The organism is Streptomyces sp. NRRL B-1140 (genome assembly GCF_001280065.1).
GTDB lineage: Bacteria > Actinomycetota > Actinomycetes > Streptomycetales > Streptomycetaceae > Streptomyces.
This window is the reverse complement of the sequence record NZ_LGEA01000102.1, coordinates 172,395-515,528: the sequence shown is the minus strand read 5'-3', so window position 1 is coordinate 515,528 and position 343,134 is coordinate 172,395. Positions and strand designations below refer to the sequence as shown.

The window sequence follows — 343,134 nt, the reverse complement described above, 5'->3', positions numbered from 1 at the left end:
GGTGAGACCTGGGCGGGCACCGGGGGAGGAGGGGCCGGGGGGCTGGACGACTGGGGGGCCGCCTCCGGCGTGGACTTCGCCGCGCCCGCTGCCCGAGGCAGCCGGGCGGCGGGCGGCGGTGTGTGGGGTGGGGCACCGGAAGGGCCGCCGCACAGCTCCGGAGGCTGGTCGGGCGGTGTGTCCGGGAGCGGGTCGAGGGGCCGCTCGGATCACGGGCCGGGCGGACGTCTGCCGGGCCGTCCGGATGCCCCGGAGCGCTCGGACGCCCCGGGCAGCTCGGGCGCCGGTGCGGTCGGCGGGCTGATCCGGGGACTGATGAGCAGTGCCAAGGGCATGGGCGGCAAGGGGCGAGCGAAGGCGGACCTCGTCACCGACATCACCGCCTCCCTCGTCGTCTTCCTCGTCGCTCTGCCGCTGTGCATCGGGGTCGCCGTCGCCTCCGGCGTGCCCGCCGAACTGGGGATCATCTCCGGGGTGATCGGCGGCCTGGTCGTGGGCGCGGTCAAGGGCAGCACGCTCCAGGTCAGCGGCCCGGCCGCGGGGCTCGCCGCGCTGGTCGCGGAGACCGTCGCCGAGGTCGGCGTGGCCATGCTCGGCGTGATCGTGCTGTTCGCCGGCATCCTCCAGATCGTCCTGGGGCTGGTGCGCCTCGGCCGGATGTTCCAGGCCATCTCCGTCGCCGTCGTCCAGGGCATGCTCGCCGGCATCGGCGTACCGCTGATGTTCAGCCAGGCGTACCCGATGGCCGACGCCAAGGCCCCCGGCACACCGATCGAGAACATGGCCGGGATCCCCGGGCTGCTGGCCGGCGTCCTGACGAGTCCTCAGGCGATGATCGCCACCCTGCTCGGTGTCGCCACGATCGTGCTCAGCTTCGTGTGGAAGAAGGTGCCGGGGCCGGCCGGGAAGATACCCGCCGCCCTGGTCGCGGTGGGCATCGGCATGGTCGTCGCCGCGCTGCCCGGCGTCGACGTGAAGACGCTCCAGGTCGGCAACCTCCTCGACTCGGTGCAGGTGCCGGGCGCCGAGCAGTTCGCGGGGCTCGCCGACGGCACGATCATCACCGCCATCCTCACCTTCACGGTGATCGCGTCCGCGGAGAGCCTGTTCACCGCCGCCGCCGTGGACCGGATGCACAGCGGTCCGCGCACCCGTTACAACACCGAGCTGATCGCGCAGGGCGCCGGCAACACCGTCGCGGGAATCCTGGGCGCGCTCCCCGTCACGGCGGTGGTGGCACGCAGTTCGGCCAACGTCCAGGCCGGAGCCAAGACCCGGCTCTCCCGCACCCTGCACGGCCTGTGGCTGCTCGCGTTCGCCCTGCTGCTGCCGCAGGTGCTCGCGCTGATCCCGATCTCCGTGCTGGCCGGCGTCCTCGTGCACAGCGGCTGGAAGCTGTTCGGGCCCGCCGAGTTCCCGAAGATGTGGCGGCAGGACCGGGGCGAGTTCGCCGTGATGACGCTGACCACGCTGGTCATCGTCGCGACGGCGCTGCTGGAAGGTGTGCTGTTCGGTCTCGCCGCGGGGATCGTGCTGGCCGCGCTGCGCATGTCGCAGACCGTGGTCCGCCAGCACGTCGAGCAGGACACGGCGAAGGTCGTCATGGCGGGCAACGCCACGTTCCTGCGGTTGCCGAAGGTGATCGACGCGCTGGAGGCGGCCGCCGCGTCCGGGAAGCCCCGGATCCGTCTCGACTTGACCGGTGTTACCCACCTGGACCACGCCTGCCGCAACCAGGTCGAGGAGTTCACCGCCCAGCAGCGGGGGCTCGGCCTGCGGGTGGAGCTGCTGATGCCGGGGGAGCCGAAGCGGGCCGGTTCCGAGACGCCCGTCTTCGACGCTCCGGCGACGGCGCCGCTGCCCAGGCGCCCGGTTCCCACCTCGCAGGAGGAGGCGGCCGGACCGTCGCCGTGGACCAGCGCGCAGGAGGGAGCGGCCGAACCGTCGCCCTGGCCCACCGCCGGCGCCGAGTGGTTCTACCTCGACACCCGGCCCCTGCCGGAGGAGCAGCCGCGCTCGCCCCTGGTGGGCTGACCCGGTCGCTGCGGGACATGCCGCGGTGGCGTGCACACCCGAGTGGGCGTGCACGCCACCGCGTCGGTGCGTGGGGCCGGTTCAGCCGCAGCTGCCCGAGATCCACCGGTGGGAGCGGACCTTGTACGTACCGGCCAGGTTGCCGCCGTGCTGCTGGCGGGTGCAGCCGACGCGGTCGGAGTAGTCGGCGCCCCGGTAGTACGCGACACCGCTGGAGCTGCTGGTGCCGGCGTTCCACACGGACTTCACATTGGTCGTGGCGGCCCAGGAGCAGCGGATGGAACCGCTCTGCCAGTCGGGGTCGGCCACGTCCCACGAGCACTTGCTGCCGGTGAAGTTGGCGCCGGTCCAGAAACAGACGTGGCCGGACGCGCAGTCCACCGCGGTCGGCGCGGCCGGGGCCGCCGACGCGGAGTTCGGCACGGCCAGGGCGGTGACGGCCGCGGCGCTGACGGCGAGAACCGCGAGCAGCGGGTTCCTACGGGTGTGCCGGAGTGCGGAAAGGCGCATGAGCCTGGTCTCCTCGGAGTCGGGGGTCGGTCGGTGCTGCGGACGGCCCGACGCTGGCAAGGCGGGACCGGGCCGGGCAAGGACGGCGGGGCCGGTTGGGATGCCGGGACGGCGTCCCACCGCCTGCCTGGCGCGTTCCGGAACCGTTGGGACGGCCATGGGACGCCTTTGGTGGCACAGTGTCGGCACGAGACGCCCGACCAGCGTCCGTCGGGGATTCCGAGGGGGGAGAGGCATTGTCCGCATGCCCTGAAACGGAGCGGTTCGCCGCGCTGCTGCGTTCGCTCAAGAGCCGGTCCGGGCTGAGTTACGAGGCCCTCGCGAGGAAGTCGGGACTGTCCGGTTCGTCGTTGCACCGGTACTGCCGGGGCACTTCGGTGCCGCAGGACTACGGAAGCGTCCACCGGCTGGCCACGGTGTGCGGCGCGACCCCGGACGAACTGCGCACCCTGCACCGCCTGTGGGCCCTCGCGGACGCGGCGCGAGCCGCCGCGGACGCCCCGGCCTCGGCCCCGGGCCAGCCCGATGCCCCGGCCCCGGACCAGCCCGACGCCCCCACCCTGGACCAGCCCGACGCCCCGGCCCCGGACCGACCCGACGCCTCGAACCCTGCTCTCCACCGGGCCGACGCCCCGCCCCCGCCCCCCGGCCGGACCGGTCAGCCGGACCCCGAGCCCGGCCCGGGACCCGCCGGACGGTCACGTCGACGTCGGCTGCGCACCTCCGTCGTCACCGCCGTGATCGTCGCCGCCGTCAGCGTCTCCGCCTGGGTCCTGACGAACGGCCGGTCCTCCTCCGGCGGCGGACGCGACACCGGTGAGGACCGGCCGTTGTTCTCGGCCGGCTGCCCGCCGGTGATCGCGATGGGCGAGCACGACGAGTGCGTGCGGGAGGTACAGCGTCTGCTGCACGCCAAGGGCGCGGACATCGGTGTGGACGGGGACTTCGGGCCGCAGACCCTGCGCCGGGTCACGGCGTTCCAGGTGCTCGCCGGACTGCAGCCCAACGGAGTCGTCGCGAAACCCACCAAGAAGGCGCTCTACACCTCTGACGTGCGGATGAGCGTGTGGCCTCCGGAAAAGGTGCGCGAACGGGTCCGTGAAGTGTTCCCCGAGGTGCCCGACAAGGCCGTGGCCATCGCCGACTGCCAGTCCTTCCTCGACCCGCTGCACATCCTGCCCAACACCAACGGCACCCGGAACTGGGGCCTGTTCCAGATCTCCGACGCCCGCCTGCGCGAGCTGGGCGGCACGCCGCGCGAGGCCCTGGACCCGGAGTGGAACATCCAGGCGGCCCGCAAGCTGTGGAGCCGGGACCACGACTTCGGCGACTGGCCCCACTGCGAACGCGCCGCCGATGCCCCCCGCTCCCCGGCTCCCCGGCATTCGTCCACGACGGCGGGGCCACCGCGCTGAACCGGCTCAGGCCGTCGAACCGCCGTCCACCACCAGGTCGGTGCCCACGACCGAGGCCGCGTCGTCCGAGGCCAGATACAGCACGGCGGCCGCGATCTCCTCGACCGTCGAGACACGGCCGACCGGTACCGCGCTCCGCATGCGCTCCGCGCGGCCGGCCTCCGTCTCGCCCGGCTTGAAGGACATGGTGGTGGCGCTTGCTCCGGGTGAGACGGCGTTGATGCGGACGCCGTCGGCGATGTGGTCCAGGGCGGCGCCGCGCGTGAGGACGGACACGGCCGCCTTGGTGGCGCCGTAGGCGGTCATGCCGGGGATGCGGCCGTGCACGCCGATGCGCGAGGCGATGTTGACGATGGCGCCGCCACCGGGCTGGGTGCGCATGTGGCGTACCTCGGCCTGGAGGGCGAGCAGCACGCCGGTGACGTTGATGTCGAGCATGCGGCGCCAGGCGTCCTCGGGGACGTCCGCGGCGGGCTGCCCGCCGGCCTCCAGGACTCCCGCGTTGTTCACCGCGACATCGAGCGAGCCGAAGTGCTCCACGGCGGCGTCGACCAGATCCCGCAGGTCGGCGGCCCGGGTGACGTCGGCGGTGACGGCCAGGGCCTTGCCGCCCGCCTCCTCGACCAGCGTCACGGTCTCCTCCAGCGGCTCCCGGCGCCGTCCCGCGACGACGACGTGCGCGCCCTCCGCCGCGAACGCCAGGGCGGTGGCCCGTCCGATGCCGGAGCCCGCGCCGGTGACGAGGGCGGTCCTGCCGATGAAACGGTTCCGCATGATCTCTCCTGCCAAGTTTCTTGACTGATCGGTTCAGTATTCGGGCATGAAAAAGGGCACCCTCTCGGAGTGCCCGTTCTCAGTCGAGCAGCGCCAGGGCCTGCTCCGCGGCGTCCCGCACCCGGCCCGGGTCCGCCGACGCCTTGCCGACGACCCGCAGCCCCTGCATCAGGACCAGCAGCATGCGGGCGAGGGTGCGCGGATCGCGGTCCTCTCCCAGTTCGCCCTGGGCCTGTGCGCGGACCAGGGTCGACAGCAGCAGGGTCTCCAGTTGGTCCCAGCTGTGCTCCACGCGGCGGCACGCGGCGCTGTCGTGCGGGGCCAGTTCGGCGGCCGTGTTGACGACGAAGCAGCCGGTCAGCCGGCGGTCGTCGGCCGTGGACTCTGCGGCGAAGCGGCGCACCACCGCCCGTACGGCGGGCAGGGCCGGCCCCGGCTGGGACAGCTCGCCCAGCAGGTGCGGGTCACAGGACTGCTGGTAGCGGTCCAGCGCCTTCAGGTACAGCTCGTGCTTGCTGCCGAAGGTCGCGTAGATGCTGGCGCGCCCCACGCCGAGGTGCGCGACGAGGTCGGACATCGACGTCGCCTCGTAGCCGCGCCGCCAGAACAGCTCGAGAGCTGCCTGGAGCGCGGCGTCCGGATCGAACTCCTTGGTCCTGGCCACGTTCCGCAGCCTAGGCCTGTTGAGAATGATCGGTCAAGAAAGGTTCTACGAGGTCCGCACCTTGTACGCCGTCACCCGGACCGTGTCGTCGTCCAGGCACTGGCCGGACGTCAGGTCGAAGCGCTGCTTCAGGAGGGGCGAGGCGACGAAGGGGCGGCCCTGGTGGGTGCCGGTGAGGCCCCGGGAGAGGACGGCCGCGCCGGTGAAGGGGTCGCGGTTGTCGATGGCGAACAGGTCACCGGAGCGGTCGCGGAAGACCGCGGCCTGCCGGCCGTCCGGCAGCAGTGCGGCCACCCCGCGGCCCGGGAGCAGTGCCCGCAGGTCGCAGACCGTGAACCAGTCGTCGTCCAGGGCGATCTCGATCGTGAGGTCGGTGGTCTCGGGTGCCAGGGTCATCGCTGGGCGCTTCCTTCCAGTACGTCGGCGGCGGGGCGCATGCCGATGGACAGCAGCGGCAGGTCGGGCTTCATCTGGTCGCGCTCGGGCACGAAGGCGACGACGGGGTCCGGGGTGTCCGGCGCGTTCACGAAGGACACGAACCGGGCGAGCTTCTCGGGGTCGTTGATGGTCTCGGCCCACTCGTCGCGGTAGTGCGCGACATGCGCCCGCATCAGCTGCTCCAGCTCGTCGCAGATGCCGAGCGAGTCGTGGACGACGACGTCCCGCACGTGGTCGAGGCCGCCGGGGATCCGCTCCAGCCAGGTCGACGTGCGCTCCAGACGGTCGGCCGTACGGATGTAGAACATCAGGAACCGGTCGATCAGCCGGACCAGTTCGGCGTCCGACAGGTCCTGCGCGAGCAGGTCGGCGTGGCGGGGCGTGGCGCCGCCGTTGCCGCCGACGTACAGGTTCCAGCCGTTGGCGGTGGCGATCACGCCGAAGTCCTTGGACTGGGCCTCCGCGCACTCGCGCTGGCAGCCCGAGACAGCCGACTTGAGCTTGTGCGGCGACCGCAGCCCCCGGTAGCGCAGCTCCAGGTCGATCGCCATCTTCACGGAGTCCTGCACGCCGTAGCGGCACCAGGTCTGGCCGACGCACGACTTCACCGTGCGCAGCGACTTGCCGTAGGCGTGGCCGGACTCGAAGCCGGCGTCCACCAGCCGGGCCCAGATCAGGGGCAGTTGCTCGACGCGGGCGCCGAACATGTCGATCCGCTGGCCACCGGTGATCTTCGTGTAGAGGTTGAAGTCGCGGGCGATCTCGCCGATCACGATCAGCTTCTCCGGGGCGATCTCGCCGCCCGGGATCCGCGGCACGACCGAGTACGAGCCGTTCTTCTGCAGGTTGGCCAGGAAGTGGTCGTTGGTGTCCTGCAGGGCCGCCTGCTCGCCGTCCAGGACGTAGCCGCTCGCGCCGATCGTCGGGGCGAGGGAGGCGATGATCGAACCGACGGCCGGCTTGCACACCTCGCAGCCGTCACCGCCCCGGGCCTCCTCGCGGCCGTGGCGGTCCAGCAGGTCCTGGTAGCTGTTGATGCGCAGGGCGAGGACGATCTCGTAGAGCTCCTCGCGGGTCTGCGCGAAGCAGCCGCACAGGCCCTTGTCGACCTCGACGCCGCTCGCCTCCAGCTCGGCGTTGACGAGCTGGCCGAGGACCTTCACGCAGGAGCCGCAGCCCGTGCCGGCCTTGGTGCACTTCTTCACCTCGGGCACGGTCGTGCACTGGTGGTCGGTGACCGCGCCGCGGATCGTGCCCTTGGAGACGTTGTGGCAGGAGCAGACGATCGCGTCGTCCGGCAGCGCCGACGGGCCGAGCTGGACGGACTCACCGGCACCGGCCGGCAGCACCAGCGACTCGGGCGAGACCGGCGGGACCGAGCCGGTGAAGGCCTTCAGCGTGCCGTACGCCTCCGCGTCGCCGACCAGGATGCCGCCGAGCAGCGTGCCGTCACGGCCGATGACCAGCTTCTTGTACAGGCCGGCGCGGGAGTCGGAGTAGACGACGTCCAGGCAGTCCTCGGCGGTGCCGTGCGCGTCGCCGAAGGACGCCACGTCCACGCCGAGCAGCTTCAGCTTGGTGGACAGGTCGGCGCCGGTGAAGGACGCCTCGTCCGAGGCGATCGTGGCCGCCGCCGTCTCGGCCTGCTCGTAACCGGGGGCCACCAGGCCGTACACCCGGCCGTCGGAGGCCAGCGCGCACTCGCCGATGGCGAAGACGTGCGGGTCGGCGACCGTACGGCACTGCTCGTCGACCGTGATGCCGCCGCGCTCGCCGACCGTCAGTCCGCAGTCGCGGGCCAGCTGGTCGCGGGGGCGCACACCGGCGGAGAACACCACCATGTCGGTGGCCAGTTCCGAGCCGTCGGAGAGCTTCATGCCGGTGACGGCGCCCTCGGCGTCGACCAGGATCTCCTGCGTGCCCACGCCCGTGTGGACGGTCAGGCCCATCTCCTCGATGGTGCGCAGCAGCGCGGCGCCGCCGCCGTCGTCCACCTGGACGGGCATCAGCCGGGGCGCGAACTCCACGATGTGGGAGGTGAGTCCGAGGCCCTTGAGCGCACCGGCCGCTTCCAGCCCGAGCAGGCCGCCGCCGACCACCGCGCCGACCGTCGCCTTCGACTTGGCGTACTCCTCGATCGCGAGCAGGTCCTCGATCGTGCGGTAGACGAAACAGCCCTCTGCGTCCTTGTTCGGGACCGGCGGGACGAAGGGGAAGGAGCCGGTGGCGAGGACGAGGGTGTCGTAGTCGAAGACCTGGCCCGAACGGGCGGTGACCTTCTTCGCCTCACGGTCGACGGTCTCGGCCGGGTCGCCGACGTACAGCTCGATGCCGTGCGTGGTGATGAACTCCATGTCGGTCATGGAGAGGTCCTCGGGCGTCTTCCCCGAGAAGTACGAGGTGAGGGCGACGCGGTCGTAGGCCGGACGCGGCTCCTCGCAGAGTACGACCACGCGGTGCGTGGCGGTCAGGCCGCGCTCGGCAAGCGCTTCGAGGAAGCGCTGGCCGACCATGCCGTGGCCGACGAGCACGATCGTGGGGGTCGTCCCCGGGGTGGCCGTCATCAGGAGCCTCCATCGTTGGTGAGCAGGTGGAGCAGGGGGCCGCCGTCGGAGGGGAGCGGCTCTGCTCCCTCCCAGGCGCGGGCGAGCGCGCCGACGGTGCCGAGTTCGCCGACGAGGACCCCGCCGACCAGGCGGTCGTCGCGGACGACGACCTTGCGGTAGGTGCCGCGGGTGGCGTCGGCGAGCTGGACGACGTCGTCGCCCGGGAGCGCCTCGGTCTCGCCGAACGCGGCGAGGTCGAAGGGGCTGTCGTGCCCCGTGAGGGTGAGCCGGGTCAGCGAACGGGTGCCGGTGTACCGGGCGCTCGCGTCACCGGCCAGCAACTCCGCGAGGGCGTCAGCCTGTTCGAGCGCGGGAGTGGCGAGTCCGTAGAGCACGTCGGCGTGCTGGGCGCAGTCGCCGATGGCGTGGATGTACGGGTCGGAGGTGCGCAGCTCGTCGTCGACGACGACGCCCTTGCGGACGTCGAGCCCGGCGGTCAGCGCGAGACCGACCCGGGGACGCACACCGCAGGCGACGACCACCAGGTCCGCGTCGAGCGCGTACCCGTCGGCCATCTCCACCGAGCGGACCGCGCCGCCGACGCAGCGCACGTCCCGCACGCGGCACTCGGTGTGCACCTCGACGCCCAGGTCGGTCAGGTGCCGCTTGACGAGCTTCGAGGCGGCCGGGTCGAGCTGGCGCTCCATCAGCCGCTCGGACTGCTGGGCGAGGACGACCTGGGCGCCGCGCAGGGCGAGGGCCCGGGCCGCCGACACGCCGAGGAGACCGCCGCCGACGACGACGGCCCGCGCGCCCGGCCGGACCGCTTTCGACAGCCCCAGGCAGTCGTCCATGGTCCGGAAGGCGTGCACGCCCTCGGGCAGTTCGTGGTTCTCGGTGAACAGCCCGCGCAGCGGCGGCAGTACGGGGTTGGAGCCGGTCGCGAGAACGAGCCGGTCGTATGCGATCACCGACCCGTCCGCGCAGGCGACGGTCCGCTGAGCGCGGTCGACGCCGACGACCCGGCCGCGCACGATCCGGGCCGGCGCCGGCAGGGCGATCACCTCGGGGCTGTACCGTCCGGCCAGCACCTCGGCGAGCAGGACCCGGTTGTAGGGCCGGTGCTCCTCCTCGCCGATCAGCAGCGCGGGCGTGCCGAGCTCACCGAGCCGCCGGGCGAGCCGTACGCCCGCGAGGCCGGTGCCGATCACCACCACACGCTCATTCGAGGTCATGCACTCGAGCCTGCGGTGCCGGTGTTACCCGGTGGCATCACGTCTGTTTCCCGCGGGGAACGCTGCCCTCAGCGGGGGGTGCCGTGGGGTGTGAGGGTTCCTGAACTGCGACGACGGCCGACTGTGAGGGCCGTGGCACCGGCGTCGCACGGTCCTCGCATAGGCTCGCGATCGTGCCCGACATATCGCTGACCATGATCGTCCTGCTCTGCGTCGCGGCCCTCGCCGCCGGGTGGATCGACGCCGTGGTCGGCGGGGGCGGCCTCCTGCTGCTGCCGGTGCTGCTGCTCGGACTGCCCGCGCACACGCCCGCCGCGCACGCGCTGGGCACGAACAAGGCCGTCGCCATCGTCGGCACCACGGGCGCGGCGGTGACGTACGCCCGTAAGGCCCCCGTGGACGTCCGTACCGCCGTCCGCATCGGGCTGGCCGCCCTCGCCGGATCCTCCGCCGGGGCCTTCTTCGCGGCCGGGATGAGCACCGACGTCCTCAAGCCGGTGATCATGGTGGTGCTGCTCGGGGTCGCCGCCTTCGTGATCCTGCGGCCCGCCTTCGGCACGGCCCCCGCGACCGGTCCGGCCGGCCGCCGCCGCATCCTCGCCGCGATCGGCCTCGCGGGCCTCGGCATCGGCTTCTACGACGGTCTGATCGGCCCCGGCACCGGCACGTTCCTGGTCCTCGCGCTCACCGCGATCCTCCACCTCGACCTCGTCACGGCCTCCGCCACCGCGAAGATCGTCAACTGCTGTACCAACGCGGGCGCCCTCGCGACCTTCGCCTGGCAGGGCGCCGTCCTGTGGCAACTGGCCGCCCTGATGGCCCTCTTCAACCTCGCGGGCGGCACCCTCGGCGCCCACACCGCCCTGAAGCAGGGCAGCGGCTTCGTCCGCATCGTGCTGCTGACAGTCGTCTTCGCCCTGGTGGGGAACCTGGCGTACGAGCAGTGGGTCGCCTAGCGCGCTCGCAGGTCCAGCAGCTCGACGATCCCCGTCCCGTCCTCCTCCCCGTGCCCCTGCGCGAGCCTGCGCTCCATGAGTTCCATGTACGGCGTCAGCAGCTCCGGACCGACCCGCTGTTCCCCGGCCGTGCGCAGCAGGGTGGCGTTGCCCGCCACCTGCATCGCGAGGTTGGAGACGACGCCCCCGGTGTAGTCGCCGCTCTGGAGCCGCTCGGCGCTCTGGTGCGCGGCCGGGGCCATCGCGGTCAGCCAGTCCACGAGCAGCGGTGCGAAGTCCTTCGGCGCGATGTCCTCCGGGCGGATCAGCGCGAAGGCGTGGGCGATGCCCGCGAACATGCCGCTCATCGCGCTCAGCAGCGCCACGTCGTACAGCGCCGCGAAGCCCGGGTCGGCCCCGACGTACCGGGTGCCGGCCGGGACCGTGAGGGTGTCGCGGTGCTCCTCGAACAGCTCCGGTGAGCCGCTGTAGAGGACGTATCCGCCGAAGCCCGGGGCGCCGATCATCGGCGGGACGGCCATGATCCCGGCGTCCAGGAACCGGGCGCCGCGTGCCTCGGCCCAGGCGGCGCGCGTCCGGCCGTCGCCGGGGGTGCCGGTCGTCAGGTTCACCAGGTCCCGCCCGGTGAGGTCGGTGCCGTCGAGAGCCTCGCCCACGGAGGCGTCGTCCAGCAGACAGACGACCACCAGGCGGTTCGCCGCCACGGCCTCGGCGGCGCTCCGGGCGACGGTGGCGCCCTCGGCGGCGAGGGCTTCCGCGCGGGCGGCGGTGCGGTTCCAGACGGTCACCTCGTGTCCGGCGGCCAGCCAGGCCCGGGCGAGGGCGGTGCCCATGGCCCCGGTGCCGAGAAGAGTGAGAGGAGTACGGGGATCAACTGCGGTGTCGGTCATGGCGTTTAGGCTCGTCGCAGGGAACGTGCCTGCTCAAGTACGTACTTCGAAGTGGGTGGTTACCGCGGGGGAAGAGTCCAGGCAGCGAAGGGGGAGGAGACCGGGCATGGGGACGACGGGACGGCGGCCGGGTGCGTACGTCTGCGGGATCGACGCGGCGATGGACGTGATCGGCGGCAAGTGGAAGGTGCTGATCCTCTGGGCGCTGAATGAGCGGCCGTGCCGCTTCGGGGAGCTGCGCCGCGAGCTGCCGGGCGTCACCGAGAAGGTGCTCGCCTCGCACCTGCGGGAGATGGAGGCCGACGGGCTGGTGCACCGCGAGGCGTACGACGAGGTGCCGCCGCGGGTGGAGTACTCGCTGACGGCCCGGGGCGTCTCCCTGAACGAGGCGCTGGCACCGCTGGGCGCCTGGGGCAGGACCAACGTTCTGGGAGGGTCACCGGCTCCCGGTCAGGTGCGCGAAGACGACGACGTTCCCCTGGTACCCGGTGCCGCGTGACCAGCCGCCGCCGCAGGTGATGACCCGCAATTCGGGGCGGCGGGCGGCGCCGTAGACCTTCTCGTCGGGAAAGTTCTTCGCGGCGTACACCTCGACGGCGTCCACGCTGAACACCGCGACGCCGCCGTCCCGCCGGTCCACCTCGATCGTGCTGCCCTTGGCCAGGGCGCCGAGGTCGTAGAAGACGGCGGGGCCGTCGGCGTTGTCGACATGTCCGGCGACGATCGCGGTGCCCCGCTCACCGGGGGTGGTGCCGGACTCGTACCAGCCGGCGAGGTTCTCGTCCGCCGCGGGCGGCACGTCGAGGCTGCCCGTCTTCGTCAGGCCGAGTCCCGTCAGCGGCGCGTCGACCCCGATCGCGGGGACGCGGATGCGGTCGGGCGGCGAGGGCGGCAGCGCGGGCACGGCCGGCCGCTCACCGGCCCGGTCGGCCGGCCCGGCCCGGGCCTGCGCGGCGGACGGCTGCGGCGGCGCCTGTGCCCCGGCGGCGTCGCGCAGCAGCCACACCCCCGAGCACAGGGCGAACACCGTGACGGCCGCCATGGCCGCGTTCGCGGGAGTGCGGAGGCCGCTGCCGAACCCGGGGAACGCGCGCACACCCACCCCTTTCCGAGCTCCACCCCGTACCCCCCTCCGGGCCGCGAGGGGCGTCGGACCCGGAGGGGGAGGGGACATGCGGTACCGGCGACGAACAGCGGAGGGTGTCCGTCAGATCCCGTCGCCTCTCGCCCGGCGATGCAGGAGCCAGGTACCGCCCGCGGCGGCGACGGCGAGAGCCGCCACACCGGCCGCGGTCTGCACGGGATCGGGGCCCAGGGCGCCGCCGACCCCCGTCTTGACACTCCCCCGGGGATGCACCTGCCCGCGCACCGGCGTCAGCGTGACCACCACGTCCCCGGTGATCCGCCGGCCGCTGCCGCCGCAGGTCGCGGTGATCTCGTACGTGCCCGGCTGCGCACTCGGCGGCACCCTGAACCGCCCGGTCGCGGCCTGCCCGTGCGCGTCCGGCACCAGGCCGAGGGAACCCGCCCCGACGGCGCCTGCGTCGCCCGTCGCCGAGCCGCCGCCCCCGCAGGCCGCCGTGCGCACCGTGACCTGACCCCCGGGCACGACCGACGCCGGGGACACCTCCAGGCCGCCGGCGGACGCGCCGTGGGCGGGGGCGGAGGCGAGGGCCGCGGCGGCGACGGCGAACGCGGTGGCGGTCAGCGGCCGGGCGGTACGTCGCATCGGTGCTCCCTCGAGCGGTTCGGTCGTGCGCCTGCCCTTCGAGGTAACGGGCAGTGGGACGACCGCGCTTGCTGAGGGAGCGTCAGAATTGGGGTGAATGGGTGTCAGGGGGCGGTGAACCGGTGGCTTCTCGCGGCCGTTTCGCCAGGTCACGGGCGTTCGGCGGACGGGGTGCGGAAATGCCCGGTGCGCGCGTGTGAACGGGTGACCCGGATGTACGCGACGGCGCTTGACCTCAAGAATGGTTGAGGTACGAGGCTGGGTCGCATGAATCCCACCACCACTGCCCCAGCCGCTGCCGCGACCGACCCGCTCCGTTTGACCCTGGTCGTGGGCAGCAACCGCCACGGCCGCTTCGGACCCGTCGTCGCCGACTGGCTCCTCGCCCGCATCCGGGGCCGGGAGGACCTGGTCGCCGAGGTCGTGGACGTCGCCGAGGCCGCGCTGCCCATGTCACTCGAACCGACCCCGGAGGCGACCGCCGCGCTGTCCGGCGTCACCCCGCGGCTGACCCGCGCGGACGCCTTCGTGGTCCTCACCCCCGAGTACAACCACTCCTTCCCGGCGGGCCTGAAGAACCTCGTCGACTGGCACTTCACGGAATGGCAGGCCAAGCCCGTCGGCCTCGTCTCCTACGGTGGCATGTCCGGCGGGCTGCGCGCCGTGGAGCACCTGCGCCAGGTCTTCGCGGAGCTGCACGCCGTGACGGTCCGCGACACCGTCTCCTTCCACAACGCCGGCGCCGCCTTCGACGACCGTGGCGTTCTGCGCGACCCGTCCGGCCCGGACGCGGCGGCGAAGACCATGCTGGACCAACTGGTGTGGTGGGGCCGGGCGTTGCGGGAGGCCCGGGGGAGGTGGCCGTACGGGGGCTGAGCCCGCTTCAGTACGGGGGCCGCCCCGCTTCAGCGCCCCTCGCACACCTCGCCTCTCACACCCGCGCCCGCCAGTCCCCGCCCGTGATCGCCCGTCCCCGGGTGCGCAACCGCGTCGCGACGGCGGGCGCGGCCACGTACACCCAGGCCCGGACGGCAGCCCCGTCCGCATCCCGCAGAACCTTCCGCTCGACGCGCTCGTACAGACTGCGCGGATCCCCCGGCACGTACTCCTCCAGCCGGTCAAGCTCCGCGAGCAGCCCCGCGTACGCCTCGGGCAGTGCGGTGACCAGCTCCCCGCTCACCGTGCCGCCGCCCGGCTCCTCGACCGCGTACGGGTAGCCCGGCCCCTCGTAGAGCACCGTGTCCGCGAGTCGGCCCGGCTCCTCGGAGCGGGTGCGGCCGCGCAGGAAGAGGCCGTGGTTGACCTCCCCCGGACGGAGGGTGCCGTAGACGAAGAAAGGCAGGGTCACAGGAACGATTCTGCACCCTCACACACCTCCACAGCGGGGCTATGGACATGCCAGGTCCGTGACGCCTTAACTCGCGGTCAACATCAACGCCGCCCCCGGTCGACCCCACGCGACCGGGTGCGCCCGTATGAGGAGACCGATGAGTCGGATACGTCATGTCCGCGGTTCCCGTCTCACCCTCGCCGGTGTGGCCGTCACCGGCACCACCGCCCTGCTGGCCGCCGTCCTCTCCCCGGTCGCCGGCGCGGCCGACCGGCCGACCAGGCCGGGTGCGATCGAGGACGCGGAGGCGGTGCTCGCGGACCGGGCCGGAGCCCTGGGCCTCACCCCGGACCAGGAGACGAAGGTCCGGGACGTCGTCGTCGACCAGGACGGCACCCGGCACGTGCGCTACGACCGCACCTACCACCGGCTCCCGGTACTCGGCGGCGACTTCGTGCTCCACCTGAACCCGGACGGCACCTACCGCGGCGCGACCCGCGCGACGAAGTCCGCGCTCTCCCTGGCGAGCGTCACCCCGAAGGTGTCGGCCCCCAGGGCCGCCGACCTCGCGGCGAACCTGCTGCGCGCCGCCCACCTCGGCGAGACCCTGAAGAAGCTCAACGCCAAGCCCCGGCTGGTCGTCGACGCCCTGCACGGCGCTCCGAGGCTGGCCTGGCAGACGGACGCGGTGGCGCACGACGACATCGGCAACCCGGTCGGGCGCACGGTGCTGACCGACGCGACGACCGGCGACCGGATCGACGCCTGGGACTCGATGGAGTCGGCGTCGGGCGACGGCAGGTCCCTCTACGGCGGCACGGTCCCGCTGGAGACGACCGCCTCCGGCTCGTCGTACCAGCTGAAGGACGCCACGCGCGGCGGCACCTACACCGGCGACGCCGCGAACAAGACGGACCAGTGCCTGCTGACCGTCTGTCTGACCCGCGCCCCCGCGACGCTCTTCACGGACGCCGACAACCAGTGGGGGACGGGCGCGACCTCCGACCGCTCCACGGTCGCGGTGGACGCGCAGTACGGCACGGACGTCACCTGGGACTACTACAAGAAGGTCCACGGCCGCGACGGCATCGCCGGCGACGGCAAGGGCTCCTTCAACCGCGTCCACTACGGCAAGGACTACAACAACGCCTTCTGGGACGACAACTGCTTCTGCATGACGTACGGCGACGGCGACGGCAAGCTCATGGGCCCGCTGGTGTCACTGGACGTCGCCGGGCACGAGATGTCCCACGGCGTGACCTCGAAGACGGCGGCGCTGAGGTACTCGGGCGAGTCCGGCGGCCTGAACGAGGCCACGTCGGACATCTTCGGCACGCTGGTGGAGTTCCACGCGGCCAACGCCGAGGACCGGGGCGACTGGCTCATCGGTGAGAAGGTCGTGCGCTCCGGACTCGGCCGTGAGGCCCTGCGCTTCATGGACAAGCCGTCCAAGGACGGCAAGTCGGCCGACTGCTGGGACGCGAAGCTCGGCGACCTCGACGTGCACTACTCCTCGGGCGTCGGCAACCACTTCGCCTACCTGCTCGCGGAGGGCAGCGGCGCCAAGACCCTGGGCGGCGTCTCCTACAACTCCCCGACCTGCGACGGCTCCACGGTGAACGGCATCGGCCGGGCCGCCCTGGGCAAGATCTGGTACCGCGCCCTGACGGTCTACATGACGTCCTCGACGGACTACGCGGCCGCCCGCACGGCGACCCTGAGCGCGGCCAAGGACCTCTACGGCGCCGACAGCACCCAGCAGAAGGCGGTGGCGGCGGCCTGGAAGGCCGTCGCCGTGAAGTGATCCCTACCGCTCGACGGTCTCCAGCCGCACCGCGCACGTCTTGAACTCCGGCATCCGGGAGGTCGGGTCGAGCGCGGGGTTGGTGAGGGTGTTGGCGCGTCCCTCGCCCGCCCAGTGGAAGGGCATGAAGACGGTGTCGGGCCGGATGGCGTGCGTGATCCGCGCGGGCGCCACGGCCCGGCCCCGGCGGGACACGACCGCCACGGGGTCGCCCTCGGAGGCTCCGAGCCGGGCCGCCAGCCGCGGGTGCAGCTCCACGAACGGCCCGGGCGCGGCGGCGTTCAGCTCCGCCACCCGCCGGGTCTGCGCCCCGGACTGGTACTGCGCCACGACCCGTCCGGTGGTCAGCAGCACGGGGTACTCCTCGTCGGGCTCCTCCGCGGTCGCCCGGTGCGAGACCGGGACGAACCGGGCCCGGCCGTCCGGCGTGGCGAACCGGTCGAGGAAGAGGCGCGGCGTGCCGGGGTGTGCGGCAGGCGCCTCCCCGCCGCCAAGGGCGTCCTCGTCGGCGCCGGCGGGCTCCGCGGGGCAGGGCCAGAACACCCCGTTCTCCTCGGCCAGCCTCCGGTAGGTGATCCCCGAGTAGTCCGCCGCTCCGCCCGCCGACGCCCGGCGCAGCTCCTCGAAGACCTCCTCCGGGTCGGTCGGGAAACCCTTCTCCGCGCCCAGGCGGGCGGCCAGTTCGTGCAGCACCTCCAGGTCGCTGCGGATGCCCTCGGGCGGGGTGATCGCCCGGCGCCGCAGCAGCACCCTGCCCTCCAGGTTCGTCGTCGTGCCCGTCTCCTCGGCCCACTGGGTGACCGGCAGGACCACATCCGCGAGCTCCGCCGTCTCCGACAGCACCACGTCGCAGACCGCCAGGAAGTCCAGCGACCTGATGCGCTCCTCGATGTGCGCAGCACGCGGCGCCGACACCACCGGGTTGGACGCCATCAGCAGCAGCGACCTGATGTCGGTGCCCAGCGCGTCCAGCAGCTCGTACGCGCTGCGCCCCGGCCCGGGCAGGCTATCCGGGTCGACGCCCCACACCTCGGCGACATGCGCCCGGGCCGCCGGGTCGTCGAGCTTGCGGTAACCCGGCAACTGGTCGGCCTTCTGGCCGTGTTCACGCCCGCCCTGCCCGTTGCCCTGGCCGGTCAGGCAGCCGTACCCGGAGCGCGGGCGGCCCGCCCGGCCGGTCGCCAGGCACAGGTTGATCCACGCGCCCACCGTGTCGGTGCCCTTGGACTGCTGCTCGGGTCCCCGGGCGGTGAGCACCATCGCCGACTCCGGTTCGCAGAACAGCCGCACGACCTCGCGGAGCCGGGGAACGGACACCCCCGTGATCCGCTCCACGTACTCCGGCCAGTGCGCCATCGCGGCGGCCCGGGCGTCCTCCCAGCCGGACGTGCGGTCCCTGACGTACTCCTCGTCGACCCGGCCCTCGGCGATCACCAGGTGCAGCAGGCCCAGGGCGAGAGCGAGGTCCGTGCCCGGCCGGGGCGCCAGGTGCAGGTCCGCCTGCTCGGCGGTCTTCGTGCGGCGCGGGTCGATGACGATCAGCGTGCCGCCGTTCTCCTTCAGCTCGGTGAAGAACCGCAGCGACGGCGGCATGGTCTCCGCGAGGTTCGACCCGACGAGGATCACGCAGCCGGACTTCGGGATGTCCTCCAGCGGGAACGGCAGCCCGCGGTCGAGCCCGAACGCCTTGATGCCGGCGGCCGCCGCCGACGACATGCAAAAACGCCCGTTGTAGTCGATCTGGGAGGTGCCGAGCACGACCCGCGCGAACTTGCCGAGCGTGTACGCCTTCTCGTTCGTCAGCCCGCCCCCGCCGAACACCCCGACCGCGTCCGGACCGTGCTCCGCACGCGTGCGGCCCAGTCCGGCGGCGATTTTCTCCAGCGCCTCGTCCCAGGAGGCGGGCACCAGCGTGCCGCCCTCGTCGCGCACCAGCGGGGAGGTCAGACGCACGTTCCGGGCGAGCACCGACGCGGCCGTGCGCCCCTTGCCGCACAGCGCGCCCCGGTTCACCGGGAAGTCCGCGCGCTCGCCGACCTCGACGGTCCCGTCCGGGGCGGGCGTGAGGTTCATCCCGCACTGCAGGGCGCAGTACGGGCAGTGCGTGGGCGTGGCGGTGTTCTGCATACCGTTCAGCGTGCGTCGGCCGTGTTACACCCGGGACGGTTCCCTGTTACGCGGCCGGGACGGCAACCTCCCCGCCGGAGCCCCGCGGGCGTGAGGCAGGAGCCCGTGGCCCGGCCGGGCACAGGCCGGCCCTCCTTCAGGTCGTCGCCGACCGGCACCGACGTTGCCCTTGGGACAAGAAACGCCACATGTGGCTCATTGCGTTCCTTTCTTGGCCGATCCGACCTCGTTGAGTGTTGAAGCAGCCGCACTACGCTCTCGCTACGCGCAGCGCTCGCACGACTCCGCACGGCGTTCGACACCCGGGCATGCCCGCCGCTCACGGCTGCATCCACCCGCGGCCGGCCCGCGGGTGGCAATCCGACCTCGAAACAGCCAGGAGGCCACCCGATCATGCCTCTGCGCCACTTGACCCCCCGCGACCAGCACCTCTTCCGGCAGTACGGCCGAGGCCCCACCGTCCCCGTCCCCGACCCGCTCCTGCACCACGCCGTCGCCCGGCACGCCGCGGCCACCCCGCACGCCATCGCCGCCGAACACCAGGGCGCCCGCATCACCTACGGCGAACTCGACCGGTACGCCGGTGCCCTCGCCGCCCGCCTGGTCCGTGAGGGCGTCCGCCCCGGCGACCACGTGGGCCTGTTCGTCCGCCGCTCCCTGCCGATGCTGGTCGGGCTGCTCGGCATCCTGAAGGCCGGCGCCGCCTACGTCCCCCAGGACATCGGCCTCGCACCCCCGGCCCAGCTCACCCACGTCATCCGCACCGCCCGGACCAGGATCGTCCTCACGGTCGCCGAACACGCCGACCGCGTGCCCCTGCCCGACGGCCATCTGCTGCTCCCGCTCGACGAGCCCCTGCCGTACGCCCCCGCCCCACGCGTCGCTGTCACCGGCGACGACGGCGCCTACGTCCTGTTCACCTCCGGCACCACCGGCCGACCCAACGGTGTGAAGGTCACCCACCGCAACGTCTCCAGCCTGCTGCTCACCGCCCCGGGAGACCTCGGTGTCCGGCCCGGCGACCGGGTCGCCCAACTCCTCAACATCGCCTTCGACATGGCCGCCTGGGAGATCCTCGGCTGCCTCACCCACGGCGGCACCCTCGTCATCCGCGGCACGGACATCGCCGCCGCGGCCCGCACGGCGGACGTGCTCGTCGCGACGCCCACCGTGCTGTCCGGCCTCGACCCGTCCGCCTGCCCACGGGTGCGCACGGTCGCCGTCGCCGGGGAGCCCTGCCCGCGCCCGCTGGCCGACCGCTGGGCCCGGCGGGCCGCCTTCTTCAACGGCTGCGGTCCCACGGAGACGACGATCGTCAACACGATGAGCCGCCACGACCCGTCGGCCCCGCTGCTCACCATCGGCCGCCCCACCCCCAACAACACCGTCTACGTCCTCGACGCCGACCGCCGCCCCGTGCCGATCGGCGAGCCCGGCGAGATGTGGGCCGGCGGCGACTGCGTGTCCGCCGGCTACCTCGGCGACGACGCCCTCAACGCCGAGCGCTACGCCCCCGACCCCTTCCTCGGCGGCGCCCGGCGCATGTTCCGCACCCGCGACCTCGGCCGATGGACCCCCGACGGTGCACTGGAGCACCTCGGCCGGACCGACGACCAGGTCAAGGTGCGCGGCTTCCGCGTCGAACTGGACTCCGTCTCCTCGGTCCTGGAGTCCGCCGCCGGCTGCACCCGGGCCGTCACCCTGAAACGCGACGCCCGCACCCTGGTCTCCTTCGTCTGCCCCGCCGACGTCGACCCGGAAGCGGCGCGCCGGGCGGTCGCGGACGCCCTGCCGTACTACTGCGTGCCGGAGCGGATCCTGCCGCTGGCCCTCCTCCCCGAGACCGACCGCGGCAAGGTCGACAAACAGGCGCTGCTGCACATGATCGAGGAGCGCGTGGCGGTGGCGCGATGACCACGTCCCCGCCCCGCGGCCGGCAGGCCACCGGCGGGCTCCCGCCGCTCCTGCCCGGCCCCCGCCGACTGCTCAAGCACCCCCGCCTGATGCACTACAACCGGCTCGCGGCCCTGGTGCTCCTCGCCAACGTGGCGTTCGTGTGGGCCGTTCGGCCTCTGTCCGCCCCCACCCTCGGGCACGCGGCCCTCGCCAACCTCGCCCTCGCCGTCCTCGTACGCCAGCAGTACGTCATCAACCTCTTCTTCCGGCTGGCCACTTCGGCGCCGACCAGCTGGCCGCTGCGGGTCCGCTGGACGCTCGGCAAGGTGTACCACTTCGGCGGACTGCACGTCGGCGGGGCGCTGGCGGGCACGGCCTGGTTCCTGGCCGCGACGATCACGGCACCCGACGGCCCCGCCAGGACCGTCGGGTGGGCCCTGATCGCCGTTCTCGCGCTCGTCGCCGCCACCGCCCTGCCGCCCTTCCGCTCCCGCCGGCACGACCACTTCGAGAAGATCCACCGCTTCGGCGGCTGGGCGTCCCTGGCCCTGTTCTGGACGCACACGCTGCTGTCCTCACCCGGCCCGTGGCAGGTCGGCGTGCTCGCGGTGGTCACCTTCAGCGTCGCCCTGCCCTGGCTGCGGCTGCGCAAGGTGGACGTCCGCCTCGAACGCCCCTCCTCGCACGTCGTGCTGGCCCGCTTCGACCATGGCGAGACCCCCTTCGCGGGCTCCTCCACCGCGATCAGCCGCAGCCCCCTGATGGAGTGGCACTCCTTCGCCAACGTCCCCGCCCCCGGTGAGTCCGGCTTCCGGCTCACGATCTCCCGGGCCGGTGACTGGACCGGCTCCTTCATCGACGACCTGCCCCGGCAGGTGTGGGTCAAGGGCATCACCACGGCCGGCGTCGCCAACATCGAGGTCCTGTTCACCAAGGTCGTCTACGTCGCCACCGGCAGCGGCATCGGCCCCTGCCTGCCCCATCTGCTCGCCGCCCAGGTGCCCTCCCGGCTGGTCTGGGCGACCCGCGACCCGCGCGCGACCTACGGCGACGCCCTGGTCGACGAGATCCTCGCCGTCCAGCCGGAGGCCCGGATCTGGGACACCTCCCGGCACGGCAAGCCCGACATGGTGCGCCTCGCCCACGAGGCCTACCGGGACTTCGGGGCCGAGGCGGTCATCTGCATCTCCAACAAGAAGCTGACCTGGCAGGTCGTCCACGGCCTGGAACGGCGGGGCATCCCGGCGTACGGCGCGATCTGGGATTCGTAGAAGGGAATGCCGATGAACAACCTGAAGCTGGAGCGGGACGGCCGGGTCGTGACCGTACGTCTGCACCGCCCCCACGTACGCAACGCGCTCAGCTCGGCGCTGCTGGCCGAACTCCTGGACACGCTCCGCCCGTTGGAAGCGGACCCCGAGGTCGGTTGCTTCGTCGTCACCGGCTCGGACACGGTCTTCGCGGCGGGCGCCGACATCAAGGAGATGGCGGGCAGGTCGGCCGTCGACATGATGGCCGAGGACTACTTCGCCGCCTGGGAGGAGTTCGCGGACCTCCGCACCCCGAAGATCGCCGCAGTCAACGGACATGCTCTGGGCGGTGGTTGCGAGCTCGCGATGATGTGCGACCTGGTCGTCGCGGGGGAGTCGGCGGTCTTCGGCCAGCCCGAGATCAAGCTCGGCGTGATCCCCGGCATCGGCGGCACCCAGCGGCTGACCCGGCTCGTCGGCCGGGCGAAGGCGATGGACCTCGTCCTGACCGGCCGCACCATGGACGCACAGGAGGCTGGACGCTGCGGTCTCGTCTCCCGTGTGGTCCCGGACGACCGTGTCCTGCCCGAGGCCCTCGAAGCGGCGGCGGCGATCGCCTCCTACGGCGACGCCGCGGTCAGGGCGGCCCGCGAGTGCGTCGACCGGGCCCTGGAGACCGGTCTGCGCGACGGGATCCGCTTCGAACGCCGCGTCTTCCACGCCCTGTTCGCCACCGACGACCAGAAGGAGGGCATGACCGCGTTCCTGGAGAAGCGCCCGCCGCGCTTCCACGGACACTGACACGGCCCCCCGGCACCCACCGCGCGGCCGGGGGCGCCCGCCCCCGGCCGCGTCACCCGCGAGGACCTCCGGCCGTCGCCAGCGCCCGCTCCACACCCGGCTCCCGCGGCCCGAGGAACCGCGGATCCGGCCGGAACACCGCGTCCAGCGCGGCCTTGCCGGCGGCGAGGATCTCCCGGGTGCCCCCGTAGTACCAGGTGGCGTCGTGCACGGCGTCGACGCCGACCCCGTACGAGGAGACCCCCGCCGCCTCGCACAGCGCCACCGCCCGCCGGATGTGGAAGCCCTGACTGATCAGCACGGCATGGTCCACCCCGAAGATCTTCTTCGCGCGCACACAGGAGTCCCAGGTGTCGAACCCCGCGTAGTCGCTGACGATCCGCCCGTCGGGCACCCCGTGCCGCGTCAGATACGCGCGCATCGCGTCCGGCTCGTCGTAGTCCTCCCGGCTGTTGTCCCCGGTGACGAGCACCACCTTCACCCGCCCCTGCCGGTACAGCTTCGCCGCGGCGTCGAGCCGGTGCGCCAGATACGGCGAGGGCTCGCCCTCCCACAGCCCGGCACCGAACACCACGGCCACATCGGTACGCGGCACATCCGCCACCGTCCGCAGCCGGTCACCCGCCACGGCGTACATCCACGTCGCCGGAAGCAGCGCCAGCACACAAGCGGCCATCACGGCCTGCACCAGCCGCCGCTGCCCCCGCCGGGTACGCGGCAGCCGCGGTCTTCGGAACGTCACACGACGCATCGGACGGTCCCTCCCCAGGTCGGCCCCTCGACAGTCAGGGACGTCCTCCCGGGCCGCCCGGTTCATCCCCAGCCGCGTGACCAGCTTCACTCGGTTCGTGGAAACCGCAGGTCAAGGCGCCTCACACAGTCGCGACCCCCGTCGTGAACCGCTGGAAAACACTCGTGACGCCCAGGCAACGGGCAGGCAACGCACCGCCGCCACCATCGGAGCATGCCCAGTCAGCTCAGCCTCGTCCCGCCGCCCGCCACGCGCCGCCCGGCCCCGCCCGCCCTCGTGGTCGTGGCCCACGGCAGCCGCGACCCCCGCGCGCTGAGCACCGTCAGGGCGCTCCTCGACCGGGTCCGGGCCCTGCGCCCCGACGTGCCCGTGCACCTGGGCCACATCGAACTCAACGCCCCCCTGCTCCCCGACACGCTCGCGGCCCTGGGTGACACGGAGGCGGTCCTCGTCCCCCTCCTCCTCAGCCGCGGCTACCACGTCAAGCAGGACATCCCCGAGATGGCGGCGGCCTCCCGCGCCCGCACCCACCTGGCCGCCCCCCTGGGCCCCCACCCCCTCCTGGTCGACGCCCTCCAGGCCCGCCTCACGGAAGCCGGCTGGGGCGGGACACCCCACCGCACCAGTGCCGTCGTCCTCGCCGCCGCGGGCTCCCGCGACCCGGACGCCAAGACGGACACGGGCCGCACCGCCCACCTCCTGGCCACCCGCCTCGGCGTCCCGGTCATCCCGGCCTACGCCTCGGCCGCGACCCCCACGGTCCAGACCGCGGTCCGCACCCTCCTGGCCAGGGGCCGCCGCCACATCGCCCTCGCGTCCTACTTCACGGCCCCGGGCCGCTTCGCCACGGAGTGCGCCCAGGCGGCCCCGTGGATAGCGGCGGCCCCCCTGGGCACACACCCGTCGATGGCCGCCCTCGTCCTCCACCGCTACGAGGAGACTTTGGCGAAGGCGGCCTTCAGGCACCTGGCCTCGGCCTGACACCGGGGGGTGGTGACACGCCCTGAAAGGGGCGCGGGGAACTGCGCGACAAGCCACAAACCACCCGCAGCCGCCCGAGAACAGAACCCGGCAGACGCCAGGCGCTTACTGTCGAGCCATGGACGGCACCGCACAGAACCCCCCGGCCTACGACCCGACGTCAGTCGACCGCTGGGCCCCCGAACCAGACAAACGCCCCGGCCGCACAGCCTTCCAACGCGACCGCGCCCGGGTCCTGCACAGCGCCGCCCTGAGAAGACTGGCCGGCAAAACCCAAGTGGTAACGCCCGGCACCCTGGGCCCCGCCTGGGACGCCAGCCCCCGCACCCGCCTCACCCACTCCCTGGAATGCGCCCAGGTCGGCCGCGAGCTGGGCGCGGCCCTCGGCTGCGACCCCGACCTCGTGGAAGCCGCCTGCCTCTCCCACGACCTGGGCCACCCGCCCTTCGGCCACAACGGCGAACAGGCCCTCAACGAGTTCGCGTCCGACTGCGGCGGCTTCGAGGGCAACGCCCAGTCCCTGCGGCTCCTCACCCGGATCGAGCCCAAACGGTTCACCCAGGAGCGCTCCGTCGGCCTCAACCTGACCCGCGCCGCCCTCGACGCCGCCACCAAGTACCCCTGGCCACGCGGCGCCCACCCGACCGACCCGGCCTCGAACAAGTTCGGTGTCTACGAGGACGACCGCCCCGTCTTCGACTGGCTCCGCAAGGACGCCCCCGGCGTCCGCACCTGCTTCGAGGCGCAGGTCATGGACTGGTCCGACGACGTGGCCTACTCGGTGCACGACGTGGAGGACGGCCTGCACGCCGGTCACATCGACCCGAACTGCCTGCACGCCGACCCCGAACGCCGGGACGTCTTCCAGGTCGCCCTGGGCCGGTACGTCCCCGCCGGCACCGACACGGCCGAACTCGCCGAGGCCCTGGACCGGCTCCTCGCCCAGGAGTGGTGGCCGCACGGCTACGACGGCACCGCCGTCGCACAGGCCCGCCTGAAGGACGCCACCAGCCAGCTCATCGGCCGCTTCTGCCTGGCCGCCGAGACCGCGACCCGTACGGCGTACGGGGCCGGGCGGCTCACCCGGTACGCCGCCGAACTCGTCGTCCCGCGCGAGACCCGGATGGAGTGCGCCGTCCTCAAGGCCGTCGCCGACCTCTACGTCATGCAGCGCGCCGAGCAGGAGCGGCTGCGCGCCGACCAGCGGATCGTCGTCGCCGAACTGGCCGAGGCGCTCACCGCCCGCGCGCCGGACGGGCTGGACCCGCAGTTCCGCGCCCTGTTCGACCGGGCGGCGGACGACCGGGCGCGCAAACGGGTGATCGTCGACCAGATCGCCTCCCTGACCGACACCTCCGCCCGTTCGCTTCACGCCCGTCTGACGGGGCAGGGATGAGACTGACGCGACGGGCGGGACGCGAGCTCCCCCGAATGTGACCCTCCGTGGCCTGATCGGGTCACTCCCTCTTCCCGCATCACGCTCCGTGCGGGACGCTCGCAAGTGGCGACACCCTGACGAGGAGGCACCAAGTGGTCGACGCGGATCAGACATTCGTCATCGTCGGAGGCGGACTGGCCGGCGCCAAGGCGGCCGAGACGCTCCGCGCGGAGGGCTTCACCGGCCGCGTGATACTGATCTGCGACGAACGCGACCACCCCTACGAGCGTCCGCCCCTGTCCAAGGGCTACCTCCTCGGCAAGGAACAACGCGACAGCGTCTTCGTGCACGAACCGGCCTGGTACGCGGCCCACGACATCGAGCTCCACCTCGGCCAGACCGTCGACGCCGTCGACCGCGCGGCCAAGACGGTCCGCTTCGGCGAGGACGGCACCCTCGTCCGCTACGACAAGCTGCTCCTGGCGACCGGCGCCGAGCCCCGCCGCCTGGACATCCCGGGCACGGACCTGGCCGGCGTGCACCATCTGCGCCGCCTCGCCCACGCCGAGCGCCTCAAACACGTCCTGACCAACCTCGGCCGGGACAACGGACACCTCGTCATCGCCGGTGCCGGCTGGATCGGCCTGGAGGTCGCGGCGGCGGCCCGCGAGTACGGCGCGGAGGTCACGGTCGTCGAGCACGGGCCGACCCCGCTGCACGGCGTGCTGGGCCCGGAGCTCGGCGGGCTCTTCGCCGAGCTGCACCGCGAGCACGGGGTGCGGTTCCACTTCGGCAGGCGGCTGACGGAGATCGTCGGCCAGGACGGCATGGTCCTCGCGGCCCGCACCGACGACGGCGAGGAGCACCCGGCGCACGACGTGCTGGCGGCGATCGGCGCGGCCCCGCGGGTCGCCCTCGCGGAGGCGGCCGGACTGGAGATCGCCGACCGGGCGCAGGGCGGTGGCATCGTGGTCGACGAGCGGCTGCGCACCTCCGACCCCGACATCTACGCGGCCGGCGACGCGGCCTCCTTCCACCACGCCCTGTTCGCCACGAGCCTGCGGGTGGAGCACTGGGCCAACGCCCTGAACGGCGGCCCGGCGGCCGCGCGCTCCATGCTGGGCCGGGAGGTGACGTACGACCGGGTGCCCTACTTCTTCTCCGACCAGTACGACCTGGGGATGGAGTACTCCGGCTGGGCACCCGCGGGCACCTACGACCAGGTGGTGATCCGCGGGGACGCCGGGAAGCGCGAGTTCATCGCGTTCTGGGTGAAGGACGGCCGGGTGCTGGCCGGGATGAACGTGAACGTGTGGGACGTCACGGACAAGATCCAGCGCCTGATCCGTTCCAGGGCGAGGGTGAACACGGAATCCCTGGCGGACCCGCACGTCCCGCTGGAGAGCCTCGCCTCATAGCCGCCAGGGCTGTCAGGAGTGTCGGTCCGCCGCCGTAGACTTCACGCGTGGCAGGACGGATCAACGACGAGGACGTGAAGGCGGTACGGGACGCGGTCCCGATCGACGCCGTGGTGTCCGAGTACCTCCAGCTGCGCAACGCGGGCGGCGGAAACCTCAAGGGTCTCTGCCCCTTCCACGACGAGAAGTCACCGTCCTTCCAGGTCAGCCCGAGCAAGGGGTTCTTCCACTGCTTCGGTTGCCAGGAGGGCGGCGACACCATCACGTTCGTGATGAAGATCGACCACCTCTCCTTCTCGGAGGCGGTCGAGCGCCTGGCCGCCCAGGCGGGCATCACCCTGCGCTACGAGGAGGGCGGCTACAACCCCTCCCACCAGCGCGGCGAGCGGATCCGCCTGGTCGAGGCCCACAAGATCGCCGCCGACTGGTACGCGGAACAGCTCGCCACCAGCCCCGAGGCCGACACCGGCCGCCGGTTCCTCGCCGACCGCGGCTTCGACCAGGCCGCCGCCCAGCACTTCTCCGTCGGCTACAGCCCCCAGGGCTGGGACCACCTCACGCGCTTCCTGCGCGGCAAGGGCTTCACCGACAAGGAACTGCTCCTCTCCGGCCTCTCCCAGGAGGGCCGCCGCGGCCCCATCGACCGCTTCCGCGGACGCCTGATGTGGCCCATCCGCGACATCGGCGGCGACGTCGTCGGCTTCGGCGCCCGCAAGCTCTACGAGGCGGACAACGGCCCCAAGTACCTCAACACGCCCGAGACGGCGATCTACAAGAAGTCCCAGGTCCTGTACGGCATCGACCTGGCGAAGAAGGACATCGCCAAGGCGTCCCGCGCGGTCGTCGTCGAGGGCTACACCGACGTCATGGCCTGCCACCTCGCCGGTGTGACGACCGCCATCGCCACCTGTGGCACCGCCTTCGGCGGCGAGCACATCAAGATCCTCCGCCGACTGCTCATGGACAACGGCTCGGCCCGCGTCATCTTCACCTTCGACGGCGACGCCGCCGGCCAGAAGGCCGCCCTGCGTGCCTTCGAGGACGACCAGAAGTTCGCCGCGGAGACGTACATCGCCATCGCCCCGGACGGCATGGACCCCTGTGACCTGCGTCTGGTCAAGGGCGACGAGGCCGTCGCCGACCTGGTCGAGCCCCGCACCCCCCTGTTCGAGTTCGCGCTGCGCCAGATCGTGAGCCGCTACGACCTCGACACCCCGGCGGGCCGCGCCGCCGCCCTGGACGAGGCCGCCCCGATCGTCGCCCGCATCAAGAACAGCGGCGCCCAGCACGAGGTCGCCGTCCAGCTCGCGGGCATGCTCGGGATCCTCGACACCCAGTTCGTGGTCAAGCGCGTGGCCCAACTGGCCCGCTGGGCCCGCGACCGCGGCGGCAAGGGCCCTGCCCCGGAGCGGCACCCCGAGGGTCGGCAGTACGCCGCCCCGCCCCGGCCCGCCGCCCCCCGCGGCCCGGCCCTGAACCTCCGCAACCCCGTCTTCGCCACCGAACGGGAACTCCTCAAACTCGCCCTCCAGCGCCCCGAGTTGGTCTCCCCGGCCTTCGACGCGTACGGGATCGACGAGTTCACCGCCCCGCCCTACGCCGCCGTCCGCCAGGCCATCCAGGACGCGGGCGGCGCCGAACAGGGCGTCGCCGACCCCCAGGACTACCTGGTCCGGGTCCGCGAGGCCGCCCCGGACGACACGGTCCGCGCGACGGTGACGGAGCTCGCCGTCGAGGCGATCCTGCTGCACAAGGGCGTGAAGGGCGCCGACGAGGTGTATGCGGGCGCCCAGCTGGTGACGGTCCGCCGCCGGGCCGTGGAGCGTCGCATCCGCGACATCACGAGCCGGCTCACCCGCCTCGGAACGCACGGCGACCCCGCCGAGCTCGCCGCCGTGCAGAACGAACTGTGGGTCCTCCAGCAGTACGACCAGACCCTCCGGGAACACGGCGCCGCCGCGCTCTGACGTCACCACCCGGTCACGGACCGGAAGCAAAAAGTCATCGCACGCCCCTCGTGGCGACGATGTGTCTTACCCCACACTGGGTTGCGGTGCCTGAGTCCTCGGAGCGCGGCCGGTCCGTCACCCACGGGTCCCAGACCCCCGCGGTTCCGCTCATCGCGTACGGGACGGGAAGCGGCGAGGCCGACTCCGCCCCCGAAGTACCGCTGCCGTACTCCTTGGCAGCGATCATCCTGGAGGTCGCCCCCGTGCAGACCCAGACCCTCACCCAGACCGACGCCGGTGCCGACGACGCCGCGCCGGACGCGGAGGCCGACGCCCTGTCAGGGGTCCCGGCGCAGAGCCGCGCCGCGCACCACCCTGAGTCGGGGCCGGAGCCGGAGGAGCCGCCCGCCGAGGCCATCGAGGCGTCGGAACCGGTCGAAGCAGTCGAACCCCCGCCGGTCCGCACCGAGTCCGGCAGCCCCTCCTCGGACCTGTTCCGCCAGTACCTGCGGGAGATCGGCCGCATCCCCCTGCTCACCGCCGCCGAGGAGGTCGAACTCGCCCGCCGCGTCGAGGCCGGCCTGTTCGCGGAGGAGAAGCTGCGCCTCACCCCCGACCTGGACAGCCAGCTCGCCCTCGACCTGGACCGGCTCGTCGTCATGGGCCGCATGGCCAAGCGCCGCCTGATCGAGGCCAACCTGCGCCTGGTCGTCTCGGTCGCCAAGCGCTACGTCGGCCGCGGTCTGACGATGCTCGACCTCGTCCAGGAGGGCAACCTCGGCCTGATCCGGGCCGTCGAGAAGTTCGACTACGCCCGCGGCTACAAGTTCTCCACGTACGCGACCTGGTGGATCCGCCAGGCCATGTCCCGCGCCCTGGCCGACCAGGCCCGCACGATACGGGTCCCCGTCCACGTCGTGGAGCTCATCAACCGGGTCGTCCGCGTGCAGCGCCGCATGCTCCAGGAGCGGGGCTACGAGCCGACGCCCGAGGAGGTCGCGGCCCACCTGGACCTGCAGCCGGAGCGGGTCAGCGAGGTCCTGCGCCTCGCCCAGGAGCCGGTGTCGCTGCACGCGCCCGTCGGGGAGGAGGACGACGTCGCCCTCGGCGACCTCATCGAGGACGGCGACGCGGCCTCCCCCGTCGAGTCGGCGGCCTTCCTGCTGCTCAGGGAGCACCTGGAGGCGGTCCTGTCGACCCTGGGCGAGCGGGAGCGGAAGGTCGTCCAACTCCGCTACGGCCTGGCGGACGGCCGCCCCCGCACCCTGGAGGAGATTGGCAGGATCTTCGGTGTCACCAGGGAACGCATAAGGCAGATCGAGTCGAAGACCCTCAACAAGCTGAGGGACCACGCCTTCGCGGATCAGCTGCGGGGCTATCTGGACTGATGCCGAGTGCGGGTCCGGCCCAAGGGGCGCGGGGAACTGCGCGACCGGCCCCCACCGGCCCGCAGCCGCCCCACGACACCACTCGGCACCCCCGAATGCGACTCAGTCGACCTCGGCGACGGCCTGCGCGAACTGCGCCTTGTACAGCCGCGCATACGCGCCGTCCGCCGCCAGCAGCTCCTCGTGCGCCCCCTGTTCGACGATGGACCCGTTCTCCATGACGAGGATCGTGTCCGCGTCCCGGATCGTCGACAGGCGGTGCGCGATGACGAACGAGGTCCGCCCATGAGCCAGTTTGGCCATCGCCTTCTGGATCAGCACCTCCGTCCGCGTGTCCACCGAACTCGTCGCCTCGTCCAGCACCAGGATCACCGGGTCGGACAGGAACGCCCGGGCGATGGTGATGAGCTGCTTCTCACCCGCGCTCACCCCCGTGCCCTCGTCGTCGATCACCGTGTCGTACCCGTCCGGCAGCGTCCGCACGAACCGGTCCGCGTGCGCCGCCCGGGCCGCCTCCTCGATCTCCCCGCGGGTGACCTCCCGGGAGGCGCCGTACGCGATGTTCTCCGCGATCGTGCCGCCGAACAGCCAGGTGTCCTGCAGCACCATGCCGATCCCGGCCCGCAGTTCGTCCCGGGACATCCGCGCGATGTCGACGCCGTCGAGGGTGATGCGCCCGCCGGTGACGTCGTAGAACCGCATCAGCAGATTCACCAGCGTCGTCTTGCCGGCGCCGGTCGGGCCGACGATGGCGACCGTGTGCCCGGGCTCGACCTTCAGTGACAGGTCCTCGATGAGCGGCTTGTCGGGGTCGTAGCGGAACGACACGTGCTCCAGCGCCACCTGCCCGCGCAGCTCCTCCGGACGCACACCCGGCACCGGGTCCGCCTCCTGCTCCTCCGCGTCCAGCAGTTCGAAGACCCGCTCCGCCGAGGCCACACCGGACTGCACCAGGTTCGCCATGGACGCCACCTGCGTCAGCGGCATGGAGAACTGGCGCGAGTACTGGATGAAGGCCTGCACATCGCCGATCGACAGCGAGCCGGAGGCGACCCGCAGCCCGCCGACCACCGCCACCAGCACGTAGTTCAGGTTCGACACGAACATCATCAGCGGCTGCATGACCCCGCTGTTGAACTGCGCCTTGAACCCCGCCTCGTACAGCGCGTCGTTCTGCTCGGCGAACTGCCGCGCCGACTCCTCCTGCCGCCCGAACACCTTCACCAGGGCATGCCCGGTGTACATCTCCTCGATGTGGGCGTTCAGCTTGCCCGTCGAGCGCCACTGCTGCACGAAGTGCGGCTGCGACCGCTTGCCCACCCGCGTGGCCACGACGAACGACAGCGGCACGGTCACCAGCGCGACCAGCGCCAGGATCCAGGAGACGTAGAACATCATCGCGAGCACGCCGATGATGGTCAGCACCGAGTTGATGAGCTGCCCCATCGACTGCTGGAGGGTCTGCCCGATGTTGTCGATGTCGTTCGTCGCCCGGGACAGCACCTCACCGCGCTGGCGCTGGTCGAAGTACGACAGCGGAAGCCGCGACAGCTTCGTCTGCACGTCCTCACGCATCCGGAACATGGTCCGGTTCACGGCCCGGTTCACCAGCCGCGTCGCGACCGCCATCAGCAGCCCGGCCACCGTGAACACGCCCAGCGCCAGCAGCAGTACGTGCCCGACGGCCGTGAAGTCGATGCCCTCGCCCGGGGTGAAGTCGGTGCTGCGCAGCATGTCGGCGACGTCGCCGTCCCCGCGCTGCCGCATGGAGTCGAGGACCTGCTCCTTGGACGCCCCCTCCGGCATGCCCCGGCCGACGATGCCCGCGAAGACCAGGTCGGTGGCCTTGCCGAGGATCTTCGGCCCGACGACGTTCAGGCCGACGCTGAGCACCACGCACAGCAGCAGCACGTAGATGGTGACCCGCTCCGGCCGGAACCGCGCGACGAGCCGTTTGCCCGACCCCTTGAAGTCGAGCGAGCGCTGGTCGGGGCCGCCCCCGGCCATCATCCGCCCCATGGGCCCCGCCATCAGGCAGCCTCCGCTTCCGTGAGCTGGGAGAGCACGATCTCCCGGTAGGTCTCGTTGTCCGCCATCAGCTCGTGGTGCCGGCCGGTGCCGACGACCCGGCCCTCGTCGAGGACGACGATCCGGTCGGCGTCCCGGATGGTGGCCACCCGCTGCGCGACGATCACCACGGTCGCCTCGGCGGTCTCCTCGGTGAGCGCGGCCCGCAACGCGGCGTCCGTGGCGTAGTCGAGCGCGGAGAAGGAGTCGTCGAAGAGGTAGATCTCGGGCCGCTGCACCAGCGTCCGGGCGATCGCGAGCCGCTGGCGCTGACCACCGGAGACGTTCGTCCCGCCCTGCGAGATCGGCGAGTCGAGGCCGCCCTCCAGCCGCTCCACGAAGTCCTTGGCCTGCGCCACCTCCAGCGCGTGCCACAGCTCCTCGTCGGTGGCGTCGGGATTGCCGTAGCGCAGGTTGGTCGCCACCGTCCCCGCGAACAGGTACGGCTTCTGCGGCACCATCCCGACGGTCTTCGCGAGCAGCTGCGGATCGATCTCCGCCACCTCGACCCCGTCGACGAGCACCTGCCCCTCGGTCGCGTCGAACAGCCGCGGCACCAGCCCGAGCAGGGTGGACTTGCCGCTGCCGGTCGAGCCGATGACGGCGGTCGTCTCACCCGGCCGGGCCACCAGGTCCACGGCGCGCAGCACCGGCTCCTCGGCACCCGGATAGCGGAAGCCCGCCCCGCGGATCTCCAGGTGCCCGTGCCGGCGCAGCTCGCGCACCGGCGCCGACGGCGGCACCACGCTGGAGGAGGTGTCCAGCACCTCGCTGATGCGCTCGGCGCACACCTCCGCGCGCGGCACCATCATGAACATGAAGGTGGCCATCATCACGGCCATGACGATCTGCATCAGATAGGCGAGGAACGCCGTCAGGTCGCCGATCTGCATCCCGCCGCTGTCGATCCGGTGCGCCCCGAACCACACCACGGCGATCGACGACAGGTTCACCACCGTCATGACGATCGGGAACATCAGCGCGAGCAGGTTGCCGGTGCCCAGCGCGAAGTCGGTGAGATCGGTGTTGGCCTTCCGGAAGCGCTGCTGCTCGTACTCGTCCCGGACGAAGGCGCGGATCACACGGTTGCCGGTGATCTGCTCGCGCAGCACCTGGTTCACCGAGTCCAGCCGCTCCTGCATCGCCCGGAACAGCGGCCGCAGCCGCCGCACGATCAGCGTCACGCAGATGCCCAGCACCGGTACGACCGCCACCAGCACCCCGGACAACGGCACATCCAGACCGAGCGCCAGCACGATGCCGCCCACGCACATGATCGGCGCCGACACCAGCAGCGTGAACGTCATCAGCGCCAGCATCTGCACTTGCTGGACGTCGTTCGTCGTCCGCGTGATCAGCGACGGCGCCCCGAAGTGACCGACCTCACGCGCGGAGAACGACTGCACCCGGTCGAACACGGACGCCCGCAGGTCCCGCCCCAGCGCCGACGCCGTACGGGCCCCGTAGTACACGGCGCCGATGTTGCACACGACCTGGACAAGCGAGATGCCGATCATCAGGCCGCCGTAGCCCAGGATGTAGCCGGTGTCGCCGTTCACGACCCCCTGGTCGATGATGTCCGCGTTCAGCGTGGGCAGGTAGAGCGTGGCGCAGGTCTGCAGGAACTGCAGCAGCACCAGGAGAGCGATGGGTCTCTTGTAGGGCCTGAGATAGGTCCGCAGAAGTCGTATGAGCACGCTGCTTCTCTCGGAGTGGACGACGGGGCGAGTGGTTGCCCCTGGCCCCTATCGTCGAACACTCCACCCGCGTTACCTCAACCGAATTAACCCAACAGGCGGTCAAAGCCCTCAGAGGGCGCCGGGATGCGTCTGCTCCCGCACTGCCACGAACTGCTGCCGCACCGCCTGCCCCACGGCCAGCTCGTCCCCGGGCTCCAGCACCTGCGCCACCGCGCCCTGCCAGGCCGGCGGGTTGCGCACGTCGAGCGTGCCCTGCGAGGCACCCAGCGCCCAGGCCGCCTGGCGGGCGGCGCCGATCGCCGCGTAGTCCGCGGGCTGCGGCACCACGACCTGCGTCCCGAACAGCATGGGCGCCGCGGCTTGCACGGCGGGCAGTTCCGCGGCCGGCCCGAGCAGGAACACCCGCCGCACCTCCACACCCCGCCCGCGCAGCACGTCCAGCGCGTCCGCGAGCCCGCACAGCATCCCCTCGAACGCGGCCCGCGCCAGGTGCTCCGCCTTCATCGACTCGCGCCGGAGCCCGGCCAGGGTCCCGGCGGTGTGCGGCAGGTTCGGGGTCCGCTCGCCCTCCAGATAGGGCAGCAGCACCAGTCCGTGCGACCCGGGCGTCGACTTCATGGCCAGGTCGGACAGGCTCTCCAGATCCGGCAGCCCCAGCAGCTCGGCCGCCCCGCGCAGCGTCCGTACGGCGTTCAGGGTGGTGACGACGGGCAGGTGCATGCCGGTCGCGTCCGCCAGCGCGGTGATCATCCCGGACCCGTCGACCAGCGCCTCGGGATGCACGGCCATCACGGACCCGGACGCGCCCAGCGACACCACCGCGTCACCGAGGCCGATGCCGAGACCGAACGCCGCCGCCATGGTCTCGCCGGTCCCCACGGAGATCAGCAGCCCCTCCGGCGTCGTACCGGCCGCGTCGGCGGGGCCGATCACCTCCGGCAGCATCACCTGGTGGCCCAGCGCCAGCTCCACGAGGTCGGGCCGGTAACCACCGGTCGCCGCGGACCAGTAGCCGGTGCCGGACGCGCCGCCCCGGTCGGTGGTTCTCCTGACCGGCCGGCCCAGCAGCTGCCACACCAGCCAGTCGTGCGCCTGGAGCAGGATCGCGGTGCGCTGCGCGTTCTCCGGTTCGGTCCGGGCCAGCCAGCGCAGCTTCGTCACCGGCTGCGCGGCCTGCGGCACACAGCCCACCGCCTGCGCCCACGCCTCGCGCCCCCCGAGCGCGTCGATCAGGTCGGCCGCGGCGACCTGCGTCCGCTTGTCACCGCCGACCATGGCGGGCCGCACGGTGTTGCCCTGCGCGTCCAGCGGCACGACGGCGTTCTGCTGCGCCGAGACGCCGATCGCCTGCACACCTTCCAGCAGCCCGCCGCCCGCGGCCTCGCCCAGGGAGAGCAGCCAGGCCTGCGGATCGACGTCGGACGGCCGGCCGCCGCCCTCGGGGCTCTCCACCGGATGCGGTGCATATCCCTGCCTGAGCACGGCTCCGGAGTCCGTGTCACAGACGACGATACGAGTGAAATCGGGTGAACTGTCCAACCCGGCGACTATCCCCATGGCCAAAATTCTGCCGCACGCTCCGCCGAGGTCGGGCCGTGGGCGCCGCGGGGTGTGTCGCCGGGTTTCGGGTGCGGGCTTCGTCGTGGTCGTTCGCGCAGTTCCCCGCGCCCCTGTCGGGGCGCGGGCGTGCTCGGCATCAGAGGGTCACGTGTTGGTCGTGCCCCAGTCGTCCTCGCCGCCGTTGTGGGTGGCGCGGTCGCGCAGGTGGCGGACGCGCTCCGCCACCGATTCGGGGACTCGGTCGCCGACCTTGTCGCTCACCACGTGGTACGCCTTGCCCGCGAACTCACGGCCCTGGTGGGCCGCCGTCTCCGCGGTGTTGCGCACGGCGGGGTTCTGCGCGAACTGCCGGGCTGACTTCTTCAACTGTTCGTAGCGCTCGCGTCCGGCCCTCGTGCCCAGCACGTAACCCAGGACGACTCCGGCGACGAACGTGAGCCGGTAACGCATCGCGGCCACCCTTCCCTTGCGTAGGTCTCCTGTGCGGCGTCGGCGCCGGGGAGTACCGATTGGCGAAGCACCCCCCTGCTTGCGCTAATGTATGTGTCGCAGCGAACGCGCGCCCCCTGGCGGATACCCAGGTAGGTGCGTTCGATGCAAACGAGACCTTCCTCGGTAGCTCAATTGGCAGAGCAGCCGGCTGTTAACCGGCAGGTTACTGGTTCGAGTCCAGTCCGGGGAGCTCGGTCCTCCGTAGCTCAATTGGCAGAGCAGCCGGCTGTTAACCGGCAGGTTACTGGTTCGAGTCCAGTCGGGGGAGCAGGTCGGAGAAGGACCCCTCGCAGGGGTCCTTTTTCATGTCCGTATCCCTGTCCCGGGAACCGCGCGGCACCGGGCGCAGTCCTCAAGGTCACGTAGGCCGTGCGAAGCCGCCCAGCCGAAGCAGGAGATCGTATGAGCGGCTATGCTGCGGCAGACGGCGCGCACACATGTACGCGACACGCCGCTATGGGGCGGTAGCTCAGCCGGTTAGAGCAGCGGACTCATAATCCGTCGGCCGTGGGTTCGAGTCCCACCCGCCCCACCTGCGCAGGCGCCTGACCTGCGGAAACGTTCATTTTGTCCTGCCAGATCGTCAGTTTTGCCTGGACGGAATGAATCCACTGCGCGTGAGTTTGACCCCGTTGGCTCGGTCGGGTCGGCGGGTGGGTGCGGGGACCGTCTGACTGAGGGGCGAGTCGGGACGCGAAACGACCCGTACTGGCAACGGCCCGGAAGGGGCCGACAGGCATGGCGGGACGGGCCGGCCTGAGTGGGCGGCTGCCGCTCAGGCGTGACGTGATCCGCTGTCCGGGCGCCGGGCGCCGGGGCGTAGGCGGGAGAGTCGGCCCGGCTCCGCTCACGGACCGGGCGGCCGAAGCGGTCGCCGGCGCTTACCGGCGACTGGCCGCCGAGCCGGCCATCCGTGACGAGGTCCGCCGCCTGCGCCTGCTGTGCGCCGCGCCATCGGCGAGCAGTGCCGCTCGAAGAACTCCGACAGCCTCATGCCGAGTTACGGCGCTTGGTCCGCCATGTCCCCGAAGGGGATCCGCGTGATCGGCTGCTCGGCATGGCCGGCCGACTGGCTCAACCTCCGCCACGGCCTCGGTACCAGGCCCGCCCCTGGCACCCCGGGAACGCGACGTCCTGGCGCAGGTGGCACTGGGCTGCAGCAACGCCGAAGCCGGTCGCAAGCTCTCGCTGCTGCCCGAAACGGGGGTGGTCGCCCGCACGTCGATCGACGTTGCCTCCTCAAGGTGGGGGTAGTGGCCCCGCGGGCCGATGGGCATCCAGCCATCGCCCGAGGACCTGCCTCACCGCCACCCGCACTGGTCGTCCCGCGACCGACGCGCGCGTTTGTCAGGAGCCTGCAGCCACGCTCACGGTCAGATGCCTGTGCAATGAGGCAGGCCGTGCCCTTCTCAGGTGTGGCGCGGGCGAGGCAGCAAGGCGAACGCGCTCTCCGCGATCGAGGTCAGGCGGTCGGGACTGTGGCCGTACGCGCCTACGACATCGGTCCCGCGGATGATGGTCAGTAGAAGGTACGCAAGGTCGTCGGGATCCGCGTCGGGGTCGATGTCGCCGTTGCGCTGTGCCGCTTGCACACACTCGGCCACCGCCGCGCGGACCACGGAGAAGCAGTCGTTGGCCAGGCGTTTCACCTCGGCGTCGGAGGCGCCGATCTCCAGGGCCATCTTGGCGGCGAAGCAGGCCGCCCCCGCCCGGTCGGAGGCGGGGGGTACGTCCGCGGCGAGTGGTACCCCGTGGACGGCGCGGAGCAAGTACTGGTGCAGTCGTTCCAGGGCGCCCTCGTCCGGTCCGTCGAGCATCTTGCGCGGACCCTGCGCCAGCCGGGCGAAGTAGCCGGCCATCGCCTCCAGCAGCACGCCGTGCTTGCCGTCGAACGCGCCGTAGAGACTGCCGCGGCCCAGGCCGGTGGCGGCACTGATGTCGTCGACGCTCGTGCCGTTGTAGCCCGAGGTGCGGAACTGGCGCTCGGCGGCATGGAGGACGTGGTCGCGGTCGAAGCTTCGTGGTCTCGCCATACAAAGACCGTAAAGCCGACTCACCCTTCTTGACAACTCAGTACAGAACTGCCTAGGTTTCGGACTGTTCAGTAAACAACCGTCCTGAGCTCGCCGGACAGGCTTGGTTCGGGCTTGCAGGACCGGTGCGGACCCAGTCGGCCTGAGCGCAGGCGACCCGCGCAGCACCCGGCGAAGTCATGACCACAACCGAAGGAACCACCATGCAGACAGCTCCCCGAGTGGCCCTCGTGACGGGCGCCTCCGCCGGGATCGGGCGGGCGGCGGCGCTCGCCCTGGTGGGCGCCGGCTTCGCGGTGGTCGGCACGAGCCGCAACGCGGTGTGGTCAGCCGCACGTCCCAGCCAGGGGTGTACGCGGGGGCCGTGCGGGCGTACGTCGGGGACGGGAAACCGCAGCGGTACATGAACTCGGTGCGGGTGCCGGAGCCGACGCGGTTCTTCGTCCTGCCCGCCGAATCGTTCGCGAACTTCATGCACGAGCGGTTTCCGATGGCGGTCCATCTCCTGGAGGGGCTCTTCCTCGGCGCGCAGACCTTTCAGCGGGCCGTCGGGCAGCACGAACGGCTGCTGGCGCTGGGCTCGTTGTCAGCGGGTCTCACCCATGATCGCGACGGCCGCCGCCGAGCAGGAAATCCTGCAGACTGCCATCGAGTGCCTCACCTACACGGTCGAGACCGAGCTGTCGATGTCCGAGATCGAGGACTCCACCACCCGTATCTCGCACCTCGTCGACGCCGCCAAGCAGTACTCGCAGCTGGACCGCGCGCCCTACCAGGTCGCCGATGTCCACGAACTCCTCGACAGCACGCTGCCGATGCTGTCGGGCAAGATCGGGCCACAGGTCAAGGTCGTGAAGGAGTACGACCGTTCGGTGCCGAGGATTCCGGCCTACCCGGCCGAGCTGAACCAGGTGTGGACCAACCTGATCGACAACGCGGTCTTCGCCATCAAGAGTGCGGGCGGCGAAGGGACGTTGACCGTACGCACCGCTGTGGTGCACGACCGGCTGTTGGTGGAGTTCCGCGACACGGGCCCGGGAGTGCCGGCCGAGATCCGCGGCCGGATCTTCGACCCGTTCTTCACCACCAAGCCGGTGGGCGAGGGCACCGGGCTGGGGCTCGACATCTCTTGGCGGATCGTCGTCAACAAGCACCACGGTGACCTGAAAGTCGAGTCCGTACCCGGCGACACCCGCTTCCAGGTGCTGCTCCCCCTCACCGCCACCGACCCTGACATCGAGCCCGACACCGTCTCCGACCCGGCCCAGGAGCCCTCATGACCAAGGACTCCAGAGCGCAGGCGGTGCTCTCTGAGACAGGACACTTCGGGCGACCGCACCTCTTTGCGCCTGAGCAACTTCACAGACAAAAGAAATGAGGAGATTGCCTGTATTGCGGCATTCTCCTCACCTGAAAGGACAGAACCATGGAACGCAACGAGTCTCCCGACGCGACGTACGCGAGAACCTGGAGCAACGGCCGCGGCGAGGTGCGGTTTTTCACCCGGGCCGATGGCTCGCGGCTGCGCTACTACACGGTGGGCACCGGCCGTGCCCTCGTTCTGATGCACACCGTGCGCGGCCAGCTCGACTACTTCCAGCGGGTGATCCCGTTGTTGTGGGATCACTACACGGTCTACGCGCTGGATCTGCCCGGGATGGGATGGTCCGACATCGTCCCCGGCGCACAGTACGAGGAGCCGCAACTGCGGGCCGCGGTCGTCGAATTCGTCCGCGGACTGGACCTTCACGACGTCACCCTGTCGGGCGAATCACTCGGCGGCGCCCTGTCCCTGTCGGCATCGATCGACCTGAAGGACCGGGTCAGCCGCGTCGTGGCGTTCAACAGCTACGACTACCCCCAGGGCGGCGAACGCGGAAACTGGATCGCCCGCGTCATCATCTCCAGCGTGCGGATGCCCGTGCTGGGCCCCCTCTTCGCCCCCCTCGAGCCGCGGCCCATCTTCCGGGTGATTCTGCAGGGCGGCTACGTCGACAAGACCCGGCTGCCCGAGGACTTCATCACCGAGCTACTGAGGAGCGGCCGCCGCAAGGGCTACGCCAAGGTGTCCCGAGGAATCTTCCGCAGCCTCAGGGGATTCGACCGGGCCCGCGAGCGCTACCCGCGCGTGTCGGCACCCGTCACCCTCGTCTACAGCGAGAACGACTGGTCCCGTCCCGCCGAGCGGGACCGCGTGGCCAGCGCGCTGGCGGACGTCCACCGCATCACCGTGCCGCGCACCGGCCACTTCTCCGCCTTGGAGCGTCCCGACGAGATGGCGCGGATCCTGCTCGACGCGGCCTGACCTGACCCGGCAGCTATCGGCACCCGCCGCCCATCCCCGTCAGGACATGAGGAAGTGCCATGACTCAGGCCGTCCCCCACCTCGTCAACCGCCTTGTCATCGACACCGACGACTCCTTCGATGACGTCCGTCGGCGCTACGAATCGCTGGTACCCGCCATCGATTTCGCCGAACTCGTCGAAGTGATCGCAACAGGTGACCTCGCGCGGGTGCAGGCATACACCGCCGACCACACCCCCCCATTCCTTCGCCGTCTTCTGGACCCTGGACCCGATGCCGGTGATGCGGCTTTCGGGACATCAACACCGCGCCGTCACCTACATGATGGGAAACAACGTCATCGCGGAAACCGCGTTCCGGCACGACCCCGGCATCATCCTGTACGCCCCGCTGCGCACCGCGATCTACGAGGCCGCCTCCGGACACGTGCAGTTCAGCATCGACCAACCGTCGAGCAAATTCGCCAGCTTCGGCGATCCCCGCATTGCCGAGGTCGGAGCACAACTCGACGCCAAAGTCGCTGAACTGCTCCGCCTCATGGCACTGCCGGTACCACCGGAGCTGATCACCGCCTGACCCTTGGCACTTCAGCACCGCTTCGCTGTCTGACCTGGTCAGAGGCATGCCCGCCGACGCAGCCTGCTCGGGTAGGACCGCCCCATTGCTGCGGGGGTCCCCACAACCGTGCGGGCCCGTTGTCCGAGCACAAGGCTCAGGCGAACTGCCCTGGGGCGGGGCGCCGAGTTCGGCCATGTCGCCTTCGCCGGCGCCGGGCTGAATGACACGCGGTGCAGAGGCTCACTGCGCTGCGGACTGACAAGGTCCTCGGAGGCGGCCACGGGCCCGAAGCCGTCGAGCGGTTCGGGCTGCTGCCCGGCGGCATGGTCACCGCATGGCGTCGTGGCGGCGGGTGGTGTACGTGAACGCCGCCCTCGCTGCCCCCCTGATCGGTGCATTGCTGCTGCTGTTGTGGTGAGCGAGGGTCGACCCGCCGTACTTGACAACTTAGTACAGAACCGCCTAGGTTTCTGACTGTTCAGTACACAATGGTCCTGAGCTCACCGGACAGGCTGCGTGCGCGCCTGGCGTTGCGATGCCCTCTAGGCCGACGAGGCACGGTCTGATCCTCGCGATCTTGGCGAAGGCGTTCATCGACGTACTGGATCTGTACATCACGAACGACCCCAGCAAACCGGGGCCGGACTCTTCACAACAGCCCAAGACGGTCGCCGCCCACATCCTGCGCTTCCTGAACAGCTGCCCCCTCCAACCACCCAGAACTCGAAGGATTGACCGAACCATGACTGATCAGGAAAGCCAGGAGGCCGTGGCTGCGGCGACTCCTCCGTACGCGAGCGACGCTCTGCCCGAGGGGACCGTCGACGCGGTGGTGATCGGCGGGGGCGCCGCGGGGCTGAACGGTGCACTGATCCTCGCCCGCTCCCGCCGTTCGGTCGTCGTGATCGACAGCGGCTCCCCGCGCAACGCGCCCGCCGAGGCAGTGCACGGCCTCATCGCCCTGGACGGCACCCCGCCGTCCGAGATCCTTCGGCGGGGCCGGGAGCAGGTGCGCCAGTACGGCGGACGTGTCGTGTTCGGTGAGGTGGTCTCGGCCGACTCCGCCGCCCCGTCGGTGGACGGGGACCTGAGGTTCACCGTCACCCTGGCCGACGGCCGCAGCGTCACCGCCCGCCGCATCCTGGTGGCCACCGGCCTGAAGGATGTGCTGCCCGAGGTGCCCGGGCTCGCCGGGCACTGGGGACACGGTGTGGTGCACTGCCCGTACTGCCACGGCTGGGAGGTGCGCGACGAGCCCATCGGCATCCTCGCCACCGGCACGGCGTCCATCGGTCACGCGTATCTGTTCCGTCAGCTGACCGAGGACCTGACCTACTTCACCCACGGCACCGACCTGGACGAGGACACCCGCGCCCGCTTCGCCGCCCGCGGCATCCGCGTCATCGACACCCCGGTCACCGAGGTCGTCGACGACGCCGACGGTGCCCTCGCCGGAGTGCGCCTGGCCGACGGCCAGGTCGTGGCCCGCCGCGTCCTCGCGGTCGCCCCGCAGACGCAGGCCCGCACCCATGGCCTGGAAGGCCTGGGCCTGCCGGTGCAGGACCTGCCGACGGGCCGCACTTTCGCCTCCGGTATCGACGGCACCACAGAGGTGCCGGGTGTGTGGGTGGCCGGCAACGTCACCGATCCGGTCGCCCAGGTCGGGGCCTCCGCAGCAGCCGGCGCGCTGGCCGGCATCGACATCAACAAGGTGCTGGCCGTCGCGGACACCGACGCGGCCCTCCAGGGGATCGCCGAGGGAAGCCCACTTGGGGTCACGGAATGATCTTGAAGCCCGGAGATCTCAGCCCGTCACCCGCTTGTCGCACGGGCAGTCAAGTGATTCCGCTCGTCCGTCCCGTCCCCCTCAGGAGCTACTGATGTCCTTCCTTGTGAACACCCCCGTGGAGAAGATGACCGGGCCGTACGCGCGGCGCTGGTGGGCGCTGCTCGTGCTGTGCCTGAGCCTGCTGATCACGGTGATGGCGAACACGTCACTGATCGTCGCCGCCCCTGACATGACCACCGACCTGGGCCTGAGCAGCAGTGATCTGCAGTGGGTCGTCGACAGCTACACCGTTCCGTACGCGGCGCTGATGCTGGTGCTGGGCGCGATCGGCGACAAGTACAGCCGGCGCGGCGCGCTGGTGCTGGGCCTGCTGATCTTCGCCGGCGGTTCGGTGATGGGGAGCCTGGTCGACGAGACCTCGCTGGTCATCGTGGCCCGCGCGATCATGGGTGTCGGTGCCGCGGTCGTGATGCCGGCCACGCTGTCCCTGGTGGTCGCGACCTTCCCCCGGAGCGAGCGGGCCAAGGCCATCACCGCCTGGGCCGCGACCTCCGGGGTGGCGGTAGCCGTCGGCCCGCTGGTCTCCGGCTGGCTGCTGGAGGACCACGCCTGGGGCTCGACCTTCCTGATCAACGTGCCGTTCGCCGTCCTCGCCGTGTTCGGCGCGCTCGCCCTGGTACCGCCGTCCAAGGCGGAGGGCATGGGCCGGATCGACTACGTCGGTGGTCTGCTGTCGATCGTGACCGTCGGCTCCCTGATCTACGCCGCCATCGAAGGCCCGCACGCCGGCTGGGGCATCGGCCCTGTCACGGCCGCCGTGATCGCCGGTGTCGGTCTGGTCGCTTTCATCGCCTGGGAGCTGCGCCACCCGCATCCGATGCTGAACGTCCGGATGTTCGCGCTGCGGCCCTTCAGCGGCTCGATGCTCGCGGTGCTGTTCTTCTTCTTCGGCATGTTCGCCGTGATCTACTACTCGACGCAGTTCCTGCAGTTCGTCCTCGGCTACGGCGCCCTGGACACGGGTGTACGGCTGTTGCCGCTGGGCGGTGCGGTGTTCCTCGGGTCCGCGGTGACCGGGGTGCTCGCCCCGAAGCTGGGGGTGAGGGTGATGGCCGTGACCGGCTTGACCGTCGGCACGGCGGGCATGTTCCTGCTCACCCAGATCGACAAAGGGTCGACGTACGGGGACTTCCTGGTGCCGCTGATGATGCTGGGCCTCGCGCTCGGTCTGGCCATCTCCCCGGCGACCGACACGATCATGGGCTCCTTCCCCGAGTCCGAGCTGGGCGTCGGCGGCGGTGTCAACGACACCGCGCTGGAGCTGGGCGGGGCGCTGGGGATCGCGGTGCTGGGCTCGCTGCTGGGCGCGGCCTACCGGGACGAGCTGACCGACCTGGTGGGCAACCGGCTCCCGGCGGAGGCGATGGAGACCGCCAAGGACTCGGTGGGCGCCGGCCTGGCCGTCGCGCAGCGGGTTGCGCAGGATCCCTCCGCCGGGCCCCAGCAGGCCCAGGCCGCCGTGGACGCCGTCCACCAGGCCTTCGCCCACGGAGTCGCCCAGACCAGCCTCATCGGCGGGATCATCATGGCTGCCGGAACTTTGATCGTCCTCGCGGTCCTGCCGGGTCGGCGCGGGTTCGCGAGGAAGAGCGCCGAGCCGGGGGCCGGGACGGCGGTGAGCGAGGCGGCGACTGTGCGGGAGCACACCGGGTCCCCCCGCTAGACCGCCGACGGGGCGGTCCACCGGATCGACGGGGACGCGCCCGCCTGCCGGAGCGAGTGGCACCGCCTTCGCCGGACCACCCGCCAGGCGCGTCGGCCAAGATCCCGGCGGCGCGAGACGCGCAGGGCGCGGGCCTCGTCCACGGTCCGCGTCCACGCATATCCCTCGGGGCCGGCGCCGGCTATGCGCGGTGGAAGGCGAATCCGCTGCTCGCGCGTCCAGGGCCCATTGCCGAGCTGGAGCGATCGCGCGGAAGCCGGGCTTGACTTGTCCGTCCAGGACGCCTTCTGGACGCAGGTTGGACACAAGGATCGGAAAAGACTGACAGGGGCCGAGAAGGACTGAGTCACCAAACCGCGTCTGAGCTGGGAAAACGGCCAAGATGAGCAATGGTCGACGAGGGGCGCCAAGATCCGCAAAGGACTAGGCGCCATGCCCGACTTGACCGGAATCGGCGTCCAGAATTTGCATTTCGCGTCGGCGTCGCGCTGGTCTCCGCCGGCTCGCCCGGTGGCCGGAAGTGGCCCATGGGGACGCCCCGACTTCCCTCGCGTGGTCTGTTTGTGATCGATGGCCACGCCAATGTTGGTGATGTATCTTGGTTACATACATTGTGGATGTTGGAGGTGTCCGATGTCCGTCACGCAGATTGATCTCGACGACGAGGCGCTGGCCGAGGCCATGCGACTCATGGGCGTCACGACGAAGAAGGAGACCGTCAACGCGGCCCTTCGGGACTACGTGGCGCGGATCAAGCGGCTTGAGGCTGCGGAGAAGCTGGCCGCGCGGGGTGCGCGTGGAGAGTTCGAGCAGGCCGCGGCGGCGCATGACGCGGAGAAGCGTGCGCGACGCGAGGCCTTCGAGTGATCACGTATCTGGTGGACACCTCGGCTCTGTGGCACCTGTTTCGCACCCCAGGCGCATTGCAGCCCTGGGAGGGACATATCGCAGCCGGGGTGTTCCATCTCTGCGAGCCGACACGTGCCGAATTTCTCTACTCGGCAACCAGCCCGTCCCACCGGGATGAGCTCGCAGAGGAACTGGACACGCTCTGCATGCCCTCTCCGGTTCCGACGAACGCCTGGCGTTGGATCGACACCGCCCAGTACAAACTGACCCAGCAGGGCCAGCATCGGGCGGCTCGGGCGATCGATCTGTTGGTATGTGCGACAGCTGTACACCATGGGCACACCGTTCTCCACGTGGATAACGACTTCGTGACGGCGGCCGGAGTCCTTAAGGAAGTGCAGCAGCGAGACGCACGAGCCTGATCTCCTGAGGCAGGATCACGTCTGTCGGCTTCCGGCCTCGGTGATCGATGTCTCCGGGGCGCATCAGCGGTTTTCCACTACACCGGCAGTAAAACGCGGAGCTATCCCCGCGTACGCGGGGCCGAGGGTCAGATTGAACAGCTCTTGACCTATTCCCCGGCTGGGCCGTCACGATAGCGGTCGCGGTTGGGCTGGCTGAACTACTTGTCGTGCGGTTGGACACAAGGATCGGAAAAGACTGACAAGAGCCGAGAAGGAATGGCGCGCCAAACCGCGTTTGACCTGGGAAAACGGCCAAGATGAGCAATGATCGACAAGGGTCGCCAAGATCTTCAAAGGACTCGTAATCCGTCGGCCGTGGGTTCGAGACCCACCCGCCCCACCTTTGCAGGCCTCTGAACTGCGCAAACGTGCCTTCAGTGCCTCTGAGTCGCCCACTCGGCCCCGAAGGCAAGATCCAGGCGACGCACAGGGGACGCGAGGAAACGGGGCGGACTCGCAGGCCGGACCGACTGCCCATACGCCCTCGCGCTCGAGCTCGATGATCCCGGCTTCCATCACGGCGTGCTGTCCGATCCCGTGAAACCGGCCGGCACACCCTCGAACGGCAGGGGATATTCGGGGCGAACCGAGCAGCGACCGGCCCTGGTCACGAATCGGTGATCATGGCTGCTGGACAGCGGGGGGTGGTGCTACAGTCACCCAGCCTTTCGGTCTCCAGTTCGAGGGGGGCCTCGACGGCCGAGGGGGGAAGAAGGGGGTGTCCCTTGTCGGGACGACGTTTGCGTAACTTCGGTGTGGTCGCGGGGGCTGCCGCCGTACTTACGATCGCCACCGCTACGGGGGCTTGGGCCAACTGGAGCAAGTCTCCTTTCAGCCTGGTCCAGGGGACCACTTCCCAGCAGTGGGTCGATGAGAAGTACAACGAGTTCCACTTCACCGGCTGCGACCAGGCGGGGACCTCGAACAGCGTCGATGTGGCGCTGTGGCAGCAGATAGACTGGGGCAACGACGTAAAGCACGACACATCGACGCTCACCAACTGCTTCAAGGGGTCCGGCTACACGAGCACGGCCACTGAGTCAGGTCTGCCGTACGACAGCTACTACCTCGAGATCACCAAGCTCGGTTCAGGGTGCGGAGCTTGCACGGGTGCCGCCGACAAGGTCAGCGTAGACACGACCCAGGCTGACTGATCCTGCCGGGCCGCCGCACGGCGTGCGGCGGCCCGGGCTTGTTCTCCCAACGAGGGTTCATGCGCTTCTCCTCTGCTCTTCGCACGCATCCAGCCGTGCTGGCCTTCCCCGTGATCGGGCTTTTCTTCGCCTTCGTCTTCCTCACGAGTACCCGGCATATCGAGCGGCTCATCGCCGTTCCGTGGCCCGCGCAGGTGGCGTCGTATGCCGTGCATGCCCCGCTCCCGATGGCCGCTGCCGCTGTCGCGGGCCTGGCCGCGGTGGAGGCGACGAGACTGCGAGCCCTCGGCACCTGGGAGTTGGGGGCCGCGCGCTCCACCTGGCGCATCGCCGTCCAGCCCATCCTCATCGCCGTGCTGTCCCTGTCGGTCCTCACCGCAGGCGTCACGGCTGGTGGGCTGTGGGTGGTCGGAGTCCTTCCCGACCTGTACGTGCTGCACCTGATGGCGATCGTCGTCGTACTGCTCACCGCGCACGCCGTCATCGGCTTCGTCATAGGGCGCCGATTCCATGCGCTGTACGCCGCGCCACTCGTAGCCGTGCTGGTGTTCATCGGCATCAGCTTCCCGCTGGGGACGGACAGTTACTGGGCGCACCATGTCACCGGGTCCATCGCCTGGCTGGGGTTCGGCCAAGCGTACTCGCCGGCCATGACGGCGGCCGCACTTCTGCCGACGGTCTGTCTGGCCGTTGCCTGTGTCGTCCTGGCGGCGCCCCGGCGTATCCGCGTCTCCTCCGTCGCCCTGTCCCTTGTGATCGCGGTCAGTGGCCTGCTTTGCGCCTACGGCATTACCAGGGACTGGCGTTCGATCGCTCCTGCCGCCAACGGCCTCGCCCCCATTACCTGTGAGGGGGACATGCCTGAGGTCTGCCTGCCGACAGCCGGTGCCGAGCACATCGAGCAGATTCAGGCCCAACTCGCCGAGATGATCGGCCAATTGCAGACCAAGGGCGTGATCATCGAAAGGCCCGTCCGCATCACCGACCTCACCGTGGCCGATGCTCGGCAACTCGACACGAGGGGGGGACACTGGGCACTCGACCTCGTGCCCGGCAACGCGGACAAGGTGCTCCGGGAGAACATCGCCATCGCCGTCGTCGGGATTCCCTGCGCGAAACCGGACTGGAACGCTCTGCACTACAACACCCTCTGGACCGCCCGGACGATAGGTGTGGAGAGCGAGTACCTCGCCTGGCTGTCCCGTGAGACCCAGCAGTTCAGTCAAGGGCAGAGCCGCGGACAGCTCGTTGCCGCGATGGACAGAGTGAACAAGCTTCCCTTGAAGGAGCAGAAGGCCTGGTACGCCGAGCAGCTGCGCCATGCCTGCGGGGCAGGTAGCCGAACATGATCTGGTGGCTGCGCCAGCGAGGGGGCCTGGGGCTGTTGCCCGCTGCCCTGGTGGCCTTCGTCCTGAGCGTCGTACTCACCTCGAACGTGGTCCTCGTCTTCCCCGCCTTCCTGGGGGACTACGCAGTACCGACAGAGCTCAGCAACTTCCTCTGCCTCATCCCCTCCGTCGCTTTGGTCGTCTGCCTGGAACGGCGGCTGCCCGCGATGGAGCGGTCCGCCGTCCGTAGGCTCGACGCGAGGGACATCACGCTGGTTGTCGGTTTCGCCCTGCTCGTGTCCGCGGTGGCCATGGCGATCTCTCCGCTCGGCCGGGAAGCGATGTGGACAGCCGCGCGCAACAACCTGCTCTTCTGCGGACTCGCCCTGGGTGCTTGGCCACTGCTCGGACACCGGGCCACCCTGCTCCCCGTCTTCTGGATGATCCACTCCATGTTCCTCGGTGGCCGGAGTCTCAACGACCCCTACCCCTGGGTGATCGTCACGGAAGAAGCCCATGTCGCACATGCCGCCGCAGGCGCCGCCGCTGTCTTCCTGGCCGGAGTTCTCTCCCTCATCTGTTTCGCACCAAGGACCGACCGATGACTGTGCTGCTCGACCGTGTGACCTTCAGCTACCACCGCTGGATTCGCCCTGTCCTGTCCCGCTTCACCTACGAGGTCCCCGGGGAAGGCCTGACGATCCTGCTCGGCCCCAACGGGGCGGGCAAGTCCACCACGATGGCACTGCTCGCGGGCACGGTCGAGCCGAAGGCGGGCAGGGTTCTGTTCAGCGGCACGGACCTGACCTCCGCCAGCCGTGAATACCGCCGCCACGTGGCCTGGCTGCCTCAGCGGGTGCCCACCTCGCGGCAGCTGACCGCCCGCGAGTACGTGGCGTACGTCGCCTGGTTGAAGGGTGAGAGCCGCCCCCGGGCCTGGGAGCGCGCCGCAGCCGCCCTCGACCAGGTCGGCCTCGCCGATCACGCAGGCCGAAAGACGGCCAGGCTCTCAGGGGGACAACTCCGTCGTGTCGGCATCGCCTGTGCCCTCGCCCACGACGCGCGCGTCATCCTGCTGGACGAGCCGACGGCCGGGCTCGACCCTCACCAGCGCACGGTCTTCCGTGACGTGCTGCGGGAGGTCGCGGCGAAGACGCCGGTACTCATGTCGACGCATGACATCGCCGACTTGGCCGACGAAGCCGACACCGTCACCCTCATGGACGGCGGCCGGGTTCTCCACCACGGCGGGACGCAGAGCTTCCTGGACCACGCACGCCCTGACGCCGTACCGGCGCGCCGGGCCGAGTCGGCGTACTCCGTCCTCATGCGACTGGACGGTTCGCAGTGACGTCGCAGCGCCGTTGTTCCGTGCACGCGGGAGCCTCCGGGCGGGACTTCTGTGTGCCACGCAGGCCCGTGCACACCCACCACTTCTGACCCAGCCGGCGAAGCACAACCGGATCCAGCATCTGCCGCGCCAGGACGGGAACCGACCGACCAGGGGCTCACCGCAGCAGGAGCTGGGCGATCGCGACGACGCCGACCGTGACGATGACCGCGCGCAGTGCCGGCGGCGGGAGGCGTCTGCCGACTTTGGCGCCGATCTGACCGCCGAGGGCGGAGCCGACGGCGATCAGCAGCACGGCCGTCCAGTCGAACTCGGCGACGAAGAGGAAGAAGCAGGCGGCGACGCCGTTGACGACGGCGCCGAGGATGTTCTTGACAGCGTTGACGCGTTGCAGATCCTCGTCCAGGAACAGGCCCATCAGGGAGAGGTACAGCACGCCCTGGGCGGCGCCGAAGTAGCCGCCGTACACACTCGCCAGGAGCAGTCCGACCAGGAGCACCGGCCCGCCGTGCGGGTGGCCGGCGGTGCCGTCGTCCTCGCGGCGACGCCGTACGACCTCGGCGAGGCGGGGCTGGAGCAGGACGAGGACCAGGGCGAGGGCGATCAGCACCGGGACGAACGTGTCGAACGCCTCGGAGGGCAGCGCGAGCAGCAGCACGGCGCCGCCGAGCCCGCCGACGAGAGCGGTCACACCGAGGACGAGCGCGCGGCGGCCCTGTCCGCGCAGTTCGGCGCGGTAGCCGATGGCTCCGCTGACGGAGCCGGGGACGAGGCCGAGGGCGTTGGAGACGTTGGCGGTGACAGGTGGCAGCCCGATGGCGAGCAGCACCGGGAAGGTGATCAGGGTGCCGGAGCCCACGATGGTGTTGATCGTGCCGGCGGCCGTGCCGGCTGCGAAGACCGCCAGTGCTTCCCAGATGGACAACGCCATCTCCTCACAAGGCTCGGTGTGTCGCCTCCCCGCCTCACCGCACGCGGTCGAGGGGCTCGTACCGATCATGCACGAGCGGGCCGACGGTCCGGCCCGCGCCCCCACCAAGTGGGCGCCGCTGGGCGGGACGCGGCATCCCACCGCGGGGTCCGCTCCGTTCAGCCGCCCGGGCCCGCGGCAGGGGCCGTCACATAAGGGGCCACTGACGGCCCGTCGGCTTCGGCGGGCTGGGCCGGAGTCGCGCCGTGGTGGCGCTGGCGGCGGGTGTAGGCGCTGACCGCCTTCCAGAGGTCGCGGCGGTCGGCGTCGGGCCACAGGCCGGGGGTGAAGTGCAGCTCGGCGTAGGCCGTGTGCCAGGGCAGGAAGTTGGAGACGCGCTGTTCGCCGCCGGTGCGCCAGAGCAGGTCCACGTCGGGCATGTCCGGGAGCGGCAGGTGCTCCGCGAAGTCGTCCTCGGCGATCAGGCGGGGCTCGAGACGGCCGGCCCGGGCCCGGTGGGCCAGGGCGGCGGCCGTGCGGGTGAGTTCGTCCCGGCCGCCGTAGTCGATGCACATCGTCAGCGTCAGGCCGGTGCGGGCCCGGGTCGTGCGCTCCCGCAGGTGGAGGAGGTCGACCAGGTCGGGAGGCAGCCGGCCGGCGCGGCCGTGCCAGCGCAGCCGGACGTCCAGGTCGCGGAAGGGGTTCTCGGCCAGTTCGTCGCGGAGCAGGCCGAGGATCGCGTCGACCTCCTCCGGCTCGCGGTGCCAGTTCTCGGTGGAGAAGGTGTAGAGCGTCAGGTGGCGCAGGCCGATGTCCAGCGCACCGTGGACCACCTCGCGGACGGCCGAGGCACCGGCGCGGTGACCCGCGTGCCGGGGCAGGCCGCGCTGCTGGGCCCAGCGGCCGTTGCCGTCCATGATCACGGCGACGTGGGCGGGCATCAGGCCGGGCGGGATCTCGGGCGGCCGCTCGCCGCTCGGGTGGGGCGGCGGCAGCCGGAAGGCGCCGGTGGGTGCCGGCCCGGCGGGTGCCGGTGCCCTGCGTGCGCCGGGCCGGTGCGGCGGCGGCACCGTGAGCGGCGTCAGGCTCCAGGCCAGGGCCGCGCGGGCCCGGGCGGGGGCGAGGATGCGGGCCCGGGTGCGCAGTGCGGGCCGGGGTGCGGAGCGCAGCAGGTCCGGGCCGGCCGCGTCGACGGCGTCGAGCTGGGCGCGCAGCAGGGCGGCCATCGTGTGCAGGACCGTCGCGGGCCCGGGGTGCATGCCCCGGGTGAGGGACTCCTGGCTCACCCACCGGCGAGCCAGGCCGGTCAGGTGCGCGACCAGGGCGGCGACGGCGGGGCTCCAGCGGCGCTGCGCGAGGTCGGCCGCGGAACCTGGGTGCGGGTCGAGGGCCTCGGCGGGCAGGAGCAGGTCGCCCTGGGCGAGGTCGGCGGCCAGGTCGGTGAGGATGTCGGTGAGCCGGACGCCGTCGAGGAACTCCTCGTAGGCCTCCCGGGTGTCCAGGCGCAGCGCGACGGGAACACCGGCCCGGTCGAAGACCGTGCGGACCAGACCGAACCAGGGCAGCAGGTTGTCCCGGCCCCAGGCGCGCCACTGCGCCCAGTCGGCGAAGTGCCTGCCGCGGGTGTCGTCCCGGACCTGGGCCATGGCGTCCCGCAGCTCGGACAGGTCCAGGCGCCAGCGGTGCGCGGTGTCCACCAGGGCGTGGCGGACCGGGTCCGGGCTGGTGCCGCCGGGCAGTTCGCGGTGCAGGGCGCTGATCCAGGCCTCGACCCGGGCCGCCCGCTCGGCGGCGGGCGCGGTGCTGTCGTCCCCCAAGTCGTCGAGGGCGTTGGCGGCCGCCCACAGGGCGTGCAGGGCCGGACGCAGGGCCGCGGGCACCAGCTGGATCAGCGCGTACTCCGCCGGGTCCTGGTCTCTCGTCCGGAGCCGGCACAGCCGGTAGGCCGCCCGCAGGGCCGGGTCGTCGCCGGTCACCGGGCGGTCGGCCCGCTCCGAGGGTTCGGAGGTCGCTTCTCGGTCCGCCGGTGCTGTGGTCGCGGGGGGCACATCGCTCACACCCAGGACGATACGTCCTGGTTCAGCCGGTGGATCACAGGGGCGGGCGCGCGTCAGGGACGCCTCTCACGGCCCCGGTCCCGGATCCGGCCGCACGGCCTCGGTGATCCCGGCCCGGGCCGCTTCGAGCTGGGCGGCGAACGCGATGCCGAGGAACAGCACCACACCGGTCAGGTTGGCCCACAGCAGCAGGGCGACGAAGGCCGTCAGCGGCCCGTAGACGGCGCCGAAGGAGCCGCTCTTCGCGACGTACAGCGCCAGCAGCCAGGTGGCCGTGATCCACAGCACCAGATGGACCGCGGAGCCGAACGCGAGCCAGGTGTACCCCGGTTGGTCCCGGCGGGGCGCCCAGCGGAAGATCACCGAGGAGGCCACCCACGCGAGCAGCACACCCAGCGGCAGATCCAGAGCCTCCCACCAGTCGAGCCATGTACCGGACCAGCCGAGGGCCTGCACCATCGCGCTGCCCACGGCGTCACCGGCCACGAGGACGAGGAAGCCCAGCACCATCGGCATGCCCGCGGCGAGGGCGAGCAGCAGGGAGCGGCCGTACTTGGCCAGGAAGGGCCGGTCGCGCTCGATGCCGTAGATGCGGTTGGCGCCGCGCTCGACCTGGGCCATCGCCGAAGCCAGGTTGAGCACGGCGAACACCAGGCCCAGCCACATGGCGACGGCGCCCCAGACGCCGGAACCGGCACTGCGCTCGGTGCCGTGCAGGGCGTCCTCGACCAGACGCGTGCTGGCGCCGGGCACGATCCGGCCGAGGGTGAGTTCGATGATCCGCCCCACGCTCTCCGTGTGCACGGTGGTGGCCACGCCGACCAGGGCGATGGTGAACGGCACCATGCCCAGGACCACCTGGAAGGCGAGGGAGCGGGAGTTGCTGAAGCCGTCCGCGTAGCGGAACCGGGTGAACGCGTCGACGAGCAGCCGGCGGCCTCCGTAGCGCCGCAGGGCGGTGAACGCCTCGTCCCCGGAGAGCTCCTCCCCGATCATGTCCCGTGTCTGCGGGACGTGCACTGCGGTGCCCATCGAGAAAGGTCTCCTTCTGCCTGCCCTGCGTACCGGACCAGCATGCCGGGCGACGCGGCCGCGCGTGGGTCAGAAGGGCATGCGGCCGCGGGTGCGGCGGCCGGCGGAGCCGCTGCGGCTCACCGCGCGGGAGCTCGTGTGGAAGGGCTTGGCGAAGAGCCTGCCCAGGACACCGGGTGCTTTGCCGCCGGCCCGGGCGCCCGCGCCGAGCGAACGCTGGGTGCCGCGCTCGGGGTGGCGGGAGAGGCGGGGGACGAGGAAGGCGAGCACGGCCAGCAGCACGCACCCGGCGATGACGACAGCGACGATCACGGTAACTCCCTTGACTGGTAGGGGAGGTACGGGTTCCCCGCCGAGCCGCCCGTATGTGCCCGCCTCCGTTTCCGGGCTGTTCCGGGGCTATTCCTCCGTCGGGGTCTCCTGCGGCGGGTCGCCCTCACCCGGGGTGTTCGCGTCGTCGCGGTCGCCCTCCGCCTGGGACGGGGTGGGACGCGGGGTCGTGTCCTGCTCGTCGTCGCGGTCGCCTTCTGCCTGGGACGGGGTGTGGTCGCTCATCGTGCACCTCCTCGCGCAGCAGTCGGCTGCCGGGTACCCCGGTGGTCCGGGGAACACCGGCCCCGGCCCCGGCCACTCACCCTCAGCCCCGGCGGCGCCTGGCCACGGCCCGGTGCAGGGCCGTGCGCAGCTCGGCCGGCGGGGCCGGGCCGTCCGCCTCCGCGCTCGCCGTCACCGCCGCCGCGACGTCCCTCAGCTTCGTGTTCGACAGCTGGGACGTCTCCCGCAGGATGTGCCACGCCTCGTCGGACGCGCAGCCGTGCGTGGCCATGAGGATGCCGCGTGCCTGGTCGATGACGGGGCGGGAGGCGATCGCCTGGCGCAGCTGCTCGACCTCCTCCTGCAGGACGTGCAGGCACTCCGCGCGTTCCAGGGCGACCGCGGAGACGGTGCGGACGGCCGGTGGAGCTGCGGGGGCGGGGCCCGTGGTCTCCAGACCGGTCAGCGGGTCGGTCGTGTCCAGGCCCGCCAGCTCCAGGATCCGGCGCGGCTGGCCGTTCCAATTCGTCGCCGTCACCGTCAGCGCATGCTGCCGGCCGTGATCGGCCAGCACGTCCAGGAACTGCAGGCCCGCCGTGTCCATGAAGTGCACGCCCCCCATGTCCAGGTCCACCCGCGTGACGGTGGCCGGCAGGCCGGCCAGGGTTCGCGCCAGGGTGTCCGCGCAACCGTGGACGAGCTCACCCCGCGGGGTGAGCTCGGCGCGGTCCGCGTCGACGCGGCCACGGATGACCAGGGTGTCCAGCCCTCCCGTGAGATGTGGTGATGCCGCTGAGGTCATGTCACCGCCTTGTCGGTCCTCGTCGGTCGTGTGCGTCTCGCCGGACTGCACGACGTCTCTCGCCCCCGTGGACGTCCGTGTGAGCTGCGCCTGCCCGCCGTACGGCTTACTACACACCTTTTCGGGGAATGAGCTTCTGCCGTACGGGTACGAGCGCTGTGGTCCGGAAACGTGGGGAGAGGCCTTGAAGACTCGGCATCAGCTCTCGGCGGCCGGCCCCGTACCGGGCCTGGCGGTGTTCCCGCTCGCCGGGCAGCGGGGCGTCCGGGCGGCAGGGGAGGTCGGCCTGACGACGCGTGCGATCTGGGAAGGCGTGCTGGAAGAGGCTGTTCGCGAGGGTGAGGACGTGTACTACCTTGAGCTGTCCGACGTGACGTTCGTCGACGTCGCGGGTGCCGGTGCGCTCGCGGCCGCCGCCGGGCAGCTCCCGGACGGCCGGAGGTTCGTGGTGCGCCGGCCGCCGGCGGCCCTGCGACGGACGCTGGACCTGCTGTGGCCCGGACAGACGGGGATCGAGGTGTCGACGTCATGACCATCGCTGTCACCGAGCCCTCCGGGCCCGGCCCCTTCGCCCACCCCGCGCTGTTCTACCGGGACGAGCAGGAGTACCTCGACGGCACCCTGCCCTTCGTGCGTGACGGCCTGGAGGCCGGAGAGCCGGTCGCCGTCGCCGTGCCCGGCAAGAACCTCGCCCTGATCAGGGACGCGCTGGGGGACGCCGCCGAGGCCGTGCGGCTGCTGGACATGCGCGAGGCCGGACGCAACCCCGGGCGCATCATCCCGGGCGTGCTGCGCGCCTTCGCCGACGCCCAGCCACCCGGCCGCCGGGTACGGATCATCGGCGAGCCCGTCTGGGCGGGCCGGTCCGACATCGAGTACCCGGCCTGCGCCCAGCACGAGGCGCTCATCAACGCCGCCTTCCAGGGCCGGGCCGCGACGATCATGTGCCCGTACGACGTGGCGCGGCTGCCCGAGCACATGGTCACCGACGCGTACGCCACCCACCCCACCGTCATCCACTCCGGTTCCCGGACGGAGCAGGACAGTACGGCGTACGCCCCCGAGGACGTGGTCGCCCGCTACAACGAGGCGCTGCCGCCCGTGCCGGAGGCGCTGGTGTTCGCCTTCGACTCCGACTCCCTCTCCCACGCCCGGCATGTGGCCGTCGGGGAGGGCGCGCGGCTCGGCCTCGTCGGCGTGAAACTCGACGACCTGGCCCTCGCCACGGCCGAGCTCACCACCAACAGCGTGGTGCACGGCGGTGGTTCGGGGGAGCTCCGGGTGTGGCCCGAGGACGGCTACGTGGTGTGCGAGGTCCACGACGACGGGCACATCACGGACGTCCTCGCCGGACGCCGGCCCGTGCCCCGCGACCAGCGCGGCGGGCGCGGGATCCTGCTGGTCAACCTGATCGCCGACCTGGTGCGGGTGCACCGCGGCGACAGCGGGACGACCGTGCGCTGCTGGTTCGCCCGCTGACCCGCCCGCCCGGCCGTGACCCGGCCCGTGGCGAAGCGCACAGGCTCTCGGCGTCGCCGGCAGGGGCCGGACACTCGACGGCCGGCGCTCGGGCTCTCGGCGTCTGCGGCCGGGGCTCTGGCATCCGGTGTCTGCGACCGGGGCTCGGGCCTGCGACCGGGGCTCTGGCATCCGGTGTCTGCGACCGGGGCTCTGGCATCTGGCGTCTGCGGCCGGGGCTCTGGCATCCGGTGTCTGCGACCGGGGCTCTGGCATCCGGCGTCTGCGATCGGCGGTCAGGCACCCGGGGTCTGCTGCCCGGGGTCAGGCCCCGGCGTCTGTGTCCGGCGCTCGGGCTCTCGGCGTCTGCGACCGGGCTCTGGCATCCGGCGTCTGCGAGCGGCATTCAGGCACCCGGCCTCTGCGACCCGGGGTAAGGCACTCAATGGCGGCGGTCGGGGTTCAGGTGCCCAGCGGGTCCAGGGCCAGTGGCGCGATCCTGCCCTCCAGCATCGCTCCGAGCCCCTGCACGGCGCACACGTCCGGCCGCTCGGCGATGTGCACCGGCATGCCGGTGGCCTGCCGCAGCATCTGGTCCAGGCCCGGCAGCAGGGCGCTGCCGCCGACCATCATGATCCCCCGGTCGGCCAGGTCGGCGACCAGGTCGGGTGGGCAGTCCCGCAGCACCTTGCCGATGCCGTCGAGGATCGCGGTGAGCGGCGTCTGGATGGCCTCCCGGACGGCCGCCGTGTCGACCTGGACGGAACGCGCCAGGCCCGTGGCGACGTCCCGGCCGTGGATCTCCGTGGAGGCCGGGCCCTGCGCGGTGAGGCCGTTGCCGGACAGGGCCAGCTGCAACGGCCGCACCGACTGGCTCGGCAGCATCAGCTCGTGTTCGTGCCGCAGGTGCTGCACGATCGCGTGGTCGACGGCCTCGCCGCCCACCGGAATCCGCTCGGCGGTCACGATCGAGCCGAGCGACAGCACGGCCACCTGCGTGGCCGCCGCCCCGCACACCATGATCATCGTGGCCTCGGGCTGCTCCACGGGCAGCCCGCAGCCGACGGCCGCGGCGATGAGCGTGTCGACCAGTTCCACCCGGCGTGCTCCCAGCCCCACGAGCGTCTCGATCGCGGCGCGCTGGGCCAGCGGGTCGGCGTCGTGCGGGGTGCAGGCCGCGGCCCGCAGGATCGGCTTGCGGCGCAGCGCGCGGCGCATCTTGTCGCCGAGCAGATGCCGCAGCATGCGCTGCGCCATCTCGATGTCGACGACGGTGCCGCCGGAGACCGGCCGGACCACCCGGATGTAGTGCGGGGTGCGGCCCGTCATCTTCTCGGCGAGCTCGCCGACCGCGATCAGCGCGCCGGTGCGGGTGTTCACGGCGGCGGCGGACGGCTGGTCGACGACGAGCCCGGCGCCCTTGACGTAGACGCGTGTGCGGGCCGCCCCCAGGTCGACGGCGAAGTGGCAGCGGCGCAACTGCTCCAGACTGGCGGTCATGGCAGGTCCTCCCGAGAGCACAGACCGTGGGGGGCCGCCAGGTGGCGGGCCTCGCAGGCGTGGGTCCGCCGGGTGGCGGGCCTCCTTCGCATCGTGCGCGGGAGGGGCCCGGGCCGCCTTTCCTGGGGGGCCGGGCGGGGCACCGCCGAACGGGGGGTTCGAGGGGGGCGGGACACCGCCTTCGCCTCGTGTCCGGCCCCCGCGCGGCTGCCGGCCGGGTGGGCCCCGGGACGACGGGGGCCCTCCCCGGAACGGGGGCGTTCACCGGCCTCACCCGCCGACCGTCCCCCGGATCACCCCCAGTTCCACCAGGTCCTGCGGCCGGATGCGCAGCTGGTCCGCCGTCGGCTCCACCTCACGCGGCGGCCGTTTGAGGATGGCCGCCGCGAGTTCCGGCGCGATCACGGAGAAGTAGCTGTCGGGGGTGGCCCAGGTGTTGCCGGGGGCCGCCAGGGCCAGGGCGCCGCCGGAGCCGCCCTCGCCGATCACCAGCGTCGTCACCGGGGTGCGGGCACCCGCGACCACCCCGAACAGGTCGGCGATCGCCGCGCCCACACCCTGCCGCTCGGCCTCCGCGTCGTTGGCCGCGCCCGGGGTGTCCACCAGCGTCAGCACCGGGATGCCGAGCCGGTCGGCGAGGCGGATCAGCCGGGCGGCGGTGCGATAGCCGGCGGGACGGGTCGCCGTCCCGGTCTGCGCGGCGTACGCGACCGTGCGGCCCTCGTGCGTGCCGAAGCCGCACAGCATGCCGTCCGGGTCCGTGCCGCCGCAGCGGTCGCCGCTGATCGCGACCCGGTCGGTGAAGTAGGCGTCCAGGTAGGCGGCGGCCCGCGGCCGCCGGGGCGAACGGGCGCGGCGGACGGCGTCCCAGCCCGTGACGGGCAGGACCGTGGAGCCGCCGAGCGGTTCGGGCGGCGGGGCGGGCGTGGTGGACGGGCACGTCAGCAGCCGCAGCCACCGCCCCAGCGTCCCGCGCAGCTCTTCCGGCCGTACGACCGCGTCCGCCGCGCCCGCCGCCACCTGCGCCTCAGCCGTGTACGCCGCCGGGTCCGCGTCCGCCGGGCGCACCCGGGAGCCGGCGAATCCCACCTGGGCGCCGGGCAGCGCGAGCGTCACGTCGGCGCCCGCGCCCAGGGTGGCCCAGCCACCCCCGGTCGTCGGGTCGCGCAGGATCGCGACCTGGGCGAGGGAGGCCTCCCGCGTGAGCGCCGACTGGCGGGCCACCCGCTGGAGTTGGGTCAGCGCGAGCATGCCCTCCTGCATGCGGCTGCCGCCCGTCGCCACCAGCGGCACCACCGGGAAGCGGCGTTCCCGGGCGTACGCGTACGCCGCCTCCAGCCGGTCGCCGGTGCGCTTGCCCAGGGAGCCGCCGAGGAAGCCGAACTCGAAAGCGATCAGCACCGCCCGGGTGCCGCCCACGCGGGCGGTGCCGCAGACCACGGACTCCCGCTCGCCGGTGCGTTCGGCGGCTCGGGCGAGGGAGGCGTCGTAACCCGGCCAGGCGAGCGGTCCGTCGGGCCTGGAGTGCCCCGGCGGGGCGGGGAGTTCCGCGAAGGTGGCGTCGTCGGCCAGGGCGGTCACGACCTCGCGGGCGGAGCCGAGGTCAGTCATGGGCCAGCGCCCGCTTCATGATCTTCCCCATGTCGTTGCGGGGCAGGGCGTCGAGGTGGTGCACGACCCGCGGCCGCTTGTGCGGCGCGAGCCGCCGCGCCACATGGTCCGCCAACTCCTCGAGGCCGGGCGGCGCTTGGGGGTCCGCCGGCACGATCCACGCCACGATCCGCTCGCCCAGGTCGGCGTCCGGCTCCCCGGTGACGGCCGCCTCCCGCACCCCGGGGTGCTCCAGGAGCGCGTTCTCGATCTCACCGGCCCCGATCTTGTAACCACCGCTCTTGATCAGGTCGGTGGCCTTGCGGCCGACGATCCGGACGTAGCCGTCGGGGTCGCGCACCGCCATGTCGCCGGTGCGGAAGAAGCCGTCGGCGGTGAACGCGGCGGCGGTGGCGTCGGGACGGTTGAGGTACTCGGTGAACAGGTGGGGTCCGCGCACCTGGATCTCGCCCACCGTCTCCCCGTCGTACGCGGTGACCTCCGAGCCGTCCTCCTCTACCAGCCGCAGCTCCACCCCCGGCAGGGGCACCCCGACCGTGCCCGGGCGGGCCTCGCCGTCGGCGCGGACGCTGGTGTTCATCAGTGTCTCCGTCATGCCGTAGCGCTCGATCACCCGCCGCCCGGTCGCGGTCGCGATCCGCCCGTGGTCGTGCACCGGCAGCGCGGCGGAACCGGAGACCAGCAGCCGTGCCCCGGTCAGTGCCTTCACCAGGTCCGGGTCGCTCGTCACCGCCTCCGCGATGCGGTGGTACATCGTCGGCACGCCGAACAGCATGGTCGCTCCGGCGTTCAGCTCGCGAGCGACGCCCTGGGTGGTGAAGCGGCCCAGGTGGCGCACCGAACCCCCGCGCCGCAGCGGGCCGAGGGTGCCCAGGACCAGGCCGTGCACGTGGAACAGGGGCAGTCCGTGGACGAGCACGTCGTCGCCGGTCCACTGCCAGGCGTCGGCCAGGGCGTCCAGGGTGGTCGCCACGGCCCGGCGCGGCAGGACGGCGCCCTTGGGCGGGCCGGTGGTGCCGGAGGTGTAGACGATCAGGGCCGGGGCGTTCTCGCCGGCGTGCTCCTCGGGGACGCGGCCGGAGCCGTGGACGTCGACGTCCAGGCGAGGCAGATCCCGCACGGGAGCCGGGAGTTGGTCGTCGGGCGCCGTGAGCACCAGGTCGGGGGCACTGTCGGACAGGATGTGCCCGAGCTCCTTCTCGCCGGACTTGGGGTTGAGCGGTACGGCGGCGACCCCGGCCAGCAGCGCGGCGACGACGGCGACGGCGGTCTCCATGGTGGGCGTCGCCCAGACGGCGACCCGGCGGGCGTCCCCGACGCGTTCCGCCGTCGCACCGGCCGCGGCGGCGAGCTCGCCGTAGGTCAGGGAGCGCTCGCCGAACCGCAGGGCGGGCCGGTCGGCAGCGCCGCCGGTCAGGGCGGGGAAAAGGGAGGTCACGCGTCACATCTCCTCAGCTGTTCGCCTGTTCACGGGCGCCGGCCCGGCTGTCCCCAGCCGGGCACGACCTTCACCAGCCAGGCCGCCGCCGGGACGACCGCGACCACGATTCCTCCGTACACCATCGGCCGCCGGAAGAAACGTGCGCCCCGAGGGCGGTCTGCGCACCGGAGTCCTAGAGGCCCGCGTGGACCGTCGTCTCCACCACGTCCGCCACCACACAACTGACGTTGTCCGGGCCGCCCGCCGCGTTCGCCGCCTCGACCAGGGCCCGCACCGTCTCGTCGGGGGAGGCGGGCGAGGCGAGGAGCTCCCGGACGCGGGTGTCGGGGACGACGGCCGACAGGCCGTCGGAGCAGAGTAGATAGCGGACGTCGGCCCGGGTGTCGTGCAGGCGGAGGTCCGGGGCCGCGCCGGACCCGCCTCCGGTCAGGGCCTTCAGAAGCAGGGCCCGCTCGGGGTGGGAAGCCGCCTCCTCCGGCGTCAGCCGGCCCTCGTCGACCATCGACTGGACCATGGTGTGGTCGTGCGTGATGCGGAACAGTTCGCCGTCGCGCAGCAGGTAGGCGCGGGAGTCGCCGATGTGCACCAGCGCCAGCCGCGACCCCGTCCACAGCAGGGCCGTCAGGGTCGTGCCGACGTCGTCGGAGCCGTCGGCGACGTCCCGCACGGCCTGTTCGGCGCCCCGTACCGCGTCCTCCAGGACGCCGAGGACACCACCGGCGGGGACGTCGTCGGTGTCCAGGAAGCGCAGCGCCTCCACGGCGGCACTGCTCGCCGGTGCGCCCGCCGGTCCGAAGCCGTCGGCGACGGCGAGCAGCCGGGTGCCCGCGTAGGCGGTGTCCTGGTTGGCGGGGCGCACCAGGCCGGTGTCCGAGTGGGCGGAGTAGCGCAGTTCCAGCATGGCGGTGTCCTTCCCGGGCCCGTCCGGGCCCGTCGTCAGGTGATCGACCAGGAACGCGGCGAGGTCGCGCCGGACCGCCGTGTCCGCCTCGACACGCGCCCAGTAGGCGCGGATCTCGCGGGCGGCGGCCGACCCGTCGCGGTCGTGCAGGAGGCACACCCGGCGGATCTCGGCCAGCGGCATGCCCAGCCGCCGCAGCCACGCCACCAGCCGGGCCCGCTCCAGCTGCGCCGCCGCGTAGTACCGGTATCCGGTGTCCGGGTCCACGCGGGCGGGCCGCAGCAGGTCCAGCTCGTCGTACAGACGCAGCGCCTTCGGCGAGAGCCGGCACGCCTTCGCGAACGCGCCGATCGTGAGCATGGCCATCCGGTCCCACCGTCCTCGCGTCCCGCGTGCTCGTCCGTTCCGCCACCGATGCTGGGGCTTCACCGAAGGTGAAGGTCAACCGGGGTGTCCCGGTTCCGGACGGGATTGTTAGCCTGCGACGGACATCGAGTCGACGTCCGTACGAGGAGGGAGTGGCCGTGGCCGGCACCCCGCGCATCGCCGTCGTCACCTACGACCCCCGCGGTGAGCAGCACAAGGACCGGGACCTGCCGGTGCTGGTGGACGCGCTGCGGGAAGCCGGGGCCGACGCCGTGGCCGTCGCCTGGGACGACCCGGGCACGGACTGGTCCGGGTTCGATCTCGCCCTCCTGCGCTCCACGTGGGACTACAGCTGGCGCGCCGCGGAGTTCACGGCCTGGGCCGAGCGGTGCGCCCAGGCGACCCGGCTCGCCAATCCGGTCGGCGTCGTGCGGTGGAACGCCGACAAGCGCTACCTCGGGCAGCTCGCCGAGGCCGGAGTGCCCGCCGTGCCCACCGGGTTCTTCGCGCCCGGCGACCCCGTCGCCCTGCCCGCCGACCGCGAGTACGTCGTGAAGCCCGCCTCCGGGGCCGGTGCCCGGTACGCCGCCCGCTACCCGGCCGGGGAGCGGGACGCCGCCGTACGGCAGGTCGAGCGCATGCACGCCGAGGGGTTCACCGTCATGGTGCAGCCCTACCTGAACGGCATCGACACCCACGGCGAGCGGGCCCTGCAGTTCTTCGGCGGGCGCCTGCTGCACGCCAGCGTCAAGGGCGCCGTGCTCGCCCCGGGCACGCCGTACGACGCCGACAAGGTCGCCCACCCCGACCTGCGCCCGTGGGAGCCGACCGCGGCCGAACTGGCCGTCGCCGAGCGGGCCCTGGCGGCCGTACCCGGGGACGCGGAGCTGCTGTACGCCCGCGTGGACCTCGTCACCGGGCCGGACGGCGAGCCGTGCGTGATGGAGCTGGAGCTGATCGAGCCGAACCTGTTCCTGGGGCTGCACCCGGACTCGCTGCCCAGGGTCGTGCGGGCGGTACTGGCCGCCGCAGGCTGAGCACGGCACGCGGGACATACGTCCCCTGACGTCCCGCGATGCGGCTTTTGGTGTACTGCTAGGGCCATGCCCTCCGAGCGACAGTCCTGGGCGCCGCTGCTGGCGGTGTGCGCCGGGTACTTCATGGTGATCCTGGACGTGACGGTCATCAACGTCGCCGTACCGGTGATCGGGCGGGAGCTGTCGGCCTCGCTCACCGGTATCCAGTGGATCACCGACGGGTACACGCTGGTCTTCGCCGGGTTCCTGCTGACGGGCGGGGCGCTGGGGGACCGGCTGGGCAACCGGCGGGTCTTCTGCTGGGGCGTGGCGGTGTTCACCGCGTCCTCGGCGGCCTGCGCGCTCGCGCCCGGCGCGTCCTTCCTGGTGGTGGCCCGGCTGGTGGAAGGGCTCGGCGCGGCGCTGATCGTGCCGGGGTCGCTGGCCCTGCTCCAGCAGTCCTACCCGCGGCCGGACGCCCGCTCGCGGGCCTTCGGGCTGTGGGGCTCGATGGCGGGCATCGCGGCCTCCGCCGGGCCGCTGCTGGGCGGGCTGCTCGTCTCCACGGTGGGCTGGCGCTGGGTGTTCCTCATCAACCTGCCCGTCGGCGCGGCCTGCCTGGCGCTGACCCTGCGGCACGTGGCCCGCTCGCCCCGGCGCGCCGACCGGGCCCTGGACCTGCCCGCACAGGTCGCGGTCGTCGCCGCGGTGGCCCTGCTGACCGCGGCCCTCAACGAGGCCGGGCGGCGCGGCTGGTCCGACCCGGCCGTCCTCGCCGGGCTCGGGCTGGCCGTCCTGGCCGCCGCGGCCTTCGCCCTGCGTGAGCGGCTGGCCCGGTCCCCGGCCCTCCCGCTGAGCCTGCTGCGCTCCCGCACCATGAGCGGCGGGGCCCTCATCGGCCTGCTGTTCAACTTCGGCTTCTACGGCATGGTGTTCACCGCCAGCCTGGAGTTCCAGCACCAGCGCGGCTACAGCGCCCTCGGCACCGGCCTCGCGCTGTTCCCCGCGGTGGCCATGACCATGTTCGCCTCGGTCCTGTCCGGGCGGCTGTCCCGCCGCACCGGCGACCGCCCCCTGGTCGTCTCGGGCATGCTCCTGGCCGCCCTGGGGCTGGCCGGCTGGGCCGCGGCGGGCCCCGACCCCGCCTACGGGCTCCTGGTGCTCCCGATGATGGCGGCCGGCTTCGGCACGTCCTTCGCCCTCACCGGCTCGACCGCCACCGTCATGGGCGCCGCGCCCCCGGCCTACTCGGGAGCCGCCTCCGCCCTGTTCAACACCACCCGCCAGGTCGGCAGCGCCACCGGCGTCGCCCTCGGCGGCAGCCTGCTCGCGTCGGCCGCGAGTTACGGGACCGGGATCCGGACGAGCATGGGCATCGGGGCGCTCGCCTATGTGACGGCGGCGGCCCTGGCATGGAGGTGCGTGCCCGCGAAGCAGCGGCCGGAGTCCCTCAGCTCCGGGGACCGCTGACGGACACCCGCTGCACCAGCCCCCAGGTGAACTCCGCGACGGCCTCCCGCAACCTCCCGTGCGCGTCCGGCGCGGTGAACGCCAGTCCCCACCGGGTCGGTGCCGTGCCCTCCAGGGGACGGGCCGGGGCGAAGGCACGGGCCGCCTCGTCGACCGTGCAGGACCAGGGGGTGAGGTCGTCCAGGGTGCGCAGCTCGGGACCCTTCGCGCCCGGCGCCCGGACCAGCCACTCGTTCCACACGGCACGGTTCGGGGCGGTCAGCACCTCGAAGCGCAGGGTGGGCCACAGGGGCACCGGCCACAGCCAGGCCTCGCAGTCGAGATCACCGATCCGGCGCGGCGTACGGGACTCCGGCTCGCCCAGCACCTGGCGGTAGCGGGTCAGGGGCGCCCGGGAGCGCGGGGAGCGGACCATCGCCTGCCAGCGCCTGTTCGCCTCGCGCATGTCGGCGATGGACACCCCCAGCTCACGGCGGGCGTCCTCCACCGGCCCGGGGTTGTGGTCGGCCATGCGGCGCAGCAGCACCAGCTGGAAGTCGAGCGGGGTGAAGGGGCTAGCGGGGGGCTTTCCGGAGGGCATGGGACCCATCGTCGCCCACCGGGGCCCTGCCGGGGCGGCGGCCGTCGGGCAGGAACAGCACGGAGTTGACGTAGCGCGGGCCCCGCAGGAGCGGGGAGGGCAGGACGCGGCGGAGCAGGCCGTGGGAGACGACGTAGGACGCGTCGGCCTGGTGGTCCTCCAGCGGGAACTTCGCCAGCGGCACCCAGGTGTCGCCGGGCAGGACCCAGCCGTCGTAGCCGAGCAGGGACAGATAGGTCACCACCGGCGCGATCGGCTGGATGCGGGACTCCAGCTCCACGAAGAGGGCCGGCCGGTCACGGGCCAGCAGACCCGTGGCTCCGCGCAGCACCGCGAGCTCGTTGCCGTCCACGTCGATCTTGATGAAGCCGACGTCGCGCAGTCCGAGTTCGTCCAGCGTGACGCAGTGCACGTCCAGCGCGCGGCCGTGGATGTCGCGCCGCACCAGCGACGACACGCCCCGGTCGCCCGAGTCGTCCGGCGGCAGCCACAGCCGGGCGATGCCCGGCCGGTCCGAGGCCGCCGCGCGGATCACCCGGACGTTCGGCGGGGCGGCGGCGGTCAGCAGCCGGGCCAGATGGGGCACCGGCTCGATGGTCACGACCTGCTCGGCGAGGCCGGACAGGCGATACGTCCAGGGCCCGTACCAGCCGCCGACGTCCACCGCCGTACGGCAGCCCGGCGGGCAGAGTTCCGCGAGCCGGGCCAGTTCCGGTTCGAACCGGGGGTACAGCGCCCGGGCCGTCGCGGCCACCAGGCGGGTGGGCAGCAGGGGCGCGACGCGGGCCGCCAGGCCGGTCACGGTGCCATCCTCTTGAGGAGTTCCTCGTGCTCGTCGTCCGGCACCTGTTCGCCCGAGGACGGCAGCAGCTGCGGAATGCCGTCGGTGATCGGGTAACGCCGGTGCAGGCGCGGGTTGTACAGCGCCTCCTCCCGCCCGGCCTCCTCGGCCAGCAGGTGCAGTGGGCCCTTGTCGATCGGGCACGCCAGGATCTTCAGCAGCGGGTCGTCGGGCTTCACGATGAGGTCAGCTCCTTGGCGGGTGGGGAGGGTCGGGGAGAAGCGTCGTGCTTGGGCATGGTCAGCAGCACGGCCACCGCCAGGGCCGTGCCCGCCACCCGCAGCGCGAGCCGCAGCGGCTCGTCCGGCAGGGCCTCACCGAACGACAGCGTGCCGAGCACCGCCGTGAACAGGCTCGTCACGGTCGTGCACACCGGCACGATCAGCGAGGCCCGGCAGCGCTGCAGCGCCGCCTGCGACATCACCAGGCCGAACGCGCCGGTGAACAGCAGGAGGTACGGATAGGGGGAAGCCAGCAGGCCCAGCACCGCGCCGCCGACGCCGTCGGTCGTCAGACGGCTGGAGACGCCCTTGATGGCCAGCGAGCTGACCCCGTACAGCAGGCCCACAGCCACGCCGTACTCGACGCCGGTCGTCGGGCGCCGGTGCCGGTTGCGGGCCCGCCGCTCGGCGGAGCCGTACAGCCACACCCCGGCCGCCAGCGACGGCACGCACACCAGCAGGATCAGCGGGTAGGGCGCGTCCTGGCTGACGGTGTCCGCGCCCTCGCGCAGTGACAGCACCACCATCAGCAGGGCCAGCAGGATCGCGCCCAGCGCGTACCGCTCCCGGCCGGACGTCTCCTCGCCGAGCAGCCGCGCGGACAGCAGCACGAGCAGCACCAGCCCGGAGACGAAGATGCCCTGCGCGGCGGCGATCGGCAGGGTGCGGTAGACGACGAGCTGCGCGGCGAAACCGGCGGCGAGGGCGAGGGATCCGCCGATCCACAGGGGGCTGCCGAGGACCAGGCGCAGCAGCCGGGCCGGCCGGCGGATCGTCACCTCGGGCAGGGCGGTGAGGGCCCGCTTCTCCAGCACGAAGCCCAGGCTGTACAGGGTGTTCGCCAGCAGGGCCGCGGCCACTCCCCACCACATGGGCTACGTCCTCCTGGCGTGCAGCAGCAGGATCGACGCGAGCTGCGGCCGGGCGCAGGCCAGCCTGTCCAGCGGCCGCAGCGGGCGGGGCACGCCGTGGAAGGGGGCTCCTTCGAGCCGTACGACGGTGAAGCCGGACGCGGCGACGAACTCCCTGAGCGCGCGGGCGGTGTAGAGCCGCAGGTGCCCCACCACCTCCTCGCCCGGGCGGCCGTGGATGCCGCGCAGGCTGACCTCCGAGAACACCGGCTGCACCCCGGCCAGCAGCAGGCCGCGGTTGTACCAGGCGGCCAGGTTGGGTGTGGACAGCATCAGATGACCGCCGGGGCGCAGGATCCGCCGGATCTCGTCGAGGGCCGCGTCCGGATCGACGAGGTGCTCGATGACCTCGCTGAACAGCACGGCGTCGGCCGAACCGGACGCGAACGGCAGCCCGCCGCCGGTGAGTTCGCCGCGCACCGCGTACGGGATGCGAGTGCGGGCGCGGCGCAGGGCGTCCTGGGACCAGTCGACGCCGATGACGCGGTGGCCGGGCAGGAGCGGGGCGGCGGTGGCGGCGGCGGTGCCGTCACCGCAGCCGATGTCGAGGATCGTCCGCGGGCTCGCGGTCGCCGGGCCGCTCAGGGCCCGCGCGAGCATGCGGGCCTGGCGGAGGCTGCGCGGGGTGCCGGAGGCGACGGGCACGGCGGGGTTCTCGTAGAAGTCGCGTAGATCGCGCGGTGGGGCGCCGGTCGTGGTCGGTGTCGTCACGGGGTCACCTCCGTGGTGTGCAGGTAGTGCTCGAAGAGGTCGCGGAGGTGGGCGCCGTCGCCGCTGCTGAGCAGGGCCTTCGACCAGCGCAGGGCCAGATGGAGACGGCCGGCCGTGGAGGCGGTGGTCACGGTCAGACCGCGCGGCATCCGGGCGGGCGCCGAGAACCAGACCGCGTGCGCGCGGCCCGTCTCCTCCCCGAAGTCCAGCGAGTAGGGGATCCGGCCGATGTTGCTGAGCAGGGTCGTCGACGTCCAGGGCGCGGCGGCCCGGCGCAGGGTGCGGGTGAGGGCGGCGCGGGCGGTGACGGGCGCCCAGGGGGACGTCAGGAGGGCCGCCCCGTGGCCGAGTTGCGGGCGGGGGAGGGACTTCAGGGCGCGGGTCCGCTCCGCGGTGCGCCGCAGCAGGGCCCGCATGTCGGTGACGTCCGGTTCCCCCGGCGCGAACGGGACTTCCACCAGGCGGGTGCCGTTGCCGATGGGCATGGTGGTGTCGCGGGGCCGGTCGTCCACGGGCATGGTGATGCGCAGGGGCCGCGGCCGGGCGCCGTGCTCCCTGTTCCAGTGGGCGATGGTCAGGGCCGTGGTCACCATGAGCTGGTCGTTGACGGTGTACGGGGAACCCTTGGGGCGGTGCGGGAGGGGCAGCTCGGTCACGAGCACACCGTTGCCGGGGGAGGGCTCGGGCGTGCCGTGCGCCACCCGCGCCGGGGGCGACCAGCCGCCCGGGGTGTCCGGGACCTCCCGCCGGGGTTCGGCGGGGCGGGTCGGGGGCGCCGCGGGGGCGTTGTCCCGGCCTCCGTACAGCTCGGCGGCCGTGGCCAGGACCCGCAGGCACGCCGGGCCGTCCAGGGCGGTGTGGTTGATGGTGAGCAGCAGGACCGAGTCCACCACCTCCAGCCGGATCGGCGGGGACTTCGACAGGGGAGGGGCGTGGGTGAGGGCCCGGGTCCTGGCGTCCTGCAGGGCTCGTGGGCCCGGCGGGACGAAGGTCACCACCTCCACGTCGGGCTCCGGCGTCAGCTCCCACTCGTACCGCCGCCGGTACCACGGCCCTGGCGCCTCCCGCATCAGGATCCGCGGATGCCGCTGCAGCGCTTCCAGGAACGCCTTGCGCAGCCGCCCCCGGTCGAGAGGGCCGGGCAGGTGCACCTCGATGTGAACGGTCTCCGGTTCCGCCTCCTGGAGGCAGTGCCGTGACACCTCGTCCACCATCGGGAACGGGATGCGTACCGGTGCCGTCATACGGTCTCGCCCTCCCCGGTGTCCGTCCTCGGCAGCCGCCGCGTCGGCGCCTCCGCGGGCGGCGGCCCCTCGCGCAGGCTCACCAGCCCCGCGAACAGGCCGATCAGCGACAGCAGTTGGGCCAGATGTCCGAACGCGCCCTCGCCCGCGCCCACCGGCTCCCCGGCGCCGAAGGCCGCGACGATCCCGGCTCCCGCCAGGGCGGCGAACGCGATCGGCACCAGCAGGGCGTGCCGTCGCGCGGCGAGCAGCGCCAGCGCCGGGACCAGCAGCGCGAACCAGCCCGCGATCACCACCCCGACCAGCGTCAGCGCCACCGTGCCCAGCCACAGCCCGGGCAGCGGCGGGGCCGGCTGGGGCGTGTCGGGGTTGGGGGCGCGGCGCCGCCACAGCGCCAGACCGATCAGGACCGCGATGCCGACACCGCTGCCGATCAGGGCGGCGTCGTACGTCACGGCCGGCTCGTAGGACAGCTTCACCGCGCCGCCCGCCCCGGCCGGGACCCGCCAGCCCTGCTGCCAGCCGTCCAGCCGCACCGGGGTCAGCTCCTTGCCGTTCAGCGTGGCCCGCCAGCCGTCGTTGAAGTTCTCGTAGGTGGTGAGGTACGAGGCCGCGCCCGAGCCGACCGTCACCGCGCGCCGGTCGCCCAGCCAGTCCCGGATCCGCAGGTCCCGCCCGGCCGCGGCGGCCTCGGGGACCGTGCCGCGGGTCAGTGTCACGTCCGTCAGCGCGAGCGGGCCCGCGTCGCCGCCCTCCAGGCGGTGCTCCCCGGCGTTCAGCCGCACCTCGGTGTCGTCCCGGCCCTCCTGGCAGAGCGTCACCTCCACGCCCCGCCGCTCGACCAGGTCCCGCACGGTGCCCTTCGCACCCGTCCGGTACAGCTCGCCGTCCAGCGCCACCACCGGACCCTTGCCGCAGGGCAGGGAGAACTTCCGGGTGCCGTCCGGCTGCGGGGTGCGGTACTGGTCGAGGGAGGGGATGTACGCCTCCGTGAGGCCCACCGGGAGGCGCAGGTCCTCGTCGGCGACCGGGTTGTGCAGGGTCAGCGGGGCCGTTTCGGTGATGGTGATGTCGAGCCGGTCGGTGGTGATCGGCGGGAAGCGGACCCAGCCGTTCTTGTCGGCTCCGGCGATGGCCGCGCCGTCCGGGGAGCTGATGTGCACCTCGGACGCGCGGGCGGACAGACCGCCCGCGGGCGCCAGCACCAGTTCGCCGACCGGCTGCTTGCCCTCCCAGCGCAGGTGGATCGTCGGCCGGTCGCCCGCGATCCACGCCGTCGTCAGGTCGCCGTCGGTGAGGTTGCGTGCCGCGAGGCCCGCGCCGAGACTCGCCGTGGAGTCGGCGGTGGCGACGATCCGGGACTGCTGTTCGGGGGCCACCTCGTAGAGCAGCTCGTCGAGCTGCGCGCCCGGCACGGGCACCGCGCTCGCCTTCACCTCGTACGTCCCGGCGGCCGGGGTCGTGAAGCGGCGGTGCAGACCGGTCTCGGCGCCGGTCGCGGAGAGACCCGTCGGGTCGGAGGCGCGGTGCAGGGAGACGACCGTCGCGGCCGACGAGGAGTCCTCGGCGTCCGCCGGGAGCCGCAGCAACCGCGTCACCTGCACGTCCGGCAAGTCGATCTCGGAGAAGCCCGCGCCGGTCAGCCCGGACCTGCGCTCCACGGAGTCCACGATCGTCAGCTTCATCCACCGCGTCGCGCCCTCCGGCGCCCTGACCCGCTGGGTCGTGCCGTTGGGCTGCAGGAAGCTCGTCCGCTCGCCCTTCTCGGTCTCCACCCTTACCTTCGTCGCCGCGGCCCGCACGCTCTCCTGCGGCAGCGGCGTGACCCTGAAGGCGGGCGGCATGTCGTAGCGGCCGGTGAAGCCGATGCGCAGCCACTGCCCGTCCGGCGTGTCCGGGGCGCCCTCCGCCCACGCGGTGTCCGGATTGCCGTCGAAGGCGTTCACCGGGTCGTACTGCGGCAGGTGGAACAGCCAGTTGCCGTACGAGGACGCCGACACCGAGCGGGCACCGCGCAGTTCGGCCACCGTCTGGTGATCGGTGCCCTCGGTGGGCAGGATCTGACGCGGCTTCTCGCCCGGGTCCTGCAGGGCGTCCGGCGCGTTGCGCTCGTCGCGCGTGTACGTGTACGACGTACCGGCGTTGACCAGCCCGAACCGGGTGTCCGCCCGCCGCAGCCCGTCACCGAGCACCTGCACGGCCGGGGTGCCGAGCCCCGGGTGGTTGTCACCGGCCAGGACGGTCGCCCGGCCGCGCAGCCGCTCCGCCAGCGGCAGCAGCGCCTCGGGCCCGCCGGACACCACGGCCGTGTCGGCGACCGGGGTGAGCCCCGCCTGCCCCGGCCGGACCACGTCCTCACCCGTCGGCCGGTAGATCTCCACGGCCCGCTGCCGCGGGTACAGCCCCTCGACCTGGAGCGGCGCGTCCTGCGCGATCCGGCCGCCGGTCATCACCGGCCCGAGGCCCGTCACCCGCTCGTACCCCGACTGCTCCAGGGTGCGCTTGACGGTCGCGGTGGGCACGTAGCCGATCTGGTCGGGGTCGAGGTCGTTGCGGACGACGACGTAATACAGCCCGGCCCGGCTCAAGTAGTCGGCCAGACCCGGCACTTCGGCCCCGGACGTCAGGGCCTGCTCGACGGCGTCCATGGCGCGCCGGTTGCCGGGCGTACCGAACGGCACGTAGTCGCGCTGCGCCCACCGCGACTCGGCGAGCACGTCGAGCGGCTGGTCGATCGGGGAGCCCCAGGTGTAGAGGCCGTGCGCGGTCGCCGGGACGACCAGGGCGCGCGAGTCGGGCGAGTACTTCTCCAGCCAGTCGGCCGTGGCCTGCCAGTACGTGGGCAGCTTCTGGAACGATCCCGGGCTGAGGATCGAGCCGTTGAGGTACGGCCACAGCAGCCCGGGCAGGATCAGCACGGCCGCGACCAGCGGGGCGAAGCGCCGTCCGCGCACCTGACGGGCCCCGCGCGGCTCGGCGGCCACCCCCACCAGATGCGCCAGGCCCAGCACGAGCGCCAGCGCCACACCGGCCTGGAACTTGTAGATGTTCCGGAACGGCGACAGCCATCCGTCCAGCCAGCCCTGCACGATCCCGTGGAACGGCGCCCCGAACGCCCCGCCGTACCCGGCGAGCAGCACCAGCGCCGCCACCAGCACCGTCAGCACCAGCCACCGCCGCTCGGGCATGTCCCGCCGGGCCAGTCCGGCGAGCCCCAGCCCGGCGGCGAGGGCGGAGCAGAGGATCACGATCACGGAGGACGCCACGGCCCAGCCGGCCGGCAGCCACGCCTCACCCAGGTGCAGATAGGCGACCCAGTTCCCGGCGCCGCGCAGCGCCTCGGTCGCCGACATGGTGTCCGTGGTCGTCCGCGCGGTCTCGATATAGGGGAGGAAGTTCTCGCCGTAGACCCCGAGCAGCAGCAGCGGCACCCACCACCACGCGGTCACCACGAGCACGGCCGGGGTCCACCAGGCGATCAGCTTGCGCTGCCGGGGGCCGGGCGGCCGGGACAGCAGATACAACCCGGCCGGCAGCAGGGACGCCAGCGTCGCCGACGCGTTCACCCCGCCCATGAACGGCACGAGCAGCGCCGACCGCAGGGCCGCGACCCGGGCGGCGTACCGCTCGTTCGTCAGCGGCAGCAGCACCCACGGCAGGAACGCCCCGGGCAGCGCGGCGGCCGACGTCGACCCGACGACCGTGGTGAACACCGGCCACAGCGCATAGGCCAGGGCCCCCAGCAGCCGGGACGCCCCGCTCCCCACCCGCAGCCGCTCCGCCAGCCGCAACGCCCCCCAGAAAGCCACGGACACGATCAGCGACAGCCACAGCCGCTCCGCCAGCCACACCGGCAGCCGCACGAGGTCGCACAGCCAGTAGAACGGCAGCATCGGCCACAGATAACCGACGTACTGGTCCTGGATCCCGCCGAATCCGGCCCGGTCGTGCCACAACTGGCCCAGATCGGCGAGGAACTGCCCCGGATCGACCGTGACGCCGAGCTTGGTGTCGAAGGTCTGCCGCCCCGGCCGCACCGCGAGGAACAACACGAACACCACGGCCCAGAAACCCAGCAGCCAGCGCCGCGACCGCGGGCCGTCGGGCGGGCCCGCGGTGGTCGCGGTGGTGGGGACGGCCGCCGGGGGAGGAGCCTGGACCGTGGTTGTCATGTAGGACACCGCCGCAGAATGAGGAGGAGGTTCCAGGTGGCGAACTCGCGGATGCCGGGCGCCTTGACCACGGTCTCCGCGAGGAACGGCCAGTAGCGGGAACGCGCCGAGACGAGGGTGACGTCGTCCCGGGCGCGCACCTGCCGCAGGGTGGAGCCGATGTGCACCGCGAACAGGTTCTCGCCTAGCGTGTGCTTGGCGGGCCTGCCCGTCCGCCGCGCGTAACGGGCCCGGGCCCGTTCGGCGCCGAACCAGTGCCACGGGGCCCACTCGTGCCCGCCCCACGGCGACAGCCAGTTGGTGAACGACACATAGATCAGACCGCCGGGCCGCGTCACCCGGGCCAGCTCGCTGAGGAACGTCTCCGGATCGGCCACGTGCTCCAGCACGTTGGAGGAGAAGGTGACGTCCGCGACGCCGTCCCGCAGCGGCAGCAGGTACCCGTCGGCGACGACCGCCGCGGCAGGGGGCTTCCCGCCGAGCTCGGCCGGGTCGGGCTCGAAGAGGAACGCCTGCGCCCCGCGGCGCCGGAACTCCTCGGTGAAGTACCCGCTGCCGCCGCCGACGTCCAGGACGGTACGCCCCGCGACGGGACCGTCGTAGGCCTCGACCTGATCGGCGGCGTCGCGCGCGAGCAGCGCGTAACAGCTCTCGGGATCGTCCTGTTCGTGGAGGAAGGCACGGAACAGAGCAAGGGATCGCCTGAACGAGGGGTCTTTCGGCGTGGTCGAGGGGCGCGGGGCTGCGCCACGGACGGCTCCGCCGCGTGGGCGCGACCGGCCACGACGCACCGCAAGCCGCCTCACGGCCCCCAGCTCCTCACCGCCTCCGCGGCCACCACCCGGAACTGCCGAACCGTCCGGTCCCACCGGAACTGCGCCGCCCGCTCCCGCGCCGCCTTGCCCATCAGCTCCCGCCGCCGCCCCGACAGGGCCAGCGCACACCACGCCGCGGCGAACGAGGACTCCCCGCGTGCGAGGACCCCGGTCTCACCGTCCACCACGGAGTCCTTGAGCCCCGGCACGTCGAAGGCCACACTCGGCGTCTGCCGGGCCGCGGCCTCCGTCACGACGAGACCCCACCCCTCCACCGCCGAGGGATGCAGCAACAGCCAGGCCGCGCACAGCAGCCGGTGCTTCTCTGCCTCCGTCACGTACCCGGTGAACTCCACACCCGGACCGGCGAGACGCTCCAGCCGCTCCCGCTCGGGCCCGTCACCGACGATCACCAGCCGGCCGCCGGTCACCGGCCGCACCCGCTCCCAGAGCCGCAGCAGCAGGTCGACCCGCTTGTACTCGACCAGGCGCCCGACGGCGACGAACAACGGCTCGGTGGAGCGCTCGGCCCTCGGGCCCGGCTCCTCCACCCCGTTGTGCACGACCCTGATCCGCTCCCGCTCGACCCCGATCGCCCGCAACGCGTGGGCGGTCGAGGAGGACACGGCGACGAGCAGGTTGCGCTGCTGCGCCCCCGCCAGGGCCCAGTGCTCGAGTCTTCGGCCGATCCGCGCCGCCGGTGCCAGCGGCCCGCCGAAGCGCATCGTCCACAGATCCGTGTGGACGTGGTTGACCAGACACAGGGTGGGCCCCCGGTGCCACAGCGGCGCCAGGTACGGCATGCCGTTGCACACCTCCACCAGCAGATCGCACTCGCCGACCCGGCGTGCGAAGGCCGATCTCGCGCGCAGGTAGTGCCCGTACGGGCCGCCCGCGGACACGACCCGGTAGTCACGCCGGGCCGCGGGCCCCCCGCACAGCAGGGTCACCTGGTGACCCAGGCGGGTCAGGCCGTCGGCGAGCCGGTCGACCAGCAGCTCGGAGCCGCCGGCGGACGGGTTGTCCAGATCACGATGGGCGAGGAAGACGATCCGGCGCGGATGTGGGGGGAGCGCCGGGGGGTGCTGCGCGCTGGGGGACGCCGCGCGCAGCTTGGACGGTACGTGCTGGGGCATGGGTGCTCCAACTCGTCTCGGGGTGCGGAACTCAGTGTGGGGAAAACGTGGGGGGTGTGGTCGGTCGCAGGGGGGGGGCGGCCTGTGGGGGGCCTGAGCTCTTCCTGGGAGGGGAGTGTGGACGGGATGTGCTCGGGTGGGGTTGGACAGTTTTCGCCCGGACGTTCGCCAGGGCTACTCACCGGCGTGACAATTTCGGGCTTTGTTGGAGCTGACGGCACATCACTTCGTGAGGGTGGGCTGGGGCGTATCGGGCCTTTCGGCCGGAACGGGGTTCTCCGGCTCCTTCCGCCCACGCGCCACGAGAACGCCACCCACCACGGCGAGCACGAAGCCGGCCGCCGCGGCCCCGATCGGCAGCGTCGTGCCCACCAGCCGCAGCTGCCCGCTGTCCCGCTTCGCCTGCCGCACCGCTTCCTTCTGCGTCGCGGTGGTGAACGAGACCTTCCGGCTGTCCAGCAGCACCGCCGCGTCCTTCTTCCCGCCCGGCGCCCGCAGGGTCCGCCGCGGGCCGGTCTGCGCGTAGATCACACGGCCCGTCGCCTGGTCCACGACCAGCTCGAAGCCGTGGTTGGAGTACCACTCCTCGGCCAGTACCTGCGGACGGTTCGGCTGGTCGACGAGGCTGCCGGGCACCATGCGCGTGCCGGTCCTCGTCGGTGACACGGACCCGGTGAACTTGTAACCGGTGTAGCCCTGGATCTTCGCGGTGCCCCGGTAGCGCAGCACGACCGTGTCGCCGAGGGTGTTGTCCCACCACTGGTAGGAGCGTTTCTGCACGTCGAAGGGGAACTTCAGGTACGCCTCGCCCTCGATGTAGGGCTTCTCCCCGCAGCAGTGCACCGGCCGCGTGGTCCTCCGGTCCATCACCCAGCGGTGCGGTACGAAGTCCAGCGCGTCGTGCGGATCGGCGGCCGGCAGGGACTTGTCGGTGTCGACCGTGGTCGTCACGTCCCAGACGGCGTTGCCGCTGCGTTCGCTGTCCTCGACGTTGCCCCGCACCCGCTGGGTCACGGTGATCTTCCGGTCGGGCACCGTCTCGATCCGGTCGGTGTCGAAGACGCTGCCCCGGCCGGTGTAGACGGCCGTGGTGTCGATGTCGACCGGGTTGACCGCGGCACGCGGTTCCACGTACCAGGCGAGCAGCGGCGCCAGCACCAGCAGGAACGTGCCGAGACCCAGCAGGACCAGGGAAAAGGGAGAGGTTGTACGGCGCATCCGGGCACTCCAGTGGCTTGGGACGGCTCGACGTACGAGAGGGCCGGCACGGCGGCGGGATGCGCACGTGCGGCTGGGCCGGGAACCGTAGGCGGCTCTTGACGGGGTGTCAATGCTTGTCGAGACTGGGCGCGACAGGCAGGGACGGGGTGCCGGGGTGGGGCAACCTCCGGACGATCTCCGGGCGAATCCGGACAGAGAGGCTGACCCTGCGATGTCGAGACTGCTCGCCGCCGCGCTGACCGTCGCACTCGCCGCCGCCCTCGCCGTGGGCGCCGCGCTGGGCGTGGTCGCGCTGCTCGAAGCCACACCCGACCAGCCGAACACCCCCCTGATCACGTACGAGCGGACAGGGCAGGGGAGTTGACCGTGACGGCCGCCCGCACCGCAGCCGCCCTCCCGACGCGCTCGGCCTGGCACGACGTACCGCGCTTCCAGGTGCGCCGGTTCGCCGCGATCGCCATGGCCGAGGCGCCCGCACTCGCCGAGGAGATCCTCCGCGAGATCCAGCGCGAGTACCCGCACCTGCCCGTCGTCCTCGACGACTCCGGCGAGCCGATGGCCCTGGTCGGCATCCGCCGCGCCATCGAGGTGTTCGTGCAGCACCTGGAGCACTCGGAGGGGCGGCCCACCGTCCCGCCCGGCGTCTTCCAGGACTTCGGCCGCGGCGAGGGCCTCAACGGCCGCTCCCTCGACTCCCTCCAGGCCATCTACCGCATGGGCGTACGCCTGGCCTGGCGCCGCTTCGCCGACATCGGTCAGCGCGTGGAGATCCCGCCCCCGGCGATGTACGAACTGGTCGACGCGGGCTACGAGTACCTGGACGGCCTGGTCGACCAGTCCGTACGCGGCTACGCAGAGGCAGCCGCCCGCCAGGCCGGGGAACGCCTGCGTCTGCAGCGTCGCCTCATGGAGCTGCTCCTCGCCGAGCACCACCGCGGCGACCCGGCCGAGGCCCTGACCGAACGCGCCGCCCGCATCGGCTGGCCCTTACCGGCCACGGTCGCGGTGGGCGTGCTGCTCCGCCCGGCCCGCGAGGCGATGGCCCCCGCGGTCGGCCAGGGCGTCCTGCTCGACATGGAGTACGAGCAGCCCCGCATGGTCGTGCCCGAGCCGGACGCGGCGGGCCGCCCCGAGCTCCTGCACCGGGCCCTGGCCGGCTGGTCCGGCGCGATCGGCCCACCGGTCCCGCTCACCGACGCGGCGAAGTCGCTGCGCTGGGCGGAGGCCGCGGTCCGCCTGATGGAACGCGACCTCCTCCCCTCCGGCGAGGTCCTCTACTGCACCGAGCACACCGAGGCCCTGGTCCTCCTCCAGCCCGAGGAACTCATCGACGACCTGGCCCTCAGATGCCTGGCCCCTCTCACCCACTGCGGCCCCACACACGGCCGCCGCCTCGCCGAGACACTCCTGGCCTGGCTGGAAACCCGCGGCGGCGCCCCGGAGGTCGCCGCCCGCCTCGGCGTCCACCCCCAGACGGTCCGCTACCGCCTGCGCCAGATCCGCGAACTGTGGGGCGACGAGATAGACGACCCCGACCGCCGCTTCGAACTGGAGCTGGTGCTGCGCGCACAGCGCTTGCGGGGGGAGCTGGGAGCGAAGCGGGGCCGCCGCTGAGCCGACCGGCTCTGTCGTAGCAGCGGAACCGGGCGTCGCCCTGCCCGGTGGTTTCCGTGCACCGGGGCTTCGCCCATTGCCCGCGCATACCTCTATGGCTAGCCTGTGTTCGTCATGCCGATCGCCTGTTGATATCTCGAACACCGGGATCCGCAACACAGGCGCCTGAGACATATAAGGGAGGGGGCCGGTCGTGGGACGCCTCGTACCAGCCGTGACCCGGGCTCTCGACATTCTCGAGCTCTTTCTCGACGGGGACGGGACGCTCTCCGCCCCCGACATCGTGCGCAGGCTCCAGCTGCCGCGCACCACCGTGCACGAGCTGGTGACCACGCTCGCCGCCCGGAAGTACATCGTTCCGGTGCCCGGCCAGCCCGGACGCTACCGGCTCGGTGTGCGCCCGTACCAGCTCGGTGCCCGCTACTCCGAGCAGCTCGACCTCGCGGCCGAGGGCCAGCAGGTCGCCCGGTCCGTCGCCGAGACCTGCGACGAGACCGTGCATGTGGCGATCCTCGAGGACACGGACGTCATCTACATCGCCAAGGTCGACTCCACGCACGCCGTGCGGATGGTGTCGGCGGCCGGGCGCAGGCTGCCCGCCCACTGCACCTCCGTAGGCAAGATGCTGCTGGCCTCCCTTCCGGAGCCGGAGCTCGCCGCGCGTATCCCCGACAGCGCCGAGCTGGTCGCGATGACCCCCAACAGCATCACCGACCCGGCCGCCCTGCGCGAGGCCCTGGCCGAGATCCGTGAGCGGGGCCTCGCCGTGGAGAACCGCGAGTCCAACCCGGACGTGTCCTGTGTGGCCGCGCCGGTCCGCGACCGCACCGGGCAGGTCGTCGCCGCCCTGTCGATCTCCGTGCCCATGATCCGCTGGAGCGAGGAACGCCGGGCCGAGCTGGAGCAGCTCGCCGTCAAGGGCGCCGCCGAGCTGTCCGAGCACCTCGGTCACCGGGGCATGGCATGAGGACGCCGTACGAGGTCGCGGTGCGTGCGGAGGCCGAGCTGGGGGAGGGCCCCACCTGGGACGCGGCGACCGGCCGGCTGCTCTGGATCGACATCCTCGGCTCCCGGCTGCACACCTACGACCCGGCCACCGGGCGCCGCACCCTGCGCCGCACGCAGCAGCACATCGGCGCCGTCAAGCCCCGCACCGGCGGCGGACTGGTGCTGAACCTGCGCGACGGGGTCGGCCTGCTCGACCCCGACGGCACCTTCCGCTGGCTCCACCACGAGCCGGTCCCCGGCCGCCGCGCCAACGACGCCGCCGTCGCGCCCGACGGCGCCCTGTGGGCGGGCACGATGCGCTACGACGAGGCGCCGGGGGGCGGCACGCTGTCCCGCGTCACCGGCGACGGCACGGCCGAGGTCGTGCTCGACGACGTGGCCGTCAGCAACGGCACGGGGTGGAGCCCCGATGGGCGGCTCATGTACTACGTCGACTCCCCGACCCGGCGCCTCGACGTCTTCGACTACGCCGACGGGAGGATCTCCGGGCGGCGCACCCTCGCCGAGATCGAGGAGAGCGCGGGCTTCCCCGACGGGCTGACCGTGGACGCCGAGGGATGCGTGTGGGTCGCCCTGTGGGAGGGGTCGGCGGTGCGGCGCTACACCCCCGACGGTGAGCTGGACCGGGTGATCGGGCTGCCGGTGCCGCTGGTGACGGCCTGTGCGTTCGGCGGGGACGGGCTGACCGACCTGTACGTGACGACGGCCCGGGTGGGGCTGACCGATCCGCCCGCCCTGGCGGGATCCCTGTTCGTGGTGCCCGGGGCGGGCAAGGGACTGGCTCAACCCGCGTTCGCCGGCTGACGAGGACCAGGGGCGGAGCACGCGCCCATGTCTGCGCGCCCCGTCCGGTCCAGTGCCCTGGTCCGCTGTCTCAGCCTCCCGTGCGGTCCAGCCTCCGCAGGACCGCACGCTCGTCCTCCGTCAGCGGCGCCCCCACCGCCGCCGGCAACGGCGGCCCGCTCAGCGTCGCCAGGACCGTCGAGGGCCGGAGCAGCCGCGCCGGCCCCGTCGTCATGCTCATCACGTCCCAGAGCGCCGAGGCCGCCGTGTACGAACCGGTCGCCGTGCGGATCATGCGGCGCGTGTAGGCGGTGACCAGACGGTCGGCGAGGCCGGGCGAGCCCCCGCGCGTCCCGGGGTACCAGACGTCCTGGCTCACCGCCATCGTCCAGGCGGCCTCCACCGGCCTGGCCGCCCGCCGCTGCACCCGCCGGGCGAGCCCGGGTTGGCCCAGGCCGGAGCCGGAGCGCCGCAGCTCCCGCGCCAGCTCCCGGGCGCCCAGTGCGGCCACCGACATGCCCTGCCCGTAGGCCGGGTTGAACGTGGCCAGCGCGTCGCCGAGGACGACGAGGCGGTCGGGCCAGGAGCGGACCTTCTCCAGGTACCGGCGGTGGTTGCTGGTGCTGCGGCTGACATGGACGTCGGTGAGCGGTTCCGCGCCGGAGATCAGCCGTCCCACGATGGGATCGGGCAGTTCCAGGGTGTACCGCAGGAACTCGTCCGGGTCGGACGGCGGTTCGCCGCCGCCCCGCGTGCCGGCGAGGCTGACCATCCAGCGGTCGCCCTCGATCGGCAGCACCATGCCGCTGCGGCCGGGCCGCCCCTGGTACGGGTCGGCCTGCACCATGGTCAGCGGGAAACGCCCCGCTCCCTCGGGGGTGCGGTAGAGGCGGGTGGCGTTCACCAGGCCGGCGTCCACCGTCTTCTCGCGCACGTCGTCGACGCCCAGCCCCGCCAGCCAGGTCACGATCCGCGATCCGCGCCCGCTCGCGTCCACCACGAAGTCCGCGGCGAGTTCCTCCTCCCCGGCGGCGGTCGAGAGGCGGACCCCGGTCACACACTGCCGCGACCCCGTCAGCTCCAGCACCCGCGCCTTGCGGACGACCACCCCGGTGCTGTCCAGCACGGCGCCCCGCACCGCCCAGTCGAGGAGGGCGCGAGTGCAGGTCAGCATGCTCGGCCCGGGGTGACGCCAGCGCCGCAACCAGCCCTCGGGCGTGAGGGCGGCCATGCCCGAGCCGAGCGGGATCTCGTGCGCACCGGCGGCGAGCAGGTGCTTGCGCATGTCCACACCCGGCACCAGGTCCTCCATGGAACCCAGGCCGCCGGCCATGAGGAGATGCGCGTGACGTCCCTGCGGCAGGCCCTTGCGGTGCTCCGGCCCCTCGGGCAGGTCGTCGCGGTCGAGCACGACCACCTCGTCCGCGACGGCGGACAGGGCCGCCGCGGCCAGCATGCCGGCCAGACCCGCACCGATGACGACAGCTCTACGCGACATGCGACTCCTCGCACTCAGCCATGAAGGCTCCTTTGCCCTGAGGGCGTTCCCCGACGTCCGGCCAGGGCAATGCGGCGCACAACACCCGCACGCCGACGGCGGTTTCGAGCCATGCGGGCTCGACTCGGACGGCTCTCACCGTACCTTCACGTTCCGCGCCCGTGACCTTTCGTGCGGGGTCTCGTGCGTACACGGGTCAGCCGGTGAGCGACCTGCCGTCCGTGTGGTCGCGCGCCAGAGCGCGGATCGCCCGGAGGTCCTCCGTGCGCCGCAGGGCCCGGGACACGGCGCCGATCTCGCGCAGCAGGTCCGTGGTGTCGCGCGCACCGGTGCCGTCGTCCTCCCGCCCCCTGCTCCTGGTGTCGGCCGCGTCCAGGATCGCCGCGGTGGCCGCCAGGGCCTTCGCCCGGTCGGGCGGGTGGCCGAGGGCGAGGGCGGCGTCGTGGAAACGCTCGCGCCGGTCCTCGTCGATGTGCCGGGCGAGCGGCAGCAGCACGTCGCGGATGAACGTCTCCCGGCGGACCAGGCGCAGCTCGGGCGTCGCGCGCAGCAGGAACGGCACGCCTTCACCGCCGTTGACGGTCCTCATCAGCAGGTACAGCGGCCGCAGTTCGTGGAGAGCGAGCCGGACGTGCCAGCGCCCGTGCAGGTACTGGCCGGCGTGCGGGAGGATGAAGCCGACCGCGATGAGCACGGCGGACAGACAGGCGAGCGGCGGGGCGACGGCCGTGCTCAGCCAGTCCACGTCCCGCCCGGTCCAACGGGCCACCACCGCGCTGATCTTGGCGGCGTCGAAGAGCAACTGTGCCGCATACCCCACGCCGAGGAACTTCAGCCCCCAGCGCAGCAGCGAGTCGAGTCCGTCCGTGCGGACCCAGTTCCAGATCAGCCCGTTGGTGACCAGCGCGGCCACCGTGTGCGCGAGCAGGTACAGCACGATCACCTCGCGCATGTACGGGGTGTTCGCGTAGTACGTGTCGAGGTCCCGCAGCCGCTCCACCGGCACGTCCGCGAGAACGAACAGCACCCACATCGCGACAACCACACCCGAGTAGACCGCCACGACCCCGCGCATGGCGCGCCGGGTGCGCTCCGAGCGGTCGGACAGGCCGTTGCGCCAGGAGATGATCAGCAGCAGACAGAAGGCGCAGAACGCGGTGAGCAGCGAGTAGACCCAGGGGCCGGAGAAGTTCGCCACCCCGGTGAGCCGGTTGACCCGGGCGATCGTCGACGGCGCCACGAAGACGAACACCGCGCAGGCGAGCAGCAGCAGCCCGCCGACCGCGCGCAGCATCGGATCCTTCCAGAGCCGGATGATGCTCGGCAGCTTGATGGCCAGGGCGGCGGCCAGGACCCCCGCGGGGATCCACCAGAAGTTCGGATAGAACTGGTTGACGAACTCGGCCGGGGTCAGCGCCACCGTCGTCACGGTGCCGCACCTCCTCGCGGCCCCCGGTAGTACAGCGACCGTTGCACCGGTTCGAGGGGTACGTCGGGCCCGGCTCCACCCGACAGCAGCGCCCGGCACCCCGCCGCCAGCCGGTGTCCGAAGGCGTCGGCCTCGGCCTCGTCCCGTTCCCGGGAGCCGTGGCGGGCGGCCACCGCCAGCGCGACGTCCTCCCACCCCGGCCGGTCGGCGAACGCGTGAGCCGCCGCCGCACCCGCCCCGTGGTGATGCCCGTGCCCCGCGTGCAGATGCCACAGCTCGTGCCCGAGGATGACCAGCTGCTGCACGGCCTCGGCCCGCTCCTCGACGATGACGAGGTCGAAGTCCTGGAACTCGACCCACAGGCCGGTCACTTCCAACTCGTCGGGAAACCGCTCGAACCGGAGCTGCACGGGCCGTCCGCCGCGCCGTGCGCTCATCTCCTCGCACAGCGCCCGGCACAGCGACGTTACGTCGGTGGGGCGCCGGGGTCTCTTCCGGACCGCGGTGGCGAGCTCGGCGGCCAGGCCGCGCATGGCTGAGCCACTGCGTGAGCGCCTGAGCGCGGCGGTGACTCGGGCGGCCCTGACCCGCGCGCCCGCGATGTCCATCGCTCCCCCTCCTCGGCGCCGGCCGAGACCTGCCGGCGCATCCGAGACTACGCGCCCGAAAGTGTGCGCGTCATGCGATCCGGCGTCCGATGTTCCATGGGGAACGACCGTTCCTGTCCGGAAAAGTCCTGACCGAAGTCCGGACGGCCCATTGACGTGCTAGCCCGTCAAATTTACGGTCCCGTTCGAGGTAACGAGTGCCATCCGAAATGCCGAACGGTACGGGTCGGCGATCCCATGTACCACCCACCCCGAAAGGCGACCATGCACACCGCCCGCTTCACCCTGGACCCCGCCTTCACGGTCGGTGAGGTCAACCCCCGCCTCTTCGGCAGCTTCGTGGAACACCTCGGCCGCTGCGTCTACACCGGCATCTTCGAACCGGACCACCCCGCCGCCGACGAGGACGGCATCCGCACCGACGTCCTGGACCTCGTCCGCGAACTCGGCGTCACGGCCGTCCGCTACCCCGGCGGCAACTTCGTCTCGGGATACAAGTGGGAGGACTCGGTCGGCCCGGTCGAGGACCGCCCCCGCCGCCTGGACCTCGCCTGGCGCTCCACCGAGACCAACCGCTTCGGCCTCTCCGAGTACATCGCCTTCCTGAAGAAGATCGGCCCCCAGGCCGAGCCCATGATGGCCCTCAACCTCGGCACCCGGGGTGTCGCCGAGGCCCTCGAACTCCAGGAGTACGCCAACCACCCCGCCGGCACCGCCCTGTCCGACCTCCGTGCCGCGCACGGCGACAAGGACCCCTTCCGCATCAACCTCTGGTGCCTCGGCAACGAGATGGACGGCCCCTGGCAGACCGGCCACAAGACGGCCGAGGAGTACGGCCGCCTCGCCGCCGAGACGGCCCGGGCCATGCGTCAGATGGACCCCGGCGTCGAACTCGTCGCCTGCGGCTCCTCCAGCCAGTCCATGCCGACCTTCGCCGAGTGGGAGGCGACGGTCCTCAAGGAGACGTACGACCTCGTCGACTACATCTCGCTGCACGCCTACTACTGGCCCGAGAACGGCGACATCGACTCCTTCCTCGCCTCCGCCGTCGACATGGAGTCCTTCATCGACAACGTCGTCGCGACAGCCGACCACGTCGGCGCCCGGCTCAAGTCGAAGAAGCGGATCAACCTCTCCTTCGACGAGTGGAACGTCTGGTACATCTCGGAGTGGCACGAGATCGAGGACTCCGGCGCGCGGGACTGGGCCGAGGCCCCGCGCCTGCTGGAGGACAACTACAGCGTCATGGACGCCGTCGTCTTCGGCTCGCTCCTCATCGCCCTGCTCCGGCACGCCGACCGCGTCACCGTCGCCTGCCTCGCCCAGCTCGTCAACGTCATCGCGCCGATCATGACCGAACCGGGCGGCCCGGCCTGGCGGCAGACCACGTTCTTCCCGTTCGCCCAGGCCGCGCGCCACGGCCGCGGCCAGGTCCTGGACGTCCGCGTGGATTCCCCGACGTACGAGACGAAGAAGTACGGCGAGACCGACCTCCTGCACGCAACCGCCGTGCGCGGCGAGGACGGCACCGTCACCGTCTTCGCCGTCAACCGCAGCCGCACCGACGCCCTGCCCCTCGAGGCCGCTCTGAGCGGCCTCGACCTGACGCGGGTCGTCGAGCACAGCGCCCTCGCGGACGCCGATCCCGACGCCCGCAACACCCTCGACGACCCCGAGCGGGTCACCCCCCACCCGGTCGACGGCACGGCCCTCCGGGACGGCACGCTCACCGCCGTCCTGGAGCCGCTGTCCTGGAACGTGATCCGGCTTGCCTGACGGCCCAGGTCAGCGTTCGATGCGCGGCAGGGCGGCCGAGGACGCCGAGGCCGAGGTCGTCCCAACCGTCCGGTAGCCGTCCGAATCCGGCACCTTCGCCACAGCGTTCATGACATGCGCGAGGACGGCTCGATCCGGTCACACCGGCTCGACGGGCACCCCTCCGGCCGCCGCGCCCAGCAGCGTCAGCCGTACGTCTCCCGGCCCGGACGGTGTGGTCCCGTCGGACAACACCGCCAACGCCAGTGTGTTGGCACCACGCGTGCGCAGGATCCCGTTCGGCAGCACGAAGGTGTGCTGCGGACCCACGTCGTTGATGTACTGGCCCATGTTCCAGCCGTTGAGGAAGATCTGGACGCGGTAGGCCCGGTCCGGGTCGTCCTCGAGGACGAGCCCGACCGAGGCGTCGACGCCGGGGTCGACATCCAGCCGGAAGTCCGTCCGGTACCAGGTGACGCCCTGCCGCCGCTCGGACCGGGGAAGCCGGGCGTCCTTCCAGTCCCCGTCGTCGTACTCGGGCAGATGCCAGCCCTCGCGCTCCCCGTGCAGCCCGCCGTTGTTCATCGGACCTCGCACGGGATCCGGCATGGCCGCGCCCTGGATACGCCACTTCACCTCGGGGGAGCCGCCCTCGAAGGTGACGGCGGTCAGACCGCGCGCGGCCTTGTGCGTGTCGAGCGCCTCGCCGTCCATGTCGTGCTGCATCCGCCGCACGAGCACGGACAGCACGTGCCGCTGCTTCCCGCTCTCCTCACGGCCCTCCTGCCGGCTTCCCTCCCGGCTCTCCTCACGGAACTTCTCCCGCAGCTTCTTCGGAAGGCCGAAGCGGGCCTTCGCGGTCCACGTCCCCTGCCGGGCCCGGTCCTCGTCCGGCACCGGCATCCGGTGCGTGCCCAGCGGCTCGCCGTCCAGCCAGGCCATCAGCAGGCCCTGCGTGCCGGTGCTGTAGGCGAGGGACACGGACGCGATGTCGCCGTCGCCGCTCCACTCGCCGCGGTACCAGACGTCGCCGTAGTGGAAGCCGTAGTCGTCGGCGAACAGGACGGGCTGCCCGTCGGGCACGGGTGTGCTGCTGAAGGTCGTCTCCTTGTCGGCCGTCGTCCAGTCCGAGTCGTCGAAGTCGGGCTCGGACTCCGGGTTCCCGGCCCGGCGCCGCCAGCCCTCCAGCGTGGGCAGGGCCGGCCGGGTCACCCCGGGCAGCGGCCGCAGCGCCAGCAGGCTGCCGGAGGCGCTGATCCGGGTGGCGACCGGGCGCCCGTTCCACGTGACGTGGGTGATGCCGCGCGGCCCCCACACCTCCAGGCCGGTCTCTCCGATGGTGTCGCCGGTGAGGTGGACCGTCGAGTCCCGCAGCTCGGCCGAGCGCAGCAGGGCGGGGCCGTAGACGAGGAGCGGACCGGACGGGGTCTCGTAGGGCCACAGCCGCAGGGCGGTGGCGTCGTCGGCGAACAGCACCAGCATCGGCGTGTCCACACCGTCGCCCTCGACCCGCACCCGGCTCAGCCCGCCGGCGCCGAGCGGGGCCGTGATGAACAGCTTGCCCAGGTTGTAGGCCCAGGCGGGCTCCGCGTCCAGCCGCATGGGCGTCGGCTCGTCCGCGCACTCCAGCACGACCTGGGCCATTTCGCCCGGGCGGCCCGCGAACACGGCGATGTCCTGCCGCCCGACGGTCAGGCTCACCATGGGCTGCACGGTGGAGTGCACCAGCGTCCGCTTCCCGAGCTTCAGATTCGCGGCGATCAGCTTGGCGTCCCGGGCCGGGACCGTGACCGGCTCGTCGATCCCGGCGTCCGGCAGCGTCGAGGAAAGTGCCTCGCCCGTGTCGTTGCGCAGGACGTAGACGTGGGCCCCGGTGTCGGGGTTGGTCAGGTGGTAGACCTTCAACCGGTCGTCGGTCGCCCGCACCGTCTTCGCCCGGCGCAGCTTGGCGAGGTCGGGCACGGACCGCAGCAACTGCCCGATCTGGTGCATCGGGGCGAGCTTCGGGGTGGCGTTGCGTGCCTCGTCGAACGCGGCGCCGTAGTCGTACGAGGTGTAGACCGCCGGCGCGGGCAGCCAGCCCCACGAGGTGCCCCCGTAGGTCATGTAGACGTTGTGCAGCGTGATGCCGTTGGCGAGGTTGGTGAGGTAGAAACGCCGCTCGTACGCCGCGTCCCGGGTCCGGCGCGCCTCGGCGTACCCCTTCCCGTCGAACGTGGAACCGCCCCACGGGTCGAACCAGCCGCCGCCGAACTCGGGCACGAACCCGGGCGTGTGCGGACTGGCCGTCGCCCCGCCCTTCCTGCCGCCGGCCCCGAACGCCCCCCAGTCCGGCGGCACTCGGTCCGGCTCCGGGTAGCCGTCGAAGCCGTACAGCCAGCGCCCCTTCTCCCCGCCGGTGTCGAACGAACCCGGTGTCCAGGCGCCGTCGCGTCCCTTGTCGTTGTGGAACAGCGGCACGTCGATGCCGTCGGCGCGGACCTTCTGGTACAGGTACGACATGTAGGCGCGCCCGGACGGCTCGTCGACGTGCGCGTCGTACTCGTTCTCGATCTGGTAGAGCAGGACCGTGCCCGTGCCCCGGGTGAACAGGCGCTTGGCCACGATGGCGTTCACCGCGGTCAGCCACTCGTCGACATAGCGCAGGTAGGTCGGGTCGGAGGTCCGGGCCCGGCCCTCGGTGGCGGTCAGCCAGCCGGGGAAGCCGCCGGCGTCGACCTCCGCGTTGATGTACGGCCCGGGCCGCAGGATGACGTACATCCCGGTCTCGGCGGCCGTCCGCAGGAACAGGTCCAGGTCGCGCACGCCGGTGAAGTCGTACCGGCCGGGTGCGGGGGAGTGGTGGTTCCAGGCGACGCACACGCTGACGGCGTTGTAGCCGTGCGCACGCATCTTCTCCAGCACGTCCCGCCACAGTGAGGGGCTCGGCAGCCGGAAGGGGTGCATCTCACCCGACCACAGCACCAGGCGACGGCCGTCGACGATCAGCGAGTGGTGGTCGAAGCCGATCTCGTGCGGCCGGCCGTCCGCGCCGGGCACCGGGGGCGGCGGGCCGGTGGGCGCGGGCCGTGCGGGATGGGCGGAGGTCGGCGACCCGCTGCCGGTCAGCGCGAAGCCGAGCGCCGCCGTGCCGGCCAGAGCGTGGAAGGTCCGCCTGCTGAGCTCCAAGGGAGCGCCTCCTGTTGTGCCTTGCGATACGTGGTGCGACGTGCGGTGCTTGTCGTACGGGGTGGATGTGCTCACTGTGGTGCGCGGTGCGCGTGCTCAATGTCTACAGGGTCACGGCGACAATGGTCCTATGAGGATCTCGGCACGTGCGGACTACGCGGTACGAGCGGTCGTGGAACTGGCCGCCCGGCAGGGGGAGGGGTCGGTCAAGGCGGAGGCCGTCGCCACCGCGCAGGACATCCCCCACAAGTTCCTGGAGGGGATTCTGGGCGATCTGCGCCGGGGCGGTGTCGTCGACAGCCGGCGCGGCGGGGGCGGTGGCTACCGGCTGGCCCGGGACGCCGCGCTGATCACGGTCGCGGACGTGATCCGCGCCGTGGACGGGCCGATCGTCTCGGTGCGCGGCGAGCGCCCGACCGGGCTCGCCTACTCCGGCACCGCCGAGCCGCTGCTGCCGCTGTGGATCGCCCTGCGGGCCAACGTGCGCAGGATTTTGGAGGGCGTGACGGTCGCCGACCTCGCGGCCGGGGCGCTGCCCGAGCCGGTGGAGCGGCTGGCGGCGGAACCGGCGGCCTGGGAGAACCCCTGAGGGGCGGCGGCCGGGCGCGGCGCTGTGCGTGATCCTCATTCCGTCCTCGGGATGTCCTCGCTTCGACGCTCTGACGCTCTGGTGCAACGCACCCTATGCGCCCACCGGCATCCCGGGTGAATTCCCGCCATTGTGAATGGCCGGAGAGCTACCTGGCCCGCCCCTGCCGCCCTGCGTACGATGCGACCGCTCCCGCTCTTCACATCCCCTTCATGGAATGGTCACAGGCCGGGGGCGCACGCGTCTGCCTGATTGACATGTGCATGTTCAATTACTGTCACGATCCACCCCCCACGAACGGATGGGAGAACCATGGCCGGTGGCCTGCTCCTGAGCGGTGCGGTAGCCGCGCTCCTCACCAGCGCACTCCCCGCACAAACCCCGTCCTCCGGGTTCGACGACCCGCCCCCGGACAAGATCATCATCCAGGTCGCCACGGTGAACGGCTCCGGCTGTCCGCAGGGCACCGCTGCGGTCGCCGTCTCCGAGGACAACACCGCCTTCACGGTGACCTACAGCGACTACCTCGCCCAGGCCGGCGGGAACTCCGACCCGACCGCGTTCCGCAGGAACTGCCAGCTCAACCTGAAGGTCCACGTCCCCGGTGGCTTCACCTACGCCATCGCGAGCGCGGACTACCGGGGATTCGCCTCCCTTCAGCGGGGCGCGAGCGCCAGCCAGCGGGCGTCGTACTACTTCCAGGGCTCGCCCAGCACGGTGTACAAGAACCACCCCTTCAGCGGCCCCCTCAACGACAACTGGCAGGCCACCGACGAGACCGACTGGGCCCAGCTGGTCTACGCGCCCTGCGGAGTGCAGCGCAACTTCAACATCAACACCGAGATCCGCGTCAACGCCGGCACCCAGTCGGCGGACAAGGTCAGCTTCATGACGATGGACTCCACGGACGGGGACATCAGCACCGTATACCACCTGGCGTGGAAGCAGTGCCCGCCGAAGAATTCGTGACGGTGTGAAGAGGGGCGGTCTCACCGGGCCGGTGGTCCGGTGAGACCGCCCCTTCGCGGTCCTACGCGTCGCCCGGCCGGTCGCCGGCCCCGGCCAGCGCTGTACCGAGAAGCACGAACGCGGCGAGGGCCGGAATCGGTATGTGCCCGCCCGCGCTGTCGATGTCGTCGGTGAAGTATCCGGAGAGCCCCGCCCAGACCAGGCTTGTGACGAGGACGAACACGGTGTTGCCGGTCTCCCGCAGCACCAGCATGCCGAACCACAGCAGCAGGGGCATGAGTGTCCACGAAGCGGCCATGGTGAAGAGGAACTCGAAGGCGCCGGCGAACAGGGTGTCCCCACTCGCGGTCGCGCTGTCGCGTGACCACGCGAAGCCGGCGGACATGACGGCGTGACAGGCCGCGGTGGCGGCGGCGACGGTCAGGGCGCCTTTGGCGTGGCGTATGTACCGCATGACGGAACTCCTCGCTCTTCGCAGGCCGATGGGCCCCAGCACGAGTGTGCTGGGGCCCACGGATGTGTGCGGACGGCGACCACGGTGTGGCCGGTCCCTCGGGTACTACAGGGCGCGCTCCAGGGCGTTGGCGTAGAGCCGGGCGCCGGAGATCTTCGGGTGGAAGGACTTCATCGACGGGTTGGGCGCATCGTTGTCCGCCTCGGACCGGCCGTCGTTGACGATACCGTGGATGGATTCGGGGTCACCGCAGATCGCCTTGCCCTTGAAGTCCGACGCGGGATCGACGAACGTGGCCCCGGCCGACGTCGCGGCGGCCTTCATCTCCTGGCTCAGCTTCGGAGCGACCTCGTTGTTCAGCCACGGCGCCTCCTCGGTGCCGATACCCGGGATGCACTGGCCGTTCCTTTCCAGGAGCGGCGGGTAGCCCACGAGGTAGATCTTGGCCTGTGGCGCACGGGCCTTGATCTGGTTGAGGACCTTGACGATCCTCGGCTTGACCTCGTTGGCGATCCAGTTGGGCATGAAGTCCTTGAGCGGACCGGTCTTCTCGCCGGTCTTGTCGCCCGTGTCCGGGTTCTTCATGTCGATCTCGGCGTCCTGGCAGAGGCTCAGTCCGGCCTTCCAGACGCATTCGTTGAACACGTCCGAGAACAGGGAGTCGTTACCGCCGATGGCGATGGTCACGATGTCCGTGTTCTGGTCGAGGTAACCGAGGTCCATCTGGGGCAGCGAGTTCTGCTGCCCCTTGCCGCCCGACCAGACGTTGTAGGTACGCGCGCCCGAGCAGGCGATGAAGCTCAGGTCGACGTTGCCGTAGTCGTCGGAGATCTTTCCGATGGACTGGGACCTGCCGGGCAGGGTCGCCTGCCGGATCCAGGCCTGCTTGGAGCGGTGGCACTTGTTGACGATCTCGCTGCTGCCGAGATCCTCCTTGTAGTCCGTCTCCCGGAAGTAGTCCTTTCCGCCCTCGTTGTCGGCACCTTCGCCGGAGGCGAAGGAGTCACCCATGCCGACCACGTGCGTCGGGTTGGCGCCGAGCGTCTGGAAGGCGATGGCGTCCCAGGCGATGTCGACGCCCGGAGCCTCGTCGGTGATGTTGGACAGGGACACCGACGGGGTTCCGGTGAAGTTGAAGACGCCGAGCGAGCGCCACTCGTTACTGCGGATGCGCTGCGGAGCGACACGCTGCGGAGACTTGGAGTCGGTGCCCGACACCGAGTACGTCGCCTGCTGGGACCGCGCGGCCACGTTCGGCATGTGGACCAGGACCCGGGTCCAGCCCTTGACGGCGCTGGGGCCGGTCCAGGTGCCGGTGGCCTTCAGCCGCTGATCCGTCCCCGGGGAACTGCCCTTGTGGGTGGTGGAGAACCAGATGTGGTTCCCGTACCCCACACCGAGCTGGTGGGTGTCCATCCTGGCCGAGGGCGTGGCGAAGTCGAACTTGAACGAGCCGGCCGACTTGCCGGTGTCGAAGCAGCGTCTGCCGTCCTTGCCCGCGATCCGCTGACCGGAGTTCACGTTGTCGACGATGTACGTGGTTCCCGGGATCTCGGCGTCGCAACGGGGCGGGTGGGAGTTGCCGTCCGCCTCTTCCGGGTAGGTGCTGTTGAAGCGGAAGATCTCGTTGCCGCAGGAACCGGCTCCGCAGTTCTTCCACTCCACCTTCTTGTTCCACCAGCACCGGAAGTCCGACCGCTGGCAAGGACCCGTCGCGGGCGAGTCGTTCGACGCGCCCTCCTTGATCTTGCTCGGGTCGCATTCGTTGGAACCGTCACAGAACAGTGCGACCGGCGGCTTGGCCAGGGTGCGGAACATGGGCTCGGTCCACCAGGCCGGCCGGAAACCGTGGACGAGGGTGCCCGGCGCCTCCAGCGCCTCCAGCGGGCGCGCGGCCCAGCCGATGACCTTCTCCGGGTACGGCCAGAACTGCGGCTTGGCGGCGTGGGAGTAGTCGTCACCACCGTTCTCGTTCTCCAGGAACGGGGTCCGGTTCGGCTTGTAGGTGGGGCTTGCCGGGTTGTTGGCCCAGCCCACGCCCCACTTGCCCCCGTTCTTGCCCGCGTCCGCCTGCTCGTAGAACCCGGAGTTGTAGGCCCACAGGGCGAAGAACCAGTTCTCGATGGCCTTCGGGTCACCGTTGTTCACGGTGAGGCCGGCCTTGCGGGTCTGGTTCCACTTCTCGGCGAGGATGTTCACGCCGGCCGCGACGTTCGCGGTGTAGTCCAGCGCGACGGCGTCCTGGTACGCGCGCGGCTTGGACGGCCGGACCTCGCCGTTCTCGTACGGCTTGCCGGGCAGACGCATACCGTCGGTGACCTGCGTGATGCCGTAACCGCAGTCCGCTGCGGGCCAGTTGATGGCCCAGGGGTCGTCGACCTCGCCGTGCTCGTTGTGGACGAGGCCGTAGTAGTTGCCGATGAGGCTGTTGGCGGTGGTGCCCGGTGCGGCGAAGCGGGTGGCCTGCCACATGTTGGATTCCTGGGCGGTGATGCCGAGGAACACCTGGGCGGGTATGCGCCCGCCGCCGGTGAGCGGGGTGAGGCCGCCGATGAGGGATTGCGGCGAGTAGGCCCCCATCCCCATGTTCTTCCAGTTGGCGGCCCGCTTCACATGCTGGTCCATCGTGCCTTCGATGGCCCGGTTGACAGCCCACTCGATCTGCCGCGGCTTCGGCTGGAAGGCCTGCTTCTGCGGGTTGCCCCGCTCCACGGCGCAGGTCCGCTCCGACTCCGGCTCCGCGATGTTCAGCAGCGCCGTCTTCTTGCCGCCCACCGTGCCACCGCTCTTGGCGGGGGCGGTGCCCAGCGCCGGGGAACGGTCCTGGCCCTCGGCCGGGTCCGGATTGACCGGGGACGCGGCCGGGTTGGCCTCGAAGACGGGCTCGCTGCCGGTGGGCAGGTGGCTCATCTCGATGCGGGCCGTGCGCGCCGTGTCGTATTCCGAGGGACGGATGCGGGTGTCCTTGCCGTCGGCCCACGCGGAGTTCACGACGGCGCGGGCCCGGGTGGAGGCGGTGGCGTCCTTGTCGATACCGCCCGGGTTCCGCACGTCCTTCGGCAGAGTGCCGACGTTCTTCGCCGCACCGGTGACGATCGTGGTCCCGTCGGCGGCGCGGGTGAGGTCCATACCGGTCAGATTGCCCTCGGCGACCGTCCGGGCCTTGACGGCCCGGCCCTTGAGCTGTCCGCCCGTCAGGTACTTGACCTCGGACGTGTTGCCGGCGGACGCGACCTCGGCGGGCTTCGCGGCGGTGGCGCGGGCCAGCACCTTCTTCGCAGCCCGCGCGTCGTGCGTGCGGTCCAGGAAGGCGATGCCGCCGTCCTTGGTGACGGAGAGGCTGAAGGGCGTGTTCTCCGTGCGTGTGACCAGCTCGGACTTCCCGCCACCGGTGATCCGGACGATCGCGTTGCCCTGCGCGGCGACGACGCCGCCTCGGGTCGGGACGGCGGAGGTGATCTGGCCCTTCACCGTGGTCTTCTTCTTCGTCTTGCCCGTACGGGCGTCGACGGTGATCAGACGGGTCTCGTTCCGGTTCGACGTGTTCTCGTCGGTGAACTGCGAGAGCACCGCCTGCTCGCCGTCGCCGCAGCCGGGCGAGAAGTAGGCGAGGCTCGCCTGGTACGGCAGCTTCGTGACCTCGCCCGAGTTCAGGTCCACGGCAGCCGTGAAGGCGCCCCGGGCCATGAGGTTGGGCTTGTTGGTGAAGGTGCGCGGCGCGTAGGCGACCATGGCCCGGTCACCTGAGGCGGTGACGCAGGCGTTGCCGATCCAGGTGTCGGTGTCGGAGAACCCGGGTTCCACGAGGGTCGCCGCGGTCTTCCAGCGGTAGCCGTCGGCCTCGTCGGCGGTCATGACGTGGAAGCCGGTGGCGTCACCGATGGTGGTCCACGCGGTGTCCGAGGACTTGGTGTAGCCGCTGCCGAGCACCTTGCTGCGCTTCTTGGCGGGAACGCGGTCCTTGTGGCCGTCCTCGTCCGCCTTCACGCGGGGCGCGGCGGAGCCGGACCATCCCTCGGCGGCATTCGGGGGCGGCGTCGGTGCCTCCTGGGGAGCGGCTTGCGCCTGGACCGCGGTTCCGAACGCGATCGCGGTGGCGATGGCGCAACTGATGGGAACACGCGCGTACGTGTGTCTGCTGGCCCGTCTCAAAGAACGTCTCCATGGTTGAGAGGTGGGGGAACGCTTGTGCGCGGCGCAACGGAGCCTCGGCACGTGGGTGATGCGTTGAAGCGGGCGGAAGGAACCGCGACGGCAGAGGCAAGCGGCACATCGGCGTGCCCGTCGCTCTGTCGTCTTCAGCCGGAGTCGTCGACCCTCGCTGTGCTGGGCCGGAGGATGAACCGGCCCTCTACGCATCAGAAGGGCTGTGTGTGGCGGGCTCGATGGCCGAAATGGCCCAGGCCGCGATGCTTGCCCGCGCGGCAGGTGTCAGACATGCCTGTTCCTCCCCCGTTTGAACGCCATGGGAGGAATGTGGTCATACGAGTGCTGGGTCAACAGCACTTGCTCCCCCCGAGCGGCACCCGAGACCGGGTGATGAGACCAGGTCGCCTGAGTGCCCGGTCACTGTAGACACACGGCACCATCAGAAATAAGCACTGATCCGGGCATGGCAAAAAGAAGGTCATGTCCGGGGGAGGCCGCCGGACAGGGCGCACCGTCTCCTGATCTGTGAATCTTCGACGAAGTCGGACGGAAAGACCGGAGGGAGGGGCTCGACACGTTGGCTGATTCCCGCCCCTCCGGGCTGACATGCAAAAACCTTTGCCCGCTTGCGTGTGCGATGCGCTACGGTCTGTGCGACACGATCATCTGACTGTCACTCATAGGGGGAAAATATGAAGACGGGGATACGTCTGGGTGGCGTCTGCGCCGTCCTGCTTGCCGCGACAGCGATGACGCCCACCGCGTCGGCCGCCGACCAGCCCGCACCGAAGGCGAGCGCGGCGATCCAGACCATGGACATCGAGGGCGTCAAGGTCGCCAAGGAGGCGTCGGCCGAGACCAAGCGGATCATCGCGGCCGAGGCGGGAGTCGCCGCGGCCGCCGCCAACGTGTGCGGATCCGGCTACACCATCTCCACCGGGGCCGCCCGCTACGGGACCTACGGCACCACCTACACGTGGACCAACGGCAAGACCACGGGCGACCGGTACTACGACAAGCCGATCTGCGCCGTGTTCTTCAATGACACCGGCGCGGCGCACTACATGGGGATCCGGCTGAAGGACAACTACACCGATACGCCTCACAAGGAAGACTTCGGCACCTTCAGCACTTACGCCGGGCCCGTCTATCAGAACAAGGGCTACTGCGGCGAGGCGTACTCGTACATGAAGGTCGGAAGCAAGGTCGTCGTCGACAACATCCTCACCGTGGGATCCTGCAACTGACGTCGCCTCGCGACAGTGCCGCGCCCGCATCGTGCGGGCGCGGCACTGCTTCTGGTCGGAGCCGCGGCAGGTGAGGGCCGGTCAGTCCAGCGTCGCCAGTGCCTCCGCCGTGGCCTTCACGAAGCCCTCCGGGTTGTCCAGCATGATGTTGTGGCCGCAGTCGGGGATCGCGACGACGGACACTCCGGCCTCGGTGAGGGCGTCGGCGCCGGGAAGGGGGCCGTCGCACTCGGGAAGCAGGAAGGCGCGGGGGATCTTCAGCTCCAGCAGCAGCTCCCGCATCGTTGGGGTCGTACCGCTGGTGAGGTGGTACGCGCTGCGGTGCAGGGCCTCGCGGCCGGCCAGGCGCATCGTGGACCACCAGTGCGGGCCGACCCGGTCGCGCACCTCCTCCCAGCCGCCGCCCGTCACGAACTCCTCCTCGGAGTAGGCGGCGATGCCGCTGCTGCCCTGAGAGCCGGGCGCCCGCGGGACCGGGTCGAGGTTCGCGTCGATGAGGACCAGGCGGGAGACCAGGTCGGGGTGGCGGGCCGCCAGGACGATCGCCACCGAGCCACCCATGCTGTGGGCGATCACTTCGGCGGCCGAGACACCCGCTGCCGTCAGGGCGCCGGCGAGTGCGTCGGCGTGTGATTCCAGTGTGTAGCCGAAGTGCGCAGGGCGGTCGCTGATGCCGTGGCCGAGCATGTCGATCAGCAGGGAGCGGTGCCCGGCCAGGCGCGGATCGACAGCGGCCTCGGTGAAGTAGGGCGGCGAGGTGGCGCCCAGCCCGTGCACATAGACGCGCGCGGGCTCCCGTCCCGGCAGTTCGACCCAGCGGATTCGATCGCCCTCGGGCGTTACGGCGGCGCTGCGCACGGTCTTTCGTCCCCCGTGGATATGACGTCGGTGTCGGTGGACAGTCAACAGTAGTCTGCGGCATGGAGTTCTTCTGCTATCACCGCGACCGCCCCGGCTCCCTGCCGCTGCGTGAGGAGCTGGGGGAGGCGCACTGGGCTTACATGGACCGGTACGAGGCGGAGTTGATCGCCCGCGGGCCGACCTTCGCCGCCGACGGGGAGACGCCGAGCGGCAGCGTTCACATCGTCGACCTGCCCGACCCCGCGGCCGCCCGGGCGTTCGCCTTCGACGAGCCGGGCTACCAGGCCGGGGTGTACCGGGACGTGCTGCTGCGCCGGTGGCGCAACGTGCTGGGCCGCACCATGTGGGACTTCCCGGGCGGCTCTACGGGCGGTCCCCGCTTCCTGGTACTCGGCCTCGGCGGCGGTCCGGCCGCCGACCTCGACGTGCCGCCCTGCCACGACGAACTGATCGCGTATGGGCCGCTGCTGTCCGACGACGGTGCCGTGTGGCTGGGCACGGCTGCGCTGGTGCGGGCGCCGGACGCGGAGGTGGCGCGTGCCGTGCTGGCCCGGGAGAGGTACGCCGACGTCGAGGTGCACGACTGGGAGTTCGGCGGACGCCGGTGAGGCGCGGAGCGAGCCGGGAGTGAAGGGACGGGGGCCACTCGCCTGTACGAGAGGCCCCCGCGCTACGCGCCGGGTGTGACCGGCGTCAGCCCTGTTCCACGCCGAGGGTCAGCGTGCCCGCGTAGCCGGCGGACGTCGTGCTGCCGAGCGGGGTGAGGGTGAGGAGGCCCGAGGCGGCGCCTCCGTCGTCGTAGATCGAGTCCCGGGCCAGGGTGGTGCGCGGGACCGTGTTGACCTTGTACGTGGCGAGGGCCGCGACCTTGGTGGTGATCGTCTCGGCGAAGAAGAGCTGGCCCGTGTGCAGTTCGCGGCCGCCGGTGAAGGAGCCGTCGGGGGTCAGGGTGACGTTGGTGTGGACCTTGACGTGGATGTGCACGCAGCGGCCCCGGTACCAGCCGGGGTAGACCGTGGTGATCGCCGCGACTCCGCTCGCGTCGGTGAGGACGCCGCCGCGCAGGAACGTGCCGTTGTCGGGTTCGTCGTGGCCGTTGTTGCCCACGAACCCGGAGTACTCGCCGAGGGCGTCGCAGTGCCAGAGCTCCACCAGGGCGTTCTTGAGCGGAACGCAGGTGTCGTCGTCGACGACCGTCAGCGTCAGCTTCAGGGGGATGCCCGTCTTGTCCTCCCGGATGTCGGAGCGGACGTACTGGCCGTCGAGGTAGTACGGGCCTTCGGTCAGCTCCTTCGTCAGGGTGCAGACGGCTGCGGCGGCGACGGGGGCGGTGGGGCCGGTCTCCTGGGTGACCTGGTCGGCCGAGGAGGACGCAGCGCCGACGGCCAGCGTGGCGGCGGTGGCGCCGGTGGCGAGCAGAACGGTGCGGCGGTTGATGGGGGTGGCGGGGTGTTTCTTCGGAGTGTCTGTCATGGACACGGCAGAGTAGGGGCGAAATCTGTCGAGGAGCTGTGAGTTCGGCAAAGTGATGCGACGTCAAGTATCTGACGAGACAGGTATGTGCGGGCTCTGGTGGCGCCGACACGGGTGGCCAGGGGCGTGGGACCCGCTGGTGGGTGACGTGGCCGTTCGGCGTTGAGGGACGCGTCCGCGAAATGGCGGCACGCCGGGTCGGATGCAGCGGCCGATGTCCTCGACCGCACCCGGGCCCTCATGCCCAGGTGAAAGGGGCGGCTTCTCCGGTGTTCGGAGCAGATGGGCCGAGAGCGGCAGCAGGTTGGCCGGTGAGTGCCGGGTGGTGTGACCCGCATGCTCCATCAACCCCCGCCGTGCGGGCCGAGGTCAGACGTCTCCCGGCAGCCTGAAATAATTTCCAGAACAACGGAGTTGGCGATGGCATGACTCAGAGACCGGCGCCCCGCCTCCTGTCCGGCGCAGCCCTTTCCGACCTGCTCGGAACGCAGCAGTTCGGCACGCTCGCCACCGTCAAGCGCAGCGGCCACCCCCACCTGACCACCATGGTGTACAGCTGGGACGCCGAGTCCCGCACGGTGCGGTTCTCCACGACGGCCGACCGCGTCAAGGTCAAGCACCTGCGCCGTGAACCGCGTGCGGCACTGCATGTGCAGGGCGCGGACGTCTGGTCGTTCGCCGTCGCCGAGGGCGAGGCCGAGGTCTCCGAGGTCACCGAAGTCCCCGGCGACGCGGTAGGCCGCGAACTGCTCGCGATGATCCCGGCGGGCGCCGAACCGGAGGACGAGGACGCCTTCTTCGAGCAACTGGTCGACGAACGGCGCCTCGTCATCCGACTGAAGGTGGACCGGCTGTACGGGACCGCGCTCGACATCGAGGGATAGGGCTGCGGCGCGTTGAGCGCATGAACGGGCGTCGTCGCCGTCCGAGCGCCCCGGCAGGGCCTCGGACCGGCGCGACGGCGGGTGTCACCCCGCCTGCCCCATCCCNNCCCCCCGCCTGCCCCATCCCCGCCGCATTGGGCCAGTTCTGTGCCGCCGGCCAGCCCGTCGCCGGGGCGGGGGTCAGTCCGTTCGTGCCCCGTACCTGAGCTGCCGTCAGGCCACCCCGGGCCGGGACGCCGGGCGGGGTGGGGCCGGTGAACGGGGCGGCCAGGGGTGACGGGGCGGGGGCCGGCGCCGGAGCAGGGGCCGGCGCCGGGGCTTGGGCCACGGGGGCCAGGGGCGGTGCCGGGGCGGCCATCGGCTGGGGAGCGGGCTGCGCCACCGGCTGGGGGATGGGCGGCTGCGGCATCTGCGGCTGGGGTATCTGCGCTGCAGCCGGCATCGGCATCCCGCCGCCCGCACCCGCCGGTACGGCGGACGCGGCGGCGGGGAGCGGCATGCCGATGCCGGTGGCCGGGGCGGGGGCCGGGGCGGGGGCCGGGGCGGGCGCCGGTACCGGCCCGCCGACGGCACTCGCGGCGGCAGGAGTGGGTGCCTGTGTGGGGGAGAAGCCCTGGCCACCGCCCGTTCCCGCGCTCGCGGCGGCCGGAGCCGCGACGAGCCCCGGCCCCCCGAATGCCGCCGCGGCAGCCGGCATAGCTGCCGGCGCCGTTCCCATCGCCTGCGCCGCGAGCCCCCGCATGCCCGACCCGTTCGTCTCGCTCACCAGCCGGTCCACGGCCGCCGTACCCGAGCTGTAGCTGGTCCCATTGCCCAGCTCGGGTACGGCGGCTCCCCTCCTGGACGTCCCGTAGAGCACCTGTTCCAGGCCGGACACCAGGCGACGCACGTCCACCTGGGGGCGCACCACGAGACGCAGGAAGCGGCTGGACGAACCGATCTTGTTGCCGCACTCGCGGACCAGGATCCGGTGCTCGGTGAGCATCCGGTCCCGGACCACCGTCCCCTCGGCGCCCACGGGGAGGCGCACGAAGAGGAAGTTGCCCTGCGACGGGTAGACCGTCAGCCCGGGCAGGGAGGACAGCTGGCCGGCCATGTCGAGGCGGTCGCGGCGCACCTGCGTCAGGCTCTGCGCGTACTCGGCGCCGTGCTCCTTCAGCATGAAGACGACGTGCTCGGCGAAGGAGTTGAGGTTCCACTTGGGGAGCATGGAGCGGATCCGGCCCGCGAGCGCCGGGTTGGCGACCAGGTAGCCGAAGCGGATGCCGTGCAGGCCGAAGTTCTTGCCGAGGCTGCGCAGGACGACCACGTTGGGCCGCAGCATCGCCTCCTGGACGACGGACGGCTCGGCCTCGGCGTCCGCGAACTCCAGGAACGACTCGTCGATGACGACCAGGTCGAGGTCGGCCATGGCGTCCATGAACTGCACGATGGCGTGCTTGTGCAGGAAGCCGCCGTCGGGGTTGTTGGGGTTGCAGATCACGGCGACGCGGGTGCCGCGGGCCCGGATGAACTCGGCGTACTGCGCGAGGTCGAGGGCGAAGCCGCTGGACTCCTGGAGCGGGAACATGTCGACCCGCTTGCCGGTCTCCATGGGCTGGTCGGTCCAGCGGCCGAAGGTGGGGACGGGGACGGCGAGGGACTCGCGGACCAGCAGGTGGTCGATCCAGGTGATGAGCTCGGTCGAGCCGTTGCCCATGGCCACGCACTGCGGGGGCAGCTGGAGCAGGCTGCACAGCTCGGCGGTGATCGTGTCGGCGCTGCTCGGGTAGTACGTGATGATGTCGCGGAGCCGGGCCGCCATGTCCTCGAACATGGCCGGGGTCGGGAAGTAGGGGTTGCAGGGGATACAGAAGTCCACGGGGCCGGCTCCCTCGCCGCCCTCACGTGTCAGAGCCGCCATCGACGGGCTGTGAGCCGCGGTACTGCGGAACAGCGACGTGACGTTGTCGGCCATGGAACCTCCGTATGGGGCGGGTCCGTTGGGGACGGACGGACCCGACGTTTAAGGGCGGCCCGCGCGGGGGAGCGCGGACCGCCCTTTGATACGGAGACCACGGTGACACCGTTCAACCGTCGGTGAAACGGTCGGGACGTGTGTCCGTTCCGTGAAGACCTGTCAGTGGTCTCAGCGCCTCAGCAGCCGAACGTGTGGATCGTGGTCGTCCGGTACGTCTGCCCGGGCCGCAGCACCGTGGACGGGAACTTCGGCTTGTTCGGCGAGTCCGGGAAGTGCTGCGTCTCCAGGCACAGCGCGTCGCCCTGCCGGTAGGTGCGGCCGGACGGGCCGGTCAGCGTGCCGTCGAGGAAGTTGCCCGAGTAGAACTGCAGGCCCGGCTCGTTCGTGGCGATCTTCAGGGTGCGGCCGGAGGCCGGGTCGCGCAGGGTGGCGACGTGCTCGGGCCGGGCGGTGATGCCCTTGTCCAGGACCCAGTTGTGGTCGAAGCCCTTGGCGGTGACCAGCTGCGGGTGCGAGGTGCGGATGTCCCGGCCGATCCGCTTGGTCCGGCTGAAGTCGAACGGCGTGCCCGCGACCTTGGCCAGCTCACCCGTCGGGATCAGGCCCGCGTCGGTGGGCGTGTAGCGGGAGGCGGCTATCTGCAGCTCGTGGTCCTCGATCGTGCCACTGCCCTCACCCGCCAGGTTCCAGTAGACGTGGCTGGTGAGGTTGACGACGGTGGCCTTGTCCGTGGTGGCCTCGTAGTCGATGCGCCAGTCACCGTGCCGGGTGAGCGTGTACGTCACCTTCGTCTTGAGCGTGCCCGGGTAGCCCATCTCGCCGTCGACGCTCGTGTAGTACAGGTGCAGGCCGACGTCGGAGCCCTTCACGAACGGCTCGACGTCCCACACCCGCTTGTCGAAGCCCTGCGTGCCGCCGTGCAGGCTCTGCTCGCCGTCGTTGACGGACAGCTGGTAGTTCTTGCCGTCGAGGGTGAACTTGCCCTTGCCGATGCGGTTGCCGTAACGGCCGATCAGGGCGCCGAAGTACGGGGTCTTGGCGACGTAGTCCGCGAGGTTGTCGAAGCCCGCGGAGACGTTGGCGTAGCGGCCGCGACGGTCGGGGATCTCCAGGGACTGGACGACACCGCCCCAGGAGAGGACCTTCAGGCGGGTGCCGCCGTTCTCCAGTGACCAGCTGTAGACCTTCGTGCCGTCGGCGAGCTTGCCGAAGAGCGTCTTCACCGGCTTCCTGCCTTCCGTGGCGTGCGCCGTGCCGCCGAGCGTGGTGGCGGCGATGCCCGCCGCGGCTGCTCCGGCGATGACCGTGCGTCTGTTCAGTTCCATGCGTGCGGCTCCCGAATGAAGGAGAGGGCCCCGCCTCCCGGCGGGGCCCAGAGCTGACTTACGAACCGACCTTGCGCTTGTTCCACACGTCGAACCCGACCGCCGCCAGCAGTACGAGGCCCTTGATGACCTGCTGCCAGTCGGTGCCGATGCCGACGAGGTTCATACCGTTGTTCAGCACGCCCAGGACCAGGCCACCGATGATCGCGCCGAGGACGGTGCCGACACCGCCGCTCATCGACGCCCCGCCGATGAACGAGGCCGCGATCGCCTCCAGCTCGAAGTTGAGGCCGGCCTTGGGAGAGGCCGCGTTGAAGCGGGCGGCGAAGACCAGACCCGCCAGGGCCGCGAGCATGCCCATGTTCAGGAAGACCAGGAAGGTGACCTTCTTGTCCTTCACACCCGACAGCTTGGCCGCCGGGAGATTGCCGCCGATGGCGTAGATGTGGCGGCCGATGATCGCGTTGCGCATGACGTAGCCGAAGCCGACGAGCAGCACGCCCAGGATGAGCAGCACGATCGGGGCGCCCTTGTAGCTGGCCAGCAGCATGGTCAGCGTCAGCACCGCGGCGCCGATCGCGACCAGCTTCAGCAGGAACAGCTTCGTGGGCGGGACGTCCAGGTCGAACTCCTGCTGCCGCCTGCGGTCCCGGACCTCCTGGAAGATCACGAAGGCGATCATCGCGAAGCCCAGCAGCAGGGTGAGGTTGTGGTAGTTCGTGTTCGGGCCGACCTCGGGCAGGAACCCGTTGGCGACCTTCTGCAGCCCGTCGGGGAACGGGCCGAGGGTCTGGCCCTCCAGGAAGATCTCCGTCAGACCGCGGAAGATCAGCATGCCCGCCAGGGTCACGATGAACGACGGTATGCCGCCGTACGCGATGAAGAACCCTTGCACGGCACCCGCGACCGCGCCCACGGCCAGGCACAGCAGCACGGCGAGGGGCCAGGGCAGGTCGTGTTTGACCATGAACACGGCGGCCATGGACCCGACGAACGCCGTCAGCGAGCCGACCGACAGGTCGATGTGGCCGGCGATGATGACCAGCATCATGCCGATCGCGAGGATCAGGATGTAGCTGTTCTGCAGCACCAGGTTGGAGACGTTGCGCGGCAGCAGCAGGTCGCCGTCGGTCCAGACGGCGAACAGGACCACGATCAGGCCCAGGGCGATCAGCATGCCGTACTGCCGCATGTTGCGGCGCATGCCGTCCATCACCAGCTGCAGCAGGCCGTCGCCCCCGGCCCCGCCGCTCTTGCCCGGCGGCGCGGGGGCCGGGCTCTTGGCGGTCACGTCCGTGCTCATCGGGTTACCTCTTTGTCCTTCGTCATCTGACGCATCAGCGATTCCTGGGAGGCCTCGGCCCGCGAGAACTCACCCGTCAGCCGTCCCGCGGCCATCGTGTAGATGCGGTCGCACATGCCGAGCAGCTCGGGCAGCTCGGAGGAGATGAAGACGACCGCCTTGCCCTGGGCGGCCAGCTGGTCGATGACCGTGTAGATCTCGTACTTGGCGCCGACGTCGATACCGCGGGTCGGCTCGTCCAGGATCAGCACGTCCGGACCCGAGAAGATCCACTTGCTGAGGACGACCTTCTGCTGGTTGCCGCCGGACAGCTTGCCGACCGGCTCGAACACCGTCGGCGCCTTGATGTTCATGGACTTGCGGAAGCCCTCGGCGACCTGCCGCTCCTCGTGCTCGTCGACCACACCGCGCCTTGCGACCTTGCCCAGGGCGCTCAGCGAGATGTTCCGGTTGATGGTGTCGATGAGGTTGAGGCCGTAGTGCTTGCGGTCCTCGGTGACGTAGGCGATGCCGTGCTTGACCGCCTCGGGGACGGTCTTGGTGCGGATCTCCTTGCCGTCCTTGAGGACCGTGCCGTCCGCGTACCGGCCGTAGGTCCGCCCGAAGACGCTCATCGCGAGTTCGGTGCGGCCGGCGCCCATCAGACCCGCGATGCCGACGATCTCCCCACGTCGCACGTGGAGGGACACGTCGTCGCACACCTTGCGCTGCTGGTCGATCGGGTGGTGCACGGTCCAGCCCCGGATCTCCAGAGCCGGGGCCGCGCCCTCCTCGGGCTCGTGCGGCGAACGCTCCGGGAAGCGGTTTTCCAGGTCGCGGCCCACCATGCCGCTGATGATCCGGTCCTCGGTGGTCTCCGCGGCCTTCACGTCGAGGGTCTCGATGGTCTGGCCGTCGCGCAGGATCGTCACCGAGTCGGCGACCTTGCGGATCTCGTTGAGCTTGTGGGAGATGATGATCGAGGTGATGCCCTGGTTCTTCAACTCCAGGATGAGGTCCAGGAGTTTGCCGCTGTCCTCGTCGTTCAGGGCGGCGGTCGGCTCATCCAGGATGAGCAGCTTCACCTTCTTCGACAGGGCCTTGGCGATCTCCACGAGCTGCTGCTTGCCCACGCCGATGTCGGCGACGCGGGTGTCCGGGTGGTCGGACAGGCCGACCCGGCGCAGCAGCTCCGTGGCGTGCCGCAGGGTCTCGGTCCAGCTGATGATCCCCCGGGTGGCGTGCTCGTTGCCGAGGAAGATGTTCTCCGCGAGGGAGAGGTAGGGCACCAGGGCCAGTTCCTGGTGGATGATCACGATGCCGCGTTCTTCGCTGGCCCGGATGTCCTTGAACTGGCAGACCTCTCCCTCGAAGAGGATGTCGCCCTCGTACGTGCCGTGCGGGTGGACGCCGGAGAGGACCTTCATCAAGGTCGACTTGCCGGCGCCGTTCTCCCCGCAGATGGCGTGGACCTCGCCCTGGCGGACGGTCAGTGTGACGTCCGACAGCGCCTTGACGCCGGGAAAGGTCTTGACGATCGAGCGCATTTCCAGGACGGGTCCCGCCATGGTCGTGCCTTCCAATCAGTGGTGGAACGTCGGTCGGTGGCGGGGACTACTTGAGGTCGCTCTCCTTGATGTAGCCGGAGTCGACGACCTCCTTCTGGTAGTTCGACTTGTCGACCGCGACCGGCTCCAGCAGGTAGGCGGGGACGACCTTCGAGCCGTTGTCGTAGGTCTTGGTGTCGTTGACCTCGGGCTTCTTCTTGTTGAGCAGCGCGTCGACCATGTTCGAGGACACCTTGGCAAGCTGACGGGTGTCCTTGTAGACGGTCATCGACTGCTGGCCGGCGATGATCGACTTCACCGAGGCGACCTCGGCGTCCTGCCCCGTGACGACCGGCAGGGGCTTGCTCTTGGAGCCGTAGTCGTCGGACTTCAGCGCCGAGAGGATGCCGATGGAGATGCCGTCGTAGGGGGAGAGGACGGCGTCGACCCGCTGGCTCTTGTAGGCCGAGGTCAGGATGTCGTCCATGCGCTTCTGGGCGGTGCCGCCGTCCCAGCGCAGGGTGGTGACCTGGTTGAGCTTGGTCTGGCCGGAGCGGACGACGAGCTGCTTCTTGTCGATGTAGGGCTGCAGGACGTTCATCGCGCCCTGGAAGAAGTAGCGGGTGTTGTTGTCGTCGTTGGAGCCGGCGAACAGCTCGATGTTGAAGGGGCCCTTCTTGGAGCCGTCCTTCAGGCCGAGCTTCTCGACGATGTAGGTGCCCTGAAGTTCGCCGACCTTCTCGTTGTCGAAGGAGGCGTAGTAGTCGACGTTCTGCGTGCCGAGGATCAGGCGGTCGTAGGAGATGACCGGGATGTTCGCGTCCTTGGCCTGCTGGAGCACGTTGTTCATCGACTTGTTGTCGATCGCGGCGATGATCAGCGCCTTGACGCCCTGCGTGATCAGGTTCTCGACCTGCGAGACCTGCTGGTCGGGGTCGTCCTCGCCGTAGACCAGCTTGGTCTTGTAGCCCTTGGACTCGAGGTCGGCGACGACGTTCTTGCCGTCGGCGATCCAGCGCTCGGAGGACTTGGTCGGCATCGCGATGCCGATGGTGGCGCCCTTGGTGTCGCCCCCGCTTTCCTTGCTGCCGCCCTCGCCGCTCTGGCCGCAGGCGGACAGGGTCAGGGCGAGGGACGCGGCTCCGGCTATGGCGGTGAGAGCGGCTCTGCGGTTACGCATGATCATCATCCTTGATCTGTGGCAGGGCTCGGTCTCAGGCGCGAAGTCGATCCGGGTGGTCGTGCCGGAAAGACCGAGAAGAGATGTGGTGGATTGTGGTCGGCTGTGTCTTCTTTTGTAAGCCGAGTAGCCGGAACGTTATGACGAGGTTTCGAAACGTTGCAGATCGCCCGGCAGTCGGGATCCCAGCGGCGCCATGTCGCCGTCCGCTCCGTGGCGCGCCAGGAGGTCCAGGGCGAGCCGTCCGCGACGCACCCGCTCCTTGGCCGTGGCCAGGGTCAGCTCCCGCATGTGATGCCCGTACGGATAGATCCCGGGGGCCTTGGAGAGGCCGAACTTCAGGTACAACGGGGCCCCGCGTCTGATGAGTTCGGCCACCTCGTACATGCGGACGTAGCCGCCGAGGTCGTCGGGGGCCTCGATGTACATGTCCATCGGTGCGCCCGACACCCGGCGGATCTCGGTGAGGTGATCGAGCGTCAGGTCGCTGGGCACGTTGACCGAGTCGGCGCCGAGGCGCTCGTACACCGCGTAGGCCGCCGGGTTGACCGGTCCGATGAGCGCGGAGACCTTGAGGGTCGTGTCGGCCGGGATGATCCCCGCCGCCCGTGCCCGGTGCAGCGTCCACAGCACGCCCTCGTCGGCGACGAGCAGGCACTTGACGCCCAACTCGGTGGCCCTGACGGCGTCTTCGACGCAACCGGCGACGGCGTCGTGGCCGCGGGCACGCAGTCCGGCCCCCCGCGAGTCGGTGCGCGTGGACCCGCCGATGTCCCAGGTGCCGCGCGGCCCGGTGAACAGGCAGAGCTCGATGTCGCGTTCGCCGGTCGACTCGACCATCTCGGTGATCTCGGCGTCGGTCAGCATCCACACGCCGCTGCCCTGGCTGATCCGGTGGATCGGCACGTCCAGCCGCGAGGCCTCCTTCAGGACCACCGCCAGCGCCTCGGGGCCCTCGCAGGAGGGGATCTCGGTACGCCAGCGGCCGCCGCCCGGGAAGGAGTGTGCGGAAGTGTCGGCGGGGTCGGGGGCGGGCGCGCTCAGACCCAGCGCGGTGAGGGCCGGCTCACCGGGCCTGCGGGCGGCCGTGGCGGAAGCGTCGGTCACAGGAATGTCCTTCGGTTCGATATGTCGGACGAGGTTCGCGGCTCTGGGTACGGCGCGGCTCGGGATGCGGCGGGGCTGGGTGTACGCCGGTACGGGAGCCGTCAGGTTGCTCCCGTACCGGCGTACGTCTAGGGGCGGAGCAGGACCTTGCCCACCTTCGGATCCCCGGCCCCGACCAGCTCGATGGCCTGCGAGAACTCGGTGAGCGGCAGCTCGTGCGTCACCAGCGGCAGCGGATCGAGCAGACCAGCGGCGAACACCCGCACGGTGTGCGCCCAGGCGTCCGGTGGCGCACCGAAGACGCTGTGCACCTCCAGCTGCTTCACGACGAGGTCGGTCGGGTCGAGGCCCTCGGCGCCCGGCGCCGGGATGCCGGTCAGGACCAGCCGCCCGCCGCGCCGCAGCAGCCCGGCGGAGATCCGGGCGGCGTCCGCGGACCCGGCCGTCTCGATCACCACGTCGATGTCGTCGGGGAGTTCCTGGTCCTTGGTCCGGAAGTCCGTCGCGCCGTACTGGCGCGACAGCGCCTCACGGTCCCGGCGGGTGCCGACGACCAGCAGCTCGGCCGGCGAGTTGGCCTTCAGGAACTGCACGGCGAACATGCCGAGGGTGCCGGTGCCGACCACGGCGACGCGCTCGCCGGGCTGGGCGTTGCCCTTCAGCGCGGCGGCCGCGATGCAGGCGGCGGGTTCCAGGAGGGCCGCGGCCGTGAGGTCGCAGTCGTCCGGGAGGGCGTGCAGGAGACGGGCCGGGAGGGTCAGCGTGGCCGCCATCGCGCCCGGCTGGGTGAACCCGGTCTCCTCGTACCCGGCGGTGCACAGGGTCGTGTCGCCCGCGTGGCAGCGGTCGCAGACCTGACAGTTTCGAAAGCCCTCACCGACGACCTTGCGGCCCACGAGGGAGCCCGGGACGCCGGCGCCCACGGCCTCCACTGTCCCGGACCACTCGTGGCCCGGGGTCAGCGGATAACGCACATACCCCTCGGGACGATTGCCCTGGTAGACCTCGCGGTCGCTGCCGCAGATCCCGGCGGCGTGCACCCGCACCAGGGCCTCGCCGGCCTCGGGCCGCCGCGGCTCGTGCGGGACGAGCCGGTGCTCGCCCGGGGCGTCGACGACGACCGCGGTGCTCACTGCGTGCCCTTCGGCTTGCGCTGTTCCCAGCCCTCCGCCCAGAGGTCGAAGCGGGCCTGCTGCTGCGGGAACTCGGCGGCGGCGTCGACGTCCAGCTCCACCCCGAGGCCCGGGGCGTCGGAGACGTGGAAGCAGCCGTCCTCCGGGTTCACCTGCGGGGCGCCCTTGACGACCTTCTTGATCTCCGCGTCGGCGAAGTCGTTGAAGTGCTCAAGGATCTTGAAGTTGGGGGAGGTGAAGCCGACCTGGAGGGACGCGGCGGTCAGCACCGAACCGCCCACGTTGTGCGGAGCGACCAGCATGTAGTGGGTCTCGGCGGTCGCCGCGAGCTTGCGGGTCTCCCAGATGCCGCCGATGTGGCCGACGTCCGGCTGGATGATGTCGACGGCCTGGCTCTCGAACAGCTCGCGGAACTCGATCCGGTCGTGGATGCGCTCACCGGTGGCGACCGGCATGTCGACCTTGGCGGCGACCTTCTCCAGCGCCTTGAGGTTCTCCGGCGGGACCGGCTCCTCCAGCCACGCCGGCTTGAACGGCGCGAGCTCCTTGGCGAGGCGGACCGCGGTCGACGGCGAGAACCGGCCGTGCATCTCCAGCATCAGCTCGGCCTCGGGGCCGATGGCGTCGCGGACGGCCTCGATCAGCGAGACCGCGTACAGGGTCTCCTGGTGGTCCAGCTCGTAGTGGCCGGTGCCGAAGGGGTCGATCTTCAGGGCCCGGTAGCCGCGCTCCATCACGCCCTGGGCGGCCTTGTGGTAGGCCTCCGGCGTGCGCTCGGTGGTGTACCAGCCGTTGGCGTAGGCCTTGACCTTGTCGGTGACCTTGCCGCCCAGCAGCTGCCAGACGGGGACGCCGAGGGCCTTGCCCTTGATGTCCCAGCAGGCCATCTCGATCACGGCGATGCCGGACATGACGATCTCGCCCGCGCGGCCGTAGTCGCCGTACTTCATGCGCTTGACGAGGTCCTCGACGGCGAAGGGGTCGGAGCCGAGGATGTGGTTGTTCTCGGCTTCCCGCAGATAACCCAGAAGGGCGTCGGTGTGTCCCAGCATCCGGGTCTCGCCGACTCCGGTGATCCCCTCGTCGGTGTGCACCTGGACGTAGGTCAGGTTGCGCCACGGCGTCCCGACCACGTGTGTGCTGATTCCGGTGATGCGCACGGCGGTTGTCCCTCGCAGCTTCGTCGGCTCGTTCTGTCAGTTTGTTCCGTCGGCGTCCCGTTCGCGTTCCGGCGCCTCGGTCTGTTCGAGATTTCGTCACACGTTCGAAATGCTGGCGTGACAGTAAGGACGGGGCGGCAAGAGTGTCAATGGGTCGCGCGCATAACGGTTTCGACAGTTTCGAAACCCGGGGCCGACCGTGTCTCTGCAGAACCTTCACAGGTGGATCTAGGAACGTGACCGGCGCGGAACTTAATCTTCCCGCGTCATGGACTACTGCGACCCGTGCCGACGGCACCTCAACGGCGCCCTCGCCTGCCCGGGGTGCGGCACCTCGGCCGACAGACTGCGTGGGAGCGACCCGGCGTACGGCGGGTACGCCGCCGGCGTGCCGGGGCACGACGGTCACGGGCCGGAGGGACCGTCCGGCTCGCACGAGTCGCGCGCCCCCGACGACGGACACGACGACGCGTACGGCGAGCGGCGTGACCACTCGTACGGCGACGGGCCGGACGACACCTACGGCAACCGGCTCGATGCCCCGTACGGCGACGGGCCCGATGCCCCGTACGGCGACGGACCCGACGGTCCGTACGGCGACGAATCCGACGACGCGTACGCCGATGACGACGGCGAGGCCGTCGGGCGCGCGGCGCGGCGGCGCGGACGCGGGCGCGGCCCGGCTCCCGACGGTCCGGGCGGGTCGAGCAGGCGGGACCGCAAGGCCGCGGCGCACCGCCGCCGGCGCCGCCGGACCCTGTTCGTGGCAGCCGGTTTCGTGCTGGCGGCCGGCGGCCTGAGCCTCGCGGAACTCGGCATGGACGCCCCCGGCTCGAAACCGAAACCGGCCGCGGCCGGGGGTGAGTCGGCGGACGGGGACGCCTCACTCGAGGCGGGGGAGCCGGGCGGCGGCACGGAGGGCAAGAGGGCCGGGGCTGACGGCCCCTCAGGCTCCGCTTCCCCGACCGCATCTGACACGCCGTCCGCTTCCGCATCCCCGAAGGACGAGAGCTCGGAGTCCCCGAAGGGCGGCGAACCGTCGAAGGACCCGGAGTCCGCGGCCGGGGGCGCCCCCAGCGGCCCGGCGCCGGCCCCCACGGCCGCCCCGCCCACCTCGGGCCCGGGCCCCGCCCCGACCGCGGATCCGACCACCCGGCCCCCCGAGCCGGAGCCTTCCGCTTCCGAGCCGTGCCAACGGTTCCTCTGGTGGTGCACTTAGGGCCTGTCGTTTGGATCCTGCCGGCGTCGCGGGGCGTGGCACGCACATCTGCCGCGTTGTCGTCGGTTGTCAACGCTCCGCGTTGACGCCCTCCTCCGCCTTGCCCTCGGGAACCGAAGCGGATGTTCCGGGTGCGGGCGGACGGCTCGGCGTGCCAGGTCTCCGGTCACGAGGCTGGTGGGCGGCGCCGGCCGCGCGGGCGGGCGCCCCGCGGCGCGAGGGGCGAAGGGCGCGCTCCCCGACGGGCACGGCCCGGAGGGCGTGCGTCGGACACCTTCGCCACGCCTCGGGTGGTTCGTCGTACCCCGGGCGCCGGGTCCGTCAGCGAGCCTGCCTCGTTCCCTCGCACCCCTGACGGATCGCCGTGCCCGGCGCGGGCCGCGAGACCCGACGGCCGGGGCCCGGTCTCAGGCCAGCATGCGCCGCAGCGTGTCGCGCAGCGCCACCCGCTCCTCCTCGGAGAGCCCCGCCAGGGGCTCCCGGGCGAACCGCAGTGACTCCCGCAGGCTCCGGGCCACCTGCCTCCCCGCCGCCGTCGCCGCCGCCACCTTCACCCGGCGGTCGGCGGGGTTCGGCTGCCGTTCGACCAGGCCCCGCGCCTCCAGCCGGTCCACGATCCCGGTGACGTTCGACGGCTCGCACTTCAGCTGCTGGGCCAGCCTCCGCATCGGCAGCGGCTCGAGGCACAGCAGGCTGAGCAGCCGTGCCTGCGCGCCCGTGAGGGCGTGCTCCGCCGCCGCTGACTCGTAGTCCTCGTGGAACCGCGCCACGACCTCCCCGATCAGCTCGACGACGTCGAGAGTCAGCTGATCCGGGCGGGTGCCCGTCATGTCGGGCGTCGGTGTGGTGGATGCCATGCCGTCGAGGGTACCCGGTTATTTGACAACCTGAAATTTTCAGGAGCATGGTTGTTTCAGGTACTGAAACATCGAGTCAGTGAGGTAAGGCGCATCATGACCGACACCCCCGCCCTCCCCGCCGTCAGCCGCGAGTGGCACCTGGCGAGCCGTCCTGTCGGCTGGCCGAAGCCCGAGGACTTCGCCTTCGTCGAGGTGGACGTACCGCAGCCCGGTGAGGGTGAGGTCCTCGTCCGGAACAAGTACCTCTCCGTGGACCCGTACATGCGTGGCCGCATGAGCGACGCGAAGTCCTACGTCGCCCCCTTCGAGCTGGGCAAGGTCATGCAGGGCGGTGCCGTCGGCGAGGTCGTGGCCTCGAACGCCGAGGGACTGTCCGTCGGGGACCACGTGCTGCACTTCTTCGGCTGGCGTGAGTACGCGGTCGTCGGCGCGAAGAACGCCGTGAAGGTGGACCCGCAGGCCGCGCCGCTGTCGACGTACCTCGGTGTGCTGGGCATGACCGGTCTCACCGCCTACGCGGGCCTGCTGCGCACCGCCGCCTTCAAGGAGGGCGACGCCGTCTTCGTGTCCGGTGCCGCCGGTGCCGTGGGTGGCCAGGTCGGCCAGATCGCCCGGCTGAAGGGTGCCTCGCGGGTCATCGGGTCCGCCGGGTCGGACGAGAAGGTCAAGCTCCTCACGGAGGAGTACGGCTTCGACGCCGCCTTCAACTACAAGGACGGGCCCGTGGCCGAGCAGCTGCGCGCCGCCGCTCCCGACGGGATCGACGTCTACTTCGACAACGTCGGCGGTGACCACCTGGAGGCGGCCATCGGCTCCCTCAACCAGGGCGGCCGGATCGCCGTCTGCGGCATGATCTCCGTCTACAACAACACCGAGCCCGCCCCGGGCCCGAAGAACCTCGCCCGTCTGATCGCCACGCGCGGCCGTATCGAGGGCTTCCTGGTCGGGGACCACTACGACCTGCAGCCGCAGTTCGTGCAGGAAGTCGCGCCCTGGGTCGCCTCCGGTGAGCTCAAGTACCGCGAGACCGTCGTCGAGGGCATCGAGAACAACCTGGAGGCATTCCTGGGCGTTCTGCGCGGCGACAACACCGGGAAGATGATCGTCAAGCTCTGACGCCTTCCCCCAGGATTCCGGCATGCGGTAGTTTGTTTCCGAATCCGTTCCGGCCCGGGCGCGAGCCGCGGCGGACGACCTGAGGAACACAACCGCATGCCGATCCAGCAGTCCGACGTCCTGTACACCGCCGTCGCCACCGCCGAGAACGGGCGCGACGGCCGGGTCGCCACCGACGACGGCAGGCTCGACGTCGTCGTCAACCCGCCCGAGGAGATGGGCGGGAGCGGCGCCGGTACCAACCCGGAGCAGCTCTTCGCCGCCGGGTACAGCGCCTGCTTCCAGGGGGCTCTCGGTGTCGTCGCCCGTCAGGAGGGGGCCGACCTCACCGGATCGACCGTGACCGCGAAGGTCGGCCTCGGCAGGAACGGGGACGGCTTCGGGATCATCGTCGAGATCTCGGCCGACATCCCGAAGGCGGACCGGGGGACCGCCCGGTCACTGATCGAGAAGGCCCACCAGGTCTGCCCGTACTCGAAGGCCACCCGCGGGAACATCACCGTGACGCTGGTCTGACCACGCTCGTTGCGTACGCGGAGGCCGCACCCTTGGACGTGGGGTGCGGCCTCCGTCCGAGCCCGGGCCCAGGGCCCCTCAGAGGGCGAGCGCCGCCGTGTGGACCGCCCGCGCCAGCCGGCCGTTCTCCGGTGCCGCCCCGCCGGGGAAGGCGAACCGGCGGCGCGTGTAGCCGTAGGCGAGGCCGCTCCACGGGTCGGCGAAGGCCTGGGAGCCGCCCGCGCCGCTGTGCCCGATCGTCCCGGCACCGAGGAACGGGTGCCACGTGTCAGCCGTCATCTGGAAGCCCAGCCCGAACGACTTGTGGGTCCGGGCCACCAGGTCGTAGCCGGCCGAGTGGAACTGACCGAACTCCGCCACGGTGTCCGGCTTCAGCAGCGCCGGCTGTTCGCCCACCCCGCTGATCGCCGCCGCGTACATCCCCGCCAGGCCCCGCGCGGACGCGACCCCGCCCACCGACGCCGGGCCCTTCGCCCGGATCAGCGGCATGTTCGGAAGGGAGACGAGGTCGGTCGGCTCGGCCGCGTTGCCGTTGAACGCGATCGAGGCCAGCGCATGCGGACCCGTGGGCGTGGCGTCGAGCACGGCCTGCTGCTCGGGGGTCGGGTCCATCGGCTGGGTGGTGCGGAAGCGCTGTTCCTCGGGGGCGGGCAGGCCCAGGTGGAGATCCAGCCCGTACGGGATCCTGATCCGCTCGCGGTAGATCTCCTGGAGGGCGCGGCCGGTCGCCCGGCGCACGACCTCCCCGGCCAGGGCGCCGGCGACCAGCGCGTGATAGCCGAAAGCCGTGCCGGGTCGCCAGAACGGCCGCTGGTCGGCGAGGCGTTCGGCGAGCTGGCGGTCGTCGGCCAGCTCCGCGAGCGTGAAGCCGGTGTCCGTACCGACCACGCCCGCCCGGTGCGCCAGCAGGTCCCGCAGCGTCAGGGCGCCCTTGCCCTCGGCCGCGAACTCCGGCCAGTAGTACGTCACCTTGCGGTCCAGTTCGAGCGTGCCGTCCTGCACGAGCAGGGCCACGACCAGGTAGGCGGCGCCCTTGGTGGACGAGAACACACCGTAGAGGGCGTCGGCGTCGGTCCCCGCCCACAGGTCGACGACCTTCCGGCCGCGGACGTAGGCGCACAGCTGCCCCTCGTAGTCGGCCCGCTCCCCGGCGACGAACGCGGTGAACTCCTCGCGCACCGCCTCGAAGCCGTCCGCCACGCTGCCGTGGATCTCCCGCGTCATCCGCTCTCCTTGACTGAAGCGCTGTGTGCCACTGTGAACAATGCCCTTGCCACCTGCGGGAATTCTCCCTCGGGGTGGTACCGGAAAAGTGCTTCGGTGCCGAACAGGACCGTGTGGTCCCCGCTGACGACCGAGCCTGCCCGGCGGCCGCGGCGGGACCGCCGGAGCCGTCGCGCCGCGGCCGCCAGTGCCCCGGTACCAGTGGGTTGCCGGTCGCGTACGACTGCTCGACGAAGACCGGCGTCTTGTGATCGCGGGTGATCTCGCGGGACTTCGCCGCGGTGGCGGGCGCGTTCCCGATCAGGCGTGAGCCCCCGCTTCAGGGACGTGTCACCGGGGTTCTCCGGCTCGGGGGAGAGGACCGGGCTGCGGGGGCAGGAGCGGGGGGCGGCGGCGGTGGGGGCGTCCGCGGTCGACGCGCGTCGCGCCGCGCTCGCGGGAGCCTGTGCCGCGCGGTCGTCCACGGCGGAGCCCTCGCGGGTGACGGGTAACGCGTCGGCGCCGGAGGGGCCGGGGGTGAACCGGAGCGGACCCGCCGTGGCGAGGGCCAGGGCGGCGATCAGCGCAGGTCTGGCAGGAACGCTTCTCTCGGCGCGCACGCGTACCTCCTCCCGGGGCTTCCTGAGATCGGTACGGCGAGGTGTACCGGTTCGACTCAACGCCAACAAGAGCGTGTTGGTGTCACCCGTGACCCGGATGGCTCCCACCGGCGCGTCCGGCCCGACCTGGGCGACCCGTGACAGCGGTGTGACCGGAGCGCGTCAAGAGCGCGACACGGGCCCGGATAGGGTTTTCCCATGCGCGATCTGGGAGCGGGTTTCCGGTACCTCCTGAAGGGCCAGCGATGGGTGGCCCGGCACGGCAGGCAGTACGGCTTCGGGCTGCTCCCGGGGCTGATCACCCTCGTTCTCTACGCGGCGGCGCTCGTCGCGCTGGCCCTGTGGGGCGAGGACCTCGTGGGCTGGGCGACGCCGTTCGCGGACGACTGGGCCGGCCCGTGGCTCGGACTCTTCCGCGGCTTCCTGACCGCCGTGCTGTTCGCCCTCGGCCTGCTCCTGTCCGTCGTGACCTTCACCGCGGTGACCCTGCTGATCGGGCAGCCCTTCTACGAGAACCTCTCCGAGAAGGTCGACCGGGACGTGTCCCCGGACGGGCACGCCCCCGAGTCGGGGCTGCCGTTCTGGCGGGAACTGTGGATCTCCGCCCGGGACAGCCTCCGGATCGTGATGCGGGCAGCCCTGTGGGGCGTGCTGCTGTTCGCGTGCGGCTTCATCCCCGTGGCCGGGCAGACGGTCGTCCCGGTGATCGGCTTCTTCGTCACCGGGTTCTTCCTCACCGAGGAACTGACCGCCGTCGCCCTCCAGCGCCGCCGTGTCGAACTGCGCACCCGCCTCACCCTGCTGCGCTCCCGAAAGACCCTGGTCTGGGGCTTCGGCACACCGCTCGCCGTGGCGTTCCTGGTGCCGTTCGTCGCGGTGTTCCTGATGCCGGGCGCGGTGGCCGGCGCCACCCTCATGGCACGCGACCTGCTGGGCGAGGACATCCGTGAGGGCGGCGACGACGGCGAGGAGGGCGACGGGGCCGCTAAGACGCTTCCGCGGCCACCTTCAGGATGGTCCTCACCTGGGCGATGATGTCCAGCCGGTTGCGCACGAACTCCGGATCGGTGATCTCGGTGGTGTTCCCGGCGCTGAACTGCAGCACCGGCGTGTGCACATGCCCGCCCGGCAGCGTGTCGTGCAGCCCGAGCCGGTCGCGCAGCAGGGTGGCCCGGTAGGCGATCTCGTTGGAGAGGTAGTCCCCGCCGCCGCCCGCGCGAGCGGTGGAGCCGGGGGTGGGCCCGTCGGGGCGTACGACGGGCTGGGAGCCGCCGGCCGGGATCTCGGTGACGCTCGTGTTGTCGTACACCGGGAAGCGGCCGGTGCTCGCGGCGACGATCGCCGCGTGGGGCAGCGTGGTCGTCGTCCACTGCGGCTGCGAGGCCGGGTCGGCGACCGGCACGGTCCCGGTGCGGCCGATGGTGTCGTTGTCCGCGAAGCCGCCCCGCCAGGCCCCGTTGGTCCGCTCGATGTCGAACCGGCCGACCCGGCCCTGGCTCACCGTCGTGAACAGGTCGACCTCCGGCAGGTGCGGCCGCAGGGCCCGCTCCACCGTGCCCTCGGTGAAGTCCTGCCAGCGCACCGGGAACACGGCCGTCTCGATCCGGGCCGGACCGTCCGCCGTCTCGATCACCGTGCCGTCGAGGGCCAGCGCGGTGGCGCCGGACGGGTTGGAGATCCGGATGTCCCGGTCGAGCGTGAACGGGTCGAAACCGGTGAGCAGGATCCGCTTCAGACCCTCGCCGTGCGGATACCGGATGGCACTCTGGCCCCGCGAGGTGCGCTCCAGTTCGTCCAGCAGCCCGGCCCGCTGCCCGTCCGTCAGGCCGAACGCGGGCTCCCAGGTGCGTACTTCACGCGTCATGCCGAGCCGCGCCCAGTACAGCGGCCGGTCGTCGTCCCGGCTGAGGGCCCCGCCGGCCGGACCGCGCCCCTGCGCCCGGTCGACGGCGTGCTGCCACAGCCGCGAGCCCTCGCGCGTCACCGCCCGCCGGGCCTGCCCATAGGAGCGGGCCGAGTCGAGGGCCCGGGCCAGCCGCAGGGCCAGGGCGTCGAATCCGGAGCGGCGCAGGATCTCCTGAGGGGCGGCCCGGTCCAGCCGCTGCTCCTCGACGGTGGGCGAGGGGGCCGCCGGGGCGGCGCTCGCGGCCGTCGGGGTGGCGAAGCCGGTCAGCAGGGCGAGACCGAGCAGGCCGAGGCGAACGCGTGGGGATATCAAGGGTGTTCAGGCCTTCCGTCGCGGTGGGGGGTCGGTGCCGGACGGCCGCAGTATCGCGTGACGCGTGGGGCCCACGCCATGGGTGGGGATCGGTGGGGGGCCTCGCCGTCGCCTCCCGCACGGCGTCCGGTGGGGCCGAGGCGTCCCCGCTCGTCCGCCCCGAGGTTCTCGTCGGGGCGGAGACCGGTGGCCGCCGTACCGACCCGCCAGCCGGTCGAGCGTGCGGCCTGGCAGCCCCGGTGACCGACCGGTTCCGGCTGCCGGGCCACATCCCTGTCGCTTGCGCGTGGATACGCCCGCTACGGGGTCACCCCTGATCCTCCGACGAGGGGTAGATCCGCCACAGCTGGGAGAGGTTCGGTCCGCCCCACATGCGGGTGAGGCCCACCAGCCGGTCGTTGCCCTGAAGATGGTCGGCGATGGCCAGGGCGTAACGCGGATGCACGACCGAGACCATGTAGAAGTCGTTGCCGCGCTCCGCGTGCGAGACCAGCCGCCAGTGCTGGTTGAGGCTGTCCGTGCGTTCCCGCAGGGTCACCACGTCAGGCGGGTTGGCCCCCGCGGTGAGGCAACGGTGGTTGGCGTACGACTCGATGCGCACGGTGCCGTCGCTGTTCTGCCGCAGGAACCACCGGTGCGAGGTGTTGTCCTTGGCGAACGGGTCCTGTGCCCAGGTCTGGGTGTGGTTGCCGACACCGTCGTGCCAGTCGTTGCACATGAAGTAGGTGCCGGTGACGTGGTGGGTCATCGTCACCGATCCCCCGGCGAGCAGTACAAGGTCGGTCACGTCAGTGCTCCTCAGCCTCGAAGTCCTACAGGAGAGGGCGCCCCTGGAACTCAGCGTAACCACCCGGCTGTTGTTTCCGAGCATGGCAAACCGGTCGTTTCCCGAGGTGAGGGGCTGTCCGGGAGTGATCGAACGGGCAGACGGCGCGACTCGAACCCCCTGACAGAGCGTCACCCACACGCCGCACACGCGGCGCAGCGTGGTGGCAGCGCATCGAGGCGTCCGAACGGATGAGGACGACCGCCCCGCGGCCTGCCCGAGCGGCAAGAACGGGAAACCGACAGCCGTCCTCACGAGGCGGCTGTCTCAGAACCTAGCGGCCGTACCGCGCTTGTGAAGGGTTCGTACGAGATGCAGGCCGCACGCCCGATCACGGGCCGCGGGATCACGGCGACGATTAACGTCTGATCCGGGACAAGTTCCCCGCCGAGCGGCCCCGGTCCGGGACCTGACCTCCGGACCGGGGCTCTTGGCCTGTCATGGGCCCCCTCAGCGGGTGCCGAACCCGTACACCGTCTCCGAGCGGAACATCTCGCCCGGCCGCAGCACGGTCGTCGGGAACCGTGGCCGGTTCGGCGAGTCGGGGAAGTGCTGGGTCTCCAGCGCGATGCCTTCACAGGGCGCGAAGGGCTCGCCCAGGTGGTCGGCCGTGTACAGCTGGAGGCCAGGCTCGGTGGTCGCCACCGTCAGCACCCGCCCGGACGCCGGGTCGTGCAGCTCGGCGACCTCCACCGGGCCGTCCGTCACGCCCTTGTCGAGCACGAAGTTGTGGTCGTAGCCGGAGCCGGTCTTGCGGGCCTCACGGAAGTCGAACCGCGTCCCGGTCACGTCCTCGGGGCCGCCCGTGGGGATCAGATCCGCGTCGACCGGCGTGTACCGCGAGGCGGCCAGCCGCAGCTCGTGGCCGCCCGCGTCGCCGGAACCGGCGAGATTGAAATAGCTGTGGTTCGTCAGGTTCACCACGGTCGGCGCGTCCGTCACGGCCTCGTACGCGATCCGCAGCGCGCCGCTCTCGTCGAGCGTGTACGTCGCCCAGACCTCCAGCCGTCCCGGGAAGCCCTCCTCGCCGTGCGGGCTGATCCGCGTCAGCCGCACCCCGTGCTCGACCGGCTCCGCCTCCCACACCCGCTTGTCGAAGCCGCGCGCTCCACCGTGCAGCGAGTTCGGCCCGTTGTTCGGTTCCAGTGCGTACGTCCGGCCGTCCAGGGTGAACCGGCCGCCGGCGATCCGGTTGGCGTACCTGCCGACCAGGGCGCCGAGGTACGGCTCCGGATGGGCGAGATAACCGTCGAGATCCGGGAACCCCAGCACCACGTCCCCGGTCCGGCCCTCCCGGTCCGGCACCTCCACGGACTGCACGATCCCGCCGTACGACAGGACCCGCACCCGTACGCCGGCCCGCTCCAGGGTCCAGCGGTGCACCGGGGGCCCGTCGGAAAGCGTTCCGAAGAGTTCGTTCATGTGCGGAACTCTAAGTCAGGGTCCGGGTCAGGGCTTCTTCGCGGTGACGGTGCGGTACGCGATCTCCGCCAACCGGGCCTGTCCGTTCACACTGGGGTGGAAGTAGTCCCAGCGGCTCAACTGAGCCGTGCCGAAGCGGTAGTCGTACACCGCGCCCCCGTCGTAGCGGCACCGCTTGTCCTCGGCGCAGACCTCCTTCAGGACCTTGTTGTAGTCCTCCACCCGCTTCTGCACCGTGTTCCGCCGCAGGGTCGCCGCCGCGTCCAGGGCGTCCGCGTCGCCCAGCATCGACGGGCAGATGCCCAGCTTCCACACCTGCTTGCCCATCGGGCTGGCACGGCCCTCGGACCACAGCCGCTTCAGGTTCGGCACGCTCGCCACGAACACCTGCGCCTTGGGCAGGGCCTTGCGCAGGGAGCGCAGCGAGTCCTCGAAGTCGGCACGGAAGGCGGAGACCGGAGTCATCGCCGAGGGCGTGGACCGGCAGGCGTCGTTCGCCCCCACCATCACCGTGACGAGCTGCGGTTCGCGCCGCACCGCCTGTGCGATCTGTCCGGGCAGATCGGCCATCCGCGCCCCGGTCACGGCGTAGTTCCAGCTCCGCCGGGCGGCCCCGGCCCTGCCCAGCAGCCGCACCGCGAGCGAGTCGACCTCGGGACTGGCGCCGGTCGCCCAGGACGCCTCCGGACAGTCCGACAGCACGTCACACGCGTCGAAGCCACGCGTGATGGAGTCCCCTACGGCGGCGACGGAACCCGGGCTGCGGTCCCACAGGGGCGTGGGCTTCGGCGACGGCTCGGCGGACGCGGACGGGGCGGCGGAATCACCCCCCACGGCATCACACCCGGCGACACCCAGCACGGCTGCCGCGACCACGGCCAGAATGCCCCGTGTCCGACGGCTCCGCTTCCGCATCCCTGTTCCATCCCCTCGCCACGCCGTGCCTGTCTCTCCCACCCATACCAACGCACGAGGGTTCCCCGACCGATCAGGTGCAACGGCTCACACCCGTACAAGCGTCCCCATGGGTGAATGGCAGGCGTTTCCCGGCACCTGGACCGACCGTACGTCACACTCCTTGCGCCCTCGCACGGTAGCCTCGCCATCAACGTGACCCGCCCGGTCACAGCCGTTCCGCCCGTTTGCACCATGTCCCGCTCTGCCCGGAGGTTCCGGTGACGACACGTGGAGTTCTGTACGTGCACTCCGCGCCGCGCGCGCTGTGCCCGCACGTCGAGTGGGCCATCGCCGGGGTGCTCGGCACACGCGTCAGCCTGGACTGGATCCGCCAGCCGGCCGCCCCCGGCACCTGGCGCTCGGAGTTCTCCTGGCAAGGCCAGGCGGGTACGGCGTCCAAGATGGCCTCGGCGCTCCGCGGCTGGCACCTCCTGCGCTTCGAGGTCACCGCGGAGCCCTGCCCCACCGCCGAGGGCGAGCGCTACAGCTGCACCCCCGACCTGGGCATCTACCACGCCGTCACCGGCATCCACGGCGACATCCTCATCCCCGAGGACCGCCTGCGCGCGGCACTGCACCGCAGCCGGCTGGGTGAGACCGACCTGGAAGCCGAGATCGGCAAACTCCTGGGCAAGCCCTGGGACGACGAACTGGAACCGTTCAGATACGCGGGTGAAGGCGCCCCGGTCCGCTGGCTCCACCAGGTGGTGTGAGTTCTTAGGGGCGCGGGGAACTGCGCGAACAACCCCCACGGGCCCGCACCCGGCACACAACGTCACAGAAACGGCGATGGCCCGAACCCCCTCAGGGAGTTCGGGCCATACAACGCTCGGGATCAAACCGTCCGGAACGCCAGCACCACGTTGTGCCCACCGAACCCGAACGAGTCGTTCAGCGCGGCGATACGGCCCTCCACGGGCAGCTTCCGAGCCTCACCCCGCACGACGTCGGCGTTCGCCTCGGCCTCGGGGTCCAGGTTCTCCACGTTGATCGTCGGCGGCGCCACCCGGTGGTACAGCGCGAGCACGGTCGCCACCGTCTCCACGCCACCCGCACCACCCAGCAGGTGCCCGGTCATCGACTTCGTCGCGGACACCGCGAAGTGGTCGGCGTCGTCCCCGAACACCTTCCGCAGCGCCTTCAGTTCGGCGATGTCACCGGCCGGCGTGGACGTCGCGTGCGCGTTGACGTGCACGATCTCCGCCGGGTCCAGGTCGTTGCGGTCCAGCAGGTTCTGCAGGGCGTGCGAGATGCCCCGACCCTCCGGCTCCGGCTGCACGATGTCGTGCGCGTCGGCGGAGATGCCCTGCCCGACCGCCTCGGCGTACACCCGGGCACCGCGCTTCGCGGCGTGCTCGGCGGACTCCAGGACGACGACACCGGCGCCCTCACCGAGCACGAAGCCGTCGCGGGCCGTGTCGTAGGGACGCGACGCGCCCTGCGGGTCGTCGTTGTTCTTGGACATCGCCATCATGTTGCCGAACGCGGCGATGGGCAGCGGGTGGATCGCCGCCTCCGTGCCACCCGCGACGACGACGTCGGCGCGGCCGGTGCGGATCATCTCGATGGCGTAGCCGATGGCCTCGGCGCCGGAGGCGCAGGCGGAGACCGGGGTGTGCACGCCCGCCCGGGCGCCCACGGCCAGACCCACGTTGGCCGACGGGCTGTTGGGCATCAGCATGGGCACGGTGTGCGGGGAGACGCGGCGGACGCCCTTCTCCTTCAGCACGTCGTACTGGTCGAGCAGGGTCGTCACGCCGCCGATGCCGGAGGCGATGACCGCGCCGAGCCGGTCGGGGTCGATGTTCGGGTCCTCGCCGGCCTTCGCCTCGAAACCGGCGTCGGCCCAGGCCTCCTTGGCCGCGACCAGCGCGAACTGCGCCGAGCGGTCCAGTCGGCGGGCCTGCGGCCGCGGGATGACCTCGGTCGGCTCCACGGCCACCGGGGCCGCGATCTTGACGGCCTGGTCGGCCGCCCAGTCCTGCTCCAGGGGCTTGACACCGGACTTGCCGGCGATCAGGCCCTCCCAGGTAGAGGCTGCGTCGCCACCCAGCGGTGTGGTTGCGCCGATACCGGTGACGACCACGGTGCGATTGGTCGAGCTCACGGGAATTCTTTCTCCAACGGATCCGAGGATTAAGCGGCGCCACCGCCGGGTGGCGGGGCAGTCAGCCCAAGGGGCCAGATCGGCTGATCAGCCCTGGTGCTTGAGGATGTAGTCGGTCGCGTCGCCGACGGTCTTGAGGTTCTTGACGTCCTCGTCGGGGATCTTGACGTCGAAGCGCTCTTCGGCGGCGACGACGACCTCGACCATGGACAGCGAGTCGACGTCCAGGTCGTCGGTGAAGGACTTGTCCAGCTGGACGTCCTCAACCGGGATGCCGGCGATCTCGTTCACGATCTCGGCGAGACCGGCGACGATCTCTTCCTGAGTGGCGGCCATGTTGGCGCTCCTTCGTAGATATCCAGAGGGTGTGGCAGGTGTTTCCTTCCGTGCCGGACCGCATGATCCGGCACGGAGTGCCTAGGGGAGGGTAACGACAGTCGCGGCGTAGACGAGACCCGCCCCGAAGCCGATGACGAGCGCGGTGTCGCCGCTCTTCGCCTCGCCGGTCGCCAGGAGCCGCTCCATCGCGAGCGGGATCGAGGCGGCCGAGGTGTTGCCGGTGGTGCGTACGTCACGGGCGACCGTGACCGACTCCGGCAGCTTGAGAGTCTTCACCATCGAGTCGATGATCCGCTCGTTGGCCTGGTGCGGAATGAAGACGTCCAGGTCCTCCGCGGAGATGCCGGCGGCGTCCAGCGCCTCCTTGGCGACCTTCGCCATCTCGAACACGGCCCAGCGGAACACCGCCTGGCCCTCCTGCGCGATGGCGGGGAACTTGGCGACCTCGCCGGAACGGTAGTCCGTCCACGGCACGGTCTGCTTGATCGTCTCGGACTTGTCGCCCTCGGAGCCCCAGACGGTCGGGCCGATGGCGGGCTCCTGGGCGGGGCCCACGACGACCGCGCCCGCGCCGTCGCCGAACAGGAAGGCCGTCGCCCGGTCCTCCAGGTCGGTCAGGTCGCTGAGCCGCTCCACGCCGATCACCAGGACGTACTCGGCCGAGCCCTCGACGATCATGCCCTTGGCGAGGGTGAGGCCGTAGCCGAAGCCCGCGCAGCCGGCCGAGATGTCGAAGGCGGCGGCCTTCGCGGTGCCCAGCTTGTCGGCGATCTCGGTGGCGACGGCCGGGGTCTGCTTGAAGTGCGAGACCGTCGAGACGATCACGCCGCCGATCTGCTCGGCGGAGATCCCGGCGTCGGCGATCGCCTTGCCGGACGCCTCGATCGACATCGCGGCGACCGTCTCCTCGTCGTTCGCCCAGTGCCGGGTCTCGATGCCGGAGCGCGAGCGGATCCACTCGTCGGACGAGTCGATCGTCTCGAGGATCACCTCGTTCGGCACGACCCGGGTCGGGCGGTAGCCGCCGACGCCGAGGATGCGCGCGTACGGGGCGCCCTTGCTGGGCTTGATCTTCGCCATGCGGTCGGCTCCTTGGGGGCGGCGGTCAGGCGTGCTCGGCGATGAGCTCGCGAGCCGCGTCGAGGTCGGCGGGGGACTTCAGGGGCAGCGTCTTCACCCCGGGCAGAGCCCGCTTGGCGAGGCCGGTGAGGGTGCCACCGGGGCACAGCTCGATCAGGGCCGTGACACCGAGCTCCTTGAAGGTCTCCATGCACAGGTCCCAGCGGACCGGGTTGGCGACCTGTCCGACCAGGCGGTCCAGCACCTCGCTGCCGGCGGCGACGGCCTTGCCGTCGGCGTTGGAGACGTAGGTGACCTTCGGATCGCCGGGCGCCAGGGCCTCGGCGGCCTTCGCCAGCGTGTCGACCGCCGGGGCCATGTGGTGCGTGTGGAACGCGCCGGCGACCCTCAGCGCGACGACCTTGCGCACGCCCTCGGGCTTGTCCGCCTCCAGCGCGGCGAGCTGCTCCTTGGTGCCGGCCGCGACGATCTGGCCCGCGCCGTTGATGTTGGCAGGGGTCAGCCCCAGCTTCGTCAGATGCGGGATCGTCACTTCCGGGTCGCCGCCGAGGAGGGCGGCCATGCCGGTCTCCGTGACGGCCGCGGCCTCGGCCATGCCGAGCCCGCGGGTGCGGACCAGGCGCAGCGCCTCCTCGTGGGGGAGTACTCCGGCGAGCGACGCCGCGGTGATCTCACCGACGCTGTGACCGGCGATCGCGCCGACCTTCTGGGGCAGTTCGGCCGGGTCGTCGAAGAGCAGGTACGCGGACGCCATACCGGCCGCGACCAGCAGCGGCTGCGCCACCGCGGTGTCGCGGATCTCCTCCGCGTCGGCCTCGGTGCCGTAACGGATCAGGTCGATCCCCGCGGCGTCGGACCATGCCTCCAGGGCACCGCGGACACCGGGGAAGTCGAGCCATTCGGTCAGGAAGCCGGGCGTCTGAGCGCCCTGGCCGGGAGCGACGAGTACGAGCACTCTCACACTCTCTCTTGAGGACGGGCACAACCGCCCGTGGGGACAGGGACGAAGAACACGAGGGGGTTTTGTCGAGCCCCCACAAAACCTTAGGGCTGAGGATCTCCATCGACCAGACGCCCCAGGATCAGCGCGATCCGCAGGGTGAAGGCAGAGCGTACATCGGAGGGTGACCAGCCGGTGACGTCTGTCACACGTCGGAGCCGGTAGCGGACGGTGTTGGGATGGACGAACAGCATCCGGGCGGCGCCCTCCAGACTGCTCGCCTGTTCGAGATAGACGCTGAGGGTCTCCAGGAGCGCGGCCCCGGCCTCCTCCAGCGGTCTGTAGATCTCCTCCACCAACTGCTCGCGGGCCGAGGGGTCACCGGCCATGGCCCGCTCCGGGAGCAGATCGTCCGCCAGGACCGGGCGCGGGGCGTCCTGCCAGGCGGAACAGGCCTTCAGGCCGGCCGCGGCGGCCTGCGCGGACCGGGTCGCGGCCAGCAGGTCCGGCACCACGGGGCCCGCCACGACCGGCCCGGCCGCGAACGGGCCGATGAGTGACTTGGCGACGGCCAGCGGATTGTCGCTGCCGCCGGCGATGACGACCAGCCGGTCGCCGAGCACCCCGGTGAGCACCTGGAGCTTGGCGTGCCGGGCGGCCCGCCGGATCGCCTCGACCGTCAGTTCGGAGTCGCCGTCGGGAGCCGTCCCGAGCACCACGCACACGTGTTCGGGTGAGTTCCATCCGAGCGCGGCGGCCCGGGACACGGCGCCCTCGTCGGCCTCGCCGCTGAGTACGGCGTTCACCACCAGGGACTCCAGCCGGGCGTCCCAGGCACCGCGTGCCTCGGCGGCCTGGGCGTACACCTGGGCCGTGGCGAAGGCGATCTCCCGGGCGTAGACGAGCAGCGCCTCGCGCAGCACCCGCTCGTCGCCGGGGGCGGCGACCTCGTCGATCGCGCTCTCCATGACCTCGATGGTGGTGCGCACCATCTCCACGGTCTGGCGCAGGGTGATCGCCCGGGTCAGCTCGCGCGGCGCCGTGCCGAACACGTCGGTGGAGATGGCCTGCGGGGCGTCCGGATGCCGGAACCACTCGGTGAACGCGGCGATGCCCGCCTGCGCGACCAGACCGATCCAGGAACGGTTCTCCGGGGGCATGGCCCGGTACCACGGCAGCGTCTCGTCCATCCGCGCGATGGCCTGCGCGGCGAGCGATCCGGACGACTTCTCCAGCCGCTTCAGTGTCGCGGCATGCGGATGGACGTTGTGGGCTGCGGCTTCGTTCTTGCTGGTTTCGGGTTCGGGCACGGGGACAAGACTGCCTTATCCGGACGGGCAGGTGGGCCGCCGGGTCTACGGTGGACCCCGTGATGGACGTCAGGCGCGCGCACGAGCGCTACCCCGGAGGGGACGCGACCGCAGGGATCGAGACGTGGCACGCCTTCTCCTTCGGGCCCCACTACGACCCGGACAACCTCCGTTTCGGCGCGGTGCTCGCGTGCAACGAGGAGCGGCTGGCGCCCGGGGCCGGCTTCGACGAGCATCCGCACAGCCACACCGAGATCGTGACCTGGGTGGTGGAGGGCGAGCTGACCCACCGGGACTCCACCGGGCACGAGTCGGTGGTACGCCACGGGGACGTGCAGCGGCTCAGCTCGGCGGGCGGGGTGCGGCACGTGGAGCGCAACGACGGCCCCGGGCCCCTGACCTTCATCCAGATGTGGCTGGCCCCCCTCAGTCCCGGCGGTGACCCGTCCTACGAGGTCGTCCACGGCATCGCCGACTCCACGCCCTACGCCGTCCCGGAGGCCGGCGCGATGCTGCACGTGCGGCGCCTGGGGGCGGGGGAGCGGACGGCGGTGCCGGACGGGCCGTACGCGTACGTCCACGTCGTGCGCGGCGACGTTCGCCTGGACGGCGAGGAACTGGGGGCCGGAGACGCGGCCCGGATCACGGACGCCAAGGGCCTGGAGACCGAGGGCCTGAGCGACGCGGAGCTGCTGGTCTGGGAGATGGGCTGAGGGCCCGGGCCCGCCGTTCTAGAGCTCTGCCAGCACCGCGTCCGTGAAGGGCGGCCACGCCTCGGTCGCCCACGGCCCGAACGCCCGGTCCGTGAGCGCCACGCAGGCCGCTCCCGCGACCGGGTCGACCCACAGGAACGTACCCGACTGCCCGAAATGCCCGAAAGTGCGCGGCGAGGACGACGCGCCAGTCCAGTGCGGCGACTTGGAGTCGCGGATCTCGAAGCCGAGCCCCCAGTCGTTGGGGTTCTGGTGGCCGTACCCCGGCAGGACGCCCTTGGTGCCCGGATACTGCACGGTCATCGCCTCGGCGACCGTACGCGGATCCAGCAGCCGCGGTGCCTGCACCTCGGCCGCGAACCGCAGCAGGTCCTCCACCGTCGACACGCCGTCCTTGGCCGGAGAGCCCTCCAGGGTCGTCGAGCTCATGCCCAGCGGTTCCAGCACGGCCTGCCGCAGGTACTCCGCGAACGGGATGTCGGTGGCCTCCGTGACGTGGTCGCCCAACTGCTCGAAGCCGGCGTTGGAGTACAGCCGCCGCTCCCCGGGCGCGGCTGTGACCTTGTGCTCGTCGAAGGCGAGGCCCGAGGTGTGCGCGAGCAGGTGCCGGACCGTCGACCCGGCGGGGCCCGCGGGCTCGTCGAACTCGATGGCGCCCTCCTCGTACGCGACGAGTACCGCGTAGGCGGCCAGCGGCTTGGTCACCGACGCGAGCGGGAACCGCTGCCCGGCCGGTCCGTGGGTGCCGAGGACGGTGCCGTCCGCTCGTACGGCACCCGCCGCGGCGGTGGGAACCGGCCAGTTCTCGATCAAGGCGAGGCTCTTCAGCGACATGCGTGCGAGCCTATGCGCTCAGAGCGTGAGTTCCAGCAAGGGGTTGGGCTTGGGCCGGAACCCGAGGGAGATGTACAGCGGCTCGGCCTCCGGGGAGGCGGTGAGCTGCACGCGCCGGACACCGCGTCCGCGGAACCACTCCAGCAGCGTCGACGTGCACGCCCGCGCGTAGCCCCGGCGCCGGGCGTCCGGGTCGGTGGCGACGCTGAACACGAAGCCCACCATGCCCAGGGGGTCGCCCGCCTTGCCGATGCGGTAGTCGATCGTCCCGGCCACCAGGCAGGCCAGTGCCCCCGGCCGCTCCGGGTGGTCCACGACGAACGCCGCGAAGTCCCCGTCCGGATCGCCCAGTTCGGCCCTCAGGGCAGGGAGCGACTCCCCGTGCCAGGCGATGGAGGGATCGGAGGCGAACACCGAGTCGATCATGACTTGGCGCAGCCGCAGGACCTCTTCGGCGTCTTCGGGCAGGGCGCGACGTACAGCACTCATGAGTCCGTACGCTAACCAGCCGCATCCGGAAAGGTCCTGCCGATTTCTTACCCTCGGCGCTTGCTTGGAGTGCACTCCAGGGTTTTAGCGTGGGGGCCATGACGGTGATGGAGACCACGGCGACCGCGACCGACACCTGTGCCGGGCCGCCGCAGCAGAACCGGCGCCCGGACGGCCAGGACCGCTACACGATCAGCGAGGTCGTCGCCCTGACCGGCCTGACGGCTCACACCCTGCGCTGGTACGAGCGCATCGGCCTGATGCCGCACATCGACCGGTCCCACACCGGCCAGCGCCGCTACACCAACCGCGACCTCGACTGGCTCGACCTGGTCGGCAAGCTCCGGCTGACGGGCATGCCGGTCGCGGACATGGTGCGGTACGCGGAACTGGTGCGCGAGGGCGACCACACCTACGGCGAGCGCTTCGAGCTGCTGAAGACGACCCGTGAGGACGTCCTGGCCAGGATCGACGAACTCCGGGGCACACTCGCCGTGCTCGACCGGAAGATCAGTTTCTACGCGGACGCCGGGCGTGCCCTGGCGTCGGAGAGGTCCCGATGACGGACGGCAGGATCACGACCGCGAAGCTCGGCGACCACGGTCCCGAGGTGAGCGTCCAGGGCCTGGGCTGCATGGGCATGAGCTTCGGCTACGGTCCCGCGGACGCGGGCGCGTCCCGGGCCACGCTGGAGCGGGCGCTCGAACTGGGCGTCACCCTCTACGACACGGCCGACGCGTACGGTGCCGGTGAGAACGAGCGGTTCCTCGCGCCGTTCTTCAAGGCCCACCGCGACGAGGTCGTGATCGCCACCAAGTTCGCCCTGTCGATCCCCCCGGACGACCCCACGCGCCGCGTCGTCCGCAACGACCCGCCCTACATCCGCCAGGCCGTCGAGGCGAGTCTGCAGCGCCTGGACGTCGAGGCCATCGACCTCTACTACATGCACCGGCGCGATGTGAACGTGCCGATCGAGGAGAGCGTCGGCACGATGGCCGACCTGGTCCGCGAGGGCAAGGTCAAGCATCTGGGCCTGAGCGAGGTCACGGCCGGAGAACTGCGGGCCGCCCACGCCGTCCACCCCATCGCCGCCGTGCAGTCGGAGTGGTCGCTGTTCAGCCGTGACATCGAGACGCACGTGGTCCCCGCGGCCCGTGAACTGGGCGTGGCCCTCGTCGCGTACTCACCGCTCGGCCGGGGTTTCCTCACCGGCTCCTTCACCGACGCCGACCAGGACCTGACCGCCGGTGACTTCCGCCGTCAGCAGCCCCGCTTCACGGGCGACAACGCCACGGCGAACGCGACGCTGCTGGAGCTGATCCGGTCGGTGGCGAAGGCCCATGACGCGACCCTGGGCCAGATCGCCCTGGCCTGGGTCCAGCAGCAGGCGACGATCCACGACCTCCCGGTCGTCCCGATCCCGGGCACCCGCAAGCCCGGCAGGCTGGAGGAGAACACGGCGGCGACCAGGATCGTCCTGACGGACGAGGAACTGGACCTCCTGGACGGCATAGCGGCCCAGGTGGCGGGCACGCGGTACGCGGACATGACGTTCACGTCGGCGGGCCGCGAGTAGCGAGGCGCCCTCAGGGGCGCGCCCTCAGGGGCGCGGGGAACTGCGCTACCGGCCACACACGACCCGCACGCGCCGGCGCGCAGCACCCCGCAGACGCTAAAGCTCCGCCAACAACTCCGCCTTTTTGACCGAAAACTCCTCATCCGTCACCAACCCGGCCTGATGCAACTCGCCCAGGTGACGAATGCGCTCGGCGATGTCCGCAGGATCACGCCGCGGCGCGGGCACGGCGGCCACCGGACTCGACGTCCGCACCGCCGCCAGCACCGCGGCAGCGAACGGCAGCGACTCGTGCACGGGGCCGTACCCCAGCCCGAACACCACCGCGGCGGGATCCAGATCGGCCTGGCTCGGCGCCGCCACCGCCGTATCCCGGCGCAGAAGCCGCAAATGCCCCTCGAACACCTCCGGCGACCGCCACTCCACCCCGTTCAGCTCTCCGACGGAGAAAGTCTGGTCGCCGGCCTTCCACTTCGCCGACGACGCCCCCGTCCAGAACCACCGGAAGTTCACGGTCCGTCCGTCGAAGGTCGCCTTCCCGTCGTACGCCTTGAACGACAGCGGCCCCTCGGGCGGCTGCACGAGGAACCGCTCGGCGGGCCCGGACTCCGTCAGCAGGCCCCGCAGTTCGTCGGCGTAGTACTCCGCGAGGACCTCGCGCTCGGCGGGCAGCACCAGCCGGTAGGGATCGACGTTCTCTTTCAACTGCCCGGCGGCCGCCTCCATCAGCGGGTCCGCCCCGGGGCGCGGCTCGACACGCAGCACGACCGTGCCGCGCTTCCCGCGGGTCAGGGTCACCCCTGCGATCGCCTCCAGGGGCACGCGCCGTTCCCCGAGGGCCTGGAAGAGCTTCGGTGTTCGAATCCCCCGTTCGTAGCGGATGAGCACGGAGTCGGACTCGAACTCCCAGGCGGCATGCAATCCGGCCAGTACGTCACCCATGCGGCTCATCGTATGCGGCACGCGCTCCTCCGTCCCCCTCCCGAGCAGACCGCAATTTCTTCGCCTCTACGCGCGTCAGGCCGCTGCCGTGCCGGACATACCGGTACGGCAGACGCCGTCTTCGTGCGCGCAGTGCACCGAGCGGTATGCGCCGACGCCGATCTCTGCGAAATTGAACAGACTTGCCGTTCCGGGCTCGAAGTAGCCCGCGTGACCCTTCGCGCCCGCCGCCGACAGCACCCGCGCGCCGAAGCCCGCGGACACCGGATCGGCCCCGTGGCCCAGTCCGCCGACCTCCAGGTAGGGCACGTCCTGGATCCAGTCGTCGGAGTCGCGCATCGCCCACACCCGGGCGGTGGTGCGCAGCTGGGCGGCCTTCTCGACGCGCATGCCGGGGCTGCCGGCCACCGCGATGTCGGACACCCGGCCCGGCAGCGAGTGCGCGGCGACACCGCACACCACGGAACCGTAGCTGTGGCAGAACAGCGAGACCGGCGAACCGCCCGGCAGTGCCCGCACCAGCGCGTTGAGCCTTACCGCGCCCTCCTCGGCGCGCATCGCCGTGGCCGAGTCGATGCCGAGACCGCTCGGCGCCGTGTAGTCGGCCCAGGCGATCACGGCCGTCCGGGTCGACGGGCTCACCTGCCGCTCGGCCGCGTACAGGGACGAGGCCATGCCGACGGGGGCGGAGTACTTGCGCTGGGTGCGCTGGAAGGTCAGCAGGTCGGTGTCGACGCCGGGGACGACGACCGAGACCCGCTCCGCCCTGCGCAGATCGCCGAAGACCTCCGCCACCCGGCCCGAACCCTCCGGGTCGAAGGCCAGGATGTGCCGGCCCGGCTCCATGAGGTCCCCGAAGCGGTGCATCCTGCGGCCCGCCTCCTGCTGCCCGGCCGCGGTGAGGCGCTTGTCGTGCATGCGTTCCCGCTCGACCTTGCGCGCCTTGGCGAGCGCGAGGTGGTTGGCGCGGTAGCGCAGCTCGACCGGCGCGCCGTTCATGTTGCCCACCGCGAGCGGGTACGTGCGGACCAGGGTCGAACGGTCCTGCTCGGTGAGCGAGGAGAAGAAGCGGGCCAGCTTCGCCGGCTCGGACTGCGGGTCCGGCAGCCGGTGCCCGCCGATCCGGCCCTGCTCCCAGGCGGAGAGCGAGGCTTGGAGCGGCGTGTCGCCCCGCTGGTTGCGCAGGGCGGTCCAGCCGGTGGTCGCCAGCATCACGAACACGACGGCCAGAGCGAGCAGTGCGCGCCAGACGTTCAGCTGCGGGGAGGTGTCGAAGGAAGTCACTGAAAGGACACACTAGGAGAACGAGAGGGTCTCGCGTTAACCAAGTGACCGGGATCACGTTTCGGTGGATCTGTTAAGGGGACCGCTCCGCACGCCAGTTCCCGGCCAGTGCGGGACCCACCTGATCCAGGTATGTCGTGGTGAGTTCGCGCATTCCGTCGAGGGTGACGTCGTCCCCCGCGGACCACAACCGTTCGGTGACGCGAATCACCCCGCTGAAGAGCGCGACGACGATCCTCGGCCGGGGGTCCAGGTCCACGTCGAGCCCCTCGCGCTCGGCGATGATGCACGCGAGCTGCTCCTCCAGCTCCGCCGACCGCCGCAGGTGGGCGGCGAGCAGCGCGGGCGTCGACTCGATCACCCGGTAGACGCGCACGTGGAGCTCGAGCGGCACGAGTTCCACGACGGCCTCGTTGATGGCGTCCCAGCTCTCCAGTACGGACCGGCGCAGCGCCTCCAGCGGCGCCTCGTCCGGCGGGCGGGTGCGCAGGGCCTCGACGACGAGCGTCTCCGCGAGGCGCGGCACGAAGAACGCCGTCTCCTCCTTGCCGGCGAAGTAGCGGAAGAAGGTGCGCTGCGAGACGTCCACGGCGGCCGCGATGTCGTCGACGGTCGTCTCCTCGTACCCGCGCGTGGCGAACAGGTTCAGCGCCGCCCGCAGCAGAGCGTCCCGGGTGCGCTGTTTCTTGCGTTCGCGCAGGTTCAAGTCAGGCCTCCCGTCCGAAGTGTTTGCCCAGTTCAGGCTATACGGGGATGCCGTGTGGCCGGCCGGCCGGTGAATCTGTTTGTCAACTGTCAGTCGCTGACACTAGCCTCCCGGTATGACTAGTCAGACCACCATCGACAAGACGGGGTCGGGGGGCGCGGAACCGGCGGGCCCGTCGGACGCGACGCCGGGCAAGGGGCTGCGAGGGCACCCCTGGCTCACCCTCATCACCGTCGCTGTGGGGGTCATGATGGTGGCCCTCGACGGCACCATCGTGGCCATAGCCAACCCGGCGATCGGCAAGGACCTGGGGGCCTCATGGTCGGATCTCCAGTGGATCACCAACGCCTACTTCCTGGCCCTCGCCGTCTCGCTGATCACCGCCGGCAAGCTCGGTGACCGTTTCGGTCACCGGCAGACGTTCCTCATCGGTGTCGCGGGCTTCGCCGCCTCCTCGGCCGCCATCGGGCTGTCCAAGGGCATCACGGCGGTCATCGTCTTCCGCGTCTTCCAGGGCCTGTTCGGCGCGCTGCTGATGCCGGCCGCGCTCGGTCTGCTGCGGGCCACCTTCCCGGCCGAGAAGCTGAACATGGCCATCGGTATCTGGGGCATGGTCATCGGCGCGTCCACCGCGGGCGGCCCGATCCTCGGCGGCGTGCTCGTCGAGCACGTCAACTGGCAGTCGGTGTTCTTCATCAACGTGCCGGTCGGCGTCCTCGCCCTCGTTCTCGGCGTGTTGATCCTGCTGGACCACCGCGCCGAGAACGCCCCGCGCTCCTTCGACGTCCTGGGCATCGCCCTGCTGTCCGGCGCGATGTTCTGCCTCGTCTGGGCATTGATCAAGGCGCCCGAATGGGGCTGGGGTGACCTGAAGACCTGGGCGTTCATCATCGCTTCGCTCGTCGGCTTCGGACTCTTCGCCGTCTGGGAGACGAAGGTCAAGGAGCCGCTGATCCCGCTGGCGCTGTTCCGCTCCGTCCCGCTGTCGGCGGGAGTCGTCCTCATGGTCCTGATGGCCATCGCCTTCATGGGCGGCCTGTTCTTCGTGACGTTCTACCTCCAGAACGTGCACGGGATGAGCCCGATCGACGCCGGTCTGCACCTGCTGCCGCTCACCGGCATGATGATCGTCGGCTCCCCGCTCGCCGGTGTGATGATCACCAAGCTCGGCCCGCGCATCCCGCTGGCGGGCGGCATGGCGTGCACGGCGATCGCCATGTACGGCATGTCCACGCTGGACGCGCACACGGGCAGTGGCGTCATGTCCGTCTGGTTCGCCCTGCTCGGCCTCGGCCTCGCACCGGTCATGGTCGGCGCCACCGAAGTCATCGTCGGCAACGCCCCGATGGAACTGTCGGGTGTCGCGGGCGGCCTTCAGCAGGCAGCCATGCAGATCGGTGGCAGCCTCGGTACGGCCGTGCTGGGCGCGGTCATGGCGTCCAAGGTCGACAGCGAGTTCGCCGGCAACTGGGCCGATGCCGGGCTGCCGCCGCTCACTCCGGCCCAGTCCGAACAGGCCACGCTGGCGGTCCAGCAGGGCGGCGCCCCGGTCCCCCCGGGCACGCCCGAGCAGATCGCCGCCAAGATCACCGAGGTCGCGCACACCACGTTCATCGACGGCATGAGCCTGGCCTCCCTGACCGCCGCGGGCGTGGCGGCCGTCGCCGTGTTCGTCGCCCTCCTCACCAAGCGCGGTGAGAACGCGGAAGCCGGCGCGGGCGCGGCGCACATCTGACGGTCCCCGGCGGTCCGTTCCCTCATCAGGGTGAACAGGGCCGCCGAACCCTCCCCTCCGGCACGTGCCGCAGGTCACAGTGGGTCAAGTCCTCCGCAGGGCATGGAGGATGGACGCTGCGGCGCGCTGCCGGAGGGGGGTGGCGCGCAGGCAGCGGGATTAACGCGCACCGACGGGGTACCCGCCATGTCATACCCGAAGAAAACCCCAACCGATCGAGGGTTCACGGGAGTCGATGATGGCGAGCTTCGGACACGGTACGCGCAGGCACCCCCGCTCACGTGGCCGGACGTGGTCACGGGCCGGGACGGATCGCGCGACGCTCGGACTCATCGGAGTCATCTGCGCCGTCGCGGGCTTCTTCGTGCTGGGGATCGTCCTCGGTCCCGCCGCGATGGTCTGCGGCTGGCTCGCCATGGGCCGTGCGTGGTCGGGCTCACGCCCCACCGCGGCCGTCGTCGCCCTGGTTCTGGGCGCCATCGACACGCTCCTGGCCATCATCTGGCTGTCCGGAGCGGCCACACCGGGCATCGGCATGTTCTGACCCGGGTGAGGAATGTGGGAAGAGCCCCCGGCCGCTCGGCCGGGGGCCCTCTCATCGCTCCACCGCGGTCCTCTTGAGTTCCGCCAACTCCCCCCGCAGCGCCCGGACCTCCTCGGTCAGCTCCCGGATCGCCTCGGTCTGCCGCCGCTCCTCGACGTCGTCCTTCTCGAAGCGCGCGATGAACCAGGCGGCGATGTTCGCCGTCACCACACCGAGCAGTGCGATCCCGGACAGCATCAGCCCGACCGCCAGCATCCGGCCCAGCCCGGTGGTCGGCGCCATGTCCCCGTACCCCACGGTGGTCATCGTGGTGAACGCCCACCAGACCGCGTCCCCCAGGGTGTGGATGGAGGCACCGGGTTCGTCCCGTTCCACCTCCAGCACGGCCAGCGCACCGAACACGAGCAGTCCCAGGCACGACCCCGCGACGTACGTGGTGACCCTCACCTGCGACGCCATCCGGGCCCGCTGCCCGGCGAGGAACAGCATCGACACCAGCTTCAGCAGCCGCAGCGGCTGCGCCAGGGGCAGCACCACGGCCAGCAGGGCCAGCGGATTGCCGCGTACGAACCGCAGCCGGTCCTCGGCCAGCCACAGGCGGACCAGATAGTCGGCGGCGAAAGCGGCCCACACCACCCAGTTGGTGACATGGCATGCGGTGAGCAGGTCCTGCGGAGCCCTTGGGGCCACGATCGGTATGGCGTAGGCGATCGCGAAGAGCACGGCCAGCGCCAGCAGCGGGCCCTGGGTGCGCCGTTCCCAACGGGCCAAAGTCGAGGCGGTCCTCGGGAGGGTCATGGAAGCATGGTAGGAAACGCGTGAGGCGGCACCCCTCGGGTGCCGCCCCACGAATGTGACCCTCGATCTCCCTACGCGTCGCCGCCCGCGGCCCCCGGGTCGGCGGCCGTCACGTCGAGCAGCTGGTACCGGTCGATGGCCTGCTTGAGCACGGAGCGGTCGACCTTGCCCTCGCGCGCCAGCTCGGTCAGCACGCCCACCACGATCGACTGCGCGTCGATGTGGAAGAACCGCCGGGCCGCACCCCGCGTGTCGGCGAACCCGAAGCCGTCGGCGCCGAGCGACTGGTACGTCTGCGGCACCCAGCGCGCGATCTGGTCCGGAACCGCACGCATCCAGTCGGACACGGCCACGACCGGGCCCTGCGCGTCCGCGAGCTTGCGGGTCACATACGGCACCCGCTGCTCCTCCTCGGGGTGCAGCAGGTTGTGCTCCTCGCAGGCCACGGCCTCGCGCCGCAGCTCGTTCCAGGAGGTCGCCGACCAGACGTCCGCCTTGACGTTCCAGTCCTCGGCCAGGATCTTCTGCGCCTCGATCGCCCAGGGGAGCGCGACACCGGAGGCCAGGATCTGCGCCGGGATCGAGCCGGCCGTGCCCTCGCTGAACCGGTAGAGGCCCTTGAGGATGCCGTCGACGTCCACGTTCTCGGGCTCGGCGGGGTGCTGGATCGGCTCGTTGTAGACGGTCAGGTAGTAGAAGACGTCCTCGCCGTGCGGGTGCTCCTCGGAGCCGCCGTACATCCGGCGCAGTCCGTCCTTGACGATGTGGGCGATCTCGAAGCCGAACGCCGGGTCGTACGCCACACAGCCCGGGTTCGTGGACGCCAGCAGCTGGGAGTGGCCGTCCGCGTGCTGGAGGCCCTCACCGGTCAGGGTCGTACGGCCGGCGGTCGCGCCCAGGACGAAACCGCGCGCCAGCTGGTCGGCCATCTGCCAGAACTGGTCGCCGGTGCGCTGGAAACCGAACATCGAGTAGAAGACGTAGACCGGGATGAGCGGCTCGCCGTGCGTCGCGTAGGCCGAGCCGGCTGCGATCAGCGACGCCGTGCAGCCCGCCTCCGAGATGCCGTCGTGCAGCATCTGGCCGTTCGGCGCCTCCTTGTAGGCGAGCAGCAGGTCGCGGTCGACCGACTCGTACTGCTGGCCGAGCGGGTTGTAGATCTTCGCACTCGGGAAGAACGAGTCCATGCCGAACGTGCGGTACTCGTCCGGCGCGATCAGCACGAACCGCTTGCCGATCTCATTGTCCCGCATGAGGTCCTTGAGGAGCCGGACGAAGGCCATGGTCGTCGCGATGGACTGCTGGCCCGAGCCCTTCTTCACGGTCGCGTACGTCTTGTCCTCGGGGAGCGCCAGCGGCTTGGAGCGCACCACGCGCGTGGGCACGTACCCGCCGAGACCCTTGCGGCGGTCGTGCATGTACTGGATCTCCTCCGAGTCCCGGCCCGGGTGGTAGTACGGCGGCACGCCGGACTCCAGCTCCTTGTCCGGGATCGGCAGGTGCAGACGGTCGCGGAAGCGCTTGAGGTCGTCGACCGTCAGCTTCTTCATCTGGTGCGTGGCGTTACGGCCCTCGAAGTTCGGGCCCAGCGTCCAGCCCTTGATCGTCTTGGCGAGGATCACCGTGGGCTGGCCCTTGTGCTCCACGGCCGCCTTGTACGCCGCGAAGATCTTCCGGTGGTCGTGACCGCCGCGTCCCAGGTGCAGGATCTGGTCGTCGGTCATGCCCTCGACCATCGCGCGCAGCCGGTGGTCGTCACCGAAGAAGTGGTCGCGGATGTACGCGCCGGTCTCCGTGGCGTACGTCTGGAACTGCCCGTCCGGCGTGGTGTTCATCCGGTTGACCAGCACGCCGTCGCGGTCCTGGGCGAGCAGCGGGTCCCAGCTGCGGTCCCAGACCAGCTTGATCACGTTCCAGCCGGCGCCGCGGAAGATCGACTCCAGCTCCTGGATGACCTTGCCGTTGCCGCGCACCGGGCCGTCGAGTCGCTGCAGGTTGCAGTTGACGACGAACGTGAGGTTGTCCAGGCCCTCGCGGGCGGCGATGGACAGCTGTCCCAGCGACTCCGGTTCGTCCATCTCGCCGTCGCCGAGGAACGCCCAGACGTGCGACTTGGAGGTGTCGGCGATCCCGCGCGCCTCCATGTAGCGGTTCATCCGCGCCTGGTAGATCGCACCGATCGGGCCGAGGCCCATCGACACCGTCGGGAACTCCCAGAAGTCCGGCATCGACCGCGGGTGCGGGTACGACGACAGCGCGTGCGGGGCCTTGGACTTCTCCTGGCGGAAGCCGTCCAGGTGCTGCTCGCTGAGCCGGTCCAGCAGGAAGGCGCGGGCGTAGATGCCCGGCGAGGCGTGCCCCTGGAAGAAGACCTGGTCGCCGCCGAGGCCGTCGTCCTTGCCGCGGAAGAAGTGGTTGAAGCCGACGTCGTAGAGGGACGCGGAGGACGCGAACGTGGCGATGTGGCCGCCGACACCGATGCCCGGGCGCTGAGCCCGGGAGACCATCACCGCGGCGTTCCACCGGGTGGCGTTGAGGACCTTGCGCTCGATGTCCTCGTTGCCCGGGAAGAACGGCTCGCTCTTGGTCGGGATGGTGTTCACGTAGTCCGTGCTGCGCATCTCGGGCACGGCCACACGCTTCTCGCGGGCCCGCTCGATCAGGCGCAGCATCAGGTAGCGGGCCCGCTCCCGGCCGCGTTCGTCGACGGCGGCGTCGAGTGAGTCGAGCCATTCCTGGGTCTCTTCGGGATCGAAGTCAGGAACCTGACTCGGAAGGCCGCCAATGATGATCGGGTTGCGATCGGATGCGGAAGCCACGCTGTTCCTTACCTGTCAGAGGGCCTGCGAGGGCCGCTGTTTCGCTGTCGTCGCCGGGGCGTCGTCGCTGGGGGGCGCGCCGCTGTCCATGGTCCACCTCAGGGCGGGGAAACGTCATCTCTACCGAGCGGTAACCCAGACGTGAGATCGACTCCGTGACGTATGGGGCGAATACCTTCGAGTCTCGTACCCACACACGATTCCCAAACGCCCAAACGGGGCAGAAAGGTGTGGTGTGCGTCACCTCGGACCATGATGGTGTGCCTGAAGTTGCGGTGACACCGCCAGGATCGTCACCGTTTCGGCGGTCTGAAGGGCCGGGTACTTGCGCGATCCGCCCCGCCCGTGTGGACTACGGCCAATGCTTCGCGCACGCGCGTGGCTGAGTTATTCCCAAGACATGATCAGGAGGCAACCCGTGAGCGCGACCGCGGACCACGCGGAGGAGCGGACGAACCCTGCCGCCAGGCTGGGGTTCCAGCCCGGGCAGGTGGTCCAGGAGATCGGCTACGACGACGACGTGGACCAGGAGCTCCGCAAGGCCATCGAGGGCATCATCGAGGCCGACCTGGTGGACGAGGACTACGACGACGTGGCCGATGCCGTTGTGCTGTGGTTCCGTGACGACGACGGCGACCTGACGGATGCGCTGGTGGATGCCACCACGTACATCGAAGAGGGCGGCGCGATCCTGCTCCTGACGCCGAAGACCGGCCGTTCGGGGTACGTGGAGCCGAGCGACATCTCGGAATCCGCCACCACGGCGGGTCTGACGGCGTCCAAGAGCGTCAGTGTCGGCAAGGACTGGAGCGGCAGCCGGCTGGCGACGCCGAAGGCCGCCAAGTCCAAGCGTTAGTCGTACGGCGGGGCGGGTCGGCGTCGGTCGGCCCGCCCATCGGCCTGTGCCGGTGTCTGCGTAGGGTGGTCTCACCCGAAAAGCCCCACGAAGGGACACCCACAGCGATGGCGATCCAGGCCGGCGAGAAGGCCCCCGACTTCGAGCTCAAGGACAACCACGGTGCGACCGTCCGGCTGTCCGACTTCCGGGGCCGGAAGAACGTGGTGCTGCTCTTCTACCCCTTCGCCTTCACCGGCGTGTGCACCGGCGAGCTGTGCGAGCTGCGCGACCACCTGCCGCAGTTCTCCGACCGCGACACCGAGCTGCTCGCCGTCTCCAACGACTCCATCCACACCCTGCGCGTCTTCGCCGAGCAGGAGAACCTGGAGTACCCGCTGCTGTCGGACTTCTGGCCGCACGGCAACGTCTCGCGCGCCTACGGCGTCTTCGACGAGGACAAGGGCTGCGCGGTGCGCGGCACCTTCGTCATCGACAAGGAGGGCGTCGTGCGGTGGACCGTCGTCAACGGCCTGCCCGACGCACGCGACCTCAACGACTACGTGAAGGCGCTCGACTCCCTGTGACGCCGGTCGGGCGGCACACGTCCGACACCCGCTGATTTCTCGGCTTCAGGGCCTGCGAGCGGCGGGAACCCGTCACTAGGATCGACTCGTTGATCCGACATCCGAGCACAATGGGGCATCCCGCCCCTGGACACCAATGGAGGACTCGTGGGAGTCAGCCTCAGCAAGGGCGGCAACGTATCGCTGAGCAAGGAGGCGCCCGGTCTGACCGCGGTCATCATCGGTCTGGGGTGGGACGTCCGCACCACGACCGGCACGGACTTCGACCTGGACGCCAGCGCGCTGCTGCTGAACAACTCCGGCAAGGTCGGCAACGACCAGCACTTCATCTTCTTCAACAACCTCAAGAGCCCCGACGGCTCGGTCGAGCACACCGGTGACAACCTCACCGGTGAGGGCGAGGGCGACGACGAGCAGATCAAGGTCGACCTCGCCGGTGTCCCGGCCGACGTGGAGAAGATCGTCTTCCCGGTCTCGATCTACGACGCCGAGACCCGCCAGCAGTCCTTCGGCCAGGTGCGCAACGCGTTCATCCGCGTCGTGAACCAGGCGGGCGGCGCCGAGATCGCCCGGTACGACCTGAGCGAGGACGCCTCCACCGAGACGGCCATGGTCTTCGGTGAGCTCTACCGGCACGGCGCGGAGTGGAAGTTCCGCGCCATCGGCCAGGGCTACGCCTCGGGCCTGCGCGGCATCGCGCAGGACTTCGGTGTGAACGTCTGAACCGACCATCCGCAGGGCCCTGAGACCGGGGCCCGAAGGTCTTCTCGTCCGGCGCCGCACGGTTTACGTGCGGCGCCGGACGCGCAGGACCACCTCGGTAACACCATCGGGCCGGTGGCCCCAAGGGGAGGGACAGCAACATGGGCGTCACGCTCGCCAAAGGGGGCAACGTCTCCCTGTCCAAGGCCGCACCGAACCTCACCCAGGTGATGGTCGGACTCGGCTGGGACGCGCGCTCCACCACCGGAGCACCCTTCGACCTCGACGCCAGCGCCCTGATGTGCGGCGGCGGACGCGTGCTCGGGGACGAGTGGTTCGTCTTCTACAACCAGCTCAAGAGCCCGGACGGCTCGGTCGAGCACACCGGTGACAACCTCACCGGCGAGGGCGACGGCGACGACGAGTCGCTCCTGATCGACCTCTCCAAGGTCCCGCCGCAGTGCGACAAGATCGTCTTTCCCGTCTCGATCCACATGGCAGACGAGCGGGGCCAGACCTTCGGCCAGGTCAGCAACGCCTTCATCCGGGTGGCCAACCAGGCCGACGGCCAGGAGCTCGCCCGCTACGACCTGAGCGAGGACGCCTCCACGGAGACCGCGATGATCTTCGGGGAGCTCTATCGCTATCAGGGCGAATGGAAGTTCAGGGCCGTGGGGCAGGGGTACGCGTCGGGCCTGCGCGGTATCGCGCTGGACTTCGGGGTCAACGTCTCATAACGCGTTATGAGCAAAATCCGGGCCCCATAGGGGTGCGGAGGGGGTCCGACTAGACTTCGGCTTCAAAAGTTCGTAAAGCCGGGTACGGCGCGGGGGAGCCCCGTACACACACGATTGGGTAGCCAGTGGTTCTGAAAACCTTCGGGTGGTCGTTCGCGGTCACCGCGCTCGGCCTGGTCGCGGCGGTCCTGTTCGGCGGGTGGACCGCGCTCGGCATCGTCGCGATCCTCTCCGTCCTCGAGATCTCGCTGTCCTTCGACAACGCGGTGGTCAACGCCGGGATCCTGAAGAAGATGAATGCCTTCTGGCAGAAGATCTTCCTCACCATCGGCATCCTGATCGCCGTCTTCGGTATGCGGCTGGTCTTCCCCGTCGTGATCGTCGCGATCAGCGCCCAGCTGGGCCCGATCAAGGCCGTCGAACTCGCCCTGAACGACAAGGACCGCTACCAGCAGCTGGTGACCGACGCCCACCCGTCGATCGCCGCCTTCGGTGGCATGTTCCTGCTGATGATCTTCCTGGACTTCATCTTCGAGGACCGGGACATCAAGTGGCTCGGCTGGCTGGAGCGCCCGCTGGCCAAGCTCGGCAAGGTCGACATGCTGTCGGTCTGCATCGCGCTGATCGTCCTGCTGATTTCCTCGATGACCGTCGCCACCCACGCCCACCAGCACGGCGGCACCCATGTCGACAAGGCGGAGACCGTCCTGCTCGCCGGCATCGCCGGTCTGATCACCTACATGATCGTCGGCGGACTCTCCGGCTACTTCGAGGACAAGCTGGAAGAGGAGGAGGAGCGCGAGCACGAGGCCGAGGAAGAGGCCGAGCGCACCGGCAAGCCCCGCTCGGCGGTCCAGCTGGCCGGCAAGGCCGCGTTCTTCATGTTCCTGTACCTCGAGGTCCTGGACGCGTCCTTCTCCTTCGACGGCGTGATCGGCGCCTTCGCCATCACCAACGACATCGTGCTGATGGCGCTCGGCCTCGGTATCGGCGCCATGTACGTCCGGTCGCTGACCGTCTACCTGGTCCGCCAGGGCACCCTCGACGACTACGTCTACCTGGAGCACGGCGCGCACTACGCCATCGGCGCCCTCGCCGCGCTCCTGCTCGTCACCATCCAGTACCAGATCAACGAGATCATCACCGGCCTCATCGGCGTCGTCCTGATCGCCGCCTCCTTCTGGTCCTCCGTCCGCCGCAACAAGGCGCTCGCGGCCGCCGAGGGAAAGGCCGGCTCGGACGAGAAGACTGAGGTCTCGTCCGGGGTGTGACACCCCTGCGCGCGAGGAACGCTCTGTGCGGGGCGGTCACCGAGGACTCCTCGGTGACCGCCCCGCCGGTCTTCATGGACCGTGGGTACGGCGGTGACCTGCGGTCTCCCGAGTGAACGTGGGGGCGGAATGGGCCTGTTCGACGGACTCCGGCGTGGCGATGTGCAGTTCGACACCGGCCACGCGGCGACGAACGCGATCGAGCTGACCAAGCGGCGCGCGCAGATATCGCTCACCAAGCAGGACGCCGCGAACGGCCATCTGCGCGTCAACCTCAGCTGGCGGATGCGCACGTCCGACATCGGCGGCAACCAGCGCGAGAGCCTGCTGCGCCATCCCTTCCGGGCCCTCAAGCCCCCCGAGGTCGTCGGCCACAGCCAGAGCATGGTCAACGTCGACCTCGACCTCGGCTGCCTCTACGAACTCCAGGACGGCAGCAAGGGCGTCGTCCAGCCCCTCGGCGGCTACTACGGCGACGTCAACGCCCCGCCGTATGTCAAGCTCAGCGGCGACGACCGGTTCGGCTCCGGGTCGGGCGAGACGATGTACATCAACCTCGACCACCGCGACAGCATCAAGCGGCTGCTGGTCTTCGTCTACATCTACGACCAGACGCCCGCCTTCGACCGTACGCACGCGAGCGTCACGCTCTATCCGAGCAGCGGCCCGCGGATCGAGATCCACCTCGACGAACGCCAGCCGCAGGCCCGCTCCTGCGCCGTCGTCATGATCGAGAAGGTGAAGGACGAGATCGTGGTCCGCCGCGAGGCGAAGTTCGTCTACGGCTTCCAGGCCGAACTGGACCGGCTGTACGGGTGGGGACTGCAGTGGGGGCGGGGCTACAAGACGAAGGTCGACCGCTGACCGGTGAGCCCCGGAGAACGCCGGGGCGGGGTCCGGCTAGCGCCCGATGAACTGCGGGCCCTGCGGGGGCAGGCGGAAGTCCGGGTCGGGGGCCGTGGTGGCCGCCGGCGGATAGCCGTAACCGGTCTGCGCCGCCGCCGCGCCCGCCGCGGCCGGCGCCTGGGGGTAGCCGTACGCGGGACGGCTCGTGGGCTGCGGGTAGCCGTAGGCGGGCTGCGTGGCCGGCGGCTGCTGCGGATACCCGTAGCCGGGCTGCGTGGGCACCGCGTTCGGCTGCTCCGGGGGCAGCGGCACGGAGACCTCGGAGGTCTGCTGAGCGGGGCCGCCGGTCGTCTGCTGCGCGGGCGTGTTCGTGGTGGGAGGCGCGGGGACCGTGGTGGTCGGCTCCTCCAAGGCCTCCGACTCGTCCACCGAGATACCGAAGTCGGTCGCGAGCCCCTTCAGCCCGTTCGAGTAGCCCTCGCCCAGCGCCCGGAACTTCCAGCCCTCGCCGCGCCGGTACAGCTCGCCGCAGATCAGCGCGGTCTCCTCGCCCGTCTCGGGCTTGACGTCGAAGTACGCCAGTGCCTCGGCGCCGGTGCCCGCCGCGTCGTACAGCAGAATGCGCAGCGCCTGTACGCGGTCGAACGTCACGCCGTCCGCCGATGCGACCAGCAGAATCCGGCTGACCTCCGACTCGACACCGGTGAGGTCTGTCTGGATCGTGTCGGTGAGGCCCTCGGTGACCCGCTTCTTGCCGAGCCGCCACACCTTCCCGGCCGGGTGCCGGGGCTGGTTGTAGAAGACGAAGTCCTCGTCGGAGCGCACACGGCCGTCGGGGCCGAGGAGCAGCGCGGAGGCGTCGACGTCCGGAACCCCCTGCCCGGGTGTCCAGCGCAGCACGGCCCGCACCGTGGTGGCTTCCAGAGGGACGTTCGACCCCTTCAGCATCGCGTGCGTCATGCGGTCATCCTGCCTTCTCGGTCCTGCTCACGACAACGCGGGGGCCGCGGACCCGAGCGGCGCCGACGGCCGTCGCGGACTACGGTCGTCATGGCCGGGTACTGCCTGTGATTGCCCGCGTTACCTGAAATTCATGCCTCATGGGAACCTGTGACATGGACATCTACGTACTATTACCGGCCACCTTTCATCGATTCGCAGGCCGCATCATCACCACGGGGGAGTCTTATGCGTCATTTCGGGCACGTCGCCCCTGAGGTGCGGAAGCGTCTCTTCTTCCGCGAGCCGTGCGCCTTCACCCCGGACTCCCCGGCCCGGCTGCTCTCGGTCGCCCTGGGCGCCACGCTGTACAGCCCCGCCACCCGGCCGCGCCTGGCCGACGACGTCCTCAAGCAGGCCGCGCGCGGCGTGGTCTCGATGGTGCTGTGCCTGGAGGACTCGATCGACGACGCGGACGTCGGCCCCGGCGAGGAGAACCTGGTCCGCCAGTTGACGGCCCTCGACGATCTCCCGGACGACGATCTGCCCCTGCTCTTCATCCGGGTCCGCGTCCCCGAGCAGATACCCGACCTGGTGCGCCGCCTCGGCCCCGCCGTCCGCCGGCTGTCCGGATTCGTCCTGCCCAAGTTCACCGAGGAACGCGGCATCCCCTTCCTGGAGGCCCTGGCCACCGCCGAGGCCGAAAGCGGCCGTCGCCTTTTCGCCATGCCCGTGCTGGAGTCCCCGGAGCTGCTCTACCGGGAGTCGCGCATGGAGACCCTGGAGGGCATCTCCCGCGCGGTCGACAAATACCGCGAGCGCGTCCTCGCCCTGCGCCTCGGCGTGACCGATTTCTGCTCCTCCTACGGCCTGCGCCGAGGCCCCGACATGACGGCCTACGACGTGCAGATCGTCGCCTCCGTCATCTCCGACGTGGTGAACATGCTGGGCCGCGCCGACGGCACCGGCTTCACCGTCACCGGGCCGGTGTGGGAGTACTTCCGGGTCCAGGAGCGCATGTTCAAGCCGCTGCTGCGGCAGAGCCCCTTCCTGGAGGTGCAGGCCGCCGAACTGCGCGAGAAGCTGATCGAGCACGCCATGGACGGCCTGCTGAGGGAGATCTCCCTGGACCACGCCAACGGCCTGCTGGGCAAGACCTGTATCCACCCCTCGCACGTGCTGCCGGTGCACGCCCTGTCGGTCGTCAGCCACGAGGAGTTCTCCGACGCCGAGGACATCCTGCGCCCCGAGCGCGGCGGCGGGGGTGTGCTGAGATCGGCGTACACGAACAAGATGAACGAGGTGAAGCCGCACCGGGCCTGGGCCGAGCGGACCCTGCTGCGTGGCGAGGTGTTCGGCGTGGCGAACCAGGACATCGGCTTCGTGGAGCTGCTGGCCGCGGGCCTGCCCGGCTGACCGTAGGCTTCCGGGGGTCGAAGGGTTCATGGAGAAGGCGGAGAAGGCGGAGAAGGCAGTGAACCAGGGGGAGCGCCCTGAGGTGCGCGACGCGGACGACGGCGTCTGGTCCGGCGACTGGGTCGCCGAGCGGCTCGGCGTCGAGCTCGTCGGCGACGAGGGGCTGACCGGCCTGCTGGGGCTGGCGCTGCGCCGCAACCCCAAGCGGGCCCACCTGCTCGTGTCGAACGTGCTGGGCAAGCACGTACCGCAGTCGCCGTCCGTCGTGTACGGCTACGGCTGGGAGCTCGGCCGCCGGGTGCGTGAGCTGCTGGGCGAGAAGGAGGCCCGCAGGGCCGTCGTCCTCGGCTACGCGGAGACCGCGACCGGTCTCGGCCATTGTGTCGCCGACGGGCTGGGCGTCGCCCCGTACCTGCACTCCACCCGCCGCCCGGTCGCCGGTCTCGACCCGGCCGGCGGCTTCGAGGAGTCCCACTCCCACGCGACCTCGCACCTGCTGCTGCCGGAGGATCCCGCGCTGCTCGCGGGCGACGGCCCGCTGGTCCTGGTCGATGACGAGTTCTCCACGGGCAACACGGTGCTGAACACTGTCCGTGATCTTCAGGGGCGGTATCCGCGGGGGCGGTACGTCGTGGTGGCGCTGGTGGACATGCGGTCCGCCGCCGATGCGAGTCGCCTCGCGGATTTCGCCGAGGAGATCGGAGCCCGGGTCGATCTGGTGACGGCTGCCAGGGGGACTGTGCGGTTGCCCGAGGGGGTGCTGGAGAAGGGGCAGGAGCTGGTGGCGCGGTACGAGGCGGAGGGTGCGGCGGTCGGCGAGTCGTCGTCTGGCGCGCCGTCGGGGCCGGTCGCGCAGTTCCCCGCGCCCCTGAAAGGGACGTCTCAGCCACGCCCTCAAGGGGCGCGGGGAACTGCGCGAACAGCCCCCACCGGCCCGCACCCGGACGAGGACCGCACCGCCCCCCACGTCACCCGCGTGGACCTGCACTGGCCCGTCGGCCTCCCCGACGGGGGGCGACACGGCTTCACTCCCGCCCAGCGCGCCCGGCTGGAGGCCGCCCTGCCCGCGATGGCGGCCAGGATCGCCGAGGCCCTGCCCCACCACGCCCGCCGCGTGCACATCCTCGGCTTCGAAGAGCTGATGTACGCGCCGCTGAGGCTCGCCCGCGAGCTGGAGCGCGACACCGGCCTCGAGGTCCGTTACTCGACCACCACCCGCTCACCCGTCCTCGCCGTCGACGACCCCGGCTACGCGATACGCACCCGCCTCGCCTTCCCCGCCCACGACGACCCCGCAGACGGCCCCGGCGAGCGGTACGCCTACAACGTCGCGGGCGCCGGATTCGACGCCGTCGTCGTGGTGGTCGACTCGGCCGCCGACACCCCCGCGCTGCACGCGCCCGACGGCCTGCCCGCCCGGCTCGCCGCGCACACCCCCGAGGTCCTCCTCGCCGTCGTACCGTCGTACGCCCCCGAAAGGCCCCGCATGCTGCCCGAGCCCCTCCGCGGCCCCGACTTCTCCTCGTACGCGCCCGAGGAGGTCGGCTGGCTGCTCCAGGACCTCTCGGACGTGACGCTGGAGGCGCCGACCGAGGAGCGCGAGGAGGCGATCCAGAGCGGCGGCGCGCACTACGCCGAGTCGCTGCCCGTGGAGTACCAGCCGAGCGAGCAGTACCAGGAGCTCTTCCACGCCGCGCTGGCGGACTCGGCGGCCCGGATCGCCCAGGCCGTCGGCGTCGTCACGGAGACGGTCCTCGCCGAGCGGTCCCCGCGCCCGGTCCTGGTCTCCCTGGCCCGCGCCGGCACCCCCGTCGGCATCCTCATGCGCCGCTGGGCCCAGCACCGGCACGGCCTCGACCTGCCGCACTACGCCGTGTCCATCGTCCGCGGCCGGGGCATCGACGCCAACGCCCTGCGCTGGCTCGCCGAGCACCACGACCCCCGGGACGTCGTCTTCGTCGACGGCTGGACCGGCAAGGGCGCCATCACCCGCGAACTCGCCCAAGCCCTGGAGGAGTTCGAGAAGTCCGACGGCATCACCGGCTTCAGCCCCGAGATCGCGGTCCTGGCCGACCCGGGTTCCTGCGTGCGGACCTACGGCACCCGTGAGGACTTCCTCATCCCCTCCGCCTGCCTCAACTCCACCGTCTCCGGCCTGATCTCACGGACCGTGCTGCGCGCCGACCTGGTCGGCCCGCACGACTTCCACGGCGCGAAGTTCTACCGCGAACTCGCCGCCACCGACGTTTCGGTGGCCTTCCTGGACGCCGTGTCCGCCCGCTTCCCCGAAGTCGCCGACGCGGCCGGAGCCCAGGCCAAGGAACTGCTCGCGGCCGACCGCTCGCCCACGTGGGAGGGCTGGGCCGCCGTCGAGCGCATCAGCGAGGAGTACGGCATCCACGACGTGAACCTCGTCAAGCCCGGCGTCGGCGAGACCACCCGGGTCATGCTGCGCCGCGTGCCCTGGAAGGTCCTGGCGCGTGCCGGAGCGGGCAGCGACCTCGACCACGTGCGCCTGCTGGCCGAGCAGCGCGGCGTGCCCGTCGAGGAGGTCGACCGACTGCCCTACACCTGCGTCGGGTTGATCCACCCCAAGTACACCCGGGGCGCGACCGGCGCCGACGGCAAGGCGGTGACCCTCTGATGCCCGCACTCGTCGCCAGCGACCTCGACCGCACCCTGATCTACTCCGCCGCGGCCCTGGCCCTCACCATGCCCGACGCGCGGGCGCCCCGGCTGCTGTGCGTGGAGGTGCACGAGAGCAAACCGCTGTCGTACATGACGGAGACGGCGGCCCGGCTCCTCACCGACCTGGGCGACGCCGCCGTGTTCGTGCCCACGACCACCCGGACGCGCAAGCAGTACCTGCGCATCAACCTGCCGGGGCCCGCGCCCACGTACGCGATCTGCGCGAACGGCGGCCACCTGCTGGTGGACGGCGTGTCCGACCCCGACTGGCACGCGCAGGTGACCGCACGGCTGGCCGACCAGTGCGCGCCCCTCGCCGAGGTGCAGGAACACCTGCTGAGGGCCGCCGACCCGGTCTGGGTGCGCAAGCACCGCGTCGCCGACGACCTCTTCGCCTACCTGGTCGTCGAGCGCGAGCTGCTCGACGAGGACTGGGTGAAGGAACTCGCGGTGTGGGCGGAGAACCGAGGCTGGACCGTGTCCCTGCAGGGCCGCAAGATCTACGCCGTTCCCAAGCCGCTCACGAAGAGCGCGGCGATGCGTGAGGTGGCCCGGCGTACCGGGGCCGATCTCACGCTCGCCGCGGGGGATTCCCTGCTCGATGCCGATCTGCTCCTCGCGGCCGACCGGGGATGGCGGCCGGGGCACGGGGAGTTGGCCGACACGGGCTTCACGGCACCCGCGATCAGGGCGCTTCCCGAGCGGGGCGTTCTGGCCGGGGAGCGGATTCTGCGGGAGTTTCTGGGGGCAGTTGAGGGCGCCTGAGGACTCGGGTGTCCTGGTCGTCGAGCGGGTGCGGGCGCGCTGTGGCTTGTCGCGCAGTTCCCCGCGCCCCTTCGGGGCGTCGTAGCAGCCGGATGCCGATGAACGCCGCCACCGCCACCGCCGCCACGGCCAGGACCACCTTCGAGTAGGCGGAGACGAGGTCCGAGACCTGGTGCCAGTTCGCGCCGAGGAAGTAGCCCGCGAGCACGAACGCCGTGTTCCACAGGGCGCTGCCCAGTGTGGTCAGGCCCAGGAACACCGGCAGACGCATGCGTTCCACTCCCGCCGGCACGGAGATCAGGCTGCGGAAGATCGGGATCATCCGGCCGAAGAACACGGCCTTGGTGCCGTGCTTGAGGAACCACGCCTCGGTTTTCTCGATGTCCGAGACCTTCACCAGCGGCAGCCGGCCGGCGATCGCCACCGTGCGGTCGCGGCCGAGCAGCGCGCCGATCCCGTACAGCGCGAGCGCGCCGATCACCGAGCCGGCCGTCGTCCACAGCAGGACGGCGAGCAGGCTCATCCGGCCGCTGCTCGCGGCGAACCCGGCCAGCGGCAGGATCACCTCGCTGGGCAGCGGCGGGAACAGGTTCTCCAGGGCGATGGCGAGACCGGCGCCCGGCGCGCCCAGCGCGTCCATCAGGTCGTTGACCCACTGCGGCCCGGCGTCCGCTGCGATGGCTGTCATGCCACCACGCTAGGAAACCGAAGCTGAAGGACTCCTGAGGAAACCCGGGCTGCCCGCGTCAGCCGCAGCAGCCGCCTCCGCAGCAGCCGCCCCCACCGCCGCCGCCCGTGGGGGGCGCCGGTGCCGAGGCGGAGGCGGAGCCGCCGACCGCGACCGTGGAGAGGAGCTTCACCGTGTCGTCATGGCCGGAAGGGCAGGCCGCGGGATCGGAGGACTCGGCCATGGGACGGCTGAGTTCGAACGTGTCGCCGCAGGTCCGGCAGCGGTATTCGTAGCGAGGCATGGGGACAGAGTATCCGCGCCGACGTAAATGCCGCCTTTCGCGAACCCGTCTGACCATTGTTGCCGCACCGGTGTGGAGGACATGTAAAGGCCGCTGATAACTTTCGAACGCGCGGGGGAGCCGTACTGGCGGGGGATGACGAGGGATCGCTGCCGTCGACCACAGCAGCCAAGACCTTCCGCGCGAGCACCACCGTAAGCGGGAGGGAGACGCGGCCGTGTCGAAGGCTGGGCGGGAACCGGACGAGACCATGCAGTTGAAGGTCCCCGATCCCGTGCGCGTGGACGAGACCATGATGTTGCGCGTCGTCGGGGCGGCCTCGACCGACCAGGCGGACACGGCGTCCGGCGTGGCGAAGGACGGGAGCACACCGGACGGATCGCGCCGGCGGCGCAGAGCACCCCGGCCCTCCCCGCTGTCCCGTCTGTCCGCCGCCGCCCCGGGGGCGGCCCGACTCGCCGCCCGCGTCGCGTCCGAAGCCCGCCGCCTGCGGCCCCGTTACCCGCATGCCGACCGCACCGGCTGGCGGCGCTGGGCTCCTTCCTGGCGGCAATGGCTCGGTGCCACGCTGACGTTCACCGGCCTGAGCGTCTTCCTGCTGGGCTCCGCCTACGCGGCGACCGACATCCCGGACAACCTCAACTCGTACGCCACCCAGCAGGACAACGTCTACTTCTGGTCCGACGGGACCCCCATGGCCCGCACCGGCTGGGTGCGGCGGCAGGCGATGCCCCTGAAGGACATACCCGAGGACGTCCGCGGCGCGGTGCTGGCGGCGGAGAACGCGAGCTTCTACAGCGACCCCGGCATATCCTTCAGCGGTCTCACCCGGGCCCTGTGGCGCACCCTCGGCCAGGGCGACACGCAGGGCGGCTCCACCATCACCCAGCAGTACGTCAAGAACGTCTACCTCAACCAGGACCGCTCGGTCGGCCGCAAGTTCACCGAGGCCATGCTCGCCCTGAAGCTCGACAACGAGATGAGCAAGGACGACATCCTGGAGGGCTACCTCAACACGAGCTGGTTCGGCCGCGGCACCTACGGCATCCAGCGCGCCGCCCAGGCCTACTACGGCAAGGACGTCGGCGAACTGAACGCGGGCGAGGCCGCCTTCCTCGCCTCCCTCCTCAAGGGTGCCTCGCTCTACGACCCCTCCGTGAGCAAGGCCAACCACGACCGGGCGGTCGAGCGCTGGTCCTGGATCCTCGACCGCATGGTCGACACCGGCGCGCTGTCGAAGTCCGAACGCGCCCGGTACAAGGAGTTCCCCGAGCCGCTGAAGCGGGCGCCCGGCTACGACACCGGCAAGCAGAGCGACTACCTGGTGGAACTGGCCGCCCAGTACGCCAAGAAGGCGGGGCACCTGACGGCCCGGGAGTTCGACCTGGGCGGCTACCAGATCTACACGACCTTCGACCGCAAGCAGGAGACCGCGCTCACCGACGCCGTCGACAAGGCCCGCAAGCAGGCGCGCAAGGACCACCCGGGCAAGGCGAAGGCCCTGCACTTCGGCGCCTCCTCGGTGGCCGCCGACGGGCGCATCCTCGCCGTCCACGGCGGCCCCGACCACCGTGAGCAGGGCTACAACGAGTCGAACGCGACCACCGTGCCCGCCGGTTCGGCCTTCCAGCCGTTCGTCTACGCCGCGGCCCTGGAGCACGGTGTGCACCGGACCCGGGACGGCGCCGCGACCGAGGTCACCGCGCAGACGCTGTACGACGGGGACGACGGCATCGCCGTACGGACCCCCGAAGGCCCCTACTGGGACCGTGGCGGCAAGCAGGTCACCTCCCGTAACGACGGCGGGAAGTCCTACGGGCGGATCAGCCTGGGCCGGGCGCTGGCCCTGTCGGTGAACACGCCGTTCATGCAGCTCGGCATGGACACCGGCCTGGACACGGTGCGGGAGACCGCACAGCGGGCGGGCCTGCTCCCCTCCAGCTTCGGACCGCAGGTGCCCGCCCTGTCGCTCGGCAGCGCCACGCCCAGCGCGATCCGCATGGCGAGCGGATACGCCACGTTCGCCGCAGCCGGCAAGCACGTCGAGCCGTACTCGGTGGCCCGCATCACCCGCAACGGCTCCCAGGTCGCGCTGACGAAGCCCGCGTCCCGCCGGGCGGTGAAGGCGAGCGTGGCCGAGGCGGTCCAGTCCGCCCTCAGGGACGCCTTCCGCACCGCCCGCCCCGGTGCGGCCGCGACCACCGCGGTGGCCGGGAAGACCGGCACCACGCAGAACGACACCGCCGCCTGGTACGTCGGCACCGCCAACTCGGTGTCGACGGCCGTGGTGGCCTACCGCATCGACCTCACCAAGAGCCTCGAACCACTGCCCCTGGACGGGATCGCGGGGACCCCCGGCGACAGCGTCCCCTACCGCATCTGGTCCGGTGCCCGAGGCATCGGCTGACCGAGCCCGATCCCCCCACCGCCCCCTCGCAGAATGAGCCGCGCATGAAACAGCCGTCCGGCCGCCGCCGCCGACCCCCCGCACCCCGCCGCGCCACGCCCCCGCGGGTGCTGACCCTGGCGGCCCTCCTGGTCGTGGCGTCCCTGGTCGGCGGCTACATGGTGCTGACCCGCTCGGACACCACCACCCCGACCGCCTCCTCCGGGGCCCGCAAGGGGACTGCCGCCAAGCCGGACCAGGAACCGCCGTGGGACGGGCGGACGAAGGTGCTCGGGGACGGCTCCACCTCCTACACCGGCCCGCAGAAGGGCCAGTTGAAGCCGGTGCCCCTCAAACCGGGGGAGAAGCCGCCCCAGTTCGTGGTCTTCTCCTGGGACGGCGCGCTGCAGGGCGACGACGGGCTCTTCTCGCACTACCGGGAGCTGGCCGAGGAGTACGACGCCCACATGACCTTCTTCCTCACGGGCATCTACCTCCTGCCCAAGAGCAAGAAGGACCTCTACGCCCCGCCCCAGCACGCCAAGGGCTCGGCGGCGATCAGCTTCGCCACCGACGAGCACACACGCACCACACTGGAGCAACTCGGCAAGGCGTGGCAGGACGGGAACGAGATCGGCACCCACTTCAACGGCCACTTCTGCGGCAAGAAGGGCGGCGGCGACTGGAGCGTCGCGGAGTGGAAGAGCGAGATCGACCAGTTCTACGCCTTCACCGAGAAGTGGAAGACCAACACCGGCTTCAAGGACCTCGGGCCGCTGCCGTTCGACATCAGGAAGGAGGTCACGGGCGGCCGCGCGCCCTGCCTGGAGGGCCAGAAGAACCTGCTGACGGCCGCCAAGGACTACAAGTGGCGCTACGACGCCAGCTCCGCGGGCGACTTCCAGATATGGCCCGCCAAGAAGAACGGCATCTGGGACTTCCCGTTGCAGATGCTCCCCTACGAGGGCGGCAAGTACCAGGGCCTCTCGATGGACTTCAACTTCCTCTACAACCAGTCCGAGGGCGAGACCGAGGGCGACCCGGCGAAGTACCCCGAGTGGGAAGAGGAGACCGTCGCCTCCTACATGTCCGGCTTCAACCGCGTGTACTACGGCAGCCGTGCCCCGCTCTTCATCGGCAACCACTTCGAGGACTGGAACGGCGGCATCTACATGCGGGCCGTCGACCGGGTCGTCAAGGGCATGTGCACCAAGAAGGACGTCAAATGCGTGTCCTTCAGGGAACTGGCCGACTGGCTCGACGTGCAGAAACCCGGGACCCTGCAACGCCTGCGCGGCCTGGACCCGGCGCAGTCGCCCGACTGGTCGACGGTTGTGAAGTGATCACGCCAAAGTAACGACCGCAACACCCTTCACAGCGGCCACACACTCCATGCGAAGATCTCGTACCCCGGCAACCCTTTGGCCGGGGCAAGAGGGGAAACACCAGTGAAATCACGGAAATTGAGCGGAACGCGCCGCCGCGTCACGATAGTCGGGGCCACGGCGGCCTCGGTCGTCGCCGGCGTCGCCCTGCTGCCCAACTGGAGCGCGGGCGCGGCGGTCGTCGACGACCCGACGGTGGACGCGCGGACCAAGGCCACCTTCCAGCGGCTGGCGGACGCCGTCTTCACCGACCGCACCAACGCCCTGGTCGACGGCGGACGGACCGGCGCCGGCAAGCCGCTGACCGACGGCTTCTCCGGCGACGTCGCCCTGTCCTCCGGCACGGCCCGCACCGAGGACGCCACCCTGTCCGCGCTCGGGCAGCGGCGGCAGAAGCTGGCGAAGGCCGGAGAGACGTACGGCAAGGCCAGCACCACCGTCACCCTGAACGCCACGCGGGTGACCGGCCGTACGGCCAAGGCGGACGTCACCGAGACCACGACCCTGACCTACGCCGGGGCCCGTGGCGACGCGCCGAAGACCACCGGATTCCAGGCCCGGCACGAGCTGACCTTCAAGGCCGACCGGCAGGGTGACTGGCGGCTCACCGGCATCCGCGACACCGACGAGGGCGGTCTCGCGGTGAACACACTCTCCAAGCCGGCCCCCGTCAAGACGGCCACCGCCGCCGACAACACCACGCCGAACGCCCCGCGCGCGGCGATCACCCCCAACCCGGCACCCGCCCCGAAGACCGGCACGACGTACGACTACAAGGCCATGGCGGCCTATGCCGAGAAGTACTGGAACGTCTACAACAAGGACTACCCGGACTTCAGCGGTCACGGCGCCGGTGGCGACTGCACCAACTTCGTCAGCCAGTCGCTGAAGGCGGGCGGCTGGAAGCACGCTCCCGGCTATGTGTACGACTACACCAAGTGGTTCGGCAACGCCGACATCCAGTCGGACTCCTTCGTCGGCGTCAACGAGTGGTCCTGGTTCGCCCAGAACTCCAAGCGGACCCAGCCGCTCGCCAACGTCTTCCAGCTCGAGGTCGGTGACGTCCTCCAGATGGACTTCGACCGGGACGGGTCCAAGGACCACACCATGATCGTCACGTACAAGAGCGGCGGTGTGCCGTACGTGACCTACCACTCCAACAACACCCTCCGCAGGTCGGTGGCGAGCCTCGTCGCGTCGTATCCGAACGCGTACTACTACGCCTACCGCACCTGAGCACGGGCGGGGGCCGGGCTCAGTGTCCGGCCCCTCGCTCCTCGCGGATCCCGGAGACCACGTGGGCCACGGCCCGGCGGACCGCTTCCGTCTCCGTGAGGAAGTGCCAGTAGTCGGGGTGGCGGCCTTCCAGCCCGGCGACGGCACGGTCCAGGCGAGCCACGGCGTCGTCCAGCGGGCGGGCGTGGCGCGGGTCGGGGGTGTTGCGGCCGGCCATGGCGAGGCGCTGGGCGTCGCGGATGGCGAAACGCGTGCGGTCGATCTCCCGCTGGGGGTCCTTCTGCACGGCGTTCAGGCGGTGCAGCCGGTCGCCGGCGGCGGAGACGGCCTCGTCGGTGCTGTTCAGCAGCGCCCGTACGGTCGACAGCAGGGCCGTCGCGTCGGCCCAGCGCTGTTCGCTCCGGGCGGTGCGTGCCTCGGCCAGTCTGGCCTCGGCCCGGCGGACGTTCTCGGCGGCGGTGTCGGGGACGTGCTGCAGATCCTGCCAGCAGGCCGCGGTGAAGCGGCGGCGCAGTTCGCTCAGGGTCGGTTCGACCTGCTCGGAGCGGGTGGTGAGGGCCTGGGCGCGGGTGCGCAGGGAGACGAGACGGTGATCGATCTCAGCGGCCCGCTCCGGCAGCCGCTCGGACTCCACGCGGACCGCCTCGGCCTCGCGTGTGACCCGTGCGGCCCGCTCCAGGGTCTGCGGGACGCCGTGCTGTCCGGCGCCCTGGTTCAGCTTGGTCAGCTCGGGCGAGAGTGCGGCCAGCCGGGCGGCGAGATCGTCCGCCCTGAGCCCGGAGGCGCGTACGGCGTCGAGGGCGCCGGAGGCGGCGAGCAGGGCCTGGCGGGCCCGTTCGACCGCGGGGGCCAGACGCGCCAGCTGGGTCTCGGCCTTGCCGAGGAGGGGCCCGAGGCCGTCGGTGAAGCGGTCCAGCTCCTGTTTGACCCGGTCGAGTTCCTCCTTGGCGGCGGTCAGCTCGGCCCGGGCGCGGGAGGCGGCGGAGGCCTCCAGGTCGTCGCGGTCGAGGTCGTGGGCGTCGACGGCGTTGATGTACCGGTGACTGGCCTCGTCGATCCGCCGGCCCAGCGCGTCGAAGTCGGCGACGGCCCGCCGGGCGGCGGGGGAGTCGTCGACGGCGGTGATCGTCTCGATCGAGATGCGCAGATCGCGCTGGGCGGTGTCGAGTTCGTAGAAGGCCGCCGCTGCGGCGTCCTTCGCGGCCTGGGCCTCGGCCCGCTGGTTCTCCGCCCGGCCGCCGAACCAGCGCCGGGTGCCCCCGCCCGCGAAGGCGGCGGGCAGCGCCAGCGCGGCCACCAGCGGCAACGTCATCAGGGTCAGCGCGTCACGGAGCGGGCTGCCCGGTGTGCGGGGAGCGGTGCGACGCGGGCGGTGTGCGCGCGGCACCGACGGCGAGTCCGGCTGTCCTGGTGTCGCCGTCACATCCCTCTCCCGTGCTGTGGTCCACCCTGCCCGGTGTCATTCTCCCACCGGTGAGGGACGAACACACGGGCCGGTCAGTTCGCCGTTCGCACCGTCACTTTGCCGTCGCCGGTCCGGGCGGACAGCACATGGGCGCTGCTCTCGGCCAGGTGGCCCTGGGGGCCTTGCCGATGGCGACCGAGCCCTCGAACCAGCGGGTGACCTCGATCTTGCCCGACGGGCGCTCGTCGGCGGCGACGATCTCCAGGGCCGAGTCGTCGGAGCCGACGGTGAGGGTGCGGCCCTGGAGGCCGAAGGAGCGGTGGTCGGGGTCCGTGTCGTCCCCGGCGGACGCCCCGCAGGCGCTGAGCCCGGCGGCGAGCACGACGACGGCACCGGCGAGGGCGGTGGCGCGGGCGGCGGCGGTGCGAGTGGTATGACGGTCTCCCCCTGGACGACGACGGGCGCCTTGAGGCGCTCCACGACCGTATGGACCGGCGGCCCGCAGGGGGATCCGGGCCACTCCCGGATCAAGGGTGGGGGTTGACCCCCGGCGCGGGGCCCGCCGAGGCCCCGCGATACGGGTTTGCGGGACCGGGCCCCGGGCCATGTAGGCTGTCGACTCGACCTGGGCGTGGCCCGGGATCCGGGTGCGTAGCTCAGGGGTAGAGCGCCTGCCTTACAAGCAGGATGTCGGCGGTTCGAAACCGTCCGCGCCCACGGTGCTGAGTAACAGGTGAGAGGCCCTCCAGGGATGTTCCTGGGGGGCCTTTCCCGTTGCCGTCCCGCGGCGGGGATCAGTAGTTGGCGTTGGCGAGGAGTTCGCCGTCCTTGTCGTACACCGTGACAAGGCCGTTCTTCGACTCGTAGCAGGAGGTGAACGCGGAGGCGATGAGTTTGCCCTCGCCCTGGTGGGGGCCCATCAGGCCGCCGCTGAAGTCGGTGAACACCTCTGCCGCGTCCAGGATGTCGTTGCGCTTGTCCGCGCCGGTCACCTTCGTGATGTGTTCGACCGCGGCCTTCTCCGTGTCCGTGCCGTTCTCGGCGACGCAGTCGCGGAACTGCTCGGCCTGGGACTTCTCATCGGCCGGCCCGGCCTTCTCGGGGCGGTCCTTCCCCGGCCCGCGCAGCCGAGGCCCGCGATCTTGCCCACGCCGCGCTTCTTCGGCGGCTGGGGCGCCGGGGCGCCGTGGAAGGGCTGCTGCGGGTGGGGCTGGGTGGGCTGCTGCGGGTACTGCCGGGTCATGGGTCCCCCTCGGGATCATTCGTGTCGTGGGCACGACCCACCGGGGGAGCCGCGCGGTTGTAGAAGGCTGAACGGGTTCACCTGATGGAGGTAGGGGCGGTCGCACAGCCGCAGGCGGCCCGCACGCGCGTCCGCCCCGGGTCGATGGCCGCTCCGGGCCGTTCTCTACGATGAGCACGTGAACAGCCCCCGCCGGTGCACGCCCCGCCCCCCGCTGACGCGGTGGCAGATGCTGTGCGTGCTGGGGCTGTTGGCGGGGTTGCTGGGCATGCACGGGCTGGCGCCCGGTGGGGGGCTGCCCGGGGCCGCGCACACGCGGCACGCGGACGCCCTCACGGTGCAGACGCAATTCGTGCCCTACGCACACTGCGCGGGCGGGCATGCCCGGCACGCCGACGCGACCTGCGCGTCGGGTGCCGTGGGCGGCGGGCCGGTGCTGCCTCCGCTGGTCGCCGATCCGGTCCCCGGGGGCGTCGGGGAGAGCGCCGTTCGGGCGTATGCCGTCGTGGATACGGAGGGCGCCCGGGCCCCGCCTTCCCTCTCCGAGCTCCAGCTTCTGCGGATCTAGACACGGCGCGTCATGCCGACCGGTACCGACCGGTCACGGCGTGACGCCCCGTCGTGTCCAGACATCCTCAGTTCCTCGCAGAAGCAGGAGTTCACGCATGAGCAGCAGCATTCGTACCCTGGCGCGCCGTGCCGCCCTCGTGGTGGCGACGGGTGCCGCGGCGGTCGTCCTCGCCGCCTGTGGCGGTGACGGTGCCGACCGGGCCGCCGGCGGTGCCGGTCACGGCGACGCCGGAAGCCACAGCCCCACCGGGGCCCCGTCGTCCGCCGGGTCCCACAACGCCCAGGACGTCGCCTTCGCGCAGGGCATGATCCCGCATCACCGGCAGGCGCTGGAGATGGCGCGGCTGGCCGGTGACCGGGCCTCCTCGGGCGCGGTCAAGGACCTCGCGAGGCGGATCGAGAAGGCGCAGGATCCGGAGATCCGGACCATGACCGGCTGGCTGAAGACCTGGGGCGAGGACGTCCCCGGGGGCTCCGGCGGCGGCGTGGACCACTCCGGGCCGGGCCACTCCGGCATGCCCGGCATGATGGGCGCCGAGGACATGGCCGGGCTGGAGAAGCTGACGGGCAAGGCCTTCGACGTGCAGTTCCTGACCCTGATGGTCGAGCACCACGAAGGGGCCGTGGAGATGGCCCGGACCGAGCAGAGCAAGGGCCGTCATGACCGGGCCAAGAGCATGGCCGAGGACATCGTCACCGCCCAGAACGCCGAGATCGTCGAGATGAACAAGCTCCTCGGCAAGAGCGCGGGCAGGAGTCGGAGCCAGGGCTGATCCGACAGCCGGGGCGTCACGAGGCTCCGCCGGTCTCCTTTGGCGGAGCCTCGTGCGCGTGCTTCAGCTCCGAGCGGGCCGCCACCCGCTCGGAGCCCGTGAGTTCGGACCAGTAGCGGTGGGTGCTGACGAACACCGCGAGTTCGTGCTCCCGCCGCCGGAGCTTCTCCACCTCGGCCTGTTCGTCCGCGCTCCATCCCGGGGAGGCGGGCCGTTCCACCTTGCGCCAGCCGTTGTCGTCGCTGAAGCCGTCCAGTGGCTCCACCGACCACGGGAGCCGCTTGAGCAGGGCCGACAGCTCGGCCCTGACCTGATGGAGTTCCTCCTGGCCGGCCAGGAGGTCACTCGGAAAGTCATAGGTCGTAGCCACGACCCAATGATACGCCTGTTCGAATTTAGGAGGCGAGTTCCTTCCTGGGGTTCAGGAGCTCCTTCCCGCGGTTCATGCGGACGGGTGCAGCTCACCCACCACCCGGGCCGTCACCGGGGCCGGAATCCCGTGCCGCTCGGCCGCGCGCAGCAACGCGCCGCCGATGGCGTCCAGTTCGAGGGAGCGGCCGGCCTCGGCGTCGCGCTGCATCGAGGACTTCATGGACGCCGGGAAGGTGTCGTACCGGGCGAGCGCCTGGGCCGGGTCCGCCGGGCCGCCGCACGCGCGGCTGATCGCGGCCGTCTCCTCCACCAGGGCGGTCAGCTCGTCGCGGTGGCGGGTGCGGACCTCGCCGAGGGGGAGGCCGTAGCGTGTGGTGAGCAGGGCGAACGGCGCCAGGAACGACATCTTCGCCCAGAGGGCCGCCGTCTCGTCCTCCAGGACGCGGGTGGCCGGACCGGCCGCGGTGAAGGCTTCGGCCAGGGCGTCGAGGCGGGGCCGGGGCACGCCCGTGCCGGTCAGGTCGATCTCCGCGAAGGGGCTGCCGTGTTCGACGACGCCCGGAGCGACGCGGGTCGACTCGACGCGGATCACGGCGGGGGCCACCCGGTCGGGCCGGTAGCGGGCGCGCAGGGCCGCCGGGTGTTCGACACCGTTCAGGAACGGCACGAGGAGGCCGTCGGACAGCAGCGGCGCGGGGACCCGGGCCAGGGCGGCGTCGAGGGCCGTGTGCTTGACGGTGACCAGGCACGCGTCGACCGGCTCGCGCAGCTCGGTGTCGGCCTCGACGCGGGCCGTGAAGTCGCCGAAGCGGTCGCTGCGCACCCGGATGCCGTCGGTGCGCAGGAGCTCGGCGGTCTTCTCGCCGGACAGGCAGATGACACGGTGGCCGGTGCGGGAGAGCAGGGCGGCGAGCAGACCGCCCACGCCGCCGGGGCCCAGAACGGCCACGGTGAGTTCGTTCGCCATGAGGACTTCCTCTCGTCGGTCGGCCCCGGGACGGTGGCCGCCTCGGAGCGATCATGGCAGGCGTCGCTGTCGTACGAGGGCCGAAAGGGTGAGACTGGGGGCATGTGCCGGAGTATCAAGACGCTGCGCCCGCCCGCGATGCCCGAAGAGGCCACCGAGGCGGATGTGCGCGCTGCCGCCCTGCAGTACGTGCGGAAGGTTTCCGGGTTCCGCGCCCCCGCCGCTCACAACCAGGAGGTGTTCGACCGCGCCGTCGAGGCGATCGCGCAGGCCACGGCCGAGCTGCTGGACGGCCTGGAGGTCCGCGGGGCCGGGGCACGGAAGGCGGGCTAGCCGGAGCCGGGTGCGGAAGGCGAGTCCGCCGGACCCGGGTGCTGGAGTGAGCGAAGCCGGGCCCGGGTGCGGGACGTGAGTGGCCGGCCCGTGCCCGTGGGTGAGGCGCCCAGGCCGTTCCGGCGCCTCAGAGCGCCGGTTCCGGCTGTGGTTCCGGGCGCGGTGCCGGGATGGACGGCGTCTCCCACAGCCTGGTGGTCCGCCGGTAGCCGTAGACCACCGAGACCATCGCCAGCAGGAGCAGAGGCGCGAAGAGCCACGGGTACGCGGCCATCTCCAGCGGCAGGAAACGGTAGGACACGAGCAGCACCGCGAAGACGACCGTCCCGTAGCCGACCAGCCGGAGTCCCGCCCGGTCCCAGCCGCGGTCGTACGTGCGCAGCGCCGCCTCGACCGTGTACGCGAACACCACGCCGGCGATGAGGTCCACGCCGTAGTGCCAGCCGAATCCCAGCGTGGCGGCGAGGGTGGCGACCAGCCAGAACGTGCCGGCGTAGCGCAGGGCGCGCGGCCCCTTGCGGGAGTGGATGAAGATCGTGGTCGCCCAGGCCGTGTGCAGGCTGGGCATGCAGTTGCGCGGGGTGATCTCGTCGAACGGCACCGCGGACGGGGTGATCACCGGCGGCAGGGTGTCCGGCCACAGGTTGGCCACCGCCCAGTGCCCGCCCTCGGGGCCGTAGGCGAACATCGGCCCGACCACGGGGTAGATCATGTAGACGGCCGGTCCGAGCACACCGATCAGCAGGAAGGTGCGGACCAGGTGGTGGCGCGGGAAGCGCTGCTCGGCCGCCACGTTGCGCAGCTGGTACAGCGCCACGCACACCGCGGCCACCGCGAGCTGGGCGTAGACGTAGTCGAGGGCGTGCTCGCCGACCGGGCCGCTCGCCCTGAGCAGCCGGCCCGCCAGCCACGACGGGTTGCCCAGCGCGTGGTCGGCCATGGCGATGTACGGGTCGAGTACGAGCGGGCGCGTCTTCGACGTGATCAGCAGCCAGGTGTCCCCGGTCTTGCGGCCGGTCACCAGCAGCAGGCCGAGCCCCACGCCCTTCAGCAGCAGGACGCGCTCCGCCCCGGTGCGGCGGGCGAGGGCGATGACCCCGACGCCCAGGATCACCCACAGCGCGCCGTTGCCGAACGGGTGGCCCTCGTCGGGGTAGGTGCCGGTCGCCCAGCGGACCAGCAGGAACACCAGGTCGATGCCGATCGCGGTGCCGAGGGCGGCGAGCCGTTGCCGCCAGGTGAGCACCACCATCGTCAGCGCGAGGCTGGCGTACAGCAGGAACCCGGACTTGGGGGCGTAGATCACCTCGCGCGCCTGCGTGGTGATCGGCCCGGGTATGCCGAGGCGGTACGCGGTGATCTGGAGGGCGACGAGGAACCCGAGAGTGATCACGCCGGCCGCGGCCCACAGCGTCGCGCGTGGGCGCCGCCTGGCGGCGGAGGTGATCCGTTCGGTTCGGGAGGCTTCCCGCGACGCCGTCGTCGTCAATGTCTCAGCCGCTTCCAGGTCGTGGTGGTCGGGGTGGGGTGAGCCGGAGCCCGGACTACGACGTCCGCGGCTCGCGCCGCATCAGATAGGCCGCTCCTGCCCCGGCGCCGAACAGCGCGCCCACCGACACCGCCGTCGCCAGCCAGGTCGCACCCAGCCAGTGAGCGCCGAAGTAGCCGAGGGCGACGCTGTACACGGCCCAGGTGAAGCCGGCCAGGGCCGACCAGGGCAGGAAGTCACGGGCACGGCGGTGGGCGGCGCCCGCGCCGAGGGAGACCACCGAGCGGCCCGCGGGAGCGAAACGGGCGACGACGACGAGGGCGCCGCCACCCCGGGCGAGGGCCGCGCCGAGACGTTCCTGGGCGGTGCTCAGCCGTCGGGAGCGGGAGATCGCCCGGTCCAGGCGGGCGCCGCCCCGCCAGGCGAGGCGGTAGGCGGCCAGGTCACCCAGCACGGAGGCGGTGGCCGCGCAGAGCGTCAGGGCGAGGATGTCGGGCACGTCGGTCGCGGTGCCCGCTGCCGCCGCCGTGGCCGCCGTGATCACCAGGACGCCGCTGGGCAGCACCGGCAGGAACACGTCGAGCAGGACGGACAAGGCCACCACCGCGTAGATCCACGGGCTGCCGATCGGCAACCCCACTTGCTCCAGCACCGCGACTCCCCGTGACTCCCCCGTGGGCCAGACCGTGCCGCGATGGCGCGGGGGGAGCGGCAGGAGTGGCCATGACAGCCATAGAGCGTACGCCTGGGGTGTGACGGGCGGTTCACGGGGGGCTCATACGTTCGGTGCGGACTGTTCACCTCGCCTCGGCTTGTCCAGAGTTGTCAGTACATGTGTGCATGTAGTCCGCCTTGCCCGGGTAGCGGGTCACCGCAGACAGAACGGCGCCTTCCCCGAAGGGAAGGCGCCGCTGTCGTGTCCGGCGGGCCGGGCGGCTCAGGCGGCCACCGGGGTCTGGTCCGCGGAGCGCTGCTGCTGCGTCGAGGTGCGCCTGGCCAGCAGCTGGTCCACGCCGAACGCGCCGGAACCGGTGAAGATCAGCAGGAACATGGCCCAGCAGTACATGGCCGCGCCCTCGCCGCTGTTCTCGATCGGCCACAGGCCCTGGGGCTGGTGGACCTTGAAGTACGCGTACGCCATCGCGCCGGACGAGATGAAGGCCGCTATGCGGGTGCCGAGGCCCAGCAGCACCAGGATGCCGCCGACGAGTTCGATCACGGCCGCGTACCAGTTGGGCCAGGCGCCGGTCGCGGCGGTGCCGCCCTTGCCGTCCACGCCGCCGAGGACGCCGAAGAGCGCGACGGCGCCGTGGCAGGCGAACAGCAGGCCGATGACGATCCGGAACAGTCCGAGCGCATACGGCTGGGCGCCGTTGAGGCGAGCGGTCATGTGGGGGGTCTCTCCTTCGGTTGGCCGGCCTTGGGGAGACCGGTCGGGGACGGATACCGCGGAGTAACCCACGTTAGGTGCGCCTATTTGATGCTTGCAAGTTCAACATCTGGCCATTGCTTTACCTTCATCGAAGGCTTGATGGGGCGCTCAGCTGCACGTCGGACGGCTCCGGCCACCGACTCCACGTCCGAAAACGTGACCGAATCCACCCCTGGCCGGGGCTTCCGCAGCGGTCGTCCGTGCACGCCTGTTGTCGGCACATCGGACGTGAACTGCCGTATGTGTGCAACTTCTTGACGATCCATCATGCAACGGGAGGGCGGTGTGACGTCCAACTCCCCTGTCGCTATGAGGGTTCTCACACGCGAGCGCGGTGCGACAAACCAGTCGAACAGCCGGGCTACGGGGCAAGCTCCGCATCCAGCAACGTCGTCAGACGGGGCCCCGCCCCCTCGCGGGCCTTGGCGTGCTCCAGGCGCAGCCGGGCGGAGCGGCCGCGCAGGGTGAGGGTCATGAGCTGGTTCCCGAACCAGGGGCCGCCCGTCTTGCGCCAGCCGACCGGCGGGCTCGGGAGCCGGCCGTGCCGGGCCAGGGCGCGGCCGAGGCCCCTCGCCATCCCGCTCCAGCCGATGCGGAAGGCCAGCCGCATCGACAGCGGCACCGAGTTGTGGACGGGGGAGCAGACGAGCTGCACGACCCGGGCGTCCGGATTCCGGCCGGGCCACGAGGGCTCGGCGATGTAGGCGTGGTGCACGTCCCCGGACAGCACGCACACCGTCGCCGGCGCGTCCGGCCCCGAGCCCGTCTCGGCGATCAGCTCCGCCAGCCCCGCGAAGGACTCGGGGAACGCCGACCAGTGCTCCAGGTCCGCGGCGCGGCGCACCTTCTCCCCGAACCGCGCCCACCGCTCGCCGCGTTCGCCGCCGCACAGCGCCGCGTTCCACCCCTCGGCGTCGTGCACCAGATGCGGCAGCAGCCAGGGCAGCGAGGTGCCGATCAGGAGGTGGTCGTAGGCCTCGGTGTCCCGTACCTGCTCGCGCAGCCAGGCTTCCTCGCCCGGGTCGAGCATCGCGCGCTGGTCCTCGGCGAGGACCCGGGCGGCCCGGCTGTCCACCATCACCAGGCGTACCCGCCCGAAGTCGCGCCGGTAGCTCCAGCGGACCGTGGCCGCGTCGGCGTCGGCCCGGGACGCGAAGGTGCGCAGTGCATCGGTGCCGTCGGGGACCTTGCACACCTCTTCGTACACCGGGTCGGCCGCCAGCTCCTCCGGGGAGAGGTTGCCGAGGTGCTGGTGGACCCAGTACGACATCAGCCCGCTCAGCAGCCGCTCCTGCCACCAGCCGGTGGCGCGCATGTCCTCGAGCCAGGCGGCGGACGTGTTCCAGTCGTCGATCACGTCATGGTCGTCGAAGATCATGAAACTGGGCACGGTGGACAGCAGCCAGCGGATGCGCGGGTCGAGCCACGACTCGTAGTAGAGGTGGGTGTACTCCTCGTAGTCCGCGACCCCGCTGCCCGGCCCCTCCTTCAGGTCGCGGCGGCCCGCCAGCCAGCGCTGCGTGGAGTCGGAGGTCTCGTCGGCGTACACCTGGTCGCCGAGCAGCAGCAGCACGTGCGGCCGCTCGCCCTCGGGGTCGGCGGCGAGGCGGGTGGCGAGGGCGTCCAGGGCGTCCGGGCCGACGGGGTCGTCGCCGCCCGCCGGCGGGGAGGCCCAGCGGCACGAGCCGAAGGCCACGTCCAGGCCGCCCTGCGGGCCGGGCGCGTGGATCGCCGAGGGCGGGAAGGGGGAGCCGGGCAGTGGCCACACCCGGGTGCCGTCGAGGAGTACCTCGTAGGTCGTGGTCGTACCGGCCGTGAGGCCCGTGACCGGGACCAGCGCGTAGTGGTGGCCCGCGATCTGGAAGCTGCGGGCCGTGCCGCCGGCGCCGTCGGCGCAGCGCACCTCGGCGGTGCACGGACGGCTCGTCTCGACCCACACGGTGGCGGACGAGCCGTCGGTGTACCTCAGCAGCGGTCCGAGGCGCAGTGCGCTCATGTCGTTCCCCTTTCCGTCGACCCGTACGGTACGCAGCGACGGAGGCCGGCGGGGAGGTCCCGGCACGACATCAGCGTGTCAGCAGCTCGCGAGGTGGTTCTGCAGCGCGGACTTCTCGGCCGAGTCGACGGAGAGGCCGTAGTAGTACTTCACCTGCACCCAGGCGCGCACGTAGGTGCAGCGGTACGCCGTCCGGGAGGGCATCCAGGTGGCGGGGTCCTGGTCGCCCTTGGCCTGGTTGACGTTGTCGGTGACCGCGATGAGCTGCGGGCGCGTGAGGTCGTTGGCGAACGCCTGGCGGCGGGACGTCGTCCAGGAGCCGGCGCCCGAGTCCCAGGCCTCGGCCAGCGGGACCAGGTGGTCGATGTCCAGGTCGGAGGCGGCGGTCCAGGTGGCGCCGTCGTAGACCGAGTACCAGCTGCCGCTGGTGGCGGCGCAGGAGGAGTCCTGCTGGACGTTCGTGCCGTCGCGCTTGAGGACGACCTCGCGGGTGTTGCAGGTGCCGGACTGGGTGATCCAGTGCGGGAAGAGGTCGCGGTCGTAGCCGGTGCGGTCCTCGGTGGCCACGGTGAGCGAGGCGAGGTAGGTGCGGGCGGTGGCGGCGCTCACGGGTGTGGGGAGGGCGGCGGAGGCCGTGGGGGCGTTGAAGAGGGCCACGGAGGATATGAGCGCGGTGGCCGCCGCGGCGACGCTCAGCCGTCGACGCGCGTAGAACCTGGGCATGCGAACTCCCTGGGGAGAGGGGGGCGTTGGCTTGCGAGCGAGGGAATGCTCGCGCCGCCGTGTGACGCACAGATGTGCGTCCGGTGAGAAGTTAGTGACGCGGCCATGACATGACAAGATTCAAGGCGGAACTTTTCACTCCGGGCGCGTCCCGTACCATGGACGGCGCAGAAGGGGAGTAGCTCTTCGCCGGACCGTCGACATACTGCTCAGCCCGCCTGAGCCGGCGCCCGGAGGCCGGTCCTTTCCCGGACCTGCCAGCGAGACCTTCGGCAAAGCAGTGCACACCCGTGCCGTCCCCCGGCGCGGGTACCGATGTGCTGCCGTGCCGAGGTGTCGCGTGCGAAGGTCCAGCACTCTCGGTGGGGCAGCCCCGACCGATTGAGGAACCCTTGATCAGCCTGACCGTGACGGCCGTCGTCTTCGGTGTCGTCTTCCTCGCAGAACTGCCGGACAAGACCGCCCTCGCCGGCCTCGTCCTCGGCACCCGCTACCGCGCCTCCTACGTCTTCGCCGGTGTCGCCGCCGCCTTCGCGCTGCATGTCGTGCTCGCCGTCGCGGCCGGCAGTGTGCTCACGCTGCTGCCGCAGCAGATCGTGCAGGCCCTCACGGGCGTGCTCTTCCTGGGCGGGGCCGCGGTGCTGCTGCTGAAGAAGGGCGAGGAGGAGGAAGAGGTCCGCAAGCCGGAGAACCAGTCCTTCTGGAAGGTCTCGGGTGCCGGATTCATGCTCATCCTGGTCGCCGAGTTCGGTGATCTCACCCAGATCATGACGGCGAACCTGGCCGCCCGCTACGACGACCCGCTCTCCGTCGGCCTGGGCGCGGTGCTCGCGCTGTGGGCGGTGGCCGGGATCGGCATCGTCGGCGGAAAGGCCCTGATGAAGAAGGTGCCGCTGCGGCTGATCACGCAGATCGCGGCGCTGGTGATGCTGGCGCTCGGGCTGTGGAGCCTGTGGGAGGCCGTGACCGGCTGATCCGGGCGGGCCGAGAGGGTGTGAACGTCCGGTGGGGGCCCCTGGCGCAAGCCGGGCTTGTTTTGTACCGTGGAGGAACAAAGTGGCCTCCGCCCGTTTTCCCTGACCGGCGGGCGGGGCCGCCTTGTTCCCCCGGGGGCGTGCCGGTCGCGATCCGCCGTCAGCCCCTCTCCCGCGCTGGAACGCGCCCCGAGCCCTGGAGCTGCCGATGACGGCCACCGCCGTGCTCACCGCCCGCGCCCTCCTGCTGGACATGGACGGCACCCTCGTCAACTCCGACGCCTCGGTCGAGCGCGTCTGGCGGCGCTGGGCCGAACGCCACGGGCTGGACGGCGACGAGGTCATGAAGGTCGTGCACGGCCGGCAGGGCTACGCCTCCATGGCGCTGCTGCTGCCCGAGCGGCCGATGGAGCAGAACCACGCCGACAACGCCCGGATGCTCGCCGAGGAGACGGCCGACACCGACGGCGTCGTCGCGATCCCCGGGGCGCCGGAGTTCCTGGCCTCGTTGCGGGGGCTGCCGCACGCCCTGGTGACCTCCGCCGACGTGCCGCTGTCGACGGCGCGGATGGCCGCGGCCGGTCTGGATCTGCCCGGGGTACGGGTGACGGCGGAGTCCGTCGGGGCGAGCAAACCCGACCCGGAGGGCTTTCTGAAGGGCGCCGCCGAGCTGGGGATCGCCCCCGCCGACTGTGTGGTGTTCGAGGACTCCGGAGCCGGGATAGCGGCCGGTCGCGCCGCCGGAATGACCGTGGTGGGCATCGGCCCCCGGGCCGCGGCCCACGAGCCCGACGTCGTGATCGAGGACCTCACGCGGGTGCGGGTGGAGGCCCTGGGCGACGGGGCGATCCGCCTGCACATCGGCTGAGGCCGGACACTCGGCCGGGCCCGGGCAACCGGCTCATCGGGCCGTCACGGCGCCCGGGTTTCCGACTCCAGCTTGTTCCGGGTCTCCGCGTCGTACACGCCGAGGTCGTCGCTCTGGATGCCGCGTGACCACTGGTAGGTGCGGACCGCTTCCTGGAGGCGGTCGTCGAAGCTGCCGTCGGCGTCGTCGACGTACAGGTTCAACTGACGCAGGCGGAGCTGTAGTTCGGTGACCTCCGGGCCGCGGTCGCCGAGGCGCAGGACGGTGGGGCCGGCCTTCTGGCGGGAGTTGTCCGGGGGTGCCTGCTCGGCTCCGGTCGCCGTGGCGGACGGCTGCGATGCCGACGGGGACGGCGACTGCGACGGGCTCGCCGAGGGGCTCGGCGCGGACGGCGACGGCGAGGCGGACGGGCTCCCGCTCCGGGACGGCGACGGCCGTGGCGCCGCCGGGGCCGGGGGAGCCGCCGGAGCGTCGCCTGCCGGGGGTGTGGACGCCGCGCTGCTCGACGGGGCGTCCGGCACACTCGCGCGGATGTCGTCCGGCAGCGCGCTGTCCCGGGACGGGCCCTCGTAGGAGAACAGCCCGCTGGCGTACCCGGCCGCCGCGACGACGGCGGCACAGGCACCGGCCGTGGCGAGCAGCAGGGTGCGCCGCCGCCCGGACCTCTGCGCGCCGCTCCCGCCCGCGGCGCCGCGGTCCGCCCGCGCCGTTCCTTCGAACAGGCGCAGGTCGGTGACGCTCGGCTCGGCCGCGGCGGGAGCAGGGGGCGTCGGGCCCATCGAGACGGTGGCGGCCGGAAGGGCGGCGGTCGCGTCCGGGCCGACCGGGCGCAGGGGCATCGTGGCGTCGGCGGGGGAGGGCGGCGGAGCGGCACCCCCGGCGGGCGCCGGCTCCGCGGGCCGCGACGAGGCGGTGACGCCCGTCGCCGCGTGCGGGGACGGGGCGACGGGGTCCGTCCCCGCACGCCGCGGCGCGGCCGCCGCGGCCGTCGCTCCCCGGCCCTGGGCGGGTTGAGGAGCGGCAGTGCCGTGCGCGTCGGCGGAGTCCGGGGTGTCCGCGCCCGCGTCGCCCGGGGCCACTGCGGGCGGCTTCGGGGTCGTGGGATCGATCTCCACGTACGGGCGGATCCGCAGCGGGTCGAAGTCCTCCGCTGCCGCCGCCTGGGCCGTGCGGGCGTCGCGCAGGGCCTCGGCGGCTCGGTGTGTGCAGGCGCAGGCGGGGGTGTTGTCCCGCTGTCTGGGCGCCCCGCACTCCGGGCACGGGTTACCGTTCGGCGGTTCCACGCGTCCCTCCCTCCCCTCGCGAACTCCAGAGATTATCCAGATCTTCTCCACAGGGTGGTCGAGCAGCCCCCGGAAGCACGGCTTCCAAAAGGGCCCGGCAGGCCATAACGGGCCACAGCGGTCACGATGGAAAACATCACAGGAGACGCGGGAGGCCGGATGGCAGAGGACGGGAACGCCACCACACTGACGCCCCCCGGCACGGCCCCCCGGGAGCAGGTGCCCGGGAACGTCCTGGTCTCCATCGGCGCCCTGCTCCTCGGCATGCTGCTCGCCGCCCTCGACCAGACCATCGTGGCGACCGCGCTGCCCACGATCGTCAGCGATCTGGGCGGGCTGGACCACCTGTCCTGGGTGGTCACCGCATATCTGCTGGCCGCGACCGCCGCCACCCCCCTGTGGGGCAAGCTGGGCGACCAGTACGGGCGCAAGAGGCTCTTCCAGACGGCGATCGTGATCTTCCTCGTCGGATCGGCGCTGTGCGGGGCCGCGCAGGACATGGGCCAGCTGATCGCGTTCCGGGCCCTGCAGGGGCTCGGCGGCGGCGGGCTGATCGTGCTGTCGATGGCGATCGTCGGCGATCTGGTGCCCCCTCGGGAGCGCGGCCGCTACCAGGGGCTGTTCGGTGCCGTCTTCGGCGCGACCAGCGTGCTCGGACCGCTGCTCGGCGGCCTGTTCACCCAGCATCTGAGCTGGCGCTGGGTGTTCTACGTCAATCTGCCCGTCGGTGTCGTGGCGCTCGCCGTGATCGCGGCCGTCCTGCACATCCCGCGCCGGGCGCAGCGGCACGTCATCGACTACCTCGGCACCTTCCTCATCGCGGCCGTCGCCACCTGCCTGGTGCTGGTCGCCTCACTCGGCGGGACGACCTGGGCATGGGGCTCCTGGCAGATCGCCGGCCTCGCCGTGCTGGGCGCCGTCCTCGCCGTCGCGTTCGTGGCCGTCGAGCGGCGGGCCGCCGAACCCGTCCTGCCGCTCAAGCTGTTCCGCGTACGCACCTTCACGCTCGCCGCCGTGATCAGCTTCGTCGTCGGGTTCGCCATGTTCGGCGCCATGACCTACCTGCCGACCTTCCTCCAGGTCGTGCAGGGCATCAGCCCGACCATGTCGGGCGTGCACATGCTGCCGATGGTCCTCGGCCTGCTGCTGGCCTCCACCGCCTCCGGGCAGATCGTCAGCCGGACCGGCCGCTGGAAGGTGTTCCCGATCGCCGGCACCGGCATCACCACGCTCGGGCTGCTCCTGCTCCACCAGCTCGACGAGCACAGCTCCACCGCCGAGCTGAGCGGCTTCTTCTTCGTCTTCGGGCTCGGGCTCGGGCTGGTCATGCAGGTCCTCGTGCTCATCGTGCAGAACGCCGTGCCCTACGCGGACCTGGGGGTCGCCACCTCCGGCGCGACCTTCTTCCGCTCCATCGGCGCCTCGTTCGGCGTCGCCGTCTTCGGCACGGTCTTCGCGGGCCGGCTCGGCGACCAGCTCACCGACGCCTTCCGGGGCGCCCGGCTGCCGCCCGGCACCTCCGTGGACACACTGGAGGCCGACCCGCGGGGCATCGCCGCCCTGCCGCCCGGCCTGCGCCCGCCGGCCCTGCACGCCTACGCCGTCTCCATCACGGACGTGTTCCTGTACGCCGCCCCCGTCGCGCTCCTCGGCTTCGTGCTGGCCTGGTTCCTGAAGGAGGACCGGTTGCGCGGCTCGGTGACCGCACCCGAGGCCAGCGAGACCCTCGCCAGCAACCCCGTCGAGCGGTCCTCGTACGACGAGGTGTGCCGGGCGCTGTCGGTGCTCGGCACCCGCGCGGGGCGGCGCGAGATCTACCGGCGGATCACCGCCCGGGCGGGCTACGACCTGCTGCCCGCGACGAGCTGGCTGCTGCTGCGGATGCGGCGCTACGGCTCAGTGGAGCCGGCCGTGCTCGCCGACACCATGCCCCTGCCCCTGAACGTGATCATGGAGGCCGCCCGGCAGGCCGAGGAACGCCGCCTCGCCGTGCGCCGGGGCGTCGACATGGTCCTGACCGACGACGGACACGAGGTCGCCGGCCGGCTGGCCGGGGCCCGCGAGGAGTCCCTCGCCGAGCTGCTCGGCGACTGGTGGGGGCCGGACCGGCCGGCCGACCTGGAGCAGCTCGTGCGGGAGCTGAACGGCGAACTGTGCGGATCGCGTCGCGAGCGGCCCTACCGGGTGGGCCCCTCGCAGGAGCCGGTCTGAGGCCGGGTCAGTTCCTTTCTGAACCAGTGCTCCGCGTACCGGTCGTCGTTGTGCGGGCCGGTCTCCGTGTAGCCGAGGCGGGCGTAGAGGCCGCGGGCCTCGACGAGGTCGCCGCGGGTGTCGAGGATCATCCGGGTGGCGCCGAGCGCGCGTGCGGCGTCCTCGGCGGCCCGGACCAGGAGCGCGGCGCCGCCCCGGCCGCGCATCGCCTCGTACAGGAACACCCGGGTGAGCTCGGCGGTCGCGCCGTCCAGCAGCCGTACGCCCGCGCTGCCGGCCGGCTCACCTCCGTACCGGGCGACGAGCAACCGGCCGTCGGGCGGCGCGAGATCGGCACCCGGCCGGGCGGCGATCTCCCGTTCCAGCTCGGCCGGGTCGGTGCGCCGCCCCTGGTGCAGCAGGTACCAGCGGTCGCTGACCTCGGTGTAGTACGCCCGCCACAGGGCGGCGGCGACCGGGGAGTCGTACGGTTCCGGCGTCACGGTCCACATCACGAACCGCATTCTCCACAGCCACCCCATCGGACACGCAACCGAATAGTTCCGGCCACGTCTGGTGCCCCGGGTGCGCCCAGGGGCCGTTTGGAGACGGGCTTCGGGGACACCCGACGGACGAACCGGCTCGCGAGGAGAGCCGGTTGGGCCGAGAACCCGGAAGGCATTCATGTCCACTGGCCTGATCATTGCTCTGATCGTGATCGCGGCGGTCGTCATCATCGCGGCCGTCATGACTCTGCGCGCCCGAGGGCCTCGGCGGGGCCCGAGCCTGAAGCGGCGCTTCGGACCCGAGTACGACCGGGCCGTCGCCCGGCACGACGGCGACGCCAAAGCGGCCGAGCGTGAACTGACCGAGCGCGTGGAGCGCCACGGCAGTCTGCGTGAGCGGTCGCTGGAACCGGCGCAGCGCGAGCAGTTCGAGGCGCGCTGGACGGCCGCCCAGGAGCGGTTCGTCGACTCGCCGCGCGAGGCCGTCGCCGAGGCGGACCGGCTGCTCGCCGAGGTCGCCGGTGCCCGGGGCTTCCCGGACGGCGGGCAGTACGAGGAACAGCTGGCCGCGCTGTCGGTGCACCACGCCCACCACGTCGACGGCTACCGGCGCGTGCACCGCGCGGCGCACCTGCGGGCGGAGGACGCCCGTGACGGCGGCCAGGGTACGGAAGACATGCGTGAGGCCTTCGTCGCGGCCCGCGCCCTGTTCGAGGAGCTGGTGAAGCCGGCCCGCCACGACGGCGGCGGCCACACCGGCGGACGGCACGACAGCGGCCGTGAGCGCGCCGCTGTGAACGGCGGCCGCAAGGCCCCGGCCCGCGGCGGGCACCTGCCGTGGGCGATGAACCGACGCCAGGCGAAGGAGAGTTGAGCACAATGGCCGACATGACCCGACCGCCCGGCGACCAGACGCCGGATGCGCCGGACGCCCGCGGCGAGAGCGCGCTGGGCACCGGCCGCCGCACGACCGCACCGGACACGGGCCGCCACGAGACCGCCCGGGGCCCGGAACAGCCCCACGGCACCGGCCACGGCCCCGGAACCGACCGCGACGCCACCCCCGGGCCCGACACCGACCGCGGCGTCCCGCACGGCACCGACGCGGACCGCGCCGCGACGCTCGGCACCGATGTGCCCGGCACGGACCGGCGCGCCGACCGCCCCGACCTGGACCGGCCCGACGTGGACCGGCGTGACGCGGACCGGCTGGGGTCCGGAGTGCCCCGCGGCGACCACGGCACCGGCCCCGACAAGGCCGGCTCCGCGAAGAACCGGGCCCACCTCCTCGCCCACGAGGAGTGCGACAAGCTCGGCGCGCAACTGCAGCACGCCGTCGCCGGGTTCGTCGACGGGCCCCGGGCCGCCGTCGAGGAGGCCGACCACGTGCTGGAGGAGATCGCGGCCCGCTTCACCGAGGCCGTGACGCAGCGCCGCCGCACCCTGCGCCACTCCTGGCAGTCCGTGGAGGGCGGCGAGAGCAGGTCCGTGTCGTCGGCCGACACCGAGCAGCTCCGCCTGGCCCTGAAGGACTACCGTGAGCTGGCCGAGAGGCTGCTGCACGTGTGACACGGGGTGATTCCCCCGGTCAGTGATCCGCCCGGCGCTCCCGCCACCGCCGTACGACGTCCTCGACGTCGTACGGCTTCTTTCCCAGCGGGGGGCCGGGCGGCGGCTTGAACATCATCTCGCGGATCTTGACGTTGACCTCGTCGATGATCTTCCGGACGATCCGCTCCGAAGGAGCCGCGAGCGCGGCCTCCCACGCGTCCTCCGCCTCCTTGCGCAGCGCCAGCGCCGGCGGGAGGACGGAGAAGCCCTCGCGGGCCATCTTCCGTTTGACCCACCACAGTTCGTCGTAGGTGCTCTCGACGTCAGGGGGGAGCGGTGCGCCCGCGCCCGGCAGCCGGTCGAACTCCCCGCGTGCCTCCGCGTCACGGATCTGCTTGTCGACCCAGGACTCGAAGTCGACGCCCGGTGGCTTTCGCTCGGTCATGAGGCCATTGTGCCGGACACCGCGTGGCCGGGCGTTTTATCATGCGGCGGGCCAAGAACCTGGCAGACCCACCAGGACGTCTCAGGAGGAGCGCACGTGCTCGAACTCACCATGGCCACCGTCGCGGAGGCGGAGGCCGGCGCCACGGCCGGCATGCTCATGGCCGAAGCGCCCAGCGAGCCGGGTGCGGTGCTGCGGGTGGGCCGCGACAAGTCCGTGTGCCGGCTGAGCACGCCGGACGACTGGCTGTTCGTCTCCCGCGTCCACCTGGAGTTCCTGTGCGGGCCGGAGGGCACCTGGCAGGTCACCTGGCTGCGCGGTTCCCAGCCCGACCCGTCCTCCGAAGTGCGGCTGGTGTCGGGGGAGTACGCCCAGCCCCTGACGTACGGCGGCACCGTCGCGCTGCCCAGGGGCGGCAGCGGCGAGATCATCGTCCAGGACCGCACCGCCCCGCGCAGCGTCAACGTGGGCTTCTACCACGAGGTGTGACGGCGGGGCCTCACGCCAGCACACGGGCCAGCGCGAACCCGTCGTAACCCTTCATGCCCACCGTCTGGATCGCCGTGCCGCTCAGCCTCGGGTGGGCGGCGATCAGCTCGATCGCGCCGCGGGTGCCCGTCACGTCCGGGGCGGTGCTGTCCGCGTCGACGACCCGGCCGCCCCGTACGACGTTGTCGAGGACGATCAGGCTGCCCGTGCTGGTGAGCCTGATGGCCCACTCCACGTAGTGCGGGTTGTTGACCTTGTCGGCGTCGATGAAGACCAGGTCGAACGGGGGCGGGTTCTCGTCGGCCAGCTTGGGCAGCGACTCCAGGGCCGGGCCCACCCGCACCTCGACCAGCTTCTCCAGCCCGGCGCGGGCGATGTTGCGGACGGCGACCTCGGCGTGCCGGGGGTCGTACTCCAGGGAGACCAGGCGCCCGTCGGAGGGCAGGGCGCGGCCCAGCCAGATGGTGCTGTAGCCGCCGAGCGTGCCGATCTCCAGGATGTGGCGGGCGCCCTGGATCTGGGCGAGGAGCTGGAGCAGCTTGCCCTGGTTCCCGGCGACGTTGATGTGCGGAAGCCCGGCGGCGTCGCTCTCGCGCAGGGTGGCCGCCAGGGCTTCGTCGTCCGGGGCGAGGTGGGCGGTGAAGTAGGCGTCGACCTCGTCCCAGACGTGCGACTCGCTCATGCACCTCTACCTTTCGTCAGCATAGTTAGCATCCCTAACTACCGGCGCTGACGAAGATAGTTGGTGCGCGGGTCGCTGTCAGCGGGTTTTCACTCGGCGTGTCGGCCCGCCACCGAGGGCGCCGAACCAGGCAGCGGACGCCCCGCCGACTCCGCCATGCGCCACACCGCGAAACCGCCGATCACGGCAGCGGCCATCATGTAGTACGCGGGCATCATCATGTTCCCGGTCGCGCCGATCAGGGCCGTGACCACGAGCGGGGTGGTCCCGCCGAACAGGGACACCGAGACATTGAAGCCGATCGACAGCGAGCCGTAGCGGACCTTCGTCGGGAACAGCGCCGGCAGCGCGGAGGGCATCGCCGCCGTGAAGCACACCAGCAGCATGCCGAGGGCGCCCATGCCGAGCGCGACGGCGAGCAGGCTGCCCTGGCGGATCAGCAGCAGGGCCGGGACGGACAGCAGCAGGAAACCGGCACAGCCGGTGGCGATCACCGGGCGGCGGCCGACCCGGTCGGTCAGCGCGCCGACGAACGGCTGGGCGATCATCATCACGGCCATCACACCGAGGACGACCAGCAGGCCGTGCGTCTCGTCGTAGTGGAGCTGGCCGGTCAGGTAGCTGGGCATGTACGACAGCAGCATGTAGTCGGTGACGTTGAAGACCAGCACCAGGCCGACGCAGAGCAGCAGCGCGCGCCACTGGCCGGTGACCATCTCGCGCAGCGGGGTCTTCGGGCGGTTGTTCTCGGCCTTCTCCGCCTCGGCGGCGAACGCCGGGGTCTCCTCCAGGCGCAGCCGGAGGTAGAGGCCGATGATGCCCATCGGGCCCGCGACCAGGAACGGGATGCGCCAGCCCCAGGAGGTCAGATCGTCGGCCGAGAGCAGGGCGGTCATGATCGTGACCAGGCCCGCGCCGCCGATGTAGCCGGCGAGCGTGCCAAACTCCAGCCAGCTGCCGAGGAAGCCGCGCCGCTTGTCGGGGGCGTACTCGGCGATGAACGTGGAGGCACCCGCGTACTCGCCACCGGTGGAGAAGCCCTGCACGAGGCGGGCCACCAGGAGCAGGACCGGCGCGCCGACGCCGATCGTCGCGTACGACGGGATCAGGCCGATCGCGAAGGTGCCCGCCGCCATCATGATCATGGTCAGGGCGAGGACCTTCTGGCGGCCCACGCGGTCGCCGAGCGGGCCGAAGACCATGCCGCCGAGGGGGCGGACCAGGAAGGCCGCGGCGAAGGCGCCGAACGTGGACAGCAGCTGTGCGGTGGGATTGCCCGAGGGGAAGAAGACCTTGCCCAGCGTGACGGCGATGTAGCTGTAGACGCCGAAGTCGAACCACTCCATCGCGTTGCCCAGCGCGGCCGCCTTCACGGCGCGCTTGACGAGCGCGGGGTCGGTGACGGTGGGGTCGGGGGTCTTCGCTTTGCGGGTCTTCACGAGGGAAGCAGGGGTGGCGACTGAGGCAGTCGACAAGGCTCGCTCGCCTACCTTTCGACGGGGGCAAGGACGCGGTCCCGCGCGGCGGCGCTGTCGTACGGGCCGAATAAGCGACGATAGGCGGATTTGCTCCGCTCACGGGCGGTGTGCAAGTCGTTGCACACTGCACGTAAACCGGCGCTGTGCAGGTGCTTCTGCCCCCTCCCCGGCGGTTCCCACCCGATCTTCATGTGATCCTTCTCGCTTCCCTGCGTGTGCAGTCGCCAATGGTCCGTGGCTGCTCGCGCCTTCCTTACCGGGGTCGCGTGCTCCCCATAGGGTTCGCAGGAGATTTCCACGCATTCTGGATATGTGGGATGAACTGCTGCGGAAGGCCGATGAGGCGTGGCGAAGGCGGATCACGGCGGACGACCGGCGGAAGGCTTCGGAGCGACGGCCGTCGACGGGGTCCGCACACGCCTGCGCGCCGCCCGCCTCGTGCTGTGGCTGATCGCCGCCGTCCTCGCCGCTCGGCAGGTCGCCGCCGTTCTCGCCACCCCACGCGGGGAGCGGCTGACGGACCTGGAGACCTGGGTCGGCCCGAACGGCGTGCTCCACGTCAACGGCTCGCTCTACGACTCCACCCGCTTCACGGGCACGCCCTTCTCGGGCCTCGTCCTCAAGCCCCTCACCCGTTCGGCCGAACAGGCCCTCGGCTGGGGCTGGACCTTCGGCACGCTGCTGCTCGTCGTCGCCCTCGGCCTGACCGCCGCCCGCGCCCTGCCCCAGCCGGTCGGCCGCCGCACGGCACTGCTGGCCGCGCCGGTCGCCGTCAGTCTGCTCATGCTGTCCCTGCCCGTGCGCAGCACCCTGTCGCTCGGCCAGACCAGCATCATCCCGGTCCTGCTCGTCCTGCTCGGCTGCTTCACCGTCCGCGGCCAGCGCACCAGCGGCCTGCTCATCGGTGTCGCTGCGGCGCTCCAGCCCACCCTGCTGCTGTTCACCCCCCTGCTGTGGTGCACCGGCCGCAGACGCGCCGCGCTCGCCACCGGTGTCACCTTCGCCGCCTGCACCGGGCTCGCCTGGGCGGCGATGCCGCACGACTCCTCCCGGTACTGGGTCCACCACCTGGCGGGCGCCGGCCTGGGCGGCCGGGCCGACGACCTCGCCAACCAGTCCCTGCACGGCGCCCTGCTCCGGTTCGGCCTGGACGGCCCCGTGGAGATCGCACTCTTCCTGTCGCTCGGCGCGGCCGTCGCCGTCTTCGCCCTGCGCCGGGCCGTGCACTGCTTCCGGGACGGCCGGCCGCTGCTCGCCGTCGCGATCACCGGCTGTGCCGCGATCGTCGTCTCGCCCACGGCCTGGCAGCACCAGCTGCTGTGGGTGCTGCTCGCGGTCGTCGGCCGGGTCGGCACCCGCGCCTCGGACCGCTACGTCTGGCCGGTCGCCGTCGTCCTGGTCATGACCCTGCCGACCAGGATGCTGCTGCCGGACATGGCGCTCCTGCGGCCGCTGCGCGACAACGTCGTCCTGCTGGCCGCCCTCGCCGCCGCCACCGCCGTGCCGTTCCTGTCCCGCTCCTCGCCGTACTACCGGGCGCCGTTGCCGGTCGCGTACGCGCCCGCCGCCCCGGCCCGCTTCCGGCACGTGCCGCTGATGCCGTTCCTGCGCCGCGTCCTCACCCGCCCGAACCTCCTCCTGGAGCTGCTCCTCCTGCGCGTCACCTACGCCGCCTACTCCCAGGTCCGCCTCGCCGCGGGCGGCGGCAGCAACTCGGCGGGGCGGGCGGAGGCGGAGGAGCACGGCAGGCAGGTCTACGACCTCGAGCGTGTCCTGCACCTCGACATCGAGCGCTGGGCCAATCACAACGTCGTCGGGATGGACTGGCTGCGGGACTTCCTCGATCAGTACTACACGTCGTTCCACTTCGTGGTCCCGCTGGCCGTCCTCGCGGTCCTCTACTGGCGCCTCCCCGCCGACTACCGCTGGGCCCGCTCCGCCCTGGGCTTGGCCACGCTGCTCGCCCTGGTCGGCTTCTGGCTCTACCCCTTGGCCCCGCCCCGTCTGATGCCGACGCTCGGCTTCATCGACACGGTGCACGGCACCCAGGACTTCTCCCGGCCCGATTACGGCACACTCACGCACCTGACCAACCAGTACGCGGCCATGCCGTCCCTGCACTTCGGCTGGTCGCTGTGGTGCGGCGTCGTGATCGCGGTGCTGTCGCGCCGGTGGTGGGTGAAGGCGCTGGGTGTGCTGCATCCGCTGGTCACCGGGGTTTCGATCGTCGCGACCGGCAACCACTGGGTGCTGGACGCGGCCGGGGGAGCGGCGGTGGTCGGGGCGGGATTCGCGCTGACCTACGTGCTGTCGGGGCCCCGGGTGTCCACCGCCGCCCTGCTCCGGGAGGCGCGGGCGGCCCATACGCCGGCATGGCTCGTTCGTACCCCGACTGTCAGCCGTCTTGCGCGGCTATCGCTTCCGTCGCGCCAGATCCGGGTCTTGCCTGGTCAGCCATTGTGCGAGCGTGGCAATCAGTGCGCAGCCGGTCATGCCGAGGAAGAGCGGCATAACGGTCCGGTCGCCCGCGATGCCCATCAGGGGAGCGACGGCTGCGCCGAGCGCGCTCTGCAGCGTGCCGAGGACCGCCGAACCGGTACCGGCCGCGTGCGGCACGCGTTCGAGGGCGAGTGCGGTGGCGGTGGCGAAGACCTGCCCGAGGCCGAGGAAGCCGATGCCGACCAAGCCGAGGGCCCACACCCGGTTGAGATTTCCGGTGGCGGTGACGAGGAGGGCGGTGGCGCTCGACACCAGTAGCGCGGCCAGTCCGGTGTTCAGCAGGGGCCGAGAACCGTAGCGGCTGACGAGGCGGGTCGCGGCGGCGCTGGAGGCGGTGGCGGTGAAGGCGCCGACGGAGAAGGCCATGGATGCCTCGCCGACGCTGAGATCCAGGACGTTCTGCAGCAGGAAGGGTGAAGCGGCGATGTAACAGAACAGGGCGGCACTGGCGAAGCAGAAGGCGAGTGTGTAGCCGAGGTAGAAGCGGTCGGTCAGGACCGAGATGGCGGCCTTGAGCGTGGTGCCGATGCCGCCGGCGTGCCGGTGTTCGGCAGGCAGACTCTCCGGAACGAGGAGTAACGCGGCCAGGAACATGAGCGCGGAGGCGCCGGCCAGCACCCAGAAGACCGTGCGCCAACCGCCGGAGCCGTTCACTATCGCCCCGCCGGCCAGCGGCGCCACGATGGGGGCGATGCCGCCCAGGGCCATCAGCATGCCGAAGATCCTCGCGGCGGCCGTGCCGGACGCCACGTCTGAGACCACGGCCCGGCCGACGACTACACCCGCGGCCCCGCTGAATCCCATGAGGAACCGCAGGCCGGTCAGGAGTTCGAGCGACGGGGCGACGGCGCACAGCGCCGTGGCCAGTGTGCACATGCCGGTTCCTATGAGGATCGGCTTCCGGCGGCCGTACCGGTCGGAGAGGGGGCCGAGTGCAAGCTGGCCGGCGGCGAGCCCGAAGAGGAATGCGGTGAGGGTGAGTTGGACTCCGGCGGCATCCGTGGACAGATCCCGGACCATGGCCGGAAAGCCCGGGAGGTACATGTCCGTGGACAGTGGGATCACGAAGGACAGCAGCGCGAGGGTCGCGGTGAGACGGCCCGGCGGGGGTGTCGGCTTCGGCACCGACTGGCCCGCTCGGGTGGGGGCATGGAAGGTCATCGTCGCTCCGGGGGAAGGAAGGGCCGGCAAGCGTGATGACTATAGCTATATATCTATAGGAAAAGCTACGATGGGATGGTGACCAAGGGTGATGCCGAACTCCACGACCATGCGCTGCTGTCCGAAGCCAGGCAGCTGACCCCCGCGATCTATGCCCTCGCTCGCATCCTGCGGCTGCGCGGGACCGACGAGGCGGGACTGCTTCCGTTGCCGCCGTCGGAACTGGAGGTCCTGCACTATGTGCTGGAGTCCCCGGGTACAGGAACGGGCGCACTCGCGCGCGAACTCGGGCTGCACGGGAGCAATGCCAGTACAGCCGTGCGCGGCCTGGTCGCTCAGGGTTTGGTCCGCCGCGAGACCGACCCTCATGACCGTCGAGCCGTTCGGCTGTACCCGACGCTGGATGCCCAGCACGGAATGGCGCGGATCGAGAATGCCTGGGCCGCCCTGTTCGCCGACGCCCTGGCCGCGCTGCCCGCCGATGACCGTGCCGCACTCGCCGCCGCGACGCCGGCGCTGCGTGCGCTCGGCTCCACTTTGCGCGGCCTCCGCAGCGCCGCTCGCGATTGACACGGCCGTGGCGGGCGGTGGTCTCGTCCATCTGCTTCCCGTCGGCGGCTTCACCGTTCAACGCGTGGTGGCAACTGTGTCGTGAAGCCGGGCCCAGTGGCGAGGGGTTGCTGCAAGCCGGCGCGCGGGTCATCCTCGTCGACGCTGCCGGGAACGTCGTGGGCGCCGCCATCACCGGCAGGGATGGAATCCGAACGACGCCTGCCCGTGGCCGGCTCTCCAAGGCTGCTGACGTCTTCTGTCCCGCACTCGAACCACACGGTCTTCCCGCCCCCCGACCACAGCGACACGCCCCACTTGTCGGTCATCGCGTCCAGCAGGAGCAGCCCCCGCCCGTTCTCGGACTCCGCGTCCGGCGTGGCGGGTGTGCAGGGTTCATCGCTGCCGTCCGTGACCTCCACCCGTACGCCGGTGCGCTGCCGCAGCAACAGCAGCGCGCAGCGCCGGTCCGGGACGTGCCGTACGACGTTGGCGAGCAGCTCGGTCACGCCCAGTTCCACGGTGTCCGACAGCTCGGGCATGCCCCACTCGCCGAGGAACGAGCGGACGATGCGGCGGATGTGCCGGGGGGCGTGTTCACCGACGGTGAGGCGCATCGCGTACTGGGCGGGAAAGTATTCGTTCACGGGACGAGGCTGACGTGTGGTGACTACGCTCGGCAACGGAACGGATACAACCCGTCCCATGGTGGACGGGGTTGCGTGAGAGGGGCTCTGCGTGACCAACATCAACGCCCTCGACCCGGGTGCGTCCCCGCTGGACTACTACGGCTACGAGCTACGGCGGCACAGGGAGGCGGCCGGGCTGACGCAGCGGCAGCTGGGGGACATCCTCAACTACACCGGCTCGCTGGTTGGTCAGATCGAGACGGCCCGCAAGGTTCCGACGCCGGAGTTCAGCGAACGGGCGGATGCGGCGCTGGGGACGGACGGCATGTTTTCCCGGCTCGTCGAGCTGGTGCTGCGGAGTCGGCTGCCGGCCTGGTTCCAGCAGGTGGCGGAGCTGGAGATGCAGGCCACGGAGGTTTGCTCCTTCCAGACGCACATGGTCCTCGGGCTCCTCCAGACTCCGGGGTACGCACGAGCCGTGCTCGGTGCACTGCACAAGAGGGACCTAGAGGACCGTACGGCGGTTCGGCTCGCTCGGCAGCGCGTCTTCGAGAAGAGGCACCCACCGGTCTTCTGGGCGGTCCTCAGTGAGGCCGCGTTGCATTTGGAGATCGGTGGCCGGGATGTGATGCGGGGACAACTCGTGCATCTGTTGTCCTTCGAGAGCAACCCTCGGATCAACATTCAGGTGCTGCCTTTCGCAGCGGGTGTGCACGCGGGACTGCAAGGCTCGTTCGACATCTACCGCTTCTCCGGTGACCCCACCATCGTCTACACGGAGGGGTATGACAGCGGGCATCCGACCGCCAACCCGCACACGGTCACGGAGTGTTCGCTCCGTTACGATCACCTCCGGGCCGCCGCACTCTCCCTCAACGACTCGGCGGAGCTCATCCGGCGCGTAATGGAGGAACGCTATGGAGATGCAGTGGCGTAAGTCGACGTACAGCGGTGACCAAGGCGGCCAGTGCCTCGAAGTCGCCGAAACCCCGGAGGTCACCGTCGCCATACGCGACAGCAAGACCCCGGCGGGACCGATCCTCACCCTCGACCCCGCCGCGTTCACCACCTTCGTCAAGTGGACGACGACTACAACCGCTGAATGATCGTGCCGGTGGCCAAACCGCCCCCCGCACACATCGTGATCAGCGCGAACTCCTTGTCCGCGCGCTCCAGTTCGTGAAGGGCCGTCGTGATGAGCCGGGCCCCGGTCGCTCCCACCGGGTGCCCGAGCGCGATCGCGCCGCCGTTGACGTTCACCTTCGACAGGTCCTGGTCGAAGACCCGCGCCCAGCTCAGCACCACGGACGCGAACGCCTCGTTGATCTCCACGAGGTCGATGTCCTTCAACGACATCCCGGCCTTGCCCAGCACGGCGTTCGTCGCGTCGATCGGACCGTCGAGGTGGAAGTGCGGGTCGGAACCGACCAGCGCCTGGGCCACGATCCGGGCCCGGGGCCTCAGCTTCAGCGCCCGGGCCATCCGCTTCGACGCCCACATGATCGCCGCCGCCCCGTCGGAGATCTGGGACGAGTTGCCGGCCGTGTGCACGGCCGTCGGCATGATCGGCTTGAGGGCGGCCAGTCCCTCCGCCGTCGTGTCGCGCAGGCCCTCGTCCTTGTCGACCAGGCGCCACATGCCCTGCCCGGCATGCTGCTCCTCCTCGGTCGTGGGGACCTGGACCGCGAACGTCTCCCGTTTGAAACGCTCCTCCGCCCAGGCGTGCGCGGCCCGTTCCTGAGAGGCGAGGCCCAGCGCGTCGACGTCCTCACGGGTCAGACCCCGGTGGCGGGCGATCCGCTCGGCCGCCTCGAACTGGTTGGGCAGGTCCACGTTCCACTCGTCCGGGAACGGCTTGCCCGGCCCGTGCTTCGAGCCCGACCCCAGCGGCACCCGCGACATCGACTCCACCCCGCAGGAGATGCCGACGTCGATCACGCCCGCCGCGACCATGTTGGCCACCATGTGCGAGGCCTGCTGGGAGGACCCGCACTGCGCGTCGACGGTCGTCGCGGCCGTCTCGTACGGGAGCCCCATGGTCAGCCAGGCCGTACGCGCGGGGTTCATGGACTGCTCGCCGGCGTGGGTGACCGTCCCGCCGACGATCTGCTCGACGCAGTCCGCGGGAATGCCGGTGCGGCCGAGGAGTTCGCGGTAGGTCTCGCCCAGGAGGTAGGCGGGGTGCAGATGGGCGAGCGCGCCGCCGCGCTTGCCGATCGGGGTGCGTACGGCTTCGACGATCACGGGTTCGGCAGCCATGGGTGCGGGTCCTCTCCGGGAGGCTCAGCGGAACTAGTACGCGTTCTAGTTCTGCAAGCAGTGTGCTGAGGGCCGCTCGGTGACCGCAATAGTCGTGCGGGCAATTGGCGGGCCCGTGCCTCTTGCGACTTGTAGAACCCGTTACTACCGTCACCGCAACTCCGCACAGCTGATGGGCCGTCAGAGCGATGAGCCGGTACGAATGGTGGGAGCCGCCCATGCCCTGTCCCGCGCTGCCCGACGGGTTCGACTTCACCGACCCCGACCTGCTGCACCACCGCGTCCCCCTGCCGGAGTTCGCCGAACTGCGCCGGGCCGAACCGGTCTGCTGGGTGCCGCAGCGGGCCGGTCTCGCCGGATTCCAGGACGAGGGCTACTGGGCCGTCACCCGGCACGCCGACGTCAAGTACGTCTCCACGCACCCGGAGTTGTTCTCGTCGTCCCTCAACACCGCGATCATCCGCTTCAACGAGCACATCGAGCGCGACTCCATCGACGCACAGCGGCTGATCCTGCTGAACATGGACCCCCCGGAGCACACCCGGGTCCGGCAGATCGTGCAGCGCGGATTCACACCCCGGGCGATCCGGGCGCTGGAGGACCGGCTGCGGGCGCGGGCCCGGGCCATCGTCGCGTCCGCCGGCGCACACACCGGGCCGTTCGACTTCGTCACCCAGGTCGCCTGCGAACTGCCCCTGCAGGCGATCGCCGAGCTGATGGGCGTCCCCCAGGAGGACCGGGACAAGATCTTCGACTGGTCCAACAAGATGATCGCCTACGACGATCCCGAGTACGCCATCACCGAGGAGGTCAGCGCCGAATCGGCCACGGAGATCATCGCCTACGCGATGAACATGGCCGCCGACCGCAAGCAGTGCCCGGCCCACGACATCGTCACCCAGCTCGTCGCGGCGGAGGACGAGGGCAACCTCAGCTCCGACGAGTTCGGCTTCTTCGTGCTGATGCTCGCCGTAGCGGGCAACGAGACCACCCGCAACGCCATCACCCACGGCATGCACGCCTTCCTCACCCACCCCGACCAGTGGGAGCTGTACAAGAGCGACCGGCCGCAGACGGCGGCGGAGGAGATCGTGCGCTGGGCGACCCCGGTGGCCGCCTTCCAGCGCACGGCCACCCAGGACACCGAACTCGGCGGTAAGCGCATCCGCGAGGGCGACCGGCTGGGCCTGTTCTACGCCTCGGCCAACCACGACCCCGAGGTCTTCGACGACCCGGACACCTTCGACGTCATCCGCGACCCCAACCCGCACCTCGGTTTCGGCGGCGGCGGCCCGCACTACTGCCTGGGCAAGTCCCTCGCCGTGCTGGAGATCAACCTCATCTTCAACGCGATCGCCGACGCCATGCCCGGGCTGAAGCTCGTCGGGGACCCGCGGCGCCTGCGGTCGGCGTGGATCAACGGGGTGAAGGAGCTGCCGGTCAGCACGGGCTGACGTACCGGTCCGGACATGGCACAGGCGGCGGCCCCGGGGATCAGGGGGCCGCCGCCTGGTCGTCCAGGGAAACAGGGCCGCGGCCGCGCCCGCAAAGCCCGTCTTACTAGGCCGGGCCGCATGTCCGGCCCGCCACCGGCCGTGTGACCGGGACCTTGTCCCTCCTAATCGGCTTCGTACGTGACGCGGCTCATGTGGGGCGCTTCACTGCCCGACGCCTCGAACGTGACCGGCGTCTCGAAGGCCGCCCGGCGCGTGGCCCGGCGCAGCGCCCTGAGGACCGCGGGGCCGAGGGCCAGGGTCAGGACGACCGTGACGACGGCCCGGCCCAGGTCCCAGCCGAGCGACGTGGCGACGCAGTAGGCGACGAACCGGGCCAGGTTCGTGGCCACCGGTGCGTGCGGGTCGAAGGCCACGTTCGAGGCGAGAGCGCCCATGAAGGGCCAGCCCGCCATGTTCATCACCGTGCCGTAGGCGAACGCGGCGAGGAAACCGTAACCGGCGAGCAGCGCGAGCTCGGCCCGGCCGCGCAGCCGGTCCGGGCCGGGCAGCAGGCCCGCGCCCATCGCGAACCAGCCCATCGCCAGCATCTGGAACGGCAGCCACGGCCCGACCCCGCCCGTGAGCAGCGCCGACGCGAACATCGTCACCGAGCCGAGCACGTACCCGAAGCCCGGCCCGAGCACCCGGCCGCTCAGCACCATCAGGAAGAACATCGGCTCGATACCGGCGGTGCCGGCCCCGATCGGCCGCAGGGCCGCCCCCGTGGCGGCCAGCACGCCGAGCATCGCGACCGCCTTCGGGCCCAGCCCCGACTCCGAGACCGCCGCGGCCACGACCGCCACCAGCAGCACCAGCAGGCCCGCGAACAGCCAGGGCGCGTCCTGCGCGTGCGCGCCGATCCGCGAGTTCGGCGGGGTGAGGAAGGGCCAGGTGAAGGCGGCGACGCCCACCGCGCCGACCAGGACCAGGGCGATGACGGAGCGCGGACCGAGACGGACGGCCCGGGCCTGCCGCTGGGGGGCCGTCGAGGTGCCCATCAGCCGGCCTCGGGGTGCAGGGCCGCGCGGACCTGGGCGACCGTGAGCCAGCGCTGGGGTGCCAGGATCTTGGTGACCTGCGGGGCGAAGGACGGCGAGGAGACCACGATCCCGGCCGTGGGGCCGTCCGCGATCACCTCGCCCTCGGCCAGCAGCACCACCCGATGGGCGAGCTCGGCCGCGAGTTCCACGTCGTGCGTGGCCAGGACGATGGCGTGCCCGTCGGCGGCCAGCGCGCGCAGCACCGCCACCAGCCGGGCCTTCGCCGCGTAGTCCAGGCCCCGGGTCGGCTCGTCCAGCAGGAGCAGCGGGGGCCGGGCGGTCAGCACCACGGCCAGGGCGAGTGCCAGTCGCTGCCCCTCGGAGAGGTCGCGGGGGTGGGCGTCGTCCGTGACGCCCGGCAGCAGCTCGGAGACCAGGACCCGGCAGGTGCCGGGGGCCGCACCCGCGTCCTTGTCGGCCGCCGCGCACTCGGCGGTGACGGTGTCGGCGCAGAGCAGGTCGCGAGGTTCCTGGGGGACCAGGCCGACCTTGCGGACGAGGTCCTTCGGGGCGGTGCGGTGGGGTTTGGCCTCGCCGAGCAGGACGGTTCCCGAACTGGGTTTGACCAGGCCGACCAGGGCGTTGAGCAGGGTGGACTTTCCGGCGCCGTTGCGGCCCATGAGGGCGATGGTCTCGCCGGGGGTGATGGTGAGGTCGATGTGGTCGAGGGCTTGGACGCGGGCGCGGGTGACCGAGAGGGCTCGTACTTCGCCTATGGGGGTGGGGTGTGCGGATCGCTCGCGGGTGCGGGTCGTCCGTGGCTTGTCGCGCAGTTCCCCGCGCCCCTCGGGGGCGGCGTCTTCCAGCTGTTGTTTCAGATGTCCTGCCTTGCGGCGGGCGTCGCGGACCGTCAGGGGGAGGGGGGTCCATGCCGCCAGGCGGCCCAGGGCCACCACCGGGGGGTACACCGGGGACACGGCCATCACCTCGGCCGGTGGGCCCACCACCGGGGCGGCGCCCGGGGCGGGCAGGAGGACGACCTGGTCGGCGTACTGGATGACGCGTTCCAGCCGGTGTTCGGCCATGAGGACCGTCGTGCCGAGGTCGTGGACGAGCCGCTGCAGGACGGCCAGCACTTCCTCGGCGGCCGCCGGGTCGAGCGCGGAGGTCGGCTCGTCCAGGACGAGGACGCTCGGGTGCGGGGTGAGGACCGAGCCGATCGCGACGCGTTGCTGCTGGCCGCCGGAAAGGGTGGCGATCGGCCGGTTGCGCAGACCGGCCAGGCCCAGCAGGTCGAGCGTCTCCTCGACGCGGCGGCGCATCACGTCCGGGGCGAGGCCGAGCGACTCCATGCCGTAGGCGAGTTCGTCCTCGACGGTGTCGGTGACGAAGTGGGCGAGCGGGTCCTGGCCCACCGTGCCCACGACGTCGGCCAGTTCACGTGGCTTGTGGGTGCGGGTGTCGCGGCCGGCGACCGTGACCCGGCCGCGCAGGGTGCCGCCGGTGAAGTGCGGGACGAGTCCGCCGACCGCGCCCAGGACGGTGGACTTGCCCACGCCGGACGGGCCCGCCAGCAGGACGAGTTCGCCTTCCGGGACCTCGAAGTCGATGCCCTGGACGGTGGGTCCGGCGGCCCCGTCGTAGGTCACGGAGACATCCTCGAAGCGGATCACGACGGCTCCTCGGGGTCGGGGGCGACGAACGCGGGCAGCAGGCCGAGGAGTACGGCCGCGGCCGGCCAGAGGGGGAGGGTGGGGGCGACCAGGGGGACCACGCCCGGGTGCAGGGCCGCGGGGTCGCGGGACGCGGCGAGGGCGAGCAGGGCCGCGACCGCGACGCCGGAGCCGACGACCAGCCAGGCGCGCACGTCCCAGCGGTCCGGGCGGTAGCGGGTGCGCACGGACCGGCGGCCGCCGAGCTTCAGGCCCGCGAGGGCAGCGGTGAGACCGGCGAGCAGCACGGGCAGGCCGTACGCGGCGCCCTCGGCCGTGAGCACGCCGTACGTTCCCGCGCAGACGCCCAGCAGGCCGCCGAGGGTGAGGGCGGCGGTGGTACGGCGTACGGCGGGCGGAACCCGGGCGGTACGGCCGTAGCCGCGGGCGTCCATCGCGGCGGCCAGGGAGACCGAGCGCTCCAGCGCGCCCTCCAGGACCGGGAGCCCCACCTGCAGCAGGCCCCTGATGCCGTTGTCCGGTCGGCCGCGCAGACGGCGGGCGGCGCGCAGGCGCCGGACATCGGCGATGAGGTGCGGGGCGAAGGTGAGGGCGACGACGACCGCGACGCCCAGCTCGTACAGGGCGCCCGGCAGGGACTTCAGGAGGCGGGAGGGGTTGGCGAGGGCGTTCGCGGCGCCGACGCAGATGAGGAGCGTGGCCAGTCTCAGACCGTCGTACAGGGCGAAGGTGAGGGCCTCCGCGGTCACCTCGCCACCGAGGCGGATGCCCTGGGCCCAGGCGGGGAGGGGCAGTTCGGGGAGGGTGAGGAGGGTGTGCGTGCCCGGGACGGGGGAGCCGAGGACGGTCGCGAAGAGCAGGCGGACGAGGATCACGGCGAGGGCGAGTTTCACGAACGCGCCGTAGGAGCGGGACCAGGGGGTGTCCGGGCGGCGGGTGGCCACGACGTAGGCGGAGACCGTGATGAGGAGGGCGAGGAGCAGGGGGTTGGTGGTGCGGGTGGCCGCGGTACCGAGGGCCAGCGCCCAGAGCCACCAGGCTCCGGGGTGGAGCTGAGCCCGGCCTGGACGCCGAGGGCTGCTAGTCACGCCGCCGTACCTGCCAGATCGCCGCGCCGCCCAGGACCACCACCACGGCGATGCCGCCGATCAGGCCCAGGGACGGCCCGTCGTCCGAGGGGGAGTTCTGCTCCGCAGCCGGCTTGCGCTCTCGCTGCTGCTGGGAGACCTGTTCGCCGCAGCCCTTCCGCGGATAGCCCGAGATCGCGCAGAGCAGGGCGTTGGTGTCGTAGCGCAGCGGCTTGGCCACCGCGGCCAGGGCCTCGGCCGTCGTCGCGTCGGGGGAGACCCGGGCGCAGGCCGTGCGGGCAGCGGGCGGGGATTCGTCCCGGGGCGCGTCCGAGGGGGTGCCGAAGTCGATGACCAGGGCCACCCGCTTCCTGCCGTCCTGCGCGGGCGTCTTCGCGCAGATCGCCGCGAAGTCGGCGGTGCCTCGCGGCCGGACCGCGCTCGCGGAGTCCTCGCTCACCGCGAAGCGGAAGCCCTGGACGTCACCGTCCGAGGGGCGGGCCTGGGACGGGCCCTGGGTGGCGTAGACCCAGCGGCCGGCGTCGCGCTCCCAGAACGACCAGTACCGGTAACCGGCGGCCTGGGCCTGGCCCGCGCCCGCGCACAGCAGGAGCGAGGCCAGGAGGAGCAGAAAGACCCGGCGGATCACAGCTGCTGCTTCTTGCGGCCGGTGAACAGGAAGCCGATGCCGATGCCGGCGACCAGGCAGACGCCGACGTACCACCAGACCCCGAAGAAGTCCGAGCCGGAGTCCTCCTTCTCGGCCGAGGACTTGGTCGCGGTCTTCCCGGCGGCCTGCGGGGCCGGGCCCGTCGCGCCCAGCTGCTTGACGAGGTCCGCGCCGCCGAAGTCGCGCGGGTTCGTGCCCGTCGCGTGGGCGGCGAGGATCAGCTGGGCGTAGGCGGCCGGACCGCTCTGCGCGGCCCAGGAAGCGGAGTTCTTCTCCAGCCACCGCACGGACGTCTCCGCCTGCGCGGTGTTCCCCTGCGCGGCGAGCGCGACGACCGCGTCGGCGGTGTTGCCGAAGTCGGGCTGGGGCTCGGCACCGGCCAGGGCGGACATGAGGTGGTTGCCGTCCTCGGCGAGGGCGGCGGTGAGGTAGCCCGCGCCGTTCGCCGCCGCCTGCCGCGGCGTCGTGGCCTTCTCGCAGGTCGCCTCGGACTTCTTGCCGGGCTCGACGACCATGCCCTTGCCCAGGGCGCCGAGCACACCGGCGGCCGTGGCGTCCGCGTTGGCGGCGAGCTCGCCCTTCTTGTCCGGCTGGAAGGCGAAGGCGCCGCCGTCGTCCCCGCCGCAGGGCAGGGCGAGTTTCAGCAGCGCCTCGTGGGGCGACTTGCCGTCCTTCTCGACCCGGTCCGGGTTCTCGCCCGCGGCGGCGAGCGCGCCGATGACGACCGACGTCGAGTTGGTGTCGCTGGCCCCGCCGGGCGAGTAACCCCAGCCGCCGTCCTTGTTCTGCACGGACTTCAGCCAGCCGACGGCCTTGCGGGTGGTGCCGTCGTGCCCGCCGAGCGCGGCCAGGGCCTGCACGGCGGCGGACGTGGCGTTGGTGTCGAGCATGGTCTTGGCGTCGCACGCGGTGGTGGGATCGGGCCGGTAGGAGGCGAAGCCGCCGTCCGCGCACTGCTGGCGCACCAGCCACTGCACGGACTTCTGCGCAGGCTTCACCCCCACGGTGTCCTGCGCGAGCAGCGCGAGCGACTGGCGCCAGACACCGTCGTACTTCGGGTCCTTGTCGCCGTACAGGGCGGAGGGGAACGCCTGGGAGGGCGACGGGGACGGGTCGGCGACGGCCGGGGTGGCGGCGCCGATCACGGCGACGGCGGCCAGGACCGCTGCGCTGCGGCGGACGTTCATGATCGGCGGGTGCCTCTCCCTGTGGGGGAGCCGGGCAGCACGGGACACCCCCGGGCGGCTCGGCTCCGTATACCTCGACGGTGCCGCGCACCGGCGGGCTGCCGGGCACGCGAGCCGGTCACGAACCGTACGCGGCGATCCGGCTCCCGCCCCTGCGCGGCGGTCACGGTTGCGAGTCAGCGCCGGAATTGCACCGGCTTCCCCCCGTACGGTGTGATGACGACCCGCTTACTGTACCCGCACGTAGGAAACGGGCCGAGGGGTGCCGGGCGGGCGGGGTGGCTTCCTTGCATGGCCACCACACCGCCACCGGGAGAGCTGCTCGGCTCGGGGCGTCGTGCCGATGTGTACGAGATCGACGAGGCGTGGGTGCTGCGCCGTGAGCGCGACGGCGGGGGTGACGCGGCTGCCGAGCGCGCGGTATCGACCCGACCGAGGCGGGCTCCCTCCTCGCCCGGCTGCTGCGCGACCTCCACGCCGTCCCCGCCCCGCGCTCCACCGACCCGGCCGTCAGCGTCCTCCACCTCGACCTGCACCCGGAGAACGTGATCCTCACCGCCGAAGGCCCCCGGGTCATCGACTGGTCCGACGCGAAGGAGCGGGACCCGGGGCTGGACTGGGCGGCGACCGCGGTGATCCTCGCGCAGGCCGCCGTCGCCAAGGACCCCGTTTCCCCACCCGCCGACACCATCCGCACCGCCCGGCGACGCGATTCCGCGGCTCGCCGACCTTGCTCGCGCCGCCCTCACACCGCCACGTACGTCACCGGCTCGCTCCCGGACACCGCCTCCGCCCGCCCCAGCTTCACCAGCCGCCGCAGATGCGCCTCGGCCTCCGAGACGGCGATGGTGCGGGAGCCGTAGGGGATCTGGCCCCAGGGGCGGTTCCACTCCATGCGCTCGGCGAGCTGCCAGGGGGTGAGGGGCTCGGCGAGCAGGGTCAGCAGGCCGGTCAGGCGGGCCTCGTGGTGGGTGAGCAACGTGCGCACGCGGGCGGCGGTGTCGGAGAACGGGTGCTGGTGGGCCGGGAGTACCTCCGCGGGGGCGAGGCGGCCGACACGTTCCAGGGAGTCGAGGTAGTCGCCGAGTGGGTCGGTGACCGTGGCGTCGTCCGGATCCTCGTAGAGGCCGATGTGCGGGGTGATCCCCGGCAGCAGGTGGTCACCGGAGAACAGGCGTCCGTGGCCGGGGAGTTGTGCCGGATGGGTCTCCTCCAGGTGGAGGCAGACATGGCCGGGCGTGTGCCCCGGGGTCCAGATCGCGCGCAGCCGGCGGCCGGGGAGGTCGAGGAGTTCGCCGGGGACGATGTCGCGGTCGGGCAGGGCGGGGGAGAGGCCGGGCAGGGTGCTGGGGCGGGCCCGGCGCAGAGGTGCGAGGTGCTCGTCGGGCGCACCGGCCGCGGCGAGCTTGGCCGCCATGTACGTGCACCAGTGCTCGGGACGGGCCTCCCGGGTCCGCCGTACGACCGCGGTGTCCGCCGCGTGCATCGCGATCCAGGCGCCCGACGCCTCACGGACCCGGCGGGACAGGCCGTGGTGGTCCGGGTGGTGGTGGGTGACGACCACGCCCTGGATCTCGGCGGCCGAGGTGCCGCAGGCCGTGAGGCCCCGCGTGAGGGTGTCCCAGGAGTCCGGGTCGTCCCAGCCGGTGTCGACCAGCACCGGGCCGCGGTCGGTGTCGACGACGTACACCAGCGTGTGGCCGAGCGGGTTGTCCGGGATCGGGACCCGGAGCGAGAGGACGCCTCCGCCGTGGTCGGTCACCTGTGTCATGGGGTCCCCCGTCGCCGGCTCCCCGTCACTATAACTAGAACGGGTTCCAGCGAGGAGTCTCCGTAGGGTGCGCGGTCCGTGGACTCCTCGGGGCGGGGCTGGTATCAGTGGGCATATCTGATGCACCGTCAGAGAACGCTCCCGGGGAGGCAGTCGGCCATGACCGAGCTCGTGGAACACGGACAGCTGTTCATCGGCGGGGAGTTGACCGACCCCCTGGGCCAGGACGTCATCGAGGTGGTCTCGCCGCACACCGAGGAGGTCATCGGACGCGTCCCGCACGCCTCGGCGGCGGACGTGGACCGGGCGGTGGCGGCGGCCCGGCGGGCGTTCGACGAGGGGCCCTGGCCGCGCATGAGCCTCGACGAGCGCGTCGAGGTCGTCGGCCGGATCAAGGACGCCATCGCCGTCCGGCACGACGAGATCGCCCGCGTGATCTCCGCGCAGAACGGCTCGCCCTACTCCTGGAGCGTCCTCGCCCAAGCCCTCGGCGCCGTGATGGTCTGGGACTCGGCGATCACCGTCGCCCGGAACTTCACCCACGAGGAGCGGCGCGACGGGGTGCTCGGCAAGATCCTCGTGCGGCGCGAGCCCGTGGGGGTCGTGGCCGCCGTGGTCCCCTGGAACGTCCCGCAGTTCGTCGCCGCCGCCAAGCTCGCCCCGGCCCTGCTCACCGGCTGCACGGTCGTCCTCAAGCCCTCGCCCGAGTCGCCGCTCGACGCCTATCTGCTCGGCGAGATCGCCCGCGAGGCCGGGCTGCCGGAGGGCGTGCTGTCGATCCTGCCCGCCGACCGGGACGTCAGCGAGTACCTGGTCGGGCACCCCGGCATCGACAAGGTGTCCTTCACCGGGTCGGTCGCGGCCGGCAAGCGCGTGATGGAGGTCGCCGCCCGTAACCTCACCCGCGTCACGCTCGAACTCGGCGGCAAGTCCGCGGCCGTCGTCCTGCCCGACGCGGACGTCGAGACGGCCGTGGCGGGCATCGCCCCCGCGGCCTGGATGAACAACGGCCAGGCGTGTGTCGCCCAGACCCGCATCCTCCTGCCGCGCTCCCGCTACGACGAGTTCGCCGACGTCCTGGCCGCCGCGGCGAGCGCCCTGACGGTCGGCGACCCGCTCGACCCGGCCACCCAGGTGGGCCCGCTGGTGGCCCGGCGCCAGCAGCAGCGCAACCTCGACTACATCCGCATCGGCCAGGAGGAGGGCGCCAAGATCCTCACCGGCGGCGGCCGCCCGGCCGGCCTGGACCGGGGCTGGTACGTCGAACCGACCCTCTTCGGCGACGTCGACAACTCCATGCGCATCGCCCGCGAGGAGATCTTCGGCCCGGTCATCTGCCTGCTGCCCTACGACGACGAGTCCGACGCCGTCAGGATCGCCAACGACTCCGACTACGGGCTGAGCGGCAGCGTCTGGACGGCGGACGTCGAGCACGGCATCGACATCGCCCGGCAGGTCCGCACGGGCACGTACTCCGTCAACACCTTCAGCCTCGACATGCTGGGCCCCTTCGGCGGCTACAAGAACTCGGGCCTGGGACGGGAGTTCGGGCCCGAGGGGTACGGCGAGTACCTGGAGCACAAGATGATCCACCTCCCGGCGCAGGGGTAGCGATGGGCGACCGCTGGCATGTCGAGGTCGACCGCTCCCTGTGCATCGGCTCCGCGCAGTGCCTCCATCACGCGCCGGACGGATTCCGCCTGGACGCGGCCCGCCAGTCCCGTCCGGCGTCCCCGGACATGGACGCCAGTGAGCGGGTGCTGGAGGCGGCCGAGTGCTGTCCGGCGGAGGCGATCGTGATCACCCTGAGGGACAGCGGGGAGGCGGTGTTCCCGCCGGACGAGTAACGCCTGAAAAATCATGGATTGGGGGGTTCCATTCCCTTTCGGGCGTTTTATTCTGGAAATCGGCCTACGAGGCGAGTGAGGGAGTCCGACCGGAGTAGCCGACGTCGGCGGGAAGTGAAGTTGGAGCTTCCGCTGGTGCCGACTGCGACGGTAGGGCTGAGAGGCCGGAAGGGCGCAGGGCCGAAAGGCCAGGCGACCGGAAGGCGACCCCCATCACCTGATCCGGACCATGCCGGCGAAGGGAACCCGTCTCGTAGGTCCTTCGCGTGCCCGGGGCCGGCGGCGCTCACGGGGCCCCGCGGCGCTCACGGGGCGGTCGGCGCGGCCGGCGCGGTCAGGTCGATCAGCCGGCACACCGTCTCGATGTCGATCTTCACCTGGGCGATCGAGGCCCGGCCCGACAGCCAGGTGACCAGCGCCGAGTGCCAGGTGTGCTCGATGACCCGGACCGCCGAGAGCTGCTCCGGGGTCGGGTTCTCCTGGCCCATCGCGTCCAGGATGATCGCCGTCGTCTGGCGGGAGACCTGGTCGACCTCCGGACTCACGCTGCGGTCGGCGAACGTCAGCGCGCGGACCATCGCATCGGCCAGATGCGGCTCGCGCTGCAACGCCCGGAAGGCCCGCATCAGCGTCTCCGCGACCCGCTCGGCCGCCGTCTCGCCCTGCGGCGGCTTCTTCCGCAGCGTGCCGTGCATGTGCTCCAACTGGTCCTGCATCGTGGCGACCAGCAGGTGGATCTTGGACGGGAAGTAGCGGTAGAGCGTGCCGAGCGCCACCTGGGAGGACTCCGCGACCTCCCGCATCTGCACGGCGTCGAAGCCGCCCCGGCTGGCCAGCTGCGCACTCGCGTGCAGGATGCGGCGACGGCGGGCCTCCTGCCGCTCCGTGAGGGGAGGGGAGGCGGGGGCTGCCGCTCTGGCTTCCACCTTGGCCGGCTTGTTCACCTTGGCGCTCACCTTGGCTTCCGCGGGCATGTGTCGGTCCCGTTCCGTGACCGTCCGTGAGGACGGGTGATCACACAGCATGGCACGGGCCCGGTCGTGGCGTGAATCACCTGATCCACTGCTCACAGCACCCTTACCTGCCGGTAGATTCAGAGCCTCCGAACGATCAAGTCTGAAACTTGTTCTAGATTAGCTTCCCGGCGTAATCTCGCGGGACCGTGCAGGGAGAAGGGGGCCCGGAGTGACCGCTGAGGCCAGGGAGGCCGGGGCTCCACAGGCCCTCGCTGCCGACGGCTTGCGACCGCTCAACATCGCGCTCCTCACCTATAAAGGGAACCCGTTCTGCGGCGGCCAGGGCGTCTACGTCCGGCACCTCTCGCGCGAACTGGCCCGCCTCGGGCACCGGGTCGAGGTCATCGGCGCCCAGCCGTACCCCGTCCTCGACGAGGGCCACGACGGGCTGAGCCTCACCGAGCTGCCCAGCCTCGACCTGTACCGCCAGCCGGATCCTTTCCGCACGCCCGGGCGCGGCGAGTACCGCGACTGGATCGACGCGCTGGAAGTCGCGACGATGTGGACGGGCGGTTTCCCGGAACCCCTGACGTTCTCGCTGCGTGCCCGCCGCCATCTGCGCGCCCGCCGCGGCGAGTTCGACGTCGTGCACGACAACCAGACCCTCGGCTACGGCCTGCTGGGCGATGTCGGCGCGCCCCTGGTGACGACCATCCACCACCCCATCACCGTCGACCGGCAGCTGGAGCTGGACGCGGCCGACGGACGCAAGCGGCGCCTGTCGGTGCGGCGCTGGTACGCCTTCACCCGCATGCAGAAGCGCGTCGCGCGCCGCCTGCCGTCCGTGCTCACCGTGTCCGGCACCTCGCAGCAGGAGATCATCGACCACCTCGGAGTCCGGCGGGACCGCATCCACGTGGTCCACATCGGCGCCGACACCGACCTCTTCTCGCCGGATCCGTCCGTGCCGGTCGTACCGGGCCGGATCGTGACGACGTCCAGCGCGGACGTGCCGCTGAAGGGTCTGGTGTATCTCGTCGAGGCACTGGCCAAGACACGGACCGAGCACCCCGGCGCCCATCTCGTCGTCGTCGGCAAACGGCCCGCCGAGGGTCCCGTCGCCCAGGCGATGGAGCGGTACGGCCTCGAAGGCGCCGTCGAGTTCGTCAAGGGCATCTCCGACGCGGAACTCGTCGACCTGGTGCGCTCGGCTCAGGTCGCCTGTGTGCCGTCGCTCTACGAGGGGTTCTCGCTCCCCGCCGCCGAGGCCATGGCGACGGGCACGCCCCTGCTCGCCACGACCGGCGGCGCCATACCCGAGGTCGCCGGCCGCGACGGGGAGACGTGCCTGGCCGTACCGGCCGGCGACGCGGATGCCCTCGCCGCCGGCCTCGGCCGCCTGCTGTCCGACGCGGACCTGCGCGCCCGCCTCGGCGCGGCCGGACGGGAGCGCGTGCTCCGGCACTTCACCTGGGCCAGGGCCGCGGAGGGCACGGTGGCCCGCTACCGCGAGGCGATCGAGCAGGCCGGGGTCCGCACCGTGCCGCGAATCTCCGGCCGTTCGGCCCCCACGACAGGTGCTGCGGCCGCGGCACCCGTAGTCCCCGCGGCTGCTGTCTCCGCAGCCCCGGCAGATGTAGAAGGCGTCAACTCCGAAAGCAGGGCCACGTGCTGACCGTCGACTTCTCCCGGTTCCCGCTCGCCCCGGGGGACCGGGTCCTGGACCTCGGCTGCGGGGCCGGACGGCACGCGTTCGAGTGTTACCGGCGCGGCGCGCAGGTCGTGGCGCTGGACCAGAACGCCGAGGAGATCCGCGAGGTCGCGAAGTGGTTCGCGGCGATGAAGGAGGCCGGTGAGGCGCCCGAGGGCGCCACCGCCACCGCGATGGAGGGCGACGCCCTCGCGCTGCCCTTCCCCGACGAGTCCTTCGACGTCGTGATCATCTCCGAGGTCATGGAGCACATCCCGGACGACAAGGGCGTCCTCGCCGAGATGGTGCGGGTGCTCAAGCCCGGCGGGCGCATCGCCGTCACCGTCCCGCGCTACGGCCCCGAGAAGGTCTGCTGGAGCCTCTCCGACGCCTACCACGAGGTCGAGGGCGGCCACATCCGCATCTACAAGGCGGACGAACTGCTGGAGAAGATCCGCGAGGCCGGCCTGGAGCCCTACGGCACGCACCACGCGCACGCCCTGCACTCGCCCTACTGGTGGCTCAAGTGCGCGTTCGGCGTGGACAACGACAAGGCGCTGCCGGTGCGGGCGTACCACAAGCTGCTCGTCTGGGACATCATGAAGAAGCCGCTGGCCACCCGGGTCGCCGAGCAGGCGCTGAACCCGCTGATCGGCAAGAGCTTCGTGGCGTACGCGACCAAGCCGCACCTGCCGCGTCTGGCCGACACCGGGGCGGACGCGACGTGACGACTCCCCGGACGGAACATCTGGTCCTGCCCGGGGTCCTCACCGCGGGGCAGGCCGCCGCGACCGTCGCCGGCATCCTCGCCGTGCAACGTGAGGACGGTGCGATCCCCTGGTTCCGGGGGCACCACCTGGACCCGTGGGACCACGTCGAGGCGGCCATGGCCCTCGACACGGCAGGCGAGCACGAGGCCGCCGAGCGGGCCTACCTGTGGCTGGCCCGGCACCAGAACGAGGACGGCTCCTGGTACGCCGCCTACACCGACGGCGAGGCCGACGCGGTCACCGACCGCGGCCGGGAGACCAACTTCGTCGCCTACATAGCCGTCGGCGTCTGGCACCACTACCTCTCCACCGGCGACGACGCCTTCCTGGACCGGATGTGGCCGACGGTGTACGCGGCGGTGGAGTTCGTGCTGCGCCTGCAGCAGCCCGGCGGGCAGATCGGCTGGCGGCGCGACGACGACGGCACGGCCACGGCGGACGCCCTGCTGACCGGGAGCTCCTCGATCCACCACGCGCTGCGGTGCGCGCTGGCCATCGCCGAGCAGCGTGAAGAGGCACAACCGGACTGGGAGTTGGCGGCCGGTGCGCTGCGGCACGCCATTGGCCATCACCCCGAGCGGTTCCTCGACAAGAACCGGTACTCGATGGACTGGTACTACCCGGTGCTCGGCGGCGCCCTGACCGGCGCGCAGGCCAAGGCCCGGATCGAGGAGGACTGGGACCGCTTCGTCGTCCCCGGGCTGGGGGTGCGCTGTGTCGTACCCAACCCGTGGGTGACGGGCGGCGAGTCGGCCGAACTCGCCCTCGCGCTGTGGGCGATGGGAGAGTCCGACCGGGCGCTGGAGATCCTTCAGTCGATCCAGCACCTGCGCGATCCGGAGAGCGGGCTGTACTGGACCGGGTACGTCTTCGACGACCAGGCGATCTGGCCGCGGGAGTTGACGACGTGGACCGCGGGGTCGCTGCTGCTGGCCGTGGCCGCGTTGGGTGGGCACGAGGCGACGTGCCAGGTGTTCGGGGGAGCGGACTTGCCTGTGGGGCTCGAGTCGGACTGCTGCGCCTAGGAGCCCGGGGGTTCCGCCTGGTGTGCGGGCGCGGGTCCTGCGTGGCTTGTCGCGCAGTTCCCCGCGCCCCTGAAGGCGAGACCCTGAAGGCGTTGTCAGTGGCGGGCCCTGTTGGCGATCGCGTGGCCCACGCACAGGTACACCACCGCCGCCAGGCCGTAGCCGCAGACCACTCGGGCCCATGCTTCGTCGAACGTGAACAGGTCGTGCGACCAGCCGGCGAGCCAGCGGGCCGCGTCGTGGATGAACTGGACGAACGAGTTGCCGGGGTTGGCGTCCAGCAGGTACATCAGAATCCAGAGACCCAGGATGAGGGCCATGATGTCGGCCACGACCGCGACGATCGTGCCGACTTGACTCGCGCCGTTGCGATATCGAGGGGACATAGTCTCCGGATTGCCCTTGAACTCTGGATGAAACCCGGGGAATCGCTCAGGAGTTCAACTCCGCGAGAACCCGCAGGGTGTGCGGGTCGGGGCTGAGGACGAGGAGGTCCGTCACCGGGCCCTTGCGCCACAGCTCCAGTCGCTCGGCGATCCGTTGGCGCGGGCCGACCAGGGAGATCTCGTCGGCGAAGGCGTCGGGGACCGCCAGGACGGCCTCCTCCCGGCGGCCGGAGAGGAACAGCTCCTGGATGCGGCGGGCCTCGTCCTCGTAGCCCATGCGGGCCATCAGGTCGGCGTGGAAGTTGCGGGCCGCGTGCCCCATCCCGCCGATGTAGAAGCCGAGCATCGCCTTGACGGGCAGCAGGCCTTCGGCGACGTCGTCGCAGACCCGGGCCCGGGCCATCGGCGCGACCAGGAACCCTTCCGGCAGCTCCGCCAGGGCCGGGCCGTAGACCTCGGGGCGGGTCGGCGCCCAGTACAGCGGCAGCCAGCCGTCGGCGATCCGGGTCGTCTGCGCGACGTTCTTCGGTCCCTCCGCGCCCAGCAGGATCGGCAGATCGGCGCGGAGCGGGTGCGTGATCGGCTTGAGGGGTTTGCCGAGCCCCGTGGCGTCCGGGCCCCGGTAGGGGTGGGTGTGGAAACGGCCCGCCACCTCGACGGGGGCCTCGCGGCGCAGCACCTGCCGCAGGACGTCGACGTATTCGCGGGTGGCGGTGAGCGGCGAGACGGGGAACGGGCGGCCGTACCAGCCCTCGACGACCTGCGGGCCGGACAGACCGAGGCCCAGCATCATGCGGCCGCCGGAGAGATGGTCCAGGGTGAGGGCGTGCATCGCGGTCGTGGTGGGCGACCGGGCCGCCATCTGCGCGACCGCCGTGCCGAGGCGGATGCGGGAGGTGTGCGCGGCGATCCAGGTGAGCGGGGTGAACGCGTCCGAGCCCCAGGACTCCGCCGTCCAGACCGAGTCGTAGCCGAGCCGCTCGGCCTCCTGCGCGAGGGGCACATGGCCGGAGGAGGGGCCCCGGCCCCAGTAGCCGAGCGCGAGACCGAGCCGCATGCCTGCCTCCTGACGGTGCGTCAGCTTACGGAGGCGACGACTGTACGGCAACGGCCCCCCACCCGGAAGGGCGAGGGGCCGTGCGAGAGGGGTGCGGGCTCAGCCGCGCTGGATGCCCGACGTGTCCTGCAGGACGCCGCGGCGGCCGTCCTGCGTCTGGGCGACCAGAGCCGCTCCGCGCTGCTCGACGGCCAGGTACCAGGTACCCGGGGCGAGTTCGGCGATCGGCGTGGGCGAGCCGTCCTCCGCGAACAGCGGGCGCGGCACCGGCACCGCGAACCAGAACGGGGAGAAGTCCCCGGCCGGCGGCTGCGGAGCCTGGGCCTGCTGGGGCTGAGGCTGACCGCCGTACGGCTGCCCCGGCTGCGGCTGGCCGTAGCCGCCGGGCTGCTGTGCGCCCGGGTAGCCGTAACCACCGGGGGGCTGGGCGCCGTAGGGCTGCGGGGCGGCCGGGATGAGGGCGCCCTTGAGGACCGGGACGAGGGGCGTGGCGAGGGCGGCGGCCGCCAGCAGCAGCGTGGCGACGAGGGCGAGGATCATTCCGACGCCGGGACTCGGAAGATAGTCGTCGCGGGTTCCCTCGATGTTGTCGTAGCCGCCCGTCACGTCGAGGATGTTGCCGAGCGCGCTCCACGCGGCGAACACCGTGAAGGCGGCGCCGAACTGGCCGAGCTCGATCCCGGCGACCTTGGGGGCCTGCGGCAGGCCGCGCGCGAGGACGACGAGTGCCGCGCCGATGATCCCGGCCAGCACGACGCTGAACACGACCGGGCCGCTGCCCCACAGGCTGGGGAGGTCGACGCTGTCGGGGACATTGTCGAACGAGTAGAGGTCGAGGAACGACGCGATCAACAGCAACACCGCTGCACCGATCACCACGCCGTCGCCCCGAGTGAGGGAGCGGATATTCACTTCAGGTCCTTCGTAGGTCGTCTCGTCGTCCGTGGAGGCGTCGCTGTCACCATGCCGCCGTGTGGACTCGGTGTGAAGCGCGGGGGTGGCCCCTCATCGTAAGGAGGACCCTATCGTCCGCCAGGTCAGGGTGTCCGCCGGGATCTGCCGGTCCGCCACTACCCGCGCAGAAAACTCACGATTCCCTCGGAGATCCCTTGCGCCGCCTTCTGCCGCCAGGCGCCGCTGGTGAGCAACGCCGCGTCCTTGCTATCGCGCATGTTGCCGCACTCGATGAACACCTTGGGAACCGTTGACAGATTGAGACCGCCCAGGTCCTTACGCGTGACGAGACCGCTGCCGTCGCCGATGTAGTTGGAGGGCGCGCTGCCGGTGACCGCCACGAAGCGGCCCGCGACGCGCTCGCCGAGATCGCGGGAGGGGCCGACGATCGCCCGGGTGTCCGCGCCGCCCGCGTGCACCGCGCCGGGCAGGATCACGTGGAAGCCGCGGTTGCCGGCGCCCGAGCCGTCCGCGTGGATCGAGACGACGGCGTCGGCCTTCGCCCGGTTGCCGATCCGGGCCCGCTCGTCCACGCACGGCCCGAACGGCCGGTCCCCGTCCTGCGTCAGCTTCACCGTGGCGCCCTGCTTCTCCAGCAGGGTGCGCATCCGGTGCGCCACGTCCAGCGTGAACTTCGCCTCGGTGTAACCGTCGTTGGTGGAGGTGCCGGTGGTGTCGCACTCCTTGGAGTTCGTCCCGATGTCCACGGTGCGGTTGATCTCGGACGGGTGCTGGAAGTTGCCCGGGTTGTGTCCCGGGTCGATGACGACGACCTTGCCCTTGAGCGGGCCGGAGGCGGCGGGCGCGGAGGCCGACGGGGTGTCCGTGGGCTCCGGGGAGGCGCTCGGCTCCTTGGCGTCGTCGGAGGGCGCGTTCGACGCGGCGGGCGAGGAGGACCGTACGGTCGCCCGCCCCGAACCCCCGTCGTCTCCCGAGCCGCCCACCGTCTCGTACACGAGCCAGCCGAGCAGTGCCCCCGGCACCAGCGCCGCGAGCGCGACGGTCAGGGGGCCGCGGCGGGGGCGGCGGGGCTGGGGAGGTTCGAAGTCCGGGCCTGCGTACGACACGTCTGCCACCCTAGCGGCCGCCGGCGGGGGCGGCGGGCCGAGGACGGCCCGACGGGTGGTGGCGGGACCGTGTCCGGACCTCGCGGACCCGGGCTACGCCCCGTTCCCGCCGTCGCCTGCGTGCCGTACCGCCTCCTTCACCCGCGCCTCCACCTCCTGACGCGGCGTGTCCTCCTGCTTCGCGTACCCGGTCACCGCCGCCTGGACGTCCCGGGCGAGATCGCGCCAGGCGCGCCAGGCCGTCTCCCAGGTGCTGGTCTGCTGCTCGCTCCACTTGGTCTGGGTGGGCGGCCCGTACGCGTCCTGCAGATGGCGCACGCGGGCGTACGCCTCGTCCGCCGCGCGCTGCTTCTCCACGAGCTCTTCGAAGGTGTGTGCCACGCGCCCGGATCCTTGGGCAGTGACGGTCGCCCACCGACGCGCCACGCCGCCCGTGGGCCGACCGGGCGGGGGCGCGCCCGGCGCAGTTCACCCGCCCGGGCGTCTGCCGGTGCCGCGCCCTCAGATCCCGGGCCCCGTGCGCCGCAGCACGCGCAGCGAGTCCGCCGCCGAGACCTCGGTGAACGCGCCGGAGGCGAGGGCGCGGAGGTAGACGCGGTAGGGGGCCTGGCCGGTGAACTCGTCCTGCGGGTCGGGGAAGACGTCGTGGATGAGAAGCAGCCCGCCCTCGGCGACGTGCGGCGCCCAGCCCTCGTAGTCGGCCGTGGCGTGTGCGTCGGTGTGGCCGCCGTCGATGAAGACGAACCCCAGCGGCGTCCGCCAGAACGCGGCGATCCGCGGCGAACGCCCGACCAGCGCCACCACGTGTTCCTCCAGGCCCGCCCGGTGGAGCGTGCGGCGGAACGTGGGCAGGGTGTCCATCAGGCCGATCTCGGGGTCGACCGTCTCCGGGTCGTGGTAGTCCCAGCCCGGCTGCTGCTCCTCGCTGCCGCGGTGGTGGTCGACGGTGAGCGCGCCGACCCCGGCCTCGCGGGCCGCGTCGGCCAGCAGGATCGTGGACCGGCCGCAGTAGGTGCCGACCTCCAGCAGCGGCAGCCCGAGCCGCCCGGCCTCCACGGCCGCCGCGTACAGCGCGAGGCCCTCACCGGTGGGCATGAACCCCTTCGCCGCCTCGAACGCGGCCAGGATCTCGGGCTTCGGGGCCGCGGGCATGGGGTTCCTCTCGGTCGTACGACGGTCAGGGCGCCCATCGTGCCGCACCCCCTGCCGCGAGGACGACAGGGGGTACCGGTGAGTAGGGGGGAGGGGTGGCGGTCAGGCGGGCACCGTCTCGCCCGGCAGCGACAGGTCCAGGTCGACCGGGCGCTCGTCGCCCGCGTGGGTCGCGGACGAGGCGAGCGGGCCGTGGCCCGTGGCCCGGGCGGCCACCACGTAGGAGCCCCGGTCGGGGACGACGAGCGTGTAGCTGCCGTCCTCCGCGGAGAGTGTCGCCCCTGCCTGGCGGCCGCGGCGGTCGATCAGCGTGACCTTGGCCCGGGCGACGGGGGAGCCGTCGGCGCCCAGCACCCGGCCGCGGAAGCCGCGCAGCGCCTGCTCGGCACGCTCCAGCGCCGCGTCCTCCTCGCTGCTCGCGCGCAACTGCGGCTTGCCCGAGGGGCGGCGGCCCGGCAGGAACAGCGCCAGGAGCAGGCCCACGGCCACCGCGCCCGTCGCGATCAGGAAGGAGACCCGGAAGCCGTGCATGGTCGGGATCTCGACGCCGCCGACGTTGTTCGCGGTGTTCGCCAGCACCATGCCGATCACGGCGCTCGACACCGAGGTGCCGATGGAGCGCATCAGGGTGTTGAGGCCGTTGGCCGCACCCGTCTCCGACGCCGGGACCGCGCCGACGATCAGCGCGGGCAGCGAGGAGTAGGCGAGGCCGATGCCCGCGCCCAGGAGGACCGAGATGACCAGGCTCTGCCAGGCGGCGCTCATCAGGCCGAGGCCGGCGCCGTAGCCGACCGCGATGATCAGCAGGCCGAGGATCAGGGTGAACTTGGGGCCGTACTTCGCGGACAGCCGGGCGTAGACGGGCGCCGTGAACATCATCGTCAGGCCGAGCGGCGCGACGAGCAGACCCGCGACGACCATCGACTGGCCGAGGCCGTAGCCGGTGGACGTCGGCAGCTGGAGCAGCTGCGGCAGGACCAGGGAGACGACGTAGAAGGAGACGCCGACCATGATCGAGGCGAGGTTGGTGAAGAGGACGGCCGGGCGGGCCGTGGTACGCAGGTCGACCAGCGGGGCCGCCACACGCAGCTCCATCACGCCCCACAGCACCAGCACGACCGCCGAGGCGCCGAACAGGCCGAGCGTGGTGCCGGAGGACCAGCCCCAGTCGCTGCCCTTGGTGATCGGCAGCAGGAACAGCACGAGCCCGGCGGACAGGCCGACCGCGCCCGGCAGGTCGAAGGAGCCCTCGGCGCGCATCGGGGACTCCGGTACGACGAGGAGGGTGAGGGCGATGGCCACGACGCCGAGGCCGGCGGCCCCGTAGTAGAGGGTGTGCCAGTCGCTGTGCTGGGCGACCAGGGCGGCGGCGGGCAGGGCGAGACCGCCGCCGACGCCGATGGAGGAGCTCATCAGGGCCATCGCCGAGCCGAGCTTCTCGCGGGGCAGCATGTCGCGCATCAGACCGATGCCGAGCGGGATGGCGCCCATCGCGAAGCCCTGCAGCGTGCGGCCGGCGATCATGAGCAGCAGGTCGCTCGTGAGCGCGCTGACCAGGGCGCCGACCACCATCACGGCCAGGCTCAGGATCAGCATGCGGCGCTTGCCGTAGAGGTCGCCGAGACGGCCCATGATCGGGGTGGCCACCGCGCCCGAGAGGAGGGTCGAGGTGAGGACCCAGGTGGCGTTGCTGGGGGCGGTGTCCAGCAGTTGCGGCAGATCCTTGATCACCGGAACCAGCAGGGTCTGCATCACCGCGACAACGATGCCCGCGAAGGCGAGCACCGGGACCACGGCCCCGCTCGCTCTGCCGGCGGGGCGGTCGGTCGTCGTCTGCGTCATTGAGGAGGGCCTCCGGGCCGGGAGCGTCGGGTTACGTGGAGTCTGAACCTTGTACGTCCAGGCAACTATTCCGTTGCTTCGGCACCCTAACGAAAACTTGACCTTTCCTTGGTCTGGGTGGGGTGTTGTGGGAGGGTTCATGGGGATTTGACCCCAGGCCTAGGTCTCCGGACCGAGACCCCGGCCCTGCGAAATCCCGATGCAAGGGGCGCGAGGGCGTTGAGAGCATGACACCCATGCCCGAATCCGCCGATGCCGCCACCGCCCGCCGCCCCCGCATACCCCGGCTGTCCCGGCTCTCCCGGATGCGTCCGCGCGGAGCGCCGCCGATGTGGCTCGTCGTGGCGCTCACCTGTGCCGGACAGTTCCTCGTCGTGCTGGACGTGTCCGTCGTCAACGTGGCGCTGCCGTCGATGCGGACCGGACTGGGGCTCAGCGAGCAGGGCCTGCAGTGGGTGGTGAACGCCTACGCCATCGCCTTCGCCGGGTTCATGCTGCTCGGCGGACGCGCCGGGGACCTCTACGGCCGCAAGCGGATGTTCCTCGTCGGGCTCGGCCTGTTCACCCTGGCCTCGGCGGCCGGAGGGCTCGCGCAGGACGACTGGCAGCTGCTCGTGGCGCGGGCCGTGCAGGGGCTCGGCGCGGCGGTGCTGGCGCCCTCGACGCTCACGATCCTCACCGCGTCGGTGCCGGAGGGCGCCGCGCGGGCCCGGGCCATCGGGACCTGGACGGCCGTCGGCGCAGGCGGCGGTGCGGCGGGCGGTCTGGTGGGCGGGCTGCTGGTGGAGACGCTCTCCTGGCGCTGGGTGCTGCTGATCAACGTGCCCGTCGGGGCCGTGGTGCTGTGCGCCGCCGCCTGGTTCCTCACCGGGGGCCGCGCCGGGGACGGCCGCCGCCTGGACCTGCCGGGCGCGCTGCTCGTCACGGCCGGTCTCGGCACCCTGGCCTACGGCATCTCCCAGACGGAGGCGGCGGGCTGGACGGCACCGGCCACCCTGCTGCCGCTGCTCGCCGGTCTTGCCCTGCTCGGGGCGTTCCTGTGGGTCGAGGCCCGCACGGCGAGCCCGCTGATGCCGCTCGGTCTCCTGCGCGTGCGCTCGGTGTCCTCGGCGAACGTCTCGATGTTCCTGTGCGGCTCCGCGATGTTCTGCATGTGGTTCTTCATGACCCTCTACGCCCAGAACGTCCTCGGCTACAGCCCGATCGAGGCCGGCCTCGCCCTGGTCCCGAGCTCCCTCGCCGTCATCCTCGGCTCCAAGCTCGCCCCGCGCCTGATGCGGCCGGTCGGCCCGCGCAACGTCGCCGCGCTGGGAACCCTCGTCGCCGTGGCCGGGTTCGCCTGGCAGTCCACGATGGCCCCCGACGGTTCCTACGTCACGGCGATCCTCGTCCCCGGGGTTCTCATGATGCTCGGCGCGGGCCTGGCGGCGACCCCCCTCGCCTCCCTGGCCACGTCCGGAGCCGCCCCCGAGGAGGCGGGCCTGGTCTCCGGCCTCGTCAACACGTCCCGCACGATGGGCGGCTCCCTGGGCCTGGCGGTCCTGTCCACCCTGGCGGCGGCGGAGTCGGCGGGCAGCACCACCCCCGAGTCCCTGACGGCGGGCTACGCTCTCGCGTTCCGCGTGGGGGCGGCGGTGCTGACAGCCGGGGTCGTGCTGATGTGGGTGTGGCTGCCGCGGCGGGCGGACCGGGCGCCGTGAGCGCGAGCCGGGCTGTGGCCTGCCCGGGCGCGGGCCTCGCGGAGGGCTTCCCCGCGGTCGCGGTCCGCGAGCAGCACGCGGATGCGCCGGGCGGTCAGGGGAGCGGAGTGGGGCGGGCCGTGTCCAGCAGTGCGGCCAGCGTCCGCATGAAGGACTCCGCCGAGTGGTCCGCGTGGTCGCGGACGCGTGCCGCGACCGTGTCCGCGCCGCCGCCCTCCAGGAGGCCCACGATCCGGTCCAGGTCCTGCCCGTGCCCCTCCTGGGTGGTCAGGTAGAAGTCCGTCGCGTCGTACGCCATGTGGAAGACGTGCTTCTTCACGTCGCTCAGCGTCAGGTAGTCGTCGTGCGTCTTGGGGGTCGGCTCGGGCGCGCCGACGCACACCGCGGGGGTGCCGGCGCCCCACGCGTTGACGGCCAGGTGGTACGTGTCCGTGATGACGAGCCGGTAGCGGGGCAGGACCCCGACCAGATCGCCGACCGTGGGAATGCCCGGGCGGGCCGCGATGTGGCTCACCGCGGCGGGGACGTCCCGGTCGAACCAGGGCAGCCACTCCAGCGGGGCGCCCAGACGGTCGGACAGGCCCTGGCAGAAGGCGGGCAGCCAGTCGGGGATCGGCGTCCGGGCGCCGAGGAAGACACCGATGGCCCCGCCCTGGGGCACCGACCGGGACCATTGCGAGACCGGGAGGTGGTCGAGGTCCCCGGGACGGGACAGCAGCGCCGCGTCCGAACCGAAGTGGTCGGTCGTACGGTCCCCGCGCAGATGCGCGAGCTTCGCAGCCGAGAGCGGATCCCGCACCCACATCCGGTGACTGCCCGTCACCAGGCGGGAGAACAGCGGGCCGTACTCCTTGTCCTCGTAGTCGGACTGCGTGTTGTGCAGGATCGTCCCGCCGTAGCTGAGGGTCCGTGCGAGGACCTCGTCCGGCTGGTCGGCGAGGAGCAGGACCCGGTTCAGCTGCGTCCGGGCGTCGTCCCGGTCCGTGGCGAAGCCGAAGTCGAGCAGACGGTTCGTCGCGTCCTGCGCCAGGTAGTGCCGGGTGTGCAGGAAGTCGCCCCAGAAGACGACGGCGTCATGGTCGCGGAGCGTGCCGAGGTGCTCGGCGAGCGGCTGGAAACGGAATGGGAAGGCGGTGCCGCGCGCACCCTCGCGCAGCGGCACGGTCTCCGGCGTGTGCAGCGTGTACCAGTCGGCGTCGAACGCGGTGTCCATCCGCCGCCGCAGGGACTCGAACGCCAAGTCCACGGTCAGCATGCCCGTGTTGCGGTACCCGATGTTCGGCGCGGTGATGACGGCGACGCGTCCCATGTGCTCCCGTTCCCCTGGGGTCCTCATCCGTGGCCGGCGGCCTCGACGTGCGGGCGCGCGGACCACCGGCCAACGTACACGCCCGGGTCGCAGCGGAAACCCCGCGGGTCACGGACCCGCCGTGCGGCGGGGCGGACGCGCTTGCCCGGACCGCGGCAGGACGAATGTCATCGCCACACCGATCTGACACGACGTCAGGAGCCTTCACAACTGAGGAGGCCTCGGCTATACAGAGGGCGCGGGACTGGAACGCGTTTCAGTTCGCGTCCTGGTCCGGCCCCAGACGGCCTCGGTGCGGCCGACGGTGCGGACGGCCGTACCGAGGTCCTTCCTCCGGCGATCAGGAGCCCCATGCCCATCGACGCAGCCAAGGCGCTCGCCGCCGCACCCCGGACCGGTGAACTCTCCTGGGACCACAAGGACGTGCAGCTCTACCACCTGGGCATCGGCGCGGGCAGCCCCGCCACCGACCCCGACGAACTGCGCTACACCCTGGAGACCAGGCTGCACGTCCTGCCGAGCTTCGCCACCGTCGCCGGCGGCGGAAAGCCCGGCGTGACCAGCGGGCTGTCCATGCCCGGCGTCGAGGTCGACCTCGCCCGCGTCCTGCACGGCGGCCAGAACCTCGTCATCCACCGGCCCATCCCGCCGACGGGCACCGCCACCGCGACCAACCGCATCGCCGCCGTGTACGACAAGGGCACCGCGGCCGTCCTCGTGCTGCGCACCGACGTCGCGGACACCGAAGGCCCGTTGTGGACCAACGACGCCCGGATCTTCATCCGCGGCGAGGGCGGCTGGGGCGGCGACCGCGGCCCCTCCGCCCGCCTAGAACCCCCCGCCGGGGAACCCGACCGGACCGTCGAACGGCCGATCCGCGACGACCAGGCCCTCCTCTACCGCCTCTCCGGTGACTTCAACCCGCTGCACGCCGACCCGGAGTTCGCCAAGCTCGCCGGATTCGAACGGCCCATCCTGCACGGCCTGTGCACCTACGGCGTCACGCTCAAGGCGGTCGTCGACACCCTGCTCGGCGGGGACGTGACCCGGGTGCGGTCCTACGCCACCCGGTTCGCCGGGGTGGTGTACCCGGGGGAGACCCTGCGCATCCGCATGTGGCCCACACCCGGCTCCACCCGGGTCGCCGTCAGCGCCGTCGAACGTGAGGACGCGCCCGTCCTCGCCGACACCGTCGTCGAACACACCTGACCCAGCACGCCGTACGAGGGGAGCCCGCACCATGCGCGCAGCCGTACTGCACGAGATCGGCCAGGACAAGCTGGAGGTCCTCGACGACGTCGAGGCGGTGGGGTTCGGGCCGGGCAAGGTGAGGATCCGGGTGCGCGCCACGGGGCTGTGCCACTCGGACCTGTCCGCGATGAGCGGGGTGCTCCCGCAGCCCGGGCCGTTCGTGCCCGGTCACGAAGGGGCCGGCGAGATCGTCGAAGTGGGCGAGGGCGTCAGCCGGCTGAAGGCCGGCGACCGGGTCGTCGTGTGCTGGCTGCCCGCCTGCGGCGCCTGCCCGGCCTGCAAGCGCGGCCAGACCCAGCTGTGCCTGGCCGGGTTCATGAACGCGGGCACCCCCAACTTCAAGCGCCCCGGCGGGGACGTGTTCGGCTTCGCCGGGACCGGAACCTTCACCGAGGAGGTCGTCGTCGACGCCGGCTGCGCGGTGCCGATCCCCGACGACGTGCCCTTCGACATCGCCGCCCTCATCGGCTGCGGCGTGACCACCGGCCTCGGCGCCGCGCTCAACACGGCCGATGTGGAGGCCGGTTCGTCGGTCGCCGTCATCGGCTGCGGGGGCGTCGGCATCTCCGCGATCCAGGGAGCCCGGCTGAAGGGCGCAGCCGAGATCGTCGCCGTCGACCCGGTGGCCGCGCGCCGCGAGTCGGCACTGAGGTTCGGCGCGACGCGAGCCGTCTCCCCGGAGGAACTGCCCGACGCCAAGCAGCAGGTGACCGGCGGCGAGGGCTTCGACTACGTCTTCGAGGTCGTCGGCAGGTCCGCCACCGCCCGCACCGCCTACGAGAACACCCGGCGCGGCGGCACCCTCGTCATCGTCGGCGCGGGCGCCATGGACGACTTCCTCCGGCTCAGCATGTTCGAGCTGTTCTTCGACGAGAAGCGGATCCTGCCGTCCATGTACGGCGGCGGCGACGTGCTGACCTCCTACGAACGCACCATCGCCCTGTGGCGCGCGGGCCGCATCGACCTGGCGGGCCTGATCACCCACCGGGTACCGCTCGTGGACATCAACGAGGCACTGGATCAGATGCGCACCGGGACCGCCCTGCGCACCTGCATAGAGATCTGAGGACGCCACCGATGCCACTGCCACTTCAAGGGCTGTCCGCCGTCGTCACGGGCGCGGGCCGCGGGCTCGGCCGGGCCGAGGCGCTGGAACTCGCCCGGCTCGGTGCCGCCGTGGTCGTCAACGACTACGGGCAGCCGGGCCGCGACGGCACGGGCGAGGCGTCAGCAGGCCCGGCCGAGGAGGTCGCCGCCGAGATCCGCGCGGCGGGCGGGAGCGCCCTCGCGCACACCGGGGACGTCTCCGACTTCGCACAGGCCCGCGCGCTCGTCGAGGCGGCCGTCACCGCCTACGGCAAGCTGGACATCCTCGTCAACAACGCGGGCATCCTGCGCGACCGCATGGTCTTCTCGATGACCGAGGAGGAGTGGGACTGCGTCCTCCGCGTCCACCTCAAGGGCCATTTCAACACCACCCGGTTCGCCGCCGCGCACTGGCGGGAGCGGTCCAAGCGGGCCCGGGGGCCGGTGTTCGGGCGGATCGTGAACACCTCCTCGGAGGCGTTCCTCGCCGGTTCCGCCGGCCAGCCCAACTACGCCGCCGCCAAGGGCGGGATCGTCGGCCTCACCACCTCCACGGCCCTCGCCCTCGGCAAGTACGGCGTCACGGCCAACGCCATCTGCCCGCGCGCCCGCACCCGGATGACCGAGGACGTCTTCGCGGGCATCGAGCAGCCCTCCGGCACCGGCCTCGACCCGCTCGCCCCCGAGCACGTCGCCCCGCTCGTCGGCTATCTGGCCTCGCCCGCCGCCGCCCACGTCAACGGGCAGCTCCTCGTGGTGCACGGCGGGATGGTCGCCGTCGTCGAACGGCCGCGGGTCGCCGCCCGGTTCGACAGCAAGCAGGACACCTTCACGTACGAGGAGCTGGAGGCCGTCCTCGGCCCGTACTACGCGGACCGGCCGGCGGGGGAGACGTTCGCCGCGGCGGAGGTACTGGGCCTGAGACGCGGGTGAGGGCAGGTGCGACGGACACGGAACGGCCCTCCCCGCTTGTGGCGGGAAGGGCCGTTCTCCGTTGGGTGACCGGCGTGCCGTCAGGCCGCGGTCACGGCCTGCCCGGTCTCCGTCACCGGCTTGCGGTGACGTCCGCGCGGAGCCGTCTCGCCGTCCTGCGTGGAGACTTCACCACGGTGCCGGCCGGGGCCGGAGGAAGGCTGCTGGACGTCGGCATCATTCATCTGGTTCGTGCTGGCGTCGCTCATCGGATGGAATTCACCCCGTCAACATGATCTTTTTTAGAGCCGGGTGAGTCTAACCGGCACCCCTGACCTCGGATCCAGGCGGGAACACCAACCGGCACTGGTTCGTTACAAGGCGTCCCAACGGCGCTTCCCGAAGGGGCACAGGACGGGCGGCCGAGGGCGCCGGAGGCTGGGCGGCCGGGGCCGGGGCCGGGGCCGGGGCCTGGGCCGGGTCCTGGGTCTGGACCTGGGGCTGCGGGCGAGGCTCGCCCGGTGCTGCGTGCCGGCCCGGGTGTCCTGGAGACGGGGCCGTCGGCCGCGGGGGCGAGGGCGGCGACTGTTCCGGCCGCGGACCCGCAGCGGACCCGGGCTCAGCCTCGGCGACGGGCGGTGGACTCACCTGCGCGACCCCGCACGGTACGGCCGCCGTCGCGTACGGCAGCCGCAGCACCCCTTCCGGCGTCCACAGGCCCGCCCCCGTCAACCACCCCTCGGGCGCCCGGAGATGGTGCAGCCGCCGCTCGGCCGGACGCCAGACCCCGACCCAGCTGCCCGCCGGCCCGTCCACCCGCAACGCCACAGCGCAGCTCTCGGGCGTCAGCACCTGCCCCGGCTGGATCGCGAACGGTGTGACGGAGCAGTCCCGCACACGCAGGCACTCGGGGAAGCGCACCGGCAGCGTGCTGCCGAGGACCCCCCAGCCCAGCCGGTCCTGTCCCGGCGAGGGCGCGTCCGAGCGGACGATCAGCAGCCCGCTGTCGTGGTCGGCGAGCAGCACCCGGTCGTCGCTGTCGTCGGCGATCTGCAGCAGCGGCGACACCTCACCGCCGCACTCCAGGTCCACCACGACGGCCTTGGTGCGGCCGTCGGACTCCCGGTCCAGAGCCAGCAGCCGTGCCGAGCGGTCCAGCCAGACCCCGCCCGAGCAACGGCCGGGCAGCTCCGCCAGCCGCTCGGGCCCCGTGGCGCCACCCGCCACCAGCCACACCGACGTCGTCCGCGGCCCGACGGCGAGGGCGTAGGCCCGTTCGCCGCCCGGGGCGGGCGGCAGCAGCCGCAGCCGGGCGGCCGGGTCCGGGCAGCCGACCGCGCCCAGAGGCAGCTCACCGGTGCCCGGGCCCGTCGGGTACAGCAGCGAGAAGGCGTGCCTCCCGGCCACCACCCGATGGATCAGCACCCGCCCGTCGGCCATCGGCTGCACCTCGGTGCCGGGCTCCTCCGGCTGGTTGCGCGGCAGGGGCACCGCGTACGGCTCGGGGCCGTCCAGGGTCCAGCGCTCCGGGAACCAGGAGCCGCCGGCCGACGCCAGACGCGCACCGTAGGAACCGTCCGCGGTGAATGTGCAGCCGGCGGGTGCGGACCCGTGCCCGCGGCCGCCCCCGCCTCCGTCCTCGTCACCGTCCTCGTATCCCGCCGAAGGCTCGATCGCACAGACCGTCATCGCTCGGTCACCTCCAGTGACGAAGGTAGTTCGCCCGCACGAACGTGGAATTCCGCTACAGCGGGCTTCACACGTAAGGGTGTTCCAGGAACGATTCGCCTGAGGAAAAGGGGGCGATTGTGCTGAGCGGGGCGATGGGCACCGGGAGCGGGCGGTGGCGGTGCAACGCCACAGATCAGGCGGGTAGCCTTGCTCCCGTGCCCCGTCTGTCTGAAGTCATCGCCGCGCTGGAGACCCTGTGGCCCGCCGAGCGGGCCGAGTCCTGGGACGCGGTCGGCACCGTCGCGGGCGACCCGGACCAGGAGGTCAGCCGGGTCCTGTTCGCCGTCGACCCGGTCCAGGAGATCGTCGACGAGGCGGTCAAGCTGGGCGCCGACCTGCTCGTCACCCACCACCCGCTCTACCTGCGCGGCACGACGACGGTCGCGGCGACGCACTTCAAGGGCCGCGTCGTGCACACCCTCATCAAGAACGACATCGCGCTGCACGTCGCCCACACCAACGCCGACACCGCCGACCCGGGCGTCTCCGACGCCCTCGCCGGCGCGCTGGACCTGCGGGTCACCGGGCCGCTCGTGCCAGACCCCACCGACCCCGAGGGCCGCCGGGGCCTCGGCCGCCTCTGCGCGCTGGACCACCCCGTGACCGTCCGCGAGTTCGCCGCCCGCGCCGCCGAGCGGCTGCCCGCCACCGCGCAGGGCATCCGCGTCGCCGGCGACCCCGAGGCGCTCGTGCGCACGGTCGCCGTCAGCGGCGGCTCCGGCGACAGCCTCTTCGGCCACGTACGCGCCGCCGGCGTCGACGCCTTCCTCACGGGGGACCTGCGCCACCACCCGGCGTCCGAAGCCGTCGCCCACAGCCCCCTCGCGCTGCTCGACGCGGCGCACTGGGCCACCGAGTGGCCCTGGTGCGAGCTGGCCGCGAGCCAGCTCGACGAGATCTCCGACCGGCACGGATGGGACCTGCGCGTCCACGTCTCGAAGACGGTCACCGACCCCTGGACCGCGCACGCGGCCTCGCCCCCTTCTGATCCCCTTGGAGCCCCGAACTGAACGCCGCGCCCGCCGACCAGATCCGTCTCCTCGACGTCCAGGACCTCGACGTCCGCCTCCAGCAGCTCGCGCACAAGCGCAAGTCGCTGCCCGAGCACGCCGAGATCGAGTCGCTGACCAAGGACCACACCCAGCTGCGCGACCTGCTCGTGGCCGCGCAGACCGAGGAGAGCGACACCGCCCGCGAGCAGACCAAGGCCGAGCAGGACGTGGACCAGGTGCGCCAGCGCGCCACCCGCGACCAGCAGCGCCTCGACTCGGGCGCCGTCACCTCCCCCAAGGACCTGGAGAACCTCCAGCGCGAGATCGCCTCCCTCGCCAAGCGGCAGGGCGACCTCGAGGACGTGGTGCTGGAGGTCATGGAGCGCCGGGAGTCCGCGCAGGAGCGGGTCGCCGAGCTGACCGAGCGCGTCACCTCCGTCCAGTCGAAGATCGACGACGCGACCGCGCGCCGCGACGCCGCCCTCGAGGAGATCGACGGCGAGGTCGCCACGGTCACCAAGGAGCGCGAGGTCGTCGCCGGATCGATCCCCGCCGATCTGCTGAAGCTCTACGACAAGCTGCGCGGGCAGCAGGGCGGCATCGGCGCGGCGAAGCTGTACGCGCGCAGCTGCCAGGGCTGCCGGCAGGAGCTCGCCATCACCGAGCTGGCCGAGATCCGCAAGGCGGCGCCCGACACGGTGGTCCGCTGCGAGAACTGCCGCCGGATCCTGGTGCGCACGTCCGAGTCCGGCCTCTAGGCCTTCAGGGAGCCCTTCCGGTGCGGGAGTTCATCGTCGAGGCCGACGGCGGGTCGCGGGGCAACCCGGGGCCGGCCGGCTACGGGGCCGTGGTCAGCGACGCGGCTACGGGGGAGACCCTGCGCGAGACCGCCGAGTACATCGGCGTCGCCACGAACAACGTCGCCGAGTACCGCGGCCTCCTCGCCGGCCTGCGCGCCGCCCACGCGCTGGACCCCGAGGCGACGGTCCACGTCCGGATGGACTCCAAGCTCGTCATCGAGCAGATGTCGGGCCGCTGGAAGATCAAGCACCCCGACATGAAGCCCCTGGCCGCGCAGGCGGCCCGGGTCTTCCCGCCCGGACGGGTCACGTACGAGTGGATCCCGAGGGAGCGGAACAAGCACGCCGACCGGCTGGCCAACGAGGCGATGGACGCGGGGGTCAGGGGAGAGCGGTGGTCGGAGGCGGCCTCCACGGCCGAGCTGGACACGGCGGCGCAGGAGGCTTCAAGGGTTCCGGAGGGTCCCGAGGCCGCAGAGGGCAATGCCGACGCCGACACGCGGTCCGCTCACGCCGACACCCGGGCCGCCCAAGCCGTGGCCGCCCCCGGGTGGGCCCCCGCCGACATGGGCGCGCCCGCCACCTTCGTGCTGCTGCGTCACGGCGAGACCCCGCTGACGCCCCAGAAGCGGTTCTCCGGCAGCGGCGGCACCGACCCCTCCCTCTCCGCCACGGGCCGGGAGCAGGCCGAGCGGGCCGCCGCGATGCTGGCCCGGCGGGGCACCGTCCAGGCCGTCGTGTCGTCGCCGCTCGCCCGCACCCGGGAGACCGCCGGGATCGTCGCCGCCCGGCTGGGGCTCGACGTGAGCATCGACGACGGGCTGCGCGAGACCGACTTCGGCGCCTGGGAGGGCCTCACCTTCGCCGAGGTGCGCGAGCGCCACCCCGACGACCTGAACGCCTGGCTGGCCTCCCCGGACGCCGAACCCACCGGTGGCGGCGAGAGCTTCGCGGCGACGGCCGCCCGGCTCGCCGCCACCCGCGACAAGCTGGTCGCCGCCCACGCGGGCCGCACGGTCCTGCTCGTCACGCACGTGACCCCGATCAAGACGCTCGTCCGGCTCGCCCTGGGCGCCCCGCCGGAGTCCCTCTTCCGCATGGAACTGTCGGCCGCGTCCCTGTCGGTCGTCGCCTACTACGCGGACGGCAACGCCAGCGTCCGCCTCCTCAACGACACGTCCCACCTGCGCTGAGCGCCGCCGCCTCCCGGGCCAGCACCTCGACGCGCCCCCAGTCGCGCGAAGCCACGGCATCCTGCGGCAGCATCCAGCTGCCGCCCACGCACCCGACGTTGGGCAGCGCCAGATAGTCCGGGGCGCAGTCCGGGCCGATCCCGCCCGTCGGGCAGAACCGCGCCTGCGGCAACGGCCCCGACAACGACCTCAGATACGCCGTACCGCCCGCGGCCTGCGCCGGGAAGAACTTCATCTCCCGCACCCCGCGCTCCAGCAGCGCCACCACCTCGGACGCGGTCGACACCCCCGGCAGGAACGGCACCCCGGACGCCCGCATCGCCTCCAGCAGCACGTCTGTCCATCCCGGACTGACCAGGAAGCGGGAGCCCGCGGCCACCGCCTCCACGACCTGCTCGGGCCGGATCACCGTCCCGGCCCCCACCACCGCCCCGGGCACCTCCCGGGCGATCTCCCGGATCGCCTCCAGGGCCGCGGGCGTCCGCAACGTCACCTCGATCGCGGGCAGCCCACCCGCGACCAGCGCCCGCGCCAGCGGTACGGCGTCGCCGGCATCCTCGATGACGACGACGGGGACGACGGGCGCGAGGTCCAGCACGGACGCGGGCAGGGCGGGGGAGACCATGGCGTCATCCTGCCGTCGGAGTGCATGCTGCGCAAAGGTCATTGCATGTCGTGCAACGCGAGTGCAACGCTAGTCAGTGCACCTCGTCCACCAGCACATCCAGCGACCAGGCCTGCCCCGACTTCGAAGGCGCCTGTGCCTCCACCACGTACCCGAGGTCCCGGAGTGCCTCCACCAGCTCGGCCGGGCCCTTCGGATCGGTCCCGGAGGTCAGCAGGCTGCGCACGATCCTCCCCTTGGTCGCCTTGTTGAAGTGGCTGACCACCTTCCGGGTGGGAGCGTGCAGCACCCGCACGGACGCCGTCCGCCCGGCGACCTCACCCTTCGGCTTCCACGCGGCCGCGTACGCGGCGGACCGCAGATCCAGCACCAGCCCGCCCCCGGCCACCTCGGGCAGCACCGACGCCATCGGCGTACGCCAGTGCGCGCCCAGCGCCCCCAGCCCCGGCAGCTTCACCCCCATCGAGCAGCGGTAGGACGGAATCCGGTCCGTCACCCGCACGGCACCCCACAGCCCCGAGAACACGAGCAGCGACCGCGCGGCCCGCCGCTTGGCGGCCGTGTCCAGCGACGCCAGGCCGAGGGCGTCGTAGAGCACGCCGGTGTAGATCTCCCCGGCCGGCCGCGCCCCCGCCGTGCGCAGCTCCGCGTTCTTCGCGACCTCGCCCCGCAGCCCCTCACTCAGCCCCAGCACCTCGCGTGCCTTGTCCTCGTCGCCGGCGCACAGCTCCACCAGCTCGGTCAGAACGGCCTCCCGGGCGTCGGCCAGCCCCGGCAGCGACAGGGACTCCGGCTTCAGCGGGGCACCGCGGCCGGAAGAGGCCTTGCCTTCGGACGGCGGCAGCAGGACAAGCACGGGGTACTCCTTCGATCGAACTCCGCCCGCCAGCGTACGGGGAGCTCAGACGCGGGCCCGGCGGAGGGCGCGCACGAGCCCGTCGGGGTCGTCGGCGTGAAAGCGGACGAGCCGCACCTCGCGGCGCCGCCCGAGGAAGGTCATGTGGGTGACCGGTTCGGTCAGTTCGAGCGTGACGGTGGTCTGCGAGCCCACCTCGACGTTCAGCTCGCCCTCGGCCCGCTCGTGCGTCATCCGCAGTTCACGCCGAACCGAGGCGATCCGCTCCAGCGGAACGCACAGATCGACGTGGACGTACCGCCGTATCCGCAGGGTCCCGTCGGCCGCGTCCAGCACATGCGGACGGACGACGGACGAGGCGTGCAACGCGACGACGAACACGACCGTGTACACATCCAGGAAGAGGAACGCCGCGTGCGCGACGGGCCAGTCCCTCAGCAGCACGGACATCGCGACCGTCTCTACGACGCAAACGAAGGCGAACCCGGCCGTCATCGCGCCCTGCCCCCGCGCATACGCGAAGGCCGACCCGCCGCCCGTCCCGTGTGTACGCCGCGCCACCCACAGGGCGAGACTCGCCAGCAACCGCGCCTCGTGCCGGACCAGCAGCCACCCCACCGTCATCGCCGCTGCTCGGAGAGGAACCGCAACGCACGGCGGACGGCCTCCGCCTGGGCCGGGGCGAGGTCGTCGTAGAACGCGCGCAGCACGCTGTCGCGCTGGTCGACCTCACCGATCTCACCGACCTCACCGATCCCCGGGAACAGCGTCGGCGGAATGCAGTCGGCGAGGGCCCGGGCCGCCTCGTCGACGCGCGGGTCGGCGGGCTCGGCAGAGACGAGCGCGTCGAGCAGCGCGTATGCCTCACCGGCCCGCGCCACGGCCTCCGGACCGCCCAGCGCCTCACCCACCGACGACACCAGCCGCTCCCGTTCCCCCTCCGGCACGGCGGTCTCCAGGAACGCGATGATCTCGCGGTCCTTGACGGCCATGGGGGAGTGAGACAGATGCGCGGCCCGGGCGAAAAGCGCGGCCAGCTCCGGCGACACCGGCCCCTCCGCCGGCACCCCGCCCTCCACCTCCAGCAGGACCCGCAACCGCGCCCGCCGCTCCCGCAGGGCCTCCTCCTGCCGCGCCAGATCCTCGTCCAGCTCGGTCAGTACCTCGACGAGGTCCTTGCCGGCCTCGTCAGCGAGCACGTCCCGCACCTCCGCGAGCCCGAGACCCAGCTCGGTCAGCCGCCGGATCCGCGCCAGCACGACGGCGTGCCGCAACCCGTACTCCCGGTACCCGTTGGCCCGCCGCTCGGGCTCCGGCAGCAGCCCCAGATGGTGGTAGTGACGCACGGCCCGCGTGGTGACGCCGACGACGCCGGCGAGTTCTCCGATCCGCATGCCACCAGTGAAGACGTTGACGCTGCGGCAAGGTCAAGCGAGCCGTCCGGCCTTCTGACGACGACCGTGATCGTGTGCCACGATCGAGGGAAGGGATTCCGATCTCACGGACAGGTGATCAGCCGATGTCCCAGTCTGGCGAGCGACAGAAGGAGGGGCGCGACATGACCGCCACGGCCCACGAGCCGCTCCCGCAGGAAGAGGTCCTGCTGGAGGGCTTTCTCGCCCTGGACACCCCGGAGGGTTTCCGGGCCGAGCTGATCGAGGGGGAGATCGTCGTGACGCCGCCGCCGGACGGGGATCACGAGGACTACATCGGGCTGATCGTGAACCAGGTGATCAGGCGTTCCCGGACCGACATGCAGTTCTCGGGCAACAAGGGGCTCAAGTTGCGACGGGGAGGCGAATGCCCGAAGGACCATGTGGTTCCGGACGGCACGTTCGCTCCTGTGGAACTGCGCCTGTACCGGGGAGCCGACTCCTGGATGCCCTGTGACGGCGTCGCCATGGTGATGGAGGTGACCTCCACCAAGCCGCAGGCCGACCGCGAGGCCAAGCGCCGCTGCTACGCCCGCGCCGGCATCCCGCTCTACCTGCTGGTCGACCGGGACACGGCTCAAGTCACCGTTTTCAGTGAGCCGAAGGAAGACGACTACCGCGAGCACTGCGCCCGCCCCTTCGGCAAGCCCGTCACCCTGCCGGAACCCTTCGCCTTCGATCTGGACACAGCGGACCTCCTCTGATCCCCTGTGGGCGGGGGGTACGCCATGGGGACACAAGAACAGGCCAGCTGGACACGGGCACGCCTCGGCCGTGCCGGACCGGCCCTGGACCTCCTCACCGCCCACTTCGACAGCCACGTCTACGCGCCGCACGCCCACGACGAGTTCACCATCGGCGTCACCGTCGGCGGCTCGGAGGTCATCGCGTACCGGGGCGGGCACATCCACTCCTACCCCGGCTCGATCGTCGTCCTGGAGCCGGGCGAGATGCACACCGGAGGACCGGCCGCCTGCGACGGCTACGCCTACCAGGCCCTCTACGCCGAACCGTCCCTCCTCACCGACGGCACCCTCGGAGGCCTCCCGCACTTCCGCGACGCCGTCCTGCACGACCCGGAACTGGCGGTGGCCCTGCGCGCCGCCCACACCGACATCAGCGCCTGCCCCGACCCCCTGGAAGCCGAGTCCCGGCTGCCCTGGCTGCTCACGGCCCTGGCCCGCCGCCATTCCACGGCCCGGGCGACCGGCGACACCGTGCCCGGGGCGGTGGGCATCGCCAGGACCGTACGCGACCGCCTCGCCGACGAACTGCTGGAGCCCCCGTCCCTGGCCGCCCTCGCCACCGACCTGGGCCTGTCCCGCTACCAGCTCCTGCGGGCCTTCCGCACGACGATGGGCGTGCCGCCGTACGCCTGGCTCGCCCAGCACCGGGTGGCCAGGGCCCGCGGCCTCCTGGAAGCAGGACTGCGCCCCGCCGAGGTCGCCGGTCTCGTCGGCTTCGCGGACCAGGCGCACCTCACCCGCTGGTTCCGCAGGGTGCTGGGGGTGACCCCGGCGGCGTACCGCAACAGCGTTCAAGACACCGTGGGGTGACAGGCCCGAGACTCATCGCATGACTGCACGCGGCTGGTTCCTGTTCTCCCTGATGGGAGTCGTCTGGGGCGTCCCCTACCTGATGATCAAGGTGGCGGTGGACGAGCTGTCCCCGTCCATGGTGGTCTTCGCGCGCTGCGCCCTCGGCGCCGCACTCCTGCTCCCCTTCGCCCTCCGCCAGGGCGGCTTCGCCCGCACCGTCCGGGCCCACTGGAAGCCGATGCTGGCCTTCGCCGTCATCGAGATCGTCGGCCCCTGGTGGACGCTGACCGACGCGGAACGTCACCTGTCCAGCTCCACCGCCGGGCTCCTCATCGCGGGTGTGCCGATCGTCGCCCTGGTTCTCGCCCGCTTCTTCGGCGCGGGGGAGCGGGTGGGCACCCGCCGCATCGCGGGCCTGGCCCTCGGCCTCGGGGGCGTCACCGTCCTGACCCTGCCGCACCTCACCGGGGGCGACGCCCTGTCGATGGCCGAGGTGCTGGTGACGGTCGTCGGCTACGCCACGGCCCCGCTGATAGCGGCCCGCTACCTCAAGGACGTCCCGACGCTCCAGCTGATCACCCCGTGCCTCACGCTGGCCGCCGTCGTCTACGCCCCCGCGGCCTTCCTGACCAGGCCATCGACGATGCCCTCGGGCGAGGTCCTGGCGTCCCTGGCCGGCCTGGGCGTGGTCTGCACCGCGATCGCGTTCGTGGCGTTCCTGGAGCTGATCAAGGAGGTCGGCCCGACCCGGGCCGGCGTGATCACGTACGTCAACCCGGCGGTGGCGGTCGCCGCGGGCGCGCTGTTCCTGGACGAGGAGCTGACCCTCGGCATCGGCGTCGCCTTCACCCTGATCCTGGCGGGCTCGGTCCTGGCCACGGCCGCGACGCCGAAGCGGGACGTCCGCCGGGTACGGGTACCATGGTCGACACGGCAGACGAGCCGGGCGGACGGCCGCGTGGAGTCCCCCTGACGGGGAGCTTCCCGAGGAACGTCCGGGCTCCACAGGGCAGGGTGGTGGCTAACGGCCACCCGGGGTGACCCGCGGGACAGTGCCACAGAAAGCAGACCGCCCAGCACCTAGGTGCGGGGTAAGGGTGAAACGGTGGTGTAAGAGACCACCAGTGCCTGAGGTGACTCAGGCAGCTAGGTAAACCCCACCCGGAGCAAGGTCAAGAGGAGACACCTCGGTGTCTCTGCGCGGACGATCGAGGGCTGCCCGCCCGAGTTCGCGGGTAGACCGCAGGAGGCCGGTGGCAACGCCGGTCCTAGATGGATGGCCGTCGCCGGCGGGACCGCGAGGACCCGCCGGAACAGAACCCGGCGTACAGCCCGACTCGTCTGCCGCTACCTGCGGCTTTGCCTTGGAAAGGGCCTCTGACCTGCGTCGGAGGCCCTTTCCGGTCTTTCAGGGGCTTGCCGCATTACGCGGCGGAAAGTCCCTCGGTGAGTCGCCCCCATGACCGTCCAGCTCGATTCCGGCGTACATCGCGCCCCAGGCCCGTAACCCTGGGCGTCGTCGGTCTGCCAGGACGGCCTGCCGTTGTAACGCGCGGCGAGTTCCTGGTACTGGGCCGGTGTCATCTCCTCGGCCGGCACAGCGGCGAACTCACTGGATCCTGCAAGGCGGTTTCCACTGTGTCGCGCTGCTGATCGATCAGGTGCTCGGGGTCGTAGCCGAGAACCTCGGCGCAACGTCGCACATGGATGGCGATGGTTCGGGCGGCCACTGAAGCGGTTTCGGCCGCGGACAGACCTGGAGTGGGCCGACTTCGGGTCGCGGACCGGGAACCAGGCGTCCACGATCGCGGCGACAGTCACCGACGAGGTCCTCAGTCTGCCGATGCCGATGAGGACGGGGTCGCAGGAAGAGGGCTGATGCCAGGTTCGAAGTGGGCGCGGAGGTAGATGCGGGTGCGCTTCGGCGAGTACTCGTGTGCGTACAGACGGACGCAGCGCTTGTCGGACGTGTCGTACGCGTCGGACGTGCCGTACGGGTTGTCGGGGGTTCCGGAGGTGCCGGGGTCCTCGGTGGCCTTGGCGGCGTCGGGGCAGACGTAGCCGTAGCGCATGCCGTCCTTGAACGTCTCGGGTTCCGGGAGCCCGAGGTGGGCGAAGTCATGGGGAGTGACGTCGGCCTGCGTGGACGAGGGCTCCAGCCACTTGCCCTCCGGGGGATGCTCCTTAAGGTAGGTCTCCGCCTCGGACCTCGTCAGCGTGAAGGTGAGCAGGCCCGTGTCGAAACGGGAGGTGACCTCGTACGCGGCCTGTGGGGACCGGGCCGTGACCGGGACGTCAAGGCCCATCTGCTCGCTCATCCACTCCGACGAGATTCCCTCGGCCCACCTCGCGTCCGCAGCCTGTTCCGCCACGCGGTCGTCGGGCCCGTCACCGCCCCGGTCGGCGAGGAGCCACGCCCCTGTGGTCACGGCGCCCGAGAGGGCCAGTACGCCGGCGGTCACGCCTGCGATGAGCCACAAGCGGCGGCCACCACGACCGCCGTTGCCGCCGCCTTCCCCGGGTGCCCGGTACGCGTACACGTCGTTCATCGGCCGTCCGCCCTCTCCGCCGCCCTGCCGGTCGTACGGTCCTGCTGTTGCTCTCGGCCGGGATTCAAGCGTCCGTCCCTGCTGTCGTCGGGACCCGGTAGCGGGTCGTCGTTGGGCTCCGAGGAGCCGAGATCGTAGTTCTTGACGCTGCTGCTGCCCGACATGTCGAACTCCTGGGCGAGGCCTACCCGGTGCAGCTTGGCCATCTCTCCGTCGGGGATGTCCAGCGGGCCGACGTTGACGCCCTTGCCCTCGTCCCAGTTGTAGCGGTCCCAGACGTTTGCCTGGTAGTCGATGCTGATCTTGGGGTTGCCATTCACATCCGGAACGGCCGTCACCACGCCGGTGACGTTGGTATTGGCGCCGCCCACCGCGTAGAACCAGTTGGGATCAACCTGCTGAGTGAAGTAGAAGCCCTCGGGTTGCTTCGCCTCGACCGGGAAGGCGACCGGTCTTCCTCCGTTCTTCTCGAACTCCGCGAGAGCCTGCTTGCGCCAGTCGTCCTGGTTCAGCCGGACGATGTCGTCGACGTACGTCCTGAAGGCGGGGACGTCCGTCATCATCTTGTCCACGGGCAGGTTCATGACGCTGCCGCTGTTTCCCAGGTAGTGGGCCATATGACGGGACGCGTCCGTCATGCCCTTCCAGTCGGCCCCCTCCGTCAGCAACTCCATCTTCTGCTTGGTGGCCCACTCGTCGAAGCCTGGTGACTCGGACCCGTGTCTTCCCGAGCCCGCGTCCGCCGCGATCTGCGGCATGGTGGGGCTGAGAATGCCTGCTGCCAGCAGGTCGTCCTTCTGCGCCAGCCAGAGCTGTGCCCGTGCCTCGGGGCTCAGGGACTCCCACAGGCGCCCCAGTTCGGCCCGCTGCTTCGGGCTCGCGTCCCCGCCGAGCGCGGCCAGTTCCTTCGCGCGCGGCAGTTGTTCCTCGTCAAGGGAGGTGTACTCAGCATGGCCCGCGTTGTGCGGGTCGTTGCCGTGGCTCTTGCGCAGCGCGCGTACTGCCGCCGCGTCGACCTCGGCGGCGTGCTGGACGATTCCGGTGAGAGTGTCCGCGTACCACTGGATCCGGTCCTTGGTGCGCTGGTCGGGGCCTTCGGGCGTGCACATCGCCTCCGAGACGCGAACCGTGCCGCCCGGACCGTCGAAGACGAGGAGGCCCGGGTCCGGCGGTTCGTGGGCCGGGTCGCCCTTGCGCGCCGAGTCGGTGAGGCTCTGCGCCTGCTTCTGGTACCGCGTCAGCTCGGCGTGGGCGTCGCCGAGGACGTTGGCGATGCTCTCGGCCTCTGTCTGGAGGTCCGTGAACTCCTTGGCCGTTTTGCGCACGAAGTCCTTGGTCACGCCGGCGTTGACGCCCTTCCAGCGGGCGCCGTCGGACTTCTTCGTCAAGCCGTCCCGTACGTCGGTCGTGAGCTTGGCCAGATCGCCGGCCATCGTTCTCCAGTCGGACGCAGCCGTGCCCAGCTTGGTGAGGTCCAGGGCCATGAGGTCCGAGTACGAAAAATCTCCCATGGCGCGACCTACTTGAAGTAATCGTTCAGCGCTGAGACGGGCAACGATCCAGTACGGCCCCGGATCTCTGCGGCGATCCCGGCGTCCTCCCGCGCATACAGCTTCTTGCTGTAGTCGAGGTGGTTGGAGATGTGCGCGCAGGCTTGGAGGACGTGCTTCACCTGCGAGGTCCAGATCTCGACCGTCGACTCCAGTTCCGCACCGAGCCCGAGGTTGTGGCTCTTGAGCGCGGCGGCCGCCTGCATGGTGGACCCGGATCCGTTCTTGTCCACGCCCGCACCGGCGACGTCGGCCTTCTTCTTCAGCTCGCCGTGGAGGATGAACGCCTCGTGACCGACGGCCCCGAGGTCGTCCTGGTGCACCACGAGATCCGAGTCGCCGGCACCTGCCGCCCCGGCCTGATTCAGCCGCATCCGCGCAGCCTGGCCCTCCGACGCCGCGGCCTTGGCCCTCTCCCACTCTTCCCAAGCCACTTCGGTCCCCCGTCCCGTCCCCGGTCATGCTTCGGCGGGCCGTGCAATGGCTGCCCCCCGTCGCTCACGCAAATCTATCAACCTCGTACATGTGAGCCGCCGTTCACCTCGACCGGCGACTCGGCCTCTCGGTCGGGATCGCCGGAAACGGCAGGGTCGCCACAAGGCCGAAGCGGCTCTCTCGGCTGCATGAGCACTTGGTCTAGTGAACTTTCGAGGTTCGGAGGCGTGGTGGGTGCGTGCTTCCCAGCGTGGGCAGCGGTCGGTACGGGCGGTGGAGGTGAGCGGGCGGGTGAGTGAACTGGTACGGGAGCCGGACGGGACCGTGGTGTGCGTCACCCGGTGATCAGAGCGACTGACGCGGAACGTCCGGCTGGGCCGAGTGCGCCGTGGACCGTCGTGCCACCCGCTCCAGGTGCCGGCCCAGAACCTCTCGCGCCTCCGGTGTCAGCGTCCGCAACGCCACCAGTGCCGTGATGACGACATCGCAGAGCTCCGCCTCCACGTCCTCCCACGTGTGCGTGACGCCCTTGCGAGGGTTCTGCCCCGTCGCCCCGATCACCGCCTCCGAGACCTCGCCGACCTCCTCGGAGAGTTTCAGGATGCGCAGGAGGAGGCCCTCGCGGCCCTCCACCGGGCGGTTGGTGTCGAGCCACTCGTACAAGGCGTCGATGGTGGACCAGAGTTCAGGGGCGGGGGACTGTTCGTTCATGGGGGCGCAGCCTGCCATGGGGGACTGACAACGCCGGGTCCTGGCCCTACGCCTCCTACTCCATGTACTCCTCATCGAAGAGCGGATCCTGCTCCCCCTCCTTCGCCTTCCGCAGCCGCCTCGCCCGGGCCCCCACCACCGCCGCCGTGCCCGCCGCCGTCGCCGCGAAGGCCGCCGGGATCATCCAGCCGCGGTTCACCGCGTGGCCGAGCAGGTGGTCCAGGGAGAGGCGGCCCGGGCCGGTGACGGCCAGGCTCGCTGCCGTGAGGCCGAGCGTCGCCGCGTACTCGTAGCCGCCGCCCTGGTTGAAGAAGCCGTTCGGGGTGTGCACCGCCGCCGCTCCGGCCATCGCCCCGGCCGCCGCCGCCCCCGCGGCCGGGGTCGCCAGGCCCAGGGCCAGCAGCGTGCCGCCGCCCGTCTCCGCGAGGCCCGCCGCCGTCGCGCTCGCCTTGCCTGGGGCGTATCCGACGGACTCCATGAACTGGCCGGTTCCCTCGATGCCGTGTCCGCCGAACCAGCCGAACAGTTTCTGCGTGCCGTGCGCCACCAGCACACCGCCCGCCCCCAGCCGGAGCAGCAGCAGACCCAGATCACGTCGGTCGTCACGCCTCACGTCGTCTCCCGTAGCAGGTAGCAGTAGCAATAGCGGGCAGGTAGCACGCAGCGGGAGCGGAGGAACGCTCCCCTTCGCGTTCTCACCGTCGCACCCCCTCCCCGCCCACGGCACCCGGCGGGCCCTTCCCCGGCCGCCGTTCGGGTGGCACCGGTGGCGGCGGGCCCTGGCCGGTACGAGGCTGCTCGTATGACGATTCAGACCACGCGCCTCAGCGATCCGGCCGTCCGGGCCTTCGTGACCGCCGTGAACAACCACGACCGCGAGAGCTTCATGGAGCTCCTCGCGCCGGGCGCGACCATGACCGACGACGGCTCCGACCGCGACCTCGCCGACTGGGTGGACCGGGAGATCTTCTCCTCCCACGGCCACATGGAGGTCGACAACGAGTCCAACGGCGGCCGTTCCCTCCTCGCCCGCTACAGCAACGACACCTGGGGCGAGATGCGCACCCGTTGGAGTTTCCAGGTGGACGAGGACGGCCGGATCACGAGTTTCGAGACCGGGCAGGCCTGATTCCCTTCACGGCCTGAGATCCCTTTTCCGCAGGGGCTTGGCTTCGGCCGCTGGGCGATCGGCGGAGAGTGGCAGGCGGCCGACGGAACCGAGCGGCAGTCGTTCCACGCGCACCGGTGCGTACTCCGCGGTCCCTCGCGGAATCCACCCCCACCCGGTGCCGTGGAACGACTGCCGCCTCCCCCCTGGGATTGGCCAACGGAAGCGCTCCACTCCAACTGTGAAGCTTTCGTGTAGGAGAGTTGAGCATATGTCCCCTACCGGCCGCAATGGGGCGGAGATTCATATTCCGTTTGTGCAGGTTGACGAGTTGACGATTTCTGCCGGGCGTTCTCGCGTGCTCAGCCGCGTCCGACGTACGGCATCGCCGTCGCCAGCACGGTCGCGAACTGCACGTTCGCCTCCAGCGGCAGTTCGGCCATGTGCCGCACCGTGCGGGCCACGTCCGCGACGTCCATGACCGGTTCCGGGGCTACTTCCCCGTTCGCCTGCAGCGCTCCCGTCTGCATACGGGAGGTCATGTCGGTGGCCGCGTTGCCGATGTCGATCTGCCCCACCGCGATCCCGTACCGCCGTCCGTCCAGGGAGAGGGACTTCGTCAGGCCGGTCAGCGCGTGCTTCGTCGCCGTGTAGGCCACCGACATCGGGCGGGGCGTGTGTGCGGAGATCGAGCCGTTGTTGATGATCCGGCCGCCCTGCGGGTCCTGCTCCTTCATCTGCCGGTACGCCGCCTGCGCGCACAGGAAGGCCCCGTTGAGGTTCGTGTCCACCACGTGCCGCCAGGCCTCGTAGGGCAGTTCCTCGACCGGCACGCCACCGGGACCGAACGTGCCCGCGTTGTTGAACAGCAGGTCGACCCGGCCGAAGCGCCCGACGGTGGCGTCGAACAGGGCGGTCACGTCCTCGGGGCGGGAGACGTCCGTCCGTACGGTGAGGGACGCGGTCCCGGGAGCCAGCGCCGCCGTCTCCTCCAGCGTCTCCTCGCGCCGGCCCGCCAGCGCCACCGACCAGCCCGCCCGCAGCAGTTCCACGGCGACCGCCCGGCCGATGCCGGAACCCGCCCCGGTCACCACCGCGATCGCATTGTCCTTGGCATTCATGGGCCCGCAGCGTACGGGAGCTCCCCGGTGGCCCGGCGGGATGAGGGACTCAGGCGGGCGTGAGTTCCGGCTCGCCCGTCTCGTCGGGGTAGCGGACGCCGACGCGGTCCCGGATCGCGTCCAGCGTGCGCATCACGGCCAGCGTGCCGTCGAGCGGCACCAGAGGGGACTCGGTCTCACCCGCGCGCACGGCCCGCATCACCTCCAGCGCCTCGTGCCGCATGCTGTTGCGCGGCCCGTCCGCGGGATCGGCCGTGAACTCCTCGGCGTCACGGCCGTCCCGGTGCAGGACGAACCGGTCCGGGAAGAAGAAGCCGTGCGGGATGTCGATCCGGCCCTTGGAGCCGGTGACCGAGGCGGAGGTCGCCGTACCGCCCACGATGGAGCAGTGCACCGAACCGAGGGCGCCGCTGCCGAAGGAGAGCACCGCCGCCGTCTGGAGGTCGACGCCCTCCTCGGAGAGCACCGCCCGCGCCACGACGTCCGACGGCTCCCCGAGCAGCAGCTGCGCGAACGACACCGGGTACACGCCGAGATCGAGCAGCGCGCCGCCGCCCAGCTCGGGGTTGCGCAGCCGGTGCGAGGGCGGGAAGGGCCCGGCAAGACCGAAGTCGGCCTGGACGCTGCGCACCTCGCCGATCGCCCCGTCGTCGACCAGGGCCTTGAGCCGCCGTACCAGCGGGTTGCAGTACATCCACATCGCCTCCATCAGGAAGCGCCCGTGCTCCCGCGCCAGCGCGACGAGTTCCTCCGCCTCGCGCACGTTCAGCGTGAAGGGCTTCTCGCACAGCACGTTCCGCCCGGCCGCGAGGCACAGACCGGCGGCGGTCCGGTGCGCCGTGTGCGGGGTGGCGACGTAGACGACATCGATGTCCTCGTCCTGCGCGAGCTGGTTCCAGTCGCCGTAGGCCCGGGGTATCCCGAACCGCTCCGCGAACGCCTTCGCCGACTCCTCGGACCGGGACGCGACCGCCACGACCTCCGCGTCCGGCAGGTCGATCAGGTCCGCGGTGAACGCACCCGCGATACCGCCGGTCGCCAGGACTCCCCACCGCACCGTGTCCGCCGTCATTCCCGCCCCGCCTTCACCTTGTGACCCCGAGCACTGCGTACGAGCTGAGAGCATAGGTGGCGATCGACTCGGAGAGGGAGGGACTCATGCCCGAGGGTGGGGCGTCCATATCGAAGACCGCTCAGGGGGCCGCAGCGGGGACGGAGCGGCCCGACCGCACCTCGCACCGCCGTACCGGGCTCCTGGTCACGTTCCTCCTCGGCAGCCTGACCGCCGTGCCTCCACTGGCGATGGACATGTACCTCCCGTCGCTGCCGGAGGTCACCCGCTCCCTGCACGCGCCCGCCGCGACCGTCCAGCTCACCCTCACCGCGTGCCTGGCCGGCATGGCGCTCGGGCAGCTCGTCGTCGGGCCGATGAGCGACCGCTGGGGACGCCGACGCCCGCTGCTCGCCGGTCTCGCGGTCTTCGTCGTCGCCACCGTCCTGTGCGCGCTCGCGCCCACCGTGGAGACGCTGGTGGCCTTCCGGCTGGCCCAGGGCCTCGCGGGCGCCGCCGCCATCGTCATCGCCCGGGCCGTCGTCCGCGACCTCTACGACGGCATGGCCATGGCCCGCTTCTTCTCCACCCTCATGCTGATCTCCGGCGTCGCCCCGATCGTGGCGCCGCTCATCGGCGGGCAGGTCCTGCGTGTGACGGACTGGCGGGGCGTGTTCGTCGTCCTCACCGCCGTCGGCGTGCTGATCGGGGTCCTGGTCTGGACGAGGCTGCCCGAGACGCTGGAGCCCGCCGAGCGGCACGGCGGCGGCGTCGGCGAGGCCCTGCGCGCGATGCGCGGCCTGCTCGCCGACCGCGCCTTCACCGGCTACATGCTCACCGGCGGCTTCGCCTTCGCCGCCCTCTTCGCCTACATCTCCGCGTCCCCGTTCGTCATCCAGGAGATCTACGGCGCCTCCCCGCAGACGTTCAGCCTGCTGTTCGGCCTCAACTCGGTCGGGCTGGTCGTCGTCGGCCAGATCAACGGCAAGATCCTGGTCGGCCGGGTCAGCCTCGACCGGGTGCTGGGCATCGGCCTCACGATCGTCATCACCGCCGCGACCGCGCTGCTGCTGATGTCCCTCGGCGTCTTCGGCGAGGTCGGCCTGGTGCCCGTGGCCGCCGCGCTGTTCGTGCTGATGTCCGCGATGGGCATCACCCTGCCCAACACCCAGGCCCTCGCCCTGATGCGCACCAAGCACGCGGCGGGCTCCGCGTCGGCCCTGCTCGGCACCTCGTCCTTCCTCATCGGCGCGGTCGCCTCCCCGCTCGTCGGCGTCGCCGGGGAGGACACCGCCCTCCCGATGGCCGTCGTCCAACTGGCCGCCGCACTGGTGGCACTGGCCTGCTTCATGGGACTGTGCCGACCCTGGAAGCAGGAGAGCAGCCGCGCGAGCGTGGAGGGAGCAGTCAGCTGAGCGCACCCAGACTGCGCGACGGCACGCCGGAGCGGGCCGGACTCGACCCGGGGGAACTGCGTCACCTCGTCCGGGAGGTCCACGTCCTCACCACCGGGCAGCGCCCCTGGGCACCCGGCGCGGTCCTCGTCGTCGGACGCGGCCCGGTGATCGCGGTCGAGGAGGCGGCGGGCTGGGCCGTCCGCTACGCGGCCTACGACCCCGACTCGGACGCCGGGGTGGAACTGCCCCCCGGGCAACGGGTCCCGATGACCGTCGGCACGCCCTTCGACCTGGCCTCCCTCACCAAACTGTTCACGTCCGTGGCGGCCGTCCAGCAGATCGAGCGGGGCACGCTCGGCATCGACGCCAGGGTCGGGGCGTACCTGCCGGACTTCACGGCGGCCGCCCGGCACGGCATCACCGTACGGCAGCTCCTCACGCACACCTCCGGGCTGCGGCCCGAACTCCCGCTGTACGACTGCGCCGACCACGCCCGGCGACTTGCCGCGCTCCGGGCGGAGCCGCCGGTCGGGGTGCCGGGCACGTACTGCTACTCCGACCTCAACATGCTGCTCCTGCAGTACGTCCTGGAGCGCATCACCGGCCGCACGCTCGACGTCCTGATCCGCGACGGCATCACCCGGCCGCTGGGCATGACGGCGACCGACTTCGGACCGTGCCCGGGCGCGGCGGCGACGGAGGACCAGCGGCGGCCCTGGGCCAAGGCGGACCGGGGGATGCTGCGGGGCGAGGTCCACGACGAGAACGCCTGGGCCCTCGGGGGCGTGGCCGGCCACGCGGGGCTGTTCTCCACCGGGCGGGACCTCGCGGTGTTCTGCCGCACCCTCCTCGCCGGCGGCTCGCACGGCCCGGCCCGCATCCTCGGCCCCGACTTCGTCGAGCTCCTCTTCACCCCGCCGGGCCTCGGCTTCTCCCTCGACCAGCCGTGGTTCATGGGCGACCTCGCGGGCCGCGGAGCCGCGGGCCACACCGGGTTCACGGGCACGTCCCTCGTCCTGGACCCGGCCACGGACACGTTCCTGATCCTGCTCACCAACGCGGTCCACCCGCGCCGCCGCCGCCCGGACAGCGCCCCGAGAGCGGCAGCGGCGTCGCGGGTGGCGCGGGCGGTGCGGTGATCTCTGCGAGGCTGCCCCGGCCACCTCCTCGTAGAATCGCCGGGTGAACGCCCCCGCACCCCCGGCCGAAAACCTCCGTGCCGCCCTTGCCGGTCTGCTCGACGGGCTGCCGCCCCGGCAGGCCTCGCAGGCGGTCGAGCGGCTGATCGCCAGCTACCGGGGGGACACCCCGACCGACGCCCCCATCCTCCGGGACCGGGCCGACGTCGCCGCCTACGCCGCCTACCGGATGCCCGCGACCTTCGAGGCCGTGCGCTCGGCGCTGGAGGCGTTCGCGGAGACCGCGCCCGAGTGGGTGCCCGGCGGGCACACCGATCTCGGCGGCGGCACCGGTGCCGCCGCCTGGGCCGTGAGTGCGGTGTGGGGCGGGGAGCGGCCCGTCACCGTGCTCGACTGGGCGGAACCCGCGCTCGCCCTGGGCCGCGAGATCGCCGCGGCCAACCCGGAGCTGAAGGACGTCCGCTGGCAGCGCTCCCGGATCGGGGCGGCGCTGACCCTGGAGAGCACGGACCTCGTCACCGTCTCCTACGTCCTGAACGAGCTGACCGCCGCGGACCGCACCGCCCTCGTCGACGCCGCCGCTGCCGCCGCCCAGGCCGTCGTGATCGTCGAACCCGGCACCCCCGGCGGTTACGCCCGCCTCATCGAGGCCCGGGACCGGCTGATCACCGCCGGTTTCCGGATCGCCGCGCCCTGCCCGCACAGCGCCGCCTGCCCCATCGCCCCCGGCACGGACTGGTGCCACTTCTCGGCCCGCGTCAGCCGCTCCTCCCTGCACCGCCAGGTCAAGGGCGGCTCGCTCGCCTACGAGGACGAGAAGTTCGCCTACGTCGCCGCCGCCCGCTTCCCGGCCGAACCGGCTGCGAACCGCATCGTCCGGCGCCCCCAGATCCGCAAGGGCCAGGTCCTCCTCGACCTGTGCGAGAGCGAACCGTCCCTCCGTCGCGCCACCGTCACCAAGCGCCACGGCGACCTGTACAAGGCTGCCCGGGACGCCGACTGGGGAGACGCCTGGCCGCCCTCCTGAGCTTCTGCCGGATACGCCCGTGCTCAACTCGCCCAGCGGACCAGTGCGTCCTGTGCCCACGCCCGGTCGGCGGGGGACAGGTCCGCGAGGTCGGCGCCGTGGTTTCCGCCCCGCACCCACAGCAGCCGTGAGTCCGGCCCTCCGGGACGGAAGTGCTCGGCGACCGCGGGGTCCTGGGTGCCGTTGACGAAGAGCATCCGGCTGCCCCGCCGCCGTACCCAGCGGTCGATGTCGGGCATGGCGGCCCGGTCGAAGCGCAGAGGGACGTCCCGGGGGACGAAACTGCGCGGTTCCGCGGCGCCCGGGTGGCGGAGCAGGTCGGTGAGGTGGGCGGTGGGGAGGCTGCCGTACCCCAGCTGCGTGCCGATCTGGTACCAGTACGGGATGTAGTTCCGGGCCGTGGTGTCGGCGTACAGCGCCAGGCCCGTCGTGTCGTCCAGCCAGGCGTACAGCTCGTCGTCCGTGGCCCCGGGGCCGGGGATCGTGGCGATGTCGGCCGGGGTGCCGCGCTGCCAGAACATGAACGGCACGCGCAGGACGGCGATCTCGAGTGCCTTGTCGGCGTTGCCGACGAGCCGGAAGGTGTCGCCGGTGGCGGTGGCCCAGGCCTCGTAGCGGGCGACCATCTCGGTCCGGCGCAGCAGGATCGCCCGCTGGACCGCCGCGAGGGCCTCCCGGGCGGCCGGGGTGCCGACCGTCTCCAGGAAGCGGAGGTACGCGGAGTCGTCGTGGTCGTCGACGTTGTCGGGGGCCGAGTAGACCAGCGTGCCGTTCACGTCGTGGGGGTGGAAGCGGCGGTGGTAGACGCTCGTCATGCCGCCCTTGCTGCCGCCCGTGGAGATCCACGCGCCGGGGTAGAGGCGGCGGAAGAGCCGGACCACGCGGTGGTGGTCGTCGGCGGCCTGCCGGATGGTGAGGTGGGTGTAGCCCGGGTCCGCGGGGCGTGAGGTGCCGAAGTAGCGGTGCTCGACCTGGAGCTGGTTGGCGCCGAGCAGGACCGCCGGTTCGGTCCGCCGTGGGGTGAGGACCGCCTGGTAGCCCGTGCTGAACAGCACGGTGGGGCGGTCGGCGGCGGTGTGCAGCAGGGTGAGGCGCTGCTCGAAGGTGCCGGCGGCCGGGTTCGTGTGGTCGACCGGCTGGCGCAGCCCCAGGACGAAGTGCCGGTATCCCGGTTCGGCGTCGTGCCGCTCCTCGACCAGGCGCAGCCCGGGCAGGGCCCGCAGCCCGTCGGCCACGTCGGCGTCCCCGGGACGGGCCGGTGCCGCCGCTCGCGCGAGGGGGGCCGCCGTGGTGGCGAGGCCCGCCGCCGGGAGGGCCGTGGCCGCCGTGGTGAGCAGCCGTCGTCTGGTCCATGCGGTCATGAGCCGAGTCCTCCCGGGTGTCCTGGGGCGGGTGTCCGCCGGTCGCGGGCCGCGACCGCCTCAGTACATCCGCCGGACCGCCCGGGAGGATCCCGCACGCGGGGGTCCGCTCTCCCCCGCGCGGGGGAGGCTCACGACGCCGCGCCCGCCGTACCCCCCTGCCGCGCGTCCTGCTGCTGCCGTTTCTCCTGGAGCTTGCGCAGCAGCTCGCGCTTCTGGGCCTGCGGGTCGAGACCGCCGCCGATCCGGCCGCCCCGGCCGCCGCCGCGCAGCTCCCTGCGGCCGAGGTTCTTCCGCGATCCGCCGACACCCAGCATGTTTCCGGCTCCGCCTCGGGTCATCTCGGGCTCCTTCCGTAGCCGTCCTCTTCGAGCGACGAGACGGTTCGTCTCGCACGCTGCGCTCAACTGTCCGCGAGACGCTCCGTCTTGTCAACCTGATAAATTCGGCCCATGGCCGTCCAGAAGTCCACCCAGCCCGCCTCCGGCAAGCCCGCCCCCGACTCCACCCGGCGCAGCGAGAAGTCCCGCCGCGCCATCTACGACGCAGCCCTCGCGCTCGTCGTCGAGGTCGGCTATCCGAAGACCACCATCGAAGGCATCGCCGCCCGCGCCGGCGTCGGCAAGCAGACGATCTACCGCTGGTGGTCGTCCAAGGCGGACGTGCTGATGGAGGCGTTCCTCGACCTGGCCGAGCAGTCCGCGCCGGACGCCGGGCCGGAGCCGTACGTCTTCCCGGACACCGGCGACCTCGCCGCCGACGTCAAGGGCGTGCTGCGCGCCACCGTCGATCAGATGCGCGACCCGAAATTCGATGTGCCGTCCCGCGCGCTCGCCGCCGAGGGTGTCGTCAACGAGCAGCTCGGGCGCGAGCTCGTCTCCAAGCTGATGCAGCCCTCACTCGACCTCTACATCGGCCGGCTGCGGGCCGCGCAGGAGGCCGGCCAGGTGCGGCCCGAGATCGACCCGCGCATCGCGCTGGAGTTCTTCATCTCCCCGCTCGCCCAGCGCTGGCTCCAGCACACGGGCCCCATCTCCCACGAGTACACCGACACCCTCGTCGACTACGCCCTTCACGGCCTGGCCCCGCGCTGAGCGGCCCGGGCGAGGCGCCCCGGCGCGTCCGTGATCACACCGTCGCAGCCCAGCGCCAGCACCCGGTCCCGCTGGGCGTCCGTCACCACCGTGTGCGCCCACACCCGCGCGATGCCCGAGTTCACCGCCCGCACCAGATCCGCGTCGCGCGCCCGGTGGTCCACGTCCAGCAGGTCCACGTACGACCGCCAGCGCTCCGGACGGTCCGTGCGCAACTGCTGCGCCGAGCGCCACAACTGCGAGAGCAGGCCGAGGCGGTGGACACGCCGGGCCACCTCGGGGTCGTTGGAGTTCACGAACACCGAGCGGGTCAGGCCACGGGCCCGGATCAGCCCGGCCAGCCGGTCGAGGCTGCGCGGGTCCTTCGCCTCCAGCATCAGCACGATCCGCCCGCCGAAACGATCGAGCACCTCGGCGACCGTCGGCGGCCGCTCCGACCGCCAGCTGCCCGGGAGCCTGTCCTTCGGCCGCAGCCGTACGCCCCGCCACTCCCGGGCGTCGAGGCCGCGCACCGCGCCGCCCTGATAGGTGGTGCGGTTCAGGGTCTCGTCATGGAACACCACCGGCGTGCCGTCGCGCAGCAGCCGCGTGTCGAAGTCCAGCACCTGCGCCGTCCCGCGCTCGTACGCGGTCGCCAGCCCCGTCATGCTGTTCTCGGGGACCTCACGCGCGCCGCCGCGGTGCGCGACGTACGTGATCCGGGGCAGGGCGGCCACGGTCAGCGGACCCGCGCCCCACTCCAGCGGGGCCGGGGCGCGGCCGCCGGGCCCCGACAGGGCCAGCGAGACCACGGACGCCACGGAGGCCAGACCCGACAACGCGATCCTTGTGACCATGGCGACCACGGTAGGGCGCCATGTCATGTCAAAGCGGGCAATGACACCCGATCACGGTGGAGTGTGGGGCTCGCCGCTCTCCTCCCGCCCGGTGCGCTGTGGGTGGTGCGTCCTGCCTGTCCTGGATGTGGGCACTGGCCCCCCGGTGCGCGGGAAGATGGGACGATGAGGCATGCTGTTCGGCACGACGGCGAGGCGAGGGGATAGATGAGCGCGGAGTTCGGCGGCCGGAACGGCCTGCAGGGCAAACTCACCCAGTGGCTGCGCGCCGGGCGCCGGCCGAAGGAGACCGCCGGGGACGGCGGCCGTGAGGCCCTGCTGCTCGCCGCCGCCGGCGCGGGACTGCCCCTCGCGCCCGCCGCGCACCCGGCCGGCTACCGCTGCTCCTGCGACCGGGTCGGCTGTCCCACCCCCGCCCGGCACCCGGTGTCCTTCGCCTGGCAGACGCAGTCGACCACCGACCGTGCCCAGATCGAGCGCTGGGCGCGACATCAGCCGCAGGCCAACTTCATCACCGCGACCGGCATGGTGCACGACGTCCTCGACGTGCCCCTCGACGCCGGTCGCGACGCTTTGGAGCGGCTGCTCGCCGCCGGTGTCGAGGTCGGGCCGGTCGCCGAGAGCGACGACGGCCGCCTCCTCTTCTTCACGCTCACCCGCGGTACGCCCGAGGACGAGGACGAGTGGTGGCCGTGCGAACTGGACTGCCACCCCGAGACGATGGACGAACACCCCGGGCTGCGCTGGCACTGCCGGGGCTCCTACGTCCTCGTGCCGCCGGCGCGGCTGCCCGGTGAGGAGCAGGCGGTGCGGTGGGTGCGCGGGCCCGAGCACGCGCTGCCGGATCCCCTGAGCCTGCTGGAAGTGCTCACCGAGGTCTGCGGACGGTACGTGGGCGAGCACACCGGCCGTTCCGACGAGGCGGCCTGGCCTCTGCGGCACTGAGGCCTGTCGGCGACCGGGCCGTGAGGGCCTGGGGGTACGGCTCGGGTCGCGGCCCGGGGCGCGACCCGGGCTACGAGCCCTCCGCCGAGGTCAGTCCCTGGATCCGGCCCAGGATCGTCACCTTGCCCGGGCCCCTGGGGTCCAGTGCCACCTCGTTGGAGACGAACTCCATCGTGAGGGACTGCTTGATCTCGCCCTTCGTCAGGGCCAGGACGTCCTTGTTGGGGGCGGGGACGGAGGTTCCCGCGTGGGCGGTCTGCTTCTCGTAGTGGCGGGTGGTGAAGAACACCAGGGCCCCGCCGTCCGCCGTGCGCAGCGCGAGCGGTGCGTAGTCGCCGTTGGTCAGCGGCTCGTCGATGTACTGGGTGACCATGCCGGGCTTCTTGCCGTTCTTCTCGCGCAGAGCACGCCACTGGCTGGTGTGCGCGCCCTCCGCGAAGGTGTCGCCGCCGTTCTTCAGGTACGTCGCGTACGTCCGGCTCAGGCCGCCGGGGTCGGCGGCCAGGCCGGTGGAGTTCGCGGGGACGGACTCGGCCCAGCCGTCGGAGTCCTCCTTGAACTGCGGGACCTTGTCCGGGGCGACGAGCGTCAGGTACGCCACCTGGAAGGGGTCGTCCAGGCTGCTGCGGGTGAAGACCAGGAGCCAGCGGGCGGTGCCGCCCTTGTTGCCGGCCGCGTCGGCCACGAACCAGCGGGGCCAGCCGGCCTTCTTCGGGATCGTGAACTTCGCGTCCGTCAGCTTCAGGGGGGTGTGGCGCGGGTTGCCGTCCGGGTTGTTGACCTTCCCGGCTTTGAGGCGGGCCGAGTCGATGTCGGCGAGGGCGCCCGTGGTGCGGTCGGCGTCCAGGGTGCCGTCGTAGGCCTTGTCGGCCTCGTTGTACGCGGTCGTGAACTCCTGGAGGGCCTGGGCGGCTTCGGCGCGGGTCGTGGACGGGAGGACCTCCCGTTCGCCGTGCACGACGACGCATCCACTGGCCGTCAGCGACAAAGCGGTCGCCGAGGTTGCTATGAGGGCGCTCCGGGCGGGCCTGCGGAGCGTTCGAGGGTCGCGATCCCTGCTCATCGGGTACCTTCACCTTCCCCTTTCCGGAGGCGAACCCTACCGGGTGCCTCCGGCGGTCGGGCCGGGGGTGGGGTGGGGGTGCGCGTCTTCGCGTGCCGTGGGGTGGTCGGTCGGGGCCGCGCCGGGGGGTGCGCTCTGTCCAAGCTGCGGGCATGCGTGCCGCCTGGGGCGGCACGGGTGGGCGCAGGCGGCACCCCGCTCCGCCGGGCTGCGGACCCACCCGGCCTCAGTGCAGGCCTCAGCGGCTCGTCACACCTTGTCGCGCACCGGAGTTGGGGTCGTGGTGCGGACCGGGGCCAGGAACAGGGCCAGGGTGGGGATCAAGTACAGGAACCAGACCGCTACTTGGAGGATCGTGGGGTCGGGCTGGAAGTTGAGGACGCCCTTGAGGAGCGTGCCGTACCAGCTGTCCGGGGGGATCGTGCCCGAGATGTCGAAGGCCTTGTCGGTGAGGCCGGGCAGGAAGTCGGCCTCCTGGAGGTCGTGGACGCCGTAGGCCAGGACGCCCGCCGCGACGACCACCAGCATGCCGCCGGTCCATGTGAAGAACTTCGCCAGGTTGATGCGCAGCGCGCCCCGGTAGAACAGCCAGCCCAGGAGGATCGCCGTGAGGAGGCCCAGGGCGACGCCCAGCAGGGGACGCGGTGTGCCGTCGCTCGCCGCGTGGACCGACGCCCAGACGAACAGGGCCGTTTCCAGGCCCTCCCGGCCCACTGCGAGGAAGGCGGTCGCGACCAGCGCGCCCGTGCCCATGGCCAGTGCCGCGTCCAGCCGGCCGTGCAGCTCGGACTTGAGGTGACGGGCCGTGCGGCGCATCCAGAACACCATCCCGGTCACCAGGCCGACCGCGAGGATGGACAGGGACCCGCCGAGGGCCTCCTGGGCCTGGAACGTCAGTTCCTGTGAGCCGAACTCGAGGGCGCAGCCGAAGCCGAACGCCAGGGCGATCGCGACGGCTATGCCGGCCCAGATCGGCTTCAGGGCGTCCCTGCGGTCCGTCTTGACCAGGTAGGCGATCAGGATGCAGACGACGAGGCTGGCCTCCAGGCCCTCGCGCAGACCGATCAGGTAGTTGGAGAACACCGGCTCAGGCCTCCTTGGAGAACAGCGTGCGGCCCCACCAGTCGTCCTTGTCGCGGACGCCCGGCGGGACGGCGAAGAGGGCCGAACCCACGTGCTGGATGTACTCGTTGAGCGCGTCCGCGGCCAGGCTGCGCTGGATGGGGATGAAGCCCTTGCGGACATCGCGCTGGTAGGCGAGGAAGAACAGGCCCGCGTCGAGGCGGCCGAGGCCGTCCGTGCCGTCGGTGAAGGAGTAGCCGCGGCGCAGGATCGTCGCACCGTGGTTGCTGTCGGGGTGCGCGAGTCGGACGTGCGCGTCGGGCTTCATCGCCTTCAGGAACGGCTCGTCGCGCTCCTTGGCCTTGCCGACCGGGGCGCCCTCGCCCTTGTCGCGGCCGAAGATGTCCTCCTGCTCCTGCAGCGAGGTGCGGTCCCAGGTCTCGATGTGCATGCGGATGCGGCGGGCGACCAGGTAGCTGCCGCCCTCCATCCAGGACGGGCCGTCCTTGCCGTCCACCCAGACGAACTTCTTCAGGCGGTCCGTCTCCGTGCCCGCGATGTTGCGGGTGCCGTCCTTGAAGCCCATGAGGTTGCGCGGTGTCTGCGCCTCGGGCGTGGTGGAGGAGGTCTTGCCGAAGCCGAGCTGCGACCACTTGATGACGACCTTGCCGAAGCCGATGCGGGCCAGGTTGCGGACGGCGTGGACCGCGACCTGGGGGTCGTCGGCGCAGGCCTGGATGCACAGGTCGCCGCCGCTGCGGTTCTTGTCGAGGTTGTCGCCCGCGAACTTCGGCAGGTCGACCAGGGCCTCCGGGCGGCGGTCCGCGAGGCCGAACTTCTCGAACAGGGACGGGCCGAAGCCGATCGTGAGGGTCAGTCGGGAGGGCTTCAGGCCCAGTGCCTCGCCCGTGTCGTCCGGGGGTGCCTCGGCCAGACCGCCGTAGGCGCCCTCGCCGACCGCGTGTCCGGCCGTCATGCGCCGGGCCGCCTCGGTCCAGTCCTTCAGCAGCCGGACGAAGGCCTCACGGTCGTCGGTCGTCACGTCGAACGCGGCGAAGTGCAGGCGGTCCTGGACCGGGGTGGCGATGCCCGCCTGGTGGGGGCCGTGGAAGGCGATCGCCGAGCCGGCCGACGCCGGTGCGGTGTCGTCCTCGGTGCGGGCCATCGCCACCGCGCCGCCCGCCGCGGCCGCGCCGAGCGCCAGGCCCGCGCCGCCCCAGCCGAGCAGGGAACGGCGGCTGGGGGAGGGGGAGTCGGTGTCCGTCATCGTTACTTCACCACCGCCGCGGCGAGCTTCGACAGCGGCTCCGCCAGGGCGTTGACCGCGTCCGAGAGCTCCTTGCGGTCGGCCTTGCCTACCTTGTCGTAGGAGGTGAAGTCGTACGACGTGCTGTTCGGGCGGTACCGGTCGAGCAGCTTGTCCAGGGCCGCGAACTGCTCGTCGAGTTCGGTGACGAGGGCGGCGTCGTTCTCCTTGGCGACCGGCTTCAGCAGGTCGTAGGACTTCTGCGCGCCCTCGACGTTGGCCTTGAAGTCGACCAGGTCGGTGTGCGAGTAGCGCTCCTCCTCGCCGGTGACCTTGCCGGTGGCGACCTCGTCGAGGAGTTCCTTGGCGCCGTTGGCCATGGAGGTGGGGGTGATCTCGGCCGTGCCGACCCGGTTCTGCCAGTCCTTCAGGTCCTTGATCAGCAGGTCGGCGAGGTCCTTCTCGCGGGTGCCGATCTTCTTGTCCTGCCAGAGGGCCTTCTCCAGGCGGTGCCAGCCGGTCCAGTCGGTGGCCGGGTCCTGGCCGTCCTCCAGGCCGTCCTCGCGGACGTCGACCTTGGGGTCGATGTCACCGAACGACTCGGCGACCGGCTCGGTGCGCTCCCAGCCGATGCGGGAGGGGGCGTACGCCTTCTTCGCCGCCTCCAGGTCACCGTCCTTGACGGCCTTGGCGAACGCCTCGGCCTTCGGCAGCGTCTCGTCGGCCTGCGCCTGGGCGTAGGCGCGGTAGGCGGCGACGGCCTTGTCCAGGCGCGGGTCGCGCTGGACGGCCTTGCCGCCGGTGGCCTTGACGGCCTGGCGGATGCCGTCGCCCTTCATGCCGGGCTTGCAGGCGATCTGGTACTCGCCCGCCTTCACCTCGGCGGTGACCCGCTGCTTGGTGCCAGGGCCTATGTTCTCCCGCTCGGTGACCACACGGTCGTCGGGGAACAGGACGTAGACCTCGGTGACCTTGGAGCCCTTGTTCTCCACGGCCAGCTCGACGTGCCCGGCCGGGAACTCCTTCTTCGACACCTGGCACTTGTCGTCGGTCGCCGTCACGTTGATCACGTGGTCGCCGTCCTTCGCGTCGCTCTTCTCGGTGCAACCGGTGACAGCGGCCAGGGCCGCCGCGGCGGCGATGACGACGGAAGCGTGACGGGCGGGTCGCATGTGGGCTCCAGGAGAGAGGAAGGTGAGGCTCACCTAAGGGCAGCACATAAGGATGACCTAAGTGGCTCAAAATCGCTCCCATGGTTGAGTCAAGGGAAGGTCAAAGGTCGCGTTTCGAGGCCAGGGAGCCCGGTGTCTGCCCTGACATGTCCGGCGCACGGGGGCGTGACCTGATGCACACGGGCCACGCGGAAACACTCTTCGTGCTCCGTGTGGCCACCGCGTCACCGGCGTGCGCCCTTGCCCGGGGCGCCCCCTCCACTCGGGCGATGCTTGAATTCCCCTCGTGACTGACTACGACGTGCTCCGTGTCTTCTGCGGGCCGAACGGTGGGTACGGCAACGAGCTCGGGGTCGTGCGCGAGGGCTCCGTGATGCCGGAGCGGGACGAGCGGCAGGCGTTCGCGGCGAAAGCCGGGTTCAGTGAGACCGTGTTCGTCGACGACCCCGAGCGCGGAGTGATCGACATCTACACGCCCACCCTGCGCCTGCCCTTCGCGGGGCATCCCTGTGTGGGGACGGCATGGCTGCTCGACGTGCCCGAACTGGTGACACCCGCCGGGGTGGTCGGGGCCCGGCAGGACGGTGAGTTCTGCTGGATCGAGGCCCGGGCGGAGTGGGCGCCACCGCGGACGCTGCGGCAGTGCGGCGGCGCCGCCGAGGTCGACGACCTGGCCGTGCCGCCGCCGGGGGAGTCGGTGTACGCCTGGGCGTGGGAGGACGAGCCGGCCGGGCGGATCCGGGCCCGGGCCTTTCCCGGCCGGGGCGACGGCATCGACGAGGACGAGGCCACCGGAGCCGCGGCCCTGCTGCTCACCGACCGGCTGGGCCGGGCCCTCAACATCACCCAGGGTGCGGGCTCCCAGATCCTCACCGCCCCCCAGCCGGGGGGATGGACCGAGGTCGGCGGGCGGGTCCGCCTCGAACGCTGACCCGGGCGGAGTGCGTCCGTACGGGGAGGGGGTGACCTGCCGTGCGTGTCGGGCCCGCCCGTTCACGCCGTGAGCGGGAACTCCGCACCCAGCGCCTCGAACATCCGGTTGTTCAGCCCGTACGCCCGCTTGCACTCGGCCACGACCCGCTGCCGCTCCAGCTCGTCACCGGGCAGCGCGTCCAGCAGCTCGCAGTAAGTCCGCTTGAAGGCGGCCGGGTTGGGGATCTCCTCGAAGACGTAGAAGCGCACCCCGTCGCCCTTCCTCGAAAAGCCCCACGTCTTCTCGGCCGTGTCGCGGATGATCTGCCCGCCGGAGAGGTCGCCCATGTAGCGGGTGTAGTGGTGGGCGACGTAACCGGCCGGCCAGGTGCGGGCGCAGGCGCTGATCCGCTCCGCGTACTCCAGGGTGGCCGGCAGCGCGCTGACCGTCGTGCGCCAGCCGGGGCCGCGCAGATGCTCCAGGTCCTGCTCCAGTGCCGTCACGCGGAACAGCTCCGGACGGACGAAGGGGCCGGCCACCGGATCCGCGGCCAGCCGCCGGGCGCCGGACTCCAATGCCCCGTACACGAACCACAGCTGCTCCGTGTAGCGCGCGAACGCGTCGAGCCCCAGCTTCCGCCCCAGCAGGTCGCCGATGAACGTCGAGCCTCTGACCTCCTCGTGCTGCTCGCGGGAAGCCGTCCGAAGGAGCGTCGAGAAGGATTCCATGCGCACACTTTTCCCGACGCGGTGTCGGTAAAAACCTCCGTCCGCACGCCCATGCGGAACGGCCCGCCCTCTGCGGGAGAGCGGGCCGTGCGGGGGTGCGGGTGCGGGTTACGGCAGCGTGAGGATCTCCGCGCCGGAGTCCGTCACCACCAGCGTGTGCTCGAACTGGGCCGTCCGCTTGCGGTCCTTCGTCACGACCGTCCAGCCGTCGTCCCACATGTCGTACTCGTGTGTGCCGAGCGTCAGCATCGGCTCGATCGTGAACGTCATGCCGGGCTGGATGACGGTCGTCGCGTGCGGGCTGTCGTAGTGCGGGATGATCAGGCCCGAGTGGAACGACGAGTTGATGCCGTGCCCGGTGAAGTCCCGGACCACCCCGTATCCGAAGCGCTTGGCGTACGACTCGATGACCCGGCCGATGATGTTGATCTGCCGGCCCGGCTTGACCGCCTTGATCGCCCGCTCCAGGGACTCCCGGGTCCGCTCCACCAGCAGCCGCGACTCCTCGTCGACGTCACCCACCAGGTAGGTGGCGTTGTTGTCGCCGTGCACACCGCCGATGTACGCCGTCACGTCGAGGTTGACGATGTCGCCGTCGCGCAGGACCGTCGAGTCCGGGATGCCGTGGCAGATGACCTCGTTGACGCTCGTGCACAGCGACTTGGGGAAGCCGCGGTAGCCCAGCGTCGAGGGGTAGGCGCCGTGGTCGCACATGTACTCGTGCGCCGCCTTGTCCAGCTCGTCCGTGGTCACCCCGGGGGCGATGAGCTTCGCGGCCTCCGCCATCGCCCGCGCCGCGATCCGGCCGGCCACGCGCATCGCCTCGATCGTCTCGGGCGTCTGCACCTCCGGTCCGGTGTACGGCGTCGGCGCGGGCTTGCCGACGTACTCGGGGCGGCGGATGTTTCCGGGCACGGAACGGAGGGGGGACAGCTCCCCCGGGACGAGCAGCGACTGGCCAGACATGCCAGCGAGTCTAACCAGCGGCCATGGGGGAACATGACGATGGCGAGAGGAGCTGGTCATGGCCCTGTTCAAGAAGCGCACGGTCGGCAAGCCGGGCGAGTGGTACTACTGCCTGGAGCACAAGAAGGTCGAAGAGGGGCCGGAGTGCCCCAACAAGGACCGGTTCGGGCCGTACGCCTCCCGCACGGAGGCCGAACACGCGATGGCGACCGCCCGCGAGCGCAACCTCCAGTGGGAGAACGACCCCAAGTGGCACGACGCACCGGCGGGCAGCCGGGACGACGAGAGCTGATCCCGCCGGCGCCCGGGTCCGTGACAGCCGCGGACCCGGGCGTTCGCGATGGCCGGAGGCCCCGGCTCGCAGCGGAACGGCAGGACCTCACCAGCGGGCCGGTGGAGGTGCCGTCAGGTGCTCCGCCAGTCGCGCCACCCGGTCCCGCAGCCTGCGCCGCCCCCGCGGAGTGGGCAGGGCGTTCTCCCCGGCCGCCGCACTGACCAGGTGCTGCACCGTGTCGAGGTCCAGCTCCGAGCCGTCGGGGACCGCCAGGGTCTCGTGCGCCAGGGACGGGAGCTCGCCCGGGCCGGGGCCCAGGGCCAGGACCGTCGCCCCGGCGCGACGGGCGTCGGACACCCGTTCCAGGAGTGGTGCGGCGGGCCCCTCGGGGGCGACCACCAGCAGCGTCTCCCCCCGCCGGGCCGCCTCGAGCCGGCCCAGACCGACCGCCAGATGCGTGGGATCACAGGGGCGCGCGTCGTGCCGTACCAGGGTCGGGGCCAGCTCCGGCGTGCCCGACCAGGCGGCCTCGTCCACCAGGTGCGCGGCCAGATGCCACGGCTCGTAGTCCCGCGTGCCGACCAGCAGCAGCCCGCCCCCGTGCGACACCACCGAGCCGCGCAGCGCCCCGGCGAACCGCCGCGTGGCCCCGAGCCACTCCGTCCCGGCGAGCACTTCCCGCAGCAACGCGACCCGTACCGCATCCATGGAGCCGCATCCTGCCCCCCAGCGGTCACCCGTGACGTCGGGTTCGCTGCGCGTTCGCCCGGGCTGGGGAGGGCGACCGGTCACCTGTACCCCCGTCGAACGACCGGAGCAGCGTGCCCCTCACCGGGACCGCCGCCCCTCGCGAGACCGGTGACCTCGCAGCCCACGACGCGAGCACCTTCCGGCGGATGCCCGTGACGGGGCCGACCTGAGCCGCCCGGCACGACGGCGCGGTCGTAGAGTCGGGGCCATGACCTCTACCGACAGTGCTGCCACCGACAACGCCCAGAAGGCGCCCGCCAAGGACCCCTGGGACCTGCCCGACGTCTCCGGACTCGTGGTGGGGGTGCTCGGCGGGACCGGACCGCAGGGCAAGGGCCTGGCCTACCGGCTCGCCAAGGCCGGCCAGAAGGTGATCATCGGCTCACGGGCGGCCGACCGTGCCCAGGCAGCCGCCGAGGAACTCGGCCACGGCATCGAGGGCGCCGACAACGCCGAGACCGCGCGCCGCAGCGACGTCGTGATCGTCGCCGTGCCGTGGGACGGCCACGGCAAGACCCTCGAGTCCCTGCGCGAGGAACTGGCGGGCAAGCTCGTCGTCGACTGCGTCAACCCGCTCGGGTTCGACAAGAAGGGCGCCTACGCCCTCAAGCCGGAGGAGGGCAGCGCCGCCGAGCAGGCCGCCGCCCTGCTGCCGGACTCCCGGGTCACGGCCGCCTTCCACCACCTGTCGGCCGTGCTGCTCCAGGACCCGGAGATCGACGAGATCGACACCGATGTGATGGTGCTCGGCGAGGTGCGGGCGGACGTGGAGATCGTCCAGGCCCTGGCCGGCCGCATCGCCGGGATGCGCGGTGTCTTCGCCGGACGGCTGCGCAACGCCCACCAGGTGGAGTCGCTCGTGGCCAACCTGATCTCCGTCAACCGCCGGTACAAGGCGCACGCGGGGCTCCGCGTCACCGACGTGTGAGCCGGTGAGGTGCATGGGGGACACTGGACGGCATCAGCAGTGCCGCAGTGTCCCCCGACAGGAGTCGACCCCATGCCCCGCCTCGCCCTCTACGCCCTGATCCTCTGCGTCCTGTCCGTGGCCGCGGCCGTGGTCTCCTTCGTGGAGGGCAGCTGGCTGGGAATCGTCTGGGTGCTGCTCGCCGGGCTGTCGTCCAACATGGCCTGGTACTACCTGAAGCGCGCCAGGGCACAGAAGTCGGTCACCCACTGACCGCTTCCGTCACGGGGCCGCCTGGCAGAACTCGTTGGAGCCCTGCCAGAAGCGGTACAGCTCCTGACCGCAGTACGTCTCGAAGTCACTGATCCCGAGGGACTTCAGGATCGTGTCGATCACGTCGAAGAAGACGCCGTTCACCGCGGGCAGCCACAGCAGCGCGAACACGAACAGCAGCCCGAACGGCGCGAACGGCTCCACCTGGCGGCGGACGTTGTACGACAGCCAGGGCTCGATCACGCCGTAGCCGTCCAGCCCCGGAACCGGCAGGAAGTTCAGCAGCGCGGCCGTCACCTGGAGCAGCGCGAGGAAGGCGAGGGCGAACCGGAAGTCGTTCGGTACGCCGTCGAGCGCGTCCAGCCAGAACGGGGCGGTGCAGACGACGGCGAACAGCACGTTCGTCAGCGGGCCCGCCGCCGAGATCAGGCTGTGCTTCCAGCGCCCCTGGATCCGCCCCCGCTCGATGAACACGGCACCGCCGGGCAGCCCGATACCGCCCATGATCACGAAGATCACCGGCAGCACGATGCTGAGCAGCGCGTGGGTGTACTTCAGCGGGTTCAGGGTCAGATAGCCCTTCGCGCCGACCGAGATGTCGCCGCTGTGCAGGGCGGTGCGCGCGTGCGCGTACTCGTGGAGGCACAGCGAGACGATCCACGCCGCCGTCACGAACAGGAACACGGCGACACCGGGCTGCTCGGCGAACCCGGTCCAGGTCGCCCATCCCGTGACCGCCGTCACGGCGAGGATCCCGACGAACACGGGACTGATCCGCCGCTCGCTGTGGCGGGTGGTGGCGGTGGTCATGGGGCTCCCTGCACTCATCGACACGGGGTGGGACGGCCCGACGGTACCGGGCGCAGAGGAAAAACGTCTCGCGCGGGGCGGTCGGTTCCGGGGAGGGTGGGGGAATGGGGCTGTGGCACGTGATCTACGAGGACTGGCAGATGGAGTGCTGCGGCACGCCCTTCTTGGTGGGGGACGAGGTCGGCTGGCCGCTGCTCCTGGAGGATGCCGGCCAGGTGTTCGGCGGCGGCTGGCACGACCAGCTCAGCAAGGTGTGCGGGCCGGTGGAGGACGTCGGCGGCGTCCGGGTCGTGCGGGGGGAGACCGGCCTCACGGCCGCCCTGGGCGGGGGCCCCGACGACGGGGAGGACCGGCGGCCGAAGCCGGGGGGCCGGATCCGGTCGGTGGGGCTGCTGTCCGTCGAGCGGCATGGCGCGCGGTGGCCCGAGACCGGTGGGCGGGTGCGGGCCGTGCAGGTGCTCACGCAGGCCTACGCGGAGACCGCGCCCGGCTCGCGCACGTGGCAGCCGGTGGCGGGGGAGCGGCGGCTGCGGCTGGTGGAGCGGTGCCCGGAGTGGTTCGGCGAGAGGCGGGAGGAACAGGGGCGGCAATGGCGGGATTCGGGCGTGGTGGTGACCCTGGAGGTGCCGGGTACGGACTCCTGGCTCTCCCACGCCCTGCGCGAAGCCCGGGGAATCCCTCACCGGGACGCCGTGCCCGGCGCGGAGACGGAGGGCCTGCCCGCGGCGGAGCTGGCGGTCCTGCTGGAGAAACTGAGCACGGCGGCGACCCCGCCGAAGCACCGCGACCGGCCGAGGCGCCGGCATGGGTGAACGCGGTGCCGCCCCTCCCCGCCTCGCCACCATCGGCCCTCACACGGCGTACGGGTCGTGGCTCGGCACGGACGCCGAGGTGAGCGCGACCTCACCGAAGGCCATGAGGAAGCTGCGAGTGGACCGTCCGCGGCTCACGTCGCGGCCGGCCGCGCCCCCGGCACGCTGCCGAGACGTCCCTCACGAGCCGTCCGCCTCCGCGGGCCGGTCCGCGGGGGCCCGTCACACATCCCCACCAGCCGTCGCCGCGCCGTCGGGCCGTCGTGACCGCTTACATGTCACCGGAGACAATGGACCCCGTGCGCTACCGCATCCTCGGCACCACGCAGGCGCTCCGCGACGACGGGACGGTTCTTCCGGTCGGCGGGGCGCGGTTGCGTGCGCTGCTGACCGTGCTCGCGCTGCGGGCGGGCCGGACCGTGCCCGCCGGGCTGCTCGTCGACGAGGTGTGGGGCGGGCAGCCGCCCGCCGACGCGCCGGGGGCACTGCAGGCGCTGGTCGGACGGCTGCGCAGGACACTCGGCGCGGACGCGATCGCCTCCGTCGAGGGCGGGTACCGGCTCACCGCCCCGCCCGACGACGTCGACCTGCACCGCTTCGAACGGCTGGCCGGCGAGGGGCTGCGGGCGCTGTCCGACGGCGACCCCGCCAAGGCCGCCGTGGTCCTCGACGACGCCCTCGCGCTCTGGCGCGGCCCGGCCCTCGCCGACCTGCCCGACCGCGCCGCCGAAGCGACCCGCCGGGACGCCCGCCGCCTGGACGTGCTGCGCGCCCGCCACACCGCCGCCCTCGCTCTCGGCCGGGCCGAACAGTCCCTGCCCGAACTGACCGCCCTGTGCGACGGCCACCCGTTGGACGAACCCCTCCAGGCCCTGCGTCTGCGCGCCCTGCGGGACGCCGGCCGTACGGCGGAGGCCCTGGACGCCTACGAGGACGTGCGACGCCTCCTCGCCGACCGTCTCGGCGCCGACCCGGGGCCGGAACTGCGTTCCCTGCACGCGGAGTTGCTCCGCCTCGGCGAGGCTCCCGCCCCGCTGCCCGCAGCCGGGGGGCCGGGCAGGTCCGCCGGGAACCTCCGGGCCCGGCTCACCTCCTTCATCGGCCGGGAAAGCGACATCGAGACCATCCGCGGGGATCTCGCGGCGGCCCGGCTGGTCACCCTGCTCGGACCCGGCGGCGCCGGGAAGACCCGTCTGTCGCAGGAGGCCGCCGAGTCCGTGCGCGAGACCATGCGCGGCGGCGTGTGGCTGGCCGAACTCGCCCCGGTCGACGACCCCGACGCCGTCCCCGAGGCCGTGCTCACCGCCCTCGGCGCCCGCGAGACCGTGCTGTACGGCGCGAGCGCCGAGGGCATCCGCGCCGCCGTCGGCGACCGGCTCGACGACCCCGTCGAACGGCTCGCCGAGCACTGTTTCCGGCCCCGCATGCTGCTGATCCTCGACAACTGCGAGCACGTCGCCGACGCCGCCGCCCGCCTCACCGAGGAGCTGCTGGCCCGCTGCCCCGACCTCACCGTGCTGGCCACCAGCCGTGAACCGCTGGGCGTGCCGGGGGAGTTGCTGCGCCCGGTGGAGCCGCTGCCCGAGCCGGTCGCGCTGCGGCTGCTCGCCGACCGGGGCGCGGCGGCCCGGCCCGGCTTCCGGATCGAGGACGACCCGGAGGCGTGCGCCGAGATCTGCCGGCGCCTCGACGGCCTGCCCCTGGCCATCGAACTCGCCGCCGCCCGCCTGCGGATGCTCACCCCCCGCCAGATCGCCGACCGGCTCGACGACCGCTTCCGTCTCCTCACCTCCGGCAGCCGCACCGTCCTGCCCCGCCAGCAGACCCTCCGGGCCGTCGTCGACTGGTCCTGGGACCTGCTCGACGAGGACGAACGGGACGTCCTGCGAAGACTGTCGGTGTTCGCCGGCGGCTGCGACCTGCCCGCCGCCGAGGCCGTGTGCGGACCGGCCGCCCTTCAGGCCCTCGGCTCCCTCGTCGACCGCTCCCTGGTCGTGGCCGCCCCGCCCGGCGAGTCCGCCGAGGGGGAGATGCGCTACCGCCTTCTGGAGACCGTCGCCGAGTACGCCGCCGAACGGCTGGACGAATCGGGGCAGCGCGGCGACACCGAACGCGCCCACCTGACGTACTTCCGCGAACTCGCCCGCACCACCGACCCGTTGCTGCGCGGACCCGGCCAGCTCGCCGCGATCCGCCTGCTGGAGCGCGAGTACGACAACCTGCGCATCGCCCTGCGCCACGCCGTGATCCTGCGCGACGAGCAGGAGGCGCTGTGCCTGGCGCTGTCCCTCGTCTGGTACTGGCAGATGCGGGACCTGCGCATCGAGGCCCGCAACTGGTGCCGCGAGGTCATGGCGCTCGGCCCCGACCCGTTCACCGAGCCCGTACGCCCCGCCGCCGCCGTGTGGGAACGCTGCACCGACGCCCCGCCCCCGATGACCGGCGAGATCCTGTGGGAGGCGCGGCGCGGCATCCATCTCGCCCACCTCGCCTGCATGGACACCGAGCTGGAAGCCTGGCAGAACCCGGAGGCCCAGCGGAAGCTGCGCGCCATCGCCGGGACCTACGAGCCCGGTCTGCCGCAGAACTGCCGGCTCCCCGGCCTGCTCTGGTTCTTCGCCGTGATGCTGACCGGCGACATGGACCGGCTGCGCGTCATCATCGACGCGTCCATCCGCACCTGCCGGCAGACGCCGGGCTTCGACTGGGAGCTCGCCTCCGGCCTGCAGATGCGGGCCAACTTCCTCGCCAACCGCACCGACTGGGCCGGCGACGCCGCGCAGGACGCCGACGAGTCGCTGGAGATCTACCGGCGCCTCGGCGACGCCTGGGGCACCGCCGAGGCCCTCTCCGCCCGCGCCGAGGCCCACGAACGCAAGGGCCACTACGCCCTGGCCGCCGCCGACTACGAAGCGGCCATCGCCCACGCCGAACACCTCGGCGCCCGCGCCCAGGCGGCGGTGCTCAGCGCCCGGCTGGGCAGCGCGCTGCTGGAGGCGGGCGACGGCGAGCGCGGTGAGCGGCTGCTGCGCGAGGTGATCGCCCAGCGCGAGGACTCGCACAGCGAGGCCATGCCCGCCGCCCGGCTGTTCCTCGCGGGTCTGCTCGGCATGACGGGACGCACCGCGGAGGCACGCGAGCAGCTGAAGCGGCTGCGCCGGGATTTCCGGATCGCCCACTTCATCGTCTTCGACGCGTTCATCCTCGGCGCGGAGGCCTGGCTGGACGCCGCCGAGAGCCGGTACGAGGAGTGTCTGCACCTGATCCGCAGGGCACTGAACCGGGCCGCCGACCCGCTGTCCACGGCCATCGCGCCCTACATGCGCTCCGGGTACCTGCTCATCGGCGCCTGGGCCCTGGCCGGCCTCGACGGCGGAGGGCGCGCCGAGGACGCGGCCCGCTGTCTGGGCGCCTTCGACGCGCTGCTGCCGCCCGGTCACAGCTCCCAACGGCAGGAGCGCGAGACCCGGCGGCGGGCGGAGCGGCAGGCCCGGGCGCTGCTCGGGGACGAGGCGTACGAGACCGCGTACGCGCAGGGCGGCGGCCTCTCCCTCGACGAGGCCACCGCCCTGCTCTGACGCGGATCCGAGCCGTCCGGTCAGTTCTTCGTGCGGAACTTGTGGATCGCGACGGGCGCCATCACGGCGGTGATGGCCACCGACCAGCCGAGCGTCACCCACAGGTCGTGGGCGACCGGTCCGCCCACCATGAGTCCGCGCGCGGCGTCCGCGAGCGTGGACAGCGGGTTGTAGTCGGTGAACGCCTGCAGCCAGCCCGGCATCGACGTGGTCGGCGCGAAGATCGACGAGCCGAACTGCAGAGGGAACAGCACCAGGAAGCCCATCGCCTGCACCGACTGCGCGTTCTTCAGGATCACGCCCAGGGTGAGGAACACCCACATGATCGACGAGGCGAACGCCGTGGACAGGGCCACGGTCGCGAACAGCCCCGGCCAGTTCGTGATCTCGAACCCGACGGCCACGGCGACGATCATCAGCACGGCGGTCGCGAACAGCATCCGCAGCAGCTCCACCGAGATCTTCGCGAACAGCACCGAGCCGCGCCCGATGGGCAGGGACCGGAAGCGGTCCATGACGCCGGAGTTGAAGTCCTGGCTGAAGCCGGTGCCGACGCCCTGGGACAGCGTCATGCTCATCATGGCGATCATCCCGGGGATGACGTACTGCACGTACCGGTCCTGCCCGCCGCCCAGCGCCTGCCCGATCGAGCCGCCGAACACGAACACGAACAGCAGCGTGAAGATGACCGGCATCAGCAGTGCGTCGGCCATCGACTCCGGGTCCTTGCGGATCCACAGCAGGTTGCGGCGGATCAGGGCCCCGGTGTGGCGCAGATGGCCGCGCAGCGGGATCCGGGCGTCCGCGGCGGCGTCGCTGACGGTGACGGCGCTCATACGGCGGCCTCCTGAAGGTCTTCGGCGGGTGCGGCGTCCTGCGGGGCACTGGCACGGTGGCCGGTGAGGGACAGGAACACCTCGTCCAGGCTGGGCAGTTCGGTGGTGATGGAGGAGAGCGTGATGCCGCGCGCGGTGACCGCGCCGACCACGGCCGTCAGCTGTTCGTCGCTGAGGATCGGCACGAGGACCTCACCCCGGTCGGTGTCGACGGTCGTGGTGGCGAGCCCGGTGATCCCCAGCTCGTCCAGCGCGCCGGCGAGGGGCCGCAGGCGGGTGGGATCGGCCGGGCGGACCCGCAGCGTCCGGCCGCCGACCTTCGCCTTCAGCGCCTCGATCGCGCCGCCCGCGATGACCTGGCCGCGGTCGACGACCGTCAGCTCGGAGGCGAGCTGCTCGGCCTCCTCCATGTACTGGGTGGTGAGCAGCACGGTGACCCCGTCGCCGACCATGCGCTTCACCTCGTCCCACACCTCGTTGCGGGTGCGCGGGTCGAGCCCGGTGGTCGGCTCGTCGAGGAAGAGCACGGCCGGCCGGCCGATCATCGACGCGGCCAGGTCCAGCCGCCGCCGCATCCCCCCGGAGTAGGTCGCCGCCGGCCGCTTGGCCGCCTCGGTGAGCGAGAAGCGCTCCAGCAGCCCGTCGGCACGGGCGCGGGCCTCCTTGCGGGGCAGATCGAGCAGCCGCCCGATCATGTACAGGTTCTCCCAGCCCGAGAGCTTCTCGTCCACGGACGCGTACTGGCCCGTGAGCCCTATCACGCGCCGTAGCTGCCGCGGCTGCCGTACGACGTCGTACCCGGCCACCGTGGCCTGCCCGGAGTCGGGCGCCAGCAGGGTGGACAGGATCCGCACGAGGGTCGTCTTCCCGGCCCCGTTCGGCCCGAGCACCCCCATGACGGTGCCTTCCCGCACCTCCAGGTCGACCCCGTCCAGAGCCTTGGTCTCCCCGTAGTGCTTCACCAGCCCCCGCACGGTGACAGCGGCGCCGCTGGTCTGTGTGTCGATTCGCGTCATGGGACAGACGCTCCCAGGGCCCACCGACAAATCACCGACAGGCCGCCGACAGCGCGTGCCGGTGGCCCCGGCCAGGCTGTCGGTGGTGTCGGCACAGGGGACAGCCCGTCGACTGGGGGAGATCGACGGGCTGTCCGTGGTACCGCTGTGGCTCTAGTGGACCGAGTTCTCCTCCTGCGGGAACGTCCCGCCGACGACCTCGTCGGCGAACGCCTTCACCGCGTCGCCCATGACCTCACGCAGGTTGGCGTACTGCTTCACGAACTTCGGCACCCGCCCGCCGGTCAGACCCAGCATGTCGGTCCACACCAGCACCTGCGCGTCGGTCTCGGGGCCCGCCCCGATGCCGACGGTCGGGATGTGCAGCACCCGCGTCACCTCGGCGGCCAGCTCCGCCGGAACCAGCTCCAGCACCACGGCGAACGCACCGGCGTCCTGCACGGCCTTGGCGTCCCGCAGCAGCTGCTGGGCCGCCTCCTCGCCCCGCCCCTGCACGCGGTAGCCCATCGCGTTGACCGACTGCGGGGTCAGCCCGATGTGGGCCATGACCGGGATGCCGGACTCGACGAGCAGCCGGATCTGTTCGTGCGACCGCTCGCCCCCCTCCAGCTTCACCGCCTGCACGCCCGCCTCCTTCACCAGCCGGGTCGCCGAGCGCAGCGCCTGCACCGGACCCTCCTGGTAGGAGCCGAAGGGCAGGTCGCCGACGATCAGGGCACGGGAGGTGCCCCGTACGACCGCCGCCGACAGCATCGTCATCTCGTCGAGGGTGACGGGTACGGTCGTCTCGTACCCGAGGTGGCAGTTGCCCGCCGAGTCGCCGACGAGCATCACCGGGATCCCGGCCTCGTCGAACACGGACGCGGTCATCGCGTCGTAGGCGGTGAGCATCGGCCACTTCTCGCCGCGCTCCTTGGCGGCGGCGATGTCGCGCACGGTGATACGGCGGGTGCCCTTGCCCCCGTACAGCGCCCTGCCGCCGTCGGAGGACTTCTGCTGAGCAGTCTGGGCAGCCGGAAGCTGCGTCATTGCACGGCTCCTAACACGTCATCTCGAGGCGCCCTGACGGCGTCCCCGGACCACGTCCATGGTGGCACCTCGTGCCACCGAGGGCTAGGGGAGCCCCTGTGAGTTCCACCCCCGGAGGCCGGACGGGGGAAGCCGCGTAAGATCCTGGTAAGAGAATTCCGATACGAGACGGTCTCGTATCGAAATGGTCCTAGGCTCGCCCTCATGACTACTCCTGCCGATCCGGCCGCCCCCACCGGCCCGCGCGTACCGGAAGCGGTGCACCGGCGCCGCTGGGCGATCCTCGGCGTGCTGATGCTGAGCCTGCTGATCGTCGTGCTGGACAACTCGATCCTGAACGTCGCCATCAAGACGATCTCCACCCCGGCCCCCACCGGCCTGGGCGCCACGCAGAGCGAACTGGAATGGGCGATCAACGCCTACACCCTCGTCTTCGCGGGCCTGCTGTTCACCGCCGGGCTGCTCGGTGACCGGCTGGGCCGCAAGAAGGTGCTCCTCGGCGGTCTCGCCGTGTTCGGCATCGGCTCGGCGTTCGCCGCCTTCTCCGGCTCGCCGGGCGAGCTGATCACCTTCCGGGCGGTGATGGGCCTGGGCGCCGCGTTCGTGATGCCCGCCACCCTCGCCGTCCTCATGAACGTCTTCGAGCGCGAGGAGCAGCCGAAGGCCATCGGCATCTGGGCGGGCGGCGTCGGACTCGCCATCGCCATCGGCCCGATCACGGGCGGCGTGCTGCTCGACCACTTCTGGTGGGGCTCGGTCTTCCTCATCAACGTGCCGATCGTGCTGCTCGCGCTCGCGCTGATGCTCTGGCTGGTGCCCGACTCGCGCGACCCGAACCCCGGCCGGGTGGACCCCGTCGGCGTGGTGCTGTCCGTCGTCGGCCTGGTCCTGCTCGTCTACGGCATCATCAAGGGCGGCCAGCTCGCCGACTTCACCGACGCCACCGTGCTGTCCACCATCGGCGCCGGTCTCGCCGTACTCGTCGCGTTCGTCGTGTTCGAAAAGCGCAGCGACCACCCGTCGATAGACGTCACGTACTTCAAGAACAAGGTCTTCTCGGCCGCCATCGCCGCCATCGCGCTGGTCTTCTTCGCCCTCATGGGCGTGACCTTCTTCTCCGTCTTCTACACCCAGAGCGTGCGCGGCTACTCGCCCCTGCAGACCGGCCTGCTCATGCTGCCGCTGGCCGCAGCCCAGATGATCTTCGCGCCGCGCGCCCGGCTGGTGGTCGACCGCATCGGCAACAAGGCCACGACCACGGGGGGCCTCCTCGTCATCGCCGCCACGCTGGCCGCGTTCGCCGCGCTGGACGCCGATACGCCCATCTGGATCCTGGAAGTGATCTTCTTCCTGATGGGCACCGGCATGGCGCACATCATGACGCCGGTCAGCGTCGTCATCATGCAGGCCCTGCCCCGTGAGAAGGCCGGCTCCGCCTCCGCGCTCAGCAACACCTTCCGGCAGGTCGGCGGCGCCCTCGGCATCGCCGTCCTCGGCTCGGTGCTGTCCACGGCGTACCGCACGGGCGTCGAGGACAAACTCGGCGCCCTGCCCCCGGCGCTACGGCACACCGCGGGGGAGTCCATCGAGGCCACGCTCGGCATCGCGGACAAGCTGGGCCCGCGGGGCGAGGCCCTGGTCGCCCCGGCCCACGACGCCTTCCTGCACGCGATGCACGTCACCGCCCTGTGGGGCGCGGGCGTCGCGGTCCTCGGCGCGGTCCTCGTGGCGCTGTTCCTGCCGGGCAGGCCCCCGGCGGTCCAGGGGGCCGAGGAGGAGCAGAGGTTGTCGCACACCAGCTCGTAGGCACGCGGGAGAATGCACGTCCCGGCCGGCTCGGAACGGCCGTCGCCGGGTCAGGAAAGGAAGCAGCGACGTGAGCCTCGCCGAACGGCACCCCCCGCACGACGGTCCCGCGAGGGGACGTCCCAGAAGCGAGGCCGTCGAGCGCGCCATCATCGAGGGCGTGATGAAGCTCCTGGAGGAGGGCGTGCCCCTCGCGGACCTGTCCATCGAGCGCATCGCCCGCACCGCGGGTGTCGGCAAGGCCACCATCTACCGCCGCTGGAGCGGCAAGGAGGAGCTCTTCGTCGACGTCGTGCGCGCCGCCGAGCTCCCGGATCCGCCGCTGCCGGGCACCTCCATGCGCGACGACCTCGTGGTCCTGCTGGAGCAGGTGCGCCGGCGCGGCCTGGCCAACCGCTCCTCGGCGATCCTGCACAGCGTCCACGCCCAGATGAAGAGCAGCCCGAAACTGTGGGCGGCGTACCACGCCACCGTCGTCGCCCCGCGCCGCCGGCTCGGCCTGGAGGTCCTCAGCCGCGGCCAGAAGAACGGCGAACTGCGCACGGACCTCGACCTGAAGCTGCTGAACGACCTGTTCCTCGGGCCGATGCTGTTGCGCGCCGTGCTGCACACCGACGCCGACCTCCCCGACGACCTCGCCGAGCAGGTCGTCGACACCCTGCTCGAAGGGCTGCGGCCGGGCAGCTCACCCTCAGTCAGTTCCGCCTCCCAGGGCTCCTAGTGTGCGTGTTTCGTCACAGAGGACGCTTTCGGGGGGTCTGATCGGAACTCGTCGCGGGAAGCCGAACGTCATCGCCCCCGTACGGCCGTCGAGGGTCGGCGGGAACGGAACGGATCATCCCCTAGGGTCGTAAGGACACGGGGGCGATGGTGTGCACGGCAGGCAGTGAGGCGACGGTATGGCGCAGCAGGCGTACATGACGGAGACGGACAACGGCGGCTCGGGGCCCGAGCCACGGGGAGCCCGGCTTCGGCGCCTGTTCGACCGGCTGGCGGGCTCCTGGCGGGGCGACCCGCGGATCTGGCGGCGCGGGCTGTTCGTCGCCGCGGCCGCCGTGCTGCTGGCCCTGGTCATGGGGCTGCACTCGCGCATCCCGAACACGATCGGCAACCTGGGCAGCCTCACCGAGACGTTCCTGCCCTGGCTGGGCCTCCTGGTCCCGGTGCTGCTCGTCCTCGCCCTGGTCCGCAGGTCCGCGACCGCGCTGATCGCGGTGCTGCTGCCGTCCGTGGTCTGGCTGAACCTCTTCGGCGGTCAGCTCAGTGACAAGACCGCCACCGGCGGCGACCTCACGGTGGTCACGCACAACGTCAACGCCGAGAACCCGGACCCGGCCGGCACCGCCCGTGACGTGGCCGCCTCCGGAGCGGACGTGCTGGCCCTGGAGGAGCTGACGCCGGCCGCGGTGCCCACGTACGAGAAGGCGCTGGCGTCGACGTACCGCTACCACTCGGTGCAGGGCACGGTCGGGGTGTGGAGCAAGTACCCGCTGAGCGGGGTGCGGGCCGTCGACACCGACATGGGCTGGACCCGCGCGATGCGCGCCACCGTGACCGCCCCGGCCGGGCAGGTCGCCGTCTACGTCGCCCATCTGCCCTCGGTGCGCGTGAAGATGGAGGCCGGTTTCACGGCCCGGCAGCGCGACCGCAGCGCCGACTACCTCGGCGAGGCCATCGCCCACGAACCGCTGAAGGACGTGGTCCTGCTCGGCGACCTGAACGGCACGATGAACGACCGCGCGCTCAACGCCGTGACCTCGCAGATGCGTTCCACGCAGGGTGCGGCGGGCAACGGCTTCGGCTTCAGCTGGCCCGCGTCCTTCCCGATGGCGCGCATCGACCAGATCATGGTCCGGGGCCTGAAGCCGGACAGCTCATGGACCCTCCCGCAGACCGGCAGCGACCATCTCCCGGTCGCGGCGCGTGTGAGTGTCACCACAAGCGGTTCCTGAAACTCCCTGGTCACAGCCCTGCCGCCGGAAATCCGCGCCGAAGGCGGCAGGGCGTGGAATAGCGCGCCTGCGAGACTTTGTTCCGTACTTGAACATACGCGTACGGATCTCCAAGCAAGTCTCGAAAGGCTCACTCATGCCCCTGGCCCTGCTAGCCCTTGCCGTGGGCGCCTTCGGCATCGGTACGACCGAGTTCGTGATGATGGGGCTGCTGCCCGACGTCGCGGACGACCTGAACATCTCGATACCCAGCGCCGGCCATCTGGTGTCGGCGTACGCGCTGGGCGTCGTCATCGGCGCCCCGCTGCTGGCCGCGGTCACCGCGAAGATGTCCCGGCGCACGGTTCTCACCGGCCTGATGGGACTGTTCGTCGTGGGCAACGCCCTGTCGGCCCTCGCGCCCGACAACGGCTGGCTGCTGGCCGCCCGCTTCCTGAGCGGCCTGCCGCACGGCGCCTTCTTCGGCGTCGGCGCCGTCGTAGCGACGAACATGGTCGCCCCCGAACGCAAGGCGCGCTCCGTCTCGCTGATGTTCCTCGGCCTGACGATCGCGAACGTCGCGGGCGTGCCGGTCGCGACCCTGATGGGTCAGCACCTCGGCTGGAGGGCGACCTTCCTCGGCGTCAGCGCCATCGGCCTCGCGGCCATCGCCGCGCTCGCGCTCCTCATCCCGCGGGATCACGAGCACATCACCGCCCAGGGCCTGCGCGGCGAACTCGCCGCCCTGAGCTCCCTGCCGGTCTGGCTGTCGCTCGGCACGACCGTCGCGGGCTTCGGTGCGCTCTTCTCGGCCTACAGCTACATCACGCCGATGCTCACGGAAGCCGCCGGCTACGCCGACGCCAGCGTCACCCTGCTGCTGGCGCTGTTCGGCGTCGGCGCGACCGCGGGCAACCTGCTGGGCGGCCGCCTGGCCGACCACTCCCTGCGCGGCACCCTGTTCGGCTGCCTCGCCTCGCTGGTGGTGGTCCTGTCGCTGTTCCCGCTGCTGATGCGCACGGAGGTCACGGCCGCCGTCGCCGTGATCCTGCTCGGCCTGACCGCCTTCGCCACCGGCTCCCCGCTCCAGCTCATGGTCATGGAGAAGGCCTCCTCGGCCCCGTCCCTGGCCTCCTCGGCCAACCAGGCCGCCTTCAACCTGGCCAACGCCGGCGGCGCCTGGATCGGCGGTCTCGCCCTGGCCGCGGGCTTCGGCGTCACCTCCCCGGCCCTGGCCGGTGTGGCCCTGGCCGTTCTCGGACTGGCCGTGGCGTCCTTCGCCTACGCGGTGGACCGCCGCCGGGCCCCGGCCTCCGGCCGCGAGCGGATCGTGGCGAGCCACGTCCCGCAGGAGGCGGAGCCGGTGCACCACTGACGGCTTCCGGCGTACGGCAGCCCGTGGGACCTGTTCCCACGGGCTGCCCTCGTTCGTCAGGCGGCAGCCACGGGACCGGACCCACGGGCTGCCGCCGCTCGTCGTCTACCGGGACGCCTGCCGCCGCGCCGCGACGACCGCCGAACTGGTCGGAGTGGTGAGGACCTCGGCCGCGTCCAGGTCCGGATGGGTGAGGTAGAACAGGCGCAGCTCGTCCACCTCGCCCTCGAACCGGGGCGGCCACTCGGCCGACGGCGTGAAGTCGTCCAGGACGAGAATCCCGCCGGGGGCGAGCAGCTCGACGACCCTGTGCGGGTCGTCCCGCTTGCCGCCGCCGTCGCAGAAGAACACGTCGAACGGGGCGTGCCGTTCGAGCAGCCGCCAGTCACCGGTCAGCACGCTGACGCGGCCGTCGTCGGCGAACACCCCGGCCGCGCGACGGGCCAGCTCCTCGTCCCGTTCCACGGTGACGAGCCGCGCGCCGTCCCCGAGGCCGCTGTGCAGCCAGGCGGTCCCCACACCCGACCCGGTGCCGCTCTCGGCGACGACCCCACCGGGCTTGGCGGCGGCAGCCGTCCTCAGCAGCCTGCCGACCTCCCGGACGCAGCTCTTGGTGAACCCCGCCTCGACGGCTAGCCGTTCGGCGGCCAGAACACGCTCCGGAACACTCCGCTCGCTCACGATCGACCCCCTCCGCGCCGAGGCTACGTGACCAGCCGTCAGTACGCAGGAGGACCGGTTGAAGCGCCGGGCGCGCGACCGCCCTACTCCCGCGGCTGGGTCGCGATCTGGATCAGGTTGCCGCAGGTGTCGTCGAGGACGGCCGTGGTGACGGGGCCCATGTCCACGGGCTCCTGGGTGAAGCGGACGCCCAGACGGCTCAGGCGCTCGTACTCGGCGCGAACGTCGTCCACGGCGAACTGGGCGACGGGGATGCCGTCGGCGGCGAGCGCGTCGCGGTAGGGCTTGACGGCCGGGTGCCCCGCGGGCTCCAGCAGCAGCTCCGTGCCGCCGGGATCCTCGGGGGAGACGACGGTCAGCCACCGGTCCGTTTCGCCGACCGGGACGTCGTACTTCTTCACGAAGCCGAGCACCTCGGTGTAGAAGCGGAGGGCCTTGGCCTGGTCGTCGACGAAGACGCTGGTCAGATGGATCCTCATGGCGGGCTCCCGTGGTCGGGTCGAGGGACGCGGGTCTCGGCGGGCCCGGCGGTCTCCCGCACCTCACGGTGCGGGAGACCGCCGGGCCCGGGAGGCCGGGCCGGTGGCCGTGGCCGTCCCTGACGACCCTCGCCCGTCAGAGCGACTCCCGCCACCCGTTCGTGATCGGCAGCCGGCGGTCCTTGCCGAAGCCCTTCGGGGAGATCTTCGTGCCCGGCGGGTACTGACGCCGCTTGTACTCGGCCGTGTCGACCATGCGCAGCGTCTTCGCGACCAGCTCCGCGTCGAAGCCGGCCGCCACGATCTCGTCCGCGCCCCGGTCCCGGTCGACGTACAGCTCCAGGAGCGAATCCAGGACGGGGTAATCGGGCAGCGAGTCCGTGTCGACCTGGCCCGGGCGCAGTTCCGCGCTCGGGGGCTTGGAGATCGAGTTCTCCGGGATGGGCGGGGTCTGGCCACGCTCCCGGGCGGCCCGGTTGCGCCACTCGGCGAGCCGGAACACCGACGTCTTGTAGACGTCCTTGATCGGACCGTACGCCCCGACCGAGTCGCCGTAGAGCGTCGAGTAGCCGACCGCCAGTTCCGACTTGTTGCCCGGGGCCAGGACGATGTGGCCCTCCTGGTTGGAGATCGCCATGAGCAGCGTGCCGCGCAGGCGCGACTGGAGGTTCTCCTCGGCCAGGCCGGTCAGGCCCAGCGAGCCCATGTACGCGTCGAACATCGGCTCGATGGCCACGGTGCGGTAGTTCAGGCCCGTGCGACGGGCCAGTTCGGCCGCGTCGTCCTTGGAGTGGTCCGAGGAGTACTTCGACGGCATCGACACGCCGTACACGTTCTGCGCGCCCACCGCGTCGCAGGCGATCGCCGCGACCAGCGCCGAGTCGATCCCGCCGGACAGCCCGATCAGGACCGAGGTGAAACCGTTCTTCGCGACGTACGCCCGCAGGCCCACGACCAGCGCCGAGTAGACCTCCTCGTCGTCGTCCAGCCGGTCCGCGTAACCGCCCGTGAGCTCGGGCTCGTACGCCGGCAGCGGCTCCTCGGAGAGCACCACGCGGTCGATGCGCAGACCGTCGTCGACCACGCCCGTCGGCGCGTCCGCCGACGCGGCCGGAAGGTCCAGGTCCAGGACCACGCAGCCCTCGGAGAACTGCGGCGCACGCGCCACGACCTCGCCGTCCTTGTCGACCACGATCGAGTCGCCGTCGAACACCAGCTCGTCCTGGCCGCCGATCATGGCCAGGTAGGCCGTGGTGCAGCCGGCCTCCTGCGCCCGCTTGCGGACCAGCTCCAGGCGCGTGTCGTCCTTGTTGCGCTCATAGGGGGAGGCGTTGATGGACACCAGCAGGCCCGCCTGCGCCGAACGGGCGGCGGGGACGCGGCCCCCGTCCTGCCAGAGGTCCTCGCAGATGGCCAGGGCGACGTCCACGCCGTGCACCCGCAGCACCGGCATGCTGTCGCCGGGCACGAAGTAGCGGAACTCGTCGAAGACGCCGTAGTTCGGCAGGTGGTGCTTGGCGAAGTTCAGGACCACCTCGCCGCGGTGGAGCACCGCCCCGGCGTTCTGCGGCGCGCCAGCCGGCTGGCCGTACTTCGGCTGGGCGGTCGCGCTGCGGTCGAGATAGCCGACGATCACCGGCAGCTCTCCGAAGCCCTCCTCGGCCAGGCGCGCGGCGAGAGCGCGCAGCGCCGCGCGGGAGGCCTCGACGAAGGACGACCTGAGCGCCAGGTCCTCGACGGGATACCCGGTCAGCACCATCTCCGGGAACGCGACCAGATGCGCTCCCTGTTCGGCGGAGTGCCGGGTCCAGCGGACGATCGACTCGGTGTTACCGGCGAGGTCGCCCACGCCGGCGTCGATCTGGTTCAGGGCGAGACGTAGTTGAGGCACGCCGCCCAGTGTAATCGTCAGAGCGACACAATGGGGTGGTGTGGGTCACCCCACACCACCCCATGTCCCCTTGCGGAGGCCGGCGGAAGTCAGCGCACCTCAGCGGCGCCGGTACGACTCCACGTAGCCGTTCGCGGGCGAGCCCACGCCGGTGACGTCGTCGTAGCCCTTCACGGCCGCGAGCGAGCTGTCCTTGCCGAGGCTGCGCACGGACGTGGTCAGACCGCCCGTGGCGTCGTAGCCGTTCACGAAGTCGACCCGGGCCACGGCGAGGCCGGAGCCCGTCGGGTCGTCGGTGACGTCGTGGTAGACCTTCGAGCCGTACTTCGCGTAGATCACCGGGTTGGCGAAGCCGATCGCCTTGCCGCGGGCCTCCTGGGCGAGGGCCTGGACGGCCGCGATGGTCGGCGCGGCGAGCGAGGTGCCGCCGATGCGGTACTCGCTGTAGGCCTGTGTCTTGCCGTCGGGGAGCGTCTGCGTCTGTCCCACCAGGAAGCCGGTGTTCGGGTCGGCGATCGCCGCGATGTCCGGGACGACCCGGTTGCCGGCCGCGCTGTTGGCCTTCGCCAGCGCGTTCGGCACGACGCCCTGCTGGTAGCCGGGCTCGGCGACGGTCTTGCTGGTGCCTCCGCCCGCGCCCGAGGTGAACGCGCCGGGGAAGTCGGTCCAGCTCTTGCCGTCGGCCGACAGGGTCGCCTTGTCGGTGCCCCAGCCGGTCTCCCAGAGGTACGTGTCGTCCTTGCCGACGGCCAGCGAGGTGCCGCCGACGGCGGTCACCCACGCCGAGTTGGCCGGGGAGTCGACCTGCTTCGTGCCGGAGTTCGCGACCTCGTCGCCGTCGTCACCGGAGGAGAAGTAGAAGCCGATGCCCTCGACCGCGCCCAGCTGGAAGACCTGGTCGTAGGCGGCCGCGAGGTCGGGGGTCTGCGCGGCCTCGACCTCGCCCCAGGAGTTGGAGACGATGTCGGCCAGGTGCTTGTCGACGACCTTGCCGAGCGCGTCGAGCAGGTCGTCGTCGTGGCAGGAGGCGGCGCCGACGTAGGTGACGTTCGCGGCGGGCGCGACCGCGTGCACGGCCTCGACGTCCAGGGTCTCCTCGCCGTACCAGCCGGAGGCCGAGCAGCCCTTGGTGTCGGAGTACTTCTTGGGCAGGACCTGCTGCAGCTGACCCGTCTTCCACGCCGCGTCGCCGTTGCGCTTGGCGTAGGTGCCGGCGTCGTAGGCGATCGTCGGGGAGGCGTACGCGTCCGTGATGGCGACCCGGACGCCCTTGCCGGTGCGCGTGCCCGCGCCGTAGGCGGCCCGCAGCTGCTTGCCCGTGTAGCCCTTGACGACGTAGGGGACCTTCTTGCCGTAGGCGTCCGGGAGAGTGCTCGCGGTGGCGGAGCCGTAGTACGAGGAGAACGGCCCGGCGTTGCGGAACACGGTGTCCGGCGGCGGCAGCTGATCGTCGTGCGTGGCCATGTGCGGCGCGTTGTCCAGCCCGGTCACGGTCAGGACGGCGTCGGCCAGGCTCTGCGGCACGGAGGCGGTGCTCGCCGGAGCGCGGTAGGTCCTCGAGCCCTTGGCGAAGTTGTGCAGCCGGGTGCCGAACGCCTTCTCGACGGCGGCCACGTCACCGCTGACGGACACGTAGTGCCGCGTGACGCCGGTGACCTTCAGGCCCGCGGCCGTCAGCCAGGACTTCACGGCCGCCACCTGGGCCGGGGTCGCACCGAAGCGGGCCTGCGCCTGCCCGGCCGTCAGGTACTTGCCGTAGGAGTCCGAATGCGGGTCGGAGACGGCCTTGGCGTAGGCGGCCAGGCCCGCCGCGTCCCGGCCGGCGAGGTAGACCCGGGCCGAGACCCGGGTGGTGTCGGAGGTGGCGCCCCTGTCCGCCTTGGCGGTGGCCCACGCGGGCCGGGTCCCGGCCAGCAGGTCGCGGGCCGGGTGGTCGGCGGCGTGGGCCGCGGGTATGCCGAGCGCCAGCGCACCGGCGAGCATCGGCAGTGTCGCTGCCAGACTCACCCCGGCGCGCACCGTGGCGCGGTTGGATCTCATGGAACCCCCTGCGGTTCGTCGTGAGTGGATCACTCGACGGTCGCCACTCTCGCGATGAACCGTTCATGCCAGGGAATGGCGCAGCCCAAGAACCGCTCTACGGAGGCCAAGAAGAGCCCAAGAGGCCGCAGTGCGGGGCGATGTGAGGCTTACGCCCCGCGTGTCCCTACGGCCGTGCCGCCGCGCCCCGCTCCTTGAGCATGTCCGCCATCAGCGCGATCTCCGACTGCTGCGCGTCCACCATGCCCTGGGCGAGCCGCTTCTCCACGCCGACCGCGCACCGCTCCACACAGCCCTCGGCCATGTGGATGCCGCCCTTGTGATGGTCCGTCATCAGCTGGAGGTAGAAGACCTCCGCCCGCTTCCCGCTGAGCTCGCCGAGCTTCTTCATCTCGGTGTTGGTCGCCATGCCCGGCATCAGCGCGCCGTCCTTGCCGGAGGCCATGCCGCCCATGTCCATCCAGGTCATCGGCGGTTCGGAGGACACCTTGGGCAGACCCCACAGGTCCAGCCAGCCGAGCATCATGCCGCGCTGGTTGGCCTGTGTCTGCGCGATGTCGTACGCGAGCCGCCGGACCTCCTCGTCCCGCGTGCGGTCGCGCACGATGTACGACATCTCCACGGCCTGCTGGTGGTGCACCGCCATGTCCCGCGCGAAGCCCGCGTCCGCGGACTCGGCGGACGGCGTCCTGCCGCCGCCGTCGTCCCCGGCGACGGCGTAGGTGATCGCACCGGCGGCCACGAGGGCCGCCGCCGCGGCCCCGGCGATCAGGCCGGCATGCCTCACTCGGACAGCCCGTTCGTGCACGCGGCTCCCGGCTCGGGGGTCTGCTCGCCCTGGACGAACTTCTCGAAGAACGCGTCCACGTTCGGGTCCTTCGCGCCCGTCACGGTGCGCTGGTGACCCCACGCCGAGAGCATGATCGGGTCCTTCTGGTCGTCCATCGGGCTCATCAGCGTGTACGGCGTCTTCTTCACCTTCGCCGCGAGCGCGTCGACGTCGGCCTTCTTCGCGTCGGCGTTGTACGTCACCCACACCGCGCCGTGCTCCAGCGAGTGCACGGCGTTGGTGTTCTTCAGCGGCTCGGTGTAGACGTCGCCGTTGCAGTTCATCCAGACCGGGTTGTGATCGCCGCCGACCGGCGGTTCGGAGGCGTACTTCACGGCCTTGGTGACGTGGTTGCGGGACAGCTTGCCCTCCCACGTCCTCACGCCGTCCTTGCCCGTCACGAACTTGCCCTTGCCGGAGGAGTCGCTCGTCGCCGCGGTGTCACTGCCCCCGTCGTCCTGGGACCGCACCAGCACGACACCGCCGACCACGAGCCCGGCGAGGACCACCACACTGGCCGCGATGGTGAGGACCCGGTTGCGGCGCTCACGGGACTGCTCGGCGCGCCGCATCTCCTCTATTCGCGCCCTGCGGTCCGTGCTGCTCTTGTTGGCGGAGCCCATGAGGTGTCCTTCGTGGGAAAAGTGACGGTCGGGTGGAGTGATCGTAGTGGGGGAGGCGGGGCGCCTCGTAGGGCAGCCGCGGGAATGGGCCGAATCGATACGGCACCGACAGCCGCCCGACAGCTTCACCGGTCCGTGCGCCGGTGTCGCGCCCCGAGGGCCTGCTCACGGATGCCGGATAATTTGAACCGCAGATTCCCATTACCTAGGCTGCCCGCATGCGGCTGCTGCGCTCGACCGACCTCGCCCTGCGGGTGCTGATGCGGCTCGCCGTCGCGGGCGCGTCGAGTCCGACGACCCGGGACGTCGCGGACGGCATGGACGTGCCGTACACCCACCTGGCGAAGGTCGTCGCCGAGCTCCAGCACATGGGCCTGCTCCAGGCCCGCCGCGGCCGGGGCGGCGGCCTCACCCTCACCGAGCGGGGCCGTACGGCCTCGGTGGGCGCCGTGGTCCGCGCCTTCGAGGGCGGCGGCGACGTGGTCGACTGCGAGGGCCCGACGCCCTGCCCCCTCAACTCCGCCTGCCGCCTGCGCGGCGCCCTGCGCCGGGCCCAGGAGGCGTTCTTCACCTCACTGGACCCGGTCACCGTGGAGGACATCGTGGCGGAGCCGACCGGGGCACTGCTGCTGGGGATCTCGCGGGGCGCCGCTCCCCGTACCCCTTAGTCCCGGCCCCTCGGCTACGGAAGGCTCCGACCCCCGTACCCCCTAGCCCTGCCCCGCCAGCCACAGGTCCGGGCCGAACACCTCGTAGTGGATGTGGGCGGGGGCCACGCCCCGGGCGATCAGCTGGGTGCGCACCGCCCGCATGAACGGGAGCGGGCCGCACAGGTACGCGCGCGTGCCCGGGGCGAGCGCGACACCGGTGAGGTCGACCCGTCCGGGATGCGTTCCCGCGGGAGCGTCCTGCTCGTACCAGAGGTGGACGGCCACGTCGGGCAGCTTGGCGGCGTAGGCCTCGTGGTCGGTGCGCAGGGCGTGGGTGGCGGGGGAGCGGTCGGCGTGCACGACGGTGACCGGGGCGCTGTGGCCGGAGCCGGCGAGGTGCGCCAGCATCGCCGCCATCGGAGTCACGCCGATGCCCGCCGAGGCCAGCAGCAGCGGCGTGCCGGGACCGCCGTCCAGGACCAGGTCGCCGTACGGCTCGGACAGCTCCAGTACGTCGCCGACCCGCACGCGCGCGTGCAGATGGTTCGAGACCTCGCCGTCGGGGACGCCGGCCCCGCGGATCCGCTTCACGCTGATCTGCCGAAGGCCGGGGCCGGGCGCCCCCGACAGGCTGTACTGCCGTATCTGCCGGGCGCCGTCCGCGAGGGCGACACGGACGGAGACGTACTGCCCCGCGAGGAAGTCCCGCACCGGACCGCCGTCGGCCGGCCGCAGCCGGAACGTGGCGACGTCGTCGGTCTCGGCGACCCGGTCGACGACCTCCCAGCACCGCCAGGTGTGCCCGCCGCGCTCCTCGCGCAGCCGCCGCTCCTCGGCGATCAGGGCGTTCGCCATCAGCCAGTAGACCTCGTCCCAGGCGGCGGCGACCTCGGGCGTGACGGCGTCGCCGAGCACCTCGGCGATGGCGGCGAACAGATGCTCGTGGACGACGCCGTACTGCTCCGGCGCGACACCGAGCGAGGCGTGCTTGTGGGCGATGCGGTGGAGCATCCCGTCCGGCCGCTGCCCGGGGTGGTCCAGCAGGTGGGTCGCGAACGCCGCGACGGCCCCGGCGAGCGCCTGGCGCTGGGCGCCGGAGGCCTGGTTGCCCCGGTTGAACAGATCCCGCCGCAGCTCGGGGTGTGCCGCGAACAGTCCGGCGTAGAAGCGCTCGGTGATCGTGCCGAGGGCGGCCCCGACGGCGGGGAGCGTGGCACGGACGGTGGCGGCGGACTGCTCGGACAGCATGAGGGCTCCTCAGGGCTCGGCTGAGCGCACGCTATTTAAAGTTGCATATGAGATGCAAATTAAGTGGGTGGAGCGACGAAGGGAACCGGCCGTTACGGATGCCGGTGCGAGCAGGCACTATGGGCGGAAGAGCAGTTCACCTGCCGTACGTGACGCGTTCGACCCCGCATCAGCCGGGCGATCATGGTCCGCAATGCGTTCGAAACGGTGGTGTGGTGGGATGCTCAGGTGCCCGACCGCCTCCCGTGGTACGGAAGAGAAGGCGGCCTGACCAGCAAGGATGGGGAAGCGGAAGATGGACAAGCAGCAGGAGTTCGTGCTCCGGACGTTGGAGGAGCGCGACATCCGGTTCGTACGCCTGTGGTTCACGGACGTGCTGGGCTTCCTCAAGTCCGTCGCCGTGGCCCCGGCCGAGCTGGAGCAGGCCTTCGACGAGGGCATCGGCTTCGACGGCTCCGCAATCGAGGGCTTCGCCCGGGTCTACGAGTCCGACATGATCGCCAAGCCGGACCCGTCGACCTTCCAGATCCTGCCGTGGCGCGCGGAGGCCCCGGGCACGGCCCGGATGTTCTGCGACATCCTCATGCCGGACGGCTCCCCGTCCTTCGCCGACCCGCGCTACGTGCTCAAGCGCGCCCTCGCCCGCACCTCCGACCTGGGCTTCACCTTCTACACCCACCCGGAGATCGAGTTCTTCCTGCTGAAGGACCGCCCGCTGGACGGCTCCCGCCCCACCCCGGCCGACAACTCCGGCTACTTCGACCACACCCCGACCAACGTCGGCATGGACTTCCGCCGCCAGGCGATCACCATGCTGGAGTCGATGGGCATCTCGGTGGAGTTCTCCCACCACGAGGGCGCGCCGGGCCAGCAGGAGATCGACCTGCGCTACGCCGACGCGCTGTCCACGGCCGACAACGTCATGACCTTCCGCCTCGTCATGAAGCAGGTGGCCCTGGAGCAGGGCGTGCACGCCACGTTCATGCCGAAGCCGTTCTCGGAGCACCCGGGCAGCGGCATGCACACGCACCTCTCGCTCTTCGAGGGCGACCGCAACGCGTTCTACGAGTCCGGCTCGGAGTACCAGCTCTCCAAGGTGGGCCGCTCCTTCATCGCGGGCCTGCTGCGGCACGCGGCGGAGATCTCCGCGGTCACCAACCAGTGGGTCAACTCCTACAAGCGCATCTGGGGCGGCGCGGAGCGCACCGCGGGCGCGGGCGGCGAGGCACCCTCGTACATCTGCTGGGGCCACAACAACCGCTCGGCACTGGTCCGCGTCCCCATGTACAAGCCCGGCAAGACGGGCTCGGCCCGGGTCGAGGTCCGCTCCCTCGACTCCGGCGCCAACCCCTACCTCGCCTACGCACTGCTGCTGGCCGCCGGCCTCAAGGGCATCGAGGAGGGCTACGAACTCCCGCCGGGCGCCGAGGACGACGTCTGGGCCCTCTCCGACGCGGAGCGCCGCGCCATGGGCATCGAGCCGCTCCCGCAGAACCTGGGCGAGGCCCTGACCCTCATGGAACGCAGCGACCTCGTCGCCGAGACCCTCGGCGAGCACGTCTTCGACTTCTTCCTGCGCAACAAGCGGCAGGAGTGGGAGGAGTACCGCTCCGAGGTCACCGCGTTCGAGCTGCGGAAGAACCTTCCGGCGCTGTAGGTCTGCCGGGTCGTCCGGCCCGGGCCGGACGACCCTCCCCGGCACCGCTCACACCGCCGCACTCTCCGAAGCCGTAGTCCACGCGAAACCGTCCGGGTCGGTGAACGGCCCGGTGTCGCCCGCGATGGTGAGGCGGTGGGAGCCGGTGCCGTCGGGGGAGACGCCGGCGACCTTGGCGAGGCCGCGGCGCTTGTACAGGGCCAGCTTCACGGGGCCCTCGGCGGCGAACTCGACGTACTTGGAGCCGAAGCTCTTGCCCACGGCCAGGCCGTGGTCGACGTAGAACTGCTTGCTGGCCTTCACGTCCTCGACACCGAGCAGCAGCACCACCTCGTCGACCCGCCCCGTCGCCGGGCCGGTGTTCTTCTTCGACGACGACGCGAGCTGCCAGATCGTGCCGTCCGGGGCCTGTACGACGCCCCCGTAGCCCCACAGCGACCTGGCGGCGGGCTTCAGCGGCGTCGCCCCGGCCCGCACGGCCGCTTCGAAGAACGCGTCCACGTCGGCCGGCTGGGGCACGACGAGTGACAGCGTGAACCCGCGGAAGCCGGACGTCGGTGCCGCCGAGGCCCGCAGGCGCAGCCGGTCGCCCAGACCGAAGGCGGCGGAGTAGAAGCGGTCGGCGACGGCGGGGTCGGCCACCTCGAGGGTGACGGATGCGATGGAAGTCATGACAACGACGCTAAGCGCGCCCCGCGAGACGCGCTTCTCGATTCCTGACCGGGTTGCGCGGGGGCCTCAGGCCTGCTGCCGCTTCAGGTCCGCCAGCAGCTGGTGCAGCGGCTCCGTGGCCCTGCGCCGGTACTCCTGCACCGCCCACCCGTTGCCGTCCGGGTCCTGGAAGTGCATGAACGTCGCGCCGTCGTCGGGGGAGTACTGGACCGGCTCCGAGACGTCGAGGCCGCGGGCGACCAGCTCGGCGTGGGCCGCCTTGATGTCGGCGACGCACAGCTGCAGGCCCTGGTAGGAGCCCGGAGCCGGGGTGGGACCGGGCGTCATCTGCCAGATCGACTCGCCCAGGGCGATCGAGCAGCCGGAACCCGGAGGGGTCAGCTGGACGATCCGCATCCCGGGCATGACCTCCTGGTCGATGTCCACGTGGAAGCCGACCTTGTCCCGGTAGAAGTCCCGGGCACGGTCGATGTCGGACACGGGCAGCGGGATGACTTCGAGGGTGATGTCCACGGCATGACTCCTTCGTCCGGCCTCATGAGAAGCGGTCACCGGTCCGGCTGAAGCCGGCTGAACGGCTCTCCCTCACCGAAGCCGAAAACGGCGGGCGGCGCCACCGAGTGGACGGCCACCGGACCCGCGCCGTGGCCGAAATGGCCCTCGCGTCCCAGGTGCGCCGCCGACCGCCGTACCCGGGTGTCCCCCCGCGTGGCCAGTCCGCGTAGCCGCGTGCCCCGGCGGTCACGCGTGTGGCGTCCCGGCCCGTGCGCAGATGCGGGACATCAACCCGGCAGCCCGCCCGTCCCTGTCCGCCCGCCGAACTCCCCGGCGCTTCCCCCGGCCCGTGCGGTTAGGCTCAAAGCCGTACGACCTTGATCCGACCCATGTCCGAGGAACAGTGCGAGGGAGGCCCGGATGACGGCGGTGCCGGGGCGCAGGAGCAGCACCTTCACACGGCTGCTGCGGCACGGCTTCACCGACGCGTCCGCCGCCGAGCGGCTTCTGGACAGCCCGGAGCTCGCGCCCCTGCGCGACGACCCGGTCCTGCTGGAGGCGCTGGGCGCCACCGCCGATCCCGATCTCGCGCTGCTCGGACTGGTCCGGCTGCTGGAGGCCCAGCACGGCCCCGGCGCCCGCCGGGAACTGCTCGACACGCTGATCTCCTCCAAGCCGCTGCGCGACCGCCTCCTCGGCGTCCTCGGCGCCTCCACCGCCCTCGCCGACCACCTCGCCCGGCATCCGGACGACTGGCAGGCGCTCGTCATGTACGAGGCGTACGACCTGCACCCCGGGGTGGAGGAGTTCGAGGCCGGGCTCGCGGAGGCCACCGACCCGGTCTCCCTGCGTGTCGCCTACCGGCGCTGCCTGCTGTCCATCGCCGCCCGGGACGTCTGCGGCACCACCGGCGTCGCCGAGTCCGCAGCCGAGCTGGCCGACCTCGCCACCGCCACGCTGCGCGCCGCCCTCGGGATCGCCGAGGCGGCCGCGCCCGAGGACGCGGCGCTGTGCCGCCTCGCGGTGATCGCCATGGGCAAGTGCGGCGGCCATGAGCTGAACTACGTCTCGGACGTGGACGTCATCTTCGTCGGGGAGGCCAGCGAAGGGGCCGACGAGACCAAGGCCGTGCGCGCCGCCACCCGGCTCGCCTCGCACATGATGCGGATCTGCTCCGAGACCACCGTCGAGGGCTCCATCTGGCCCGTCGACGCCAACCTCCGCCCCGAGGGCCGCAACGGCCCCCTCGTGCGGACCCTCTCCAGCCACCTCGCCTACTACCAGCGCTGGGCCAAGACCTGGGAGTTCCAGGCGCTGCTCAAGGCCCGCCCGGTGGCCGGGGACCTCGACCTCGGCGCGGAGTACGTCGCCGCCGTCCAGCCGCTGGTGTGGAAGGCCGCCGAGCGCGAGAACTTCGTGCCCGACGTGCAGAAGATGCGCCGCCGGGTCGTGGAGAACATCCCCGCGGGCGAGGTCGACCGGCAGCTGAAACTGGGCCCGGGCGGCCTCAGGGACGTCGAGTTCGCCGTCCAGCTGCTCCAGCTGGTGCACGGCCGGGCCGACACCTCCCTGCGCAGCGGCACGACCCTGGACGCGCTGGAGGCCTTGGCCGCGGGCGGCTACGTCGGCCGGTCCGACGCGGCCCAGCTCGACGAGGCCTACCGTTTCCTGCGCTCGATGGAGCACCGCATCCAGCTGTTCCGGCTGCGCCGCACCCACCTCGTCCCCGAGGACGAGGCCGAGCTGCGCCGCATCGGCCGCTCCCTGGGCCTGCGCGCGGACCCGGTCGCCGATCTGCACCGCGAGTGGCGGCGGCACGCGGGTGTCGTACGCCGCCTGCACGAGAAGCTCTTCTACCGGCCGCTGCTCGACGCGGTCGCCCAGCTCGCGACCGGCGAGGCGCGGCTGAGCACCGAGGCGGCCCGGGAACGCATGGTCGCCCTCGGCTACGCCGACCCCGCCTCCGCCCTGCGCCACCTGGAGGCGCTGGCCTCCGGCGTCACCCGCAAGGCCGCCATCCAGCGGACCCTCCTCCCCGTGCTGCTCGGCTGGTTCGCCGACTCGGCCGACCCGGACGCGGGCCTGCTGGGCTTCCGCAAGGTCTCCGACGCGCTCGGCAAGACCCCCTGGTACCTGCGGCTGCTGCGGGACGAGGGCGCCGCCGCGCAGAACCTCGCCCGGGTGCTGTCCGCCGGCCGGCTCGCGCCCGACCTGCTGATGCGTGCCCCGGAGGCGGTCGCCCTGCTGGGCGACGGGGACGGCGGCGGTCTGGAGCCCCGGTCCCGCGCCCACCTGGAGCAGGAGATACTCGCCGCCGTGCGCCGGGCCGACGGCGCCGCCCAGGCCGTCACGGCGGCCCGCGGAGTGCGGCGCCGCGAGCTGTTCCGCACGGCCGCCGCCGACATCGTCGGCTCCTACGGCACCGAGGAGCAGCCCGCCGAGGCCGACCAGGGCGCCCTGGTGGACCTCGTCGGGGCGGCGGTGTCGGACCTGACGGCGGCGACCCTCGCCGGCACGCTGCGCGCGGTCGTGCGGGAGGGCTGGGGCGACGACCTGCCCACCCGGTTCGCGATCATCGGCATGGGCCGGTTCGGCGGCCACGAGCTGGGCTACGGCTCCGACGCGGACGTGCTGTTCGTGCACGAACCGCGCGAGGGCGTCGACGAGCGGGAGGCCTCCCAGGCGGCCAACAAGGTCGTCTCCGAGATGCGCCGCCTGCTGCAGCTCCCCAGCGCCGACCCGCCCCTGCTCATCGACGCCGACCTGCGCCCGGAGGGCAAGTCCGGCCCGCTGGTCCGCACCCTCACCTCCTACGAGGCGTACTACCGCCGGTGGGCCCTGACCTGGGAGTCGCACGCGCTGCTGCGGGCCGAGCCCGTCGCCGGCGACGAGGAGCTGGGCCGCCGCTTCATCGAGCTGATCGACCCGCTGCGCTACCGGGCGGACGGACTCTCCGACGAGGCCGTGCGCGAGATCCGCCGGCTGAAGGCCCGCATGGAGTCCGAGCGGCTGCCGCGCGGCGCCGACCCCAAGCTGCACGCCAAGCTCGGGCCGGGCGGCCTGTCCGACGTGGAGTGGACCGTGCAGCTGATGCAGCTGCGGCACGGCTCGACGGAGCCGGGCCTGCGCACCACCCGCACCCGCGAGGCCCTGGCCGCCGCCCGCGCCGCCGGGCTCATCACGGACGAGGACGCGGCGACCCTCGACGAGGCCTGGGTCCTCGCGACCCGCGTCCGCAACGCGGTGATGCTGGTCCGCGGCCGGGCCGGCGACACGTTCCCGACCGAGTCCCGGGAACTGGCCGCCGTGGGCAGGTACCTCGGATACGGACCGGGCCACGCGGGCGACATGCTGGACGCCTACCGCCGCACGGCACGCCGGGCGCGCGGTGTGGTGGAGGAACTGTTCTACGGCACCGCCGAGCGTTGAGGCATGTCCGCCACGTCTCGCCTGCTCCACGGCACGACCTAGCGACGCCCACCCCGGACACCCGCAGGTCGTACCGCGGCCGGCGACCGCGACTCACCGCGCCCGCGCTGCGGCGCCAGCCTCGGCAGCGCGTACGGCTGCCTGCCGTACCAGAGCCGCGCGACCGTGAACCCGAAGGCCAGGCACAGCAGTCCGCCGACCGCGTCCAGCCAGAAGTGGTTGGCGGTCGCGACGATGACCACCAGCGTCAGGGCCGGGTACAGCAGGCCCAGGACCCGCACCCAGGGGACCGACGCCAGGGCGAAGATCGTCAGGCCGCACCACACGGACCAGCCGATGTGCATCGACGGCATCGCGGCGTACTGGTTGGACATGTGCTTCAGATCGCCCGAGGCCATCGACCCCCAGGTCTGGTGGACCATGACCGTGTCGATGAAGTCGCCGCCGTTCATCAGCCGCGGCGGTGCCAGCGGATACAGGTAGTAGCCGAGCAGGGCGACCGCGGTCGTCGCGAACAGCACCAGGCGCGTCGCCGCGTAACGGCCGGGGTGGCGACGGAACAGCCACACCAGCACACCCAGCGTGACGATGAAGTGCAGCGTCGCGTAGTAGTAGTTCATCCCGACGATGAGCCAATGCACCGAGTTCACCGCGTGGTTGACGGACTCCTCGACGGCGACGCCCAGATGGTGCTCGACCCGCCAGATCCAGTCGGCGTTGTGCAGCGCCTCGGCTCTCTGCTCGGGCACGGCGTTGCGGACGAGCGAGTACGTCCAGTAACTCACCGCGATCAGCAGGATCTCGAACCAGAACCGGGGCCGCCGCGGGGTGCGCAGCCGGCGCAGGGGGCCGCGCCCCGGATCGGCCGCAACGGGCTCCGGGAGGGCCGCTTCCAGGCCCTCCGGCTTCGTTACGGTCGTTTCACCCATAGGCGCAAAGTCTGCCAGAAAAGGACTTACGCACCGATCATCCCGCGGCCCCGCCCGGGCCGCATGTCCTACGGCGGTATCAGGCCGCGTGACGCGGGCGGGCGCAGTGAAGGGACCCTTCAGGGACGAACGCGTTCCCCCGGGGCCGAAGCGGTCGAACCGCGCACCACCAGTTCCGGCATGAACACGAACTCGCTGTGCGGCGCGGGCGTCCCGCCGATCTCCTCCAGCAGCGTGCGCACGGCCGCCTGCCCCATGGCCGGGACCGGCTTGCGGATCGTGGTGAGGGGCGGGTCGGTGAAGGCGATCAGCGGGGAGTCGTCGAAGCCCACCACGGAGACGTCCTTCGGCACGTCCAGACCGAGCTGCCGGGCCGCCCGGATCGCGCCCAGCGCCATCATGTCGCTGGCGCACACTACGGCCGTGCAGTTCCGGTCGATCAACGCGGTCGCCGCCGCCTGACCACCCTCGAGGGTGTACAGGGAGTGCTGCACCAGCTCCGACTCGACGGTCTCGGCGCGCAGACCCAACTGGTCCTGCATCGTGCGCACGAACCCCTCGATCTTGCGCTGCACCGGCACGAACCGCTTGGGCCCGAGGGCCAGTCCGATCCGGGTGTGCCCCAGGGACACCAGGTGCGTGACCGCGAGGCTCATCGCCGCCCGGTCGTCGGGGGAGATGAAGGGCGCCTGCACCTTCGGCGAGAAGCCGTCGACCAGGACGTACGGCACGCCCTGGGCGCGCAGCCGGTCGTAGCGCTGCATGTCGGCGGTGGTGTCGGCGTGCAGTCCGGAGACGTAGATGATGCCGGCGACGCCGCGGTCCACGAGCATCTCGGTCAGCTCGTCCTCGGTCGAGCCGCCCGGGGTCTGGGTGGCCAGCACCGGCGTGTAGCCCTGCCGCGTCAGCGCCTGGCCGATGACCTGCGCCAGGGCCGGGAAGATCGGATTCTCCAGCTCCGGGGTGATCAGACCGACCAGCCCCTCGCTGCGCTGGCGCAGCCGCACCGGGCGTTCGTAGCCCAGCACGTCGAGAGCGGCCAGCACGGACTGGCGGGTGGTGTCGGCGACGCCCGGCTTCCCGTTGAGGACGCGGCTGACGGTCGCTTCGCTCACCCCCGCCTGCAACGCGATGTCGGCAAGCCGTGTGGTCACAGCACCGGACTGTAGCGGCCGGTGTTCCCCTTGCGTACCGCCGGGACGCCTGGTGCGCGCCGTCGCACGGCCCGCTGCGGGTGGCTTGGTCATCGCGGTCCCTCGAGATTCATGGTCGGCGTCCGATCCGTCCGATCCGCAACGGATGATTCCCCCCGGCGGGCACGGATGGCAAGTGCTTGCAGAGTCTTGCACAGCCGTCCCACTGCCCGCCGGGCAGGCGGAAATCAAGGCCTCGGGGCGGTCGAGGCGAGGTCACGGCGGGGTAACCATCCGCACCCCTTGCAACTTTTTGCTGCAAGGTCTTTCGCAAGTCGTTGCAGCGCGGCTAATCTCACCGACGCCCGGCGGCCAACGGCGCAGTCGGCAGCACGAACGGGCTTCACCCTCAAGGAGAACTCATGCGGCGTGGCATAGCGGCCACCGCGCTGGCGGCGTCCCTCGCCCTGGCGGCGACGGCCTGCGGCGGAAGCGACAGCGGCGACGAGGCCGGCGGCCCGGTCACCATCACCTGGTGGGACACCTCCAACGCCACCAACGAGGCGCCGACGTACCAGGCCCTGGTGAAGGAGTTCGAGGCCGCCAACAAGGACATCAAGGTCAAGTACGTCAACGTCCCCTTCGACCAGGCGCAGAACAAGTTCGACACCGCCGCCGGTTCCAAGGGCGCCCCCGACGTGCTGCGTTCCGAGGTCGGCTGGACCCCCGCCTTCGCCAAGAAGGGCTTCTTCGCGCCGCTGGACGGCACCGAGGCCCTCGCCGAGCAGGACAAGTTCCAGCCCAGCCTGATCGAGCAGGCCACGTACGAGGGCAAGACCTACGGCGTCCCCTTCACCACGGACACCCTGGCCCTGGTCTACAACAAGGCCCTGTTCGAGAAGGCCGGCGTCGAGGCCCCCAAGACCTGGGGCGACCTGAAGAAGGCCGCCGCCACCATCAAGGACAAGACCGGCGCCGACGGTTACTGGGGCTCCACCCAGGCCTACTACGCCCAGACCTTCCTCTACGGCGAGGGCACCGACACCGTCGACGCCGACGCCAAGAAGATCACCGTCACCTCGCCCGAGGCCAAGAAGGCCTACGGCACCTGGCAGGGCCTGTTCAAGGGCAAGGGCCTGCACAAGGCCGACACCACCGCCGACGCCTACGCCCACATCCAGGAAGCGTTCGTCAGCGGCAAGGTCGCCTCGATCATCCAGGGCCCCTGGGAGATCACGAACTTCTACAAGGGCTCGGCCTTCAAGGACAAGAACAACCTCGGCATCGCCACCGTCCCGGCCGGCTCCACCGGCAAGGCGGGCGCCCCGACCGGTGGCCACAACCTCTCCGTGTACGCGGGTTCGGACAAGGCCCACCAGGAGGCCTCGCTGAAGTTCGTGAAGTTCATGACCTCGGCCAAGGCCCAGGAGACCATCGCGCTGAAGAACAACACGCTCCCCACCCGCCAGGACGCCTACACCGGCAAGGTCAAGGCGGACCCCGGCATCGCCGGCTACCAGGGCGTGCTGTCCGCCGCCCAGCCGCGCCCGGCGCTGCCCGAGTACAGCTCCCTGTGGACCCCGCTCGACGACGAGCTGCTGAAGATCGCGGGCGGCAAGGAGTCCCTGGACAAGGGCCTCGGCAACGCCGAGACCGCCATCGCCAAGCTGGTGCCGGACTTCTCCAAGTGACCGCCGGCCGGCCGCGGGATCCCCTGCCATGGGGGAGGGGATCCCGCGGCCACCGGCCCGCGCCTGCCGCCCGGCAGTCCCCTTGACCTCCTTGAACCTCCAGAAGGTGTCGAACCATGACAGTCGCCATCGACCGAGCGACCGGCAAGCGGCGCGGTGAGCGGGAACCGCGACCCGGGCCGGCCCAGCGGCTGAGGAACGGCTTCCACAAGCACTGGTACGCCTACGCGATGATCGCCCCGGTGGCGGTCGTCCTGGGCGTCCTCGTGGTGTACCCGCTGGTGTACGGCCTGTACCTCACCCTCACCGACGCCACCAGCCTCAACACCGCCCGCACGATCGGCGTCAACCACATCGACGCCACGTACAAGTTCATCGGCCTGGACAACTACGCCGACATCCTGTGGGGCCCGACGGCGTACGACCGCTTCTGGTCGCACTTCCTGTGGACGGTCTTCTGGACGGCGGCCTGTGTCGCCCTGCACTACGGCATCGGTCTCGGCCTCGCCCTGCTGCTCAACCAGAAGCTGCGCGGCCGCACCCTCTACCGGATGATCCTGGTGCTGCCCTGGGCGGTGCCCACCTTCGTCACCGTCTTCGGCTGGCGGTTCATGCTCGCGGACGGCGGCATCATCAATTCCGGCCTGGAGTTCCTGCACCTGCCGACACCGCTGTGGCTGGAGGACACCTTCTGGCAGCGGTTCGCCGCGATCATGGTCAACACCTGGTGCGGTGTGCCGTTCATGATGGTCTCGCTCCTCGGCGGCCTGCAGTCGATCGACGCGAGCCTGTACGAGGCCTCCGAGATGGACGGCGCCAACGCCTGGCAGCGGTTCCGCTACGTCACGCTGCCCGGTCTGAGGTCCGTCAGCACGACGGTCGTACTCCTGGGTGTCATCTGGACCTTCAACCAGTTCGCCATCATCTTCCTGTTGTTCGGCAACACCGCACCCGATGCCCAGATCCTCGTCACCTGGGCCTACCAACTGGGCTTCGGGCAGCAGCCGCGCGACTACGCCCAGTCCGCCGCCTACGGAATCCTGCTCCTGTCCATCCTGATCGTCTTCACCTCCTTCTACCGCCGCTGGCTGAACCGCAACGAGCAGCAGCTCGCGATCTGAGGCAGGAGTTCCCCATGAGTACGACCACCGTCGAGAGCCCGGCCCCGGCCGGCGAGCGGCGCCCCGCGAACGCCCCCGGCAAGGTCCGCGGCCGCGGCCAACGCAGCCGCGGAGCCTCCCTCGCCTCGCACGCCGTGCTGATCGTCGCGAGCCTGGCCGCGCTCTTCCCGGTCGCCTGGCTGCTCTTCCTGTCCCTCGGCCCGGACAAGGACGACTACCTCCACCCCGGACGCATCTGGGGCAAGATGTCCCTGCACAACTACGCGTTCGTCCTGCAGGACACCGGCTTCTTCGACTGGCTGAAGAGCACGCTGGTCGTGGTGCTGGGCACGACGCTGATCGGCGTCGTCGTCGCCGCGTCCACCGGTTACGCGGTCTCCCGCATGCGGTTCCCCGGCTACCGGAAGCTGATGTGGGTGCTGCTGGTCACCCAGATGTTCCCCATCGCGGTACTGATCGTGCCGATGTACCAGATCCTCTCGGATCTGCAGCTCATCGACAGCTACCTTGGTCTCATCCTTGTCAACTGCACCACGATCGTGCCGTACTGCGCCTGGCTGATGAAGGGCTATTTCGACACCATCCCGTTCGAGATCGACGAGGCGGGGCGCGTCGACGGGCTGACCCCCTTCGGCACGTTCGCGCGGCTCATCCTGCCGCTCGCCAAGCCGGGCCTCGCGGTCGCGGCGTTCTACAGCTTCCTCACGGCCTTCGGCGAGGTCGCGTTCGCCTCGACGTTCATGCTGAGCGACGGCAACTACACCTTCGCCGTCGGTCTGCAGACGTTCGTGAGCGAGCACGACGCGCAGCGCAACCTGATGGCTGCGACGGCCGTGCTGATCGCGATACCGGCCGCCCTGTTCTTCTACCTGGTGCAGAAGAACCTGGTGACCGGACTGACGGCCGGCGGCACCAAGGGGTGACCCCCGCGCCCGCCGGTGCGCTGCCGAACCGTCCCCCGAAAGCCCGAGGCGGCCGTGGTGCCCATCCGACCCCGCTGTGCCGCGGCCGCCTCGTCACCCCACCCACGCCTTCCATGACCGACCTCCTGTTACGCATCAAGGACGACATGAGCCAGCACTCAGCCGCACCTGCCCCCACCCCCGCGTCCGCCGTCGCCGTGGCCAAGCGCCGCGACTGGTGGCGGGACGCGGTGATCTACCAGGTGTACCCGCGCAGCTTCGCCGACAGCAACGGTGACGGCATGGGCGACCTGGAGGGTGTCCGCACCCGTCTGCCGTACCTGCGCGACCTCGGCGTGGACGCCGTGTGGCTCAGCCCCTTCTACGCCTCGCCGCAGGCCGACGCCGGCTACGACGTGGCCGACTACCGTGCCGTCGACCCCATGTTCGGCAACCTGCTGGACGCCGACGCGCTGATCCGCGACGCCCACCGGCTGGGCCTGCGGATCATCGTCGACCTCGTCCCGAACCACTCCTCCGACCAGCACGAGTGGTTCAAGCGGGCCGTGGCCGAGGGGCCGGGCTCCTCGCTGCGGGACCGCTACCACTTCCGCCCCGGCAAGGGCGAGAACGGCGAACTGCCGCCCAACGACTGGGAGTCGATCTTCGGCGGCCCGGCCTGGACCCGCGTCACCGAACCCGACGGCACGCCCGGCGAGTGGTACCTGCACCTCTTCGCCCCCGAGCAGCCCGACTTCAACTGGCGGCACCCCGCGGTCGGCGACGAGTTCCGCTCCATCCTGCGCTTCTGGCTGGACATGGGCGTCGACGGCTTCCGGATCGACGTCGCCCACGGCCTGGTGAAGGCCGACGGGCTGCCCGACCTGGGCTCCCACGACCAGGTGAAACTGCTGGGCAACGATGTCATGCCGTTCTTCGACCAGGACGGCGTGCACGAGATCTACCGGCAGTGGCGGCTGATCCTCGACGAGTACGCGGGCGAACGCATCTTCGTCGCCGAGGCGTGGACCCCGACCATCGAGCGCACCGCGAACTACGTCCGTCCCGACGAGCTGCACCAGGCCTTCAACTTCCAGTACCTCAGCACCCACTGGGACGCCGAGGAGATGCGTGAGGTCATCGACCGCACCCTGGAGGCCATGCGCCCGGTCGGAGCCCCCGCCACCTGGGTGCTGTCCAACCACGACGTGACCCGGCACGCCACCCGCTTCGCCAACCCGGCCGGTCTGGGCACCCAGATCCGCCTGGCCGGCGACCGGGCACTGGGGCTGCGCAGGGCCAGGGCCGCGAGCCTGCTCATGCTGGCGCTGCCCGGCTCGGCGTACGTCTACCAGGGCGAGGAGCTCGGCCTGCCGGACGTCGTCGACCTGCCGGACGAGGTGCGCCAGGACCCGGCGTACTTCCGGGGCGCGGGCCAGGACGGCTTCCGCGACGGCTGCCGGGTGCCGATCCCGTGGACCCGGACGGGGTCCTCGTACGGCTTCGGTGACGGCGGCAGCTGGCTGCCGCAGCCGGAGGGCTGGGGCGAACTGAGCGTCGAGGCGCAGACCGGCGAGCCCGGTTCGACCCTGGAGCTGTACCGGGCCGCGCTCGCCGTGCGCCGCGAGCGGCCCGACCTCGGCGCCGGTACGTCCGTGGAGTGGCTGCGGGCGCCCGAGGGCGTGCTGGCCTTCCGCCGCGGGGAGTTCGTGTGCGTCGCCAACACCACCGGCGAGTCGGTGGCGATGCCGGCGTACGGCCGGGTCCTGGTCGCGAGCGGCGAGATCGTGCAGGTCGACGACGAGGCGAAGGTGCCGGCCGACACGACGGTGTGGTGGACCACCGCGACCACCGCGACCCAAGAGGCCCGCGCCTGATTTTCCATTGAATTCCGTACGGCCCGCTGCCCTTTCGGGCGGCGGGCCTCTACTATCTGCGTCACCGCAAGGTTTCTGAACCTTGCTGCAAGAACCTTCAACGAAGAAGGAAACCCCACATGGCACGCAGATACCTCGCCGCCGCCGTCGCGCTCGCAGCCGCCTCGGTTGTCATGAACCCGACTGGTGCGCAGGCCTCCCCACCTGGCACCAAGGACGTCACCGCCGTCCTCTTCGAGTGGAACTTCGCCTCGGTCGCCCGCGAGTGCACCACCACCCTCGGGCCCGCCGGATACGGCTCCGTCCAGGTCTCCCCGCCCGCCGAGCACATACAGGGCCCGCAGTGGTGGACCTCGTACCAGCCCGTCAGCTACAAGATCGCCGGCCGGCTCGGCGACCGCACGGCGTTTCAGAACATGGTCAGCACCTGCCACGCGGCCGGTGTGAAGGTCGTCGTGGACGCCGTCGTGAACCACATGTCGGCGGGCAGCGGCACCGGCACCGGTGGCTCGTCGTACAGCAAGTACACCTACCCCGGCCTGTACTCGTCGTTCGACTTCGACGACTGCACCAGCCGGATCGGCGACTACCGGGACCGCTGGAACGTCCAGCACTGCGAACTGGTCGGCCTCGCCGACCTCGACACGGGCGAGAGCTACGTCCGCGGCGCGATCGCCGGGTACCTGAACGACCTGCTCTCCCTCGGCGTCGACGGCTTCCGCGTCGACGGGGCCAAGCACATCGACGCGGCCGACCTCGCGAACATCAAGTCGCGGCTGTCGAACCCCTCGGTGTACTGGAAGCAGGAGGTCATATACGGCTCCGGCGAGGCGGTCCAGCCGACCGAATACACGAGTAACGGCGACGTCCAGGAGTTCCGCTACGCCTACGACCTCAAGCGGGTCTTCAACAACGAGAACCTCGCCTACCTGAAGAACTACGGCGAGGGCTGGGGCTACATGAACAGCGGCGTCTCCGGTGTCTTCGTCGACAACCACGACACCGAGCGCAACGGCTCGACCCTCAGCTACAAGGACGGGGCGAACTACACCCTGGCCAACGTCTTCATGCTGGCCTGGCCCTACGGCGCACCCGACATCAACTCCGGGTACGAGTTCTCCGACCCGGACGCGGGCCCGCCCGACGGGGGTGCGGTGAACGCCTGCTGGCAGAACGGCTGGAAGTGCCAGCACAACTGGCCCGAGATCAAGTCCATGGTGGCCTTCCGCAACGCCACCCGGGGCCAGGCCGTCACGAACTGGTGGGACAACGGCGGCGACGCCATCGCCTTCGGCCGTGGGAACAAGGGGTTCGTGGCCATCAACCACGAGTCGGGCTCGCTGAGCCGTACGTATCAGACGTCGCTGCCTGCGGGGACGTACTGCGACGTGCAGAACAACAGGACCGTGACGGTGAACTCCGGCGGGCAGCTCACGGCCACCCTGGGCGCGAACACCGCCCTGGCGGTCCACGCGGGCAAGTCGAGCTGCTGAGCGGCCGACTGAAAGTTTTTTCCGGTGGTTTCAAGCCTCTTGCTGTAAGCGTTGCGGCGGCGATACGGTCGCGCGGGGTCGGACCCGAAGAGCCGTAATCGCAAGGAGCCCATCTGTGATACCGAGATGGCCGACGCCGTCGAGGCGCCGAACCACCCATGCCGGACGGGTCGCTGCGGTCACCGTGACCGCGCTGGCCGCAGCGCTCGTCCAGCCCCTCGCGGCGCGGGCCGGCACACCGCCTCCACCCCCCTCCGACGCCGGACTGGCGGCCCAGCCCGCCCGGCACGACGCCACCCGCGAGCAGTTCTACTTCGTCCTGCCGGACCGATTCGCCAACGGCGACCCGCGCAACGACAAGGGCGGCCTGACCGGTTCGCGCCTCGCCACCGGCTACGACCCCACCGACAAGGGCTTCTACCAGGGCGGCGACCTCAAGGGTCTGACCAAGAAGCTCGACTACATCAAGGGCCTGGGCACCACCGCCCTGTGGATGGCCCCCATCTTCAAGAACCGGCCCGTGCAGGGCACCGGGGCCAACGCCTCCGCCGGCTACCACGGCTACTGGATCACCGACTTCACCCAGGTCGACCCGCACTTCGGCACCAACGAGGACCTTCAGACCCTCATCGACAAGGCCCACGCCAAGGGCATGAAGGTCTTCTTCGACGTCATCACCAACCACACCGCCGACGTCGTCGACTACGAGGAGAAGTCCTACGACTACCTCTCCAAGGGCGCCTTCCCGTACCTGACGAAGGACGGCGTGCCCTTCGACGACGCCGACTACGCCGACGGGCGACGCGGCTTCCCCGCGGTCGACCGGGACTCCTTCCCGCGCACCCCGGTGGTCACCGGGAAGAACAAGGTGCCGTCGTGGCTCAACGACCCGACGATGTACCACAACCGCGGCGACTCCACCTTCGCCGGTGAGAGCTCCACCCACGGCGACTTCTCCGGGCTGGACGACCTGTGGACCGAGCGGCCCGAGGTCGTGCGCGGCATGGAGAAGATCTACCAGCGCTGGGTACGGGACTTCGACGTCGACGGCTTCCGGATCGACACCGTCAAGCACGTGAACATGGAGTTCTGGACCCAGTGGGCCACGGCCCTCGACGCCTACGCCGCCAAGCGGGGCCGGGACGACTTCTTCATGTTCGGCGAGGTCTACTCGTCCGACACGGACATCACCGCCCCGTACGTCACCCAGGGCCGGCTCGACGCCACCCTCGACTTCCCCTTCCAGGAGGCGGCCCGCCAGTACGCCTCCCAGGGCGGCAGCGCCCGCACGCTCGCGGGTGTCTTCGGCGACGACTACAAGTACACGACCGGCAAGGCCAACGCGTATGAGCAGGTCACCTTCCTCGGCAACCACGACATGGGCCGCATCGGGTCGTTCCTGAAGCAGGACAACCCCAAGGCCACCGACGCCGAGATCCTCGCGAAGGACGCTCTCGCCAACGAGCTGATGTTCCTCAGCCGCGGCAACCCCGTCGTCTACTACGGCGACGAGCAGGGCTTCACCGGCCCGGGCGGCGACAAGGACGCCCGGCAGAGCATGTTCGCCTCACGCACCGCCGACTACCTCGACGACGACCGCATCGGCACCGACCGCACCCACGCCGAGGACGCCTACGACACCAAGGCGCCCCTGTACCGGCGGATCAGCGCCCTCGCCAAACTCCGCAAGGCCAACCTGGCCCTCACCGACGGCGTCCAGCAGGAGCGGTACGCGGCCGACGGCCCCGGCGTCTACGCCTTCTCCCGCACCGACGCGAAGACCGGCACCGAGTACGTCGTCGCCTTCAACAACGCGGGCGAGAAGAAGACCGCGACCTTCCCGACGGGTTCGGCCGGCATGACCTTCAAGGGCATCCACGGCACCGCCGCGACCCTGAAGAGCGACGGTGACAAGAAGGTCACCGTCACCGTCCCGGCCGGCTCCGCGATCGTCCTCAAGGCGTCCGGAAAGCTCGCGAAGCCCGCCACGGCCCCGACGCTCACCCTCAAGGCCCCGGCGGCCGGAGCCACCGGCACGGTCGAGGTCACCGCCGATGTCGACGGGGGGCAGCTCAACCGGGTCGTGTTCGCCGCGCAGACCGGCGGCGGAAAGTGGCAGGTCCTCGGCTCCGCCGACCACGCCCCGTACAAGGTCACCCACACCATCGGGAAGAACGTCGCCCCCGGCACGGCCCGGCGCTACAAGGCCGTCGTGGTCGACTGGGCCGGCCGCACCGCGAGCGCCCTGGCCGCCTCCGCCACCGGCACCCCGCCCGCCCCCGAGCCGCCCACCGCCTCCTCCCGCGACTACGTGATCGTCCACTACAAGCGCACGGACGGCGACTACGCCGACTGGGGCCTGTACGCCTGGGGCGACCTCGCCGAGGGAGAGGCCACCGAGTGGCCCAGGAGCCACCCCTTCACCGGCCGGGACGCGTACGGCGCCTTCGCCTGGGTCAAGCTCAAGCCCGGCGCCTCGAACGTCGGCTTCCTCGTCATCGACAAGGACGGCACCAAGGACGTCTCCGCCGACCGCACGATCGACCTCACCAAGACCGGCGAGATCTGGATCGAGCAGGGCAAGGACACCGTCACCACCGAGCGACCCGAGTACCCGGCGCCCGACAAGACCAAGGCCGTCCTGCACTACCACCGGGCCGACGGGGACTACGACGGCTGGGGCCTGCACGTCTGGACCGGCGCCGCGAACCCCACCGACTGGTCGAACCCCCTCAAGCCGGTCAAGACTGATACCTATGGCGCAGTCTTCGAGGTACCGCTCACCGACGGTGCCACCAGCCTCAGCTACATCCTCCACAAGGGCGACGAGAAGGACCTGCCCACCGACCAGTCGCTCGACCTCAAGGCGAACGGCCACGAGGTGTGGCTGGTGAGCGGCCAGGAGAAGTACCTGCTCCCGCAGCCCGCGGGCAATGCCGCCGCCCTCGACCTGACCACCTCCAAGGCGGTCTGGATCGACCGGAACACCCTCGCCTGGAACGGCTCCGACGCCGCAGCATCCACCCAGCTGCTGTACTCCCGGAACGGCTCGATCAAGGCCGAGGACGGCGCCCTGACCGGCGACGCCAAGTGGCTGCGCCTGGCGAGGAGCGAGCTCACCGACGCCCAGAAGGCGAAGTTCCCGCACCTCCAGGCGTACGACGCCTGGACCGTCGACCCGCGTGACCGCGACCGGGTCCGTGAGGCCCTGCGCGGCCAGGTCGTCGCCACCCAGCACGCGGCCAACGGAGCCGTCCTCGCGGCGACCGGCGTGCAGATCGCCGGCGTCCTCGACGACCTGTACCCGGGCGCCACCAAGGCCGACCTGGGGCCCACCTTCGCCAAGGGCCGCCCCACCCTGTCCGTGTGGGCGCCGACCGCGCAGTCCGTCGCCCTGGAACTCGACGGCAAGACCGTCGCCATGCGCCGCGACGACGCCACTGGCGTCTGGTCCGTCACCGGCCCGGCGTCCTGGAAGGGCAAGCCCTACCGGTACGTCGTCAAGGTCTGGGCGCCCGGCGTCCGCAAGGTCGTCACCAACAAGGTCACCGACCCCTACGCCCTCGCGCTCACCACCGACTCGAAGCGCAGCCTGGTCGTCGACCTGGACGACAAGGCCCTCAAGCCCGCCGGCTGGTCGTCGTACACCAAGCCCAGGGCCGTGCCGCTGCGGGACGCCCAGATCCAGGAGCTGCACATCCGGGACTTCTCCGTCGAGGACCGCACGGCGAAGCACCCCGGCACCTATCTGGCCTTCACCGACAAGGCGAGCGACGGCAGCAGGCACCTGCGCGAGCTCGCGAAGGCGGGCACCTCCTACGTCCATCTCCTGCCCGCGTTCGACATCGCCACCATCCCGGAGAGGAAGGCCGACCAGGCGAAGACCGACTGCGACCTGGCCTCCTTCCCGGCCGACTCCGACAAGCAGCAGGAGTGCGTCGGGAAGATCGCCGCGAAGGACGCCTACAACTGGGGTTACGACCCGTACCACTACACGGTCCCCGAGGGCTCCTACGCCACCGACCCGGACGGCCCCGCCCGCACGGTCGAATTCCGCAGGATGGTCAAGGCCCTCAACGACGACGGGCTGCGGGTCGTCATGGACGTCGTCTACAACCACACCGCCGCGAGCGGCCAGGCCGGCACCTCCGTCCTGGACCGGATCGTGCCCGGCTACTACCAGCGACTCCTCGCCGACGGCTCGGTCGCCAACAGCACCTGCTGCGCGAACACGGCCACGGAGAACGCCATGATGGGCAAGCTGGTCGTCGACTCGGTCGTCACCTGGGCCAAGGAGTACAAGGTCGACGGCTTCCGCTTCGACCTCATGGGCCACCACCCGAAGGCCAACATCCTCGCCGTCCGCAAGGCCCTGGACGAACTGACCCTCGCGAAGGACGGCGTCGACGGAAAGAAGATCATCCTCTACGGCGAGGGCTGGAACTTCGGGGAGGTCGCCGACGACGCCCGGTTCGTCCAGGCCACGCAGAAGAACATGGCCGGCACCGGCATCGCCACCTTCTCCGACCGGGCCCGTGACGCCGTGCGCGGCGGCGGCCCCTTCGACGAGGACCCCGGCGTCCAGGGCTTCGCCTCCGGCCTGTACACCGACCCCAACTCCTCGAAGAGCAACGGCACGCCCGCCGAGCAGAAGGCCCGGCTCCTGCACTACCAGGACCTCGTCAAGGTCGGCCTCTCCGGCAACCTCGCGGGCTACCGGTTCACCGACACCGGCGGCAACGAGGTCAAGGGCTCCGACGTGGACTACAACGGCGCCCCCGCCGGGTACGCGGACGCCCCGGGCGACGCCCTCGCCTACGCCGACGCGCACGACAACGAGTCCCTGTTCGACGCGCTGGCCTTCAAGCTGCCCGCCACGACCGGCGCGTCCGACCGGGCCCGGATGCAGGTCCTCGCCATGGCCACGGCCACCCTCTCCCAGGGCCCGGCCCTCTCCCAGGCCGGCACCGACCTGCTGCGCTCCAAGTCCCTGGACCGCAACTCCTACGACAGCGGCGACTGGTTCAACGCCGTCCACTGGAGGTGCGAGGACGGCAACGGCTTCGGCCGCGGCCTGCCCATGGCGGCCGACAACACCGACAAGTGGCCGTACGTCAAGCCCCTGCTGACCACCGTCAAGGTGGGCTGCGAGCAGATCGAGGGCGCCTCGGCCGCCTACCGTGACCTGCTGCGGATCCGGAGCACCGAGAAGGACTTCTCCCTCGGCACCGCCGCGCAGGTGCAGTCCCGGCTGTCCTTCCCGCTGTCCGGCACGGACGAGACGCCCGGCGTGATCACCATGCGGCTCGGTGACCTCGTCGTCGTCTTCAATGCCACGCCCGAACGCCAGGAGCAGCGCGTGTCCGCACTCGCCGGGACCGGCTACCGGCTGCACCCGGTGCAGGCGGCGGGCGCGGACACCACCGTGAAGTCCGCCGCCTACGCGCGGGAGTCCGGCACCTTCGCCGTGCCGGCGCGCACGGTCGCGGTCTTCACCCGGACCGCGGGGTAATCCACCGGTGCGGGCGGGGGCGGACCGCGACCGGCGGCCCCCCCCCGCCCCGCCCGCGGCTAGGGTGAGCACACCGAACGGGAACAGGAGTGCTGATGCCGCAGATCACCGTCGACTATTCCGCCGACCTCGCCGACGGCTTCGACCGGCCCGGATTCGCCAAGGCGCTGCACGAGGCGACGGTCGAGATCGCGGCCGCCAAGCCGCCCGCCTGCAAGACCCGGTTCCGCCCGACCGAGGACATCGTGGTCGGTCCGGAGACCGAGGGGCACGCCCACGTCCACGTCCATATCGCGCTGCTCGCCGGCCGCACCGACGAGACCAAGGCCCGGCTGACCGAGGCCGCGCTGGAGCTGTTGCGCAACCACGTGAAGCCCGCCGCCGGTCACACCTTGCACGCCTCCGCCGAGGTCCGCGACCTGGATCCGTCGTACGCGAAGTACGAGAGCTGAGCCGGATCAGCCCGCCAGCGCGATGAGCCGGCCGACCAGGTGCGCGAACGGGCCGTCGGCCGGTTCGTCCTTGAGGGCGCCGCGCAGCAGCTCCGCCATCTCCTCGTCGTAGGCGGCGCTGACGGCGGCGAGCGCGGCGAAGTCGTTGACGAGCTGCGGTTCCAGCTCCTCGCGCGGGATGCGCCGGCCGTCCAGCCAGATCAGCGCCGTCGACTCGGCGAGCGAGATCCAGGAGCGGACGACCAGTTCGAGGCGGGCGGGCGGATCGGTCACGCCCAGGTGCGAAAGGATCTGGACATACGCGGCCTGCCGTACGGAGTCGACGAGCGCGTTGGTCGTCGAGGAGCCGACGGCCGGACCGCCGCGCATCAGGGCGGAGAAACCGGGCCCGTGTTCGTCCACGAAGTCGAAGTAGCGGTGCATCACGCGCAGCAGCCGCGCCCCCAGCGGGCCCTCGTGAGGCTCCACGAAACGGGCCGCCAGATCGTCCGAGGCGCGCTGCAACGCGGCCTCGTACAGGCTGAGTTTGCCGGGGAAGTAGTGGTAGACGAGCGGGCGTGAGATGCCCGCGGCCGACGCTATCTCGTCGATGGAGACCTCGTCGGGCGAGCGGCGGCTGAACAGTTCGAGGGCGACGCCGATCAACTGCTGCCGCCGCTCCTCGACTCCCATTCTGCGGCGAACCCCGGTAGTCATGCGAACACCTTACCGATCGATTCCGGCCTCGAACGGGCCGGATCGATCACCGGGTCACCCGGCCTCATCGCACGGGCCGGCGATACGGCCCCGGTTCAGCGCAGCCCGCGCAGCGAACGCCCGTCCTTCAGGGTTCCCTTGAGCTGAGCCCTGGCCCCCCGCTCGGCCGGGACGGTCAGCAGACTGCCCCGTGCTTCCCCGTTCACCGCGCCCGTCGCCCGGACCGACGCCGTCTTCCGGCTGCCGGCGGCCAACAGGTACCAGTCACCGGCCTTCGACTTCCACAGCACCCCGGCCAGGACATGCGGGTCCCGCGCCCCGCAGGCCGGGACGTTCTCGGCCTGCGCCGCCGCCGCGCCGTACGCCCCGCCCGGAGTGTGGAACTGCGCCAGCACCCGCGCCCCGCCGCCCCGCCAGGTCTCGGCCCGCGTGCACACCCACGCCGCCGAGCCGCTCGCGTCGGGCAGCGGCTGTTCGTTGAACGCCCAGGCGTTGACGCTCCGCACCCCTGCCGAGCGCATCGTGCCCAGCGAGCAGGCGAACGGCTTCCAGGTGTGCAGCGCCGCGGCCCCGGACACCTCGGCCGGGGAGCCCGGCCGTCCGGTGGTGAGCCGGGCCGGGACCAGCTCGCCGAGGTCGGTCAGCAGCCGGGTCCCGCCGCCGTCGGTCACCTGCAGCACGTTCCACGAGGTGCAGGGGCCGGGCCGCAGGGCCGGGCTGGCCAGCGGCGCGGCCACACCGCCGGTGAGCGTGAGGTTCATCGCGCCGGAGCGCGGCTTCATCAGGTCCCGCTCGCCGGCCTTCCGCACCCAGGGGGCCGTCAGATAGCGGACGTTGCCGTCGGACCGGCCCAGGACCACCGCGCCCGCCTCGGCACGCCCGGCCCCGTCCACCCGGGCGAGGTCGAGGGCGGCGCCCTGCGTGCCGTCCTTCGGCTCGGCGTACCGGACGATGCGCAGACCGTCGTAGAGGATCACCACGCGCGCCGCGTCGACCGTCCCCGCGTACAGCAGCTGGGGCGGGCCGGCGGGCCCGCCGGAGAGGGTCCCGGGGGTCGCCGACACCTGGACCGTCTCGCCGGGGCGGGCCCACACGGCCAGGGCGCGGCGCAGCAGGGCCTTGTCGTCGGTGCGGTCGCCGCGGGCCGGCCACACGGAGAAGTCGGTGCGCGCAGAGCTGCGCCACGCGCCGGGCGGGACCCGGGTCAGCTTCGCCGGGTCCAGGGCGGCCTGCGCGGCCGGGTTCCGCGCATACGGGGGTGCCGCCGCGCCCTCGGGGCCCCAGCCCTCACCGGGCAGGCCGAGCAGGGCCCCGCACACCAGCAGGGCGGCACCGGCGACCAGTGCGGCCTTCAAGTGCTGGCGGCGGCGCATCAGGTCGGTGGGGCGGGCCTGGAGCGAGCAGGGGTCGAACTCGGGGGAGTCGAGCAGCCCGTACTGGGCGGGGACGCCGTCGGCCTCCAGCACCGCGCCCTCCGGGTCGGCGACGCCCGCCGCCGCGAGGACCTTGCCCACCCCGTCGTCCGTGAGCCGCTCCAGACCCCGCAGGGCGTAGGCGGCCCGGGCCGGGCCGGACAGGGTGGACAGCCGCTGGTCCAGAGCGAGTTCGTCGGCGCCGCCGGAGCGCGGGAACAGCTTCAGGCCCCACACGTGCGGCAGCAGCGGAGGCAGCTGGGCCCTCTTGGGCCACGCCTTCGCCTTCAGCGGCAGGCCCGCCTCCAGCGCCGTGCGCAGCACCTGGAGACGGACCAGGGCGTAGCCGGGGTCGCCGTCCCGCCCGGTGGACTGCGCAGGGATCACCGGGGACGGCGTGCGGTTGCGGGGCAGGGCCCGCTGGGTGAGGGCGTGTGCGGTCAGGACACGGCGACTGCGGCCCAGCCCGGGCGGCAGGACCAGGTAGGCCAGCCGGACGAGCCGCGGATAGTGCTCGACGAGGGCGGCCTCGGCCTGCTCGACGTCGACGACCGGACCGGCGGGGGAGGAAGGTGCGGGGCGCTGGGCGACATCCTGTGACTGCACGTTCAGCAGAACGAGCGAATCGTTGGTTGGTCACCAGGCCGCGGGTGTCACGCCCCCGGGTGGGCCCCGGGTTCCACGAGCAGCCGGGCGTAGTTCGCCATGGACCGCTGGTAGCGCGGCAGGTGCGGGGCCAGGGCGCCCAGGGCCAGCGCGAGTGCCTCCCGGTCACGGCCGAGACTCGACAGGCACAGCGCGAGCGTCGCGCGTACGGGGTCGTCCAGCTCGTCGGACGGGGCGAGAAGCTCGGGCGTCAGCAGCGCGACGCCCTCTTCGGCCCGGCCGGTGTTCCGCAGCGAGCTGGCCAGCTGGATCTTCGTCCGGCGTGCCTTGTAGGGGCTGACGTCTCCCAGCCCGTTCGCCAGTGCCTCCTGGTACAGCGGGACCGCCTTGTCGGAGCGGCCGGTGGAGTCCCAGGCGCAGGCCTGCTCGAACGGCCCGAGCGGACTGCCCTCGGGCAGCTCGGCCACAAGGGCGTCGACGTCGGCGCGGAAGCGGGCCTCGCCCGCCTCCGTCTCGCCGTAGTCGTCGAAACGGTCCCAGAGGGCGGCTGCACGATCTTCCCAGTCCTGATCCACCGGACCACCCTCGCACACGCGTGCACACCGGGGCAGCGGGATTTTGAGCACGGCGGGCTCCGCAGCCGTATCGAGGGCGAGAGCCTCTTGCCGGGGCTCGGTGCGGCATGCGTCCGGATCGTGCCGTGACAGGGACCGTGCCGACAAGGACCGGAGGAACAGATGAGGGTGACCCGACCGATGCTCGCGCTGAGCGGCGCGGTGGCGATACTGGCGCTGACCGGCTGCGGCGGGTCCGGCGGCAAGGACGAGGCGGCCGTTCCGAAGGAGGTGAGCGGCAGCCTGGAGCACATCGCCGCCGAGGCCGACTGCAAGCCGAACATGCAGACCGACGCGGACACCATCCGCCAGGCGCTGTGCAAGAAGGGCAAGGAGAAGTACGTCCTCGCGACCTTCTCCACGGACCGCGGCCAGCGCGAGTGGCTGAACAGCGCCAAGGACTACGGCGGTTACTACCTCGTCGGCCGCAAGTGGGTGGCCGTCGGCCAGCAGAAGACGGTCACGGCGCTGCAGGGCACGCTCGGCGGGACCATGGAGGAGGGTTCCGAGCACATGAACCCGGGCGGCAGCCACAACAAGAACGGCCATGGCGGCGGCAGCCATCACGGCTGAGCACGCGGGGCACAGCGGCAGAAGGCCGGCGGTGGGAACTCCCACCGCCGGCCTTCCGCGCTACCGGTTCAGGACTACTTGCAGTCCTGGCCGTCGTTGATGCACTGGACCATCTTGTTCATCAGGTTCTCGTCGAAGAAGTTGATGAAGTCGTTGTGGTCGGTGATCGCCTTGTGCAGCTGCTCCGGGAAGGAGTCCACCGCGAAGGCGTTCTGCACCTGCCCGTTGTTGATCTGCGGCGCCTGTACGTCGTAGACCAGGCGGACCTGGAGCTGGGGGATGGCCTTGAAGCCGTTCGAGCAGCTGCCGTCCGCCTCGACGAAGTCGACGTGGGTGCGGTGGTTGGCGCTGTCGATGTTCTGGCCGTCCCAGCAGCTCTGGAAGTTGGACGTCCGCACCACGGAGCTGCCCTCGGGGCAGAGCGGGTACTTGTCCGTCACCTGACGGTCCTCGAAGCCGGTGCAGCTCCAGGAGGTGTTGGCGTTGTTCAGGCCGTTGGTGGTGGACTTGGCGTCACCGGTGATGATGCGCAGGGCCTTCGGCATCGCGACGACGTCGCTGGTGCGGTTGCCGACGAACTTCAGCTGGGCCTCGGCCGGCTCGACGATCTTGCCGACGTTGCCGTCCTGGCCACCGCCGGGCTGACCGGCGTCGATGTCGTTCGAACCGTCCTGGATCCGCAGGACCGGCCAGAAGTAGGAGGACTTGTCGCCCTGGTTCTGGCAGGTGGTCTGGGCGTTCGCCAGGTCCTCGTCGCTCGCGAAGGCGTTGTTGCTCTGGTTTCCGACGTAGTCGTGCTGGTGCTGCGCACCGTTGGAGACACCCGGCGCCACGATCACGTTGTCCGAGTTGCGGTTCTCGTTCTCGTTGGTGCCGCACTCCGTGGTGAACGTGCCCGTCGAACCGCCGTCGCCGTTCGCGGCGAGGCCGTTCGGCAGGTTGCGGGAGTTGGGCTGGACGTCCTCGATCTTGATGAAGTCGTTCGCCGCCGGGCCGTTGCCGGCCTGCCCGCCGTTGCCGCCCTGGCCCTGCCCGCCGTTGTCCTGGCCCTGGTCCTGACCGCCCTGGTCCTGACCGCCCTGGTCCTGGCCACCCTCGTTGTTCTGGCCGTCGTTGTTCTGGCCGTCGTTGTTCTGACCCCCGCCGGCCTGGCCGTCGTTGGTGTTGGCCTCGGCGGCCATGCCCTTGCAGGAGGCCAGCTGCTCGAGGTTGCCCGGGGCCTGGCCGCCCACCCGCCGGATGTTGATGCCGATGCGGTCGATGACCGCGACGCGCTTCGACTTCAGCGGGCCGAGAATGGCGTTGTCGACGAAGCTCGCGTCACCGGCCTGGGCCTGACGCGTGGAGGCGAGACGGGTGTAGGCCTCGCTGATCTGCTTGTCGAGGTTGGCCAGCTCCTTGTCCACCCCCTGACGAGCGCCGTCCGGCACATCGGTCAGCTTCTGTCCTACGTCCGGGCACTGGATCGTGGCGATCTGCGCGCCCGCGGACTTCGTCTGGTTCGCCGAGTTCTCCTCGTGCGCCGAGGCGTAGAAGTTTGCCCAGATCAGCCCGCCCCCACCGAGCGCTAGGGCCGCCGATGCGGCAATGGCCTTGGTGGCCAGCGGCGTACGGCGTTTTCTTGTGTTGCGTCCCATGGAACTCCTCTGACTTCCTTTTTCGGGGGCATCGAGGCGCCCGACAGGAGTGAAGCGGCTCCCTTCCATACGCAGGGCGCCCCACGGGTGTTCAGAGGTCCCGGAAATTGATGCGAGATTCGTGAGGACCGCGTGTCATCAACAGCCGCTCCCGCACCGGCAGTTGTCGATCCCCCACCGGGGGTGAAGACACCGGTCCGGTTTCACCGGCCGTGGTCGAGATACGCCAGAACCGCCAGCACGCGGCGGTTGTCGTCGTCCGAGACCTCCAGCCCCAGTTTGGCGAAGATGTTGGCGGTGTGCTTGGCGATCGCCCGTTCCGTCACGACCAGCTTCCCGGCGATCGCCGCGTTGGACCGGCCCTGCGCCATCAGCTCCAGCACCTCCCGCTCCCGGGGCGTCAGCCGCGCCAGCGGCCGGTCCTCGCCCGAACGTCGCGCCAGCAGCTGCTGGATGACCTGCGGATCCATCGCCGTGCCGCCCGCGGCCACCCGCCGTACCGCGTCCACGAACTGGTCGGCGTCGAACACCCGGTCCTTCAGCAGATAACCGACCCCGCCGGTGCCGTCGGCGAGCAGTTCGCGCGCGTACAGCTGCTCCACGTGCTGGGAGAGCACCAGCACCGGCAGGCCGGGCCGCTTCCGGCGGGCGTCGAGCGCGCACTGCAGGCCCTCGTCGGTCTGTGTGGGCGGCAGGCGCACGTCGACCACGGCGACGTCCGGGTCCAGCTCGGCCAGTGCGGCGGCCAGTTCGGGCCCGGTCCCGACGGCCGCCGCGATCTCGAAGCCGTGGGCCTGGAGCAGCCGGACGAGTCCGTCGCGCAGCAGGAAGAGGTCTTCGGCCAGGACTACGCGCAAGGGATCTCCACGGTGACCATGGTGGGGCCGCCCGCGGGGCTGCTGACGGCCAGGACGCCGTCGAATGTACCCAGCCGCCGCTCGACCCCGGCCAGCCCCGAACCGGCGCCGATCACCGCACCGCCCTTGCCGTTGTCCGTGACGGTCGCCCGCAGCATGCCGTCCGCCCGGTGCAGGTCGACCCAGATCCGGTCGGCGCCCGAGTGCTTCACGGCGTTGGTGAGCACCTCGCTGACGGCGAAGTACGCGGCCGACTCCACGGGCGCCTCGGCCCGCCCGGGCAGATCCACGCTCACCTCGGTGGCCACCGGCAGCCGCAGCGCCAGCGCCCGCACGGCGTCGCCCAGGCCGCGTTCGGCGAGGACCGGCGGATGGATGCCGCGCACCAGCTCGCGCAGCTCGGCCAGGGCCTCCACCGAGGAGGCGCGGGCCTGCGCGATCAGTTTCTTCGCCTGCTCCGGGTCCTTGTCGAGGAGCGCCTCGATGGTGCCCAGGTCCATGCCGACGGCGACCAGCCGGGCCTGCGCCCCGTCGTGCAGGTCCCGTTCGATGCGCCGCAGTTCGGCCGCTGAGGCGTCGACGGCGTCACGCCGCGTCTCGGTCAGCACCCGCACCCGCTCGGCCAGTTCCCTCTGGCCGCCGCCGAGCACGGCACGGGTGAGCCGGAAGTGGACGCCCAGCAGACGGGGGGTCCAGAAGTGCGCGAGGAACAGCAGCACCAGGGCCAGGGCCGCCGCACCCAGCGCGGACGCCTGCCCCGTCACCGGCACGAACCCGTACCAGTACGTGTCGGGGAAGACCCGCCACAGCCCGAGCGCGAGCGCGAACCCCTCCAGCGGATAGAGCAGCAGCACCGCCGGCAGCAGCGCGGTGACGAACCCGGCGGTCATGTCGACCGGCAGCCACCGCAGGTCCCGCCAGGTCGCCGGGTCGCGCAGCATCCCGAAGGTGCGCGCCCAGGGGTTGGCGTCCTTCGGCAGCGGCCGGTACGCCGGGGGGATGCGCACCCCGCCCCACTCGGCCGCGAGCACCCGCCGCGCGTTGGCGAACGCCCGTACCCCCTCCAGCGCGTACGGCGTGGTGACGATCCCGACCCCGATCGGGATGAGTGCGATCGAGACCAGGGACAGGCAGAAGCACAGCACCGCCCCCGGCAGCGAGACGAGGGCCAGCGCGAGCCCCCGCACCGCGGCGAGCCCGATGCCCCGTCCTGTCGTCCGCCCGGTGCCGTTCTTCGTGTCCGTGGTCATGGCGTCAGTCTCGCCGAGCGGACGTGCCCGGTCACGGGGCCGGGCACCCGGCCCGGGGGTGGTGCTACGTACACCCCGGCGGCGAACGTGCCGTGTTCACGCGCCGGTTCCGGCCGCGAGGACCTTCGCCTCCACCTCCGGGTCGAGGCCCGAGCGCGGCCGGTCCGGGCGCTGGGGTGCCACGCCCCCGACGCCCTGCAGCCACTCCCAGGTGTCCGCCACCGTCTCCTCGACCGGCCGGCAGACCAGCCCGGCCCGGACCGCCCGGGAGACCTCCGCGCTGTGCAGGGCCTCGTACAGGTCGCTGCCCGGCGGCACCCAGACCGGCAGCTCGGTCCACGGCTCGATGCCCGCCTCCAGGATCACCGCGGGCTCGGTCCACCGCAGTTCGGCCACGCCGCCGGTGACCCGCACGCAGGCGTCGAGCAGGGCGCCCATGGTGGTGTGGCCTCGCGGACTGACCAGGTTGTAGGGGCCGCTCAGCTCCTGCTCTGCCGCGAGCACGATCCACTCGGCGAGGTCACGGACGTCCACGTACTGCAGAGGAAGTTCACGCGGGCCCGGCGCCAGCACCGGACCGCCGCGTGCCGTGCGGCCCAGCCACCACGGCAGCCGGCCGATGTTCTCGTACGGGCCCAGGATCAGGCCGGCCCGTACGAGCACCGACCGGTCCACGCCGAAGGCGTCCAGCACGGCCAGTTCACCGCCCCGCTTGTCCCGCGGGTAGTCGGTCTGCTCCGCGTCGGCGGCCGCCCCCTCCACCAGCGGTGCGTCCTCGTCGAACCTGGCGGGCCGGGCCCACGCGTACACCGAGCGGCTCGACACGTACACGTACCGGCCGGCGCGGCCCCGCAGCAGCCGCGCCGCCTCCAGCACCGCGCGGGGCGCCGCCGACCAGGTGTCGACGACGACGTCCCACTCGCCCGGGTCGTCGGCCAGGGCGGCCAGGCCGCCGGGCGCGGTGCGGTCACCGAGCAGAGACCGCGCGCCCGGCGGGGCCTCGTGCCGGCCGCGGTGGAAGACGGTCACCTCCCAGCCCCGCCCGAGCGCCGCCTCCACGACGGCCCGTCCCACGAACTCCGTACCGCCCAGCATCAGAAGCCTCATGCCGGTGACTCTGCCCGGTCGGGCGAGGGGACGGAACGGGGATCTGCTGTCAGCAGAGACGGAGCGCCCTGGCCGTCCGCGGGCGTCAGTGTCCCGTCGGCGGAACGTACTTGTAACCCACGCGGCGCACCGTGCGGATCGTGTCGCGGTGCTCCACGCCCAGCTTGCGGCGCAGACGGGCGATGTGGACGTCGACCGTGCGGCCGTCGCCGACGTGCCCGTAGCCCCACACCGTGCCGACCAGATGGTCGCGGGTGTGCACCCGGCCCGGGTGCGCGACCAGGTGGGCCAGCAGCTCGAACTCCAGGTAGGTGAGGTCGAGCGGCTGTCCGGCCACCCGGGCGGTGCGCTGCACGGTGTCGACCCGGATCACCGGCTCGCCGGCCGGCTCGGCGACGGGCTGCGGACCGGCGGCCTGGGGCAGATCGGGGACGGCCACCGGGAAGGGCGGCTGCTGGTCGGCCGGGACGAGCACCAGGTAGCCGATCATCGGCGGCTGCCCCGGCAGGGTGGGCAGGGTGTGCTGCGGGGCCGGAAGCCAGGTGGCACCCGGCGGCAGCAGGTCCGCGACCGTGACCACCTCGTCCCGGTCGACGGCACGCAGCCGGTGCCGGGGGCCGTGCGGCGCGGGGGTGGTGAGAGGGGCGGCGGTGGACAGGGAACGAGTGGTCGCCATGAGAGGTCAGCTCTTTCGCGCGAGGAGTTCGTCGGGGAGGTCGACGGCCGCGATGTGTGGGCGGGCTCGCCGAGGGACGTACGCGGTGCGCGCTGGCCGAAGGCCGGGGTGTACGGCTTTAGAGGGCCGGCGCGTTCATCGCGCGGCAACACACCCGGTCGAAGTCGTGGTCCTGGCGGGACGGCCAGAAGGGCTCGAGGTCATGACGACCCGTCGCGCTGCACTTCTGGTAGATGGCCATGAATTCATTGAAGCAGACACCGGCCCGCAACAGGAGCCTCCTCTCACTGCTTGGACGCCTCCTTGGCGTGAAAGCGATGTGGCCCGCCTCACCCCGTCAGGCGTTTGCGCCAGTTCAGGGGGCTGACCTCGATCGCCTTGTCCGGATTGCCGTCCCAGAGTGCGGACAGGCCGGCTGCGGTGAGGGCGGCCACGACCTCGCGTCCGACGGTGGTGCCGGTGTCGGCGGTGCCGTCGAAACCGCCGTACAGCAGCATCAGTCCCCGCCCCTCGGCGGCGCTCTCGGTGCACTGGCTGTGGAAGTAGACGAACCCGCGGTCGCTTTCGGCACGTTCGGCGCCTATCTCCGCGGTGCCGCAGGTGCGGCAGCAGGTGAAGTTCTCGCGGGCGGTGATGCCGTGGGTGTTGAGGGCGTCGAACGCGCGGGTGAGCCGCTCGGGGTCGGTCGTGGTCGGCCAGGTCTCCTGTTCGCCGAGCCGCTCCAGCCAGAGCCGGTCCACCAGTTGTCCGGCCTGTGCCCGTGACACGGGCCGCTCGTCGCCGTCGACCAGCCACTCCTCGGCGTCCTCGGTGAGCTGGGCCCGGTCGTCGTAACCGCAGCGCAGCAGCAGCCGTACGCGCTCCTCGACCTGCTCGCGGACGTCCTGCGGCAGGTCGGGGACCTCCTCGGCCGGGCCGAGGTCCACCGGCTCCCAGACGAGATGCGCGTCCCAGCCGTCCTCCTGCCGGGCCCAGCCGGTCAGCAGGTCGGCCACCAGGCCGGGGTCGGTCAGTCGCGTACCGAAGAAGCCGTCTCTGCCGCGGCGGTGTTCCAGCTGGTAGTCGCCGCCCTCCTCGTGCCACACCTGGGCGAAGACGTCCGGCAGGTCCGGGATGCGCTGCGCGACCAGGAAGCGGTTGTCCGCCCGCCCCAGCCCGGTCACGGCCGCGCGCACGTCCGCGGCCGTCATCCGGGTGTACTTCTGTCCGCTCTCGGTCCAGGCCTTGACGGCCAGGCCCCCCTCGCTCTCCATGCCGACACCATGGCACGTCCCACTGACAATGCGCCGAGGGGCGTCCACCGGTCGGTGGACGCCCCTCGGGAGGCGAAGCGCGGGGATCAGACCTGGCCGGCCTTCTCCAGCGCCGAGCAGCAGGTGTCGACGAGCAGACGCGTCACCACGTACGGGTCGACGTTGGCGTTCGGGCGGCGGTCCTCGATGTAGCCCTTGCCGTCCTTCTCGACCTGCCAGGGGATACGGACCGAGGCGCCTCGGTTGGAGACGCCGTAGGAGTACTCGTTCCACGGGGCGGTCTCGTGCAGGCCGGTGAGGCGGTCGTCGATGCCGGCGCCGTAGTTCTTGACGTGGTCGAGCGGCTTGGAGCCCTCGCCGAGCGACTCGGCGGCGGTGATGATCGCCTCGTAGCTCTCGCGCATCGCCTTGGTGGAGAAGTTGGTGTGCGCACCGGCGCCGTTCCAGTCGCCCTTGACCGGCTTGGGGTCGAGGGTGGCGGCGATGTCGAAGTCCTCGGCGGTGCGGTAGAGCAGCCAGCGGGCCACCCACAGGTGGTCGGAGACCTCCAGCGGGGAGACCGGACCGACCTGGAACTCCCACTGGCCGGGCATGACCTCGGCGTTGATGCCGGAGATCGCGAGGCCCGCCTTGAGGCAGTTGTCCAGGTGCGCCTCGACGACGTCACGGCCGAAGATCTCGTCCGCGCCGACACCGCAGTAGTAGCCGCCCTGCGGGGCCGGGAAGCCGCCCTTGGGGAAGCCGAGCGGGTAGCCGTCCTTGAAGAACGTGTACTCCTGCTCGATGCCGAAGATCGGCTCCTGCGCCGCGAACTTCTCCGCCACCTCGGCCAGCGCCGCACGGGTGTTGCTGGCGTGCGGGGTGAGGTCGATGTTCAGGACCTCGCACAGCACCAGGATGTCGTCGCCGCCGCGGATCGGGTCGGGGCAGCTGAAGACCGGCTTGAGGACACAGTCCGAGGAGTGGCCCTCGGCCTGGTTGGTCGACGACCCGTCGAAGCCCCAGATCGGCAGCGCGTCGAGACCGGCGGGGGCGCCCGTGATGATCTTGGTCTTGGAACGCAGTTTGGCCGTCGGCTCGGTGCCGTCGATCCAGATGTACTCAGCCTTGAAGGTCACGGGCCACATCCTCGGGTGTGTCTGGGCGCGTATCGCGGGTGCGTGCGGCGCAGCGGCACCGGCGCGCCGCGTCTGCTGCCCGGCAGCCTGACAACAGGCGATTTCCCGTCCATTGCTCGTATGTGAACCCCGTGTTACCTGGCCATGCTGTGCCGCGCTTCACGCCGTGAGGGCGTTTCGCGGGTGAGGCGCCGGTCACCGGCTCCCCTCCGTCAAGCCGGTGACCGGCGCCGCACGGCCCGCACGCGCCGGTCCTGCCGCCCCTGGCCGGGGGCGGCAGGACCGGTGACACGTACGAGGGGCGGCCGAGGGGGTGGCCGCCGCCTCATCGACTCACTCGGCCGTGGGGCCTCACCCCACCTTCTCGATCAGGGCCCGGCGGATCAGGAACTTGCCGGGCTCACGGACCTGTTCGAAGGCCGCGTTGTTGAGCAGCGCACAGCTGCCGGAGACCGAGGTGACCTCCACCGTCGTGGACTTGTTGTTGTCCAGGTTGGTGACCTTCAGCTTCGTGCCGGCCGGGAACTGGTTGCTGGACGCGGCGGGCGCACCGCCCTCGCCGGAGAGCGTGACCGTGGAGCCGTTGCACACCTGCTGCCCGGAGGCGGCGGCACCGCCCCCGGCGTCTCCCGCCGGGGCGGACGCGGCGGGCTGCGACGGCTCGGCCGAGGCCGCGGGCGGCTGGGCCGCGTCGGCGGGCTGCGACGGCTGTGCGGTCTGGGAGTCCTGAGCCGACTCCCCGACGGCGCACCCCGACGCCTCCTGCTTCCGCTTGATCTCCGCGACGACCGCCTCGCGGTTGGCGATCCGCGCCTCGGACTGCGCGTCCGGGTTGGCCCGCTGGTCCGCGATGAACTTCTGGTTGTCGCCGAGGGCGGTGGCGAGGCCCAGGCAGACCGTCGACTCCGACGCCGACTTGGGGGTCGGCGGCGTCGCGTTCGACGTGCTGGCCATGACGAAGGCCCCGCCTCCCGCCACCGTCGCCGCGCTCACCAGCAGCGCGATCTTCTTCTTCGGACCGAGAGTTCTCCTGCGCGACATGCGCGCCTCCTGAAGAGGTAGGGGAGCGTACGCCGCTATGTACGAGATACCGAACGAGGTTACTCAGCGGTCACAGGAGTCATTCAAGTGACCTGCGCCACACGGGGGCATGGCGGCTGGTCAGCGCGACAGAGCGTCCTGGACGGCCTCGTCGGTGCGGCCGACCACCGCCGTTCCGTCGTCCGCGGTGATGATCGGGCGCTGGATGAGCTTCGGGTGCTGGGCAAGGGCGGTGATCCAGCGTTCCCGCGAGGCGGCGTCCCGAGGCCACTCCTTGAGCCCGAGCTCCTTTGCGTCGGCCTCCTGGGTGCGGGTGATGTCCCAGGGCTCGAGGCCGAGGCGTTCGAGCACGCCCCGGATCTCGTCCTCGCTCGGCACGTCCTCCAGGTAACGGCGGACGGTGTAGTCGGCGCCCTCGGCGTCGAGCAGCGTCAGGGCGCTGCGGCACTTCGAACACGCGGGATTGATCCAGATCTCCATGCGCACACGGTAGCGCCGACCGGCTTGTTCGAATTTCCGGCGCCCTTTCCGCACCTCGCGGACCTGCCCTGACGCAGCGCCAATTCCCTGGCCGACCAGGGCATTTGCCGGGTTCTGCGGACTCCCCGTTGTCAGTGCCGGGCGGTAGACTGTAAGCAGTGTTCGAGGGTGGCGCCGGGGATGCAGACGTCTTCGGTGAGCCGCCCGACCGCGACAGGAGGATGCCTGTGCCCGCTGCCGCCCTGAAGTCGAAGCCGTTGCCCACCCAGTCCACCGCGAAGCGTCCCGTCCTGCTCGACCTGCCGTACGCGCCCGTGGAGAAGCGGCCGCTGCCGCCGGGACGGCCGCGCCAGTGGTACGTGACGCACAACCGCCGTCTCAAGGCGATGCGCCTGGCCATCGCCCTGCTCGACTCGGGCGTCCACATGCCCAACCAGGCCCGCGACGAGACCATCCGCGACACGGCGGAGCTGATCGGCGTCCACCCGCCGTCGGACACGACGTGCCACATGGTGCGGGCCTTCATGCGCTACGCCCGCTGACCCGCTCCGATCGAGCGCCGGGCACCCCGGTGACGGGGCGCCCGGCGCTCGATCATGCCGCCCTGCCCGGTGCCGTGAACACCGGCGGGTTCAGCCGGGCGAAGCCCTCCTGCCGCTCGTAGGGGAAGTACGGATACGGCGCCGGGCGGTGGCTCGCCGCGTCGAGCTTCGCCACCTGCTCGGGGGTGAGGCTCCAGCCGACGGCGCCGAGGTTCTGGCGCAGCTGCCGCTCGTCCCGGGCGCCGATGAGGACGGAGGACACGGTCGGCCGCTGGAGCAGCCAGTTCAGGGCGATCTGCGGCACCGCCTTGCCCGTCTCCTCCGCGATCTCCTCCAGTGCGTCGACGACGTCGTAGAGGTGCTCGTCGCAGACGGGCGGGCCGAATTCGGCGGTGCGGTGCAGCCGGCTGTCGGGCGGGAGCGGGGTGCCGCGTCGGACCTTGCCGGTCAGGCGCCCCCAGCCGAGCGGGCTCCAGACGATCGCGCCGAGGCCCTGGTCGAGGGCGAGCGGCAGCAGCTCCCACTCGTAGTCACGGCCGATCAGGGAGTAGTACACCTGGTGCGCCACGTAGCGCGGACGGCCGTGTCGCTCGGCGGCCGCGAGGGACTTCATCACCTGCCAGCCGGAGAAGTTGGAGACGCCGGTGTAGCGCACCTTGCCCGCCCGGACCAGCGAGTCGAGCGCGGACAGCACCTCTTCGACCGGCGTACCGGCGTCGAAGGCGTGCAGCTGGAAGAGGTCGATGTGGTCCGTGCCGAGGCGACGCAGGGCGTCCTCGCAGGCGCGGACCAGCCGGGAACGGGACGAGCCCGCGTCGCCCGGTCCGTCACCCGTCGGCAGGCTCGTCTTGGTGGAGACGATCACCTGGTCACGCCGGCCCTTGAGGGCCTCTCCGAGCACTTCCTCGGAGGCGCCGGCGGAGTAGACGTCGGCGGTGTCGAACATCGTGATCCCGGCGTCCAGGCAGATGTCCACCAGGCGACGCGCCTCCTGTGCGTCGGTGGTGCCCCACGCGCCGAAGAGCGGCCCCCGCCCGCCGAAGGTGCCGGCTCCGAAGCTCAGTGCCGGGACCATGAGCCCGGATGCGCCCAATCGCCTGTACTCCATTGCGAACCCCTCTCGGCAGCGACCCTTCGTTAATGGGCCTGTGGTTCCGTTAGTGGTCACTAAAGTAGCAGGGTGAGGTCGCTAATGGAACAGGAGTGCCGTTATGGCTGACGGGGGCGAACCGGGGACCGTACGGCCCGGAGGGCGCACGGCGCGGGTGCGCGAGGCCGTGCTGCGAGCGGCCGAGGACGCCCTGACCGAGCAGGGCTTCAGCGGCCTCGACCTGGCCGACATCGCTCGCCGCGCCGGTGTGGGCAAGACGACCGTCTACCGTCGCTGGGGGACGGTGGCCGCACTGGTGGCCGACCTCCTCCAGGACATGGCCGAGCAGTCCGCGCCGCGCACCGAGACCGGCTCACTGCTCGGTGACCTGACGGCCAACGCCCGCCTCGTGCAGCGCACACTGACGGACCCACGGCAGGGGCCGCTGTTCAAGGCGCTGATCGCCGCCGCGGCCGGCGACGCGAGGACGGCCGAGGCACTGCACCGCTTCTACGACATCCGCGTCAGGGAGTGGGCCCCCTGTGTCCGCCAGGCGGTCGACCGGGGCGAGGCGCCCGAAGGCACCGACGCGCACGAGGTGATCCGCGCGGTGTCCGCCCCGCTGTACTACCGCCTGCTGATCAGTGGGGACCGGCTCGACGAGGCCACGGCCACCCGGGCCGCCGAGGTCGCGGCGACGGCGGCGCGAGCGGGCGTGTACGTCGTGGGCCGGGGGAGGAAGACCTGAGGGGCACTGCCTGGGGCGCTGATCTCAGCCCGCTGCCAGTTCCTTCTCCAGCGGCGTGCGGAAGCGCGGCGTGACCCTGGTCGTGCCCAGCCAGCCGGTCAGCCGCTCCGCCTCCGACTCGATCGCCGCGCGGGCGTCCCGTCCGACACCCTCCTCCTCCAGGATCCGCCAGACGATCTCCCCGTCCGGCCGCTGCGCCCAGCCGCCCACCACCCGCCCGTTCCACCACACCGTCGGTCCCACGTTGCCGCTGCCGTCGAACAGCCGGGGCCGCAGCCGAGGGCCGAGGAACCAGTCGCGCTGCTGCCACCCCATCGCCGTCGGATCGAGACCGGGCAGCAGTGCGGCCCAGGGTTCGTCGGGTGACAGCACCGGGCCCGTGTCGCCCTCGGCCACATAGGCGGTGCCCTCGTCCAGCGACACCGCCTCCGCCCCGATCGCGGCCAGCGCCCTGCGCACCTCGGTCACACGCCACCCGGTCCACCACTTCAGATCGGCCTCCGTCGCCGGACCGCACGCGGCGAGCCACCGTCCCAGCAGCTCCGCCTGCGCCTCCGCGACATCCAGATCCGGGTGCTCGGGCGCCACGGCCCAGCGGAACCGGCTCGACGTCCACGAGCCGAGCGGCCGCCCGCGGACGACCTTCCCTTCCACGCCCAGCACCTTCAGCAGCCGCGTCGAGACCGTGTGCACCCCCTCGTAGCTCTTCCCGGCCGCGTACACGAACTGCTCCCGCAGACGCGGCTCGTCCGCGGCGAGTTCGGCCGCCGTCGCCTGCCCGCGCCGGGCGAGCGCCGCCAGCGTCGACTCCTCGACCTCCTTCAGCCAGGCCGCGTCCGGCGCACCGGCCGTCACCATGTGCTTGAGCAGCGAGGCCCTCTCCCGGGCGGCGACGGCCAGCCCCGTCGAGGCGTGCACGACGGCGGTCAGGGTGGTGGGGAACACGAACACCGTATGGCGCATGCCATGCATCCGCACCAGGTGACGGTCCTCGTACAAGGCCCGCTCGGTCTCCTCCACCGTCCTCGCGGGGTCGGCGAGCCGCGCGCCCACCGCGAGGTACACCGTCGCCGGGTCGGTGCCGTGCAGCGCGACCAGGGAACCGGCGACCTCCTCGGGCGTCTGCGCCCGCGCCCGCCCGGCCAGCCGCTGCCGCAGCGCGAGCCGGGCCCGCCGCTCCGCCACGCCGATGTACCGCTGCGCACCCATGACGGCCTCCGCTCGTTGTGTCCTTCCGCCCGACGGCATCATCGCGGACGACACCGACATCACCCCGCCGAACCCCTCAGGCGTACCGCTCCAGCAGCCCCGCCACATACGCCTCCAGCCTGACGCCCAGCACCTCCGGCGTCAGATCCGACCGCCCCAGCTCCCGCCACGGACCCGCGAGCTTCGCCGCGTCGGGTACGTAGGCCAGCGCGTCGAGCAGCCGCCAGTACAGATGGTCAGTGCCGTCGGCCAGGCGCCGCCCGCCCCGTGCCTCGTAGCGCTCCCGGAAGGCGAGACCCCACTCCGGCCCGTGCAGCAGCGCGAGTGCCGTGGAACAGTGGGCGACGTCCAGGTCGGCCGGTCCCCACGAGGTCTCCACCCAGTCGACGACCCCGCTGATCCGCAGACCGGCCCCCGACCCCGTGAACAGCACGTTCCCGGGGTGGAAGTCCCGGTGCAGGAAGCAGCCGTCGTAGGGCGGGGGAGTGCGGCCGATGACGTCCACGGCCCGTTCCCACCCTGGTGGCACCGCCGCCGGAGAGGTCCACGCCTGGTACGTCCGCGGACGCTCCCGGGGCACGACCCGGTGGATCCGCGCCAGCTGAGCCGCGAGCAGGTCCACCCGGACATCGAGGTCCTGCTCGTCGACCCGGACGCGGCCGGGCAGGACGGACATCAGCAGGGACGGATGGTCGCAGTGCTCGGCCGTCGCGTCGACGCCGATCAGCTCGGGGGCCGGTACGCCCTCCTGCTCCTCCAGCAGCGTGAGCACCTCCGCCTCGCGGGCCAGCAGCCCGGGCGCGTGCCGCCGGAAGAAGGGCTTCACGAAGGTCCGCAACGCCAGTTCGCTGCCGTCGTCAAGGGTGAGCCGCCGCATCTGGGCGCTCCAGCCACCGGTCAGAAAGGACGACTTGTCGACGGTACGGCCTTCGGGAAGCTGCTTGGTCACCCACCCGCGGGTCGCCGTCCAGCCCTGCTCCCCGAGCCCGGTCAGCAACGCCGTGACGCACGCGCGCCGGTCGCCGGGGTGATCACGGAACCACAGGCCCAAGCGGTGCCCGGCGTCCGGGAGTTCCCGGTGGGTGAACTGCGCGCGACGGGCCAGCGCCTCGGAGACGGCCTCCGTCACGGCGGGCGGGATGACCTCGTCCGTGCCGGGCACGACCAGCACCGCCCGCCCCTCGTACGCCCGCAGCACGTCGAGAGCGGGGGAGGAGCGCCAGCTCCCGGGGCGGCGGATGATCTCGCTGAACCGTCCGTCCCCCGCGCCGAACGGCACGTCCCACGCCTCGCCCGCGTACACGGCCGGTGCGCACAGCCCCAAGGCCGCGACCCGGTCACCGTAGTGCCGCACGAGGTCCGCCACCGTCTGGCCGCTCATGCTGAACCCGACCAGGACCAGCGGCGCGTCCCCCCGCACGCGGGCGTCGACGACGGAGACGGCCTGCTCGAAACGGCGGCGCAGGCTCAGCTGCGTCAGCAGCCCGGTGCTCTCCCCGTGCCCCGAGAAGTCGAAGGCGACGGCGTGGCAGCCGTGGGCGGCGAACTCCGTCAGCCACGGCACCAGTCGCTCCTTGCTGCCGTTGCCCGCGCCGTGCAGCAGGACGGCCGCCGCCCGGGCCTGCGCACCGTCGCCGGTGGACAGCCCGTCGAGCCGTTCGCCGCCGACGACGTGGGTGAAGGGGATCAGCTCGCTCATCCGGCCATTCACTCACGCGCCCCACGGCCCGTGCAGGGGGGCGGCCCAAGGCCCGTGAGGGGCTTTCACAATCCCGGCGCCCCCCACACCGGGAACCAGCGGCCCAGGTCCTGCTCGATGCGCAGATCACCGGCGAGCGCCGCCCGCACCTGCAGTTCGAGGCCGTTGTCGCGCCGCTGCGTCCCGTCCGGCAGGGGTGCGAAAGGATAGAAGGTACCGCGCTTGTAGAGGTAGACAAGGGCGAGCCGCCGGCCTGAGGGGTCCTCGAACCCGGCCAGCGAGCACAGCAGTTGGGGCCCGAACCCGTTGACCTCCATCTGGCTGTTCACGGCGTGCAGGTCGTTCACGAGGGCGGGGAGCCGGTCGGGGGCACGGCGTGAGACCAGCCAGGAGTAGCCGTAGTCGTCCTGCCGCAGCTCCACCGGCGGTCCGTCGCGGTCGACGTCGGCGTCCAGCAGCGCCTGCACTTCGCGGTGGGACTGCTCGAAGGCCGCGCCCTCGACCGAGGCGAAACACACCGCGCCCTGCCCGGTCGGCGTGAAGCCGGCCGCCGCCTCCAGGGTCACGGCCGCCGACGGCAGCGCGAAGAGCCGGTCGAGATCCGGCACGACCGGTTTCGTCCGGCCGAGCAGGATGTCCAGCAGCCCCATCCGCCGATCACCCCCCTCCCGGTGGCGCCGCCTCGCCCAGCTCGGCCGAGATCCGGCCCAGCTGGTCGAGCCGCTGCTCCAGGCTCGGGTGGGTCGAGAAGAGCCGTGCGACACCGGGCTCACGGCCCAGCGCCGGCGTGAAGTAGAAGGCGTTGAATGCCTGGGCCGTGCGCAGGTCCTTGCTCGGGATACGGGCGATGTCGCCGGTGACCTTGGTGAGCGCGGAGGCAAGCGCCGAGGGACGGCCGGTGAGCAGGGCAGCGGACCGGTCCGCTGCCAGCTCCCGGTACCGGGAAAGAGCCCGGATCAACAGGAAGCTCAGCGCGTACACGGCGGCCGACACGCCCATCACCGCGGCGAAGACCGCAGCCGTGTTCTGGTCCCTCCTGCCGCCGCCGAACAGCTGCGAGTAGAAGGCGAACCGCACGAGCAGCCCGGCGATCACCCCGAGGAACGAGGCGACCGTGATCACGGCGACGTCCTTGTGCGCCACGTGCGACAGCTCGTGGGCGAGGACGCCCTCCAGCTCGGCCGGCTCCAGCCGCCGCAGCAGCCCGGTCGTCACACACACCACCGCGTGATCGGGGTTCCGCCCGGTCGCGAACGCGTTCGGCATGTCCATCCCGGACACGGCGACCACCGGCTTGGGCATGTCGGCGACGGCACACAGCCGGTCCACGACGCCATGCAACTCGGGGTACTCGTCCCGCTCCACGACCCGCCCGCGCATGGCGTACAGCGCGATCCGATCGGAGAACCAGTACTGCGAGCCGAGCAGCGCCGCCGCGATCACCACGACCAGCACCCACGACTTCAGCAGCACGATCAACGCGGCGACGAACCCCACGTACAACAGTCCGAGCAGGAACAGCGTGATCCCCATCCGGGTGGTCAACCGCCGGTCGCTCCGGAAGCGGCTGTGCATCTGCCTCACCCCGCAGTCACGCACTCGTCCCACCGCCAGTGTGCACCGGCCCCGCTCATGAACGGGTCGTGCACGTCCCCAGAGCGGGCAAAGGCGTCACGCGCCCGAGGCCACGGCGTAGCCCGGCACGGACGGCCAGCGCACCGTCAGCACGACCGACTCCTCCTCGGCGACCCACGAGTGATCGACGCCGCGCCCCCACACGACGTAGTCCCCCTGCCGCTCCAGCAGCACACTGCGTCCCGGCAGCTCCACCCGGAACCGCCCGCTGATCAGCACGAGCAGCGCGGTACGCGCCTCACCCCGCACCCACTGCGCCCGCTCGTCACCCGGGGGATGCACACCCCACTTGATCTCGACGTCCTCACTGTGCCGCGGATCCCCGGCGTCCTTGAAATGCCCGAGAATCCAGCCCCGGTCCAGGGCGGCGTCCACACCGGCGTTGCCCACGTACACACGATCATCCACGGGGCCGGACGCTAACAGCCGCCACATCCAGGTTGCTGGACGGCCCCGAGCTGCTGCGGCTGACGACGGCACCGGACGTCCGCCAGGACGAGGAGCCGGCGCGGCATCAGGTGGCGGACCTGACCGAGCCGGAGCGCGGGGTGCTGAAGGCGGGCGAGGCGTACGTCGAAGGGTCCGTCGATTCGCCGGTCCAGGAGCTGCTGCGAGAGAAGGGCTGGAGCATCGACGCGCCCTGGACGCCGCTGCGCCGCGACCTTGACGGAGCCGGTGGGGGAGCCGGGCGTGCGGATCGAGGTGATCGGGCCGGAGCAGGCGTACGTGCGGGCCGCCGTACAGCGGGCGTCGTTCGGCAGGTCCACGTTCACGGAGGACCACTGGCACGCGATGGCTGCCGGAGTGCCGTACGCCGACGCCCGGTGTCTGGTCGCGTACGACGCCCGGGGCGACGCCGTCGCGACGGTGACGGTGTGGTCGGCGGGTCCGGGGAAGCCCGGGGTGCTCGAGCCGATGGGCGTGCGCCGGGACCATCGCGGGCAGGGCCACGGCAAAGCGATCAGCGTCGCCGCGGCCGCCGCCCTGCGTGAGCTGGGCTCGTCGAGCGCGCTCGTGTGCATCCCGAGCTCCAACACCGCCGCCGTCGCAACCTACCGGGCGGCCGGCTTCGGGACCCTCCCCGAGGTCAGGGGCCGACGCCGTGACGCGAGCTCGTCCCTGCGGTCCGGATCTAGTAGGGCGCCCGGAAGTTGATGTACCCCAGCAGCACGATCACCGCCGCCAGACAGCCCAGCACCACGACGGTCGAGACCCAGGGGGAGCGGCGACGGGAGCCGACGTGCTCGGGGTCGGCACGGAACGGCACCGGCCCGGGCGGGTCGTGCTTCCAGCGCGCAGCGAGCATGCGGGCCCGCGCGGAGGGCTCCTTGTGCTCGGCTCCGTCCGCCCATCTGAGGTCGAACTCGCGTTCCTGGTCGTCCTGTTCGTGCTCGGGCATTCCCATCCACCCCCGTGTGGTCCTGCCCCAAGAATAGAACACACGCCCGCGCCCCCGCCGTCGTGACGACAGCGGGGGCGCGGGCGGTGATGCCTCGATCAGGCGTCGATCACACGTCGAAGTACAGCTCGAACTCGTGCGGGTGCGGACGCAGCTGCAGCGGCGCGATCTCGTTCGTGCGCTTGTAGTCGATCCACGTCTCGATCAGGTCCGGCGTGAAGACGTCGCCCGCGAGCAGGAACTCGTGGTCGGCCTCCAGGCGGTCGAGGACGGCCGGGAGGGAGGTCGGCACCTGCGCGACGCTCGCGTGCTCCTCGGGAGCCAGCTCGTAGAGGTCCTTGTCGATCGGCTCGGCCGGCTCGATCTTGTTCTTGATGCCGTCGAGGCCCGCGAGGAGGAGGGCCGAGAAGGCGAGGTATGGGTTGCCGGAGGAGTCGGGCGCGCGGAACTCGACGCGCTTGGCCTTCGGGTTGGAGCCCGTGATCGGGATGCGCATCGCCGCGGAGCGGTTGCGCTGCGAGTACACCAGGTTGATCGGCGCCTCGAAGCCCGGGACCAGACGGTGGTAGGAGTTCACCGTCGGGTTGGTGAAGGCCAGCAGCGACGGGGCGTGCTTGAGGATGCCGCCGATGTAGTAGCGGGCGGTGTCCGACAGGCCCGCGTAGCCGGCCTCGTCGTAGAAGAGCGGCTGGCCGCCGGTCCACAGCGACTGGTGGACGTGCATGCCCGAGCCGTTGTCACCGAAGATCGGCTTCGGCATGAAGGTCGCGGTCTTGCCGTTCTGCCACGCCACGTTCTTCACGATGTACTTGAAGAGCTGCAGGTCGTCGGCCGCGGCGAGCAGCGTGTTGAACTTGTAGTTGATCTCCGCCTGGCCGGCGGTGCCCACCTCGTGGTGCTGGCGCTCGACCTGGAGGCCGGACGCGGCCAGCTGGAGGGAGATCTCGGCACGCAGGTCGGCGAAGTGGTCGACCGGCGGGGTCGGGAAGTAGCCGCCCTTGTAGCGGACCTTGTAACCACGGTTGTTCTCGACCGCACCGGTGTTCCAGGCGCCGGCCTCGGAGTCGATGTGGTAGAAGCTCTCGTTCGCCGAGGTGGCGAAGCGGACCGAGTCGAAGACGTAGAACTCGGCCTCGGGACCGAAGTACGCCGTGTCGGCGATGCCGGTCGACGCGAGGTAGGCCTCGGCCTTCTTCGCCACGTTGCGCGGGTCACGGGAGTACTGCTCGCCCGTGATCGGGTCGTGGATGAAGAAGTTGATGTTGACCGTCTTGTCGCGGCGGAACGGGTCGACCCGGGCGGTCGACAGGTCCGCGCGCAGCGCCATGTCGGACTCGTGGATGGCCTGGAAGCCGCGGATCGAGGAGCCGTCGAAGGCCAGCTCCTCGGCCGGGTCGAAGGCCGATGCGGGGATCGTGAAGTGCTGCATCACGCCCGGCAGGTCGCAGAAGCGGACGTCGATGAACTTGACGTCCTCGTCCGCGATGAACTTCTTGGCCTCGTCGGCGTTCTGGAACATCCAGCTCCTCCTACTCCCGACCGTCCCGCCGGGGTGGTAGTTCGTTCGTGCTGCCAGTGCGGGTGGCACACGCTGACCTCGACCCTAGGGACGGGTGGTTTCTCGGGCGTGACTCATTTGTTTCGCACAAGTTAACCGGCTCACCCTCCACCGTAGCCCGGACACACCCCGCCATGCCCTGGTCATTTACGGGCGCAGTACCGTGGACGGGTGGACAACAGGCAAGCACTCGGATCGTGGCTCTCCGGGCCCCGCGCGGCCGCGGAAGAGGCCGGTGTCGACTTCGGATACCGGGGCGAGCAGCTCGGTCTGCCCGAGGAGGGGCCCGGCTCGATCGCCCGCCCGGGCCGCCGGATCGGGGCCCTCGCCCTCGACTGGGGCCTGTGTCTCCTGATCGCATACGGTCTCATCACGCAGAGTTACAACGAGGCGGCGCAGACCTGGGCGCCGCTCATCATGTTCGTGCTGATGGTCCTCACCCTCGGCACGGTCGGCTTCACCCCCGGCAAGCGCCTGCTCGGCCTGCGGGTGCTGGCCCTGGACACCGGCCGGGTCAGCCCCTGGCGCGCCGCCCTGCGCACGGTCCTGCTCTTCCTCGCGATCCCCGCGCTGATCTGGGACCGCGACGGCCGGGGCCTGCACGACCGGCTGGCCGGCACGGTCGAGGTCCGCATCTGAGCGAAGCGCGAACCGGCCGACACGGACCGGCGAGAACGAGTCGGCACGGCCGACATGAACGAGGGGCGCCCGGTGTGATCCGGGCGCCCCTCGTTCATGTCGTGTGCGGGGTGTCAGCGAGCCTTCGGCCCGCCCTTCGGCAGGCGCATTCCCTTGGGCATCGGGCCCTTCGGCAGCGGCATGTTGCTCATCAGGTCACCGAGCGCGCGCAGCCGGTCGTTGGTGGCCGTGACCTGCGGGCCGGTCAGTACGCGCGGGAGCTTCAGCATGGTCGTCCGCAGCTTCTTCAGCTCGACCTGGCCCTCGCCCGTGCCCACGACCAGGTCGTGCACCGGGACGTCCGCGACGATGCGGTTCATCTTCCGCTTCTCGGCGGCCAGGAGGGTCTTCACCCGGTTCGGGTTGCCCTCGGCGACCAGGACGATGCCGGCCTTGCCGACGGCGCGGTGCACCACGTCCTGGTTGCGGTTCATCGCCACCGCGGGGGTCGTCGTCCAGCCCCGGCCGATGTTGTCGAGCACCGCCGCCGCGGCACCGGGCTGTCCCTCCATCTGCCCGAAGGCGGCCCGCTCGGCCCGGCGCCCGAACACGATCGCCGACGCGAGGAAGGCGAGCAGGAGGCCCAGGATGCCGAGATAGATGGGGTGACCGATCAAGAAACCGATCGCGAGGAAGACACCGAAGGTGACGATTCCGACTGCCGCGAGTACAAGACCGATCTTCTTGTCGGCCCTGCGGGTCATCTTGTAGGTCAGGGCGATCTGCTTCAGTCGCCCGGCATTCGCAGCGTCCGCTGCAGGTTCCTTCCTCGCCATGCCACGAAGTCTACGTGGCCCCACAAGCCCCGACGACGGCAGTGCCCGCGGGTGCCCCTGGGGGAGGGCCCGGAGTCAGGGGCGGACGGAGCGGACGGACAGGGACTGCTCGATGACGCGCTGCGTCTCGACCCGGTCCTTGGCACGACGGCGGTCCTCCAGCACGGAGGTCCAGGCGTTGCGGCGGGCCGTGCGCTGACCGCTGCTCATCAGCAGCGACTCGACGGCGCGCAGGGCGGTCGTGAAGGACGGGATCGCGGTGGCGCGGACGGGCGGCGCGGCCTGCATGGGTGAGGTCCCCCCTCGGGTGCGGGTGTACGTGCTGTGAGTCCAGCGTTACTGATTGGTGTTACCAGTGCGTGACCGGCCGGTCAAACACCCATGAAGGGCCGGCGGGGACCGGTGGAACGCCGACGCGGTCCTGACATGTGCCCTCATCTGCGAGGACGTCAGGACCGCGTCGAATCGGCCGCTACCGGCGAGTAGTCTCTTGTGCGCGAATTCACACGCTTGTCTCGCCCCTTGGTGGGCAGGGGCGGTGACGGTTCGTCAGACGGCCTGCGCCGCGACGTGCCCGTCCTCCTGCCGCGGAGCGGCCGAATGGCGCTGCTCCATGGCCATCTGGTACAGCCGCCCGGCCCGGTACGACGAGCGCACCAGCGGCCCGGACATCACACCGGAGAAGCCGATCTGCTCGGCCTCCTCCTTGAGCTCCACGAACTCGTGCGGCTTGACCCAGCGCTCCACCGGGTGGTGGCGCACCGAGGGCCGCAGGTACTGCGTGATGGTGACGAGCTCGCAGCCCGCCTCGTGCAGCTGCCTCAGCGCGTCGCTGACCTCCTCGCGGGTCTCGCCCATGCCGAGGATCAGGTTCGACTTGGTGACCAGGCCGTAGTCGCGCGCCTCGGTGATCACCTTCAGGGAGCGCTCGTAGCGGAAGCCGGGGCGGATGCGCTTGAAGATCCGCGGGACCGTCTCGACGTTGTGCGCGAAGACCTCGGGCCGGGAGGAGAAGACCTCCGCCAGCTGCTCGGGGACCGCGTTGAAGTCGGGGGCCAGCAGCTCGACCTTGGTGCGTCCGTCCGCGCGCCCCTCGGTCTGCTGGTGGATCTGGCGCACGGTCTCGGCGTACAGCCAGGCGCCGCCGTCCTCCAGGTCGTCGCGGGCGACGCCGGTGATCGTGGCGTAGTTCAGGTCCATCGTGACCACGGACTCGCCGACGCGGCGGGGCTCGTCGCGGTCGAGCGCCTCGGGCTTGCCGGTGTCGATCTGGCAGAAGTCACAGCGCCGGGTGCACTGGTCGCCGCCGATGAGGAAGGTCGCCTCGCGGTCCTCCCAGCACTCGTAGATGTTGGGGCAGCCGGCTTCCTGGCAGACCGTGTGCAGGCCCTCGCTCTTCACGAGCTTCTGCATCGCGGTGTACTCGGGACCCATTTTCGCCCGGGTCTTGATCCACTCGGGCTTGCGCTCGATGGGGGTCTGGCTGTTGCGGACCTCCAGGCGCAGCATCTTGCGTCCGTCGGGTGCGACTGCGGACACGACCGGCTCCCTAGCGATTGATTCTTCGGCGTCCTCAAGGGTACGCCCGTTGATTTGAATGCCTGTGTGGGCGCTACCCCTCCAGCCCCGCCACGGGCTCTTTTATGCCGCCGGGGTCTTCTCGATCTCCCGCGGCTTCGGCTCCGCGTTCTCCAGGACCTCCCGCAGATGGCGCTCCGCCACCGGCAGAACCTCCTCGATGGTGACGTCCCGGCCGAGCTCTCCGGCCAGCGAGGCCACGCCCGCGTCGCGGATGCCGCAGGGGATGATCCGGTCGAACCACTTGTTGTCGGGGTTCACGTTGAGCGCGAAGCCGTGCATGGTCACGCCCTTGGCCACCCGGATGCCGATCGCCGCGATCTTGCGGTCCTCGCGGCGCTGGCCCGCGTTGGACGGCGCGTACTCCGGGCCGTTCATGCGCGGGTCGAACTCCTCGTCGTGCAGCCGGGGGTCGAAGTCCAGCGACAGCCCTCCGGGTGCGGGGCGCTGCTCGACCGGGTCGCCCAGGATCCACACGCCGCTGCGGCCCTCGACGCGGCTCGTCTCCAGGCCGAAATCCGCGCAGACGCGGATCAGGGCCTCTTCCAGGCGGCGTACGTGCGCCACGACGTCCACCGGCCGCGGGAGCTTCTGGATGGGGTAGCCCACCAGCTGGCCCGGGCCGTGCCAGGTGATCTTGCCGCCGCGGTCCACGTCGATGACGGGCGTGCCGTCCAGCGGCCGCTCGTCGTCCGCCGTGCGCCGGCCGGCCGTGTAGACCGGAGGGTGCTCCAGGAGCAGCACGGTGTCGGGGATCTCGTCCGCGAAGCGCGCCGCGTGCACCCGGCGCTGCTCGTCCCACGCCTCCTGGTACTCGACGGCCTCGTCACCGAACCCCATGCGGACGAACCGCAACTCACTCACGGCAAGCGCCTCCCTCGGACGGGTGTGTCAGGCACGTAAAGCGCCCAAGCCACTGTACGTCCGGCCCGGACACGTCAGTCCCGGGGGCAATCCTCACACGATCGGATGAATGTCCGTGAAAGTGTGTGATGGGGCGCTTACTCTCCGCTACATTCGCGCCGTTCGGCAAGGCATAAGGCCTGCTCACAGGCAATCCGCGCACATCACGAAGGCCGGAAGGCAGGAGACCGCACCGCAGATGACGGAACGACCCGCGCAGCGCACCCCCAACCGACAGCTCGCCGCGCTCATCGCAGAAGCGGGGTTCTCCAACGCGGGACTCGCCCGTCGCGTGGACCAGCTCGGTCTCGAACACGGGCTTGATCTGAGATACGACAAGACATCCGTCACCCGATGGCTGCGCGGCCAGCAGCCGAGGGGCACCACGCCGGCCCTGATCGCCGAGGTCTTCACCCGGCGCCTGGGCCGGCGCCTCACCGCCCAGGACCTGGGCCTGGACGCCTGTGCCCCCGTCTACGCGGGGCTGGAGTTCGCCGCCACCCCCGAGGAGGCCGTCGACATCGTCAGCGGGCTGTGGCGCAAGGACTCCGGCAGTCACGCGGAGCTCCGCAAGATCGCCTTCACCCCGGCCGGGCTCGTCGTGCCCAGCCGGGACTGGCTGATCGGGCGGGCCGACGAGAAGGTCGCCCGGGGCGAGACGCCCGTGTCCCGCATCCCGGCGCAGGGCCGCCCCGCCCTGCGCCCCACGGCCACCGCCGAGCAGGGCGCCCCGTCCCTGTCCCGCAGGCGCGGCCAGGCCGAACGGGGACCCGGTCAGAAGGTCACCGCCGGCGACATCGCCGCCCTGCGCTCGGTCGGCGAACTGTTCCGCACCCTCGACGACGCCTACGGAGGCGGCCACGCCCGCCAGGCCCTCGTGCGCTACCTGGAGCACGAGTGCGAGCCCATGCTGCGCGGCACCTACGGCGAGCAGACCGGCCGCCGGCTGTTCGGGGCCGCCGCGGACCTGACCCGGCTCGCCGGCTGGACCTCGTACGACATCGCCGCGCACGGCCTCGCCCAGCGCTACTTCGTGCAGGCGCTGCGGCTGTCCCAGGCGGCCGGGGACCGCACGTACGGGGCCTACGTGCTGGTCACCATGAGCCGCCAGGCCGTCTACCTCGGACACGGGCGGGAGGCCGTCCAGCTCGCCCGAGTGGCCCAGCAGGGCGTCGGCACCTCCGGACCGCCCGTCGTCCAGTCCCTGCTGCACGCCTCCGAGGCGCGCGGGCACGGGGTGCTCGGAGAGGTCCGGGCCTGCACCGCCGCCCTGGTCCGGGCCGAACGCGCCCTGGAGACCGCCCGGCCCGGCGACGACGTGCCGCACTGGGCGCGGTTCTTCGACGAGGCCCAGCTCGCCGACGAGTTCGGCCACTGCCACCGCGACCTGCAGCAGTTCCGTGCCGCCGCCCAGCACGCCGAGCGCTCCCTCCAGCTGCGGGCCCCCTCCTACGCCCGCAGCCGCCTCTTCTGTCGTGTGGTCCTCGCCACCGCCCGCCTGGGCCTCGGCGAACTCGACCAGGCGTGCCAGCTCGCCGCCGAGGCGGCGGGCCAGGCGGCCGAGATGCGCTCGGTGCGGGCGGTGGAGTACGTGAGGGACTTCGAGCGCCGCCTGGAGCCGTACAAGGACGCGGCTCCGGTGCGTAATTACCGCGACAAGGTGGCGGCCCTTCTGTAGGGGCGCGGGGCTGTGTCGATGTGCGGCTCCGCCGCGTGAGCGTGAACAACCCCCACGCCCGCAGCCGACGAGTCACCTACGCAGCCCGCGGCACAGTCGGCAGCGGATCGGCGACATGCATCGACCGCCCCGCCCCCAGGTCCGCCAGAATCGCCGCCGAAGCCCGATGCCCCGAGTGCAACGCCCCCTGGACCGTGCTGGTGTCGCGGTGATCCCCGCACACGTACAGCCCGGCGATCAACCGCACCGGCCGCCGCAGATCATGCGGCGGCCGCATCGCCGGCACCGCCTCCACCGTTCGGTGCACGGCCAGCGTCTCCCACCGGGCCGTCGACACCCCGTACAACCGCGCCAGATGCATGCGCACGGCCGTGTCGACGTCCCCGGGGGGCCGCCCGAGCACCGTCGACGACACCAGTGACCGCCCCGCCGGCGCCCGGGTGGGGTCGACGTGGCTGACCACCGCCGTGTGCGCGACCGGTCCGCCGAGATCGGCGTCGAGCAACAGCGACGCGCCCGTCGCCGGTGGCTCGTCGGTCGTGTGGTGCACCACGGTCACCGGGTGGAACTCCGGTACCCGCAGCCCGGGCAGCAGCTCGGCGGCGGCGCGTGCGCCCGTCGCCACCAGAACCGCCCGGCACCGGATCTCACCGTGCTCCGCGGTGGTCACCGAGGTCGTCGAGACGGAGGTGACGCGCACACCGGTGCGCACCGTGCCCTGCGGCAGCGTCCGAGCCAGCTGCTCGGGCAGAGCCTCCGCACCACCCTCCGGCAGGCACAACCTCCCCCGGGCGAAGGCGCGCAGCGCGAGGTCCGCGCACCGGCTGGACGTGGTCAGGCCCGGGTCGCACAGCAGGGAGGCGAGCAGCGGACGCAGGAAGCCGTCGATCGTACGGGCGGGCAGTCCGCGTGCCGCCAGGGCCTGGCCGGCGGGCAACTCCGGGCGGGCCAGCAGGCGTTCGGCCGGTGTGCCCGCCAGCCGCGTCAGGGCGGCGCCGAGCCGGGCCTGGTCGACGGCCGTGCCCAGCGGAGCGCCGGGCCGGCTGCGGGGGACCGAGACCTGCCGGCCGGGCACGGCCACCGGCCTCCGGGGCGGCCTGGGCGTGGACGGCGACCGGGGCGCACTCGCCAGCGCGCGTACGGCGTGCAGTGCGCCCCTTGCGCCCCCAGAACCCGGCTGGACGCCGGCACGGTGGTGGCGTCCGTCGCCGTGCAGCAGGACACCGGGCGCGAAGGGCCGCAGCACCAGCCCGTCGAGACCGGGTGTCAGTCGTAGTTCCGGATACGCCGTGGACAGCAACTGGCCGATCCTGTCGAGCCGGAAGCCGTCGACTTTCTCCGTCGCCATGCGGCCGCCGACCCCGTGGGCGGCCTCCAGGACCATGGTCGTCACTCCTGCGCTGGTCAGCCGGTGCGCGGCCGAGAGTCCGGCGACCCCGGCCCCCACGACGACCACGTCCGCCTGGTACGCGGGCTCAAGCACGTGCCCCTCCTCGAGGTTGCGCGGGCGCTGGAGACGTCATGCCCTCAACAGGCCGCAGGGATACGCGAGTTCTGGTCGAGGGTAGGACCGTGATCGGTCATCGGGAGTCGCGCATCGACAGGGCACGGTCGCACGGCGGTCGCATTCGGACGCCTTGTGGGCATCAAGTGGTCGCAGGAGGCTGGTGTGCGGCTCGGGGAGGTGTCTGGGAACGGCCGGTCGGATCCCGGACAGACGGCCGGTGCGCGCTTGCCGGGGTCAGGACGGGTGGCCGGTGTGCGTCGATCGAGGCAGGTGGGTCGGCGGCCCGGTGTGCGTCGGCTGAGCCTCCGGGCAGGCGCTCGGCGTGTGCCGGCCGGGTCCCGGACGGGCGGTCCGGTGGGCGTGGCCGGTGGGCCCGCTCCCCGGTCCCGGTCCCGGACCCGGTGGCGAGGCGTCACAGGGCCGCCCTGATCGCTCCCTCGATCTCCGGGAAGGCGAACCGGAAGCCCGATTCCAGCAGCCGGGCGGGCAGCACCCGGGCACTGCCCAGGACGTCCCCGGCCATCTCGCCCAGCACGGTCCGCAGGACACCCGCGGGCACCGGGAACAGGGTCGGGCGGTGCAGCACGCGCCCCATCGCCGCCGTGATCTCACGATTCGTCACGGGGTTCGGCGCGGTGATGTTGAACGGCCCCGACAGACCGTCGGTCTCGATCAGGTGCCGGATCGCGGCGACCTCGTCGTGCAGCGCGACGAACGACCAGTACTGCCGCCCGTCGCCCATCCGCCCGCCGGCCCCCGCCAGGAACAGCGGGAACAGCCGCCCCCAGGCGCCGCCCTGCCGGGAGACGACCAGGCCGGTGCGGGTGAACACCGTGCGCACACCGGCCGCCTGGGCGGGTGCGGTGGCCCCCTCCCACTCGACGCACAGCGCGGGCAGGAAACCCTCTCCCGCGGGCGCGCTCTCGTCGACCGCGCGCTGTCCGGTCTCGCCGTAGTAACCGATGGCGCTGCCGTTCACGAAGACCCGTGGGCGGTCCTGCGCGTCCAGCGACGCGACCGCCTCGGCGAGAGCCGCCGTGCCGTTCACCCGGCTGTCGCGGATCCGCCGCTTGTAGGCATCCGTCCAGCGCCGGTCGCCGACCCCGGCCCCGGCCAGGTTCACCACCGCGTGGCACCCGGCGAGCCCGGCCGCGTCCACCCGCCCGGCCTCGGGGTCCCAGCGGATCTCCCCGGCCGAGCGGGGCGTGCCGCGCACCAGGCGCCGCACCTCGTGTCCGTCGGCGGTCAGGGACCGAACGAGGGCGCTGCCGATGAGCCCGGACGCACCCGCGACCGCGAATCTTGAATGTTCCATAAACCAATCCTGCCGGGTGACCCCGTAAAACCCTTGCAAGGCCTCGATCCGCCCGCCGTAGGGTGACGCCTGTGCCCGAGCTGCCCGAACCACGCATCCGCACCGCCCGCACCGAGGACGGCGACGAACTGGCCCTGCTCGACCGGCTCGCCTGGTCGCCCCTGCACGCGGTGACGCCCGAGCCGCAGCCGCCGTACGCTCCCTTCTTCAGCGAGCGGCACGCCCCCGACGACTGCCTGGTCGCCGAGCTCGGCGACCGTCTCGTGGGCTACGTCCTCCTCGGTTTCCCCACGCCGGTCGACTCGAACCGGCACGTCCGCCAGATCCAGGGCCTCGCCGTCGCCGGGGAGGCGCGCGGCCGCGGGGTCGGGCGGGCACTGGTCCGGGCCGCCGTCGAAGAGGCCCGCCGGCGCGGCGCCCGCCGCATCACCCTGCGCGTCCTCGGGCACAACACCCCGGCCCGGGCGCTCTACGCGGCCGAGGGCTTCGCGGTCGAGGGGATCCTGCCCGAGGAGTTCCTGCTCGACGGGACCTACGTCGACGACGTGGCGATGGGACGCTTCCTCTGAGCCCGGCGCCGGCCGTGAGCCGGTACTACGACGCGGCCAGGTCCCCCGTGTCCACCGGTGCCGTCGCGCCCGCCGCGCTGCGCGCGTCGGAGGCGACCTCGTCCGCCGTCAGGACGTAGCCCGTCTCGGCGTCCGAGGTGGAGCGGGCGAAGACCACACCGAACACCCGGCCGTCCGTGGTGAGCAGCGGGCCGCCGGAGTTGCCCGGCCGGACCGTGGAGCGGATCGAGTAGATCTCCCGGGTGGCCGTCCCGTCGTTGTAGATGTTCTGGCCCGTGGCCCGCACCCGGTTGGCGACCGTCGCGGCCTGGAGGTTCAGATCGCCGTCCTGCGGATAACCGGCGACGACCGCCGAGTCACCGCGCTCGGCGTCGTCGTCGAACCGCAGCACGGGCGCCCTGAGGCCCGGCACGTACAGCACGGCCACGTCCTTCTGCGGGTCGAAGAGCACCACCCGCGCCTCGTACGTCCGCCCGACGCCGCCGATCTGGACGGTCGGTTCGTCGATGCCCGCCACCACATGGGCGTTGGTCATCACGCGCTCGCGCGCGAAGACGAACCCGCTGCCCTCGCGTCCCTGGGTGCCCGCGACGCCCTCGACCTTCACCGTGCTCCGCTTGGCTGCGTCGGTGGCGGCCGCGGTGACGCTGTCGCCGGTCGGTCTGGCGACCTCGGCCGTCGACTCGTTCTCGAAGGGGTTGAAGACCTGCGGGAAGCCCGCCTGTGTCAGCGCGGACGTGGCCCCCGAGAACCAGGCCGGGGTGGTGTCCGGCATCGTCCGCTGCACGGCGCCGAGCAGCCGCGAGTCCCGGATCGCCGAGGTGACCAGCGGTGACGAGGAAGCGCCCAGGACACTCGCGGCCACCCACGCCACGATGAGAACGGCCACCGCGTTGGCCACCGCCCCGCCGACCCCGTCCGCCACCCGCAGCGGCCCGCGGTCCAGCTCCCGCCGCAACCGCAGCGCGAGGCGTCCCGCCAGCTCGTGTCCCACCACCGCCGGGAGGAGCACCGTGAACACCGCCGTCAGCGTCGCCCGGGTCGTGCCGGCCTCCACCAGGTCCATCACCCACGGCAGGACCCACACGCCGACGACCGCACCGCCCACGAAGCCCGCCAGCGACACACAGCCGGCCACCAGCCCGCGCCGGTAGCCGGACGCCGCGTAGGCCAGGACGACCAGCAACAGCAGGATGTCGAGCAGGTCCACGCACGCCGCCTTTCTCTCGGGACCCCTTAATACGCGGGGGGAGGGCCCGGTGATCAGTCACACGCGCACGGGTGATCGGAATCGGTCGCGAGCGTGCACATGGAAAAACGCCGCGGACCGTGACGATGGTTCCACCGGGTGGCACATCACACATCGCGGACGGACCGGATCAGGCCGACAGTGGGACCATGCGTGTCTTCCGAAGACGGCGGGGCGCACGCGGGCGCTCCGCCGACCGGGCGCCCGGCATAGCCGGCCTGCCGCGCACGGCCCGCGTGCTGCTGGGCTGTCTGCCGGGCGCCGCCGCCGTCGTGGCGCTGTTCCTGTGTGCCCACGGCGTGGAGAACGCCGCCGACACCGGCTCCCGCGCCGCCCCGCCCCGCTCCCCGGCCAGGTCCCACACCGCCCCGCGCCCGCCCATCGAGCCGAGAGCGCACTGGCTGGGCGACGCCGCCCGCGCACAGCCACGCCCCCGCTACGACGACCGGGTCGCCGCCGTCTTCGTCCACCACACCGACTCGCCCAACGGCTACGACTGCGCCGACGCGCCCCGCATCATCCGGGACCTCTACACCGGCCAGACCGGCACCCGCGACTGGGACGACATCGGCTACAACTTCGTCGTCGACCGCTGCGGCACCATCTACGAGGGGCGCGCCGGAGGTGTGGAGCGGGCCGTCACCGGCGCCCACACCCAGGGCTTCAACCACCGCACCGCGGGCATCGCCGCCCTCGGCACCTTCACCGAGGGCATGCCCGTCCCCCAGCCCATGATCCGCGCGATCGCCGCGCTCTCGGCCTGGAAACTCGGCCTGAGCGGCACGGACCCGCGCTCGGACGTCCGCCTGGTCTCCAGCAACGGCCTGAGCCGGTACGCGGCCGGCACCACAGCCCGCCTGCCCGCCCTCGCGGGCCACAACGACGGCTACATGACCAGCTGCCCGGGCGCCGCCCTGCACGCCCGCCTTCCCGAGATCCGGGAGCTCGCGGCCCGTCTCCAGGGCCGGCCGGACGGCCCACAGCAAGGCCACAGCGAACGCGCAGCGTCCTGAGATCCCGGTCTCCTACGGTCGTCCCCACAGGCAGCCGACTGGAGGTGGGGACCATGAACAACGGTCGTACGAAGGCCAGGCACACGGGGAGCGCCGGGGAGCCGGGTACGCGGGCGGTGGCCGCGCGCGGCCCCTGGGCGGTGCTGTGCGCGGTCGTGACCGTCGTACTGGGCCCGGCCGCGGTCACCGCCTCCGCGCTCGACCAGGCCAACGCCGCACCGCTGCACCACGCGGCGCGGGCCGATGGGACGCACGCGTACATCCCCTCCGACACGAGCCGCCGCCGGGCCGCCTGATCAGCCCCGGAAGCGCTGCCACAGCCGCGGATAGCGCTCGGCCAGCAGCCCCTCGTTCTCGAAGTCGAGCGGCGTGCCCTCCGGTTCCGGGGGTGCCGGCGCGATCTCCAGGTCGGGGGCGACCACGCCGGTCAGCTGCTCGTAGGCCTCGTCCGCCGCGTAGCCGAGTTCCTCGCCGTCGCCGTCGATCTCCTCGTCGAAGTCGTCCAGCAGGTCGGCGAGCGCGTCCGGGTCGTGCACGGCACCCTCGAACACCTCGCGCCCCTGGCCGATCAGCCAGCACCGGAAGAAGTCGAAGGCGTCGTCGCTCGCCCCGTCGAGCAGCACCCAGGCGGCGCCCCACAGGTCCCAGCGGTAGGCGCGGTTGTAGCGGGACTCGAAGTGCCGTGCGAAGTCCAGGACCGAGTCCGGATCCAGCTGGGCGAGCCGGTCCACGAGCAGGTCCGCCTGCTCCTCCGGGTCGCCCTCGGCGGCCTCCCGGGCGTCGTCCACCAGCTCCCAGAACTCCGTCTCGTCCATCACGGGTCAAGCATCGGGCCTGGGACACAGGGGCGCACCCGGAGTGGGCGGGATCGTTATGCGCCGTCCCCGGACCGGTAGAGCCGGGCCAGCCGCGCCGCGTCCCCGGCGAACCGCTCGCGCAGGCCCTCCGGCGCCAGTACCTCCACCTCCGGACCCAGCGCCGCCAGCTGGGTATGCGCGACCTCCTCGGACTCCACCGGCAGGGCCACCGTCACCCAGCCGTCCGCGTCCGGGGCGTCCGCGTCCGCCAGAGCCTCCCGGGAGCCCGAGTCGAGGGCGTACGGCAGTGCGCGCACCCCTTCGGGGGACAGCCGCACCACGACCCGCACCCGCAGGAGGGACCGCGCGAACTGCGCCGCCCGCTCCTCCCAGAACGCCGGCAGGTCGAAGTCCGAATCCCGCTCGAAGCGCTCCCCGCCGGTGTCCACCGCCGTGAACCGGTCGATCCGGTAGACCCGGAACGACCCGGGCCCGGCCACCCGGGCGCACAGGTACCAGACGCCCGCCTTCAGCACGAGCCCGTACGGCTCCAGTTCCCGGACGACCTCGTCCTCCCCGCGCCGGTAGCGCGCGCCGATCCGCCGGTCGTCCCACACCGCGTCGGCGACGGCCGGCAGCAGCGCGGGCGTCTTCGGCTCCCGGAACCAGTTCGGTGCGTCCAGGTGAAACCGCTGGGCGGCCGACCGGGAGGCGTCCCGCAGGGAGGGCAGCAGCGCGGCCGACACCTTCAGCCGGGCGGCCGAGGCGGCGTCCTCCAGGCCCATCTCGCGCAGCGCCCCCGGCACCCCGGACAGGAACAGCGCCTCGGCCTCACCGCGGTGCAGCCCCGTCAGCCGCGTCCGGTACCCGCCGACCAGCCGGTAGCCGCCGGCCCGGCCCCGGTCCGCGTACACCGGCACGCCCGCCTCCGACAGCGCCTGCGCGTCGCGCGTCACCGTCCGTTCCGACACCTCCAGCTCCCGGGCGAGCTCGGCGGCCGTCATGGAGGGCCGGGACTGGAGGAGCAGCACCATCTTGATCAGCCGGGCAGCACGCATGGCGACATCATGCAGCAGGCCCCCGCCCGAGGTGTCCCGGGCGGGGGCCTGCCGGTCAGCGGTCGGTGATCACAGACCGTACTGCTCGCGCGCTTCCTTCACGGACGCCGCCTTCACCTCGCCGCGCTTGGCGAGCTGCGCCAGGGCCGCGACGACGATCGACTCCGCGTCCACACCGAAGTGGCGGCGGGCCGCCTCACGGGTGTCCGAGAGGCCGAAGCCGTCGGCGCCCAGCGAGGACCAGTCCTGCTCGACCCACTGCGCGATCTGGTCCGGGACCTGGCGCATGTAGTCGGAGACCGCCAGCACCGGGCCCTCGGCGCCCTGGAGCGCCTGCCGCACGAACGGCACCCGCTCCTCGCCGCGCAGCAGCGCCTCGTCCGCCTCCAGGGCGTCCCGGCGCAGCTCGCTCCAGGACGTCGCCGACCACACGTCGGCCGCCACGCCCCACTCCTCGGCGAGCAGCCGCTGCGCCTTGAGCGCCCAGTGGATCGCCGTACCGGAGCCGAGCAGCTGGATCCGCGGGGCGTTCGCCGGGGGCGTGATGCCCGCCGACTCCGCCGTGTTGAAGCGGTACAGGCCCTTGACGATGCCCTCGTCGACGCCGTCGGCGGACGGCTTCGCGGGCTGCGGCATCGGCTCGTTGTAGACGGTGAGGTAGTAGAAGACGTTCTGGTCCTCACCCGGGGCCGCCTCGCCGTACATCCGGCGCAGACCGTCCTTGACGATCGTCGCGACCTCGTAGGCGAACGCCGGGTCGTACGTCAGCGCCGCCGGGTTGGTCGCCGCGATCACGGGGGAGTGGCCGTCGGCGTGCTGCAGGCCCTCACCGGTCAGGGTGGTGCGGCCGGCCGTGGCGCCGACGAGGAAGCCGCGGCCGAGCTGGTCGCCGAGCTGCCACATCTGGTCGGCCGTGCGCTGCCAGCCGAACATCGAGTAGAAGATGTAGAACGGAATCATCGCCTCGCCGTGCGTCGCGTACGACGTCGAAGCGGCGATGAAGTCGGCCATCGAACCGGCCTCGGTGATCCCCTCGTTGAGGATCTGGCCGTTCTGGGCCTCCTTGTAGTACATGAGCTGGTCACGGTCGACCGGCTCGTATGTCTGGCCCTTCGGCGAGTAGATGCCGAGCGACGGGAACAGCGACTCCATACCGAAGGTGCGTGCCTCGTCCGGGACGATCGGCACCCAGCGCTTGCCGGTCTCCTTGTCGCGGACCAGGTCCTTGACCAGGCGGACGAACGCCATGGTGGTGGCCACGTTCTGCGAGCCGGAGCCCTTGTCGAAGGACGCGAACGCCTTCTCGGCGGGCGCGGGCAGCGGGGCGACCGGGTGGACGCGCCGGGCCGGGGCCGGGCCGCCGAGGGCGGCACGCCGCTCCTGGAGGTAGCGGACCTCGGGGGAGTCGGCGCCCGGGTGGCCGTAGGGCACCACGCCGTCGACGAAGTCGCTGTCCTTGATGGGCAGCTCCAGCAGATCGCGCATGTTCTTGAACTCGTCCACCGAGAGCTTCTTCATCTGGTGGTTGGCGTTCTTCGACGCGAAGCCCTCACCCAGGGTGTGGCCCTTGACCGTCTGGGCCAGGATCACGGTCGGCGCGCCCTTGTGCTCGACGGCCGCCTTGTACGCGGCGAACACCTTGCGGGACTCGTGACCACCGCGCGAGAGGTGGAAGCACTCCAGGATCTTGTCGTCGCTCAGCAGCTTCGCCATCTCCACGAGCGCCGGGTCGCCGCCGAAGAAGTCCTGGCGGATGTAGGCCGCGTCGCGGGTCTGGTACGTCTGGATCTGCGCGTCGGGTACCTGGCGCAGGCGGCGTACGAGCGCGCCGGTGGTGTCGAGCCGGAACAGCTCGTCCCAGGCCGTGCCCCACAGCGTCTTGACGACGTTCCAGCCGGCGCCGCGGAACTGGGCCTCCAGCTCCTGCACGATCTTGAAGTTGGCGCGGACCGGGCCGTCCAGGCGCTGCAGGTTGCAGTTGATGACGAACGTGAGGTTGTCCAGCTCCTCACGGGCCGCGAGCGCCAGGGCCGCCGTCGACTCGGGCTCGTCCATCTCGCCGTCGCCGAGGAACGCCCACACGTGCGAACCGGCGGTGTCCTTGATGCCGCGGTTGGCCAGATAGCGGTTGAAGCGCGCCTGGTAGATCGCCGACAGCGGGCCGAGGCCCATGGAGACCGTCGGGAACTCCCACAGCCAGGGCAGGCGGCGCGGGTGCGGGTAGGAGGGCAGGCCGTTGCCGCCCGCCTCCCGGCGGAAGTTGTCGAGCTGCTCCTCGTTCAGACGGCCGTCGAGGAACGCGCGGGCGTAGATGCCGGGGGAGGCGTGGCCCTGGATGTAGAGCTGGTCGCCGGAGCCGTCGGCCTCTTTGCCCTTGAAGAAGTGGTTGAAGCCCGTCTCGTACAGCCAGGCGGCGGAGGCGAAGGTGGCGATGTGGCCGCCGACGCCGTACTTGCTGCCGCGGGTCACCATCGCGGCCGCGTTCCAGCGGTTCCACGCGGTGATCCGCTGCTCCAGCGCCTCGTCACCGGGCACGGCCGGTTCGGCGGAGGTCGGGATGGAGTTGACGTAGTCGGTCTCGAGGAGCTTCGGCAGCGCGATGCCGGCGCCCTCGGCGCGCTCCAGCGTGCGGCGCATCAGGTATGCGGCACGGTGCGGCCCGGCAGCCTTGGTGACCGCGTCCAGGGAGGCCTGCCATTCGGCGGTCTCCTCGGGGTCCCGGTCGGGGAGCTGGTCGAGCTCGCTCGGCTGGATGGCGTTGGGGTCGGTCATGTCGCCGCCTTCCTCAGTCGAAGGGGGTTCCCTCACATGCGGGGATCGGGGGTGCCCTTTGTCTTTGGCAGGACAGGGCGGAGGGCTTGGGTGGCAAGCCCGTCGGCGACTGTAACTCCCTGATCGATGATCGATCAAAGGGTTGAGGGGTAAAACCTCTTGATCACGAGAAAGTAGGCACGGGGTGCCTCGGCCGGTGGCACGCGGTGACTGGTTTTCGAATGGTTTCCGCAGGTCGGAGGCTTTTGAGCGGGTATGTGCTCGAGTGTCACGCCCGGGGCGCGCAGCCCAGGACGTGCGCCTTCACGAGTTCGGCGATCCGGGGGTCACGGCGCTTGAACGCGGCGACGAGCTCCTCGTGCTCCTCGGCGTACGACTGCTGCTGCGTGCCCAGCCAGCGGATGGACAGGGCCGTGAACACCTCGATGCCGAGGCCTTCCCAGGTGTGCAGCAGGACGGAGTTGCCGGCGGCGCGGACCATTTCGCGGTGGAAGGCGACCGTGTGGCGGACCTGGGCGGTGCCGTCGGCGGCATGGTCGGCCTCGTACAGGGCGGTGACATGGGGCTCCAGCGCCGTGCAGTCCTCCGCCAGGCCCTGGGCGGCCAGCTCCGCGGCGATCGCCTCCAGGCCGGCCCGGACCGGGTAGCTCTCCTCCAGGTCGGCGGCCGTGAGGTTGCGGACGCGCACGCCCTTGTTCGGAGCGGACTCGATCAGCCGCAGGGACTCCAGCTCGCGCAGGGCCTCGCGGACCGGGGTCTGGCTGACCTCCAGCTCGGTGGCGATCCGGCGCTCGACGATCCGCTCGCCCGGCTGCCAGCGTCCGCTGATGATCCCCTCCAGGATGTGCTCGCGGATCTGCTCGCGGAGCGAGTGGATGACGGGCGCGGTCATGAGGGCTCCTCAGTCGGGATTGACGTTTAGACAATACGGCCGGTTCGCTCCGCGGGTGGGGCGGGTGGGGGCGTCTTGGTGCAGGTGAGACGAGACTTACACGGGGGGCGGTGCTGTTCGGGCGCCGTGGGGGTGTGCGTGTCCTTCGGCTGACCGTCGTGTGTGGCTGATCGCGCGGTTCCCCGCGCCCCCGAAGCACGTGCAGCGGGCCTACCTCAAGGGGCGCCGGGAACTGCGCGACCAGCCCACGACTACCCGCACCCGCCCGACGACCGGTCACACCGAGCTCTCAGGCGCCCTGCTCCCGAAAAACGCCGTGCCCCGCCCGGAGACGTTCCGGACGGGGCACCGCGGCAGGATCGAAACCCTGGTGTGGCTACAGGCCGAGCTCGACCTCGAACTCGCCCGCCTCCAGGATGGCCTTGACCGCCGTCAGGTAACGGGCGGCGTCGGCACCGTCCACCAGGCGGTGGTCGTAGGACAGGGTCAGGTACGTCATGTCGCGGACGCCGATGACCGTGCCCTCCTCCGTCTCGATGACGGCGGGACGCTTGACCGTCGCGCCGATGCCGAGGATGGCGACCTGGCCCGGCGGCACGATGATCGTGTCGAAGAGCGCGCCGCGCGACCCGGTGTTGGAGATGGTGAAGGTCGCGCCGGACAGCTCGTCCGGGGTGATCTTGTTGGCGCGGACCTTGCCCGCCAGGTCGGCCGTGGCCTTGGCGATGCCGGCGAGGTTGAGGTCACCGGCGTTCTTGATGACCGGGGTCATCAGGCCCTTCTCGGAGTCCACCGCGATACCGATGTTCTCGGTGTCGAAGTAGGTGATGGTCCCCTCGGCCTCGTTGATCTTGGCGTTGATCGGCGCGTGCGCCTTCAGCGCCTGGGCCGCGGCCTTGACGAAGAACGGCATCGGGGAGAGCTTGACGCCCTCACGCGACGCGAACGCGTCCTTGGCACGGGCGCGCAGCTTCATCAGACGGGTGACGTCGACCTCGACGACCGAGGACAGCTGGGCCTGCTCGGTCAGGGCCTTGACCATGTTGTCGCCGATGACCTTGCGGATCCGCGGCATCTTCACGGTCTGGCCGCGCAGCGGCGACGCCTCCAGCACCGGGGCCTTCTTCGCGGCCGACGGGGCGGCAGCGGCGGGGGCCGGGGCGGCGGCGGCGCTCTTCGCGGCCTCGGCGGCGGCGACGACGTCCTGCTTGCGGATCCGCCCGCCGACGCCGGTGCCCTTGACGGTGGCCAGGTCGACGCCCTGCTCGGCGGCGAGCTTGCGCACCAGCGGGGTGACGTAGGCGCCGTCGTCGGCCGGCTTGGCGGCGGGAGCGGCCGGGGCCTGGGCCGGAGCCGGGGCGGGCGCGGGAGCGGCCGGAGCCGGCTCGGGAGCCGGGGTGACCTGCTGCTGCGGGGCCGGGGCGGACGGGGCCTGCGGGGCCGGGGCGGGCTGTGCCGGGGCCGGAGCCGGAGTGGGCTCGGGCTGGGCCGGAGCGGCCGGGGCCTCCTGCGCCGGGGCGGCGGCCGGAGCGGCACCCGCCTCGCCGATCACGGCGAGCTTGGCGCCGACCTCGGCGGTCTCGTCCTCGCCGACGACGATCTCCAGCAGCGTGCCCGAGGTGGGCGCCGGGATCTCGGTGTCGACCTTGTCGGTGGAGACCTCGAGCAGCGGCTCGTCGGCCTCGACGGTGTCGCCGACCGACTTCAGCCAGCGGGTGACGGTGCCTTCGGTGACGGACTCGCCGAGCGCGGGCAGGACGACGTCCGTGCCCTCGGCGGAACCGCCGCCGGCGGCGGCGTCGGCGGAGGGAGCGGGCGCCGGGGCGGCCTGCTCGGTGGACGGGGCGGCCGGGGCCGGCTCGGGAGCGGGCTCGGCGACCTGCTCGGCCTGCGGGGCCTGCTCGGCGGCGGGCGCGCCGCTGCCGTCGTCGATCAGGGCCAGCTCGGCGCCGACCTCGACCGTCTCGTCCTCGGCGACCTTGATGGACGCCAGGACACCGGCGGCGGGCGAGGGGATCTCGGTGTCGACCTTGTCGGTCGACACCTCGAGCAGCGGCTCGTCGGCCTCGACGCGCTCGCCCTCGGCCTTCAGCCAGCGGGTGACAGTGCCCTCGGTGACGCTCTCACCGAGCGCCGGAAGGGTTACGGAAACCGCCATGGTTTCGGTTGCTCCTTACGGAAAGTGCGGAAGTCTGTGTCGTCGCGTGTGTCGACCGAGGGGTCAGTCGTGCGCGTGGAGGGGCTTGCCTGCGAGGGCCAGGTGGGCCTCGCCGAGCGCCTCGCTCTGGGTCGGGTGGGCGTGGATGAGCTGCGCGACCTCGGCGGGCAGCGCCTCCCAGTTGTAGATGAGCTGGGCCTCGCCGACCTGCTCGCCCATGCGGTCGCCGACCATGTGGACGCCGACGACGGCACCGTCCTTGACCTGGACGAGCTTGATCTCGCCCGCGGTGTTCAGGATCTTGCTCCTGCCGTTGCCCGCGAGGTTGTACTTCAGAGCGACGACCTTGTCCGCACCGTAGATCTCCTTGGCCTTGGCCTCGGTGATACCGACGGAGGCGACCTCCGGGTGGCAGTACGTCACCCGCGGGACACCGTCGTAGTCGATCGGAACGGTCTTCAGACCGGCCAGGCGCTCCGCCACCAGGATGCCCTCGGCGAAGCCGACGTGCGCGAGCTGGAGGGTCGGGACCAGGTCACCGACGGCGGAGATGGTCGGCACGTTCGTGCGCATGTACTCGTCGACCAGGACGTAGCCGCGGTCCATCGCGACGCCCTGCTCCTCGTAGCCCAGGCCCTGGGAGACCGGGCCGCGGCCGATGGCCACCAGCAGGACCTCGGCCTCGAACTCCTTGCCATCGGCCAGGGTGACCTTGACGCCGTCCTGGGTGTACTCGGCCTTCTGGAAGAAGGTGCCCAGGTTGAACTTGATGCCGCGCTTGCGGAACGCGCGCTCCAGCAGCTTGGAGGAGTTCTCGTCCTCGACCGGGACGAGGTGCTTCAGGCCCTCGACGATCGTGACCTCGGTCCCGAAGGACTTCCACGCGGAGGCGAACTCGACGCCGATGACGCCGCCGCCCAGGATGATCGCGGACTTCGGCACGCGGTCCAGGACGAGGGCGTGGTCGGAGGAGATGATCCGGTTGCCGTCGATGTCCAGGCCCGGCAGCGACTTCGGCACGGAGCCGGTCGCGAGCAGGATGTGGCGGCCCTCGACGCGGCGGCCGTTCACGTCGACGGACGTGGGGGAGGACAGGCGGCCCTCACCCTCGATGTAGGTCACCTTCCGGGAGGCGACGAGCCCTTGCAGGCCCTTGTACAGGCCGGCGATCACGCCGTCCTTGTACTTGTGGACCCCGGCGATGTCGATGCCCTCGAAGGAGGCCTTCACACCGAACTGCTCGCTCTCACGCGCCTGGTCGGCGATCTCGCCCGCGTGCAGCAGGGCCTTGGTGGGGATGCATCCCCGGTGCAGGCAGGTGCCGCCGACCTTGTCCTTCTCGATCAGGGCGACGTCCAGGCCCAGCTGCGCCCCGCGCAGGGCCGCGGCGTAACCACCGCTGCCACCGCCGAGGATCACTAGGTCGAAAACGGTGCTGGCGTCGTTCGCCACGTCACGTCCTCCATGCATGTGCGCCGTGAGCCGGTCTTCAGTGACCGGCAGGCGGCTGGTGTCCGGCCGCTCGTTCTTCGGCCCTTCGGTGGGGCCCTGTCCTGCCGTGCCCCATCTTCGCACTTGTCGGCACACTAGGAGACGCCGGGCTGCGGTGTGAGACGCCCCACGTTCAGATGAGCTGTCGGGTAGGTGCCCCGAAGGGGCGCGGGGAACTGCGCGAACAGCCCCCACGCCCCCGCACTCGCCACACAACGGGCGAGACCGAGCTCTCAGGCGGCGATCAGCCCAGATCGCCCGCAGCCGTCAGCTCCGCCAGCCGCACCAGCGTCCGCACAGCCGTCCCCGTGCCGCCCTTCGGGGTGTACCCGAAGGGCCCGCCCTCGTTGAACGCCGGCCCGGCGATGTCCAGGTGCGCCCACGTGATGCCCTCGCCCACGAACTCGCGCAGGAACAGACCGGCGACCAGCCCGCCGCCCATCCGCTCGCCCATGTTCGCGATGTCGGCCGTGGCCGAGTCCATCCCCTTGCGCAGGTGCTCCGGCAGCGGCATCGGCCACGCCGGCTCCCCGACTTCCTCGGCGGCCTCGACCAGCGCCGCACGGAACGCGTCGTCGTTGCCCATGATCCCGAACGTCCGGTTGCCCAGCGCCAGCACCATCGCCCCGGTCAGCGTCGCCACGTCCACGATGGCGTCCGGCTTCTCCTGGGAGGCGGCCCACAGCGCGTCGGCGAGCACCAGCCGGCCCTCGGCGTCGGTGTTGAGCACCTCCACCGTCTTGCCGCTGTACATGCGCAGCACGTCACCCGGACGAGTCGCGGACCCGGAGGGCATGTTCTCGGCCAGGGCGAGCCAGCCGGTGACGTTGACCTCCAGGCCGAGACGCGCGGCGGCGACGACCGCGGCGAACACCGAGGCCGCACCGGCCATGTCGCACTTCATCGTCTCGTTGTGACCGGCCGGCTTGAGCGAGATACCGCCCGAGTCGTAGGTGATGCCCTTGCCGACGAAGGCGAGGTGCTTCTTCGCCTTGGAGGAGGTGTAGGACAGCTTGACCAGGCGCGGGGTGGCCGCGGAGCCGGAGCCGACGCCGAGGATGCCGCCGTAGCCGCCCTTGGCCAGGGCCTTCTCGTCGAGCACCTGGATCTTGATGCCGTGTTCCTTCGCCGCCGCCTGGGCGATCGCGGCGAACGACTCGGGGTTGAGGTCGTTCGGCGGGGTGTTGACCAGGTCGCGGGAGCGGTTGAGCTCCTCGGACACGGCGACGGCGCGCTCGACCGCGGCCTTGTACGCCTTGTCGCGCGGCTTGCCGCCGAGCAGGACGACCTCGGCGAGGGGAGCCTTGCCGTTCTTCGCCTTGGGGTCCTTGCCGTTGTCCTTGTAGGCGTCGAAGGAGTACGCGCCGAGCAGCGCGCCCTCCCCGATCGCACCCGCGGCGGCGGCGTCGCCGAGCGGCAGCGCGAAGGCGGCCTTCTTGGACCCGGCCAGGGCGCGGGCGGCGACGCCGGCGGCCTTGCGCAGGGCCTCGGTCCCGTAGTCGGCGTCCTTCTCCGGGACCGCGCCCAGACCGACCGCCAGGACGAGCGGTGCCTTGAAGCCGGACGGTGCCGGCACCTTCGTCACCTCGCCCTCGCCGCCGGAGGCGCCGAGCGTCTCCAGAACGCCGGCGAGCCTGCCGTCGTACGCCTTGTCCACGGCCTCGGCGCCCGGTGCGACGACCGGCCCCTTGGCACCCTTGGCGACACCGATCACGATCGCGTCGGCCCGCAGACCGGACGCCGCGGCGGTGCTGAGAGTGAGAGCAGTCACGGTGGTGAAATCTCGCTTCCGATGTGAAGTTGCTGGGGTCGAACGGTGTGGGTCGACCGGGCCCGACAGCCGACCTTATGCCGACCTTCCAGGACGGGTGTCACGGGGCCTTCCCCGGTGCGGCGAACACTCGACGACGAGACTACGCGCGTGGCCTCGTACGCTCATTCCTGCGGGCGTTCACCTGTAGGTGGCGTAGTGGCCGTTTCCTGCTCCCTCACACCGGTGACCCGGGTCACACGGCCCGGGCGCCGCCCCCGGCCGCGACGGGCCTGCCGATCCCGATACCGGTGACGGAGGTGCCCGCGCACCGGTCGGCGAGGGAGCGGCGGCCGGGGGAGAGGACCGGCAGCGCGTTCAGCAGGAACAGCACCACCGCGACCGCCCACACCAGCACCGACAGCACGACCTGGCCCTCGACCAGCAGCACGCAGGCCACGGCGTACACGGCGACGTCCGCGGCGGTGGTGACCGCGGCCCGGCGCGCCGCCCTGACCCTGCGCGGGGAGTCCGTCGTGACCTTCAGCCCCACCAGGGCCTTGCCGACGGTGCGCCCGGCCAGGGACAGGCACGCCCACTGGTAGAGGAACACCGTCAGCACCAGCAGCCCGAAGGCCTGCTCGACGTACAGCACCGACTTGTCCCACAGCGAGAGTCCGAGGTCCTGTGAGGCGTCGAGTACGTCACCGCGCGAGGTCAGCAGGTCGAAACCGCCGCGCGTGGCCAGCTCGGGCACGTCGGTGACGAGCGCGGAGACCCGGTGGAAGGTGAGCACGGCGAGCGCCGAGGCCAGCGCCACCACCAACGCGAAATCCACGAACCAGGCCAGGGCGCGGCGCAGCTTCGGCATGAACGTCCCCCGATCACTTGGGTGTCGGGGCAGGAAGCTAGTGCCGTGGCAGGCGCAGGAGAGGCACGGGGAGATCGTTTCAGCCCAGTGACAGAACGACCAGCGCCGTGGTCGCCGCCGTCTCCGCCAGACCGCCGAAGACGTCCCCCGTGACTCCGCCGAACCGGCGCGTGCAGTGACGCAGCAGCGCCTCGGCGGCGGCCAGGGCGAGGACGACCGCGAGCACCGTACGGATCACGCCATACGGTCCGAAGAGGGCACCGGACGCCGCCGCGGCCACGGTGAACGCCACCGCCGCGGCCACCGCCCCCCGTACGGGCACCACCCCCGCGACCGCCGCGCCCAGCCCCTCCGGCCGAGCCGCCGGAACCCCTGTCCGGGCCGCCAGGGTCAGGGCCAGCCGGGCGAGGGCCGCTGAGACCACGGCGGCGCACGCGCCCCGGGCCCAGGAGGCGTCGTAGGCGTGGGCGAGCGCGGTGACCTGCGCGAGCATGACGAGGACGAGGGTGATGACCCCGAACGGTCCGATGTCGGACTGCTTCATGATCCGCAGCGCGTCCTCGGCGGGCTTCCCGCTGCCCAGCCCGTCAGCGGTGTCCGCGAGCCCGTCGAGATGCAGTCCCCGGGTGAGTGCGGCCGGCACCGAGACACTCGCCACGGCGGCGAGCGGGGCGCCCGCACCGAGGAACAGCAGCGCCAGGCCGAGACCGGCGGCGGCGGCGCCCACCACCAGCCCCGCCAGCGGAGCACACAGCATGCCGCCGCGTGCGGCCTGACGGTCCCACCGGGTCACCCGGACCGGGATCACCGTGAGGGTGCCGAAAGCGAAGCGGAGGCCGTCGAGGGGCGAGGTGGTGGGCACCGGCGCAGGCTACCGGCCGGTCAGGAGAGCGCGAACGGCAGCCGAGGATAAAGTTCACATATGGGATGGCTGGAGCGGAACATCATCGAGCCCGGCAAACTGCCACTGCTTCTCGCTCTCGTCGCCTTCGTGCTGACCTTCCTGATCACCCGGCTCATCACCCGTCTCATCCGGGCGGGCAAAGGCCCCTTCGGCAATGTCAGCAGCGGCGGCGTCCACGTCCACCACGTGGTCCCCGGGGTCATCCTGACGATCGTCGGCGGCTTCGGCGCGGTGGCGGGTGGCCAGCACGGCTTCGGGTCCTGCCTGGCCGCGGTGTTCTTCGGCATCGGGGCGGGCCTCGTCCTCGACGAGTTCGCCCTGGTCCTGCACCTCGCCGACGTCTACTGGACCCCGAGCGGCCGCAAGAGCGTCGAGATGGTCGTCCTCACCGCCTCCCTCGTGGGCCTGCTCTTGATCGGCTTCTCGCCGCTGGGCGTCGACGACCTCAGCGACGACCAGCAGCAGAACCGCGCCGTCGTCCTCGGGAACATCGTCGTGAACTTCGCGTTCGCCCTCATCGCCCTGTTCAAGGGCAAGGTCCGCCTCGCGGTCGTGGGCGTGATCATCCCCTTCATCGCCCTGGTCGCTGCCGTACGGCTGGCCCGGCCCACCTCCCCGTGGGCCAAGCGCTTCTACCGCAACCGGCCCCGCGCCCGGGCGAGATCCGCCCTGCGCTCCTACCATCACGACCGCCGCTGGGCGACCCCGATGCGCGCTGTTCAGGACTGGATCGGAGGCGCCCCCGACCCCGAGCCGGCCCGGCCCCTCGAACGCCGCTGACGCAGTTCGCAGGCCGCGCACAGCGCCAGGACCGCCGCGATCGCCGCCAGGTGCTCCTTGCCCGCGAGGTTTTCCTTCACCACGACCTCGACCACCATCGCCACGATCACCAGCGAGGCCGTGACGTACGCGCGATGGCGCCACCCCAGGAAGACGGCCAGGCCCACCACCGCCGCCGACGGCCCGCTGTCCACGACCCGGGCGTCCGAGGCGGGCAGGCCGATCGGCGCGTCGGTCCCCAGCCAGATGCCCAGGCGCGCGTAGAGCGTCCCCGCGAGCGTCGCGACGTAGGCGAGGGCCAGTGTCCGCCACCGGCCCAGGCACAGCTCGGCGATGCCGAACACCAGCAGGATCTGCGCGAGCGCGCCCCACACCGGCAGATCGAGCGCGGGCACGAACAGCGACAGCGGCGTGCGCAGCAGCGCGAGCCACAACGGGTCCTCGGCCCGTACGCCGCCGGCGTCCTGCACGAAGCGGTAGCCCCACGCCTGGTTGTGCACGACGTGCAGCACGGCCGTGAGGCACACGGCCGTGACCGCCATCGGCGCGGCCCGCCAGCGCCGCTCGGCGAGCGGCCCGCGCATGGCGGTGTACAGCGCACCCCATTCGGCGCGGGCCCAGCGGGCGAGCGTGGTCATCCGGCGGTCGTCCCCGTCCGTGCACGGCGTGGTCTGAGGGTGTCCGCGACTCAGTCGAACCGACACCACGTTCCAAGACCGACCGGAACGGGACGAAGTTGAGCCAGGCGTGAGTGACCTGGATCTCGGGACCGCCTACTGCGCGGCGGGCGCCTCCGAGGTGCCCGCCGCGCCCGGCCCCTCGGACGTCTCCGGCCCCTCGGATTCCTCCGGTGCCTCGGACTCCTTCGGTTTCTCGGGCAGTTCCGCCGCCAGCGCGGCGGCGGCCTGCACGAGCGGCAGCGCCAGCAGGCCGCCCGCGCCCTCGCCGACGGTCACGCCATGGGTGAGCAGCGGCTCCAGGGCCATCCGGTCCAGCGCCTTCGCCTGCCCGGGCTCACCGCTGTCGTGTGCGGCCAGCCACCAGTCCGGCGCCCGGAACGCGATGCGCTGCCCGACCAGTGCGCACGCGGCCGCCACGACCCCGTCGAGCACCACCGGGAGCTTGCGCACCGCGCTCTGCAGCAGGAAGCCGGTCATCGCGGCGACGTCGGCCCCGCCGACCGCCGCCAGCAGCCGCAACTGGTCCCCGAGCACCGGACGTGCCCGGCGCAGCGCGTCGCGGATCGCCGCGCACTTGCGCATCCACGCCAGGTCGTCGATCGCCTGCCCGCCGCGTCCGGTCACGACCGACGCGTCGACCCCGCACAGCGCCGCGACCAGCACGCCCGCCACCGTGGTCCCGCCGACGCTCACATCGCCGAGCACCACCAGGTCCGTGCCCGAGTCGGCCTCCTCGTCGGCCACCGCGACCCCGGCCAGGAAGGCCGCCTCGGCCTCCTCGGGGGTCAGCGCGTCCTCGATGTCGATCCGCCCGCTGCCGCGCCGCACCCGGTGCCGTACGACGTCCGCCGGCAGGCCCTCGGGGTCGCAGTCCAGGGCCATGTCGACGATCCGCACCGGCACGCCCAGCCGCCGTGCCAGCACCGACACGGGCCGGCCGCCCTCGAGCACCTCGCGCACCAACTCCCCGGCGCTGCCCGCCGGCCGGGCCGAGACGCCCAGTCCGGCGACGCCGTGGTCACCGGCGAAGAGCACCACCCGCGGCCGTTCGACCGGCCGGACCGGCACGGCGGACTGCGCCGCCGCCAGCCACTCGCCCAGTTCGTCGAGTCGGCCCAGCGACCCGGGCGGCACGATCTGTCGCTCCCGGCGCGCCTCGGCGTCACGGCGGATCCCGCCGTCCGGACGCTCGATCAGATCGGTGAAGTCGTCGAGATTAAGCGAGCTCATTCGCCGAACAGTACCGGCCCGGATCGAACGGCACGGCGCCACATCACCACTCCGTCACGGCGACGTCGTTGCACCCGGGATCGGCATCCCATACGTTCCGTTTTGCAGCGGATTGTCGTATGTCGTCGTGCGCGCTCGTTCACGGCCGTTCGACGTCCCCGCCGTACGTCCCGCCGTACGCCGTCGCGCCCGGGAGTCGCCCATGCCCGCACACCCCGTCTCGTCCGCACCCGCCCTCTCCCCGTCGACCGCACGCGTGCACGAACCGCGCCGGGAGGACTGCCCCTGGTGCGGCTCCGCCCGGCTGCGGAACCGGCTGCGCACCGGTGACCTGCGGCAGTACAAGCCGGGCAGCTTCACCGTCGACGCGTGCCGGGACTGCGGCCACACCTTCCAAAACCCCCGCCTCACCGTGGAGGGCCTCGCCCTCTACCACCGGACCGCGCGCGGGGCGCCCAGGGACCCGGCGAGCGACGGCCTCCTCGCCCTGCGCTCCAGCCCCCGCCGCCACCGCTCCGCGGCCCGCGCGATGCTGTGCTGCGGCGAGCCGGAGAGCTGGCTGGACGTCGGGACGGGCCACGCCCGCTTCCCCGCCACGGCCCGTCAGTTCTTTCCCTACACCGCCTTCGACGGCCTCGACCCCACCCCGCGCGTGGTCCGCGCCCGCACGGCCGACCGCGTCGAGGAGGCCCACGTCGGCCGGCTGACGGACCCCCGGATCGCCGTGCCGCTGCGCGCCCGCTACGACGTGGTCAGCATGCTCCACCACCTGGAGGGCACAGCGGATCCCCGAGCGGAACTGAGGGCCGCCCTCTCCGTGCTGCGCCCTGGCGGCCACCTGCTCATCGAGACCCTGAGCCCCCGCAGCGTCTTCGCCGCCCTGCTGGGCCGCTGGTGGCTCCCCTACGACCAGCCGCGCCACCTCCACCTGCTGCCTCCGCAGAACATCCGCGCGGAACTGGAGTCGGCGGGCTGCACGATCCTGACGCTCGACCACCGGCCGGTCCACGTCCCCCACGACCTCGCGGGCGCCACGTCCCTGGCCCTCTCCCACGCGCTGCCCACCCCGGACACCCCCTGGCGGGCCGTCCCGCCGCCCCCCGTGCGGCGGCACGCCCGCACGGCCCTGCTCCGCGCCGGTGTCCCGCTGGTGGCCGTGGCGGCACTGGCGGACCACCTCATCGCCCCGGTGGCCCGCCGCACGCGCTTCGCGAACACCTACCGGGTGATCGCCCGCGCGGCTCCCCGGGCCGGGGCCGAGTCCGAGGGAAGGGGAGCCGCGGAGTGAAAGGCCGGCCGGACCTCACGGAGCCCGTCAGCCCCGCAGCACCATCGCCTGCCCCGCCACCACCAGCAGCACATGCTCACACTCGTCCGCGAACTGCGCGTTGAGCCGCCCGAGTTCATCCCGGTAGCGCCGCCCCGACGCCGTCGACGGCACGATCCCCGACCCCACCTCGTTCGACACGGCGACCACCGTCCGCCGGGTCACCCGCACCGCCTCCGTGAGCTCCCGCACCCGTTCCCGCAGCACCTTCTCCCCGCGCTCCGCCCACACCGCGTCGTCCCACGCCCCGGCGGAGTCCATCGCGTCGGTCAGCCACAAGGACAGACAGTCGATCAGCAAGGGAGGCCCCTCGGCCTCCAGCAACGGCACCAGATCGCAGGTCTCGACCGTCCGCCACGACCCCGGCCGCCGGTCCCGGTGGGCCGCCACCCGTGAGGACCACTCCGTGTCCCCGTTGCGCGACCCGCCCGTCGCCACGTAGAGCACGTCCGGAAAGGCCTCCAGTCTGCGCTCGGCCTCCACCGACTTGCCCGACCGCGCCCCGCCCAGCACCAGCGTCCGCCGCGGCACGTCCGGCACGTCCTCGTACGCACCCACCACCAGCGTCGCCCCGTCCGGCACGGCCCGCGCCCCCGCCGCCGCGAGCCGCCGCCCGAGCTCGGGGCCGGGCGGCAGGTCGTGGTCCAGGTGAACGGCGACCACGTCGGTCGTCGGGCCGACCGCCCCCACCGCGCGCAGCCTGGCCAGCGCGTCCGGCCGCCCCACGACGTCCGCGAGGACCATGTCGTACGACTCGGCCGGCTGCTCCAGACCCGCCGGCGCCCCGCCCGGCGGCAGATACAGCAGCCGCTGTCCCTCCGGCCCGGTCACCGCGTACCCCGTGCCCGGCGCGTCCAGCGCCACCGCCCGCACCCGGTGCCCCGTCAGCAGCGTCAACTCCCGCCCGTCCGGCACCCGTCCGGGCTGCGGCAGCCCCGCCGGCACCTCGACCGCCGGCCCGTCGTGCGGATGCGACAGCAGCACCTGCCGTACACCGGTCAGCGAACGCCCCGCCCGCGCCGCGGCGAACGCGGCGCCCGGCGTCAGATCGAGCAGCAGCGCCCCGTCCACGAGCAACGAGGTGGCCGCCCGCACGTCGGGACCGAGAGCGGCCGCACAGGCCGCGCAGGGACAGTCGGGGCGGGGGAGACCCGCGGGGGCGCCGGTGCCGAGCAGAGTGAGTTCCACGCAACGATTCTCACCCGTGCCCATGAGTCACGCGTGATGGAGACGCCCCCACGGGGACGTGGGGAACCGCGCAGCGCCCACGACCCGCCCCCGACCGGTGACCCGCACCCCCGCAAGGCCTATAACACCCCACCTTGCGGAACGCTTAGGCTCGGGACGGGAGCCGGACCAAGATCCGGCTTTCGCTGTGCAGTGTGCTCACACACATGGGAGGCGTACATGGCGGCATGGACGTGGCGGTTCGAGAAGACCGACGGTACGGAGGTCCAGCCCTCGGTGCCGCCGGAGGACTTCCCCACCCAGGGGGACGCCGAGTCCTGGATCGGAGAGCACTGGAAGGCCCTGCAGGAGGGCGGTGCCGATCAGGTGCGGCTGTTCGAGGACGCCACGGAGATCTACGGGCCGATGAGCCTGCACGCGGCCGAGGCGTGAGCCCGCTGGGCGGGGGCCGACGGCCCCCGCCCACCCCCTCGTCCGGTCAGCCGCGCACGCCGCACAGGTGCAGC

309 protein-coding genes, 4 tRNA genes, 1 other RNA gene, 8 pseudogenes and 1 riboswitch (1 of these 323 cut by a window edge) are annotated in these 343,134 nt (G+C 71.7%); of the genes and pseudogenes, 135 read left to right on the top strand and 187 right to left on the bottom strand.

Features of this window, described 5'->3' with window-relative positions; all coding sequences use genetic code 11:
• Nucleotides 1-315: 315 nt before the first annotated feature.
• Complete coding sequence (locus tag ADK65_RS23125; RefSeq protein WP_078956097.1) at nucleotides 316-2,034, top strand: SulP family inorganic anion transporter; 1,719 nt, start codon at nucleotides 316-318, stop codon at nucleotides 2,032-2,034.
• A gap of 81 nt (nucleotides 2,035-2,115) precedes the next feature.
• On the opposite strand, the gene ADK65_RS23120 is transcribed toward ADK65_RS23125, so the two are convergent.
• Nucleotides 2,116-2,544 carry a peptidase inhibitor family I36 protein gene (locus tag ADK65_RS23120; protein ID WP_053672252.1) on the bottom strand — a complete coding sequence of 143 codons (429 nt, stop codon included), beginning with the start codon at nucleotides 2,542-2,544 and terminating at the stop codon, nucleotides 2,116-2,118.
• Nucleotides 2,545-2,780: 236 nt separating this feature from the next.
• Between ADK65_RS23120 and ADK65_RS39630 the strand changes: the two genes are divergently transcribed.
• Nucleotides 2,781-3,959, top strand: a complete 1,179-nt coding sequence (locus tag ADK65_RS39630) for a helix-turn-helix domain-containing protein (protein WP_053672251.1) — start codon at nucleotides 2,781-2,783, stop codon at nucleotides 3,957-3,959.
• A 6-nt stretch (nucleotides 3,960-3,965) separates the two neighbouring features.
• Here ADK65_RS39630 and ADK65_RS23110 read toward each other — a convergent pair whose 3' ends face one another.
• The 5 genes from ADK65_RS23110 to ADK65_RS23090 all read right to left on the bottom strand — a co-directional run bounded on the left by ADK65_RS23110 (nucleotide 3,966) and on the right by ADK65_RS23090 (nucleotide 9,616).
• Nucleotides 3,966-4,733, bottom strand: a complete 768-nt coding sequence (locus tag ADK65_RS23110; protein ID WP_053672250.1) for an SDR family NAD(P)-dependent oxidoreductase — start codon at nucleotides 4,731-4,733, stop codon at nucleotides 3,966-3,968.
• A gap of 79 nt (nucleotides 4,734-4,812) precedes the next feature.
• A complete protein-coding gene (locus ADK65_RS23105) occupies nucleotides 4,813-5,397 on the bottom strand; it encodes a TetR/AcrR family transcriptional regulator (RefSeq protein ID WP_053672249.1) in 585 nt (194 codons plus the stop codon).
• 45 nt (nucleotides 5,398-5,442) lie between these two features.
• On the bottom strand, nucleotides 5,443-5,793 hold the full coding sequence (nirD, locus tag ADK65_RS23100; RefSeq protein WP_053672248.1) for a nitrite reductase small subunit NirD: 351 nt from the start codon (nucleotides 5,791-5,793) through the stop codon (nucleotides 5,443-5,445).
• Nucleotides 5,790-8,399 (bottom strand): nitrite reductase large subunit NirB, encoded by a 2,610-nt coding sequence (gene nirB / locus ADK65_RS23095; protein ID WP_053672247.1) that lies wholly within the window; start codon nucleotides 8,397-8,399, stop codon nucleotides 5,790-5,792. Before nirB ends, nirD begins: the two co-directional genes overlap by 4 nt.
• On the bottom strand, nucleotides 8,399-9,616 hold the full coding sequence (locus tag ADK65_RS23090) for an NAD(P)/FAD-dependent oxidoreductase (RefSeq protein WP_053672246.1): 1,218 nt from the start codon (nucleotides 9,614-9,616) through the stop codon (nucleotides 8,399-8,401). Before ADK65_RS23090 ends, nirB begins: the two co-directional genes overlap by 1 nt.
• Nucleotides 9,617-9,789: 173 nt before the next feature.
• Here ADK65_RS23090 and ADK65_RS23085 point away from each other — a divergent pair, with 173 nt between their 5' ends.
• Nucleotides 9,790-10,572 carry a sulfite exporter TauE/SafE family protein gene (locus ADK65_RS23085; protein WP_053672245.1) on the top strand — a complete coding sequence of 261 codons (783 nt, stop codon included), beginning with the start codon at nucleotides 9,790-9,792 and terminating at the stop codon, nucleotides 10,570-10,572.
• Here the strand turns inward: ADK65_RS23085 and ADK65_RS23080 are convergent.
• Entirely contained in the window at nucleotides 10,569-11,462 is an 894-nt protein-coding gene (locus ADK65_RS23080) for an NAD(P)-dependent oxidoreductase (RefSeq protein ID WP_053672244.1), read from the bottom strand. The two genes, ADK65_RS23085 and ADK65_RS23080, sit on opposite strands and share 4 nt — an antisense overlap.
• A 106-nt stretch (nucleotides 11,463-11,568) precedes the next feature.
• On the opposite strand from ADK65_RS23080, the gene ADK65_RS23075 reads away from it, so the two are divergent.
• Nucleotides 11,569-11,961, top strand: a complete 393-nt coding sequence (locus ADK65_RS23075) for a winged helix-turn-helix transcriptional regulator (protein WP_053672243.1) — start codon at nucleotides 11,569-11,571, stop codon at nucleotides 11,959-11,961.
• On the opposite strand, the gene ADK65_RS23070 is transcribed toward ADK65_RS23075, so the two are convergent.
• Nucleotides 11,899-12,504, bottom strand: a complete 606-nt coding sequence (locus ADK65_RS23070; RefSeq protein ID WP_053672280.1) for a class F sortase — start codon at nucleotides 12,502-12,504, stop codon at nucleotides 11,899-11,901. The genes ADK65_RS23075 and ADK65_RS23070 overlap by 63 nt on opposite strands.
• A gap of 165 nt (nucleotides 12,505-12,669) precedes the next feature.
• Nucleotides 12,670-13,191: a hypothetical protein gene (locus ADK65_RS23065; RefSeq protein WP_053672242.1), complete on the bottom strand. Its 522-nt coding sequence runs from the start codon at nucleotides 13,189-13,191 to the stop codon at nucleotides 12,670-12,672.
• A gap of 267 nt (nucleotides 13,192-13,458) precedes the next feature.
• Here ADK65_RS23065 and ADK65_RS23060 point away from each other — a divergent pair, with 267 nt between their 5' ends.
• Nucleotides 13,459-14,067 carry an NADPH-dependent FMN reductase gene (locus ADK65_RS23060; RefSeq protein ID WP_053672241.1) on the top strand — a complete coding sequence of 203 codons (609 nt, stop codon included), beginning with the start codon at nucleotides 13,459-13,461 and terminating at the stop codon, nucleotides 14,065-14,067.
• A 55-nt stretch (nucleotides 14,068-14,122) separates the two neighbouring features.
• Here the strand turns inward: ADK65_RS23060 and ADK65_RS23055 are convergent, their stop codons facing one another.
• Complete coding sequence (locus ADK65_RS23055; RefSeq protein ID WP_053672240.1) at nucleotides 14,123-14,539, bottom strand: gamma-glutamylcyclotransferase family protein; 417 nt, start codon at nucleotides 14,537-14,539, stop codon at nucleotides 14,123-14,125.
• A 139-nt stretch (nucleotides 14,540-14,678) separates the two neighbouring features.
• Between ADK65_RS23055 and ADK65_RS23050 the strand changes: the two genes are divergently transcribed.
• Nucleotides 14,679-16,325, top strand: a complete 1,647-nt coding sequence (locus ADK65_RS23050) for a M4 family metallopeptidase (protein ID WP_053672239.1) — start codon at nucleotides 14,679-14,681, stop codon at nucleotides 16,323-16,325.
• Between the two features lie 3 nt (nucleotides 16,326-16,328).
• Here the strand turns inward: ADK65_RS23050 and ADK65_RS23045 are convergent, their stop codons facing one another.
• Nucleotides 16,329-18,452 carry a molybdopterin oxidoreductase family protein gene (locus tag ADK65_RS23045; RefSeq protein ID WP_053672238.1) on the bottom strand — a complete coding sequence of 708 codons (2,124 nt, stop codon included), beginning with the start codon at nucleotides 18,450-18,452 and terminating at the stop codon, nucleotides 16,329-16,331.
• Nucleotides 18,453-18,845: 393 nt separating this feature from the next.
• On the opposite strand from ADK65_RS23045, the gene ADK65_RS23040 reads away from it, so the two are divergent.
• From ADK65_RS23040 to ADK65_RS23030, 3 genes are read left to right on the top strand one after another with little or no spacing between them, the layout of a single operon-like run.
• On the top strand, nucleotides 18,846-20,366 hold the full coding sequence (locus ADK65_RS23040) for an amino acid adenylation domain-containing protein (RefSeq protein WP_053672237.1): 1,521 nt from the start codon (nucleotides 18,846-18,848) through the stop codon (nucleotides 20,364-20,366).
• Nucleotides 20,363-21,619, top strand: coding sequence for a hypothetical protein (locus ADK65_RS23035; protein ID WP_053672236.1), 1,257 nt, complete (start codon nucleotides 20,363-20,365; stop codon nucleotides 21,617-21,619). Before ADK65_RS23040 ends, ADK65_RS23035 begins: the two co-directional genes overlap by 4 nt.
• 12 nt (nucleotides 21,620-21,631) lie before the next feature.
• The gene (locus tag ADK65_RS23030; protein WP_053672235.1) at nucleotides 21,632-22,399 is read left to right on the top strand and encodes an enoyl-CoA hydratase-related protein; all 768 of its coding nucleotides are present in this window, start codon (nucleotides 21,632-21,634) and stop codon (nucleotides 22,397-22,399) included.
• Between the two features lie 52 nt (nucleotides 22,400-22,451).
• On the opposite strand, the gene ADK65_RS23025 is transcribed toward ADK65_RS23030, so the two are convergent.
• A complete protein-coding gene (locus ADK65_RS23025) occupies nucleotides 22,452-23,150 on the bottom strand; it encodes a SanA/YdcF family protein (RefSeq protein ID WP_053672234.1) in 699 nt (232 codons plus the stop codon).
• 213 nt (nucleotides 23,151-23,363) lie between these two features.
• Between ADK65_RS23025 and ADK65_RS23020 the strand changes: the two genes are divergently transcribed.
• From ADK65_RS23020 to ADK65_RS23000, 5 genes are all read left to right on the top strand, one after another.
• Nucleotides 23,364-24,131 carry a sirohydrochlorin chelatase gene (locus ADK65_RS23020; protein WP_053672233.1) on the top strand — a complete coding sequence of 256 codons (768 nt, stop codon included), beginning with the start codon at nucleotides 23,364-23,366 and terminating at the stop codon, nucleotides 24,129-24,131.
• 118 nt (nucleotides 24,132-24,249) lie between these two features.
• Nucleotides 24,250-25,527, top strand: a complete 1,278-nt coding sequence (locus ADK65_RS23015) for a deoxyguanosinetriphosphate triphosphohydrolase (RefSeq protein ID WP_053672232.1) — start codon at nucleotides 24,250-24,252, stop codon at nucleotides 25,525-25,527.
• 134 nt (nucleotides 25,528-25,661) lie between these two features.
• Nucleotides 25,662-26,927 (top strand): NAD(P)/FAD-dependent oxidoreductase, encoded by a 1,266-nt coding sequence (locus ADK65_RS23010; protein WP_053672231.1) that lies wholly within the window; start codon nucleotides 25,662-25,664, stop codon nucleotides 26,925-26,927.
• Nucleotides 26,928-26,974: 47 nt separating this feature from the next.
• Nucleotides 26,975-28,894 (top strand): DNA primase, encoded by a 1,920-nt coding sequence (gene dnaG / locus ADK65_RS23005; protein WP_053672230.1) that lies wholly within the window; start codon nucleotides 26,975-26,977, stop codon nucleotides 28,892-28,894.
• Nucleotides 28,895-28,980: 86 nt separating this feature from the next.
• Nucleotides 28,981-30,264, top strand: coding sequence for an RNA polymerase sigma factor (locus ADK65_RS23000; RefSeq protein WP_053672229.1), 1,284 nt, complete (start codon nucleotides 28,981-28,983; stop codon nucleotides 30,262-30,264).
• Between the two features lie 102 nt (nucleotides 30,265-30,366).
• Here the strand turns inward: ADK65_RS23000 and ADK65_RS22995 are convergent, their stop codons facing one another.
• The 4 genes from ADK65_RS22995 to ADK65_RS22980 form a co-directional block, all read right to left on the bottom strand.
• Nucleotides 30,367-32,295, bottom strand: a complete 1,929-nt coding sequence (locus ADK65_RS22995; RefSeq protein ID WP_053672228.1) for an ABC transporter ATP-binding protein — start codon at nucleotides 32,293-32,295, stop codon at nucleotides 30,367-30,369.
• The gene (locus ADK65_RS22990) at nucleotides 32,295-34,028 is read right to left on the bottom strand and encodes an ABC transporter ATP-binding protein (RefSeq protein WP_053672227.1); all 1,734 of its coding nucleotides are present in this window, start codon (nucleotides 34,026-34,028) and stop codon (nucleotides 32,295-32,297) included. Before ADK65_RS22990 ends, ADK65_RS22995 begins: the two co-directional genes overlap by 1 nt.
• 111 nt (nucleotides 34,029-34,139) lie before the next feature.
• Nucleotides 34,140-35,588, bottom strand: a complete 1,449-nt coding sequence (locus tag ADK65_RS22985) for a xylulokinase (RefSeq protein ID WP_053672226.1) — start codon at nucleotides 35,586-35,588, stop codon at nucleotides 34,140-34,142.
• 147 nt (nucleotides 35,589-35,735) lie between these two features.
• Nucleotides 35,736-36,041 carry a YtxH domain-containing protein gene (locus ADK65_RS22980; RefSeq protein WP_053672225.1) on the bottom strand — a complete coding sequence of 102 codons (306 nt, stop codon included), beginning with the start codon at nucleotides 36,039-36,041 and terminating at the stop codon, nucleotides 35,736-35,738.
• Between the two features lie 159 nt (nucleotides 36,042-36,200).
• Here ADK65_RS22980 and ADK65_RS22975 point away from each other — a divergent pair.
• The 3 genes from ADK65_RS22975 (at nucleotide 36,201) to ADK65_RS22965 (ending at nucleotide 36,615) form a co-directional block, all read left to right on the top strand.
• Nucleotides 36,201-36,273: transfer RNA gene (locus ADK65_RS22975), tRNA-Asn, on the top strand.
• 5 nt (nucleotides 36,274-36,278) lie between these two features.
• Nucleotides 36,279-36,351: transfer RNA gene (locus tag ADK65_RS22970), tRNA-Asn, on the top strand.
• Nucleotides 36,352-36,541: 190 nt separating this feature from the next.
• A tRNA-Ile gene (locus ADK65_RS22965) sits at nucleotides 36,542-36,615 on the top strand.
• Nucleotides 36,616-37,492: 877 nt separating this feature from the next.
• On the opposite strand, the gene ADK65_RS22960 is transcribed toward ADK65_RS22965, so the two are convergent.
• Nucleotides 37,493-38,116, bottom strand: a complete 624-nt coding sequence (locus tag ADK65_RS22960) for a TetR/AcrR family transcriptional regulator (protein ID WP_053672224.1) — start codon at nucleotides 38,114-38,116, stop codon at nucleotides 37,493-37,495.
• A 179-nt stretch (nucleotides 38,117-38,295) separates the two neighbouring features.
• Between ADK65_RS22960 and ADK65_RS39970 the strand changes: the two genes are divergently transcribed.
• The 12 genes and pseudogenes from ADK65_RS39970 to ADK65_RS22905 all read left to right on the top strand — a co-directional run bounded on the left by ADK65_RS39970 (nucleotide 38,296) and on the right by ADK65_RS22905 (nucleotide 49,637).
• Entirely contained in the window at nucleotides 38,296-38,523 is a 228-nt protein-coding gene (locus ADK65_RS39970; RefSeq protein WP_420709065.1) for an SDR family NAD(P)-dependent oxidoreductase, read from the top strand.
• A pseudogene (locus ADK65_RS22955) lies at nucleotides 38,442-39,396 on the top strand (sensor histidine kinase); the annotation flags it as partial. The gene ADK65_RS39970 and the pseudogene ADK65_RS22955, both read left to right, overlap by 82 nt.
• Nucleotides 39,397-39,542: 146 nt before the next feature.
• Nucleotides 39,543-40,421, top strand: coding sequence for an alpha/beta fold hydrolase (locus ADK65_RS22950; protein WP_053672222.1), 879 nt, complete (start codon nucleotides 39,543-39,545; stop codon nucleotides 40,419-40,421).
• Between the two features lie 273 nt (nucleotides 40,422-40,694).
• Nucleotides 40,695-40,997, top strand: a complete 303-nt coding sequence (locus tag ADK65_RS38925) for a DUF302 domain-containing protein (RefSeq protein WP_199825681.1) — start codon at nucleotides 40,695-40,697, stop codon at nucleotides 40,995-40,997.
• A 724-nt stretch (nucleotides 40,998-41,721) separates the two neighbouring features.
• A complete protein-coding gene (locus tag ADK65_RS22940; RefSeq protein WP_234352931.1) occupies nucleotides 41,722-42,765 on the top strand; it encodes an NAD(P)/FAD-dependent oxidoreductase in 1,044 nt (347 codons plus the stop codon).
• 94 nt (nucleotides 42,766-42,859) lie between these two features.
• The gene (locus tag ADK65_RS22935) at nucleotides 42,860-44,491 is read left to right on the top strand and encodes an MFS transporter (protein ID WP_053672220.1); all 1,632 of its coding nucleotides are present in this window, start codon (nucleotides 42,860-42,862) and stop codon (nucleotides 44,489-44,491) included.
• 633 nt (nucleotides 44,492-45,124) lie between these two features.
• Nucleotides 45,125-45,358 carry a type II toxin-antitoxin system VapB family antitoxin gene (locus ADK65_RS22930; protein ID WP_053672219.1) on the top strand — a complete coding sequence of 78 codons (234 nt, stop codon included), beginning with the start codon at nucleotides 45,125-45,127 and terminating at the stop codon, nucleotides 45,356-45,358.
• The gene (locus ADK65_RS22925; RefSeq protein WP_053672218.1) at nucleotides 45,355-45,762 is read left to right on the top strand and encodes a PIN domain nuclease; all 408 of its coding nucleotides are present in this window, start codon (nucleotides 45,355-45,357) and stop codon (nucleotides 45,760-45,762) included. The genes ADK65_RS22930 and ADK65_RS22925 overlap by 4 nt, the downstream gene beginning before the upstream one ends.
• A 767-nt stretch (nucleotides 45,763-46,529) precedes the next feature.
• Nucleotides 46,530-46,958 (top strand): hypothetical protein, encoded by a 429-nt coding sequence (locus tag ADK65_RS22920; protein WP_053672217.1) that lies wholly within the window; start codon nucleotides 46,530-46,532, stop codon nucleotides 46,956-46,958.
• A gap of 59 nt (nucleotides 46,959-47,017) precedes the next feature.
• Nucleotides 47,018-48,307: a DUF7224 domain-containing protein gene (locus ADK65_RS22915; RefSeq protein WP_053672216.1), complete on the top strand. Its 1,290-nt coding sequence runs from the start codon at nucleotides 47,018-47,020 to the stop codon at nucleotides 48,305-48,307.
• The gene (locus tag ADK65_RS22910) at nucleotides 48,304-48,891 is read left to right on the top strand and encodes a hypothetical protein (protein WP_053672215.1); all 588 of its coding nucleotides are present in this window, start codon (nucleotides 48,304-48,306) and stop codon (nucleotides 48,889-48,891) included. Before ADK65_RS22915 ends, ADK65_RS22910 begins: the two co-directional genes overlap by 4 nt.
• Nucleotides 48,888-49,637, top strand: a complete 750-nt coding sequence (locus ADK65_RS22905; protein ID WP_053672214.1) for an ATP-binding cassette domain-containing protein — start codon at nucleotides 48,888-48,890, stop codon at nucleotides 49,635-49,637. The genes ADK65_RS22910 and ADK65_RS22905 overlap by 4 nt, the downstream gene beginning before the upstream one ends.
• Before the next feature lie 157 nt (nucleotides 49,638-49,794).
• Here the strand turns inward: ADK65_RS22905 and ADK65_RS22900 are convergent, their stop codons facing one another.
• The 6 genes from ADK65_RS22900 to ADK65_RS22880 form a co-directional block, all read right to left on the bottom strand.
• Nucleotides 49,795-50,568, bottom strand: a complete 774-nt coding sequence (locus ADK65_RS22900; RefSeq protein WP_078956092.1) for a sulfite exporter TauE/SafE family protein — start codon at nucleotides 50,566-50,568, stop codon at nucleotides 49,795-49,797.
• Nucleotides 50,569-50,726: 158 nt separating this feature from the next.
• Entirely contained in the window at nucleotides 50,727-52,604 is a 1,878-nt protein-coding gene (uppS, locus tag ADK65_RS22895; RefSeq protein WP_324614298.1) for a polyprenyl diphosphate synthase, read from the bottom strand.
• A 66-nt stretch (nucleotides 52,605-52,670) separates the two neighbouring features.
• Nucleotides 52,671-53,636 (bottom strand): YihY/virulence factor BrkB family protein, encoded by a 966-nt coding sequence (locus ADK65_RS22890; RefSeq protein ID WP_053672212.1) that lies wholly within the window; start codon nucleotides 53,634-53,636, stop codon nucleotides 52,671-52,673.
• Nucleotides 53,637-53,705: 69 nt separating this feature from the next.
• Nucleotides 53,706-53,948 (bottom strand): DUF6411 family protein, encoded by a 243-nt coding sequence (locus tag ADK65_RS22885; RefSeq protein WP_053672211.1) that lies wholly within the window; start codon nucleotides 53,946-53,948, stop codon nucleotides 53,706-53,708.
• 87 nt (nucleotides 53,949-54,035) lie between these two features.
• On the bottom strand, nucleotides 54,036-54,191 hold the full coding sequence (locus ADK65_RS38145) for a hypothetical protein (RefSeq protein WP_199825680.1): 156 nt from the start codon (nucleotides 54,189-54,191) through the stop codon (nucleotides 54,036-54,038).
• An 82-nt stretch (nucleotides 54,192-54,273) separates the two neighbouring features.
• The gene (locus tag ADK65_RS22880) at nucleotides 54,274-54,972 is read right to left on the bottom strand and encodes an ANTAR domain-containing protein (RefSeq protein WP_053672279.1); all 699 of its coding nucleotides are present in this window, start codon (nucleotides 54,970-54,972) and stop codon (nucleotides 54,274-54,276) included.
• A 184-nt stretch (nucleotides 54,973-55,156) separates the two neighbouring features.
• Between ADK65_RS22880 and ADK65_RS22875 the strand changes: the two genes are divergently transcribed.
• Both ADK65_RS22875 and ADK65_RS22870 read left to right on the top strand, forming a co-directional pair.
• Entirely contained in the window at nucleotides 55,157-55,504 is a 348-nt protein-coding gene (locus tag ADK65_RS22875; RefSeq protein WP_053672210.1) for an STAS domain-containing protein, read from the top strand.
• Entirely contained in the window at nucleotides 55,501-56,451 is a 951-nt protein-coding gene (locus ADK65_RS22870; RefSeq protein ID WP_053672209.1) for an anti-sigma factor RsbA family regulatory protein, read from the top strand. Before ADK65_RS22875 ends, ADK65_RS22870 begins: the two co-directional genes overlap by 4 nt.
• Before the next feature lie 441 nt (nucleotides 56,452-56,892).
• On the opposite strand, the gene ADK65_RS22865 is transcribed toward ADK65_RS22870, so the two are convergent.
• The 4 genes from ADK65_RS22865 to ADK65_RS22850 form a co-directional block, all read right to left on the bottom strand.
• The gene (locus ADK65_RS22865) at nucleotides 56,893-57,930 is read right to left on the bottom strand and encodes a rod shape-determining protein (RefSeq protein ID WP_053672208.1); all 1,038 of its coding nucleotides are present in this window, start codon (nucleotides 57,928-57,930) and stop codon (nucleotides 56,893-56,895) included.
• A 270-nt stretch (nucleotides 57,931-58,200) separates the two neighbouring features.
• A complete protein-coding gene (locus tag ADK65_RS22860) occupies nucleotides 58,201-59,541 on the bottom strand; it encodes a carboxyl transferase domain-containing protein (RefSeq protein ID WP_053672207.1) in 1,341 nt (446 codons plus the stop codon).
• Nucleotides 59,534-60,979 (bottom strand): acyl-CoA synthetase, encoded by a 1,446-nt coding sequence (locus ADK65_RS22855; protein WP_053672206.1) that lies wholly within the window; start codon nucleotides 60,977-60,979, stop codon nucleotides 59,534-59,536. Before ADK65_RS22855 ends, ADK65_RS22860 begins: the two co-directional genes overlap by 8 nt.
• 175 nt (nucleotides 60,980-61,154) lie before the next feature.
• The gene (locus ADK65_RS22850; RefSeq protein ID WP_053672205.1) at nucleotides 61,155-62,249 is read right to left on the bottom strand and encodes a MerR family transcriptional regulator; all 1,095 of its coding nucleotides are present in this window, start codon (nucleotides 62,247-62,249) and stop codon (nucleotides 61,155-61,157) included.
• Nucleotides 62,250-62,407: 158 nt separating this feature from the next.
• On the opposite strand from ADK65_RS22850, the gene ADK65_RS22845 reads away from it, so the two are divergent.
• Entirely contained in the window at nucleotides 62,408-63,286 is an 879-nt protein-coding gene (locus ADK65_RS22845; RefSeq protein ID WP_053672278.1) for an ATP-grasp domain-containing protein, read from the top strand.
• A gap of 66 nt (nucleotides 63,287-63,352) precedes the next feature.
• Nucleotides 63,353-64,735: an MFS transporter gene (locus ADK65_RS22840; protein WP_053672204.1), complete on the top strand. Its 1,383-nt coding sequence runs from the start codon at nucleotides 63,353-63,355 to the stop codon at nucleotides 64,733-64,735.
• Here the strand turns inward: ADK65_RS22840 and ADK65_RS22835 are convergent.
• From ADK65_RS22835 to ADK65_RS22790, 10 genes are all read right to left on the bottom strand, one after another.
• A complete protein-coding gene (locus ADK65_RS22835) occupies nucleotides 64,716-65,324 on the bottom strand; it encodes a hypothetical protein (RefSeq protein ID WP_053672203.1) in 609 nt (202 codons plus the stop codon). The genes ADK65_RS22840 and ADK65_RS22835 overlap by 20 nt on opposite strands.
• A complete protein-coding gene (locus ADK65_RS22830; protein ID WP_053672202.1) occupies nucleotides 65,290-66,117 on the bottom strand; it encodes an FkbM family methyltransferase in 828 nt (275 codons plus the stop codon). Before ADK65_RS22830 ends, ADK65_RS22835 begins: the two co-directional genes overlap by 35 nt.
• Nucleotides 66,114-66,335 (bottom strand): Trm112 family protein, encoded by a 222-nt coding sequence (locus ADK65_RS22825; protein WP_053672201.1) that lies wholly within the window; start codon nucleotides 66,333-66,335, stop codon nucleotides 66,114-66,116. The genes ADK65_RS22830 and ADK65_RS22825 overlap by 4 nt, the downstream gene beginning before the upstream one ends.
• Nucleotides 66,332-67,237 (bottom strand): hypothetical protein, encoded by a 906-nt coding sequence (locus ADK65_RS22820; RefSeq protein ID WP_053672277.1) that lies wholly within the window; start codon nucleotides 67,235-67,237, stop codon nucleotides 66,332-66,334. Before ADK65_RS22820 ends, ADK65_RS22825 begins: the two co-directional genes overlap by 4 nt.
• A 15-nt stretch (nucleotides 67,238-67,252) precedes the next feature.
• Nucleotides 67,253-67,999, bottom strand: a complete 747-nt coding sequence (locus tag ADK65_RS22815; RefSeq protein ID WP_053672200.1) for a class I SAM-dependent methyltransferase — start codon at nucleotides 67,997-67,999, stop codon at nucleotides 67,253-67,255.
• Complete coding sequence (locus ADK65_RS22810) at nucleotides 67,996-69,243, bottom strand: condensation protein (RefSeq protein ID WP_053672199.1); 1,248 nt, start codon at nucleotides 69,241-69,243, stop codon at nucleotides 67,996-67,998. The genes ADK65_RS22815 and ADK65_RS22810 overlap by 4 nt, the downstream gene beginning before the upstream one ends.
• Nucleotides 69,240-73,415, bottom strand: a complete 4,176-nt coding sequence (locus ADK65_RS22805; protein ID WP_053672198.1) for a DUF3367 domain-containing protein — start codon at nucleotides 73,413-73,415, stop codon at nucleotides 69,240-69,242. The genes ADK65_RS22810 and ADK65_RS22805 overlap by 4 nt, the downstream gene beginning before the upstream one ends.
• A complete protein-coding gene (locus ADK65_RS22800; RefSeq protein WP_053672197.1) occupies nucleotides 73,412-74,206 on the bottom strand; it encodes a class I SAM-dependent methyltransferase in 795 nt (264 codons plus the stop codon). The genes ADK65_RS22805 and ADK65_RS22800 overlap by 4 nt, the downstream gene beginning before the upstream one ends.
• 11 nt (nucleotides 74,207-74,217) lie before the next feature.
• Complete coding sequence (locus tag ADK65_RS22795; protein WP_053672196.1) at nucleotides 74,218-75,366, bottom strand: glycosyltransferase family 4 protein; 1,149 nt, start codon at nucleotides 75,364-75,366, stop codon at nucleotides 74,218-74,220.
• Nucleotides 75,367-75,588: 222 nt separating this feature from the next.
• Nucleotides 75,589-76,584 carry a DUF3068 domain-containing protein gene (locus tag ADK65_RS22790; RefSeq protein WP_053672195.1) on the bottom strand — a complete coding sequence of 332 codons (996 nt, stop codon included), beginning with the start codon at nucleotides 76,582-76,584 and terminating at the stop codon, nucleotides 75,589-75,591.
• 214 nt (nucleotides 76,585-76,798) lie between these two features.
• Here ADK65_RS22790 and ADK65_RS38920 point away from each other — a divergent pair, with 214 nt between their 5' ends.
• From ADK65_RS38920 to ADK65_RS22775, 4 genes are all read left to right on the top strand, one after another.
• On the top strand, nucleotides 76,799-76,951 hold the full coding sequence (locus ADK65_RS38920) for a hypothetical protein (protein ID WP_199825679.1): 153 nt from the start codon (nucleotides 76,799-76,801) through the stop codon (nucleotides 76,949-76,951).
• Nucleotides 76,952-76,953: 2 nt separating this feature from the next.
• Nucleotides 76,954-78,201: a PucR family transcriptional regulator gene (locus tag ADK65_RS22785; RefSeq protein WP_053672194.1), complete on the top strand. Its 1,248-nt coding sequence runs from the start codon at nucleotides 76,954-76,956 to the stop codon at nucleotides 78,199-78,201.
• A 193-nt stretch (nucleotides 78,202-78,394) separates the two neighbouring features.
• Nucleotides 78,395-79,168 carry an IclR family transcriptional regulator gene (locus ADK65_RS22780; RefSeq protein WP_053672193.1) on the top strand — a complete coding sequence of 258 codons (774 nt, stop codon included), beginning with the start codon at nucleotides 78,395-78,397 and terminating at the stop codon, nucleotides 79,166-79,168.
• A complete protein-coding gene (locus ADK65_RS22775; RefSeq protein ID WP_053672192.1) occupies nucleotides 79,165-80,013 on the top strand; it encodes an SMP-30/gluconolactonase/LRE family protein in 849 nt (282 codons plus the stop codon). The genes ADK65_RS22780 and ADK65_RS22775 overlap by 4 nt, the downstream gene beginning before the upstream one ends.
• A 70-nt stretch (nucleotides 80,014-80,083) precedes the next feature.
• On the opposite strand, the gene ADK65_RS22770 is transcribed toward ADK65_RS22775, so the two are convergent.
• The 3 genes from ADK65_RS22770 to ADK65_RS22760 form a co-directional block, all read right to left on the bottom strand.
• Nucleotides 80,084-81,490 (bottom strand): FAD-dependent monooxygenase, encoded by a 1,407-nt coding sequence (locus ADK65_RS22770; RefSeq protein WP_107092350.1) that lies wholly within the window; start codon nucleotides 81,488-81,490, stop codon nucleotides 80,084-80,086.
• Nucleotides 81,491-81,686: 196 nt separating this feature from the next.
• Complete coding sequence (locus ADK65_RS22765; protein WP_053672191.1) at nucleotides 81,687-82,919, bottom strand: DUF6545 domain-containing protein; 1,233 nt, start codon at nucleotides 82,917-82,919, stop codon at nucleotides 81,687-81,689.
• The gene (locus tag ADK65_RS22760) at nucleotides 82,916-83,527 is read right to left on the bottom strand and encodes a toxin-antitoxin system, toxin component family protein (protein ID WP_199825678.1); all 612 of its coding nucleotides are present in this window, start codon (nucleotides 83,525-83,527) and stop codon (nucleotides 82,916-82,918) included. The genes ADK65_RS22765 and ADK65_RS22760 overlap by 4 nt, the downstream gene beginning before the upstream one ends.
• A 264-nt stretch (nucleotides 83,528-83,791) precedes the next feature.
• Here ADK65_RS22760 and ADK65_RS22755 point away from each other — a divergent pair, with 264 nt between their 5' ends.
• Entirely contained in the window at nucleotides 83,792-85,303 is a 1,512-nt protein-coding gene (locus tag ADK65_RS22755) for an alpha-N-arabinofuranosidase (protein ID WP_053672190.1), read from the top strand.
• Nucleotides 85,304-85,441: 138 nt separating this feature from the next.
• Here the strand turns inward: ADK65_RS22755 and ADK65_RS22750 are convergent, their stop codons facing one another.
• The gene (locus ADK65_RS22750; RefSeq protein ID WP_053672189.1) at nucleotides 85,442-88,450 is read right to left on the bottom strand and encodes a glycoside hydrolase family 35 protein; all 3,009 of its coding nucleotides are present in this window, start codon (nucleotides 88,448-88,450) and stop codon (nucleotides 85,442-85,444) included.
• Nucleotides 88,451-88,580: 130 nt separating this feature from the next.
• Between ADK65_RS22750 and ADK65_RS22745 the strand changes: the two genes are divergently transcribed.
• Both ADK65_RS22745 and ADK65_RS22740 read left to right on the top strand, forming a co-directional pair.
• Nucleotides 88,581-89,039, top strand: a complete 459-nt coding sequence (locus ADK65_RS22745) for an RrF2 family transcriptional regulator (RefSeq protein WP_053672188.1) — start codon at nucleotides 88,581-88,583, stop codon at nucleotides 89,037-89,039.
• Between the two features lie 312 nt (nucleotides 89,040-89,351).
• Nucleotides 89,352-90,008 carry a DUF4360 domain-containing protein gene (locus tag ADK65_RS22740; protein WP_053672187.1) on the top strand — a complete coding sequence of 219 codons (657 nt, stop codon included), beginning with the start codon at nucleotides 89,352-89,354 and terminating at the stop codon, nucleotides 90,006-90,008.
• A gap of 61 nt (nucleotides 90,009-90,069) precedes the next feature.
• Here the strand turns inward: ADK65_RS22740 and ADK65_RS22735 are convergent, their stop codons facing one another.
• Together ADK65_RS22735 and ADK65_RS22730 are read right to left on the bottom strand one after the other, a co-directional pair.
• On the bottom strand, nucleotides 90,070-90,462 hold the full coding sequence (locus ADK65_RS22735; RefSeq protein ID WP_053672186.1) for a hypothetical protein: 393 nt from the start codon (nucleotides 90,460-90,462) through the stop codon (nucleotides 90,070-90,072).
• A gap of 105 nt (nucleotides 90,463-90,567) precedes the next feature.
• Nucleotides 90,568-94,614 carry a GDSL-type esterase/lipase family protein gene (locus tag ADK65_RS22730; protein WP_053672185.1) on the bottom strand — a complete coding sequence of 1,349 codons (4,047 nt, stop codon included), beginning with the start codon at nucleotides 94,612-94,614 and terminating at the stop codon, nucleotides 90,568-90,570.
• A 689-nt stretch (nucleotides 94,615-95,303) separates the two neighbouring features.
• Here ADK65_RS22730 and ADK65_RS22725 point away from each other — a divergent pair.
• On the top strand, nucleotides 95,304-95,858 hold the full coding sequence (locus ADK65_RS22725) for a hypothetical protein (protein WP_234352930.1): 555 nt from the start codon (nucleotides 95,304-95,306) through the stop codon (nucleotides 95,856-95,858).
• A gap of 81 nt (nucleotides 95,859-95,939) precedes the next feature.
• Here ADK65_RS22725 and ADK65_RS22720 read toward each other — a convergent pair whose 3' ends face one another.
• The gene (locus tag ADK65_RS22720; RefSeq protein ID WP_053672184.1) at nucleotides 95,940-96,716 is read right to left on the bottom strand and encodes an alpha/beta fold hydrolase; all 777 of its coding nucleotides are present in this window, start codon (nucleotides 96,714-96,716) and stop codon (nucleotides 95,940-95,942) included.
• A 62-nt stretch (nucleotides 96,717-96,778) separates the two neighbouring features.
• Between ADK65_RS22720 and ADK65_RS22715 the strand changes: the two genes are divergently transcribed.
• Complete coding sequence (locus ADK65_RS22715) at nucleotides 96,779-97,327, top strand: YciI family protein (RefSeq protein WP_053672183.1); 549 nt, start codon at nucleotides 96,779-96,781, stop codon at nucleotides 97,325-97,327.
• A gap of 85 nt (nucleotides 97,328-97,412) precedes the next feature.
• On the opposite strand, the gene ADK65_RS22710 is transcribed toward ADK65_RS22715, so the two are convergent.
• Complete coding sequence (locus ADK65_RS22710) at nucleotides 97,413-98,192, bottom strand: intradiol ring-cleavage dioxygenase (protein ID WP_053672182.1); 780 nt, start codon at nucleotides 98,190-98,192, stop codon at nucleotides 97,413-97,415.
• Between the two features lie 425 nt (nucleotides 98,193-98,617).
• On the opposite strand from ADK65_RS22710, the gene ADK65_RS22705 reads away from it, so the two are divergent.
• Nucleotides 98,618-99,076 (top strand): pyridoxamine 5'-phosphate oxidase family protein, encoded by a 459-nt coding sequence (locus ADK65_RS22705; RefSeq protein ID WP_053672181.1) that lies wholly within the window; start codon nucleotides 98,618-98,620, stop codon nucleotides 99,074-99,076.
• Here the strand turns inward: ADK65_RS22705 and ADK65_RS22700 are convergent.
• From ADK65_RS22700 to ADK65_RS22665, 8 genes are all read right to left on the bottom strand, one after another.
• Nucleotides 99,021-101,033, bottom strand: a complete 2,013-nt coding sequence (locus ADK65_RS22700; RefSeq protein WP_234352929.1) for a pyridoxal phosphate-dependent aminotransferase — start codon at nucleotides 101,031-101,033, stop codon at nucleotides 99,021-99,023. The two genes, ADK65_RS22705 and ADK65_RS22700, sit on opposite strands and share 56 nt — an antisense overlap.
• Before the next feature lie 179 nt (nucleotides 101,034-101,212).
• Nucleotides 101,213-102,361 (bottom strand): aldose epimerase family protein, encoded by a 1,149-nt coding sequence (locus tag ADK65_RS22695; RefSeq protein WP_053672180.1) that lies wholly within the window; start codon nucleotides 102,359-102,361, stop codon nucleotides 101,213-101,215.
• 58 nt (nucleotides 102,362-102,419) lie between these two features.
• The gene (gene mmsB, locus ADK65_RS22690) at nucleotides 102,420-103,664 is read right to left on the bottom strand and encodes a multiple monosaccharide ABC transporter permease (RefSeq protein ID WP_053672179.1); all 1,245 of its coding nucleotides are present in this window, start codon (nucleotides 103,662-103,664) and stop codon (nucleotides 102,420-102,422) included.
• Nucleotides 103,661-105,211 (bottom strand): multiple monosaccharide ABC transporter ATP-binding protein, encoded by a 1,551-nt coding sequence (gene mmsA / locus ADK65_RS22685; protein ID WP_053672178.1) that lies wholly within the window; start codon nucleotides 105,209-105,211, stop codon nucleotides 103,661-103,663. The genes mmsB and mmsA overlap by 4 nt, the downstream gene beginning before the upstream one ends.
• Nucleotides 105,212-105,257: 46 nt before the next feature.
• Complete coding sequence (gene chvE / locus ADK65_RS22680; RefSeq protein ID WP_352100583.1) at nucleotides 105,258-106,370, bottom strand: multiple monosaccharide ABC transporter substrate-binding protein; 1,113 nt, start codon at nucleotides 106,368-106,370, stop codon at nucleotides 105,258-105,260.
• 138 nt (nucleotides 106,371-106,508) lie between these two features.
• Nucleotides 106,509-107,477, bottom strand: a complete 969-nt coding sequence (locus ADK65_RS22675; RefSeq protein WP_053672176.1) for a hypothetical protein — start codon at nucleotides 107,475-107,477, stop codon at nucleotides 106,509-106,511.
• A gap of 128 nt (nucleotides 107,478-107,605) precedes the next feature.
• Nucleotides 107,606-108,610, bottom strand: a complete 1,005-nt coding sequence (locus tag ADK65_RS22670) for a zinc-dependent alcohol dehydrogenase (protein ID WP_053672175.1) — start codon at nucleotides 108,608-108,610, stop codon at nucleotides 107,606-107,608.
• Nucleotides 108,607-109,770 carry a mandelate racemase/muconate lactonizing enzyme family protein gene (locus tag ADK65_RS22665; RefSeq protein WP_053672174.1) on the bottom strand — a complete coding sequence of 388 codons (1,164 nt, stop codon included), beginning with the start codon at nucleotides 109,768-109,770 and terminating at the stop codon, nucleotides 108,607-108,609. The genes ADK65_RS22670 and ADK65_RS22665 overlap by 4 nt, the downstream gene beginning before the upstream one ends.
• A gap of 268 nt (nucleotides 109,771-110,038) precedes the next feature.
• Between ADK65_RS22665 and ADK65_RS22660 the strand changes: the two genes are divergently transcribed.
• Nucleotides 110,039-110,989 (top strand): SCO2400 family protein, encoded by a 951-nt coding sequence (locus ADK65_RS22660; RefSeq protein ID WP_053672173.1) that lies wholly within the window; start codon nucleotides 110,039-110,041, stop codon nucleotides 110,987-110,989.
• A 407-nt stretch (nucleotides 110,990-111,396) separates the two neighbouring features.
• Here ADK65_RS22660 and ADK65_RS22655 read toward each other — a convergent pair whose 3' ends face one another.
• On the bottom strand, nucleotides 111,397-111,846 hold the full coding sequence (locus ADK65_RS22655) for a MarR family winged helix-turn-helix transcriptional regulator (protein WP_053672172.1): 450 nt from the start codon (nucleotides 111,844-111,846) through the stop codon (nucleotides 111,397-111,399).
• A 96-nt stretch (nucleotides 111,847-111,942) separates the two neighbouring features.
• Here ADK65_RS22655 and ADK65_RS22650 point away from each other — a divergent pair, with 96 nt between their 5' ends.
• Together ADK65_RS22650 and ADK65_RS22645 are read left to right on the top strand one after the other, a co-directional pair.
• Nucleotides 111,943-112,965 carry an NADP-dependent oxidoreductase gene (locus ADK65_RS22650; RefSeq protein ID WP_053672171.1) on the top strand — a complete coding sequence of 341 codons (1,023 nt, stop codon included), beginning with the start codon at nucleotides 111,943-111,945 and terminating at the stop codon, nucleotides 112,963-112,965.
• Between the two features lie 96 nt (nucleotides 112,966-113,061).
• A complete protein-coding gene (locus ADK65_RS22645) occupies nucleotides 113,062-113,481 on the top strand; it encodes an organic hydroperoxide resistance protein (protein WP_053672170.1) in 420 nt (139 codons plus the stop codon).
• Nucleotides 113,482-113,559: 78 nt separating this feature from the next.
• On the opposite strand, the gene ADK65_RS22640 is transcribed toward ADK65_RS22645, so the two are convergent.
• Together ADK65_RS22640 and ADK65_RS39965 are read right to left on the bottom strand one after the other, a co-directional pair.
• Nucleotides 113,560-114,705, bottom strand: coding sequence for a serine hydrolase domain-containing protein (locus ADK65_RS22640; protein ID WP_053672169.1), 1,146 nt, complete (start codon nucleotides 114,703-114,705; stop codon nucleotides 113,560-113,562).
• Nucleotides 114,702-114,943: pseudogene (locus ADK65_RS39965) on the bottom strand (hypothetical protein); the annotation flags it as partial. The pseudogene ADK65_RS39965 and the gene ADK65_RS22640, both read right to left, overlap by 4 nt.
• A 559-nt stretch (nucleotides 114,944-115,502) precedes the next feature.
• On the opposite strand from ADK65_RS39965, the gene ADK65_RS22635 reads away from it, so the two are divergent.
• The gene (locus ADK65_RS22635) at nucleotides 115,503-116,339 is read left to right on the top strand and encodes an EI24 domain-containing protein (RefSeq protein ID WP_053672168.1); all 837 of its coding nucleotides are present in this window, start codon (nucleotides 115,503-115,505) and stop codon (nucleotides 116,337-116,339) included.
• On the opposite strand, the gene ADK65_RS22630 is transcribed toward ADK65_RS22635, so the two are convergent.
• From ADK65_RS22630 to ADK65_RS22615, 4 genes are all read right to left on the bottom strand, one after another.
• Nucleotides 116,290-117,522, bottom strand: coding sequence for a pyroglutamyl peptidase (locus ADK65_RS22630; protein ID WP_053672167.1), 1,233 nt, complete (start codon nucleotides 117,520-117,522; stop codon nucleotides 116,290-116,292). The genes ADK65_RS22635 and ADK65_RS22630 overlap by 50 nt on opposite strands.
• 307 nt (nucleotides 117,523-117,829) lie before the next feature.
• A complete protein-coding gene (locus tag ADK65_RS22625) occupies nucleotides 117,830-118,309 on the bottom strand; it encodes an RICIN domain-containing protein (RefSeq protein ID WP_053672166.1) in 480 nt (159 codons plus the stop codon).
• Between the two features lie 489 nt (nucleotides 118,310-118,798).
• Entirely contained in the window at nucleotides 118,799-119,770 is a 972-nt protein-coding gene (locus ADK65_RS22620; RefSeq protein WP_053672165.1) for an aldose epimerase family protein, read from the bottom strand.
• Nucleotides 119,771-119,797: 27 nt separating this feature from the next.
• On the bottom strand, nucleotides 119,798-120,685 hold the full coding sequence (locus ADK65_RS22615) for an SGNH/GDSL hydrolase family protein (protein WP_053672164.1): 888 nt from the start codon (nucleotides 120,683-120,685) through the stop codon (nucleotides 119,798-119,800).
• Nucleotides 120,686-120,945: 260 nt separating this feature from the next.
• Here ADK65_RS22615 and ADK65_RS22610 point away from each other — a divergent pair, with 260 nt between their 5' ends.
• The gene (locus ADK65_RS22610) at nucleotides 120,946-121,440 is read left to right on the top strand and encodes a DUF3145 domain-containing protein (RefSeq protein ID WP_053672163.1); all 495 of its coding nucleotides are present in this window, start codon (nucleotides 120,946-120,948) and stop codon (nucleotides 121,438-121,440) included.
• A gap of 122 nt (nucleotides 121,441-121,562) precedes the next feature.
• Here ADK65_RS22610 and fabF read toward each other — a convergent pair whose 3' ends face one another.
• From fabF to fasR, 5 genes are all read right to left on the bottom strand, one after another.
• On the bottom strand, nucleotides 121,563-122,834 hold the full coding sequence (gene fabF, locus ADK65_RS22605; RefSeq protein ID WP_053672162.1) for a beta-ketoacyl-ACP synthase II: 1,272 nt from the start codon (nucleotides 122,832-122,834) through the stop codon (nucleotides 121,563-121,565).
• A gap of 87 nt (nucleotides 122,835-122,921) precedes the next feature.
• On the bottom strand, nucleotides 122,922-123,170 hold the full coding sequence (locus tag ADK65_RS22600) for an acyl carrier protein (RefSeq protein ID WP_003989952.1): 249 nt from the start codon (nucleotides 123,168-123,170) through the stop codon (nucleotides 122,922-122,924).
• An 81-nt stretch (nucleotides 123,171-123,251) separates the two neighbouring features.
• Nucleotides 123,252-124,253, bottom strand: coding sequence for a ketoacyl-ACP synthase III (locus ADK65_RS22595; protein WP_053672161.1), 1,002 nt, complete (start codon nucleotides 124,251-124,253; stop codon nucleotides 123,252-123,254).
• Nucleotides 124,254-124,278: 25 nt separating this feature from the next.
• Nucleotides 124,279-125,208 (bottom strand): ACP S-malonyltransferase, encoded by a 930-nt coding sequence (locus ADK65_RS22590; RefSeq protein ID WP_053672160.1) that lies wholly within the window; start codon nucleotides 125,206-125,208, stop codon nucleotides 124,279-124,281.
• A gap of 89 nt (nucleotides 125,209-125,297) precedes the next feature.
• Complete coding sequence (gene fasR, locus ADK65_RS22585; RefSeq protein ID WP_053672159.1) at nucleotides 125,298-126,503, bottom strand: fatty acid biosynthesis transcriptional regulator FasR; 1,206 nt, start codon at nucleotides 126,501-126,503, stop codon at nucleotides 125,298-125,300.
• 59 nt (nucleotides 126,504-126,562) lie between these two features.
• On the opposite strand from fasR, the gene ADK65_RS22580 reads away from it, so the two are divergent.
• Nucleotides 126,563-127,216: a pirin family protein gene (locus ADK65_RS22580; RefSeq protein WP_053672273.1), complete on the top strand. Its 654-nt coding sequence runs from the start codon at nucleotides 126,563-126,565 to the stop codon at nucleotides 127,214-127,216.
• 18 nt (nucleotides 127,217-127,234) lie between these two features.
• Here ADK65_RS22580 and ADK65_RS22575 read toward each other — a convergent pair whose 3' ends face one another.
• Both ADK65_RS22575 and ADK65_RS22570 read right to left on the bottom strand, forming a co-directional pair.
• Nucleotides 127,235-128,050 carry a serine hydrolase domain-containing protein gene (locus tag ADK65_RS22575; protein WP_053672158.1) on the bottom strand — a complete coding sequence of 272 codons (816 nt, stop codon included), beginning with the start codon at nucleotides 128,048-128,050 and terminating at the stop codon, nucleotides 127,235-127,237.
• 18 nt (nucleotides 128,051-128,068) lie between these two features.
• Nucleotides 128,069-128,539 (bottom strand): GNAT family N-acetyltransferase, encoded by a 471-nt coding sequence (locus ADK65_RS22570; RefSeq protein ID WP_053672157.1) that lies wholly within the window; start codon nucleotides 128,537-128,539, stop codon nucleotides 128,069-128,071.
• Nucleotides 128,540-128,637: 98 nt separating this feature from the next.
• On the opposite strand from ADK65_RS22570, the gene ADK65_RS22565 reads away from it, so the two are divergent.
• Both ADK65_RS22565 and ADK65_RS22560 read left to right on the top strand, forming a co-directional pair.
• Nucleotides 128,638-129,102, top strand: coding sequence for a MerR family transcriptional regulator (locus ADK65_RS22565; protein ID WP_053672156.1), 465 nt, complete (start codon nucleotides 128,638-128,640; stop codon nucleotides 129,100-129,102).
• Nucleotides 129,099-130,115 (top strand): aldo/keto reductase, encoded by a 1,017-nt coding sequence (locus ADK65_RS22560; protein WP_053672155.1) that lies wholly within the window; start codon nucleotides 129,099-129,101, stop codon nucleotides 130,113-130,115. The genes ADK65_RS22565 and ADK65_RS22560 overlap by 4 nt, the downstream gene beginning before the upstream one ends.
• A 96-nt stretch (nucleotides 130,116-130,211) precedes the next feature.
• Here ADK65_RS22560 and ADK65_RS22555 read toward each other — a convergent pair whose 3' ends face one another.
• The 3 genes from ADK65_RS22555 to ADK65_RS22545 form a co-directional block, all read right to left on the bottom strand.
• A complete protein-coding gene (locus ADK65_RS22555; RefSeq protein WP_053672272.1) occupies nucleotides 130,212-131,066 on the bottom strand; it encodes a DUF4429 domain-containing protein in 855 nt (284 codons plus the stop codon).
• Between the two features lie 66 nt (nucleotides 131,067-131,132).
• Entirely contained in the window at nucleotides 131,133-132,341 is a 1,209-nt protein-coding gene (locus ADK65_RS22550; protein WP_053672154.1) for an alpha/beta hydrolase, read from the bottom strand.
• A 73-nt stretch (nucleotides 132,342-132,414) separates the two neighbouring features.
• The gene (locus ADK65_RS22545; protein WP_234352928.1) at nucleotides 132,415-133,047 is read right to left on the bottom strand and encodes a TetR family transcriptional regulator; all 633 of its coding nucleotides are present in this window, start codon (nucleotides 133,045-133,047) and stop codon (nucleotides 132,415-132,417) included.
• A gap of 115 nt (nucleotides 133,048-133,162) precedes the next feature.
• Here ADK65_RS22545 and ADK65_RS22540 point away from each other — a divergent pair, with 115 nt between their 5' ends.
• Both ADK65_RS22540 and ADK65_RS22535 read left to right on the top strand, forming a co-directional pair.
• Nucleotides 133,163-134,782 carry an MFS transporter gene (locus tag ADK65_RS22540; protein ID WP_053672152.1) on the top strand — a complete coding sequence of 540 codons (1,620 nt, stop codon included), beginning with the start codon at nucleotides 133,163-133,165 and terminating at the stop codon, nucleotides 134,780-134,782.
• Nucleotides 134,783-135,017: 235 nt separating this feature from the next.
• Nucleotides 135,018-135,326 carry a small hydrophobic protein gene (locus tag ADK65_RS22535; protein WP_053672151.1) on the top strand — a complete coding sequence of 103 codons (309 nt, stop codon included), beginning with the start codon at nucleotides 135,018-135,020 and terminating at the stop codon, nucleotides 135,324-135,326.
• Between the two features lie 51 nt (nucleotides 135,327-135,377).
• On the opposite strand, the gene ADK65_RS22530 is transcribed toward ADK65_RS22535, so the two are convergent.
• Nucleotides 135,378-136,124: a potassium channel family protein gene (locus tag ADK65_RS22530; RefSeq protein ID WP_053672150.1), complete on the bottom strand. Its 747-nt coding sequence runs from the start codon at nucleotides 136,122-136,124 to the stop codon at nucleotides 135,378-135,380.
• Nucleotides 136,125-136,195: 71 nt separating this feature from the next.
• Nucleotides 136,196-138,943, bottom strand: a complete 2,748-nt coding sequence (aceE, locus tag ADK65_RS22525) for a pyruvate dehydrogenase (acetyl-transferring), homodimeric type (protein WP_053672149.1) — start codon at nucleotides 138,941-138,943, stop codon at nucleotides 136,196-136,198.
• A 418-nt stretch (nucleotides 138,944-139,361) separates the two neighbouring features.
• Here aceE (ADK65_RS22525) and ADK65_RS22520 point away from each other — a divergent pair, with 418 nt between their 5' ends.
• From ADK65_RS22520 to ADK65_RS22495, 6 genes are all read left to right on the top strand, one after another.
• Entirely contained in the window at nucleotides 139,362-139,799 is a 438-nt protein-coding gene (locus tag ADK65_RS22520) for a DUF3052 domain-containing protein (RefSeq protein ID WP_053672148.1), read from the top strand.
• Nucleotides 139,800-139,906: 107 nt separating this feature from the next.
• Nucleotides 139,907-140,365, top strand: coding sequence for a peroxiredoxin (locus tag ADK65_RS22515; RefSeq protein WP_053672147.1), 459 nt, complete (start codon nucleotides 139,907-139,909; stop codon nucleotides 140,363-140,365).
• A 147-nt stretch (nucleotides 140,366-140,512) separates the two neighbouring features.
• Nucleotides 140,513-141,088 (top strand): TerD family protein, encoded by a 576-nt coding sequence (locus tag ADK65_RS22510; protein ID WP_053672146.1) that lies wholly within the window; start codon nucleotides 140,513-140,515, stop codon nucleotides 141,086-141,088.
• A 140-nt stretch (nucleotides 141,089-141,228) separates the two neighbouring features.
• Nucleotides 141,229-141,804: a TerD family protein gene (locus ADK65_RS22505; protein WP_053672145.1), complete on the top strand. Its 576-nt coding sequence runs from the start codon at nucleotides 141,229-141,231 to the stop codon at nucleotides 141,802-141,804.
• 125 nt (nucleotides 141,805-141,929) lie between these two features.
• A complete protein-coding gene (locus tag ADK65_RS22500) occupies nucleotides 141,930-143,075 on the top strand; it encodes a DUF475 domain-containing protein (protein ID WP_053672144.1) in 1,146 nt (381 codons plus the stop codon).
• 129 nt (nucleotides 143,076-143,204) lie between these two features.
• Nucleotides 143,205-143,939, top strand: coding sequence for a TerD family protein (locus ADK65_RS22495; protein ID WP_053672143.1), 735 nt, complete (start codon nucleotides 143,205-143,207; stop codon nucleotides 143,937-143,939).
• A gap of 36 nt (nucleotides 143,940-143,975) precedes the next feature.
• On the opposite strand, the gene ADK65_RS22490 is transcribed toward ADK65_RS22495, so the two are convergent.
• Nucleotides 143,976-144,881, bottom strand: a complete 906-nt coding sequence (locus tag ADK65_RS22490) for a TerD family protein (RefSeq protein ID WP_053672142.1) — start codon at nucleotides 144,879-144,881, stop codon at nucleotides 143,976-143,978.
• 228 nt (nucleotides 144,882-145,109) lie between these two features.
• Here ADK65_RS22490 and ADK65_RS22485 point away from each other — a divergent pair, with 228 nt between their 5' ends.
• The 3 genes from ADK65_RS22485 to ADK65_RS22475 are packed head-to-tail and all read left to right on the top strand — an operon-like array spanning nucleotide 145,110 to nucleotide 149,729.
• On the top strand, nucleotides 145,110-146,276 hold the full coding sequence (locus tag ADK65_RS22485) for an HpcH/HpaI aldolase/citrate lyase family protein (RefSeq protein WP_053672141.1): 1,167 nt from the start codon (nucleotides 145,110-145,112) through the stop codon (nucleotides 146,274-146,276).
• Nucleotides 146,277-146,304: 28 nt separating this feature from the next.
• Nucleotides 146,305-148,920, top strand: coding sequence for a phosphoribosyltransferase (locus tag ADK65_RS22480; RefSeq protein ID WP_107092348.1), 2,616 nt, complete (start codon nucleotides 146,305-146,307; stop codon nucleotides 148,918-148,920).
• Entirely contained in the window at nucleotides 148,920-149,729 is an 810-nt protein-coding gene (locus tag ADK65_RS22475; protein WP_053672140.1) for a hypothetical protein, read from the top strand. Before ADK65_RS22480 ends, ADK65_RS22475 begins: the two co-directional genes overlap by 1 nt.
• Here ADK65_RS22475 and ADK65_RS22470 read toward each other — a convergent pair.
• Both ADK65_RS22470 and ADK65_RS22465 read right to left on the bottom strand, forming a co-directional pair.
• On the bottom strand, nucleotides 149,650-150,417 hold the full coding sequence (locus ADK65_RS22470; RefSeq protein ID WP_053672139.1) for a DedA family protein: 768 nt from the start codon (nucleotides 150,415-150,417) through the stop codon (nucleotides 149,650-149,652). The two genes, ADK65_RS22475 and ADK65_RS22470, sit on opposite strands and share 80 nt — an antisense overlap.
• 58 nt (nucleotides 150,418-150,475) lie before the next feature.
• Complete coding sequence (locus ADK65_RS22465; protein WP_053672138.1) at nucleotides 150,476-150,700, bottom strand: FmdB family zinc ribbon protein; 225 nt, start codon at nucleotides 150,698-150,700, stop codon at nucleotides 150,476-150,478.
• A 217-nt stretch (nucleotides 150,701-150,917) separates the two neighbouring features.
• Between ADK65_RS22465 and ADK65_RS22460 the strand changes: the two genes are divergently transcribed.
• The 3 genes from ADK65_RS22460 (at nucleotide 150,918) to ADK65_RS22450 (ending at nucleotide 155,707) form a co-directional block, all read left to right on the top strand.
• Nucleotides 150,918-153,107: a transglycosylase domain-containing protein gene (locus tag ADK65_RS22460; RefSeq protein ID WP_420709063.1), complete on the top strand. Its 2,190-nt coding sequence runs from the start codon at nucleotides 150,918-150,920 to the stop codon at nucleotides 153,105-153,107.
• 44 nt (nucleotides 153,108-153,151) lie between these two features.
• Nucleotides 153,152-154,429 carry a hypothetical protein gene (locus ADK65_RS22455; protein ID WP_053672137.1) on the top strand — a complete coding sequence of 426 codons (1,278 nt, stop codon included), beginning with the start codon at nucleotides 153,152-153,154 and terminating at the stop codon, nucleotides 154,427-154,429.
• Nucleotides 154,430-154,549: 120 nt separating this feature from the next.
• Nucleotides 154,550-155,707, top strand: coding sequence for an amidase domain-containing protein (locus ADK65_RS22450; RefSeq protein ID WP_234352927.1), 1,158 nt, complete (start codon nucleotides 154,550-154,552; stop codon nucleotides 155,705-155,707).
• A 19-nt stretch (nucleotides 155,708-155,726) separates the two neighbouring features.
• Here the strand turns inward: ADK65_RS22450 and ADK65_RS22445 are convergent, their stop codons facing one another.
• Both ADK65_RS22445 and ADK65_RS22440 read right to left on the bottom strand, forming a co-directional pair.
• Nucleotides 155,727-157,130 carry a hypothetical protein gene (locus tag ADK65_RS22445; RefSeq protein ID WP_053672135.1) on the bottom strand — a complete coding sequence of 468 codons (1,404 nt, stop codon included), beginning with the start codon at nucleotides 157,128-157,130 and terminating at the stop codon, nucleotides 155,727-155,729.
• Nucleotides 157,131-157,275: 145 nt separating this feature from the next.
• A pseudogene (locus ADK65_RS22440) lies at nucleotides 157,276-157,494 on the bottom strand (hypothetical protein); the annotation flags it as partial.
• A gap of 263 nt (nucleotides 157,495-157,757) precedes the next feature.
• Here ADK65_RS22440 and ADK65_RS22435 point away from each other — a divergent pair.
• Nucleotides 157,758-157,829: transfer RNA gene (locus ADK65_RS22435), tRNA-Val, on the top strand.
• A gap of 77 nt (nucleotides 157,830-157,906) precedes the next feature.
• Here ADK65_RS22435 and ADK65_RS39320 read toward each other — a convergent pair.
• Nucleotides 157,907-158,104 carry a hypothetical protein gene (locus ADK65_RS39320; protein ID WP_324614296.1) on the bottom strand — a complete coding sequence of 66 codons (198 nt, stop codon included), beginning with the start codon at nucleotides 158,102-158,104 and terminating at the stop codon, nucleotides 157,907-157,909.
• A 429-nt stretch (nucleotides 158,105-158,533) separates the two neighbouring features.
• Between ADK65_RS39320 and ADK65_RS22425 the strand changes: the two genes are divergently transcribed.
• Both ADK65_RS22425 and ADK65_RS22420 read left to right on the top strand, forming a co-directional pair.
• Nucleotides 158,534-158,923 carry a DUF6153 family protein gene (locus ADK65_RS22425; protein ID WP_053672133.1) on the top strand — a complete coding sequence of 130 codons (390 nt, stop codon included), beginning with the start codon at nucleotides 158,534-158,536 and terminating at the stop codon, nucleotides 158,921-158,923.
• Between the two features lie 97 nt (nucleotides 158,924-159,020).
• Nucleotides 159,021-159,698: a DUF305 domain-containing protein gene (locus ADK65_RS22420; RefSeq protein ID WP_053672132.1), complete on the top strand. Its 678-nt coding sequence runs from the start codon at nucleotides 159,021-159,023 to the stop codon at nucleotides 159,696-159,698.
• Between the two features lie 16 nt (nucleotides 159,699-159,714).
• On the opposite strand, the gene ADK65_RS22415 is transcribed toward ADK65_RS22420, so the two are convergent.
• Nucleotides 159,715-160,068, bottom strand: a complete 354-nt coding sequence (locus ADK65_RS22415; protein WP_053672131.1) for a hypothetical protein — start codon at nucleotides 160,066-160,068, stop codon at nucleotides 159,715-159,717.
• 72 nt (nucleotides 160,069-160,140) lie between these two features.
• Nucleotides 160,141-161,037, bottom strand: a complete 897-nt coding sequence (locus ADK65_RS22410) for a ketopantoate reductase family protein (RefSeq protein WP_053672130.1) — start codon at nucleotides 161,035-161,037, stop codon at nucleotides 160,141-160,143.
• Nucleotides 161,038-161,139: 102 nt separating this feature from the next.
• Between ADK65_RS22410 and ADK65_RS22405 the strand changes: the two genes are divergently transcribed.
• Nucleotides 161,140-161,370 carry a DUF2277 domain-containing protein gene (locus ADK65_RS22405; RefSeq protein ID WP_053672129.1) on the top strand — a complete coding sequence of 77 codons (231 nt, stop codon included), beginning with the start codon at nucleotides 161,140-161,142 and terminating at the stop codon, nucleotides 161,368-161,370.
• A 127-nt stretch (nucleotides 161,371-161,497) separates the two neighbouring features.
• Here the strand turns inward: ADK65_RS22405 and ADK65_RS22400 are convergent, their stop codons facing one another.
• The 5 genes from ADK65_RS22400 to ADK65_RS22380 form a co-directional block, all read right to left on the bottom strand.
• Nucleotides 161,498-162,817, bottom strand: coding sequence for a phosphatase PAP2 family protein (locus ADK65_RS22400; RefSeq protein WP_267889749.1), 1,320 nt, complete (start codon nucleotides 162,815-162,817; stop codon nucleotides 161,498-161,500).
• Between the two features lie 97 nt (nucleotides 162,818-162,914).
• Nucleotides 162,915-163,511 carry a DedA family protein gene (locus tag ADK65_RS22395; RefSeq protein WP_053672128.1) on the bottom strand — a complete coding sequence of 199 codons (597 nt, stop codon included), beginning with the start codon at nucleotides 163,509-163,511 and terminating at the stop codon, nucleotides 162,915-162,917.
• Nucleotides 163,512-163,796: 285 nt separating this feature from the next.
• Complete coding sequence (locus tag ADK65_RS22390; protein ID WP_053672127.1) at nucleotides 163,797-164,249, bottom strand: DoxX family protein; 453 nt, start codon at nucleotides 164,247-164,249, stop codon at nucleotides 163,797-163,799.
• A gap of 403 nt (nucleotides 164,250-164,652) precedes the next feature.
• Complete coding sequence (locus ADK65_RS22385) at nucleotides 164,653-166,287, bottom strand: alkaline phosphatase D family protein (protein WP_053672126.1); 1,635 nt, start codon at nucleotides 166,285-166,287, stop codon at nucleotides 164,653-164,655.
• 78 nt (nucleotides 166,288-166,365) lie between these two features.
• On the bottom strand, nucleotides 166,366-167,010 hold the full coding sequence (locus ADK65_RS22380; RefSeq protein WP_053672125.1) for an HNH endonuclease family protein: 645 nt from the start codon (nucleotides 167,008-167,010) through the stop codon (nucleotides 166,366-166,368).
• A 392-nt stretch (nucleotides 167,011-167,402) separates the two neighbouring features.
• On the opposite strand from ADK65_RS22380, the gene ADK65_RS22375 reads away from it, so the two are divergent.
• On the top strand, nucleotides 167,403-167,984 hold the full coding sequence (locus tag ADK65_RS22375; protein WP_053672124.1) for a TMEM165/GDT1 family protein: 582 nt from the start codon (nucleotides 167,403-167,405) through the stop codon (nucleotides 167,982-167,984).
• Between the two features lie 208 nt (nucleotides 167,985-168,192).
• Nucleotides 168,193-168,852, top strand: coding sequence for an HAD-IA family hydrolase (locus ADK65_RS22370; protein ID WP_053672123.1), 660 nt, complete (start codon nucleotides 168,193-168,195; stop codon nucleotides 168,850-168,852).
• 44 nt (nucleotides 168,853-168,896) lie between these two features.
• Here ADK65_RS22370 and ADK65_RS22365 read toward each other — a convergent pair whose 3' ends face one another.
• Complete coding sequence (locus ADK65_RS22365) at nucleotides 168,897-170,135, bottom strand: peptidoglycan-binding domain-containing protein (RefSeq protein ID WP_053672122.1); 1,239 nt, start codon at nucleotides 170,133-170,135, stop codon at nucleotides 168,897-168,899.
• 159 nt (nucleotides 170,136-170,294) lie between these two features.
• Here ADK65_RS22365 and ADK65_RS22360 point away from each other — a divergent pair, with 159 nt between their 5' ends.
• Entirely contained in the window at nucleotides 170,295-172,346 is a 2,052-nt protein-coding gene (locus ADK65_RS22360) for an MDR family MFS transporter (protein ID WP_053672121.1), read from the top strand.
• Here the strand turns inward: ADK65_RS22360 and ADK65_RS22355 are convergent.
• Nucleotides 172,313-172,849 carry a GNAT family N-acetyltransferase gene (locus ADK65_RS22355; RefSeq protein ID WP_053672120.1) on the bottom strand — a complete coding sequence of 179 codons (537 nt, stop codon included), beginning with the start codon at nucleotides 172,847-172,849 and terminating at the stop codon, nucleotides 172,313-172,315. The two genes, ADK65_RS22360 and ADK65_RS22355, sit on opposite strands and share 34 nt — an antisense overlap.
• A gap of 160 nt (nucleotides 172,850-173,009) precedes the next feature.
• Between ADK65_RS22355 and ADK65_RS22350 the strand changes: the two genes are divergently transcribed.
• Nucleotides 173,010-173,705, top strand: a complete 696-nt coding sequence (locus ADK65_RS22350; RefSeq protein WP_053672119.1) for a hypothetical protein — start codon at nucleotides 173,010-173,012, stop codon at nucleotides 173,703-173,705.
• Nucleotides 173,706-173,719: 14 nt separating this feature from the next.
• Complete coding sequence (locus tag ADK65_RS22345) at nucleotides 173,720-174,400, top strand: hypothetical protein (RefSeq protein WP_420709062.1); 681 nt, start codon at nucleotides 173,720-173,722, stop codon at nucleotides 174,398-174,400.
• Nucleotides 174,401-174,419: 19 nt separating this feature from the next.
• Here ADK65_RS22345 and ADK65_RS22340 read toward each other — a convergent pair whose 3' ends face one another.
• Nucleotides 174,420-174,827, bottom strand: coding sequence for a DUF1992 domain-containing protein (locus ADK65_RS22340; protein WP_053672117.1), 408 nt, complete (start codon nucleotides 174,825-174,827; stop codon nucleotides 174,420-174,422).
• 96 nt (nucleotides 174,828-174,923) lie between these two features.
• Here ADK65_RS22340 and ADK65_RS22335 point away from each other — a divergent pair, with 96 nt between their 5' ends.
• Nucleotides 174,924-175,316 (top strand): hypothetical protein, encoded by a 393-nt coding sequence (locus tag ADK65_RS22335; protein ID WP_053672116.1) that lies wholly within the window; start codon nucleotides 174,924-174,926, stop codon nucleotides 175,314-175,316.
• Between the two features lie 10 nt (nucleotides 175,317-175,326).
• Here the strand turns inward: ADK65_RS22335 and ADK65_RS22330 are convergent, their stop codons facing one another.
• Together ADK65_RS22330 and proP are read right to left on the bottom strand one after the other, a co-directional pair.
• Nucleotides 175,327-175,998 (bottom strand): O-methyltransferase, encoded by a 672-nt coding sequence (locus ADK65_RS22330; RefSeq protein ID WP_053672115.1) that lies wholly within the window; start codon nucleotides 175,996-175,998, stop codon nucleotides 175,327-175,329.
• 89 nt (nucleotides 175,999-176,087) lie between these two features.
• Nucleotides 176,088-177,473 (bottom strand): glycine betaine/L-proline transporter ProP, encoded by a 1,386-nt coding sequence (gene proP, locus ADK65_RS22325; protein WP_053672114.1) that lies wholly within the window; start codon nucleotides 177,471-177,473, stop codon nucleotides 176,088-176,090.
• A gap of 348 nt (nucleotides 177,474-177,821) precedes the next feature.
• On the opposite strand from proP, the pseudogene ADK65_RS22320 reads away from it, so the two are divergent.
• Nucleotides 177,822-179,834 (top strand): annotated as a pseudogene (locus ADK65_RS22320) (bifunctional glycosyltransferase 87/phosphatase PAP2 family protein); the annotation flags it as partial.
• A gap of 54 nt (nucleotides 179,835-179,888) precedes the next feature.
• Here ADK65_RS22320 and ADK65_RS22315 read toward each other — a convergent pair.
• Nucleotides 179,889-181,136 carry a multidrug effflux MFS transporter gene (locus ADK65_RS22315; RefSeq protein WP_053672113.1) on the bottom strand — a complete coding sequence of 416 codons (1,248 nt, stop codon included), beginning with the start codon at nucleotides 181,134-181,136 and terminating at the stop codon, nucleotides 179,889-179,891.
• Nucleotides 181,137-181,211: 75 nt separating this feature from the next.
• On the opposite strand from ADK65_RS22315, the gene ADK65_RS22310 reads away from it, so the two are divergent.
• Entirely contained in the window at nucleotides 181,212-181,706 is a 495-nt protein-coding gene (locus tag ADK65_RS22310; protein ID WP_053672112.1) for a MarR family transcriptional regulator, read from the top strand.
• A 239-nt stretch (nucleotides 181,707-181,945) separates the two neighbouring features.
• On the opposite strand, the pseudogene ADK65_RS39810 reads toward ADK65_RS22310, so the two are convergent.
• Nucleotides 181,946-182,332 (bottom strand): annotated as a pseudogene (locus ADK65_RS39810) (ATP-binding protein); the annotation flags it as partial.
• A gap of 91 nt (nucleotides 182,333-182,423) precedes the next feature.
• Between ADK65_RS39810 and ADK65_RS22300 the strand changes: the two are divergent.
• Together ADK65_RS22300 and ADK65_RS22295 are read left to right on the top strand one after the other, a co-directional pair.
• Complete coding sequence (locus ADK65_RS22300) at nucleotides 182,424-183,251, top strand: helix-turn-helix domain-containing protein (RefSeq protein WP_053672111.1); 828 nt, start codon at nucleotides 182,424-182,426, stop codon at nucleotides 183,249-183,251.
• Nucleotides 183,238-183,420 (top strand): DUF397 domain-containing protein, encoded by a 183-nt coding sequence (locus tag ADK65_RS22295; protein ID WP_234352924.1) that lies wholly within the window; start codon nucleotides 183,238-183,240, stop codon nucleotides 183,418-183,420. The genes ADK65_RS22300 and ADK65_RS22295 overlap by 14 nt, the downstream gene beginning before the upstream one ends.
• On the opposite strand, the gene ADK65_RS22290 is transcribed toward ADK65_RS22295, so the two are convergent.
• Entirely contained in the window at nucleotides 183,404-184,573 is a 1,170-nt protein-coding gene (locus ADK65_RS22290; protein ID WP_053672109.1) for a steroid 3-ketoacyl-CoA thiolase, read from the bottom strand. The genes ADK65_RS22295 and ADK65_RS22290 overlap by 17 nt on opposite strands.
• Before the next feature lie 218 nt (nucleotides 184,574-184,791).
• On the opposite strand from ADK65_RS22290, the gene ADK65_RS22285 reads away from it, so the two are divergent.
• Nucleotides 184,792-186,027 carry a cytochrome P450 gene (locus tag ADK65_RS22285; protein ID WP_053672108.1) on the top strand — a complete coding sequence of 412 codons (1,236 nt, stop codon included), beginning with the start codon at nucleotides 184,792-184,794 and terminating at the stop codon, nucleotides 186,025-186,027.
• Nucleotides 186,028-186,191: 164 nt separating this feature from the next.
• On the opposite strand, the gene ADK65_RS22280 is transcribed toward ADK65_RS22285, so the two are convergent.
• The 5 genes from ADK65_RS22280 to ADK65_RS22260 are packed head-to-tail and all read right to left on the bottom strand — an operon-like array spanning nucleotide 186,192 to nucleotide 191,646.
• Nucleotides 186,192-187,067 carry an ECF transporter S component gene (locus ADK65_RS22280; protein WP_053672107.1) on the bottom strand — a complete coding sequence of 292 codons (876 nt, stop codon included), beginning with the start codon at nucleotides 187,065-187,067 and terminating at the stop codon, nucleotides 186,192-186,194.
• Nucleotides 187,067-188,722: an ABC transporter ATP-binding protein gene (locus ADK65_RS22275; RefSeq protein WP_053672106.1), complete on the bottom strand. Its 1,656-nt coding sequence runs from the start codon at nucleotides 188,720-188,722 to the stop codon at nucleotides 187,067-187,069. Before ADK65_RS22275 ends, ADK65_RS22280 begins: the two co-directional genes overlap by 1 nt.
• Complete coding sequence (locus ADK65_RS22270; protein ID WP_053672105.1) at nucleotides 188,719-189,810, bottom strand: energy-coupling factor transporter transmembrane component T; 1,092 nt, start codon at nucleotides 189,808-189,810, stop codon at nucleotides 188,719-188,721. Before ADK65_RS22270 ends, ADK65_RS22275 begins: the two co-directional genes overlap by 4 nt.
• The gene (locus tag ADK65_RS22265; RefSeq protein WP_053672104.1) at nucleotides 189,803-190,438 is read right to left on the bottom strand and encodes an SCO2322 family protein; all 636 of its coding nucleotides are present in this window, start codon (nucleotides 190,436-190,438) and stop codon (nucleotides 189,803-189,805) included. The genes ADK65_RS22270 and ADK65_RS22265 overlap by 8 nt, the downstream gene beginning before the upstream one ends.
• Nucleotides 190,435-191,646: a prenyltransferase/squalene oxidase repeat-containing protein gene (locus ADK65_RS22260; protein WP_053672103.1), complete on the bottom strand. Its 1,212-nt coding sequence runs from the start codon at nucleotides 191,644-191,646 to the stop codon at nucleotides 190,435-190,437. The genes ADK65_RS22265 and ADK65_RS22260 overlap by 4 nt, the downstream gene beginning before the upstream one ends.
• Nucleotides 191,647-191,758: 112 nt before the next feature.
• Nucleotides 191,759-191,893, bottom strand: a riboswitch (cobalamin riboswitch).
• Nucleotides 191,894-191,937: 44 nt separating this feature from the next.
• On the opposite strand from ADK65_RS22260, the pseudogene ADK65_RS37340 reads away from it, so the two are divergent.
• Nucleotides 191,938-192,347, top strand: a pseudogene (locus tag ADK65_RS37340) (phosphotransferase family protein); the annotation flags it as partial.
• 44 nt (nucleotides 192,348-192,391) lie between these two features.
• On the opposite strand, the gene ADK65_RS22255 reads toward ADK65_RS37340, so the two are convergent.
• Complete coding sequence (locus ADK65_RS22255; RefSeq protein WP_053672102.1) at nucleotides 192,392-193,417, bottom strand: MBL fold metallo-hydrolase; 1,026 nt, start codon at nucleotides 193,415-193,417, stop codon at nucleotides 192,392-192,394.
• 159 nt (nucleotides 193,418-193,576) lie between these two features.
• Between ADK65_RS22255 and ADK65_RS22250 the strand changes: the two genes are divergently transcribed.
• Complete coding sequence (locus ADK65_RS22250; RefSeq protein WP_053672101.1) at nucleotides 193,577-195,028, top strand: aldehyde dehydrogenase; 1,452 nt, start codon at nucleotides 193,577-193,579, stop codon at nucleotides 195,026-195,028.
• 2 nt (nucleotides 195,029-195,030) lie between these two features.
• A complete protein-coding gene (locus tag ADK65_RS22245) occupies nucleotides 195,031-195,264 on the top strand; it encodes a ferredoxin (RefSeq protein WP_053672100.1) in 234 nt (77 codons plus the stop codon).
• Nucleotides 195,265-195,569: 305 nt separating this feature from the next.
• Here the strand turns inward: ADK65_RS22245 and ADK65_RS22240 are convergent, their stop codons facing one another.
• Nucleotides 195,570-196,238: a TetR family transcriptional regulator gene (locus ADK65_RS22240; protein WP_053672099.1), complete on the bottom strand. Its 669-nt coding sequence runs from the start codon at nucleotides 196,236-196,238 to the stop codon at nucleotides 195,570-195,572.
• 211 nt (nucleotides 196,239-196,449) lie between these two features.
• Here ADK65_RS22240 and ADK65_RS22235 point away from each other — a divergent pair, with 211 nt between their 5' ends.
• Genes ADK65_RS22235 through ADK65_RS22225 form a run of 3 tightly spaced genes read left to right on the top strand, consistent with a single transcriptional unit; the run spans nucleotide 196,450 to nucleotide 199,705 of the window.
• Nucleotides 196,450-197,895: a glycosyltransferase family 4 protein gene (locus ADK65_RS22235; RefSeq protein ID WP_053672098.1), complete on the top strand. Its 1,446-nt coding sequence runs from the start codon at nucleotides 196,450-196,452 to the stop codon at nucleotides 197,893-197,895.
• Nucleotides 197,889-198,638: a class I SAM-dependent methyltransferase gene (locus ADK65_RS22230; RefSeq protein ID WP_053672097.1), complete on the top strand. Its 750-nt coding sequence runs from the start codon at nucleotides 197,889-197,891 to the stop codon at nucleotides 198,636-198,638. The genes ADK65_RS22235 and ADK65_RS22230 overlap by 7 nt, the downstream gene beginning before the upstream one ends.
• Nucleotides 198,635-199,705 carry a prenyltransferase gene (locus tag ADK65_RS22225; RefSeq protein ID WP_053672096.1) on the top strand — a complete coding sequence of 357 codons (1,071 nt, stop codon included), beginning with the start codon at nucleotides 198,635-198,637 and terminating at the stop codon, nucleotides 199,703-199,705. Before ADK65_RS22230 ends, ADK65_RS22225 begins: the two co-directional genes overlap by 4 nt.
• Before the next feature lie 95 nt (nucleotides 199,706-199,800).
• Here ADK65_RS22225 and ADK65_RS22220 read toward each other — a convergent pair whose 3' ends face one another.
• The 7 genes from ADK65_RS22220 to ADK65_RS22190 form a co-directional block, all read right to left on the bottom strand.
• On the bottom strand, nucleotides 199,801-200,091 hold the full coding sequence (locus ADK65_RS22220; RefSeq protein ID WP_053672095.1) for a hypothetical protein: 291 nt from the start codon (nucleotides 200,089-200,091) through the stop codon (nucleotides 199,801-199,803).
• A gap of 46 nt (nucleotides 200,092-200,137) precedes the next feature.
• Nucleotides 200,138-201,148: an LLM class F420-dependent oxidoreductase gene (locus ADK65_RS22215; protein WP_053672094.1), complete on the bottom strand. Its 1,011-nt coding sequence runs from the start codon at nucleotides 201,146-201,148 to the stop codon at nucleotides 200,138-200,140.
• A gap of 99 nt (nucleotides 201,149-201,247) precedes the next feature.
• Nucleotides 201,248-202,060 (bottom strand): DUF5336 domain-containing protein, encoded by an 813-nt coding sequence (locus tag ADK65_RS22210; protein WP_053672093.1) that lies wholly within the window; start codon nucleotides 202,058-202,060, stop codon nucleotides 201,248-201,250.
• 158 nt (nucleotides 202,061-202,218) lie between these two features.
• A complete protein-coding gene (locus tag ADK65_RS22205; RefSeq protein ID WP_053672092.1) occupies nucleotides 202,219-203,169 on the bottom strand; it encodes an N-acetylmuramoyl-L-alanine amidase in 951 nt (316 codons plus the stop codon).
• Between the two features lie 93 nt (nucleotides 203,170-203,262).
• On the bottom strand, nucleotides 203,263-203,550 hold the full coding sequence (locus ADK65_RS22200) for a hypothetical protein (protein WP_053672091.1): 288 nt from the start codon (nucleotides 203,548-203,550) through the stop codon (nucleotides 203,263-203,265).
• 120 nt (nucleotides 203,551-203,670) lie between these two features.
• On the bottom strand, nucleotides 203,671-204,321 hold the full coding sequence (locus tag ADK65_RS22195; RefSeq protein ID WP_053672090.1) for a class I SAM-dependent methyltransferase: 651 nt from the start codon (nucleotides 204,319-204,321) through the stop codon (nucleotides 203,671-203,673).
• 102 nt (nucleotides 204,322-204,423) lie between these two features.
• Nucleotides 204,424-206,163, bottom strand: coding sequence for an MFS transporter (locus tag ADK65_RS22190; RefSeq protein ID WP_053672089.1), 1,740 nt, complete (start codon nucleotides 206,161-206,163; stop codon nucleotides 204,424-204,426).
• 227 nt (nucleotides 206,164-206,390) lie between these two features.
• Here ADK65_RS22190 and ADK65_RS22185 point away from each other — a divergent pair, with 227 nt between their 5' ends.
• The gene (locus ADK65_RS22185) at nucleotides 206,391-207,863 is read left to right on the top strand and encodes an MFS transporter (protein ID WP_078956086.1); all 1,473 of its coding nucleotides are present in this window, start codon (nucleotides 206,391-206,393) and stop codon (nucleotides 207,861-207,863) included.
• A gap of 94 nt (nucleotides 207,864-207,957) precedes the next feature.
• On the opposite strand, the gene ADK65_RS22180 is transcribed toward ADK65_RS22185, so the two are convergent.
• Nucleotides 207,958-209,172, bottom strand: coding sequence for a hypothetical protein (locus ADK65_RS22180; RefSeq protein ID WP_053672088.1), 1,215 nt, complete (start codon nucleotides 209,170-209,172; stop codon nucleotides 207,958-207,960).
• A gap of 351 nt (nucleotides 209,173-209,523) precedes the next feature.
• Here ADK65_RS22180 and ADK65_RS22175 point away from each other — a divergent pair, with 351 nt between their 5' ends.
• From ADK65_RS22175 to ADK65_RS22165, 3 genes are read left to right on the top strand one after another with little or no spacing between them, the layout of a single operon-like run.
• The gene (locus ADK65_RS22175; RefSeq protein ID WP_053672087.1) at nucleotides 209,524-210,381 is read left to right on the top strand and encodes a MaoC/PaaZ C-terminal domain-containing protein; all 858 of its coding nucleotides are present in this window, start codon (nucleotides 209,524-209,526) and stop codon (nucleotides 210,379-210,381) included.
• A gap of 31 nt (nucleotides 210,382-210,412) precedes the next feature.
• Complete coding sequence (locus tag ADK65_RS22170; RefSeq protein WP_053672086.1) at nucleotides 210,413-211,489, top strand: Zn-dependent alcohol dehydrogenase; 1,077 nt, start codon at nucleotides 210,413-210,415, stop codon at nucleotides 211,487-211,489.
• Nucleotides 211,490-211,500: 11 nt separating this feature from the next.
• Nucleotides 211,501-212,442 carry a 3-oxoacyl-ACP reductase gene (locus ADK65_RS22165; RefSeq protein WP_053672085.1) on the top strand — a complete coding sequence of 314 codons (942 nt, stop codon included), beginning with the start codon at nucleotides 211,501-211,503 and terminating at the stop codon, nucleotides 212,440-212,442.
• An 80-nt stretch (nucleotides 212,443-212,522) separates the two neighbouring features.
• Here ADK65_RS22165 and ADK65_RS38915 read toward each other — a convergent pair whose 3' ends face one another.
• The gene (locus ADK65_RS38915; RefSeq protein ID WP_199825677.1) at nucleotides 212,523-212,690 is read right to left on the bottom strand and encodes a hypothetical protein; all 168 of its coding nucleotides are present in this window, start codon (nucleotides 212,688-212,690) and stop codon (nucleotides 212,523-212,525) included.
• Nucleotides 212,691-212,739: 49 nt separating this feature from the next.
• A complete protein-coding gene (locus ADK65_RS22160) occupies nucleotides 212,740-214,110 on the bottom strand; it encodes a hypothetical protein (RefSeq protein ID WP_053672084.1) in 1,371 nt (456 codons plus the stop codon).
• Nucleotides 214,111-214,307: 197 nt separating this feature from the next.
• On the opposite strand from ADK65_RS22160, the gene ADK65_RS22155 reads away from it, so the two are divergent.
• Genes ADK65_RS22155 through ADK65_RS22145 form a run of 3 tightly spaced genes read left to right on the top strand, consistent with a single transcriptional unit; the run spans nucleotide 214,308 to nucleotide 217,137 of the window.
• On the top strand, nucleotides 214,308-215,162 hold the full coding sequence (locus tag ADK65_RS22155) for a Nif3-like dinuclear metal center hexameric protein (protein WP_053672083.1): 855 nt from the start codon (nucleotides 214,308-214,310) through the stop codon (nucleotides 215,160-215,162).
• On the top strand, nucleotides 215,159-215,902 hold the full coding sequence (locus ADK65_RS22150; RefSeq protein ID WP_078956085.1) for a zinc ribbon domain-containing protein: 744 nt from the start codon (nucleotides 215,159-215,161) through the stop codon (nucleotides 215,900-215,902). The genes ADK65_RS22155 and ADK65_RS22150 overlap by 4 nt, the downstream gene beginning before the upstream one ends.
• Before the next feature lie 20 nt (nucleotides 215,903-215,922).
• A complete protein-coding gene (locus ADK65_RS22145) occupies nucleotides 215,923-217,137 on the top strand; it encodes a bifunctional RNase H/acid phosphatase (RefSeq protein WP_053672081.1) in 1,215 nt (404 codons plus the stop codon).
• Here the strand turns inward: ADK65_RS22145 and ADK65_RS22140 are convergent.
• From ADK65_RS22140 to ADK65_RS22125, 4 genes are all read right to left on the bottom strand, one after another.
• On the bottom strand, nucleotides 217,112-217,762 hold the full coding sequence (locus tag ADK65_RS22140) for a bifunctional 4-hydroxy-2-oxoglutarate aldolase/2-dehydro-3-deoxy-phosphogluconate aldolase (RefSeq protein ID WP_053672080.1): 651 nt from the start codon (nucleotides 217,760-217,762) through the stop codon (nucleotides 217,112-217,114). The genes ADK65_RS22145 and ADK65_RS22140 overlap by 26 nt on opposite strands.
• 73 nt (nucleotides 217,763-217,835) lie before the next feature.
• Nucleotides 217,836-218,618, bottom strand: a complete 783-nt coding sequence (gene yaaA / locus ADK65_RS22135) for a peroxide stress protein YaaA (RefSeq protein WP_053672079.1) — start codon at nucleotides 218,616-218,618, stop codon at nucleotides 217,836-217,838.
• 45 nt (nucleotides 218,619-218,663) lie between these two features.
• Nucleotides 218,664-219,242 (bottom strand): hypothetical protein, encoded by a 579-nt coding sequence (locus ADK65_RS22130; RefSeq protein ID WP_053672078.1) that lies wholly within the window; start codon nucleotides 219,240-219,242, stop codon nucleotides 218,664-218,666.
• The gene (locus ADK65_RS22125; protein ID WP_053672077.1) at nucleotides 219,239-220,012 is read right to left on the bottom strand and encodes a MerR family transcriptional regulator; all 774 of its coding nucleotides are present in this window, start codon (nucleotides 220,010-220,012) and stop codon (nucleotides 219,239-219,241) included. Before ADK65_RS22125 ends, ADK65_RS22130 begins: the two co-directional genes overlap by 4 nt.
• 164 nt (nucleotides 220,013-220,176) lie before the next feature.
• Here ADK65_RS22125 and ADK65_RS22120 point away from each other — a divergent pair, with 164 nt between their 5' ends.
• The 4 genes and pseudogenes from ADK65_RS22120 to rnpB all read left to right on the top strand — a co-directional run bounded on the left by ADK65_RS22120 (nucleotide 220,177) and on the right by rnpB (nucleotide 222,933).
• Nucleotides 220,177-220,755: a Uma2 family endonuclease gene (locus ADK65_RS22120; protein ID WP_053672076.1), complete on the top strand. Its 579-nt coding sequence runs from the start codon at nucleotides 220,177-220,179 to the stop codon at nucleotides 220,753-220,755.
• A 24-nt stretch (nucleotides 220,756-220,779) separates the two neighbouring features.
• A complete protein-coding gene (locus tag ADK65_RS22115; protein ID WP_053672075.1) occupies nucleotides 220,780-221,607 on the top strand; it encodes an AraC family transcriptional regulator in 828 nt (275 codons plus the stop codon).
• Nucleotides 221,608-221,626: 19 nt separating this feature from the next.
• Nucleotides 221,627-222,406 (top strand): annotated as a pseudogene (locus ADK65_RS39960) (DMT family transporter); the annotation flags it as partial.
• A 121-nt stretch (nucleotides 222,407-222,527) separates the two neighbouring features.
• Nucleotides 222,528-222,933, top strand: an RNA gene (rnpB, locus tag ADK65_RS23130) — RNase P RNA component class A.
• A 488-nt stretch (nucleotides 222,934-223,421) separates the two neighbouring features.
• Here the strand turns inward: rnpB and ADK65_RS22105 are convergent.
• The 5 genes from ADK65_RS22105 to ADK65_RS22085 form a co-directional block, all read right to left on the bottom strand.
• Nucleotides 223,422-224,138: a hypothetical protein gene (locus tag ADK65_RS22105; protein ID WP_053672073.1), complete on the bottom strand. Its 717-nt coding sequence runs from the start codon at nucleotides 224,136-224,138 to the stop codon at nucleotides 223,422-223,424.
• Nucleotides 224,135-225,649, bottom strand: a complete 1,515-nt coding sequence (locus ADK65_RS22100) for a hypothetical protein (protein WP_053672072.1) — start codon at nucleotides 225,647-225,649, stop codon at nucleotides 224,135-224,137. The genes ADK65_RS22105 and ADK65_RS22100 overlap by 4 nt, the downstream gene beginning before the upstream one ends.
• Before the next feature lie 8 nt (nucleotides 225,650-225,657).
• Nucleotides 225,658-226,062 (bottom strand): hypothetical protein, encoded by a 405-nt coding sequence (locus ADK65_RS22095; RefSeq protein ID WP_420709060.1) that lies wholly within the window; start codon nucleotides 226,060-226,062, stop codon nucleotides 225,658-225,660.
• A gap of 406 nt (nucleotides 226,063-226,468) precedes the next feature.
• Complete coding sequence (locus ADK65_RS22090; protein ID WP_053672267.1) at nucleotides 226,469-226,834, bottom strand: MazG-like family protein; 366 nt, start codon at nucleotides 226,832-226,834, stop codon at nucleotides 226,469-226,471.
• A gap of 55 nt (nucleotides 226,835-226,889) precedes the next feature.
• Nucleotides 226,890-227,447, bottom strand: coding sequence for a DoxX family protein (locus ADK65_RS22085; protein WP_053672070.1), 558 nt, complete (start codon nucleotides 227,445-227,447; stop codon nucleotides 226,890-226,892).
• Nucleotides 227,448-227,636: 189 nt separating this feature from the next.
• On the opposite strand from ADK65_RS22085, the gene ADK65_RS22080 reads away from it, so the two are divergent.
• Nucleotides 227,637-227,963, top strand: a complete 327-nt coding sequence (locus ADK65_RS22080) for a hypothetical protein (protein ID WP_053672069.1) — start codon at nucleotides 227,637-227,639, stop codon at nucleotides 227,961-227,963.
• 341 nt (nucleotides 227,964-228,304) lie between these two features.
• Here the strand turns inward: ADK65_RS22080 and ADK65_RS22075 are convergent, their stop codons facing one another.
• On the bottom strand, nucleotides 228,305-229,063 hold the full coding sequence (locus tag ADK65_RS22075; protein ID WP_053672068.1) for an SDR family oxidoreductase: 759 nt from the start codon (nucleotides 229,061-229,063) through the stop codon (nucleotides 228,305-228,307).
• Between the two features lie 49 nt (nucleotides 229,064-229,112).
• On the bottom strand, nucleotides 229,113-230,135 hold the full coding sequence (locus tag ADK65_RS22070) for a Gfo/Idh/MocA family protein (RefSeq protein ID WP_053672067.1): 1,023 nt from the start codon (nucleotides 230,133-230,135) through the stop codon (nucleotides 229,113-229,115).
• Between the two features lie 86 nt (nucleotides 230,136-230,221).
• Between ADK65_RS22070 and ADK65_RS22065 the strand changes: the two genes are divergently transcribed.
• The 3 genes from ADK65_RS22065 to ADK65_RS22055 are packed head-to-tail and all read left to right on the top strand — an operon-like array spanning nucleotide 230,222 to nucleotide 233,677.
• Nucleotides 230,222-231,529 (top strand): multidrug effflux MFS transporter, encoded by a 1,308-nt coding sequence (locus ADK65_RS22065; RefSeq protein WP_053672266.1) that lies wholly within the window; start codon nucleotides 230,222-230,224, stop codon nucleotides 231,527-231,529.
• Nucleotides 231,472-232,650, top strand: coding sequence for a serine hydrolase domain-containing protein (locus tag ADK65_RS22060; protein ID WP_053672066.1), 1,179 nt, complete (start codon nucleotides 231,472-231,474; stop codon nucleotides 232,648-232,650). Before ADK65_RS22065 ends, ADK65_RS22060 begins: the two co-directional genes overlap by 58 nt.
• Before the next feature lie 43 nt (nucleotides 232,651-232,693).
• Nucleotides 232,694-233,677: a small ribosomal subunit Rsm22 family protein gene (locus ADK65_RS22055; protein WP_053672065.1), complete on the top strand. Its 984-nt coding sequence runs from the start codon at nucleotides 232,694-232,696 to the stop codon at nucleotides 233,675-233,677.
• Between the two features lie 23 nt (nucleotides 233,678-233,700).
• Here ADK65_RS22055 and ADK65_RS22050 read toward each other — a convergent pair whose 3' ends face one another.
• Both ADK65_RS22050 and ADK65_RS22045 read right to left on the bottom strand, forming a co-directional pair.
• Nucleotides 233,701-235,038 (bottom strand): S28 family serine protease, encoded by a 1,338-nt coding sequence (locus tag ADK65_RS22050; RefSeq protein WP_053672064.1) that lies wholly within the window; start codon nucleotides 235,036-235,038, stop codon nucleotides 233,701-233,703.
• A gap of 131 nt (nucleotides 235,039-235,169) precedes the next feature.
• Complete coding sequence (locus ADK65_RS22045) at nucleotides 235,170-235,379, bottom strand: DUF6243 family protein (RefSeq protein ID WP_199825676.1); 210 nt, start codon at nucleotides 235,377-235,379, stop codon at nucleotides 235,170-235,172.
• Between the two features lie 111 nt (nucleotides 235,380-235,490).
• Between ADK65_RS22045 and ADK65_RS22040 the strand changes: the two genes are divergently transcribed.
• Nucleotides 235,491-236,132 (top strand): TetR/AcrR family transcriptional regulator, encoded by a 642-nt coding sequence (locus ADK65_RS22040; protein WP_053672063.1) that lies wholly within the window; start codon nucleotides 235,491-235,493, stop codon nucleotides 236,130-236,132.
• Here ADK65_RS22040 and ADK65_RS22035 read toward each other — a convergent pair.
• Nucleotides 236,111-236,968 (bottom strand): glycerophosphodiester phosphodiesterase, encoded by an 858-nt coding sequence (locus tag ADK65_RS22035; RefSeq protein ID WP_053672264.1) that lies wholly within the window; start codon nucleotides 236,966-236,968, stop codon nucleotides 236,111-236,113. The genes ADK65_RS22040 and ADK65_RS22035 overlap by 22 nt on opposite strands.
• Nucleotides 236,969-237,175: 207 nt before the next feature.
• On the opposite strand from ADK65_RS22035, the gene ADK65_RS22030 reads away from it, so the two are divergent.
• Nucleotides 237,176-237,913, top strand: a complete 738-nt coding sequence (locus tag ADK65_RS22030) for a bifunctional DNA primase/polymerase (RefSeq protein WP_053672062.1) — start codon at nucleotides 237,176-237,178, stop codon at nucleotides 237,911-237,913.
• Between the two features lie 70 nt (nucleotides 237,914-237,983).
• Here ADK65_RS22030 and ADK65_RS22025 read toward each other — a convergent pair whose 3' ends face one another.
• The 4 genes from ADK65_RS22025 to efeO all read right to left on the bottom strand — a co-directional run bounded on the left by ADK65_RS22025 (nucleotide 237,984) and on the right by efeO (nucleotide 242,456).
• Nucleotides 237,984-238,976 (bottom strand): hypothetical protein, encoded by a 993-nt coding sequence (locus tag ADK65_RS22025; protein WP_053672061.1) that lies wholly within the window; start codon nucleotides 238,974-238,976, stop codon nucleotides 237,984-237,986.
• 249 nt (nucleotides 238,977-239,225) lie between these two features.
• Nucleotides 239,226-240,059, bottom strand: a complete 834-nt coding sequence (gene efeU, locus ADK65_RS22020; protein ID WP_053672060.1) for an iron uptake transporter permease EfeU — start codon at nucleotides 240,057-240,059, stop codon at nucleotides 239,226-239,228.
• 4 nt (nucleotides 240,060-240,063) lie between these two features.
• The gene (gene efeB / locus ADK65_RS22015) at nucleotides 240,064-241,305 is read right to left on the bottom strand and encodes an iron uptake transporter deferrochelatase/peroxidase subunit (RefSeq protein WP_053672059.1); all 1,242 of its coding nucleotides are present in this window, start codon (nucleotides 241,303-241,305) and stop codon (nucleotides 240,064-240,066) included.
• A gap of 2 nt (nucleotides 241,306-241,307) precedes the next feature.
• Nucleotides 241,308-242,456 (bottom strand): iron uptake system protein EfeO, encoded by a 1,149-nt coding sequence (gene efeO, locus ADK65_RS22010; protein WP_053672058.1) that lies wholly within the window; start codon nucleotides 242,454-242,456, stop codon nucleotides 241,308-241,310.
• A gap of 286 nt (nucleotides 242,457-242,742) precedes the next feature.
• Between efeO and ADK65_RS22005 the strand changes: the two genes are divergently transcribed.
• Nucleotides 242,743-243,387: a PhzF family phenazine biosynthesis protein gene (locus ADK65_RS22005; RefSeq protein WP_053672057.1), complete on the top strand. Its 645-nt coding sequence runs from the start codon at nucleotides 242,743-242,745 to the stop codon at nucleotides 243,385-243,387.
• Between the two features lie 62 nt (nucleotides 243,388-243,449).
• Here ADK65_RS22005 and ADK65_RS22000 read toward each other — a convergent pair whose 3' ends face one another.
• Together ADK65_RS22000 and map are read right to left on the bottom strand one after the other, a co-directional pair.
• On the bottom strand, nucleotides 243,450-244,097 hold the full coding sequence (locus tag ADK65_RS22000) for a heme oxygenase (biliverdin-producing) (protein WP_053672056.1): 648 nt from the start codon (nucleotides 244,095-244,097) through the stop codon (nucleotides 243,450-243,452).
• Between the two features lie 108 nt (nucleotides 244,098-244,205).
• On the bottom strand, nucleotides 244,206-245,063 hold the full coding sequence (gene map, locus ADK65_RS21995) for a type I methionyl aminopeptidase (RefSeq protein ID WP_053672055.1): 858 nt from the start codon (nucleotides 245,061-245,063) through the stop codon (nucleotides 244,206-244,208).
• Nucleotides 245,064-245,121: 58 nt separating this feature from the next.
• On the opposite strand from map, the gene ADK65_RS21990 reads away from it, so the two are divergent.
• Nucleotides 245,122-245,355, top strand: coding sequence for a hypothetical protein (locus ADK65_RS21990; protein WP_031105401.1), 234 nt, complete (start codon nucleotides 245,122-245,124; stop codon nucleotides 245,353-245,355).
• Between the two features lie 87 nt (nucleotides 245,356-245,442).
• Here ADK65_RS21990 and ADK65_RS21985 read toward each other — a convergent pair whose 3' ends face one another.
• Nucleotides 245,443-246,045 (bottom strand): hypothetical protein, encoded by a 603-nt coding sequence (locus ADK65_RS21985; RefSeq protein WP_053672054.1) that lies wholly within the window; start codon nucleotides 246,043-246,045, stop codon nucleotides 245,443-245,445.
• A 250-nt stretch (nucleotides 246,046-246,295) separates the two neighbouring features.
• Here ADK65_RS21985 and npdG point away from each other — a divergent pair, with 250 nt between their 5' ends.
• Together npdG and ADK65_RS21975 are read left to right on the top strand one after the other, a co-directional pair.
• On the top strand, nucleotides 246,296-247,015 hold the full coding sequence (gene npdG, locus ADK65_RS21980; RefSeq protein ID WP_053672053.1) for an NADPH-dependent F420 reductase: 720 nt from the start codon (nucleotides 246,296-246,298) through the stop codon (nucleotides 247,013-247,015).
• A 72-nt stretch (nucleotides 247,016-247,087) separates the two neighbouring features.
• Nucleotides 247,088-247,267 carry a hypothetical protein gene (locus ADK65_RS21975; RefSeq protein WP_053672052.1) on the top strand — a complete coding sequence of 60 codons (180 nt, stop codon included), beginning with the start codon at nucleotides 247,088-247,090 and terminating at the stop codon, nucleotides 247,265-247,267.
• 9 nt (nucleotides 247,268-247,276) lie between these two features.
• Here ADK65_RS21975 and ADK65_RS21970 read toward each other — a convergent pair whose 3' ends face one another.
• On the bottom strand, nucleotides 247,277-248,077 hold the full coding sequence (locus tag ADK65_RS21970) for a site-2 protease family protein (RefSeq protein ID WP_053672051.1): 801 nt from the start codon (nucleotides 248,075-248,077) through the stop codon (nucleotides 247,277-247,279).
• Nucleotides 248,078-248,181: 104 nt separating this feature from the next.
• On the opposite strand from ADK65_RS21970, the gene ADK65_RS21965 reads away from it, so the two are divergent.
• On the top strand, nucleotides 248,182-248,889 hold the full coding sequence (locus ADK65_RS21965) for a DUF6578 domain-containing protein (RefSeq protein WP_053672050.1): 708 nt from the start codon (nucleotides 248,182-248,184) through the stop codon (nucleotides 248,887-248,889).
• A 290-nt stretch (nucleotides 248,890-249,179) separates the two neighbouring features.
• Complete coding sequence (locus ADK65_RS21960) at nucleotides 249,180-252,467, top strand: BTAD domain-containing putative transcriptional regulator (RefSeq protein WP_053672049.1); 3,288 nt, start codon at nucleotides 249,180-249,182, stop codon at nucleotides 252,465-252,467.
• Nucleotides 252,468-252,487: 20 nt separating this feature from the next.
• Here the strand turns inward: ADK65_RS21960 and ADK65_RS21955 are convergent, their stop codons facing one another.
• From ADK65_RS21955 to panB, 3 genes are all read right to left on the bottom strand, one after another.
• Nucleotides 252,488-253,303, bottom strand: coding sequence for an ABC transporter permease (locus tag ADK65_RS21955; RefSeq protein ID WP_053672048.1), 816 nt, complete (start codon nucleotides 253,301-253,303; stop codon nucleotides 252,488-252,490).
• The gene (locus ADK65_RS21950; protein ID WP_053672047.1) at nucleotides 253,300-254,319 is read right to left on the bottom strand and encodes an ATP-binding cassette domain-containing protein; all 1,020 of its coding nucleotides are present in this window, start codon (nucleotides 254,317-254,319) and stop codon (nucleotides 253,300-253,302) included. Before ADK65_RS21950 ends, ADK65_RS21955 begins: the two co-directional genes overlap by 4 nt.
• A gap of 153 nt (nucleotides 254,320-254,472) precedes the next feature.
• Entirely contained in the window at nucleotides 254,473-255,348 is an 876-nt protein-coding gene (gene panB, locus ADK65_RS21945) for a 3-methyl-2-oxobutanoate hydroxymethyltransferase (protein ID WP_053672046.1), read from the bottom strand.
• Between the two features lie 204 nt (nucleotides 255,349-255,552).
• Between panB and ADK65_RS21940 the strand changes: the two genes are divergently transcribed.
• The 4 genes from ADK65_RS21940 to ADK65_RS21925 all read left to right on the top strand — a co-directional run bounded on the left by ADK65_RS21940 (nucleotide 255,553) and on the right by ADK65_RS21925 (nucleotide 260,460).
• A complete protein-coding gene (locus tag ADK65_RS21940) occupies nucleotides 255,553-257,154 on the top strand; it encodes an MFS transporter (protein WP_078956084.1) in 1,602 nt (533 codons plus the stop codon).
• A 70-nt stretch (nucleotides 257,155-257,224) separates the two neighbouring features.
• The gene (locus ADK65_RS21935) at nucleotides 257,225-257,875 is read left to right on the top strand and encodes a TetR/AcrR family transcriptional regulator (protein WP_053672044.1); all 651 of its coding nucleotides are present in this window, start codon (nucleotides 257,225-257,227) and stop codon (nucleotides 257,873-257,875) included.
• Between the two features lie 178 nt (nucleotides 257,876-258,053).
• Nucleotides 258,054-259,106, top strand: coding sequence for an endonuclease/exonuclease/phosphatase family protein (locus ADK65_RS21930; RefSeq protein WP_053672043.1), 1,053 nt, complete (start codon nucleotides 258,054-258,056; stop codon nucleotides 259,104-259,106).
• 136 nt (nucleotides 259,107-259,242) lie between these two features.
• Complete coding sequence (locus tag ADK65_RS21925; RefSeq protein ID WP_053672042.1) at nucleotides 259,243-260,460, top strand: MFS transporter; 1,218 nt, start codon at nucleotides 259,243-259,245, stop codon at nucleotides 260,458-260,460.
• Nucleotides 260,461-260,565: 105 nt separating this feature from the next.
• Here ADK65_RS21925 and ADK65_RS21920 read toward each other — a convergent pair whose 3' ends face one another.
• The 6 genes from ADK65_RS21920 to ADK65_RS21895 form a co-directional block, all read right to left on the bottom strand.
• Complete coding sequence (locus ADK65_RS21920; RefSeq protein ID WP_053672263.1) at nucleotides 260,566-261,144, bottom strand: O-methyltransferase; 579 nt, start codon at nucleotides 261,142-261,144, stop codon at nucleotides 260,566-260,568.
• Nucleotides 261,145-261,224: 80 nt separating this feature from the next.
• Nucleotides 261,225-261,620 carry a VOC family protein gene (locus tag ADK65_RS21915; protein ID WP_053672041.1) on the bottom strand — a complete coding sequence of 132 codons (396 nt, stop codon included), beginning with the start codon at nucleotides 261,618-261,620 and terminating at the stop codon, nucleotides 261,225-261,227.
• A gap of 136 nt (nucleotides 261,621-261,756) precedes the next feature.
• Nucleotides 261,757-263,511 (bottom strand): NAD+ synthase, encoded by a 1,755-nt coding sequence (locus tag ADK65_RS21910; RefSeq protein ID WP_053672040.1) that lies wholly within the window; start codon nucleotides 263,509-263,511, stop codon nucleotides 261,757-261,759.
• Between the two features lie 99 nt (nucleotides 263,512-263,610).
• Entirely contained in the window at nucleotides 263,611-265,551 is a 1,941-nt protein-coding gene (locus tag ADK65_RS21905) for a S53 family peptidase (protein WP_053672039.1), read from the bottom strand.
• Between the two features lie 166 nt (nucleotides 265,552-265,717).
• Nucleotides 265,718-266,338, bottom strand: coding sequence for a DUF305 domain-containing protein (locus tag ADK65_RS21900; protein WP_053672038.1), 621 nt, complete (start codon nucleotides 266,336-266,338; stop codon nucleotides 265,718-265,720).
• A complete protein-coding gene (locus ADK65_RS21895) occupies nucleotides 266,335-267,003 on the bottom strand; it encodes a DUF3105 domain-containing protein (RefSeq protein WP_053672037.1) in 669 nt (222 codons plus the stop codon). Before ADK65_RS21895 ends, ADK65_RS21900 begins: the two co-directional genes overlap by 4 nt.
• A 218-nt stretch (nucleotides 267,004-267,221) precedes the next feature.
• Here ADK65_RS21895 and ADK65_RS21890 point away from each other — a divergent pair, with 218 nt between their 5' ends.
• Nucleotides 267,222-267,671 carry an RrF2 family transcriptional regulator gene (locus tag ADK65_RS21890; protein ID WP_053672036.1) on the top strand — a complete coding sequence of 150 codons (450 nt, stop codon included), beginning with the start codon at nucleotides 267,222-267,224 and terminating at the stop codon, nucleotides 267,669-267,671.
• 42 nt (nucleotides 267,672-267,713) lie between these two features.
• Here ADK65_RS21890 and ADK65_RS21885 read toward each other — a convergent pair whose 3' ends face one another.
• Entirely contained in the window at nucleotides 267,714-268,901 is a 1,188-nt protein-coding gene (locus ADK65_RS21885) for a globin domain-containing protein (RefSeq protein ID WP_053672035.1), read from the bottom strand.
• 295 nt (nucleotides 268,902-269,196) lie between these two features.
• On the opposite strand from ADK65_RS21885, the gene glnA (ADK65_RS21880) reads away from it, so the two are divergent.
• Nucleotides 269,197-270,558 carry a type I glutamate--ammonia ligase gene (gene glnA, locus ADK65_RS21880; protein WP_033312643.1) on the top strand — a complete coding sequence of 454 codons (1,362 nt, stop codon included), beginning with the start codon at nucleotides 269,197-269,199 and terminating at the stop codon, nucleotides 270,556-270,558.
• Between the two features lie 48 nt (nucleotides 270,559-270,606).
• On the opposite strand, the gene ADK65_RS21875 is transcribed toward glnA (ADK65_RS21880), so the two are convergent.
• Together ADK65_RS21875 and ADK65_RS21870 are read right to left on the bottom strand one after the other, a co-directional pair.
• Nucleotides 270,607-271,230: a glyoxalase gene (locus ADK65_RS21875; protein ID WP_053672034.1), complete on the bottom strand. Its 624-nt coding sequence runs from the start codon at nucleotides 271,228-271,230 to the stop codon at nucleotides 270,607-270,609.
• A 66-nt stretch (nucleotides 271,231-271,296) separates the two neighbouring features.
• The gene (locus ADK65_RS21870; RefSeq protein ID WP_053672033.1) at nucleotides 271,297-271,743 is read right to left on the bottom strand and encodes a VOC family protein; all 447 of its coding nucleotides are present in this window, start codon (nucleotides 271,741-271,743) and stop codon (nucleotides 271,297-271,299) included.
• Nucleotides 271,744-272,145: 402 nt separating this feature from the next.
• Between ADK65_RS21870 and ADK65_RS21865 the strand changes: the two genes are divergently transcribed.
• Entirely contained in the window at nucleotides 272,146-275,154 is a 3,009-nt protein-coding gene (locus ADK65_RS21865; protein ID WP_053672032.1) for a bifunctional [glutamine synthetase] adenylyltransferase/[glutamine synthetase]-adenylyl-L-tyrosine phosphorylase, read from the top strand.
• Nucleotides 275,155-275,192: 38 nt separating this feature from the next.
• Here ADK65_RS21865 and ADK65_RS21860 read toward each other — a convergent pair whose 3' ends face one another.
• Together ADK65_RS21860 and ADK65_RS21855 are read right to left on the bottom strand one after the other, a co-directional pair.
• A complete protein-coding gene (locus ADK65_RS21860) occupies nucleotides 275,193-276,083 on the bottom strand; it encodes a phosphatase PAP2 family protein (RefSeq protein WP_053672031.1) in 891 nt (296 codons plus the stop codon).
• Nucleotides 276,084-276,202: 119 nt separating this feature from the next.
• On the bottom strand, nucleotides 276,203-277,237 hold the full coding sequence (locus tag ADK65_RS21855; RefSeq protein WP_053672030.1) for a LacI family DNA-binding transcriptional regulator: 1,035 nt from the start codon (nucleotides 277,235-277,237) through the stop codon (nucleotides 276,203-276,205).
• 401 nt (nucleotides 277,238-277,638) lie between these two features.
• On the opposite strand from ADK65_RS21855, the gene ADK65_RS21850 reads away from it, so the two are divergent.
• From ADK65_RS21850 to ADK65_RS21820, 7 genes are all read left to right on the top strand, one after another.
• Complete coding sequence (locus ADK65_RS21850) at nucleotides 277,639-278,907, top strand: extracellular solute-binding protein (protein ID WP_053672029.1); 1,269 nt, start codon at nucleotides 277,639-277,641, stop codon at nucleotides 278,905-278,907.
• A 116-nt stretch (nucleotides 278,908-279,023) separates the two neighbouring features.
• Complete coding sequence (locus tag ADK65_RS21845; protein ID WP_053672028.1) at nucleotides 279,024-280,028, top strand: carbohydrate ABC transporter permease; 1,005 nt, start codon at nucleotides 279,024-279,026, stop codon at nucleotides 280,026-280,028.
• A gap of 14 nt (nucleotides 280,029-280,042) precedes the next feature.
• Nucleotides 280,043-280,951 carry a sugar ABC transporter permease gene (locus ADK65_RS21840; RefSeq protein ID WP_053672027.1) on the top strand — a complete coding sequence of 303 codons (909 nt, stop codon included), beginning with the start codon at nucleotides 280,043-280,045 and terminating at the stop codon, nucleotides 280,949-280,951.
• Nucleotides 280,952-281,097: 146 nt separating this feature from the next.
• Nucleotides 281,098-282,807: a glycoside hydrolase family 13 protein gene (locus tag ADK65_RS21835; RefSeq protein WP_053672262.1), complete on the top strand. Its 1,710-nt coding sequence runs from the start codon at nucleotides 281,098-281,100 to the stop codon at nucleotides 282,805-282,807.
• 119 nt (nucleotides 282,808-282,926) lie between these two features.
• Entirely contained in the window at nucleotides 282,927-284,300 is a 1,374-nt protein-coding gene (locus ADK65_RS21830) for an alpha-amylase (protein ID WP_053672026.1), read from the top strand.
• A 115-nt stretch (nucleotides 284,301-284,415) separates the two neighbouring features.
• Nucleotides 284,416-289,812 carry a pullulanase-type alpha-1,6-glucosidase gene (pulA, locus tag ADK65_RS21825; protein ID WP_053672025.1) on the top strand — a complete coding sequence of 1,799 codons (5,397 nt, stop codon included), beginning with the start codon at nucleotides 284,416-284,418 and terminating at the stop codon, nucleotides 289,810-289,812.
• Between the two features lie 95 nt (nucleotides 289,813-289,907).
• Nucleotides 289,908-290,264, top strand: a complete 357-nt coding sequence (locus ADK65_RS21820; protein WP_053672024.1) for a 5-carboxymethyl-2-hydroxymuconate Delta-isomerase — start codon at nucleotides 289,908-289,910, stop codon at nucleotides 290,262-290,264.
• Nucleotides 290,265-290,270: 6 nt separating this feature from the next.
• Here ADK65_RS21820 and ADK65_RS21815 read toward each other — a convergent pair whose 3' ends face one another.
• The 3 genes from ADK65_RS21815 to ADK65_RS21805 all read right to left on the bottom strand — a co-directional run bounded on the left by ADK65_RS21815 (nucleotide 290,271) and on the right by ADK65_RS21805 (nucleotide 293,553).
• A complete protein-coding gene (locus ADK65_RS21815; RefSeq protein ID WP_078956083.1) occupies nucleotides 290,271-290,960 on the bottom strand; it encodes a TetR/AcrR family transcriptional regulator in 690 nt (229 codons plus the stop codon).
• A gap of 95 nt (nucleotides 290,961-291,055) precedes the next feature.
• Nucleotides 291,056-292,978, bottom strand: a complete 1,923-nt coding sequence (locus ADK65_RS21810) for a hypothetical protein (RefSeq protein ID WP_053672022.1) — start codon at nucleotides 292,976-292,978, stop codon at nucleotides 291,056-291,058.
• A gap of 47 nt (nucleotides 292,979-293,025) precedes the next feature.
• Entirely contained in the window at nucleotides 293,026-293,553 is a 528-nt protein-coding gene (locus tag ADK65_RS21805; RefSeq protein WP_234352922.1) for a tetratricopeptide repeat protein, read from the bottom strand.
• A gap of 162 nt (nucleotides 293,554-293,715) precedes the next feature.
• Here ADK65_RS21805 and ADK65_RS21800 point away from each other — a divergent pair, with 162 nt between their 5' ends.
• Nucleotides 293,716-294,165, top strand: coding sequence for a hypothetical protein (locus ADK65_RS21800; RefSeq protein WP_078956082.1), 450 nt, complete (start codon nucleotides 293,716-293,718; stop codon nucleotides 294,163-294,165).
• Between the two features lie 74 nt (nucleotides 294,166-294,239).
• On the opposite strand, the gene ADK65_RS21795 is transcribed toward ADK65_RS21800, so the two are convergent.
• The 10 genes from ADK65_RS21795 to ADK65_RS21755 form a co-directional block, all read right to left on the bottom strand.
• On the bottom strand, nucleotides 294,240-295,802 hold the full coding sequence (locus tag ADK65_RS21795; RefSeq protein ID WP_053672019.1) for a DUF1996 domain-containing protein: 1,563 nt from the start codon (nucleotides 295,800-295,802) through the stop codon (nucleotides 294,240-294,242).
• A gap of 203 nt (nucleotides 295,803-296,005) precedes the next feature.
• On the bottom strand, nucleotides 296,006-296,659 hold the full coding sequence (locus ADK65_RS21790; protein WP_053672018.1) for a LuxR C-terminal-related transcriptional regulator: 654 nt from the start codon (nucleotides 296,657-296,659) through the stop codon (nucleotides 296,006-296,008).
• Nucleotides 296,650-297,909 (bottom strand): sensor histidine kinase, encoded by a 1,260-nt coding sequence (locus tag ADK65_RS21785; protein ID WP_053672017.1) that lies wholly within the window; start codon nucleotides 297,907-297,909, stop codon nucleotides 296,650-296,652. Before ADK65_RS21785 ends, ADK65_RS21790 begins: the two co-directional genes overlap by 10 nt.
• A gap of 96 nt (nucleotides 297,910-298,005) precedes the next feature.
• Nucleotides 298,006-299,016 carry an NAD-dependent epimerase/dehydratase family protein gene (locus ADK65_RS21780; protein ID WP_053672016.1) on the bottom strand — a complete coding sequence of 337 codons (1,011 nt, stop codon included), beginning with the start codon at nucleotides 299,014-299,016 and terminating at the stop codon, nucleotides 298,006-298,008.
• Between the two features lie 85 nt (nucleotides 299,017-299,101).
• Entirely contained in the window at nucleotides 299,102-299,692 is a 591-nt protein-coding gene (locus ADK65_RS21775) for a winged helix-turn-helix domain-containing protein (RefSeq protein WP_053672015.1), read from the bottom strand.
• 118 nt (nucleotides 299,693-299,810) lie between these two features.
• Nucleotides 299,811-299,933, bottom strand: coding sequence for a hypothetical protein (locus tag ADK65_RS39625; protein WP_267889748.1), 123 nt, complete (start codon nucleotides 299,931-299,933; stop codon nucleotides 299,811-299,813).
• An 88-nt stretch (nucleotides 299,934-300,021) separates the two neighbouring features.
• The gene (locus tag ADK65_RS21770) at nucleotides 300,022-300,945 is read right to left on the bottom strand and encodes a DUF6891 domain-containing protein (protein ID WP_053672014.1); all 924 of its coding nucleotides are present in this window, start codon (nucleotides 300,943-300,945) and stop codon (nucleotides 300,022-300,024) included.
• Between the two features lie 86 nt (nucleotides 300,946-301,031).
• Nucleotides 301,032-302,063: a glutamine synthetase gene (gene glnII / locus ADK65_RS21765; protein WP_053672013.1), complete on the bottom strand. Its 1,032-nt coding sequence runs from the start codon at nucleotides 302,061-302,063 to the stop codon at nucleotides 301,032-301,034.
• A 351-nt stretch (nucleotides 302,064-302,414) separates the two neighbouring features.
• The gene (locus ADK65_RS21760; RefSeq protein ID WP_053672012.1) at nucleotides 302,415-303,104 is read right to left on the bottom strand and encodes a hypothetical protein; all 690 of its coding nucleotides are present in this window, start codon (nucleotides 303,102-303,104) and stop codon (nucleotides 302,415-302,417) included.
• Between the two features lie 120 nt (nucleotides 303,105-303,224).
• A complete protein-coding gene (locus ADK65_RS21755) occupies nucleotides 303,225-303,584 on the bottom strand; it encodes an arsenate reductase family protein (protein ID WP_053672011.1) in 360 nt (119 codons plus the stop codon).
• 227 nt (nucleotides 303,585-303,811) lie between these two features.
• On the opposite strand from ADK65_RS21755, the gene ADK65_RS21750 reads away from it, so the two are divergent.
• Nucleotides 303,812-304,126: a hypothetical protein gene (locus tag ADK65_RS21750; protein WP_053672010.1), complete on the top strand. Its 315-nt coding sequence runs from the start codon at nucleotides 303,812-303,814 to the stop codon at nucleotides 304,124-304,126.
• A 52-nt stretch (nucleotides 304,127-304,178) separates the two neighbouring features.
• Here ADK65_RS21750 and ADK65_RS21745 read toward each other — a convergent pair whose 3' ends face one another.
• Nucleotides 304,179-305,234: an aldo/keto reductase gene (locus ADK65_RS21745; protein WP_053672009.1), complete on the bottom strand. Its 1,056-nt coding sequence runs from the start codon at nucleotides 305,232-305,234 to the stop codon at nucleotides 304,179-304,181.
• 103 nt (nucleotides 305,235-305,337) lie between these two features.
• Between ADK65_RS21745 and ADK65_RS21740 the strand changes: the two genes are divergently transcribed.
• Nucleotides 305,338-305,964 carry a TetR/AcrR family transcriptional regulator gene (locus ADK65_RS21740; RefSeq protein WP_053672008.1) on the top strand — a complete coding sequence of 209 codons (627 nt, stop codon included), beginning with the start codon at nucleotides 305,338-305,340 and terminating at the stop codon, nucleotides 305,962-305,964.
• A 24-nt stretch (nucleotides 305,965-305,988) separates the two neighbouring features.
• On the opposite strand, the gene ADK65_RS21735 is transcribed toward ADK65_RS21740, so the two are convergent.
• The 5 genes from ADK65_RS21735 to ADK65_RS21715 form a co-directional block, all read right to left on the bottom strand.
• Nucleotides 305,989-307,173, bottom strand: a complete 1,185-nt coding sequence (locus ADK65_RS21735; RefSeq protein ID WP_053672007.1) for a winged helix DNA-binding domain-containing protein — start codon at nucleotides 307,171-307,173, stop codon at nucleotides 305,989-305,991.
• Between the two features lie 76 nt (nucleotides 307,174-307,249).
• The gene (locus ADK65_RS21730; RefSeq protein ID WP_053672006.1) at nucleotides 307,250-308,872 is read right to left on the bottom strand and encodes an alpha/beta fold hydrolase; all 1,623 of its coding nucleotides are present in this window, start codon (nucleotides 308,870-308,872) and stop codon (nucleotides 307,250-307,252) included.
• A 65-nt stretch (nucleotides 308,873-308,937) separates the two neighbouring features.
• Entirely contained in the window at nucleotides 308,938-309,522 is a 585-nt protein-coding gene (gene pspAB, locus ADK65_RS21725) for a PspA-associated protein PspAB (protein ID WP_053672005.1), read from the bottom strand.
• A 7-nt stretch (nucleotides 309,523-309,529) separates the two neighbouring features.
• Nucleotides 309,530-310,447, bottom strand: a complete 918-nt coding sequence (gene htpX / locus ADK65_RS21720; protein WP_053672004.1) for a zinc metalloprotease HtpX — start codon at nucleotides 310,445-310,447, stop codon at nucleotides 309,530-309,532.
• Nucleotides 310,448-310,543: 96 nt separating this feature from the next.
• The gene (locus tag ADK65_RS21715) at nucleotides 310,544-310,915 is read right to left on the bottom strand and encodes a signal peptidase I (protein WP_053672003.1); all 372 of its coding nucleotides are present in this window, start codon (nucleotides 310,913-310,915) and stop codon (nucleotides 310,544-310,546) included.
• A gap of 32 nt (nucleotides 310,916-310,947) precedes the next feature.
• On the opposite strand from ADK65_RS21715, the pseudogene ADK65_RS21710 reads away from it, so the two are divergent.
• Nucleotides 310,948-311,662, top strand: a pseudogene (locus ADK65_RS21710) (GNAT family N-acetyltransferase); the annotation flags it as partial.
• Here the strand turns inward: ADK65_RS21710 and ADK65_RS21705 are convergent.
• Both ADK65_RS21705 and glnA (ADK65_RS21700) read right to left on the bottom strand, forming a co-directional pair.
• The gene (locus ADK65_RS21705; protein ID WP_053672002.1) at nucleotides 311,640-311,906 is read right to left on the bottom strand and encodes a hypothetical protein; all 267 of its coding nucleotides are present in this window, start codon (nucleotides 311,904-311,906) and stop codon (nucleotides 311,640-311,642) included. The pseudogene ADK65_RS21710 and the gene ADK65_RS21705 overlap by 23 nt on opposite strands.
• A 109-nt stretch (nucleotides 311,907-312,015) precedes the next feature.
• A complete protein-coding gene (gene glnA / locus ADK65_RS21700) occupies nucleotides 312,016-313,425 on the bottom strand; it encodes a type I glutamate--ammonia ligase (RefSeq protein ID WP_053672001.1) in 1,410 nt (469 codons plus the stop codon).
• Nucleotides 313,426-313,635: 210 nt separating this feature from the next.
• On the opposite strand from glnA (ADK65_RS21700), the gene ADK65_RS21695 reads away from it, so the two are divergent.
• A complete protein-coding gene (locus ADK65_RS21695) occupies nucleotides 313,636-314,103 on the top strand; it encodes an RDD family protein (RefSeq protein ID WP_053672000.1) in 468 nt (155 codons plus the stop codon).
• 113 nt (nucleotides 314,104-314,216) lie between these two features.
• On the opposite strand, the gene ADK65_RS21690 is transcribed toward ADK65_RS21695, so the two are convergent.
• The 4 genes from ADK65_RS21690 to lipB form a co-directional block, all read right to left on the bottom strand.
• Nucleotides 314,217-314,918, bottom strand: a complete 702-nt coding sequence (locus tag ADK65_RS21690) for a DUF4191 domain-containing protein (RefSeq protein WP_053671999.1) — start codon at nucleotides 314,916-314,918, stop codon at nucleotides 314,217-314,219.
• Nucleotides 314,919-314,993: 75 nt separating this feature from the next.
• A complete protein-coding gene (locus tag ADK65_RS21685) occupies nucleotides 314,994-315,206 on the bottom strand; it encodes a hypothetical protein (protein WP_053671998.1) in 213 nt (70 codons plus the stop codon).
• 261 nt (nucleotides 315,207-315,467) lie between these two features.
• Nucleotides 315,468-316,457, bottom strand: a complete 990-nt coding sequence (gene lipA, locus ADK65_RS21680; RefSeq protein WP_053671997.1) for a lipoyl synthase — start codon at nucleotides 316,455-316,457, stop codon at nucleotides 315,468-315,470.
• A 102-nt stretch (nucleotides 316,458-316,559) separates the two neighbouring features.
• A complete protein-coding gene (gene lipB, locus ADK65_RS21675; RefSeq protein ID WP_053671996.1) occupies nucleotides 316,560-317,360 on the bottom strand; it encodes a lipoyl(octanoyl) transferase LipB in 801 nt (266 codons plus the stop codon).
• Nucleotides 317,361-317,598: 238 nt separating this feature from the next.
• Between lipB and ADK65_RS21670 the strand changes: the two genes are divergently transcribed.
• The gene (locus ADK65_RS21670) at nucleotides 317,599-319,077 is read left to right on the top strand and encodes a hypothetical protein (protein WP_053671995.1); all 1,479 of its coding nucleotides are present in this window, start codon (nucleotides 317,599-317,601) and stop codon (nucleotides 319,075-319,077) included.
• A gap of 76 nt (nucleotides 319,078-319,153) precedes the next feature.
• Here ADK65_RS21670 and ADK65_RS21665 read toward each other — a convergent pair whose 3' ends face one another.
• A complete protein-coding gene (locus ADK65_RS21665; RefSeq protein WP_053671994.1) occupies nucleotides 319,154-320,560 on the bottom strand; it encodes an NAD(P)/FAD-dependent oxidoreductase in 1,407 nt (468 codons plus the stop codon).
• 436 nt (nucleotides 320,561-320,996) lie between these two features.
• The gene (locus tag ADK65_RS21660; protein WP_053671993.1) at nucleotides 320,997-321,899 is read right to left on the bottom strand and encodes a TIGR01777 family oxidoreductase; all 903 of its coding nucleotides are present in this window, start codon (nucleotides 321,897-321,899) and stop codon (nucleotides 320,997-320,999) included.
• A 71-nt stretch (nucleotides 321,900-321,970) separates the two neighbouring features.
• Between ADK65_RS21660 and ADK65_RS21655 the strand changes: the two genes are divergently transcribed.
• On the top strand, nucleotides 321,971-322,468 hold the full coding sequence (locus ADK65_RS21655; protein ID WP_107092346.1) for a GNAT family N-acetyltransferase: 498 nt from the start codon (nucleotides 321,971-321,973) through the stop codon (nucleotides 322,466-322,468).
• Nucleotides 322,469-322,493: 25 nt separating this feature from the next.
• Here the strand turns inward: ADK65_RS21655 and ADK65_RS21650 are convergent, their stop codons facing one another.
• Complete coding sequence (locus ADK65_RS21650) at nucleotides 322,494-323,678, bottom strand: MarP family serine protease (protein WP_053671992.1); 1,185 nt, start codon at nucleotides 323,676-323,678, stop codon at nucleotides 322,494-322,496.
• A 275-nt stretch (nucleotides 323,679-323,953) separates the two neighbouring features.
• Between ADK65_RS21650 and ADK65_RS21645 the strand changes: the two genes are divergently transcribed.
• Both ADK65_RS21645 and ADK65_RS21640 read left to right on the top strand, forming a co-directional pair.
• Nucleotides 323,954-324,730: a peptidoglycan recognition protein gene (locus ADK65_RS21645; protein WP_234352932.1), complete on the top strand. Its 777-nt coding sequence runs from the start codon at nucleotides 323,954-323,956 to the stop codon at nucleotides 324,728-324,730.
• A 53-nt stretch (nucleotides 324,731-324,783) separates the two neighbouring features.
• A complete protein-coding gene (locus ADK65_RS21640) occupies nucleotides 324,784-325,026 on the top strand; it encodes a hypothetical protein (protein ID WP_053671990.1) in 243 nt (80 codons plus the stop codon).
• Here ADK65_RS21640 and ADK65_RS21635 read toward each other — a convergent pair whose 3' ends face one another.
• The 9 genes from ADK65_RS21635 to ADK65_RS21595 form a co-directional block, all read right to left on the bottom strand.
• Nucleotides 325,027-325,545, bottom strand: a complete 519-nt coding sequence (locus tag ADK65_RS21635; protein WP_053671989.1) for a DUF4240 domain-containing protein — start codon at nucleotides 325,543-325,545, stop codon at nucleotides 325,027-325,029.
• 56 nt (nucleotides 325,546-325,601) lie between these two features.
• Nucleotides 325,602-326,585, bottom strand: a complete 984-nt coding sequence (locus ADK65_RS21630) for a helix-turn-helix transcriptional regulator (protein ID WP_053671988.1) — start codon at nucleotides 326,583-326,585, stop codon at nucleotides 325,602-325,604.
• A 69-nt stretch (nucleotides 326,586-326,654) separates the two neighbouring features.
• Nucleotides 326,655-329,357, bottom strand: a complete 2,703-nt coding sequence (gene aceE / locus ADK65_RS21625) for a pyruvate dehydrogenase (acetyl-transferring), homodimeric type (protein ID WP_053671987.1) — start codon at nucleotides 329,355-329,357, stop codon at nucleotides 326,655-326,657.
• Nucleotides 329,358-329,625: 268 nt separating this feature from the next.
• Nucleotides 329,626-330,249, bottom strand: a complete 624-nt coding sequence (locus ADK65_RS21620) for a GntR family transcriptional regulator (protein ID WP_053671986.1) — start codon at nucleotides 330,247-330,249, stop codon at nucleotides 329,626-329,628.
• A 376-nt stretch (nucleotides 330,250-330,625) separates the two neighbouring features.
• Entirely contained in the window at nucleotides 330,626-332,407 is a 1,782-nt protein-coding gene (sucB, locus tag ADK65_RS21615; RefSeq protein ID WP_053671985.1) for a 2-oxoglutarate dehydrogenase, E2 component, dihydrolipoamide succinyltransferase, read from the bottom strand.
• A 63-nt stretch (nucleotides 332,408-332,470) separates the two neighbouring features.
• The gene (gene lpdA / locus ADK65_RS21610) at nucleotides 332,471-333,859 is read right to left on the bottom strand and encodes a dihydrolipoyl dehydrogenase (RefSeq protein ID WP_033312603.1); all 1,389 of its coding nucleotides are present in this window, start codon (nucleotides 333,857-333,859) and stop codon (nucleotides 332,471-332,473) included.
• Nucleotides 333,860-334,142: 283 nt separating this feature from the next.
• The gene (locus ADK65_RS21605; RefSeq protein ID WP_053671984.1) at nucleotides 334,143-335,669 is read right to left on the bottom strand and encodes a leucyl aminopeptidase; all 1,527 of its coding nucleotides are present in this window, start codon (nucleotides 335,667-335,669) and stop codon (nucleotides 334,143-334,145) included.
• A gap of 235 nt (nucleotides 335,670-335,904) precedes the next feature.
• A complete protein-coding gene (locus ADK65_RS21600; protein ID WP_053671983.1) occupies nucleotides 335,905-336,519 on the bottom strand; it encodes an RDD family protein in 615 nt (204 codons plus the stop codon).
• A 79-nt stretch (nucleotides 336,520-336,598) separates the two neighbouring features.
• Nucleotides 336,599-337,381 (bottom strand): adenosylcobinamide-GDP ribazoletransferase, encoded by a 783-nt coding sequence (locus tag ADK65_RS21595; protein WP_053671982.1) that lies wholly within the window; start codon nucleotides 337,379-337,381, stop codon nucleotides 336,599-336,601.
• A 60-nt stretch (nucleotides 337,382-337,441) separates the two neighbouring features.
• Between ADK65_RS21595 and ADK65_RS21590 the strand changes: the two genes are divergently transcribed.
• On the top strand, nucleotides 337,442-338,203 hold the full coding sequence (locus ADK65_RS21590) for a hypothetical protein (protein ID WP_053671981.1): 762 nt from the start codon (nucleotides 337,442-337,444) through the stop codon (nucleotides 338,201-338,203).
• Here ADK65_RS21590 and ADK65_RS38595 read toward each other — a convergent pair.
• Together ADK65_RS38595 and cobT are read right to left on the bottom strand one after the other, a co-directional pair.
• Entirely contained in the window at nucleotides 338,143-338,841 is a 699-nt protein-coding gene (locus ADK65_RS38595) for a hypothetical protein (protein WP_053671980.1), read from the bottom strand. The two genes, ADK65_RS21590 and ADK65_RS38595, sit on opposite strands and share 61 nt — an antisense overlap.
• Nucleotides 338,842-338,976: 135 nt before the next feature.
• Nucleotides 338,977-340,113 carry a nicotinate-nucleotide--dimethylbenzimidazole phosphoribosyltransferase gene (gene cobT, locus ADK65_RS21580; protein ID WP_053671979.1) on the bottom strand — a complete coding sequence of 379 codons (1,137 nt, stop codon included), beginning with the start codon at nucleotides 340,111-340,113 and terminating at the stop codon, nucleotides 338,977-338,979.
• 202 nt (nucleotides 340,114-340,315) lie between these two features.
• On the opposite strand from cobT, the gene ADK65_RS21575 reads away from it, so the two are divergent.
• Nucleotides 340,316-341,401, top strand: coding sequence for a class I SAM-dependent methyltransferase (locus ADK65_RS21575; RefSeq protein ID WP_053671978.1), 1,086 nt, complete (start codon nucleotides 340,316-340,318; stop codon nucleotides 341,399-341,401).
• A 27-nt stretch (nucleotides 341,402-341,428) separates the two neighbouring features.
• Here the strand turns inward: ADK65_RS21575 and ADK65_RS21570 are convergent, their stop codons facing one another.
• Complete coding sequence (locus ADK65_RS21570; protein WP_053671977.1) at nucleotides 341,429-342,628, bottom strand: bifunctional adenosylcobinamide kinase/adenosylcobinamide-phosphate guanylyltransferase; 1,200 nt, start codon at nucleotides 342,626-342,628, stop codon at nucleotides 341,429-341,431.
• Between the two features lie 219 nt (nucleotides 342,629-342,847).
• On the opposite strand from ADK65_RS21570, the gene ADK65_RS21565 reads away from it, so the two are divergent.
• Nucleotides 342,848-343,060: a hypothetical protein gene (locus tag ADK65_RS21565; RefSeq protein WP_053671976.1), complete on the top strand. Its 213-nt coding sequence runs from the start codon at nucleotides 342,848-342,850 to the stop codon at nucleotides 343,058-343,060.
• 46 nt (nucleotides 343,061-343,106) lie between these two features.
• Here the strand turns inward: ADK65_RS21565 and ADK65_RS21560 are convergent, their stop codons facing one another.
• Nucleotides 343,107-343,134, bottom strand: the end of a protein-coding gene (locus ADK65_RS21560; RefSeq protein ID WP_053671975.1) for a class I SAM-dependent methyltransferase. Its footprint extends 674 nt past the window's final position; only the last 28 of its 702 coding nucleotides appear in the window; the start codon falls outside the window, past its right edge — the gene reads right to left on this strand; its stop codon occupies nucleotides 343,107-343,109.

Coding starts and splice junctions, on each gene's coding strand:
- ADK65_RS22465 (WP_053672138.1), bottom strand. CDS start 150,700: ATGCCTCGCTACGAATACCGCTGCCGGACCTGCGGCGACACGTTCGAA.
- ADK65_RS21660 (WP_053671993.1), bottom strand. CDS start 321,899: ATGGAACATTCAAGATTCGCGGTCGCGGGTGCGTCCGGGCTCATCGGC.
- ADK65_RS21745 (WP_053672009.1), bottom strand. CDS start 305,234: ATGGAGTACAGGCGATTGGGCGCATCCGGGCTCATGGTCCCGGCACTG.
- ADK65_RS22345 (WP_420709062.1), top strand. CDS start 173,720: ATGACCCGACCGCCCGGCGACCAGACGCCGGATGCGCCGGACGCCCGC.
- ADK65_RS21970 (WP_053672051.1), bottom strand. CDS start 248,077: ATGACCACCGCCACCACCCGCCACAGCGAGCGGCGGATCAGTCCCGTG.
- ADK65_RS21845 (WP_053672028.1), top strand. CDS start 279,024: ATGACAGTCGCCATCGACCGAGCGACCGGCAAGCGGCGCGGTGAGCGG.
- ADK65_RS22745 (WP_053672188.1), top strand. CDS start 88,581: ATGAGGATCTCGGCACGTGCGGACTACGCGGTACGAGCGGTCGTGGAA.
- glnA (WP_033312643.1), top strand. CDS start 269,197: ATGGACAAGCAGCAGGAGTTCGTGCTCCGGACGTTGGAGGAGCGCGAC.
- ADK65_RS21990 (WP_031105401.1), top strand. CDS start 245,122: ATGGCCCTGTTCAAGAAGCGCACGGTCGGCAAGCCGGGCGAGTGGTAC.
- ADK65_RS22455 (WP_053672137.1), top strand. CDS start 153,152: ATGAAACAGCCGTCCGGCCGCCGCCGCCGACCCCCCGCACCCCGCCGC.
- ADK65_RS21630 (WP_053671988.1), bottom strand. CDS start 326,585: ATGCGTGCTGCCCGGCTGATCAAGATGGTGCTGCTCCTCCAGTCCCGG.
- ADK65_RS22940 (WP_234352931.1), top strand. CDS start 41,722: ATGACTGATCAGGAAAGCCAGGAGGCCGTGGCTGCGGCGACTCCTCCG.
- ADK65_RS22615 (WP_053672164.1), bottom strand. CDS start 120,685: ATGCGGAAGCGGAGCCGTCGGACACGGGGCATTCTGGCCGTGGTCGCG.
- ADK65_RS22475 (WP_053672140.1), top strand. CDS start 148,920: ATGCCCGCACTCGTCGCCAGCGACCTCGACCGCACCCTGATCTACTCC.
- ADK65_RS22650 (WP_053672171.1), top strand. CDS start 111,943: ATGACCGACACCCCCGCCCTCCCCGCCGTCAGCCGCGAGTGGCACCTG.
- ADK65_RS22995 (WP_053672228.1), bottom strand. CDS start 32,295: ATGGCGGGGCCCATGGGGCGGATGATGGCCGGGGGCGGCCCCGACCAG.
- ADK65_RS21740 (WP_053672008.1), top strand. CDS start 305,338: ATGGCTGACGGGGGCGAACCGGGGACCGTACGGCCCGGAGGGCGCACG.
- ADK65_RS22115 (WP_053672075.1), top strand. CDS start 220,780: ATGGGGACACAAGAACAGGCCAGCTGGACACGGGCACGCCTCGGCCGT.
- ADK65_RS23065 (WP_053672242.1), bottom strand. CDS start 13,191: ATGCGACGTACCGCCCGGCCGCTGACCGCCACCGCGTTCGCCGTCGCC.
- ADK65_RS21965 (WP_053672050.1), top strand. CDS start 248,182: ATGGGGCTGTGGCACGTGATCTACGAGGACTGGCAGATGGAGTGCTGC.
- ADK65_RS22485 (WP_053672141.1), top strand. CDS start 145,110: ATGCGTCATTTCGGGCACGTCGCCCCTGAGGTGCGGAAGCGTCTCTTC.
- ADK65_RS22595 (WP_053672161.1), bottom strand. CDS start 124,253: ATGGCGAAGATCAAGCCCAGCAAGGGCGCCCCGTACGCGCGCATCCTC.
- ADK65_RS22185 (WP_078956086.1), top strand. CDS start 206,391: ATGACACCCATGCCCGAATCCGCCGATGCCGCCACCGCCCGCCGCCCC.
- ADK65_RS22490 (WP_053672142.1), bottom strand. CDS start 144,881: ATGACGCACGCGATGCTGAAGGGGTCGAACGTCCCTCTGGAAGCCACC.
- ADK65_RS22350 (WP_053672119.1), top strand. CDS start 173,010: ATGTCCACTGGCCTGATCATTGCTCTGATCGTGATCGCGGCGGTCGTC.
- ADK65_RS21785 (WP_053672017.1), bottom strand. CDS start 297,909: ATGACCACGGACACGAAGAACGGCACCGGGCGGACGACAGGACGGGGC.
- panB (WP_053672046.1), bottom strand. CDS start 255,348: ATGACGCAGCTTCCGGCTGCCCAGACTGCTCAGCAGAAGTCCTCCGAC.
- ADK65_RS21865 (WP_053672032.1), top strand. CDS start 272,146: ATGACGGCGGTGCCGGGGCGCAGGAGCAGCACCTTCACACGGCTGCTG.
- ADK65_RS22030 (WP_053672062.1), top strand. CDS start 237,176: ATGAGCGCGGAGTTCGGCGGCCGGAACGGCCTGCAGGGCAAACTCACC.
- aceE (WP_053671987.1), bottom strand. CDS start 329,357: ATGACCGACCCCAACGCCATCCAGCCGAGCGAGCTCGACCAGCTCCCC.
- ADK65_RS21780 (WP_053672016.1), bottom strand. CDS start 299,016: ATGAGGCTTCTGATGCTGGGCGGTACGGAGTTCGTGGGACGGGCCGTC.
- ADK65_RS22360 (WP_053672121.1), top strand. CDS start 170,295: ATGGCAGAGGACGGGAACGCCACCACACTGACGCCCCCCGGCACGGCC.
- ADK65_RS39970 (WP_420709065.1), top strand. CDS start 38,296: ATGACCACAACCGAAGGAACCACCATGCAGACAGCTCCCCGAGTGGCC.
- ADK65_RS22000 (WP_053672056.1), bottom strand. CDS start 244,097: ATGGAATCCTTCTCGACGCTCCTTCGGACGGCTTCCCGCGAGCAGCAC.
- ADK65_RS21840 (WP_053672027.1), top strand. CDS start 280,043: ATGAGTACGACCACCGTCGAGAGCCCGGCCCCGGCCGGCGAGCGGCGC.
- ADK65_RS22860 (WP_053672207.1), bottom strand. CDS start 59,541: ATGACTGACCTCGGCTCCGCCCGCGAGGTCGTGACCGCCCTGGCCGAC.
- nirD (WP_053672248.1), bottom strand. CDS start 5,793: ATGACCCTGGCACCCGAGACCACCGACCTCACGATCGAGATCGCCCTG.
- ADK65_RS22080 (WP_053672069.1), top strand. CDS start 227,637: ATGACGATTCAGACCACGCGCCTCAGCGATCCGGCCGTCCGGGCCTTC.
- ADK65_RS22565 (WP_053672156.1), top strand. CDS start 128,638: ATGACGGTGATGGAGACCACGGCGACCGCGACCGACACCTGTGCCGGG.
- ADK65_RS22160 (WP_053672084.1), bottom strand. CDS start 214,110: ATGACGGTCTGTGCGATCGAGCCTTCGGCGGGATACGAGGACGGTGAC.
- ADK65_RS22790 (WP_053672195.1), bottom strand. CDS start 76,584: ATGCGCCGTACAACCTCTCCCTTTTCCCTGGTCCTGCTGGGTCTCGGC.
- ADK65_RS21795 (WP_053672019.1), bottom strand. CDS start 295,802: ATGGGACGCAACACAAGAAAACGCCGTACGCCGCTGGCCACCAAGGCC.
- ADK65_RS21760 (WP_053672012.1), bottom strand. CDS start 303,104: ATGTCGCGCAGGAGAACTCTCGGTCCGAAGAAGAAGATCGCGCTGCTG.
- ADK65_RS21770 (WP_053672014.1), bottom strand. CDS start 300,945: ATGGAGAGCGAGGGGGGCCTGGCCGTCAAGGCCTGGACCGAGAGCGGA.
- ADK65_RS22280 (WP_053672107.1), bottom strand. CDS start 187,067: ATGGGCACCTCGACGGCCCCCCAGCGGCAGGCCCGGGCCGTCCGTCTC.
- ADK65_RS23030 (WP_053672235.1), top strand. CDS start 21,632: ATGAACAACCTGAAGCTGGAGCGGGACGGCCGGGTCGTGACCGTACGT.
- ADK65_RS21640 (WP_053671990.1), top strand. CDS start 324,784: ATGAACAACGGTCGTACGAAGGCCAGGCACACGGGGAGCGCCGGGGAG.
- npdG (WP_053672053.1), top strand. CDS start 246,296: ATGACCTCTACCGACAGTGCTGCCACCGACAACGCCCAGAAGGCGCCC.
- ADK65_RS22795 (WP_053672196.1), bottom strand. CDS start 75,366: ATGCCCCAGCACGTACCGTCCAAGCTGCGCGCGGCGTCCCCCAGCGCG.
- chvE (WP_352100583.1), bottom strand. CDS start 106,370: ATGCGTAACCGCAGAGCCGCTCTCACCGCCATAGCCGGAGCCGCGTCC.
- ADK65_RS21960 (WP_053672049.1), top strand. CDS start 249,180: ATGGACCCCGTGCGCTACCGCATCCTCGGCACCACGCAGGCGCTCCGC.
- ADK65_RS23080 (WP_053672244.1), bottom strand. CDS start 11,462: ATGACCGACACCGCAGTTGATCCCCGTACTCCTCTCACTCTTCTCGGC.
- ADK65_RS22175 (WP_053672087.1), top strand. CDS start 209,524: ATGCCCATCGACGCAGCCAAGGCGCTCGCCGCCGCACCCCGGACCGGT.
- ADK65_RS21890 (WP_053672036.1), top strand. CDS start 267,222: ATGCGGCTGCTGCGCTCGACCGACCTCGCCCTGCGGGTGCTGATGCGG.
- ADK65_RS22480 (WP_107092348.1), top strand. CDS start 146,305: ATGGAGAAGGCGGAGAAGGCGGAGAAGGCAGTGAACCAGGGGGAGCGC.
- pspAB (WP_053672005.1), bottom strand. CDS start 309,522: ATGGGGCTGCTGGACATCCTGCTCGGCCGGACGAAACCGGTCGTGCCG.
- ADK65_RS21860 (WP_053672031.1), bottom strand. CDS start 276,083: ATGGGTGAAACGACCGTAACGAAGCCGGAGGGCCTGGAAGCGGCCCTC.
- ADK65_RS23025 (WP_053672234.1), bottom strand. CDS start 23,150: ATGCGTCGTGTGACGTTCCGAAGACCGCGGCTGCCGCGTACCCGGCGG.
- ADK65_RS21685 (WP_053671998.1), bottom strand. CDS start 315,206: ATGCAGGCCGCGCCGCCCGTCCGCGCCACCGCGATCCCGTCCTTCACG.
- ADK65_RS23090 (WP_053672246.1), bottom strand. CDS start 9,616: ATGACCTCGAATGAGCGTGTGGTGGTGATCGGCACCGGCCTCGCGGGC.
- ADK65_RS21575 (WP_053671978.1), top strand. CDS start 340,316: ATGCCCGCACACCCCGTCTCGTCCGCACCCGCCCTCTCCCCGTCGACC.
- ADK65_RS22515 (WP_053672147.1), top strand. CDS start 139,907: ATGGCGATCCAGGCCGGCGAGAAGGCCCCCGACTTCGAGCTCAAGGAC.
- ADK65_RS22390 (WP_053672127.1), bottom strand. CDS start 164,249: ATGACCGCTCGCCTCAACGGCGCCCAGCCGTATGCGCTCGGACTGTTC.
- ADK65_RS21940 (WP_078956084.1), top strand. CDS start 255,553: ATGACTACTCCTGCCGATCCGGCCGCCCCCACCGGCCCGCGCGTACCG.
- ADK65_RS21705 (WP_053672002.1), bottom strand. CDS start 311,906: ATGCCCGAGCACGAACAGGACGACCAGGAACGCGAGTTCGACCTCAGA.
- ADK65_RS23050 (WP_053672239.1), top strand. CDS start 14,679: ATGAGTCGGATACGTCATGTCCGCGGTTCCCGTCTCACCCTCGCCGGT.
- ADK65_RS22040 (WP_053672063.1), top strand. CDS start 235,491: ATGGCCGTCCAGAAGTCCACCCAGCCCGCCTCCGGCAAGCCCGCCCCC.
- ADK65_RS22640 (WP_053672169.1), bottom strand. CDS start 114,705: ATGACGCGGGAGATCCACGGCAGCGTGGCGGACGGCTTCGAGGCGGTG.
- ADK65_RS22660 (WP_053672173.1), top strand. CDS start 110,039: ATGGACTACTGCGACCCGTGCCGACGGCACCTCAACGGCGCCCTCGCC.
- ADK65_RS21755 (WP_053672011.1), bottom strand. CDS start 303,584: ATGGAGATCTGGATCAATCCCGCGTGTTCGAAGTGCCGCAGCGCCCTG.
- ADK65_RS22100 (WP_053672072.1), bottom strand. CDS start 225,649: ATGGGAGATTTTTCGTACTCGGACCTCATGGCCCTGGACCTCACCAAG.
- ADK65_RS22330 (WP_053672115.1), bottom strand. CDS start 175,998: ATGAGCGAGTCGCACGTCTGGGACGAGGTCGACGCCTACTTCACCGCC.
- ADK65_RS22695 (WP_053672180.1), bottom strand. CDS start 102,361: ATGGAACTGAACAGACGCACGGTCATCGCCGGAGCAGCCGCGGCGGGC.
- ADK65_RS22600 (WP_003989952.1), bottom strand. CDS start 123,170: ATGGCCGCCACTCAGGAAGAGATCGTCGCCGGTCTCGCCGAGATCGTG.
- ADK65_RS22470 (WP_053672139.1), bottom strand. CDS start 150,417: ATGACAGCCATCGCAGCGGACGCCGGGCCGCAGTGGGTCAACGACCTG.
- ADK65_RS22710 (WP_053672182.1), bottom strand. CDS start 98,192: ATGACAGACACTCCGAAGAAACACCCCGCCACCCCCATCAACCGCCGC.
- ADK65_RS21915 (WP_053672041.1), bottom strand. CDS start 261,620: ATGAGGATCCATCTGACCAGCGTCTTCGTCGACGACCAGGCCAAGGCC.
- ADK65_RS22285 (WP_053672108.1), top strand. CDS start 184,792: ATGCCCTGTCCCGCGCTGCCCGACGGGTTCGACTTCACCGACCCCGAC.
- ADK65_RS22190 (WP_053672089.1), bottom strand. CDS start 206,163: ATGACGCAGACGACGACCGACCGCCCCGCCGGCAGAGCGAGCGGGGCC.
- ADK65_RS22705 (WP_053672181.1), top strand. CDS start 98,618: ATGACTCAGAGACCGGCGCCCCGCCTCCTGTCCGGCGCAGCCCTTTCC.
- ADK65_RS21815 (WP_078956083.1), bottom strand. CDS start 290,960: ATGACTACCGGGGTTCGCCGCAGAATGGGAGTCGAGGAGCGGCGGCAG.
- ADK65_RS22915 (WP_053672216.1), top strand. CDS start 47,018: ATGCGCTTCTCCTCTGCTCTTCGCACGCATCCAGCCGTGCTGGCCTTC.
- ADK65_RS22735 (WP_053672186.1), bottom strand. CDS start 90,462: ATGCGGTACATACGCCACGCCAAAGGCGCCCTGACCGTCGCCGCCGCC.
- ADK65_RS22960 (WP_053672224.1), bottom strand. CDS start 38,116: ATGGCGAGACCACGAAGCTTCGACCGCGACCACGTCCTCCATGCCGCC.
- ADK65_RS21775 (WP_053672015.1), bottom strand. CDS start 299,692: ATGGCGACCACTCGTTCCCTGTCCACCGCCGCCCCTCTCACCACCCCC.
- ADK65_RS22805 (WP_053672198.1), bottom strand. CDS start 73,415: ATGACAACCACGGTCCAGGCTCCTCCCCCGGCGGCCGTCCCCACCACC.
- ADK65_RS22070 (WP_053672067.1), bottom strand. CDS start 230,135: ATGACGGCGGACACGGTGCGGTGGGGAGTCCTGGCGACCGGCGGTATC.
- ADK65_RS22215 (WP_053672094.1), bottom strand. CDS start 201,148: ATGCGGCTCGGTCTCGCGCTCGGCTACTGGGGCCGGGGCCCCTCCTCC.
- ADK65_RS21800 (WP_078956082.1), top strand. CDS start 293,716: ATGAGGGTGACCCGACCGATGCTCGCGCTGAGCGGCGCGGTGGCGATA.
- ADK65_RS22840 (WP_053672204.1), top strand. CDS start 63,353: ATGCCCTCCGAGCGACAGTCCTGGGCGCCGCTGCTGGCGGTGTGCGCC.
- ADK65_RS21670 (WP_053671995.1), top strand. CDS start 317,599: ATGACGGAACGACCCGCGCAGCGCACCCCCAACCGACAGCTCGCCGCG.
- ADK65_RS22130 (WP_053672078.1), bottom strand. CDS start 219,242: ATGACGGTGGGGTGGCTGCTGGTCCGGCACGAGGCGCGGTTGCTGGCG.
- ADK65_RS21950 (WP_053672047.1), bottom strand. CDS start 254,319: ATGACGCGAATCGACACACAGACCAGCGGCGCCGCTGTCACCGTGCGG.
- ADK65_RS22505 (WP_053672145.1), top strand. CDS start 141,229: ATGGGCGTCACGCTCGCCAAAGGGGGCAACGTCTCCCTGTCCAAGGCC.
- ADK65_RS21830 (WP_053672026.1), top strand. CDS start 282,927: ATGGCACGCAGATACCTCGCCGCCGCCGTCGCGCTCGCAGCCGCCTCG.
- ADK65_RS22385 (WP_053672126.1), bottom strand. CDS start 166,287: ATGAGCGCACTGCGCCTCGGACCGCTGCTGAGGTACACCGACGGCTCG.
- ADK65_RS22240 (WP_053672099.1), bottom strand. CDS start 196,238: ATGCCCGCGGAAGCCAAGGTGAGCGCCAAGGTGAACAAGCCGGCCAAG.
- ADK65_RS22420 (WP_053672132.1), top strand. CDS start 159,021: ATGAGCAGCAGCATTCGTACCCTGGCGCGCCGTGCCGCCCTCGTGGTG.
- ADK65_RS21905 (WP_053672039.1), bottom strand. CDS start 265,551: ATGAGATCCAACCGCGCCACGGTGCGCGCCGGGGTGAGTCTGGCAGCG.
- ADK65_RS22810 (WP_053672199.1), bottom strand. CDS start 69,243: ATGACGGCACCGGTACGCATCCCGTTCCCGATGGTGGACGAGGTGTCA.
- ADK65_RS22050 (WP_053672064.1), bottom strand. CDS start 235,038: ATGACCGCATGGACCAGACGACGGCTGCTCACCACGGCGGCCACGGCC.
- ADK65_RS22170 (WP_053672086.1), top strand. CDS start 210,413: ATGCGCGCAGCCGTACTGCACGAGATCGGCCAGGACAAGCTGGAGGTC.
- ADK65_RS22850 (WP_053672205.1), bottom strand. CDS start 62,249: ATGGCCATGCTCACGATCGGCGCGTTCGCGAAGGCGTGCCGGCTCTCG.
- ADK65_RS38920 (WP_199825679.1), top strand. CDS start 76,799: ATGTCGAGACTGCTCGCCGCCGCGCTGACCGTCGCACTCGCCGCCGCC.
- ADK65_RS22370 (WP_053672123.1), top strand. CDS start 168,193: ATGACGGCCACCGCCGTGCTCACCGCCCGCGCCCTCCTGCTGGACATG.
- ADK65_RS22560 (WP_053672155.1), top strand. CDS start 129,099: ATGACGGACGGCAGGATCACGACCGCGAAGCTCGGCGACCACGGTCCC.
- ADK65_RS21955 (WP_053672048.1), bottom strand. CDS start 253,303: ATGAGCGCCGTCACCGTCAGCGACGCCGCCGCGGACGCCCGGATCCCG.
- ADK65_RS22410 (WP_053672130.1), bottom strand. CDS start 161,037: ATGGCGAACGAACTCACCGTGGCCGTTCTGGGCCCCGGCGGCGTGGGC.
- ADK65_RS22865 (WP_053672208.1), bottom strand. CDS start 57,930: ATGACCGCCAGTCTGGAGCAGTTGCGCCGCTGCCACTTCGCCGTCGAC.
- ADK65_RS22935 (WP_053672220.1), top strand. CDS start 42,860: ATGTCCTTCCTTGTGAACACCCCCGTGGAGAAGATGACCGGGCCGTAC.
- ADK65_RS22090 (WP_053672267.1), bottom strand. CDS start 226,834: ATGAACGAACAGTCCCCCGCCCCTGAACTCTGGTCCACCATCGACGCC.
- ADK65_RS22775 (WP_053672192.1), top strand. CDS start 79,165: ATGAGGACGCCGTACGAGGTCGCGGTGCGTGCGGAGGCCGAGCTGGGG.
- ADK65_RS22760 (WP_199825678.1), bottom strand. CDS start 83,527: ATGGACATCGCGGGCGCGCGGGTCAGGGCCGCCCGAGTCACCGCCGCG.
- ADK65_RS22290 (WP_053672109.1), bottom strand. CDS start 184,573: ATGGCTGCCGAACCCGTGATCGTCGAAGCCGTACGCACCCCGATCGGC.
- ADK65_RS39625 (WP_267889748.1), bottom strand. CDS start 299,933: ATGGCCATCTACCAGAAGTGCAGCGCGACGGGTCGTCATGACCTCGAG.
- ADK65_RS21885 (WP_053672035.1), bottom strand. CDS start 268,901: ATGCTGTCCGAGCAGTCCGCCGCCACCGTCCGTGCCACGCTCCCCGCC.
- efeO (WP_053672058.1), bottom strand. CDS start 242,456: ATGCGACCCGCCCGTCACGCTTCCGTCGTCATCGCCGCCGCGGCGGCC.
- ADK65_RS22870 (WP_053672209.1), top strand. CDS start 55,501: ATGACCATCGCTGTCACCGAGCCCTCCGGGCCCGGCCCCTTCGCCCAC.
- ADK65_RS22125 (WP_053672077.1), bottom strand. CDS start 220,012: ATGCGGATCGGAGAACTCGCCGGCGTCGTCGGCGTCACCACGCGGGCC.
- ADK65_RS22140 (WP_053672080.1), bottom strand. CDS start 217,762: ATGGTCTCCCCCGCCCTGCCCGCGTCCGTGCTGGACCTCGCGCCCGTC.
- ADK65_RS21730 (WP_053672006.1), bottom strand. CDS start 308,872: ATGAGCGAGCTGATCCCCTTCACCCACGTCGTCGGCGGCGAACGGCTC.
- ADK65_RS22980 (WP_053672225.1), bottom strand. CDS start 36,041: ATGCGTTACCGGCTCACGTTCGTCGCCGGAGTCGTCCTGGGTTACGTG.
- ADK65_RS21565 (WP_053671976.1), top strand. CDS start 342,848: ATGGCGGCATGGACGTGGCGGTTCGAGAAGACCGACGGTACGGAGGTC.
- mmsB (WP_053672179.1), bottom strand. CDS start 103,664: ATGAGCACGGACGTGACCGCCAAGAGCCCGGCCCCCGCGCCGCCGGGC.
- ADK65_RS22900 (WP_078956092.1), bottom strand. CDS start 50,568: ATGGCGTTGTCCATCTGGGAAGCACTGGCGGTCTTCGCAGCCGGCACG.
- ADK65_RS21875 (WP_053672034.1), bottom strand. CDS start 271,230: ATGACTTCCATCGCATCCGTCACCCTCGAGGTGGCCGACCCCGCCGTC.
- ADK65_RS22635 (WP_053672168.1), top strand. CDS start 115,503: ATGCGCGATCTGGGAGCGGGTTTCCGGTACCTCCTGAAGGGCCAGCGA.
- ADK65_RS21925 (WP_053672042.1), top strand. CDS start 259,243: ATGCCCCTGGCCCTGCTAGCCCTTGCCGTGGGCGCCTTCGGCATCGGT.
- ADK65_RS22555 (WP_053672272.1), bottom strand. CDS start 131,066: ATGAGCCGCATGGGTGACGTACTGGCCGGATTGCATGCCGCCTGGGAG.
- ADK65_RS22535 (WP_053672151.1), top strand. CDS start 135,018: ATGATGGCGAGCTTCGGACACGGTACGCGCAGGCACCCCCGCTCACGT.
- ADK65_RS21820 (WP_053672024.1), top strand. CDS start 289,908: ATGCCGCAGATCACCGTCGACTATTCCGCCGACCTCGCCGACGGCTTC.
- ADK65_RS22180 (WP_053672088.1), bottom strand. CDS start 209,172: ATGGGACGCGTCGCCGTCATCACCGCGCCGAACATCGGGTACCGCAAC.
- map (WP_053672055.1), bottom strand. CDS start 245,063: ATGTCTGGCCAGTCGCTGCTCGTCCCGGGGGAGCTGTCCCCCCTCCGT.
- ADK65_RS21975 (WP_053672052.1), top strand. CDS start 247,088: ATGCCCCGCCTCGCCCTCTACGCCCTGATCCTCTGCGTCCTGTCCGTG.
- ADK65_RS22905 (WP_053672214.1), top strand. CDS start 48,888: ATGACTGTGCTGCTCGACCGTGTGACCTTCAGCTACCACCGCTGGATT.
- ADK65_RS23125 (WP_078956097.1), top strand. CDS start 316: ATGAGCAGTGCCAAGGGCATGGGCGGCAAGGGGCGAGCGAAGGCGGAC.
- ADK65_RS22220 (WP_053672095.1), bottom strand. CDS start 200,091: ATGTCCCCTCGATATCGCAACGGCGCGAGTCAAGTCGGCACGATCGTC.
- ADK65_RS22255 (WP_053672102.1), bottom strand. CDS start 193,417: ATGACACAGGTGACCGACCACGGCGGAGGCGTCCTCTCGCTCCGGGTC.
- ADK65_RS21835 (WP_053672262.1), top strand. CDS start 281,098: ATGAGCCAGCACTCAGCCGCACCTGCCCCCACCCCCGCGTCCGCCGTC.
- nirB (WP_053672247.1), bottom strand. CDS start 8,399: ATGACGGCCACCCCGGGGACGACCCCCACGATCGTGCTCGTCGGCCAC.
- ADK65_RS38145 (WP_199825680.1), bottom strand. CDS start 54,191: ATGAGCGACCACACCCCGTCCCAGGCAGAAGGCGACCGCGACGACGAG.
- mmsA (WP_053672178.1), bottom strand. CDS start 105,211: ATGGCGGGACCCGTCCTGGAAATGCGCTCGATCGTCAAGACCTTTCCC.
- ADK65_RS21895 (WP_053672037.1), bottom strand. CDS start 267,003: ATGGGCTCCGCCAACAAGAGCAGCACGGACCGCAGGGCGCGAATAGAG.
- ADK65_RS21985 (WP_053672054.1), bottom strand. CDS start 246,045: ATGGATGCGGTACGGGTCGCGTTGCTGCGGGAAGTGCTCGCCGGGACG.
- ADK65_RS22105 (WP_053672073.1), bottom strand. CDS start 224,138: ATGAACGACGTGTACGCGTACCGGGCACCCGGGGAAGGCGGCGGCAAC.
- glnA (WP_053672001.1), bottom strand. CDS start 313,425: ATGTTCCAGAACGCCGACGAGGCCAAGAAGTTCATCGCGGACGAGGAC.
- ADK65_RS23110 (WP_053672250.1), bottom strand. CDS start 4,733: ATGCGGAACCGTTTCATCGGCAGGACCGCCCTCGTCACCGGCGCGGGC.
- ADK65_RS22930 (WP_053672219.1), top strand. CDS start 45,125: ATGTCCGTCACGCAGATTGATCTCGACGACGAGGCGCTGGCCGAGGCC.
- ADK65_RS22120 (WP_053672076.1), top strand. CDS start 220,177: ATGACCGCCACGGCCCACGAGCCGCTCCCGCAGGAAGAGGTCCTGCTG.
- ADK65_RS22890 (WP_053672212.1), bottom strand. CDS start 53,636: ATGGGCACCGCAGTGCACGTCCCGCAGACACGGGACATGATCGGGGAG.
- ADK65_RS22755 (WP_053672190.1), top strand. CDS start 83,792: ATGCACACCGCCCGCTTCACCCTGGACCCCGCCTTCACGGTCGGTGAG.
- ADK65_RS22035 (WP_053672264.1), bottom strand. CDS start 236,968: ATGGTCACAAGGATCGCGTTGTCGGGTCTGGCCTCCGTGGCGTCCGTG.
- ADK65_RS22985 (WP_053672226.1), bottom strand. CDS start 35,588: ATGGGGATAGTCGCCGGGTTGGACAGTTCACCCGATTTCACTCGTATC.
- ADK65_RS22075 (WP_053672068.1), bottom strand. CDS start 229,063: ATGAATGCCAAGGACAATGCGATCGCGGTGGTGACCGGGGCGGGTTCC.
- ADK65_RS22530 (WP_053672150.1), bottom strand. CDS start 136,124: ATGACCCTCCCGAGGACCGCCTCGACTTTGGCCCGTTGGGAACGGCGC.
- ADK65_RS21600 (WP_053671983.1), bottom strand. CDS start 336,519: ATGCCGAAGCTGCGCCGCGCCCTGGCCTGGTTCGTGGATTTCGCGTTG.
- ADK65_RS22355 (WP_053672120.1), bottom strand. CDS start 172,849: ATGCGGTTCGTGATGTGGACCGTGACGCCGGAACCGTACGACTCCCCG.
- ADK65_RS23045 (WP_053672238.1), bottom strand. CDS start 18,452: ATGCAGAACACCGCCACGCCCACGCACTGCCCGTACTGCGCCCTGCAG.
- ADK65_RS21620 (WP_053671986.1), bottom strand. CDS start 330,249: ATGACCGCGCCCGTCATCCACTCGCTCCGCGAGCAGATCCGCGAGCAC.
- ADK65_RS23060 (WP_053672241.1), top strand. CDS start 13,459: ATGAATCCCACCACCACTGCCCCAGCCGCTGCCGCGACCGACCCGCTC.
- sucB (WP_053671985.1), bottom strand. CDS start 332,407: ATGGCGGTTTCCGTAACCCTTCCGGCGCTCGGTGAGAGCGTCACCGAG.
- ADK65_RS22315 (WP_053672113.1), bottom strand. CDS start 181,136: ATGACCTTCCATGCCCCCACCCGAGCGGGCCAGTCGGTGCCGAAGCCG.
- ADK65_RS22495 (WP_053672143.1), top strand. CDS start 143,205: ATGGGCCTGTTCGACGGACTCCGGCGTGGCGATGTGCAGTTCGACACC.
- ADK65_RS22250 (WP_053672101.1), top strand. CDS start 193,577: ATGACCGAGCTCGTGGAACACGGACAGCTGTTCATCGGCGGGGAGTTG.
- ADK65_RS23120 (WP_053672252.1), bottom strand. CDS start 2,544: ATGCGCCTTTCCGCACTCCGGCACACCCGTAGGAACCCGCTGCTCGCG.
- ADK65_RS22095 (WP_420709060.1), bottom strand. CDS start 226,062: ATGCGGCTGAATCAGGCCGGGGCGGCAGGTGCCGGCGACTCGGATCTC.
- ADK65_RS22835 (WP_053672203.1), bottom strand. CDS start 65,324: ATGGGTCCCATGCCCTCCGGAAAGCCCCCCGCTAGCCCCTTCACCCCG.
- ADK65_RS21590 (WP_053671981.1), top strand. CDS start 337,442: ATGGGATGGCTGGAGCGGAACATCATCGAGCCCGGCAAACTGCCACTG.
- ADK65_RS22910 (WP_053672215.1), top strand. CDS start 48,304: ATGATCTGGTGGCTGCGCCAGCGAGGGGGCCTGGGGCTGTTGCCCGCT.
- ADK65_RS22880 (WP_053672279.1), bottom strand. CDS start 54,972: ATGACCTCAGCGGCATCACCACATCTCACGGGAGGGCTGGACACCCTG.
- ADK65_RS22405 (WP_053672129.1), top strand. CDS start 161,140: ATGTGCCGGAGTATCAAGACGCTGCGCCCGCCCGCGATGCCCGAAGAG.
- ADK65_RS21735 (WP_053672007.1), bottom strand. CDS start 307,173: ATGGGTGCGCAGCGGTACATCGGCGTGGCGGAGCGGCGGGCCCGGCTC.
- ADK65_RS22770 (WP_107092350.1), bottom strand. CDS start 81,490: ATGTCGCGTAGAGCTGTCGTCATCGGTGCGGGTCTGGCCGGCATGCTG.
- ADK65_RS38925 (WP_199825681.1), top strand. CDS start 40,695: ATGCCGGTGATGCGGCTTTCGGGACATCAACACCGCGCCGTCACCTAC.
- ADK65_RS22065 (WP_053672266.1), top strand. CDS start 230,222: ATGCCCGAGGGTGGGGCGTCCATATCGAAGACCGCTCAGGGGGCCGCA.
- ADK65_RS22245 (WP_053672100.1), top strand. CDS start 195,031: ATGGGCGACCGCTGGCATGTCGAGGTCGACCGCTCCCTGTGCATCGGC.
- ADK65_RS22195 (WP_053672090.1), bottom strand. CDS start 204,321: ATGCCCGCGGCCCCGAAGCCCGAGATCCTGGCCGCGTTCGAGGCGGCG.
- efeB (WP_053672059.1), bottom strand. CDS start 241,305: ATGACGGACACCGACTCCCCCTCCCCCAGCCGCCGTTCCCTGCTCGGC.
- ADK65_RS23015 (WP_053672232.1), top strand. CDS start 24,250: ATGGACGGCACCGCACAGAACCCCCCGGCCTACGACCCGACGTCAGTC.
- ADK65_RS22025 (WP_053672061.1), bottom strand. CDS start 238,976: ATGAGCAGGGATCGCGACCCTCGAACGCTCCGCAGGCCCGCCCGGAGC.
- ADK65_RS22165 (WP_053672085.1), top strand. CDS start 211,501: ATGCCACTGCCACTTCAAGGGCTGTCCGCCGTCGTCACGGGCGCGGGC.
- ADK65_RS23035 (WP_053672236.1), top strand. CDS start 20,363: ATGACCACGTCCCCGCCCCGCGGCCGGCAGGCCACCGGCGGGCTCCCG.
- ADK65_RS22725 (WP_234352930.1), top strand. CDS start 95,304: ATGAAGACGGGGATACGTCTGGGTGGCGTCTGCGCCGTCCTGCTTGCC.
- ADK65_RS23020 (WP_053672233.1), top strand. CDS start 23,364: ATGCCCAGTCAGCTCAGCCTCGTCCCGCCGCCCGCCACGCGCCGCCCG.
- ADK65_RS21850 (WP_053672029.1), top strand. CDS start 277,639: ATGCGGCGTGGCATAGCGGCCACCGCGCTGGCGGCGTCCCTCGCCCTG.
- htpX (WP_053672004.1), bottom strand. CDS start 310,447: ATGCACAGCCGCTTCCGGAGCGACCGGCGGTTGACCACCCGGATGGGG.
- ADK65_RS21930 (WP_053672043.1), top strand. CDS start 258,054: ATGGCGCAGCAGGCGTACATGACGGAGACGGACAACGGCGGCTCGGGG.
- ADK65_RS22540 (WP_053672152.1), top strand. CDS start 133,163: ATGACTAGTCAGACCACCATCGACAAGACGGGGTCGGGGGGCGCGGAA.
- ADK65_RS22260 (WP_053672103.1), bottom strand. CDS start 191,646: ATGAACGTCCGCCGCAGCGCAGCGGTCCTGGCCGCCGTCGCCGTGATC.
- ADK65_RS22340 (WP_053672117.1), bottom strand. CDS start 174,827: ATGACCGAGCGAAAGCCACCGGGCGTCGACTTCGAGTCCTGGGTCGAC.
- ADK65_RS22310 (WP_053672112.1), top strand. CDS start 181,212: ATGGTGACCAAGGGTGATGCCGAACTCCACGACCATGCGCTGCTGTCC.
- ADK65_RS22715 (WP_053672183.1), top strand. CDS start 96,779: ATGGAGTTCTTCTGCTATCACCGCGACCGCCCCGGCTCCCTGCCGCTG.
- ADK65_RS22645 (WP_053672170.1), top strand. CDS start 113,062: ATGCCGATCCAGCAGTCCGACGTCCTGTACACCGCCGTCGCCACCGCC.
- ADK65_RS22950 (WP_053672222.1), top strand. CDS start 39,543: ATGGAACGCAACGAGTCTCCCGACGCGACGTACGCGAGAACCTGGAGC.
- ADK65_RS22295 (WP_234352924.1), top strand. CDS start 183,238: ATGCAGTGGCGTAAGTCGACGTACAGCGGTGACCAAGGCGGCCAGTGC.
- ADK65_RS22575 (WP_053672158.1), bottom strand. CDS start 128,050: ATGTCGCTGAAGAGCCTCGCCTTGATCGAGAACTGGCCGGTTCCCACC.
- ADK65_RS23040 (WP_053672237.1), top strand. CDS start 18,846: ATGCCTCTGCGCCACTTGACCCCCCGCGACCAGCACCTCTTCCGGCAG.
- ADK65_RS38595 (WP_053671980.1), bottom strand. CDS start 338,841: ATGACCACGCTCGCCCGCTGGGCCCGCGCCGAATGGGGTGCGCTGTAC.
- ADK65_RS22740 (WP_053672187.1), top strand. CDS start 89,352: ATGGCCGGTGGCCTGCTCCTGAGCGGTGCGGTAGCCGCGCTCCTCACC.
- ADK65_RS22380 (WP_053672125.1), bottom strand. CDS start 167,010: ATGCCCAGGTTCTACGCGCGTCGACGGCTGAGCGTCGCCGCGGCGGCC.
- ADK65_RS21690 (WP_053671999.1), bottom strand. CDS start 314,918: ATGGCGAGGAAGGAACCTGCAGCGGACGCTGCGAATGCCGGGCGACTG.
- ADK65_RS22570 (WP_053672157.1), bottom strand. CDS start 128,539: ATGAGTGCTGTACGTCGCGCCCTGCCCGAAGACGCCGAAGAGGTCCTG.
- ADK65_RS23075 (WP_053672243.1), top strand. CDS start 11,569: ATGGGGACGACGGGACGGCGGCCGGGTGCGTACGTCTGCGGGATCGAC.
- ADK65_RS23070 (WP_053672280.1), bottom strand. CDS start 12,504: ATGGCGGCCGTCACGGTGTTCGCCCTGTGCTCGGGGGTGTGGCTGCTG.
- cobT (WP_053671979.1), bottom strand. CDS start 340,113: ATGAGCTCGCTTAATCTCGACGACTTCACCGATCTGATCGAGCGTCCG.
- ADK65_RS22655 (WP_053672172.1), bottom strand. CDS start 111,846: ATGGCATCCACCACACCGACGCCCGACATGACGGGCACCCGCCCGGAT.
- ADK65_RS38915 (WP_199825677.1), bottom strand. CDS start 212,690: ATGAGCGACGCCAGCACGAACCAGATGAATGATGCCGACGTCCAGCAG.
- ADK65_RS21635 (WP_053671989.1), bottom strand. CDS start 325,545: ATGGACGAGACGGAGTTCTGGGAGCTGGTGGACGACGCCCGGGAGGCC.
- ADK65_RS22045 (WP_199825676.1), bottom strand. CDS start 235,379: ATGACCCGAGGCGGAGCCGGAAACATGCTGGGTGTCGGCGGATCGCGG.
- ADK65_RS22620 (WP_053672165.1), bottom strand. CDS start 119,770: ATGAACGAACTCTTCGGAACGCTTTCCGACGGGCCCCCGGTGCACCGC.